Genomic DNA, 461,373 nt, shown 5'->3' with positions numbered 1-461,373 from the left:
CATGCAACGCATGATAATCGCTCGAAAATAACCAGCGCAGGGATTTTACAAAAAGAACAAGGCCCGCATAACCGGGGAAGTGAGGCGAAAACTCGATAACACTAAAATGCCCAACACCCCGGCTTAGGAAAAGGGCATCGTCATTAGCGGGCAATGCAGGAAACTGCATCCAGTAGTAGAAGGTGGTCAGCGAAAGCGCTAATAACAGAACATCGCTCACCCATCGTTCAGCAGGCTGATTGAGGTAAGACCGATGGGCGGCCCGAATGATCGAGGTCGCCCCCACAACTATTTTGTTCTGCTCAGATCAAATGTGCTAAGTGAGTCAAACAACGACCGCTTAGCTTTCTTAAACTGCTCAATATCGGCTGGCACGGCCCCCGCACCAAAAACCCCGGGGTTGCCGATAGACTTGAGGCATCGTTTGATCGACTGCTCAGCGGTTTCCGCTTCATCATCGTCCAGCTCGACAACAATCGTATCCAAGAAACGTTTACTCTTGGCGACGAGTACTTTGGATTTCTGATAGTCGTTAATATTGGCTTCAGCCATATTTAAACGGCGTTTTATTTCTGCCGCAAACACCGAATTCATAGCTGAAATAACCGTGGATCGTTGATTATTTCTAACCCCTTCTCTCAGTGGACCAACAACCTTTATAGACATCGCGTGCTCTAGTTCAGTCAGCTCTTTTTCAAGTCCGTCTACCACACCCTGTGCGGCTTTTTGATCGCCAGCCAGCATTGCACCAATCAACGCTTCACGTCCTTCTATAAAAGGTTCTTTACCCGCCTCAGAATAAGAGTACGCGGCAACCTGGCTTGAGAATATCAGCATTAGCCATATTCCAATGAGCCGGTTTACCGCGGCAACGCTTTGTTTGCTTATCATTCGTTCTTCTCCTAACAATCTTTCAAGGTCACTCAAACGTTTCAAAACCGCCTAACCTGAAATATTCTGTGAGACCTTTGCATGAGTACTGCGCTGATAAACTCAGCGTTAAAACCGACCCCGCTATGCCACACTTTGGGTTTCAATCACTGTTTTTTCATTTCGAAACTCAAATATTTTCGTTCGATAATCTTGCTGGTCGATCAGTGATTTTGCCGCTAACTGGCCCATTTCCATCGCCGTATCGGTAAATATGTAACGGAACGTGCCCTGCCTGCCGCACATAACCAAGTTATTGTATTGGTTTAACAACGCGGCATTTTTATTGCGCTCACGCTGATAACCTTTATTCATCAATGGGTAAGCATACTCGGCATAACTTGAAAAGCACTCGCCGGTGGCTTTTTTCATATCAACCCCCAGGCGGGTCATGTCTTGCCTGGCCCGCTCGAATAAGCGCTGATCATCCATCGACCATAGTTCATCCCCTTTCCAGCACGGAATCTCAAGCATCATCGAGGTTTTACCTTGCGGCGCCATAAACGGCGAGCGCCGCCGCGGCTCTTGCAAACGCGTGGCCAAAATATCGGGGTCAGAGAGATACTGCCATGTATTGGTCGATATATTCTCCATATCCATCGGCATATTCAAAAATCGAAGCGCTCTGAATTTAAGCTGACTCTGCTCGCCTAAAAAGTGCATCATCAGTGGCATCGGCAGGGTCGACACCACATAATCGGTATCTAGTTCCATGGCCTGCCCTTGCTGCTGAAACGACACCGACTTAATGTGCCCGTTCTCGCTGGTTACCCCCGTGACCGGTGCATTCAGCAACACCTTTGCACCATTCGCCTCTAGCCGCGTTTTCAAACGGTCAAATATCGCACCGAACCCATATTTGGGATACCGATAGCTCCTGGCATAGGTTCGGGGGGTATTGGCGTTGCGGGGAAGCAGTCGTCGTGCGACCTCTTTCAGGTCGATCAGACTGATACGCTGCGCAGCCCAATCAGCAGACAAGTCCTTTGGGTCAATTCCCCACAGCTTGCCGGTATAGCCTTCAAAGAAGTGACGATATAAGGTCGAGCCAAACCGAGACTCTATCCAGTCAGCAAAACTTGCACTCTCCCGGTCATCGACCGCTTTGGTAAACGGCAACACAAACAACAGGTCTTTGGCGACACCGGTCAGTAAACTCCACGGCGCATTTTTAAGAATATTTCCCAGCGCTAACGGATAGTCATAAGTTCGGTCACGATAACGAATAACACTACTGCGAATGGAGTGCAGCAGATCATCTTCCATCAGCTCTTCAATAAACGCCAGCAGTTCCGGGTTGTGGGTAATAAAACGGTGGCCACCAAAATCAAAACGATAGGTTCCCCCTTTGCCTTCAAATACATGGGTGGCTGCCAACCCTCCGACACGCTCATCGGCCTCCAAAACAGTGACGGTAAAACCCGCCTTTTGAAGCTCCCACGCGGCCATAAGGCCCGAAGGCCCCGCGCCTAGTACTGCTACCCGATGACCTTTTTTACTTAGTTCCACTAAAATCCCACTTATTTGATAATAGATATGACGGTGGCTCAATAAAACAACCAACCCGCCTAAGAGTTATTTCGTTAGATATTACCTTGTGAGCGCTGCACATTAACGCACAAACTGGCTTTCTATCCGGTTTAGTTCCAGCACCGGCGGGTCGGTCAATTCTGGCACCTTAGCCTTAACGGCATTGGTCACCCATTGCGGATAGAGCCGATACATTAATTTTGATTCAACTGAGAGCGGGTAAACAGCATCATCGGGCAAACTATAGCTTTCGTCTCGATATCCATCGGCAGGAATTCGAGTATCAGACAACAGTTTCTCGTAACGCCAAAAGATCAGCCCTACCGGCTTCCCTTCTTTATCGCCAAACACTTTCATAAACATTCTGGCATCGGGTTCTACGTTGCCTTCTTCATCCAGATAGCCACTTTTAAATACTTCCCGGCCGGTCGCATCAACCACTTTAACCTGTAACCAGAACTCTCTGAAGTCTGCCACGCCAGTCGGCAACGCATGACCTGCGCCAATGTTATTAACCCTTACCGTTAACTGATTGTCCGATAGCGACTGCTCCAGGCTGGCCGAACTTTTGAGTAGCTCGATACTCATTTTTTCCAGTTCAGGGTTTCTTAGCCCCACCAGAAAGTGATTGGCGCCGGTAAACTGATGAGTCACCACGTTCTCTTTTACGCGGCCACCATCCGTCGAAATACCCGGTATATTTTCGCCTATTTTTGAGATATCGCCGTGCATATGACAAGCAATGCAGCCGCGATGCTTATCCGGGTTTTCCGGGTTGTTAAAAGAGGATTTCTCCCACTCGCCCCAAGTGTCGACAATCATCGCGCCAAAGCCAGGCGAAAACTCATTGTGACATGACTTACAGTACTGCTCGTCTTTATAAAATGGCTGCGAGTAAGACTGCTTGTGCACCTCTGGTTTAGCGTTAATCTGGCTTTCGCCTAACCAGTTGAGCACCGCATTGTTACTATTCTCAAATACATACTGCTCACGGTCTTTTAGGTTTACAGTCATCGCTGCGTTACCGCCCGCGTCTTCCAGGCGAGTAATTCGATGGCAAAATAAACACCCGGTACCTTCTTTGGGGCCGTGTTTGCCCTTAGCAAGCTCAGCTTTTAATGATGCGCCCTGTTTTTCAAACATGTCATTACCATGCCCTCGAAATGGCAAGCCACTAAGTACTCTTTCAGGGTTGTGACACCCGGAGCACCAACCTCTGAAGGCCTCTCCTTCTGTCGCGCCCGCCAAGTCTTCCATGACGCGATAATACGGGTTTGATTCAGACATTAACCGGTGGTTGGAGTCCACCCACTGCTCGAACATATCAGAGTGGCAGCTTTCACATGCAGCGGAGTTTATCCACTCTTCCTGATGGGCGGTACGACGCTCGCCATCTTCCAAACGAAGCCAAGTGGCCAGGTATGGCAAGTTGTTCGGGGCAATCACATAACGGTGCAAGTCATTCATCAATGCCAATACGTCACTATCGGGGGCTGCGGGGTCAACCGCTTTTGCACCGTCACGGTCGTCATGCCCTAACCCCCCTTGGGTGTCTTGAATCATCCGAATATAGTCACTAAGGAAGTCGCCCGCGACCATCTTATTGAGGTTTGCATGCCCCAATACGGCATTGTCTTTTTTGTTCTCCTTACGGCCTTCAACCAGATAGCGGTTGGTGAAGTTGAATCCATCAAGGTGACAGCTGTTACAACTCATCCAGAAATCGCCCGTCATGGGGTGCTCTTGAGCCTCTCCGGTATTAGCCTGGTTAAACAGCGTCACTCCACGCCTTAAGTCAGAGGGCAAAGGATCATTGCTTACCGTTTTGTAGAACGGTGCTTCTTCAACTTTTACCCGAGCAAAGGGTGACTCCCCGCCTCTGCTCAGTTTAACAACGTCTTGGCTCATGGCATTTTGTACGTATAGACTATCGCCATTAAGCAACAGGCCGCGCGGGTTGTCACCGGGAATAGGCCTCAAAATCTGATTAACCTTAGCGCCCCCTTGAGGCAGTTTACCTTTTCGCCGTTTACTGCGTTTTTTCTTACCGGTATTGGCTCGCGAGCGATCAAACACCATCAAATCTTCACTGCCCGCCAAGGTCACATAGACCTTTTTCCCATCTGGCGAGAACTCCGCATCGTGGGGGTTGGAAACTATTCGCGTGCGGTTGCCATTATCAATAATGTTTATTTGCTGAAATAACTGCTTTCGATAGCCGATCTTTTCCGCTTCTTCGCCCGGTGTCAGCGATACGATCGAAACCGCGGGGAAGATGGTTGATTGAAACTGGAACGGGTGGTCAAAATTCCATAGCACATGCGGAAGCCAGGCTTCTTTTCCATCAGGGGAGATGGCGATATCATCCAGCAGGCGTGGCAATCCCTGAGAGATAAACTCATCATTGTTGGAGGTCTCTTCAAGCGTTATCAGCTTAGCGAGTTTCGGGGCCGTATCTGTAGGAGCCGTATCAGCAAACGACCAAACCGAAAGTTGGCCTGTCATCGCATGGGTTATCAGCAAACGGCCGTCAGCTGTTAACGCCAGCCCTCTGGGTGTTTCAGGCGTCTCAACCTCTACCACCACCTCACCACGGCTATTCACCCCCAGTAACTTGCTCGATTCAAACAGCGTGACCCAATACAGCGAACGTGAGCGATCAAAAATAACCCCGAATGGGCGCCCGCCAACCTTAAGCTGGTGCTCTATCTCAAGCGTCGCTGTGTTCAACCAGAAGAGCTGCCCCGATAACGTATCGGTCGCAAGCAGCTGTTTTTCATCAACCCCTAACGCAAGTCTTCTGACATCACGCCCCAGCGGGCGCTCCAGCCGTTTGCTGCCATCAGACAGCTGGGCACGGGTAACGCTTCCGGCATCAAAGTTAGCGGTAAACAGCTGACCAGACTTTTCGGCATAGACAATTGAGCTGCTTGCAACCGAGCCCGCAGCCGCTACATTAGCCTGCACCGTATTAGCCAGCAGGCACATTGTAAGCAGAACAATCACCCATCGACTCAGGATGCCAAAATACGTATTAATAGCTCACTCCAAATAATTAATGAAAATGGGTTGATGATCTCTAAACATTATAGGGTGCTTGCGCACCGATCTCGGAATCTTTGGTGCGCGAGCACACCCTATAAATCAGAGCTATTTGCCTTAGGTAAGCACCATGACCAAAGCGGCTTTAATACCGACCATTTTGCCGCGTGCCTGATGAGAATAGGCACGACCAGCAAGGCGGTGACCAAGTGAACCATGTAGATAACCCAGCCGAGGTCGTCGCCCCTATTGCCTAATATCAACAAATAGATGCCCGACAGCGCACAGCCCAATAAAATATAATCTATCAGCTGCCCTGTCACTTTTAACAATTTCTTTTTCGAGCGTTTTAACAACCGGCGATGAGATAACCAAAAAGGAACCACCGTAACAGGGAATAGCACCAGGCTTGCTACCACATGTATAACCAGTAGAAGGCGCTCCAGCTGCCATGGTACAGGAATTTGGTTCCATAGGAATATCCCTGTCAGAAACATAAAATAGAGTGACCACTCAGCAGCCTGATTACGGTATGACAGCTGTTGCCACCATACAGAAAGTGCATCAACAATGCGCTGATCTGGCTGTTCCACAACGGCTTCTTTCATGGTTTACGTTACCATCATAAATTTAACAGGCATCAAACAATTAACTGACAGGTCTAAATGAGTACACGTCTCATTTACATTATCCCTGATATTAGTTTCACTATCTTGATAACCATCAACCAGCATTCAGGTTATTGCCGCTTTCTCCGTGCTATTTCTATCGTCCGCCATTAAACAGAGATAAAAACGACACGCCATAAACAACAAAACGGCGAGCACTTCCATGCTCACCGTAGCGATTACAGCCTTAAGTATCTAAGCTGCTGTCATCTCATGCGTTATTTAGAAACGCGAACCTTTCCAGCAAAGACCATTGCACGACCATGCTTCCCGCCTGCAGCAGTCACTTGAGGCACATTATCTGCGTCAGTATCACCGCCTTTGCCTTCGATTACGTTTTCACCTGAGTCACCTATCCACTCAGCCAACTGCAACCCTTGCTCTGTGCTGTTACCGTTAATTACGGTGCGGAACCATGTGGTATAACGCTCAACCAGCGTGGCTAGCTCCAGAGAGGCCTCTTTTTCGCCCTCGCTGTTTTTTAGGTGCAACATCGTTTCACGCAGTGCGCCTGATATTGCCGCCGCAGTCCATGGCGTCTGCTCGGTTACACCACCTTTCAAGCTCCAAGTACCCAGTTCGGCATCAAAGTATGTTTTCTCTACTGCCACATATAATGCCCGGGCTTCGTCTCTGTAGCGTGTATCACCCGTTGCAATAAAGGCAGCAGACAGACCACGAATAGCGGCAAACTGAGCGTCCAGTGATTGAGCTTTATCCTGCTTGCCCGATACGGTCGCACCATCGGCCACCAACCCGTTGCTGGCTCTCAGTTTCGAAACAATAAATTCAGCCTGACGTTGAATCATCTCTATCGCGCGCTTACCTTGCGCGGTTTTTAGATCAAGGTCACTGGCCTCAGCTGACGCATAACCAACAGGAAGTGCATCCTGCGCGCGCTGGAAAATTGATAACGCAACAATTGAGTAGGCCGCATCATAGGTCGTAACGTGGTCACCTTGTTTGCCATCGAAACGGTCAACGAAGGTGCCTGCCTTGTTGTTAAAGTGCAACGCATCAATATTCTTGAACAGCATTGAAGAGAGATTGCTGGCTAATGAAAACCCATCCGCTGCCGCAACATCGTTGCCACTGCTGGCATCAACATTCTTCGCTGGCGCCGCGGCGAAAGGCTGACCATCAAATACGGCGCGGAATGCCGGGTTTTGACCGGTATTCGCACTACGCTGATCGGTAAATGCAAAGTATTCGCTGGTTGGCCACAATAGCATCCAGGTATCACGGAGTGTTGATTCTGAAGCCGTTACTGAAAGCTTGCCAAGCGCATTAACACCGTTCTGCTCGGTTTCATCAACCTTAATCGCATGCGGGAACCACACAGGCTGTTTGGTTGGGTCGTAGTCAGGCGTTACTTTAACCCCTAACTGCTTGCCATCGAAGCCCAACTGGTCTTGCAACATCAGCATTTTATCAACAGACATTTCGGTCAGAATTACACCGTTCATGCCATCAACTGCCGAAACACCCAGCGCGTGCTTGCCGTCCTGATCCATTTTTGCAGATTCAGCTTCCACTTCCTCATCACTTTCGATGACGTGCATGCCGCCTAAGAAATCCTGCGACCACATTACCTCTTTTAACAGAATTCCGCCGACTGCCGCAGGCTCAATTACCAGCTCTCGCTCACTTTTTACCCAGCCAAGTGTTTTATAGTCACGGTAATATGCAGGGATTAGAGCGGTGGTTTTTAAGGTTTTTCCATTGGCATCCGTCAGCTCAAGCTCGTCTTTGTTTACAGTGGTCATATCAACCGCTTCTGCCAGTTCAGGCAAACCACTTCGGTAAGGAAGAGAGATAGGGTATAGATTTAAAGGAATTTCTTCAGGCGGGTACGCTACGGACTTTGCCAGCTCAACGAAACGACTGCCAAGATTTTCCATTTTACCGCCACGCGCTTTGTTTAGCGGCCCATTAACCAAGTGCGGCCCCATTCTGGACTGATAATTGAGCGCATACATGGCTTCTTCCGAGTACTCGTAGCTCTCGATGCCAGCTACATAATCAAAGCGTGTTGGCTGATTAAGCGTCGATGGGTCTAAAACATCCAAATCCAAGCCCAGGCTTTCTGCCAGCGGCTCACCCGATAACTCAAACTCGGTATATGCCAGCATACTGGCGCCTGAATTAAAGCGGTAGTCGGTTACTTCTACAGTCGGTGATGCACTGACTAAAGCAGGCAGCGATGACATGGCTGCAACCGCCGCAACCACACCGGTAAACACTTTGGATCGACGAAACATCAGATTCCTCACATTTTAAATAATAATGATTATCAATAACGATGTGCGCATCATACCAGACTATTAAATAAATGCGAATAATTCTTATTCATGTCGCGAATGCTTCGGAATTTACAGGCAATCCCTGTTACCATTTGGCCTCAGATGCTTCCATAGGGTGCCTTTCATACAAGACACCTTTACGATTACAATCCGACTATTCCTGACTAACAACTGGCGAGACATCAAATGAACAACGGTATTATATGGGGCGGTATTGTTATCGGCGCGCTGATTGCGACCGCACTGGTACTTTTCATCATAAAAAAATGGAAATTCATCAAACAAGTGGAGGCTGCTAAGAAGGCTCAGGAAGAAGAGCAGCTAGAGAAACAAAAGAAAGCTGTCGAGAGCATTAAGATTATAGCGCTCTGCATGATTGAAGAGCAGGTCGAGCTTTCTGAAGGCTGCATCCGCATAAAAGTGCTACTCGACCATGTCGCTCCAGAGCTTCATGACCAGGCACCGTTCAATGTTTTTTCAATGATGTACAACGCCACCGAACATATGCCGACCCACGAAGCCAGAAAACAGGCAGACAAGGCATTGATACGTAAGCTGGATGCTGAGCGCTTTGAGCTGGAAAAAAGCTTCAAGCAAGAGATTATAGACGCCTCAAAAGCGATTCGCGATTACCCGTTTGGCACCAACAAAACCCAGCACTAAACAGCCCTCCGGCAACATCGCGGCGGTATTTTTAGTTGCTTGAACAGCCAAGACAGCGGTAAAAAACGCTTTGCTAAACGCAGGCTCAGTGCTTTAACGCTGGCGTTTTAACCACTCCGCGCACGATTAACTCCTCGACTAGCGAAGGCTCAAGCTCGTGGCAAAACTGCCGAAAGTACTTCTGGATAATTCGGTCATTTGACTCTGAAGAGGCATTAATTAATTCGTTTCTTGATGCTTCATCAGCCAACCGGTACCGCTTGCCAAACCGCTTTCTATATTGAAACTCTAACTGCTGTAGATGGAAAATGCTTGCCTGATTAAATATCAGCTTATCCATTATCACACCCTCCCGCAAATGGCTCATATTACACCTTAAGGGCTTTTCACAACATTGCGAGCTAAACAAAGACAAGGCAAAGAATGACTAAAAAGCTCAGTAATTGTGCAAAGCTCTCACCTTAAAGATAGTCAAAAAAAGGCGGTTAAACCATTAGCAAATGAAAAGATATGGAAGAAAATTGAGGGGTGGTTCATCTGGCTCTTTAGTTATTCCCCAGGCCCTATAGCTATTCCCTAGGCTCCATAGTCATTCCCGCGAAGGCGGGAATCCATTAAACTCCTATGCCTCAAATATAACTCGGAGGCCAAGGATGGCACACCAACCAGCAACCTATATTCTCACGAACAAGAAAAACGGCACTCTCTATATCGGAGTAACTTCAAATTTAATCCAGCGAGTCTGGCTACACAAAACCAAAGCAACTCAAGGTTTTTCAAGCAAGTATGGCTTGGATAAATTGGTTTACTATGAAATTCATTCAGATATTCACGGCGCAATCTTAAGAGAAAAGCAACTGAAGAAGTGGCGCAGAGAATGGAAATTAAATTTAATAAATCAACAAAATCCTAGCTGGACTGACCTTTGGGAGCAAGTCATAGGGTAATCAAGAGGGCATTGCATGGATTCCCGCCTTCGCGGGAATGACTATTTAGTAACCTGGAATGTAGTGGAGAAATCTTGTTTGACCATGCTTCCAAAGAGCCATTATTGCCAAGCAAGATCGAGACTCCACTCAAATCTGCCAGGTCAAGTCTTGGCTGCTACAGCTAATTATCTAGTAAACAGCGCTCATATCGATGTCACCCCTCTTCCAACATCCCTGCCATTTTCAAAATTTCATCTTTGGCTGCGATCAGCTCATCAATCGCTTCATTGGCCTTTTCAGGGTCAAGCTGCAAACGCTCAAATAGTTCATCGGGAATCGGCTGTGTCGGCCCGACCCACAAGCCTCGTTCGCTTAGCAGGTTACGTGCAATAAAAAGAATATTGGAATAATCAGAATTAACACCGTCAAACCCTGCATTCTTCTGATGCCTTAAGGCAACGATAACCTCTTCCGGCATATTCCATACCGCCATGAGCTTGCTGCCCACTTGCTCTCGGGTAATGCCAAGCAAAAAGTGCTCAACGTACGACGAGTCCACATGAGGGTTTGCTTCTATGTAGCGACACATCAGCGAGAAGTGCGGCGGAAATACATGAGCCAATACCAGATAGCCAAAATTGTGTAACAGGCCGGATAGGTACGCCAAGCCAAAACCAGGGCGATGCTCTCGGGGTATCATATTAATTAACGCACCCGTTGCCGTCGCCATCCACATAGACTGTTGCCAGTATGGGGTATACCCCTCCGGCTGCTCTTTCGGTAACTGGAGTGTGCGCCCCAGCGCTAAGCCCATCGACAAATTCATGACCAAATCGAAACCTAGCACTCTCATAATGGCGTCATGCACCGACTTTATTTTACCCGGCGCTGAATAGAACGAAGATGAAGCCCAGCTCACAACCTGCGCAGACAAGCTTGGATCTGCCTCAACAATATCAGCCAGGTCATTAATGCCCGCTTCAGGGTCGACCCTTAGATGGATGATTCGTTGCGCGGTCTGCGGTAATGGGGGGACTTCTAACGTGTCTTCAAGGCGCTGCTGTATGCGAAGATAGGTGAATTTTTTAATCGCATCGTGGATTTGCTCAAGATCTTGCGAGGTATCGCTACGGTTAAGATCAATGCTTGCAATGGGGACTGAGAATGACTCCTGCCTGGCATCAGTCAGAAGGTCAGCAAACACCTGCTGATCCAGTTTAATCATTTGACCCTGCTCACCGGACTCCAGATAAACCACGTCCATTGATAAAACGGTTTCGTCCACCACTGCAGGCAGCCCTGTGATGCCTGGCAGTGCGGGAAGCGAACTTAAACTGTATTTTGCTCGTAAACTATCAAGATCGTCTGGCGCCAGCGCGACTAAGTCCCTACCCAGACGTGTATTTAAGCTATCAACGTCAAGTAAACTGGTGGCTGGAAGAATAACTTGCATGCGCCCTAACACATCATGCATCAGCACCATTTTAACAACTTTATCCTGAGGGGCTTGCTGTGGCTCAACCAGTGTTAATGGCGTTGCATTGGCCGGTGCACCGGACTCACGGTTAGTATTTTCGATTATGTTACTCACTGCACTGGGAATCATCTTATATTTTGCTCTTGTTTTGTCTCACGAAAATTGGCATCCCGTTAAAATGCTATGCCTGAAAGATCTAATTTGCCGAAGAGAGTGGCTCTTTGTTTTAGTTTAGATCAACTATAGCTAAACCGCTCCATATTGCACGTTATTCCCTAACCAGCGTTCTATCAACGCGTTGACAATAACATGGTTGTTCATCAGTGATGGCGCGAGTGCTTTAACCTCAGGCAACCACTGTTTGTCTCGCTCTAATTCCGCCAACCTGAATTGCATCAGACCGGTTTGACGGGTTCCTAGTACTTCGCCTGGGCCTCTCAGTTCGAGGTCTTTCTCTGCAATGACAAAGCCATTGTTGCTTTCTCGCATGACTTTCAACCGCTCTTTACCATTTTGCGACAGCGGCGGGTGATACATCAAGACACAATAACTGGCGGTACTGCCTCGCCCAACCCGGCCTCGCAGTTGGTGTAGCTGCGCCAACCCCAGTCGTTCAGGGTTTTCAATAATAATCAACGAGGCATTGGGCACGTCAACGCCCACCTCTATGACCGTCGTGGCGACCAACAGGTCTAAATGCCCCTCTTTAAACGCATCCATCACCGCTGATTTTTCGTTGGCCTTCATTCGCCCATGCACCAGCCCCACTTTTAAGTCAGGCAATTGTTCGGTTAACATAGCCGCTGCCACTTCTGCTGCTTGACACTGCAAGGCCTCTGACTCTTCAACCAGGGTGCAAACCCAGTAGGCCTGACGGCCTTCCAGGCAGGCCTCTCGGACTCGGCTGATGACCTGATCACGACGGGTATCGGCAATGACAACCGTTTCAATCGGCTGCCTTCCTGGTGGTAGCTCATCAATAACCGAGGTATCCAAGTCTGCATAGGCGCTCATCGCCAGCGTTCTGGGGATGGGTGTAGCGGTCATAATAAGCTGATGCGGAACGAATCCGCCTGAAGCGCCTTTGTCTTTCAGCGCCAAACGCTGATGCACGCCAAAGCGGTGCTGCTCATCAATAATCACCAATGCCAATTTATGAAACCTGACGTCTGGCTGAAATAGTGCATGGGTGCCTATCACCACTTGAGCTTCACCGCTAGCGATTCGTTCAAGAGCTTCGACACGTTGTTTTCCTTTGCTTTTGCCAGATAGCCACGCCATCGATATGCCCATTGGCTGCAACCACTGCTGAAAGTTGATCCAGTGCTGCTCGGCTAAAATCTCGGTAGGTGCCATCAGCGCCACCTGGCAGTGGCTACCTACCGCCTGAAGTGCGGCAATAGCGGCAACAATCGTCTTTCCAGAGCCAACATCACCTTGCACCAGTCGCAACATGGGGATCATCTGCTGGATGTCTGACTTGATTTCTGCCGATACATGCAACTGCGCATCGGTTAACGTAAAAGGTAACGGCGCCAATAGGGCTGATTCAAGATCATCTGCTGGCGGGAGTGGTATCGCTTTGTGGGATTGCATCTCCCGCCTGAGACGCAGCAAACTGAAATGATGCGCTAATAGCTCTTCAAAAATCAGCCGCTGCTGGCAGGGGTGGCTGCCGTCCAACAATTGATGCTGATTCGCGTCGACAGGAGGGTGATGTAAAAAACGTATGGCATCGTTAATATTTAGGAACTGGTACTCTTGGCGAACAGATTCGGGTATCCAGTCTTTTATTTCGTAACGATCAAGCAAGCTCAACGCTTGTTGGCATAGACTGCGGATACGGTTTTGTTGGATGCCTTCAGTCAGTGGATATACCGGCGTTAGCATATCGTCAACAGGCATTAGCGCCTCACCGGACACCACTTTATACTCAGGATGATATATTTCCAGCCCAGCTCGGCCTCGCCGAACTTCACCAAAGCAGCGCAGTCTAGTGCCCACTGACATCTGCTGTTTCTGCGCCGCATTAAAGTGAAAAAAACGTAACGCAATCAAACCGCTGCCGTCTCTTAGAGAAACCTGCAAACTGCGTCTTCGGCCCATAACAACTTTACTGTCTGTGACCTCCCCCTCAATCACCCCCTGATCTCCAACCCGCAAGCTGGCAACCGGCAAGATGCGTGTTCGATCCTGATACCGGTGTGGTAGATGAAACAATAGGTCTTGCACCGAGACAATACCCAGCTTAGCCAACGTGCCAGCCAGGCTCGCGCCAACGCCCTTTAGAGCGGTTACCGAGACATCATCGAGTGTTGCCATCTATTTTTATCACCCTTTATGCTACTCACCCACTATTCTCATGCCGCCCTGTATTCTCATCCGAGAGTATCACCTATTAATAATGACATCTTCCATCAATAAAGGTATCAGGCCGTTTCGCTTAACACCTGCTCAGCAACTCGACACTGCCCCGCCGCCATCGCAACAATATCAATAGCCTTTGGCCGAGGAAACGTTACCCGCCAAGCCAAGCCAACAGTTCTGTATGGCACGGGCGCGACAAAAGGTCGTGTCTCCATCATTTCACTGGCATACTGCCCGACGGATGCGGCGGATAGCGGTAAAACAGTAATGCCTAACCCAGACGCCACCATATGACGAATGGTTTCAAGCGAACTGCCCTCTGTTATAAGTTTGGGGGCACCTTCACCTGACTGAGCCGAAACACTGACAGCGTTCATCAACTCAGGACAACTTTCAAGCACTTGGTCGCGAAAGCAGTTCCCCGGCCCTAACAGCAATAAGTTATCGCTTAATAGCTGCTTGCTGCTTAATTCACTGAACCGGGTCAAGGGGTGCCCTTTAGGCAGCAGCACTACAAAAGGCTCATCATACAGCGGTAGCGTCACAACTTCCGGTTCTTCAAACGGAAGCGCGACCAAAATCACGTCCAGATTTGAGTGCCTTAACTTTTCACGTAATACTTGCGTGTAGTTTTCTTCGATATATAACGGCATTGATGGCGCAGCACGTCGCAATTCAGGCATCAGATGGGGAAACAGGTATGGCCCGATAGTATAGATCGCGCCAACTCTTAGCGGTGCGGCCAGCTGGTTTTTACCTTCTTGCGCGATATCTTTTATCAGCCCAGCCTGATCAAGAACTTTCTGTGATTGCTGCACCAGCTTCTGGCCCAACTCAGTTACCGTAATATGCCCCTTGCTTCGCTCAAACAGCGTGACACCGAGTTCTTCTTCTAATTTTTTTACCGCAACACTCAGTGTTGGCTGGCTAACAAAACACTTTTCGGCGGCTCTTCCAAAGTGCTTTTCTGCGGCTAATGTGACAATATATTTGAGTTCTGTGAGTGTCATAATCCTATTCACAAGGGGCTTATTTTGGCTTCAAGGATAATTCCAGAACATGACAAGTGCAATGGAGAATAAACGAATGCCCAATAATATTATGATTGCCGGCTGCGGTAATATAGGACTTAAACTCGCGCAGGCGCTCTCTTCACACTATGAGGTTTATGGGCTAAAAAGAAATGCCTCTCTGTTACCTCCCGAAATAAAAGGTATCTCAGCAGATGTTACAGACCCTGCGAGCCTGGAAGGCAAGCTGCCCTCATCTATCGACTATGTTGTGTATTGCCTCACAGCAGGCACATTTAACGACGAAGCATACAGGCAAATTTACGTTGACGGCTTAACCAACCTGATTAATGAGCTGAAACAGTCATCCATATCACCTAAAAGACTTTTCTTTGTTTCCAGCAGCAGTGTTTACCATCAAGATGACGATCAGTGGGTTAATGAAGATAGCCCGGTTGAGCCCAGTGGCTTTTCAGGGAAACGTCTGCTTGAGGCCGAACAAGTTGCGCTCGACAGCGGGATACCTGCCACCAACGTTCGCTTTTCCGGCATATATGGGGGCCACCGAACTCGGCTGTTGCAGCAGGTTAAAAACGGAAGTGCAAACGCAAACTCTCAAGCCTACACCAACCGAATTCATGAAGATGACTGCGTCAGAGTCTTGAAGCACCTAATCGAGCAGGATATTAGCGGCAAAAACGTTGAAGCATGCTATCTGGCAAGTGACTCAGAGCCTGTTAGAATGAAGGATCTCATTAGCTGGATGACAAAAGAGCTTAATATATCTGCTAGCTCAGAAAATAAACCCGCCAGTAAGGGTAAAAGGCGAGCGGGCAGCAAACAGTGCAGCAACAAACGCCTAATAGATAGCGGGTTTGAATTTAAGTACCCAACGTATAGAGAGGGGTATGGTGAGATGATTGCCCGCATAAAAAAAGAAGAGGCTTGATCAAAGCTATCTTCTTTTTTATTGGCGATCTGTATCCGCCGTGAGCGTAGCTGAAACCTGATTAACTCACGACTTCTGACCTATTAACCGACGATCATAATCGCATCCATTTCTACCTGAGAACCTTTCGGCAGGCCAGCCACTTCTACCGCCGCTCTGGCAGGGTATGGCTCTGGAAAGTAGGTCGCCATGATTTCGTTAACCGTTGCAAAATTGCCAAGGTCGGTCAAAAAGATATTCAGCTTCACAATATCCTTCAAATCGCCGCCAGCGGCTTTACATACAGCTTGGAGGTTATCAAATACTTGTCGTATTTGAACAGAAATGTCACCCTGAACCAGCTCCATTGAAGCAGGGTCAAGCGGAATCTGGCCCGACAAATAAACAGTCTGCCCCACTTTCACCGCCTGTGAGTATGTGCCAATTGCCTTCGGTGCGTCATCTGTCTGAATAATGGATTTATTGCTCATAGTGATCCCCAAGATCCTTTTTCATCATTATCTTTAAAGTTAATTCGCACGACGTCCGCTTAGTCACGCGAAGTTATAGCAGGCTCGTATCAATTTTTAACTCGGGCAATACTGATAACAGCCCTCATATTTCTTATTCGTCTCATTACACGAGCAAGGTGCTGTCTACCCTGAACATGTATAACCAAACTGATAACGCTATGCTTGGCACTCTGCTCTTCAACATTAATTTTTTCTATATTGCCATCTGCGATGGTCACCGCCGATGCGAGTTCAGCAATAATGCCTCTTTGACGCTCAAGTTCAACTTTAAGCACAACCGAGAATTCATCAGTAATATCCTTGGCCCAATCAAGCGCGATTAAACCTCCCTGCTCACTTCCACTCTGTTTGCTACGGCCTTTTGCGTTCAACTTGCTACAGTTTTCAGTGTGAATCATCAGGCCACTGCCGCTTCCCATAACACCCACAATCGGGTCTCCAGGAATAGGCTTACAGCAGTGAGCAAAACTAACCAGCAAACCCTCCGCACCTTTAATCGTGAGAGTCGATGAATCTTCATCCTGTCCCACTTCTGAAGCTTCAACCTGCTCATCATCCAGCGGCACAAGCTGCCGAGCAACAATGTAAGACATTCGACTGCCCAACCCGATCTCTTCCAAGATGTCGTCAAAGCTGCTCACTTTATTGTGCTTAACAACACGTTTAATCTGTTCTTTCGGGATGTCAGATAACTTTTTGCCGAAGCTGTTGAGTGATTTTTTCAGCAGCAGGCGGCCCAGCTCAGATGACTCGCTCTGTTTTTGCTCTTTCAAAAAGTGCCTGATGCCACTCTTGGCCTTACCCGTCACCACAAAACTCAACCAGGACATACTCGGCTTGGCACCCGGCGCCGTCACTATTTCGATGGTTTGCCCGCTTTGCAATGGCGCACTGAGTGGAGAGAGGACCTTATTAACTCGGCATGCGACACAGGCATTGCCAATATCGGTATGAATGCTATACGCAAAGTCGACAGGCGTTGCACCGGCGGGCAGTTCCAGTATTTTTCCTTTTGGGGTAAAGACGTAAATTTCATCTGGAAACAGGTCTATTTTAACATCCTCAATGAACTCCATTGAGTCGTCAGAGCGCTCCCTCATCTCCATCAAGCCTTTAACCCAGCGGTCAACTCTAACCTGGCTGGCTGCAGCAACATCCGGCGAGCTTGACTTATACAGCCAATGGGCAGCAATACCGTTGTTCGCCAACGCTTCCATTTCGGTCGTTCTAATCTGAATTTCGATATTGACGTGCATGCCAAATAGCGTTGTATGCAACGACTGATAGCCGTTCGCTTTTGGCATCGCAATATAATCTTTAAAACGGCCGGGAAGAGGTTTATACAGGCTATGTACCGCGCCGAGAATTCGGTAGCAGCTATCTTCATTGTCGGTCACTATCCGGAACGCATAAACATCCATGATTTCATGAAATGACTTATGCTTGTACTTCATCTTCTGATAGATGCTATTAAGGTGTTTTTCCCGCCCGATAATAACGCCTTCAAGGTCTCGCTCAGAAAGCCGCTCCTCTAGCCGTCGCTTTATTTCACCGATAATCTCTTGATGGTTGCCCCTTAAGTTTTGCACCGCTTTACGGATATATTTTGCCCGCATGGGATACAGTGCAGCAAAGCCAAGATCTTCCAGTTCAATACGAATGCTATTGATACCAAGCCGGTTGGCAATAGGCGCATAGATATCGAGGGTTTCTGTGGCTATCCGGCGGCGTTTTTCTGGGTGTAAAGGCCCTAACGTTCTCATGTTATGAAGACGGTCTGCCAGCTTGACCAAAATAACGCGAATATCCTTGGCCATGGCCAAGGTCATTTTCCTGAAGTTCTCGGCTTGCGCTTCAGCTTTAGACTTGAACTCTATCTGAGTTAACTTGCTGACCCCGTCGACAAGCTCCGCAACCACATCACCAAACTGTGCAGCCAGCTCTTCTTTGGCAACATCGGTATCTTCGATGACATCATGGAGTAGTGCGGCCATCAGCGTTTGGGAGTCCATCCGCAGGCCAGCGAGAATTTTTGCCACCGCTAAAGGGTGGATAATATAGGGCTCGCCGCTTCTGCGGAACTGTCCTTCATGAGCTTTTTCAGCGCAAATATACGCCTGCCTAACCAAATTGACTGCCTGATCATCCAGATATTCTTTCAATCCTTCAGTAAAAGCATCAATCTCTGGCACACAGACTCCTGCCCTTTGGGCTCAACAAAAAACTAACGACAATTCCCGAAAACCATCTGAGGCACCACACCGAAAAATAACAGCTTTCGAGGTATTTAATTGAGGACTACCTATATATATTGGATCACTATATCTAATAATAAACGATATCTGTTCCAGAACTATATCTACTTGAGAACAATACATCCAGACAAAAAAACCCGAATGGGGAACATTCGGGTTTTTTTATAAACGCTCCATATAGTGAATACTATAATTACACTACATGTTTTTTCAAATAAAAATTAATCGACTTCGTGATCATCCAGAATCGACTTATCGATAAACCCTTCTGCAATCTCTCTTAACGCAACCACGGTCGGTTTGTCGTTTTCCCACTCAACCATAGGGTCTTTTCCACCCGTTGCGAGCTGACGAGCTCTTTTTGTAGAGACCATAATCAATTCAAAGCGATTTTCTACGTTTTCTAGACAATCTTCTACAGTTACTCTTGCCATCAGGGAACCCCGGTTAAAATACTTAATTACCAAAAAATTAACGGGCTAGTTTACCTAACTATGCCCACCTATGACAATAGATCCTGCAAAATTGAAGTTATTTTTTCTTTCTGGGCCTCAATACGCATCCTTCTCGCACGCAAGATACTCTTTAAGTCGCTTAGTGCTTCTTCAAACTGGTCATTCACTATTAAGTAATCAAACTCAGCATAATGGCTCGTTTCGCTAGCCGCCTCTTTCATTCTCCCGTCAATCACATCAGCTGAATCTTGCCCTCTACTATCAAGCCGCTCTTGCAACGCCTGCTTGCTGGGAGGAACAATAAAAATACTGAGTGCTTCAGGCATTAAACGCCGAACTTGCTGAGCGCCCTGCCAGTCAATTTCCAAAATAACATCACGACCTGCTCGCAGCGTACTCTCAACCCAAGATTGAGAGGTGCCGTAATAGTTACCAAAAACCTCGGCATGCTCTAAAAAGTCACTATTTGCGACCATGTCTAAAAACTGTTCTTGGTTCACGAAGTTGTAATTAACACCGTCTTCTTCACCGGGTCGCATAGCACGGGTGGTATGAGACACCGACACCAACACATCAGAGTCTGAATCGGTTAGCGCTTTTACCAAACTGGTTTTACCTGCACCAGAAGGAGCAGAGACTATATAAAGTGTGCCGCGTCCCTGAGTATTAATCTCAGTCATACTTAATCCCATTATTTCTTTTCATTGCCTGTCGTCACTATACCGCGTATTTCATCATCAGTACGACCCATCAGGCTATTGTAGTGGGAATGCCACATAGCCTCAATGTTTGCGGTCGTGAGCCCTAAATATCAACGTTCGAAATAATCTCGCCACACCCACTTTATGACGGCTAAAACGTTTAACGCCAAACGATTTAAAGCCTCAAACCGCGTTAGTAACTATGCCAGATTAGTAACTATCTCAGGTTAGTAGCCATTTCAGACAACTGTAGTCCTCTTGAGTGGACAAGGCGTGATGCTAGGGCACACTGCTTGCCATATCAAACACCCCCTACTATCGTTCTACCTTATAGGGTCTGTTTTTCAAGCATATCCAAATATCTACATCGAGCCATTAATGTCCCAAGGGATCATGGTAAGTTAAGCATGCCAGACACAATAGCGTCACTTAAAGCTGAAGTTAAAGCGCTCCAACAGGAAATCACCGAGCTTAAATCACATGAAGCACAACTAGAGCTAATTATGGCCGCCACAGGTGTTGGTATCTGGGATTGGTATGTTCAAACTAACGAAACGATATTTAATGAGCGTTGGGCCAACATTATAGGCTACACACTTGAAGAGCTATCCCCTGTTAGCATTGATACTTGGTTAAAGTACGCCCACCCGGAAGATCTGAAAGAGTCTGAGCGTTTATTAAATGATCATTGGTCAGGTAAAACAGATTACTATATTTGCGAATCTCGGATGAAGCATAAAAGCGGTCAATGGATCTGGGTTTACGATACCGGCAGAGTCATCGAGTGGGAAAGCAAAGGCGTTCCGAAAAGGATGATAGGAACCCACCTCGATATTACAGAACTCAAAAACACCCAAGACCTTCTCAAAAATGCCAATAAAGAGTTAGAAACCCTCGTTCGCATCGACCCTCTGTCTCGAATAGCAAATCGTAGAGCGTATGACGAAAGACTCATCTCTGAACTTTCAGTCGCTAGAAGAGAAGACAAAACTCTATCTTTGCTCATGATCGATATAGATCACTTCAAACAATATAACGATTTATATGGCCATGAGCAGGGAGATCTAGTTATTCAAACGATAGCAAAATGCATTCAATCAACCCTTAGCCGCAAAACAGACTTCGTTGCACGCTATGGAGGTGAAGAGTTCGTCGTACTTTTACCATTCACAACCCCCCATGAAGCTAAGACGGTCTGTACAAAGCTATTGCAGGCAATCATAAAACTCAAGATTAAGCATGACTACTCTCAATTCAACAAAACACTGACCATAAGCATTGGTGTCTCTTCGACACAAACATCTCCAGAGAATATACTAACTAAAGCGGATAAAGCACTTTATGCCGCCAAACAGAACGGTCGAAACCAGTATCATATAGCAGCATATTGAGAAAAGCTGTATCGAGCACGATTTCCGTCAACATAGCTTGGCCAACGCGCAAACAAAACCTAAAAGAGGGATATTATTCCAATAATAATCAGCAAAACGGGAATATAGTCCCTTATTTTATATTTTAGAGTTGCTTGGACTTCAGGGTTGGACTATATTCCTATTAATGCTTGAATAATGGGAATATAGCCCCTTAGGTTGGTGATATGGCTAAGCGTAATTTGCACAATGTGTTGTTTCCAAAGCAGCGCAAGATCCTGACTCATTTTGGTGAGGACTTGTTGTTGGCGATGAAACGACGAGGTTATACAAAAAAGCTGCTGTGTGAACGTACGGGCTTTGATCATAAAACCGTAAACAAAGTCTTCGCTGGTGATCCGGGCGTTGCCATAGGCACTTACTTAAAGGTTATGGCCGTCCTCGGTATGGAAAGTAATTTTGCAGAAATGGCCGCTCATGATGAAGTTGGTATCAAACTGCAAAATATAAAATTGCTAGAAGGTTCAAGATGAGCCGTGAAATTGTCGAAGTCTATGCCGACTGGCAGCCAATTGAAGTGCCTTTGCTAATAGGGCAGCTTTCTTACAGCGATTCAAGCCGAGGTGGCGTGTTTAGCTTTGCCTACGATAAAGCGTTTTTAACCTCAGCCTATCGCTTGCAAATTGACCCAATCCTGACGCTTCACTCCGGTGACCTCTACAATGACGAAGCCGATAAAAACTTCCGTGCATTTCTTGATTCATCGCCTGATAGATGGGGACGTATTCTAATGCAGCGGCGTGCGGCCGTTGAAGCGCGCAAAGGCATTCGAGCAACAAGTCGATTAAACGAGCTAGATTACCTGCTAGGCGTACATGACTCTTACCGGATGGGTGGTATTCGATTTAAGCGAGTAGGGTCGGATGCTTTTTTAGACAATAATGCCGAATTTGCTGCGCCGCCAATGGCTTCTCTGCGAGAGTTGGAGCACGCTGCAATGCAGATTGAAAAAGATGATAACATCGACAGTGACGAGTATTATCACTGGTTGAAGATGCTGATTTCTCCAGGCTCATCATTAGGTGGTGCAAGGCCCAAGGCTTGTGTGACAGATGAACAAGGCCAATTGTGGATTGCTAAGTTTCCCAATCTAAATGATACCCATGATGTAGGGGCGTGGGAGATGGTCTGTTATGAATTGGCTTTGGCGGCAGGTGTTGACATGTTTCCAAGTGAGATTAGGCAGTTTTCCTCTCGGCATCATACCTTTTTAACAAAACGCTTTGACCGCGACGGTGATCAACGACTGCATTTCTCATCGGCCATGACACAGCTTCAATACTATGATGGTGAACAATCTCAAGGTGCCAGCTACTTAGAGATTGCTGAATTCCTTTCTACTCAAGGTGCACAAACAGAAGCAGATTTAGCACAGTTATGGCGTCGCATCGTGTTTAATATTGCGGTGTCCAATACGGATGACCACCTGCGTAATCATGGTTTTTTATTAACAAAGAATGGTTGGAAGTTATCACCCGCTTATGATTTAAACCCGATAGTGGGTAAACACGGCCTGCATCTAAATATTACCGATACAGACAACGCTCTAGACTACCCATTAGCCTTTGACGTAAAAGACTTCTTCCGACTTTCTCAACCCCAAGCCACGCAAATTTACGATGAAGTATTAATGGCGGTTAAACAATGGCAAGCCGTTGCTAAGCGCCTCGGGATCAGCCGAGCCGAGCAAGCCATGAAACAATCAGCGTTTAATGTTTAATGTTTCAGAGAAACTATATTTTTATTTTCCAATATATAAAGGGGTTATAAGTTCACATTCATTCTTTGCCTCACACTTCGTTTGCTGTATTGCACCATTTAGCCACTCACCAATCCTGCCCATACTACATTGATTACTTAGGTCACCATGTAAACTCTGGGACAAATTGTTACAGACACCCTCAGAAAGCTGCATGATCTGGGCATTTATCTGCCTACTGTGTTTGATTCATTAGCAATACGAACCTTTAAAATCTCTCTCTTGATGCATATATTGTTCAAACCTGACTGTTAGTATTAGCGTTTTTTAGACAACTCAAATCCACTCCTAGCCACCCCCTTGTCAGGGGATGGAATAAAAGCAGCTTTTCTGACTCTCCTTAACAAGAATTTTAGTAGCGAATGATGAACAATAAATCCAACGTCTTTCTACAAGCAGAAGAAATTATTAAGCCCCAGCACTTGCACATGTGCCACAAGACAGTGACTTTGCAGCGCTAATTGACCAGTGGTTACAAGCTATGCAACTGATAGTCAGTTTTATTTTATATAGATTTAGGTACGCCCGAGAAACTCAAAGAAAACGTAGGAAAGCTATTGCAAAACTACTAAAAAGAAGTTTTGGACAAAAAATAATAATGACTATTATTTGCTATAATCCCCATTTACTTCATATACATAGGTGATATTTTGAAAGAAATTGATGTGGTTGCCGCAATTATAAAGTGCGGTGATGAAATACTGTGCGTACAGCGAGGGGCAGCAAAGTTTGAATACATTTCAGATAAATATGAATTTCCTGGCGGAAAGATTGAAATTAAAGAAACTAAAGAAGATGCAATAATCAGAGAGATTAAAGAAGAATTAAAACTCAATATTGTTGAACCAAAATTTTTCCATACAGTTAATTACCAATACCCTGATTTTTTCATAACGATGCACTCCTATATCTGTTTAGTTGACAGTAAAGAGGTAGTCCTAACGGAACATATTGATCATAAGTGGCTTAAGGTAGAAGAATTAGGGAAGCTTGATTGGGCTGCAGCTGATATTCCAATAGTTAAACAACTGCAAAAACATACCATATAAGAGTCTAATCTAAATGATATTAGATAAACTGCATCAAAGTTTACAAACCGGATTTATAGATAAAGAAATAAATTCGGAAGAACTATATCAACCAACGCTATTGGTTAATAAAAAGAACCCACCACAAAAAATTCTACCATCCATTTTAAGTGAGTTGTTGTCTTGCGATGAATTTTTTATCTCAGTTGCATTTGTTACAACTAGTGGTGTTGCAGTTTTAATGAATACATTGAAAGAGCTTGAAAGTCGAGGTATTCAAGGAAAAATAGTTGTTTCTCAATATTTAAACTTTACGGATCCTGAAGCACTTAGAAAGCTTCTTAGATTTACCAATATTGATCTTCGGATTGCCACCAAAGAAAACTCGCATTCAAAAGGTTATTTGTTCAAAAGAACGGACTACCACAACCTCATCATAGGAAGTAGCAATCTTACCTCATCAGCACTAACGACAAATAAAGAGTGGAACCTTCAAGTTTCTGCCCTGCATGGAAGTAGAATCGTTGAAACAGTTATTGATGAATTTAACCTTGACTTCAAAAGCGGGACACCTGTTACAAGCGCATTTATTGAGGAATACCAGAGTACGTATGATAAACAAAAGCTACTGAGAAAAAAGTATGATGATCACATATTAAGCATTGAAATTTCTCCCAATTCCATGCAAAAAGAAGCGCTTAAAAATATTAAACAGTTAAGACGCAATGGCGCAACAAAAGCACTTCTTATCTCAGCTACAGGAACAGGTAAAACCTATTTATCGGCCTTTGATGTATTAGCATTTAAGCCAAAGCGTTTATTATTTGTGGTACATCGACGGACTATTGCTGAAAAATCGATGGAAACATTTAAGAATATTTTTGGTACTGATAAAACAGTGGGGATATATTCGGGTTCCCAAAAAGATTTAGAACGTGATTTTTTATTTGCAACTGTACAAACTATTTCAAAACAAACCAACCTAGAAAACTTTCTGCACGATCATTTCGACTATATTGTAATTGATGAATCTCATCGGTCAGGTGCTAGCTCTTATAAACGACTATTAAATCATTTCACACCAAATTTTTTATTAGGAATGACAGCGACACCTGAAAGAACTGATGGAGAGGATATATTTAGCTTATTTGATCATAATATTGCTTATGAGATTCGTTTAAATAGAGCAATGGAAGAGGACATGCTAAGCAGCTTCCATTATTACGGTGTGACCGACCTATTTGTTGATGGAAAAGAGCTAGAAGATAAACGAAACTTTGCATTCTTATCCTCAGAAGAAAGAGTTAATCATATTATTGATAATGCTAGGTTTTATGGCACTGATAACGGCATAACAAGAGGCCTCGTTTTTTGTTCTCGTAATGACGAATCTAAGAATTTAGCAGAGATGTTTAATAAGAATGGCTTTCGCTCAATTGCTTTGTCTGGTGATAATTCGGAAGATGAAAGAGCTAATGCTATTCAGTTATTAGAGTCCGATAATTTATCAGAAAAACTGGATTATATTTTCACTGTCGACATTTTTAATGAAGGGATCGATATACCGAAAGTAAATCAAATTATAATGATTCGCCCTACTGAGTCAGCAATAATTTTTGTTCAGCAGTTAGGAAGAGGATTGCGCAAAAGTGGCGGAAAAGGATACCTAACAGTAATAGATTTTATTGGTAACTATAACAATAATTACCTTATCCCAGTCGCTCTATATGGCAATACATCTTATAACAAAGATGTTTTACGAAGATCAATTGCAAGTGGTAGCAAACTTATACCTGGAAGCTCCACAATCAATTTTGATGCTATTTCAAAAAATAGAATTTTTGCTTCAATCGACTCTGCAAATATGAAAATGCTTACAGACTTAAAAAAGGATTATTTTCTTTTAAAGTATAAGCTTGGCCGAGTGCCACTAATGATGGATTTTGTTAAGCATGGCGCGCGCGACCCGTTTCTTTACATAGAATACTCAAAATCATTTCTAAATTTTATAATTAAAGTTGAAAATGACTTCTCTCATTCAATATCTGATAAAGGACTGAAATTACTTGAGTTCTTTTCTGTTGAAGTAAACAACGGCAAACGAGTTGAAGAAAGTTTAATTCTAAATGCGTTGTTAAAGCGTGAGACTTGCACGATTAAAGAAATAAAGAATATCGTAGCTGATAAGTATGGTTATGAAGTTTCAGATCAAACTATTCAGTCATGCCTAAATAATATTAACTTAAAATTCATACGTGAAAAAAGTAAAGGAAAGCTACTCACCCTTAATGAAATTCACGGCATCAATATATTAAACCTTAATAAAGGCTCTTTTCAGTTAACCGCTGAGTTTAAACTATTGCTTAATAACAATATATTTCAGCAGTATTTCCAAGACACTATCAATTACTCAATCAACAAATTTAATGAAATTAATAAACATAACAGTTTTCATAATGGTTTTGTTTTGTATGAGAAGTATTCAAGAAAAGATGTTTTTAGAATATTAAATGTAGACACAAACCCAGTAGCACAAAATGTTGGTGGCTATCTTGTTAGCCCTGATAACTCTCATTGCCCCATCTTTGTAAATTATCATAAAGACGAAGATATTTCAGAATCAACTAAATATGAAGATGAATTTATTAATAATAAAGAGTTTTCATGGATGTCTAAATCGAACAGGAAGCTAGAAAGTAACGATGTCCAATCGATACTTGGCAATAAGGGAAGAATTAGGTTGCCCTTATTTATTAAAAAAAATAACGATGAAGGCATTGAATTTTACTACATGGGTGAAGTTGAGCCCGAAAAAGATAAAGTTAAGCAAACCTCAATGAATACTGACAATGGGAAAGTTGTTTCAGTGGTTAACTTTGTTTTCAGTTTGTCCCCCCCTGTTACAGACGAAATGTATCAATATCTGAAAGAAAAAGAAGCACTAGAAACCGAGCCTCCTCTTATCAATAAAAATGAGGATGCCGCAAATGAGAAAAATTATATACCGTTTTATGATTTTTATGCCGCTGCTGGCTCATTCAGTGAAATGCAGGAAAATAAAGATTTTGACAAAATTGCAGTACCAGAAAAATACTCCAAAGATCAAAAGCACTTTTGTTGCAGAGTACTGTAAGCGCCAATAAATCCGCCTACTAACCCCTAACCATACTGCGGCACATTTTTTGAAAAAGGCTCCTGGTCAACATTCCAAGGCAAGAGTGCTTCTAATTTCTCTACGGTATCAGCATCGGCAATGTTCAATAGTACGTGTCGTATGTAGGCATATGGCTCCAGCCCGTTTGCCTTTGCTGTTTCTACCAGGCTGTAACAGGCTGCACTTGCGCAAGCACCTTTAGGCGTATCGGCAAAAAGCCAGGCTCTTCTTCCTACGGCAAAAGGTCTGATAGCATTTTCTGCCAATGCATTGCTGATATTAAGACGACCATCTTCACAATAAGCGATTAGATAATCCCATTGATTTAAGCAGTAATTGATGGCGGTGTATGTTTGGCTGTCTTTTAGCACTTTGCCTTTGTTCTGCTTCAGCCACAGCTTGAACTCTTCAAGCAAGGGTAAACTCTTTTCCTGCCGGATACGATTTTTCTCTGATACATCCAACTCTTTTATGGACTTCTCAACGGCATAAAGCTTTCGTATTTGCAACACGGCTTGTTCTGCCTTACTTCGTTTGGCGCCTTTCTTTTTTGTGGGCGCTGCACGAACAGCTTCAACAAATTTTCTCCGGCAATGGTCCCAGCAACCAATGCGGATAATGTCATTTTCTTCGCACACTTTGTTGTAGCCTGCATAACCATCTGTCTGCAGGAAACCACAAAAACCTTCCAACAGTCGAACAGGCACGTCACCGGAACGCGATGTATCATATTCAAATAACACTACCGGGGTATCGGGTGGCCCACCTCTGACCACCCACATCCACTTATCAGAGGTGGCGGGTTTCCCGCTTTCTTTCAGTACTTGTATTCGGCTTTCATCAGCTTGCAGGTAATCGCTTTCAAGTTGGACTTCCCGCATCAGGTTGATCAACGGCTTGAATACATTCTCCAGACGGATTACCCAGTTAGCCATATTGGTACGACTCACATCGGCACCATACCGTTTTAAGATGTTTTCGGTACGATACAGTGGTAAGCCATCGGCATACTTGGCTGTTACAATGTGAGCAAGTAAAGAAGGGGTAGCAAAACACTTTCCCAATGGGTGAGTTGGTCGTTGGGCCGCGATGATGGATTCCTCGCCATCATCCTCGAAGACGGCCTTCTCCTGCCAAAATTCGAGGACCTTCAACTGAGCAGGAATAAACTCCAGCTCTTCTTTCACTTTAGTGAAGAAGGTTTTGATAGCATCCGCTTTGTCTTCATCGGACAGACGCAGAAAGATCTGCTCACGGGGGAGTTTGTCGGAAAAGCCACGGTTTCGCTTTTTCTTACGTGGAATCACCCGATCTTCTTCGGGAACGTCATCTTCCAACTCAACAAGCGCTTCTTCCAGTTCGACCTCATCGAAGAAGTCTCCCTGCCAGGGCATCTTTTCACTGCTGGCAGCAAACTTTCTCAAGGTGGCCAGACGCAATTGTTCTTCCATTAGCTGGATAGTCTTTTGCTGCTTGTTGATGAGTTTTTCTTTGTCGCCCAGGTGTTTTTGCTGGGCGTTGAGGAGGGTGTCTTTTTCTTCGAGTTGGCGATCTTGCTCCTCAATTTTTTGATTCTTTTCGGCTAACAACGCAAGCAGCTCCTGAACAGTTGGAGCCGCGTCATTGCGTTGATTTTGCTGAGTTTTTATCGCCTTTTTCATAGCGCGAATTATAGCATACGAGCGATAAAAAGACGCTAAAACACTGATTCATAATGCAGTTTTTTATGCCCTTTCATCAGGCTAATGTCATAACCATCAAGCAGCCAGTTAATCTGTTGACCGGAAAGAGAAATGACGTCTTCACCATGGCGAGGCCAACGAAACTTTTCTTCAGCAAGGGATTTGTAATAGAGCACAAAACCATTATTCTCCCAGAAAAGGCATTTGATTTTATTGCGCTGTCGGTTGGTAAACGCATAAAGCGCACCGTCAAATGGATTATGCGCCAACTCCTGTTCGACAAGTGCTGAAAGCCCTCGTATGCTTTTCCGGAAATCAACGGGATCGCGATACAGAAAAATGGCGGGCATCTCGTAACTGGGGCGAAAGTAGTGCGTCATGATAGACGCTTAATGAGCTGGCACACCAAATCAAAGTTAGTGTCCGAGAGGCCGTCAACAGTCATCCCATTTGGGAAATTAATTGTTAGACCTGACGCTTGCTGAAAACCGAAGCCTCCGGGGAGTACTTTAACAAATTCGCTACCTTGAGTGACTGACGGTGACGATTGAGAAGTACCTTCGAACTTCAGTTTCCAATAGATGAAGCGGTGGTAAATGAGGTCATGTTTTTTACAAAATGTGGTTTGAGGCAGCCCGGATGCTTTCCAGGCGGTAACCTGCTGCATCCAGTAGGTGTTTAATTGATCAAGTTGGCTGTTTTCCATGTCTTTTCTCCCGCGTGTGTGGTTAGGAGAAATTTTCAAGTAGTCGCTGGAAGATTAAAAGGTGCTGATTTAACATCGCTTACAGAGTACTTGGGGAGTCTATGAACCGCAGAATCAAAAATGGTGCAATTTGTATATTCAGAGAATCTTTAGGTGGCTCACGTAACGGTAAAATAGTACTAGTTGAAAACTATGGTAAGAATGACGAGGAATATAATTCATCATTTACAGTTAAAACATATGCGAGTGAAAAAAGAGCAACTGAAGATGGAGAGTGGGAGCATTCTGTTATTTTATTAAGGCCCAACTCTACTGACCCCAATTTCAAAGATATAGTTCTTCATGAAGATGATTGTGAAAACATGCGTATAGTTGGTGAGTTTGTTGCTGTCTTAGATGAGTAGGTTCTTTGCTATCGTGAGGGCAGCACCTACTGAACAGCCCCATGAAAAACTCGATAAAGCTCAAAATTTTAATCCGTCTTGAGCACTAGACTCTGTTTTCTGAAGAGTTAAAGGGGTCGTAACGATTTATTTTTAACCAACCCTGCCCACTCTATTTCTGACCTTTCAACACCGAAAGAATCATCTCTGCAGCATAAAGTGACATTTCTTCTACTGCTTCAAGGCTCACGAATACACCGTCTGTTTTTAAGCGGCACAAACCACAACTATGGGGGTCAGAGTAAAATTTCTTATACTCAGACGTCTATTCGACGTTTTGAAAGGCTTTATCGAGCACGATTTTTGTAAGCATAGTTTGACCATTTTTTCGTAACAGGTATGAGTCAGGCAGCGAAACTCTGTCTCATTTTAGTTAAGACCTTTTCCTCTCGTCATCTGTTCTACTTTGCTGAGGGCTAGGGGAATATTTTTCACGTTCAGAAGGCGCTGATACTATTACTGTCTTTTGTCATTAACGTCATCAATCGTGGGTGTACAAATAATTTTTCCTTTCCTGAATCGAGTTCTTGCAGCACACCAATATCCGCTAACTGCTTTAAATACGTTGAAGCCGTTTGGCGTTTTGCAATATCACGTTCAACAAGATTACTGATACGACAATAGGGTTGCTCAAAAATAAGCTGAACAAGCTCGTAGCTATATATTTTAGGTAGCTGTGTTTTTATGTAATCGGTTGTACTTTCCATAAGAGCTCTAATCGCTGTGATTTTATCGCAAGTCCATATGGCCGTTTGCTCAACACCTTTAAGCATAAATAACAGCCAATCTTCCCAATTCTGATCGTTGGTTACTTGGTTCAACAGGCGATAATAATCTTGTTTGTTATGAACGATGAAACGACTTAAGTACAAAATAGGTAGCGTTAAAAGGCCACATTCAATAAGGTACAAAACGTTTAAAATACGACCGGTTCGGCCATTGCCGTCATAAAATGGGTGTATGGCTTCAAATTGATAATGGCTAACTGCCATTTTTATCAGAGGATCTATATCATCGTCATCATGAAGAAAGCGCTCCCAGTTAGCTAGCAAGTCGCGGATAACGTTTTCTCCAGCAGGCGGTGTATAGATAATGTCTCCAGTCTTCTGATTACCTATAAAAGTCCCCGGCACTTTACGAATTTCCATTTCAGCGTGCTTTAACGTGCTGCATACTTCGATAGCAGTCGCTGTGCAAAGCGGTTTTCTTTCAAGCTGAATGTAGCCTTGGTGTAACGCTGTTCTGTAGCGTAAAGCTTCTTTTGTTGCATGATCGGCACCTTTATCCTCTAGTGCATACTGAAAAAGCTTATCGGTAGTTGTAACAATATTTTCAATTTCTGAACTGTCTTTTGCTTCTAACAAAGGCAGTAAGTTAATTAGCATGCTTTGGTTAGGTATGAGTTCCCCAGCCTTTTTTAACTCTGCTACAGCGGCACGTGCAGAAATACAGGCTTTCAGTACGGATCTAGTTTCTATGAAATCTAGATTTGGTGGCAATGTGGGTAATTGGTTGTAAGGCTGCTCTGCTTGCCTGGTCATGTTTAAATTTCCAGTCTAAATCGACATAAATGAACTATTGGTTCAGTTTATGTCGATTGGATCGACATATCAATTTCATATGTCGATATTTTTCAATTTTTTCGACATAACATTTTTCTGTGTCGATACAATCGACATATCAAGACTCTAATAATTTTTCGGGGTCATAACCTTTCGGAAGATAAAGGGGTCGTAACGATTTATTTTTAACCACGTCTACCAACCCTATTTCTGGCCTTTCAATACCGAAAGAATCATCTCTGCAGCATACAGTGACATTTCTTCTACCGCTTCAAGGCTCACGAAGACACCGTCTGTTTTTAAGCGACACAAACCATGCAGAGTTGCCCAGGTGATTTGTGACATGCGGATTTCGTCAAAGTAGTCTGGCATATCACCGTGCTCTTTGAGCTGACGTATAATGTGGGTATAACGGCGAAATGTCGCATGCCCTTTTTCAGTCAGTTCGGCCGATGGTTCGTTGCGCCAGGTGACCGCGCCAAACATCAGTTCATACTTCTCGGGGTTTTCTGCCGCGTAGCGCACATAAGCGATGACATAGTCCTTTAGCCGCTCTTGAATGGATGTCGCGTCATTGATCCCCGCTTGATCAAGCAGGTCATTTAAGTCATCAAAAGAACGTTCAGCAACCGCACACAACAACGCGTGTTTAGATGAAAAATGATGATAAGGCGCTTGCCGAGATACATTCGAACGCTCAGCCAGTTCGCGCAATGTCAGCCCGTCGATACCGCGTTCACTCAAAAGCTTTTCAGCATTTTCTAGTAAGGTATGACGTAAATTCTGATGGTGATAGGTTTTATTTATGTTCTTTCTCATGCTCTGACCATACCAAACTAATCTTGACACTGTCAAAATAACTGCTATCTTGACACAGTCAAGTTAGTATACACGTTTTTGAAAACATAAGAGGTCACCCATAAGTCGCTAGTTTGTCAATAGCACGAGTTTGAACGAAGCGCGTCGTGGCACCCATGCCTAAATATAAACTGTTTTGGCTGTCATGAAGTACACCTGATTTTAGTTGTGTTGTGCTACTTCAAAATGAAGTGCTTCAGTCACCCATCAGGATCAAGGCTAAACGGCTGAGCCCCATAACGCGCAAAGCCGCTTACCCCTGGTATATTCATACCCCATTAAATAATCAGTACCCCTGCATAGCTAATTGGTACAGAGTTAAAGACTCGAAGTCAGTCTCCGGAGAGCTTATGCAGAGGGCACTCCATTAAACCAAATTAGGTTCAGGCGAAGGATATTCAGAGCCCTAGGTTAACCATACCCCTTTTGATCTCATCGCCTGAAAAGCTGTTTAACCAAATGCGAGTTTAATATCAAACATCGTTTTCTCCTTGAGCATGTGATAACACGCTCTCGTTAATTTATTGGCTATCGCTTTCTTGGCAACCATTGTTGGTGATTTCTTCAGCCTGCGTTGATAGGCTCGTTTTATATCAGTATTCCAGATAGATGCATAATGTGCTGCTTCAACAAAAGCCATTGCTAAATATCTATTTCCGTTCTTCGTATTTCCTTTCCCTTTTGATTTACCATTGCTGACCTTATCGGAAGGCACACAACGAGCATAAGATGAATAATTTCCAACACGAGGAAAACGCTCAATTGGTCCAGTCTCAAGCAAAATGGTCATCGCCAGTATTTTTCCAACGCCAGGGATACTAAGTAGAATTGAATACAATTCCCCTTGCTGGCATTCTCTGAGAACAAAATTTTCTATCGTAGTAATTTGCTGAGAGAGTTTTTTCATCATATGCCACTCAGTCAACGCAGTTAGTTGCGCTGCGCTTGTTGAAAAGTGAGCTTTCAGTTCTGCTTCTGTAAGATGTTTTATCTTATTCGCATTAAGCCTCTCACCTGTGTGCCGGTTAATCATGCTTTGTAAACTAAGGTGATGAGCGGTTCGTTGCTTAACCAGCAAGAGCCTTCTCCTTAGTAGATCGCGAATAGCACGTAAAGCTTTAGGGTAAATATATCCCGTAGGAAGTATGCCTAATCTTAGTAGGTGAGCTAAATAACGCGCATCCGTTAAATCATTCGTGTATTTCAATCCGCTGTATTGTTGAATGGCAAGCGTATTAGCTAGATGAACTGGATAGCCTTCATCCATTAGACCATCAACAAGCCAATACCAATTGTATGTCGATTCAACAACTATTCCGAAAATGTCTGATTGGTAGGGTGCTAGTAGTTTAGAGATATCATTGAGATCATTATCTAAACGCTTTTCTTGAACAATAGTATCGTTATCGTTGATTAACGATACAACGCTATTGTTGCTATGAAGATCGATTCCGCAGTAAAGTTGCATAAGCCGTCTCCTTTGTTGAGTGTAAGCCCTCTCGAGTATACCTCTGGATGCCTCGGCGAGGGAGGCGACTTATGATTTTCAGACTGTATGAGCAATCAACCATACCCCCACATGATGGAACCTTTAGACTTGGGTTTCACCACGTTGAAAAATCGAGTCATTATGGGCTCTATGCACACTGGCCTTGAAGACCGTTTTTGGCACATGGATAAATTAGCTGCTTACTTTGCCGAACGTGCAAAAGGTGGCGCAGCTTTGGTGATTACAGGGGGCTATAACCCAAACAAACGTGGCTGGTTCTACCCAAGTGCCGGCTTGTTTAATAGCTATTTAGACATTCCTAACCATCGCAAAGTCACCAACGCGGTTCATAAAGAAGGCGGCAAAATTGCTTTACAGATTTTGCATGCGGGTCGATACAGCTATCACCCATTTTCACATTCGGCTTCGGCTAAAAAAGCGGCGATTAACCCATTTAAGCCAAAAGCCATGTCGGATAAACAGATTCGTTCCACCATCAAAGACTTTGCAAAAACAGCGCGCCTAGCAAAACTCGCAAACTATGACGGTGTTGAGGTCATGGGCAGTGAAGGCTACCTGATTAACCAATTTATGGCGCCGCACGTTAACCAGCGAAAAGATAAATGGGGCGGCAGCATCGAAAACCGTATGCGCTTCCCTGTCGAGATCGTCAAAGCCATCCGCAAAGCCGTGGGCGAAGAGTTTATTATCTTATTCCGTTTATCCATGATGGAACTGGTAGAAGGCGGAATGACGGCCCAAGAAATTGTCCAAACGGCCAAGGCGCTTGAAGACGCGGGTGTCACGATTATGAACACCGGCATCGGCTGGCATGAAGCGCGCGTTCCGACCATCGTGACCTCTGTGCCACGCGCAGCCTTCCGTGAAGCAACCGCACGTGTCAAGAAAGAGCTGTCTATTCCTGTATGTGCGTCTAACCGAATTAACACGCCCGATGTCGCGGAAGATATTATTGCCTCGGGAGACGCAGATTTAGTATCTATGGCGCGTCCGTTTTTGGCCGACCCGCACTTCGTCAACAAAGCGGCAGAAGGCCGTGCAGACGAAATCAATATTTGTATCGCCTGTAACCAAGCCTGTCTCGACCATACCTTTCAGATGAAGCGTGCATCTTGCTTGGTAAACCCTCAAGCTTGTCACGAGACTGAACTCGTTTATATTCCTGTAACCAACAAGAAAAAAGTAGCGGTGATTGGTGCAGGCCCCGCGGGTCTGTCAGCGTCTACTGTTGCGGCTGAACGTGGCCATGATGTTACGCTGTATGACATGGCCAGTGAAATTGGTGGTCAGTTTAACTATGCTAAGCAGATTCCGGGCAAAGAAGAATTCTATGAGATGATCAAGTACTACGCGCGTCGAGTAGAGGTTTCGGGGGTTAATTTGAAACTCGACACCAAGGTGGATGCTGAACATCTTGAACAATCAGGCTATGACGAAGTCATTGTCGCGACGGGTATTAACCCACGTCTGCCCCCCATCGAAGGCATCGAGCATAAGAAAGTTCTGTCGTACTTAGATGTACTAACAGGCGCGAAAGTGGGCAAAAAAGTGGCGGTGATCGGTGCCGGCGGTATTGGTTTTGATGTCGCAGAGTTCCTTGTTCATCCAGGCGCAAAAGCAGACAGCAAGCCACGGCCGCAAACGGTAGAAGAGTGGAGTGAAGAATGGGGCGTGGATATTGATAGTAACAACCCAGGCCACCTAGTGGAAAGAAAGCCACACGCACCCGCGCGCGAAGTTTATTTGCTTCAACGTAAGAAAAGCCCTTTAGGTGCCGGTTTGAACAAAACATCAGGGTGGGTGCACCGTGCTGTATTGAAAATGAAAGACGTCGAGATGATCGGTGGCGTCAGCTACGATAAGATCGATGACAAAGGTTTGCACATCACAGTAGATGGCGAGCAGCGTGTGCTAGATGTCGATAATATCGTGATCTGTGCGGGTCAAGAGTCGCGCAAAGAACTCTACAATGAAGACTCACCCACGATGAACTTCCACCTGATTGGTGGCGCTGAATTTGCCGGAGAACTCGACGCGAAACGCGCCATTAAGCAAGGTGCCGAGCTAGCTGCTGAGCTTTAGTACCTAGCTAGCGCATAGCACTAAAAAATTGTGAGGGCTTCGGCTCTCACGCTTAACGCACTATCTCTAAAACAATAAATAACTAGAACTGGACGTCATGAAATTTAATCACATTATCTACAAGGTCGAAGACGGCATCGCACACGTTATCCTCAACCGACCTGAGAAGTACAACGCGTTTAATTTCGACTTAATGTGCGACATCGTCAACGTGCAAAAAGTGATCAAAAAAGACCGTGATATCCGCGTTGTCATTATCTCAGGCAAGGGTGAGCACTTTAGTTCGGGTATAGACATTAAAAGCATCATGGGTCAGCCTATTCAATTTTTTAAAATTGGTTGGAAGTTAAACCCTTTTGGTACCAACATGGCGCAACGCTTTTGTATTGGTTGGCACCGCCTTCCCGTACCCGTTATCTGTGTCATGCATGGTATCAGTTACGGCATGGCGATGACCTTAGCACTAGGCGCCGATATGCGTTATGCACGCCCTGACACGGAGCTTGCCATCATGGAAGCGAAGTGGGGTATGGTTCCCGATATGGCGGGGCTACAAACCATTCGAAGCACGATCTCGCAAGATGTCGCCAACGAACTCATCATGACCGGTGACCCGATTACCGCAGATAAAGCCCTTGAGTATGGCTTGGTGACTCGCGTAGTTGAAGACCCCATGGCCGAAGCATTGGCGATGGCTGAAAAGCTAAAAGCACGATCACCCGATGCAACCGCAGCGATTAAGTTTACCAATCAAAAAAGCTGGAACGGATCAACAAGGGCTTTACTAGCGCGTGAAACCCTTTATCAAATCGCTCAGCTTATCAGTAAGAACTGGCGCATCATGGACATTCGAAACCGCAAAGACCCGAACAAACCTTTCGTAAAGCGTCAATATTGGTGGTGATGTGGGGTGAAGGCTAGCCTAGCTAGGCTGTTTTTAAGTAATCCCACAAAAAAGCCCTGCACTTACAACCAAGTGACAGGGCTTTTTTGTGGGATTTAGCCCGTGCAGAAAATCGAGACGCCAAACAGTAAATGGACCACTATCCGTTTGGCGTATGGGGGTAAAGGTATGGAAAAGTGTGTGGCGGCTGTTGATTTAACTTAAAACTGGGTACGGTTTTTTGTAAGAGAGCTATTCTAATTACTGCCCCATTGTCCAATTTGCCCCACAGTAAATGAGCGCATGCGTTATTTTATATCTATATTTATATATCAATACAAACTCAACGATATGCAATAACTAATCAGTCTTGTGATATTGGGATTAGGATGATATGTTTTTGTATATATTTATTCTTAAATAATCCATTAAGGCGTATCGAAATGAGCTATGTCACAGAGCAGATAATAGAAAGTCTTCGAGACGCTCGGGGGCGAAAGGGGCTTAGCCAGAGAGAGTTAAGTGCTCGCTCGGGTGTGCCTCAAAGCCATATTTCGAAAATCGAGTCTGGCGGCGTTGATTTAAGAATGTCCAGTTTGATTGCTTTGGCCCGCGTGCTCGACCTAGAGCTATTTGTTGCGCCTAAAAAGTCTGTGCCAGCTATCAAGTCGATTATTCGAAGTGGCCAAGGTACTTATCACAATGGGTCAAACAATAACGGCATCAACGATGAAGCTGAGCAAATGTCGCCCGCATATCAGTTAGAGGCAGACGACGATGACTAATCATGTCTCTACGCTCAACGTTTTGCTCTATGGCGAACCCATCGCAACGATCACTAACGTGGGCAATGACAGAACGCTTTTTGCCTTTATGGATTCGTATATTAATGATGAATCACGACCTGTTTTAGGGCTTGGCTTTAAAGATTCGTTAGGTAGTTTGCTGACCAACTTTAAACCTATCCAGACCAAGTTAACTCCGTTTTTCTCCAACCTTTTGCCAGAAGAAGCAATGCGTCATTACCTAGCAGAGCGTGCCGGTGTGAACCCTGCGCGGGAGTTTTTTCTATTGTGGGTATTAGGGCAGGATTTAGCAGGCGCGATTACGGTTGAACCAGCCGATGGTGAAGCGCTGCCGCCTAACGCGCATCAAGACATTGACGATGAAACGAAAATTGAAGCCCCAATGCGGTTTTCGTTAGCGGGTGTACAGTTGAAGTTTTCAGCCGTACAACAGGCGAACGGTGGCTTGACGATTCCAGCGACAGGTAAGGGTGGCTCTTGGATTGTGAAATTGCCATCGTCTCGATTTGACGCTGTGCCAGAGAATGAATATTCGATGATGGAACTGGCTCGAATGTTGGGAATGGATGTGCCGGAAACTCAGCTACTTCCCATTAGTCAGATTGCTAATGTTCCACAAGGCGTTGGACAGTTTGGTGATGCTTTTAAAAATGCTCAGGCCTTTGTGATCAAGCGCTTTGATCGTGCAGGTGATCAAGCCGTACACATTGAAGATTTTGCGCAAGTGTTTGGTGTCTATCCTCAAGATAAGTATAAAAAAGCCAGTATGCGCAATATTGCTCAGGTTATCGGCATCGAAGGCCAAGAAGAAGACATCGCAGAATTTACTCGCAGATTGGTGTTCAATACCCTGATTGGCAATGCAGATATGCATTTGAAAAATTGGTCTGTGATCTACAAAGACAAGCGCACTGCATCCATTGCGCCCGCTTATGATTTTGTCTCAACCATCCCTTATATCCCCGATGATAGTACGTCGTTAAAGGTTAGCCGTAGCAAAAAATTCAGTGATTTCACGCTGGATGAGTTATCACACTTAGCGGCTAAAGCCATGCTGCCAGAAAAATTGGTCTTAGATACTGCCAAGCAAACCGTAGCAGGCTTTCATGAGGTATGGGCGAAAGAAAAGTCGCATTTACCGCTTACCAAACAGATGATTAAAGCAATTGAAACGCACTTACGAAATATACCGCTACGCTAAAACGAGAACCGACGCGTACAAAAATGCAGAGGCGTCGGTCATATTGGCGATTTAAGTCTTTGGTACACCAGATTTTCTTACGCAAAAATATAGGTCATTACCATCACTGTATTTTTTGTTTGCTATTGAGTCAAAAAACAGGGCTTGCCCATCATTTTACCCATCACTTAAACAGCAACTGGTAACGGACATCTGTAAACCGATTTGGACGGGGAAATTAAAAAGCCCTGTATTTTCAATACTCTTCACAAGGTAATACAGAGCTTCTAAGACATTCTTGGATGGGTAACTTTCTACCAAGGAAGCTATTCGATGTTTTGGATCTGCTCATTGAGTAGCGGCCTAGAACCTAACAAACTCAACGAGTTATCGAAAAGAAACCGTTCAAAAATACCTGCTCCCCCACCAAGCGGCCCACCACTTGCCTTAGGCTTTTACTGAGTCGTAGTGGTGCTTCTTAGCGATGAAGCATGGAGAAACAGCGCCGCTTTTACGCTGCTGTTAGGGTTGAAAAATAGCAGCTTTGAAAGGCTTTATCGAGCAGAGTTTTGCCATTCTTTTGCATGTGCTTTGAGGTAGCTAAAAGCCAATGGAAAGGCACACTCATTTGAGATGGATATCATCGTATCCCATTCTATAGAAAAAGGCTCAGAATGGACATCATGGAGTTCTTAGTTAGCCCGAGTACCAGACAAATAAGCGGCGGCTCCTCTGACTTAACAGATCTACAGATTGTTGCCAATAAAGTAACTGTGAGCAGACCTTAATGTGATGGGAAAAAAACGGTCACCACTTCAACGGCAAATACTGAGCAAAGTACAAGGGCATGACGATATTGGTTTGCTCTAGCGCGGAAGAACCCTGTGTGCCAGTTAACTTGAATGTTTTGCTCGGCGTGCACTTTTCAATATAGGAGGTCAGCGATTTAGCTCGCGTGCGTTTTCCGCTCTTTACTTCGACTGGAACGATATCACCTTTATCTGTTGCCAGAATAAATTCAATTTCAGCGCGTGCGTCGTGCCACGAGTAACTAGGGTCAACACCGATGGCAGTAAGCTCTTGTTGGACAAAGTTTTCTGCAACGTAACCCTTGTATTCGTAGCTTTGCTGCTTGATCTCCTTGTAACTGCTACCCAGCATATGATTGAGCAGGCCCACATCAAACAGAAACAACTTGACCATATTCTCTTTTTTATAGGCCGCCAGAGGCGACTTCGGCAACCCTTCAACAGGATAGTTCGGCAAGGCTAGGCGGCAACAGGTAAGCCAATGGATTGCGGTTTCAAAATCGCTGTAGCGAGACTTGCGCTCATGTACATGTCTAAATTTAAAACGTTTAACAGACTCATCGCTCACAAGTGATAATTGTGACGGAATACTATTGAACACCGATTCAATCAGTGTCGCATCGACCTTACCCGCATACTTGCCAAAATCGCGGCGATAGCCTTCGACTAAATCAGCATGAATTTTATAAACCTTTTCAACACGCTCTAAAATGCTCGATTCTTTATATTGATACCAAGCAGCAACCGCTTCAGGCATACCACCGGTAAAAAAGTAGTCCGTCAGTTTATCCATCAACCTAGTGTGTACTGCCGGTGTGCTTGCTTGGCTATCAAAGGCTTTGATCAGCGCCTGTTCCTTTGATGCGTAAATAAATTCCTGGAAGGTTAATGGCCGTAAATTGTATTGCTCCACCTTGCCAACAGGGAAAGCATTTAACAAACCAATGTTCGAGCCACTGGCCGCGACAAAATAGGTCGGTGCTTTTTCGGCAAAATACTTTAGCGAGGTAACCGCCCGTTCACACTCACCAATCTCATCCAAAATCAGCAGATCCGTTTCCGGGTTGAACACCTGATTGGTCAGCAGCTCAATATTCATCAACAGTTCGTCAGGTGACAGTGAACCATCGAATGCTTCTTTGTAAGCCGGGTTTTCCAGAAAGTCGATACGAAGGATGTTGGTAAAGCTGCTACCAAACAACTCTTGCAGTAAATAGGTTTTACCCGTTTGCCTCGCGCCATCGATTAATAAGGGCTTGCGCATGGATTTGTTTTTCCATGCCATCAAGGCGTTGAGTAAGGTGCGCTGCATCATCTTGTCCTGCCTGTAAGATCGTTAGCTGGTCAATACTATAACCCAAATTACATTTTTATGCGCATAAAAGTGTAATTTTTATCATTTATATGCGCATAAAAGTGTGTTTGGCATTTGAATCAGTATTGGCAAGCGCTTAGCCACTCAAGCTATATCCATAACCTTTCCTTTGGTCACTGTGTAGCGGATCGTTCAATAAGGTGAACCTTGTTTGCCCACACAGAAATACAGCCCTTCATCACCTGAATGTTTTCTGGGTTCGGCTTTGCTGACCCAATGATGAGCGTGGAAGGAACTGAAAACTACGTTTTGTCTTGGGTACAAGAATGGCAGCAAAAAGTGAGGAGTAAGCTCGTTGAAGCGATGGGCGCGGGATAATTTTTTACCAGCACTCAATCAATCGACCAAGACCGCCTTAATTTGCTTTTGACTTGTTGTGAAAGACCAATAACACGGCTAGCTGGCTTACTAGCCATTATGCCACCATTGAACTAAGCCCCATGAAGCGATGATTATCAGACCAACACCGCAAAGTTGAAGAGCTAACTTCCCTTTTCTTTCAGCAACCATGAACTCTTTGTACTTAGTGGCTAAACCGCCGACCGATTCGTTAGCCCATAAGGGCCCCATTGCAAGAATGAGAAATATACAGCAGACAACAACGACTACCGGAAGCATGGCCATTCCATTTTTCAAAACTGTCGCAGCACCTGAACCAATCCCCCAACCAAGCACAGACCCCGCACATCCCTCGTAAGTTGCTCTGACTTTAGGGGAGTGTTTTTCAAAAAAAAGGCTTATTTTCCCTCTAAAGCGATCCGGCGTTAAGCACAGAGAACCAGTACAAAATATTAGTAAATATGTTAGAGGTTCGAAGGTGAATTTTTGAAGCTCTTGATTGGCAATATCTTTAGCATGGGGCGCATCAAAAGCAGCCAAAAAATAGTACTGCTACTAGAGCTGTGCTTATGATAAATGTTTTAAGCATTTATCCCTCTTTGCGAATAGCTTCCGGTTTAGGTGTTTATCCATATGTATTGAGAATAAGTACTGGATATTATTCCTTTACTCACTCATGCGCCCACTTAAAACGCTGCTTCAAGTCATTGCAGAATTTTACGTTAAGTAACCCCTTGTGCTGGAGCTGCCCTACAACAATCCCTGGAGCGATGCCAACTGATTTGGCAAAAGCTGATATAGAAGTCTTTTTAAAGTCTCTGTCAGAAATAAATTTGGCAAACACTTTTTGCGGAATAAGTTCATGCTCGGCAAAAGTATTCGCCTCGTGTTCTTTTTCTTGATCTAAGCCATTCGTGCCTTCTAGGAATAACTCTTTCTTTCCATGCAGAAGTATGTGCCCAGCCGCATGAAAGAATGTAAACCAAAGATGATCGTCAGTTTTATAACGAAGACTCAACTGAATAATTGCTTTGTCTTTATTTAACCAACGTGTTGCGCCACTAACGCCTGTTTTTGGTAATGCTGGTACGAACACAACCGCAACGCCAGCCATAGCACAATGCTCTCGCATCGCTGGTACAAAGTGCGCAGGGTCTTCTGTTGTCAAAGCTCTAATTTGATCAAGTGATTCTCTGAACTTAGCTTTGTTATACGGTGCACAGTTAATGTCAGCGGCTTCCAATTCACCCTGCCTTAACCAAGCTGACACGGCTTCAGGAAATACCTCGTGTGTTTGGTTTTGGCGATAAGCAACATTGAGGTTAGGCCACATATCATCCCATTGCTCAACATTGGCTATGCCAAAAAAACGCAGCACTTCTACAAGCTGCTGCTTCTTATCTTTGACCTTCTCAATCCAGTTCATTTTGGCCATCGAATTAACCGGAATACGAGTTAGCCAATCCAAGTCTCGTTCAAGCCTCTCTTCCTCAGCCTGACGTGCCAGTATCTCCTGATAATGAGCTTCAAGATTCAACCAGTAATCCACTGGCATACCTAATGCCCGTTCAAACTTAATCGCCGTTTCTGGAGTGATAACTGACTTGGCTTTTAGTATTGAGATAATGTGTTTTGGTGTAATGCCTGTACGTTTAGCCAACTCCTGCTGGGTCATACCCCTTAGCTCTAACTCAACACTGAGAACTTCACCAGGGGAGACCGCATAATCGGGCTGAAACTCATTCTGTATATCAACCATGGGTATCCTCCACACCTATAATTTCTATTGCTGTAACTTGATCCCAATCCAAACCACCTTCTGGTCTCATTGGTACGGGGTCGTTTATCGGTTTAAATAGAAGTCTATACGGATGATCCAAATCCACTGATAATTGCCCCTTTTTATTACCTTTCAGTTCATGACAGCGGCGAGGCGGACTATAAGGTGGAGCGAAAATTCCCAGATTGGGCGCAGCCCTTAACTGGGTCATAATGACTTTTAAGAGTGCAGTGCGTCTGGGGCCATGGGTTTTAGCCATTACCTTCGCTTCACTGAGCTGCTTTTTTAGCTTCTTGCTGGAAAACGCAATATCCATATATTTTTTATTAACCCATCAGGTTAATTATTTTAACAAATGACTTTACTTTTGTCATTGAGATTATTCTGACTTTAGATGTAACGCCCGCTTTTAGCTTGGCTTTGATTTGTTCATCATTCACCCCTAAGTGCCCATATGGTGACAGATGATGAAAATATGGATATAGCCATTTTATTTGCCACCAATTCTGTCACCATAAAAATGCAATCCTAAGCAACCGAAAGAAAGGCCACGAAACTTACAACTGACTTATATCATTAATTTTTTTATAAAGTTCATAAAGTCTCACTCAACGTTTTGCACTTGCTCTCGCATCTGCTCGATCAGCACTTTGAGCTCTACCGCGGCATTCGTGGTATCGGTCACAATAGACTTTGACGAAAGGGTATTTGCTTCCCGGTTAAGCTCTTGCATCAAGAAGTCTAGACGACGTCCAATTGCTCCCTTTTTGCCAAGCACTGAGCGAACTTCCTTTACATGTGCATCGAGTCGATCCAACTCTTCAGCGACATCTGTTTTTTGCGCCAACAGCACCATCTCTTGCTCGACTCTCGCGGCATCAAGCTCTAGCTTGGCGTCTTCAAAACGGGCCAAAATATTCTCTCGCTGCGCCGCCAGTATTTCAGGAAGTTTTCCTCTCACTTCTGCCACAATCGCACTGGTCGCATCAAGTCGCTGATCAAACAAAGGTTTCAACTGCTCTCCTTCACGTTTGCGAGTCGCAACCAAGGTTTTTAGTGCCTGATCAAATAACGCCAACGCTGACGTTTTTATCGGCGCGGCATCAACCTGTGCCGTTTTCATCACGCCCGGCCACTGGAGCAGTTCTAAGGCATTGAGGTGAGCGGGGTTATCGAGAATGCGATTTACCTGATTAGCCGCTTGGTTGATATCTTTAACCAGCTCTATATTGAGATCAAAGCCTTCGCCGCTCTGCTCTGCTGGCTGCCACCGCAAAGCACACTCGACCTTTCCGCGATTAAGATGCTTGCGCAAGCCTTCACGCAAACCCGGCTCAATCTCACGTAAATTTTCAGGCAGCTTGAAGTGCGGTTCGAGATAACGATGGTTGACTGATCTTATTTCCCACGTCAACGTCCCCCAGTCACCCTGTGATGTCTCGCGGGCAAAGGCTGTCATACTCTGAATCATTCACTTTTCCTCAAACTGCTGCATGGGTTATCCGGCCTCGACCGGTAATTCTGAATTTATTTTACCCAGTTAATCACCAGAAACCCACCTCTATCACTCGATAGCATCCGTTGACCCGGCAACGCGGTTATTTTTTTCATTACTTTGCAACGTTAAATGCTAAAATGCTCATCAACGTCAAACCCTTCCCTATCACACCTATGAATTATAGGTGTGATATCAACCTTTTGTATTAGGATACAACGAATGAGACCGAGCGGACGCGCGCCAGAACAAGCCAGAGACATCAAAATCACCCGCAATTACACCAAGCACGCTGAAGGTTCAGTGCTTATCGAGTTTGGTGACACCAAGGTCATTTGTACCGCCAGTGTTGACGAGTCTGTTCCTCGTTTTCTGAGAGGGCAAGGCAAAGGCTGGGTAACGGCTGAATATGGCATGCTTCCTCGCTCAACCGGTTCGCGCATGTCTCGTGAGGCTGCACGTGGAAAGCAAACCGGACGAACCGTTGAAATCCAGCGACTCATTGGCCGCTCACTTAGAGCCGCGGTAGATCTGGAAGCCCTTGGCGAACGACAAATCTCTATCGATTGTGATGTTATTCAGGCAGACGGCGGCACTCGAACAGCCTCGATTACCGGTGGCTGCGTTGCACTTGCAGATGCTCTTCAAGGGTTGGTTGAAAAAGGGAAGCTGGATAAGTCTCCACTCAAGCAGATGATAGGCGCAGTATCTGTCGGCATCTATGAAGGCCACCCGGTGTTAGACCTTGATTACCCGGAAGATTCTGCGGCAGAAACAGACATGAACGTTGTGATGACCGATAAAGGTGGATTTATTGAAGTACAAGGCACCGCAGAAGGCGAGTCATTCAATCAGGAAGAGTTTGATGCCATGCTGACGCTGGCCAAAAAAGGCATTGAAGAGTTATTTGAGCTTCAGCAGGCAGCGCTGGCGGAGTAATAATCTCCGACTACCAGAGATGCAAATAAAAAAGAGGCTGACTCGCCTCTTTTTTATTTATGAAGCGTAATCTCTGGATAATCTGACATTACCTTCTCCTTATTCCTTTAAAGATACTCTCTGCATCACCACCCTCAGATTCAATTAGGTAATACGTGGTTGCCGACTCTGGCTCAGCATAGTATATCCGTTCAACCCCTGAGTTATCCTTAAGATAAAATGCAATAAGCTCCTCGTGTGCAATAGCCCTATGCTCAGATACACCTGCAAGCACTGCTTTTCTGGCACGTGCAATCTCCTCATTTTTAGGGGTATCAAAACCATAAAGTTGCTTGACCAAGCTGACAGCATCTAAGCCGTATAACTTGGCTTCCTCAAGACTTGAGGCAACCACCAAGCTTGTATAGCCTTCGGTATTTCGGACCAACATAAAGTCGCCTATCAGCAATTTATCTTGCTCGGTAACTTTTAGAGGGAGTTCATACTGCCCAGTGACGGCAGGGATATCTAAGTGGGCTTGCTCTACAAGAGAGCATGAACTCAGCAAGAATAGCTGGCTCAGCATGACAAGACGTTTCATATGCACCTCCATTTGCTGCTAAACGCTTACGGAGGTAATGATACACAATAAAAGGCAGGCCCGTCATCACCATATTGGCGAGGGAAACTAGCGGAGTAATGGTCAGGTCAAGTTTTAGCTACTAGATATTATTATCCATCACTAAACACCAAGCTATCCCTGTCCACAACCCCTACCAGGCGCTTTAACTCAATGATATTACTAACATAATCATAAGTAGCATCTATAAGCGTCCTTTTTGCCAGAAACATGGCTTTTTGGGCCTGCAATACATCCACGGCGTTTCTGATGCCCATTCGATACCCAGCTTTTACAGCCTTTAGCGCTTCTTCATGAGAGTTAACCGTCAGCTTAAGCATATTCACCGACGCCACATCTGCATGAATTGTTCTGAATAGTGTGGCAGTATTTTGCTCAATCTCTCGAATCTTATCCAGATACCTTAGCTTTGACTCGTCTAAACGTAGCGCTGCTTCTCTGCTTCTAGAGCTAGCAGCGCCCCCCTGAAACAGTTTCATATTAAGATTCAAAGAAAGTGTTGATGTATCTGACATTGCCTTCCCATACCCACCTACACCGCTATCATCAGCAAAGTAAGACGCAGAAATACTGATTGTTGGCATGTGTTCAGACCTCGCGGCATTTTTATTTTCTTTTGCTGCTGCAATCTCTATGTTGGCCACTTTTATTTCTGCATTGTTTTGCATCGCTAAGTCTTTCCAAAACTTTTCATTTCCAGGCTTAATTTCTTCAACGATTAGCGAGTCAAATACGGGCTGAACCTCAATATCCCCTCTCCCTGTCAAGCCAATCAACTCTTCACGCCTTGCTTGCAAGCGGTTATTGGCCTGAATAATTCTCACCCGAATGCGATCCAGTGCCGCTTTGACTTCATAAACGTCAGTCATATCAACCAAACCTGCTTCAAAATGACGTTGCAACTGCTCAGACTGTTTTTTTACTGCACGTTTTTCTGCTTGCAAACTTGTTAGCTCATTCATTTCACGCAAAACATTAAAATAACTTGTAGTCACACGAGTAATCAGGTCTTGCTCTGCTTTAACCTGCTCCCACTCCTGCTGATTAAAAAGTGCCTGTCCTTGCTTATAGCGATACCATTTTTGAGGATCAAACAACGGTTGATTGAGTTCCGCAGAGTAACCAATAGCATTATAATCGTTAGATACTTGCCCTGTAACAGGCGCCAACACACCTGCTGGGCCAAGTGTGTTGCCTATAAAGGCATCTTCATTTGAAGTGTGAACTTTACGGGTATTCCCACTAACAGATAATGTTGGCAGTAATGCAGCCCTCGACTGCGGTAACACCTCTTTCGCCGCCATAATAGACAGTTCCTGCGTCTTAAAAGCAGGGTCATGGCTACGAGCCATGTCATAAATTTCAAGTAACGTATGTGCACTAGCATGCGGTGCTAACAACCACAAAACAACACCAAAAACGAACGTTAGAGGCGTTAATGCCACCACATTTAAGATCGTTGCTTTTAAAAGTTCAGCCTTTAATAAAGTCCTTTTCATTTACAGCTACTCTTCCCTGGGTTTTTGCCCTTGCCGCGCAGGCATTCCATCTTGGTGATTAGCTGAAGCAACCTGTTCGGTTACATCGATCAGCCGTCCTTGTTCAAAAACTAACACTCTATCTGCTGACTGGATGGTTTCTGGTCGATGAGCAATGATAATACGCGTAACGTCCAGCTTTTTAACAGCCTCATTGACAAAGTACTCTAATTGAGTGTCCAGGTGGCTGGTCGCCTCATCCAGAAACAGAATTTTAGGCTTGCGATAAAGCGCTCGAGCCAATAGCAAGCGTTGTTTTTGTCCTCCAGATAAGGTTGTCCCCATATCCCCCACTAAACTGTTATACCGCATGGGCATCGCTTCTATATCATGATGGATAGCAGCTAACTGGCCACAATATTCAATTCTTTCATGATCTGGCGAGGAGTCAAAAAAGCAGATATTGTCTGCCACTGTCCCTGATAGAAGTTGGTCATCCTGCATCACAGCCGCCACCTGAGACCGAAAGCCTCGAACACTAGCGCTATCAAGCACTTTCCCGTCAACCAGAAGGGCACCTGAAGATGCTTCAAATAAGCCCATCATGACTTTAATCAGTGTTGTTTTACCGCAACCAGAGGGCCCGATAATCGCCACGGACTCGCCCTGTGCCACACTCATGCTGACATTTTCAAAAATACAAGGCTCAGAATCAGAGTAACGGTAACTGATATTCTTAAGCTCTAAGTTACCTTCGATTAACTCACTCTGAACACTCTCAACTTCCAGGGCTTTTTCTTTTTTGGTTAGTGCAATATCTGCAATACGATTAAGATGCAACCCCAACATTTTGAATTCAATTAACTTTTCAATCAGCGCAACCGTTTTGTCGGTGAACTGGCCTTTATAAGAAATGAACGCATATAACATGCCCACAGAGAATGCATTATCCAATACCAACTGAGCGCCTAGATAAATTACCAATACGTTCTCAAGCCCAAACAACAGGTTGTTGATGGTGCTATAAGCAATATTTACTTTACCCAGACGAATTCCGGTGTTAATCACCTCCGCATAGCGGTTTTGCCAAAGTGTTTGACGATCAGCCTCTCGTCCGAAAATCTTGATACTCTGTATACCTCTGACGCTCTCCATAAAGTTTGAATCTTCTTTTGCCTTGGCAACAATTTCTTCTTCTGTTAGCTGACGTAAAGGTCGATATAACGCGTAACGAATAATTCCATAGATCAACACAACCACTGTTACAACTACAGCCAATATTGGCGCATAGATAACCATCATCACCAGGGTGGTAATCGCCATTACTCCATCCACAATCGCTGTAACCACCCCCGTAGTTAACAGTTCTTGCACCTGGTTAAGCGAGCCGAATCTAGACATCACGTCACCAATGTGGCGCTTTTCAAAAAAATCCATCGGCAATCGAACAAGGTGCCGAAACAGGTTAACGCCCATTTGAAAACTCAGCATGTTACTGATATGCAAAATAACATAAGAGCGAAGCGCATCAGTGCTCAATTTAATCAACGCCAGCAGTAAAAAGCCCCATGCAAGTACCTTGAGCAAGTCGGCGTCATAGCTAACAATCACCTCATCAACCACTAGCTGCATATAAAACGGGGAAATAAGTGCAAAAATCTGTAAAACAACGGATAGCAACAAAAGCTGAATTAAACCACGTTTGAGGCCAGAAGCATTTCGCCAGAAGTCACTCAAGTGCAGGCGTTGCTGCTCTACTTTAGGCTCAAAAGAACGCGTGGGTGTTAGTTCCAATGCTACACCCGTAAAGTGTTTTGATACCTCTTCAAAGTTCAAAACCCTTTCACCCTGAGCGGGGTCGTGAATGGTAATTTTTTGGTTGCCTACAGACTTTAATACCACAAAGTGATTCATATCCCAGTGCAACACTGCGGGGCGTTGCAGTTTATGCATATCCCCAATTTCCAGGCGCAGCGCTCGAGATGCCATGCCCATTTTGTCAGAAATATCCATCAAACTTTTGAGCGTAACGCCTTTTAGCGAGACCGGGTATTTGTGCCGTAAACTCGTTAAATCAGCCTCGTACCCATGGTAAGCTGCCACCATAGACAAACATGCCAGCCCACACTCAGCCATCTCTGTTTGCAAGGTTACCGGTAGCGTTTTTCGGCCGGTAAAATTCAATAAACTCAAAGAAGCGCTCATTACAACACTCCTTGCAGGCTGTACAGCGGGTCAAGAATCCATTCAACCAGCGTTCGGCTATCAACAATAATATCAGCATCAAGTAGCATGCCGGCCTGTAATGGTAATGCCTTGCCGTAAGCAGAGACCGTCTGCTCGTCCAGCTCTACAGAGATTCTGTAAACCGGCTCTTGCAACCTTAAAAGCGAGGGAATATCAGAAGGCGAGAGAATGGATTCGGTGACTTTCATCACAGTACCATCGTAAATCCCAAAGCGCTGATAAGGAAAGGCCTGATACTGCAACTTCACTGATTGCTGTGTAGATATAAAACCAATCGCACGGCTCGGTACAAACAACTCAGCCTGTAACTGTGCCCCTTCAGGTAAAATATCCAATATCGGTTTATTAGGCACAACAGCTTGACCAGCTGATATTTGCAGGCTGGAAATCCGTCCATTAACGGGCGCTCGAACAGTAAAACTGCGCCGCCCATCAATTTCAGTCCGTCGTTTAACCAAGTCAATCTTTCTGGTTTCTAGCTCAGCAACACGCTCTGCACTATTTTCGGGCAGCTGCTCCAGCTCAAACTCAGTTACCCTCAAATCATTCTGTCGACTGAGTAGCTGACGAGAAATATCTGCCGCTTGCTGGCGATCTGTTAAATGCCGTTCATATTGTTCCTGATAACGGGTTTCAGAAACAAGCGCATCATCGGCCAATAACTTCATCGCTTTATACTGCTTTTCTGATAGCAGCAGCCGCTCTTTTTGAATACGTTGTTGCTCAATAAGCTGTTTAATTTCTCCATGCGCGCCTTGAATAAGGGCTTTTAGACGCTTTTCTTCAGAGCTTACCCGTAGCGTTTCCCGCTCAATACGTGCATCAATTACCGCCTCCTCCTTGTTCAATTGTTGCAGAATAACAGAGTCAATATCATCACCACTGCTTAATACAGTTTCATCAACCACCGTAAACAGTATTTGTCCTTCCTCTACCTTCTGTCCCTGTTTAATATGAACCTGAGCATAAACACCCTCTCTCGGTGCGTAGAGTTTGACCAAGCCAAGATCGGGAGCTAAATATCCTTTTACCGACTCTTTACGAGCATAACTCCCCATAAATAGGAGGGTTATCAATAAAATAGCAAACAAAATCGCAACGGCACTCAGCACATAATAAGAAAGCGGCTGGGAAATAACTAAGTCACCCCATAAGCGCTCTCGCTGATTTTCAATCACTTCTTTCCTGAACAACGAATCAGACATAACTTCCCTATTAAATCTATGAACAACATTCTTTGGGAGCAATTATGATTGAGAGAAAAGGGGAAGGTAACTGTCAGAAGTGACAGTTATTAGACTTGAAACTTTCTTGTAGGATATTTTGGCCATCTGAGGAAGCCTCAAAGATGGCGTTTGTTAGGTACATAAATCAATTAAGGATGATAAAAATGAAAGAATTATCTATGCAAGAAGTTGAAAATGTAAGTGGTGGAGACTTTAATGACTGGCAAAACGGTGGCTTAGCTGTAATGGGCTTATCACTTTACAGCCCTGTCACAGCAGCCTTTGGCCTTCCTATTGGCGGAGCAATGTTTGCGCTAGGCAGTTTCTATAGTTATTGGTAAGGTCAAAAGGCCCTTTATCTGTACGCCAAAGAGTAGCAGGTAAAGGGCTGCTAATTAGCTACCTTGATACATACCTTTATTTTAGTAAGGACCTAATCACATGAATAATTTCTTCACAACCAATGTAGATAAGTCTCTAACCAAAACTTATAGATGGATTCCTGTCGCGTACTTCGCTTTTGTCGCTACACTGTTATCCGTAACACTATTTGATACCCCTCAGCTGCAGGATAACCAGAAACTTATTTTCATTGTCTTTTTGATTGTGGTGTTTTCAGGATCTATAAATATGTTTTGTGTACAAGCCTTAGCTAGAATTGAAAGCAAACTAATTGAACAAGAAAAGAACTGAAGCTCACGATTAGTCACTTCATTCAAGGTATATCAATGACAGCTTTGACAGCATCAAAATTAGTTGCCGGTGGCGGTATTATTTCATTCATCTTGTCTATCTATTTTTTTTACGAAAACAAGCCTATGTTCGCGGCTTTGCTATTGGGAGGTGCGCTCATGTCATATGTGCTATTCAAAACACCTAAATTATTACTAATAAAAAGTGCAGATGAAATAGATCAGTTTATTCCTGAGCTGCAAAAAGACCCAAATTTCTACCTAGGCTTAGCACTAATGATAGTACCGGGAGCCATTTCACTACTCGGGTATTTTAAAACAGGAGCCCTCTAATTTTTCACCTAACTTATGGCTATTTTTCTAATTCCATTTTCTTCTTTACTCTCCGTCATGGGGCTAATTGACATTAATCACGGTGAATATGTTGATGGTGCCGCATTGGTTGGAGGCTCTATAATTGTGTTTGGTGGCGCACTTCCAACAATTTAGACTTAAAGCAGGGGCATCCAATCCAGTCTAGCAACTTAATTTGTAGCGGTTTGTAAAATTAGGCGTCCATTTATTTTAGGTGACAAGAAGTCTTGGCTAAACTTCAAGAAAGCAGATTTATCCACCCTTCTTAGAGCACTTTCCACCCGCTCCGCCTCATCAAAGTCAAGCCTTCCCTGGCTAAGTTGTACCCAGTAGTAGTACGATTTTATGTTCAAGCTTGGAGGTCTTGAAGATACCTGCTCAATCAGGGTGTTTTTACTTTTTTCAAAGTCCTGCTCGCTAATATTTTCCAAGCTCTTGATAAAATCAATTAACACCTCATCAAGCGCCTCTTGCAGTACAGCTTCATTTTCCATTGGTGACTGAAGAACTATAGCTATTCCCTCCACACCATATAACGGTACCATCATAGCCTGTACGACATACCCTAGCTTTCGTTTAACTCTCAGTTCTTGTAACAAGAAAGGGTTTATTTTTTGCAGTAGCAATAAAACCTTAGCTCTAGCCTCAGCCGCAAGCCCTCGAGCCTGAAAATAGTTAACTATTGCAGAGTCAGGTCGATCCATACTGACTAACCGTAATTTGGTAGCTTTCTCTTTTAGGCTTTTGGTCTTTAACTCCACAATAGAAACCGGTTCTCTAGCAGAAACGGCGAAATGTTCCTTAACAATATCACCAAGTGCTAGTGCATCAGTTTTTTGTAAATTACCATGAATCAATCCCCTTACCTGTAATGACCGCTGAAGCTTTACCCCAAACTGCGATAGTTCCTCCATCGTAAGCCTCCCCAGATACTCATTACATTGACTGACAGGCCAGCTCCTATCTTGAAGTTCTACATATATTTCATTAAGCAATCGCTCGTAGGGTTGTAAAGACAAATACTCTTGATACTTCTTTTGGAGAGATTTTTTAGCGCTCAAAAACGCCTCTTTGCTTATAGCTGAACTAATATTGAATGACTTCATTATCTCAGCTAACAGCAGTGACTGTTTGTCAGTGAATCCACCAATATTAATGGTGATTCCATATGCATTAGTATAAATATCATAAGTCAATCCCGCTTCAGCAATTTTGACCGATTCTGAGTAAAGCTTTTCTTTGACCAGCAATGAAAATAACTCTGCAAGCACTCTTTCTTTAATAGACATACCCGCGCCACGCCACTGTAGCAAAAAGTACAAATCTGATTTCGGGGTACTGTATTCAATATCCTGCTTATACCAGAGACTGTAATTAGCAGACTGATCAATCAACACAGGCTTCTTCATTTTAAAAGCTATTGGCTTAAGATTTTTTTCTCCTGGTACAAATTTGTTTTTATCCAAATGAATAACTAAACCGTCATTTTGACCGGGGGACTGCCATTTTTCCAGAAGCTTCCTGTCTAGCTTATTAACGCTGTATTTTCTTCCTGACCACCCTTCAGTCTTGGTTAGTGGGTTGCTGACCCCACTCATTGTCAAAAGCACTTTTTCTGGTGCAAGGTATGACAAGTACCGGTAAATTGCAGGTGCATTAAAGTCTTCAAATAAAATGGGGCCTGATAACAAATCACTAACAGGATAACGAAGCATATTTTGAGCAAGGGTATTAACGTATTTTCGTGCAGGCAAGCGCTCTTGATAGATGAATTGACTATGTACTAATTTGCTCATTTCCAGATAAAAACTTTCGTCTACTCCCTTTGATCGAATAAGGTTTAGATACTGAAATACAGACTGCGCCACGGCATCAAACTGAAACGCACCTTCATTCGTTAGGTCAATCCGAATATCAAATGTCGCATTTTTGTTGCCGTCTACCCTTGTACCAACCAATATATCAGAAGCCCAGCTTTTCCCCTTTAGCAACCCGATAAGACTTCCTTTCCCACGCCTCATAAGCAAGTTGGCAATGTACTCACCGGCTTTCGTTTTGTATTCAGCATGATGAGGAGGTACTGAAAATGTAAGCATCATTACCGGGTGCTCATTAGGCGTCTCAATATCCATTCGCATCGGTAAATTTTCTGGAGCAAAAAGCACCTCTCCCATTTTTTTATCATAATTAGAGTTTCTGACAGGTAATATTGATAATGCAGATGTCACTGCACTTTTTATATCCTCCACAGAAAGGTTACTTACAACGACCATTTTCATCCGGTCTGCCGAATAATTCGTTTGATAAAATTCAGCTAACGCCTCTCCGACTCCTGCCTGCTTCAAAGTTTTCGAGTTCCCAACATCAAACTTACTATAATCATGCAAGGGGGTCATAACCCTCCTCAGAAAAGCCAAGTCTATCCAGCCCTCGTTATGTCTCAGGAGTTCAAATTCTGCATTAATAGCATCTATTTCACTATTTATGTAGTAAGGCTGCAGCAAAGGCTCTGTGATATTTTCACCAAAGCGTTGAAGTGTAGGCTGTAAGTGACTGGATGATACATCAAAAGAAAAAAGCGTGTAGTCTAGTGCAGTATGCGCGTTATAGTTACCTCCATGTGACATGACAAAAGGTATAAAACCCTCAGGCGGGGGGGCCCTGTTTGAGCCAAGTGACACTATATGCTCTAACAGGTGAGCAATGCCAGGGAATTTAACGGGGTCGCTGGAATTTCCTGAGTCGACTATCAATGATACTGCTGACTTTTCAACTTGCTGGTCTGATATTATCAACACCTCAAGTTTATTAGGTAGCACCATGAATTCATATGCACGTGTATCAAAAGGGCTTTTTGTAATACCTGCATCTAAAGACCCCAGACTTTCCTGTGCGAAACTCACAAGCGAATACGCAAGCAATAACCAGTAAGTGGCAAGAATGACTCCATTTTTCATATACACGTCCCTAATGTTAGGCATGGTAATCTGATTCCAAGTTAGTAATCACTTAAAATTCCGCCACTCTATATTTTTACTTTGAGGCTGGTAACTGTCACTTTTGACAGTTACCAATTATTAGCTGTTATGGATAATAAAACTTGTGGGCGGCTTTATTGCAGCTATCCACACAAACTAATAATCTTATTTAGGGATGAAATAAATGAAAGTACTAAATTCTAAAGACGTTCAACAAGTATCTGGCGGCGCACTTGTTCCAATGACAAATCAGCAGATGAGCAATTACTGGATTTCTTATCAGCCTCAAGTGCCATTTTTTATGTTTAGCAGATGGTAGAGTAGATTGCGGCAGCTATCGCTGCCGCAACATTAAGACTACTACAATTAAGACCCTCAATAAAAAGCATCCACACTACTCTATACTCACTGAATCCCCCCTCACTACAAATGACTCGATCAAGCCAAGATCAATCGCCACTGCCACTGCCTGGGCTCTACTAACCACCCCTAGCTTCCTATAAATATTCTTCACATGAAAGTTAACGGTTCGCTCTGTAATGCTTAATACCTGACTAATATCCCAGGTACTTTTACCTTGCTTAACCCACTCTAAGACGGCAATTTCTCGATTAGTCAGAATGTCTTCACCGTTCATATCAGCCCGAACCTGCCTTGCGGCATAAAACAGCACAGGTAGTAGACACCGTAGAATCAACTTGTCAGAAGATTCTACTTTATGCCCCGACATTGAAAACTGTAAGGAATAGACCGCTCTTAAACCTGTAAGCTGGTCAGGTAAATCAACCTTAATAGCCTGTAAGCCATCAGGGTGCTCATGTATTACATAACGTGACACATTGGCGTGCATCAGGCTCTGAGTTATTTTTTGACAGCTCAAACAGTGAGTATTTGTTTGCTCGGTATTCCAATCTTGTTCTTTGAACTGAGCAAAAGCAAAAAGACCCGACGATTTCTGATAAATATACTCAAGGCAAGAATACTCCCCTGTTACAGTATCTTTTTGAAATATCTGATAATTGACCTTGTTTATTAAAATTCGCTGGTTAAGCGAATTAAGTAAACTGACGACACTACGTTTCTCTTTACCCTCAACGTTATTCGCAATAAATTTTGAGATGAACTCCGCATCCTTGTCACCAAACACTCTATTCCCCTGAGTAAGTCCGTTATTCGCACACCAACAACACCAGCCCGTTAACGTACAAAAGTACCGCTATCAGGCTAAATTATAACGTTCCGACGAACAAGGACAGATTAGACTAAAGTCGTAATCTACCCCCTACTTAGTGACATAGTTGGCACTTCTTCTAAAAGAGGATAACTCACTGATTATTTTAAATTTATTCAGTGTGCTCATACTTTTTGTGTGGGGTTGGGAATATATGACCAACTCGCTTCTCGTGTCTTCCGGCAAGAACCTGTTACAGAATGCCAGGAACTCGTCTTTGTTTAAATGCTCTAACGCTTCAACTAATTGATCTTTCTGTAAAAAAGCAGGCTGTTTTAGCATTATCCCAGCCCAATAAGCGTCGGAACGAGCCTTCATATTCGGCTCTTGCATTAAGAATGAAAGCAGGGCAACTTTAGCTTGCTTAAAGTCGCGATCACTCATGGCTGAAACTCGCGCTTCCATCCCTTTTAGTTCGGCTGCTAACTCCATTTGAATCTCTTCCGCAGACTGGTTTGGTGACTGAGCAAAAATAGCCAAACCATCCACATTAAAAACAGGCATGGGAGCAGCCCCTACAATATACCCCATTGAGTGTTCAGTACGTAGCGTATTGAATAGCTCAGACTGCAACAAATACCCCAATAAACGCATAGACGCCGAATTGCTCGGCGTGTTATCTGACAGCTGATTGTAAAGTACAACGGCAGTATTAGTGCTATCTCCATTAAGCGTTCTTAACCAACCCTCACCCGGTGAAAGATTTACCACTCTATAAGACGGCATAGCGGCTCCGGTTTTAGCCGTATCCAGTGCACTTTTCACCTGTCGAGATAACTGCAGCGCCTGATTTTTATTTAAGTTTCCATGAGTTAACCCGGTTACATTTAGCTGGGATAGAAAACCCGCTTGGAACGTACGAACATCATCAAGCGTAATCAGTTCCAATTCAGACGCTAGAGAGTCAAGCTCCCAGGTCAGGGGGTCTAATGTCGTAGTAATCGCATTCATCACCTTATCAATGGGTTGGCTTTGATAGTACCGTTGGTACATGGATGTCAGGTTTTGTTTAGCAATAGAGAAGTTTTGCTCGGTAAGCTGAGCATCAATAATGACCTTCAAAACTTGATCCAATAGCACTGATTGGGGTTGCGTTTTACCGGAAAGAGAAAGGGAAATTCCCTGTGTTGTCGGGCGAATATCATACAAAACGCCCGCCTCACGAAATTGGCTAGATAAGGGCAAAAGCGCTTCGGTAATCATCATCGCATATACCCCTTTCGTGGCAGTCGTTTTAGGGCTAGCCTCTATCGCTGGCGACTCAAGCTTTAGAAATGTATCTGTTTTAGGCACTAAGAATTTGTCATCTACTCGATGCCACCAGGTAAACCCTTTCGACTGTTCAATAACCTCAGGCCCAGATGCTTGTATCTGAGACTCACTACTGCCTTCAACTAACGGGATTTCTATGCTGACAACGCGTGATTCTGCCTGTACTTCTGGCAAAGATAAGCCAGTAACCGCGCCTGGCTCTTTCCACCTATCGACCATTGCAACACTTATAGGGGAAAGGCTGTATTGTAGCCCTGACCATTCATCTGTTCTACTTAAAGTCTGCCCCGTACCACTTAACGAAACAATCGCGTTTTCAGGCGTTATATAATCCAGGTATTCGCTGATTATAGATGCATCATACTTCTCCATCAGTCTCGGCCCGGTATAAACGTCTTTTACAGGGTAAGTTTGTAGGTTACTGGCCAGCTCAGCCACATACACAATAGCTGGATCCGGCTCCTGAAGACGAAACTTTTCCGACGAAATCTGCTGTTGATGGCGGTAACGACGCTCAGCAATCCCCACATTTTTTATGATGCGTAAATATTCAAAGGTTGCACGTATTACTTCGTTATAATGCTTCAATCCCTCTTCAGTTAACGCAAATTGAATATCAAAGGTAGCATAGTGCTTGGCACTTAAACGGCTGCCTGTCAGCACACCATTAATCCACCCCTTTTCCTTTAATCGCGCGCCAAGCCCAGCATCATGATTTTCGTTCAGCAGATTCGCGATAAATTCTTCGGGTTTTACTTTATAATGCGTAAAAAAAGGCGGCACAGAAAATGACAACATCATTTGTGGAAGAGGGTTTTTGAGGCCCATAACCAGCAGTTGCGGATGCTTTGATGCTGTAAATAACGAAGGGGGTCTGTCTTGTTCCTTATTATCAGCACGCTTGATGCGACTAAAGTTTTTCTCCACCATCACTTTTAGTTGGGACACAGGCTCTTTTCCTAATACCACCAGCGTCATATTATTTGCGCTGTAGTTGGACTGGTAAAAGTTCATCGCTCGTTCCCTGAGCGAGTTACTGTTATCGCCTGCCAACGACTCACGGTTACCCACCTCAAATCGCGAAAATGGATGCGCTGGGTTTATCGCGCGCTTCATCAGTGACACCCCCGCCCAACCCTCGTTTTCTTTTAGCATTTGATATTCTGCATCGACCACTTTTAACTCACTATCAACATATTTTTCATTAAACGTTGGCGCAATGAAAAACTGTGAGAAACGATCTAATGCAGAAGGTAAATTACCAGCCCCGACTTCAAAAAAGAAATTGGTCTGATCAGCAGAAGTAAAGGCATTGAAGGTGCCACCAGACTGTGACATGAACTGCTGAAAGCCATGAGGTTCTGGATATCTTTCCGAGCCTAAAAACAGCATGTGCTCAACAAAATGAGCCAAACCCGGCGAGTCACCGGGGTCATTCGAGCTGCCAACGCCAACAGCCAATGCGGCGGCTGCACGTTCGGCAGAAGGATCGGAAACTAGAATCACCTTAAGTCGATTTGGCAATTCAAAACTAACATAGCTTCGGTTGTCTTGGGGAGGAGTGTCAACCGGACTATTACTAACGTCATTCGTGGCTGAAGGAGGGGGCGTTAGGTTTGTTTTTTCATTGCAAGCACTTAATAAAGCAGTGCTCAATAATAACGAGAGAAAAAGACAACCTCTAGTTAATGCGTAGCGGGCCAAAGTCCTTTTATTTTGGGTACTCATTATTTCTCCGATGAAACGCAGTTAAAACATCAGAGTACTAAAAAATATGAGGACGAATAACTGTCAATAGTGACAGCTATTCAATAAGAAGGATAAGAGATAAGGTAAGAGTCGACCATTATGGTCAACTACATTTCGATATCATAATCCATAATGACTGGCGCATGATCAGAAAAACGGGTTGCTGAATCAATATAGCCATCGAGAATCGCGTTGCGTAGCCCAGGGGTGACGATCTGATAATCTGTTCGCCAGCCAGCCTGCTTTCTCCAGCCTTTGGCCCATTCCGGCCACCAGGTATACTGCTTTTTCCCTTTGTTCACTTCACGAAATGCGTCGATATAATCCAGCGAGTCAAAAACTTCATCAAACCACGCTCTTTCATGGGGCAAAAAGCCGGACACTTCCATCTTGTGGTATTTGCTACTTGCATCAGTTACCAGGTGAGCTGTCTGCATATTGGCACAGAAGATAAACTGTCTGCGCTTACGAAGTGTTTTCTGCAAATGCTCCATGAATGCATTCATGAAACCATCTTTTTCAGCCTGCTTATCATCATCTCCCAGTGCGCAAGGCGCCAACATTGCAGCAACACTGACATTGTCAAAATCTGCTTGAATAAAACGTCCTTGGCGGTCTGCGGGTTCATACGCAAAACCATACATAATGGCCTTCGGGAAATGCCTGGAGTAGATGCCTACGCCACCATCTTCCGGGTTTTCGCCATCAATGAAATAGGCCTCGTAACCCTCAGGGTGGAAGATTTCATCATCAAACTCATAGGCTTTCGCCAAGAGGTCTTGAACACACACAACATCAGCATCCAACTCTTTCATCCATTCGAAAAAGCCATTTTCAGCGGCCTGTTTAAGACCGTTAACACTAATCGATACTACACGCATAGATGCCCCTTAATCCGTTTGGGTGTATGATACCTAATTCACATTTTCGGAAAAAGAACTGATTGAGAAATTTGGGTCGTTATCGCCCTCATTACTACAAAATTTAACATACAGATGTCTCAGAAAGCCTAAGAGAATTACTATGCAAGAGTATCAACGCGAGTTTATCGAATTTGCCATCAAACAGAACGTTTTGAAATTCGGGGAGTTCACCCTTAAATCTGGCCGTACCAGCCCCTATTTTTTTAATGCAGGTCTGTTCAACTCCGGGCAGGCGTTGGCCCAGTTAGGTAAATTTTACGCATCCGCACTCAAAGACAGCGGCATTAATTACGATGTGCTCTTCGGCCCTGCTTACAAAGGCATTCCCTTGGCATCGGCAACGGCAATAGCCCTGGCAGATCAGCATAATATCGACACGCCTTATGCTTTTAACCGAAAAGAAGCAAAAGCACACGGAGAAGGCGGCACCATTGTAGGGGCAGAGCTTAAAGGCAAAATAATGATCATTGATGACGTGATTACTGCCGGCACGGCAATTAGAGAAGTTATTGACATCATACGCCAGGCAGGCGCTGAGCCAGCGGGCGTTCTGATTGCTCTTAACCGTCAGGAAAAAGGAAATGGCGAGCTATCAGCCATCCAGGAAGTAGAAAGAGACTACGGCATTCCAGTCGCCAGTATCGTCGACCTCAATCAGGTATTGGAATATCTCAAACAAGACCCGGCGATGGCCCAATATGCGGAAAGTGTTGCCGCCTACCGTAAAGAGTATGGTGTAGCATAAAGTGCGCAACCTGACCTAGCGACAAAGTAGTCATAAAGCGGGTAAGCAGTGAAAAACTTGCAGCTTACCCGCCATCACCCTAGCCTCTTAAAACAATAGCCCCTTAAAGCAACAGCATCTTAGAGAAGCCCATCCACAATTAACGAGATACCTACCGCAACGGTGACGCTTTCAAAGCACCGTTTAACCAGTCGACTCCCTTTTGCTATCGATAAGTGAGCCCCGAAATAGCCCCCGAGCAAAGCCCCGGCTATTAAGGCAGGAATCCACTCCCACTTTACATCGGTCTGCATCGCCAGCGTTATTGCACCAAAGCCATTCCAAAATAGCCCCACCAAAATGAGCGTATAGGTGACCGCCCGCTGATAGTCAAAACCGAACCAGACAACCAACCAGATAGTCACAAATAACCCGGTTCCCGATGTAATAGAACCATTTAAAAAACCAATAAAGAAAAGCCCTGCGCCACCAATAATCCAACCAGTGAGATCTCGATGCTTAACATCTGCGTTTAGACCAAGTTTTGGTGAGCGCCATGAATAGATTCCCAATCCTGCCGTAAAAATACCTAAAATCAGTCTCGCAACAGCGTCTGGCACAGCCAAAATAATCAACGCCCCAAGTACAACGCCAGGTAGACCTGTCAGTAATATAAAACCAGCAAATCGCGGATCAATTCCTTTTTCTTTCAAGTGCCTGAAAGTCGCCCCCACCCCCAAAGCCACACTGGCAATTTTATGCGTGGCCAAGGCCGTGCCAAAAGCCAACCCTAAAAATAGCAAGGCGGGTAACTGCAATAGACCCGCGCCGCCACCTGCAAGCGCACTTAGCCCATTTGCCAACAGTGAGATCAGGAACAGCATGCACTGCTCTAAGATAATTTCCATATAGCTTCTTCGTTAAGTTGTTATCAATAGAGCGCAAACATGCCTGACTTAAAGGGCTCTTTTACGTATTATGCTGTCTATGTCATATTGATTCGGCGACATTCTGTTATTCTAACCTTTGGCATAGGCTCTCAGCCAAGGGTTAACGGCTATACTTCATTAAGTACGCCGAGTAAACTATGAATAAGTTGGGCGTCGTTTAATAACAAAAAAGCTGTGTTAAATCGAAATTTTTTGGATTCGAGATCATTTTCTGTAATGAGCATATTTAAACAGTCAGTTTCACTTCTTATTTTGATCATAGGGCTCTCTCACTCGATCAGCACTCACGCTGGGAACCTCTATCGTTACAAAGATGAAAATGGCGTAACCGCACTTGGTCTCAGCGTCCCACCTCACCTTGTTCGAAACGGATACGAAGTTTTAGGTAACAATGGCAGAGTCATTCAAGTTGTACCTCCCGCGTTAACAGCAGAAGAAATAGCCACGCGAGATGCCAAAGAAGCCGAAAGAATACGCCTTGCACAAGAAGCTGAAAAGCAAAAAGAAAAAGACCAGGCTTTATTAAAGCTATACAGCCACCCTGACGACGCAGTAAGAGTGCTTAAGCGAAAACTACAAGATATTGAAGGTTTTATTGCACTTAAAAAGGGCAACATCACGGTTGTTGAAGGCCAGTTAGAGCAAGAAGAAACGAGAGCCGCAAACATGGAGCGAACAGGGAGGGCAATTCCCGAGAACGTGCTAAATAAAATTAGCCAGCAAAAAGAAAAAATTAAAGAGATAAAGGGCGAAATAGAAGCGAAGCGAAATGAAGTTCCAGCATTGGAAAAAGAGTTTGATCAAATAATCAGGCGTCTGGAACTGATAACCAACAAGAAGGCAGCGAACTATCCGCTTGAAAGCCCGTCACTTAAAAGTGATGAAGGGAAAACGACCGAAAATATCAATTAAGGACACAAAAAAAGAGAAGCCGTAGCCTCTCTTTTTTTAATCAATCTGCATCAATTACGCAGTCGCTGCTTCTGCTTTTTTCGCAGGTGCTTTCTTTGCTGGTGCTTTTTTAGCCGCAGGCTTTTTCGCAGGCGCTTTCTCTACAACCGCTTCTACAGTTTCTTCAACTGCATCTTCTACTTTTTCAACTTTACCCAAAAGCTCAGTTGCGTATTCGTTCAAACGCTTGTTGAAAGTACGGATAGACTCGTACATGTTGGCAACTGCTTCATTGTGCATGTCATGAACAGTCTTGATGCTGTAGCTCTTAGCTTCTTTTTCGACTTTCTCTACGTAGCCAAAAGACTTCTCAGCTAATGCTTTATGTTGCTCTTCAACTGCAGCGATTCCTTTTTCTACAGACTCTTGAATTTGCTCTTGAAACGATTTTAGTTTACCCATGATAACTCTCCAATATATAAAGCACTATTTAAGGGGGCAAAGTCCCTCTTCTCCAATTCAGCATCTACACTAACGCTAAAAATTAGAATATTCATACTAAAGCGCCGCCGTTAGAGAAAAAATAAGCATATTTTTTAGAGGGCTAAGACACGACCAATCGCTGTATTTACTTCCATTATTTGAAATATGGTATGATCCGCGTTTTAAGGCTTTATCATACAGGTACACCTCTCATGCCCTCGACACCCAAACCCGAATTATTAGCTCCCGCAGGCACCCTGAAAAACATGAAGTACGCCTTCGCTTATGGAGCCGATGCGGTTTATGCCGGTCAGCCGCGATACAGCCTACGAGTGAGGGAAAACGATTTTAATCTGGAGAAGCTGGAACAAGGCATCAACCTGGCACATGAACTTGGCAAAAAGTTCTATGTGGTCAGTAATATCGCGCCACACAACAGCAAGATCGATACCTACATAAAAGATATTGAACCGGTTATCGCAATGAAGCCAGACGCTATTATTATGTCTGACCCGGGCCTCATTATGATGGTTAGAGACAAATGGCCAGAACAAACCATTCATCTGTCGGTACAAGCAAATGCGGTCAACTATGCATCAGTTAACTTCTGGCAGCGCCAAGGCATCGAGCGGGTTATCCTGTCGCGCGAGCTTTCACTGGATGAAATTGCCGAAATCCGTGAGAAGTGCCCCGACATGGAGCTGGAGGTGTTTGTTCATGGTGCGTTATGCATGGCCTACTCAGGTCGCTGCCTTCTATCAGGCTACATCAACAAACGTGATCCAAACCAAGGCACCTGCACAAATGCCTGCCGCTGGAAGTATCAAGCCCACGAAGCGACAGAAGATGAGGCTGGCAACGTTATACCGGTAGCGGAGCTTGAATCAGCAAACGCGCAAACAGGTGGCACCGAGCAGTGGACGCCTGAACAAAACGCGCCAACCCTGGGTGAAGGAGAAACCACCGATCAGGTCTTCCTGCTGCAAGAGCCTGGCCGTCCAGACCAGTTGATGCCCGCTTATGAAGATGAGCATGGCACCTATATCATGAACTCCAAAGACCTCAGAGCCGTGCAGCATGTGCAGCGGTTTACCGAAATGGGCATCCACTCACTGAAAATAGAAGGCCGCACCAAGTCCTATTATTATGTTGCTCGTACCACCCAGGTTTACCGGCAAGCGATTGACGACGCAGCAGCAGGCAAAGCGTTCAATATGGAGCTGATGGATGACCTCGAAAAACTGGCTCAACGAGGCTATACCGAAGGTTTTTATCGCCGTCACGTTCATGATGAGTATCAGAACTATGAACAGGGCAACTCGGTATCAAGCAAACAGTTGTTTGCCGGTGAAATTATTGATGTCGATCTCGGCAATAAACTGATGACCGTTGAAGTTAAGAACCGGTTTTCAGTCGGAGATTCAATTGAGCTGATGACCCCCACAGGCAACACGACATTCACTCTTGAGTCGATAATCAACCGCAAAAATCAGCCAGTAGACGTCGCGCCAGGTTCAGGCCACCAGATGAAGATCCCGCTTCCAGAGGGAGCCCCTGAAGACCTGACCTACGCACTGTTAATGAGAAATTTATAACCGTAATAAAGAACAGCGGAATTAATGGAAGAAAGCTCGCCAATAGCGATTAACCCTGATTCCGCTTTGCAACATTGGGGCTACCTGTGACTCATAAACAACCGGCCGTCATTTGGTAGCCACAAGCCCTAAATTCAGAATAATACGTTTCAGCTCATCAGGCTCTTTAGTTTTATCACCCTGAGTCGATACTTTCTGATAACCGGGCATGTATCGGCTTTCCAGCCTTGAAAGCCAAAACCGCAATGCGGCAAGGTGCAGGAAGCTAGGCCATAGTGAGCACTCACTATCACTCCACGGCCTTACTGACTGATAGCCAGTCACTAGCGCATTCAATCTCAACTTATCATATTGCTGCTTGCCATCAACGGCCCAGTCATTGGCTGCCACCGCCAAATCAAACAACAAAGAATCATTACAGGCATGGAAAAAGTCGATAACACCACTAATTTCATCACCGTCAAACAGCACGTTATCTTTAAATAAGTCGGCATGAATGACACCGGAAGGACACTGCTCCATCTCCGGCTTCATTGTCCCATAATGGTCAATAGCTGACCGTAACAGCTTCATGTCTGACTGCGGTATAAGGCCGGACAAACGCGAAGCTTGTGATCTCATCCAGTCGATATTTCTTGGGGCGCTGCGCTGCTGAGGGCAGTGAATAAGTGCCTGATGCATTTCAGCTATCAGTTTCCCGACTCGCTCACAGTGAGCAGGCGCAGGGTTATCGAGAGAACGGCCATTAAAACATGGCACTAATATAGAAGGTTTACCTCTTAGCGTTCCATTAAGGGTGCCGTCTTTTCTAACGCAAGGTGCCGGAACCGGAAAACCTTTCTCCGCCAACCAAGTCATCAGCTGCAAGAAGAAAGGGAGTTCTTGCGCTTTAAGGTTTTCAAATAGCGTTAACACCCATTTCTGGTGCTGCCCGTTGCCCGCATCTCGCCCAACACGCTCTTCATTCTGGGGAGCGAGCGTAACAAAGTAGTTGCTGTTTTCGATGCCGTCTCCAATTTCAGAGAACTCAACCAGCTCCCCTAATGAATATTGAAGTAGAAAGTCGCTTAACTCACTCCTGTTTACGGAGGTATAAACGGCCATAACAGCACCTGCTAAAGTTTACATCGAGGCCTTGCACAGTGACTGTGTTCGCCAAGATCTCATATCGTGGAAGTTAGGTGGCTAAACATCGCCCGCGGGTTGTTGCTGATAACGAACTACCAGCGAAAGATAACCCAGCTCGGAACCAATAACTGAGACTTCTCTTCGCGAATCCAGCCGCCGCCATCATCAGCAACCAGGTAATAGGTTGGCCCGACTTTAGGCACTACTTTGATCTCTTTCAGAATGCCGTTCACTCGGTACTCATAGAATGTTTTATCTTCACCGCTTCGAATGGTGATTTTTGGCTCATTCGGATCTGAGGCCTCAGGCTGCTCAGCGAACGCGCCAACAGAGAACATTGTGCCAAACAATAATTGAAAAACAAAAAACAGGGTGAATATCACTTTCTTCATTGGTAACCTACGCTTCAGCGGAAAATTCCTTCATTCATTATTAAACACCTGATTACACTCATGAGTAAAGCGCAAATCAACAAACCGGTTCTATTGGTCGATGGCTCTTCCTATCTGTTTCGCGCATTTCACGCGCTTCCTCCTCTGATTACCTCAAAAGGGCAGCCAACCGGCGCAATCAAAGGTGTTATTAATATGATCCGGCGGCTCCAGTCGGACTACCCGGAATCAAAGATTATTATCATCTTTGACGCCAAGGGGAAAAATTTCCGGCATGAGCTCTATGACCAATACAAAGCAAACAGGCCCCCCATGCCTGAAGACTTAAGAGGCCAAATTGAGCCTATTCACGAGATCATCAAAGCCATGGGTCTACCGCTGGTCATAATTCCCGATGTTGAAGCTGACGATGTCATCGGCACTTTAGCGACCCAAGCGACGAATAAGGGCATAGACACCATTATCTCAACCGGCGATAAAGATATGGCCCAACTCGTGAGTCAGCACGTCACGCTGATGAACACGATGACAAACACCTATATGGATCAGCAGGGCGTTAAAGAGAAGTTTGGCGTCTCGCCAGAGCAGATTATCGACTACCTGGCGCTGGTTGGGGACTCCGTTGACAACATTCCGGGAGTGCCAAAATGCGGCCCCAAAACCGCAGTTAAGTGGCTTACAGAGCATGGCACACTTGAAGGTGTAATGAATAATGCTGACACCGTTAAAGGGAAAATCGGCGAAAATCTTAGAAACAGCCTCGAACTTCTGCCACTGTCATACAAACTTGCGACTATTCATACCGACGTTGAGCTGGAACAAGGCCTTGAAGAGATAGAGCACAACAGTGTCGATAACGAAAAGCTGTTATCACTATTTAAAGAGTACGAGTTTAAAGGATGGGTCAGCCAGTTGGAGAACGGCGTCGACTCAGCACAATCAACCTCCGCACAATCAGCCTCCGGTGAACAGCCATCAGAGAGCGAACCTGCGGTTGCGACAGATTATGAAACTGTCCTCACGCAGTCCGCACTGGATAGCTGGCTCAAGAAGTTGTCTGAGGCCGAACTGTTTGCCTTTGATACCGAAACCACCAGCTTAAACTACATGAAAGCGCAGGTCGTGGGCGTATCATTCTCGGTGGTGCCGGGCGAGGCAGCCTACGTTCCGCTCGCTCACGACTATATGGGTGCCCCCGAGCAACTGAATCGTGACAGCGTGCTGGAAGCCCTGAAGCCGATACTTGAAGACAGCAACAAAGCCAAAGTAGGCCAAAACCTAAAGTACGATATGAATGTGCTGGCAAATCACGGCATAAGGCTACAAGGAATCGCAGAAGATACCATGCTGGAATCTTATGTGGTTAATTCTGTTTCAACCCGCCACGACATGGACAGCCTGGCGAAAAAGTATCTCGACCACAACACCATTCATTTTGAAGATATTGCAGGAAAAGGCGCCAAGCAGCTAACATTCAATGCGATTGAGATCGAAAAGGCCGCGCCTTATGCCGCAGAAGATGCCGATATTACCTTACGCCTGCATCACAAACTGGCCAAGGAACTGAACGAAACGCCCTCACTGCAACCCGTCTACCGAGATATCGAGCTGCCTTTGGTTTCTATCCTGTCTGATATCGAGCGCGATGGCGCACGGGTTGATGCTCATCTGCTCGGCTGCCAGAGCAAAGAGCTCGAGGAGCGGCTACTCCAGCTAGAGCGGGAGGCATTCGACCTCGCAGGTGAAGAGTTTAATTTAAGCTCACCCAAGCAACTGCAAACCATCTTTTTTGAGAAGCTTGAGTTACCTGTCATTAAAAAAACCCCCAAAGGGCAGCCATCAACAGCAGAGCCGGTGCTACAGGAGTTAGCTCTAGACTACCCTTTGCCAAAGGTTATTCTGGAGTATCGTGGCCTAAGCAAATTGAAATCGACTTATACGGATAAATTGCCACTACAGATCAACCCGTCAACGGGCCGAATTCACACCTCATATCATCAGGCCGTCACGGCAACGGGTAGGCTCTCATCATCAGACCCGAATTTGCAGAATATTCCTATTCGAACGGAAGAAGGCCGCAGGGTAAGACAAGCCTTTGTTGCTCCGGAAGGCTATAAGCTGGTCGCTGCAGATTACTCTCAAATAGAACTGAGAATCATGGCTCACCTGTCACAGGATGACGGTTTATTGAGCGCCTTTTCGAACGGCCTTGACGTGCATAAGGCAACCGCAGCAGAAGTCTTTGGCGTCACTACCGAAGCCGTCACTACAGATCAGCGACGAAGCGCCAAAGCCATTAACTTCGGGCTTATCTACGGCATGTCAGCTTTTGGTCTGGCGCGTCAAATCAAAGTTGACCGCAAAACAGCGCAGGGCTACATTGATCGTTATTTTGAACGCTACCCGGGTGTGCTTGATTATATGGATCGAGTACGCAAACAGGCTCATGATGACGAATATGTTGAAACTATTTTTGGCCGCCGCCTCTATTTGCCAGAGATCAACGCCAATAACAAAATGCGCCAGCAAGCCGCAGAGCGCACCGCCATAAACGCCCCCATGCAGGGTACTGCCGCAGACATCATCAAAAAGGCGATGATTAGCGTCTCGCAATGGCTGGCAGAAAGCAGTCTGGATGCCCGCATGATTATGCAAGTTCATGATGAATTGGTACTGGAAGTGCGGGAAGATCTGGTTAACGAAGTCACCGCAGGACTAAAAGAGAAAATGGAGTCTGCCGCAAACCTGGATGTTCCTCTGCTGGTAGAAACCGGTGTCGGCGATAACTGGGACGAAGCCCATTAACCACTCACAAACACAGTAGCCGTGATGGAGTGCAACGGAATCAAGGAATCATCAGCGCCAAACTGCCACAATCCCTGATTACGCTTCGCTGCATCAACACTACAAGGGAGCCAGAGGCTCCCTTACATCCTAAATATCATCGCTGATCGAGAGGCCATCAAGCGAAGATGAGAGCTTGTCCCCTCCAGAATCTGCACCAAGCTTGATCATCAGTCTCAAGTCGTTAGCCGAATCCGCATAGGCCAATGCATCCTCGTAGGTGATTTCACCCGCTGAGTAGAGGTCATACAATGCCTGATCAAAGGTTTGCATACCAATATCCCGCGACTTCGTCATCAACTCCTTGAGTTTATGCACTTCTGACTTGCGAATCATATCAGCGCAGAGCGGCGAGTTAATCAGCACCTCGATGACCGCCCTTCTGCCCTTACCATCAGGGGTTGGGATCAACTGTTGAGCAACAATCGCTTTAAGGTTCAGCGAGAGATCCATCCATATCTGGTTGTGGTGCTCCGGCGGGAAGAAGTTGATAATTCTATCAAGCGCCTGGTTCGCGTTGTTTGCGTGCAAGGTTGCTAAGCAGAGGTGGCCCGTTTCTGCGAACGTCACAGCATAATCCATGGTCTCCTTCGAGCGGATCTCACCAATCATAATGACGTCGGGCGCCTGACGTAGCGTATTTTTCAGGGCAACATCAAAGCTTTCGGTATCAATCCCCACTTCGCGCTGAGTTACAATACACCCCTGATGCTGATGAATGTACTCAATCGGGTCCTCAATCGAAATAATATGCCCCTGACTATTGCGGTTGCGATGACCAATCATCGACGCGAGAGAGGTAGACTTACCTGTACCTGTTGCCCCCACGAAAATAATGAGCCCGCGCTTGGTCATTGACAGGGTTTTAATGATTTCCGGCAAGCCCAGGTCGTCAACCTTAGGTATATTGGTCTCAATACGACGCAGCACCATGCCGCAGAGGTTACGCTGATAGAATGCGCTGACCCGAAATCGTCCGATACCACGCGCACTGATCGCAAAATTGCACTCATGGTTATCCATAAACTCAGTCTGCTGCTTCTCACTCATCGTGTTCAACACGATTTCGCGAGTTTGCTCAGGCGTTAAGGAGGATTTAGTCACCGGTACGATCTTGCCGTGAATCTTGATACTTGGCGGAACCCCAGCGGTAATAAAAAGATCCGATCCACCTTTCTCAACCATCACTTTTAACAGTTTATCGAAGTCCATCTCACACTCCACTCTTTATGATTGATCGAGCCATCAACTTAGTATTCAGTATTTTCATCACCTTAGAAATTCTCTGGCATTTTAGCTTTTTCACGAGCGGCCTCACGGGTAATAAGGCCCTTCTGCAACAGATTAGTCAGGCACTGATCCAACGTCTGCATACCGAGCTGAGCGCCAGTTTGAATCGCGGAGTACATCTGCGCCACTTTATCTTCACGAATCAGGTTTCTGATGGCGGGCGTACCGATCATAATCTCATGAGCAGCAACTCGGCCACCGCCTACTTTCTTCATCAACGTCTGCGAGATAACCGCTTGTAGCGACTCGGAGAGCATTGATCGAACCATCGCCTTCTCGTTGGCGGGGAATACATCCACAACCCGGTCTATGGTCTTGGCAGCAGATGTGGTGTGCAAGGTGCCAAAAACCAAGTGACCGGTTTCTGCGGCAGTAAGCGCCAGCCGGATAGTCTCAAGGTCTCGAAGCTCACCAACCAGAATAATATCTGGATCTTCACGCAGTGCCGATCGTAACGCTTCGTTAAACCCGAGAGTATCCCGGTGCACTTCCCGTTGGTTAACGAGACACTTTTTACTTTCGTGCACAAATTCTATCGGATCTTCAATTGTCAGGATGTGGTCGTAGCGGTTGTCGTTGATAAAGTCGATCATTGCCGCCAGAGTTGTTGATTTACCTGACCCTGTCGGCCCCGTCACCAGCACCAACCCTCGTGGTACAGCAGCCACATCTTTAAACACCTGCCCCATGCCCAGGTCTTCCATCGTCAACACCTTGGACGGGATGGTACGAAATACAGCGCCTGCACCTCGGTTCTGGTTAAACGCGTTAACACGGAATCGGGCAACCCCGGGCACTTCGAACGAGAAATCGGTTTCTAAAAACTCTTCAAAATCTTTTCGTTGCTTATCGTTCATGATGTCATAAATCAGTGCGTGCACTTCTTTATGTTCCATGGGCGGTAAGTTGATGCGCCGAACATCGCCATCAACACGAATCATTGGAGGCAAGCCTGATGACAGGTGTAAATCAGAAGCCCCTTGCTTGGCAGAAAACGCTAATAGTTCCGTAATATCCATGAATATCCCCGATGGATTTATAATTGTCTTTACAAATTTGAAGGTCTGAATCGATAGTATTGTGTTGAGTATAGAGGAGTTATTTGCTCAAATGCCGCTTACGATTCTATTAAGTGACGCTATTTTAGAACGTTAATTGGCTTGGAACGCAATCCAGCCAGCAATCAACTGCAAGATTCTCACTCTATCTCATTGAATAACGTAATGATCAGCATAGCAGACAACGTAAAAAACGTAAGCCAGCGCATACAAAAAGCAACAAAAGAAGCTGCCCGAAGCGAAAACAGCGTTCAATTATTAGCCGTCAGCAAAACCCGCAGTGCAGAGGCGCTGAAAACGGCTATCGAAGCAGGCCTGACACAGTTTGGTGAAAATTATCTGCAAGAGGCCCTGACCAAAATAAGTGCGTTAGCTGACTACCCGCTGACCTGGCATTTCATCGGGCCGATTCAATCAAATAAAACCCGCGCAATTGCTGAAAATTTTGACTGGATACACAGTGTTGACCGTTTAAAAATCGCCCAGCGGTTAAGTGCTCAGCGACCAAACGACAAAGCGCCTCTCAATATTTGTATTCAAGTCAATATAAACGACGAACATTCCAAATCAGGCATTCACTTGAGCGAGCTTGCGTCGCTCAGCAAAGCCATTTCAGATTTGCCTAATATAAAGCTGAGAGGTCTAATGACTATCCCAGCGTCTTCCCAAGACGAACCTGCACTAAGAGACAGCTTTAAAGCGATGGCTCATGCCTTTGAGACGCTAAAACAACAGCACGCTGACATCGACACGCTTTCAATGGGCATGTCTGGCGATATTGAGGCAGCCATTGCGGAAGGGTCAACCATGGTGAGAGTAGGTACCGCGCTATTTGGGTCGCGAGAAAAAACCGACAAAACAATAAGGTAGCCTTGTATTCGCCTCAGCAAGACCTATCTAGAGAGAAATAGAATAAATTGGAGATTCAAGTGAACACAAAACCGCATATCGTCTTTATCGGCGCTGGAAATATGGCTGGCAGCATCATTGGCGGCCTGGTTGCGAATGGTTACCCTGCCGCGCAGATTACAGCCAGCGCTCCGAGCCAGGAACACTTGGATGCCCTGTCGTCACAATACAATGTGGCAACGACGAAAGATAATCATCAGGCGGTAGAGCGTGCCGATGTGGTGGTTCTCGCTGTTAAACCACAAATACTGGAGGCTGTTTGCTCAGATCTTCAAGCCTCATTAAAAGACAAAGCGCCGCTCATTATTTCAATTGCAGCGGGTGTTGAAACCGCTCATATTGAGCAGTGGCTAGGCAAACCTCTGCCTATTGTTCGCTGTATGCCAAACACTCCGGCACTGGTCTCGCAAGGGGCATCCGGGCTATATGCAAACGAACAGGTCAGTATTGAGCAGCGCGCGCTGGCGGATGAAATATTTCTCGCAATCGGCATCGTTGAATGGGTTCAGGATGAAGATCAGATGCACGGGATTACCGCACTTTCTGGCAGTGGCCCAGCCTATTTCTTTCTGATGATGGAAGCGCTTGAAGATGCCGCCGTTAAAGCAGGTATACCACGAGAAAACGCCCGCAAGCTCGGCATTCAAACAGTTTTAGGCGCGGCAGAAATGGCGAAACAGAGCGACCTCGAGCCAGCCCAGCTGAAACGTAATGTAATGTCCCCCGGCGGCACCACAGAGCGGGCTATTGAAAGCTTCGAGAAAGGCGGTATTCGAACACTTTTCGATGATGCAGTCGGTGCAGCGGCTCACCGTTCAAAAGAACTGGCCGAGCTATTGGGCAAAAATTAATAGCGGCGCAGCTATAGACTGAATTAACATCGTAATGATAATAACTTAACATGAGACCTTTTGCACGGCGTTACGAGCGAAGCAAAGACAAGGCAAAAAATGAAGAAAAAGCGCAGTTTATGAGTAATAAATGAGCATTTTGAGTCATTTTTTAACGCTGTATTTGTAAGCGCAGTAGTCGTGCAAAGGTCTCAACATGATTCACTTCGCTGATAACACAGCCTAACCCGGAGTTAAAAATGGATTCTCTTTTGTCTGAGATTGGCCTGATGTTCATTAACCTGTTTTTTGGCCTCTATCTATTAGTCATTCTGTTGCGCTTCCTCTTTCAACTGGTTCGTGCAGACTTTTATAACCCCATTTCTCAATTCATCCTGAAGGCAACCAACCCTTTGCTTATGCCTATCAGGCGGGTTGTTCCCGGTATCGGGGGCGTCGATACCTCAAGCCTTCTATTGGCACTCGCTGTTCAGATGCTTGGTGCGTTGCTGGCAATACTGATCAGTGGCGGAGCCATTGACCCAATCAAACTGGTGATATGGTCTGTGCTTCTGATTCTTAACCTTTTCCTTCAGATTTACTTTTTCAGCCTCATTATCATGGTCATCGTTAGCTGGATAGCACCACAAAGTCACAACCCGGCTATTATTCTGATTCATCAGCTACTGGCCCCTGTCACCAACCCTATCCGGAAAATGTTGCCAGATATGGGCGGGATTGATATCTCTCCAATATTTGTATTTTTTATCATCATGATACTGAAAAAAGTTCTGCTCTCATTTATGCAGGCGACATACCTGCCTCTGGCATTGGCGATGTTTATCTAATCGATTAGCACCACTGACTCTATGCCACGATAGCGACAAGGCAGTAAGAGGTGCGGGCAAAAGCAGCGATATCAACTACCGGAGTTGCGAAAATAACCGCGACTCTGGTTACCCCCCCCTCTCACAGACAAAAACACCTTTAATAACAAGTTTTTACATAAAACAACATCTCTCCCCCTTCACAGCAGAAGGTCACTATACCGCTGATTTAATTGAATTTTATTCAAAAAACCTCGCACTTCTATGACCATGAGCAGATTTCGACCTGCCAAAGAGCGGGTCAGCCTAAAGACTAATTCAAAAACTCTTTCTATAATCGAAAGATAGCCAAATTCAGCTCAATTTATGATCAGACTAATCTATTTTTCGGGGATTCAAGCATGAGTACAGGCAGCCTTTCACATCAGGTAGAAGCCTATTATGGTTGGAAGAAAAACTTAATCCGCGAGCTAGCCAGATATCAAGACTGGCTACAGAGCAATGAACTCTATTCAGATGACATCGCCAGTCGTCTGCAGCGAGGCATTAAACTCCTTAAGGAAGATGAGCTGACGCTTGCCTTTGTAGGTGAGTACTCCCGAGGAAAGACGGAGCTGATCAATGCACTCTTTTTCTCTGAATTTGGTCAAAGAATGCTGCCCTCCCAGGCTGGACGCACAACCATGTGCCCAACTGAAATTTTTTACGACCGAGCCAGCGGAAAGAATTATCTTACTTTACTGCCAATCGAAACCCGAAAGGAAGAGTCAACACTCGCTCAACTAGACAAACAGCCAGAGCGGTGGACCACCATTGAGCTGGATATCTCTTCACCTGAGACCATGAAAAGCAGCCTTGATGAAGTCGCTAAAACCCATAGCGTCAGTATTGAAGAAGCCAAAAGCCTCGGATTTCATGAAGACATGCTTGATCATGACCCCAACAACAGGAATATGGTAATCATCCCGGCTTGGCGACACGCCAAAATCAGCATGCAAAACCCATTGTTGGAGCGCGGCTTGAGAATACTGGACACCCCAGGTCTCAACGCACTCGGGTCAGAGCCTGAACTAACAATCAGCATGATCCCCAGCGCCCATGCGGTGATTTTCCTACTCAGCGCTGATACCGGTGTCACCGCCAGTGACCTGACCATCTGGCAAGATTACATAACCACTGATAACGCAGACCACAGTGCCGGGCGGTTCGCCGTTCTTAACAAAATCGATGTATTGTGGGATGACCTTCAAGGCGAAGAGTACGTTCAGCAGTCAATTAAGAAGGTTCAAGAATACACCGCAGACCACCTCAGCATGGCCGTTGAGGATGTTCTTCCCCTTTCTGCAAAGCAGGCGTTGATTGGCAAGGTGAAAGGAGATCAAGCCCTCTACGAGAAAAGTGCACTGCCACAACTCGAAACCTTAATCAGCGAACGCATCCTGGCGGAAAAAGAGCGACTGATTACCAAAACGTTGCTCAATGACATTCTGGGTATGCTACAGAATAGCCAGGCCATACTCTCTGCCCGTATGCAGTCACTGTCAGAGCAACTGGAAGAGTACCAGGATAAAGGTGTCAGCAAAGAGCTGATGAAAGACCTGACCGAAAAAACCCAGAAAGATTACGACTTCTACTACAAAAAGCTCATCACACTTCGCTCCAGTCGGCGTCTAATGAAGTCGCAAGGTGAGATACTGCAGAGCCTGATATCGGAAGAGCGGCTTGAAGAGCAGATTCGCAACACCCGTGAACGGATGAAAGATAGCTGGACCACCATTGGTATGAACCGGGAAATGGGTAAGCTATTCGACTTTATAGACCATGACCTCAACAATCTGGCCAGCGAAGCACGACTTGCGGAAAAAATGGTGTTGTCGATTTACAAACGGTATACCGAAGACACCCGAGCGCAGCACCTGCACCCCAAGCCGTTTTCTACCGCAAAACACGTACGCGCATTGCGAGAGCTTAAGAGTAAAGCCGACAGTTTCCGCCGCGACCCGCGCAATATCATGACAGAGCAAACGTTATTGATTAAACGCTTCTTCGACACGCTAGTGGGCGAAGCGAGACTTATTCATAACCGGATTTTGCATGAGTCCACCACCTGGCCTGATGAAGCACTGCTACCGATCATGCAATACACACTGGAACAGAAACAATTGCTTGAGCACCAAATCAGGCGCATCAAGGCTCTCTCTCGCAGTAATAAAGATGCCAAGGCTCAACGCGAGCAGCTGAAAGCGATGATCAACGACAACCAGAAACAGCTGATGATTGCAGAAAGTATTCAGCGCCATTTCCGTAAGCCTGCCCCGGTTCAGCTACAGCAGAAGGTAGTCAATATTGCAGGGCTAGCAGGCTAGGACGTAAATAGCACGGGGTACCATTGCAACCAATAATTGCCCTGAAAGAAGGTACGGCAGAAGCAGGGTTTGGCTTCCAAATCCTGCCATTTCTTCAGTTAATAACCGTGACTGACCACTTTCCCCTTGCCACCCATAACGGCTTACCTTTACACTGCCTTTCCACGGTTATTAACGCACTCAGATATTAACGCACCCAGAAAGAGCCAATGCCCGAAACACTACCGATAGATTCAGTCGGTCTGGTGACGCCCCAGACAATACATTTTGACCAACCGTTAACACTTCAATGTGGTAAGGTGCTGCCAGAATATGATCTGATATACGAGACATACGGCCAGCTGAATAGCGATGCCAGCAATGCCGTTTTGATCTGCCACGCATTAAGCGGACACCACCATGCGGCAGGCTTCCACTCAATGGACGAAAAAAAGCCAGGCTGGTGGGATAGCTGTATCGGCCCCGGAAAACCCATTGATACCTCTCGTTTTTTTGTCGTTAGTCTCAATAATCTGGGCGGCTGCCATGGCAGTACCGGCCCCACCAGCATTAACCCCGACACGAATGCACCCTACGGCCCTGAGTTTCCGGTCGTTACCGTTAAAGACTGGGTGGTTAGCCAGGCCCGACTGGCAGATAAACTGGGCATTCAGCAGTGGGCCGCTGTCATTGGAGGTAGCTTGGGCGGTATGCAGGCACTGCAATGGTCGATTGACTACCCTGAGCGTATCAATAATGCAGTTATTATAGCCTCGACCCCTAAACTGACCGCTCAGAATATCGCATTTAATGAAGTGGCCCGAAAAGCGATCACTTCAGACCCATCATTCCATGACGGCCGCTATTTCGAGCACGATACAATCCCAAAGAAAGGGTTGATGCTGGCTAGAATGGTCGGGCATATCACCTACTTATCAGACGCCGCCATGGGCGAGAAGTTTGGCAGGGATATGCGCAACAAAGCCTTCAAGTTTGGATACGATGTTGAGTTTGAAGTCGAGAGTTACCTTAACTACCAAGGTGAACGGTTCTCCGAAAACTTTGATGCCAACACTTATCTACTGATGACGCGAGCACTCGATTATTTTGACCCGGCAAAAGACTACGACGGCGAGCTTAAAAACGCATTAACAAAAGCCCTGTGTAAATTCATGGTTATCTCCTTTAGTACTGACTGGCGTTTTTCACCCGAGCGCTCGGAAATACTGGTGGATGAGCTAATCAAGGCAGACAAACATGTGAGTTACACCGAAATCGATGCACCTCATGGGCACGATGCATTTCTAATCCCGACACCTCGTTATATGGATGTGTTTTCCGCTTTCATGAACCGTGTTGCCAAGGAGTGTTGCTGATGCGTGCCGATCTAAAAATCATCGAACAGTGGGTTCAACCCAAATCAAATGTCCTTGATGTTGGCTGCGGCGATGGCACACTGCTAGAGCACTTGCAGAATAATAAACAAGTCAAGGGTTATGGGCTTGAAATCAGTGCATCAAACATCACAAGCTGCATCAATAAGGGTGTTAATGTACTGGAGCAGAACCTTGACGCCAAAGGCTTGTCTAATTTCCAGAGCAACCGCTTTGATACCGTGATAATGACGCAGGCACTGCAAGCCCTAAGGCAGCCAGACGTCATGCTTGATGAGATGTTGCGATTAGGCAAAGAGTGCATTGTGACGTTTCCAAACTTCGCCTACTGGCGAACGCGGTTTTACTTAATGCGTAAAGGCCGAATGCCAATATCCGAAGCATTGCCCTATACTTGGTATAACACGCCAAATATCCATTTGTGCACGTTCAAGGATTTTGAGGCGCTATGCGTACAGAAAAACATTCATATCCTCGACCGCACCGTTGTGGATAGAGAGCATCAGGATCGCTGGTTCATTCATATGTGGCCAAATATGCTTGGCGAGATCGCAATATACAGAATTACCCGCTAACGGACAGGAGGCGTTATGTTTATTTCAGCTCAAGCTCGTTTATCTTCGCAGCCAGGACAGTCTTCATACGTGGCATCTATGCTAACCACCCTGACAATGATGCTCTCCACGCTGCCGCGCTACTTAAAACTAATGATCGCTGTCAGCTCACTGTTATTTTTGGCAAACCAGAATGCCTTTGCCGAGCAAAAAGAGAGCTTTGGTGACTACGAAGTTCACTACAGCGCGTTTGCCAGCACATTTTTAACGCCCGACGTAGCAAAGCAATATGACATCGTTCGCAGCCGGGCAGTCGGCGTCGTCAATATCAGTGTGTTGAAAAAGGCAAAGTCTGGAGTGTTTGAGCCTACAGCCGCTCAAGTTGAAGGTATGATGATCAACGACATTCAACAGCAACAACATCTGGGTTTTCGACGAATTAAGGAAGGCAAGGCAATCTACTACATTGCTGAAATTCAGTATTTGCAGGGAGAAGTGCTGACATTTAATGTTTCAGCAATACCCGAAGGGCAGAAGAAGCCATTAAAGCTGCGTTTTAGTCAAACGTTTTATAACGACTAGTCGTCACCAACGACAGCGGCAAATTAATTGAGAGTCAATCGACACCCTGAGAGAAATAGCAGATATGAAAGTGGTTTTGGCAAGTGGCAACAAGGGTAAACTTAACGAATTCAACCAACTGTTAAACCCGCTAGATATCGAGGTGTTGCCACAGTCCGAGTTTAACGTCACTTCGGTTGAAGAGACCGGGCTCACGTTTATCGAAAACGCCATCCTCAAAGCGCGTCATGCCAGTGAAATATCCGGGCTTCCCGCCATTGCAGATGATTCAGGGCTGGAAGTTGATGCCTTAAATGGTGCGCCCGGTATCTACTCTGCCCGCTACGCAGGAGACGAGGCCAATGATGCGGCCAATAATCAAAAACTTCTGCAAGAACTCAGTGGCGTGACACCTGAAAACCGAACGGCCCGCTTTCAATGCGTACTGGTCTACCTTAAACATCCGGCAGACCCCACCCCTATCGTTTGTCAGGGGAGCTGGGAAGGCACCATTCTTGAAGCTCCGGCGGGTGAACAGGGCTTTGGTTACGATCCATTGTTTTGGGTTCCCTCAAAGCAGTGTTCATCAGCAGAGCTTAGTCGCGACGAGAAAAACAGCCTGAGCCATCGAGGTCAAGCGCTGCGAAAGCTTATCAAGCTGATGTCTCAAGGTTAAAAACGGGTTAAACACGGTCGTTCAAGAACAGTTGATTGTCTGCGTCGATGCATTGCAGATCGAGATTCTCAGAATCGGCCCCCAGGTACAAGATGTAAAACATGATTCAACTTACCGAATTGCCGCCACTCAGTCTCTACATTCACACCCCTTGGTGCATTCGAAAATGCCCGTACTGCGATTTTAACTCTCACACCAGCCAACAGATTCCGGAAAACGCCTATTTGGCCGCACTCAGCTGTGACCTGGAGCACGACCTGCGTTTTGTTCAAGGAAGACCGCTGGGTTCGATATTTATCGGTGGTGGGACGCCCAGCCTTCTCTCTCCTGACTTTTATCGTGAACTTCTTAGTCGAATCAAAGGCCAAATAGACTGGGCAGATGATATCGAGATCACCATGGAGGCCAACCCCGGAACCGTCGAGCAAAAGAGCTTCGCAGGATACAGAGAAGCAGGCATCAACAGGCTTTCGTTAGGTATTCAGAGCTTTGATGAACAAAAACTGCAAGCGCTGGGCAGAATACATGGCGGCAATGAGGCACAGCAGGCGATCACCATCGCCCAACAAAGTGGTTTCGATAATTTTAATCTCGATCTGATGCACGGCCTACCGGGTCAAACCGAAGAACAAGCACTGCTTGATCTGGAGATAGCCTTATCTTTTGCCCCCCCTCACCTGTCTTGGTACCAGCTTACCATTGAACCCAATACCGCGTTTTACAGCCGGCCTCCCACCCTGCCAGAAGACGATGAATTGTGGCAGATACAAGAAGCCGGACAAGCACTTCTCAAGCGTCATAACCTAAACCAGTACGAAGTGTCTGCATACGCCACAGCAGGGCACCGGGCCAAACACAACCTAAACTATTGGCAGTTTGGTGACTATTTGGGGATCGGCGCCGGCGCTCATGGCAAAGTTTCGGTTATTGAGTCTTCTGAGCCCACCATTTTGCGCTACCAGAAAACCCGGCAGCCCGATGCCTACCTAAAACGGATTGACAGCTACCGGGCCTCAAGCCAGCAACTGGCCGCCGAAGACCTGCCCCTTGAGTTCCTGATGAACGCCATGCGCTTGAACGAGGGTGTATCAGAAGCGCTATATTCAAGTCATACCGGCCTTCCTGTCGAGACGCTTGAACCAGCCCTGTCCCAGGCAAGAAAAGACGGACTGATCGAACCGGGACTGTTGCAAGCAACCCCAAAAGGCCACCTTTTTCTCAATCAGCTATTAGACCGGTTTTTGTAATCAGGTTATCGATTCGCACGATACGGCCCCAACTATTTTCGTTCTAAAAAAAACAAGCTATAGTGAAAGCTGTCTTCATCATTTATGTGCCGCGCGCGTAACAGGAATAACCTCTCGATGTATTTTAGGGAATACAACCAAACCCGGTTTCTAATTGTCGATAGCAATATCAAGCTACGGATGATTATGGAGGAGTACCTGAAGTCTTATGGTGCCTGGTTTATTGATTTTGCATCTGACGGCGTCGAGGCGGTCGAAAAATGCCAGAACGGCATGTTTGATGTGCTGTTATGTGACTACAATCTCGGTGCAAAAAATGGCCAGCAGGTACTGGAAGAACTAAGGCATCGGAAGTTCCTCAAACACGCGTCGCTTTTTATCATGATGTCTGCTGACACCACCAAAGACATGGTACTAGGCGCCATCGAGTATCAACCCGACGCCTACATTAGCAAACCAATTACCCGTGACTCGTTAAAGCAGCGGCTCGACAATCTGTTGATAGACTCGGAAGCGCTTTACGACATCAAATACGCCATGGATTGCGATGATATTGATGAGGCTATTTACCTCTGCGAACAGAAAATACGCAAACGAAGCAAGTACTCCAGCTGGTGCCATAAAACCAAGGCCACGCTGCTGCTGCAAACCCAACGCTATGAAGAAGCCAAGGCTGTTTATAATGAAGTGCTCAAAACACGTCCTCTGTTATGGGCAAAAATTGGCTTGGCAAAAGTCGCCATTTTAGAAGAACAATACTCCATCGCAGAACCCATTCTGCAAGAAATTCTTGAGCACAACCCGCTTTGTTTGATCGCCTATGATTTGCTTGCAGACATATTCGTTGCAACCAAACGAAAAAAAGCCGCACAAGACACACTTTTTGAAGCTGTATCCCATTCACCGAGAGCCATTCAGCGTCATGTTCGATTGGGTGAACTTTGCCTGGAAAATCAAGACTACGAAATCGCCACTGAAGCATTCAGAAATGCGACTGAGCACGGCGAACAATCGGTTCACCAAAATGCCAATAACTATCTTAACTTTGCCCGCTGCCTGCACGAAACCTCTACAGCATTAGAACATTCACTAAAGCTCAGTCGATCCGAAGAAGCTTTGGCGGCAATTAACAAAGCTCAAAACCGTTTTGGCGAAGAAGAAAGCGTCGGTTTCCAATCAAACATGATCAAAGCACGTGTCCATCAAACCTGTGACCAGGAAGATCAGGCAGAACAGGCACTAAACGAAGCCCAAAATTTTTATGTAATGATAGCGGCAGAACTACCTCCTGAAGTGGCCATGGAGTATGCCCAAACCCTTTTTACAATGAATAAAGAAGACGATGCAGAGTTGGTGTTAGCGCAAATTTCCGCCATCCATGGCAATAACCCAGACGTACTGAAGAAAATTGAGGCATTAAGGGATGAGCCGGTATCGTGGCAAAACCGCGCTAAGGCGGCGGAGCTGAATAAAGTTGGCATTCACCATGTTGACTCAGGCAATCATCGCGAAGCAATTGAAGTCTTTCAAGATGCGCTGACCTATTCCCCGAAACACCCGGCACTCAATTTAAACATGACACAGGTGTTGATGAAGCTTATTCCGTCTGAGCAAGACAGCAGCGAAAGCATCAAACTCTGCCAGCAATGCCTGGACAGAGTCAGTCACATCAAAGAAGATCACAAACAGTTTAAGCGTTACCAGTTTTTAAAAGGCAAATTAGAACAGCTAACGGCGGTAAGACACTAAGTGTAAAGCAGCCTTGCCAAACGCAAGGCTAAGTCGATACTAACCGATTCGCTTAAAAATAAGATCCCAGACACCGTGACCTAATCGCTCTCCCCGTTTTTCAAATTTGGTGGTGGGGCGATAGTCTGGCCGTGGCGTATATTGACCTTCGCCGGATATGTTTTCATACCCTTCGGCGGCTGACATAACCTCCATCATATGCTCCGCATAGTTCTCCCAGTCAGTGGCCATGTGGAATATTCCACCTACTTTTAACTTTTGGCGAATCTTTTGTGCGAAGTCCGGTTGTACCAACCGGCGTTTATGATGCCGTGCTTTATGCCAAGGGTCAGGAAAGTAGAGCTGAACACGGTCAAGCGAACCATCGGGAATACAACACGCCAAGACTTCATTGGCATCGTCACAGAAAAGACGAATATTATCGAGCGAATTCTCTTTCATCGTGCATAAAATTGCACCGACACCCGGACGATGAACCTCTACCCCGATATACCCTGTATCTGGGCTATTGCCAGCCATCTCTGCCAGTGACCCACCCATGCCAAAACCGATCTCCAGCACCACTTGAGAGTGATCACCGAAAAGCTCAGAGTAGTCAAGCATACCATCATCGAGTGAGCAGCCTTTCTCTGGCCATAACTGATCCCACCCTTTCTGCTGCCTTAAGGTCATTCTGGCACCACGAATAACAAAGCTTCGTATTGGGCGGTGATGGCGCTTTGTTTCTGAATCAGTCATAGCTCTCTCTTTGGCGTCTTGTCTGGCGTTCAATTACGCTACATATGTGAAAATTAATGCCAGCGCATGATAAAAGTGAGCCAAGTAATAATCAAGTTGAAAGGGTATAAATGCCCACACCCCTGCAACCCAAGCCCGATTTCAACCGTGCTTCCTTGCTTCAAGGCGATATGGCTCACACAACGTAGCCGTGATGCAGCAAGTAGAATCAAGGAACACCCGACTTTCGACTTTCGACTTTACGAATACTTCGTGTTTAAATCAGTAAAACGACTAAAGACAAGCAGGTGTATTTATGGAACAGCACCATATTGAACTAATCAGGCAGACCATCGCGCTGGCACAACAAAACATTAGGCAAGGCCAAGGCGGGCCTTTTGGAGCCATCATTGCCAAAGATGGGGTTGCAATATCATCTGGCTGCAACAACGTGACAACCGGAAACGACCCCACCGCACATGCAGAAATTGTCGCGATTCGCAACGCCTGCAACAAACTCAAAAGCTGGGATCTAAAAGGGTATGAGCTATATTCCAGTTGCGAGCCATGCCCGATGTGTCTGGGCGCGGCATACTGGGCTGGCGTCAGTAAGATCTGGTTTTCTGCAAACCGGGAAGACGCGGCTCTGGTTGGATTTGATGACGACTATCTGTATCAGGAAATAGCAAAACCGGTTGGGCAACGAAGTATGGCCATGTCTGTACTGATTCCCGCTGAAGGTCAGGCCCTTCTGCAAGAGTGGCTGAGCATCCCAAACCGGGTTGAATACTAGGCGGAAGTACAAAATAAATTACAGTCTCTTCGGCTTCGCCAATCAAAATCAATAGTTAACATAAGCCAAGCGCCAACACTCGCAACCCCCACAAAAATAAAGTGCGATAGTCTACGCAGTCAACAACCCGCCCATTGACTCAACAAAGCGTTTTATCTCGTCTCTGACATGTCGATAACACTGCAATTTATCACCGTTCTCCGCCACCTTTTCAGCTAGCTTTGGCGGATCATCAAAAGGGGTGTGAACCACCTTTGTTGCACTGGTAAACGAAGGACAGACCTGGTTTGCATGGTCACAGACCGTAAAAACCAGATCAAAAACAATATCATTCAAGTCTTCAATATGCTTTGAGTAATGCCCTGAAATATCAACGCCCGACTCAGCCATCACTGCAACCGCATGCTGATTAAGCCCGTGGGTCTCGACACCGGCCGAGTAAGCCTCAACCTGATCACTTAACAGCGCTTTAGACCACCCTTCGGCCATTTGGCTTCGGCACGAGTTTCCTGTGCACAAAAATAGAACTTTTTTCTTTCCTTGTGTCTGCACCTACATTACCCCTGTATTCATTCAATCAATCCAACCACTGGCAACTGCTTTAAATCTCTTTTTTCGACTCGTCCTTATAGATTTAGTTCAACCACTACAAAATCATTAGCTTAGCAGAAAAATAATTAGCTGAACGCCCCCCTGACAAGAGGATATTTCAAAGTAACTATCAAGCAACCAAACAACTACCCCTTTTGGCATACTCAATGCATAAAATAATAGAAATTTTTTAATGGATTCCAAATATGCTCAACACGAACAATAACAGCACGACAGACGCCAACATGCTCTACCTGCAACACAAGCTGCGCCTTGAAGGGATTGCCACCAGCAAAAAGTTATTGGATTTAATGCTTGAAATACAGCGCCATCGGGCGGCAAGCCTGGCATCCCTAGGCGGCGACCTGTTTTTTGAGAACAGACTGTATAACATCCAGAAAGCAACCACCCAGCATCTGACAGACCTCAGTCAGAACAAGGAGAGCCTGCTCACAGAGCCTGAGTTACAGCAACTGAACGGAGAATGGGTAACCATTCGAAGGCAGTGGCAAAAAGACAGTGTAATGCAGAACTTTCTGCTTCACAGCCACCTAATTAATTTAATCCTGAAAATTAATGCGGAACTCTTTGAGCGTGCGGGGCACTCTAAACTTGATGAACACCACCGTGCACTTGCCAGCTACTGTTTATGCGACCTACCCCGCCTGATTGAAGCGGCGGCGCAAGCGAGAGGGCTAGCGACTCACTGCGCGGCACAGAAATCCAACACAGAAAGAACCGTTTCAAAAATAAAGTACCTGGCAGATGAGATACGCCAGCTAGAAGCCAAGTCCCAAGCGAAAATCGTTCATAGCAGTGCCGAAAACTATCGAATAACTCAACAAGCCAGGGCTTCAAATAACAACCAACAAAGCATGAACATTTTTTTGGGCCTGCTGAAAACGCACTTCACCCATATGAATGATCCACAACTCCTGTCGGACGAAATATATACCGTTGGAAGCCAGTTCATTATGGCAACTCATGACCTGCTGCTAAAAACCTATAACCTGATGGGTAAAAACATGGACAGTGAACTGTATGAGTGGATATTTCGCCCCAGCCACTACTCATAGGTATTGGGCGCTGATTTAACACGCACCCTCATGGTAGGGAACCTCTGACAATACTTTAAAACCTCTCCACCAGGCTTACTCAGTCAGCTGATTGCCCCTGCAAATTCAGTTGTCTCTATTCGGCCACACCCGCTTAAACCGTTTTCTGCACCATCTCGGTGCCCATCCCCACCATAATCAGGCACCTAAAAAACAGATAAGCGCACCAAACCTGAACCAAATACTCCATTAGGAGTGCAACATTATTAACTTATTGCCTGAAAAGATTCGCAAAAACACACCAAAAACACACCAACTTATTGTTACATATAACAATATATAAATTATGGCACATACATTGAAATACCCATAAATAAGTAATTTAAATAGCCTAATAAAGGAGTCCCCATGGGCATTTCTACCGCGACCAAAAGCAAGTTACAGAAACTCATCTTGTCAGTATCCATCTCTGCCACACTGAGTTTACCCGCAATAACGCAGGCTGCAGAGCCAGAAAAAGAAGACCTTAAGTTCGGTTTTATAAAATTAACCGATATGGCACCACTGGCCATTGCTTATGAAAAAGGCTTCTTTGAAGACGAAGGGCTGTTTGTTCAACTTGAAGCACAGGCCAACTGGAAGGTGCTTCTAGACCGGGTTATTACAGGAGAGCTTGATGGTGCTCACATGCTGGCCGGGCAACCCCTTGGCGCAACCATTGGATTTGGCACGCAATCGCACATCATCACCGCATTTAGCATGGATCTAAACGGCAATGGCATCACCGTATCCAATAAGGTATGGGAAGAGATGAAGCCCCACATACCAAAAGACGCCGACGGTAAGCCTGTTCACCCGATCAAAGCCGACTATTTAAAGCCCGTTATCGAAAAATACAAAGATGAAGGCAAACCATTCAACATGGGTATGGTGTTTCCGGTATCCACACACAACTATGAGCTTCGCTACTGGCTCGCGGCAGGTGGTATCAACCCGGGCTTATACGCACCACACAAAGGTGATACATCAGGGAAAATTGACGCAGACGCACTGCTCTCTGTCACACCGCCACCTCAAATGCCCTCAACCATGGAGGCAGGCACTATCGAAGGTTACTGTGTGGGCGAACCATGGAACCAGCAGGCAGTATTTAAAGGCATTGGCGTGCCCGTTATTACCGACTATGAGATCTGGAAAAACAACCCGGAAAAAGTATTTGGCGTAAGCAAAGGGTGGGCAGACAAGTACCCAAATACCCATATTGCCGTTGTTAAGTCTCTAATCAGAGCAGCGCAGTGGCTGGATGCTAACGACAACGGCAACCGTCCTGAGGCCGTTAAGATTCTCTCGCAACCAAACTATGTAGGAGCAGACTACGACGTCATTGCTAACAGCATGACCGGTACATTTGAGTATGAGAAAGGAGACAAACGCGCTGTTCCCGATTTCAACGTATTCTTCCGGTACAACGCAACCTATCCCTACTACAGCGATGCCATCTGGTATTTAACCCAAATGCGCCGCTGGGGACAGATTGCCGAGCATAAGCCCGACAGCTGGTATATGGATATCGCAAAAAGCGTCTACCGCCCTGATATTTATGCCCAGGCAGCCAAAGAGCTAATCGCAGAAGGCAAGCTACAAGCCAGCGACTTTCCGGACTTTGCCACTGAGGACGGCTTTAAAGCACCGCAGTCAGAGTTTGTTGACGGGGTTACCTACGACGGCAAACAACCCAATGCGTACCTGGAAAAGTTTTCAATTGGCCTGAAAGGCAGCGAGAAGATTTAATCCGCTCATCTATGAGGCGTCAAATATGAGGTGTCAAACGCACCTCATACCACTGCAGCATTGATAAATGCGCTGCTGTTAATAATTGCCACCACAAATGACTAAAAAGGTGACAGCCTATGTCCACACGAATTACCCATTTCTTTGAGTCTACCGGGCTTGGCTGGCTGACTCCTGTACTAAAACTTGCCCAGGGAGAGAAGCCCGGCGAGCAACTGAATATTATCTTTAAGTCGCTTGGTATTCCGCTACTGGCATTTGCACTATTTCTGTTTCTTTGGGACGTTTCGGCATCGAGGGTCAATACAAGCCTTGGGCAGGTGCCGGGGCCAAGTCAGGTAATAGAGCAGGCTAAAGGGCTCATTGCTGAACATCAGGCTGAACGCGAAAAAGAGGCTGCCTTCTATCAACGACAGGAGAAGCGAAATGCAGCAAAGCTGGAAAAGAACCCGGAAGCAACCGTTAAATGGCGTGACTACAACGGCCGCCCGACTTACCTTGACCAGATATGGACCAGTCTCTACACCGTCTTTACCGGCTTTCTGCTGGCGAGCTTTATTGCCATTCCGATCGGCATAGTTTGCGGCCTGAACCGAACCGTCTATTCTGCTCTGGATCCGCTTATTCAGATTTTTAAGCCGGTTTCTCCGCTTGCCTGGCTGCCTATCGTCACCATGGTGGTAAGCGCCGTGTACGTCAGTGACGACCCGCTATTTGCAAAATCGTTTGTTACATCAGCCATCACCGTCACGCTTTGCTGCCTATGGCCAACACTCATCAATACAGCTGTGGGTGTCAGTTCAATCGATAAAGACTTGATCAATGTGAGCCGGGTACTGAGGTTGAACTGGTTTCAAAAGCTGAGCAAAGTCGTTTTGCCCTCTTCTATTCCGATGATATTTACCGGCCTAAGACTTTCGCTAGGCGTTGGCTGGATGGTACTCATTGCCGCAGAGATGCTGGCCCAAAACCCCGGACTCGGTAAATTTGTATGGGACGAGTTCCAAAATGGTAGCTCGAACTCCCTTGGCAGAATAATGGTCGCCGTACTTACCATCGGTTTTATCGGGTTTGTGCTAGACCGGTTGATGCTCACACTGCAAAAACGGGTTTCATGGGATAAAAACGCCATCCTTAAATAATACGTAAAGAGAGCTTTGCACGACGTTATGAGCGAATCAAAGACAAAACAACCTTAATTCGAAGACAGCCATCCTCGCGTAGGCGGGGATGACTCATACGGTATATAAAAATTTGATAACGGAGTAATCACATGAGCGCATCATATTTAAGTATTGAACAAGTATCGATTGAGTTTCCTACCCCCACAGGGCCATTCAAAGCGCTGGATGGCGTTGATTTAAAGATCGACAAAGGCGAGTTTATCTCTCTTATCGGGCACTCCGGCTGCGGTAAATCAACCGTACTAAACATTGTCGCGGGGTTATACCAGGCAACCTGCGGCGGAGTCATTTTAGATGGCAAAGAAGTTTCCGAGCCGGGGCCAGAGCGCTCTGTGGTCTTTCAAAACCACTCTCTTCTACCCTGGCTGAGCTGTTACGAAAACGTCAAACTCGCCGTTGATACCGTATTCTCGCGCACCATGAACAAGCGGGAGCGACACGACTGGATCATGCATAACCTGGAGTTAGTGCACATGACCCATGCAGCGCGCAAACGGCCCGGCGAAATATCAGGGGGGATGAAACAACGAATCGGCATCGCCCGAGCCTTGGCAATGAAGCCTAAAGTACTGCTGATGGACGAGCCGTTTGGGGCATTGGATGCGCTGACCCGCTCCCACCTGCAAGACTCACTGATGGAGATTCAGGCGGAGCAGAATAACACGGTCATTATGATTACTCACGATGTTGATGAAGCCGTCCTGCTTTCTGACCGAATCGTAATGATGACTAATGGGCCAGCCGCCACAGTGGGGGAAATTCTGGATATTGAACTACCGAGACCAAGAAACCGACTCGAGCTGGCAGACAATGTTACCTATAACCACTATCGGGCGCAGGTACTATCATTCTTGCACGAGCGGCACAGCAAACCTGAAGCAGCTTGAATTATCACCCTGCTAATAACCAGCGCCCTGCTAATAGCCAGCGCTCTACTAATAACCATCGCCGCCACAGTATTAAAGTTTCCTCAACCTCTGCCGATGTACTAGCTATTAGCAAGGTCATGCAGCAAACATCGACTTGTTTGAGCATTAGTCATCGCAGAGGGGAGGTCACCCAAGATGAAGGCAACCGGTTTATCGATACTTATTCTATTGTTCTCGCTCACATCCGCAGCGAGTGCAGGTAATTTAGAGGCTCCATCATCAAAACTAATTACCCAAGCTGAACTCATGTCACTGCTACCCGATGATGCGGATCGTCAGAATATCAAGCGTCAGCAAAAAGCCTACAAAAAAGGTTTTTATTGGACGAAGAGTAAAACATTGAGGCCATTAGACAGAAAAGGGTAAAAGCGCCACAAAACGTAGCCCTGACGAATGGAGACGACAAACAGCACCATCAGCGCATTTCACAATGTTTGACAGAATTTGCACACTATTTAACCAAATCAGTATTAAATAGCGACTATAATAGCCAATAGAATCACTGAAACTTATTCATGATTCTGTCTTCCTTTTAAGACCCTTTTGATAAGCCGTTTGAGAGATCAAGCGGCTTTTTTTCTTATAGTCCCTCTATTCAAGTCGCTTTGCGATCCAGCTTCCGATACCCCAGCGCCTCTGTTATATGCTGCATGGATACCGTATCAACCTGTTGAAGGTCTGCGATGGTTCGCGCAACACGTAACACTCGGTGAAAGGCTCGCGCTGAAAGCCCCAGTCGATTCATTGCGTTTTCAAGCAGTGCGCGAGATTGATTATTTAGCTTGCAGACCTCTTCCAGCTCACTGCCCGACAACTCCCGGTTTGCTTTGCCAGATCGCTGCTGTTGAATTTCCCGTGCGGCTAACACCCGCGCCCTGACCGTTTCACTGCTTTCTGTATTAATAGATTTGGTGATCAAAACCTCTGCAGCTTGCGCTGGCACTTCGACATGCATGTCAAAACGGTCTAATAAGGGGCCTGAGAGTTTTTGCCGGTATTTGGCCACCTGCTGAGGCGTATCGGTGCACTCAATACTGGGGTGCCCATGGTAACCGCAGGGGCATGGGTTCATAGCGGCGACTAGTTGAAATCGCGCTGGAAAGGTAATCTGTGAAGCCGCTCTTGAAATGGCTATTTGCCCGCTTTCCAGTGGCTCTCGCAGCACCTCCAGTACTTTCCGGCTGTACTCTGGTAGCTCATCCAGAAACAGTACGCCGTTGTGAGCCAGTGAAATTTCACCCGGCTTAGGTGAACTTCCGCCACCCACCAATGCAACCGCAGACGCGGTATGGTGTGGCGTTCTGAACGGGCGACGTCCCCAACTTGTAACATCAACAGGTTGACCACTGATTGAGTGAATGGCAGCAACTTCTAACGCCTCTTGTTCACTTAGTCCAGGCAGAATACCCGGCAACCGAGAGGCCAACATGCTTTTACCGGTACCCGGCGGGCCGTAAAACAGCAGGTTGAGACTGGCAGCCGCAGCTATCTCTAGCGCTCGCCGGGCCAGAAATTGCCCTTTCACTTCGATCAAATCAGGCACAGCTTGACCACTCTGGGCAGATTCACCAAAAATTAACTCAGATAAATGACTATCACCTTTGATATCAGCACAGACATCAAGCAGGTGCTTGGCCGCTAATACCCGGGTTGAGCGACACAGAGCAGCCTCATCACTATTCGCCTGCGGAACATAAAGCGTTCGCTGTGCTTTGCCGCAAGCCATCGCCGCTGGCAAACTGCCTTTTACTGAACGAACCTCCCCGGTTAATGCAAGCTCACCTATAAACTCTCTGTCTTTTAACTGTTCAGCCGGCAACTGATGGGAGGCTGCGAGAATGCCTAACGCAATCGCCAAGTCATACCGCCCTCCCTCTTTGGGCAGGTCAGCTGGGGCTAAGTTGATAGTGATTCGACGATTGGGAAACTCGAAGCCAGAATTAATAAGGGCGCTTCTTACACGGTCTTTACTCTCTTTGACCGCAGTTTCCGGAAGCCCGACAATTGAAAGGCTGGGCAGACCATTTGAGATATGTGTCTCCACTGTAACCAACGGAGAACTCACGCCGACTCGGGCGCGACTATAGATAATCGAAAGTGACATAGCATTCCTTGCTATTGTCCCCTCTTTTTTCCTCTGCTCACAGATGGGTGAGTATAAAAAAAGGGGAGTTCCAAATTAGTGCGTTTACCAACACACGGCATAAACTAAACAGATTCCAGGTTATGCAGCGTTTAAACAGTGCCGTGCAGGGTGACGCGGTTATTTATCGGCTAGCTTTTTTTCCAGCTCAGTTACCTGCTTCTCTAACTGCTCTAACATGGCGCGCGTTCTTAACAGCACCGCTTCTTGAGTTTCAAACTCTTCACGGGTTACCAGGTCGAGCTTGCTCAATACACTGCTCACCACCATCTTGACATGGTTGTGCAGGTCATCCTGAGCTGACTTAGCCACATCAGGGATAAACTGGCCGACCTGCTCATGAATAGAATTCAAAAGTTGTTGAGGCGTTAACATGGACTGTGATTCCTTGTAATTCAGTTGCGTAAAGTCATCTGCTATGCATTGCTACGGGCTTTATACATTGAGGTAGCAACCGGATACAGCATACTGTGAGCCATTCTATCACGCTTAATATAATCCTCTAAATGTTTCTATCGGCACCGATTCTGACACAGCAGTGGATCTGCCACGATATTAAGTGCTGGAAATCCCAAAAGATAGATCAATGCACCAATAATGTGCACCAACATTTATTAAGCATCATAACCGCACCAGATCAGTTCGCATTCATGAACAATGCGCTATAATTGGGCCTAGCAAATTAACAAAACCAAAAAACAGACCGTTATCTAACTGTTTTTTATGTTATTTTAGCCATTGGCACAGCGAATGCTAATACTACGTACAATCCGCACGGCTACTCACTATAAGTTGCTTATCCAAGCCTTAATAGAAAGTACAGTGTGCGTAGTAATAGTTTCGGTCAACCGACTCAATAACTAAAAATTTCGGCGGCTCTAAAGGAGAACCAAATGAAACTCGTAACTGCCATTATCAAGCCTTTCAAACTCGACGACGTGCGTGAAGCATTGTCAGAAATCGGAGTACAGGGCATCACCGTAACAGAAGTAAAAGGTTTCGGTCGCCAGAAAGGGCATACAGAACTATACCGCGGTGCGGAATATGTTGTGGACTTTCTTCCTAAAGTAAAAGTAGAAGTGGCGATTGACGTTGATCTACTTGATCAAGTTATCGAAGCCATCACTAAAGCGGCTAATACAGGGAAAATCGGCGACGGCAAAATCTTTGTCACAACGCTTGAGCAGATCATTCGTATTCGTACCGGTGAAACCGGCGCTGATGCGGTTTAATCGCGATCTGAAATACTCTTCTTAGATTAATCATTAAATAAGCCTAGTGCGGAGGGCTTAATTATGGAAAACAATATCTTCCAGTTGCAGTATGCAATGGATACGTTCTACTTCCTCGTTTGTGGTGCTTTGGTCATGTGGATGGCCGCCGGGTTTGCAATGCTTGAAGCAGGCCTTGTACGATCAAAAAACACCACAGAAATTCTGACTAAAAACGTCGCGCTGTTTGCGATCTCTTGCATCATGTACCTAGTGTGTGGCTACTCGATCATGTACGGCGGTGATATCTTCCTTTCGGGCATTCAGAATGTTGATGTTGCAGCCACATTAGGCGAATTTGCTGGCCGTGAAGACGGTTTTGAAGGCGGCTCTATCTACTCTGGTGCGTCTGACTTTTTCTTCCAGGTAGTATTCGTTGCAACAGCCATGTCTATCGTATCAGGTGCGGTTGCTGAGCGTATGAAGCTTTGGGCCTTCCTGGCTTTTGCCGTCGCAATGACAGCGGTTATCTACCCACTTGAAGGTTCTTGGACTTGGGGCGGAAACTCTGTATTTGGCCTCTATTCTCTTAGCGACCTTGGTTTCTCTGACTTCGCAGGTTCAGGTATCGTTCACATGGCAGGTGCATCAGCGGCTTTAGCCGGTGTTTTACTACTAGGTGCCCGTAAAGGTAAATACGGTCCTAACGGCCAGGTTAATGCAATCCCAGGTGCGAACCTTCCACTTGCAACCTTAGGTACATTCATCCTGTGGATGGGTTGGTTCGGTTTCAACGGTGGTTCTGTACTGAAACTTGGCGACATAAACAGTGCAAACTCGGTAGCGATGGTTTTCCTTAACACTAACGCTGCTGCTGCAGGTGGTGCGGTTGCTGCACTTATCACAGCTCGCCTACTGTTTGGTAAAGCGGATTTGACCATGCTACTTAACGGTGCGTTGGCGGGTCTGGTTGCCATCACTGCTGAGCCTTCTACGCCTAGCGCACTTCAGGCTACACTGTTTGGCGCAATCGGTGGTGTATTAGTAGTATTCAGTATCATCACGCTTGATAAGCTGAAAATTGATGATCCAGTGGGTGCCATCTCTGTTCACGGTGTTGTCGGTCTGCTAGGTCTGCTATTAGTACCCGTCACGAACAGCGATGTAACGTTCTCTGGCCAGTTGATTGGTGCTGCAACCATCTTTGTATGGGTGTTTGTTGCTTCACTGGTTGTTTGGAGCATTCTTAAAGCAGTCATGGGTATCCGTGTCAGCGAAGAAGAAGAGTACGAAGGTGTTGATCTTGCTGAATGTGGAATGGAAGCTTACCCCGAATTTAGCAACAAGTAGTTTAGTAACAACAAGTAGATCAATGGCAATAACCTGTTGATCGATGACTAAGGCACCTCTCGGGGTGCCTTTTTTATTCACAAAAAATAATGGAGACCTTTGCACGACGTTATGAGCGAATCAAAGACAAGGCAAAACATGACGAAAAAGCGCAGTTTATAGTCTATAAGTGAGCATTTTGAGCCATTTTTTAACGCTGCATTTGTAAGCGCAGTAGTCGTGAAAAAGTCTCTAGTGATAACTCTGTCACACTTCATAACAATCAATTACCTGTCGTTCACATTGTTAAATTCAGACATAGTTTTAACACAATTGTTTTCAGAACTTACGTCGTGGCCTCGCTATTATTGTCTATTCTAAAACATAACAATGACTCACGTTTTGCGGTGCCTTATGGAAGCTCAAAGTGTATGCAGGAAAAACACGCAGGAATTGACCGATGCTGACTTTCTCGACTCATCGACCAAACCAGAGGAGACACCTGCTGCTCCCTCCGTGCCGACAAAGCGTCAGCATCCAAGGCGGTCAGCAAAGTGGAGGGTTGGCATAAAAACCACCCAAGGGCTGCATTTAGAGGGGCTAACCGTCAATGTATCTAAAGAAGGTATGATGATATCGCTCCCCTGCAACCTTGCATTGGGCAGTAAGGCATTTATTGAATCCACCGTTTTATACAGAGGCACACAGTTCAAGCTTCAGGCAGTCACGACGGTCAAGCATAGTAGCGTTAGTGGCAGCGAGTTTAATATCGGCTTTCATTTTAAAACGGCCACCGAAATCACCGCCCGTTTTCTCGGTCAGTATGCATCGAGGAAAATCTAGCCACACTCAGTTACCGATTCGGTATATCAATCGCACCCTCCGGCAACCACCAAGAGGTATCGGGTAGTTCAGTCGATTCTGGCAGCGTCGAATTGCGAAGGAAAAGCACTCGCCTGTGTTTCAGGTTTGCCTGTTTGAAAAGGTGCTGATGGTGTTTCACAAACAATGCCTTGAACGTGCCATCTTCAAGCGCCACTTTAAGCCCTTCTTCTATACGATTTTTAAGGCGGATGTTATTTTTGTGAACAAAAAAGTAAACCGGGTAAGGATAATAAAGCGCTATTTTTGGTTCTATCACAATATTTGGAAACTCAGGCTGAAATTTATCGACTTCAGCCCAAGCTTCATTAATGCCGCGGGGAAAGTAATTAAAGCGATTTGAGTTAAGCATGGCAAAGATCGACTGGTAACTGCTAATGCCTTCAACTCGCAGACCATTGTCTCTTAAAATCTCTATGTCAGCCCAATGAGCACCAAAGCCTGCCATGAACTGTGATGACAGCCGATCAACCGAATCAATATTCTGAAATTGCTCAACAGAATTACGATGCACCAACAGAACGCGGTACCCAAGTATTCCTCGTAACATAGGAATCTTAACGGGCAAGAGGGATTTCTCTCGCTCCCTGGTCATCGACAGGAAGGCCACATTAACGAACCTGTTCTGCTTAAGAAGCGAAATGCCGCGCCCTTGAGTAACGGCATCGCTAATAGGCTTAAGTGTGTATGCCCCAAAACGCTGTTTAGTGTTCTCCAACGCTAATTGCAAAAGCTCTATACGATACGCATAACGCAAATCTGTTTGAAAATAGCCAACCGTATCTGCTGCTAAAGCGGACGAAGACAACCACCACACCACTATGGGTATAAACAGTTTGCTGCGCAACACACTCCCCCTTTACTAATAAGAATCAGCCCGGCTGTGCTTGCATATACCAGCCATCATTTACATGTCGTATGTATAAGTTTAGTTCAAGTTCTGCTTCGCCACGACTATCAAACGGCCCTTCCTGAGTTAATTCCCGGGTAATAAAGAACCATTTTTCATTGACGCATAAGAAACGATCACTACGAAACCATGTTTTTATTTTCTCACCAGATCTAACAGCCATACCGCACCTCTCTGAACAACGCCACTCCACTCGACAACCTAGCAATTCATTAGACGTTATAGGCTCAGTATAGAGTGCATTCGAGAGTAGAGTTAGATTGTTAGACAATAAAGACAGTTCACTTTATAGCCAATCAGGATTAGTAAAATTGTGTAAAATCAATGGGATGTTTTTCTCAACAAAGACAGCCGTTCCTTTTGGTCCGGCTGTTTTATGCTCGCACATTCAAACTTGATAAGTTATTCAAGGCCGAGGTCAACCTTCATAAACTCGGGAACCGCTAACGCCCCTCGGTGAATATCCTGATTATAATAGCGAGTAACAAATGGTCGTTGCTCGGCGTCCTCTTCCCTGAAGCAGTTCAAGGGTTTTTGCTTGCTGGCCATGGTCGCACTCCACCAACCGGTAGGATAAACCGGTTGAGGAAAAGACAGTGTATGGGTGTGGCCAAAACCGGAGTCCCACATATTTTTGTGCACTGATTTGATGATGGATTTGCCATGTAGTAGCGGTGACTCGCTCTGCTGAACCAGTATCCCACCCGCTTTCAGTGCGAGCATACAGTTACGATAAAAGTCTACAGAGAACAAACCTTCTGCTTGCCCTGCCGGATCTGCTGAATCCACAATAATAACGTCAACGGAGTCTGGCACGGCGTCAGACATCCATTGCGTGCCATCACCAAAAAAGAAATTGGCTCTGGGATCCTGGTTAGAAGAGCAAAGGTCAGGGAAGTAGCGCTCGGCCGAACGCGTCACCCGTTCATCTATTTCAACCTGCCAGGCTTCGTCTACACAGGGGTGCTTGAGAACTTCTTTTAGCGTACCGCAATCTCCACCACCGATCACCACGACCTTTTCAGGGTTCGCATGAGTAAACAGTGCCGGGTGAGTCATCATCTCATGGTATAGAAAATGGTCTCGTTCGGTGAGCATGACACGGCCATCGATCACCATGAGATGACCAAAGCTCTCGGTCAAGAATATTTCGATATGCTGGTATTCGCTTTTCTCATCATGAAGCTTTTCTTTCACCTTTAATGAGAAAGCCACCCCTTCATTCAGAAGCGTTTCTGTAAACCACTCTGATGGTAAATTGTTCATCATTTGGCTCTCCTGACGTTCGAAAGTTGGTCAACTGGGTGGCTTGCCAGGCGCCCAATATTCACTTTTCAAAATCGCTAACTTGTCTCTATACCTTAGCATCTTGCAAGGCATTTTGGAGTTTTCTTACAACACCCAAACTAGGTGTTAGCTTGCGCCCCAAAACAGGGCTCATCGATCATGACATTTTTATTTCCATCTATCATTCGCCAGCTATAATCATTGAAAAGGTCAAAATCTTCTACCAGGGTCACCAATGAAAGATAGCATCAACGGCAAGTATAGCCTTCCCTATTGGAGTGAGGGTTATGTCGATGTGGATCAAGAGGGCGATGTCGTCATTAAACCCCATCGCCACAATGACAACCTGCAAATTAATCTCAAAAAGCTGGTTGAGCGCCTAAAACAAAACCAGCTTCAGCCCCCTTTACTCATACGCTTCAATGAAGTTTTGCATGACCGGGTCAACAGCCTCTGCGATGCATTCAATCTTGTTGCTGAACAGCACAACTATGGCGGCACTTACACCATCGTTTACCCTGTCAAAGTTAATCAGCAACGACGTGTGGCAGAAGAAATTATCCGCTCTGAGCCCGCAGCCAGCAGAAATCAAATCGGCCTTGAAGCCGGTAGCAAACCTGAATTGATGGCAGTCCTTGCGCTGTCTCAAGGGGCCGGATCAACAATCATCTGCAATGGTTACAAGGATCGGGAATATATTCGCCTGGCACTGATTGGCCAAAAGCTAGGGCGCAATGTATTTATTGTGATTGAAAAAAGCGCCGAGCTTGCGCTGATTCTTGAAGAAAGCAAAAAACTTAACGTCACCCCGTTGATAGGTTTACGAGCCAGACTATCGACTACCGGCAAAGATAACGGGCAAAGAACCGGCAGCGCAAAATCAAAGTTTGGCCTTTCTGCTTACCAGATACTTGATGCCGTCAATGTTTTGAAAGAACACAATGCACTCGACGCCCTTAAACTGCTTTACTTTGACCTCGGTTCTCAGATAACCAATATTCGTGATATACAGGCAGGACTTGGTGAGTGTGCCCGTTTTTATAGCCAGCTCAGAGAGCTTGGCGCACCAATCAATACCGTCGACGTAGGCGGTGGACTTGGTATCGACTATGAAGGAACCCGCTCACGCAGTCGCTGCTCCGTTAACTACAGCATCGCAGAGTACGCCTATAACGTGATTCACACGTTCAAAGAAGCGTGCGAGCGAACTGGGTTTCCGCAACCCAACATCATCAGCCAGTCAGGCAGAGCGCTGACAGCACACCATGCGATCTTGGTGGCAGATGTTATCGATGTTGAATCACCGGAGTATACCGACCTGACAGAACCCGAAAAGAGTGCACCTTCTCCCCTGAAAGATCTCTGGAGTGATTACCAAGCGCTGGCGTTATCTCACAGTAAGCGCTCTATCCTGGAAATTTATCATGATGCCTGCCATGCGATATCCGAGATTCACAGCATGTTTGCCCATGGTATTTTAACCTTGCAACACCGGGCTGATGCAGAGCAGATTTACCTTGCAACCTGCTCTCTCGTCCGTCAGTTTCTCCGGCAAGAAAATAGGGCTCGCCAGGAAGTACTGGATGAACTCAACGAAAAACTGGCCGATAAGTTATTTGTGAATCTCTCTCTGTCCAAATCACTACCTGATATCCGGGGAAGTAAACAGATATTTCCAATTCTGCCACTGGAAGGGCTTAACCAGGCAGACACAACCCGTGTGGTACTGCAGGATATCACCTGCGATTCTGATGGCAGGGTCGATCAATACGTGGACGATAACGGCATTGAAACAACACTACCACTGCCACCTTACCCTAAAAATACACCGTTCATGTTGGGGTTCTTTTTGGCCGGTGCCTATCAGGACGTTCTCGGGGATATGCACAACCTGTTTGGTGATACCGACTCTGTTGATATCGCTATCGGGCAAAACGACGAAGTTATTATCCAACACCCGATAAAAGGCGACACCGTCGATAAAGTACTGCGCTATGTGAACTTCGACCCGACCACATTACTGCATGCCTATCAGCAGCAACTAACAGATAGCGACCTGCCGGTGGTAGAAAAAGCAACACTACTGCAAGAGTTGGAACATGGGTTAAGCGGCTATACCTATTCCGGGAACTAGCCATGATGCTCTAACCTCAGACCTAGGCCCAATGCCGCTATACAGCCACACTCTCATACAGCCATATAAGGGGCGGTTTGTAAGGTTAGCTAACAGTGCCAACTAGCGATCAGTTAGCCATGCCTCTTCATTTTCATCCCGCTTGAAAAATTCAGGGAACAGCTGCCCGCCCATTCTCTGGTTGTACTTAACAAGGTTATGGCACTTGTGCAGATAGTCTTTCATTGGGCTGCGCAACGGCACATCTATGATATTGCATACAAACGCATACAGCGTGGCATCCACCGTAGAAGGCTTATCGCCCATCAAGTAAGGTTTATCCCCCAGAAAGTCAGAAATGGCTTTTAAGTCACGATTGGCAAATTCATAAATTTCATCACGACTATGGCGTCCCATGCCATGGCCATCCAACTCATTTTTGATATTTTTCTGCGCAACTACCGGTACAATCCCGCGCACCAATGTCGGCAACGTTGAAAAAAAAGCGTCTTTTGTTTTGACCCAGTTATCATCGACCCAGCGATTGTACAGTATCGCCCAATAGAGGTGCTCATCCATCATTCGTTCAAATGCCAACGCAACAGCCCGGTCTGCTGGAGACAGGTGGTCATCAATCTGGATGCTATTTTGCTTCTTCAAATAGTCGATAATCAGTGAGGTATCGGCCACCTCAACTTCGTCATCGCGAATAAACGGCAGTTTCCCTTTTGGCCCTTTACGGGGGTCAGTGACTTCTCGAATATCGTATTTTATTTCGACCATTCTGAGCCATGTTTCCAGCTTCAGACAAAACGGGCTCATATTGGGAATACCCAGGAGTCTGGGAAATTGATAAACCGTAATCATCTAGCTTAGCATCCATTATGTTTATATTGAGAGCTTTGCACGATGTTATGAGCGAAGCAAAGACAAGGCAAAAAATGACGAAAAAGCGCAGTTTATGTGTAATAAATGAGCATTTTGAGCCATTTTTTAACGATGAATTTGTAAGCGCAGTAGTCGTGCAAAGGTCTCATATTGTTAGAAGGCCTATTAAACATAGCATGCTTTCGCTAATTTGAAATATGACCCCAGCCTGAACATGGCGAGTCACCCCGTATGTATCGACTCAGAAATGCCTGTATTACTCACCTTAATATCTCCAAGGCGGCAATAAGGCACTACTCTGTCATCACACTTTAACCAAAGCGGCCCACTTACCCCCTACAGCATTGGCAACACTAAACCAGAGCACAGGCAGCCTTCTAATCACTACTTTGCTCATCTTTTATGAGCGTCATCACAACCTCATATATTTTGGCGATATCACTGCTACGAAACCCTTGATGACTTCCTTTGAGGTTTCCTTTCTGGTCAATCAGGTAGGAGGTTGGCATGCCAGTTAACTGGTATTTTTGCGGAGTTTCCCCCGTAGTGTCTGTTAACACGGGGTATTCAACTGGATATTTTTCCAAAAAGTGCTTTCCGTCTTCAGGGTTACTATCCAGGTTGATCGCAATGACTTCAAAACGGTCAGTCCCCAACTTGTTCCTCAATTTATTAAGCAGAGGCAATGACTGACGGCAAGGCCCACACCATGACGCCCAAAAATCGAGGTAAACCACTTTCCCTCGATACTCTTTTAATGTTTTGCTCTCGCCTGAGTAAATGTCAGGCAAGTTAAATTCTGGGGCGGGCTCATCTAACGAGAGCGCCCGGCTACTGCCTGAATATAGACAGAGTGATAGCGACAGTAAAAGTAATAATTTCAAGTCGTGGTTTCCCAATACGTTATTATTGGATTTAGGCCTTTAGTCGTTTTTCTAATGCTACATGAGTGCGCTGTATCTATATTAAAACCTCCAATCATTAGTCACCCTCTGTTTCAACAGACTATTAACACCCCAAAACCAGATACACAGACTTCATCAATAAGCGACGCCCATCACTGCAAGTATAGAGAGAACCTTTACTGTGCATGGCTATATTACTGGCACAGGTTAATAATATTGTCGCTCACACTTGCCACAATTCAATGCAGTAGACCTACAAATTCGAGGGTCGTTCCCAGAAAAAGCAAATAATTTGACTTTTTCGGGTTAGTTTTCTTTTCTAGGGGGAGGAAAGCGACTAACTCGTCTCTTTTCTAATGCAGCTCGGTGACTTGCCCGTCCATTTTTTAAATGCCCGGCCGAAATTAGATGGGTCGCTATAGCCAAGCTCAAAAGCGATATCATCAACTGATTTATCGGTGTTTTGTAATAACTGAACAGCCCTGCTTTTCCTGATATCCGACAATAAATCCTGAAAGCTGGTGCCAAACGACTGCAACTGCCGACGAAGGGTTCGTGATGTCATATGAAGTCGTTCAGAGACCTCATCCATGGTGGGAATGCTGTCAGGGTCAGACTGCAGGCACCGCCTAACCTTGGCGACAATGGAGTCAATATCATCAACAGCCTTCAGTTGCTCTTCACACTTCTGCTCAGCCAACCGCCTTGCCACCGAGTTAGCCAAGACCATAGGCAACGTTAAATACTGTTTGTCAAAACGAAGCTGATTGGAGGGGGAGTTAAAGGTAATCATCTCTTTTAACTTCTGCTCGGCAAACTCTGCATCTGACTTTTCACTGCCAACGAAAAAGTTGAAATACTGGTCAATATAGCTTGGAGGCGAATAGCTGACCCGACAGCTTCCTGTTCTAACCAGTGTGGGGCCAAACAGGAACTTGCTGACATCGAGAATTGAGACGAACAAGGCTTCTATCAAGAATGATTTCAGCACTCCCAAGCCCAGATTTTCATCCAATTGAATAACCGCGTCGTTTCCATCAATGAAAAATGACATCTCAATAAAGGCAAAGCGGGTTCGGTAATACTTAATAATTGAAGATATTGCTTCACTCAGGTTATCACTACTAATAGATGCCTGCCCCATCGCACCATGGGTTGTGAATTTTAAGCGGGTGCCATAATAGAGACCCAAAGCAGGGTTGTTTGTGAGGCGCAAAGCATTGTTTGCCAGCTCAGTAAACTGTTCATAATTCAAGGTCGCTTCCGGGTTGCGTAAAACACTTTCCCTTATTCCTGTATTTTCCAATAGCAACTCAGGGTCAGCCCCTTGCTCAATCGCTAACTCATACAAGATCTCGCCATAATGGGCGAGTAGTATAGCGTCCGCAGCGTGATACACTGACTTCATCAACAACAACCTTAACCGTCATAAAAATCATAATCGCCTTATCCTAAGATGACCGACAAGAGCAGATTACAACCTCAATTTATTGAACTCAAGTACATATTTGGCCGAATAACAGTCAAATTATACAAATTAATAAAGTAATTACTCTAATTTAAGATAATTATTCTAGAATAAGCCACCTAATTTCAATAATAGATCTAATAAAATTTAGTTCTATTTATCATTTACGCAAAACATAGCTGCCGCAATTAAAATAGGGAGTAGCTGAAACATACAGCAATAGGGGTCTTAAGAAGAAATGCCTCGCTTACAGGCGAGGCTGATGGAAGACCAAATTAGATGTTGCGGGGAAATCATCAAAATGCGTGATGCGTATTCTGCTAATGTTGGCGTATGGCACTTCCACCCGCCATAAGGCATTCAGGGGCATTTCAAGAATCTGGTTAATGATGGCTCTGATAACCCCACCATGACACACCAGTAACACATGCTGCCCTTGATGATCAGTCAGCATGCCACGCCAATGATCCGCAATACGCTGCATAAACGCGTCTAATGTTTCACCTTCAGGAGGCGAGAACTGAGTAGGGTCTCGCCAGTAGGCTTCAAGCTCACCAGGGTATGCCGCCATAATCTGCTCTGGACTCATCCCTTCCCAGCAGCCAAACCCAATCTCCTGAAACCCTGCGACCTCCTTGTAGGGCGTATTTCGATTATCTGCCAACTGCCTGGCAAACTCCGAACAACGCCTGAGAGGCGAGCTTATTATTTGTTGCCATGGCCGGTGGTCTCCAACAGAGGCACGCATCTGGTTCCAGCCTTCTTCTGTCAGTGGGTCGTCCTGGCTGCCTCTCAGCAATCGACCGCCAACCGGTTCACCATGACGTAACAAATCAATAATGGTTTCTTTATAACTGCTCATTTACTGCTCAACTTATGTTAATAACTCCAGGGCTCACACCTATGTTTGCCCGGTTCGGTCAATAATCCTACTCACATTCAACGGCTTCACTGAAAAAGCCAAGCACTAGCATGTTTAACCTGCCTGCACCTTTAACCTGTCAGCATCTTTAGCCTGCCTGCACCTCTGCTTCTTCAAATGTGGCCATGCTGGCATGCAGGGCCAGTGCCGAATCTATAATCGGCAGACAGACCGCAGCGCCACTCCCTTCCCCAAGCCTCATACCCAAAGACAGTAACGGGCTAACCTCTAATTGCTCTAAAACCAGCCGGTGGCCCTTTTCAGCCGACTGATGCGAGAACAGTAACCAACCTTTTAATTCTGGCCTTAACCTGCAAGCAACCAATGCAGCGGCTGTCGCGATAAAGCCATCAACCAGCGAAGGAATACCTTGCTGTGCTGCCGCAATATAAGCCCCGGCCAGTGCTGCAATCTCAAATCCGCCTACCGCACATAAAACATCAAGCGGCTGCGGAGAGGGAGCATGTTTTTTTAACGCCGCACTAATCACGTCTGCCTTGTGTTTAATTGCCTGGTTACCCAACCCGGTACCTGCGCCCACTAAATCATCTACCGGTCTATTGAGTAAAGCACAACAAACAGCGGTTGCCGACGTTGTATTGGCAATCCCCATCTCTCCCCCGATAAATAACCGGGTATCTTGAGCAATCACCTCATTGATAACCTGCTGGCCAATAGCTAGCGCATCCAGGCACTGCTGCTTCGTCATCGCCGGTTGTTTAGCGAAGTTAGCAGTGCCACACGCGACAGGATTATTAACAACGCCACCAACTCCCGCTACTGAGTTGGCCGTACCCGCATTAACAATATGCAGGTCAGCGCCCAGTTGAGCCGCCAGCACGCTAATCGCAGCCCCTCCACGGGCAAAATTTTTCACCATTTCAACGGTGACTGCCTGAGGAAAAGCAGATACCCCCTCTTCTGCCACACCATGATCCGCCGCAAATATAGCGATTGATGTTTTCTTTGCGACGAGCTCCGGTATTACCTTACCCTGCCAGCCGGCAAACAACACTGCCAGTTGCTCAAGACGCCCTAACGAACCCGGAGGTTTGGTCAGCGTACTCTGCCTGAGTTCTGCTTTCTCTCTTGAAAATAAATCAATTTCAACCAGTGGCGCTTCAAACCAATGTGGCATAGTTAATTCTCATTATGTTTTATTTAGATTTGACGTCATATATCTCGCGGCCAACAAGGCGCGAAGTGAGTTAAGGTTTAAGTTGCTGGGCAATACCCGCAGTCACAAACGTAACCTGATCACATTGGGCCGCTAACGCCTGATGTAACCACCCTGCCTCATCAACAAAACGGCGGGCGAGTGCATTATCAGGAATAACCCCCTGGCCCACTTCGTTACTCACCAATATTACATGGCCCGGTAGCGAAAAAACGCAGTCTAATAAACTTTGTTTCTCTTTACCAAACAGTACTGAGTCATCCATGCACAACAGATTACTTAACCAAAGGGTCAGGCAGTCAACCAGAATAGTGCGATTCTCAGCAGCATGACTCTGTAGCGCCCGCGCAAGATAAACAGGCTCTTCGACAGTCCCCCAGTGAGCGGGGCGGTCACCCTGGTGCCGAGCAATTCGCTCATCCATTTCACGATCAAACGCCTGGGCGGTCGCGATATAGAGAACATCTTGCCGGGTTGCTTTCGCTCGCTGTTCAGCCAGGCGGCTTTTGCCTGAGCGCGCGCCTCCCAGAATTAACTCTTTCATCTTATCTCCAGTTTAAACTAACCATGGCAAAACTTAAGGCCATAACGCCTTCAAAGGGTCAACCTGCAGCAGCTAAATACCCAAACGTTAGCACATAAATCTGCACGGGATAGTAGCAGTTTTTGCACTCGCTTCCGAACCCGAATAGCACTCCCATTAAACTTAAAAAGTGCCACAATATATGAATGACCATTATTAGAGATAAAAACACAGCCGGGAGATTGTTTTGATTATTTAATGGGGATATGCTTTTGGGCAACAAGCTGCATCTTGATAGAGACGTTTGATAATTATTATCAGTATTGAATAAGGACAAAAAATGCCTGCGTTATTACCCAATGTCGACCCTGACGGACTTCTAGAGTATTCAGTTGTATTTACCGACCGCTCATTGAACCATATGTCGAAAGCCTTTCAAGGAGTGATGAACGACATATCAAGCACCCTTAAAAGTGTCTATAAAGCAGAAGCAGTGGTGGTCGTTCCGGGTGGTGGCACTTATGGTATGGAGTCGGTAGCCCGGCAGTTTGCCAATAATAAAAAGTGCCTGATTATTCGCAATGGCTGGTTTAGCTATCGTTGGACACAAATTCTGGAAATGGGCAATATCGCCAAAGAGTCAGTGGTACTTAAGGCGCGCAAAACGTCTGATACCAGTGACGCCCCTTTCGCTCCAGCCCCTGTCGAGGAGGTGGTGGCAACCATTAAATCTGAAAAGCCTGAGATTGTGTTCGCCCCTCATGTCGAAACAGCGTCAGGAATTATCCTCCCTGAAGACTATATCACCGCTATCGCAGAAGCCGTCCATTCGGTCGGAGGGCTATTTGTGCTGGACTGCGTTGCCTCAGGTACGCTATGGGTCGATATGGAGAAAACGGGCGTCGATATTCTGATCAGCGCGCCACAAAAAGGCTGGAGTTCATCCCCCTGTAGCGCACTGGTGATGCTAAGCGCCAACGCAAGACAAGAGATAGAAAACACCACCAGCAGCAGTTTTGCCTGTGACTTGAAGAAATGGTTACAGATTATGGAAGCCTACGAAAATGGTGGCCATGCTTATCACGCAACGATGCCAACCGATGCATTAACCACCTTTCGTGACACCATGAAAGAGACCCAGGCATACGGCTTCGAAAAAGTACGAGCTGAACAACAAGAGCTGGGTGACCGGGTTAGAGCGTTGTTAGCAGAAAAGGGCATCAAAAGCGTTGCCGCTGAAGGGTTTCAGGCTCCGGGCGTTGTCGTCAGTTATACCCAAGATGCCGCAATGCAAAATGGCAAGAAGTTTCTCGAACTCGGCTTGCAGATCGCAGCCGGTGTGCCGCTACAGTGTGATGAGCCCGAAGATTTTAAAACCTTTAGATTAGGCCTATTTGGTCTCGACAAACTGCATAATATCGACCGCACTGTGGAGCACCTCAGTCGCGCACTCGACCAAATTCTGGCCAAGTAGACTCACCGGTCAGACCTATACTGATAGATTCAAATCTAAGCATTAAGGGGGGGATTCCCCCTTGTTTCCCTTATATATCATAATATTACCACTCTCATATTTCTCGCTGAAATCCACCATTCTATTATTGATCGTTTGACAATGTCCCTTTATGACCGATTTATTGTCATAAATTGACCTTCAGTAACCATTGGCAAATAGGCACAATAGTCCTCGTTGATTAGTGTCTCTGAACTAGTCCGTTTTTACTCTCGCAAGAGGGTAAATACTTACCTTGCTTTAAGGCTGCCATTGGCAGCCTTTTTTTATGCCTGAAATTTAATGTTGCGCCCTCCCAATACCACCCGCCTCCCTCAAAAGTCCCCACGGCTAGCTGTTTTTGACCCTACAGTCTCCAAATTGACCCAATTCGCAATGATTTAAGACCCCTCTGCCAATTACTCTATGATTGAATCAAGGACAATCGGCACTGTGGAAACCGGTTGAGTCACGTCTAATCACCACCTTTCTACACTTGTCGCCAGTGACACAGGCTTATCCAAAGCCGCCAAAGGCGTAGCGCAGTGAGTAAACCAGGTAGCATGAGCGGGTTGCTCGCTCAAAGGCAGTAGGAGAGCAAACAATGCCAGAATACAAAACCCCTTTACGTGATATGAAATTCGTATTTAACGAATTACTGCAAACACAAGAACACTACAAAAATATTCCAGCGGGTGAGGAAGCGACTCCTGATATGGTTGACGCCATTCTGGAAGAGAGTGCCAAGTTCAGTGAGGAAGTACTATCTCCATTAAATCAGGTGGGGGATAAAGAAGGCTGTAAACTGGTGGATGGGCAAGTCATCACACCTACCGGGTTCAAGGCTGCATACGACCAGTTTGTGGCCGGAGGATGGCAGGGAATGTCTCACCCTGTCGAGTATGGCGGGCAAGGGTTACCTCTTTCTTTAGGGGTGCTTAAATCAGAGATGATCAGTACCGCCAACTGGTCGTGGGGAATGTACCCAGGCTTGAGCATGGGCGCAATGAACACAGTCTACCTGCACGGCAGCGAAGAGCAGAAACAAATTTACCTGACCAAGTTAACGGAAGGTGCCTGGACTGGCAGCATGTGCTTGACTGAGCCCCAGTGTGGTACAGATTTAGGGCAAGTTAAAACCAAAGCTGACGCCAATGAAGATGGCTCTTACACCATTACTGGAACCAAAATATTTATCTCTGCCGGTGACCATGATTTAACCGACAATATTGTGCACATCGTACTTGCACGCTTGCCCGATGCACCAAAGGGAACCAGAGGAATATCGCTCTTTATCGTTCCCAAGTTCCTCCCTGATGCTCAGGGTAATACCGGGGAGTTTAACAATGTGAACGTCGGTTCATTGGAAGATAAAATGGGCATCAAGGGCTCTTCGACCTGCGTCATGAATTTTGATGGCGCCAAAGGTTTTTTGATTGGGCCACCCAATAAGGGCCTGGAGTGTATGTTCACCTTTATGAATACCGCCCGTATTGGCACCGGGTTGCAAGGCTGTGCAGCGGCAGAACTCTCATTTCAGGGCGCACTGGCTTATGCCAAAGACCGTCTCTCGATGCGTTCGCTAAGCGGCAAAAAAGCCCCCGACAAAATTGCCGACCCAATTATTGTGCACCCTGACGTGCGTCGCATGTTGCTCACTCAGAAAGCGTTTGCAGAAGGCGGCCGCGCCATGATCTATTACGCAGCCCATAAAGCAGACTTCTTGATCGACAGCAGTGACGAAAAGGCCCATGACCGGGCCGATGACGACTTGGGCTTTTTGACCCCCATTATCAAAGCCTTTTTAACTGAGACCGGTTATGAAGCAGCAAACCTCGGCATGCAGGTATTTGGTGGCCATGGATACATTAAAGAGTGGGGTATGGAGCAGATTGTCCGTGATACACGAATATCTATGCTCTATGAAGGCACTACTGGCATTCAGGCGCTTGACCTGTTGGGGAGAAAGATACTGCTGGACAAAGGGGCCGCATTCCGCCGCTTCAGTAAAGAGCTGAGCCAATACTGTAAAGGAAAATCATCGTTTGTCAGCGGCAAGAAACGCGGAAAGATGAAAGACATGATCAGCGAACTGACCTGGTTGAACCGCCAATGGAACTATGTCGCGTTACGGCTTGTTTTTAATGCCATGAGAAACAAGGATGAAGTCGGTTCTGCCTCGGTCGACTTTCTGATGTACTCAGGCTACATCGTGATGGGTTACTTCTGGGCAATGATGGCAGAAAAAGCCTATGAACAGCTGGCCAACGGAGCAGAGGACGACAAGGACTTTTACCGCGCAAAAATTCAAACCGCTGAATTCTATTTTGCGCGGATATTGCCGAGGACAAAAACACACTATGCCGCCATGATGTCTGGCTCAAAGAATCTGATGCAGATAGAAGATGAGCATTTTGCATTTGCCTGAGTTCAAGCCCGGGCCTTAATACATGCCATAGTCAAGGCCCAACGCCTTACCTCCCTATCACCCAAAATGGTGGTAGGGGGTAGACCTGCCAAAAAACGCCAGACTGAGCGATGAGAGTAAATTATGGCAGACCACCAATAATAGATAGACGCAAAAACCTGCTCTACTAGCAGCCTCACGTTATAGCAGCAGGTCAAAGACTAACTCATCAAGCATTTTCAGGGTCAGCCCCCAAATTCGATGCTCGCCGTAATAATAGCATGGGAGCTGAACCGACATTCCTTTCTTTTCCCACACCATGGATTCTCGATTGCGCTTGTCAGCCAAAAATGAAACCGGTAGCCAAATGACCTGATCCACTTCATGGTTGATGGTGAACGAAGGGTCACCCTCCAGCTTAAAGGCATAAGGCGATACCACCATAGGCCTTCGAGTACCATGAGCAAATGTCATCACATCAGACATTCTGCCAATGTAGCTATCAACCGATAACCCCAGGCCTATCTCTTCTGAGGTCTCTCGAATAGCGGTCTCGCGAATATTTTTGTCTTCCTGCTGCTCTCTACCCCCGGGGAACGCAATATGCCCCGACCAACGATCCCCTTCCCGATGGGCTCTTTTGATCAGTAATACCTGAAGCTCCCCGGCATGGTCACGCAATACCGTTGCAACAGACGAACGGGTCATAAAACGCCTTAACATGCGTGTTCTGGCTCTTCGTTGCCGCAGGGTTTGTTCTAGTTCGTTTAAGCTTTTCATATATTAACGTTAGCATATTTAGCCACACGAAACACAGTGGTTGGTATCGGCACAAACACAGGTATAATAGCGTTTCTATTTAACTATTTGCTGTCATCCTCGCAAGGGCGTGGATTCACTTGTTTCATATGGTTCAGGGAATCGGATTCCCGCCTCCGCGTAACCGTGGATTCAGAATAGACATGGAGCCTCAAACAACATAGAGCAGCAGACACTTCCAGAGAAGACTTACCGATGTCCGATGATTTTTCCCACCGTTTTGGTGGAACACAGCGCCTATATGGTCTTGATGCCGTAGAGAAACTGAGACAAGCGCATGTTGGAGTCATCGGTATAGGCGGTGTGGGTTCCTGGGCTGCGGAGGCGCTTGCTCGTTCCGCCATTGGCAAGATCACTCTGTTTGATATGGATGATATCTGTGTCTCCAACGTCAACCGGCAAATCCATGCATTAGACGGTGAGATTGGCCGTTTGAAGGTTGATGCCATGGCAGACCGCATTAGAGCGATTAACCCCACTGTAGAGTGCCAAGCGGTTATGAGCTTTGTTACCGAGAAAAACCTCCACACGCTTCTCGACAACCAGTTTGACTACATCATTGAAGCAACAGACAGCGTAAAGGCAAAAGCGGCGATTATCGCCTACTGCAAGCGCAACAAAATCCGCATTGTCAGCTCAGGGGGCGCGGGAGGGCAAATTGACCCCTCGCAGATTCAAATCGCCGACCTCAGCCGCACCATCCAAGACCCCTTGCTTGCCAAGGTGCGCAACCTGCTACGCAGGAACTACAACTTCTCTCGCAACGCAAAACGTAAATTTGGTGTTGAGTGCGTTTACTCAACGGAGCAGTTAGTCTACCCCGGTGATGAAGGACAAGTCTGCCATCAAAAACCGTCAAGCGACGGGCCGGTAAAACTCGACTGCGCCACGGGATTTGGTGCATCAACTTGTGTAACTGCAACCTTTGGTTTATTTGCGGCTTCCAGAGTGCTGAATAAGCTGGCGAAAAGCTAATACTAACTTAAGCCGCCCGATACCTGGACAAGCTGGCACTCACCGATTAATGTTAGTTAGCGCATTCAGAATAGCTACATTCACTAAATATAAGCGAAGCCCCCCTCTTTCATGACTGAAAATACTCTTTTACTACTCGCAAGCATCGGCGTCATCTCACTTTTCTGCCAATGGATGGCCTGGAGGATGAAACTCCCAGCCATTCTTTTGTTGTTATTAGGGGGAATACTGATGGGGCCAGTATTTGACTGGCTTGACCCTGATGCACTATTTAACGAACTGCTATTCCCCATTATATCGCTCTCGGTAGCCGTTATTCTGTTCGAAGGCAGTCTGACGCTTAAGTTCAAAGAGCTTAAAGAACATGGCCGTATGGTCAGAGGGCTGCTCAGTATCGGCATGCTGGTCACCTGGCTTATTGCAACCCTTGTCAGCCGCTTGGCACTTGGGCTCTCGTGGGAAGTTGCAACACTGTTTGGAGCCATCGTGGTTGTCAGCGGCCCAACGGTTATTATGCCGCTACTGCGGGTGGTTCGCCCCAATGCAAATATCGCGAATATATTAAAATGGGAAGGCATCGTCATCGACCCGATCGGGGCGCTGTTAGCCGTACTGGTGTTCGAGTTTATCGTATCGGGCAAGTCAGGTGCCTTGGGGCACACACTCTGGACATTCAGCTCAACACTGATTCTCGGCATCTCTCTTGGCGGGGTTGCAGGCTGGCTGCTGGGGCTGGCATTGCGCCAGCACTGGCTTCCTCAATTTCTGCAAAATGCAGGCTCTCTAACCTTTATGCTGGGGGTATATGCCCTATCAAACACGTTACAGCATGAATCCGGGCTATTGACCGTCACCGTTATGGGGATTTGGATGGCCAATATGCGAGGCGTACCGGTCGATGACATTCTGGAGTTTAAAGAGTCGCTCAGTGTTCTGTTAATTTCAGGCCTGTTTATTATTCTCGCAGCGCGTATTGAATTCAGCGCGATTGTTCAGTTGGGCTGGGGGCCTGCCTGGGTCATTCTGGCGCTTATTTTTGTTGCTCGTCCGCTGGGGGTTTGGCTATCAGCGAAAGGCACGACACTTAGCTGGCAGGAAAAAGCCTTCCTCAGTTGGATTTCACCTCGGGGTATCGTAGCTGCTGCCGTCTCTGCGCTGTTCGCCTTTCAGCTCGAAAACCAGGGCTACACCGATGCAGCCATTCTGGTGCCACTTGTATTTCTGGTCATTATCACCACCGTTATCTTACAAAGCCTGACTGCATCACCTATCGCCAAGTGGTTAAAAGTCTCCGAACCTGACAGCAGTGGCTTTTTGTTTATTGGTGCTAATCAGGTCTCGCGCGCGATTGCCTCAGTACTGCGCAAGCGTGGTATTCCGGTGATGCTCAGCGATACCAGCTACGAAAACATCCGTCTCGCTAGAATGGAAAACCTGCCCGTCTATTTTGGCAACCCGGTGTCTGAGCATGCCGAAAATCATATGGACCTCACCGGCATTAGCAACGTACTCGCTATTTCGCCGTATCGACAGCTCAACACGCTGGCCACGTTCCATTATCTGGATCTGTTTTCAAAGGGGCATGTCTTTGGACTCTCTGACGGTCAGGCTGACCAACGTGCCAGCCACCAGTCATCCGAGAAATTCAAAGAGACCCGAACACTATTTGGTGAAAAGGTCACGTATGCCATGCTCGCCAGCCAGCTTAGTCAAGGGGCAAGTATTCGTACCACGCAAATCACGTCCGAGTTCACCCTGCAGGATTATCGGGCACAGCACGGTAGCCGTTTATTGATTCTGTTTGTGATCACACCTCAAGGCAAGCTAATACCCGTGGTTGCCGATAGGGAAATTAAAGCTGAAGAAGGTTACGAGATCATAAGCATCATCAGACCTGACCCTGAAAAAGATCAGAACCATATTGCCGACAAACCAGCAAAATAATTGCTCATAGCGTGGCTTCAGGTACCAATTAATCCGTTATAAATAGTCACTTGATATAACGGATTCATCACAAAACAACACACATAAAAGTACATTTTTTGTACAATCTAAGTTATAGTGGGCTCTGGGTAGACTATTATCTGGGAGTTCTGTAATGGCTGACATATCAGGTGCGTCTTTATCGATTGCTCGTCCCATCGTGAACAACAATGGGGTAAACCAACAGCGGGAAGCTGAAAGTCAGGAAACAAACCAGCAATTGCGAGCAACCACAGCCCCTCAGCCAGACCGTGCGATCAATCAACAACCCTCTGATATCCCTCCCGAAGAGAGTATTTCCGCCAGGCTTGATATATCCGTCTCAGCCAATGAAAACGACACTCAGGAAAATACCACAGTAACACGAGAGCAAGTCGTTAATGCGGTCGAACAGCAGCTCCAGCAAAGCAGTATAAATGCAAACGCGGCTCGTCCAGCGGACGAGGGTGCAACTGATGTTCAACAAAGCCGAACCGAAAGCACCAACAATCAAACCTCCAACCAGACCAGCGAACAGCTAACCGCAAATAACCCTCAGGCAGCTCAACCGCAAGAAGCAAGTGCAGGGATTACCGAAACGCCTGATGCGTTAGATAGCCAAACTATCGCAGCAACACCAACACAGAACCAACCGGTAGAAAATACAGATCGTTCACAAGCTTCAAACACCAACCAACCTGAAAATGATGAAGTAGACGCGACGCAAACGACTAACGAAACTCAGAGCGCTCGAAACCCTGAGACAGGTCTAGGTCTAGAGTCCGGGTCTATTATTGATACGATTGCCTAGGTAGTCGAGACAAGAAGAGATCACCCACGCAGTATTGGTCACTATACTTACCAATTTACGAGATAGTGATAACTATAGTGACCAACCACTAACCATCCGGCAGCAAGTCATCTGACCTTGAATGCCACAAATCATTGATACTTTTATCAGTATTCTTTTCCTTGTTTTGTGAAAGCCTTAACCTGGGTCTGTTATTAGCTCTTCTGTTGAGCTTAAACGAAAAGGCTATGACGTGGCGCACATTCAGGCAATAAGTCACTAGAAACGACTACGAAGCTGCTTACAAGCGATCCAGTCAACATGGGGCGTATTGCGGCTGAAGCATTTTAAATGAATGTTATAACATAGTTGCAACCCCATAAAGGCTATGCCATACTTGCATTGTGTTAAAACATTGTTATAACGAGATTAAACGATGAGAACTACAATTCGAAAGATTGGGAATAGCGCAGGTGCCATACTGCCAGCGACAGTCCTTAAGAAATTGAACTTGTCAGAAGGCGATGTAATTGAGGTGTCGGAAGACGGCAAGCGTATTGTGATCGAGCCTCGCAATGAAAAGCCTAAATACAGCCTGACAGAGCTTATGGCCCAGTGCGATGAAAAAGCCCCTCTACCCAAAGAACTGGAGGAATGGAATGACATGCAACCGACGGGGAAAGAGGTTTGGTAAGGCGTAAGCAGTTTGATCGAGGCGATATCGTGAAAGTCTCACTCAACCCCGTGGTAGGCCGTGAAATGCAAGGCAATTTCAGGCCCTGTATGGTGTTGTCTCCAGCAGCGTTTAATCGCTTGGGTACGGCGTTGGTTGCCCCGATTACGCAAGGCGGTGATTTCGCCAGAGTGAAGGGCTTTGCAGTTCCGCTAATTGGCTCCGGTACAGAGACTCAAGGCGTTATGCTGGTGAATGCAGTACGAATGCTGGATCTGGAAGGCCGGCAAGCAAAAAAGGTTGAGGTCGCCCCCCAAGAGATCGTGGACGATGTATTGGCCCGACTTGCGGCCATCATCGAATAAACTAACAGCGGAAAAGATCTGATGAAAGAACTGACGCAAGAAGTGTAGCAGGAGTTCTCTGACCAAGTAGCCGAGATCTGAATCGTCCCCATCGGTCAGGACAGGAATCCAGGAAAACTCTAAAGTTATTTGAGTCTGCACTGTGCTGTTCACCCGAAAACAGGTTCAAATCAGGATCAATTTTTTGCGCAAACGGGGATGTCAGCCACGCCTGATCGTAGCTAAAACTAAAGTGTTCTTTATTCTTTGTGACAGATGATCGCAAAGTACCAACCAGCATGGGTTCACTGAATTCTTTCCAGTCAGCATACACTTCCGTATTCATTTTCATTTACCCAACAGCCCAGCACCCCCTTAGTAAGACGTTTCACTGCTGTAAAGGCTATTGCCTATGGTTAGAAATCTCTCCGTGAGGCCAGTTTTTCATAATCGATAAAAACTGCTGCTGATTCAGGTGTATCAGTTCGCAGTGATCACCCGCCTCGAAGTAGATATCGTCTTTCTCCCCTAGCTCATCGTCCCAGATGACAGGTAAATCATAAGCCTGCCCTAATGCTGGAACCGCGCCTTGCACACAGTCATCAAACAGACGTTCAATATCGCTTTCACTATCTAGTTGGTAATGGGCATTAGTTAGCTGGTTAACGCGGTTGATATCTAGCGTTTTATTAGCGGGGATAATAGCCATCAGCCTGTTTTGCCCCTCTCTTAAGATAAATGCGTTAATCACATCAAACAGCGGAACAACCGCCGCCAATGCGCTTTCTGCAGTTGAGCTGGTAGGGTGATGGGGAACAACATCGTAATGAATGTCTTTGTATCGTAAGTAATCAAATACAGCGGCGGCTACGGCCATGGAACACCTCCAGGAAACTCAATGCTGCTTTTTTATAATAAGAGCACTCTAAGCTCAGCAGCTATACCTACTATACTAGCAGCTAAGTTTCCTTTTCAGGCTCAGTCATTAGACTGTTTAAACGTATCAGCTCACCGGTTAATGGAGTATTGATATAACCATTAACCGCCAAGGGTTCACAAAGAGGGGTTACGACCCATGGTGCGGGTGATCGATGCTATCAAGCAGTGCCTTGCCAAAGTCACACCGGGTAATAATGCCCGTCAACTTGCCATTTTCCAGCACAGGTAGTCTTCGTCGCCCTTTTATAAACAGGTCTGCGGTCGCAAGTATATTGTCATCGGCATTAACCGAGTCGATCTCTGTGGTCATATGGTCGGCAACACTATCTCCTGCTTGTTGGTGATAGCCGCCCATTAGCGTCTCTTTAAGACAATCTATCTCAGACAACAAACCAACAATGTGTCCTTTATCATCGACCACTGGCGCACCTGACCGGCCAGCCTTGATCAGCTTACGCAACGCATCAATAACACTGTCTTCTGCTTTTAGCGTTAAAACATTGCTTGTCATGTAATCCCTGACTTTTAGTGACTGCATTTGAGCGTCCCTCATTTTTATAAACGTTGATATTCTCTTATCTACATGGTCAACAACAATTTACCACGAACATGCCCTGTTTCCAGCTCAGTATGTGCTTTTTTTGCATCAACTAGTGGGAACCTTTTATCAATATGGATAGATACGTCGTCAGTTTCAATTAATTCTGCGATGGCTGCAAGCCCTTCCTGATCCGGGTGAACTGTTAACCCTGCGGTTTTAATACCCCGTTTACGCCCTTCTTTAATAATCTGTTCGGCGGTAACCGTGGGCACCGTAACCAACTGCCCGCCTGAGGCTAACACGCCCAGCGACCAGTGACCGACATCTCCGCCCATGGTATCGAGCACAAAATCCAGGCCGTAACAGGCGTCAACAAAGTCTGTTTTGGTATAGTCGATGGCTTCATCAACGCCGATCTCATGTAAAAAATCATGGTTCCGGCTGGATGCCGTGGCAATCACATAGGCACCACGGGCTTTAGCAAATTGCACCGCAAAGTGCCCAACCCCGCCAGCGGCTGCGTGGATCAGCACTTTATCACCCTCTTTAACAGCCCCTACCTCGAACAACGCCTGCCAAGCCGTCAGTGCCGCTAATGGTACGCCCGCCGCAGAGGCAAGGTCTATATTATCGGGTGCTTTGCACAGCAGCTCTGCTGTGGTGACAGCATATTCCGCATATCCACCTCCCTGCAACGGGAAGCCAATCATGCCCATAACGCGATCACCCACCTTCCACTCGCTGCAGTCATCGCCCACTGCATCAACAAGACCGGCAACATCATAGCCCGGTACCCAGCCAACCCCATCATTGAATTGAGGTTCAATCTGACCCGCCACAAACCCCAAACCTTTTCGGGTTTTGTAATCAATAGGGTTTAACCCGGCCGCAGTCACCTTAACGCGAACCTCATTGGCTTTCGGTTCTGGTGTGTCCCGCTCAACCAGACTCAATACTTCAGGCTCACCAAAACGGGTGTATTCAATTGACTTCATGATGATGTTCCTTTTTTAAACGTCTCATTTGCTCGCTCTCAGTCTTCACGCCGTGCCCACTTCTTGCTGCCAGATAGTGTTGGCTAAACACATGAAAATAGTCATCCAGTTGTTGTGCACTGCGCTTATCTCCAACCAAATTCAGTAACTCAACGGCAACCTCTACAGTGCATAGATGATGTGGGTCAGAGGCCCGTCTAAGATGATAGTGCGATATGCGCTTGGGGTTCAATGACAGTATAGGCAACGCATTCAAATAGGGGCTTTTACGAAACATTTTTGCGGCTTGCTGCCAGGTTGCGTCCAGCAGAATAAAAACAGGCCGCTTTTCTTTTCCATGCCCAAAGCCGCTTGAAGGAATTTCGAAGGGCTTCACTCTGTGTTGTTGCCCGGCATCCCCTGCGGGAAACACCAACCAATGCTGAACATCTGGGTTTGCCAGCTCCTGCTTCAGGCCTGCCGCTATTTCAGTACGAGACCACGTATACAATTTGGTTGATTCAAGGCAGTCGGCAATGAGCCTGCCAGTGTTGGTTGGCTTTCGGTACTCAGTTTCATGGGTTAACAGGCAAAACTCAACCCCCGCTGTTATCTTGGGCGTATATTGACAGATACAGGCTATGTCAGGAAGTCTGCAATTCTGACAGCCATGAGTATTTGGCTCAGTCATCAGCAACCACGGCCCTTCTAACCATAATCAGGATATCCCGCCCCTGACGACGATAGTTCTCGAACGGCCCCCGAATAGATTCGGGTGCATATTCAGGCGCAACGAACTCAAAGCCGGACTGCTCATAAAACCCTTGCAGCCAAGAAAAGGGATAACACCAGCACTCACGTGCCCCAAGTTGCGTAACCACATAATCCATAAATTGGCTACCGACTCCAGTGCGGCGATAGTCAGGTAACACAGCCAAGCTTCTTAGCAACAATTTTTTTGGGGTTGTTCCCGTACTTTGACCACCTTCGTGAACAGGACATATCCTCACTGCAGCAATAATTTCAGACTCAACTCTGGCAACATAGACTTCATCTGAACCCTGAGTTTTTCCTTTCTCACGCGCCTGCTTATAGAATCGATTGACTAGCGGATAGGCGACGGGAGCCAGTTGCTCATAAGTGGTTTTTAACATAGACCGGTTTTCACAATAGCGCTGCCGTGGGGCCTTTTCAGCGCCCCTGGGTTTTCCTTGATAACGTGCCCAATCAGGTTCCTGTATAGCACACACCCAGAATATCGGACTTAAGTCCTGCCGTAAATCAATAAGATGACCAAACACATCTCGTCCCCATTCACTTTGCAGGCAGCCCACTTAACGATTGGGATGGTGTGTCGCAAAAAAATGCAAATGGCATATTAAATGCTAATGTTAACTATGTTCACAGTCTATACGGTGAAGTGTTACTTAATGGGGTAAAACGGGCTCCATCATCACTTAGTTGTGTAGTTTAGTGATGTGCCAACCTCGGATATCACCGTGTTAACTTTCGGGATCAATAATACAAAAAATAGGGTTATGGAAATGAAAATAAAAAATATAGCAATAACATTGGCCGCTACCGGGCTGATTTTTTCTGCGCAGGCGAGTGTAGCCGGTACAACACTGGAGTCGGTCAAAAAGAAAGGGGTACTCAGTTGTGGTGTGAGTGTTGGACTGGCGGGATTTTCTCAGAAAGATGAAAAAGGTCAGTGGAGTGGGCTCGATGTTGACGTCTGCCGTGGTGTAGCTGCAGCAGTACTGGGTGATGCCAGTAAAGTCCAATACAAGCCGCTAACCGCTAAAGAGCGCTTTACCGCACTGCAATCCGGTGAGATTGATATTCTTTCCCGAAACACCACCTGGACCCATACGCGAGACACATCACTCGGCTTAAACTTTGCTGGTGTCATCTATTACGATGGGGCTGGCTTTATGGTCAGCAAAAAACTTGGCGTTAAGTCAGCTAAAGAGCTGGATGGGGCCAATGCCTGTATTCAGGCAGGTACATCGACCGAGCTGGCTATTTCCGATTACTTCCGTGAAAACAACATGAAGTACAAGGCTATTACGTTTGATACTTCAGATCAGACTCGTGCGGGCTTTGAATCAGGCCGTTGCGACTTCCTGGTTTCTGATCAGTCTCAGCTGTATGCACTGCGTATAGGCCTAAAGAATCCTGATGGTGCCTTGGTACTGCCAGAAGTCATTTCCAAAGAGCCATTAGGCCCTGTGGTTCGTCAAAATGACGATGAGTGGTTCAATATCGTTAAATGGGTGGTCAATGCCTCTATTGAAGGCGAATACCAAGGCGTTACGTCTAAAAACGCTGATGACTTAAAGAGTAAAGGAAACCCAGGGCAAAAACGCTTATTGGGGACAGAAGGTGACTTGGGCGAGAAACTCGGCTTATCCGCTGACTGGGCTTATCAGGTGATCAAGCAGGTGGGCAATTACTCAGAGTCTTTTGATCGCAATGTTGGCGAAGGCTCGCCTTTGAAAATTGCTCGCGGCCTTAACGCACAATGGAACAAAGGTGGAATTTTGTACTCCCCGGCAATGCGTTAATTTTTGCTGAAAGATAAAAAGGGCGGCACACCGCCCTTTTTTATCATCCTTACTCTCTTCTGATACTCAAAAGACGTTTTTATGTTTGCAAAAAAAACAGCTGAACAGATAAAACTTGAGACACGTCCTAGCGGTGCTGGCGCGACGGCATTTTACAACAACCCCAAATATCGCGGCTGGATTTATCAAACTGCTTTATTTGTATTTCTAATCGGTTTTTTTTACAGCATTATTTCTAACACCCTGGACAATATGTCCGCCCAGGGGATTAAAAGCGGGTTTAGTTTTCTGAATACATCGGCGGGTTTTGACGTACTCATGTCATTAATTCCCTACGAGACAACAGACAGTTATTCTCAACTTTTTATTATCGGTATCCTGAATACCATTTTAGTCTCGGCCATTGGCATCATATTCTCAACCATTCTAGGATTTATTTTTGGCATTGCCTACTTCTCTCACAATTGGCTAATCAAACAAATCGCGATTGTTTACGTTGAGATTTTCCGCAACATTCCCGTTATTTTACAGGTCATTTTTTGGTATACCGTTTTCAACGCATTACCTATTGCCAGAGAAAGCCTCAGTTTAGGCGACGCGATTTTTTTGAATGTAACGGGGCTCTATTTCCCGATGCTGGTTGGGGATAGTGGTTCGGAATTCGTATATGGCGCCATCGTTATTGCCATTATTGCCGTCTTTGTTATTAAACGCTGGGCGAAGAAACGCCAGGACTTAACCGGCGAGCAGTTTCCCGTTTTATGGACGAGCCTAGGTATACTGTTTGGTTTGCCCCTGCTCGTATTATTGGTCACAGGCATCCCTTTTCACCTGGATTACCCTGCTCTTAGAGGGTTTAATTTTAGGGGCGGAGTTTCTGTTATTCCTGAGTTAATTTCCCTCGCCATTGCTCTATCGGTCTATACCGGTGCATTCATCGCAGAAGCGGTCAGAGCGGGTATTCAATCGGTTCCCAAGGGCCAAACAGAAGCCGCAAGAAGCATTGGCCTGAAAGAGAGCAAGATCATGTCGCTGATTATCGTGCCTCAGTCAATGCGGGTTATCACCCCGATGCTGAACAGCGAGTATCAGAGCCTGGTCAAAAATACCACGATTGCCACCGCGATTGGCTACCCCGAATTATTTACCGTTTTTGCGGGCTCTGCATTGAACCAAGTCGGGCAAGCGATAGAGATTATGTTCATGACATTAGCGATCTATTTCATCATTAATATGGTTATCTCAGTGATAATGAATCATTTTAATAAACGCACTGAACTAAGCTCGCGCTAAGGAGGGAGGTATGACAGTAAAAGAGTTTAAACCATTACCAGACCAGCCAGCGCCGATTACCACTTCAGGCCCTATTGCATGGTTAAGAGATAATCTTTTTTCGTCGGCCTTTAATATTGCAGCAACCATCATTATTGTCGCCTCATTAATGGCCGTGCTACCCGATATGATCGATTGGCTATTTATTTCGGCCAACTGGACAGGAGCCACACAGGACGACTGCGTAAAAGACGGCGCCTGCTGGGTATTTATCAGCGCATGGTCGCAGCAGATATTCTATGGCAGCTACCCCGATGAAGAGATATGGCGGGTCAACCTATGCCTGTTTCTGCTTGCTGGAGTCATCGCACTATCATTTCTATTGCCAGACCGCCTGCGTAATAAGGTCTCTGTCCCCGCATTTCTGCTACTCCCTTTCATCTGCATTATGTTATTAGACGGCGACATGATCGGTTTGACGCCTGTGCCCACAAACCTGTGGGGTGGGTTCTCGTTGAATGTTCTATTGGCCGCCGCCAGCATAATTATTGCGTTCCCATTCGGTTTTTTATGGGCCTTGGGGCGACGCTCTGAAATGCCCTTTGCACGCTCAGTGAGTGTAACCTGTATCGAGTTCTTCCGTGGCACACCTATCCTGGCGCTGTTCTTTATGGGCTCAGTCATGTTGCCGCTGTTTTTCCCGGCTGACGTCAGCGTTGATAAGCTGCTGCGCGTCTGGATTATTCTTATCCTGTTTATGTCTGCGTACATGGCAGAGGTTTTTAGAAGTGGCTTTCAGGCGATACCCAATGGCCAATATGAAGCAGCCGACTCTATTGGTTTAGGTTATTGGCAAAAGATACTGTTAATTATCTTCCCCCAAGTTATCAAGGTCTCAATGCCCAATATTCTGGCGACCTTTGTCATGGTATTTAAGAATACCGTGTTTTTATTGGTCATCGCGGTGCCTGAGATGCTGCAAGTCATTATGTCTGCACTGAGCAACTCAAACTGGTTAGGTGGGCATGCCATTGAAGGCTATTTATTTGTCGGGTTTGTATTCTGGGCATGTTGTTTCAGCATGTCGCTACTCGCCAAATCCATTGAAAAGAAACTAGATACCAGTCATAAAAAATAAGGGTTTATCATGAGTGCAGATAACCAAACAATTGAGAATAGTGATGACAGAGATATCATTGTCATTAAAGACATGAACAAGTGGTATGGCGATTTTCATGTTCTGAAAGATATCAACCTGACCGTTAAAAAAGGCGAGCGAATAGTTGTCTGCGGCCCTTCCGGCTCGGGAAAGTCAACGATGATTCGTTGCATTAACCGTTTGGAGCAGTTTCAACGGGGCTCACTGACCGTGAACGACGTTGAAATGATCGATGATGTAAAAAATATCGAAGCAATTCGACGCGAAGTAGGCATGGTGTTTCAGCACTTTAACCTATTCCCTCATTTAAGTATTTTAGACAATCTCACACTGGGGCCAATATGGGTTCAAAAAAAGTCGAAAGAAGAAGCCGAAGCCATTGCGATGAAGTATCTGGAGCGGGTAAAAATACCCGATCAGGCGCATAAGTTTCCTGGCCACTTGTCAGGCGGGCAGCAGCAACGTGTCGCCATCGCCCGCTCACTCTGCATGGCCCCCGAAATTATACTGTTTGATGAGCCTACCTCTGCACTCGACCCCGAGATGATTAAAGAAGTACTCGATGTCATGGTCGAACTCGCCGAAGAAGGCATGACCATGATATGCGTAACCCATGAAATGGGCTTTGCAAAAAAAGTCGCTGACAGGGTTATTTTTATGGATGGCGGTGAGATCGTGGAGCAGAACACCCCTCATGAATTCTTCGATCACCCTGAAACCGACCGGCTACAACTGTTTTTAAGTCAGATTTTGCAGCACTAAGCACTAAAGCTTAACCGAGCATAAACCTTTATTACCGAGGTAACAGGGTTTATGTTTGCGCCCACTTATAGGTATTGCCGCGAAAGCGGTATCCATATTTGATCAAAGAGCTTAACGTACAATTGGTAAGCTTTAGATCCATATCGGGAGGCATGCCACTGTTAATGGCGGCATAACTGCTGTCTTTAGCTTCGGTTAAAAGTGGGAGAGTTACCGTTGCCATACTGCTTGTTGGCGAATAGGGTTCCATCGGTTTCCTTGGCATGCATATCAACATGGGATTCAACCGCAGCCTTTAACTCCTCTTCAGTCCAATTTTCGCTCATTGCTGATCTATTTACGTTTAGACACAATGACTCCCCACGAGAGTGCTGTCCTCCAATGTATGATTTATGAAAGGTTGAGATCCTGAACAAACTTGCTAGAAGTATTTATTCTATCCCTATCAACGCCATATTCCTTTACCAATATGTCTATGACTTTTAGCAGTGTGTCTTGAAAGGTGGTTGAGCCTCCTTTGACAGAGTTAACTTTCTCTGCGATGTACTTAGCAAACTCACCAACTGTATAAATTCTACCCACTTCTTCGTCAGGCATTGGAACGCCAAACTCTTCTTCAGCCCACAGTACAATCTCAACAGTATCCATTCCCATACTTTATGACTCACTTACATATAAAGCGCGTTAACCACGCGAACTTAAGACCAGCCCCGTTGAACGCTTTGTTACAAGTCTTTTTCAATTTCCTTGCCATGCCAGACTCGAAGAATATAGATTGTATCTTTACCGACCAGATACCTTACAGTGTAATTTGAAACGAACAAATCTCTGATTTTCTCTGGGTCTGGCGCGCACTGAACAAGCAAACCTATTTTTGGGAACACTTTAAGTTTTTCAATACCCGCCAGAATATTTGATGCAACCCGCTTTGCCGCATAAGGGTTGTTGACCTCAATAAACTCTCTTAGCCGGACTAAATCTTCTATTGCCTCTGGTGCATATTGAATTTTCATACTTTTGGTGGCGATAGCTCATTTTCTGTTCCCCAGCTTTCGAGCCACGACGCAGCTTCAGCACCATCGACAGTTCTGCCTGCTTTAACTGAATTAAGCGCTTCGAGCGTATCCTCCCAGCGAGAATCCTCCATAGACTGTCGTTGGATATATTCTTTAACAGCCTGATTTATAATGTAGTTTTTTGATCTATCTAATTTGTTCGCCAAATTTTCTAATGGAGCTTCGACTTCTGAATTAAGACGAACACTTGTAACCCCCATAGCACTCTCCTCTGAATGTATTCGTATGTAATACATTTTAGTACAGAGAGAGCTTAGGGGACAAATTAAGCTCGTAATCGGGGTGCCACTAATATGTCGACCAGCCCTCTAGCTCGACAAGAAGATTTGCTGAAAGAGGTTATTGGTAACACATCGAAAGAGCAGCCTAGGCTCTATAAGGGCTACCAGAGATTAGTGCAGCTGACTACAATGCGGTCACCGACAGCGTTCGGTTAACTATAGTTTGAACGACCCAATTACCCCACGTCGATAATGACTGCACATGTGCTGTCATGAGTCTTATGAGTACTAAAATCGCTGTGAACAACCTTGATTGGTAACCCGCTATTTAACGAAATTGAGGACGTTAGTTCTAGGCAAAAAATTACAGGTTTATACCCTGTAAAAGTCCGTGTTGAACGCCTGACTATATGTTGATATAGTCTTAAGTACATTTTTACGTACATGCACATTTTGGAGTTATCATGGACGCTATAAGCTACACACATGCTAGAGCAAACCTTTCAAGTACCATGGAGAAAGTTTGCAATGATCATGCCCCGATAATCATAACCCGTAAAAGTGAATCACCAGTAGTAATGATGTCACTTGAAGATTATCAAGCAATGGAAGAAACAACGTACTTGCTGCGCTCTCCAGCAAATGCGAGACAATTATTAGAATCAATTGCTGAGCTAGAGTCTGGCAAAGGCACCGAGAGAGAGCTACTTGAATGAAAGTGACTTTCTCTTCTGCAGCTTGGGATCAGTACCTTTATTGGCAAACTACAGACAAAAAGATCCTAAAGCGCATTAACCAATTGATTAAAGATATAAAACGAGAGCCTTACGAAGGAATAGGTAAACCTGAGCCTTTAAAACATGGATTAGCTGGCTACTGGTCTCGCCGCATTAACGATGAACATAGGATCGTTTATAAATACACAGAAGGCACGATCCTTATCGCACAGTTACGCTACCATTACACATAGAAAATATAATTCCCCGCGAGAGTGCTGGCCTCGAACTCGTGGGTTAGCGAAGCCAGAGCCAGAATATAGTTGGTTATAAGACATTAGTGCCCTCCTCCAGTGTCAGCAGCACCAATACTATCATTGGCACCTCCGCCCAAAGGCCCTTTAGAGCTTGCAGGATTGTCGTTACTTTTATGAAATACGTATATGCCTACGGCCCCGACATAAGGAATAAGCCAAAGCATTATCGTTTGGGCAATTTTCTGAGATTTCTCAAGGTCAGTTGCGCCTTCCACTTGGAAAACGTACTGTGTGCTATATGGTTCTGTTTACAGTATTGTTTTTGCGTCAGGCCGCTTTGTTGAAAGTCAGCCAATACTGTCTGCCATTGGCTTTCGTTCATACGTATATGAGATTGCTTTCTCATTCGATTCTCCTCCGATGTGATGAGGAGAACTTTACCTTGTTGCGAGGCGGGTGGAAATTACGTCTTGATTTGAGCGGTTACGCTTTAATTCTGCTTTATACTCAATTGTCGATATCCGCCAATATATGCCATAATGAAACCGTTTATAGTTAACTGGCATGAGGGTATTGTTGTGGCAAGCAGTCTTAACCTTTCTTTAACAGACGAACTGCGAATGTTCGTGGATCACCGTGCAGGGGATAATGGATTATACGCTACGCCAAGCGAGTATCTTCGTGATTTAATACGTAAAGATATGGCGAATCAAGGCGTTGTTTCACACGTTCTAAACGGCGTTGAGGATATAAAAGAAGGTAGGTTCTCAGATAGCTCTATCTTAGATATTTTGGACGAAAACTAGACTCATGCCAAAACGTTCTTATGTGTTGACCAAAACTGCCGAGTCGGATTTCCGCTTAGCACGAGATTGGTCTCTAAAGCGTTGGGGTAAGTCGGTAACACAGCAATACTTTAAAGATTTACATGAAGGTGCCGAGAGCATTGCAAAGAATCACTTTTCACTCGCTGAAAGCTCTAATCTTACCAATAGTGACCAACTACTTATTTGGCCAGTTCGCGAACACTACATCATTTATCTCCCATTTAAAAAGCAGAAAATAATTATTGTTGCGTTAATTCGGCAATCAAGGGATGTACCTTCAATTCTTGGGGAAAACCGTTTCATCATTGAACGTGAGCTCAAAAAGATAGGCGATATAAAACTACCCTAATCACCTTTAGGCTATAAGTTAAGCTTGAAATTTCGGAGCTGAATGGATTCCCGCCTTCGCGGGAATGACTGTTGAGGGCTCGGGCGCTTCACCCTGACTGTTTTCAAAAAACACCAAACAGTACAACTAATTACTCAGTTTACTTATGCATTCCGTTACAACTACCCTATTATTCCTACTGCACAATAATACTATTTGATCTTGGGGTAAGGAGTCTGAGTGGTTCATACCATTAAACCGCTGACACAGCTTTTTTTAAGCTGTTTTATTTTTATGGCTGGCAATGGGTTAGTCAGCCTGCTGATTCCCATGCGTCTATCAATAGAGGCCATTAGTACCGATAAGATTGGCTTGGTGCTCTCTGTTTACGCCATTGGTTATCTGATTGGTGCCAACTATTCAAAGAGCGTGATCCACAAAGTCGGGCATATACGAACCTTTGCCCTGTGCGGCAGCTTAATGTCTTCTGCCATTCTTGTTTGTGCGTTAAGCATGGATTTGTGGGTCTGGGCTGCCATGCGCTTTGTGATGGGTTTTGCCGTGGCCATCACCATAGCAACGTTTGATGGCTGGCTCAGCCAAACGACAAATGAAAACAACCGTGGCCAGGTGTTAGCCTTTAATCAGGTGGTGGTTTTTAGCGCTATTTGCATCAGTCAGTTTTTTATCCTTCTTGCACCTCCAAGCGCGACCACATTATTTATTTTGGCGGGGGTCTTATTCTCTTTTTCAATTAGCCCGCTGGTGGTGAGTAAAATACATGGCCCGTTAGTGGAAAGTGTCGAAAGCTTACCGCTTCGTGACACCTTTAATATTTCGCCGTTAGGGGTGGTTTGCTGCGTGTCTTGTGGTCTGCTATATGCTGCGCTCATTAACTTGTTGCCCATTTACGCGGCGGCCTATGGCGTCGCTAATATAGAGCTATCTATTTTGATGGCATCGGCGGTAGCTGGCGCAGTTATTATGCAGCTTCCTATTGGCCTTCTTTCTGACCGTTATGATCGTCGCCACCTTATATTCTGCATGGTGCTGGTGATCATTGCTTTGAGCATAGCCACTCCATTCAGCTTTCATTATGGTCTGTTAATTCCGGCTTATATTATGATTGGGGTGATGAGTGGACTCGTCCTCTGCCTCTACCCTCTTGGTATTTCTGAAACATTCGATAAATTACCCCAGAGCCAGATGGTTGGAGCCATGAGTTCGTTGCTTGCGTTTTATGCGATTGGCAGTATTTTCGGCCCTTACAGCGCCTCATTAATGATGGAATCTGTAGGCCCTCAAGGCCTGTTTATTACTTTGTGCGCGCTTGAAGCACTCCTTTTATGCTTTGTGATATACCGAATAAACGCACGAGAAAGTTTACCGCTGGAACAACAAGAGAGTTTTGTTATGAGTTCACCAAACTCGGTGGCTCCACATTTAGACCCGCGAACAGTGTACGAAGAGTCTAGCGTAGAAACCTCTCCTATGGTCGATTCCGTGGTTCAATTAGCATTGGAGAACCCCCAATCTGCCGTCAAACTGGCGCAAATGTTTATCAAAAACAATCATGACCAGGCCCAAGCCATGGCCGCCGCACTGTCTGAGCTAGAGAGCATCGATATCACCCAGATTTACAAATCAATTATTGAACAGGCCCCTGAACTAAGTGCCGATATTGCGGATACCTTGGTGTCAGCACACCCGGAACAAATGGAGCAGTTGGTTGAGTATGTGATGCAAGGGAGTAGCGATAACCGGAATGCCATATTGCTGGCGATTGCCAATGCACTGCCTCATTTTGGTAGCGCCGCCATCCAGACCGCTGTAGATAACATTGGTGACGATGAGAGTGAAGACCTACTGGAGCTCACCGAGGAGTACTTCCAGCAGGTTCACAACGAGTCAGCTCAGATGCGCCCTGCCGATCTTGCTGCTGAAGACCCTCAGCAAGCGGCAGCAGAGGTCTTTAGCCATATCATCGAGTCAACCACGGAGCATCATGATGAGCTGGCACATAAGGCTTCGGAAGCAATGCCAGAAGCGTCCGGCATGGTGGCAGAAACCTATATCAATAATTTAATCGACCAACAGGACAAAGCACCTGATGATCAGCAACAGCTTGAGATCGGTGAAGCCATTAGCGACTACATGGAACATGTGGTGGAGAATCAACCTGAGCAGGCAACCGATATTGCAGCAACCATTGTTGAGCAGGCGCCTGAACATGCCTCAGAGGTTGTTGAGATACTGCAATCAGCAGGAGAGAGCGAGATTAGTTCAGACCTTCCACAGAAATAAATGGCCTGCGACCGAAAGTGCCCTTATCGTTTTCACCGGAAGAGACTTGGAAAATGTGTTACCCCACTGAGTTGAGCGGCCGCTAAGCTCAATGAGAAGTTTCATTGGCGGGTGCGCTGACCAACGCTTCGTTGACCCAACCAATAAGGGTTGCCGGGTCTATATCAGGGTAGATTTGGACAATCACATCAGTAAAATCCGCCAGCAGGTCAGGGTTGTCTTTCTCATGAATCATTCGCACCATTTCGATAATCTGCTCACGGGCACGACGACATAGCGGATCTTCTATTTGAAGATGTTTTAACAGTGCATCAACCTTTAAATTGAGATCATCCATTCGCCCTGCCAACTCCTTGTATTTGTGATCCAGGCCGTGCTTTAGGCGTTGGATCTTTCTCTCTACATGGTGATCATGGCGCTTTGAGTACTCTGTTTCCCGCTTAAGATCCATTGAACGGCCGTACAGTTCATTGAGTATATGGGCGGTATCTTTATCCAGGCGGGTAATATCATCAATCATCTGGTCAACACCGCTTCTTAATTCGCTATCCATAACCCCCACTTGCTGTTCCAGTTTGCTCACCGCATGTTTAAAACGGTGCAGAAACTGTTCACTCTCACGCTCCATAAACAGCTGCAGCATATCGCCTGGCTGCAGGGCGCGATTACGGCCATCAGCACGCAGGGTATACTCGCCGGAAGGGCTACAGTACGGTTTTTGCGCGCCTGATGGCACCTCAATGCGGAGTATCGGTAACTTGTTCAGGTTTTCTGTAAATACCTGAATGCTAATCGGAGGTACACAACTTAACGCTTTATTCTGAACCTGCAGCCGCCCTTTGTCGCCCACATCGCAGCCGACAATCCGCCCTCGCTGCAGCCCTTCGTCTGACGTATATTCCTCCACACCGACCAGAATCGTTCCGCCCGAGCGAGAGTTAGCAAAAGCTATTAAGGTTTTTAGTTTCACTCCCGCCAGGTCTCGTTTGAAATCCACATCAAAGCCTTCTGAGTGATTCAGCAGCAGTCTGGTTTTCTTGCTTAGTCGCTTAAATTCTTTCTTCATGGTGAGCCTTTGACCAATTCAGGCCTTTCTATCTGTCGAGTCATGCAATACTCTGTGATCCGCTATACTGAAAACATGATTTGATACTGACGCTACAACGGACGAACCGCCCCTATTGTGACCCTGATTAACTCATTCAAACCCTCAACACAACGAGGGTGGCTTATTGGCTTCTTTGCTTTGCTGCTGCTTATGGTTATTTGGCAGACTCGACAGTGGGCAACAGAAGTGGCGTACGATGATCTCAGCCAGGACAATATGAACGAGCTCTTTCGCTTCTCATCAAGCTTAAGTGCAGTGTTGCAAAAGTACGAGCCAGTGCCTCACCATCTGTCCATAAACCCTGAATTGAGCCACTTTTTAGGCGACATATCCAACCCCGAAAAAACAGACACCATCAACCGCTATCTCGCCACCATCAACCAGATTAACCGTTCCTCTGATATTTACATTTTAGACTCTCTTGGCAATACCGTCGCATCCAGCAATTGGGATACATCTACATCATTTATCGGCAAGAACTTTTCCTTTCGCCCCTACTTTAGCCAGGCAATGCTCGGGCAAAATGCCCGCTATTACGCCTTGGGAACAACCTCAAATGAACGCGGATATTACTTTTCTTCCCCCATTTCAGATGATGACGATATTCTCGGCGTGGTGGTTCTAAAGATCAGCCTTGCCGATATTGAAGATCGCTGGGCCAGCCCATGGGAAAACAGTGATATTGAGTTGATCGTGACAGACCCTGATGGGGTGATTTTTATCAGTACTCGCGCCGAATGGCGACTAAAAAGCCTGTTTAACATCCCGCCGTCACAAATGGCTCCACTTAAGGCAAGCAAACGGTATGGCGTTCATATTCCTGTTGCACTGAACACTCAGAAAATAGGCAAAGCGCCCAGTGTTAAAGGCAATAAGGCGACGCTGCTGACGATCAATAGTGATGCTGATAACGCTGGCAATGATGAAGGCAGCACAACCCGCTTTCTATCTCAACATATTGACATGCCTGTTGCAGGGTGGCGCGTTCACGCACTATCAAAAACCGACTCGATCAAAAAGCGAGTCCGCAGCGCGCTGCTGGTGGTTATTTCAACCTATTTAGTCTTGGTGCTAATGATCTTATTCGTGGTGGAACGCATTCGCAACGAGCGCAAACTACAACAAGCCAAGGATATGCTTGAAATCCGCGTAAAAGAACGCACAGCAGACTTGGAACAATCCAACTTTCGCTTACGAGACGAGATCGACGAACGGCACAAAACGGAAGACGCGTTAAAACAGGCTCAGGAAGAGCTGATTCAAGCAGCTAAAATGGCCGTATTAGGCCAGATATCAGCCGGTATCAATCACGAACTAAACCAGCCACTCACGGCCATAAGAAGCTATACCCAGAATGCGCAGCAGTTTTTGCAGCGGGGGAACATTGAAACCGCCAGCAGTAACCTAGACGAAATCATCCAACTAACCGACCATATGGCCTCGATTATTGGCCAGCTAAAAGTATTTTCCCGTAAGCGGGGAGACACTCATACCCCCATTGACGCACTCGCCAGCCTAAACGCTGCCATCAAGATCATGGCTCCGCAGATTAAGCAACAACATGTTGCCGTTAGCACTCAATCTGCTGAACCTCATTATTTGGTTTTGGGTGATTTAATCCGGCTGGAGCAGGTATTTATTAACCTCATATCCAACGCTATTCAGGCAATGGCCCATAGCGACCCCAAGCAGATAACTATCGCATTCACCAAGACCGGCGATAGCGTTGTCATTACTATTGAAGATAGCGGCCCGGGGATTGACGAAGAGACCGTTAACCATATTTTTGAACCGTTTTTCACCACCAAGGATATCAGTCAGGGCCTTGGGCTCGGGCTTTCTATCTCTCACCGTATTATTGAAGCGATGCACGGCACAATTTCGGTAACCAACAGCCGTTCAGGTGGAGCCCTGTTTTCGATCACTCTACCCGCACACGCAGGTCAGTCAGACGGCGAGCTTGAAGCAGATAATCAAGCTCAAGTAGACAGTCAAGCAAGCACAGATAAGCAACACCATTCAATCAAGACCCAGGAGCACCCCATTGGTTGAGCACCCGATAGATAATTCAGACAGCCGCACATTATCAAACGACGCGGATAGCCAGGTCGTTTTCATTGATGATGAAAAGCATGTGCGGATGGCCGTTCAACAAACATTGGAGCTGGCTGACTTCAACGTTAACAGCTTCGAATCTGCGGCCTCTGCCATCCCACACCTTAGCCACAACTGGCCTGGGGTCGTGGTGTCAGATATAAACATGCCCGGAATGAATGGCCTGCAATTGATGGAGAAGGTTCAGGCAATCGATAAAGAGCTGCCGGTCATCCTGGTCACTGGCCATGGTGATATATCTATGGCAGTCTCGGCGATACAGAACGGCGCCTATGACTTTATAGAGAAGCCATTCTCTAACGACCAAATTGTCGAAGTGGTACGCCGTGCCATTGAAAAGCGCAGCCTCACATTGGAGAACAGGAATCTAAGGGCGGAACTTGAAGCGCATAATAGCCCCGGCCCGCGAATACTGGGGAATACCCCACCTATCCTTAAAATGCGTCGAATACTGCATCAGGTGATGGATACGCCAACCGATATTCTGCTGAATGGTGAAACCGGTGTCGGCAAAGAGCTGGTGGCTCGTTATCTGCATGAGCACAGTGTTAGAAAAGACAAAAACTTTGTCGCGATTAACTGCGGGGCCATTCCTGAGAATTTGATTGAAAGCGAACTGTATGGCCACGAGGCAGGCGCATTTACCGGGGCTGACAAAATCAGGATAGGCAAGTTCGAACATGCGAACGGCGGCACACTTTTTCTGGACGAAATCGAGAGCATGCCCATGGGCTTGCAGGTAAAAATTTTGCGGGTACTGGAAGAGCGCCAGGTTGAACGACTCGGCGCAAATGTATTGATTCCGCTCGATATTCGTATCATTGCCGCTACCAAGGTTGACCTTAAAGCCCTGTCAGAGCAAGGTGAGTTCCGCCGCGACTTGCTTTACCGACTGAATATCGTATCGATTGATATCCCTGCGCTGCGTGATCGGGCAGATGATATTCCGTTGCTGTTTGAACACTTTTCCCTCATTGCTTCTGCGCGATACCAGCGAGAAATAATCCCTCTCAGCCCTGAGAAAAATCATGAACTGATGGCTTATGACTGGCCCGGCAATGTCAGAGAGCTGAGAAATATGGCTGAGCGCTACGTCATCATGGGTGAAGAGACCACCTTCAATATGGGCGAACTCGACAATTCCACCGAAATACAAGGTCGCCAAACCCTGATGGAGAAAGTCGAGTTTTTTGAGCGCTCATTGATCGCCGATGCGCTCAGCAAAAACCAGGGCAGTATCAAAGAGACCATGGTCACACTGGGGCTGCCCCGTAAAACCCTCTACGACAAAATGAAAAAGTACGGTCTGAATCGGCTGGAATATACCCACGAATAGCGCTTTACGCTAAACAAACGGGCCTTTCGCCCTACCAACTGATCAAACATGCGGATATCCGCTCACTGATTTTTCCCTCATGGGTGGATTTCCACCCATCCATTATACGTATAAATATCTATCTCATTGATTTAATTACCCATATCCCATTCCTTATATCTGGCCCGGCAATTGCTCTATCTGTTATCAAGTCGTCAATGCAAATGCATGCGATTGCATAACGTTAATAGACACTTCAATAAAAAAATAAATCAAACCGAAAGGAGAAATAACCATGCGCCCCTTGACCAAACTCATATCAAAAACGGCCAGCCTGGCAGCCGTAGCACTGTTTTCATTAAACCTGTCGGCAGCGCCGATTGAGATTAAGTTCTCTCACGTCGTCGCTGATAACACCCCTAAAGGCAAAATGGCAAAGAAGTTCAAAACACTGGTTGAAGAACGCCTGCCGGGAAAAGTAGAAGTTAAGGTGTTCCCAAACTCTCAACTTTTTGGTGACAACAAAGTACTGGAAGCGATGTTATTGGGTGACGTTCAGCTAGCGGCTCCCTCACTATCAAAATTCCAGAAGTACACCAAAAGCCTGCAGGTATTTGATTTACCCTTTCTGTTTGAGGATATGAATGCCGTTGAGAAATTCCAGAATGGGCCAGAAGGTCAGAAGCTATTGAGTTCATTGGAGAAAAAAGGGCTCGTCGGCCTGGGCTACCTTCATAACGGAATGAAGCAGCTCTCTTCCAGTCAGCCGTTAAAAGTGCCTGCTGACGCAAAAGGTCTGAAATTCAGAATCATGACCTCCGATGTATTAGCCGCTCAATTTGAAGCTATCAAAGCAAACCCGGTTAAAAAGCCCTTCTCAGAGGTCTTTACTCTACTGCAAACCAGAGCCATTGATGGTCAGGAAAATTCCTGGTCAAACATCTATTCGAAAAAGTTTTTTGAAGTGCAGGACTATATCACTGAGTCAAACCATGGCGTGCTTGACTATCTCGTCGTCACCTCTAAAGAATTCTGGATGACACTGCCTGATGACATCCGCCCTGTGGTTAAACAATCTCTTGCCGAAGCAATCAGCTATGGCAACAAAATAGCGGGAGACAAAGCACTATCAGACAAGCAGGCGATTATCGACTCAGGACGTTCCAAAGTGTTGAGTTTAACCGATGCCGAACGCAAGCAGTGGGTTAATGCCATGAAGCCGGTATGGAAAGAGTTTGAAGGCGAAATTGGCAAAGACATCATTAAAGCGGCTGAGCAGTCCAACCAGTAACAGGCGCACAGCCCGGCCATGGCTGGGCGGGCACCCGATGCATTACTGGCTCCATATTAATAACAAGCAACAGCGGACAATAGGCAACTATCATGTTTGGCAAACTTATCAGTCGAGCAGAAGAGAGCATTCTTTGCTTGCTTCTTGCGGGTATGACACTGCTGGTTTTTATCGAAGTGGTCATGCGCTTCGGTTTCAACTCCGGCATCCTTTGGGCAGAAGAGGTTACGCTTTATATCGCGGCCTGGTTTGTACTGTTTGGCGCCTCTTACGGCATTAAAGTGGGCGCTCACATCGGGGTGGACGCTTTTGTTAAATTACTCCCCGGAAAACCTCGCAAGTTTGTTGCTATGGTGGCGGTCATACTGTGTTGTGTCTATTGCGGACTATTTCTCTATGGTGGCTGGATTTACCTTTCAAAAATGAAAATGATCGGTATCGAGATGGAAGACCTGCCAATACCCAAGTGGCAAGCCATGAGTATTCTCTTTATCGGCTTTGTGCTGCTGAGTATCCGGTTGCTGCAACTGCTTTGGAATATCATCACCGGCAAACAGGATGGCTTTCATATCGTCGATGAAGCGCAGGAAAGCATGCATATCGCGCGCGAGCTGGAGGAGATGCAAACCAAGGAGAACCAGCACAAAACCGCAAACGATAAACCAAATGGAGGGGCTTTATAATGACTACCGCAACCCTCTTTATTCTATTGTTACTATGCATGCTGATGGGTATGCCGATTGCCATTGCGCTAGGCCTATCCAGTATTGCCACCATTTTGTTCTTTTCAAATGACTCTCTGGCCTCTATTGCGCTAAAGCTGTTTGAAGCCACGTCAGAACATTACACCTTGCTCGCCATTCCATTCTTTATTCTATCCTCCGCTTTTCTCTCGACAGGCGGGGTAGCCAAGCGTTTGATCGACTTCGCAATCGATAGTGTCGGCCATATCAGAGGGGGGCTTGCGATGGCCTCGGTGCTGGCGTGCATGTTGTTCGCGGCCGTATCAGGCTCATCACCGGCGACCGTTGCCGCCATCGGGACGATCGTCATTGCGGGCATGGTCAGAGCGGGCTACCCCGAGAAGTTTGCTGCGGGGGTGATCGCCAATGCGGGCACACTGGGGATTTTAATTCCGCCCTCCATTGTGATGCTGGTGTATGCCTCAGCAACTGAGGTTTCAGCAGCCAGAATGTTTATGGCGGGCCTGATTCCCGGCCTTATGATGGGCGGCATACTGATGATTGCCATCTACATTGTCGCCGTGATCAAAGGCCTTCCTTCACAGCCTTTCCCCGGTTTTAAAAAGTTAGCCAAGTCTGGTGCCATTGCCATGGGTGGCCTGATGCTGATCATTATTGTGCTGGGCTCAATATACGGAGGTATTGCAAGCCCGACGGAAGCTGCAGCGGTTGCAGCCGTCTATGCCTTCTTAGTGGCTGTCATTGGCTACCGCGATATTGGCCCGATGAAGAATGAACCATGGAAGAAAGAGGGTGAGTCTCTCCCGGCTACTATTGGCAGAAATACCATTCATTCTATTGTCGCGCTGCCGTGTTCAGTGGTTGATAGAGAGGTCAATCGGGTAGTACTGGATGCAGCAAAAACCAGCCTGATGCTGCTTTTTATCATCGCGAACGCCATGCTGTTTGCGCATGTTCTAACCACTGAACGCATTCCTCACTCGATTGCCGAAACGATTGTCGCATGGGGTTTACCGGCGTGGGGCTTTTTAATCGTGGTGAACATCTTATTGCTCATGGCGGGTAATTTTATGGAGCCTTCTGCCATTTTGCTGATCATGGCTCCGATACTGTTCCCGATTGCCACGCAGCTAGGCATTGACCCAATCCACCTGGGTATCATCATGGTGGTGAATATGGAAATTGGTATGCTGACACCACCGGTTGGGCTCAACCTGTTTGTCACAGCTGGGATCACCAAGCGCAGTATGGGGTGGGTCATTCAGGCGGCACTGCCATGGTTGGGTTTACTGCTGTTGTTCCTCATACTGATTACCTACATACCGCAAATTTCGCTATTCCTGCCTGAGTACCTTGACTCACTTCGAGGCTACTAGCCAACAGACTCAGTTATTGCCTACAGGGTTTTGCCTCTGGCAATGACTGAGTTAACGATTGTCCCTTGGCGATCACTCACATAATAAGCAATGCCCGCCAGGCATTGCTTTTTGATCGCAGGACGGGGTTCCCCGTCCTTTTTTCTTTGTTATTAGCCATCAATGATTATAAGGCCCGCCAATTCAGGTATTATGGATGCCTGAATCGCCTCAATGCTTATTTATTAGAGAATGATAGAGAGAAGAACACGTGTCCAATAAAACGTTTGTCGTACCAGAGCCTTCCTACACCGTTATCCAACGAGAAGACGAGGGCGCGCAAGTCTACGCTGCGGTTAACACAACGCTGGCATCACTTGGTAAAGAGCAACGCCAGCTGTTTAGTTGGCAATTATCGCTGATTCTGGAATTACAGACTGAAGACGACAAAGGCCTGACTCTGCCCGAAGAAGCAAAAGAGATAGACCCCTTCTGCCAACAGCTTGAATGTGATTTACGTGAAGGAGGCAATGCGATCCCACTGGCCAGAATCACATGGAGAAAAACCCGTGAACTGCTATTTAGGGTATACAACCCTGTGCAGGCAGACGAGCTCATTAAGCGTATTATCGACGCAGAAAATCACCCCCGTCCATTTAGTTATTCGATAGATCCTGACGAAGAGTGGAAATTGACTGATATTTATCTAAAGCAGTTTGCCAGCAGTCGCCATTGAAGCGAGCTGGCAGTCATTGACGCTGTCATCGCATCAAAGCATGAAGCCTGGCTCTCATGCTTTGATATCATCCGCGTTACTTCCCTTTCATCTGCCTTTCTGCACTTAACAAATCATCCAGCGCCTGAAGCAGGTCAACCGCCGACAACATCCCCACCAACTGTTCATCTTTATCCAGCACTGGCGCGGCACCAATTTTTTGTTCCAATAACAACTTCACGGCCTTGCTCAAGGTGTCGTAGGTATGCAGACAAAAGACATTCTTTATCATAATGTCGCCAACATTGAGGTCATCATTCAAATCGTAGATGTGGCTCACATCAGGCGCCTCATCAACCCAGTCTGGTCTTCTCAAGGCTCTATCACTAACAATTCCCTGCAATGTCCCTCCGTCAACCACCGGCAAGTGACGGATCTCTTTTTCCCGCATGAGAAAAAAAGCCTCTCGAATGCCCATGGCAGAGGGCACAGAAACAACTTTGGGTGACATGTATTTTGATACTTTTACGGGCATGATTCGCTCCATTTTTCGCTACAAGCAGACCGGCTCTTAGCGATTCCTTGATTGATGATTTAAACATTGTGATCCATACTGATCAGTGTATCCAACATACTCCGCAGCAATATTGCCACGTATCAAGAATAACAGTTCGGAATTCAAGGATGAAAAGACCAGTCATTAAAGATCAAAGCCCCGTCAGCCTGACCGGCCACTTTACCGGTTACGTCTGGTGCAACCATCACCTGAGCCCGACCTCGTTTAGCTCCATCCTCGGCAAACTGATGTATTACAGTTCACGCCCGGCAGACTGGCTAAGCAATGCCACCATCGGGGTCAATCTTGAAGCCATGTTATTGCAACGACACTGCCTGCTGGATGAATTAGTGAACCAGGCAATTGACGACGGCGTGACTCAGATTATAGAAGTGGCGAGCGGGCTTTCCGCCCGAAGTTTACGCATTCTAACGGGCCGCCCAAACCACAAGCTCACTTACATTGAAGCAGACCTGCCCGATATGGTGGCCTGGAAGAAAAAGCGCCTGAAGAAAGAGCTGTTTGATGATGACCGCTTCAGCATTGTTGAGTGCAATATCTTGAGGCAGGAAGGCGAGCTCAGCATTGAGCAACTACTGCAAAACGTAAATCAAACAGCAAAAACGCTGATTATTACCGAAGGGTTGGTGAATTACTTTCCGTTGGACGTTATAGAAGGCTTCTGGACTCGCCTTGCATATGCATTGAAACCGTTTAAGGAGGGGCATTACTTGTTCGAGATATGGCCTAAAGTGCCGGATCACCCCTTTGCTCCGATCATATTCGGCACACAAAAAGTGATTGAGCTTATTACACGCCAGGAAGTCCCTTTGCACTATACCAGCAACCGGCAGATAAAGGCCGCACTTGAAGGTTGTGGTTTTTCCCATGCATCGGTTATTGATCCAGACAGTGCTTTTAACGCAAATAGCCTGCAAGAACCAAAGCATAGGTTAAAAATGAGCACCCCCACCCTCTTCAGGGTGGTTAAGGCGACGGCTTAGCCTTCGGTTTGGTCTCTCGTAGTGGGGTTGAGCTGCTCCGCACCTGAAAAGTCAAAACCACTGTCTTCACCGAGTACCTCAGGGTCGTAGCGAATACCGCAACCTGCTTTAACGGTTTTGGTCGTATCGACTACACCGGCGTTGGCACCTTCAATGGTTTCATCGTTGGCTTTTTCTATCATGCTACCCTCCCCCTGATTTCGATTCGCCGCATAATTGTAGCGAATATACCGGAACAGGTAGCCTTGATGAAAGGCGGTACGACTGGAATCAGGGTTGGGGTCTTGTGGCTGCAAAGTTGGCTTTCCTTGATTCCGCTTCGCTGCATCACGGCTACAAGATTAAGTCGTGGTTATTGAATTACTTAGACATGAGCTGATTGAGACTCCACACACTATCAGATGAACCACTGCTTACTGGTAACGTGGCCAGATATGTACGTTGAATTACTTTTGCATCATTACTGGCACGGTGTCGCCTGATATTCAACTCTGACACAACGCGATTTCGGGTATCTGCCCAGGCATTCATCTGCTCTTCAGATAACAGCTTATTCAGCGCATCTAAATGAAATAGCTGAGGAACCTCTGCATACTCGAACAATGTGCCAAGCCAGCTCAAATCATTGCCCCAGGCATCTGAATAGGCGGTTAAGCCCCTTAAATGCTGATTTAACCACAAGGCAACTTCATCAACAGGTTTGCCATGCTCCGCCAGAATGTCTCGGCTAATACCGTGCAACATCTCTGAAGACTCATCCCAGTGAACCCAAGATGCTTCGGGTTTAATCAATGTACAGTGAGTGCTGCCATCGGGCATAACAAACCCGACTTCGATTGGGTAACTGCCTCGCCCAAAACCTGACGCCTCAACATCTATAACAATCGGCGCCACGGGTTCATTGACTACTGCGCACATCGCACCTACCTCTATTTATTATTGTTTTTAGCTAACCCTTCTATGAGTATAGACGTTAATTTTCGTGAATTTAGCTACCTGGTGCACATCGAGTAGGGGGAGGCGTTACAGCCCCCTCCCTCTCACAGAACCGTACGTACGGATCTCGTATACGGCTCATGTAATCTACTATTCCTTAACAATAAGGAACAAGAACCCCTGTCCTTACTTCATTTATCTGATATAAGCCGATTTCTTTGAACCAGTTATTAGGCATCGCATAACTTGCCAATGGACTCGCTGCATTTCTCCATGAGTTCATCTTGATGCTCTTAAACGGAGGTTTGTAGCCCAATTGCTTTAGTCGTCGATGCAGTTTGCCCGGCTTCTTCCACAGTTTCAGCTGTACACTTCTCAACCTTCGTCTTATCCAACCTGATAATTGATTTAAGATATATCCTATATTCGCTATTTTAAAATAATTTGCAAACCCTCTTAGCACTGGATTCAGTTCTTTTAGCACCTCGGCTAAGTTCTTTCCTCCATTGCGCTTGGTAATTTGCTTCACCTTTACTTTCAGTGTCTTGAGTTTCTTTTCTTGGATTCGTGTATAGTTTGTTCCTATCACCACTCCCAAGAATTTAATCCCATCATCGCTATGCGCAATGTGAGTTTTCCGCTCATTCACTTTTAGCTTAAGTGTCTCTTCTAAAATATGACTCGCTACCTTTAGTGCATTCTTTGCTGCCGCTTCTGAGCTACAGAGTATCAAGATATCATCGGCGTATCGCACTATTCGGTGCTGACGTCGTTTCATTTCCTGATCAAAGGCATCTAAGTAGATATTGGCTAGCAATGGACTGATCACCCCGCCTTGCGGACTTCCCTTGTCGTTGCTTTGCCAACTTGAGCCTATCATCACTCCACTTTTTAGAAACATGTCTATCAAGTTCAGAATACTGCCATCTGTGATTCGTTTTCGCACTGACTGAATGATTAGATCATGGTCGAGCATGTCGAAGCACTTCGACAGATCCATATCCACTACGTGTTGACGATGATACTTTCGTATAAACAACGTCGCTTTGCTAATGGCTTGATGACAGCTTCGCCCCTCTCTATACCCATAGCTGGATGGGTGAAAGTCTGGGTCGAAGATGGGGGTGATGATATTCGATAAACATTGTTGTACGACACGGTCTCGAACCGTGGGAACACCCAGTAGCCGCTTACTTCCATCGTCCTTGTCGATTTCAACACGTTTTACTGGTTGCGGTTGATACCGCCTCTCTTGTAGTTCGAGTAATAGTTGTTTGAGATTACTTTCCAAGTTTTGTGCAAAGTCCTGCACGCTCTGCCCGTCTATTCCGGCAGCACCTTTATTCTTCTTCACTCGCTTGAATGCGTCATAGAGTGCCTGCAGTGATAGCAGACGACCATAAAGACTGTAGTAAACTCTCACGTTTATTTTCTCATACCACTAGCCGTTAACTGCCTAGATTGTGTTGGGTTTGTTTCATCATCGCGTTAAGTCTTCTAGCTTGGTTTGACCCAATTTTGTGCAATATGCTTAACCACCTTGTTGCCTCTAATGAAGAGAAATGATTACTCCCCATGACCAGCTCAACAACAATCGCGCCGATTTCACTCTTTACCATTGAAGGATGCCCAGCATGTTAATGCCGCTTGTAGTCACACGACCTATTACGTTTCTCTTTTAGTGGTTTATAGACCACTTCCCCCCTTCGCAACTAGCCTGACCTTTTGAATCTTGCTAGCCCCAACAATCATTGCGCTGTTGGTCGGCTTGGTTTTATCCTCCACACCATTACTGGCTTTCATCGGCCTAGCCTTCAAAACTACTACGGGTTCATCTGCCACCTCACACTCATACCATTCTTGAGTCACCCCTTGAATAATACGTCCAGTCATTTCCTTTGACATGGATACAGTGCCAGGCTTCCCCAGTTACTGCACTGACTCCCTGTTAGAGATCCCACCCTCAAGCACGTTGTTGGTCTGACTAAGTATTGGGCTTCGCGCTATTTTGGACGCTTACCCACCAACACCGCCGAAACAGGTTACGGTTAGTTGTGTACCTCTAACTTCCTATGGCTTCCTTCAGACCCCACCGTTGGCCAGTGGCGCCCTTGCCATTCAGATTATCTTCCCCTTAGTCAGGGTGATTCCACTTTCTTTCAAGTGGACGGGTTTGCCAGCTTCGCTGGGCAAACAAAAAAGCCCGTACAAGACAGGCTTAGAATGAGCAAACGCGTTAATAACAGCTTAAGCACAACAGGCAATACGTTACTCCGCCAAAAATCGCTCACATAGCTTAACAAACAGATCCGTTTTTTCGGCATGCAGCCAATGACCGGTATCGGGAATAATTTTCATCGACGTATTGGGAAAGAGTTTGAGAACATGATCTCGATGCTGGCTTTGCACATAGTTTGAACGGCCTCCGGCTATAAACAGTACCTCTCCTTCAAACGGGCTATCAGATGTCTGCCCTGCCATAATGTGGTGGTAGTTCTTGCACAGGGATTTCAAATTCATTTTCCAGGCAAAACCGGCACTGCCACTTTTTACCAGATTTTTTAGCAGGAACTGGCGTACCGGCAGCTCTTTCACCGTTTTAGCGAGCTGTTTATCCGCCTCTGCTCGCGACGTCAGCGCATCCAGTTGAAGCGATAACAGCCCATCAAATATCTCATTGTGATGAGGTTCGTACTGTACCGGCGCTATATCCGCCACGATCAGCTTGTTAACTCGCTCAGGAGAGTTCAGAGCCAGGTGCATGACCGCTTTCCCCCCCATTGAGTGCCCAAGAAAGTGACACTGAGAGAGTCCACTGCTATCCATGTAGCCAATAATATCTGCGGTTATTGCGTCGTAGGTATGTACGTCACTATGGGGAGAGCGGCCATGGTTTCGTACATCAAGAGAGTGCACTTCGTATTGCTCAGCCAGCCCTCGAGCCACCATGCCTAAGTTCTCCAGCGAGCCAAATAAACCATGAACCAGAATAATCGGCTCACCCTGCCCACTGACTTTATGATTAAGTTTTAGCACTGTTGCCTCTCAACATCTGCGTCACTCAGGGGTTACTCTTTACACCAGAGCGCTAATTCACCCAGCGAAGTCGACTTTAACAAATATTCTGCGTTGGTCTGTTTGGCAAGTAATTGAACTTCAGCCAGCAGCTCTGAGTTGCTAACTTCATTCGGCCGGACAAAAGAGTTTGCAGAAACATACCCCCACATCTGTTGCAGTGCATTTTGAACATCAGGCTGATAGGGTTCTGCTCGTCCAGCATGGACAACTTCCTGCAACAGATCATCAAATGCAATCTGGCGACTAGCGACTTGCTGGCCAATACAAATAAATGAATTATGGTTACGCGCCATCACTGAATAGCGATAAATAGCCCATAGCTCACGCTCATTGGCAGGCACTGCGATGCGCCCATGTAATCCACGCGCCCTTCGCTCCGCCAGTTTCTGAAGCTGTTCTTTTAATGGTTCTTGATAGCGTGCAGGCCAAATAATGGTTCCCTGGTAAATAGTCTGATACTCAGGTGTTGCGATATCCCTTAGGCGCATTTCCGCAATAAGTTGATTTAACTTAACAACCAGGGCCTCTTCATGACCAATCCAGTGCGAAGGAAGCCGCTTCTCCCGGCTGGTTTGATCGTTGATTAAACCAGACAGCAGCCGCATCTGCTCTGTCAGCAGCTCATCATCAAGAAAACCCGCGTCCACATCCCAAATTTGATTCATCATACATCCCTTAATGTTTATCTTTTTCTATTTTGAGTCTTTTTTTGCCTAGTCTTTGCAAACGCAGCCCCTAGCTTCCCTAGCCATTACGTTCCAAGTACCTGTGATATCGAATAATATCTTTCATGGTGATATCACCTAACATCTGTCCGTCTGCATTCACCACCGGGACTTCGTCTACTTTGCAGGTGATCATCTCTTCGAGTATAAACGCCAAATCATCATCTAACGCTGCCTTTAATCGTTCATTTCGCATCAAATCAGAGGCGTGCTCCGAAAGAGCCCGGCTGATCAACACCCGAGTATCGAGCATCTCATCGTGATAGTGAATAAAAAGATACTTCACCAACGCCTCTTCTGTCACAACTCCCCGTAAGGTTCGAGACTCATCTGTCACATACACAACATGTGAGTAAGACGATTGCGACAACGCTTCAACAGCTTCTTCAATCGGCGTATTTTCATGCACCGAAGGCCATGGCCGGTTACCAATATACCGCAGCAGGTCTTTCACGCGACCTATACCCCTGCTGCGTTCATTACTCTGAGGGTGATCCATAACATTTACCTGTCATTAATCTCTCCCGCTTTTGATAACACATGGCGGGTTAATATCGGGCCAATGATTTCAAAAATAACCGTTGTGGCGGTAATGGTCGTCAAAACGGTTGCGCCAATTTCAGCAGCCGATGGCAAGTTATAGAGCACCGCGATGTGTGCCATCTCCTTCTGAACGATGAGCGCCAACCCTATCGCCAAACCAGCCTGAGAAAGAATAGCCAAACCAAGCGAACGGGCTATTTGGGGGTCAGCCCCGCCTAAGGTGCCGCCAATCCAGGCTCCCCCGGCCTTGCCTATGCAGCGGCTGATAATATAAACAACGCCCCCGCCCCCTACAATCAGCAATGAAGATATATCCAAATGCGCGCCAGCCAAGGCAAAAAACAGTATAAAGACAAGCGGCATAATCATCGACGTAGCCTGCCGGACCCGATTAATGACTCCCTCTCTGCCAGAGTTAACCAACACCATACCGGCAACCATATTGGTCAATACCAATGAGAGATGCCATTGTTGCGAAAGCCCCACTAAAATCATCACCAGCGCTGACGACAGCACTAATATATCACCTTCTTTACGCAGTTTTTTCACCAGCGCAAGAAATACATAACCGGCGATAAGCCCCACCAGAATACTTAGCAGTATTTCCTGAAAAGGAGCCCAGAGCTGGTCGGTCACACTATACTCGGTATGGCCGTTGGTTTGCAGTAGTATTGACTTTGCAAATACCAGAGCGAAGCCATAAATAATAACGGATAGTCCGTCATCAAACCCTACCACCGCATAAAGGGTGTTGGTCAGGCGCCCTTTCGCCTGATAATCCTGAATGATGGCAACCGTTCCCGCTGGCGCGCTTGCAGCGCCTATTGCACCCAACAACATGGCCAACGGCCAGTTGTCAAAGAACAGGTATACACCCAAGGTCACCACTAAAAACGCAACGATTGTTTCACCCAATATAAGACTGGCTAAACCACGTCCCGTTTTCTTGAACGAAGCAACGCTTAAGACCGCACCAATCGTAAAGGCAACCAAGCCAAGGCCAACCTCTACAATAAAATCCAACTGAGATAGCAGGCTTTTATCAATGCCATTCAATACGAATGGGCCAGCCACAACGCCTACGAGCATATAACCAATCAATGATGGTAGCTTGGTTCGTTTGACCCACTTGCCGATATAGAGGCTGACCAGCATAACCAAGCCAATCACCAGTAACTGATGCAACGCTGTATTGGGGCTTCCTTCGGGTATCATTATTGTTGTTCCATTCGGGGCTAAGTGGCTGCATTTGCAAACGCCTAGTGTCTAAAAACCTGCCTAGTGTCTAAAAACCTGCTTAGTGCCTAAAAACCTACTTAGTGTCTGCAAACCTGCGTTATGCAAACTCGACTATGTTAGCTTGGCTAACTGCTTGTCGTGTAATGATTTGAGCAACGTTACAGCAGCCATCGCGCCAATCAAAGCCAACAACATATCTGACTGGGTATCCCAGACGTATCCCTGGGTACCTAGAAATGACTCAGCTGCTTCATTGGAAAGCAGTGCAACCCACCACTCAATCAACTCATAAAATGCGCTAATTGCCAGACAGATAGAAACAACAATAAATGCCAACCAGGCTGATTGTTTGATCACCTCGTGCCGTATCAGCACCTCTCGAGCAACAATCGCCGGCACAAACCCCTGTGCAAAATGGCCCACCTTATCGTAATTATTTCGCTCCCAATCGAAGATATCCGCCAACCAGTCAAACAGAGGCACTTCAGCGTAGGTATAGTGTCCCCCGACCATCAGAACCACACAGTGAACCAGCACTAACCAGCTACACAGAGGCGTTAAAGGAAACTTTTTATCCGTCAGGCCTATAATCATTACCGCAAGCAGGGCGGGCAGTACTTCCAAAAACCATGTGTAATAATCTTTCGGGCCAATACCAGACCAGACCAAAACAACAGCAAAGATAGTTAACCACAAGCCCCTGTGAGCCATATCGCAGATTCCTTATAATAATTATAGACTTGGTCGTTAGTTTAAGTGTGACACCAATTAAGTGCTAACCTTTTGTAAATAGTATAAGAAAACGAGGACACATTCATGACGGCTGACACAACCGCGCCAACAAAGCGGCAAAGTGAGCGTCGCCGATTTCGGCGACACCCCGCCATTGAACTAAACGCTGAACTCAGGATAAAAAAAGGGTTATTTGGCGAGTGGCTTGAAGTCGAGCCCTGTGATTACAGCAAGCTTGGGATTTCGATTGAGTCCGAGTATGACTTAACAGCTGGGCAGCAGGTTACCCTCAACATCACACTAAAAATGCTGATGGGCGATATTCACGTTGCAAAAGTAGAGGGTGTTGTTAAAAACAAAATTGAATCACACCCCCACCCCCGTTACGGAATTGAGTTTGATTACAACGCCAGCCGTCATATGAAAAATATTGAAACAAAGTCACAGCTTGGACGAATTGAGGGCATTTTGGAACGGAGTGAGAAATTAAGACTAAAAACAGAAGTGCAACCAACGCCCTAACCCGCCCCTGTTTACCGCTGGCACCGGTGTTTTCAGCGCTTGAATAAGCTATTTTCACGATTTAACTAAAGTATCATGAATAATTATTTGTTTATTTTTTGTCATAGGACTAAACTTTGATATTGAAAATTGGCAGATCAAAACAGTACAGGTTATTAACCTGATACTCACTGGCGTTTTCATTAGGATATTTTTGGAAAACTCCAAGAATTGATAGCATAAATTAGTTCGTAAAGTTCAAGGTTATTTAGAATGTCAGAAAAGCAATCAGGAACCGTTAAGTGGTTCAACGAGTCGAAAGGATTTGGATTCATTCAGCGTGACAATGGTCCAGACCTATTTGTTCACTTCAGCAACATAGCTTCCGACGGGTTCCGTACTCTACAGGAAGGTCAGGCTGTTACTTTCACTGAAGGTACTGGCCAAAAAGGCCCACAAGCTGAAAACGTAACACCAGCTTAAGGCTCGTCTGACGTTCTGTTGATGCCTTTTTGTTATACGACTTTTGGTAGTTAAGAGCTTATTATTAAGTTTGTAGTTACTAAAAACAGTTATTAATAACTTGTAGTCCAAGCAGATAACGTTTCCAGCAGACATTAGTGTCAGAATTCGTAAAAGGGGCCTTGTGCCCCTTTTACACCTCCTATGCCTTTCATAACCAATCAAACGGGTTGTGATGGCTCCGTTTGCGCCTTAATCAGTTTCTCTTTTACCTCTGCAATACACTCATTAGCCAGATGACTAAACGGTATTGCCACCCCTACCGTACGCCTTAATGGCTCCATTCCCTCAATCTCGCTCAGCTCTTTCACGACAAAACAGTGTGAATAATCCGTACCTTGATGAAGCGGCACGATTGCCAAACCGACACCTGCCTCAACCAGTGATTGCGCCCACTCTTCATTGTCGACAGAAGCAGCCACATCAACCCTGACCTCATTGAGCCTTAAAAACTCGGCCCAGTCACCGTTAACAATCCTGTTATTAACTTTCTTTAATACATTGGAAACAGTGTGGTGAGAGTCGTTGAGCTAGTATAGCTTTCACAGTTTCGAGAAGAGGTAGAAATCGTTTCGCTACTGTGCTCTTTTTCATTATTGTGCATTTAGAAAGTTGCTCCCTTCAGCACATACTCTTGACTCCTCGGACCCCGCTGGAGTCTTTTTTTTGCCTGTCAATCGGGGTTCCCTGTCATCAAACCGTAACCATAACCAACGCAAACTCCATTACACTTTGCGTCACTACATACGACTATAAACATCTTGCTTTAAACACGTCTCTCAGAAAACCTGCCTCTAAGCAACAGGCTTAGCCCTTTATTGCTCAGAGGCTGGAGCTAAGGAAACCGACTGGCAACATGGAAAAATACACCACCCGCATTGATGCTCACCTTCCGGAGCTGAGCCAAATTAGCTCAATCATACAAAAAGGGGGGGAGCTGCTAAGAGTTGAGACAATTACTCAAAGCCCCACCCGCGACCACTTATACCCTGTCTATTCTATTGCACTCGGCAGCGAAGCGGCTGACAAACCCGCCATCGCATTTGTGGGAGGTATTCACGGCATTGAACGAATTGGCACCCAGGTGGTGCTTTCATTTCTGGAAACACTGATTCAGCGAGCACATTGGGATTCGACGCTTGTCGACGCACTGGAGCAGGTAAAACTGGTCTTTCTTCCGTTGATGAACCCTGTGGGGATGTTGAGAAACTGGCGCTCGAACGGGAATGGTGTAGATTTGATGAGGAACGCCCCTATCGATGCAGAAGATAACGTGCCCTGGCTCGTCGGAGGGCATCGGTTATCTCCCATGCTGCCATGGTACAGAGGGCCTGAAGGCGCACCAATGGAGAAAGAGTCTTCAGCGCTCATTGCAACCATCAAGAAAGAGCTGTTCCCCTCGCCCTTTAGTCTCGTTGTCGACTGTCATTCTGGCTTTGGTTTTCAAGACCGGATCTGGTTTCCCTATGCCTATAGTAAAACTGAGCGTATGCCGCACATGGCAGAAATTTACCAGCTTAGAGAGATGTTTTTCTCCACCTACCCCCATCAGAATTATCTTTTTGAACCCCAGTCCCGCCATTACACCACTCATGGTGACCTGTGGGATTATATGTACAAAGAAGCACTCAGCGAAGGCAAAACCTTTCTACCGCTAACACTCGAAATGGGCTCATGGATGTGGGTTAAGAAAAACCCAATGCAGATCAGGAATGCACTCGGCATGTTCCACCCGATGCGCCCCCACCGGGTCAGACGCGTACTCAGGCATCATCAGCTGCTTATGGAGTTTATGGTACGGGCCACTCGCTCATATGCATTCTGGACTCAAAGCATGCACGCGCAGGAAAACCGCCTGTTGGCAGATGCCCTCTGGTACGAGTAAAGACCGCAGTTGGCACCATAGAGCAAAGCAGAAATTAAAATTGCCACACAACTGCAACAATAATGACCAATAACCGTCACAATTAGCCACTAGCCTCCACAGACATAGATCAGAGTCGTTAAGAAGATAGGTCGCCATCAGGGCGGCGGAACCTAGTCCAGGAGGTTGACATGCTGAACATCCAATCTGTTATTGAGGATCGCTACCCAAGTTTCCTCGGCCGCTCACGTCTTATTAAACGCCCTATTCTTGCCATGCTAAGACTACTCTTCCACGAGCGCGAGTTTCAGCAATTTGGCGAGCGATATCCACACGTACAAGGTGTCGATTTTATAGAAGAGGTGTTCAACTACTTCGATTTCAGCTACTCCGTCAGGCATAACGAGCGGGAACGCATCCCGGTTTCAGGCAAGCTGGTGATTATTGCGAACCACCCCATTGGTACCCTGGACGGTTTGGCACTACTCAAACTGGTCAGCGAAATTCGCAGCGATGTTAAAGTGATTGGCAATGATTTACTGATGACTATCAATCCGATTCAATCATTGGTGCTACCGGTCAACAACATGGGCGGCGGAACAGCCAGCAGCAAGCTAAAAGCCATTCATGAACACCTTAACAATGAAGGTGCTTTGATCGTATTCCCCGCAGGCGAGGTCTCCCGAATGAGCCCTGCCGGTGTTCGGGATGGGAAATGGAGAAGCGGCTTTTTACGCATTGCTGAAGCCACGCAGTCTCCGATACTGCCTGTTTATGTCGACGCCAAGAACTCTCTGTTTTTTTACAGCCTATCACTGCTTTCACGCCCTTTATCGACCTTATGGCTAATTCGTGAAACTTTTAAACATGCAAAAAATTCAGTCGCAATTCGCATTGGCGAGCAGGTTCAACCCAGCGTTTATCAAGAGCTAAAAATACCGTTAAAAGCCAAGGCAAGCCTTTTCAAAAAACAGGTTTACCGCATAGGTAAAGGGAAATCTTCCCTGTTCAAAACCGAGAAAGCCATCGCGCACCCGGAAAACCGCCAGCTACTAAGGCAGGAGATCAGCCAGTGTGAGTTATTGGGCGAAACCAAGGACAATAAGAAAATATACCTTTACACCCATAAGCCCAATGCCTGTCTGATGCGCGAAATTGGCAGACTCAGAGAGATCGCCTTTCGGGTTGTCGGTGAGGGAACAGGTGACCGTAGAGATCTGGATCAGTTCGACCAACGCTATTTCCACATTGTGTTATGGGATGCAGAAGAACTCGAAGTTGTGGGAGCTTATCGTCTGTGTAATACCCATAAAGCACTTAAAGACTCAGCCAAAAACAGAATATACAGCTCAACCCTGTTTGATCTGCAGCCCTCTATCGCGCCGATCACCAAGCAGGGGCTTGAGTTAGGTCGTAGTTTTGTTCAGCCAAAATACTGGGGCACGCGAAGCCTTGAGTACCTCTGGTATGGTATCTCCGCATTTTTGAACCGAAACCCTCAGTATCGTTACCTCATCGGCCCGGTAAGTATCAGTAACACCTACTCGAAAGTCGCCCAGGATACGCTGGTCTACTATTACAAACACTATTATGGCTGCAATAAATCGTTCGTGTTGGCTAAAAACCCCTATACCATTGACGAGCAGTCAACAGAACGACTTGAAAGCCTGTTTGCCGACCTTAATACCAAAGACGCATTTATGCGCATGAAAAACCAACTCTCACACATGGGTTACTCAGTGCCAACGCTCTACAAGCAGTACAGCGAACTGTGTGAACCCGGTGGTGTGCAGTTCCTGGATTTCAATATTGACCCTGACTTTGCTGACTGTATCGATGGGCTAGTCGTCGTAGACATTGATAAAATCAAAGACATTAAGCGAAAGCGCTACAATCTTAAGCCAAGGAAGCCACATACAGGGCCGCAGACAGAAGAGATTGCCGATCCAGTAAGATAGAGGATTATTTTGTATGTTAGTGCTAACTAACTATAAAACAACCTCTCACCATAGCGTTAGTTACTCACTTCACGCCAGTAGATAATTCGATCATGGCCACGGTAACGACCAAATGTTGCCGTTGCTGACGGGGCATCTACCGAGCCACTGATACTGCCGCTGCCATCCCAGTCATATTTCAGCCACCATTCAAAGGCATGGCGAATTTTCACACTGCCATCATTCCCGTTGCCCGGTCTAGTCAGCTAAAGCGCTATGCGGTCAAGTCCGCAGTTAAAGAAAGATCTGGATCTTCTGTGTCAGATTAGGGAGACGCCACCCCCTGGCCCCGGTATAATCCCTTCAAAATCGTTACGCAATCTATGGGAGAAACATAATGCTCAATGTTAACCAGTACTTCGATGGTAAAGTAGCCTCAATTGGCCTTCAAACCAAGGACTTACCTGCCACTGTTGGCGTGATGGTACCGGGTGAATACACCTTTGGTACAGAAAAGCGTGAATATATGACGGTTGTCAGCGGCGCACTAACGGTCAAACTACCAGGAGAAGAAGACTGGAAAGAGTTTAGCGAAGGAGAGACCTTTATTGTAGAAGCGAACCAGAGCTTCGACTTGAAAGTCGCGATTGATACCGCCTATCTGTGTAAATACGAATAACTCTGCGCTGAATAGTTTGATAGCATCCGTTGTATGGTAAAAAGGCCTTAGCATTTAATAACAGATGCCTTCGGATGCGACCTAAAGGATACGCTCATGAATCACACATTAAATATCATCACGTCAACGATAGCTTCAAGCGTACGCTCATGGAGAGGCACGTCAGCGAGCAAAACCAGTCAAGCACCAGAAAAAACCTTAGTGCTGTTTGATCGCGAAGGATGCCCAGAGTGCAGGTTTGTAAGGGAAGCCATAACCGAGCTCAACCTCGATGTGGTCATTAACCCTTGCCCCAAAGGCGGGAAGAACATCAAAAAACTAAAAGCAGAGACCGGGTATTCCGATGTCCCGCTACTTGTTGATGACAATACTCAGCAAAAAATTCAAGGGGCGGAGGCCGCTGTCAGTTACTTGTTTGAACAGTATCGCGGCAAGCAACCTCCCCCGCAACTAAGAAGTAATAAGCTTAATCAGCTGGCTTCATCACTGGCAAGCAGCATACGCTTCAACGCAGGTGTGGCCGCCAAACCGTCAAAAGGTGCAGAAAAACAGCTGACGCTGTATAGTTTTGAGTCCAGCCCTTTTTCGCGCCCGGTAAGAGAGCTACTGTCTGAACTTGAGCTACCTTATCTACTGGTTAACTTAGGTAAACAGCAGAAGTCAGACATGGGCCCTGCCAACTTTAGATTTACACTAAAGCCCTACAAACCACTGGAAAATAGTAAAAGGGAGGCGTTTTTTCAAGCACATGGCAATGTTCAGGTGCCCTATCTGGTTGACCCTAACACAGAAACCGAGTTATTTGAGTCAGCAGAGATTATCCGCTACTTGAATAAAACTTACGCACTCTAAAAGTCTGTACGGTTTGGTAGATACAAGCCGTATTCAAAGCATCATTCCATCATCAATGGTGGTAGATGGGATGACGCGACGTAACATGAATAGACCGAAGTCAATGCAAAACATCATCAAGACCCATACGATTTGTTACAACAAATGAGTATGGTTTCTTTATAATCAGGGATAGTGTGAGCAGGAATCTACATTTACAGATAGGAAAAAAAACGCCTGTCAGTTCAAGTAAAGTGATTAATTTATGACCAAAAAAGCTTTAAAAATACGTGATAAAACCATCTTTGATGGCATCTTCGTTAAATACATCCTTAAATTCATCTATTCCATCTGGTTCAAACTATCAGGATGGAAGACTACAGGCTCCGCACCAGATGGCGCAGGCATCACCATTGCGGCCCCTCACACGTCAAACTGGGACATCATATACGCCCTTGGTGCTGCCATACTGCTGGATGTAAAAATATACTTCTCGATTAAAGACAGCTGGTGCAAAGTACCCGTAATTGGGCGCATTATGCTCTGGCTAGGCGCAATTCCGATTAGCCGCAGCTCAAAAGGCCAGGGTCAGGTCGAACTGATCAGGGAATTTGTTGAAACACATAAGAACAAGCGCATATTCTTCTTGTTCACCCCCGAAGGGACACGAGGCGAAGTCGATCGCTGGAAAACGGGCTTTTACCATATCGCAGAAGAGTGTAATTTGCCGATATTTCTAGCGAAAGTAGATTACCGAACCAAGGTATCAGGAGTTTTTCACTCATTTAAGCTTACCGGCAGCAAAGAAGGTGATATTTCGGCAATTCAGGAGTCTTACAAGAGTGTTTATGGACGATTCCCCGAGCTGCAGTACCCTGCCTACTCAGGGCCGCTCCCTGAGATAACACAACCTGAAATGCTGGTAATGATGGCTATGCATTCATTAAAAGGCATGGCGACTCAGGCCGAAATTGCTGCCAGAGCCAAGTTTGATGAAGTCAGTGCTGAAATGCTGGACTTTCTGGTAGAGAAAGGAATATTAGAGAAGATAGAAGAAGGCAAAAAGGCCATTAACTATAAGCTAACCTCCGCCGGGAACGGGTTCTTGTTGCACCTGTCACCTACCCTCGCATAAGATTCGCCAGTATAAAAAAAGGAGCCTCCTAACGGACGCTCCTTTTTTTTATTGAATCCTGAAGAAACCGTAGCCGTGATGCAGCGAAGAGGCTGTGAAAGTATCCATAGGCTCCCCGCTGTATAATATCGTCGCCTAACGACTTCGAAGATATAAGAAAATGGGAAGACAATACAAGAAAACACACTCCCGCGATCAAGGGGATTTGTTTCCGAGCCATATGGATGACTACGTGCATGAGAGGCATCCCATCAGAGCCCTTGATGCCTATGTTGAATGTTTAGACTTAGGAAAGCTCGGCTATCAACATACCTTAGAAAACAAGGTTAATAGCGGGCAGCCTGCCTACCCTCCCGGTGCGTTACTCAAGCTTTACCTCTACGGATATCTAAACCGCATTAAGTCGAGTCGTCGGTTGGAACAAGAGTGCCACCGTAATATAGAGGTGATGTGGTTAGTTCAAGGGCTTAAGCCAAGCTATAAGACGATCGCTAATTTTCGCAGCCAAAACCGGCGTGCGATTCGGGAGACTCATAAAGAGTTTATTTTATTCTGCAAGAAACTTTCGTTGTTTGGAGGCCAGTGCATTGCTATTGACGGCAGTTTCTTTAAAGGAAGCGCGAGCCGCAAGAGCTTTACGACCACCACAGGTCTCAAGAAGAAGCTCAAAAAGCTAGAGGCGCATATCGAGCAATGGCAGAACGAGCTAGATCAGCAAGATGCGCAGGAAAAGGAAGAAGAAAACAAGCCCAGTGATATTGAACTGGAAAAAGTGCTTCAGCAACTCGAAGACTGGAAAAAAGAAAAACAAGATAAAGAGAGCGAATTAAAAAGGTTAGAAAAATCTAAAAAAACACAAGAGAGCAGTACAGACAAAGATGCCCGTTTACTGAACAAAGGAACTCAAAAGGTATCCGGCTACAGCGTACAGATAGCAGTAGATAACAAGCATCACTTGATCGTTTGCGAAGAAGTCACAACGGAGCCAAACGACCTTAAACAATTGCACCCAATGTCGCTAAAAGCAAAGAAAATACTGAATTCAGATGAGTTAGAAGTGCTTGCTGATGCGGGCTATTACAGCGGGGCGCATATTGCTAAGTGTGTAAAAGATAAGATAACACCTTATGTTCCCAAGCCTAAAACGGGGGGTAAAGGGAAAAAGGGAAGGTACACAAAAGACCAGTTCATATATGATGCGAGGAAAAATCATTATGTGTGCCCTGCAGGAGAGTCATTAAACCAACGAGGGTCGCCCCGCACACAGAACGGACAAGTATTTCATCGCTTCAGTGCATCAGAAACAGTCTGTAAAAGCTGCCCCCAAAAAGCAAGCTGTCTTGGGGAGAAAATACCTTGCCGAGTCGTGTGGCGAAGTGAGAATGCAGACCTGCTCACAGCTCATCAAGAACGAATGAAGGTAAGCAAAGGAAAAATGCGCGAGCGAAGTACACTCGTTGAGCACCCATTTGGCACGATGAAATCTAGAGCAGGTTGGAGCCACTTCCTGCTAAGAGGCCAAGAGAAGGTAGCGGCTGAGTTTAGTTTAATGGCGTTATGTTATAATCTCACACGTGCACTTAATGTGTTGGGGTTCGACAGGCTCCTTGAGGAGATAAAAAATAAAGCTCTGTTTCGCCTTAATAGAAGGAGCCCAGAGCTATATTTAAAGGCCTATAAGTATTACCTGTTTCTACAGACAATAATTATAAAGGCCGTTGTAATGACGCCAGATTCGCTTCGAGTTCGTTTTGAAGTCAAAGAATCTCTTGCTTGTTAATACTTTCACAGCCTCGAAGCGGAATCAAGGAAACCTCAACACCTTGCCCCCCCCTAATTCCAGTCGTACCTCCTTTCATCAAGGCTGCCACTTTGCACGACGAGATATGCATAGCCGCCGTGCAAGGCATTCACCATTCAGTTACACTGTAAACGGCACCCCAAGCTAGTCTTGCTTGGGTTTTCTTACGCGGGGCTTTTTATCTGCCGGTCTTGAGGTCGGTTTTGCACTCCCACCCTCATTTGCTTTTCTTGGCTTGCGACCACGATCACCACCGGGCTTGCGCCTTCCTTCACCTCTGCCACCCCTTGAGCGACCTTCTTCGCCGGTATAGGGAGCGATATTCAAGGACTGCTGACATACCCAAACTTTTCGCAGTGAATCCATAGTCTGCTTTGGCATGCCGGAAGGCAGGTCAACCGTACTAAACGAGTCAAATATCTGGATATGACCGATATAATTAGCATCCAGATTCGCTTCGTTGGCGATAGCTCCAACGATATTGCCAGGCTTAACACCATGATCATAACCCACGTCGATACGGTATCTTTCCATATCTACGTCCGGGTTATCTTTTAATGGTTTTGCTTTTCGCTCGCCCGGTCTTCGTGAACGATCAGATCGACTACCTCTTTCGCCACGATCTGGTCGTTCGCGACGTTCTGGCTGAGGCTTTAACAACAGCGGCTCGTCACCCTGAACCAGTTTGGCCAATGCTGCAGCAACCTCAATTGCAGGAACATCATGCTCCATCTGGTATTGCTCTAACAAAGTCTGGAAAAAATCCAGACCTTCATTGGCAAGCGTATCGGTAATTTTTTGTTTGAACTTTGATACCCGCTGATCATTGACATCTTCCGTTGTCGGCAGCGTCATTTTCTCAATTTTTTGCTTGGTGGCTTTTTCAATAGAGAACAACATGCGTTTCTCTCTTGGAGAAACAAACAGGATCGCATCACCAGTGCGCCCTGCACGACCCGTTCGCCCGATACGGTGGACGTACGCTTCGGTATCGTAAGGAATATCGTAGTTTACAACGTGGCTGATGCGCTCTACATCAAGCCCACGAGCGGCAACATCAGTCGCTATCAAGATATCTATTTTCTTGCTTTTGAGCTTAGAAACAGTTCGCTCTCGAACCGCTTGGGAAATATCGCCATTCAAGGCTGCCGCTGAATATCCTCGAGCTTCGAGCTTTTCGGCCAGTTCAACGGTTGCCGTCTTGGTGCGAACAAAAATGATCATGCCATCAAATGGCTCAACTTCGAGAATACGGGTTAACGCATCCATTTTATGCAGACCGCTGACCTGCCAATACCGCTGGCGAATAGTATCCGCAGTAGACGTCTTTACTTCGATCTTAACGTGCTTGGGATTTTTCAGGTATCGCTCGGTGACCTTCTTGATCTGCGAAGGCATGGTGGCAGAAAACAAAGCAATCTGTCTTTCTTCCGGCGTCTGCTCCAAGATCCACTCGACATCATCGATAAACCCCATGCGCAGCATTTCATCGGCTTCATCAAGAACCAGTGCCGACAGATTATCCAGCTTCAGCGTCCCACGACGCATATGATCCATCACACGGCCCGGGGTACCCACAACCACATGAACTCCGCGCTTCAACTGCCTCAGCTGGCCATCGTAAGACGAACCACCGTAAATTGGCAACACATGGAACCCCTTCAAATAACGGGCGTAGGTCTGAAATGCTTCGGCAACCTGAATGGCCAACTCTCGGGTCGGTGCCAACACAAGTAACTGAGGCACTTTTTTAGAGAAATCGATTCGTGACAATAACGGCAAAGCGAAAGCCGCTGTTTTGCCGGTACCAGTTTGAGCTTGCCCCAAAAGGTCGTGTCCGTTCACAAGGTGAGGGATACTTTCTGCTTGAATAGGGGATGGGACTTCGTAACCCGCTTCTTTGACGGCCTTGAGTATTGGCTCGGCAAGTTCGAGTTGATCAAAGCCTAATTGGGATGATGACATCAGATGCGCTACCTATAGATTGATGGCACACACACGAGTCATGTATTCGCCAACAGATTTTAAAAGGGCCGGAATTATACACTGTTATTCCATATTTTGCTTGTTTTTTAATCTAAAACTGTTCAATAAATGACCGATCACTGTAATTATAAGGCGTTAAGTCGTTTACAGATCACATTTTGGCAATAATCTGGTTGCTTTTGATGCCTGTTTTTTAGCGGCCTTGATAATTATTGAGGCAAATTTGGGGCCGCATTAATAGCCCGGTTCGCAGTTGATATACCGTAGAAAGAGAACTACACTGATTTTTAGAGCGCTCTCTGGCTCCGCGTTTCATTAGTAATATCGTACGACAGTAATGCCTCGACCTTGCTTCTGACCCCGAAAGTCCACTGTAACGCTTGCTTAACCTGCATCGCAGTAAGCTATGCATTATTACGATTGTGTTTATCTACACCAGTACGAAGGATTAACTAACTATGTCTGAGAAATTGACTGGAACCGTAAAGTGGTTCAACGAAAGCAAAGGTTTTGGCTTTATTACTCGTGAAAACGGGCCTGACCTTTTTGTTCACTTCAGCAGCATCGCCAGCGATGGATTCCGCACACTTCAAGAAGGGCAGCAAGTGCGCTTCACTGAAGGCGCAGGCCAAAAAGGCCCGCAGGCAGAAAACGTAGAACCACTCTAAGGCAGGTCTATTATTTTGCAAATCGCTGATAAAATGGTCGTAAGCATCCATTACACCCTGACAAACAATGATGGTGATGTGATCGATAGCTCAATAGACGACGCGCCCCTAAGTTACCTGCATGGTGCAGGTAATATCGTTCCTGGCTTAGAAGCCGCACTGTTAGGCAAATCTGTTGGTGACAGTCTACAAGTGACCATCCAGCCGGAGGATGCCTACGGCGAACGTCACGACGAGATGGTTCAGGTTGTCCCTCGTGAGATGTTCCAGGGTGTTGAAGATATTCAGCCTGGCATGCAGTTTCAGGCAGAAGCGCCAGACGGTGGTGTTCAGATGATTATTGTCGCAGAGGTTGCAGACAATGAAATTACTGTAGACGCTAACCATCCTTTGGCGGGTGTTGTACTTAACTTTGATGTGAGCATTGAAGCGGTACGAGAACCCACACCTGAAGAACTGGATCACGGACACGTGCATTAGGTTCAAGTGCTAACAGACGGCGCATCATGCGCCGTCTGTTTCTTCTATTCCAATCTCTAAGATAAACCCCTGACCTATAGACTATACGCCAACCACTGGCGATCACTATGACGAATTGCAGTCACCAGAAGCTGTGATATAGACTGGCAGGCATATCTTTTTCAACTTCGCTTCCACAATCAGAAGAGGCTAACAATGACAATATGGGTCGATGCAGATGCCTGCCCCAACGTAATTAAGGAGATACTATTTCGAGCCGCGCAACGGACTAAAATGCCGCTGACACTGGTTGCTAATCAACCCATTCATACCCCTCCTTCACCCTGCATCAACTCAGTTCAGGTGCCTTCAGGCTTCGATGTTGCCGACAACTATATTGCACAACAGTCAAAAGCCGGAGATTTAGTCATTACCGCAGATATTCCCCTTGCTGCAGACGTGGTTGCTAAAGGCGCGATTGCACTGAACCCTCGTGGTGAGAAGTACACTAAAGAGAACATTAAACAACGCTTAACGATGCGAAATTTTATGGAAGAGATGCGAGGTGCCGGGCAGGCAATGGGCGGGCCAGCGCCCTTTAACCAGCAAGACAGGCAAGCATTCGCCAATTCGCTTGATCGTTATCTGGTGAGCTGCACCAAGAAGCCAGGCCAAAGCTGAAAATATTTACTGCACTATCGTTTAGTTTCGGGTTTCACCTACTCGGTAATCCACTATTTTGGCTCTATCTATTTTTTTATAAGGTCACACTATGAACTATAAAAATTAGAATAGTGGAGTGGTAGAGATGGATCACAACGAAATATATTTACTGGTACTGGGTTTCATAGCACTGATGGCGGCAGGCCTTATAATCTTTACCGTCAATAAAACAAGCACATATCGTGATGATATCAGCAAGCATCAGCAAAGAAGCAGCAAGAAAGGCTGCTATGACGAATCATAGCAGCACAGACACAAAAGCGCTGATGTGTTGTCGGGCACCCTGCATGTTGTCGCTATGGGTGATGCCTGACTTAACCCGTGGCTTCAAGTCATGATCACCATCTTCCAGCCATTTCACGTCAATTGATTCAGACAATAAGTAGTTCGATACCCTCTCTTTGTTACCCATAGGGTCTCGGGTTCCCTGCAGGATTAACGTCGGTATCGAAATGTTTGCCAAGTGCTCTGTTCTTGGTTTCTCTGGTTTTCCCGGGGCATGAAACGGGTACCCCAGGCAAACAAGGCCATCCGGCTTCAATTCATCCGCCAGCAAGCTGGCCATTCGCCCACCCATCGACTTTCCACCCATCAAAATCAATGGGTGCTTTTGTGCTCCACCATCTGTCAATGCCGTGGCATTTTCTTCACCACAAACCTTGTCGACTACGGTGGAGAAGGCTTCTCTCCAGCTTTCCAGCAGCACTTTCTGTGTATTGGGTGGGCGCTTTTTCCCAGTCTCTCTGCGCTCACTCATATATGGAAACTCAAAGCGCCAAACGTTTATCCCTTCTTTGGCAACGGCTTCCGCTATCGTATTCATGAAAGCACTGTCCATTGGCGCGCCCGCACCATGCGCCAGAATCAGATGTGCTCCGACTGGCTGCTCTGGCTCATTGACCAAAAATTCCATCACGATGCTGTTTGCTCCTTATACTTTCGCTGCTTGATACGTTCTTTGCTTAGTGCGTTCTTTGCCTAATACGTTTTTTGATTAGTACTTTCTTTGCTTAAAATACAACGGCGATTCTTCGATATTGAGTAAACGACGACGAATGAGATCCAGACCGACCGCAGCAACGACCTGCTGAAAATACTGTCGTGGGCCTGGGTAGTAGAGCATTTCAGTCTCAATTTTATGACGATCTCCCCAAGCGACCCATACCGTCCCCACCGGTTTCTCGTCGCTGCCACCGCCCGGCCCGGCAATGCCCGAAACAGCAATACAGTAGTCTGCATCGCTCTCTTTCAATGCGCCAGCTGCCATTTGATAGACGACCTGTTCGCTCACCGCGCCATGAGCCTCAATAACCGAAGGGTCAACGGCTAAGATATCGCTCTTAATCCGGTTTGAGTAACTGACCACCCCCATTTCAAAAACGGACGAGGCCCCAGCAACAGAGGTAATCTGCGAAGCGATAAGGCCGCCAGTGCATGATTCGGCGGTGGTCAACGTCTTGCCCTGTTGCTGCAATAGGCTCACCACCCTTTGCGGCAGCGTGTCTTCCTGCTCGGCTATAATATGCGCCCCCAGCACCTGTCTCAGTCGGGAAAGGCAGTTGGCTCTTTGCGCTTCTCCTTCGGCCCCGCGTGTTGTCAGCTTTACATCCACAATCGGCAGCGACGCACGAAACCCCAGCTCGACCGACGCTGGCCAGTCAGGTATATTTTCAATAATCATTTGTTGAATTTTTGACTCACCTAAACCAAATACCGGTAGATGAGTAACGGAGGTTTTTTCCAACTGCGGGAAACGGGCACTCAGCTCATCAAGTATGGATTCGTCCAACATCATTGCTAACTCAGACGGCACTCCTGGGGTACAAACAATCCAGCAGCCTTGGTGATCAACCGAAAAACCGACTGCGCTGCCTACCGGGTTGGGCACAATGGCAACCCCTTTGGGCAACAACGCTTGTTTCCTGTTCGCCCCATCCAGCTTAAAGTTGCGCTTGGAGCACCATGAAGTCAGATGATTAATTGCCTGAGTATTTTCTTCAAGTGGCTGTGCAACAACCTGCGCCAACACTTCAGCGGTTAAGTCATCAACCGTTGGCCCGAGCCCGCCGTTAACAATCAGCACATCGGCAGCAGCAGAGATATCCGCAATTTCCTGTCGTAACAAATCAACATCATCGCCCACGGTGACTCTGCGACTAACAGTAAACCCCCTTGCCTGGAGTTTTTTTGCGATCATGACAGAGTTAGAGTCGACAATATCGCCACTCATCAACTCATCACCGGTCAACAGCAATTGAATCTGAAATTTCTTCATCTCACACTATTCCTCAAGTGCAGCAGCAACGACACGAAAAACGTTAGGGTTAAACGGGTATCCAAAGTGGCTGGTAGAGACCTCGATATTGCGTGTATGGTCAGTTTCTTTTTCTAACGAACACTGCCAGGAGACAACACCATCACAGCGGCTATGGATAGCAATAGACTTAACCGGCGGCGGCTCCGCGCGTCGATCAAAGGCATCCGCATCTTTTTGGGTAAATGCTTTGCCAGAGAGAATAAGAGAGAGTTGAAACAAGTGGTTACCATAAGGGTTGCCGGTAAACGGCGTCCCCATGGTGATGACAGAATGAACGTCATCCTCTAACTTGCGACCCAGCTCACGGGCGAACACCCCACCCAGGCTCCAGCCAATGACTGAAACCTTCTGCCCGGTTTGCAGATGCAGCTGCTTAACACGTCTATATAACTGCTCCTTGATAGCGGCTGATGTTCCCTGGTTGATCCCCATCCCCCAGCCGAATGCCTTATAGCCCTGTTTGTTTAGATACCGCCTCAACAACAGTGTCGTCAGATCTCCCGCACCAAACCCCGGGATAACCAATACGGCCCTTCCGTTGCCCGAGTTTTGCTGTTTAAGGAAAGGGCTGCTCACCAATCCGGCACCCAATTCAATGATTGCCCGGTTTTCAAGCGCTAACAGTAGCAGGCTCGGCTTCTTGATGCTTTTATCCATGTTGTTCAGGGCCTTTTAAGAGGTTTTATATTTTAAGGTCACGCTGGATAATCGAGATTAACATATCCAGTTTTCGGTTGGATAGCTGCCGATAATCAAAGTATGGCGTAACGATGGTTTTTCTTGAGATATCAATATAAAAGCCCTCCCCGAGAGGGGCCGCGCGCTCAAGTAAACCGAATTGTTCGGCGTAAGATTTACCCGAAACAATACAGGCGGTATTAACAGAGCAAGGTAAATGGTCGATAGGGGGAAAAATCAGGGTATGGCCACACCCCTTTTGCAGCAATTGTTGGTCTCGGTAGGCTTGCCATGTCGCCACCGGCCCATCATCAAGCTGAAACATCAACTTGGCAAAAATGTTAAATATCTTTCGCCAGTGGTTACCCGTACGATCAACAATATATGAGATATCGCCGGGTTTCAGCGCTTTTAGGCCAGTCAATTGCTGATACTCTGGCAGGTCAGGCCGATTCCCAATACACACCGCAAGCCGGTAGTGGTGGTCGCCCAACCCCGTTATGTTATTGGCCAACGGACTCTCCTCGATATGATGATCAGGCAGCAATCATATCAGGAACAGGCGGACAAGGAATGAGCGCATCAGGAAAACCCGATCAAACTAACACGATTGGAATGACCCCAAGTGCACCTACACTTCGGGTCAAGTACAACAAAACTCTGGGTCAACAAGCTGGCTACTGAATGCCTAGCTGTAGTTCGGTAATATTCTCTTCAGAATCTGGCCCGATATATTGAGTGTATATCTCCCTGCACTGTGTCCCCATCTTAAGCCCTGACTTCTCAACATCAGCAATAAATGGCTCATAGCCTTTGGCTCCCATGTCCGCCATTTTGCCTACATATCTTCGCTCAACATATTGAAAGGGCTCTAGCTCGGTTTTTTCATATTGCCCTGAGTACTGATCAGCGGCCTTCACTGGCTGGCAAATTTGCAGGTCAAATGGTTTCTCCATATCTCCATCGCACCCACGATACACAAATATCATTGGACCTTCAGGTCGCACCCCTTGTTGCTGTATGTCTTCCAGCAACAATTCCGGGGAACGCCCAATATCCTGCATAATCGTCGTTAACGTGGCTTTTTTAGCCAGGGCAATAACCTCTATACCGGATGACTTTTGCAATTCCATGGTTCACTCCTTAGTGTTGTTTCCGTTGTGAATAAGTGACGCTTATTCGTTACAACCCCGCTGCGTCACTCGACAACACCAGCATATTACTGCCCAGTGACAACCTATTGTCAGCAGACTTATACGGCATTTCAATAACAGCCGATCAGCGCCGAACCATCAGTCATAGCACTCAGTGTTCAGGCTGCACACCAAAGTGTGAAACCAGTTCCCGAACAAGCCGCTGCATTTGGTCAACCAACTCGGAGGGGTGTAACACCTCTACGGCATCGGTATAACTTAATATCCAGCGGGCAAAGTATTCGATTGACGGGGTGAGGAACTCCATATCAATACTATTCTCGTGTTGTGTCTCTGACACCAAACCAAAATAATAGCGCTGGTCACCAAGGTATTTAGCCACATCACGTCGAAACCTCACTTTGACCTGGTGGAGTTTCGAGGCTCTTTGTATCGACCCTAGATACTCTTCCAGACTTTTACGCCGATGACGGCTAAAGTGCTCGGGTTGCAAGGTGAGCGACTGAATACGATCGAGACGGAAATCACGATAGTCCTGTCGAACGCGGCACCATGCAATCATGTGCCAATGACGGCTATAGTGGTAAAGCCCGATAGGCTCTATGGTGCGTTCGGTCATCTCTTCCCGGTATTGGGTGTAATAGCAAATGCTCATAACAACCGCGTGAGAGAGCGCTTTTTTACACGCAGGCAACCATTGCCCCCCCTCATCGTGGCTCGATACCTGAGCCGGGGTGTAAACATCTATGCTGCTACTGAGTGTCTCGATATATTCTTTGTCACTGCTGCTCAGCACGGCTTTAACTTTATCAAGCGCTGATATGTATGTTCCCAGCGTTGAAGGCTCATTCAGTTGCTTCATCGCTTTTTCCCCCACAAGAAGTGCAGAGGCTTCTTCTTGAGAGAATACAACAGGGGGCAGCTGGTAACCCTTATCCAAGAAGTAACCAATGCCCGCCTCTGAGCCAATGGGCACGCCGGCGTTTTCCAGTGTCCGAATATCACGGTAGATTGTTCTCAAGCTTACATTGTGCTTTTCTGCCAGCTCCTGAGCTTTTACAATCCGTTTAGTTTGAAGCTGAATCAAAATGGCTGTAACGCGATCAAACCGGTTCATCAGATAATCGTACCTGCTCTGTTGTTATTGCTTATTGAGTGGCGTTTATTCATCGCCTCATTGTCAACTCGTTGCCTTATAGGCCCACCGGATAGGGTGCACACATGTTTTTACCTAAGGGCTTTGCGGTAACGACCTTGGAAACGTCGAAAGGATAACAAACACATGAATTCAGAATACAATAACAAGGGATATTTTGTGCTAAGAAATGCGCTCAATGCATCACGAAATATACGTCACGAAATATACGTCATGAAATATACATCATGTATTAAGTGTATTTTATGAGGACTGGAACAACAGGGACGTAATAACCGGGAAGACCTTTCAATAGGGGAAACTGTACCGCTAAATGCAGGCGGCCTACTGATGTTTTCTGCCAATATGATTCACAGAGAGCTTTATCACTACACCTAAATCATTACATCTAAATCACTACAGAACGCTTAACTCTCTGTAGTTCGATTAAGCCACAGGGCAGCTAACCATTAAAACTGTATACCGGCACTAAATCTGTACGCCTTGATGCAGGCAGGATTTTGTCCGTCATATTATCGAGTATCAGCGGCTCACTATTGGGTTTTGGGTAATACGCCAGCACCATGTGAGCCTGGTTTAGCTTAACGGTTTTCACATAGGTAATGCGAAGGTTTTCAGCAGGAACCCCCATCGCTTTCAGGGTAAAATATTTTGCGATTGAGTAGTCTTCACAATCCCCACTATTGGTACTCAGCAGCTCCACCGGACTTGCCCAGTAATCCTCTTTGCCCCACTGTTCAATATCAGATTTAAAAGCCGATTTATTAAAAAAGTTGTTCACAATCGACAGCTTTCGTTTGATGCGCAACTTATCTTTTAATGAGGTCATCGCCTGCCAGCGCTCGATACGTTCTCTGGCATCAGCTCCGTACTGGTCTTCAATACCGCTAAGATATTGTTCATCCAGCTCAACTGGCGAAGCGAGCTTGTCACTCAGAATGCCATTCGAAACATTGTATTTGTTCCAACGCACAAACACTTCAGATAGTTGAGCGGACTGGTACTCTTCAAGGCGTTTAAAATTATAGGAAGGCGGCGTCATATTGCGGTTTGGCAAAATGTTATCGCTTAACGTGCGGATAACCCACTGCAGCCCTTTGGAAGGTTTTGTTAATGTTAACGCATCAGCTGTTCCCACATGAAGTAACAGCGCCATAGCGAACACAATAAGCGTCAGTGTTCGTAGCCGGACGGTTCGAATCATTTTATTCCCTGTCAGAAGTCTATATCACACTATTATTTATTCGACAGGAAGTTTTAATTCTAATAAGTCTTTTACCCGTCTTTGATATTTCCCGCGGTTATATCAAGCATTAGGCCAGTATTTTTTATACACATATAAATCAGTAAGTTACAGATAAAACTAAAATTCTAAATCACTGGCATTATTAACCCGATTATCAAATCCAGATTAAAACGTTGCATTTTAGCAACACAAAACCAACCAATAATTAATAATATCTTTAATAACAAATAGTTATATTGTTGGCAAAAAGCAACACCACACTATAAGTCCCTCCACACGCGAGATATAATGCCGGAGTGAGAGCCACACCATGCTTAAACTCACGTAGACGCTCCCCACTATATAGCTATATCCTATTGTTCTTTGTAGGCAGAGTTTTTATGAGCATAGACCCGAATGGCACTTATTTAAGCTTGTCATCCTCGCGAACGCGGGGATCCATAGGGTTGTAGACTCCGTTTCAAATGGATTCCCGCCTGCGCGGGAATGACAGTACTGAGTCATTATGTCTTAAGTAAGTGCCATTCAGCGCAGGGCAATCTCATACAAAAACCTTGGCAAAATGTGTGGCAACAAAGAAATGGATCACTGAGCGATGAATATTCATCCTGATATTTTATTAGTCGATGATGACACCAGCTTGCTCCAACTGCTAACAATGCGACTGGAAGCCAGTGGCTACAGCGTTGTGAGTGAAACAAGCGGCGCGGATGCACTGAGCTACCTGGAAACCACACTCCCCAATGTCGTCATCACTGACCTGAAAATGGACGAGATGGATGGCATGGATCTGTTTCAGCGCATTCATCAACGCTGGCCCTCGGTTCCCGTGATATTCCTTACTGCGCACGGTTCAATCCCCGAAGCAGTTAAAGCAACACAGTTGGGGGCTTTTGCTTTTTTAACCAAACCCATCGATAAACATGAATTGCATAACTGTATTGAGCAAGCACTCAGGTTTAACGCCAAGTCAGAGCATACAGCAAATGAAAACTGGCGGAGTGAGATTATTACTCAAAGCCACAAAATGCTGGAGATACTTGAACAAGCCAAACTGGTCGCGGCGAGTGACGCCAACATACTGATTACCGGACAAAGCGGAACCGGAAAAGAAGTGCTGGCAAAGTCGATTCATAAAGCAAGCACAAGAGCGGATAAGCCATTTATTGCTATTAACTGTGGTGCAATACCTCAGGCACTATTTGAGTCGGAACTTTTTGGCCACAAAAAGGGGGCGTTTACTGGCGCAACAAGGGATCACGAAGGCTTATTTAAGTCGGCAGATCACGGTACGCTGTTTCTCGACGAAATTGGCGATATCCCTGTTCACTTGCAAGTCAAGCTGCTTCGGGTTATTCAGGAGCAACGCATACGCCCGGTCGGCAGTATCACTGATATTCCAGTCAATGTGCGCATAATTTCTGCAACACATAAAAACCTGCTTGAAGAGGTTAACAGTGGCTCATTCAGAGAAGACCTTTACTACCGGCTAAACGTGGTTAACCTTCACCTGATTCCCCTTGATGAGCGCAAAGAAGATATTCCCCTGCTGGTTAAGCACTTTCTCACCACGATTGCCAACAGAACCCAGCAACCGATCAAACACATGTCGGCAGAAGGAATGGAGGCATTTATATCGGGCAACTGGCCGGGCAATATTCGCCAACTGGCCAATGCCGTGGAGCAAGCAGTGGCGTTATCTTCGGGGCGGATAATCTCACTCAATACAGTGCAGCACACGTTAGCCATATTGCCTGACTTAAAGTTATCCCTGTCAGATGCCAAAAAAGCCTTTGAACGAGACTATGTTATTCAGCTTTTAAAAATGACAGAAGGGAATATAACGCGGGCAGCCAAACTGGCTCAACGCAACCGCTCTGACTTTCATAAAATTCTCAAGCGGCACAATATCAATACTGATCACTACAAACCATAAGGGCAGCAACTGCCGCAAAACGTCAGGCTGGTGATCACCTATCGACACCCAATATTCTAACTCACTGTTTTATATAGATATAAAAGTTGGCACGTAATTGGCTTTAGCTATATAGAAAATTGGGTTATGGATGAGATAGAAAGAGCGTGCAGGCTCTGTGGAGAGATGGTAATGACACAACAAAACGTGGTTCAGATAAAGGATAAGGCCCCTCAACGTGCACTTGATTCGTTAAACAGGGTCACCGGGCTCACGTGGAACTCATTGCCAAAATCACTGGTTGCAGGCGGGCGGGTAATTAATCGAATTGGTCAACAGACATACGCCCTCGAACGAAAAAGGGCGTAGGTAGCAGGAGTAGAAGGTAAACAGTAAAAATAGAACTTAAAGAGCAGCGCGCAATAAACCCTGCGTAAGAGAGAACTATGCAGACTCGCGTTTTATGCGGTTTTTAGCGTATCCGTTGTCGCCACTTCGGGTGTTGATTTTTGCACATGAAGCTCATCGACAAACGCCAATTGATCCTCACTTAAGCCAGCGCAACACGCTTTAATATATTCAGGGGTTCCCATGGACTCAATGGTGACGCAACCCGACAACATCAGCGAATAGTTCTCGCTAATAGCAGCCTCATCCACAACCATCGCATATTCACCCGTTCTATCTTTATAGCAGATCACTAACGAAACCGTCTGCTGGGCGCTATCAGGTACTCGCATCCAGGCCGCAGCATTAAACGTCAAACGCACCGGCCCTTGAGTGTTAACGGCTTGTGCAGCAGGCTTGGGTGATTTTCTGAGCATACTGAGAAAAGACTTGCGTTTTTTAGCATCTCGAAGCTCTTTAGGCGATGGGCCATCAATGTACTCAGCGCGAGGTACATCGGCCAGTTCTTTCAGTTTCAGGAATTTGGTAGGGATTTTTTCGTTCATTGGTAGATCCCACATAGACAATAGCAGTATAAAGGCAATTATTAGTGGCCAATATACGGCTATTCAGCAGGAAATACGTTGCACCAGTACTGCAACAACCAAAACTAACGCACAGACTAACAGTCCGTTACAAACAGCCCACATACACTTACACGGCGACAGAGTATGCAGTGAGCAGTAAGCAGTGTGCAGCGAGCTAATAGCGGGGTCGGCCTCAGCCGCTCAACGGTCTATAATATATAGTATGAAGAGTGATAATAGCCGGCCAAAAGAGCAGAAGAAAATACGTGTTTACTACGATGCATCCTGCGCGGGTTGCCGTAGAGACCGTAAACGCTATGATCAGATCGCCGGCAAAGACAAAGTCGAATGGTGCGATATTACCGGAAACGACGAACAACTAAAGGCACAAGGCATCGACCCGGAAGAGGCGGTCGTCAAACTCCATGTGCAAAACACGGAAGGGGTTATCACCAATGATATTGAAGCCTATGTATTACTTATCTCGGAAATACCCTGGCTAAAACCGCTTGCCTGGTTGCTCAACTTAAAATGGATTAAAGAGACGCTTCGATACATCTATCGCAGGTGGGTTTTGCGTCGTTTGAGAAAAGAGGGGCGGCTAAACTCTTAGACTTCCCACATACACACCTCAACCATTCATCATTCGGGTTAATTGGGTAATGGCATATCTGGAAATCTCTTCCAAGTCCTCTTGCCGCACCACAATCCCGTCATGGCTTAGCTTTACCAGACCATGCAAGGTCGCCCACATCATCTGGGCCAGCCTTAGCGGGTGCTGGTCTTTGTGAAGTACCCCTTGCTCATAAAATGCGCCAATAAGGTTCGCGTACTGTCGAAAACTGTCTTTAGCTGTTCTCTGTAGCCGCTCTGATGGGTTTTTGCGCCATAATTCACTGCCAAACATCAGCTCGTATTGAGTGGCGTTTTCTACCGCAAACCGAACATAGCCGAATATGCTTTGCTCTAGCCGCTCATCGAGTGACAGCGCTTCATTCTGTACCGTTTTCTTTAACAACCCGGTGAGCGTAATAAAACCTTGCTCGGCAACCGCCGCAAGCAGGTCATTCTTATCCTTAAAGTGGTGATAGGGGGCCGAGCGAGAGACGCCAGCCTTTTCTGCAATTTTCCTTAGCGATACGGCTTCAACCCCACCTTGTTGAATCATCTCAGCCGTCGTTTCAATCAGCTTACTTCGCAGGTCACCGTGGTGATAGGTTGATGCTTTACTGGTCATAAACTAAACATTACCAAAATATAAAAGAAGTGAACTGACAGCAGCACATACATATGAATGCACAAGTATAAAGATGACAAGCATGTTGTCACGTCATCTTGACAACGTCAACTTCAAGCCGTACCTTAACCATCTTGACACTGTCAATTTTAAAAATTCAGGAGAGTCCAATGAGTTTCAAAAGCCTTGAAGTCAGCATCGAAAACCATATTGCGCACGTTAAGCTAAATCGCCCTAATGAATTAAACTCGATGAACATCGACTTTTGGAAAGAACTCCCTGTTGCCATCAGTGAAATAGACCAGCAAGCTGAGGCTCGCGTTATTGTTATCTCTTCCACCGGCAAACATTTCTCGGCAGGTATGGATCTGGCGGTTTTCACCACCCCCAACAGCATACCGATGAATGGCGATCCGGCCCGCATGGCAGAAAACCTGCGAAGAGCTGTCCTTCAGCTACAGCAAGCCTTTAATGTACTGGAAGAAGTCAGGGTTCCTGTTTTAGCCGCTATTCAAGGTGGCTGTATTGGTGGAGCCGTTGATATGGTTAGCGCATGCGACAGTCGCTACTGCACCGAAGATACGTTTTTCACCATTAAAGAAACCCAGCTGGGCATGACGGCTGACCTCGGCACACTGCAACGCCTGCCTCACCTGATACCCCAAGGCGTTATGAGAGAACTGGCCTATACCGGCCGCAAGTTTGATGCCCAGGAGGCCAAAGAGATCGGCTTAGTCAACAAAATCTACCCCTCACAAGAGGCGATGCTGGAAGGGGTCATGGACGTTGCCCAACAAATTGCCAAGCAGTCGCCAATGGCAGTCGCTGGCTGTAAAGAGATGATCAACTACAGCCGCGACCATAGCGTGGCTGACAGCCTCAAGTATATGGCAACCTGGCAGTCTGGCATGTTCCGACCACAAGATATGATGAAGTGCTTCGGCGCAAAAGCGCAAAAGACAGACCCTGATTTCGAGCCTTTATTGCCGATTAAACCGCTTTTTAGCTAACTCAATTTAACAGTAAAGGGGTTATAATGGCGGCTGCATTCAATAGCTTATTCAGATAGAGAGCAGTCAGCCTGATGATAATCCCCTACCAGCAGCTCAGCGACGAAGCGGTTAATAATCTCATTGATGAATACTGCATGCGAGATTGGGGCTTAAACGAAACCGAAGAACCGCTAGAAAGCCGACGGCATCTGGTTAAAAAAGCGCTGAAAGATGGGCAGCTCGTGGTGCTCTACAGCGAGTATAACCAGTCAGTGTCACTCGCTCAGGCAGAGGGGCTGTAGCACCGGGTTCATTCATCAAAGCTAATAGCCAAAACAGGGCTGGTTGGTGTTGCCTGACAGGTCAAGATATAGCCCTCCTCCACCTCTTCGTCTTCCAATGCCATATTGTCTCTCATGGTTGCTGAGCCTTCTACAATCTTTGCTTTACAGGTGCCACATCCTCCAAATTGACATGCGTGAGGTAAATCATCACGGATTTTTAAGGCTTCATTAAGCACAAAGTCATCCTTTGGGCTCAGACGAAACTCTATCGACTCTCCTTCAAATATAACCTTTATTTGGCTACCCGCTTCTGACTGAGTGTTTTTATCTAACTTGTTGGTGGTGCTTTTTTGGGTATCCGCTGTAAACAATTCCCGCTGTATGCAGCCAGCACTCACCGCGTTATCAATCAGAACCTGCTGCAAGGTATCTGTCATTCCCTGGGGGCCGCAAAGATGCCAGCTGTCGGCACGACTCAAATCAGGTAGCTCGCGCAATAATGTTTTAATCTGAACGGGGATACCCGGCCTGTCGGTTGACGCGATACTGCTGGTATTATTATTCAATGTGCTGGCTACGGCATGGTGTATCAGCTGTTCACTCTCTGCACCCTCAGAGAAAAACGGCACACAGAAAAAGCGCCCGGAAAACGCCGCCAACATTGACGTTAGCTCATCCCGAAACATCATGCTCTGCTCCGACCGGTTCGCATAAAACAAAACAAAACGACTGCTCGGCTCATTTTTCATCACCGTTGTAATCATCGACATGATGGGAGTAATCCCGCTCCCCCCTGCGATGCCTACATACAGTTTACTGATTAATACCGTCTCCCCATCACGACGGGGTGAGAGTTTAAAGTGGCCCATTGGCGGCATCACTTCAATCTCTTCATCAGCTTCAAAGTGATTCACCGCGTGAGATGAAAATTGGCCCCCCTCTACTTGCCGAATGGCCACACTGATATCGCCCGAATCTATAGGCGAACAAATGGAATAGCAACGGGATACCCGCTTGCCTTCAATGTTTGTTCTAAGTGTCAGGTATTGACCCGGCTCAAACCGGTATAGCGCCTCTAAATGAGGAGGAACATTAAAGGTCAGCATGACACTATCAGCGGTGAGAGGGCGTACCTCTGAAAGCGTTAGACTATGGTAGGTGGTATCAATATTTTTTGTTTCAGGCATCGTTGAATCTCGTTCTAACAAATAAGCATACGTCATCGTGCTGGGTATATCCGAAGACACTACTAACAACTTTTATGTGACATTGTTTGATGTTTCATTATTAAATGTATTATAGTTACATCAACCTTTGCAAGTCATTATTTCGTTCGCTTGTGACCCGTATCAACAGAATATTGAACGGCACGGTACTGCTTAACAGGCCGTTCAGGTAATTAATTTTTAGATTAGGATGAGGAAAAAATGAACGAACAACATCAATACAATTTGGATTACTTTCATGCTCTGGCTGAGGGCGAGGCCCCTCAATTTCTCTCAGAGTTTACACATCAACAGCTGGACCACTTGCGTCACTTTGTCGATAGTGTCATTACGCGGGAAGAAGATGGCCTTAACAAGCTGTATGAATCAATGGCGATGATGATGAAATATGTGCCGAATTTTATTTTGCACTCAATTGCACCGAAATATATCGAACCCACAATCGCTGCCAGAATTACCAGTAAACTTACAATCAAACAAATCCTCGGCGTCACCGCCGGATTGCCTATTGAGTACATTGGAGACTCGGCAGTAAACATGGATTCTGCGCTATCCGCAGAAGTATTGGCAGGGCTAAAAAAGAAGACCGCATTGCAGGTTATTGAATACACCAGCAAAGCTCACCCTCTCGCCATGCTCGATATCCTTGCCCATGCCCAGCCCTCAGTACGTGCTCATGCGACAAGGTTTTTTGATATTGACCAGCTAGAAAAGGCTGGCCTGAACCCAGACCGTCAGAAAACAATTACAGCGCTCAAGCTTGCTCACTAGCCTCTCGCTCGGTTTAAAGTGCAAACCGGCTCAGCTCATTGACTGCCGGTATTCTGAGGGTGCCATGCCGGTCTGAGTTCGAAACGCCCGGGTAAAATTCGCCGCATCGCTATATCCTAGCTCTTGAGCAATCTGGCTGATGCTAAGCGTATCCTGCTCCAGCATATGCCTGGCTCTTAAGGTTATGGTTTCGTTTGAAATCTCGCGAAAACTTGTTCCTTCCCGCTTTAGCAAACGATGCAGCGTTCGAACACTCATAAACAACTCTTTGGCGATGTCTTCCTGCGATGGATGTGACACCCCTTTGAAATGAAGCAATCGACGTTGAATCCCGGTACTTAAGCTTCGATCCATCTCGGGAAGTTGTTCCATAAGCTCGTCACACTGCTTAACACTCATGTTGAATGAGCCGTGATTGGCCAGCGGCAGTGGTTCATCCAATACATCAGAAGGGATGATAATACGATTATACTCGCGCCCTCCTCGCAGCTGCAGTTTTGGCTGATCAACAAAGGCCTGATGATACGACGCCAGGTTGTGTTTTACTTCCAGCTTAACGGTCGGCATTTTATCGAGTAACACGAATTTTGCCATCGTATAAAGGCTGGCCAACGCTGCCTCCAACAGCGCCTTTTCAACCTCGGCTTTTACCGGATACGTCATCTCTAACACAATAAACGTCTGTCCCTGTTTCTCCTCTATTCTAATATCCAACAACGGTAGTACGATCGGCATATACTGGTTCGCTATCGACAATGCATCACGCGCTGTGGGACTACTTAACGCAGCATAGCCAACAATACCAAACGCACTGAGGTTTAACCGCGTGCCATAATCCAGGGCAATTCCAGGCCGGCACAGCTCAACAATATTCAACATCAGAGCCTCAAGCTGCAGCACACACACTTTGTAATTTTCTTCCCAAAGTGCCGATTCCGGTATTTGGGTATCGCGCAATAAACTCGCTACATCGACACCCTCTTCTCTCGCCATTGCAATCAATGGCGGGAAATAACGAAAATCAAATACTCTATCTCGGGGGCTAAACGTAAACATATATTCTTCGCATAACAGCTTATTCAGTTAGCTCAGTTTCAACTAAAGGTCGGTCAGATTCAACGCCTACAAATGTCTACTATTTAGTTTAGGCCAAAAATGACAAGCCAATGGCTATAACTAACCTGCTTATTCAATTTGGTTGATTAAGAATAGATTACAACCAGAAGCATTAATGCCTGTATTCGAGTATCAACATACACGCATTAATAGACGTGTCGTAAGTGAGGTTAGGTATGAACGCCCCAACACCATCTGTTAATCAAGTTTCCCAAACTGATACAGCACTCCTTCAACGCAAGGTGTCATTTGATTTTTCCGCATCACCTTTGCACTGGATTCCAAATGACCCGTACACTAGCCATTTTATCAGCGTAATTCACACCATACTGCCCGCCGGAGAGTTTTTCTTTTGCCGGCTCTATAACAAAGCACTGCCCTATATTGACGATGAAAAGTTAAAGCAGGACGTCAAAGGCTTTATTAAACAAGAAGCGATGCACGCCAAAGCACACACTGGCGGTATATCTAACTTTTTGGAAAACCAGGAGATGGAAGTCGGCAGTTTTATCAAACAAGTCGAGTGGCTGTTTGATAGTGTGCTGCATGACAAACCTTTTGGCCGCAAAGTGCCCAAACAGCTGGAGCGTGACTGGCTGGTATTACGTTTAGGCCTTATCGCTGCGGTAGAACACTTTACCTGTGTACTGGGGAAGTATGCATTAGAGAACACACAATGGGATCATGAAGGCGCAGACCCGACCATTCTCGACATACTTCGCTGGCATGCGTCGGAGGAAATAGAGCACCGTAGCGTTGCCTTTGACGTCTATCAGCATCTGGGCGGCAACTATCCCATGCGATACCTGCAAATGCTTATTGCCTTCCCGGTCGTCATCGGGCTATGGGTGAAAGGTTCCAGTCATTTAATGGCTCAGGACTCCAGCATCGCTTCCAAACGGCCTAAAGCGTTCGGTGTGTATTTTTGGCGCGAGTGGCAGCGCAAATCGAAAAGCGGCCACCTTCCATCGTTACTGTGGCTTGCCCGGCAAGCATCCCGATATTTTAGCCCGAGCTATAACCCGGCCATTGAAGCCAGTACAGAGCAAGCCCAAGCCTATCTTGCCCAATCTCCAGCAGCACTTCGAGCAGCTGCCATTAACGCGGCCTGACTCGTGTTAACCAATACATGGGCAAGCATTGGCCAGAATTTAAAGAGCTGGCCCTGTTAGATAACGAGGTAACTACCATGCAGAAACTTGATCACTTTACCGAAAATGAGCTGGAACGATTTAAAGAGGTGCAGAAGCTGGCTTATGACAGCGTACAGTCAGTCGAGCAGCAGCTCGTGCCCGGCATGACAGAAAAACAGGCAGCACAATTGATTAAAGATTATCTGGACGAACGTGGAGTAGACAGCTACCTGCACAAACCGTTTGCCTGGTTTGGTGACCGTACCGCGTTTACAGGCTTCTGGTCGGATTTTCACTTTTTCCCTACCAATAGAACACTAGAGGTCGGGATGCCGGTCATTCTGGATGTTGCCCCAACAGTCGCAGGCTATACCGCCGATATAGGCTATAGCCTGTCGTTTGGGTGCGAACACTCGGTATTAACAGAAATAAAAGCCACCTTATTACAGATTCGTGAGTACATACTGCAAGAAATTCTCGCAGAGCGAACATTCAAGCAGGTCTACCAAGGTGTCGACCGCATGATCGCCGACGCAGGTTTTTGTAACGCCCATCAAATTTATCCACGACGTGTATTAGGGCACCGGGTGACCAAAACACACACCTCGCTTTATGACAACGTTTCCATCTTCGGGTTTAGCGCACGCCAGCTTCAATGGTTGGTACCTGGCGCTATACAAGGGGTATTCAGACAGCCTTCGCCACTATGGAACGACCTTAAAGAATCCGACCACCCTCCACTACCGGGCGCGTGGGCCGTCGAGCCGCACTTGGCCAGTAGAGACGGGCAAACTGGTGCCAAGTGGGAAGAAATCCTCGTTATCACTGAAGACACCGCCTATTGGCTTGATGATAACGTACCTCACATGGCAAGCACGCTTCAGCCAAACAGTAAAACCGTGGCAGCGTAACAAGGGGCTTATTATGCAAGCATTAACGGTTCAACGAGATGACATTGAGTTATATGTACAGGTTCATGGCGATAGCCAAAAACCCAGCATTGTATTATTACACGGCTACCCTGATAGCCACGCCAGCTGGCACCATCAAATTGATGCCCTTAAACAGGATTTTCAAGTCATTACCTTTGATATGCGAGGCGTAGGCCAATCCACATGGTCGGCTCGTCGCAATGCCTACCATATGAATCACCTGCTGGCTGATATAGAGGCTGTGATTAACGCGTCAGTCGGCGCGCAGGGCCAGGTTCACCTTGTTGGCCACGACTGGGGGTCGGTCATCGGTTGGTCATTTATTTCAGATGCCCGCTACGCACGCCGGGTTTTATCCTATACCAGTATGTCGGGCCCTCACTTGCGCTTAATGCTGGACTGGGCCCGTCGAAATATCCTATCGGGTAACCCTAAACGCATAGCCCAAGCCCTTAGACAGGGGCTGTTTTCATGGTACGTCTATCTATTCAATATTCCGGTACTACCTGAGTTTATATTCAGACAATTCGGGAAAACCATCTGGCAAAAGATACTGTCTAGCAATGGTGTCGACCATGGCGATAGCTACCTGAATACCAATCAGTCAGAGGTAGAAGGTATCTGCCTCAACACGCTTAACCTTTACCGTCAAAACCCTCTCAATCCGCCCGAACTTCCTGAACCAAAGAGCATTGATGTGCCGGTACAGCTATTAATCCCTCGTCAGGACCGATTCGTCTCCGAGCAACTTTTTGAGTTTTATGATGAATATGTCAACACGCTCCATCGCCACTATATCGATGGCAAGCATTGGGCACATCATAGTCATCAGGCATTGTTTAACAGCCAGATCAAGCAGTTTATTACCCAAGTTGATCACTCCGTGTGAGCCCCATTTTAAGGAGTATGCGACATCGAATTACGACTAATTAACTAGAAATTAATTGTAATAGACACTTGCTAACACCTCTGACTTATGTGACATTAATTAATGTCACATAAAGAAAGGAGAATAATGATGACTATTTCTATCAGCCCAACGTTAAGAGATATCAGGTTTAATCTGCCCGCCCACAATGTCACTCATTGGCATAAAGACGGGATGAATGTCTCTCAGTACCTTAACACTATGAGCTTGTTTCTGCCCGTTGGCGAACGTTTTTTTATCAAATCCGTTCGTCTGTTCCGTAAACAGGTAACCGATAAGGCTTTGCTCAAATCCATGAGCGCCTTTATCGGCCAGGAGGCCATGCATGGTCGTGAGCACGACGAGCTCAACAAACTACTGGAACAATCAGGTACTCCAGCCAAAGCACAAGAAAAAATTGTAGAACGCTTGCTAGACTTCGCACAGCGCGTCGCTCCGCCTGAACATCAGCTGGCCGCAACCATCAGCTTGGAACACCTCACCGGGTTATTGGCAGACTCATTGCTAAACAATCCCGATAGTCTGGATGGTTCAGACGAACGTTATAGTGCCATGTGGCGCTGGCACGCCTACGAAGAAACCGAGCATAAAGCGGTTGCCTTTGATGTATACCAGCATGTGATGGGAAACAACCTTAACGCCTATTTGTTGCGTTGCTTCTGGCTGGTCACGGCCACCTCTATTTACTTTGCATTGCAATATCCTTTTTACATTGAAAATGTGCGCCGCCAAAACGGCATGCGCGACGTAAAAGGCTGGATTAAAGGCGTAAATTTTCTATGGGGAAAACCAGGGCTAAAACGCCAATGCGTCGGTGCCTGGTTAGACTGGTTTAAACCCGGATTTCACCCTTGGGATCATGATAACCGTCATCACTTGGAGAAGTTTGAAGAGTTATTAAAGCCTGTTCTCAATAACGACCCTGAGTATCAAGCCGCAGACGCCGCCATGAGTTAACAAACGAGTTCAGATACCTCACTCTTTCCGCTGCGACCGGGACTGGCCGGGAGCCACCACAGAAGGAATATACTATGAGTAAGCAATCAATTGTGCACCATAAAATCGCTATCATCGGTACGGGATTTTCCGGGCTGGGGATGGCCATTCAATTAAAGCAATCCGGTGAAGAAGACTTTGTTGTATTTGAAAAAGAGTCAGGTGTAGGCGGAACCTGGCGAGTTAACCACTACCCCGGCTGCGCCTGCGATGTGCCGTCTCATCTATATTCATTTTCTTTTGCCCAAAAACCTGACTGGACGCGAATGTTTGCGCCTCAACACGAGATCAGATCCTATCTGGAGTACTGTGCCGACCAGTATAAAATCATGCCACATGTCAGGCTAAAAACGGCGGTAAATAGCGCTCGCTGGGACGACAACAATGGCCATTGGCGAGTAGAAGATGACAGCGGCAGGCAATATTCCGCTGATGTTTTGATTGCAGGCGCTGGGGGCTTATCGATACCCAGCTACCCCTCAATCGACGGAATGGATAAATTTAAAGGTAAAACCTTTCACTCCCAGAACTGGGATCATGACTACGACCTGAAGGGAAAACGGGTTGCCGTGATAGGTACTGGAGCCTCTGCTATTCAATTTGTTCCCCATGTCCAACGGCAGGCCGCAAGCCTGTCACTATACCAGCGCACGCCCCCCTGGATTTTGCCTAAACCTGACCGCGCCATATCCAAAGTCGAAAAGCGCCTTTTCAAGTATAGCCCCCGCTCGCAACAACTGTTTCGCGATGCTTTGTACTGGCTTTATGAAAGCCGTGCAGTCGGCTTTTCGTTTGACCCACGGGTTATGTCTCTGGCCAAACACTGGGCACTGAAACATATCAAAGCACAGATCAAAGACCCCCAGTTACGGGATAAGGTGACTCCAGACTATACCATCGGCTGCAAACGCATACTGATGTCCGATGATTACTACAGCGCGTTGGATCAGCAGAATGCAGAGGTCATCACCAATGGCATTGCAGAAGTCACCGCCAATAGCATCATCACCAAAGACGGTAACGAGCAAAAAGTAGATGCGATTATTTTTGGTACCGGCTTCAAGGCAACCGACCCCATTCCACGCGGTTTTCTATTTGGTCGTAATGGTCAGGATATCAATGATGCATGGGCAAACGGCCCAGAGGCCTATAAAGGAACCACCGTTGCCGGGTTCCCCAATCTGTTCATTCTGATGGGGCCAAACACGGGCCTGGGGCACAATTCAATGGTGTACATGATCGAATCACAAATCGCCTATGTGAAAAGTGCATTAACGTTTATGAGTCAACAGAAAACACCGTTTATTGATGTCTCAGCAAACCGGCAGCAAGACTATAATAAAAAAATCCAGAAAAAATTAACCGGCACGGTATGGGATTCCGGCGGCTGCCAAAGTTGGTATATACATCCGGCCAGCGGTAAAAATGTAACGCTGTGGCCCGGCTTTACTTGGCAATTCCGCTTGCAAACCCGGAGTTTTGACCCGTCTGCGTACTATACTGACCCGATCTACAATCAATATTCGGGCAAACAGCACCCACGCAAACAGGTTAAAACGCGTAAGTCCTCTTCACCCCAACCAATCCTTCAAACAACAAAGGCTCCCGCATGAATGAATTTAACGGAAAAGTGGCTGCAATCACCGGCGCAGCTTCAGGTATAGGCCGCGCATTAGCTCTTGAGCTGGCAACCCAAGGGTGTCATCTGGCGCTCTGTGACGTTGATAAAAAAGGCCTAAAGGAGACTTCAGCAGAAGCAGCCGCTATGGGCGTTAACGTGACGACCAAAACAGTAGACGTCGCCAACCGGAAAGCCGTGCACGACTGGGCAGACGCGGTGGTCAAAGACCATGGCAAGGTTAATATGATTTTCAATAATGCCGGGGTAGCACTGGGTGGCACCGTTGAAGAGACAACCTATGAAGATTACGAGTGGATTATTGGTATTAATCTATGGGGCGTCATATATGGCACCAAGGCCTTTCTTCCCTATATCAAACAAGCCGCAGAGCCTGGTCATATCGTCAATATATCGAGCGTTTTTGGCCTTTTCTCTCAGCCGACTCAAAGTGGGTATAACTTGTCGAAGTTTGCTGTCCGGGGATTCACTGAATCATTGCGGCAGGAACTGGATCTGGAGCAGTGCGATGTCACCGCCACCTCAATTCACCCAGGTGGCATTCAAACCAACATAGCGCGCAACGCCAGAATGACCCAGAGCGTTGAAAACCTCACCGGTAACGCCAGCGCTGAGAATTTGAGGGATCAGTTTGAGTCACTGTTTATGACAACACCAGAAAAGGCTGCCAACGTCATATTAAAAGGTATTAAGAGTAAAAAACGGCGGGTCTTGATCGGGCCAGATGCCAAAGTGCTCGACATGATGCAACGCTGCTTGCCGGTTAGTTACCAGCGGTTGGTGACCAGCTCATTTAAATGGGTTAGCCGATAGAATAAAGGGGCTTATGGCCCCTTTAAATCAAGACTCGTTGGACTTTTCGAGGTTTTTAATCAACATCTCCAGTTTGTCGCCCAGCAAGTGGTTAGCTGCATTTTCCATTGCCCTTGCAAGCTCTGCATGCACCGCCATTTCAGCCAAAGGGCGCAAACGCCAAATTAACTCTGCAAGGGCAGGCATATCTTCTTCAGGGGGCATTGCATCATTGTCATACTTGTCCAGTACATGATCAGCCACCAACTTAACCAATTCGCTGGCCACCTGCTCAACATTGCCGCGCAGCATTTTAATAATATCTAACAATTTCTCAAACGGGATACCCGTTGCAACCAGCTCAGCCCCGGCATTCAATGTGCGCATACTGCGAACTTGAAGGTGCTTACCGTCTTCTTCAATCCTGAAAAGGTCAAGCTCAACCGCCTTACTCACCGCCTCCATCGTAACCTTGTTGTTATACAACTCCAGTACCGACTCCATCGACATCCGCACGGGGGCTTCATCCGTCCATGGCGAGGTCAGTGCTGATTCGATCCCCATGAAATTGCGTAAATCCATCCCTTTTTCAAGGGCTTGCAACAGGTCGCCAATCGAATTAAGCGTATAACCACGCTCCAGCAGATCAGCAATTAATCGCAGCCTGGAGTAGTGCGCATTGGAGTAGATACCCTTGCGGCCACGTAACTTAGGGGGTGGAAGCAGCCCGCGATCCTGATAAGCCCGGATATTCCGGGTGGTTGACTCTACCGCCCTTGCCAGTTCGTCAATGGTGTACTCTTTATCTGGAAAGGTGAGAGATTGCTCCGTCTCTTTTTTAAGATTAGGAGCATACTGGGCGATAAAATTAAGCGTTGAATCGGGCAATGTCATAGTCGTTCAGATAGTTAGCTATCATCCAAATTAAAGAATAACCATAAATACATAGGGTAGTGTAACACTAGCGCCCAGTATATCGAAACGGCGTATATCGAAACGGCGTATGGCTGGGTATATATGCTTTATCACCCCTCATCACCATAGCGTTGGGGCGAACACAATACCCTCCCTCAGGAGTGCTATGTTAGTATCGTTTATAATTAATGCTCGATTTTACTTTATCATCACACACTCACTGGAAAAACAGGCAGCCTAAATGAGATCGTTCTCCGACGTTTTTGAAGATTGGTCAAGAAAGCGACAGGTTAAAAAAACCAATCGTCTCAAAACTGAAAAGCTTCTCTCCTTTCTCAATACGGCTGATCAGGAGCAGAAAGCAACGCTACTGGCCATGGCCACTGTTTTTCGTTCAAGAGTGATTGACCGGTCTGAGCAACTGTCCGGTACGCTTTACAGCCCGATGCAGAGTGCCGATAAAAAAAGACGGCTGATTTTTGAGTTGCTGCAAGCGGTTCAGAACAAAATGCAGGATGAGATGAAAACGGTTAAGTCGCAATTGAAAAAGTTGCAGCTCACACCCGACAGTCAGCCCCAGGAACACTGGGAACTCTCTATTCTCGGAATGGATTTGTGGCTCATCACCTTGGGCGCAACCATTGATAACCGGCAACTGGCAAACTTGAAACACGTGTGGCATGAGCTTGACAGCGCGGCCCCCGAACTCCCCCATACGATCAAAAGACTCAGGTCACTTGAAGAAGCAGGTCATGACCCGGCCCACACCATGTTTGGTGACATAGACGATCAAACATGGCTAGAAAAAAGCGGCTATAGACCGGCGTGGTTTTAACGGATACCCAGCGCCGTTAGAAACTATAGTCTTCTAGCCGTTTAAGCTGTGAAAAGAGAGAGAAACCCAAGGTCTCTGACAGCGATTTAGCTCTATCTTCAAGCTTTTTCTGGCTAAGCTGTGAGGGTCTCTTGCCCGCCAGAATGGTCCAGTTCCCTCCCGGAACAGTGCACACTTTGGTTTCAGGAAACCAGTCCATAATCGAGCGTAGCCCCTCTGCTTCACCTCGGTGGTTTTGCCAACAGTTGAGCACCAGCCAGCCATCATCAGACAACAAGTCATGACAACGCTCGATAAACGCGGGCTCTAACTGCTGCTCATCAAGCCCTTCCGGGCCGTATAGATCGCAAAAAATAAGATCACTGCTGCCAGGTTTGGCTTTTCTTAAATAGCGCCCTGCATCCTTGACCTGAATATCAACGCGTTCATCCCGTGGCAACTGAAAAAAACGATAGGCCGTATCAACCACTGCTTGCCGCAGTTCGATGACCTGTAAGTATGTGGATGGGAAATGATGGTAGATACTGCTAACCAAGCTGCCTCCCCCGAGCCCTAAAAAAGTCACGTTTTTAGGTGTGTGAAACAGAAGCACCAGCATCATCGAGCGTGCATACTCGTGCAACAACAACTGCGGTTCTGTTTTCATCAGGCAACTTTGCTCGTCTCCAGAACCAAAACCCAGGTAGCGTTTATTGCCATCATCAAACACCTGAATAGGGCCATGTTCATCAAATGTTCGATATATTTCTTTGCCAGGAAGGGCCATAGTTACCACTTATTAAACGAGTACAGACATAAACGGCGCCATTATCCGTGAATAAGACAGGAACTGGCAAACAATACAGCGCTAATTTTATTTGACTGGCCAACCAGGCATATCCGCCTTCACGGTTGGTGGTATTTGTCCCGTGTCATCAATGCGCAATAATTAAACACCTGTTTGAAAGCCTGACTATGACTGCGCTTTCGTAAGCTATCAAAAAGATATTAAGGAAGTTATCCACAGAAACTGTGTATAGTTTTAAAATAGCGTACCGATCAATCTGCCGATTTACAGACCTCATACGTGGAGCCTCCCCCCCCTTTCATGTCCTCAAATCAAAGAAACAGGGAATTAGTATGAATCACCTAAAATGGACAGGCAGAATGTGTGACATACATCACACTAACATGATTGTAAAATACCACCTATTGGAGGATATACAAATGAATCATGCTCGACTCATGTATACAAGGCCGCTCACGTTTTCTATTTTTTTAGCGGTTTTTATTGAGATGATTAACCTTGCGCTATTTGGCTTTTTAACCGGCTCTACCGACCATCTGGTCGACAAAATACTTTGGACAATCGGGGTAGGCGGTGTAGGTATGGGCTCCGTATTAGGCGTCTTTATCGTTTTTTCACTGGTTGGCCAAGTTCGCGGGAAACAAGCCGTCGCCGGGACTGTTTTTTACTCCGTTTTAATATTGGGTGTGGTCGCTAAGCTCGCCGCAATCAAGATGGAAATGATCAATATTACCTTTAATCTGAGCGAGTGGTCGGTGCTTTATTTTGTGAATGGTGTCGCCACGGCCGCTGCAGGCGGAGCGCTGTTAGGCTGGTTACTGTTTACTCAAAGTGGCAACCGCTCTTTGGCCCGCTTTGGTTTCTAAGCCTGCGCCATTGAAACGTCGCATAGCGGGTCTCTATGCCCGCTATCACTGCTGCCCTGCTTTTGAGTGCCCCGCCATTAACCCAGCTAGTACGATAACGTCAACCACTAGCCCTTAAACACTTTTCAGCCACGATTTATTTGTGTGGTATAGTTCGCTTAACCTTATCACATAGTCTTAATTAACCTTTCAATGGCAACAGAACGATGAGTGGTTCACTACAAGATCAATTATTGAATATGGGGCTGGCCAACAAAAAACAGGCCCAGGAAGCTAAAGCCCACAAGCGCAAAAAAGCCAAGAAAACCAAAAACGCGAAAAAGGCGGGCGAGCTGCCAGAAGACGTTCTCGCTAAAGAACAAAAGGCAGCTGCCGCTCGTGAAGAGCAGATTAAACGCGACAAAGAGTTAAACCTGAAACGGCAGGCAGAAAAAGAAAAACGCGCAGCCGAGGCTGAAATAAAGCAGCTGATTGAGAGCAATACCGTCGAGATACCCGAAAAAGACAGTGATATTGCCTATAACTTTGTTCACGGCACCCAGATTAAAAAGATTTACGTTAACAAAGAGCTGCAAACGAGGTTGGTGAAGGGGCTATTGTCTATTGCCATCTATGGCGATAGTTACCGCTTGGTGCCAGTAGATATTGCCGAGCGAATTCACAAACGAGACCCTGATATGGCGATCTGTATCGAGCAAAAAAATGACATCGACCCTGATGACCCCTATGCAGATTACCAAGTGCCTGATGACTTGATGTGGTAGTTATCGGCCATATCACATCACGACGATACAGGCGTTAGCCCTCCGCGAGCCGCCCATTCGCGGGGGCAACAACGCCTCCCCGTTAGACTACCCGCACTTTAATAACGTGCTCGACCTCATAAATAGATGCCAATAGCGCCTCGGTCGGCTCGCTCTCTACATCGATAATATTGTACGCAATATCGTCGCGACTCTTATTAAGCATATCGGTCACATTCACATTTTTATCAGCCAATATCGATAGAACATGCCCCAGCACACCCGGCACATTATGATTACAGAAGGTGATTCTTGGACCGCCTGACCGCTCCATTGTTAAGTTGGGAAAGTTCACCGAATTTTTGATATTGCCATTTTCCAGAAAGTCGACCAGCTGATCCGCCGCCATCACCGCGCAGTTATCTTCTGCTTCTGCCGTGCTGGCCCCGATATGGGGGGTAAAAATTACATCATCACGTCCAATCAGCTCAGGAATCGGAAAATCACTGACATACTTAGATAAACGCCCCTCATTAAGCGCCGAAATAACCGCCTCATTATCAACAATTTCACTTCTGGAAAAGTTCAATAGCACCGCGCCCGGCTTCGCTTGGGACAGGTTCTCGCCATTAACCATCTTGCGGGTTGCCTCAATAGAGGGAACATGAAGCGATATAAAATCAGAGCGAGCCATCAAGGAGCTAAGATTATCCATTTTCTTAATTCGACTCGATAAACGCCATGCCGCTTCGATGGAAATAGCCGGGTCATACCCTACCACATTCATCCCTAGCGCCAGCGCCATATCCGCCAGCATAGAGCCAATCGCTCCGAGCCCGACAATGCCCAATGTTTTGCCCGCCAGCTCGCTCCCTTTGAACTGCTTTTTCTTTGCTTCCATTTGCTTGGCCAGTTCTTTGGGCGGCACCGTTGTCCCCAGTTGACCAATAAAATTTATGCCCTCTGTGACCCCTCTACAACTCAATAACAGTCCGGTCAGTACCAACTCTTTAACCGCATTGGCGTTGGCCCCTGGCGTATTAAACACCACAATCCCCGCTGCAGAGCATTGGCTCACGGGTACATTATTAACACCGGCACCTGCTCGGGCAATTGCGGTAACGCCATCAGGCAAGGTTTCGTCCAGCAGGTTATGGCTACGCAAGATAATCGCGTGGGGCGAGCTGATTTCACTGCCCACTTCATATCGCTCGCGGGAAAACCGGTTAAGCCCTTTAACAGAGATTTGGTTATAGCTTCGAATTTTAAATGATTGAGACGGATTTTGAGGGTGAATCACGGTGCAGCTCCTTTTTTATTTTAATAACCCACACATAACCGAATTATGCGTGGGCTGGGTGCTTACTGCTGTCGTGTTGCTTTTCTAGAGTCCTCGATGTGCTGTTGGGAGTTAGCTAACTTCTTGATAACCCCATGCTAACCAAGGCATGAGCGCTTTCAGGTCACTTTCTTCAACGGTACTGCCACACCAGATGCGCAGTCCGGCGGGGGCATCCCGATAGGCCCCGATATCGAACGCGACGCCTTCTTGCTCCAGTAATTTGGCGAGCTGCTTGGTTTGCTCTTCAGTCAGATCAAGCGTTAAGCACACACTGGTGTTGGAGCGGGTCTCGGTGGTTGCCGCCAAAAAGTGTATCCAGCTGTGTTGCTCGACAAATGACTCAATAACCGCCAGGTTTTTACGGGACTTCTCGATGCAAGACGATACACCGCCAATCTGTCCAACCCAGTCCAGTGCGTCCAGATAATCGGCAACACATAACATTGAAGGGGTGTTAATGGTGGCCCCTTGAAAAATACCCTCAATTAGCTTGCCGCCCTTGGTCAGGCGGAAGATTTTAGGCAACGGCCAAGGCGGATTGTAACTCTCCAACCGTTCAACCGCTCGCGGGCTGAGAATAAGCATGCCATGAGCGCCCTCTCCCCCCAATACTTTTTGCCAACTAAAGGTAATGACATCAAGCTTTTCCCAATCCAATTCCATGGCAAAAACCGCCGATGTGGCATCACAAAATGTCAGGCCTTCACGGGTATCACTGATCCAGTCTGCATTTGGCACCCGCACACCGGACGTGGTGCCGTTCCAGGTGAAAATAACATCGTGCTCAGGGTTAGCCTTGCTCAAATCAGGCAGCTCACCATAATCGGCCACGTAACTGTTTACATTATCCAGTTTTAGCTGCTTAACAACATCGGTCTGCCACTCTTTGCCGAATGATTCCCAGGCAAACACATCGACCGGACGAGCCCCCAGCATTGACCACATCGCCATTTCCATAGCCCCCGTATCTGACGCAGGCACCACACCCACTCGATAGCCTTCTGGTAAACCGAGCATTTCTGCGGTATCAAAGCACGCTCTCTCAAGTGCAGATTTGCCGACTTTTGCCCGGTGTGAGCGGCCAAGTGTCGCAGTATCCAGTTGATCAAGACGGTAGCCAGGGCGCTTACTACAGGGGCCAGATGAAAAGTTGGGGTTTAAGGGTTTGCTAGCAGGTTTCATTAGAAGTCCTTGAATTTGAGATTGATAAAGATATAAACATCTCAGCGATATTCGTCAAGCAGAATGGGTGAATATCATCCGGTAATCGCGTAAGCTTGCAACCTATTAATCACCGAAAGGCTTGATGCTATGCTGCTTTTCAGCAGTGCTATTTTAAACCTCCGTGTTTAAGCCGAGCATTTTTTACGCATACGTTATTCGTACACAGGGAAGCAATATGTCGCAACACAAACTGGCTGGTCAGCCCGTTCCAGATGAAATGCTGATCAACATTCCTCGATTAATAAGCGCCTACTATTCAGAACAACCGAACCCCGAAAACCCGGACGAGTGTGTCGCGTTTGGTACTTCAGGCCACAGAGGCAGTGCTTTCAAACGGAGCTTTAACGAACATCATATCTTAGCCATCTCGCAAGCCGTTTGTGAACACCGAAGCGCAAATGGAATCAACGGCCCACTGTTTATGGGGATGGATACTCACGCGCTATCCGAGCCCGCATTAATCTCCGCCATCGAGGTATTTGCAGCCAATCAGGTCAACGTAAAAATACAAGCGGGCCGAGGCTATACCCCTACTCCGGTTATTTCCCACGCTATCCTGACTTACAATGCTGATAAAAATGCACATGCAGATGAAAGCCGCACCGAGTTGGCTGACGGCGTGGTCATAACCCCCTCTCATAACCCCCCAGAAGATGGCGGCTTTAAGTACAATCCACCCAACGGTGGCCCGGCTGATACCGATGTGACCCAGTGGGTTCAGGATAGGGCCAACCAACTAATAAAAGATGATCTTCGCGAAGTCAAAAGAGTCCCTTTTCAGCAGGCGATTAACTCTGCATATATTGCAGAATATGACTATATAACCCCCTACGTAGAGTCGCTTGATCAAGTCATTGATATGGCGGCCATTGCCCGCTCAGGGCTGAAAATTGGCGTAGACCCCATGGGGGGCTCAGGCATCGACTTCTGGGAGCCCATCGCTCAGCATTATGGCTTGGACTTACAGCTGGTAAACAAAAAAGTAGACCCGACCTTTTCATTTATGCGTGTCGATAAAGACGGCAAAGTCCGTATGGACTGCTCATCCTCTGCCGCGATGGCAGGGTTGATTGAGTTAAAAGACCGCTTCGATATCGCCTTTGGTAATGACCCAGACTATGATCGACACGGCATCGTCACCAAAAGCTCAGGCCTGCTCAACCCTAATCACTATCTGGCAGTCGCCATCGAGTACCTTTTCAAAACCCGCACCCAATGGCCTTCATCAACCGCAATTGGTAAAACCCTGGTCTCCAGTGCCATGGTTGACCGCGTTGCCAACCAACTTGAGCGAGAGTTAGTCGAGGTACCGGTCGGCTTTAAATGGTTTGTGGATGGCCTGGCCAACGGGCGCTTTGGTTTTGGCGGCGAAGAGAGCGCGGGCGCATCATTCTTACGTAAAGATGGCACCGTTTGGAGTACCGACAAAGACGGTATTATCCTCAACCTGCTGGCTGCTGAAATGACCGCCGTCACCGGAAAAGACCCTGGTCAACTCTACGCAGAGCTAACGGAGCGCCATGGCACGCCGCTTTACGCGCGCATTGAAGCTCCAGCAAATAGAGAGCAAAAAGCCGCGCTGAAAAAACTCTCAACCGACCAACTCACCGCAGAAACGCTTGCAGGCGACCCAATAGAAACCTGCCTAACCCATGCCTCAGGCAATGGTGCCGCTATCGGCGGGCTTAAAGTCATCACACAAAATGGTTGGTTTGCCGCACGCCCTTCAGGCACGGAAGATATCTATAAAATCTATGCCGAAAGCTTCTGCGGAGATGACCACTTACAGCAGATTCTAAAAGAAGCCCAACAGCTAGTAGACTCGGTTATTAGCTAATGCAACTCATGGTGCGTGCAGGCATTTACGCTTGCACGCATTGTGAAGATTAATTCCAACGCCCTTTTGTGCATGCCGTATTGCACTTTCGAACCTTACCCCAAACGTGCTTCCACACTCACCAAACATATCAAGCAACTGATGCCAGACGGCCCTCACAGGACATTGCAACCTCGTTTAAAACACGCCTCAAAAAAATGCCGCTGTATAATACCTGATGAGTCTTAATAATAATGAGCGTACCAAGGGTAGATGGAGAGCTTGGTCTGCAATGACTGAATAGGTCTATCTATTTGTTCCAAAAGGATTTTTAAAATCGTCCATGACTCGATGTATTTAAATAATACTTAAAAGCCCGTACAATCAGTAGTACTCTATTGACCATGTTGAACTAAACCGCTTCGCGGTAGCTTTTCGTTAGCCTCAGACATCCTGCAAGATCTCATTGTTCGACCAAACTTATCTCCAGCCAATATCGGCTGATTCTAAAGGAGATAAGAGATGACTCCATTACGTCAGAAAATGATTGACCTTATGCTGGTCAAGAGATTTTCTCCCCGCACTCAGCAAAGTTACCTATATAGTGTCCAGTCATTGGCACAATACTATCATTGCTCACCGGATCAACTGGGGCAGGATGAGATTCAGCGTTATCTGATTTACTTGGTGAAAGAGAAGAATCTGGCGGCAAACAGCTGTCGTTTGCAACTGAACGGCATCCGTTTTTTCTTTCACCATGTGTTAAAACGACCCCCTTATCATTTGGTTCTGCATTATCCTCGTCGCCCGCTACAGATACCGGAACTATTAAGTCGTAGTGAAGCGTTGCGTATTGTGAATGCTCCGCAGAACCTCAAACACCGAACTCAGTTGAAGTTGTGTTATGGCTGTGGTTTACGGGTCAGTGAAGTGGTGGCCGTACGGATTAAGGATATCGATGGCGAGCGTCAGTTGCTCCGGGTCGAGCAAGGGAAAGGCGCTAAAGATCGGTTTGTTCCGCTGTCGCCAAGGCTATTGGAACAGTTGCGAGAATATTGGAGACACTACCGTCCCCGAGAGCACCTGTTTGATTCAAACCATCTTGGTCATGCCACTGGAGTTTCAACTGTCCAAAGAGTCTACACCCGCAGTAAAAAGCAGGCGGGAGTCACGAAAAAAGGCGGTATTCATGCACTACGCCATGCCTTTGCTACCCAGCAACTGGAAGCGGGATTGCCGATTCACTTGCTCCAGTGTTGGTTAGGGCACAAGGATATCCATACCACGATGCGCTATGTTCACTGGGTGCCGCACTATCAAGCTGGTCGGAGCTGTTTTGCCGACTTATTGGACAAGGGAGGCTATCATGCTCCCGATTAAAATGTCTGACGTATTAGCTCAATTTGGAGCATCCTATTCGAAACAGTACCCTTTGCGCCCAGAGCAGCAACAGGTAGTCACTTGCATAAAGCAGTGCCGCACCGGAGTTTTGGGCGGTGTGCAGCTACACTGTAACCATTGTGGGTTTGAGCGTTCTCACTATTACTCATGCCGAAACCGGCACTGCCCTCAATGTCAGCAGCAGGCTTCTCAAGCTTGGCGTGACCAGCGGCAGCAGGATCTATTGCCAGTCCCATACTTCCACCTGGTGTTTACGCTACCGCATTCACTCAACGGGTGGGTAAGGCTGCACCCGAGAGAGATCTACGGGTTACTCTTCAATGCTGTTTGGCAAACACTAAAGCAGTTTGCCAGTGATCCGAAACGCCTGGATGGGCAGTTGGGTATGACAGCAGTGCTGCATACTTGGGGGCAACAGCTTGATCAACATGTCCACTTGCATTGTCTTATTCCCGCAGGCGCCTGGAATCAGGAAACTCAGCAATGGCACCCCGCTCGATCATCGTACCTGTTTCCGGTTAAGGCCCTATCCAGGGGATACCGGGGCCGTATGGTGAGTTTGTTGCGGCAAGCGTATGGAAACGGGGAGTTGGAGGGCATAACGCGCAAGGGAGAGGTCGATAAACTGCTGAATGAGTTAATGGGGAAAAACTGGGTTGTTTACACCAAAACATGTCATGGAAATCCTGAACGAGTGCTGGATTACCTGGCCCGTTATACCCATCGAATTGCCATCAGTGAATCACGTCTGCTAGAGCTAAAAGAGGAGTCTGTGCGGTTTCGCTGGAAGGACTACCGGGATGGCCAGCATAAAATAATGCAGCTAGCCGGCATAGAGTTTTTGCGGCGATTTTTGCAGCATGTGTTACCCAAAGCATTTATGCGCATTAGACATTATGGTTTTCTATCGAACCGGTACCGGAAAATTAAACTAGAGGCCATCAGGAAAAAACTGATGAACACAAACAGTCGGGATGCTACGACCCGTTCCGCAATGGATACAGAAGAAAATGATATAAAGGTAAAAAGTGCATCCGTGTGGTATTGCAGTCGCTGTAAGTCGATAGATACCCGAATATTGCCATGGATTGCACTATTAAAGGAGCGCCCGAGAATGATCTAAACCAAAGAAAGCAGTCAAGGTAATATATGATATAAAAATCGTCAGAGGTCGTCTCTGGGGAGAAGTGCGGAACAAAAACAGTGCTTATCACTTAAACAACTAAAAGTCGGTGTATTTAGAGTTAAGAAGACTATATGAAATGATGATTAGCCAGCAAAAATCATAGAGCAGCAAGAAGATTGCTTGTCTCTCACATACCTCACCTCATACAATCCCTATATAAAGAAGCCGTGCTAGGCGGCTTAGTCCAACAGACGTTTATGCGCCATGCTTCGCACAGCGCATAAACGCTAAGATGTTAGGCACAAGAAGGAACGAGATGGGTTCTACATATAGATATCTTTCTAATAAAGATGAAAACAAAGAAATATTTGAGTGGTTCTCGTCTTATGTAGTGGAAAAAATGGAGTCAAAAGGAGTTACTCATTTTTGGTTTAAAGAAATTGGGACTCTTGTCTATTCCGACAATGAGGTCATTGATCAGAAGAAATCACCAATTGTTTCTGTTTACCCCGTAAAACGAGTAAGAGGCGCATTGCTCTCAGTTGGAGAGGTTCATTTCTTGCCTGAAAAAATGAAGGATTCATTTCCTGAGCTTGATTCAATCAATAGAAAATTCGGGTCTTGGCTTAAGAAGAAAGAGTTAGTATTTTCCAATAAGTCTAGCTTTGAAGGGGCTTGGAATTATTACCTTGAAGGCTCTGTTAAGAATTATTCACAAGAAATATATGCATTTCCGTCTGGGCTAAATTTGCTAAAAAATGGGCAATATTTTGTTTCAGATAACGATACAAAAGGTATGCTAGAGACTGTTTGTAAAAAATTAGCATTGCGTGGTGTAGAGTGCGCAGAAAGTGCCTAATCGGGTAACCGGGGGTATCTAGCCCCCAGTCCCCACAACACCCTGCATGCGGGTCCGCACAGGGCGTTTCACTCAGGATAGTGAAGCTTAATCCATCCATCACGTAACGAATAAAGGCCCTCAGATTTCAAAAACTCCAATGACAGAGCTTGATTGATACCTGGAGTCTTAGCGCTACGCCATGGGCCCTTGCTGGTAATGCCACAGGCAACTGCCGCCTGAACGTGAACACCACGTTTCATGAGATTTCGTACTTTGGTTCGTGGCTTTCGCCATTGACGCCAGTAGGCCATCCGCACTCTGCGACGAATCCAATGATCCAGCTCGACACAATGCTGATAACAGTTAGCGATACCAAAGTAGTTAATCCAACCACGTAAGTATAGGCTCAGTTTGAAGAGCTGATATTTCATCGAAACTCCCCAGTTGCGATTCGTCAAACGCCGAACTTCCTGTTTAAATTTCTTAAGAGAGTTCGGGTGCCATTGAATGCGCCCAGCCTGGAAGGTAAATCCCAGGAACTTGCACTCACTGGTTTTGACGACGTGGCTTTTGGTCGTGTTAACAACCAGTTTCAGGCGGATTTCAAGAAAACGGGTGATACTTTTTAGTACCCGTTCGCCTGCTCTAGGACTGTTAACGAGAATCGTAAAGTCATCCGCATAGCGGGCAAAACGGTGTCCCCGTTTCTCAAGTTCTTTGTCCAGCGGGTCGAGCATGATGTTAGCCAATAAGGGAGATAATGGACCTCCTTGAGGTACACCTTCTCGACTCTCGATGTAGAACTGGTTATCGATAATCCCAGCTCGGAGGTAACGTTTGATCAGTTGTAATAGGCGCTTATCCTTCACCTTTCGGCCAAGAAGCGTCATTAGCAGATCGTGGTTAACTCGGTCAAAGAACTTGGACAGGTCAACATCAACGGTAAAACGGCGTCCCGTTTTGATGATGCGTTGAACCTGCTTTACCGCCTGTTGCCCATTTCGGTTAGGCCGGAATCCAAAGCTATTGCTAGAAAAGCCGGGATCGAAGATAGGCGTAAGCACTTGGGCGATGGCTTGTTGAATCACGCGATCAGTGACCGTGGGAATCCCCAGTTGGCGTTTACCACCATCAGGTTTATCGATTTCCACTCTTCGTACTGGAGCCGGTTTATATCGTCCTGAGTTCAGGTCATTAACCACCGTTTTCCAGTGCCCATCTCTTACCCAAGCAGGGAACTCATCAATGGTCATGCCATCAATGCCAGCGGCTCCCTTGTTGGCTCGAACTTGTTTCCAAGCCCTTTGAAGATTCTCGGCTTGGAAGATTTGTTCGAATAGATTATTGCCAAAGGCTGGCTTCAGATCACTACGCTGAGTCACGTCATCGCCAGTCGGCGTTCGTGTATTCAAGTCTGACAAGGCTCCTCCTTTATTCAACTAAGTGTTCAGGCCTTCACCATGTCCCATCCATTACGATGGGCGTTGGGCTACTATGCCGTCTGCTGACTTCTGATAGATCACCACCATAATTGCTTATCGTAGCGCTCCCTTTGCTAGGCTGGGTTGCTGCTGGTTCGCTCGCATCCAATCGCAGCTATTGATGCGCCAAGAGTTGATCAACCAGGCTCTCACTGGTAATCTCCGCAGCGTAAGCGCAGGACGCTTGTCTATCAGATCTCCCCGGATAAGAGCATTAACTTTCACTACACAACTGCATCATTTACGGTGGCCGTTAGATCACCTGGCTTCGTTGTCTTGTGCCAACTCGCCTTCAGCCTACGCCTCATATGATGTTCTTGTTCATCAGCTCGCAGCTTTGCTAGCGGCTTCCTCCAGACCGCTCCTCACGGATTGGCCCTTGCCATTCGCTAGTAGTTATCGTTAAATCGTTTAGGATTGATTTAACGGTGACCTTCCTACAGAGGACTTTCACCTCATTAGTTAATGCCCATGCCGGGCGTACACAAGTCAATCAACTACGCGCCTTTCAGGCGCCGGACGCAGCAAAGCTGCGCCGGTTATTGAGGCGTTAAAGGTCGTCAAATGTTCACCGCATATTACATGGAGTTTACAAAAGGCCGAAATGGCTCAAAAAGCTTTGTTGGTGGCCAGCCAGAGAAATTGCCATCAGTTTTCCCATGGCCTGAAAATGAAAATAGTGAATGGGGTTTTCTTTTAGAGCTAGAAGTTGATGGTAAGCGAATTGATCTACCTAATGTCTCAGCCATACAACTTTGGGGAACAATAGATGATGGAGATGACCCATCTCCTGTTGCGTTAATAATTAATAAAAGTAGCCCTGAAAGAGTTGGTGATGTTCCAGTTCACCCGTATGCAATTGAACATGATATCAATTTCATAGAAAAACCTGACCCCTCAGAATATCCTGAGGGAGCAACTAAGGTGGAACAAGGGAAACTGTTTAAATCAAAAGTAGGTGGATTGAACCCATGGTCAAAAGAAGGGAGTGGGCAATTACTTTTTCAAATTCACGAAATGCCAGTACTCTTCAATTTTGCAGGTAGGGTCGCATCTGCTTTTTTAGCTCCAAATGGGGAAATCTCGGTAGAATTAAACTAAAACCTTTAACCAGAAGCAGCATAAGCAGCATAAGCAGCATAGGACAGCCACTCACTCCGGCTTCGCCTCCGCAAGTGTCTGCCTATGTGCTTGGCGTTGAGGCTGTAGAAAAACCTCCATTTCCAACCAAATATTGATAAACTGATTCCAACAGACACGGAGTCAGTTTATGCCCAAGTTTATTCCCTACAATTATGATCAAACTTCGATGGTCGTGATTAACTATCAAGATCAGTTACAGCCTAGTACGTTTGAACACACGATCCATTATTTGATTGATAATAAGCTCGACCTCTCAGTGTTCTATCCCAAATTCAAGAACGACGATCAGGGGCGTCCAGCTTATGATCCCGCTATCTTGTTAAAGATCATCCTGTTTGCTTACTCTAAAGGCATCACGTCGAGCCGTGAGATCGAGTGGTGCTGCCAAACCAACATTATTTTCAAAGCGCTATCGTGTGATACCGTGCCGCACTTTACGACCATTGCTAACTTCGTGAGTAGTCGTTCCGAAGAGATCGAAGGCCTCTTCGAACAGATTCTGTTGATCTGTAGTGAGCAAGGTCTGCTGGGCAATGAACTCTTCGCGATTGATGGTTGCAAAATGTCTTCGAATGCGGCGAAAGAGTGGTCGGGTAAATTCAAAGAGCTGGAAGCGAAACGGGCAAAGCTGAAGCAACACTAACAAGACACCCACTCTATAAAAAATCAATAATTCATCATCCATTCGATACTTCGCTCTCAATAACGTGAAAAAGAGTAAGTCAACAGGCCATTACTCGGTTCCTGTTGGAGTCTGATAGACATTTTGTAAGGTTGACGAAAAATCCGTCAGTCCGAGATCGTCATGAATCCTCAGGCGAAAGCCTGATCATCTTGGTAGGTAAGGGGGCGTTAGAAACAGGTTATCAGGCTGACAATAACTCCCTACAACGTTGCAACCCTCTAGGTCGTTGGTAACCCAGTGTCTGATAAGCCTCTTTCACCTTGTCTTCATCACCAACAAAGTGTTGAAAGTGTTTTTCGAAGTCTTGGGTGAGCGCCTTCCATTGGCATGGCGTTAGTGCGAGTCGTTGCAATATCGGTGGCAGATTGTGATCGATAACGCCGCGTTTGTCATCACGAGAGATCTTGCCGGTCCAATCGACCAGCGCCAGGTAATCGGTGAGCTCATAGGGGAGCCCGTCTGGCATATCCTGCCGTGGATTGCCGGCAAACGGTAGCATGTGCCGGGGTTGATGAGGTCGTTCAGTTTGTTGAGCACATTTGATCCGCGCTTTGACGGAGGTGTGATCAGAGGTTTCCGGCGTATCGGCTATGCCCGCACGGATCGGGTTGAGATCCACATAGACCATACAGGCCGCCAGTGCCTTTTCATCGAGTAAGGCTTGGGATTTGAATCGCCCTTCCCAGAAGCGGCCGGTACAGTTATCTTCGTGATTGGCCTTGCGTGCGATGTGCTCATTCAGGTTACGCATGAACCAGCTGATACTGTAGAGCCTCTCCCTCCAGGTTTTCACCACGCAGTCGAGTTGTTGCTGTTCGGCCGCCCCCAGCGGTTGCCCGGCGATAAACCGTTGGGATAGGTGATTGCCTGCATATAGCAGGTGCCAGCGTTCGATCACCTGTTGTTTACTCCAGGACTTGGCTAGTCGCTCATTAACTCGCAGGACGGTATGAGTGTGGTTTGACATCACTGCATAGGCACATAACTCGATGGCAAATGCCTCAACCAGTTTGACCAGCCGGTCTTCAATCCATTGGCGTCGATGTTCATAACTGACGCCGGTGTGATGGTCATCTCCACATAATAAACTACGACGGACACAGCGGGAAACGCAATGATAGTAGGGGGTAGTGTCGAGGGCAATCAGCGTTTTTCGGGCTTTGGGCATGAGACAACTCCTTGTATGACTGTTTACATTCCTTGTAAATAGGGCTGGTTAAATATCCAGTATTAAGCGAGTACTGTCAACTGTTAATATGGGTGTCTCATTTAATCTCTTAAGCAGATCTCCCCAGATAAGAACATGAACTTTCCCTACGCAACTGCATCATTTACGGTGGCCGTTAGATCACATGGCTTCGTCGTCTTGTGCCAACTCGCCTTCAGCCTACGCCTCATATGATGTTCTTGTTCATCAGCTCGCAGTTTTGCTAGCGGCTTCCTCCAGACCCGACCTCGCGGTTAAGCCCTTGCCATTCGCTAGTAGTTAGCATCTAATAACGATATTAATCGCTATGGATGGTGACCTTCCTACAGAGGACTTTCACCTCATTAGTTCATGCCCATGCTGGGCGTACACAAGTGGCTGCTGTCGGACAAATTTTCCGCTGTGCTCCAAATTTGCCGCAGAGCGCGGCGTTATGAGTAGTGAGTAAGTAATGGAAAGCAACTTAGTCGGTATGATTTTCATTACCTTTGGGTTAATTTTAGCTTGGGAGTTTATGATTAAAAAACTTCTTCACAGACTAAAGCATAACCATAAAAGTGTATTTATAAGTTTAGGAGGGGATGATCTCCTTATTAATAAGTCATCGAAAAACGGCTGGCTTTTATTGAAATGGCTATTCTCACTTAAGTGGAGAAATCTGAATGATCTTTTCTTAAGTGTATACTGTCCTTTCTTAATGTTTTTTGTTGTTGTGTTAACCATTATGATGATTTTGTTTCCCGTATCGGTTCAATTTTATGTGGAGTAACATGAATCATAACCAATACATCAAAGATCGCCCCTGCGCGGCTGAACCTCCAATCGCTACGCGATTTCCGGCCCTTTATGTTGGCGTTAGGTGAAATAAGTATGCGGAAAAATTTCCAACAAGTAGTGTGTTTTGCTCTGTTCTTTTGCATGTCTGGTTGCAACAACATGAGTGAGAGCGTTTCACCTGATGGGCAAGTTATCGCACAACTTAAATTAGCTGGTTCAAATCTATCTAAAGAGCATCCAATCGAGTTTTTCATTTATGCACCTACCAAAGAGTCAGCAAACGAAATCGCTGGCACAATAGCAGCACAAGGTTTTAAGGGTAGCGTAGAAAAAGCTGCTAGCAAAAACTCCTGGCTTGTCTATTCGGTTAAAAATATAGTGCCAACAGAGGATAGAATGAGAAAAATTAGGGCATCTTTAAATGCTGTTGCGTCTTCTGTCGGTGGTGAATATGACGGCTGGGGTACTCCGATTGTTAAATAAACTAAATCACCTAACCAGGCCAATCAGCATCAGCCCTGCGGGCTTGGACAGCTTTTCCGCGGCTGCGCCGCTCCAAATCTGCCGCTGTTGGCAACGTTATGTGAAAAAGGGGGGGGTATGAGAAAAATAATTTTATTTGTTTTAATGTATTTACCTATTGTGGTTTATTCCACTGAGGTCGTGTTTGAGGGGATTCCATTAAAGAAAATTGAAACTAATGAAAACTCTTCGAATACAAGTCTTTTAACGAAATCGCAATCATCAGAATATAGAGTAACCATTATAAAAGAGGGTGAAAATTATTACTGGGCATCTAGAGGGAATGTACAGCTTGTACCCATACAGTCAGGTTTTTATATTACATTTCTAGCGGTAACTGGTGCAGGCTATGTTCGCACTTTAACTCCTGAAGCTAGAAATCTTTTTAAACAAATGCCAAAAGAAGAACAAGAAAAACAATTTTTGTATTTTGAGCATCTTGTTAATCAGATGGGGTCTATAACCTACTATGGTAGATAGTAATCACATAATCGGGGGTATCTAGCCCCCAGTCCCCACAACACCCTGCATGCGGGTCCGCACAGGGCGTTTCACTCAGGATAGTGAAGCTTAATCCAACCATCACGTAACGAGTAAAGCCCCTGAGATTTCAGGTAGTCCAAAGACAAAGCTTGATTGATCCCTGGGGTTTTCGCACTACGCCATGGCCCTTCTCCTCGGGGAGCCTACTTTTGGTGCTGGTAATGCCACACGCGACTGCGGCCTGGACATGAACACCTAGCCTCATCAGACTTCGTACCTTAGACACAGCATAGGACAGCCACTCACTCCGGCTTCGCCTCCGCGAGTGTCTGCCCATGTATTTGGCGTTATATTTTATATTGATGCGCGGTGCGCATCATGCTACTCTTTATTTCATGATCAAATCTTTTAAACATAAAGGCCTTAGAAAGTATTTCGAAACAGGAAGTACAGCAGGCATTCAAAATAGCCATGCGAGAAAGCTAAAGATGCAATTGGTGGCTATCGATACTGCTCAGGTCATCGAAGATATTGATTTGCCCGGTTATCAATTACATTCGCTCAAAGGGGAGCGTGAGGGTATTTGGTCTATTTCCGTTAACGGTAATTGGCGGGTCACTTTCGAGTTTAAAGATGGCAATGCATATATATTGAACTACGAGGACTATCACTAATGAGCATGTACAATCCTCCTCACCCTGGCGAGTTTATCAAAGCAACTTATCTAGATCCTTTCGGCTATAGTTGTCGCTTTCTAGCTAAACAACTCGATGTAGCCTCCTCTACGCTTAACCGCATCTTAAAAGGGCAAAGTGGCATAACTCCTGAAATGGCATTACGGCTTTCAAAGTCAATTGGTCGTACACCAGAAAGCTGGCTTGCTATGCAAGACAACTACGATCTTTGGCAGGCTAAGCAAAATATCAACTTGGGTAATGTGCACGCAGTTTCTTTTGAAGTCGACACTAACAAGACACTCACTCTATAAAAAATCAATAATTCATCATCCATTCGATATTTCGCTCTCAATAACGTGAAAAAGAGTAAGTCAACAGGCCATTACTCGGTTCCTATTGGAGTCTGATAGACATTTTGTAAGGTTGACGAAAAATCCGTAAGTCCGAGATCGTCATGAATCCTCAGGCGAAAGCCTGATCAGAGGTTTCCGGCGTATCGGCTATGCCAACTGTTGTTATGGATGTCTCGTTAAATCTTCTTTAATCTCCTCGTTTAATCTCCACCAATCCGCAAGTGCTAGGCGTTAACTGTAAAAAGCACCTCTTCGTAAGCATTGACTGTGTAAGTACATCATAACTACAATGTAAGGCCATGGATCATTTAAACTTCGAATGGGATGCAAATAAAAATGCATCAAATATCAAGAAGCACGGCGTCTCATTTGATGAGGCTAAAACTGTGTTTACTGATGAGTACGCGCGGCTAATTAATGATCCTGACCACTCTGAAGATGAAGACAGGTTCATTCTTCTTGGGGCAAGCATTGACTCTAAATTATTGGTTGTTTGTCACTGTGTCAGAGAGGGTGAAAGCATACGAATAATTTCTGCGCGTAAAGCTGACAAACAAGAACACAAAGTATATGAGGGTTACCGTCATGCGCGATCATTATGATTTTTCTAATTCTGTAAAAAACCCTTATGCCAAAAAACTCAAGAAGCAAGTCACAATTCGTCTTGACGAAGATACCATTGAGTATTTTAAAGGGCTCGCAGATGATAAGGGTATTCCATATCAAAGCTTAATCAACTTGTATTTAAGAGACTGCGCTCAGTCACATCGTGATCTGAAAATGCAGTGGCAATAATCAGTTAATCAGGCCACCTTGCATCGCCCCAGCAAAAAGACGCTGGGGCTGGATCTCACTTCGTTAGGCCGAAAATAGCAGCGTTAAGGCTGTAGAAAAACTAAATTGAATTTTGTTCAAGTGATATTGAACATAAACTAAAAATGGCACCGCTACGTGAAAAGCAGATCGGTTTTACCTCTACTTTTCATTTTGAATTAACGTACGCGCGTATCATTGAAAACCGGTTAGTTTTTATGAGTTCATTTGTACTGTTATTATTCGGAAAGTCTGGAGCCGGGAAGTCTTTTGCAGGAGATATACTCGCAGAGCTATTGGGCTGGCATGTATACCACGCCGATGCAGATATAACCGATGAAATGAGAGCCGCATTAAGCGAACATAGACCATTCACAAATGAAATGAGAGACCATTACTTTCAAATAATGGTGGATAAGGTGCTGGATCTGAAGCGGAATCATCAATGTATCGTCGTCACGCAAGCGGTTTATAAAAAACAGCATAGAGATTACCTTTTGTCGAATATCCCGGATTTGGAATTAGTGTGTGTTCAATCTACGGAAGGCCTTATCTCAGAAAGGTTGTCAAAACGAGAAGGGGGAATTAGTTCCGCGAGTGCGAGAGCGCTGAGTAATGACTTCGAGGCACCTGAAGAAGGGGCCAAAGTTATAAAAAATAATGGTTCGAAGTTTGATTTAATTAGGCAGTTCATAAACATAGCACAGAAAATGCCTAACACATTCAGCCAACAGGACATCGCAAAATTGCGCCTCTGCCTAAGAGGTTGAGACTACATCGCGGCTTATGGCTACGTTATTAAATACGTTATTAAAATCGATGCACTGAACAATTAGGGCAAAAACGATAATGATGAGAAAACCGAACCAGGTTAACTAGCACCCTTGTGGCGAGCCGTTGTCGCTAAGCTCCCGTTTGAATTAACTCAATACTATAGCCATCTGGGTCCTCGATAAATGCAATGAGTTCTTTATCATCAAAATTCATTGGCCCAGGCTCTCTCGTGATTTTGACCTTTGAGTCTCTGAGTCGCCGACAGAAATCAGTGATATCGCCGACTCCGAAAGCCAAGTGCCCGAATGCGTTACCCTTTTCATATTTTTTCTCTTCCCAGTTGTTTGTCATATTATTTCCATTAAGTAACAGCCCTCTAGTGGCTGAGCGCTAAAGGGCTGAGGATGGTTAATTAGCTTGCTAGCTGTATTGATTCGCCAAGCTGCTCATTTTTATAGGCTTTACCTGCAATCCCCCAGAGTCCGTCAACAGCGTATACGGCACTCACCCAGATTGACTCCTTTGGTAGCTTTCCGTCGGTATAGGTCAGCACGATATCAGTAACGTCTTTCACGAATTTATCTTTCTGAGCCTGTGTGCCAAATGTAAAAGATGGAACTTTAAGTTCAACAATGGCTAATGTTGAGACTTGCAAGCCTGCAAACGTTAACCCCTTATCGATGAAGACAACTTCTCCGATAACATTCGGAAGCATGAATCGGTTGTCGCTGATTTGGTGGTTATCCAAAAATGCTTGGCCAACCTCTTGGTGCATTTTCTTGGCAGCCTCATGTGAAACGAGCCCTTCGGTCATGGTGATTTGAATAGGCATGTTACTTTCCTCAAATGGTAGTAGTGAATTAATAGATAGTGATCACTATATTTAGTATAGATAGAGATCGATATTTATTTCAAGTAAAATATAATGATCGTTATCTATTTTTTGTGAGGTAAGCAGATGAGAGCGTCACGCGAGCATATGGAAAAAGTACGCAGCCATATATTGGAGTCGTCCGAGCAGGGGTTTCGCGAGGAAGGGTATAGCGGCTTGGGAATCAATGGTCTGGCAAAACGTGCAGGGATGACCTCAGGGGCTTTCTACGGACATTTTCCCTCAAAGCGCCAAGCATTTAAGGAAGTTATTGAAAGTGGAATGAAAGACTATATCGACTCAATTCAGCAATTTGAGGAAAAATACCAAGAGCAATGGCCGCTGCACTTCCTCGATTTCTACCTCAGCAGCGAACATGTGGATGACCTTGCCCATAGCTGTGTCGTTCCTGCGCTTTCAGCGGATGTCATGCGCTCTGACGAGGAAATAAAAGCAACCTACTCAACCTTACTTGAGAAAGTCGTAAACCAACTCAGTAACGGAGCAGGCGAGCATGGCAAAACAGGGGCGTTGGCCCTGGTATCGCTGTTAGCTGGCAGCGTAATGATTGCGCGCTGTGCTTCAACACCAAAACAATCTAAAGAGATACTGGATGCGGCTCGGTTGTTGGCGAACACTATCGTTTCAGACTGACGTTGAGCATAAAAATTTGACGGTGGACGAGCCTGACCGGCTCGTCCCCTTCCCCGTGCGCCCTATTTAGTCACATCCGCTAAGAACCCGGAAAACAACGCCCAGGATTGCTTATCAGCATCCTCCCGATAACGTTCTGAGCCAAATACGGTAAAGGCATGTGGTGCTCCGCCATAGGTCACCATGCTGTTAGCGACATTATCGGCTTCAAGTCGTTTGGCTAAGTCGGCAAAATCATCCATGGTTATCGCCGTATCTGCCGAGCCATGCATGATCAGAACTTTGCCTTTGGTTTTGCTGTAATCCTGCCCCTCTGGCGTCGCTAACCCACCATGAAATGTTGCAAAGCCTTTTAGGTTTGCCCCCGAACGGGCCATTTCAAGCACGGCTGCACCGCCAAAGCAGTAACCCATTGCAACTGCGTTTTTATCATTCCCACCCTGCGCTTTTGCGGTTGCCAGCGCAGCGTTCATCAATGCGCGCATTTTCTCACGGTTTTTATACAGCGCTCCAGTGTGCTGCTTCTTATCGACCACCTCTGTAGGTCTAACCCCTTTACCAAATAAGTCAGCAGCAAAGACAGCAAACCCCATGCTCACCAGCATTTCGGCTCGTTTTACTTCATAATCTGTTAGCCCGTCCCAGTCATGAAGCAGCAGCACCAAGGGTGCCTCCATGCCGGGTGATGTGTAATAGCCCTGATACGACTCACCGTTAACAGTGTAATCAACATACTTTCCGGCGGAATAAGAAAGTGACGTTATGCAGCACATGAACACAAAAAGAAGTAGTTTCATTGTTTGGCCCCTATTCGATTGCAATAAATCTAAACACCCAAGTAACAACAATACTAGTTTATAGCGCTGAATTTGCCTTCTCTGCCTAATAGCAGGTGAGCACACCGACAAACGAACTAAACAGAAAACGGCAGGCGTCTCGATACCGCTTCTGATATTCGTGGAAAGTAATAATAAAAGCCTCGCCCCAATCGTGTTTTGGCATCAATAATCACAGGCGGTCTCTCTTCAACCGCTCTCACGATCCACTCTGCGGCTTCTTCAGGTGACATGCCCGGCAGCTTTTTGAATGTCTCTGTGGCATTGCTCATGGGGGTGTGAACCAGCGGGAAGTGCACTTGAGTAATCGAAATACCCTTATCTTTCAGCTCCACACGCATGCATTCTGCAATTGAGTCCAGTGCAGCTTTACTGGCATTATAGGGGCCAAAACCCGCAACTGGCAGCATGGTTCCCCAGGTAGACGAATTGATAATATGCCCTTCTCCAGCGTCTATCATTGCAGGTAACAGCTTCCGGGTAAGTCGCATGGGTGAGTAGTAGTTGAGTTGCATACAGCGTTCAAAGTCGTGATACCGCTCCAATGAGTCCACTAAAGGACGGCGAATGGAACGCCCGGCATTATTAACCAACACATCAACCTTTGAGTGTTCGTGAAGTATTTTTTCACCAAGCTGGTCAACGGCTTCAAGATCAGACAAGTCGGCTGAATAGGCCTGCGCTTGCCCCCCTGCATGCTTAATAATATCAACTACGTCATTCAGCGCATCTTGTCGCCTCGCAACCAGTAACACCTTTGCCCCGGCTTTAGCTAATTGAATAGCTGCGGCGCGGCCAATGCCACTCGATGCGCCAGTAATTACCACTGTTTTGCCTTTGGTTCGATTGTTATTTTTCATCGTGATCCCACTGAATCAAATTCAAGCCATTACATTCAATTTTAGACTGCTTTATTGCTTTCATTATGGGGAAAATAAATCTATTTAAATTGACCACCGGGCCTACCCAATCTGATAAAATTGCCACGTTTAAGTCACCATTTACTACTTGATAGGCAATTCACACCATGCAATTTATTATTGGACAACGCTGGGTCAGCCATACCGAATCAAAATTAGGCTTGGGCATCATTTCCGAGGTTAATGGCCGACGTATTACAGTTAGTTTTCCTGCTGTGGGCGAAGAGCGCACTTACGCCGCAGACAATGCCCCCTTAAGCCGTCTGATCTACAAAGAAGGGGAAGAGATCACCACATTGGATGATTTAAAATATCACGTTACAGCAACAGAAGAAGTGGATGGTATTTATATCTACAACTGTGTAGATAGTGAAGGCAACAAGCAGATTGTCGAAGAGCTTGATTTAAGTTGCTTTATCCAGCTGACCGCGCCACAACACCGGTTATTTAGCGGGCACTTTGACAAAAACAAAGCATTTACCCTCAGAATTGAAACCCTGAATCATATTCACCGGCTACAGCAGTCATCCGTAAAAGGGCTGTTAGGCGCCCGAACCAACCACCTGCCCCACCAGGTTTATATTGCCAATGAAGTAGCCCAACGGTTCGCGCCTCGCGTTCTGCTAGCTGATGAAGTCGGTCTGGGTAAAACTATTGAAGCCGGTATGATATTGCACTATCAACTGCATACAGGCCGAGCGAAAAGAGCACTGATCGTGGTACCAGACAGCCTTATCCACCAATGGCTGGTCGAGATGCTACGTCGGTTCAACCTGGCATTCTCAATATTTGATCAGAGCCGTTATGAAGCACTGACTACGTCAAACAGTGAAGACGAAAGCGAGTTTGAAGCAAGTGCCGAGTCAAACCAGAACCCGTTTGAGACCGAGCAGCTAGTACTTTGCAGCCTGGACTTTCTTACAGAAAACCAGGCTGCCATGGCTCACGCTGTCGAAGCATCATGGGACTTACTGGTTGTTGACGAAGCGCACCACCTGCACTGGAGTGAAACCGATGCCAGCATTGAATACCAGTGTGTAGAACAACTGGCAGCCAATAGCGCGGGCCTGTTACTACTAACAGCAACACCTGAACAAGTAGGTATTGAAAGCCACTTCGCCCGCCTGCGTTTGCTAGACCCGTCACGCTTCTATGATTTGGAAAGCTTCAAGCAGGAAGAGGCCGGTTATCAGCCACTGAACCAACTGGTACAGCAGTTAGTCGGCCTGCAGGAGAGCGGTGAAGCCATTAGCCCGGAGCTGCTTAAGCAATTGAGTGAGTTCACAGATATCTCTGACGAGAGTGATATTGAAGGCATCATTTCACGATTGCTAGACCAGCACGGCACCGGACGTGTGCTATTTCGTAATACCCGTGCCGCGATCAAAGGTTTTCCAAAACGCCAGTTAAACAGCTACCCACTGCCAGTACCCGATCTCTACCTGGGTCAAACAACAGGCATTACCGGCCTCTACCCAGAGGTGGTCGTCGAAGAGAACGACTGGATTAAGGACGACCCTCGTGTTGCATGGCTGGAAGCCAAGCTTAAACAACTCAAATCTGAAAAAGTACTGGTGATCTGCGCCAATGCCAGCACCGCCGTTGCTTTGGAGCAATATCTGCAACTACGCGCAGGTATTCGCAGTGCAGCGTTTTACGAAGGTTTATCGATTATCGAACGTGACCGGGCATCGGCCTACTTTGCCGAGACCGAAAGCGGTGCACAAACATTAATTTGTTCAGAAATCGGCAGCGAAGGGCGTAACTTCCAGTTTGCGCATCACCTTGTATTATTTGACCTGCCGTTAAACCCTGATCTGTTGGAACAACGGATTGGCCGCCTGGATCGTATTGGGCAAACTGAAACCATTCAAATTCATGTTCCCTATTTGGAAGGATCCTCTCAAGAGAACCTGTTCCGCTGGTATCACGAAGGCATTAATCTGTTTGAGCAGAGCTGCTCGGTGGGTTACTCGATTTATGAGAAGTTCGAACTTGAGCTTTTGGAGCAGCTACAGGAAACCGATGGCGCAATTGATTCACTGATCCAGGCAACCGCCAGCCACACGGAGAAAATGCGCCAACTGCTTCATGAAGGACGAGACCAGCTGCTGGAGCTGAACTCATGCAAGCTTCCAGAAGCAGAAGCCATCATCTCGACCATTGAAGAAGAGGAAGATAGCCCGCTGCTTGAAGAGTTCATGATGCGGCTGTTTAACCAGTTTGGCGTTGATCAGGAACACCATTCAGACCATGCCCATGTAATCCGCCCGTCAGACCACATGTTTACCAGCCACTTTCCGGGCCTCAAAGACGATGGAAATACCATCACATTCTCCAGAGAGAAGGCCCTCTCCCGAGAAGATATGGAGTTTCTCAGCTGGGAGCACCCCATGGTGGTTGAAACCATGGAAATGGTGCAAACCGCTGAGCTGGGTAACGCCACCGTTTCCACCATCTCGGTAAAAGGGCTACAGCCAGGCACCTTACTGCTGGAAACCTATTACACCGTCAACTGTATCGCCCCGAAACAACTGCAGGTTGAGCGTTTTTTACCGATCACCCCCATACGAGTCATGTCCGATGTCAATGGCCGTGACCTGGCAGAGGTTCTGCCGCACGAACGTCTCAACGGAATGTGCGAGAAAGTAAAACGAAATACCGCTCAGGCGATTGTTAAACAGGTGCGTGGCGACATTGAGAAAATGCTCACCCATGCTGAAAAAATCGCTGAGCAGGCATTACCTGATATCCTGAGTGCTGCTAGCCAACGAATGATGACCAGCTTAAAAGTTGAAGTTGATCGTTTAGAAGCGCTAAAAGCGATTAACCCAACGATTAGGGACGAAGAGATTGACTTCTTTAAGCAGCAAATGGGAGCATCGGCGGAAGCCATTAATCGCAGTACTGTGCAGTTACAGGCCATCAGGGTTGTAGTGACTAACTAACCCTGACCCGCGGTGAGTTGAAAATTGGGGGGACTGCCCCCATTCTTTATACGAACGCTATATCAATGCCAAAGTAACGAAAAAAATACAGACCCGAATGGCACATACTTAAGCTTGTCATCCTCGCGAATGCGGGGATCCATAGGGTTGTAGACTCCGAAATGGATTCCCGCCTGCGCGGGAATGACAGTACTGAGTCATTATGTCTTAAGTAGGTGCCAACAATACAGACCTTTATTCGACCCAACAAGAGAAACACGCCATTATGAGCAATGACCAGCTGCCAGAGATTAAACTGGATACCGACAACCTGTACCGCGAAGAGATGTTCACCGACCATAAAGTCGGAACACTAAGAAGAATGACGCCTGTCACTACAGAAGGTGAGCCAGATAGCAGCCGCGAAGTCCTGTATGTTGGCCAGGCTCAGATGATGACCCCTGCGGGAGCACTGCCACTTAATTTTGAAATTGAAGCCACATCGTTGACTGATGCACTGGATAAGTTTGGCACCGAAGCTCAGGCCTGTCTGGAGCGAACACTGGAAGAGCTGCGTGAAATGCAGCGTCAGCAGGCATCGTCCATTGTTGTTCCCGGCCAAGGTGGCGGAGTGGGCGGTGGCATGGGTAGCGGCGGCATCCAAATCCCCTAATTGCCTTTGATCTATCCCGATAAGTGTCTTATCCTTAATACGACATAGCCGTGTTAAACCCGCATCGTTCGCGGGTTTTTCTTTGGGAGAATAAGAAGGTGAAAGATTGAATGTTCGAGCGCGACGATTTGCGATAGCAATGCTCATCTATGTGCTGGGGGTGATCGGTATTGCCACAGCCAGCTATTGGCTTGAACGACAACGCTATATGGAAGAGATTGATGCTCGCCTGCTCGCAGCGGCCAGTAATATTCCCTCAATACTCCCGGCTGACTTCCATGATATTGCCCGCACCCCAGACGCCATATCTAAAGAACAAGACCAGTACAACCTGGAGTTGATGTCTCGCCATACCCGCAGTGGAAACCTCACGTACCTCTATAGTTATGTGATGTACGATGGGATGATCCACTTTACTTCCTGCAACTACACGCAGGAAGATATAGAGAAAGATCAGGTGGTCACCTACTGGACATCTTACCCTGAAGGCTCTCAGGAGTACTTCGACGCGATGACCGCAACAGAACCCGTCTACGTCACAGCGGGTGACCGCTGGGGACTGTTTCGAACAATATTGATTCCGCTGAAGTCGCCCGGTGGGCAGCCCTATGTTGCCGCCGCCGATATGGACATCACCGTTATCCAGCAATCACTAATGCGTAAAGTGATCTCTATTGTCGGAATCTGCCTGCTACTTTTTCTGTTAGCGATTCCTCTTTTATATGCCTATCGTCAGACATACTCTGAGATGAATCGCAAACTGGTTGGATTAAACCGCCAGCTTCAAGACGATATTGATCAGGCCATGAAACTGGAAGCCGAATTAAAAGAAGCGACCCAAAAGGCCAATACCGCGAACAAAATTAAAGACCAGTTTCTAGCTAACATGAGCCATGAACTTAGAACCCCAATTAATGGGGTACTAGGCATGAACCAGCTGTTGCTGGATACTCACCTGACTCCCGAACAACGGGAATACACTAAACTAGGAAGCAAAAGTGCTAAGGTTCTGCTGGACACCATCAACCAGATACTTGACCTGGCAGCCATTGAAGACGGAGGGCTGGTGACCAAACCAGAACCTGTCGACTCGGTGAAATTTTTCAATGATATTGTTGAGATGTTCTCTTCTCAGATTGCCGAGAAAAGGCTCGACCTGACCCTTAAACTGGAAGCAGAAATACCTGCCGAAATTAGCATTGACCCCGTCAGGTTGCGGCAAGTGCTGACCAACCTGATAGCCAATGCCATCAAATTCACTCACAAAGGTGGGGTTCAAGTATTCCTGCGCTGGCAAGATGGTATGTTGTCAGGCACAGTTATCGATAGCGGCATTGGCATCCCCGACGAGGCTCAAAGCCGAGTCTTTGAAAGCTTCCAGCAGGTCGATAACTCGTCGACCCGCAGTTATGGTGGAACTGGCTTGGGCCTGCCAATCTCGCAACAGATCTGTCGAGCAATGGGTGGGGAGCTGCAACTGAAGCATTCGGACAGCAGCGGCTCGACGTTTGTGTTTCGTGTTTCTGCACCAGCGTGCTCCAGCAAAGATATTGAACTGGCGACATTCCCAATCGAATCAAAAATTGTGGTGTATACAGAGTCATTCACGCTCTCGGCATGGTTAGTGAGTGAGCTTAAACCCCGCGCCCAGGAATGTATGCACGTAACAACACTCAATGAAGCACTATTGGCGGCAAAAAGTGCCAGTTTAATGCTGGTTGATGCCTCGGTAAATATTGGCGAGCTTGCCGAAATAAGCACCGTGATAGACAACAACACCCAACAACTGGTTTGGCTGGCATGGGCCGGTCAGCAACTATCTGAAGAGTTAAAGAGCAATATCAGAGTACTGCAAAAACCGCTCACCCGAACCAGATTGAACGGTTTGTATGCATCCACCCAACCGACAATACCTGCACCACCTGTGTCGTTTGAAGGGCAAATATTGATCGTTGACGATAACGCTGCCAATCTAAAGGCAATGGGAGATCAATTAAAAAGCACAGGACTTGATATCTACATGGTGCAAAACGGTGCTGATGCAATCATTGCCTGCCAGCACCACTCGTTTGATTTGATACTCATGGATCTTCAAATGCCTATCATGGATGGGCTTGAAGCGACGCGCAAAATTCAGCAAACACTCAAAGAGCAGATGCCTCCGATCATCGCCGTGTCTGCCCATGTGCAGAAAGAAGACATGGCGAATGCAAAAGCAGCAGGCATGGACGGATATTTATGCAAACCTGTGACGAAAGAAGCCTTGCTAGACAAAATAGCCGAGTATCTGAATAAACGCCTCTAGAGTAGCCTGGGCACCAACAGCCGAACCTTACACGGGCGGCTAACCCCCGCACAGCTGGCAGATCCTGATAACAACCACGCAACCCATTAAATGTCATTATGCCCGACCTGAATATTCAATTTGAAACCAGCCTGTTGGATATACCGTCTGACGAGTGGAATAGACTCAACAGCGCTGACAACCCGTTCTTGAAATATGAGTTTCTTGCGGCACTTGAAACATCTAAGAGCGTCGCCCCCAAGACGGGTTGGCAACCAAACCACCTTGCGATTCGAGACAACGATAAGCTTATCGCGGCTATCCCCTCTTACATCAAACAGCACTCCTATGGCGAATATGTGTTTGACTGGTCATGGGCCGATGCCTATAACCAATACGGGCTCCATTACTACCCAAAACTACTCTCGGCAATTCCGTTTACGCCGTCAGTCGGCCCGCGTCTATTGGCCAATAATCTGGACTTGGATAACGGCCTTTCTCGTCGAATATTCGAGGCCGTTAAAAACCATGCAAGCAAAATGGGTTTATCATCCTGGCATCTGCTATTCCCTGACCACGCCAGTTTAGAGGCGTTAAGTCACCCTGAGTTGATGTTAAGAAAAGGTTGTCAGTTTCAGTGGTGTAACCGTTATGGAGAGACGCAGTCAGCAAAAACTGGCGCACTGATGTACGACTCATTTGAGCAGTTCCTTGACCAAATGACCTCCCGAAAGAGAAAAAACATTCGAAAAGAGAGGCAACAGGTCAAAGATCAGGGTATTCGCTTTATCCAGTTCGAGGGCCATGAAATTACCCCGCAGGCACTTGAAAAGTTCTATCTGTTTTACCATGCAACATACCTGAAACGTGGGCAGCAAGGGTATCTTAACCAGGCGTTTTTTCAACAGATCACCCGCTCGATGCCCGATAATTTGCTTTTAGTCATGGCCGAAAAAGCGGGGGAATACGTTGCAGCTGCGCTTTTCTTAAAAGACGATCAAACACTCTACGGGCGCTATTGGGGCTGTATGGAGGAATATAAGCAACTGCATTTTGAAACCTGCTACTACCAAGGCATTGACTACTGCATCAAACATAAGCTCGAACGCTTTGATGCTGGCGCTCAGGGAGAGCACAAAATTCAACGAGGCTTTAAGCCGGTTCCAACCTATTCATTGCATTGGATAGGCCACAGTGGCTTTCGGGCAGCAATTCAGGATTTTATCAAACGGGAAGCGGTGCAGGTTGACCACTATATGGACGATGCATTCCGCTACCTGCCGTTTAAGCGTGGCTCTTAAAATAACCGTTCTTAAAAGAGCCGTTCATAATTAAGCCGCTCGATTGATAGCCACCTGCTAAACTTCTTCTATGCGAAGTCTTTCTGTCACTCTATGTTCTCTACTCGTGGTGGCGTTAGTCAGCAGAGTAGCTAGTACCCACGCAAAAGACTCAGAAATCCATTGGTCTGCCGCCTGGGACAACGACGCCATCGCAAATGACGATGGCGGATACACCCATGGTTTTTTCTTAAACTGGGGTTATTTACTTGATAGCGATAACTCATGGGAGACCACAGTACTCAACGCGCTTCCTTTACCAGAGTTTTCTCAATACCAGAACGCTATTAGCTATCAGTTAGCCCAGACCATCTACACCCCCAGTAACATCGACACCTCAGACCTTATTCTTGACGACCGCCCATACGCCGGACTCCTTTTTGGAGCCGTTAATTTATACCGGTTTGACGCTAAGAAATCCTCTCGTTATGAGTTGCTATTAGGCATTGCAGGCCCAGGGTCGGGTGCAGAATATGTTCAGCGGTACATCCACGATATCATTGGCACAGTTGACCCCAGTGGCTGGCATCACCAGATCGGTAATGAAGTGGTGATTAGAGCGGGCTACGAACAGCTGTGGCGGCTGTATCAATATTCTTTCACTAATGGCATTGAGTACGACCTGCTTTCTGCCGCGGATATCAGGGCGGGCAACCTAAGCAGTGACATCGGCGGGGGCATGACAATACGCGTGGGAGAGGGGCTCAGTAACAGCTTTCCGATGACCTGGTTAACGTCGGGCCGAACCCTGCCGGCTCTGGCGGGCAGCCACCCTGGTGAATGGAGCCTGTTTGGCACACTGTACGCAAATTATGTATTTAACGACATTACAATTGAAGGCAATACATTTAAAGACAGCCATGGCGTTCATCTTGTTAATCAGCAGTGGCTCTATCTCGTAGGCGGCAGTTACCAGTTTTCAAACTGGTCATTTTCAGGTTCCATTCAGGAATCCAGCCATACATTTGTAGAGTCTGATGAGAGCACGATGTTCTCAACCTTTACCATTTCGCTAACCTGGTAGCCACTTAGGTATCTTACCTTTGCCCCAGACCTTCGACTCCTTATCATCGCCCCTTCCTGCCGACTCCCTCCATTTACATCTATCCGCGCATTGCGGGAAAACCCAACCCTGGCACTGAAGAGATACCTGAGTATAATGCTCAAGTATAGTCAAATCTCAAGGATTCGCTCGTTATGCCATTCAAACACATGTCGGTTGCGACACTTCAATCACTGCTCAATGAAAAACCGGTTACGCTAATCGATATTCGCGACCCGGCTTCGTTTGCAGCCGGTCACATAGAAGGAGCACAGCATATTGGTAACCATAATCTGGAACAGTTCCTTGCCGAGGCAGACCGCAGTCTGCCTTTAGTGGTCTGCTGTTATCACGGAAACTCCAGCCAGGGGGCTGCAGACTACTTTAATCAGCAAGGTTTTGAAGAGAGCTACAGTTTAGACGGCGGTTTCACCGCATGGCCCGCCAGCTAGTCACACCCGCTGACGGCCGGCAACGCTCAGTTACCATGAAAAAAGCCAACCCCAAATTTATTTTACGCAATTACCTGGCACAAAATGCCATTTGCGCCGCTGAACAGGGCGACTTTTCAGAGTTCAATACCCTCGCCATGCTGCTGGCAGCCCCATTTGACGAGCACCCAGACCACCAGCAATATGCAGAAGAACCTCCCGAGCGGGGCCAAAAACTGGAAATTAGTTGCTCTTCATAAAGCTTCTCTGGTTAAATCCCTAGAGCATTTAATCAGAGAACATATTACATGGCACTTAAAGCCACGATTTTCAAAGCCAGTGTGCAGATATCCGATATGGATCGGCACTACTACCAATCTCATGAACTGACCATCGCCCGCCATCCGTCTGAAAATGACGCACGAATGATGGTCAGGCTTGTCGCGTTTGCGCTCAATGCCAGCGAACAACTCAGCTTCACCAAAGGCATTAGTACCGATGATGAACCTGACCTTTGGGATATTGACCTTGCAGGCGATATTCAACACTGGATAGAGCTTGGCAACCCGGACGAGAAACGTATTCGCAAGGCCTGTGGCCGGGCCAAACAGGTGACGGTTTACTGCTACAGCAATCGATCTGCCGAGCAGTGGTGGTTGCAGACACAAGCTGAACTGCAGCGGTTTAAGAACCTTTCGGTGGTGCTCATCCCCGATACATTTGTCGAACCGCTGGCAGCCCTAGCAGAACGCAATATGGAGCTGCAAGTCACTATTCAAGACGGCGAACTCTGGATTGCCGATGGCAAACAAAACCTCCATCTGACACCTGAAATTTGGCAGCGGCCTGAACAGGGCAATGGTAATTAAATGGTTGAACTCAGTGATCTGTTCTGGCTCTCTCTTCTGGTATTCGGCGGTTGGTACTGGCTAAGTGCCAGAGAGATAAAAGACGTCGCGCTGAAAGCCGCCAAAACCTACTGCGATGAAGTCGACGTTGAGCTGCTGGATGAAAGCGTTGTGCTACGGGGCTTTTGGTTTAAGCGTGATAGCCGTGGCCGAATCAAACTTTGGCGCTCCTACATTTTCGAATTCTCAAGTACCGGCGATGACCGGTACAAAGGCAAAGTCATTTTGCTTGGTAACAGGACAGAGTCTGTGCAACTTGAAACCCACCGCCTTCACTAATCCTTGAGATGACAACCCCTCCCCCTGCGATGAGCGAACTCTATCAGTTTCTTATGGAACATGTTTTTGATGGTTTTTTACGACAAGATTCCGCACTACTAAACGCGGTTGCCACCTTTGAGGGAGATCTTCAGATTAGCGCCAACCATTTTATTTTCACACTCCCAGCCCTGTTTCAGCTGACCTGCTCCCTGTTCGAACAAAAGCATCAGCAAGTACTGGCTAAGAATCGATCTGACTATCTTCAGTTTCGTAAACAGCTCTACAACAACCCCACCAACACACTATTGCGTGAGAGAGGGGGCGTTGTCGAAGTGGAAAAACCCGATAAGGATCATGATCGCAGTACTTACAGACTCGTGCATATCGCGGAGAGCGCCTCCCCTTACGAGCAGTAATGGGGCCAGCTTAGAGTGGCACTTACTTAAGCATAACGTTGGGTGATTTCTAACACTATTTGATGCGCAAGCGCATATACGTTGTAGCCTTGATACAAGGAGGTACGACTGGAATCAGGGTTGGGCTATTTGAGATTTCAGTGACGGACTCCTTGATTCCGCTGCGCTGCATAACGGCTACGGGTATCTCGGAGTCTTTGGTGCGCAAGCTCATATACGTTGTAGCCTTGATGAAAGGAGGAACGACTGGAATCAGGGTTGGGCTATTTGAGCTTTCAGTGTGGCGGGCTCCTTGATTCCGCTGCGCTGCATAACGGCTACGGGTATCTCGGAGTCTTTGGTGCGCAAGCTCATATACGTTGTAGCCTTGATGCAAGGAGGCACGACTGGAATCAGGGTTGGGCTATTTGAGCTTTCAATGTGGCGGGCTCCTTGATTCCGCTGCGCTGCATCACGGCTACGGGTATCTCGGAGTCTTTGGTGCGCAAGCGCATATACGTTGTAGCCTTGATGAAAGGAGGTACGACTGGAATCAGGGTTGGGCTATTTGAGATTTCAGTGACGGACTCCTTTATTCCGCTGCGCTGCATAACGGCTACGGGTATCTCGGAGTCTTTGGTGCGCAATTGTAGCCTTGATACAAGGAGGTACGACTGGAATCAGGGTTGGGCTATTTGAGATTTCAGTGACGGACTCCTTGATTCCGCTGCGCTGCATCACGGCTACGGGTATCTCGGAGTCTTTGGTGCGCAAGCTCATATACGTTGTAGCCTTGATGAAAGGAGGTACGACTGGAATCAGGGTTGGGCTATTTGAGCTTTCAGTGTGGCGGGCTCTTCTTATAGCTAACCATTCAAGAAAAAACCTGCGGCCATCAGGCACCCAATAACAATAATCAGTCGTCTCAAATACAGCTGTGAAACTCGGTAGGCTAGCCCCGCCCCCACATAACCACCGACCACCGAACCGACTCCCAGTATTAATAAATACTCCAGTTTAACCGTGCCTCCTATGGTATAGATAATCACTGCAATCACCGTTAACAGCGCTGACACAATATTCTTCAGTCCATTCATACCAAGCAAATTGTTCTGCCCCATTAAACCGAATGCAGCCAGCAATATGATTCCCATCCCACCATTAAAGTATCCACCATATATACAGATCACCATTAACGCTGCGATATTAATCGCCTGAACCTGAGACCTGCCTCTATGCTTGGCTAACCGGCCTGAGACGGGCCTTTTAAAGCCCATTAATTTTGGGCCAACAATAAACGCGGTTGTAGACAATAGAATAAGCCAGGGAATCAGCGCTGAAAATACCTGATCACTGGTAAGCAGAAGTGTTACAGCACCGATACTTCCACCCAATAGCGCAACAACACTGACCGAACGAAAACCCAACCCTTTTGGATATTCAATCTCTCGCCTAAAGCGCCAAGCGCTAGCGATATAACCTGGAAGCAATGCAGCGGTTCCTGTTGTATTTGCTGCTACTGGGGGTACCCCCACCAATACCAATGCTGGTAGCGTTATAAAGCTTCCTCCCCCCGCAACGGCGTTAAGCATTCCCCCTAAAAAGCCCGCCAAAACGACCACTATCCACTCAGTCATCAACAACCTGCTCAATCATCAATAAACGCGATCAACGACCACATTGTCGCTTTAAGCGTTGGGGTAATACAATTAATACCGTAGGGGCATACTTGAATAACGCAGCCTTAAGCGACAAACAGCCACTCCAGCCTGATTAAGATTTTCTTTTGCTAATACCATAAGCACCTAATGTGTACTGATAGATAGCGCTTATGAGGTGGGCAATTCAACCAGCTTCCAGTAGTGGTCGAGCAGTTTGACCAGTCCTTCAAACCCCTCATCCAGCTTCTCTTTCACAATATAACCGGCAATATGCTGTTTGTAGGCGGCCAATTTATCCTCACCATCTTTGCTGGTGGTCAGCACAAACACCACACTGCTTTCGAGTTGAGGTGTATTGCGAATAATATTGAGCATTTCCAAACCGCCCATTCTTGGCATATTAAGATCTAGCAGTATCAAATAAGGGTGTTTTACACGCCCTTCCTTGAGTATTTCCAGTGCCTCAATGCCATCCTTTGCGCGAATGATGGGGTTGGCAATTTTCATTCGTTTGAATGCACGCTGAACGCTCAAGGCGTCGATATCATCATCTTCGACCATAAGAATAGATACCGGCTCATAGGTAACATTACTCACTGTTTACTCCCTCGTCGGACATAATCTTAGGCCACTTAAATGTAAAACAAACACCTCGCTCGTTGTCTGACGAGACCGTTATCTCCCCACCATGATACTCAAGCAATTTCTTGATAATTGCCAACCCCATTCCACTTCCTTCTACCTCATCACGAGGTTTCAGCGTCTTGAACATTTCAAAAACCTGCGCCTGATGCTTAGGTGCGATACCCGGCCCATCATTATAGACAGAGAACTCATATGCGTCTGTTTGCTCTTCAGCGGAAATAGTAATAACGCCATCAGACCTATCATGGTGCTTAATGGCGTTGCCAATGAGGTTACGAAATATCACTTCCAGTGGAACGGCCAATGTTTTCAGTACTGGTAATTTACCTGAACAATCCAGTGTAAACGCTGGTGGTGGGTCTAATAGGGTGAAGACACTGCTAACCAACTCTTTTATGTCGACTTCGCAAACTTCACCGTGATGCCGACCAATTCGAGAATACGCTAACAGGTCATCCAATAATTTTTCTAACCGTGCGGTTCTGCTTCTCAACAATTCAAGATAATTTTTGGTCTCCTCACTCGCAAATTCTGCAACATCCTCTTCGACCCAGCTAGATAGCTGCATAATTCCTCTCAGCGGCGCTTTTAAATCATGTGAAGCCACGTAAGCAAAGTCATTTAGTTCTTTATTACTGCGCTTGAGTTCGTTGGTAATCTGGGTTGATTCAGTCACATCAATAATAGTCGACAACACCTTAACACCATCTTCACCGATAAACTTGGCTAAACCAACCTCTGCAGGGAATTCTTCGCCATTGCTTCTTAAACCAAAGATTTCCCTGTTCTGACCCATACGCCGAATAGGCTGTCCATGCTCTGCTAAAAATTGCTCTCTATTCTTTGGATGTTCGACCTGAAACCTTTTTGGCACTAACGATTCAATGGTTTTACCTACTAACTCATCCTTTTTATAGCCAAATAGCAACCCTGCATGCGGGTTGGCTTGTTCTATTATCCCTTGTTCATTGGCGATAACCATACCGCAGGGTGCAGCCTCAATAATATGCCGAAAATACTCTTCGCTAATTAGCGACTTCTTTGTCATTTTTTCGGCTAGCAGCAACGACTTTCGGTTGCTGCCAACGAAGACAAACAGCAAGAACAGCAACAAGCTATCAACAATGCCGCCTACCAAGATATAAACAGACTGGTTTGTACTGATCTCTTTTCGAAACGACTGGGTCGTTTGAATGGTAAATATCCAGGTACGACCATACATATCAACCGAGACTTCCTTGCTATAAAGAGGTGACGGATCATAATCGGCATTGCCCGGTAAAAGCTCATTGTAAAGCTGGTCATCACCATCATAAACACTGAATATAAGCTTTCGGCTATTCTGCTCAAGCGTGCCCTTAATTAGCTTGTCTACAATAAAGGGCGCATAAACATGACCCACAAAGTGCTTTCGGCGCTGCTCGGGCGTGCTGATATTCAGGCTGTCATAAAACGGCACGTACTGTAAAAAGCCCGGCATTTTCTTTTCATCCTGAACTAATACAATCGGCCCGGTGATTTGTGTCCGTGAGGTGTCACGGGCCTGTTTTGCTGCGGTATAACGATTGTGCTCAAACGCCATATCCAGCCCGACGGCTTTGGCATTGTATTTTACCGGTTCAATATAGGTGATTGGCCAAAAACCCTCTTGCGAGTGAGGAGGGTGAATCTTAAAGTCGGGTCGAAGACGTCGCTCATTCTCAAGAAAGGCATCAAGCTCTTCTGGCTCAACGTGATAAATTACACCAATGCCATTGATGCCAGCATAGGTCTCCTCCAAATCAAGTGCATCTGCAAACCGCTTCCAGCCGTCAGCATCTATTTTTCCATTATTGGTATGTATAACCGCCGCACCGGCCCGGAGAGCATCCTCATAACGAGACATCCGCTCGGACACCAAGGAGAGTAGCTGGTTAGATTGAAATTCGAAACGCTGTTTAATCTTCTGCTCAATCTGGGTGTCAGATACATACCAGGCAGCAAATGTTAACAGTAGAGATAACCCAATGACCAACCAGTAAACCCAATGTAGTCTGTCGCTATTTTTGGCGAATAGATTCATAGCTACGTTCCTTGTAAAGGAGGGTTATCAGCGCATTAAAAAGTTTTTTTCAATGTCCTGTCGGGGCAATGGTTTAGAGAAGTAATACCCTTGCACGTAGCGTATATTGAGCTGCTGACATAGCAGCACTTGATGTTCTGTTTCTACTCCCTCCGCCACAACATCCAACCCCAAAATAGAGGCCATCGATACCAGCCCCTCAATCAACGCAATATTTTTCGAGTCGTCAATATTCTCTGGCATCAAGCTCTTATCAATTTTAACAACAGAAATCGGGTAGTTTCGAAGGTGTGCAATAGACGAAAACCCGGTACCAAAGTCATCCAGTGACAAGCGGCAATTCAAGGCACTCAAACCGACCATCACATTGTGCGTTTCTGGCGTGTCTTTAAACAGCGCCGTTTCGGTCAGCTCAATATCAATTAACTCGGCAGGCACGTTATATCGGTCTAAGCAGTCTGTCAGGAATTCCACCAAACCATTATCAGATAGCTGGTGAGCAGATACGTTAATCGCCATCGTCAGCGAGCCGTTAGACGTTGCATTCCATTTCGCCAATGTGGAAATAGCTTCCTCTATGACCCAAAAACCAATTGAGACGATTTGCTGCGTCTCTTCTGCAATCTCGATGAACTGATCCGGCCCCCTGAGTTCATTTTCTACCTGCCAGCGTATGAGCGCTTCAAACCCCTTCACACTCTTATCTTCTGGGTTTACAATAGGCTGGTAATGCAACCTGAATTGGTTTTTATCAATGGCCTCTCTTAATTCGGCTTCTATTTTTATACGATTATAGAATTTCTGCTGCATCTCCTCTTCAAAAAAACAAACCTGATTTCGCCCCAGTTTTTTAGCCCGGTACATCGCAATGTCAGCATATTTAACCAGTTCTTCACTGGAGCAACCGTTTTCTGGGTTAAGCGCAATTCCGACGCTTAAGGTTGTCTGAATCGCTGTTGCCGCAATTTCAAATGGCTTGTGCAAAACCGAGACTATCCGTCTGGCCACTTGACCCGCTTGCTCTTCTGTATCGAGGTCACTAAGCAGAATGGCAAACTCATCGCCACCCAAACGAGCAAAAATTTCGTTGCCTCGCAAGCAGCTCTTAGCCCTCGACACGACTTTTTTGAGCAATACATCCCCGGTATCATGGCCAAACGTGTCGTTAACCAGTTTAAAGTTGTCTAAATCAAACAATAACAGCGCCAGTTTATGCTTGTTCCGCATGCTTAAGACAATCGCTCGTTTCAGGGATTCTTCAAAAAAGTAGCGATTGGGTAACCCTGTCAGTGAGTCGGTCTCCGCCAGGGACTTAACTTTTTGATAGGTTTGATAGAGTTTCTTTTCGAGTTCGAACCGGGTCGACGCATGCAACAATGCACGCTTTAAACGCGCTTCGGTAATTTCAGATTTGAGCAGAAAGTCCTGAGCACCAGCCCGAATACACTCCAGTGACAACGCTTCATCTTCTGATGAACTCATCATCACAATGGCCGTGCTGTTCTCTTTGGGCTCATTTCTGAGTTCAACAATCATCTCAATACCATTACGTTGCGGCAAACGATAATCAAGCAATACGAGGTCATAGCTATCCGACGCGTACATATCGAGCCCTTGATCGACGGTAACCGCTTCGCTGATCCGGGTACTTAAGTCACTCTTTTTCAGCGTTCTTATCACCAACGCCCGATCGACCTGATCGTCATCCACTAACAAAATATTCATCTAGTCACCAACATCATCTAAACAGCGCCAGAATAAAACAGGTTGAGAATAATCGACACGACAGCCTCATTAACAGGTAACCGGGCTGGCTTAATGTAGTGGCTACTCCTTTCTGCAAAACACATATCGTTCCCTTTATGCTGTGTATAAAACTTAGAATAGAAGACCTTTTTCAGTTTATCCAATAGAGAAAAAGCAAAAAGATATATAGATAATCGCGGCGTTTTTAACCAAATCAATGCGATTGCAGCCGCTGGAGCCTCTACAAGCCCACTCTAAAAAGCACACCTAGCCCATTAAGGCTCTGGTCATCCAGTTGATGATATCGATACTTCAGGCCAATCGCTGATTTTTCCAGAATGGCATAATCTATTCCCAGCGCCATCATTAGATCAGTCCCCCCGTCTATATCAGGCGTTGTGTTAGCTCCTTTGGTATCAACGTCACCGCTCCAGAACAACACCCCTGCATCGGCAAACACACTTACCTGAGGCGTAAAGCGGTGCCGGAATCGATAGGCTGCTGAAATACCATCACCTGTGAGCGGGTAACTTTTCTTCATTGCCTGTTGCAGGCGGTCGTTATCTGTTGTGGTGGTATCAAAATCAACACGGACACTCCCTAAATCGGTATAACCAAGCAAAAAGGTGGCATACGGGCTAAATGTATAACCAATTGAGGCCTGATAACCTGTTCGCAGAACATCATAGCGGTTAATCTCCGTTGCAACACCGGCACTTTCCATATCCCCTACAAAGTCACTCTGTTCTTGAGATCCCTTCGCAGAAAAAACTTCAAACTCAATAAAGCTGTTATTGAGATGTTGCGTCAAGCCATCTGCCTGACTTCTATTGGCGGGGAGTACCAGCATCATACCCATGATGAGCGTAACCATTAAACCAAACTTAGTACTCGCAAAGCGCCCGAACGCAGATACGCGGTGAGCGCCTGCCAGCAACAGAAGCAGCCCCATAAACAACCCGCCAAAGCTTCCGCCCCCTCCACCACTGGATTGCACCGATGTAGAACCCGACGCCCCTGTTCCTCCAGTAGGTGTAGCAGTGGCGTTAGCAATGCCGATTGCACCGGGGTCTGATATCGCAGCATTCACTTCGCCATCCACATCATTGGGGCCTCCGTCTTCTATCGTCAATTGCAAGCAGAAGTGACCCGCCGTTAAGCCTTGTTGCCAACCGTCAGCCCCAGGGGGTGGACAATACCCCATAAACCCTTGGCTTGAGTGAATGTCATTGCGGTCATCATCAACAAAGTTCACCCATTCACTATTCTGAAACTTTCGGTAAACACCCCCTTCGGGGATCGCGACGCTTAGCGGAAGTACGACGCTCACCTGCTGGCCTGGAGTGGCTAGCTGATGTATTTCAAAATCATAAATGCTACCTTGCAGTGCATACTCGTTATCACCACTCAGTTCGTTTAAACGTGCAATATCTTCAGTACTGAGTGCGGCACCACCCGACGCCCCCATCGCTGAGAACGCCCCCAAGCGACAAGCAACATCCGGGTCGCACTCCATCAAAAAGGCATTGGTTTCAGTAGCACTGGCAGGCAAAACGTTTGCCGCCGAAATATTGTCCAAGTAGTCTGGAATGCCATCACCATCTGAGTCAGCCGTGCCTTCGGTCACATCATCAATGCCATCACCATCACTATCCTGTGCGGGATTAAGGTTCGGCAACGCGTCTACCACAATAAAATGAACCAACCCACTACCTGTCGCGCCCTGGCTGTCAGTCGCGGTAAGTTCGGCAGTATATCGCCCCAATGGCAGATTGCTGGGGTCGAACATCAGTGTTCTATTGAGCTGATCGCCGTCTGAGTCAGCCAATACATTGTCACTGGCCGACCAGTCAAGACTAACGGTATCCCCTGTATTCAGATCATTAACCGTGGCTACCACCGTCACCAGCCCCCCGCTACGAGTCACCTGGCTGGTGTTGGTTCTACCCTGCCGCGCAACCAAACTAACACTGGGTGCGACATTGCCTTCTACAATGGTGAGTTGATGCTGGATGTTGCTTCCACTGTTAATGTCATATAGATCAGCATTAAAACCGTTACTTAAGTCAGCCGCTTCGCTGGTGCGATCATCTAGCTTAACAATTAAGACTTCATCACCCTCGGTGGCACTATCGGCTGTAACATTAACGGTCACAGTGGCAACGGTTTCGCCTTTGTTAAACGTCGCAACCCCGGCAATGAGGTCATGGTCGTTGCTGCTTGCGGTACTGCTTGCATCAATGACGTATGGGACGCTAAATGGATAAACCGGAGCAAACCCATTGAGCATAAAGCGAATATCAGCTTGCGCCCCCTCTACCGTCAACTGGGTTTTAGTCAAAGAGACCAGTGGCCGCACATGTACAAACTGGCTGGCGATACTGACGTTGCCTTTCCTGTCTTCTGCTCGCCAAACCACTTGATTACGACCAGGTCTAAGCAACAACCGGCCATCAATTAATGCAGGGATTGAGGTGTTGCAACAGCCGGCCCCATCAATATTGTCCGAAGCGAGCCCCGCTATAGCCGACTGAATCTGGGCCTGAGACACAGACTCGGCAATGCCCAAAAGCTGCGCCCGACTGACTTCGGTGAACAGCCCTTCGGCATCAACAATAATGTCTTCGGGCACCGTCACAACCGGCGCGGTATTATCCAGGTAGTCATCTGGGTCAGTAGGGTCGGTTCCATCAATCAGTTCCTGTGCGTCGCTAACGGTATCTCCATCGCTATCAATACCCGATGCGACCGTCACCGTCACAGTTGCAACATTGGAGGCGGCCCCATTGGTGTCGCTAATCGTGTAACTAAACACGTCGGTTCCAATAAATCCGTTACCTGGCGTATAGTCGATTTTTCCGGCATTAATCACCGCAACACCATGGCTTGGGCTTTGGCTTACGATGAGGCTCGTAACATCGAGTGAATCACCAACATCTGCATCACTATCATTTGCCACTACATCAATACTGACGGTTGTATTATCAAATGTCGAAGCCGTATCAGCGAGCGCGACAGGTGTATCATTGACGGCGGTAATTGAAAAACTGAAAACAAAATTGGCAGCACCGTTATCGTTTATGTTTCCTACCTGATCGGTCACGGTAAAGGTAAATCCGTCACTCAGTGTTTCACTGCCATTGTGGTCATAACTGATACGGTTTGCAGTCAGATCTGACTGACTGAATAAGCCTCCAGCATTCAATACACTACCACTGCGGCGCAGCACACCGTTAACTGGAGCCTGAATAACCGTGTAGGTGATATTAGCTGCGGTACTGTCATTATCGGTTGTTAACAACTGGGAGCTGGAGACAACCGAATTCAGCTGACCTTCGCTAAGCCCTTTACCGGTGTTTACTATGACCGTTGGCATGACGGCATCCACCCTAACCAATGAAAGGTTGCCGACCGAGGTCAAGGCGATATTCGCGTTATTACCTGCCGTATCGCGCAGGGTACTGCCATTTAGGTTGATACTTGAAATCAGCGCAATGCCATTTAGGTCTTGGTCACCTGCTTGCACTGTATGGCGAAATAACAGACTGGATGACCCACTACCCGTCAGATACGTCGCATACCGTACTGATGCCCCCATAATAAGGACAAGACGAGGCACGCCGCTGGTGTTATTTACTATCACGTTTTCGTTGAAGTTAACTGTAAAGTCGAGCGTTGCACCAGAGCGATAGGTGCCATTTGCGGGTACTACAACCGATGTCACCACTGGGCCAGCACCATCGGTAATCACCGTGCCGCTACCATTGGTTATTGGGCTGGTGGTGCCCATTGAGGTGCCTGAGCTGCCCGTCGTAACATCGGTATCACCATCAATACTTAAAACCATGCTATTGCCGGGTACCAGCCCGCTGGTATTGTTGTAGTATCCGCTCAGGGTATAGACTTCGCTACTGCCATTGGCCACTGAAATATTCAAACCGGAAAAAACAATCTCATCACTACTTGGGTTATAAACGCCAGTTACATTGCTGGCATCACTACCATTAAGCCGCCAGGTCACTTTTTGCCTGTCGGCATCATTAGTAGTGCCGGATACATGAATCACAACCCTCGATACGGTCATGGCTTCGCTGTCACTCGTTCCTCCATCAACCAACGTAAAGTCAAACAAATTGACCGCCTCGGCAGGCGTATCAGCCGATGTAATGAGTGGCACCGGCTCAGTGACTCCGGCAGCAGCGGTTAGACGACCATCACGATCAAGCCTGATGACCGAAATTGTTCGGCTATCGGTCGTACTGGCAGCGCTGTTATCTCGCGCGGTAAACGTGACCGTACGGTTTAACGTGCCAGGGGTCAGCGAGCTATTTTGGTAGTGAATAGCCCGTGCAACCTGCTGAACTAATGCATTGGTGGCATTGCCATTAAAGCTGATCGTAAGCGCAGTACCGCCAGTAACAGTGCCTTCGCTCGCACTGAGCGTGCCGATGACCGTTGCTCCATTCATCAGGTTCGTCCCGCTGGTGTTAATACTCCCGACGGCGTTATCAGGTATCGATAGTTGATCAGAAAGTTCCGCATTGGTAGTAATCTGAACCACCAGTGAGCCGCCATTCCAGTTCGCATCACCCTCATTGTCAGTCAGTGTAGCGAGTGAGTCGACTGGGGTCGCCGCGGTGTTTTCAATATAGCGAAGCACGGTGTTAGAGATAGAAAGGGCGGGCGGGGTATTGGGAATCACTTCAGCTTCCCACGTGAAGTCATCGATTTTGGCCCAAAAGTCGGATGAATTTAGCCTGACTTCATCTAACGAGTTCCAATTAGCAGGAGCGACCAATGTGCCCGTCGCAAACGATATCGCAACAGGGCCATAAACCCTGCTACCAGCTCTCCACCCCTCAACGGTTCCTGTTGTAGCGCCACCCACATTGGCGATTAACAGCGATGAAAATGAAAATCTGGAGCCATCCTGCTTCTTGATTTTAACCGTAGTCAACGAACCGATATTGCACAGGTTGTCGCAAAGCCCAACATTAACGCTGCCTCCGCTGCCGCCGGTGGCATTTTTTACCAGCACGGGGATGCCGCCCCCCGCTATCGTCATGGTAATTCTATTGGTAGGCTCGGTGTAGGAGGCCCCCTGACCGCTTGCAAGAATGGCTTGATCCACTCCGGGAATCGTATCGAAAGTAACAACATCAGCCATTGCGCGGTTTACATAACACAGCAAAACAACAGAAATGAAAAAGGCGGCAATTTTTGGCGTAGACATACCACAGCAAAGAGTTCGCATACTCTATTACCCTATCGTCAACATCAATCGCAAAAAAGGCAGCAACAATTAACTACTAAGATAGGTTAGAGATTTTGACTGGTCAAAAAATAAACAATGGCTTTTAGGGTATTTTTCCCTGACTAGCAGACCTGCGTGCCTGCCATCATTAAATAAATCGATCACCACCATAGAAAAAATCGACTGTATCAATGATCAACCGGATTCTATATTGAATGTCGACATTCCACACGACATTAACCCAAAGGAGGGTTAATCATGACTGACAAGAAAAAGAATCTAACTACCGCATTTGGCTGCCCGGTCGCTCATAATCAAAACGTAATGACCGCTGGGCCAAAAGGCCCGCAGTTACTGCAAGATGTTTGGTTTCTGGAAAAACTCGCTCATTTTGACCGTGAAGTCATTCCCGAACGCCGCATGCATGCTAAAGGCTCAGGAGCCTATGGCACATTCACCGTCACCCACGACATCACCCAATACACCCGTGCAAAAATATTTTCTGAGGTCGGTAAAAAAACCGAACTGTTCGCCCGGTTCACGACCGTCGCAGGCGAACGGGGCGCAGCGGATGCAGAACGAGATATCCGCGGCTTTGCTGTTAAGTTCTACACCGAAGAAGGCAACTGGGATCTGGTTGGTAATAACACACCGGTGTTTTTCCTGCGAGACCCATTGAAATTCCCCGATCTTAATCATGCGGTTAAGCGAGATCCGCGCACCAATATGCGCAGTGCCAAAAATAACTGGGACTTTTGGACATCCTTACCCGAAGCGCTACACCAGGTTACGATCGTGATGAGCGACCGGGGCATTCCGGCAACCTATCGCCATATGCATGGTTTTGGTAGCCACACCTTCAGTTTTATCAACGATAACAACGAGCGCTATTGGGTTAAGTTTCACTTTAAATCTCAGCAAGGCATTAAGAACCTTTCAGATGCAGAGTCCGAAGCCGTTATCGGAAAGGATCGCGAGAGCCATCAAAAAGACCTTTATGAGAGCATAGAAAATGGCGATAACCCTAAGTGGACTCTGAAAGTGCAAATTATGCCCGAAGCAGAGGCATCAAAGGTTCCGTATAACCCGTTTGATCTCACCAAAGTTTGGCCTCATAAGGACTATCCGTTGATTGAGGTTGGAGAGATGGAACTTAACCGTAACCCTGAAAACTTCTTTGCCGAAGTCGAACAGTCTGCATTTAACCCTGCCAGTATTGTGCCTGGAATCGGTTTCTCACCCGATAAAATGTTACAGGGCAGGCTGTTTTCTTACGGTGATGCCCAGCGATATCGTTTGGGTGTAAACCACCATCTGATTCCGGTCAATGCACCTCGCTGCCCAGTACATAGCTATCATCGCGACGGTGCAATGCGAGTCGATGGTAACCATGGCAGCACGTTAGGGTACGAGCCCAACGATCAGGGCGAGTGGGCTGAGCAACCAGACTTCGCCGAACCTCCACTTAACCTTGATGGCGCTGCCGATCATTGGAACCACCGAGAGGACGATGATTATTTTACCCAGCCCGGCGACCTGTTCCGCCTGATGAGCCATGAGCAACAACAGGTGCTATTCGGCAATACCGCCCGCTCAATAGGCGATGCCCCTAAAGAGATTCAGCTTCGTCACATACGCAACTGCAATAAAGCAGACCCGGCTTATGGCAAAGGGATTGCTGACGCACTGGGAATATCAATGGACGAGGTGTAGCTTTACACGGCAATCTTTGAATCCTCTATTGAGCACCGTTACCATTGCACAGCTTCGGAAAACCCTTGATCGAAGCTGTGCAAACGATAGACGGTAGACCTCACCGCTTTAAACTTTGAATCTTAATCCTCCCACTGTACCTTTAACCTCTTGTCGATATAGTGTTTCAGCAGATATTCACGCCTGAATGAAAATAAATTCTACTGGTCAGCCAGTGGACATTGAAGAGATGAAATGGCTAAAAACGCTGGCAGCAAGTGCAGCCCCGCCGTTAAGTGACAGCACCTAGCTTAACTTTAGTCCGCATCTTCCCCATAAGCCAAAACATCACCCGGTTGACACTCAAGTACTTCGCAAATCTTATCCAATGTAGAAAAACGAATCGCCTTTGCCTTGCCATTTTTGAGCACAGATAAGTTTTGCTCGGTAACCCCCACTCGCTCAGCCAATGTTTTTAAACGCATTTTACGTTTTGCCATCATTACATCTAAGTTGATCTGGATAGCCATAGTTCTCCCTATATTGTATGACTATTTTCATCGGCGATTTTATACCCCTCTTTCATCACCCAGGAAATAATCAAAATTAAAAAACCAATCACTATCGTGATAAAGTCCATCCCGGCAAAGCTAAGGCTGAGCACCCTTTCGCCTGGAGGATTGTTAAACGACAAAATAACAGACATTACCCCGCCGTAGATAATTCCTCCTATGACCCAATAAAACAGGCAGTAGCCCAGTTTTTGATAACAAACTGCATTTTCCAGAGAAAAAATTTCGCCGTTCTCATAATTTCTAAATAGGCGGATCAACGTGCTTAATGCGTATAGAAAAATACCTGAAATAAATAAGCTTGCGACTATCGCCAATAGCCGCGTCATGTTTGACAGTGGCTCTGATGTTAAGGATTCAATATCCAGGCTAAGCTCAACAATGCCAGCACTGGTCAAAAAATCGTACGGGGTTTGAACCGTCAACCAAAAGTAAATCATAGCGGAAGGAACAAACGGAAATAAGAACTGCAGAAACAGGCGAACTCTTCGGCTTTGCTTTTGAATGTTATGCATTGCTTAATACCTCCTATTTGAATAAGAGGAGTGTAAGCAACAAAAAACCACTAATCAATAATTATTTATCGTTTATCGATAATAATTTAATATTTTATTTAATTCTCCTACCCGCCAGAAATTCGCTAACGGTCATTTTCATTGCTGCGTCTAATCGCTTTATTAAGTTTGCTGATGACATCATCACTCACCTTTTTTGAACACAGGATATAGCGTGGATCTCCCTCTGGCACATCTTTCAGCTTCTGTGTTTTAAATTTAGACCGCTGCAAGCCTGAGGAAAGCAGTGCATGATCAACATCTTCAGGTGCAATCAGCAAATAATCAGCTTTACGGCTATCCAGGGCATGCAAAAGATCAGATCTATCCATCGCCAGAATAAGCCGCCTGGGTTTCAGTTGATCGACTAACCGATCAACATAGTGCCCATATGAATATGCCTCTTTAACCAGCATCACTTTTTTACTGTCGTTAAATAGTTCTTCCAGGCTCTCTGCTTCAATAGGGTTATCTTTCCTGGTTAGTGCGATCAGCGGTTTGTCAATGTAAATCGGGTCTGTGTATTTTGCATAGTTTTGCCGGTGGCCATTGCTAAGCCAACCAACCAGGCAGTCTTTGCCATGGTTTTCTTTCAATATATCAAGCTGCTTGCTAGCGGGTGTTTGTTTCCAGCTAAAGCGAATACCGCTTGCTTTAAACGCATCGCTTGCCGCCGTAGCGGCTAGTCCGAACACACCATTGTTCCCTTTGTTAAGGTAGGGAGGCCGATCATAATAATGCAGATAAATAGGCGATGGTAAAGCGCCCTGTTCTCCCCAAAAGTAATGGCTCTCAAGTTCGCTATATCGCCCTGTTCGCTTAAGCCTGGCAAGGCCATGATTAAATGCCTCTTTGATACTTTCGTCTTTGAAGGCGATACGGTAATAGGTTTTTTCCGGAAGTAGTGGGTGGTTGGCTATTTCACCCGTGGTGATAAAGTCTTCAGATAGCGCCCGCCGGTACCAGTTGAAGACAAAGTGATCAATAACCAACAAATCAATGCGGTGAGACCAGAACATCTTGTTCTGGATTAGCTGATTATCAAATTCGAGATATGAAGGAGAGGCACCATCTTCAGTGGCAAGATTGTACTCTTCACCGAGCACTTTGTGTGCGCCTTTCCAGGCCGAAAAGCGGCGCCCTCTAAGGTCTGACAGAGAACTGAGTTTTATTTTATCTTCGGCACGGGAAATAATTGAATTCTGGAAACCAATATAAGGCTCGGAATAATACAGGCCATCATCAGCCCCGACCAACCCGGCTGCGCCATCGGTTCTCCCATACGCAATGGCGTTACGCAAGAATGCCCGCTCAAAAAAGTCGACCTTCAGCGTGTAACCTTTAACGGCCAATGCCTCTCTGACGATATCGACTTCGAGTCCCCGCCCCTCGTCTTCAATGACATAGGGTGGCTTATGGGGTGAAAATGCAATCGAGACCTCCGTCGCATTTAGCGATGGAGCAAATAGCCCGAGGAGGCAGAATACTGTCAATAGCGTCTTAAAAATCAAAATGGCAGCCTGATAGTCTTCAGCATCAAGGCCTCGGACATAAACCCGTAACCAGTCAATACAGACTTGGAGGACTCGATATTATATTTGCTAAGTAAGAGCTATTTTAGACTATTTAGACAAAAAGAAAATGAAGTCCCCTTGCCTGGCTCGCTCTCAACAGCGATTGCACTGCCATGCAGCTCTATGATTCGGCGCGTAATAGCAAGACCTAAGCCGCTATTGGCACGCTCGTGTTTTCCGCGCTGTTCTTGGTTATCAGGTGTACGTCCACGATAGTGCGCCTCAAATATGTGTGGAATATCCTCTGGTGAAATACCTGACCCGGTATCGGTTACGCTCACCTGTAGTTGCTCACCCTGTCTGGAGATATCAATGCCTACCGAGTCTCCTTCACTGCAATGCCTGATCGCATTATCAACCAGATTGGTAAAAACCCGCTCCAACTTTTCAATATCTGCGCAGGCAATCAAAGAGGGGTCTTTTGGGTTTACATCCAACCGAATACCGTGCTGCTGAGCGTCGAGTTGCAGCTTCTGTAAAACATCCTGCGCCAACTCGGCAATAGACACCGGCTCCATCGTCAACTGAGTATTGTCGGCATCAAGGTGCGCCAGCTCAAACAACTGCTCTACCAGACGACTTACTTGCTGGGCGTTGTTGGCCGCCACGCGTATAAGCTCTGCGCTTTCATCCTCGGTCAGGCTGTTTTGTTTCAACTGCCAGGTCTCAAGGTAACCTTGCAGAGCGGCAAGCGGCGTGCGCAAATCATGAGAGACATAGGAGATTAGCTCTCGCCGCAGTTCATCGGTGGTTCTCACTTTTTCATACTGCTGTTTCAAGGTGCTGGCCATAGCGTTAAATGTTGCGCCGAGTCGCTGAATCTCATCCGTTGACTGCTCGTCCCAATCAGAGCTTGGCAATACCCCTTTATCAAACCCCTCTGAACGGAACTTTTTCATATCCGCCGTCAATTTCCGCAGTGGTCGGGTTAGCATTGCAAAAAGCAGCAAAACAACAATCAAACTAAACAACAGCGCCGCAAACAGCCCCCATACGCTCAATTTAATGATGTGGCTACTCTTCAGCAGATCGACGGTACTGTCATAAATTTCCCCGCCAATGATGATATAAAGATAGCCTTTTAGCTGGTCATTCTGTTTTATTTCAGCCACTGAGAATATTTTTTGACGGAACCGTGAACGAGGGTCATCTCCCAGTATGGGAAGTACTTCCGTACCCGAAAGGAATTGCCTAATGGGTGCCAAGTCGACTTTTTTACGTTTAATTTTCTCATCTTCAGCTGAATACGTGGTCACTTCACCTTTAGGGGTCAACACATAAAACTCGAAGCTGGGGCCAAGAATCATCATTGAGTGGAAGGCATGTTCCAACGCTTGCTGGTCGATCTCGCCATCCTTTAACAGGCTATCATCCCCAACCACATGAGCCGCAAGTTCCAGGTGGAGCTTTTGTTCAACTTCGTTCTGGTAGCGGATTGTTAACTGCTCTACCAGCGCCATCAAGAGAACGCCGATCAACAAAAAACTGCCCAGCAAGCCAAGTACCAGTTTGCTGTAAAAAGAATTGATCCATCCCATCACTATTCGACTCATTCAGGCTTATCAGTAGAGGTATTGCTGTGTTCAGCGTGAGTGCCATCAAGGCTCGTTTGGTTGGCAAGCCCTGCATCGGAAAACTTATAACCAACACCCCATACGGTTAATACATACTCAGGATTAGAAGGGTCTTTTTCGAGCTTGGTACGTAGTCGATTGATATGAGAGTTAACCGTATGCTCGTAACCACTATGGTGATAGCCCCAGACTTTATCCAGTAGCTGGCTACGACTAAATACCAACCCTGGTTGTCTTGCCATATACAGCAGTAGATCAAACTCGGTACTGGTTAAATCAACGGGGGCCTGATCAATCGTTACCAGACGTTTAGCGGTATTAATTTCCAGCTGGCCAAATTTCAGACTATCGGGTTCAGCAACAACAGGCGTTTGCGTTAACATTTCAACGCGCCTCAGCATCGCCTTGACCCTGGCCTGAAGCTCGCGCACACTGAACGGTTTGGTGATGTAGTCGTCTGCCCCCATCTCAAGCCCGACAACCCGGTCAGCCTCAGAGTCTTTTGCGGTTAGCATCAATATCGGCATAAGCAGCTTTGCGGTGCGCAGCCGCATACAGATTTCCAGCCCGTCCATTTCTGGCAGCATCACATCCAACACGATAAGGTCAAAGTTGCCTGTCATCGCCATTTGCAGCCCGCGAGAGCCGACATCACAACTTTCAACCTCATAGTTCATATCTCGCAGGTTCATGGAGACCAGCTTGTTAATATCCTGGTCATCTTCTATTACAAGAATTCTGCGTTTCATCAATATAAAACCTTATGTTGGATGCGGAGCAATAATGGTAAGGGCCTCGAGAATATCATGCTGGCCCAAAAACTAGCATAGCGTGGCTGCGAATAATGGTACAGTAGTTGGCCCTCATGACGGCAAAAATGAGAACCCCCTACCTATAGTGCTAACGGCTATCCATAGCGCTAGCGCCTGTCTACTGCACTGGCTACTGCCTGCTGCACTAGTTCCCACCTAAAGTACTAGTTAAGCCGTCGAACCACCAAACGAGCCACCGGTGCGTCAAAACGATGAGATTGATCCAGTACGGAGTCAGTATAGCCATCGACATTACTCACCACCCCCGGATGCCTTGAGACGACATTGACATCATCTCGCACGGCGTTGAACCCTTCGCCTCCATCAGCAGGCCCGGGTATAGTCCCGGCCAGTTCACTATTGCGCTCTGTACCCGCATCATAGGTCGGTAAAACCAGGGTCATTTGCTCTCCTAATGCCAGCGCGTTCAAGTCAATGCCACCTCGACCCGAAAATGCATCGTTGGTATTCACCAACATTGTTGCGACGGTTAGTTGGAGGTCTGAGGCGGAGTTAACCACAACGTCAACCCGGTCACTGGCGCCAGGGCCGACAACGCCGTCACCAGAGGATGTTGCAATCGCGCTCCCTGCGGATGCATCAGCCAAAAACTGAGTGTTATCGCCTGCTTCGGCTAACTGCTCAAGCCCTGCACCTGCCGGGGAACCAACAGACCATGCACTATACGAACTAGAGTGTAGCACTACTGCCAGCGGCGACAACGGCTGGTTGTTGCTCAGGTTGGTGACGGTTATTTCGTAGGTTTGCTGTACCGGGTCATTGTCGGAACAGCCTACAACGCCGGCCAACACCAGCATAGAAAGACCCGTACGAATAGTATTTTTCATATTCATCAAACCACCCTCCATTATTTAACGGTGATAACCACTTTAGCCACGGGGTTTAACCAACGATGGATGCGGCTATCAACATCGCTCACACCACCTGTTAAATCGGTATCACCTACATTGCCACGGTGGATATGAACCGTTTGGTTGGTTTCAGTCGTCGTAACACCGGTTGCTCCTGTGCCACCATTGCCGCCGGGGTTGGCTGGTATTCCCAACGCCCCCGGTGCACCGCCACCATTCACTACTTCATTATTGGCTTCAGTGCCGGCATCATAGGCATTGAGATAAACCGTGTAAGTACCTGCCTGCTGAGGTATTTTCCAGCCATTTAACCCCACAAACGCATCGTTGGTGGGCAACAGCATGGCGACAATCGAAAGGTGTGTGTTGGTTAAGGTATCCAGATTCTCAACCTGGGCTGAGGATGACGGCGCTAATAATCCGCTTGCGGGATTTTCTGCATTTACCGCACCCGTGGCTACAGCGGCTGCCGCAAGGCCCGAAATATCACCGCCTTCAGCCATCGCCTGAAGTTCCGGTGTTGCCGTCTGACCGGCTTCAAATAAGTGTGTGGATGAGTCATGAGCACTTACCAACAGTGGCGTAAAATACATGCCGTGAGTGAGGTTAGTCACTTCAACATCAACTGTCTGGGCCGATACCAAGTGTGAAGCAAGTATAAAAGGCAGAGCAGACAGCGTAGCAATTGATTTCGTTTTCATCTTCGTTTCTTCCTCTAATTATTTTTAATACTGCATTGTGATAGACAACGCTTAAAAGAGTACGAAACAAAAATCCCGGAGGCCTCACACAGATATAACAAAATTATCACGACCTATCATGATTTGATAAAACCGGTGATCCAGACCTTTTCTTGCCACGTATTTTTAGTAAATACTAGGTTCAGACCCACAAATAGAGCTGAGGTAGCCCATATGATTAAACCTACGATCCTGTTGTTGGCAGGCATGATGTCGATAGCAGCCTGCAGTGCTGAAACAACTCCGGACAAGACCGAAAACTCAACAAGCACCGGCTCTTCCGCCAGCGATACCATGGCTGTCGCAACATTTGCCGGTGGCTGTTTCTGGTGTGTTGAATCAGACTTCGAAAAAGTGCCAGGCGTCTCTGAGGTGGTCTCGGGGTATGTCGGTGGACATGTTCAAAACCCCACCTATAAACAAGTGTCATACGGTAACACCGGGCATGTCGAAGCGGTCGAGGTTCACTATGACCCTAGCCAGGTTAGCTATAAACAGCTACTACATGCGTTTTGGCAGCAGGTTGACCCTACAGACACGGGTGGCCAGTTTGTCGATAGAGGGTTCCAGTACCGCCCCTTCATTTTTTACCATAACGAGCAGCAGAAAATAGCCGCTGAACAGTCACGCAATGCACTGGCTAAATCTGGCCGCTTTGAGAAACCTCTCGCCACAGAGATAAAACAAGTGTCACACTTCTGGCCGGCAGAGGAGTATCATCAGGACTACTTTAAAAAGAACCCGATTCGTTACAAGTTTTACCGGTACAACTCAGGTAGAGATCAGTTTTTAGAAGCAACATGGGGAGAGGATCTCCACAAACCAGAGGAGAGTGGAAAAATGACTCAGATAAATCCAGGCCAAAACGACTATAAAAAGGTATCTGACGAAGAGCTAAGACAAAATCTGACGCCCCTTCAGTACCAAGTCACTCAAGAAGATGCGACCGAACGTGCATTCAATAATGAGTACTGGGATGAAAAGCGTGAAGGAATCTACGTTGACGTAGTCAGCAATGAGCCGCTCTTTTCGTCTGTCGACAAGTACGACTCAGGAAGTGGATGGCCGAGCTTTTCACGTCCGATCAACGACGAAAATATTGTTGAAAGGAAAGACACCAAACTGTTCATGACGAGAACAGAGGTGCGCAGCAAGTATGGCGACTCCCATCTGGGGCATGTGTTTGAAGATGGCCCTGAGCCAACGGGGCTAAGGTACTGCATAAACTCGGCATCGTTGCGTTTTATCCCTAAAGAGGATCTTGAGAAAGAGGGTTATGGAACACTCTTAGCGCTATTCAAATAGCCGCTGATGCTCAAGGGCATGTTTACTTGCAGGAACATGCCCTACTTGAAGTACCCCCTCCAAGCCCTCTCCCTCCTGACAACAATATACGGCATGTATCATTTTGCTGAATGTCAATAATCAATATTAACAATTGGTATAACTGGCCATACCGCTATATTGTCTTAGCTTCAGTTTAGTGAGGCACCGCGATGACATTTTCTAGCGAACCAACCCGCGCTTTGGAACGGCTCAAAGTACTGGCCGCCGGTATAATCAGCCTTATCCTGATGTTGGGGATAGCCCGATTTGCCTACACGCCTCTGCTCCCCCTTATGCAGCAACAGGCCTCTCTCGGAATATCAGAAGGGGGATGGTTAGCCAGCATTAACTACATGGGCTATTTCACTGGTGTACTCATTGCCGCCTCCATCAGCAATATGATGCTGAAAGACCGGCTCTACCGAATCGGTATTATTGTTGCCGTTGTCAGCACCTTGGGGATGGCACTCACCACTAACTTTTGGGTCTGGAGCCTGATGCGCTACCTGGCAGGCCTAAGCAGTGCAGCCAGTATTCTGCTGGGCTCCGGCTTGATCCTTAACTGGCTTATTCGACACCGCTACCGAAGTGAACTGGGGATTCACTTTGCGGGAGCGGGACTGGGAATCGCATTCTGTTCCTATGTTTCCAGCATCATGACGCCCGAGTTTGATTGGCGTGAGCAGTGGCTGGCACTCTCTCTGATCGGGGTTCTAATGGCCATTCCTGCCTGGCGCTGGCTGCCCAAACCCGAAAACAGCCATGTGATGAAAAATGGCGAAGCTCTGGTCGATAACCCACCATCCAAGGCGTACCTTAGGCTTTTTATCGCCGCCTATTTATGCGCCGGTGTCGGGTTTGTAATCAGTGCCACCTTTATTGTGGCGATTGTTAATCAACAAAACCCCTTGTCAGATGAAGGGACATTGGTCTTTATGGTGCTGGGATTGGCCGCCGCCCCTTCCTGTATTATCTGGGACTTGGTCGCCCGAAAAACCGGTGACTTAAATGCATTGGCGCTTGCCTTTGCAATCCATACCACCGGTATCGTGCTACCCGTTTTTAGCAACGGTTCGGCAACGGCCTACCTCAGTGCGGTGCTTTTTGGCGGCACATTTATGGGCATCGTGAGCCTGGTGCTAACGATGGCAGGTAGACTATACCCAAGCGCGCCGTCAAAAATGATGGGGAAAATGACCATCAGCTATGGTGTTGCGCAAATAGTCGCTCCCGCCATTACCGGGCAGATTGCAGAGGCAGGGGGCGGTTATAGCGACGGCCTCACCATGGCGGGGCTTTTTATGGTTGTTGGGACGCTACTGGTTTTATCACTGCGCGTAGTCGAGCAGCGAGAACACGCCAATCAGCAACTCAATCAAGTCTAGCGCAATCAAGCCTAGAACAATCAACCCTAGAACAATCAACCCTAGCGCAACGGGCCATAGACGGGCCTTTTGCCATCGAGCAGCGTTTTTACTAAAGAAATCAATAGTTAACAAGGAGCCAGCTATGCCATACGTCAATATCAAGATAACCCGTGAAGGCGCAACCAAAGAGCAAAAAGCAGCGTTGATCAGCGGAGTAACAGCGCTGCTGCAAAAAACCTTAAACAAAAACCCCGCCACAACCGTTGTGGTTATCGACGAAGTAGAAACAGACAACTGGGGTATCGGTGGAGAAGTGGTAACAGAACTCAGAAAAAAGAGTTGAGTTGTCCCGCCAGGTTTATCAATCAGACCTAAGAGCGCGTGATCATTAGCATTCTCAATATCAGGTGTTATGATTAATCAACATCATTAAACTACAGGAGTAACGCTATGATCTCTATTGTGCGCCCATTGCTGGCCAGCATCTTATTGGTTGTATTGACAGGCTGTCAGAGCATGTATTACGGAGCCATGGAGAAGGTTGGCTACCATAAGCGAGATATTATGGTTGATCGTGTTGAAGAGGTCAGTGAAGCCCAAAGCGATGCAAAAGAGCAGTTTTCATCAGCATTAGAACGCTACCAGTCACTGATTACGATTAAAGATCAGGATCTGCTTGATAAGTACAATGCGCTTAACGACGAGTTTGAAGACAGCAAAGCGGCAGCAGAAAAAGTCAGCGATCGTATCGATGCTGTCGAAGATGTGTCCGAGGCGTTGTTTGATGAATGGGAAGAAGAGCTGAAACTCTATACCAGCAGCAGTTTAAGAGAACAAAGTCGCCGGAAAATAACGACGACCAAAAAGAAATATGGCCAGCTAATGAAGTCCATGCGTAGCGCCGAAGCCAAAATGGAGCCCGTTCTTAACGCCCTTCAGGATCAAGTGCTATTTTTGAAGCATAACTTAAATGCACGAGCCATTGACTCACTCAAAGGCGAGTTGAGAACCATCGAATCTGACGTCGCCAGGCTGATCAAAGAGATGGAAAAATCAATTGCTGAATCTGAGGAATTCATTGCCGAGCTTAAAGAAGGCTAGCGTCTACTAAATCTAAAACACTTTTTTATAGTGCCCAGTCGTGGTCTCTTATGAAAAGAGATGCGACTGGAATATTTCTTACTTAAGCAATCCCCATAAAATACAGCCCTCGCCCCCACACCAATAAGCCGTAAATTTCGCAGTGTTAGCGACCCGTTTTTAACACCTTAAAAAACTTCATTATTTTCTTTTGAACTTTTTCATCATTATACAGGTCTCTATTGTGTCCTTATTTTTTAAGGCACCAATACCCAACAAGTAGATCAATCCACACATGAAAGAGGAATTTCAGATGAGCGAGAAGAATAGTAAGTCAATTGCAAGCGCGGCTATCGCGGGTGTATTAGCTGTTGGCATGATGGCAAGCGCTGGCAATGCAGTCGCCGGTAAGCCGGGTTTTGAAAAATGCCAGGGGATTGCGAAAGCCGGTATGAACGACTGCGGCACCAGCAAGCATAGCTGTGCAGGGCAATCAACAGTCGATGGCGACCCGGAAGAGTGGGTTTATGTACCGACAGGCACTTGCGATAAGATCGTTGGTGGCAAGGTAAAAAGCTAACTATCCGCACAGCCACCAGCAGCAGGGAGTTTTCCACATGTCATCTACCGGTCATCACAGCGCATCATTATGCGGTGCTGGAGTTGGGTTACGCTCAATTCACTACCAGACAATTCTGGAAACACTCCCTGACATTCCTTGGTTTGAAGCCCTGACAGATAACTACATGGGCAATGGCGGGCTGCCTCTGCAATATTTAGAACAAATACGAGAACACTACCCTATTACTTTCCATGGTGTTGGCCTATCACTTGGATCGTTAGACCCACTTGACCAGGGCTACATCAAAAAACTGAAACATCTAATCAACCGTTTTAAACCCCAATGGGTATCAGACCACCTTTGCTGGTCATCCTACGACGGCATTCATGGCAACGACCTGTTTCCGATGCCTTACTCAGAAGAAGCCCTCAAGCATATGGCTAACCGCATTATGCAAGTGCAGGATGCACTTGGGCAGCGAATAATGGTTGAGAACGTTTCAAGTTACGTGACCTACCAATCTGATGAAATGACTGAGTGGGCATTTTTAGCCGAAGTCGCCAAGCAGGCTGATTGTGATTTGCTTTGCGACGTGAACAATATCTATGTCAGCGCCCAGAATCACCAGTTTGACCCGTTAGAGTATTTGGAAGCCCTTCCCCATGAGCGCATTCGAGAAATTCATTTAGCCGGTTACGAGGATGAAGGCACACACCTATTGGACACGCACGGCAGTGCTATTCATGACCCGGTTTGGTCTTTATATAAACAAGTTATAGAGATGATCGGCCCAACGGCAACACTGGTTGAGTGGGACACCAATATTCCCAGTTTCGATGTTTTATATTCAGAAGCCAAAAAAGCCGCACATATTTTGGAGCAGTACCATGTCGCTGCATGATGTTCAGCGCCAGTTTATGAGCGCTATGTATCGCACCGGTGTAGCAGCAGATCGCTTTATCAAACCATCTTGCACACTCTCATCAAACGAGCGTCTGGCAATATACCGAGGCAGTGTTCGAGGGGGGCTGTTACAGGCACTCAGTGATATCTATCCGACACTTAATAAACTGTTGGGAGATAATCCTTTTGAAGGCCTTTGCAGGCGTTATATTGAAGAAACCCCGTCACAGTCAGCTAATATTGCCGAATATGGCCACCGCCTGGCGGAGTTTGTTGCCTCATTCAAACCCTTATCAGAGTATCCCTATATGGCAGATGTTGCTCGTTTGGAGTGGGCATGGCATCAGGTATTCAATGAGTCGGATAGTATTCCATTAGACCTGGAGCGGCTAGGCTTAATGTCTCCAGAGCAGCAAATGGCACTCAAGTTTCACCCTCCCAAAGCAAGTCGCTTGATTCACTCTCATTGGCCCATTCATAAAATATGGCAGAACAACCAGCCTCATCAGAGCGACGAACAAAGCGACCAGACAATAGAACTCATTCGCAGTGATTTCTTTTTACTGATTTGGCGAAGAGAGTATGAAATGCGGGTTGATCTCCTCGAAGAACCCCAATGGCACTTTCTGAGCAGCCTCAACCAAACGGCAAATTTTTCTGCAGCCATTGAGGTTTTTCTAGAGGAATATCCCGATCAAAACGTACCCGAGCTTTTTGCCACCGCCGTCCGTCACGGCTGGGTAGCCACATTCGAATAAATAGAAACGTATTCAGGAGCCTGACATGACAACCACGACCACCGTTGAAACCAACCGGGAAAGCGACAAAAAAAGCCTTATGCGCCGCACTGTTAAGCTCTACTCTGCCACCATAAAATGGGTCGATTATCTCCAGCCCGTATTAAATGTGATATTCCGCTTATCGGTCGCCAAAGTATTTTTCATGTCAGGTTTAACCAAGATCAAAAGCTGGGACACCACCTTAATGCTATTCGAGTACGAATATGCCGTTCCGGTCATTGATTTTAAACTGGCGGCTATTTTAGCAACAGGTGGAGAGCTGATACTGCCGGTATTGCTGGTACTCGGGCTCGCTGGCCGGTTTGGCGCGGCAGGGCTTTTTATACTGAACTTTGTTGCGGCAATCTCCTACCCGGATATCAGCCCTGCGGGTATTAAAGATCATTATTTCTGGGGAGCCATGCTTCTAGTGCTGGTGGTCTACGGACCAGGAAAGCTATCTATTGACCACCTGATCAAGCGCAAATTAGTGCCATAGATGAGTTTAGTAAGGTGCGTGCGGGAGCTATAAGAGTTCATAAGTCTCCCCTAGCTATATCCCGCTACGCCCCTGCATTACTCATCTTCATATTATCGGGCGCAGGGCACCCTCCAACCTCTTTGCAGCCACACACCTTGCCAAGCTCTTTGTACGACCTAGCTCTTTGTAGCCACACATCTTGCCAAGGCCTTTGTACGAACCTCTTTGTAGCCACATATCTTGCCAAGGCCTTTGTACGAGGGTGCCCTGCGCCCGACTCTATGGTTAGCAGTGCAATTCCTCTACGACACCTTCTTACCCAACAGTTCGCTCTCGGGAATCTCCCAAAACTTGGAAAGTTCATCAACCCAGGCTTGTAAGACAGGTTCCTGAACCCGGCGCTGCTGCATCGCGACACTGAGAGATATCGGCGGTGGGGTTCCGCCCCAGCAAGCCCCCCAACCTTCAGTTTCAGCTTGCTCGGCATCATCCAGCCGCAGCAATGCGACACCCAGGCCTGATTTTACTAATTGGCGAATTGACTCTTCGTTGTCAACAAACACCGCTTTACTTGGCTCAACCCCAGCATCACGAAACATGGTTTCAGTCAGGTGATAAAATGGGCAACGCTCGGTGGTATAAACCCACGGAAGTGCACCCAATTCTGCTACCGATGCGCACTTAATCTTTTGTTCCCACACTTTTGGCGCCACAATCGCGGTCTTGATATCAGCTATTTGCAGAACATGCAGATCAGTTGTTGTTGATGAGCCAAAGAAAAAGCCTGTATCCAGCTTGCCTTTGCGGATATCCAGCAAAATATCAGGCGACATGCTGTGGATAAATGATAACTGAACACCGGGATACGCTTGACTGGCATCCGCCAATAATTCCGGAAGTTTCAAAAAGGCCAAGTCTGAATTAACACCCACAGATAAGCGCCCCATCACTTCGCCCTTAATCGCTTTCGCCTGCGAAACAACTAAGTTGGCAGCATCCAACGCGGCTTGAGCCTGAATCAGCAGTTTTTCACCCGACGGCGTCAGCTTCATCCCCTTAGGCGTGCGATCAAATAAAACCACCCCTAAAGATTCCTCAAGTGCTTTAAGTTGAGCACTGACCGCTGGTTGGCTGGTAAACAATCGCTCTGCTGCTCGTGTCAGGTGCTGCTCTTCGGCGACAGTAATAAATGTTTTGAGTTGGTTCAATTCCATCTAACGGCTCCTGTTTGAGGATTTAATTGAACCCTATAACAAAAAAAAGTGCCATCGGAATATCAGATGACGTGCATCCAAACATACGATTGGATTGAAAACCTGCATGGGATTTAAATGATCAACACCGAAAACATCTAACAGGAGATCGACATGCAATTATCAACTAACAGCCACCTTCTAACTAAGCCTCGCAGGTTTGCAACACTAGACGCGCCCCATACGCTTCAGAAAATGAAGAGACAACTCAAGGTCAAGCTGCGTATCTTGCTACCGAAACTAAAAAACGCTATCTACCTATGGAAAGAACGCGCTCGTCAACGTCGCGCACTGGCCCAACTAAGCAACTACCAGTTAAAGGATATAGGCCTTAGCAGAAGTGACGCGATCAATGAGGCAGGTAAGCCGTTTTGGAAGTCTTAAGCCCCGATTGCGAATACCAGCGGCTAACTTTCTACTGGTGTGAGAGAACATCCAATGTTCGCGACGTATTCATCAAATGGCTGGCAATGATGATCTGGTAGAGCGATAGCCATGGAAACCTGATTACCATAGTTAATCTGCTCTATCAGCCCGTCATGCTGGCTTAGCCAATGCCTGATAAGCTGTTCGTGTGAGAAATCACAAGTGAGATTGAGCATCCTGCGTGCGACTTGCTGCTCGGTTTTGAGTGCATCCATCGCCATTTGAGCTGCCGCTGAGTACGCCCGAACCAGGCCACCCGCGCCTAACTTTATACCGCCAAAATACCGGCTGACAATGATCATCACATCACCCACGTCTTTGTGCTGCAAGACGTTCAATATAGGCTTACCTGCGGTGCCACTGGGTTCACCATCATCTGACATCGCCGCGCTCGCCGCAGACTTGGGGTTACCAAACTGATACGCCCAGCAATGGTGTCGGGCATCGGGATACTTGCCCTTCCGCTCCGCAAGCAATGCCATCGCCTGTTCTCGGGTATCAGCATAGGCTGCAAAGGCGATAAACCGGCTTTTTTTGACTTCGTGGCAGACTTCACACGAGGAAGAGGGAACAGGGTAGGTAGAGGTCATGGGTTGGCTACATTGGTCGCTAAAATCACACAACGCCACCTGTAGCCCTGCTGATGTATATTAGAGAAGGCTACAGAGTGAGTCGTTACATTGATATTAGTTTACCGTATCCAGTCACCAAACTGACAGCGAAATGAAGGAGGGGTTGAGCTTACGCCACCAACCTGAGTTTGGTCGTGCTATCCGCCTTGCCTCTTGATGGCTCATTGGTCGCTACCGTTAAGCCAGTCGCTTGGGTTAGACAGTCAATATCTTCAGGCGAGAACATTTTTTCAGCCCGACCTGACCGCAACACAAACGCGCAATCCAGCTGTAGTGGAGCACCAGCGACGATATTATTTTTAACGGTGATGGTATTACTTTCCAGGCTGACGCCCAGTAGTGTGTATGGGTACATGATAGTATTCCTTGATTGCAATAATTGTTATTTTTATTCTGGCAATTTGCCTAATGACAGGACTGTTTGTTTGACGCCTGTACAAGCAATTGCCGATATTTTAATCAACTGTTTAACTACACTAAAGCTATTTCAGCGGTACGCTCGTTCATATTGTTTCGCTCAATGCCCGGAACGCCTTATTCTTCCTGCTACAGAGCCACTTTAACAAAGTTTTGCATTTTTCAGTACGTTGCTCAATTGTTATTGGACTTACGAAATAACATCACGACTCAACAGAGCTAAACACCAGCATAAGTATAATCAAAGTCACACAACAATTGTGACGAGGTTAATAAAATGCGGTTCATGACCCAGCAAAAACAAAAAAACCTGAACACACAAATTTTCGTTTCCTTTGCTGTTTTCTCTGCGATGCTATTTGCCCTGACCAGTGAACTCAGCTCTAACTCGACCATTATCAAACATACCCGGCCTACAACCACAACAATGCTTTCTACTGTCGATGCCGACCAAAAGGCTGCAGAGCTATATACCTTATCTGACCCGTTAAATGATGCGGTAGATGCTTACGCGAGCGTTATCAAAGAGGCGTTTCCGTTTGAGAAACAAATTAGACGTGTTGCGCTTGAGTTAAAGGTAGATGAGAGCCTGGTTTACGCGGTAACTAAAGCCGAATCGAGCTTTCGTTCAGGCGTGCGGAGCCATGCGGGCGCGGTGGGCCTGATGCAAGTCATCGCCAGTGCAGCAGGTCGAGATGCATATTATCGCCTGCACAAGAAAAGAGTGACCCCAACAGCGGAACAACTTAAAGACCCGTATACCAATCTACGATTGGGCAGTGCCTATTTGAAGCTACTGGAAGAGCATCACTTCGGGCACATTACCGATGACAAACTGAAGCAAATGCTAGTATTGGCCGCATACAACTGGGGGCCGGTAAATGTTAAGCGTAAGCTGCTGTCAAAGAACCCGCCACGCAATGCAGCCGAAATGAACTGGGTGCTTTGGACTAAAGCACCCCGTGAGACCTATAGCTATGTTAATAAAGTGCTGAAGTACCAGACTCAGTTTAGCCAGTTTGAGGCATAGGCCTGGCGTTCATAGTCGTGCCGTCACTCAATCAACGGGCGGGGTCGATATAACTGCCGGTACTACTGTTAATACGATACCACCCTGCAATACTTAGCCTCTGCTTTGTGGTTTTAAGGACTTCATGGGGAAAGCGCTCACTAAGAAAGAAAATGGCTCGTCCGCCTTTGGGCAACACCCGTTCAATGAGCTGATCTGCTTCATCATACACCGCAAGCTCTCCTCCCCATTCTGACTCCCAGTGCTCATTCAGATAAATGACATTGGTGAGCACGCGGTTTGAACGCCCTTTAAATGCATCCAGATGTTTCTGGTAAAAGCTCCCAGGCTCATATACGGCAAAGTGCGCTTCGTAGTCATGCAGCCCCATAAAAAGGTGGCGGTTAATCTCGCTTCTCAAATCATCACATTGTGATAGAAACTGCTGTTGCGCGCTCGTTTCGCCTTCAATCCACTGGGTTTTATCTGAGCGAATATCATCGTTAACCTGCAGCGCTCCACCCCTGCCAATACCTGCTCTCTCAATCCCCATTCGATTTAGTTCGGTAATTTCATCCCTAAGCGCCTTGGTCAGTTCTGGCGATAAGAAATCATCAACCACAAGATAGCCTCTATCGACCAAGGCATCGACCAACTCACGGTATGAAAAAGAGGGTTGCTGCACGCTATCTTGTAAGTTGTTTGCCATATCTGGCCTCAATAAGAAAACATTGTTAACAATAATGAAATAAAAACAGCCGTTTCGACTTGGCCCTGGTAATTCAGCTCGATCCCTCCTGCGAAACCACGCTATTATACACTTAGTGTTGACCTGATATTTATATTCTTTGTTATCATTGGGCGATGAGATGGCCACCGATACTCGTGCGGCGTTCTCATCATGCTACTTGGTCACTTAGTTGACCCAGCAAAGTATAAGATCATATATAAGAAAGTCAGGATTAATAATAATCAGAAAAGGAAGCAGTACACATGAAAGCTCTCAGCCCAGCCGACCAACTTTTCCTTTGGCTTGAAAAACGCCAACAGCCCATGCACGTTGGTGGTTTGCAGCTATTTTCATTCCCTGAAGGTGCAGGCCCCAAATACGTCACCGAACTTGCTGAATTACTTCGCACCTATTCAGAGCCTGAGTACCCTTTTAACCAGCGACTGACCAAACGCCTGGGCAGCTACTATTGGAAAGAAGATCACCATTTTGACTTAGAGCACCACTTCCGCCATGAAGCGTTACCCAAACCTGGCCGTATTCGTGAACTGCTGACTCACATCTCCGCAGAGCATAGTAACCTGATGGATCGACAGCGACCGCTTTGGGAGTGTCACTTGATTGAAGGGGTCAGGGGGCGGCGTTTCGCGCTCTACAATAAAGCGCATCACTCGCTGATTGATGGAATGTCGGCCATTCGCATGGCCACTCGCGCCCTGTCAAATGACCCGAACGCCAAAGACCTGCCACCATGGTGGGCCATGCAACCAAAAAAACGTGAGGCAACATCGCCTACCGCAACTGACTTTATTAGCAGCCTGACGCAACTGAGTAACTCGGCAGGCAAACAGCTGTCGACGATTCCAACAGTCATTCGAGAGGTCTATAAGTCCGTTCAGCAGGCCAATGAGAACCCTGATACGGTGTCTATTTTCCAGGCTCCCCAATGCATATTGAATGCCCCCATTACCGGGTCACGCCGGTTTGCCGCGCAGTCATACTCGATGGATCGTATCAAAGCGATTGGCAAAGCCATGCGCGCCACCATGAACGATGTAGTCCTGGCCATTTGCGGAAGTGCTTTACGCAACTACCTGATTAATCAACACGCGCTGCCTGACCAACCCCTTATCGCGATGGTGCCCGTGTCATTAAGAAAAGATGACAGCGAGGGCGGTAACCAAATCGCTATGATTCTGGCAAACCTGGGGACACATATTGCAGATCCGAGTGATCGCTTATCCGTAATAAAAGCGTCGGTTAAAGACGCCAAAAAGCGCATGAGTCAAATGACACCAGAAGAGGCCCTCAACTACACCGCACTGACGATGGCCCCCACTGGCCTAAACCTACTGACCGGTTTAGCACCGGGCTTACAAGCCTTTAATGTCGTCATATCTAACGTACCCGGCCCTAAAAAAGCCTGTTACTGGAACGGCGCAAAACTTGAGGGCATGTACCCAGTATCGATTCCATTAGACGGTATCGCACTTAATATTACGTTGCTCAGTTATGAAGACCAGCTTGAGTTTGGCCTTACCGCCTGCCGCCGAACACTGCCTTCTATGCAGCGGCTGCTGGACTACCTTGAAAACGGCATCAAGGAGCTGGAAGTCGCCGCCGACCTATAATCTACTAAATGGCGTAAGCTAGTGGCTAACCGGGAGCGTCACGACAAACGTGGTCTCTCCTGGTCGGCTGGTAAATTGAATCGATCCATCATGCTTATCAATAATGCGCTTGCATATCCCCAACCCTAAGCCGCTCCCCTCACCTGCCGGTTTAGTGGTAAAGAATGACTCATATATTTTGGACTGAATCTCTTGTGGAATACCGCACCCATTATCGGTGATCGTGACGATAATATTTTCACCTTGGTGCGCCGTTTTGATCACCAGTGTTCCGCTATTTTCCATGGCGTATAGCGCATTATGAATCAGGTTGGTCCAGACCTGATTGAGTTCATCGGGGTAACAGGCAATTGGCGGCAAGTCGCCAAACTGTTCAACCACTTCACACCCTTGCTTCAACAAACTCTGATAAAGCACCAGCACCGTTTGAATCCCCTGATTGATATCACTTGAGATCATGTGTCCTGAGTCATCATGGTGGGCAAAGTTCTTTAATGCAAAAACAACCTTTGATGCCCTGCCAATGGCGGTTCTTACTGTCTCGCTGTTACGGCCGATCCCCGTCAGTCGATGAGCCAGCTCAACGACTTTAAAGGCCGACGGCTCAGCCAACGCGGGCAACAAAGGCGTGATCTCACTGCTGATGTCCATATCAACCAGCATATCGGCCAATTCATCACTTCTTTCAAGTTGCTGATCGTCCAGCGCACGCTTAACTTGTCGTTTGATTTTGCGCTCTTCCCGCGTACTACTCACTTTCTCGTGTCGGGCGTTCATCAACAAGTCACACAAAAGCCCTTTGTCCTCAGGGCTGGCCGATGCTAAAAATTCAGGAAGTCCCTCTATGAACAGTGCAAGGTATTTCGATGTATTGCCAACAGAGGCTTTAATCGCGCCCAGCGGGGTATTGATCTCATGCGCGATTCCGGCAACTAACTGACCCAGAGCCGCCATCTTTTCAGAGTGAATAAGCTGCTGCTGACTCTCTTCCAAACCTTCCAGTGCCTGGGTCAGCTCTATGTTTTTTCGGTTCAGCTCTTCGGTACGCTCACTGACTTTCTTTTCGAGTGTTTGGTTGTATTCAGCCTGCTGCTTACGACTCTGCTCTACTTTGACCGCCATATCGGCAAAGTTTCTGGTTAAAACCCCCACCTCGTCTTTGGCATTTGAGGTAATGTTATGAGTATTGGAAAAGTCCCCCGCAGAGAGGTCTTTTGCAAAACGGCTCAGCGAAACAATCGGCGCGACCATACGTAACGATAGCTGGGAGATCAGCAGGTAAGCGACCAACAAAACGGCCGCCCCCAAAAAGTAGGTTTCTATCGCAAGTGCTTTAAGCCTTTGATTGTTCTCCTGTTGGGACTGAGCGACTTGTACATTAAGGCGATCCAGTGAGTAACCAAGCAGCATGTGCCCCCACTTTGAGGGGCCGATGCTAAGAGGAAGCCGGTACACCATAAATGACTCGGCACCCGGCTCCCCTAGAAAGGTAATGGTATGGCCTTTATCAGTGGTTATTGTTTTCACCACCGAGCCGCTATCTGGCGCTACGTAATCCTGTTGCTGCTGTGCTGCATCAGCGGTATGGACATAGACTTTATTGTCTTTGTCCAAAATGACAATATATTCGAGATCCTGGGTATCATCTGTGGCCTGCTGCACTCTATGGGTTAAAGAAAGCAGGTTATAAGAGGCAATATCTTCTGTCACTAACCCTTCCAGGGTTTCGGCCTGAAGGATGGAACGCTGATAAAGGTTTTCTTTCATCAGTGCCGTTAGTTTCTGCAACTCAGCTTCAAACGCCTCTCGCTGCAACGAAACCTGGAGCGAGGTTAATATTCCCAGAGCGATAAAAACGGTGGCACCCGTAATTAATAATAACTTGCCGCGTATCCCTACAGTCACTCAGATCTATCCTCCACACCGTTTGAGGCCACCCCTAATTCAACGAAATCAGGTTTCGCCCTCTGTGTTTTGAGTCATACAACGCCTGATCTGCCCTGATCATCGCGCCACCAATGGTTAATTCTTCTTGCCTCACTTCAGAAAGCCCCATACTGGCGCTAATCGCTATACTATGAGAGCCAACAACCACCTGGCTGGACGATATCGCCTGGCGAACGCGCTCACATATCTCTTTACCATCTTCAAGGGTTGTCTCTGGCATCAACAAAGCAAACTCTTCCCCTCCGATTCGGCCAACAAAGTCATGCTCACGTATCGTCTCAACAATTACATTGGCCACTTGAGCCAGCACCCGATCGCCAACCTGATGTCCGAATGTATCATTGACCTCCTTAAAAAAATCCACATCAAGTATTGCCAACAGTGTCTTTCGCCCATAACGATGCGCTCTTGCTGCTTCTGCATCTGCCCGCTCAAAAAAACAACGGCGATTCATTAACTTGGTTAGCTCATCGGTGGTCGCAAAATATTCCAGCTTTTTGTTGGCTGCAATAAACGTATCATTGAGCTGCTCCTGTTTTCTTAACGCGTCATGTAGCTCCTGAGTACGCCGCTCTACAACCTCTTCAAGTTCTGCACTGTGTTTTTCAAGTGCCCGGTTATACTGGGATATTCGAATCATTCCAGCCAGTATATGGCAGACAGACGATAGAAACTCTCGGGTTTGCGGCCCGTCTTCGTAACTGGCATCAATATAGATATAAAGCGCCCCAACAGGCTTATTTTGCAGGGTGATGGGTGCCACATAATAGCGGGAGTTTGAAGCGTCACTGATCAACTGAACCTGGCTTTCATTTTCACGGAAATCAAGTTTGTTTTCAGGGGCCAGGCCACCATTCAGCTGTGACACCATCACCAGATCCGGCTGAGCTGCAGTTGACCATTCAAGGTCAGCCTGCTCCAGATTGACCGTATAGATAGACCCTTTACCCAGTGTGGTAAAGCAACACGTTGATAAAATAGTCGTTAGCGCTTGAGCAAGTTGCTCTTCAAATGAAGCCTTGGTAATAACCAATTGAAGAACTTGATTTAGAGTACTCTGATAGCACTCCTGCCGCTGTATCTCTTTCTGATCATAATAACTACGCAGCCCGGTTTTCACCGTTAGAATAAGGTCTTCTTCATCCCAGGGTTTAGAAATGTAGCGAAACAGACCAGCCTTGTTAACAGCCTCCCCCACAGATTCTGCGGTCGCTTGCCCCGTCAGCATAATACTATGGGTATTGGGGCGCATATGTTTGATTCTGGCCAGTAGTTCATCACCATACATTCCCCCCATAATCTGATCTGCAATGACCAAAGGAAGTTCTGTCTGGTTTTCATCCAGCTCCTCAAGTATCTCCAGCGCCTCTTCTCCGCTTTCCGCCAACTCTATTTGGTAACGGTCTCCCAAATTATTCATCAGCTGGCTTTTTAAGCTGGAAAGGATAATTCGCTCATCATCGACACAAAGAATAACGGGTCTGCTCATGGTGCTTCCAATGCCATGTTAATAATATTGACTAGCTCTTCTTTACTCCACGGTTTCGTCAGACATGCCGCAAGGTTGGCTTTTGATTTTGCCCGGGCAATAACGTCATTATCCGCATGCCCGGTTAGCATTAACTTGACCGCTTTGGGGTATTTTTTATGCACCGCGATCAAAAATTCGTCACCCTTAACCTTGGGCATCAAGCAGTCAGAGATCACCACCGCAAGGCTGTCTCCACTCTCTTCGAGATCATTGATGACTTCCCAGGCTTCCTCTGCACTTTCTGCTACTTCATAGCAAAACTCAGCCCCTAAACAGTACCTTAATTGCGCTTTTAAGCTCATTAAGATCGTTTTGTCATCATCAACACACAATATAAAAGATTTGCTCATTCAACTACCGACCAAAATAGCCTAAACTGATTACATCATAGACTAAAAAACCATAATAAGAAGACTAAACTTGTTCAGCACGATTAGACTGAAAATATCCCGCCTGCGGTATAAGGCTGCGGCTTGCGCGTTGCTGGCACTCCTGCTGGCAGCACTGCCGTCTGTTGGGCTAAGCCAAGATAGCCTGACGATATATTTCTACAATCCGGAAATTAATACAACCCGTAATGTGGTATTGAAAACCGCATTTGACCAATATCTGCAAGAACAAGGGATATTCCAGTTTCAACCCGTAGATAACAGGCAAACCTTTGAAGCGCTGATAGTTAACGACCTGAATGCGGTTTTCATGATATCTAACTGGCACTATGAGCAACTGCAAGATGGCTTAAACCCAACCTCAGCGGCACTGAGAGGCGTTAAAAACGGCAGCAACACCTACCGCAAATTCCTTGTTGCCCGAAAAGCTGACGCCACTATTGAAGCGATGACCATCGCAACATCCGGTTCTCGCCCGCTGTCTCGATCCATTCTGTCAGATATATACCCTAATCAAACGCCACAGACACTGGCTAAACCAAACTTTCTTATTGTGCCAAAGGACATCGACGCACTGATGGCCGTCGGCTTTGGCTTGGCAGATGCCGCGCTGGCAACTGAGTTAAGCCTTGAGACGTTATCGACACTGTATACCAATCAGTATCAACAACTGCACATTCTCGGAGAGAGCCGTCCACTAAAGCGCCTGCTCGTGGTCTACCATAAAGAGCTAACCCCACTCAAAGCTAAAGCCATTAACACATTGGGCAATATGAGTGAAAGTCGTAAGGGAAAACAAGCACTTAATATTCTTGGGCTGAATGGCTGGCAACAGGTAGACAAAAAACCAAACAAGGATGGGAGGCCAAAGCAATGAACTTGAGGCCAAATAATATACGGACTGGTCGCTACCACAGCGATGACGATAACTATCGCAGCAGTATTGATAAGAGCAATACGGGCGGTAACAGGCACGCCGTGATCGAGCTATTGAGCCGTATACTCTTGTTATCGATGGCGTTATTGCTGGTATCGTGCACTCAGAATCTGGGGTCAAACCTCAATAAGGGTAAAAATGAATCGCCCGGTATAAAAAAGATCCTTGTTATCAACACAAACCGCTCATTGGAGCGCTACAGCGTATCGCAAGCCTCATTTATTGAAACAATAAATTTAGCCTGGGAAAGCACGCTATCTATTAATACTGTCGACCTGCATCATGACAATGCACCAATAGATACCCTGCAAGACATGTTAAATCAGCATCATTATGATGCAATATACTGTATAGGCGCTAAGGCGCTGGGTGCTATAGATTATATCGACCCTGAAACACCGGTCATTTTCAGCTCCGTCTTGAACTGGCGCCGCTTTATTAATCAACCTAACTATTATGGGGTGGCTAGTGAAGTACCACCAGAAGCACAACTCACCTGGTTCAAGCACTTTTTCCCGGCGATAAAAAAAGTCGGTGTACTGTATAGTGCCAATAACCGCAAGCTACTGAAAGATGCGTCACAGGCCGCAAACAAACTATCAATTCAGATTATAGGAGAGGAAGTGAGTTCAGAAGCGAATACCCTTGAGCAAGCAAACGCCCTTTTACAGAAAGTGGATGTTCTCTGGCTCGTTTCGGACTCGACGGTATTGAGTTCAGCTGAAAGTGCACAGCAGCTGTTTGATGCTGCAAATGAGCACAAAACCCCCGTATTTTCCTATAACCCTGTTTTCATTGAAATGGGCGCGGTACTAAGCATTGCCGCAGATGTTCCAACAACTGGCCGCCAAGCTGCATTGATTACTAATAGCCTGCTAAACGCCAGAAATGAACAAACATCCGTTCAATACCCTGCTGGCAGCAGCATCTCACTTAATATGAAGAAGGTTCTTGCTTACGACTTGGAACTTAATAGCAACGCGCTGGATTCAGTCAACGACATTGTAGGAGAGGGAGAATAGGGGGAGAGGGAGAATAGGGGGAGAGGGAAAGGAAGAATAGAAGGGGAGTGAACACAGCAGGGGAGCAAGACGCCAGGCTATCCCCTAGCGCCAGTTCCCCTGCGGTAAACGATAAGCAATAAACGCAGAACTCTAACTTACGTCCATGCCCACTGCATGGTTAACGTTCCAGGTTGCTGATACCCGCCACTAAACGCAGGAAATAGCGTTTTAATGTGTGACGCAAACAGATCAAACATCTCTTTATTTCGTATCGCTTCAGAAGCCTGAATGGCAAAAATAGCCATATCAAAAGGCCCACTTTCTTCGAATTTACTTTTAATTGACGGGTTTGACAGTGGTTCTCCATCTGGCGTCATACAGCAGATCATATCCGGCCCCAGAATATAGATCGGATTGGTCGTGTTCCAACTAAATGCTCCCAGGAATTCATTCAGGTAGGGTAGTTCAAGGATTCCGCTGTCCATTGACACCTGAACTAGCCCTCCGTCCAACGCCCCCACAGACTCCTCTTTAACGGCGATAACTTTTCCCGTCCCAAGAAAGTTGTATTTATGGCCCGCGCCTTTAAGAACCTCGGTCACACTCTCAACAGGAGTTAGAGAATCCAAAGCTCCCCCAATACTTTCCGCTAGCTCGAGCGAACCTCCAACAGCCGTTGCCGTGGGGCCGCTACCCTCATTAAGCTTTTTACCATTAAACGCCCATAGAGCCACTGCGCCAGAATTATATTTGGTGAAATTGGGGTTTGTCGTGAGCACCTGCTGGGCCCAGTCTTCTACTTCTTCAGCGCTATAACCTGACGGGCAAGTGACAGTGGGATTACCAGGTACCCCCACAGCAGATAAGACTGCGGGAGTTGCCGGAACGCCCGATTGAGCATACGTCGTTGATGGTAGAGTAGGAACAGCCCTGCCTGCTCCATTTGCATCAACGAGAGGGATATTGTTCTGAACAGCCACCAACATAGGCACAACGCTATTCGCTGCCCCTACTTCAACCGCAGCAACGTAATCCAATGAACCATACTGATCCGCTACTGCATTAAAGGCTACAGATGCTGCGGTATCAAATGTCATACCTGTAGCACCCTGAGGCGACCCCATTCCTGCAGCAATAGCGATTCCAGCTGAGTCAGCAACCTCATCCATCTCAACCACTTCCACTTTATCTGCACATTTAAAGATATTGTCAATAATAGCTGGGGTTATTGACAAAGGGCCTCCGCCACCACTTCCCAAAAAGCATGCCCCTTTTGCTATGTTCTCTACCGCATCTCTATCCAGTTCACGCATCGATGATCCCCATCCATATTATTCTTCAAGTAAAAGTGTCTCACAGTGGTCTATTATTAATTATCCGAGAACTACAGTTATGTTTAGTGCTGCTTTGATGTATCGCACTACGTTGATGTATAGCAGAAAACCAAAATAACAGGAGCAAAGAATGCCCAAAGATACAATTGAAAACAAAAAGAAAATTAAAGTTATTATTCCTATTGTTCCCACTCAAGTTATTGATGAAGTAAAGCAAGAAGTAGAACAGGTACTAGCACCTGATTTCTCAGCTGATTATATTAACGTAAAGTCTGGCACTTGTTTTATCGAGAGCCGCTATGCTGAATTCTTAAATACTGCTGACATTATTAAGCTCAGCCAGCAAGCGGAAAAAGATGGTTTCGATGCAATTTTTATTGACTGTTTTGGCTCACCCGGTGTGTCTGTTGTCAGGGAACTGGTAGATATACCTGTTCTAGGAGGGTTTGATGGCGCTGTATTAATGGCAATGTCTATAGCACAAAGGTTTTCAATTATAACAGTCGTGCCTAGTGTTGATTCGATGCTTGAATCTCAGGCCCGAGATTTGGGTATTACAGGCAATTTAGCTTCTATAAGAAACGTAAACATACCGGTTAAAGACCTTTCCGATAAAACGAAATTAATTAAACATCTTCTGGAACAAAGCAAGCAAGCCATTACGTCAGATGGAGCTGAAGCGATTGTCTTAGGCTGTACTGGAATGCTTGATGTTGTAACCGCAGTTGCAGACGGACTAAAAGAAATGAAGCTGCCTGCACCTGTCATTGATCCGACATTCGCAGCAATTTGCACATTACAGTCACTGGTTCGTTGTGGGCTTTCTCAAAGTCGCCTAACCTATTACAGGTCAGATGCAAAGTTGGTGACTGATCCGGGCCAGTGCTCGCTTTAGCTGTACGCAAATAGCCATAGTCTCAGGTATTTATCTTTGTTTTTAATAAATACCTGTTTAATTCACCGATAGTCACAGTTTATAGCGGGCTTCGAGCATAAAGCTGACTCCGTCTCTGGGAAAGTCCGATATCATTACACCCGAAGGTGAGGCATCTTCATACTGCACATCAAATAAGTTGTAAACAGATGCCGTAACCTCAAGGTTCGTTATATAGTTTTGCCAGTTAAGCGCAATGTCGGTGGTCACTGAATCAGGGACATCTGAACGAGGATCGCTGGCAGCTCTGCTGGTGCTTCCTCTGTATAGAACCCCCACATAACTATTAAAGAATTTTGAGTGCCTGTAATTAAATGATGCGTTTGCCTTGTGCAACGGCACATCAGGGGCACGCTCATTTGTAAGCTCATTGACCGGGTATTGGTACGTATAGTTTAGAGCAACACTTGACCCTTCTCTGAGCCTGGACTTAAGCTCCATCTCAATACCGTTTACTTTCAGCTTTCCCACATTACCCGAAACATTAACTGCAGATGAAGAAGCCGAAGGCGCAGCCGCAATAAGGTTCTCAATATTATTTCTAAAACCAGTAACACGAAAGTTCAATCTTTTCGTTACATCTCCGTTAACACCTAATTCAAAGGTGTCAATTTCTTCAGGCTGAACTTCCGGATTGCCCTCTATCAGTGGGTTATTCGTGTTATAAAGCTCCCCAAATGTGGGGGCTCTAAATGCTGAGCCATAGACAGCTACTATGTTATAGTTTTCTACAAACTCCCATGTAAGGCTTGTTCGCGGGTTAAAAGAGCTGCCAAAATCACTATAGTTATCATATCTACCGCCAATAATCAGCCTGACATTTTCTTGCATATCCCATATGTCTTGCAGATAAATGGCACTAATGTTCCTATTGTGACTTCCATTCCAGTTCCATCGATTTGATATATCCTCGATAGCGCCTAATGGGGCCCCTGTAACCGGGTTAAAGTTTGCAAAAAACTGCACATCGAACTGGCTCTGATGCTCGGCCATAACACCGGCAAGCAGCTTATGCTGACCCAAGATGTGCTCTGCCTGAACCTCGCCACCAATTCTCTCTTGAGTTATCGGAGATCTTCCCCACATTCCGTTGGGAAATGCAGGAATAGCTCCGGCGGGGTATATTTCCCAGTTGTTATCGGAAGCAAAGTGATCATAATAAACCTTGCTACTCAGGCTAGTATTACTGCTCAAAGAGCTGACATACCCCAGCTCAACAAAATACTCTTCATATTGCTGTTCAGAGTTATCATTGAGTGCATTAACAGCCCCGACATAAGGGCCACTATTGCGTTTCAAGTATTTGCCATGAAGCGATAAACCGGCATAATCCAGATTGATGCCCAGCTCATAGCGCTCGTTCCAGTCATTAGTATTGCCTGATGCGCCAACAGAATCTGATTCAACATGCTCACCAAATCCATCGGTATCATAGGCATTAAGGTTGATCGCAAAATCAACATCTCCAACCCTGTTCCCTGTCAGCACATTAAACTTCTTAGTGTCGCCACTTCCACCGGCCGCAGATAGAATGGTTCCGTTAACATCTGGAGAGCGCTTGGTAATAATATTAATCACCGCAACAAATGCATTTGCTCCATAGAGCGCAGAGCCTGGCCCCCTGACTATTTCGACTCGTTTAATATCGTCCACTATAAAATTGTGAAACGACCACGTTCCTCCACCATTAACCAAATTGTTATTGGTTGGGTGCCCGTTTATAAGAAAAAGCACTTTTTCACTGTATTCTGTTTTAACCCCTCGAACCTCAACAGATGGTAACCCTATATTAATTTTATTAATGCCAAAGCCAGGAATACGCTTCAGCCCATCCATTAAGTTTCGCGCCCCCATATTTTTCAAGTCTTCAGATGTCAGCACCGAGACAGTCGCACCACTCTTTTTAATATCTTCCAAAGTCTTTGTTGCCGTTGTGACATAAGTCTCTTCTTGCAGCCAAAGAACCTCCTCTTCCAGCGCAGATAAAACCTGATCATCTACTTCATTTTCTACTGCAACTGCCACACCCGCATTGGTCAACAGTAATGCCAGTAGTGAACACCTTATGTCACCCTGTATCGCCTTTCCCATTTCCGCCTCTTGCCCCGTGTTTTTGTAAGGTGTTGTTTAATAAACCTCTACATCAAATAATAGCTTATGCATTTGAATCTGCAGTTAATAATGCTTGTATCTGTGCGCAATAAAAACAAAATACCATACGCTGGTTGCCAAAAAATAAGACAAGAAGGTACACAACAACATAAAGCCGACGATTATCACACTTTAATTTTACTGTCCGAGATATACTGATCTAAGAGCGTTTATAAACGCGTCTAAAAAATAAAAATAATCAGAGATCACTATGAATTCGAATAATGCGATGCAAAACACTGCATCAGTGCGTTTTCTTGTTGTTGAAGATCACCCTCTGTTTCTGGAGGGGCTAACACTCGCGCTACAAAAAATCCCTGCTGCAACGGTGCAGTCAGTTGGCAGCACTAAAGCAGCACAGTCTGTATTGGCACAACCTACCGATTTCGACCTGATTTTGCTCGACCTTAACCTGCCTGATGGGCAAGGGCTTTCACTGTTACGTTACATTCAATTAAAAAAGCTGTTTATTCCCGTCGCCATTATATCGGCCTCGGAAGAGCATTCAGACGTCTCATCAGCGATGGCTGCCGGGGCGGCAGGATTCATTAGCAAAGCCAACAATAGCACTGCAATAGTCTCAGCCATTGAGAATATATTAGCTGGCGAGCCGTGTTTGCCTGACTTTTACAGTGTAGATAACGACACTCCAACGACCACGCAATATAGCCTTACTGCACGACAAGCAGACGTGCTGACGCTGTTGGCAAAAGGGCTACCCAACAAACGAATTTGCCAGCATTTAGAGCTGACCGAGCACACGGTGAAGACACATCTTAAAACCCTGTTTCAGATACTCGACGTTCATAACCGTACAGAGTGCGTGCAAAAAGCCGTTAAACTGGGCTTGTTACAATAGCTTCGGGGTCACCGTCCGGGGCCTCATCAGCAACGGTATATTGGTGCTTTATATCTAACAGATGACTCAGAATCAGTTTTAACTTTGCAGGTTTTAGCGGTTTATAGGCCACCAATATATCGCCATCTACTCCAGATTCAAGATCCAGCTCTGTGCTTGCCGATAGCAACAGTGCTGGTATCTGCACCCCGTAGCACTGCCGCAGTTGCCGAATCAATTCAATACCATTGGTATTCGTTGCATTTAAATACTGATAATCGGCAATAATCACATCAGGCACAATAGTTTGCCCTAACGCCTCCCGCGTCTCATGCTCCTTGGCGGCTTTCAGGGCTTGGTCAGGTGAGCTGAACGCCGCCACCTGATAACTCCACCCCTTAACCAGACTCGACATTGAGTTGAGAATTTCAGGGTCATCATCAATAATTGTGAGCTGCTTGCAACGCTTCCTCTGGTTTGGGCGTTGCTCTTGGCAGAAGGGACGCTGAGCGGGTTTAGCCAATGCCTTCCCGTGCTTCGAACTAATCTCTTGCGCAATTATCCGGCCAACCGGCAGCCGTAACGAAAACTGGCAGCCTTGATGTTGCGACGATGTTAAACTCAGCTCACCACCCAATATCTCTGCTAACTGTTTAACCACCGCCAAGCCCACTCCTAGCCCAGAACCATGACGAGCGAGCGAGTTGAACTCTTTAAACACGTTGGACTGCTCTGATTTCGCAATACCTATACCGTCATCGATAACCAGAATATCAACTCTTTCTTCTTTTCCTGCGCCAGATTTACGCAAGCTAATTATTACCTGCGTCGCCTGACTATGTTTAACCGCATTCTCTAACAGATTTCGTAATATCCGCGTCAATAACAAGGGGTCGGTATAGGCCCACACATTGGCCTCCTCTCGTATCTCCAGCTGAATACCCGCTGCCTCACACCGGGGCTGATACTCAGTAACAAGCATATGAAGAAGCTCGTCACACGCCACATTTTTGTTGCGTGGTTTTATCACACCCACGCTTAATCTGGAGATATCGAATAACGATCCAAGCAGGTCTTGCAACTGAGTAATCGACAGTTGGAGCCGCCCCATGGTGTCTCGCTGACCGTCTTCACTAAGCCTTGTAGAAAGGTTTTCTGCCAACAGGTTCATGGCATGAAGAGGCTGTCGTAATTCATGGCTAGCCGTCGCCACCAATTTAGTTTTCTGCTCGCTCTCCCTCTCGGCTTTCGCATGTGAAAATTCCAATAGCAGCTGCCCAAGAAAATGGGTGCGCTGGGAGTGCTCTTGAAGGTAACTTCCTACACCACCAATAATATTCGCCGTGATCAGGAAGAAACTGTTATAAACCAGCTCCTGCTGCGAGACCTCTGCGATATGGATTCCGGCAAGATAGAGTAGGAAAATAAACCACGAAGTAGATATTGCCCCAAGGAAAGGCACCCGCATGACAAAGTAGCCGTACATTAATAGCAATAACAATCCATCATAAGGCATATAAACCTGCTGCAATCGAGCACTCATAATGATGGCGATAACCGCTAAGCCAGAAAGAAAGTAGCACCCACTATATAAAGCAAAGAACAGCCTGGGTTTAACAGGCTGATAGCTCAACCATATCAATATTAGAATCAGCGGACAGATAAAAAACAGCCTGATGCTAATCGTCCACTGCGAAACAAAGTCAGGGAATAACTGATAGTCCAGTACAGAATACGATAGGAAAATAGCCAAACTGATCCAACCCACCGGTCGGGATCGTTTTGTCAGCCACTGGTAGTAATACTGCTGATACACTTTTTCAATGGCTGGCAAAAAGCGCAGGTTGCGAAACCCTTGAGCCAGATCTCGCTTTACATCCTCTTCATTGAGGCCTTTTATCCAACGAGACATAGAAGCATATTTTTTATTATTGAGCATAATGGTCTTGGTCGGTTTGCTCAAAAATAAATCAAGCTGGCAAAAAAAGCATCATAAATAAGAGGTACAGGCGAACCACTTTACTTAATGCCGACTAACTTTATTTCCGACTAGCTTTATTTCCGATTAACTTTAACACCAGCTAAGACGAGCTGTTTAAGTCTCTTACTTTAGCCTGAGTGAGCTCTTTTTCAGTATTAAAATAGCGTGCTCTCAGCAACTCCAACTGATATGCCTGATCTTTATCAGCAAGCCCCGCCCCCAGCAGTTGTTGTTTTTCTGACTGGTACGCTTGGTAACGCTGGTCAAACTCCCGTTGTTGCTGCTGAAAAGCAATCATTTCATTGGCGACATCTTCGGCGTATCCTTCGTCCGCCAATTGCTGCTTTAGGGCCTCCTCATTGCCCGACGATATCACCTGATGCATCGCCCGATTTTTTTCAGCGTCAGCCATCACCGTTTCTTCGGTCTTTCTAACTATATCGGGCAGTTTTTCCCGATAGTACTGAGTCAGCGCAGCTTTCTCGTCCACAGACAATGTGTCGTCATTTTGAACCTTAATAGACGCAAGCGTGTACTCTCCATATGCTTCTTCTAAAGCAAAAAAAGCAGTAACCGCTTCATCACTCATGGTTTCACGGCGAATGGATTTGAGCGTCTGAAACGTCTTTTCCAGCGTCTCTATCTGATATTGTTTGGTTTGTTGAGCTTTAGGCAGCAGCGGTTTTGCCATCAATTCGACCGCACGATTTTTATACGCCAGGTACTCGCCAAGCAGCTGCATTGCCTGGTCAACCGCCTCAGGAGGCAAATGACTGGAGGCAATTTTTTGCATTTCTGCAACGGCCACATCTGGCGTCACTTCGCCTACGGTATTAAGAAAATAATCAAAGAAGTCTTTCACTTCAATATCAACAACAAGATTCCCGGCAGCATCTAATTTCAACTGGCCATCAATCTCGGTTCCCTCGAGTGAAGGGGCAAATGAGCGGGGTAATTGCCGCGGTGTTGCAATAGGTTCAGAACCACTGACTGGGTTGGGCTGGGAATGCGGAATAGCCGCTCTAACATTGAGCGTAGGCTGCCCGTTATCATACTGATTGCGGCCAGGAGCCTTTGACTCTGCTGCCGCGATCTCGCGCTCAACACCCTCTCCTCCCTGCTGAAAGCTCACAACACCGGCAATAATACCTACGGCAAGCGCAGACACACTGAACACCGCAACCGTTTTCATCCGCTTTTTGTTGTTCATTAAACTCTCTCAATTTTTGTTATTTTATTGCTAAAGCCATCAAAAGCGACAGAGAGAGTGTTGCTCTGCCTCTCTGCCAAGTGCCTCATTTCCTTAACGACTACTCCTTAACAACGACTCCTTAACAACCACTCCTTAACAACTACAGTCCTTTGTTTTTAAGGCGGTTGGCCTGACTTCGGTACAATGAGATTGGGTTAGTCCAGATAGAACGGACACCAAAAAGGTGGTTAATGGCATCTACGTGGTTAAGCTCGTAACTGGTGCTGATAACCTTCCCCATTTTGGTCGCACAAGCGGCAACCAAACCATCATTATCCTCTCCCCAACCAAAGGCGTTGGAGGTAATAAGCAAAAATGCATCCGCAGGGTCCAATATGTTGGTCCACGGAGTCTTACCACTCCATGAGAACATTTTTATATTATTGCCACTAATCAATACGTTTTCAGAAGAACCACTGCAATAGGTACGGTTAACGCCTTTCCAGCCAAGCGCATCATTAAGTGCGATAGTGCCGCGAGTGGTCAGTGTTTCCAAGGCAGCAATGCCATCCTGAGGGTTGCTGCTTGAAGAGAGCTCTCCAACAATATTCCCCAGTGCTATTGCAATAGCATCTGCACCACCTTCGACACTAGAGCCTGGTGGGATGATGTCACGAACAACATCCGCCACTTTAGAGCCATAGTTGACGCCGTTAATCGAGGTAATAGAAGCAATTTTACTCGGTACAATTGAAGCAGCTACACGAGAAGTAGGTGCGCCCTGGCTATGAGCCATCAGGTTAACCTTACTTTCCCCCAGACCAGATATAAAATTGGCTAGCTGTTCACCTCGCGCTTCACTTGAGTTTACAAATGAAACACTCACCGTGTACACCTTTGCACCATCACGTTCGAGGTTATATGGAACTTTGTGGAAGTAGTTTACAAGGCCGCCAAGGGTGTCAAACCCGGTCACACCATGAACCAGCACAATGGGGTATTTAGTTTTTGTATATCCCCACCAGGCATGAGAGTTTGACGCGACCATCGCAAGAGATAAGCACATCATTGTGAGCATGAGTTTACGCATTAGTGTCTCCATGTTTTATTTTTATTTAAAGTGATCAAATTGCGCATTTGAACGGCTTATTCTATTTCGCCTGATCACACGACGGTATCGCCCATTTGGGGGAGGTGCTAGGTGTGTTGGTTGGTGGAGGTGCTAGGTGTTGATTGAGGGAGGCAAGTGCAACTTATGCAGATTCGAAAACCGGTGTTAGAATAGGTCGCCGCTAACGGCTCGGTTTTATTACAATCCGGTTTATTACTATCATTAGTAAGCACTATCATTCACAAGCACTTTACGAGAGACAAGGTCATGAGCGACAAAGGTGAGATTAAGCTGGACACGTACGAGCAAAAAGTCAGTTATGGGTTCGGCTGGCAATTTGGTCGCCAGTTGCATAAAAATAATTTCGAAGGGCTCGACATCAACGCGGTTGTAGCAGCAATTAAACAGTGCTACGAAGGTCAACCCAGTCTGCTCAACGACAAAGAACTCGACAAAGCCTATGACGCTGTTAAAGACAAAATGAAAGCGGCCAAAGCTGAGCAGGAAAAAAACCTTAAAGCGCTTAACGAACAGTTTCTGGCAGAAAATGCCAAGCGAGAAGGCGTCACCGTTACTGAATCAGGTCTGCAATATGAAGTAATAGAAGAGGGAACAGGGGCCAAACCAGCCGCCACATCGGTTGTACGCACCCACTACCATGGCTCATTTATTAATGGCCAGGTATTTGATAGTTCCGTGACACGCAACGAACCTGCAGAGTTTGCACTCAGTGAGGTCATTCCCGGTTGGACAGAAGCCCTGCAAATGATGAAGGTGGGCAGTAAGTGGCGTATCGCAGTACCCGCCAGCATCGGCTATGGTGAAGCCGGTTCCCCCCCTGTTATTCCCGGCGGTAGCACGCTTGTGTTTGAAATTAACTTACTCGACATAGTCGAATAAAAATTGACTATACTGAGAGTGCTCATAACCCCTGTCACTCTAGCTCAGGCATAAGATGACAATAAGAAAAGAAAAAAGGAGATTTTTCATGCCACTTATTAAAGCAATAACCGCTGCGCTGCTGATTCTCACTGCCTCGTTGGTGTCTGCGGAGCAACCTCTAACAGGAAAGCAAATCCAACAGTGGCTCAACTCCATTGATGAAATTCAGAAATGGGCGGAAGGCCAGGAAGCACTTGGCGACATACCTGATGGCCCTAACGACCCATTTACCGTAGAGGCCATGATCAACCAACTCAAAGCCGCCAACCTTTATGACGAGGCAGAGGACGTGGTTGAGAAAAGCGGTTTTGATTCGCCGGAAGAGTGGGCTGAAATCCAGATGCGAATCGTCAAGGCGATGATTTCACTGGAAATTGAAAAAGAGAATATGAACGTTGATATTCAGGCTCAACTGGATCAGATCAAAAATGATCCATCCATTCCGCCTGAGCAAAAAGAGATGATGTTGAATATGATGCAGTCATCCATGTCGATGATGCAGTCCATGTCCAATGCTTCTCCAGCAGATAAGGCAGCCATCAAGCCATACCTCCCGCAAATAAGGGAAAAGCTGGATAGTGATGATATGAATAACTAATCAGGGTTGTTTTTCCCCGCCTTCGGCCTCAACATTGCCTGCTACTGAAAAACCAACATAAGGTTATTAGCAGGCATCTGATGTCGCTCTCTAAGCGTTAAATTAAATGAGGCCAAGGTATCCTGCACCGTTTCAATATCCTTAATACCGCTATCCGGGTCTCTCGCTTTTAACCACTTATCGAATTGACGATTGCCTTCCCCTGTATATTTTCCTCCCTCATTGAACGGCCCATAAATACAAAATACACCACCCTGCTTTAACGCCTTTGCACCACCTGTTAGCAAAGCCTCTGCAATGTGCCAGCCGACAAAATGAATCGTATTCGCTGTAAACACCGCATCATAGGCCATCGCAACCGGCCAGTGGTTTTGCGTAACATCTAGCTCAATGGGCTCACACAGGTTATCCAGCTGAGCCTCTTGCCACCATAGCTTCATTCCTGGCAAACACGCCCTTAAATCGCTGGGTTGCCATTTCAGGTGGCGGAAACGCTCAGCCAAATATACGCCATGTTGCCCAGTGCCGCTGCCTAGTTCCAATACCGTTGTGGCATCACGCAAAACATTTCCCAGAACATCGGCAATAGGCTGTTGGTTTCTTAAACAGGCTTCAGCAATCGGTTTCATCTGCTCTCCACTACTCGCTTATCATCAATGTTGATTTTACTGAACATTCCCCCTAACATCGCCAATGCTTAATTTCTCGCTGCATTAGCGTGAATATCATCACTAGAGGCCTTTGCACGACGTTACGAGCGAAATAAAGACAAGGCAAAAAATGAAGAAAAAGCGCAGTTTATGAGTAATAAATGAGCATTTTGAGTCATTTTTTAACGCTGTATTTGTAAGCGCAGTAGTCGTGCAAAGTTCTCCACTAATATACAGACTCAAAAGGGCATTACAATGACTGAAGATCAATTGATAGAACAGCTGGAAAGCGCACCTGAAATAGTTGAGTTTGATCAGGTCATCTCCGTCATTGCAGACAACTATCAATACCAGCCTACTCGTTTTTTGAATGGCGAGGTCGTTAACGAAGCCGGCAGTAATGAGGGCTCGTGCAAGCTGTTTTCTTTCGGTTTAATTAACCAGTTATCTGATGAAGAGATGCTCGCTTGCTTTGGTAAGTATTACCGTGATGATGTTCTGAAGAACCCGGAGGGTACAGATCATGCGAATATCAGAACCTTTATGGTCTCTGGCTGGGATGGCATCAAATTTGACCAACCCGCACTTATCGCTCAGTAATGTTTGATAAACAAGATTTGGTCAAACTGGCTAAAGTGAAGATGCCCTTCGGCAAATACAGTGGCCGCGTGCTAATTGATCTGCCTGAAGAGTATCTGCTTTGGTTTGCAAAAAAAGGCTTTCCCGAGGGGGCACTAGGCCACTTATTAAAGCTCGCTTTAGAAGTTCATATCCATGGGCTAACCCATATTATCAAGCCCCTCAAAACAATGGATATTGACTGAGTTTATTTCATCCTGCCTTCAATGTTTTAGTACGAAGCATTATCACCAAGTAAAACATGTATAGAAAAAGCGACTTTATATACATATCAAACATAACATGTCGATAAAATAGAAAAATATCGACATGTTATGTTTACGTGTCGATGCAATCGACATATACTCGCTTTATGTCGAAATAAATGGAAAAAATAAACATGACATGGCAGCCAGACCAGCCTTTCAATGATATCCCATTGCTTCCCCCGCCAAAGGACGCCACTGAATCCATTACTGTTTTAAAAGCGTGTATTTCTGCGCGGGCAGCCCTGGCGGAGTTGAAGCAGGCGGGTGAGTTATTACCTAATCAAGCGCTATTGATTAACTTGCTGCCTCTACTCGAAGCGAAAGACAGTACCGAAATTGAGAATATAGTTACAACGTCTGATAAGTTATTCCAGTACGCTCAAGAAGAAACTGCAGCTGACCCTTCCACCAAAGAGGCTTTACAGTACAGAACTGCTTTATATGAAGGTTTCGTTCAGTTAAGCGAGAGGCCCTTGTGTACTAATACTGCAGTGCAGGTGTGTAGCACCATTAAAGCCACACACATGGATATCCGAAAAGTACCAGGTACCACATTAAGCAACCAGGCAACGGGCCAAACTATTTATACTCCACCTGCCGGAGAGACGCGTCTACGTGACTTGTTGGCTAATTGGGAGCAGTTTATACATGCAGAAGAAGAGGATCCTTTAACTAAAACAGATCCCTTAATCAAAATGGCGGTCAGCCACTATCAATTTGAGGCAATTCACCCCTTTACTGATGGCAATGGCCGGACAGGGCGCATTCTGAATATGCTTTACCTGATAGAGCAGAGGTTGTTAACCCTGCCGATTCTGTACCTAAGCCGATATATCTTGCAAAACAGAGCCGAATACTATCGTTTGCTGACGAAAGTCACGAGTGATGGGGCTTGGGAAGAGTGGATTTTATATATGCTGAAAGCTGTCGAGCAAACAGCCAATTGGACGACGCAGAAAATAGCCGCTGTTCGTAAATTGATGGAGCATACTGGTGACTTTATCAGAGAGGCTTTACCCAAGATCTATAGTCATGAGTTGGTGCAAGTGATTTTTGAACAGCCGTATTGTCGAATAGCAAACTTGGTAGAGAAGGATATTGCCAAGCGCCAAACTGCATCAGTTTATCTCAAGCAACTAGTAGAGATTGGGGTATTGAACGAAATACAAGTGGGTAAAGAAAAGCTCTTTGTACACCCCAAACTGATTCAATTAATGACGCTCGATAATAATGAAATAACACGCTATGACCAATAACGTCATCAATCAAAATTTGGTACCTTATTCAAAATCCCCCATATACAAGGCTACATGTGACCTATTGTTCATATTCCAGAAAAAGCCCAACATCACACACTTATACATCGATATTGTAATTTAACTTTGCTTCATCCCCAGTCATTCCTCGAAACCCCCAACAGTGGGCTGGCTGTTCCTTAATGGTTATTTCAATGTCTATTGGGGAAATACCAACTTGGCGTTCGATTTCAGCAAACAAAGACTTGATGAGTGCTTTTTGAGTCTCTTTTTCTCGGCCTTGCATCATATTAATTTCAATTACCGTATAGGCATCAGAACGCCCACCAGGGTAATAAAAGTCATCCTTCGCCATAGGTATAAAGCGGTGGGCACGTTTATCTTCTGGCATGCCCAGTGCCGACTGCATGCAGCCATGAATGACCTGAGATAACTTGGATTTTATTGGGTTTAAGTGTTCTTTAATGCCGTACACGATGATCATAATGAGTCCTTTCTGGCGCGTAAAACCAAGTTCATATTGTTATACAGACGTACCTTAGAAGCCTAAGCATAGATGCTAACCAAACAATGAGTTCTTGTTAAGCACCTTTATTACGCCAAGGAAAGAAAGGCTCTACATCTGCGTGCATGATGCTATCTAAAAAACATGGCTAAAACTGCCTTGCAACACAGCTTTAATTAAAATCCCAGGCCCCATATGAATTGGCGTAAACGGCACGACTCCCCCTTCAATGCGCAATGCCTAACGAACAACCCTTGCACGGTAAATTGAATACGACGATGCCAGCACCAGGCAAATACCCGCAGGAGCAAATAGCGCGTAAAACGTCAACATACTGAATAGATACGCGCCGATTGTGCCCCCCAGAATAAACCCGCCAATGATGAGCATAAACAACAAGCCCTTTCTTTTGTCGAATGGCTCCCCTCGCAATTTTGCCCCGAGCATAATGCCCAAGTCTGTGAAAATACCGGTCACATGGGTTGTCCTGACAACGGCACCACTATACGTCGTGGCAAGCGCATTCTGTAACCCACAAGCGCTAGAGGCCAGATAATGCCCGTATAGTGAGTTTTTAGTTAAGAAATAAACAGCACAAAAAAGAAGCGCTGACTCTATAACAAGAAGGCCACTGTAATTACGCCCTAACTTTAAGGCTCCACTGCGTAAAAAATAGCCGGATATAGCCGCGCCAAACAGAAAACTCAAAAGAACAAGAGACAGATGGAAGAGTTCACTGAACGTCGAGTTGGCAATTCCCGTTCCGAGTAGTGTGGCAGTACCAGAGAGATGAGAAATTGACTGGTGCTTGAACCCAAGCAATCCAACCGAATTCACCAACCCGGCAACCAGTGCAAGTAAAAATGAGCCATGCTCGACCCATTTGGGCAGTTTTCTAATCATGGAGGGGTCTCAGAGTTAAGGTCATCAAATAGCCAGGAAGGCTACTGGAACAATGTCAATCGCTAAAACAAAGCTCACGCGTTTTCCTCAAGTAACTCTCGCAACGGGGCCGGAAGCATTTGTCTCGACTTTTCAGTGATGGCTTTTTCATGCTTTTGCCAAAGAATGCCAAGATAGACAATGCCAAGCCCGATAGCCGTCAATGTAATGGGGAATAACCAGCTATCTTTAAATACATCAGAAGCCAGATGCGCTAGATAGCCACAACTGCCCATAGCACCAAACACCACAAAAACTCTGCGGATAAGTAATACCCCCACACCGATCATCGCAAGGTTAATACAGAAATACAGGAACTTAGAGAGCTCACTGTCCGAGTTCTGGGCGGACAAACCACCCCAGAATGCCATCACGCCAAAGATGTAAATCCAAAAGGCATAATCAACTTTTCGCCTGGATCTTACGTCAACCCAGAAAGCGAGACCGATCATCAGCAGTCCAGAATATAATGAAACCAGTTTTCGCAATGCCCAGGTATTGTCCCCCCCTGAAATCATTGCCGTAATATCCATCGACATATACCACAGCGTCACAGCAATAGGCATGATTAAAAACGGGTATTTATATTTCCAGGCGATGGCAACGCCAACTACGAGCGTCCCAAACTCCATATAGAGCCAGTGCCACTTGATATACCGATGGTACTCTCGATATACCGTGTCATCGGGCCAGACACCCAGCCATTGTTGAAGGCCATAAATGGCTAATGGGGTTAAACAGACAACAAACGTTGCACAAATTCCGGCAGGAATATTCAGGCTCTTTGCTGAAAGAGTATTCGTTATTTTCAGACCGATTGCGGCATAGAGAAGCGAAATTGAAACCACGCCGGCACCACCAAACGACTCCCAGCCTAGATTCATAAACAGAGTCATTGCACCAATCGCAATTAACCCACCCAAATAATAAAGCACATGAGTAAAGGTAAAACGTGGCACATCCTGAGATTTGGCCTGAAAGTATTCAAAAAGGGCGTTGGCCTGCTCGGAGGAAATGATGTTTTCCTCCACTGCACCGCTTAACCTTTTCCTTGAAATATTCATCGTGTCACTCTCTGTTTGGCGTGCGTGCAATCTCGCCATAAATGGTAATGGTTCCGAGTTTTAACTAGTTCCTTGAATTCTTAACTTACCCGGGAAGTTTTTCGTAGCCAGGAACATTCACTAAGTCTTTTGACCAATTTGCACAACTACCAACAAAAATTTTAGCCGTTGGCAAAATAGGCACTTGGCTATCAAGACTACCAGCAGGAACGACAATACACTTTATATTTTCAGCAACCGTAGGTAGCGCCGAGCCACAATTTTGGCAGAAGCTTTTAGCATGACGGCTATTCGGATACTGAAAAGTCTTAACGCTACTGCCCCCTTGAGTCCAGGTTAACCTCGACGATTGAGCAAACAAATTAGCGGCGTGGGCTGACCCAGTATCCTTTTGACAACGACTACAGTGGCACAGAAAGAATGACTGAAATTCGCCCGACAACTCATATTCGACGGTACCGCAAAGACAAGAACCTTTATGTTGTTTTCCCACGATAATTTCCTTCCTTAACTACAGATTACGCGTAGCATCTACATTAACACACTTCGGGGCCAACAGTATTAAGATAGGTTTAGGTACGAAAGGGGCTGAAAAGGGGCTGGAAAGGAACGTTTTAGTGCTGGAGAGGGGATGGCCCATGGCCATAACGAGGCACAGAAAATCTCTATGCCTCGTTACGGTTGCAAATTTAGATGAGCTGCAAGCTTTTAGTGCTGGTGGCCACCCACACCGTGAGCATGGCCGTGTGATTTTTCTTCATCGGTTGCTTCCCGAACATCAACCACTTCAACATCAAATACCAACGTTCGGCCTGCTAGCGGGTGGTTGCTGTCGACGTCAACGTTAAACTTACCCGCCTTGACAACGGTAACCTGGCGAGGCCCTTGCTCGGTCTCTACAGAAACAACCATACCTGGGCGGAGTTTTGCCTTCGACTTTTTGTCGCCATGCAGGTGCTTAATCGGAATACGCTGCTGGTTAGCTTCATTACGCTCACCATAACCTTCTGACGGTGGAACCGTGACTGAAAACTGCTCACCGGCCTGTTTCCCTTCCATCGCCTTTTCAAGGCCCGTTACGATATTTTTGTGCCCATGCAGGAACAGTACGGGCTCACCATCATAAGAGTTTTCGATCTCCTTCCCACCCTCTTCTGCTAAACGGTAGTGGAAACTTACAACCTTGTTTTTATCGATGATCATGTCAATGTCCTCTGAAAGGGGGCAGTAAAAAAGGCCGTCATTATCGTAGCTGGTGCGTAGAAGCGCAAGAACATCACCCCATACCGTGTATTACAAAAACACGCAAAATTACACTGAAGAAACGCTTCGCAAAGCCGCTATAATCCTTAATGGTATATCGCCAACCAACAAACTACCTTTAAAGTCGTAAGATATATGCTCCGGATTCTTTTAAATCTTAAATTAAAATACAAATTTTGGTTAGTTAATGCTGTTTCGTTTGCTGCGGTTTGCCTGCTTTCACTGTATGCCATGCACACAGAAACCGAGCAGCGCCTGGCTGGCAACATTGAGTCCTCTAAGCAGCAAGTGGCGCAAACGGTTGCAATGGCTCAGGGGATGGATGCGGTTGAATTAATCAACGCTATTCGCAACACTCAAAACTTCTTTGTGGTCGACCAGCAATCAAATATCGTCTCGCCTAACGCTCTCAAGGTGCCTTCTGCATTCATTAAAAAGGCGCTAGCCAACAAAGGGCGTATAAAGCAACATATCAATGCACCGGGGCTGCTGGCCGATACCCCCATCGCCATTGCAACTATCACCCAGCATTCTAGCAACGGAACCTATGTTGGGCTTATCACCCATTCACCTTCTTTTTGGCAGGTATTCAAAAATGAGGCTGCGCGTTATGCGCTGGTGACGTTTATTTTGATGTCTGCGCTACTGGTCGCATCGCAGTTGCTGATTAGTTTTGTCGAACGGCACATCAACAAACTCAAAAATGTCATGCTGCATGTTCAAAACAAAAAAGACCTTACCGCTCGAGTCGCTATCGATTCATCAGATGAGGTTGGCCAAATGGCAGCTGCATTTAACCTGATGCAAGACGGCAGAATGAACACCATCAAAACGATTCGCCAGTCAGCAGAAACACTGAGCCTTACATCAAGTTCGCTTTCACAGGTGTCAGCGGATACCCGGGAAGGAATGGATCATCAATCAGCGCAGTCTGACCAGCTTGCCTCAGCGATGCTGCAAATGAGCACCGCAGCCGATGAGATTTCACAAAGAGCAGTCGAAACCCACCATATATCCGAAACGGCTTCGAAAAAGAGCCAGGAAGGAGCCCAATTAGTTCAGAAAACCAAACAGGCGATTACACAGTTAAGCGGCGACATCTCCAGTGCCGCTGAAATGGTATCGGCACTGAATGCAGACAGCCAAAAGATTGAAAGTGCAACGGAAGAAATTAGAGCCATCGCCGACCAGACTAACCTCTTGGCACTGAATGCCGCGATAGAAGCGGCAAGAGCAGGCGAGTCGGGCCGGGGCTTTGCGGTAGTAGCTGATGAAGTCAGAAAGCTGGCTATTCATGCACAGGAAGCCACAGACCAGATCCAAACCGTGGTTTCAAGTATTCAACAAGAAACCACCACGATTAATCAAACCATGGAAAGTAGCCGCACAAGGGCTGACGAGTGCGTAGCCTCTGCAGAAGGCGCAGCCACATCGATTGAAGAAATTAGTGATATCGTCACTCAGGTGACCGATAAGAATATGATGATTGCTGCGGCGGCAGAACAGCAGAGCCAGACCTCCGGTGAAATCAACAACAATATCCAGCTGATTCAGGCCGATACCCGCCAAGTGTACTTGAACACTGAGACCATTGCCGACAATAGTCAAAAAATCAAAAGTGAAGCAGAGCACCTATTTGGTACAGTCAGTGCGATGAAAGTTGAGTAAGCCGCCATAGTCATACCAGCGCTCGGTTAGTGGGTGGCAATTACGGAGGGCAGCGTAGTAGTTGACATCCCTATTGAGCCGCTGATTCTAGATTCTACCTTTAAGCTTTTGGTAAACCTTACCCTTATCACGTTTACCTACAACTAATACATACACTACTACCTCATCATCAACAACTTCATAAGCCAGGCGATAACCTGCTGTGCGGAGTTTTATTTTATATACCGAATCAAAACCACTCAGTTTAGCTGATGGCACTCTTGGGTTTTCAAGGCGCTCAGATAGTTTCTTTTTGAATTGACTTTGGATTGGTGAAGCTAATTTCTTCCACTCTTTAAGGGCAGCAGGCAGAAACTTTAATTTATAGGTCATCTAACGAGACTTCCACGGCTTGATCCTTTTTAGCCACACGCTGCTCCACCAGTTTAGCAAGTTCCTGATCGTCAAGCATATCCATCAGCCATTCATATGTTTCAGCAGGAACTAAATAAGCAGCCGGCTTATTGTGGTTAAGTATTGCAATTGGAGCTCCAGCGGATTCATTCAGAAGGGCGGTAGGGTTTTTCTTTAGCTCAGAAATACTTGCAGAGCAATCAGCTAGCACCTGTCTCATAACAACCTCAAAAAAGAATGATATTTAGAGCTAATTTTAGGTCATTAATTGTATGTAAGCTAGCCTTAATTTTTCAGGCATAGTCATACCAACATCGCCAACACGCACGGTTTTGTAAATGACTCGCGCGGGTGGCTAGCCATATGCTATGCTGGAACATATGTAATCTTTATTAACCCATGTGGTTAAAATGGGTAAAGTTGAGATGGGTAAAGAGGCGGCGAGTAATGGGTTCTACACGTTATCTTGTTATCATTTTAGGATGGCTCAGCGTCATACTCGGTGTGATTGGGATTTTTCTGCCTCTGCTTCCAACAACGCCTTTTATACTATTAGCAGCATGGTGCTTTAGCCGCTCTTCCCCCCTTTTTCATAACTGGTTGATATCACATCCAAAACTTGGGCCTATTGTCAGCACCTGGAGCAATGGTGAAGGTCTCCCAATAAAAGTAAGAAATCGCATTCTGATTATTATGTGGCTCAGTATGGTGCTTTCAGCCGTATTGATCGCCAAACTATGGTCAGCTCTATTGCTTGCTCTGATTGGGGCATCGGTGACGGTCTATATCATGCGAAGACCTGTTATCTATTGAACGATTTTTAAGGCTGTGCAGCTAAACTCAAGGGTTTAAGCAATCAGCCGATAGTATTTATATAGGTCGGCCCTGCTAGCGCTGTGATTACAGTGTCGCAAGCCATATCGCAAGATAAGGCGATACCACTAAACCAAACCACAAGCACCAAGGTAATGGGAGTTAGATGGCTGTATTTTTTGTTCATGAACCCTCTCGTGGAATAGTAACCCCCCTCGCTGATAAATATCGTATCAGGCAGATTCTTGACCCTGATGAAATGAACGAGATTCAAAAAACGCATCGGAAACTAACGCCTACCCCTGAAAACTATCAGCAACCGCAAGAGGGCGAGGAGCACTCAGAGGCCGAGCGGGAAAACCAAATAGCCGCAACCGCTTATTCGGAAACACGTGATCAGGCAACGGAGCAGCAGGCCCTGACGCCAGCCGGGTCAATCATGTCAAAACCTGTTATCACGATACCTATTAGCAGCTCACTTAGTGACGCCTGGAGGTTGATGCGGCATCATAGTATTAGCCACCTGCTCATCACAGACGAGAAGAATCAACTGGCGGGATTGTTATCAGAAAAGAACATCCTTCCGTATTTATTTGAAGCCGCGACCCCAGATAGAGATGTTACGCTTGAGATGTTCTGCCAGCGAACACTCTTATCCGCCACGCCTGATACGGACATATACGAAATAGCACAGGTTATGCTGGAAAACAGGCTGGATGGTGTGGTCATTATCGAGAACAATACACTACAGGGCATCATCACTTACTCGGATATCGTAAAAGTGTTGTTAAAAACCCAGCAAGTCGAAGAGTTTGCTTAAGCCCCCAAAAAGCTCAAGGCGCATTCACTGAGATTACCCCTTTGGGCGGCGATCGCTATTAATAAACTTGGCCACAAAAACCGCCGTGCCGTATTGTTCAAAAGAGTTTTTCATCAGGCGACTCAGTGCAGACATCACCTGATCGTACTCACCAAACAATTGCGTGCTCATTCGATTAGGAATGACCTCAATAGAAAGCTCCTGTTTTAAGCGCTCAATAAACGCCAGTATTGGCTTTTTATACTGATCCTGAAGTGGATAAAAACTTAATTCGACCGAGAGTTCCATCAGATTCACCTTTTAATTGTGGCGGAACCTTTGAACAATGATTGCGTTCACTGCATCGCACAAAGGTCTCGCACATTATTTGGAGCAAACCTTACCAAGGCAAGACATCACCATTTGAGTGCCAGAATGTGCCACTGCTTTCCAGTGTAAGTTCTTCAATACGTTGCGCCAAACGCTCCGCTGCGGTTGCGGGCGAAATATCACCGGCATAACCCACCATTGAGGTTTGAACAAACCCAGGGTGCAGGATCGCAACCGCTACGCCTTTAGGCTTAAGATCATTAGCCAGAGACATGCCCGCCGCATTAAGAGCGGCTTTAGACATGCGATATCCGTAGTAGGCACCCGAAGTGTTGTCAGTGATAGACCCCATTCGGCTGGTGACCAAGGCGACTTTGGCACCACGGTTGAGTTGCCCCTGAAGTGCATGGGTTACTCGCAATGGTCCAACCGCATTAACTTCAAACTGGCGTGATACTTCGGAAAAATCAAGATCAGCAAGGGTTTGGTTAGAGAAAATACCCGCGTTATTGATCAAAATATCAATAGATCTGCCGTTTAACACCTCTGTTAAATGACCGATACCTTGATCCGTCGAAACATCAACACCCTCCACCACCTCGACATCCAGTGCTTGCAGCGGCTCAGATAAAGAGCGACAAACCGCAACAACCGTTGCTCCCTTGCTCTTGTAGTGGGCACAAAATTCCAGCCCAATCCCTTTATTAGCACCAGTAACAACCACCGTTTGACTCATAGAGAAATCCTTTTTAACCATTCAAAAGTAAGACTGGGATCTTTTCACGATGTCACGAGCGAAACAAAGATAAGGCAAAAAATGGCGAAAAAGCGCAGTTTATATGTAATAAATGAGCAATTTGAGTCATTTTTTAACGCCGTATTTGTAAGCGCAGTAATTGTGAAGAGATTTCAGACTGAGTCATTAAAGTAGTTAAGATTAACCAGATGATCAAACTTAAAGAACAATAGATGCCTGCGGGACATGAATACAGTCTGAAATATAACTTCGCCTTTTGAGCAGGAACTCTGTTAAGCGATCATAATAATCTGCGCCTACAGCCTGCTGAACAGAGTCACGCTGTGCGAGTGTTTCTCTCCACTGTTTGGTCTTGTTTAAACCAGAAAGTATATCTTTCTCAAAATACTGCTCCATCACATCAAAATACCTGAATACAGGGCCGAAAGCGGCATCCGTCATACAGAACTGATCCCCCGAGAAATAGGGCAGTATCACCTCTCTTTCCAGGCGCTGAAACTTGTTAGCTAATTGCTCACTCGACTCAATAAAATCCTGCCGTTTTTTGGCGTTATAAAGCTGGGCAATATTGTTTAGTATTTGGGATGCGAACTCATTCCAGGCGCGGTGCTGAGCTTTGGACAAGCTCGATACCGGATGCAGTGACCCCGGCGTGATTTCATCCAGATATTCACAAATCACCATCGACTCAAACAAAATATGGCAATCATCAACAATTAACAGTGGCACTTTTCCAGTCGCCGATATTTTACTGAACCACTCTGGTTTACTGTTCAGGTCAATATACGTTCGTTTGTGTGGTATGTTCTTCTCAAGCAGGATAATGACAGCACGCTGAACGTAAGGGCACAGGTGATGGCTGACAAGTTCCAGTTGAGGGGCATTCATTTGAGGTTCGTTCGTTTGACGATGATTCATAGCAGGGCACTCCGTTTTGTCTAACTACCGTTTGCTGTGTCATTGATTCTACTGGACTTTTGAGAACCCCATGTTTGCAATAAAAAGAAAGGCATTTGCATTTTTGCCTATTGACGGTTGCTGAGATCCTGCTATTTATAGCGTCGTGAGAATATATGCGGGTAGCTTATGAGTAAGTTAGATAATCTAAACTGGGATGATTTGAAGTATCTGGTTGCGGTCGCTCGCAGCCATTCGATGACCAAAGCAGCGGCGATATTAAAGGTTAATCACTCTACTGTATTCAGAAAAGTCAGCGGGTTGGAAGACGCACTAGGGGCAAAACTATTTGTCAGGCAATCCGGTAGTTACCACCTATCTGGCATAGGGGAAGAGGTCTTAACTCATGTTGAACGCATGGTTAGCCATGTTGCCGATATTGAAAGGTTAATAGACAACCAAAAGAGTTCATTACAAGGACAGATAAATCTTACTGTTCCCCATAACTTTGGATATCGCTTTTTACCAAAGTACATCGCCGAATTTCAACAGATACATCGTGAAGTGGTGGTTAATTTACAAGTCTCCAATCAGAGCAGTAACCTTTCCAGGCAAGAAGCAGATCTTGCTATCAGGGCGTGCTCATCACCACCGGAAGATGTGGTTGGTAAACACCTTTTTACACTACCGTGGGCCGCCTATGCCTCAGAGCAATATATACAGAGCTTTGGGCAACCTGAAGGGGTTGCTGATTTAAACGCCCACAAACTGATTGGCTGTCATACAGACTTAACTAGCCTTCCCGCCTTTAAGTGGCTACATGCGAACACCCCTACGTCCAATATAGCAGCGAGTGGCAACGATCTGGTGTCCATGTCAGCCCTTGCAGAAGCAGGTGCAGGCATCGCCATTCTGCCCGCGGATCAAGCCAAACCAGCACTTAAGGTATTATTTACCCTTGAGCAAGTGCCGCCCAGCGAGATCTGGCTGCTCTTCCACCCCGATATGCGTAACTGCAAACGGCTAAAAGCGTTCAAGAGCTATTTAATTGACCGGTTATTTAAAGAACCAACGTTAGCGGCCTATAGACACACATAATTCCGACTACTTAATGAGCTTGATCAAACCACGAAATGCTTCGCCTTCTGCTTTCTGTTGCAGTTCAAACAACACTGCTTCAACGCAACTTAACTTTGCGCCACGCTGCGTCATCATTTGCAGGCCGATCTGTTTATTTTCTTCTGATCGTGACGAGACCGCATCAGCCACGACGGTTACCTTGTAGTCATTTTCCAGCAGGTCTTGTGCAGTTTGATAGACGCAAACATGGGTTTCAATACCAGCCAGAATAACCTGGGTTCGCCCTTCCTTTTTCAGCCGTTCGCGAAATGCGGCTTCACCGTAACCGCTAAATGCGGATTTGGCGATCGGTTGCTCTGGCAACAGTTTTTCCGCCAGCGATTCAACCGTCGGGCCTAATTTATCGGGCAGTTGTTCCAGCCAGATAATGGGCATATCCAATAACTTTGCGCCTTCAATCAGCACCCCAAGCTGGCCAATCAGAGCGTCGCTATTTGACATAATTCTGGCTAACTTGCCTTGCACATCAACGATAACCAGTACAGATTTTTCTTTTGCTAATGCCACTATTCCACCTCCGCTATTGGTTTAGAATCTATCGGTAACGCTACGCCTTATCGCCTGATCCATCAAGCTGATATCTACAACATTGGGTTATCAGGCCAAAATGGCAGTTTCGAATAACCGTTACAACAGTTAAACTAGCGGCTTTACAACACCTCACTCGTTAGCACGCTATTCAAGGATACTCATGGCAATCAACTGGTTTCCCGGCCATATGCACAAGGCCCGTAAAGAGATTCGAGAGATCATGCCCCAAATTGATCTTATTATAGAAGTGCTGGATGCGCGCATTCCTTTCAGTAGTGAAAACCCTCTGGCCAACTCGCTTAGAGGCGACAAGCCCTGTATAAAAGTGCTCAACAAGAGTGACCTGGCAGACCCTGAACTCACCGAACAATGGGTCGCCTATCTAGAAAAATCAAAAGGCGTAAAGGCTATTCCCACCACCTCAGAGCAGCCAGGACAGATTAAAAACCTGCTCGACTTATGCCGCCAAATGCTGCCTGAAAAGGCTGATTCAGAACTGTTGATCAGAGCCTTGATCATGGGCATACCCAATGTGGGTAAATCGACCATTATTAACACCCTGGCAGGCCGGGTTATCGCAAAAGTGGGGAACGAACCCGCCGTCACCAAACGCCAGCAAAAAATCAACCTGCAAAACGGTATTGTGCTGTCAGATACCCCCGGGTTCCTATGGCCCAAACTGGAGCCTGAAAGCTGCGGTTATCGCCTGGCAGTCACCGGAGCCGTAAAAGACACCGCCATTGAGTACGAAGACGTTGCATCCTACGCCGCCGAGTTTCTGTTAAACGCCTACCCACAAGCCGTCAAGGAGCGCTATCAACTGGACACATTGCCCGCCAGTGACTTCGAGCTGATGGAAGCCATTGGCCGAAAACGAGGCTGCCTGGGTTCAGGCGGGAGAATAAATCTTCACAAAGTATCTGAAATCATACTCAATGAATTAAGAGACGGCACCCTTGGCCGCTTAACACTGGAAACACCGGAAATGGTGGAGAAGGAGCAAATTGCACTGGCGGCTGAGAAAGAAGCCAAAAAGGCAGCTAAAGAAGCGCGGAAGAATAAGCGTAAGGGTTAATAACAAAAGCCCTCATGCTAGAGGGCTCATTGCATTGCCTGTAGTCTCCAGGTGTAGTCGTTCAGGCTTGATCAGGCAGGCTCAGCCCCTTTAAATTTTGCATAGACACTACTACATGCTTTAACCCCCGCGAGAACAATCCCGCCTGCAATAATCCCCGCAATAGCATTCACTAAGGTTGGCATTATAACCGCGAGCGCACCGCCCAGAACCGGTAAAGCATGCACGGCTTCTGACGCTAGGTGTGGAAGCTCATGGCCTATTGGTAAGCCGTGCATCAATATGCCACCGCCGACCATAAACATTGCAGCCGTACCCACTACCGAGAGAGTTTTCATCAGATAAGGGGCAAAGCTCAAAAGCCCACGGCCGACGGCTCGCTTAATGGAGCCCCATACGTTGCTCGCCTCGTCTTTTACCAAGTAGAGCCCGGCATCATCCATTTTGACAATCCCTGCAACAATGCCATAAACACCAATTGTAATGGCAATGGCCAACACTGAAATAACCGCAACCTGCACACCAAATGTCGCTTGCTGGCTCTGTATTGCACCTAAAGAAATAACAATAATTTCAGCAGACAGAATGAAATCGGTGCGTATTGCTCCTTTAATTTTCTGTTTTTCCATCGCGACCAGATCGACTGTCGGATCACACACCGCTTTGAGCTTCTTGGCATGCTCCGCCTGATCTTCCTCTTTACTGTGTAGAAACTTGTGGGCCAGCTTCTCGAACCCTTCATAACAGAGGTACGCGCCACCAATCATTAACAGCACGGTGATCGCTGAAGGTAAAAGCGCACTGATCAACAACGCCGCTGGTACCAGTATCAACTTGTTTTTAAACGAACCTTTCGCGACCGCCCACACCACCGGTAGCTCTCGCTCAGCACGCACGCCTGAGACTTGTTCGGCATTGAGCGCCAGATCATCACCCAACACACCGGTAGTTTTCTTGGCGGCGATTTTGGACATAGCCGCTACATCATCCAATAACGTAGCAATATCATCAATTAAGGCTAACAGGCTTGAGGAAGCCATCTATTCACTCCTGAAATAGTTTCACAAAGGTATATCGCGTTTAATAATTTAATAAAACAATGAAAGGCGGGGTTTAAACAAAATGAAGGCGGTAATCCAATAATATTTTACAGAATTGATTTGGTTACCGTGTTAGAAAAGTTACTTTCCAACCCGTTACTATCAACCACTGTGACCGCAAACAGGTGAGTACCTGCTTTCAGCCCTGAAAGGTTCAGCTCGGTTTCATCACCGGGAACCTCAAGAACTTCCTCAACGGCACCATCGTCGGTTGTATGATAAATTTTGAAGGTTTCAATTTCATACAGTTCGAGGTCGCTGCCATCGGCACGCAGGTTTGGCAAGTTCCAAGATAATGTAGCAGAGCGCTCATCTTTTTTGAAAATTGGGTTCGCAATATTTCCATCGCTACCACCACACCCAATTAACGCTAATGAAGCAAAACCTAACATCAATGCCAGCATGGTATTACCAGAGCGGCACAGGCTATTAAACGCAGCTCGAACTTGACATTTAGATGCTATTTTCATTTCAATCAAAATATTATCCAGGTTTTTATTTTAGGGCCGAGTAACCATCACTTCATCAAGTTGCAATTAAATAGCAGATCTCTCATGTAAGTTATATTTTGTTTTCGAGGCATCTGGGCAGTTGTTCAAACACACATGCTTACTTAACATTGCCGGCGAAGAATACATCAATAAAAACCCGCTGAAAAAAGCACTACTCACGTCCCAGATAAACGTCATGCCATATCACCAGCTAAAACACTAATCGAACTTCGCATTTTGCCCATATTGTATATTATAGAATATAGGGTAGTGACTATATAGTAAGAAATGGAATATAGTGGCCAATATTTTGAGCCACTATCACATTTCTAAAGGTGACAAATTGTCATTTTTTGGCACAGATGTAACAATCCTGTTCTCCATGCGAGTATTTGTTTTACAGGATTAAAACCACTGATGTATCGTCTATCTCTATTTTTACTAGCCTGTTTATTGACTGCGTGCTCTGAGCACAGCACGCTGACCATCAAAAATATTGAAGCAGTAAAAAGTGCTCCCCCTTCACATTTTATGGCCAGTGCTGAAACCGTTGATATCACACCGCCCCCCGGTTACCTGCCCAGAGCGGGTTATGCGACCTGGTCGACCATTGGCGAGGGCTTTCGTACCCGGCTCTATGCCCGAGTCTACTATCTTCGTGATGTTGAGGGTGACAGCCACCTTATCGTTCAAACCGACTTGGCCACAGGCTCTCGAATACTTCACACCCGACTCGGAGAAGTGCTAGCAAAACAGACCGACATCAGCGCCCGCAACCTTACCGTGACCGCCACGCATTCGCACTCAGCCCCTGGGCAAATTGTAGGCAGCCAGTTCTATAACAAACATATATCGCACAAGTCAGGCTTTGCCAGTGGCTACTTTGATTTTCTGGTAAAGCAAATTAGTGAAGCAGCAATCAAGGCCTACCAACAACAAAGACCCGCCAAGATCGCTACGGGTAAAATTGATATCTGGGGCCAAACACGCAACCGCTCCATTCAGGCCCATGTGGAGAATAAAAACGTTGAAAACAAGAGCATTGCTGACAACCGAACCTTCCACCGAATCAATCCATCACTCTATATGGTGCGCATTGATGGGCTTTCCGAAAGCGGGCAGTATGAACCCATGGGCGCGTTTGCCAGCTTCTCTATTCATGGCACTGCACTACCTCAGGAGGAAACCTTATTCAATGCCGATGTCTGGGCCTATATCCACAAGGATTGGGAACAGTTTATTACTCAGACTTATCGGCCTTCAGAAGACATACATGTCTCTGCCTTTGAAGGCACCCATGGGGATGTAGCCCCAGCACAACGGTTTGGCATGGCAGGTTATATAGAAGCAAAGCGGATAGGTCAGGGGATCGGAAAAAAGGTCTCATTACTCTATCAACAGCTGGATAATAAACTGACCGACCAGGTTGATATCGCCACAGCGATTCGACACGTGAATATTCGGGAAGCCAACACCATCAACGGCTATGAAATATGCGGCGAAGCAGCAGCCGGTATGACATTAGCCGCTGCACCACTGGAGCATACTTCTCCGGTTATCGGCTATCTTCCCTTCTTCAAACAAGGTTCCCGCCGCTGGGGCGACGAGGAAGACAACTGTCAGGGGCGCAAGCGTATTTTAGGTTTCTCGATGCTACAACCGCTGTTGGAGCCCAAAGATAGCTTCCCTGATTATGTGCTGTTTCAGCTAGTCAAAATTAACGACCTGGTAATGGTTCCTATGCCGTTCGAGATCACCACAGAGTCTGGCAACCGCATGACCAGCTCGGTAAAACACGCCATTAACAGCTATGACGCTTCTGTTAAACATATTATGGTTACAAGCCTCGCCGGTGGTTACACCGGCTATGTCACCACCCCGGAAGAGTATGGGCGACAGTATTATGAGGGAGGACACACGCTCTATGGCAAACAGACACTACCCTATCTCACAGCACATGCCAGCAAACTGGCGAAGGATATGTTCAGCAAAACAACGGCTGTCACAGAGCTACCTGAGCAGTGGGAATACCACTTTGATATAGAAAGGTTTATACCGCAAGATGCACCGGCAGCAGGCCAGCGAGTGATTACCGAAAAGCCGGTTTACCACCATGCCTCTGTCAACGAAGAAGGTCAGTGGCGCTTTAGCTGGGTTGATGTAAACGCCTCAAAAATTGAACTGCACCAGCCACTGCTCAGCATTGAGTCACGCCTGAATAATGGCCAATGGGCACCACTAAAAGTCGATGGCGTTGCGGTCAACGACCAAGGTTACGATATGGCGGTCAGGCTAATCAAAAAAGACGCCGGCCATGGCATGGCCGAATACAGTGGTTATTGGTACAACCCGCTGTTTGATGGGGAACAGCGGCAATATCGGTTTGTTGTGCAACCAAGAGATCAGCAGGCGACTTTTTACTCGCCTGCGTTTAACTAATACTTCGCGCGAACAGGCAGCTGTTACGAAATACATAATGGTGCGCAAGCCCAGTAACTGGCTGCTAATGCCTAAAGTTTCTCAGGGTCGGAGGGTAGCAATTCTGCAAAACCGCGTATCGTCAATATCGCGATCATGCTCTCCTGTGTCTGGTAGATGATTCTATATTCACCTTCAAAAACCTCCCGAATGGTTGGGTTTTCATATTCCGGCACCATGCGGCCTCGGAAGGATTGTTCGGCTAAGCTATCGCCTCGCTCAATAAGACGTTCAATAAAATGTTTTGCATTACTTGGCTGGTCTTCGGCTATTTTTCGATAAACTTCCTGTAAGCGCCCTCGCGCTCGATATGTCCATACCACTCCTGTCATTTAGTCAGTCCCAAGTCCTTTCTTAGTTGATCGGTTGTGACGACTCGTCCCGCTTCCACATCGGCAAGCCCTGCCGCTATGTCATGATGAACTTGCAAGGTATATAAGATTTTTTCCCAACTCGTGTCATCAGGTAGCTGATCAATGAGCTGATGAACGGTTTCTTTAATATTCGCTGTTTGCATCATAATAACCTCTGTTTTCTTCTCCCTAAGCATATCAACTTTCCCTCTTGTTTTCTGCTTTCTTAAAGCCACTGCCCAGCACCTGAATATAAACCGGCAAGCAGCGAGCTATTGAGAGTTGCAATCAGGTAGTGTTAAGCCCACTGGGACTAGAGGTGGGCAATGTTAGAGATGATGGGTGACTATAGCATGGCCGAATACAGTGGCTACTGGTACAACCCGCTGTTTGATGGGGAGCAGCGGCAATATCGGTTTGTTGTGCAACCAAGAGATCAGCAGGCGACACTTTACTCGCCTGCGTTTAACTAATTGCTTCAACGGTCTATTATGGATTCCCGCCTGCGCGGGAATGACAAAGGAACCCGGGAATGACAAAGGAGCTAAGGAATGACAAATGAACCCGGGAGTGACAAAGGACCTTGAGAGTGGCAGTGGGCCATAGCGGGACCATCAATAAACAGTAGCTACGACCAACCACAAGGCAATATGTAGGTTCTACAGTAAATACCTACCAGCGCTCGCGACTACGACTGTCACTAACCCCAATACCAGATTGATGCCGACGATCTTTCTAATCTGGTTTAGGTTATTACCCGCAACAGCCCAGTCAGCCGCTTCAACAGCCGTCTTTAGTCGTTTGAATGGCGCAAAATAAAGATGCGCAAACAACAGAAACATAATATAGCCAATACCCAGCATAATATGCACATGCTTACCGATGCTGCCAAACCCGCCATACAGTGCAATCATGCCATGCCCTGTCACAATCAGTGTAATAACCGCCGCCCACACCCAAGTGAAGAACTTTACAAACACATGAGCCCAAAGCTGAAGCCGATGAGGGGGCTCAAATACCGTCGCAGCGACAGGGCGAAGGCAAACATAGGCGAAAAACATACCGCCAACCCAGATAACAGCGGCTAACAGGTGCAAAGGTAACGCAATTGACATATACAGCTCTCTTCTAAAGAATCGTTATTTTAAGTGAGTAAGGGGTATTTCTGTTCGATCAATAATTTTACGCAAAACAAAACTTGAATGAACCCCGCTTACCCCCGGTATACGAGTTAAGCGGCCCAACAGGAACTCCTGATAACCATCCATATCAGGCACCAATACTTCTATCAAATAGTCTGCGGCTTGCCCGGTAATAAGCGAGCAGGCCATGACCTCTGGATAGCCTTCAAGCGTTTGTTCAAAGTTCTCAAACCGGTCGGGCGTATGGCGATCCATACTGACTTGAATGATGGCCGTGAGTTTAAGGTCTAACGCTTCCGGGTTCAACAGTATTGCGGTTCGGTTGATAATCCCGTTTTCTTCTAGCTGCTTAACCCGGCGAGAGCAGGGGGAAGGCGAGAGCCCTACCTGTTCTGCCAACTCAAGGTTGCTAATGCTGCCATTTTTTTGCAGTGCTTCGAGGATTCGACGATCCAACCTGTCCAGACTTACCATTACCAGCCACCTTGCTGCTGTAAACGAAAACGAAAACGAAGAATATACAGTCAATATCTAACATTTGTTATATTCAAGCAATATAACACTAATTTAAAGTTAATTTGAAGATAATTATTGCCAAATTAGACTTATTAATAAGCATTTTTGCAATCATTCACTCTATCATTAGCCCTATAATTTATTCTCGATATCTTATTACAGGAGCTGCCTTTCATGTCAGGGTTCAATCATCAAAAGTACCGTCCTTTCGCCCCGATAAAGTTGGCCAACCGGACATGGCCCGACAACGTCATTACCCAAGCACCAGACTGGTGCAGTGTCGACCTGCGTGATGGCAATCAGGCGCTGATTGAACCCATGTTCGTAAGCCAAAAACAGATGCTTTTCGCCTTGCTGGTAAAAGTGGGTTTTAAGGAGATCGAAGTTGGCTTTCCAGCAGCATCGCAGCCGGACTTTGACTTTGTAAGGTGGTTGATTGAAGAGAACCAGGTGCCAGACGATGTCACGCTGCAAGTCTTGACCCAGGCGCGGCCCGAGCTGATCGAACGTACCTTTGAGTCTTTGAAAGGTGCCAAACGTGCCGTTGTGCATGTATATAACTCGACCTCTACCGTTCAGCGAGAACAGGTCTTTAAACTAGATAAACAAGGCATTATTGATATCGCCGTACGCGGTGCCCGTAAAGTCAAAGAGCTGGCAGAAAAACACCCGGAGACAGAGTGGGTCTATCAGTACTCGCCTGAGAGCTTTACCGGCACCGAGTTAGATTTTGCCGTGGAAGTAGTTGATGCTGTCACCGCAGTTTGGCAGCCAACTCCCGACAAACCAGCGATTATTAATCTGCCTGCAACTGTTGAAATGGCAACACCCAACGTTTTCGCCGACCAGATAGAGTGGTTTTGCAATCACGTCAGTAACCGCGATTCGATTATTATCAGCGTGCATACGCACAATGACAGAGGCTGTGGTGTCGCCGCCGCAGAGCTGGCCGTCATGGCCGGAGCACAACGAGTTGAAGGCACCATGCTGGGGAATGGAGAGCGCACCGGGAATATGGATATCGTTACCATGGCGATGAACCTGTACAGCCAGGGCATTGACCCCGAATTATATTTAGCCGACATGGATGAAATTGTGCGGGTAGTCAAAGCCTGCACCCAGCTACCGGTTCACCCCAGACACCCTTATGCCGGTGAGCTGGTTTATACTGCGTTTTCGGGTAGCCACCAGGATGCCATTAAGAAGTGCTTGGCACAGTACAATCAAAAACAACATGCCAGCCCCGAACAACCCTGGCAAGTCGCTTATTTGCCCATCGACCCAACAGACCTTGGCCGAAGTTACCAAGAGGTGATTCGGGTGAACTCTCAGTCGGGTAAAGGGGGGGTTGCATACGCGCTTGAACAGGTATATGGCGTACAGTTACCACGCTGGTTACAAATTGCCTTTAGTGGCGCCGTGCAGCAACAGGCGGAGTTAAATGGTGGAGAGGTTTCAGCTGAAGATATGTGGCAGTTGTTTAGCGATGCCTACATCGATCACCCGTCACCGTTTCGCTTAGGTGCATTTGACCTAAAACGAACCACCCATGACCAGGTGCATGCACAGCTCATTTCTGACGCTCAAGCCATTGAAGTGTCCGGTGAAGGCCATGGTGTTATGGATGCGTTCGCCCAGGCATTGCGCAGCCATTGCGGCGTACAAGTGAGTATTCAAGAGTATAGCGAGCACGCCTTACAAGAAGGGAGTGACGCCGATGCCGTGGCGTACCTGCAACTCAGCATTGAAGGTCAGCAATACGTTGGTGTTGCCATCCACGAAGATACCGTCGCCGCATCTCTGAACGCGATGTTAAGTGCGACCAATCAGTATATGGCAAAGCAACAACAAGCAGTCGCCTAATTGCAGAGCACACCCTGCCTTAACCGGTGGGGTTAGTGGTCTTGCGATGCCTGCCTGCGGTACATTCGTTCGATATGGAATAACACCAGCGCGACAATAATAAAAGGCAGCGTACTGAGTCCATAGCCTTCAGTACTGCGTTCTAAAATCAGATGAATAAAGAACATGCCAAGATCAAGACACAGCAGCGCAGTCAGCCCGCCAGAGATATAATCACCGAACTCTTCCAACCAACCAGAGGTTTGCTTTTCCATAAGGAGCCTCATTATTATAATTGAAGTGTAGGTTCCCTAAGTATATTCCGTTGTTCAGATTTTGCTCAGTTTTTTTTGCCAAAAAACACTATTTTAAAAGTTCAGATTCCATATTACCTGACACAGATCGAGGCTGGTTATCACTATCAAACAGGTGAGGGTAAGCTGACTGAATTCCTTCCAGGATAAAATCCATCGGTACGTCTGCAAACTCGCCATGCTCATTCACATATTCCATGTGCTGCGCACCATCGTCCGTATATTCCTGGAAGATCGAGTCGTTAACCCCGTCAAACGCCAGCGGCTCAACTTTCATCAGTCGGCACAACCGCGCGTTAAATGCAGGAGTCGCTTTAACCCATTGACCATTGAGGTAGAGCTCTATATAGCCATGCATTCTAAATATATCCGAGCGGAGCCATTCAATCAGACGAGGGCTGGATAGATGGTTCTTAACGTCCGCCAACCCCAGCCTGGCAGGAATCCCCTTGTAGCGGGCAGCCGCGCCGAGAAGCACGGCTTTCGGAATACAGTATGATTGCCGGGTTTCCAGAACGTGGCTAGCGCTAAGGGTTTTTGGATCGTCCGAAAACACATAAGGGTTGTAGCTAACATCATCCCGTGCAGCCAGGTATAGCGCTTTGGCAACTTCAACCGGGTCACCGGGCACGCCTTCCAACACTTGATCAGCCCACGCTTTAACCGCTGGTTTATCATAATCATAGAAGCGAGTCGCGACCAAATACTGATCAAAAGAACTATCCATACCTTCACTCCGGGCATACATTGTTTGAGACTGTTTATAGCATGCCGCTAAGCGAGCCATGCTTCAATGGTTAAAACACTCAAATGAATAGACTCAAAAAACCACAGTCAATAATAGTGCAGTGTCGATGGAGTTTGAGCAGCTTTGCTATTAGAGCAACCGCTGCTGCAACCACGCTGATATGTCTTCAATCTCTTCAAGGCAAACCTGATGCTCCATCGGATAAGTCTCATAGTCAGCCTGATATCCCAAAGCTAAAAGGTCTTCATAGCCTTTTCGGCCTAACGCTTCTGAAACAACCGGATCTAATGAACCATGGTAGACCTTGATAGGGATGTCCTTGTTAACCGGGTTTGGGGTAATCGTCTGTGCGGTTGCGAAGTACGTTGATAGGCCCAACAAACCACCCAGTTTTTCAGGATAAGTCAACGCAGCATGGTAGCCTACTGCTCCACCTTGCGAAAATCCGACAATGATAATTCGCTCACTGGCAATACCTCGCTCCTGCTCCCGCCGAATCAGTTTATGAACTTCATCGACAGACTGAAGCAGGTGTCCTTCGTCGATTTTTCGGTCAATGTCCATTTCCAAAATATCGTACCAGGCAGGCATGATAAATCCGCCATTCACGGTTACCGGAATCGAAGGCGCATGAGGCAGAATAAACCGTATCGCCGCCTGCTCAGGTAGATTTAGTTCAGGCACGATAGGTTCAAAGTCATGTCCGCTGGCACCTAAGCCGTGTAACCAGATAACAGAGGCATCCGCTTTCGTTTTAGGTTCTATTTCTATGGTAGATAAATACGACACAACACCGGCCTCTTGAGTGAATTTAAAACCGTACTCCGGCCTCAAAGCGTGTAATAGTAGCATCAGACTTATTGCTACCAGACCCCATATCCACCTTTTGGTAACCATAACTGCCTCTAACAAACACGTTTGAGGTAATATCCGCTCTCAGGCCCAGGGCGGCACTATATGACCATTCTGTTGTACTGTATGAGTTCGAATAGCAGTACCAGTAATAGTAACCACTACAGTAATACTCACCATTACTGACATTGGAGTCTACGTAAGTAAAACCACCCCCTAAAACAGCATAAGGGGTTATATTGCCCTCTAGCAGGTGAAAAGTGACATTAACGTTGTTGGTATAAAAATCACTTCGATGACTCAGGGTCTTCGCATTTCCATTTGAATCTAAATATTCCGCCTTGTATTTAGGGTTGTTATGGGAAAACTCCCAAGCAAAGTTCCAATGGTTATCCATGTTATAACCAAGCGTGAACCCCCACCCTGTATTCTCATCAAACGCTGACTTTGAACCATTTTTACTGGCAATCGTGTCTTCACCCTGATGCTTTGCCATCAACGTCCCTTCCCAGCTTCCCGCCCGATCTTTAACATAACGGGCATGGGCACTGACTGACATCAGCAATATCATTAAAGCAATGGCTACCTTGGAGTACATGGAGTTCTTCACCTGATTATTGTTGGTTTATACACGAACAGTTCCATCTTAGCTTACACCAGCTTAAGTGTCGCCAGTGTTCTTTGACGTGTTGTGTTGAGCAGTGCCTCATCGTCAACCAGAGACTCTCCATAAGACGGAATCATCTCCTTCATCTTGGTTTTCCAGCCAGCACCTTCAAGGCGGTCTTTAAAACAACGTTCAACCACATCAACCATCGCCTGAACGGCGGTCGACGCGCCCGGCGAAGCACCTAGCAGTGCTGCCAGTGAGCCATCTGCCGAGGCGACCAGCTCAGTGCCAAATTCCAGCTTGCCCTTGCCGTTCTCGTCTTTCTTGATAATCTGAACCCGCTGGCCTGCTTTCGCGAGTTTCCAATCCTCTTCTTTTGCTTCGGGGTAAAAATTCCGCAGCGCCTGAACACGCTCTTGGTGAGACTGGAAAGCTTCGCCAATTAAGTAGCGAGTCAAATCCATATTATTAGCACCAACAGACATCATCGGAGCCAGGTTATTGCCTTTCACCGAACCAAACAGGTCAAGCTTCGAACCCTTTTTCAAAAACTTGGTGGTGAAACCGGCAAATGGCCCGAACAACAAAGCCGGCTTACCATTGATAATCCTTGTATCAAGGTGAGGAACTGACATGGGAGGCGCGCCAATAGGTGCCTTTCCATACGCTTTAGAGCGATGTTGTTGAACAACCTCTGGCTTGGTACAAACCAGCCACTGGCCACTGACCGGAAAACCACCATAGCCTTTTCGCTCAGGAATTCCAGACTTCTGCAACAACGGCAGTGCGCCACCGCCAGCCCCCAGGAAGACAAAACCCGCATCAATCGTCTTAACAATTTTGGTATGCTTTTCTTTAATTCGAACCGACCATCGGCCATTTTCCTGCTGCTTAATCCGGGTTACCGGGTTGTTCATCAACAGTTCAAAGTTAGGGTTAGTCTTTAGGTTCTCCACCATATTCCGTGTTAACGAACCAAAATCCACATCCGAACCATAATCTACCCGCGTCGCGGCGACCGGTTGCATGGGGTCTCGCTGGCTCATTGCCAACGGCATCCACTCATTCAATACTCTTGGGTCTTCGCTATAAACCATATCTTTAAACAGATGATGAGCCTTCATTAACTCATAGCGCTTGCGAAGAAACTCAACGTCCTTTTCGCCCCAGACAAAACTCTGGTGGGGGACGGAGTTGATGAAATGAGTAGGAGCAGGGAGGATATTATTCTCAACCAGATACGACCAAAACTGGAGCGTCACCTCAAACGAAGCATTGATAGCCAGCGCACGCTCAATTTCAACATCACCACTTTCTGTCTGAGGTGTATAATTTAGCTCGCAATACCCTGCATGTCCTGTACCCGCATTGTTCCAGCCATGGGTGCTTTCATGAGCAACATGATCAAGCCGTTCCACCATCACTATTTTCAATGATGGGTCGAGTTGTGTAAGCATCATGCCTAATGTGGCGCTCATCACACCACCTCCGACCAACAATACATCTGCAGTTTTTACAGCCATTCACATTCCGCCTTTGCCATCTAATCGGTTGGACTCAAAAAGGGAAGGGATTTTAGCTAAATTTTGCTGTTGAGACCAGAAAATACCCTCATTACGGTTTTGCTGTGCCTTGATATAGTTAATACCTATTGATGTCACTGTGCGAGATTCATCTTGCCGGTAGCTCCTGAATAGTCTGTAGAGCATGGTTACAGCCCGAAATAATCAATTAAGAATTGAGCCTAGTATGTAACTATAGTGCAAGACTACCTTAGTAAAAGGCCGTTTTTTCAGAAGATAACGATAGTTGAAATAAGTAGCCGTAACTGAAGTTATATATTACAGCTCCCCAAACGCAAAAAACCGGCATCAGCCGGTTTTTAAGACTAAACCAATATAGTGTGCGGACCATATTGTTTCAGTGTTTAAATGTTACTTTTTATCTTGACCCTTTTCTTTATCTTTTTCGGTGCCTTTTTGCTCACTGCTTTCGCCACCGCATCCGCCACAACAACTCATAGACTCTTCCTCTTAATTGACTTACTCGTGATTGACCAACTGTTTGTTAATATCCGCTAATAATAACGGGCAGCTTATAATCTGTACTTGATCAATATCAGCTCTAGCCTGGGCGGCCATCAGCCCTGGTTGTAACCAGCATTGGCCCATAATAACGCAGGTAAATACTGTATGCGGCGACCCAGAGAACGGCCGCAGCGACAATTCCCCAATTGGCAAGCGGTGGAACCAGCCAAGGCAGCAACACGCGCACCACTGCCGCAGTCAAAATAAGAATATAACCCAGTGTCATTAACTTTGGCGGCTGTAGTTTACGCCCGGTATGCCCAAGCGTAACCCTCGATATCATGGCTAGAATCATGCCTCCCATTGCACCAACAGTCAGGCAGTGCAGTGCAATACTGATATTCCCAAGCCAACCCATGCTATACAAAAACAGTGCAATCATCCCTACCGGCACAAACAGATACGAGAAGTGAAGCGACCATAACAACGGGGTGCTAAGCGTGTGCGCAATACCCCAGCGCATAAAGCGCCAACCATTCGATACCGCCGCTAAAAGACTTAGTACTGCGAGCAAAGGCTGAGGAACGACTGAAAAACCAACAAAACCAATAACCACCAACGCAATGATGCTGCCAATGCTCAACCCGTCGAGCCAACCAATATTCGGAAGCCGGGTATAACTTGATGCATTGGCAGTAAAGAAAGGGATCACCCTGCCGCCAATAATCGAAACAACTAAGGCAATCAGCAAAATGGCACCATGCAGCGAGTGAAGCGCCGTCAGCGCGTTGTCTGTCAGCACGCCCCAGTGACTAACACCATTCAATATCATCAATACCAGCAAAATCGGTACGAACATCAAGTTGCGCCACTGCTTCACCTTCAATACGGGATAAGCCATAGCCATTGCGCTCAGCAACAAAAAACTAAGGTCAACAACGGCCACAAGCCAGCCCGGAAGTGAGCCGCCAAAGGCTATAAAGAGTCTCCCCAACAGCCAGGCCAGCGCCAGCACTGCGAGCTTGTTGCCCTTCAAGCCGGGAACTCCCGTCCAACTCTGTACAGCGGTTAACAGGAAACCAACCACAATCGCTGCACCAAAACCAAACAGCATTTCATGGCCATGCCACCAAACCGGCCCACCGTAGGGTTGCCAGTCAAACGGGGCAACCCAAAAATAGGCCCACCAGCAGAGTGCAATAATAGAAAACAGCGTACCGCCTAAAAACAGAGGCCTGAACGCCAAACGCAAAATAGGGGGGATAGCCATAGCGGCATTCATATTATCTACATTAGACATCGTTACTTAAGTCCGTGTTATCGAGTGGCTTCTAGTATTGAAAACATCACTCTGGCCTTGAGAAAAGCTCATAGAGAGCTTTGCACGACGTTATGAGCGAATCAAAGACAAGGCAAAACATGACGAAAAAGCGCAGTTTATGGTCTATAAATGAGCATTTTGAGTCATTTTTTAACGCTGTATTTGTAAGCGCAGTAGTCGTGCAGAACTCTCTCATAAAAGATCAGGCCATTCTGCACCATGGATTAAGTTTATTAAATGGGATAGATCAAGCCCACGATATTTTTTGATTAACCTATTCAACAAATAAAATAAGGTTATGCATATCCTCTATGAGCCATCTCAGAATTTCGATTGGTGATCACTATGACTTTCGCTAGGCTAATAATGGTTTGTCTCAACCGACTATCTTCGTCATGGAAAAAGGAACGCCTAAATCCAGACGACCCATAATTATAAAGGTAAAAACTATGAAAAAGACCATCTCACTCCTGGCGGGGATAGCACTTGCTTCCGGGGTCGCTACATCCCAGGCTGCTACGCTAAAAATGGCTTATGACGCAGACCCGGTTTCCATGGATCCTCATGAGCAGCTATCAGGGGGGACACTTCAGCTCTCCCATATGATATTTGACCCGCTTGTGAGATGGACTAAAGATTTTAGTTTTGAGCCTCGTCTGGCTGAAAAGTGGGAGCGCATTGATGACCTGACCGTGCGCTTTCACCTTCGCAAAGGCATCAAATTCCATAGTGGCAACACCATGACTGCTGCTGATGTGGTTTGGACATTTGACCGTTTGAGAGAGTCGCCAGACTTCAAGGCTGTTTTTTCGCCATTTAAAGAGGCCAAAGCGGTTGATGAATATACCGTTGACTTGGTAACCAACGAACCTTTTCCACTGGTACTGAACAACGCAACCTATTTGTTTCCGATGGACAGCAAGTTCTATTCAGGCACCGACGAAAACGGTAACCCCAAGGGCGCGGTGGTTAAGCATGGTAACTCATTTGCGTCTCGCAACATCTCTGGCACCGGCCCCTATAAAGTGACCTACCGCGAGCAGGGTGTAAAAGTCGAATTCACTCGGGATAGCAATTACTGGGACAAACAAAGCAAAGGCAATGTCGATAAAATCGTATTAACACCGATTAAAGAAGCCCCCACTCGCGTCGCAGCGCTTCTTTCAAATGATGTAGATTTTATTGCTCCCGTTCCGCCAACAGACTTAAAACGCATCGACAAAGCACCGAATGCGAATCTGGTCACTATGAGCGGCACCCGTATTATCACCCTGCAAATGAATCAGGAGCGCCGTAAAGAGTTTAAGAACCCAAAGGTTCGCCAGGCCATTGTCCATGCGGTTAATCAGGTAGGCATCGCCAAGAAAATAATGAAAGGATTCGCCACACCAGCCGCGCAATTCAGCCCCAAAGGCTACTTGGGACACAACCCTGACTTAAAGCCGCGCTATGATCTGAAAAAAGCGAAGCAACTGATGAAAGAAGCGGGTTATGAAAACGGCTTTACCATCACCATGATGGCACCGAATAACCGCTATGTGAACGATGAGAAAATCGCACAAGCGGTGACCTCCATGCTGGCTAAAATCAAAATTAAAGTCGACTTAAAAACAATGCCTAAAGCACAGTACTGGCCTGAGTTTGATGCCCGATCAGCAGACATTATGATGATTGGGTGGCACGCCGATACGGAAGACTCGAATAATTTCTTTGAGTTCTTGTCGACCTGTCCAGACACCAAAACCGGCGCTGGACAATACAATAGCGGTAATTACTGTAACCCTGAAGTCGATAAGTTAGTCGCAGCAGCAAACACAGAGACCAACTCAGAAAAGCGCGCCAAAATTATGCAGAATATTGAGAAGATCATCTATGACGATGCCGGGTTTATTCCCCTGCACTGGCAAGACCTTGCTTGGGCGGCCAGGAAAGGTGTTGATATCGAGCCGATTCTTAATGTTATGGATTTCCCATATTTGGGCGACTTGGTGATAAAAGAGTAACCAATTGATCAATGTCGGTTCATACGGCTCGGTCGGGCTGTATGATCCGCCAGACTAGTACGATTTTCAGATTAAAACCTGTACCGGGTGCATCAACGCACCCAACAGAATCAAGGGCTGGCTTGGTATTCATTCGCATATAATCATGAGATGAACCAGCAGACCCTGTTGTTGAAGCCATATTTCTCGCTTAGCGATGACGGTGCCTATGCTTGCATTTCTCATACGAAGGCTATTCCAAGCCTTTATCGTAATGTTCATTATCAGTCTTATCAGCTTTTCAATTCAGGACAATCTCGGCGACCCACTCCGTGAAATGCTCGGTCAATCGGTATCACAAGCCGAGCGAGAAGCACTGCGTGACGAAATGGGCCTGAATGACCCATTCCTGACTCAGTATTTCCGATTTGCCGGGAAAGCGATTCAGGGAGACCTCGGCACCTCCTACTTTTTCAAAGAGCCCGCACTTGAGGTTATTTTGAAAAAGCTACCCGCAACCCTGGAGCTGGTATTCGGAGCCACACTTATTATTGTACTGTTTTCGGTGCCGCTTGGGATTTACGCCGCGATTAAACCGGAAAGCTGGTTTTCAAAATTCATCATGGGGCTCAGTATCGTCGGCATTTCGATTCCGGTATTCCTCACCGCTATTGGATTGATATATGTTTTCTCGATCGAACTCGGATGGATGCCCTCTTTTGGTCGAGGTGAAACTGTTAACCTGTTTGGTTTCTGGGACACCGGTTTTTTAACCGAAGACGGCTTGGTTCATCTGGTTCTTCCCTGTATATCACTTGCATCGATTATGATGCCGTTGTTTATCCGCCTGATCAGAGCCGAAATGATGGAAGTGCTGCAGTCGGAATATGTTAAATATGCCTGGGCCAAGGGCATTCCCCCTTATCGCATTTACTTTGTTCATGCGTTTAAAAACACCATGCTTCCCGTCATTACTGTCGGAGGCGTCCAGATTGGCACCATGGTCGCGTACACCATACTGACCGAAACAGTCTTTCAATGGCCGGGGATGGGGTTTCTCTTCCTCGAAGCCATCAACCGGGTTGATACCCCGCTTATTGTTGCCTACCTGATTGTGGTTGGCGCTATTTTTGTGATCACCAATACGCTGGTCGATCTGATTTACGGAATGGTTAATCCAACGGTTAAACTTGCGAGCGGGAAGGGGTAATCAATGACTCAAGTAAACGGTTCACCTCAAAACGGCTCATCTCAGAACGGCTCACCTCAGAATGGTGCACAGCAAACGCACTCGCAGCAGGTTCCAGGTAGCAGTCTTGTGCCAGAACATAGGCCAAGTGCATTGGAGCGCTTCCGAGACTCGCATTTTTGGCACAGTTTTAAGCGCGACAAAGTTGCCTCAATAAGTTTCGCCGTGTTTGTAATGCTGCTTATCATCAGTTTTGCCGCCCCGCTTATTGCGCCTTTCGACCCTTATGACCAGACTCAGATCGACATTATGGATTCTGAACGGCCTCCTTCGTGGGAAGAAGAGGGGGATGAACGTTTTATGCTGGGCACCGATGCACAGGGTCGAGACCTGTTCAGCACCATTCTTTACGGAACCCGTATATCGTTGACGATCGGAATCTGTGCCGTGCTACTACAGGCATTTCTGGGCATTATTGTCGGCCTGTCAGCAGGCTATTTTGGCGGCAGAATTGACAGTTTTCTGATGCGTCTTGCGGATATACAGCTCTCATTTTCGACCATGATGGTGGCGATCATTGTACTGGCCATATTTCAGGCCGCCTTCGGTACTGAGCTATATCAACAGCTCGCGCTGTTTATGCTGATTATGGTGATCGGCATCGCCGAGTGGCCCCAATATGCACGAACTATCAGGGCGTCGGTGTTGGCTGAGCGCAAGAAAGAGTACATTGATGCTGCCCGAGTGATCGGTTTTGGTTCACCTCGTATCATGTTTAAGCATATTCTTCCAAACACGCTCTCTCCCATTCTGGTGATCTCAACGGTGCAAATTGCCAACGCCATCATATCTGAGGCGGCACTTTCGTTTTTGGGTTTGGGCATGCCCGTCTCCAAACCATCGCTGGGGTCACTCATCTCAAGTGGTTTCGAATATATATTCTCAGGTGCCTGGTGGATCACCGTTATTCCCGGCATTGTGCTTATTGTTTTGGTACTGGTTGTTAACCTGCTGGGTGACTGGATGCGTGATGTACTTAACCCAAAACTATACAAGGGGTAAAACATGTCTCTGTTAGATGTTAAAAACCTCGAAGTAAAGTTTGAGCTTAGAAAGGGCGCAGTAACAGCGCTTCGAGATGTATCGTTCAGCCTAAATAGAGGCGAGCGAGTGGGTATTGTAGGTGAATCTGGTGCTGGGAAATCAGTCGCCGCCTTTTCGATTCTGAACCTGATCAGCCGTCCGGGCAAAATTACCGGCGGCGAGATACTGTTTGACGGCCAGGATCTGTCGAAATTATCCGATAAGGCATTAAGAACGATTCGCGGCAACCGAATCAGTATGATCTTTCAAGACCCGATGATGACACTGAATCCGGTGCTGACGGTGGGTGAGCAGATGATTGAGTGTTTGCGCACTCACACTAAAATGTCGAAAGCAGAAGCAAAGCGCATCGCACTTGAAAAGCTCAAGCTTGTGCATATCCCCTCGCCGGAAAAGCGCCTTGATCAGTACCCCCATGAACTGTCCGGGGGCATGAAACAACGGATTATCATTGCAACAGCACTGCTCCTGAGCCCCGATATTATCATTGCCGATGAACCCACCACCGCCCTGGATGTGACCATTCAGGCCGAGATCATGGATCTGCTGCAAGAGCTGTGCAAAAGCCAAAACCTGGCACTGATTCTAATTACCCACGACCTGGGTGTGGTATCACAGGTTACTGAACGAACCATCGTGATGTACGCCGGCAGGATCATCGAAATGGGGCCAACCAAAGAGATCATCAATGATGCTCAACACCCCTATACCCAAGGGCTAATCAATGCACTGCCGCAGCAAGCGGTACCAGGCGGTCGGCTTAGTCAGATTCCTGGCAATATGCCGTCACTTGAGAACACACCGAGCGGCTGCGCCTTTCACCCACGTTGCAGTTATGCCACAGAGCGATGCCGGACAGAACTACCTGGCTATAGCCCCTCGGGTGGTTGTTCGGTCGCCTGTCACCTGATTGATGAACTGAATAAATCGACCGATACACGTAACGATGAGCTGGCAGAAAAAGAAGGCGGATTAAACAATGAGCAGTGAAAACGCATTAGTCGATATCAAAAATGTAGAAATGCGCTTCCCTCTCTCTGGAGGCTTTCTTGATCAGATTAAATTTCGCGGAGGAAAATTCGTACGCGAGCAGGAGTTTGTCCACGCCATCAATAACGTATCGCTATCCGTCGAAAAAGGCGAAGCGCTCTGCGTGGTAGGCGAATCCGGCTGCGGTAAGTCAACCGTCGCACGCACGGTGATGGGGCTGCTTTCGCCCTCAGCAGGCCAGATCTGCTATCAGGGTCAACGCATTGATAACCTGCCCAACAAGGCACTGATGCCATATCGACAGAAGATGCAGATGATCTTTCAGAACCCCTATGCATCGCTTAACCCCAGAATGACGATCAGCCAGACACTGGCCGAACCCGTCAAGTTTCATAACCCCACCCTAAGCGCGCAGGATATCGAAAACAAGGTAGCTGACGTCATGTTCTCGGTGGGGATCGACCCTAGCTGGGGAGTGCGCTACCCCCATGAGTTTTCCGGCGGTCAGCGACAGCGCATCAGCATCGCCCGTGCGCTTGCTGTCGACCCTGAATTTATCGTCGCTGACGAGCCTATTTCGGCACTTGATGTATCGATCCAGGCTCAGGTGTTAAACCTGATGATGGAAGCGCAGGAACAACGTAACTTAACCTACCTGTTTATTACTCATGACCTCTCGGTGGTACAGCACTTCGGCACCCGTGTTGCCGTCATGTACTTGGGAACCCTGTGCGAACTCACCACGACGGAACAACTGTTTAACAACCCTCAACATCCATATACCCTGGCGCTGCTCAGCGCCATTCCAAGGTTGGAAGACAATAAACCCAGCCATATTAAGCTAACTGGCGAAGTACCTACTCCGGTAAACCTGCCCACTGGCTGTGTCTTCCATGGTCGCTGTCAGCATGCAACTGATCGGTGCCGTCAGGAAATACCGAAGTTGATTGCCACGGACGCCGGGCATCAGGTGGCATGCCACGCAATTGAAGAAGGGCGTTTATAGAACGTTACCCGGATTTCAATCATAATAGGCTAAACTATGGTATCAACGTCATAATTTAGCCTCCCTTCAATAGGGATATGCAGAGCAGGAATATAGGTATTTAGTGGAAATCCGCTGGTTAGAGGACTTCATAGCTTTGGCGCGCACGCAGCACTTTTCACGTGCGGCGGATGAGCAGAATGTCACCCAGCCCACCTTCAGCAGACGTATCAAAATGCTGGAGGAGGAGATGGGGGTCACGCTTGTTGATCGCAACACACTGCCACTCTCCCTCACTCCCGCAGGCAGGGACTTTCTGCAAAGCGCCCGTCAAATCACCCAGATTCTTAAAGAAACCAAAGTTCGCTGTAATGACATTCACAGCCAAGAGCAGAATCGACTTAGTTTTGCGACCAGCCAAACGCTCTATTTGAATTTCTATAAGGCATGGCTGAAACCGTTCTGTGACGATGCAGGCATTGATATTGAACTTAACCTTAACTCAACGGCCTGGAACAGCAGCCAGTTCATCAATGCCCTCATGCAGAACCAGTGCGACCTCATGCTCTGTTATTGGCACCCCGCTATCGAGCCCATTGCCACCAAAGGCGATAACCGTCACCGCTATATCACCGTTGCACACGAAAAGCTCATCCCTTGCTCTGCCGCCATCGATTCAAACACCGCAAAATATAACTTGCCGGGCTCCAGCCGAAAGCCCATCCCCTATATTGATTACCATGAGGATTCATTACTGCGACCAGTGATTCAATCATTCCTGCAGGAGAAGCAACCCACGGCACACCTGCAAACAGTGAACCGGAATTTTCATTCTGTCAGCGTAAAAGCCATGGTTAAAGAAGGCTTTGGCGTCGGCTGGTTGCCTTCACGGCTGGTTGACGATAGTCTGAAATACGGCAAGATGGCGCGTGCTGGAACTGGCGAGTGGGATATTCCTGTTGAAGTCAGGCTCTACTCGCTCGAAAATAACCCAAACCCCAATCTCGAACGTTTTTGGGGCGCTTTAATTGAATTTTTAGATCAGCAGCAGGCCCGTAAAAAAACCGCATCAGTTAACTAAAAACAGACTTTAGCGAGCAGATAACTATTCTTTTAATACAGTGAGTTAATGTGACTAATAACAAAAACACCTTTCACGCATTTTGCGATGACGCGTTAGCCGATCATGATGCGGTAGAGATCGCTCGTTTGATAAAATCAAAAACACTCAGCGCCAGAGAGGTCACCGAAGCGGCCATCGCACGCGCGCACAAGGTCGAGCCAAATATAAACGCCATTGCGACCGACTGTTTTGATAACGCGCTAATGACATCGAACACCCTGAAAAGTGGTTTTTTTGCCGGTGTTCCTACGTTTATCAAAGATAACAGGCCGCTTAAAGGGCTACCGACACAGCATGGTTCTGATGCCGTTCGCGCCAAACCTGATAAAAAGCACGACCCCTACACGCGCCAGTATATTGAGCAAGGATTCACTGTGCTGGGTAAAAGCACCCTGCCGGAGTTTGGCTTCAACGCCACAACGGAGCCCGAGCACAGCGCGCCAACCCGCAACCCCTGGAATATCGAATACTCCACCGGCGCCTCATCAGGAGGCGCAGCGGCGTTAGTAGCCGCCGGTGTAGTCCCTGTCGCACACGCCAATGACGGCGGAGGGTCAATCCGAATCCCCGCTGCCTGCTGCGGTCTGGTCGGGTTAAAACCGAGTAGAGGACGACATGTCGACTCGGTTCAAGCCAAACTACTGCCTATAAACATCATTAGTGAAGGTATTGTCAGCCGAACAGTGCGAGATACCGCCTACTTTCATGCCGAAGCAGAGAAGTACTACCGCAACAATCGACTACCTGAAATTGGACTGGTCGAAGGCGCCGCAGACAAGCGGTTAAAAGTCGGGGTTATTACTCACTCTATCACCGGCCACGACACCGACCCGCAAACCCTCAGGACGCTTCAGGAGACCTCTGCGCTACTCAGCAACTTGGGACATTATGTTGAAGAGATGCCAATGTTAGTCCCAAACTCATTTATAGAAGATTTCAGCTTGTATTGGTCGATGCTGGCATTTATGACTCAGAAAACGGGCAAGCTCGTCATTGATCGTAGCTTTAAGCCTGATAGGCTAGATGCGCTAAGTGTCGGGTTAGCAGGCTTATACAAGAAGAATTATCACAAAACGCCCTGGTTCCTATATCGACTGAGGAAGACACAAAACGATTACGCTAGAGCATTCTCCCATTATGATGTTATTTTAACCCCTGTCTTGGCACACACGACGCCAAAACTGGGGCATATTAGCCCTGACATCCCGTTTGAAGAGCTGTTTAATCGGCTAATGCAATATGTTAGCTTTACTCCTTGGGCAAATACCTCAGGTGGGCCGGCACTGTCACTGCCAATGGGACAAACCGAAAATAACTTGCCTATTTCGGTTCAGCTTATGGCGGGGTTAGGGCGTGAAAGAACGCTATTGGAAGTCGCTTATGAAATTGAACAAGCAAAACCCTGGCGAAAAATTCATCAGCCATGATTGCTGCCAGTGAACGATTATTTAGCATGTAATAAAACACAAGTAGCCTGAGCACTAAGGAATTTAAATCTAAACCTAAAAAGTAGCAAAGATTAGTTCTGGCAATAACGGAGTTTATTTAAGGGCACCAAAAGGCGCAATTCAAGGATGGGGTTATGATACGCAGGATTTTCTCGTTACTATTAATTATCAGTGGGTTAGCCATCATCATGATGGCCTCTGCCTTTTATATACTGAATACCAAAGACCCTCTGATCGGGTTTGAGCAATACCGGTTAACACCGGATCCGCCTGACAACCCCGACCATCTCACCGCGACGTTTATCGGCACTTCAACGCTGCTTTTTTCAGACGGAAGCAACGCTATCATGATCGATGGGTTCTTTACGCGCCCCGATATCAAATCACTATTATGGGGGTCAATTCAGTCAGATCTTCCGTTAATAAAATCAAGCCTCGCGCGCCTGAAAGTCGACAAACTGGAAAGCATTATGGTGGTGCACTCACACCATGATCACGCAATGGATGCGCCAGAAGTGGCCAAGCTGACAAATGCCGTGGTATTCGGCTCAGAGTCAACCGCCAACATCGCACGAGGGAAAGGCCTGCCAGAAGCAAAAATCGAAGTGGTAGATAACAATAGAACGCTGCAGTTCGGCCAGTTCAATGTAACCATGATCAAATCAAAGCATTCACCTGTCCCATCGGTGATGGCCAAAGTGACAGGTATCGGAGAAAATATTGTCCAGCCCCTTCCGGCACAACCCCGCTTAACAGACTTTAAAGAGGGTGGCAGCTATGTGGTCCATATTGCGCACCCTCTCGGGAACATTCTAGTTCAAGCCAGCAGTGGTTATGTCGATGATCTGCTCACCCCTTATCAGGCCGATGTTATTTTTCTGGGTATTGCAGGCCTCAGCAAGCAGTCTAATGAGTTTAAGCAGACTTATTTTAACGAAACCATTGATGCCGTTGGTGCCAAAATAGTCGTTCCTATCCATTGGGATAACTTTATGCTGCCAATAAACAAAGCGCTGCTTCCCCCTCATCCGCTGGTTGATAATATCTCTGAGACACTGGCGTCACTCTCCAGTCATACCCAAAAAAACGGCGATCAGCAGGTGATGATAATGCAAGCCTGGGAATCAGTTGAGCTATACTAGAGCACGCCAACCACTGCTGAAAGCAACACAAGTCTCATCTAACAAACCTCTTTAATACTCCCTTTGATATTGCAGCTTTCGATATGCCACTACGTTAGCGAAACAAACTCAACGTCTGATAATTTCAGCCGAAACGTACTAATAACCTAACCCTCTATTCAACAGCACTGATAAGATATTTATTCTTACGCCTGTTTATACTGTAGCGGCAATATAGAATATAGCCTTGTCCATGACAGCAACATCAAACCTAACAAATGCCAGAAGCCGACAATATGCAGTCAGACCCTCAAAAATTACTAAAGAAGAACCAGAATTTAACCCGCTCAGAAATGCAAAAAGTCGTTTCCCATGTGCAGCGCGACGAGGATGACTGGGTGATCAACACCGTAATGATCGAAGGTTGCGATGTCCCCTTTAAATTTAAGCGCAAAGAACATTACAAGAACCTTAAAGGCGCACGCGTAAACCTGACCTATTATCCAAGTAGCGAGAACGTAGCCGGAATTCCTTTTGAAGTCATGAATGTTGTCAGAATTAAAATCGCGTAAAAGTCATGATCCCTATCCGTCTTTTTGTTTTTTGCTCTAGACTGTTGATATAAAACAATTCAAATCACCCCAACAGGCCGTAGAGTGAGGCCTGTCAAATACCAATAAGAAACCGGAGAATTTTATGCCATTCAAGCCTGATCTAGTCGATGAACTAAACGTGTTAATTAAATTTAAAGACAGTACGCAAGAAGGGATAAAAGTTCATAAAACGGCTTCACCATCATTGATAGAGGCCACTCAGAGGCTATTTGACAAAGGAATGATCACACAGAAAGACGGTGGCTACCTGACCCCACGAGGTTTGGTAACGGTAGAACACGCGCACACCCTCCATGGGCTGCTTTCATCCACCCCTGAGTGACTGGTTTTTATATTCAACAAAGCTACTATATTCAACAGAGCTACAAGACACATGCTAAAAAACAGTGTAAACCCGCTAAACCTGGCAGGGCAGTTAACGATAGCCGGGCGCTTTAAAAATCTGACGCTCTTCTGCCTGGCAATAACCGTCTCTTTACTAACCGCTTGCAGTGGCCACCCAGGTGCAGGCAAGTGGGTCGCCGTTAACAGCAATGACGTACCTTATACACGCATTAGCGTTGACTTTGATGGTAAAGCAGCGATTTATCCGGCTGACCAGCAATCACCCACTCTAAATTGTTACTGGCAGGCATCAAGCGCCGAAACAATAGATATTCAGTGTGGTAGCTCAGACCAGGAAGAGGGCACGCTGCTGTACACCCTTGAAGTCAGCGGACAAAACCTCGCCATACTGAAATATGAAGACACCGTTGTGGGCCAGTTTAACAGGCTTCCTTAGCAAGCGCCCTTACCACGGTTATATCAACCGCATAGTTCAGGCGATTGCCCAAGGTCTAGGCGGTTGCCCAAGATCTAGGCGATTGCCGGTTGTTTCAGGGGCCTGCTTCGGGCGACACGGTTAAGTTCGGCTAATTCACCTTTCTGTGAACCTGTCTTACCAATCAGTAATGTTTTAACCACCCGAATAACGATATGATTGTTGTTGAGTGATGAACTGGTGGAAAAACCAGATATATTAAAAATATTAGGAACGAAAAATGAAATTTGTAAAATTGGCTGGTGTGGGTGTCTTGGGGTTAGCGTTAGCTGCTTGCAATGAAGATCAGAAAAAAGAAGTATCCTTAGAGTCTGATATGGATAAAGTCAGCTACGGCATGGGGCTGAATATCGGCAAGAACTTCAAGCAGCAAGAACTTGTTATGAATGTTGATGCCATCGCAGCAGGTATGCGCGATGCAATGGATGGCAAGCAGCGCCTCGATGACGAAACCATTAAAGCCTCTGCAGAGGCCGTTCGTGACAGAGAGATGGAGAAGCAAAAAGCACTGTCAAACGCACAAAGCCAAAAAGGGAAAGAGTTTCTGGCTGAGAACGCCAAGCGTGAAGGCGTCACTACCACAGACAGCGGCCTTCAGTACGAAGTCATCACTCAGGGCAGTGGCGAAGGAGAAAGCCCAAAAGCAACAGACACCGTTTCAGTTCATTACCACGGTACGCTGATTGACGGCACCGTTTTCGACAGTTCAGTTGAACGCAATCAGCCTGCGGAGTTCCCGCTAAATGCAGTTATTAAAGGTTGGACTGAGGCCCTGCAATTAATGAAAGTGGGCGACAAATGGAAACTTTACCTGCCATCAGAAATCGCTTATGGCGCTCGCAGCCCTAGCCCGAAAATACCGGCCAACTCCACCTTGGTCTTTGAAGTTGAACTGTTGGATATTAAAAAATCCTAGTCAACAGGTTAACTAATTTGCCTTTAAATTAGTTAACACACAGCGATAAATGGCGCTCAACCGGTGCCATTTATCTGCCTATTAAAAATCATTCTATCGGGCGCAGGGCACCCTCTTACTTCTTTGTAGCCACACATTTTGCCAAGGTCTTTACGATCCCATCAAACGATAGGGACACCAAATAAGCGCTGATGAAAAATACCTAGCAGCGCATACCCGGCACCACCTAACACAAGCACGGCGATATCATTCATTAAGGGCTTGGATTCTTTTTGAAGGGTAGCCCCTCTGCTATTCGCAGACGCCATATCAACCAGCGCAAACATCAAGAAGCTACCAAATAACAATATTGATGCCATGTCACCGTTAATCATCAAGTGCCCAATTGCCCACAAAGAAACACCCCATAACATTGGGTGGCGGGTGTGTCTTTTTATATTTGAAGGCAGATAGGCCGCAACCAACAGGACAATTGCAGGCAACACAATCAGCTTGGTTAAGACGGAAAACATCACCGGCGGATTCCACACCGCGACAAATTCCGCGTCTGCTTTACCCCATATAATCAACAAAAGCCCAGCTAGCGATATCAGCGAAAATACTGCCTTATACGGCATTTCACCATACTTTGTGACCAGCGTTGATTTAAGTGTGGGCGTGGTCGGTAGAAGGTGAATCAAGAAAAAAATACATAACCCAGTAATCAGCAGTTCCATACGTAAGGTGCTCCCTTTATATTGGCGTGTATATTAGTATTGTCGATACCTTCCAATGTTAACACTGACGACATACTAAACAGTGCACTAGTTCAATTTGTCCTTATACTTATTTGCTATCTCCTGATATCGCCCATTTTCTCTAAAGACTTTCATTTGGTCCCATATACGTTCTGCCAGTTCGGTGTTTTCTCGGTAGAATCTTTTGGAGAACAGCAGGTAATAGTTTTTAGTCATGATCGGCGGGGTAATTTTCTCTATGTCAGTAAATTCATCTGGGTGCTTTTGAAGCTGGAGATCCACCATGTTTTCCAAACCAGCGAAACCATTTATCCGCCCATATTGCAGCATTCTCAGACCGATTACCTGACTTCTAACCTCAACCACGTCGACCTGTTTTTCACGCAATAAGTCGACCACCGCATAACCTATAACCGCCCCGATGCGCTCTTTAATTGACGAAAAGTTCTGACCACTCCAGCTGAATGGAGCAGGCTTCTTAACATAAAAGAAATACGACTGAGGCATGATGCTGCGACTGGCATCAATAACACCGTCTTTCATAGGGTAATAGCCAATATTTCGTCTTTCTTCGTTGTAGCTTGCATGAAAAATCGCATCAATATGGTTATTACTGAGCATAAACAACCCTCTTTGCCAGGGAGTTCGCCGATATATCACCTCAACACCCAGCTTCAATGCAATTTCATTGATTAGCTCAACAGAAATACCAGGGTAATCCGCACTGACCTGAGGCCCCACCCCCATATAGTAAGGCGGGTTTTCTTTAGATTCGTAACTAATTATCAAGCGCGCTTTTGCAGCGATATCACTCGCTATCAACACTAAAAGCAACAACAGTACAGGCCGCACCATTTTCCTGATCTTCCTTAACCAAAACGTTAGTAACAGTGTAGGCGAATAAGTTAAATATCAACAGTTCTGTGGCAATGAGATAGGGTATAAATAAAACAGGGAAAGAGTGCAGGCGAGGGGGTGAAACAATTAAAGGAAGGTTGAATGGCTGGCACTAACAGCACCAGCCACTCAGGATATCAATCAGGCAATTACGCCGCGCGCTTGCGGCTTAGGCCAAAACCAAGCAAACCCAACCCCAGTAACATCAACGAAGATGGCTCTGGGACAGTGGCGCTGGCATTGGAGTCTGCAATAGAGACATTATCAATAAACAGCGCTGAGTCAGTTTTATCAAAAAACACCCCTCCCCAAACCTCAAAGATATTGAAAATAATTGATGCATTAGGAGAAATATCCATCAACGAGGTGGTATCAACACGTCCTTCGAAAGAAACCCAACCACCAGAGTCTTTATGTGTATAGCCTAGAACATCAAAGTCAATCCATGTACCAGAATCAGACTTAAGGATTTTAGCCCATGCAGAATCTGTTAGCAGAAGAGAGTTATCAACCTCTTCAAACTTGTAATCAAATGAAACCGTAATGCTGTCGACACCTGCTGGTACGTAAAAATCCTGCCATAGTGACTCAATTCCGACAGAACTGGGGTCATCCAAGCGAGCAATATGATTACTGCTATCGGCGGGGTCGGTAATCACGGAAACACCACCACCGATCAGGTTGGTCGTGTTCCAGTGGCTAAGTCCATTTTCAAAGTCACCGTTCTCAATAAGCGATGCATTCGCACTTGCAGCCAATACTAATGCGCCGAAGCCTGCTACGATTTGCTTTAACATATTAACATCCTAGAAAATAATAATTGGTGACAGTCATGTCAGCAAAAACAAGGCCAATCAACACAAATGCTTAAAATTCAACAGGATAAAAAATAGACATGTAAACAAAAAACGTGATTTATCTACATGTGTAAACTATACTGACAAGTTCATTGGTCTTTATTGCAAGGGTAATGCTCTGCCTGGCAGCAACGGATTACAATCTTTGATCACCACTTTACCTTCCAGCAGGGCTCCTTTTGAAAACTCCCTGAAATGGCACGTGTTGGTTTTAGGATCATAGTTCTCGATCCAGAGGTTATCATCTTTCCAGGTGGCCCCCATATGCAACTGGCCTTCTGGCACTTTTACCGTCATCACGCCTCCCCAGCGTTTCACGAACAACTGTTGGAAGTGGAAGAAGTAAGCTGCCCAGCCAATAATCATAATCACCAGCGACGTAATAGCAGCGGCTTTCCACCCGTCGCGTTTTACGCCTAAAAGATATAATGCTAACAATGCCAACCCAATAACCAGTGCCCAGTATGCATAGGTAATCATAACCATTCCTTATTAAGTGATTAGAGGCCTTTGCACGATGTATTTGTAAGCGTAGTAGTCGTGCAAAGGTCTCGATTAATATCGAGTGCCTGATAAATCAGTGTAGAAGATCTACTCAGTATCACACAGCAATTTAACTTCACTGCAATGTTTTAACTTCACTGCAGTATTTTAACTTCACAATAGTGGTTAAACCTGTATCGCTATTTATACAGATGCTTACGCTAAATGGCGAGCATGTCACAAAAAAACAAAAATGAAACGATTTGACGTGAAATGTTACGCATTTGACGCCATCGGTGAGAGGAAATTGACCTGTAGTCAATTAGGATAGCTTGACCATTAATAAAAATAAGGCGAGCAATTAAAGCTTGGTGTTTGCAATGAATAATCAATCTGCTATGTCAAAATCTCTTGAAGTCGAACAGTTAGGGTCAGAGGGCGTTATTTCCGGTAATGTTACTGCAGCAACCTCTCAGATTCCCGCTGCTGCAAACCTGGACCTTCGCTATGCTGATCGCCCCCTAAATGGTTACTTCACCGAAGCAGAGCGAATTGCTTACCTGAAACGCCATGGTAACCATGTGCTGTCTTTCTGCACCATGCAGCCGGATATGCGTTACTTCGATATGCCGGGCATAGGTTATATCAGCTACATGAAAAACTTTAACGGCAAACCCTTTACATTGGGAGACCCGGTATGTTCGCCTGAGCATATGCCGCTCATTATTAACAAGTTTCTCGAACAGCACTCCAATGCGGTTTTTTGCCAGGTATCCAAGCCTGTTATGCGACACCTGCATGAAGAGCATAACTATTTTGGGACACAAATGGGGTCTCAGTCGACAGTCGACCTTGAGAACTGGAGTCTCAAAGGCAAAAAGAAACAAGTGATTCGCACTGCGGTTAACCAGGCCAAAAAGTGTGGCGTAGAAGTCCATGAATCTTTATGTGAAACGCATACCAGAGAAATCTCCGACAAATGGCTCAAGACGCGAAAAATAAAAGGCCAGGAGATACGTTTCCTTATCCGCCCGATGAATATGTCTTACACCGAAGGCGTGCGCTACTTCTATGCATATGTCGACGGGAACCCGGTAGGGTTTGTATTTTTTGACCCGATTTACCAGAACAACGAAGTAGTGAGCTATGTACCCAACATATCCCGCTCCAATGTCGAGTTTAATCAGGGCTTGTTCTACACCATTATGAGCCATGCGATGGCGATTTTTCAGGCCGAAGGTCTAAAGCGCTTGGACTTGGGATTTATTCCTGCCAGCATGGCCAAGGATGATGAGCCGCAAGAAAGCTGGTGGGTTAAGAAGGCGCTCCGCTTGTGTTACGAGCACGCCGGTTTTATCTATAGCTTTAAAGGCATTGAGTTTACCAAGTCCCGCTTTAGAGGACAGGTTGACCGCACCTATATTTGCCATAAGCGCGCCATGCCGGTATTTGACTTTGTTGGCATGTTTAATATTCTGAACGTCTTTTAAATCACATTCCTCACCGGCCCGAATGGCACTTACTTAAGACCCACTACTATCATTCTCTAGTCTCAAAAGTCATTCCCGCGAAGGCGGGAATCCATTTGGAACGGAGCCTACAACCCTATGGATCCCCGCGTTCGCGAGGATGACAAGCTTAAGTAAGTGCCATTCCTCTCCGGCCCCTCTTTCGGTTGCCATGTTAGGCGACCCAAAGAGGGGGCAGATCACATCAAAAAGGGGCATTGCCTGGCGTTCTAGGGAATGGAATCGCGTCTCGCACATTTTCCATGCCGGTTATATAGTTCAGCAAGCGCTCAAACCCCAGCCCAAAACCGGCGTGAGGAACTGAACCATAGCGGCGTAAGTCGCGATACCACCAAAGCGCTTCTTTGTGGCTTTCGCCCGGCCCTGAAAATGTGGCATCTATTCGCGCGTCCATCACATCAAGACGATCCTCTCTCTGGCTGCCGCCAATAATTTCACCAATGCCCGGCGCTAGCACATCCATCGCCGCAACCGTTTTTTCGTCATCATTCAGGCGCATATAGAATGCTTTTATATCCTTTGGGTAGTTCATGATAATAACGGGTGCCCCTACGTGCTGCTCCGCTAAATAACGCTCATGTTCCGATTGCAGGTCAATCCCCCACTCCACAGGGAATTCAAACTTCTTGCCGCAACTTTTAAGTATTGAAACGGCTTCCGTATAATCCATCCTTACAAACTGGTTATCGATAACATTTTGCAGACGGCTAATCGCCTCTTTATTAATTCGCTCAGCAAAGAAAGCCATATCGTCGCTACGCTCATTTAATACGGCGCTAAATAGATACTTAAGGAAATCTTCCGCAAGGTCTGCATCATCATTGAGATTGGCAAACGCTATTTCCGGCTCAACCATCCAGAACTCTGCCAGGTGACGGCTGGTATGTGAGTTCTCGGCTCTAAAGGTCGGCCCAAAGGTATAAACCTTAGACATCGCTAAACAATAAGACTCGACATTCAACTGGCCAGATACTGTCAAGAAGGTCTCCTGGCCAAAAAAGTCTTTCGAATAGTCAATCGCTCCGGCATCTGTTTTCGGCGGGTTAACCATATCCAGAGTGCTGACTCTAAACATCTCGCCCGCCCCTTCACAGTCACTTGACGTCAAAATAGGCGTGTTGATCCAGTTAAACTCCCGCTCATGAAAGTAGCGATGTATCGCGCTGGATAAGGTGGTTCTTACTCGGGTAATGGCACCAAACGCGTTGGTGCGTGGGCGTAAGTGCGCAACCGTTCGCAGGTACTCGAAAGTGTGGCGCTTTTTCGCCACAGGGTAGGTTTCCGGGTCATCCACCCAACCGACCACTTCAACACGGGTTGCCTGAATTTCGTAGGCCTGACCTTTCCCTTCCGACTCAACCAGTGTGCCCGTCACAATTACGGAACAGCCTGCACACAACTTAAGTACCTCTGATTCGTAGTTTTCAAGCTCATTAGGCACTACCGCCTGAAGTGGGTTAAAACAACTGCCATCATGTACATGAAGAAACGAGATGCCTGCCTTGGAGTCCCTGCGTGATCGAATCCAGCCCCTGATCGTCACCTCACTACCAGCAATGACGGAGCCTAGTAATAATTGATTAATTGAATGAATCGCCATAGCAGAAAACAACCTCACCTATATAAAACGTTATTCAACGTCAGACATCTTTTAAACAAAAATTGTGTGCAGGCCCCGTTTTTAAAACAGGGTACTTGATCTACACAGCCAGTATTTTCAAAATACTAGCGGGTAATCGGCTAATCATAAAGCAACTTGCAGAAAATTCACCCGATGCTTTCATAAAGCTTGCCTATACTGAAAATATCGCTAGCAAACAGAACATACTAATGAAATTCAGTACCCGAATTGGGCTTTTTACGCTTATCGCCAGCCTTATCCCCTTATGTTTGGCAATTGGACTCAGCTTGTGGATATCCTCATCTCAGACCATCAAACTCACCCTCAACAGCGTTCAAGGCGAGCTGGACGCTCAAGCAGAAACGTTAAATGGTTTTTTCAGAGAGAGACAGAGTGAGATTAGTCTGTTGGCTTCTCTGCCGGCCATAAAAAATTCTCCATTTGAGTCATCACTACCGTACTTAAAACAGGAGCTGTCTCGCCAGCCCAATACGTTTGAGAAGTTTATTCTGGGTGATAACAAGGGGCACTTTTTAAATACCGCAGGCGGCAACCCTCACCAGGGAATGCTGCGAACATTTAATGATGATGACCCGTTGTCACGGCCAAAATCAATCGCCGAGCGGGATTACTGGCAACAAACAGTCGGCGCTTATGATGGCAAAAGAGCCGCGATATATACCTCCAATCCGATGATCTCGTACACCACAGGGGTCAGGCAAATCGTCATCGCCGCCACCATCCTGGATGACCAAAACAAGCTAAAAGGGCTCATTGGTGGGTCAATACCCTGGGAGCTGATTGAAGAAAAGCTCAATAAGATAAAGAAAGATATCTCCTCACGCTACAGCCATGCCCGCTTTGCAATGGTCACCGGTGACGGAACCTACTGGTACCACTGGGATAACAATAAAGTCATCCGGGTATTGAAAGACTCAAAGGGCAATATCATTAAAACCCGTGCCGGTGAAAAAGCCTCACAATTAACCAGTATTCTTGGTGAAGAGAACCAAGCACTGCAACAAATCGGAAAATCGATGATAGCGGGGGATTCGGGTTATAAAACCTATCTCGACGACAGTGGCCAGCTGGATTACGCCGTTTATACGCCTATCGGTGAGACAGGCTATTCGTTGTTGCTATCCGTTCCTGAACAGCAGGTTTTAGCGCCGGTAACGAAAATGAAGGCGCTGATGATAACGTTATTGGTCATTGCCATTGCACTCTGTATTTTAGTCTCATATATCCTGTCAAAAGAGCTCTCCGCACCGGTTATTGATTTAAAAGAGGCGATGAAGAAATTTGACCCGGAAGGTAATGAGCGCCTGGATTTAACATCAAATATTACTGAATTCAAGGAGCTGATTGATACCTTTGAACATACATCGAACGCCGTTAGAAGCCGCGAACAAAAACGCAGTGCCGAGCTGCATAGAGCCTATCAGGAACTGAAAGTTGAAAAAGAAATCGCCGAGCGGGCCAACGCGGCAAAAAGTGAATTCCTGGCTAATATGAGCCACGAAATCCGCACCCCGATGAATGCGATCACCGGTATGGCAAACCTCTGCCTTCTGACCGACCTCAACGAGACCCAGCAGGGTTATCTTCACAAACTAAAGTCAGCCTCCGGCTCGCTGCTCGGGCTTATCAACGATATTCTGGACTTTTCCAAAATTGAAGCAGGTAAACTGGATATAGAAGATGCCCCTTTCAACCTGAATGAGTTGATCGATAACCTGTCGAATGTGGTCAGCGTTAATGCCGAAGAGAAGGGTGTCGAATTCATTATCAAAAGCGATCTGGAAACCCCTCACTACCTTCTTGGAGACCCACTTCGCGTCAATCAGGTGCTGGTTAACCTCTGCTCAAATGCGGTTAAATTTACCGAGCGTGGAGAGGTGATAGTATCCATTCGCCCAATCAAGAAAGATTTGTACAACGTAACCCTTGAGATCAGCGTCCGCGACTCGGGTATTGGCATCCCGGAAGACAAACTTGAGCACCTGTTCGATGAGTTTTATCAGACGGATACATCATCAACACGAAAGTACGGTGGTACCGGACTTGGTCTAGCCATCAGCAAAAAGCTTGTGGACATCATGGGAGGTGAAATTTCTGTCATTAGCACGGTAGGAAAAGGGTCTGAGTTTATCGTCACCCTGCCGTTCAAAATATCCCAGCAGAAGCAGATAGACTATCAGCAGTTTGCCAACCAGCTAAGCAGTAAAACCATACTGGTCGCAGACGACAACCCCCACGCCAGAGAGATTTTTAGCGAGACCTTAAAGCGTTTTGGCTGCACCGTCGATACTGCCATTAACGGTTACGATGCCTTGGCAAAGTGCGAGAAGAATAAATATGACCTGGTGCTGCTAGACTGGAATATGCCTGACATAGACGGCATGGAAACCTACAGACGCTTGAAACTCAGCACTCAGGATATGCCTGCCGTCATCATGGCGAGCGCCCATGCCCATCAGCGCATCATATCTGAAGCCAAAGAAACCGGTATTGAAAAATTCTTAACCAAGCCGGTTAAAAACTCAGTGCTGTTTGACAGTGTCGCATCAACCCTTGTTGGCAAGGCGCCCCATGAAAACTCGATCCAATCTAGTTACGATGCAGCACACAAAACGGATCAAGCCGCCGAAGACATACAGGGCGCACGAATTTTGGTGACTGATGATATTTTGGTCAATCGTGAAATTGCTGAAACCCTGTTGAGCGACTCGGGATTTGATGTCACCACCGCAGTGAATGGTCAGGAAGCGGTCGATGCCGTTGAAACGGGTACCTTCGACCTGGTTTTGATGGACGTGCAGATGCCGGTGATGGATGGCTATGAAGCGGCCCGAACCATCAGGAAGAACCCTAAGCATAAGGATTTGCCGATTCTTGCGATGACCGCCAACGCAATGGTCGGAGACAAGGAAAAGTGTCTGGACGCGGGCATGAACGATCATATATCCAAGCCCATTGACCTGGAAAGAATGCTGTCAAAAATAAACTATTGGTTACAGGGCAACAAAAACTCGTCGGAGCAGAGACAGCAAAAGCAGGGGCAGCAAAAATAATAATACCGCTGCGGCTCCTGCCTTCGCCGCTCAACTTGCAGCGCGGCTCAGTAGAGTCGCGCCGATATTCGTTAACCCTTTTTAGCTTTTTTTACTTTGTTGCTCTTTGGTTTGCCTTTTAACGCCGGTTTTTTCTTTTTCTTGCTGCTGGCCGCTTTACCGGAAGCCTTCAATTTCTTGGGGCCTTTGTAATTTGCAGCCAGCGCCTTTATGACCTTGCGCTCAAACCTGACTTTTAGATACCGCTCAATAGACGACATCAGGTTCCACTCTGGCTGAGAGATTAAAGAGATAGACTTGCCCTCGGTACCGGCGCGTCCAGTTCGCCCGATACGGTGCACGTACGCGTCCCCCTTGCGCGGCATATCAAAGTTTATAACCAGATCAATACCGCTGACATCCAACCCTCTTGCTGCCAGATCTGTCGCAATCAATACATTAACCTTGCCGCTGCGAAATGACTCAATCGTCGCTTTGCGACCTTTCTGCTGAATATCTCCATGCAGTTGCGCGGCCCGGAATTTATGATATCGCATCAAACCATCAAGACGCGCTGCCAGTGTTTTAGAGTTAGTAAATACGATCGCCTTGTCATAGCTTTCATGATCCAGCAACCAGCGCAGCAGTTGCTCTTTATGGTCAATATCATCAGCCAACACAATCTGCTGGACAATATCGCTGTGCTGCTCCCGATGATGATGAATTAACACTGACTCGGGCTCATTGAGAATATTTTCGGCAAACCGCCTGATCACACTCGGCAAGGTGGCAGAAAAGAGTAGCGTCTGATGAGGGTTCCTGCAATGTTCGACAATCTTCAGCACATTATCCTGAAACCCCATATCTAACATACGATCAGCTTCATCAAGCACCAGTACATCAAGCGCGGACAGGCTCAGTGACTCATTGGCCAAGTGCTCAATCAAACGCCCAGGTGTCGCCACCACAATATCAGGCATGCGCTTTAAGGCCCGCTCCTGTACTTTAAAATCTTTCCCGCCCGTGATGCTTAAAAGGTTAACACTCGTTAGCTTTGCAAGCTCTGCACCGGCTTTTTCTATCTGCTCTGCCAGCTCTCTGACGGGCACCAGAATTAAAACCCGAACGGCTTTGGGCTCTTCTTGCTTTGCCAAAATTCGATGTAAGATGGGGAGAAGAAATGCAACCGTTTTACCGCTACCGGTGGCCGCGCTGACCAGAAGGTCTTTATTGTTTAGAATAAGCGGTATCGCTCTTTCCTGAACCTGTGTAGCCGACTCAAAACCCAATTCATGGGTCGCTTTGATCAGCTGTGGGTGTAGCGATAATTCGGTTAGCATACTCTTTACCCAAGAACAAAAAGCAGTGATTATAACGGTTTTTCGTTGAACTGCTTCAAAATGTCGTACTTATTCATCAATCAATAAGCACAGGGAATACAGAAAGCCAGTAAGACACCGTCTATACTAATCAAATCAAAACTAGCAAATCAAAACTAGCAAATCAAAAAGGGTCAGAGCGAAATACACAAGACTCAAATCTAGCCCTGTCAAAATCCAATCATTAACAGTTAAAAGGCTCCTATATGAAAAGTCGCGCGGCCGTTGCATGGCAAGCAGGTAAACCACTCTCCATTGAAGAAGTTGACGTTGCAGGCCCTAAACAGGGCGAAGTGTTAATTCGCATGGTCGCAACGGGGGTCTGCCACACTGACTCGTACACCCTGTCCGGTGCAGACCCAGAGGGCATATTCCCTTCAATTTTAGGCCATGAAGGGGGAGCCATTGTTGAAGAAATCGGCCCGGACGTCACCTCATTGGCGGTCGGGGATCATGTGATTCCGCTCTACACCCCGGAATGTGGCAAGTGTAAATTCTGCCTGTCAGGGAAAACTAACCTCTGCCAGGCGATCCGATCCACCCAGGGTCAAGGGTTAATGCCGGACGGCACCAGCCGCTTTTCTCAGAATGGTAAAACCATCTATCACTATATGGGCACCTCTACATTTTCAGAATACACCGTGGTACCCGAAATTGCGTTGGCAAAAATAAACAAAGCAGCGCCTTTGGACAAAGTCTGCCTGCTAGGCTGCGGCATCACAACGGGTATCGGAGCAGTGCTCAATACCGCTAAAGTTGAGCCCGGTTCAACCGTTGCGGTGTTCGGTTTGGGCGGCATTGGGCTGAGCGTAATTCAGGGTGCCGTGATGGCAAAGGCTGAGCGAATTATCGTGATCGACATTAACACCGATAAATTTGAAATGGCGAAAATGCTTGGCGCTACGGACTTTATTAACCCCAAAGATCATAGCGACCCCATTCAGGATGTCATCGTAAACCTTACCGATGGCGGCGTCGACTACTCGTTCGAATGCATCGGCAATACCGACCTTATGCGCTCAGCGCTGGAGTGCTGCCATAAGGGCTGGGGTGAATCGGTTATTATCGGGGTGGCCGGTGCAGGGCAAGAGATCAGTACTCGCCCGTTCCAGCTGGTGACAGGTCGAGTCTGGCGCGGCACTGCGTTTGGCGGCGTCAAAGGTCGCTCACAGCTACCGGACTATGTTGAGCAGTATATGCGTGGTGACATTAAGGTCGACGAAATGGTGACCCACTCCATGGGCCTAGAGGATATTAATAAAGCCTTTGACCTGATGCACGAAGGCAAGAGCATCCGTTCCGTCATTATATTTTAAGAGAGAGCTTTGCACGACGTTATGAGCGAATCAAAGACAAGGCAAAACATGACGAAAAAGCGCAGTTTATGGTCTATAAGTCCCGGTCGACCCAGGAGGGTGCACCATTTTGAGTCATTTTTTAACGCTGTATTTGTAAGCGCAGTAGTCGTGCAAAACTCTCTAAGAGGCATATATATAATCCACCCATGACTTTACGGATACACACACAATGACTGCGTCAACGTTAACACTGTTGTCTGAAGTCAGGTGCTTTGATGGCTGGCTAAAGCGTTATAGCCACCCATCAAGCAGCTGTCACTGCGATATGACCTTTTCTGTTTATCTTCCACCCCAGGCAGAAGATAAAGTAGTGCCGGTTTTATACTGGCTTTCCGGGCTAACCTGCACAGACGAAAACTTTATGGTCAAATCTGGCGCCCAACGCTATGCGGCAGAGCATGGCATCGCAATCATCGCGCCCGATACCAGCCCTCGCGGAGAAGACGTACCCGATGACCCTGATGGAGCCTGGGATTTTGGTTTAGGCGCGGGGTTCTACCTCAATGCGACTCAGAAGCCATGGTCAACTCATTACCACATGTATGACTATATAACGGAAGAGCTGCCCAAACTGCTCAAGGAAAATTTCCCTGTCGATTCGCAACGCCAGTCAATCTCGGGGCACTCAATGGGGGGGCATGGGGCGCTTACGATTGCGTTAAAAAATCCTGGCAGATTCAGCTCTGTCAGTGCTTTTGCACCGATTGCAAACCCTCTGCAATGTCCATGGGGAGAAAAGGCCTTTAGCCATTATCTTGGCGACAACCGCGAACAATGGGCAACGTATGATAGCTGCCACCTCATTAAGCATTGCCCTGAGGAGCAAGCTCGACAACTGACACTGCTGGTTGACCAGGGGTTGGGGGACTGTTTTATCAGTGAGCAACTAAAGCCGGAAGCGCTTGAACAGGTATGTGGTGAAAAGGGCGTTGACCTGACGCTCCGGTTACATGAAGATTATGATCACAGTTATTATTTTATTGCTTCGTTCATAGGCGAGCATATTAAATTCCATGCCAAGCATTTAATCGGCTCAGCTTCCTAACTCCCCTTGTTAAAACGGGTTCACCATAACCCCATACTCTATTCCCCCTATCGTTCGATAGGGGGTGGTAAACATTCCACGCCCATGCTGAACATCAGCCCAGGCTAACCGTCAAACGACGCTTTCACCTGACTAGAGCGCTTAACCTGTCATATGGAATATTACGTCTATACTAAGTACTGTTAGATCCATCTATTAGTAAAGCCATGTATTGCAAGAGCAATAATAACTCTGGAGTTTAAAAAAATGCTCTCTCGACTAAACGTTGGAATGAGATTAACCCTCTCAGTATTATTCCCTATCGTTGTACTAATCGCTGTAGTGGTTAGCGCGGTTAATATTTTCTCCAAAATCGAGCAAGGCGTCGACAGTATTTATAGCGACCGGGTTGTGCCCCTGCAAGACCTGAAAATTATCGCCGATGATTATGCCGTTTTAGTCATCGATGCCATTAACAAGGCCAACGCTGGCAGGAAAACAGCCGAAGAAGCGCTAAAAGATGTACGTCAAGCCAAGCAGCAAATCAGCTCAAAGTGGGGGGCGTACATGGCAACGACGCTAACCAAAGAAGAAGCTGAACTGGCCGAGGACGCAAAAATGCTGTTTACAGCGGCAGATCGCGCCATTACCAACGTAGAACAGCAACTTTCACAACTATCAGGCAATGTGCAAGGCCAATTAGATAGTATTGATGGCCCGCTATACGATCAAATTGCCCCCATTAGCGATAAGCTGGCAGAGCTGATTGCGCTTCAATTACGCGTCGCAGGGGAAGAGCGCGACCGAATTTCTTCCATGACGGACTCCCTCACATTTACCTATATTATCAGCACATTATTGGCAGCAGCGCTTGTAATAACACTAAACTATCTTGTGAGCAGGTCAATCGTTGGCCCGTTGAACGAACTAAAAACCACCATGAGAACCATTGAGAAAACATCCGATATCAGTATGACCATTGACCTGAGCTCGCAGGACGAAATAGGCCAAACTGCACAGGTGTTTAATCTCATGATGAAACGCATCAACGATGTTATGGCACAAATCAAGAGCGCGGTACTGCAACTGTCAGCAGCCTCAGAACAACTTGCTACCATCGCCAGCCAAACCAGCGTAAGTACTCAAAAGCAGCAAGCTGATACTGATCAGGTTGCAACCGCCATCCACCAGATGAGTACCACGGTCCAGCAGGTGGCCCACAGCACCAATGAAGCACAACAGGCCGCTCAGTCAGCAGATTCACAAACATCAGACGGGCGGGAAGTCGCCAGTCAAAGTGCCTCTCTGATTAATGAACTAATGGACGAAATTCAGAACACCTCAGCTCTGATAGAGTCTTTAGACCAGGAGAGTCAGAACATCGGCTCTGTCGTCGACACCATTAATGGTATTGCCGAACAAACTAACCTCTTGGCGCTCAATGCGGCCATAGAAGCAGCCAGGGCGGGAGAGCAAGGGCGCGGCTTTGCGGTCGTCGCAGATGAGGTTAGAACGCTGGCGCAACGAACGCAGCAGTCTACACAAGAGATCAGGGATGTCGTCGAACGACTGCAACAGGGCGCCCGCAATGCAGTGAACGCAATGGCAGGCGGGAAGTTAAAAGCAGGAGAGTGCTCAGACACCGTTCAACAGACCCATAGTGCACTGGTTCAGATCGAGCAAGCGGTGCAGAATATTCGCGATATGAACATTCAAATTGCCAGCGCTGTAGAAGAGCAGTCAGCGGTAACGGAAGATATTAACGTGAATGTTTCGTCTATTAATACCATATCGGTCGAGTCAGCTTCTGCGGCGTCCGACATCTCTGATTCAAGCCAGCACCTGGCTAAACTGGCTGTTGAAATATCTGATCAGGTTAACCAGTTTAAGATTATTTCTTAACCGTGCGGCTTCGATATCTACTAAAAAGGGTGCTACGGAGCACCCTATTTAGTAACCATCAGATGGTCAGTAATTTTAAAACCGGCATTTTGAGCCGCTATGCCCGATACATTATCGAACGGAATGAAAACGTTGTATGGAACCCTAGAACATCTACACGTGATTAAAGTCAGGTCATAACCTGCTTTAATGCCCGTAAGCTAAGGTTGAGGTTCTTCTGTGTCAGCCTCTTCCTGGTACATATCTGACTCTTCGCCTGTTTCAATAGGCTCCTGAGCCTGATCTGTTACTTCACCACTCTCCTGATCTGGCATACCTGCCGCAGTGGGGGCCTCTTCCAACGTCTGCTCAAACTGCTCTACAGCACCTTGCTGATCCGTCATATCTTCGACTTCATCACTCTTGGCAGATCCATCAGCCATCGCATACTGGCCAGCTAAAAAAAGCCCTAAAACAATCCCTAAAAGCATTTTCATTGTTTTGCTCCTTATGAACGTCTGTTTACGTTCGCTAGTAATGGGATGTTACCTAGCACCACCTTCATTGTAGTTGACAGGCTGATAGCCCTTTCGATTATTAAATAATAAAAACGTCTACCTATAGCGTATTATTCTATAACAACCATCACGAACAATCTGGCTCGAACCAAAGCAAAAAGTATGATGTATGCCGCCCTCTCAAGGCAGAAATCGCAGCAAGTCATCCTCGATGAGTAACGTTGCTTTATCAACATTAGCGTATGATAACTGGCCATCAGGCAAAAACTGGTAAACAGGGTAAGCGCTGAAATAGGCGGTAAACCAATCATTCATATTTGCCATAAACTGGTCTTGATAGTCATTAGGAACAAAGTTGTTGAAAAAGAATGAGCCTTTTTCATTCAGTTCTTTGAGCTCAAAAAAAAGTTTATCCTCATCCGCGACCAATATGCCTGACAGTTCAATACTCAGTGGCTCAGCAATATCGAGCCCAAGAAGCGTTAAGCGAATAACCGGCTCGGCCAATAGCTTTATTCGCCCTTCCTGTGGCGGCTGCTGACCCACCAGTGAAACCTCTATGCTATCCAGCTCAATCTGTGCATCGACCATGGGGTCTGCAATCACTCGTTCAGCAAAAAAGCCGCTCAAGCTGGCCACCTCATCAGGAATATGAATCTGCATATTCAGCAGTCCATTAATCGGTAACTGCTTATCAATGCTTGATTGAATATCACTCTCTTTCAAAAACAGCTCGTCAGGTTGTTTTTCATTGCATCCCAGCAACAAAATAGCGGCCAGACTTAAAACCCAGACTCGAAATAAAGAAGAAATATAGACCATCAAAGGCAACTCCTTAGCGGTGATAATAATGATTGAGTGTACGTTGAGCCTTCGTAAGATGCCAGTAACAAGCAGAACACCAGTGATAAATTGTACTAAAGCCTATTGCGCAACAGCCCCTGTTCGTACCATTATGGAGAGCATACCCCGTTAATAATAAAACCAATCATCTACATTGAAAACTTTGCTCAAGGAGACCACCATGCAGGGATTAATGATGGACACCCCATTAACCGTCTCATCCATCCTCCAGTACGCTGAGCAGTATCACCAAGATGGTGAGATTGTCAGTCGTAATGTCGAAGGCGGCATTCACAGGTATGGCTATAAAGATGCGGCTGCCCGCGCTAGACGGCTCGCTAACGGATTAAAGAGATTGGGCGTACGGCAACAGGACAGAGTCGCCACACTGGCCTGGAATACCCACCGACACTATGAAATCTACTTTGCGGTATCGGGGAGCGGCGCCATACTACACACCATTAACCCCCGGTTATTCCCCGATCAACTGGCATACATCCTCAATCATGCTGAAGATGAAGTCCTGTTTATTGATCTGACCTTTATTCCCCTGCTGGAAAAAATTGCGCCAGAACTGAAATATCTTAAGCAGGTTATTGTCATGACCAATCGGCAAAATATGCCTGAGTCTCCTTTACCTGATGGAACCCCCTTTCTTTGTTATGAAGCCTTGGTCGACTCTGAATCTACCGAGTTCGACTGGCCAGAGATAGACGAAGAAAGTGCGGCTTCACTCTGCTACACCTCCGGTACAACAGGTAACCCTAAGGGTGTGCTCTATAGCCACCGGTCGACGGTTTTACATGCCTGGGCCAGCATCTCAAGAGATGCGCTGGATATTGGCAACCGCAGTAATATATTGCCCGTTGTGCCGATGTTTCATGTGAATGCCTGGGGGGTGCCGTACTCCGCAACTATGGTTGGCGCAAAACTGGTTTTGCCAGGTGCGGGCATGGACGGCGCCTCACTGTCAGAGCTGATAAACGGCGAGCAGGTCGACCTGTTATTAGGTGTACCGACGGTCTGGCAGGGACTATTGCAATACTGCGAGCAACAAAATATCACTCTTGACTCAGTTGACAATGTGGTGATCGGCGGGTCGGCTGCGCCTCTGTCGATGATCAAAGCCTTCCAGGAGCAGCACAATGCGTTTGTGATGCACGCCTGGGGCATGACCGAGCTTTCACCCATCGGCACCATCAATAGTATGAGCCGTTACATGAAAGACTTACCGCTGGATGAACGCTACCAGCTTCAGACCAAACAAGGCCGCCCGGTATTCGGTATTGAAATGAAAATCGTGGGTGCTGACAATCAGGCGCTGCCACACGATGGCGCTTCATTTGGCCGCCTAATGGTCAAAGGCCCCTGGGTCATAGAGCGCTACTATAAAGCCGAGAAACCTGCCTTGATTGACGGCTGGTTTGATACCGGAGATGTGGCAACGATTGACTCCCGAGGCTATATGAATATCGTTGACCGCGCCAAGGATGTCATCAAGTCAGGTGGGGAGTGGATAAGCTCGATTGATCTGGAGAATGCCGCAGTGGGTCACCCAGCAATAGCCGAATGCGCAGTTATCGGTGTTTACCATCCGAAGTGGGATGAGCGGCCGCTGTTATTGGCGGTAACAAAAGAGGGCATGGACGTCAGTAAAGAAGAGCTGTTGAATTACTTGTCAGATAAAGTCGCCAAATGGTGGTTACCTGATGATGTTATTTTTGTCGATGAATTACCCCATACAGCAACTGGCAAACTGCTAAAAATGAAGCTTCGGGAAACCTACCAAAGAGCGCTAGCGGATAGTTAATATGAAGCGTTAGGGTTAATAGCGTGTGCTCACGTACCATTGAGTTTCAGTTCGCGAGCACACTCTATATAAACCATTAAAGCGCTGTCAGCAGCTTCCTTAACCAGCCTTTATCGCTATCCTGCTCACGCAGTTTAAGCAGTTCATCAATCTGGCTGTTTATCGCCTCGGCGACCACGTCTCTGGTTTCAAATAACAGCTTGTCTGTTTGTTCCTTGCCCTGTAGCTCAGAGGTTGCAATGGGTTTTCCAAATGAGAAGTAAAACCGTTCAGGCCGGGGGATAGCCGTTAAACCAATACCCCGGGTAACAGGCGGGATCATATCGCCGTTACGTAGTGTCTTTTTGTAGAAGCGGCTACCTCTAAACCGCTGACCTAGCCCCTTTGCTATATCGTTAGCGTCTAACAGCACGGAAAGAGCGTCATCAGGGCCTACACTGGCAAAAGGAACAATGTCATAACCGTGCTGAATAGCCATTTTGACGAACCCAACTCGCGCTTTCCACACCAGTTTGTACGACTCTCCTTTGCGCTTGAACACCTCACGTGCGCCACCGGGAAAGACCAGCACCGATTGCCGGTCTTGCATCAGTGCACTACAAATTTCACGAGTACCCTCTACAATACCCATGCTTTTGATATAGCGAGTCCATAACGGAACCCCAAAGTGCATATGGTCGGCCAGCGAACGGGGAAAAACACCGCTATGCTGATAAATTGATTTAACAATCAACATCGGGTCAAACACACCGTAAATCGTATGGTTACCCACAAACAGCACCGGCCGGTCTTTTGGAATATTATCTGTCCCTATGCTTTTAGGTGAAAAGTACAGCTCAGATGGGCGCAGTACTTTGTCGGCGAAGCCCTTGTCCGATGGTTTAAACGCCAGAATTTCCTCTATCTGAGAGTCCATAGCCTAAGTCCTTCGTATCATTGTCTTGGCGAAAGTCGCTATAGTACCCTAAAGCGCTATACCACTACACTACCTCACTCCACTACACTACCTCACTCCACGACACCACTCCATTGCACCACCATTCCATCACACCACACATGCCAAGGATTAAAGGGCGGCAGGCTGAAAAGGCCTGTACTGTTTGTTACGCCTGATAACATAAACGCTAAAGTATTCGAACTGCTGGGCGATGTATTATGGTACAGATGGGCCTGTATAAAGTGGCAATAAGCCATGTCAACTAACGATCAGTGGGCTACACTTTTTGATGCGACCTGATGATATCAACATTAGGTAAGCTAAATAATAATGATGTAACTGGGTTGCTATTGTGCTGAAAAATATTCTTCATCCGGGGATGCGTTTAATCTCCCGCTTAGGTTTTGCCAATAAATTCACACTCATTAGTTTGCTATTTTTCGTTCCGCTGGCGTGGCTGAGCTACAGCGTTATTGATGAGTCTTATGAAAAAATTAAAACCACTCAAAATCAACGGGAAGGTCTTGAACTACTGGATCTAGCTCAGGCTTTGGTAGACGCATCAGAGCGATTTCGCGATATAAAGCTGCTCTCTGCCTATCAATCAAGCCCTGATACTGCGGTACTTCAAGCACATAAAAGTGCCGTCACCAAAGCGATCAATGCCATTGAAGCCAGTGATGCCCGCTTCACCAAAAATGAAACGTATCAGAACTTAATAGATGCCGTCAGCAAGTCACTAAAAAGAATGGAGTCGGTCTCGGTGTCAGCCAACGCCACGCCCGAGTCAACCTTTTCAATTCTTAATGAGCTGGTAATCAACGCCAATGCGCTGATCAAAGCAACACTGGAACTGAGCGAACTATCTCTGGACTCAAACCACAACACCAAATCGATGATCGATTTTGCAACACGGGACTTAAAGTCGTACAGCAATACGGTTGGACTGCTTCGGGCAACAGGTGCTTACGCACTCACGCAGGCTTATCTGAACTCAGCCAATGCGGATGCACTCGACTCCATATCCAGCAAGCTCTATGAAATACAGCCACAGCTGGAAAAAACAGTCACCTTGATGATTCCAGATGAGCAGTCAGAGATAAAAAACGGCGGCTCAGCCCTGGTTAGTGAAATAACCCGACTACTCGATGTGGTGGATACACAAATAATGACCGCCACTGAACTGAATACACCGTGGAAGGACTATTTCGACGAGATATCATCATTTACCAACCTGCAGTATTCGCTGACCAGCGAAATCTTCAGCGAGGTCGATAAACACTTTGCCACCCGTTTGGAAGCACAGAACAAAAAGCTCACCTTGATTAGCCTGGCCATCGGCATTGTCATGATACTTATTATCTACCTGTATGCCTCATTCTACCTCTCACTTCGCACCTCGATAGACCGCCTGCTGGAAGCCACCAGTAAAATGGCGGAAGGCGATATGACCGTCAAAATGACGGTGGCAACACAAGACGAACTCGGCCACCTGACCGAGCAGTTCAATCAAACGGCAGAGCGCATGAGAGAGCTGATTAAAGAAGTTCACAACACCTCTGACAGTGTTTACCAGCAGTCTCAAGAAGTCAGCCAGATCACCGGCGTCACCAGCAACTCAATCAATAAGCAGATGGAAGAAACCGAGCAGGCTGCCAGCGCCATGACCGAAATGTCTTCCAACTTCAGCGAGGTATCTGACTTTTCAGCACAGGCAGAAAATGCCGCTCAGGAGGCCAGCAATGAGGCCAATCGCGGGAGAGACCAGGTTCATAAAACACTGTTGAATATCAATAACCTGGCCGGTGAAATTCAGAATTCATCAAGTGTTGTTGACCAGTTGGCAAAAGACAGCGCCAACATCAGCCAGGTACTGGTTCAGATCAAAGGTATCGCCGAACAAACCAACCTGCTGGCACTGAATGCCGCGATTGAAGCCGCACGGGCCGGTGAGCATGGCCGAGGTTTTGCCGTGGTGGCAGATGAGGTACGTTCACTATCCAGACGTACTCACGAGTCCACAGAAGAGATTGAAGAGATGGTGGATAAAATCCAGCAGGGTGTCGGCAACGCCGTTACAGCCATGTCTAACAGCCACAAAATGGCCGAAGGCACTGTCGTAGAGTCAAAAGAGGTTGAAGAAGCACTGGAAGCGATTCATGATAAAGTCTCTTCCATTGCCGAGATGAATACCCATATCGCTGAGGCCGTTAAGCAGCAAGCCACCACCGCCGAAGATATTGATAGAAACATCGTGGGCATCAGCCGAGTCGCGGAAGACAATGTCGGCAACGCCGCTGAAACCACCCGCGCAAGTGAAGAGATGGCCACCAAAGCCAACCAGCTACGTGAAATGCTAACCTCATTTAAGGTCTGATTATGTCGCTTCAGGCACAATACAATATTACTGAAAAAACCATGGCGAAATATTCGCCACTTGATCAGCTTTCGTCCACCTATTTGACGGAAGTGCTAAAAAAAGGCCGCGTTGTAGAGTTCGATGCCGGTGACACCTTGTTCGAAAAAGGTCACGATCTGGCATTTCACTACTATTTGCTGGCGGGGAAAGTCACCATTAAGAAGGGGCTTTTTTCCAGCAAAACGATTGATAGCAACCACAAAGCAGCGCTCCACCCGATTAACAATCTGATAACCAGCGAAGCAACAGTTAAGGCTCAAACCGCTGGCCACTTGTTTTTAATCGACCCCAAACTGCTCGACAGGGCACTGGCCTGGAGCGAATCGAACCCCAATAGCGAGAAGAACAAACCAGCACAAGGTGCCAAGACAACCACGCCACAGCAAACTCAAGGTGAGTTTGATGAAGAGTATTTTAACTGGATGACCAGCTTGCTGGAGTTTCCACTCTTTCTGAACCTGCCCCCTGCTAACATCACCGAACTGTTTGACCAGTTTGAACGAGTCGAAGTTGAAAAGGGCCAGACAATTATTCAGGAAGAAGATGAGGGCGACTATTTTTATCTGCTGATTAGTGGCAGCGCCAAAGTGACGGTTGGAGAACAACAAACCAAGCTGGCTACACTGAGACCGGGCGCTTATTTTGGCGAGGAGGCGCTGGTCTCCGATATCGTCCGTTCGGCCTCTGTCATTATGGAAGAAGATGGCTGTCTGGCCAGACTTGATAAAGAGTCATTCCAAAAACTGCTGCATAACCCTCTGGTCAAGTATGTTTCCAATGCCGAATACCAGAAAGCTGCGGCAAACCCTGAGCACAACATGGCGCTGTTAGATATTCGTTCGCTTTCTGAGTTTGAGCATATCCCGATGCCAGATTGTCTGCATATTCCTTTGAGTGATCTACGCAGCAGCTTGTCGAAGCTCGACAAAGCGGTGGTTTACTATCTAACCGAAGATGGCGGGCAACGTAGTGATATTGCAGCGCATATCTTGTCTCAGAATCAGTTTAAAGTGTTTGTGCTGCGAAACTGACACTCCGACAAGCAACGCCTCAGACAACTAACGCCCCATGGCTGACGCTAAATCGCAGGCGTCGGCCCTGGTCGACAGCGTGCACTGAATTCTCTGATAGCTGTCATCGTTCATCGACTGGCGGGCTTATCTTGGCTATCATATCGGCTTTTTCTTAACGCCTCTTACAGGCGGCGATTAACACAGGCGGGCAGTTGATGATTAAGCAGCGGGTTTTAACCGGAATAACCACCACAGGCACACCTCACTTGGGAAACTATGTCGGTGCCATCAGACCCGCAATAGAGGCCAGCCAAACAGGGGACAACGAGTCATTTCTGTTTTTGGCCGACTACCATGCGTTGATTAAGTGCCAGGATCCCAAGCTGGTACACCAGTCAACCATGGAAATTGCCGCAACCTGGCTTGCATTAGGGCTGGATACCGACAAGGCCTGTTTCTACCGACAGTCCGACATCCGTGAAATTCCAGAGCTTACCTGGCTACTGAACTGTGTCTGCGGTAAAGGGCTGATGAACCGTGCCCACGCCTACAAAGGTGCGGTAGATGCCAATGTTGCGAACAACGAAGATCCTGATAAGGCCATTACCATGGGCTTATTCAGCTACCCTGTGTTAATGGCGGCAGATATCCTAATGTTTGGGGCTAACAAGGTGCCTGTTGGTAAAGACCAGATTCAACACGTAGAAATGGCCCGAGACATCGCGCAGCGCTTTAACCATATTTATGCCAGCAAAAAGAAACCCATACTGACACTGCCTGAATATGTCGTCGATGATAACGTGGCCATTCTACAAGGTCTTGATGGCCGAAAGATGAGCAAGAGTTATGGTAATACCATTCCATTATTTCTGACCGAAAAACAACTTCAGAAACACATCAACAAAATACAGACCAACCTGCTTGAGCCCGGCGAAGCAAAAGACCCGGACAGCTCAACCGTATTTCAAATTTGGCAGGCCTTTGCAGATGAAACACAGACCGCAGAAATGCGCCAGGCATTTGCTGAAGGCATTGGCTGGGGCGATGCTAAAAAGCGTTTATTCTCATTAATAAACGAAGAGATTGGTGAATCCCGCGAGCGCTATAATGACTTACTGGCTCGACCACAGGATATTGAAGCCGAGTTGCAGAAAGGAGCCGAAAAGGCTCGCAAACTTAGCCAGAGCATGATGGATAAGGTTCGTGAAGCCGTCGGTATTTACGGTCTAAAGTAGTAGAAATTGACAGTCTACGTAGCAGGTCAGCCCTTTGGTTTGCCAAGGGTGCCTGCAACACAGGTTTATGGACACTACCTGGATTTCAAAGAACGCCTTTGGCTGAGCTATCTAGAATTTTACCCGCTATGGCGCAGCCGCTGTCGTTTTCTCAACTTTAGATTGCAACACTTTAAGCTTAGCCTCAAGCACAGCCCGCTGGTCTTTTTCTGCCTGTACTTGTGCTTCTAGCGACGCTATCTCCTTCAATTTTGCCTCAAGCGCCTGGTCTTTGCTGGTTGCAGCTTGCTTTCCGGCTGTTAATTGCGACCTAAGAACCTCTGAAGATTGATTTATTTCACTTAGTTTGTTGGCCAGCTCATCACGGCTTTTGTTCAACAGTTGATGCTGCTCTTGCAGCGTCGCCAGCTGTAGTTCAAGCTCCGACTGGCGCTTCACTTTTGCTGCAATAATTTTATCGCGTTCATCAATGGCCTGTTTTGACGCAATCAATACACCTGACTTCTCTTCCAGCTCGACGATCAGCGACTCTTCCTGCCTCTTGAGATCCGTTAGAGCGGCACTCTTCTCATCTAAACCCAGCTTAAGCTGCTCATTCTCCTTAGTCATGCCTGCCAGCAAATCTGTACTGGCATTCAGCTGATTAGTGCTGTCCGCTAAGGCTTCTTCTAACTGGCTAACCGTCTTTAGCAGAGACGCCTTTTCCTCTGTTAGCGCAGCAACCGTGGCTTCCAGCGTTTTTTTGCTGCTTTCCAGCTGGGTACGAGTGCTGTCACTGCTGCTTTTTTCTTTTTCCAGTGCTGCATACGCACTTTTTAGCGTATCCAGCTCTCTTTGAGTTCTGGCCACCTCATCTTCTTTTAACGATAGTTTTTGAAGCACCGCAACCTTTGAGTCTTCGGCATCAGTCAACACATCACTCAGTTTGTTAACGTTCTGATTCGCCTGGCTCAAGCGCTGCGAGAAAATGTCATTTTTGGCGTAATAGTCATAGGTTAGATAACCTGCACCGGCTCCCGCCAGCAATAGCACTGGCAGCATAAAAGACAATCGCCGTTTGCGCGCTCGCTGAAATTGCGCTCGCTCATCCTTATACTGCTCTTGGTCAGTCTGAAGCTGTTTAAGTTGCTGAGTGACCAGCGTCTCACGTTTTGACAGGTCTTGCTCTTTCTCCAGTGTGCTTTTTTCCCGCTCTGCAACCTTCTCCTGCTGTTGCCCCAGCTTGTCTTCCAGCCTTTGTTGCTGCTCTACCCGGCGGGCTAGCCGGTCTTCCTGAGTCCTCAGCTCTCGCGCCTTTCGATCTATTTCCCGTTGCTCTGGTGACACCCCCATAAAGGCGACTCTCCTGACTCTACTACTGATATTAATAAATTAGTTTGCAGTGACTTAATCTAAGTCTAGCTGAAAAATAGAAACCGCCAGGAATATGTAGAAGAGTAGTAGGATTGTCGGGAATAATTCGGGTCAGAGCATAATGCATACTCAATAGAATCGGGCGCGGGGCAGCCTCATACAAAGCCCATGGCACAATGTGCGGCTACCGAGGGGATAAGTGTAGGCAAGTAATAAAGTACCCGGCCACACTAGAGCACGGAACGAATCAGCCCAACTGATTTAGCATATCCTTAATCACCCCAAAGACGATCGTGCGGAGGTGCCTTAGTTCCCCGGGGGACATTTTTTCATCCCCTGTCATTTCTTCGGTTTGCTTTAGTAGTGAAGCGCTCTCGGTTTCTATCTTCTTTAGCAGGTAGCTTATTGTTCTATTAATAAACGGGCGCTTTAGATTAATTTGCTCACCAAAATTAATAAAATGACTACTCCGAACCTCTTTGAAGTACGTCGCTCCGCCTAGCTGCCAGCTTAACTCATCCTCCCCCCATTGACCTATCTCGGCATAACTTGTTGTGGAAAGCAGGTCGTAGTGAGGTGTAACGGTCATTCCTTCCGGCTCACAAAATACAGATAAGTTCTTCAGGTGCGCGTCAGCATTACCGATGACCGTGTTAAATAGCATCCATTTGAAGAGCCTCTGCTTTGCCGTTGCTTTTGTGCGACAAAGATCAATAATTTTGTTCAGGTTGTCGATTGTGCTCCCTGCGTACTTATCTTTACCGTAGATAGACAGTAGTTGGCAGCCATCCATTGTGTGTCGACGCAACAGGGTGCCCTCTTCAGATGCTACCCGGTCAAATCGCTCAATCAGGTAGATTGGTTCCGGCACTTGCCTGTAATATGTTTCTGGCACATCAAGACCTACTCTCTTCGCCAGCTGCATAACGAACCACTCGTTAGCAACGGAATGCGGGTAGTCATCTGTATCTTGATGGTCTGGCTTTAAAATGTGGCTTGATACTGTATTTCCGGTAGGTTCAAACAAAGCGCCGTTTCGATAGATCAATGGCAGTTTGTGCTGTGCCCCTGCAAGTGACATTCTCTTCGCAGCAGTAGAAGCTAACGGTGTTCTTGGAAGCTTTTTTATTCGTTCGCTAAGTTCACTCTCTGAGAGTGGAATTTCCCCCTGCTCAGCAACTGTTTCGCCTTCAGCAAGGAGCGTTAACGCCCCCGCAGACTCATAGCCAAAGTGAGCTAACATGGAAAAGGAATCGCTAGATTCAAATTTTTGGTCTTTTGCGATCAAGTCACGGGCCTGCTCTTCTGGCAATAAATTGTCGAAAAACCACTGCACGGGACGGGTGGTTGACCCGTCAAGAATAAACTTATCAGAACGGAGCAGACTAGGGGATAGGTCAAATCCTATTTGGCTATCAACCCAGCTGTTGTCATACTGGAATGACCAAATATTATTCTCTTCGATAAGATGCCCGACTAGGACATTGTTAAACCAAACACCTAGACTTCGCTTCACTTCTTGCTATCCTTTTTATTTAGCGTTGAAAGTACCTGCTTTACTCTGTCAGAGCTAAGCGGGACATCTAGATGAATCTGAATGCCAAGCTCTTCAAATAGGTCCAGTATTCCGCCGATGTTCGGTTTGGATTTCCCGTTCTCAATGTCCCTGATATAGACGTGAGACCGGTCTATCATATCGGCCACATCATCTTGACGAATGTTTTCGGATTTTCGGACGGCTTTTGTCAAAGCGCCCAGTTCAGCAGTGTTCTTTATTTTGACTAGCATAATCCACCCATAATATAAGCCACAGTTTAGAAATTAGCCACCAGTAAAGAATTTTGACGTGCAATCTAAGCTACAACTTAGTTTAGTATTATAAATCCGACCAATGCAAGTAAAATCTAAACCACAGGTTAGAATTTGAGTGGCGTCTTTATAGCTCAATTCTATAGCCCAACAACAGTAAGAGGGTGTGCCCTGCGCCCGATCTGTCCAAATCAACAACTGTTCAATTTATAAACAGAAAAGGCTAATTTAGTTCTATACTAAAATGGAGTATTTCTCTCAGGAGAGGTAAACGTCATGTCTGATCATCGCACCTATAAAATAATCGAAGTGGTAGGCTCTTCACCCCAGGGGACAGACGATGCAATTCGCAATGCCATCGCCGAGTGTTCCAAGTCGCTACATAATATTGACTGGTTTGAGGTTCTTGAAACTCGGGGCCATGTCGAAAACGGTAGTGTGGCTCACTTTCAGGTCGTCATGAAAGTAGGCTTCAGGGTGGATAACAGTTAAGCACATTGTTCAAGATAGAATATGTACTTACAAGATTGCTGATGTACTTATGCCGCAGAGTCTTTTCAAGTCTGCCTGTTTTCTTTATGGTGTCTGAACGATTTGAAAACACACACTTGCTAACCCCTCTGCGTCATTACAGGTTACTCTTTTATGGATATCACACAGCTCCAGCCCTCCACCCTATGGCAGTATTTTAATCAACTGTGTGAGATTCCACGCCCCTCAAAACATGAGCAACAACTGGTCGCTCATATACTCGACCTGGCTGAAAACAAAGGCCTTGAAGCGTTTACCGATGCAGCAGGTAACGTCATTATTCGCAAGCCGGCCTCACAGGGAAATGAGGCTGCCACCCCGGTAGTGATGCAAAGTCATCTCGACATGGTGCCGCAAAAAACAGACAGCAGTAGCCATAACTTCTTCACTGACCCCATAGAAACCTATATTGACGGAGAATGGGTTACCGCGAAAGGAACCACGCTGGGTGCCGATAACGGTATCGGTGTCGCCGCAATTCTAGCGGTGATGCTCACCGATGATATTGAGCACGGCCCGCTGGAAGCCCTGCTGACGATTGACGAAGAAGCTGGTATGACCGGTGCAGCGAACCTGGAAGCCGGGGTGCTTAACAGCCATATATTGCTCAACTTGGACACAGAAGAAGAGGGCGAGCTCTATGTGGGTTGTGCCGGGGGAATAGACGTCAATATCTCTGTTCCTGTTGAGTGGGAGCCAGTTCCCGATAACTACCTGGCTCTTCAACTGTCAATCAAAGGGCTGAAAGGCGGACACTCCGGTATTGATATTCATAGAGGTCGCGGCAATGCCGTTAAGCTGGCAACACGTCTTGCACTGGAGTCGCGGCATGACTTCCCGGCTTTAAGGGTCTGCGGCTTTGATGGCGGCACACTGCGCAATGCTATTCCTCGCAACAGCGAGATAACCGTGGTGCTACCTGCGCATCAGCAGGAGGATTTTTCAAACACGGTCAACGCCCTTAAGCTGCTGTTTAGAAACGAACTAAGAGCCGCAGATGATACGGTTGATATTGACATCGAGGCTATCGACAGCGAGGAAATCTCACAATGCCTGACTAAAGACAGCCAGTCGGCACTGCTACAGGCGTTATATCGCTGCCCTAACGGGGTTATTAAAATGAGCAGCCTGTTTGAGGGGGTGGTCGAAACTTCCAATAACCTGGCCACGGTAAACCTGAATCAGCAACACTGCACAGCGCAGTGCTTGGTGCGCAGCTCAGACAATGCAGCCAGAGATAAAACCTGCGAGCTGATTAAATCAGTTTTTGCCGAGACAGATGCGAAGGTTATCACCGACAACGGTTACCCGGGCTGGCAACCCGTACCATCGTCGCCCCTGTTGCAAACCATGCAGCAGGTTTATCAACAGACCTTCAATAAAGAGGCCATCATTCAGGTGATACACGCGGGGTTAGAGTGTGGCCTTCTAGGCGAGAAATACCCGGAGTGGGATATGATCTCATTTGGCCCCACCATCAGAGGCGCTCACTCGCCGGATGAGCGCGTGCATATTGAGAGCGTAGAGAAATTTTGGACATACCTACTGGCAGTATTGAAGCGGCTGGCCGTGTCGAATTGATCCACCTTATCAACTAGTCAAGTAACATAAATACCCAATAGGGGTTGCCAAACATAACGCTATAAGGCTAGACTTTGTGGCATTGTGATCAATAATAGATCAATCAGTTATTCATAGTCGGGATGCACAACGGTCATCCAAACGACTAAACAGGTAAAAATACAGAACCATGAATCGCACTATTCTGCTCGTCGTCAACGTTATCGTCCTGGTGGTCGTCGTACCACTCCGGGGGCTTTTGCGTTGCTGAGTAGATAATCGATCTATACGCATAAAACCCCCGCTCCGAAAGGATCGGGGGTTTTTTCGTTTCTGGGCGCAACAATTTTTCACTGCCAACAAGCAAACACAAACAAAATAAAGGTTACCAAGGACAACACCATGAACGGCGCAGAGAGCATCATAGAAGCATTCAAGCAGCATAAAATTGATACCATTTTCGGCTATCCAGGAGGCTGCATCATGCCCCTGTATGATGCTCTGGTCACTGCCCGTGAAGACATGCTCAACACCGTCAAGAAAGGTGCATCGAGCTCGCACGATCACTATCTGCTGCAACATATTCTATGCAGGCACGAGCAGGGCTGCGCATTGGCTGCTGATGGTTACGCCCGTGCCAGTGGTAAAATTGGTGTTTGCATTGCGACCTCAGGGCCGGGAGCAACTAACCTTATCACCGGCGTAGCCAATGCGTTTGCCGACTCTACCCCTATGCTGGTCATTACCGGGCAGGTTCCCTCCGGGCTCATTGGCACAGATGCCTTTCAGGAAACAGACATATTGGGTATGACCTTGGGCATTGTAAAACATAGCTACCTGGTCACCGAAGCCAGTGAGCTGCCCGCCATTATGGATGAGGCCATACAACTCGCTCAGCACGGCAGGCCTGGCCCTGTGTGGATTGATATCCCTAAAGATGTTCTATTAGCCCCGGTTAGCTGCGATGAAGTTTCACCAAGCCAAACCATTGACAAAACAGCCTATTCTCGGGCGGCAGCCAGCGATCAATGGCGACAAAACATCGAGCAAGCGCGAGAGCTATTAGCCGCAGCAAAAAGGCCACTGCTTTATACCGGGGGTGGTGTATCGATGGCGAATGCTGAGGGCACGCTTAGGGCATTTGTTGAGGCCACCCAAATTCCCTGTGTAGAGACACTAAAAGGGTTAGGCAACAGCGGCCGATCGTACCCGTATAATTTGGGAATGCTGGGCATGCACGGCTCCAAGGCTGCTAATTTAGCAGTTCAGGAGTGCGACCTTCTTATATCGGCGGGCGCTCGTTTCGATGACCGAGCGACCGGCAAAATTGATACCTTTGCCCCCAATGCCAAGATCATCCAAATAGAGTGTGACCCAGCCGAAACATCGAAACTAAAAGAGTGCGACCTATCATTATTGGGCAGCCTCGCTGACATTTTGCCAGCACTGGAAATGCCCCTGAACATTAAAGCGTGGCAGCAGCAGTGTTATATCAGCAAGCAGACCAACGGTTTTAGCCTGCCCGCAAACAGTGACGGCGCAGCGCCCAATGAGGCGATCAACGGCCCCGCGTTCGTTGCCATGTTGTCTCGCCTGAGTGACCGCAAAAGTATCATTAGCTGTGATGTAGGGCAGCACCAGATGTGGGTTGCCCAGCACTACCAGTTTGATCACCCCAGGCATCATTTAAGCAGTGGGGGGCTGGGCACGATGGGGTTTGGTTTACCCGCCGCCATTGGAGCGCAATTTGCCAAGCCTGATCACACGATTATCAATGTGAGCGGGGATGGCTCTTTTATGATGAACGCTCAAGAGTTAGCCACCATCAAACGGCATAAACTACCGATAAAAATAATTATTCTTGATAACCAGTGCCTTGGTATGGTGCGGCAACAACAAGAGCTGTTTTATCAAGAGCGATACAGTGAAATTGACCTTTCAGACAACCCGGATTTCCAAAAAATGGCTGATGCTTTTGACATACCATCACTCTATATCAGCCAGGCTAACCAGATGCGCCGCGGTATAGAAACACTGTTTGCCTATGACGGGCCGATGCTGCTGCATGTAAAGATAAACGCACAAGACAATGTTTGGCCGATCGTTAAACCGGGAGAAGCCAACAGTGAAATGATTGATGAAACAAGCGCCACACAACCAGAAGGAAGTGCAGCATGAATAGCTCAGCTCAACAGCCCACAAACCAGAAAAGCATAACTCAAAAAACAATAAGCACTATTCAGTGCCGTGTAACCAACACCCCAGCCATTTTGGAGCGCTTGCTAAGAACGGTCAGAGTAAGAGGTTTTATGCTAAAACAGCTAGAAATGAAAACCAACAGCCAGGGCCTGGATATTGAGCTGGAGGTGTTTGGCGAACGAAACACCTCCATGCTGATCAACCAGCTTAACAAGCTGATTGAAGTACAGAGTGCGTTTGAGATAGATAGTTCGTTTGAGATAGATAGTGCGTTTGAGGTCGACAAAGCGACAACTACCTTAAAAAGCACCGCAGCCGAGCGGATGTCAGCTTAACAACATCTGGGGCAGAGGGGAATGATACTGACTTAAGCTTGTCATCCTCGCGAACGCGGGGATCCATAGGGTTATAGACTCCGTTTCAAATGGATTCCCGCCCACCCCAGGGTGCTCTCTCTTGCTTCGCAATTCACCTTGTTGCTATTTTCCCAAACCTAAAACGACGAACCTGGCGACTCCAAAAAGTTTAACTCATCAGTGGTCGAGACCCGGCCTAATATATCATTACGGTGAGGGTAACGGCCGTATCTGTCGATAATTTCTTTATGCCGGTGTTCAAAGTGCAGGTTGTTTTCCAACCCCGGTTGATCAAACAGTTGCACGGCAACTTCATGAATCACAGGGGATTCACTATGCATGTATGGCATATAGAGAAACGGTCGTTGCTCAAGACTAAGCGCTTCATCCATCTTTAACTCAACAGCGCGCTGAGCTAACGCCAGTGCCATACCGTCGTAAGCAAAAGCAAGCGGCTGATCCCGGAACATATTACGGGAGAACTGATCAAGAACGATAATCTCTGCCAGGCACCCTTCAGCGCTACTGCGCCAGTTAAAAAGTTCTCCTTGCGCTGCCGCCTGGTGGGTCGCCGAAAAACGATCTATTATCATCTGATCAAAAGAGGGGTCTTTAACAAACCACGCTTTAGGTGTTATTTCGTTAAACCAGAAGTCAATAATCTCTGCACTATGCATTTCAATACCATCCATTTTCATACCTTTAGTCTTAGTACTGTCACTATCCGTACCGCCAACTCCTTTCGATCAGCTCTGGTACTTCGATGCCTTGCACCAACCTTGAATCCAGACAAGTGACTTATCAATAGATTAAAGAATATCCGTCAATAATACGCCTACACCAATACGCTCAATGTGATGATTATAGTCAATTAAGCTTTCACCATAGCCATTAAAGTACTGGACATATCCCTTCAGGCGCCCCCACAGGGGAAAGCTCATGCCTAGTTCAATCGCACCATAACCTTCTTCAAAGCTGTATCGGGTCATGCCTGAAAACTCAACATCTTTATAGTCATACACACCGTGCAACTCATAGTGTCCCAGATAATCACTGATATCGGGGTTGTCATCACCTTTTGGCGGCGGAGGGGTTGTTGGATCACCATCATCCACTTTCGAGTTTTCTGGAATCCGATACCAGGGTTGAAAATAGACCCCCCAATTATTTTGGGCAAACCCCACGCCGACAAAAACACGGTTCCAACTTCGGCTCAAAAACTGCGACCGGCCATTTGACTCGTGCTCAATGCCCACACGTGTCATCAGTGTGCCATTCCACGGCTGAAATGGAAATGACGCTTCATAGTAGATTTCCGGCCGGTAATTAGTCTCTCTAAAAGGCGCCGATAGATCACTATTATAGAACTGCCAAAATGACTTCAAGGTGAAGCCAAAGTAGATCGCATCATTTTCAACAAATAACTTCGAATACGTCAACGGAACCTTAAGGCTCAATTGAAGCTTGATCTCTTCATTGTTCATCGGCTCATTCAAGTCAGGGTAAAAACTCTGTTGGTAGGGGGCTTGGTTTGGGTCATCCATATAGCTATAAGCGAGGATATAGTTCTGCCGATGCGGGGTAATCACAAACGGGTTATCTTCAGTATTTTTTTCCTCAATGAACCGCTCAGGTACTTCCACCTCCGGCTCTCTCAACCGTTCGCAGTTTTCCTTCAGTGCAACTAACGATGACTCTTCACTGGCACTTTTAACACCTTCAATAATACAATCATCCACTTTGTCCGCCATGGCAACTGCCGATGTGAAAAAGCAGACCGCTCCTGCCATATAATTGGTACTAACTTTGCGCTTAATCACTCTATCGTCCTTTCTGTTAGTTTTAGTAGTTGTTACCCGCATTAATCTATAATCCATCTAATGATGATTCTGTCTCAGTCGCGTAAACTTTGGGATATACTATCTTGTTGATAGAGGCTTTTTGATCGAATTATTTTGTATTACTTCACTTTTTGTCGCCATCGATTCGTGGTTTATCGACGCAAGGAACTAACGTGCACTCAATCTCAAAAATTACTAGCCGTTATTGGTATCGCTCTCGTCTGTTTTGGCTCATATTCTTGCTTGCCACTTATGCGCTGATAGGCTTTTTGATTCTACCTAACATCATCAAAAATACGGCCATTGACCAAATAGAGCAAAACCTGGGTTGGCAAAGCAACATTGAGAGTGTCGAAGTAAACCCTTTTGCGCTTACACTCACCATTAGCAAACTAGCGATAAATGATCAGCAAAACAGCACTGTACTATCATTTGACCGGTTCCATAGTAACATTGAACTCCGTTCAATTATTGAGGGGGCGGCAACATTTTCCAGTATGGAGCTAGTTGGCCCTTATCTTAAACTGGTCATTGACGAAAGCGGCACAACTAATTTTCACAAGGCGCTGGCTGAAAACAGTCCAGCGCAGATCCCTGAAACAGAAGCCCAAAACAGTGCCTCTCCACCTAAATTACTTTTTGACAGCATTAAGGTGAATGCGGGCAAGATTGACGTAATCGACCACACTCAATCCACCCCCATTGAGCACCAGCTCACCCCCATTAGCTTTGCTTTGAACAACTTCTCGACATTTACCAACGGTGACGGAGCCTATCAATTAGATGTCGCACTTGGTACCGGCCAGCATATTGCCTGGAGTGGCAACATCGGTATTGCCCCGTTTCACTCCAGTGGCTTTCTCAAAGTTGAAGATATCAGAGCGCATCGTCTATGGGCCTATGCTCAAGCGCAGGTGCCTTATACTCTCACCCATGGGTTGATCGATATTGAGGGGCAGTATGATATTAGTATGGCTGGCAGCAGCCCTCAATTGGATGTTAGCAATGCAATCATCACTCTGGACGAGCTAAAAGTTGCCCCTCTCTCATCTGAAGACTCATTTTTAGATATAAATAAAATCTCTGTCGGGCCATTAGACTTCGATTTAGCTAAACAGAAGCTGGACATCAGCCAACTTGCTATCGATACCCTGTCTCTGAAACTTGAGCGAGACAAGCGTGGTGCACTGACACTGTTAGCCCCTTTATCAAAAACAGACCGCGCTGAAACAAATGCAGCGTCTGCTAAGTCAGATACCGAGACTACTGAGGCAGACACTGAGACTGCAACAGCTAAAACAGGTGGTAAGACCAGCCAGCCTTCGGAGTTCAAATGGTCAATTGGGGAACTGCTAATTAGCGGCAGCCAGGTCAGCCTAACCGATCTGCAACCACAAACGCCTGCCAAGATCGATATATCAAACATAAACAGTCGCTTGGCAGGTCTCAGTCAGGATATGACAAAAAAGCTGGAGTTTGACCTCACCTACTTTATTCAGGATTCCGGTAAGAGTGAAATTACCGGGCAGCTCACCCCTAACCCTCTCAACCTGAAAGCGGCTATCGACCTGGAAAGTTTGGCCCTGTCTGTTATTCAACCCTACCTTAATGAACAGGTCAGAATGACGATAGACAAAGGCGCGCTGTCAGTGGCTGGCGATCTGGCACTCGCTATTCCAGAGGGCTCTGAGGTCGTTAACGGTGGCTTCACCGGAGTGATTAATATTGACCAGTTCAATACCACCGACCAGTCAGTCAATGAACGCTTAATAGGCTGGGAGAACCTGACCATAGAACCGATTAAAGTAGGTTTTAATCCGTTTACCGTCGAAATTACCGATATTCGATTTGAGGAGCCCTATGGGCGGGTGGTAGTAACCGAAGACCGTTCGACCAACCTTGCACAGCTCGCCGTGGCTTCCGTTGACGACGTGAAAGCAACAAACACAGCCGTTGCTGGTACAAAGAACACACCTCCGAAAAAGCCGGCGGATGAAAGTGACCCTGAAGCTCAAAAACCCGTACCACTTAAAATAGATCGTATTTTATTTAACAATGGAGCCGCCTATTTTGCAGACCTATCAATTAAGCCGCCATTTGGCACCAGTATTCAAAATATTAGTGGAGAAATCAGCGGACTGTCAGCAGACAACCTTGAACGCGCCACAGTGGATGTGAAAGGCACGATTGAGGACTACGGAAAAATGCTGATTAAAGGCAAAATTAACCCGTTAAGCGGTGATCTGTATACCGACCTTGACGTTAAGTTCGACAATATTGAACTATCAACCATGACGCCGTACTCAGGGCGTTATGCAGGTTATGCCATTGATAAGGGCAAACTAAACCTCCACCTTAACTATAAAATTGCCAACAGAATGCTAAAAGGAGAGAACCGCTTAGTGCTCGACCAATTCGAACTGGGTGATACCGTCAGCAGTGAAGAGTCGGTCGACTTGCCTCTCAAATTAGCACTACCGATCTTAAGAGACCGAAATGGCGTTATCGATATAGACCTGCCAACCGAAGGTAATATGGATGACCCGGATTTTAAGATCAGCGGATTAGTGCTCAATGCCTTTACTAACGTCATCATCAAAGCTGCTACAGCCCCCTTCTCAATGATCAGCAGTCTTGTGGGAGGCAGCCCGGAATCATTGCAGTCAGTCGCCTTCGAACCCGGCAAAGCAGGTCTCACAGACGAGCAGCTCAGTAACCTTGCAAAACTATCCAATGCGCTCAAAGAACGGCCACAAATTATCCTGGAGATCAGGGCCAACGTCGATGAAGAGATTGATGGCGGAGTCATTAAGAAAACTAAACTCGATAAAAGGCTCAACATCAGCAATAACCTGTCACGAATAGAGCAACTGGAAAAGCTTGTGATTGCGCGGGCGGGACAGCAAGCGTTGGATAACGCCAAAGCGTCTACCCAAACCCAAACCGCTACCGACAGCCAAAGCTATGAAAAAGCACTCTACGATATCGCGCTAAAAACCGAGCCTGTTTCTAATCTGGAACTTAACGCACTGGCAAAGCGGCGTATCAGCAGTATAAAAACAGCGTTGATTGAACAGAATGGGGTCGCAAAAGGTCAGGTATTCGCACTGAAGCCTTCACTTGCAGGCGAGACTCGCGAGGGTAAAGTCGTTACTTCATTTAACCTGACCGCACGCTAATCAGGCTGTGATTACTGCTCAGAGCACCTGTAGGGCAATACGGGGATGGAAACATCCCCATACTGGAAGCACTCACCGAGCGAGATGAGAGGCGTGGAAACGCAGGTGATCTTCAATAAAACTGGCGATAAAGTAGTAGCTATGGTCATACCCATCATGGCGACGTAGTTCCAGTGGATAACCATTGGCGTTTACCGCCGCCTCAAGCACCTCAGGCCTTAACTGCTCAGTCAGAAAGTCATCAGCCTCTCCCTGATCCACCAACGCAGGCACTTTTTGTATTGCTTCTTGCACCAGGATGCTGGCGTCGTAGCGTCGCCAAGCGCTGGTGTCTTTACCCAAATATGCCGTAAAGGCTTTCTGGCCCCAAGGGCACTTGGAGGGGCTGCTAATTGGGCTAAAGGCCGAGACAGAACAGTATCGCTCGGGGTTTCGCAACGCAATCACCAATGCACCATGGCCACCCATTGAGTGTCCGGCAATAGCCCGCTTGCCAGAAGCCGGGAATGTCGATTCAATCAATGCAGGCAGTTCGTCAACCACATAATCGTACATCTGATAGTGGCGACTCCACGGTGCCTGGGTAGCATTGACGTAAAACCCTGCTCCCTGACCCAAATCATAGCCCTCATCATTGGCGACGTCTTCACCACGAGGGCTGGTATCTGGCGCAACAATAGCAACCCCTAACTCAGCAGCGATACGCTGAGCACCTGCTTTCTGCATAAAATTTTCATCACTGCAGGTCAGCCCTGATAACCAGTACAGTACCGGCACCTTTTCGCCACTGGAAGCTTGTGGCGGAAGATAGATAGCAAATCTCATATTACAGCGCAACGATGACGAAAAGTGGCGATATTGTTTGTGCCAACCGCCAAAGCTTTTATTACAACTCAGGCTTTCAATACCCATAACCAGACTCTCCAAACTCATTAAATCAATGCCCCGTCCACTGTCATCAGTTTCAGGAGCGGTGATGAGTATTACTTATCGAAGTGAATGACGGTACGGATGCTTTTCCCCTCATGCATCAGATCAAACGCTTCATTCACCTTTTCAAGCGCCATGGTATGGGTAATAAAATCATCTAATTTAAACTCACCAGCCATATAACGCTCTACATAGTCAGGCAATTCTGAACGCCCTTTCACACCACCAAAAGCAGAGCCCCGCCAAACCCGACCCGTTACCAATTGGAATGGCCTGGTAGATATCTCCTGACCTGCACCCGCTACACCGATAACAACCGACTCTCCCCAACCTTTATGGCAACACTCCAAAGCAGAGCGCATGACATTGACGTTACCAATACATTCAAACGAGTAGTCAACGCCGCCATCCGTTAAGTCAATAATTACCTCCTGAATGGGCTTATCATAGTTTTGCGGGTTGATGCAGTCAGTCGCCCCCAGTTTACGCGCCAAGTCAAATTTACTTTCATTAATATCGATCGCAATAATACGGCTCGCTTTCGCCATCGTCGCCCCGATGATGGCAGACAGACCAATACCTCCCAAACCAAAGATAGCCACGGTCGCACCTGCTTCAACCTTAGCGGTATTCATTACCGCCCCCATACCAGTCGTGACACCGCAACCCAACAGGCAAACTTCTTCCAATGGCGCATCAGGGTTCACTTTGGCAAGCGAAATCTCCGGTAAAACCGTGTACTCAGAGAATGTCGAGCAGCCCATGTAGTGGTAAATAGGCTGACCATCTTTTGAAAACCGTGTAGTGCCATCAGGCATCAAGCCTTTACCTTGTGTCTCACGAATCTTCTGGCACAAATTGGTTTTGCCTGATCGACAGAACTTACACTCACCGCATTCAGGGGTGTAAAGCGGAATCACGTGATCGCCAACGTTTACACTGGTTACGCCTTCACCAATAGACTCCACAATGCCACCGCCTTCATGCCCTAGAATGCATGGGAATATTCCTTCCGGATCATCACCAGACAGCGTGAAAGCATCGGTGTGACAAACACCAGTCGCAATCAACTTTACTCGAACTTCACCCTTTTGCGGAGGCATGACATCAATTGTTTCCATAGACAACGGTTGACCTGCGCCCCAGGCTACGGCCGCTTTTGATTTGATCGTTTGTGCACTCATATTGACCCTATACATTAGTTAAGCGAGTAAGAAGCTGCATCGATACAACTTCTCTATGGTTGCCATATTAACTGTTTCAATATGAATGATAATTACATCAACTTGAAAATAACTTTTTCTGTACAGTAACAATTATATTGCTTACGATGCCCAATTCATCGTGCCAATCTGCCACAAATAACGAGTGAAAACCGAATATAGCGCGGTATGCGCGCATCGTGAGGCAAGATGTTTGATTGGGAAGGCGTAAGTGAATTTGTTGCCGTCGCAGAAGCCGAAAGCTTTACCGCAGCGGCGAAAAAACTCGGCATATCAACCGCTCAGGTCAGCAGGCAAGTCAGTGCCTTGGAAGGCCGCCTGGCAACAAAGCTTTTTTATCGCACTACACGAAAAGTATCCGTAACCGAGGCTGGCAGCATTTACTATCAGCATTGCAGGCAGGTGCTTGATGGGCTGGAAGACGCTGAGCGAGCGATCACCAACCTGCAAAGTACCCCAAAAGGAAAGCTAAGCATTACCGCACCTGTCACCTACGGAGAGAACCCTATCGCGCCATTGGTCAATGACTTCGTCTCTAAATACCCAGAGCTGGAAGTAAGACTTCACCTCACCAATCAAACTCTCAACCTGATTGAAGGGGGATTCGACCTGGCCATCCGTTTAGGGAAACTGGATGACTCCACCATGATGGCGAAAAAGTTAGCCCCGCGTATTCAATACGTATGTGCGTCACCAGAATATATCGCCAAATTTGGCGCCCCACACTCATTATCTGAGCTAGAGCATCATAACTGCCTTCAAGGAACCCTTGATTACTGGCATTTTCAAGAGCAAGGCAATGTTCGCAATATCCGGGTTAGCGGCAACCTGAGATGCAACAGTGGACGTGCGCTTCTTGATGCGGCGCTAAAAGGTATAGGCATCGTTCAACTGCCTGACTATTACGTGCTGCCGTCCATCAAAAGTGGCCGCCTAATTTCGTTACTGGAAGATAATAGTGAGTCAGACGAAGCTGTTTGGGCGTTGTACCCTCATAACAGGCACCTTTCACCTAAAGTTCGCCTGCTTATAGACTATCTTGGCGAAAAACTATCTTAGTGAAGAACTGACTTAGTGAAGAACTGAAGCCAAAGGGGTCGTCGTTGACCCCTTTGGTCAATCAATATGTTTCAGCCGATAACGCTGCCTTAAGTTATCAATGGTTCCATCCGCTTCCAGCTCTGTGATAAGGCGGTTCACCTCATCAGCAGTGATTTCAGCGTTCTCTCTGACTAAAATTCGGTGCCTGTATTTCTGATCAAACTTATCAGAAACCAACAATGCCTTTTTATGCTCTGGAAACTCATTCAGGTACTGGCCTAAAAATGACCGGGTTACAACAGCCACTTCAGCCAGCTCAGGTCTGTTAATTAAGATCAGCCGGATATTTCTTAAGTGATCTGTCGAAAGGAGGATATTAAAGTGTTCAGAGAGATATTCTTCATCGGCGTTGAAGTCAGCAAACCCATAATGATAACCCAGTATGCCAACCATTCGTTTACCGGCAATATCATCAAAAAAATGTTGATCACGCTCTGGGCGATTATAGGCAATATAGACTTCGCCCCCGGTCATAAATACTTTTGACGCCTCTACCGGGTAGTCTTTCCAACCCCAGTCGATGTTCTCGAACATAATCATGTCATATCGACCTGCTTCAAAATCCATATAGCGGCGTTTTGAAGAGGTTGGATAGAACTCGAACAGGTAATCATTTTGAATTTTGTTTAACGACTCAATCAAATCAAGGGTTGCCCCTTGGCTTCGCTCAGTATTTTTGCTGTTAACAAACGGAGGGAATTCGTAACCGCCTACTTTGATGACCGTTTCCGAATACGCCATATGGGAGGTCAGGCCCAAAATAGCCAGCACTGTAGCGCGAATAACGTGCATCTGAGATCTACTCAACATCATAAACAGGGGCAACTTCTTATTTATTGTGTATGCTCTCTATACCTTATAGATTAGCATCTATTCTGCACAATGCCCGTTCTAATACTCAAATTTAATCTGCGCATCCTCTCCACCCAACAGAGCATCCAAAACATTGTTTGCCTCATGCCACTGAAATTCCGGAAACACCTTTTGGGCGCTCTCCACTTTATCTGCATACGCCTGTTTAAGTTTCATTTCGATGCTATGGGTGTGGGAGATCGGTTGATTAAAAAAGGTCTCCATTTTGTCCTCAATTTCAGCCTCCTCAAGCAATGATTGAGGTAGGGCAGAAACCAGCGCATTAACCGCTTGCTGAGCGATTTTGGCTTCGTAGTTTCCCTGGCCTTCCTGCTGAATATAGACAATGGCGTCGGCCCAGTCTGCGAGTTTCGCAATGTCTTTCAAGGGCGTTTTATCCATTTTCTGATCCAGCTTTCGAAGCGGCGGATGAATCTCGTAATCAAACTGCTTAAATACATCGGCTTTGTCTCCCAGCATCGCTTCCAGCTTGCGCTTGCTGACTGAGGGTAAGTCGCCCCCTAACAGTTCAGGCAGATCATGATTAAGACAGTAATCCACCAGAAGTATCTGCTTTTCAGCAGTATAGTACTCGGCACTTAATATACGCCTTGCTAACGCCCGGGCAATCATCGTGACCATGTAGTGGTGCTCAGCCAGATACTGCGGCCTGCCATGTTTAACACTGTTCCAGCGAACCACATGACCACTTCGAACAATATCTCTCAAACTCAACATCGTTGTTATATCCTTTATATTTCTTGCACTTGCTGGCGAACAATTATCCGTTAATGGTATCAAGCGAAACCAATAGACAAAAGCAATCGCTTAAAAAGTAACCATACGCTTTCACCTATTGAATCTAGAGCATATACTCAAAGGTGTACGTGAGCCTAAAATAATATACCGGCCTTGGGGTTTAAAGATGAATAAAAATAAGGAAATCAAAACTCACTACCGTACCTGCAACCTTTGCGAAGCAATGTGCGGCATTGAGATAAAGCATCAAGAAGGTGAAATTCTCTCAATCAAAGGTGACAAACAAGACCCCTTGAGCCATGGACATATCTGCCCCAAAGCCATTGCCCTGAAAGACCTTCATGTTGATAAAGATCGCTTAAAGCACCCGATGCAGAAAACTGAAAACGGTTGGAAACGCATTAGCTGGCAAAAAGCATTTAATTTATGCGCTGAACAGATCAAGAAAACGCAGCGCGAGTTTGGCCGCGACTCGGTTGGCGTTTACCTTGGCAACCCCTCTGTTCATAACCATGGTACGCTGCTGACGGCATTACCTTTTTTAAAGGCGCTACGCTCTAAAAAGCGCTTTTCGGCCACCTCGAATGATCAACTGCCTCATATGCTGGTCAACCTCCACTTATTTGGTCATCAGGGGCTGTTCCCAATTCCTGATATTGACCACACCGACCTGTTTATCTGCCTGGGCAGCAACCCAGTGGCGTCGAATGGCAGTTTGATGTCCGCACCGGGCATTCAAAAAAGAATAAAGGCCATCCAGGACAGGGATGGTAAAGTGGTGATCATTGACCCCAGAAAAACAGAGACGGCACACATTGCCGATGAGCATCTGTTTATCAAACCGGGCACGGACTGCCTGCTTTTACTGGCCATGCTGCAATCACTGTTCGCTGAGGGGCTCGTTGATATTGGGCGTCTGGAACGTTACTGTGACGATCAGGACTTAATCAAATCTGCCTGTGAAGATTTCACGCCGGAAAACGTGTCTGAACACACCGGCATCGCAGCGGAAACAATCAGAGAGCTGGCAAGGCGTTTAGCCACCACACCCAGAGCGGTGTTATTTGGCCGAATGGGCACGTCTACACAGGCTTTTGGCGGCGTCACTACCTGGCTAATATACCTGCTGAATATTCTCACTGGGCACCTCGATCAACGGGGTGGCATGATGTTTACCAAACCTGCGGCCGATGTTATTGAGGTGGGTGCGCTAGCCGGTCAAAAAGGGCACTTTAACCGCTATCAAAGCCGAGTGAGAGGGCTGCCTGAGTTTTCCGGTGAATTGCCAGCCAGCACCATGGCAGAGGAGATACTCACGCCTGGTGAAGGGCAGATCAGGTCAATGATCACCATCGCGGGCAACCCCGTCATATCAAGCCCCAACGGGAGAAAACTGGAAGAAGCGTTTGAAAGCCTCGACTTTATGGTATCGATTGATTTTTATCTCAATGAAACCACCTGCCATGCTAACCTGATACTGCCGCCGACCGGCCCACTTGAACACAGCCATTTTGACATTGCCTTTAACATGATCAGCGTGCGCAACACGGCCAAATACTCAGAAGCACTGTTTGAACCCGAGCCAGACACCCGACACGACTGGCAGATATTCATGGAGCTGACCCGTCGTCTGGAAGCCAAAGATCTGCGAAGCCGTGTTGAAGCGGAAGCGAAGTACCAGATTTTAAGCCGCATTGGCGCAGACGGCCTGCTAGACATACTGCTGCGCTTTGGGCCATACGGCACCCGGCTCCCGGCAACAGACCGTATTGGGTCATTCTTAAGTGAAATCAGTCAGGATCTTCTCAAACCCCACCATCCTCTGAGAAGATTACTGGCGATGGGGCCTTACGGGTCTGCTAACCGCTCACTGCAAAAAGAGCTGAGTCTCAATTCATTGGCCAGTTACCCCCACGGGATAGATCTCGGCCCTCTTCAGCCCTGTTTTCCTGAGCGCATATTCCACAAAGATCAACGAATCCCTCTTGCGCCAGACCTTTTTATCGACGACTTAACCCGGGTTCGTGAAGCGATTGATTCGATAGCGTCGGGTCACCCGTTGCTGCTGATTGGCCGTCGTCATGTGCGAAGCAATAACTCTTGGTTGCACAACAGCCACAGGCTTATCAAAGGAAAAAACAGATGCACACTGATCATACACCCGAATGATGCGAAACAGCTAAAGCTGAATGACGGTGGACTCGCTAAAGTTACCTCCAACGTCGGCAGCATCGATATTCCAGTGGAGATATCCGAGGAGATAATGCCAGGCGTGGTGAGCATTCCTCATGGGTGGGGCCATCACCGGCAGGGCACGCTATTGTCCGTTGCCGAGACAAAACCCGGTGTGAGCTTGAATGATATCACCGACGATCAACATGTGGATGCGCTATCAGGTGTATCGGTGCTAAATGGTGTGCCAGTCACAGTGAAAGCTGTACAGAGTAAGAAGAAGACGGTACGAAAGCGGAAAAAAGCGTCAGCCGAAGCCGTTTAAGCGACCAATTTTAACTGGTCAGATCTGAATGATCAGGCCTAATCCGTATAGGCCTGGTCAACACTCAGTCAATGCCCAGAATTTTGTGCATCTGCAAGGTTAACCGCCACTGAGGGTGCGCCAGACAATACTCTGTTGCCAGTCTCATATTGGTGGCCTTCTTTTCATCTTGACCGGCAATGACCAGAGGGTCGGCCATTGGCGATAAAAAATAAAACCGGGCATCAAGATCAGTAAACTTCTCTGGAGGGGCTAAAGGTTGAGGGTACACCAGCTTAACTTCATCACAGTGGTCAATAACCACCGCTGCATCTGCCTTCGGGCTCACACATAACCAATCGATGCCTTTTGGTGCCGGCAGCGTGCCATTGGTTTCGACTCCCACCTCAAACCCCAGCTGGTGCATCTCGTCTATCAAGCGCTCATTTAACTGCAGCAGTGGCTCACCGCCAGTAAATATCACATAAGGCTTAGCCTTGTAATGTGACTGTTTTTCCGGCTGCCCACTCATCCAAATGTCATCAATGGCGACGGCTAACGACTGCGGAGAATCAAATGTACCGCCATTTTGTCCGTCAGTACCGACAAAGTCAGTATCACAGAAATTACAAACGGCTTTTGCGCGATCCTGCTCGCGCCCATTCCACAGATTACACTTGCTAAAACGACAGAAAACAGCCGCCCTGCCGGACTGAGCCCCTTCGCCCTGGAGGCTGTAGAACATCTCTTTAACGCGATATGTATTGGTAGCAGGCATGATTTTCCTTCGGGGAGGTCTAAATTAGACCGTTTCGTATGGGAGTGGGTCTGTCATGCCGTTTTTGGCAAACGCTTCCAGCCGTTCCTGGCACGAACCGCACTTTCCACACGCCCGGTCTCGGCCATTATAGCAGGTCCAGGTCTTGCCATAATCAAGCCCCATTGCCAGCCCAGTGCGCAAGATATCGATTTTATTCTGGTGAGAAAAGGGCGCAATAATATCAACAGGCTCATAGTTGGCGACCTGGGATACCATATTCATTTTCTCGATAAACTCCGGGCGACAGTCAGGGTAAATGGCATGGTCACCACCATGAGCGCCATAGTAGACCGCCACAGCATGAATCGATACTGCATAACCAATCGCCAGTGAGAGCATGATCATATTTCGGTTGGGCACAACCGTCGATTTCATGCTCTCTTCTTCGTAGTGGCCTTCAGGAATTTCAATATCATCGGTTAAGGATGACCCTAACAACAATTGGTTAATCGCGGTGATATCAACAATTTTATGCGGGATCGCTAACTCATCACACACCTTTTGCGCATAATGAAGCTCTTTTGAGTGACGCTGGCCATAGTTAAATGACAACGCATAGACTTGTTTTCCTTCCTTAATCGCCTTGTGCAACAAGGTAAAGGAGTCCATCCCCCCCGAATAAATCACCACGACTTTTTCAGACATAGTTTCCCAGCTTAGGCATCGCTTTTCAGTTGTGAGTTCAAAGTCCGCTATTGTACGACTGCTCGCTGCCAGGGGGAAGTTTATTACTCGATAATACTAGATGAAGGGCTATTTGACGTGCTTTCTGAGTCACACAAATCGGAATTGGGTACCTTATTGTGTGTAACTGCGGCGCTTGCTTCCTGGCGCTTATGAGCATAAACCGCCATTTTCTTTCTCAGCTCTGCCGGGCGTATCGGCTTTGGTAACACCGCGTCCAACCCTACTTCATTTGCTCGACGATGAACTTCATCAACGACAGTAGCGGTCAAGGCAATAATTGGAATACGGCTGTATTGATCGCCGGGAATCCCGCGTATGGCCTGGGTCGTCTCATAGCCGTCCATTCCAGGCATTTGAATATCCATCAATATCACGTCATAAGAAGATTGCTGCACCATCTGAAGTGCGCTTTCTCCATCCTCAGCCATATCTGCATCCGCCCCCCAGCGCGACAACAGTTTCATAGCGACCAGAATATTCACTTTATTATCATCAACTAACAAGACGCGTAATCCATTTAGATCACCTGCCAAATCTGCTTCAGTTGATACAGTGCGTATTCGGTTACCTAGCTTGCCGACTGGCAATGTCAATTCAAACTGGAAGGTCGAACCATGACCTGCTTCGCTGGTCAGCTTTACTTCACTATCGTAAAAAGAGAGCAGACTTCGGGTAATGGAAAGTCCTAAACCTGTGCCTCCGAACTCCCGTGTCACGGAGTTATCAGCCTGGCTAAAAAAGCGGAAAATTTTCTGTTGCTTGTCGGGCATAATACCAATGCCGGTATCTGCGATACTAAACCGCAGTGTTACGTTTTCAGCTGCGGTACGAATAACTTCAATGCTAAGCTCTACATGCCCTTGCTTGGTAAATTTGACCGCGTTAGAGACAAGGTTATTCAATATTTGGGAAATTCGTGTCGGATCCCCGATTAAACATTCGGGCAACCGTTCATCGATATGACAACGCAACTGAATGCCTTTGTCTTCTGCCTGATAAGCCATTGATGACATAACACCTTGGGACATATCCCTAAGATCAAAAGGAACTTTCTCAAGAGATATTCTCCCTGCTTCAATTTTGCTGAAATCAAGAATATCGTTGATCAGTGCAAGCAGGCTTTCCGCTGAAAACTTCAATGTGCTTAAATTGGTTTGCTGATCGGCTCTGGGGGACTCTTGTAGCAGCAGGTCAGACAACCCGATGACCGCGTTCAATGGCGTCCGTATTTCATGACTCATGACAGATAAAAAATTAGACTTCTCCTCCGTTGCCATCTCTGCCATCTCTTTGGCTGCCAGCAGGGCGTCCTGGTAGGCGTGTTCTGTGGTCACATCCATAATGATGCCGTGGTAAATATTCAGTTCTCCACGCTGCTCAATGGGTGTAAAGACACCTGTAATCCACTTAATATCACCTTCCGGCAGCTTAACCCTAAATGAAAACTTCCACCCCCCATCACTGCCAACAGAGTCCATATAGCTTTTAAAAAAAGCGGCTTTATCTTCCTCAACAATCAACTCAAGCAGACTGTCACTGTTGTCCTGGCATTCGGCGGCAGACAAACCAATCAGCGATGTCACCTGAGGGCTGACATAATTAAACCACCACTGGTGTGTGGAGGCGTTAATGCACCATTCAACTATAACGCCGGGGACATTTTCGGCCATACTGCGAAAACGCCGCTCACTCAGCTGGACTCTGTACTCTGCTTCCTTCTCGGCAGTGATATCAAATAACGAAAGAGACACCCGCTTATCTAAGTGGGCCAAGCGAGAAAGTGCCGCCTGATGGCTTGTTGACCGATATGCATGAGAGGTTGCAGTACGCTCAATAGGCACAACTCTAGCCTGATACCAGCGCTCATTGGCCGGTGAAAAGTACGCTAGCTGACTGGTAACGCCGACAAACAAGGCCTCATCAATCATCTCTTTAAATCGCAAATAGAGCGCTGGTGGTAAAACACTCTGTATGGAAAGGTCGCCTGTCGCTTTTTCTGCAGTCGGTAGCAGGCTATCATCGCTGCCCCAAGCATCCATTATTCGGTAGTTTTCATCGATCTCGTAAACCACTTCATTCAGTGACGTCACGATGGTTTCCAGTTTCCGCTGGTTGTGCAGCGCTTGCTGCTCGGCTCTCTGGTTCTCCCTGATTAAACTCAGAACCATTAAAAATGTTGCCACAAAAGCACAGGGGATCGCAAAAAACCGAATAATAGACACAGACCCTTGCTGAAAGGTGTACTCAGTAAAAATGTGATACTGGGCCATCAGGTCAAGCACCGCTAACCCCGTTGCAATCACAACACTCAGTAATTGCTGCCACCGCTCCTGTGGCAAAAACAGTGCGAATGGCCCGGCAATACCTGCAAAATAAAATAAAAATACATAAGATGCTTGCCCAAGCAAGCTTGAAAGAACATAAGTCGAGCCGCTCAAAACGGCCAGAAAGAGTAATCGGGCTACAGTAAACCAGGAAAAGAAATTAGCTAACAATGCCAGTAGAAATAACGCAGACTCTATCGCAAAGATCACAGCGACCCCGGCGCTGTGAACCGACCAGATAAGTGAAGAGCAGAGCGCTGAGCAGATGAGCAGAAACAGCGCCGACTTGTTACACAGGCGAATGCGCGAAGCCAGTGGCCCCGGTAACCCTTCGGCGCCCCACTTCAGCGGGTTAGCTAAGATCATAATGCTCCCTTTAAGATACGCCATATAGCATACTACATTAAGCCAAACGCATATATTCAGGTTTTAATACTTATCACTGGCACGCCAGCAATTTGCTTTAAGCACCCGCAGTTACTTTAAACAGAGGCGTTCTAAAGCAATCACGGCCTATCAACCTTACATCAAGCCACTATTATAAAAGTGACCAGAACCTCATTTAATACAAAAAGCCCAACGGATATTACACGAATCTGCTATAACTATAATCTGCTACCACTATGATTAATGCTATACGCTTTCAAGAACACCGCCGCCCAGCCTCACATTTAAATAAAGCGTACTTGTGAACGTTGATTCTGTATTCCTTAGGGGGAAGATATGTCTTCAGACGCGACTATATTATCAATCACTGTGACGATTGTTTGCATTGCTGCAGCCTGCTTATCACTCATCGCCAGCTATCAGTTAATGAAACCCCAACCTGCAAAAGTTGCAGAAAAATCATCTATTCGTCCTTTTGCAGGCGCGCTACTGCTAGCCAGCATAGTACCTTGGACTCTGTTAGGCATAAATACGGGGGAGACCTCCATAATCGACGCAAATCCGCTAGCATCAGTTGAAGATATTGAAAGGCTGCCAACGACCTCGGCGGGTATTGCACCTTCGTTTGAGGAAATTCAAATCTCAGACTCAGCGCTCTCTGAGGCCTGGGCAATTACCGCTGCAGAAGAAATTGCAGAAGAGCCGAAAAACCCGGATTTTCAGAAGTTTAGAAACCATGTGACCCAACTGCTATTCAGTGCTGAGGGGTTCAGCTCAAGTGATAGTGCAATTCTGATCGACCTGTCACAAGATAGCCACAGAGAGATGATTAAATACCTGGCTGATGAGCGACCCGGACTACTAACCATTATTTACCATAAGCAGTATGATTCAGGTTCCAAGATGATCGTGTACTTTCCCGAAATCGCAGGTAACCAGCTAATCTATACGCCACTGACCGGCCCGGCATCAAACTCGCTGTCAAAAGTCTCGGTGCAAAATCCAGACAGCGAATAACGCCAGCAATGAATAGCACGAGTAATAAAATACCCAATTACAAATTGCAGGGGCAATAGCAAAACCGTTACTATAGCGACTTTCAGCCCCTTTCGACTTTAAAACAACAATCAAACGAGCACAGTTCCCCTTCGAAAATGAACTCTCCATTGCAACCTATTTTTATCGACTTTGAAGCATCCAGTTTGGATTTGATTTCAAGTTACCCTATCGAAGTAGGTATCTGCCTTCCGGATAGCACCACTCATAGCTGGCTGATTAAACCCCACGTGCTCTGGAAAGACTGGTCTGACTCTGCCGAGAATATACATGGCATTAGCCGTGCACAACTGCTGGAAGAAGGGATCGAGGTCAGAGACGTTGTAAACCAGATGAACAACCTGCTGAGCGGCGATATTTTTTGTGATGCCTGGACGTTTGATAGTTTTTGGATGCATCGCTTATTCAAAGCAGCAAAAGCCAAACCTGTTTTTCACCTGGACTCTATTTCAATGTTGCTCAACAGTGAGCAAATTAACCAGTGGCAAAGTGTACGACTTGAAGTTATCAACGAGATGAAGATTGTGACTCACCGAGCGGCCAATGATGCCCTGATTCTTCAAGAAACATGGAAGCGGCTGCAACATATTGAATAACAGATAAAAAAAGGGGGGGCATTGGAGCCCCCCTAAAGAGAGTTGATCTGGTTTGTGATTCACAATGCTGCGAGCCAACAAACCTAAAGACTACTCGAAAGGAGAAATGAAAAAGCGCCTATTGGCTACTTCGACATGGTGTTATTATCAGGCAGAGTCAGGATGACGTCTGTACGCGGAAGCCGGTAAATGAGTACGTAATACCCGTAACGCGTTACGCTTATCGTGAGCAAAAAAGTAAAATTACCCGTTCGGCAGGAGGCCGTCCATGAAAACACGCTTCATTATTCAAGGAATGATATATGACATTTATCCGGCAGGTTTTGATTTAAGCCGAATCGGTAAGCGTCTTGATTTCTCTAGCTCATCAAACCTGCTCAATGGGTTCCAAAGCTGCCAACAATTTGTAGAACAGTTACTACACTACAACCCCGGTGCAGCTTACCAGCTCTCTTCCGGCACTTTTTTTCAACAGCAAGTCAGCGATATTGTGCAACAGCTTGAAGCAGGGGAGCTAATCGCCGTCCAGCCAGACCAACAAACTGAGGACTCGCTGCACTCTTCTGGCAGCAGACTTAGGTCGGCCAGCATTTCAAAAGAGGATATAACAGAAAGCACCTCAATAGCAGGCCAACAAACCAGCAATAACCAGGCTCGGCTTACACCTAAAATTAAACATCACTCGTCAGCACAATCGCCACTCACGCAGAAGCCGACGCTCAATTACCAGGTTGCCGTTGAAGTGGCAGGCCAAAACCTTCCCAGAGATCAACACCTTTACCTTCACAAAACAGAGGCCGAGCAAGCAGCTCAGCAATTTGCTACTAACGACAGAGCACTTATGCACCGCAGTGAGGTGAGATTTCGAAATATTTCACAGCAACACCGGAAAGTCTCACTCGCGATCAACATGAAGAACGGCGCGTCACCGATGCTACTGCCTCTTATTGACAACATAGCACCAAGCAAGGGTGATCGTTCAAAGCCTGAGCACGATAATGTGATCATCCCTATTAAGCCAATACATATTGAAACCAGCCATAACTCAACCAGCAAGACAGCCCCCCTTAGCAATGGCTGGCTCTATTTATTTTGGAAGGGCACACTGTGGCGGGAGTTAGAAGTTCTACCAAATAGCGCTATGTGTGATTGCCGAGTTGAGTGGTATAGAAATCAAATTCGTTTTGACTCACAAAAAGCATCGGCTCTCCGCAAAGCAGAGGGCCGTTGGCTGAACAATATCTGGATACCATACAAAATACAGAATGAGTTTCAACTAGGGCGCAACGGCTTACGAATCGCATATAGCAAAACACAGTGGCCCTGGCATCGGATTCAGGCGCTTGAATCAGACACCAAAAACCTCATAGCAAACACCACCTCACTCGATGCGATACAACAGTACTCGGCACAGCAGCACTTTGACGCTGCCAGTGCTTCAATCAGTTCACTGGAGAGCGCGATGAACATCAGCCCAGGCAGCCAGGGTGCGAGAGGGGATAACCCAAACAGAATCGCAGCCATCTATTTAGAGCCGCAACCAAATCAACTCAACCTTAAACTGCATGACGCCACCCACAAAGTGTTAGCAGGAAAGCGCTATCAGCTCATAGCCGGTGATAACATAGTAGAGGGTGTCGTATCGCCAGATGGCACTATCAGCCACCCAATGCCATATCAGGCGACAGAAGGGGAGCTGCGCGTCTGGTGCGACAATGAGTCAGAAGTACCCAGTCACAAAATACCCATTAAGCTAGAGCAGCTTGCTGATATCAACTCCACAGAAGGCATTCAGGCCCGATTAAACAACCTCAACCATAGTGCCGGCCCTGTTGACGGAATCTCAGGGCCAAAAATGCTTGGGGCTGTCAGGCAGTTCCAGCAACGGCATCAGTTAGCGGTTGATGGAGATCCGGGACCAATAACTCAACAGAAGCTTAAACAGATACATGGGAATTAAAAACGATTTGAGCAACTCAGCTATATCAACAAGGACGTACGATATGAAGCCACACCATATTCTAAAAACATGGTTTGGGATGGACTTTGTCTTCCCTCACTGGGCACTCTATTGGCTGTTTTGGTTCTCACTGGTGATGATCCCGGTGCCCATGTCTTTTGCTCATCATTCAGGGCCTATCAGCTATAGAACAGGGCTATTTTTGGGTACTTACTTTACCCTCATCACCTTTTTCTTGGCCATGCTCGCCAGTTATATTGGCTACAAATACACTCAGTCAAAAGGGCGAACCGTTCCTGATTATCAAAACAAACGGTATCGAGTAATGGGGGCTATGCTAGGCACCGGCCCCTTTATTCTCTATTTTACCGGCTACCTGATCACCATTCCTTTCGGCCATGCCCCCAACTATGTTTTTACCTTAAAACCCAGCCCTCAGCTTGAAATGGAGCTTAACCATCTGTTGGGAGATGATACGATTGAATATACGCCGTTTGATTATTCGCTGGATGAGCAGGAGGTTACGTATGTGACGAATGGGATAGACTCAATGTTTTTTGATATTATTGCTCGCCCACGCAAATATCCAGAAAAAATAGTTACACTGACAAAGGGTGACTTGGCCTATACAAGTGCTATCAACAAACATAGACCTTTCGATTTCAAAGTAATCAATGGACACTGTTATATATCTACACCAGTAGAGTCATTTACCCCCAGAGTCATTGATCACCCCAAGTTTGAGTCGCCAATTACCATTTCAATCGGCAAAGAAGGCGAAATGCTAGTCGATGCCAATGGCGCATATAATGTGCGCTTCAACGCCTGTGGTGACAGATACTCTGTTGGTTCTGACTTCTTTAAGAGATATGCGCTTGAAGCATACTTACAATACCCTCACATATACAAAAGTAACTTAAAGCACATAAAAGTATATAGGCCTACGATTACCCTTACTCTCGAACACTTTGATGAACACATATCTAACTTCTAAGGGGCGTTCTGCTATCCAAGGTGATCCAGCTCATATCTTTATCTATAGTACTCACAACGCTCTTTACCCATAGAGCATCGCCCCTCCATGGCATTTGCACCCCTTTCTTTGGTTCTTCGGTATTAGGAGTAACATGTAATTTAATTCGGCACTCCAACAATAACTCTTCATCCAAAGGCAGATTTTCTGGGTTCGAAAATGAGTCTTTCGAAAAATCATGTAGCACAATTAGCTGATCTTTACCCTTATAACGGTTAATGTACTCACCTTTGGTGCTCCCACTTTTATACTGTTTGAGCTTAGATATATGCGAAATAGTATAAAATAACTTTTCTCCAAACTTTAGACTTGAGTACTTTTCTTTACCATCCTTATCATCTTGTCTAATGCGGAGCTCAATAATCAGCTCAGACTCTCCCTCAATAAAATAAGGCAAATCCACCGTTACTTTGGCTCTATTTCCTTTCATTTCATACAGATCAATTCCTGCCCGGCCTCGATTTCGACCCACCAGTTTCTTTTCCACAGGCATTAGCTCAAATTCTGCGTTGAGCGGGTATAGTCCATTCAGCAGCAGTTCAAGGCTTGCAGCCGGATATCGCTTCATAGGTTCGGTAAATTTATCTTCATCCCCCCAGTCATCTTGAAACCTAACACGGGTATTGGAGGCATTATTTGCGGCCATCATACCCGGAAGGTTGTCGACCAACGCATCAACAATACGCCAACTACTTTCGCCATTGGTTTCTACGCTGCTCTTGGGAAGCAGCGGAAGCTCAACCCTGATTCCAGTCGTGCCTCCTTGCATCAAGGCTACGGTTTTCTACAATGCCCTTGTAGCCGTGATGCAGCGAAGCGGAATCAAGGAAGAGCCTGCCGTCTTATATTTTCCACTAAGAACACGATTTCAGCTTACTATTTGCTATAATTCACCCCCTATTCTGTAAGTACAGAACTATTGGCGAATAAACACCAAACCAATATCAACAAGGACGTGTGATATGAAACCCGGTTACATTATAAAACACTGGCTCAAAATGGACTTTGTCTTCCCTCACTGGACACTCTATTGGCTGTTTTGGTTCTCACTGGTGATGATTCCGGTGCCCATATCTTTTGCCGATTATTCAGGCCCCATAAGCTATAGAACAGGGCTATTTTTGGGTACTTACTTTACCCTCATCACCTTTTTCTTGGCCATGCTCGCCAGTTATATTGGCTACAAATACACTCAGTCAAAAGGGCGAACCGTTCCTGATTATCAAAACAAACGTTATCGAGTCATGGGGGCTATGCTAGGCACTGAAAATCATAAGTCGCCTCCCTCGCCGAGGTATCCAGAGGTATACTCGAGAGGGCTTACACTCAACAAAGGAGACGGCTTATGCAACTTTACTGCGGAATCGATCTTCATAGCAACAATAGCGTTGTATCGTTAATTAACGATAACGACACTATTGTTCAAGAAAAGCGTTTAGATAATGATCTCAATGATATATCTAAACTATTAGCCCCCTACCAATCAGACATTTTCGGAATAGTTGTTGAATCGACATACAATTGGTATTGGCTTGTTGATGGTCTAATGGATGAAGGCTATCCAGTTCATCTAGCTAATACGCTTGCCATTCAACAATACAGCGGATTGAAATACACGAATGATTTAACGGATGCGCGTTATTTAGCTCACCTACTAAGATTAGGCATACTTCCTACGGGATATATTTACCCTAAAGCTTTACGTGCTATTCGCGATCTACTAAGGAGAAGGCTCTTGCTGGTTAAGCAACGAACCGCTCATCACCTTAGTTTACAAAGCATGATTAACCGGCACACAGGTGAGAGGCTTAATGCGAATAAGATAAAACATCTTACAGAAGCAGAACTGAAAGCTCACTTTTCAACAAGCGCAGCGCAACTAACTGCGTTGACTGAGTGGCATATGATGAAAAAACTCTCTCAGCAAATTACTACGATAGAAAATTTTGTTCTCAGAGAATGCCAGCAAGGGGAATTGTATTCAATTCTACTTAGTATCCCTGGCGTTGGAAAAATACTGGCGATGACCATTTTGCTTGAGACTGGACCAATTGAGCGTTTTCCTCGTGTTGGAAATTATTCATCTTATGCTCGTTGTGTGCCTTCCGATAAGGTCAGCAATGGTAAATCAAAAGGGAAAGGAAATACGAAGAACGGAAATAGATATTTAGCAATGGCTTTTGTTGAAGCAGCACATTATGCATCTATCTGGAATACTGATATAAAACGAGCCTATCAACGCAGGCTGAAGAAATCACCAACAATGGTTGCCAAGAAAGCGATAGCCAATAAATTAACGAGAGCGTGTTATCACATGCTCAAGGAGAAAACGATGTTTGATATTAAACTCGCATTTGGTTAAACAGCTTTTCAGGCGATGAGATCAAAAGGGGTATGGTTAACCTAGGGCTCTGAATATCCTTCGCCTGAACCTAATTTGGTTTAATGGAGTGCCCTCTGCATAAGCTCTCCGGAGACTGACTTCGAGTCTTTAACTCTGTACCAATTAGCTATGCAGGGGTACTGATTATTTAATGGGGTATGAATATACCAGGGGTAAGCGGCTTTGCGCGTTATGGGGCTCAGCCGTTTAGCCTTGATCCTGATGGGTGACTGAAGCACTTCATTTTGAAGTAGCACAACACAACTAAAATCAGGTGTACTTCATGACAGCCAAAACAGTTTATATTTAGGCATGGGTGCCACGACGCGCTTCGTTCAAACTCGTGCTATTGACAAACTAGCGACTTATGGGCGGCCCCTTTATTGTTTACTTTACCGGCTATTTAGCCACCATTCCTTTCGGCCATGCCCCCAACTATGTTTTTACCTTAAAACCCAGCCCTCAGCTTGAAATGGAGCTTAACCATCTGTTGGGAGATGATACGATTGAATATACCCCGTTTGATTATTCGCTTGATGAGCAGGAAATTACGTATGTGACGGATGGGGTAGATTGGAGCAAACTGGTAATGATACTGCGGCCTAGAAATTCGCCACAAGATATAGTCAAACTGAATCAGCCTGACCTAGACTATGTTAACAAGATAAAAAAACAGGAGCCGTTTGAACTGAAAATTGTAGACGGTGTGTGTTATTTTTTCGCCCAAGTAAATCAGTTCAAGCCTCGAATCATCAATCACCCCAAATTCAAAACCCCAATTATTGTCAAAGCTGGAGACCCCGGTGAGATGCTTGTTGATGCGAGAGGAGCATTTTTCGCAGAATACAACGAGTGCGAAGATGTTTACCCCTATGGTTCAGCAGATGCAGACCCATCTAAAGAGATAGCTTTAGAGGCATATTTTCAATACCCTTCTATACATAAAGACATTGAAAAATATCAAACATACGATAGAAGGACATTTACGTTTACGTTAGCTAGATTTGACTCATTTATAGCTAACTTCTAAGAATCGTTTTTTGAACAAGAGTCAACCAGCTCTTATTTGTAGATTCTGTGTCTGGAGAGTTTTCTAACCACAGCCTAGAACCTCTCCAAGGCATATGTACTTCTTTCTTTTTTAGTTTATTTTTAGCAGTAACCCTTAGCTTAATCCAGCATTCCAAGGTCACTTCTGGATTGACGCTCCCATCCCAAATATTTGCTATGGATTTGCTCGAAAAATCTTGTATAACCACAAGCTTTCTCCTAAAAGATTGGTCACAGATGTAAATCCCTTGTCTAGACTCTTTTTCATAAATTTCTAAGTTTGATATTCTTTTTATATTTAAAGTGGTGTCACCATCAATTGCAATTGCTGGCAGCTCACTCTTATTCTCTTCATCTTCTTCTCGGGCCACTCGTATCTCTATCGATAACTCCGACTCGCCCTCAATAAAATAAGGCAAATCCACCGTTACTTTGGCTCTATTTCCTTTCATTTCATACAGATCAATTCCTGCCCGGCCTCGATTTCGCCCCACCAGTTTCTTTTCCACCGGCATTAGCTCAAATTCTGCGTTAAGCGGATACAGCCCATTCAGCAGCAGTTCAAGGCTTGCAGCCGGATATCGCTTCATGGGTTCGGTAAATTTATCTTCATCCCCCCAGTCATCTTGAAACCTAACACGGGTATTGGAGGCATTATTTGCGGCCATCATACCCGGAAGGTTGTCGACCAACGCATCAACAATACGCCAACTACTTTCGCCATTGGTTTCTACGCTGCTCTTGGGAAGCAGCGGAAGCTCAACCCTGATTCCAGTCGTGCCTCCTTGCATCAAGGCTACGGTTTTCTACAATGCCCTTGTAGCCGTGATGCAGCGAAGCGGAATCAAGGAAGAGCCTGCCGTCTTATATTTTCCACTAAGAACACGATTTCAGCTTACTATTTGCTATAATTCACCCCCTATTCTGTAAGTACAGAACTATTGGCGAATAAACACCAAACCAATATCAACAAGGACGTGTGATATGAAACCCGGTTACATTATAAAACACTGGCTCAAAATGGACTTTGTCTTCCCTCACTGGACACTCTATTGGCTGTTTTGGTTCTCACTGGTGATGATTCCGGTGCCCATATCTTTTGCCGATTATTCAGGCCCCATAAGCTATAGAACAGGGCTATTTTTGGGTACTTACTTTACCCTCATCACCTTTTTCTTGGCCATGCTCGCCAGTTATATTGGCTACAAATACACTCAGTCAAAAGGGCGAACCGTTCCTGATTATCAAAACAAACGTTATCGAGTCATGGGGGCTATGCTAGGCACTGAAAATCATAAGTCGCCTCCCTCGCCGAGGCATCCAGAGGTATACTCGAGAGGGCTTACACTCAACAAAGGAGACGGCTTATGCAACTTTACTGCGGAATCGATCTTCATAGCAACAATAGCGTTGTATCGTTAATCAACGATAACGATACTATTGTTCAAGAAAAGCGTTTAGATAATGATCTCAATGATATCTCTAAACTACTAGCACCCTACCAATCAGACATTTTCGGAATAGTTGTTGAATCGACATACAATTGGTATTGGCTTGTTGATGGTCTAATGGATGAAGGCTATCCAGTTCATCTAGCTAATACGCTTGCCATTCAACAATACAGCGGATTGAAATACACGAATGATTTAACGGATGCGCGTTATTTAGCTCACCTACTAAGATTAGGCATACTTCCTACGGGATATATTTACCCTAAAGCTTTACGTGCTATTCGCGATCTACTAAGGAGAAGGCTCTTGCTGGTTAAGCAACGAACCGCTCATCACCTTAGTTTACAAAGCATGATTAACCGGCACACAGGTGAGAGGCTTAATGCGAATAAGATAAAACATCTTACAGAAGCAGAACTGAAAGCTCACTTTTCAACAAGCGCAGCGCAACTAACTGCGTTGACTGAGTGGCATATGATGAAAAAACTCTCTCAGCAAATTACTACGATAGAAAATTTTGTTCTCAGAGAATGCCAGCAAGGGGAATTGTATTCAATTCTACTTAGTATCCCTGGCGTTGGAAAAATACTGGCGATGACCATTTTGCTTGAGACTGGACCAATTGAGCGTTTTCCTCGTGTTGGAAATTATTCATCTTATGCTCGTTGTGTGCCTTCCGATAAGGTCAGCAATGGTAAATCAAAAGGGAAAGGAAATACGAAGAACGGAAATAGATATTTAGCAATGGCTTTTGTTGAAGCAGCACATTATGCATCTATCTGGAATACTGATATAAAACGAGCCTATCAACGCAGGCTGAAGAAATCACCAACAATGGTTGCCAAGAAAGCGATAGCCAATAAATTAACGAGAGCGTGTTATCACATGCTCAAGGAGAAAACGATGTTTGATATTAAACTCGCATTTGGTTAAACAGCTTTTCAGGCGATGAGATCAAAAGGGGTATGGTTAACCTAGGGCTCTGAATATCCTTCGCCTGAACCTAATTTGGTTTAATGGAGTGCCCTCTGCATAAGCTCTCCGGAGACTGACTTCGAGTCTTTAACTCTGTACCAATTAGCTATGCAGGGGTACTGATTATTTAATGGGGTATGAATATACCAGGGGTAAGCGGCTTTGCGCGTTATGGGGCTCAGCCGTTTAGCCTTGATCCTGATGGGTGACTGAAGCACTTCATTTTGAAGTAGCACAACACAACTAAAATCAGGTGTACTTCATGACAGCCAAAACAGTTTATATTTAGGCATGGGTGCCACGACGCGCTTCGTTCAAACTCGTGCTATTGACAAACTAGCGACTTATGGGCGGCCCCTTTATTGTTTACTTTACCGGCTATTTAGCCACCATTCCTTTCGGCCATGCCCCCAACTATGTTTTTACCTTAAAACCCAGCCCTCAGCTTGAAATGGAGCTTAACCATCTGTTGGGAGATGATACGATTGAATATACGCCGTTTGATTATTCGCTGGATGAGCAAGAGATTACGTATGTGACGAATGGGGTGGATTCGATGATACTTAATATGATTGAACGACCTAAAAGGTCTCCTGAAACAATAGTTACTCTAAGTGAAAGAGATTTAGAGTATGTAACCTCTATTCGAACATTAACTCCATTCAAGTTCGAAATAGTTGAGAAGACCTGTTATTTATCAGCCAATACTTATGATTTAAAACCCCATACTATAGGACACCCAGACTTCAAAACTCCTATTCGTATTAAACCAGGAGAGAAGGGGAGCATGAATGTCTCAGTTGAGGGCGTATTTGAAGTTAAACATGGTTCTTGTAATGAGGTTCCCGGTTATTCTCAGGAGTATGATCCAGTTAAGGAGATAGCACTAGAAGCCTACTTTAGATATCCCTATACATATAGCGATATCTTCAAGTACCGAGTTGAAAAAAGACCTACTTTTACAATGACAATTGCTCGATTTGACTGGTTTATTTCTAACTTCTAAGAATAGTTGCGTCCTCCATAAGTAACCAGCCTTTATACTGATCCCCAATTTCTGGCTCGTCTAACCATTTAGACCGCCCCCTCCAAGGCATTTTAATCGTTTCTTTTTCCGGTTTGTCCTGAGATGTCACATGAAGTCTTACCCTACATTCCATGTCTATTTTCATGTCAACATCAACCCCTTCCAGCGTCGAAAAGCTCCTTTTCGAGAAGTCACGTATTACTACCAAAGCTTGCCTACCCTCAAAATGGGACTTATATACTCCTTCCTCAGCCCCTTCTTTAAACATTGGCAAGGAGGAAATTTTTGCTATTTGCAATAATTTTTTATTGCCAAATTTAAGCAAAGGGAACCCCTTCTTAACCACTTCATCGCTTTCTTGAGCAATACTAATTTGAATATCCAATACAGACTCTCCCTCAATAAAATAAGGCAAATCCACCGTTACTTTGGCTCTATTTCCTTTCATTTCATACAGATCAATTCCTGCCCGGCCTCGATTTCGCCCCACCAGTTTCTTTTCCACCGGCATTAGCTCAAATTCTGCGTTAAGCGGATACAGCCCATTCAGCAGCAGTTCAAGGCTTGCAGCCGGATATCGCTTCATGGGTTCGGTAAATTTATCTTCATCCCCCCAGTCATCTTGAAACCTAACACGGGTATTGGAGGCATTATTTGCGGCCATCATACCCGGAAGGTTGTCGACCAACGCATCAACAATACGCCAACTACTTTCGCCATTGGTTTCTACGCTGCTCTTGGGAAGCAGCGGAAGCTCAACCCTGATTCCAGTCGTGCCTCCTTGCATCAAGGCTACGGTTTTCTACAATGCCCTTGTAGCCGTGATGCAGCGAAGAGGCTGTGAAAGTATCCATAGGCTCCCCGCTGTATAATATCGTCGCCTAACGACTTCGAAGATATAAGAAAATGGGAAGACAATACAAGAAAACACACTCCCGCGATCAAGGGGATTTGTTTCCGAGCCATATGGATGACTACGTGCATGAGAGGCATCCCATCAGAGCCCTTGATGCCTATGTTGAATGTTTAGACTTAGGAAAGCTCGGCTATCAACATACCTTAGAAAACAAGGTTAATAGCGGGCAGCCTGCCTACCCTCCCGGTGCGTTACTCAAGCTTTACCTCTACGGATATCTAAACCGCATTAAGTCGAGTCGTCGGTTGGAACAAGAGTGCCACCGTAATATAGAGGTGATGTGGTTAGTTCAAGGGCTTAAGCCAAGCTATAAGACGATCGCTAATTTTCGCAGCCAAAACCGGCGTGCGATTCGGGAGACTCATAAAGAGTTTATTTTATTCTGCAAGAAACTTTCGTTGTTTGGAGGCCAGTGCATTGCTATTGACGGCAGTTTCTTTAAAGGAAGCGCGAGCCGCAAGAGCTTTACGACCACCACAGGTCTCAAGAAGAAGCTCAAAAAGCTAGAGGCGCATATCGAGCAATGGCAGAACGAGCTAGATCAGCAAGATGCGCAGGAAAAGGAAGAAGAAAACAAGCCCAGTGATATTGAACTGGAAAAAGTGCTTCAGCAACTCGAAGACTGGAAAAAAGAAAAACAAGATAAAGAGAGCGAATTAAAAAGGTTAGAAAAATCTAAAAAAACACAAGAGAGCAGTACAGACAAAGATGCCCGTTTACTGAACAAAGGAACTCAAAAGGTATCCGGCTACAGCGTACAGATAGCAGTAGATAACAAGCATCACTTGATCGTTTGCGAAGAAGTCACAACGGAGCCAAACGACCTTAAACAATTGCACCCAATGTCGCTAAAAGCAAAGAAAATACTGAATTCAGATGAGTTAGAAGTGCTTGCTGATGCGGGCTATTACAGCGGGGCGCATATTGCTAAGTGTGTAAAAGATAAGATAACACCTTATGTTCCCAAGCCTAAAACGGGGGGTAAAGGGAAAAAGGGAAGGTACACAAAAGACCAGTTCATATATGATGCGAGGAAAAATCATTATGTGTGCCCTGCAGGAGAGTCATTAAACCAACGAGGGTCGCCCCGCACACAGAACGGACAAGTATTTCATCGCTTCAGTGCATCAGAAACAGTCTGTAAAAGCTGCCCCCAAAAAGCAAGCTGTCTTGGGGAGAAAATACCTTGCCGAGTCGTGTGGCGAAGTGAGAATGCAGACCTGCTCACAGCTCATCAAGAACGAATGAAGGTAAGCAAAGGAAAAATGCGCGAGCGAAGTACACTCGTTGAGCACCCATTTGGCACGATGAAATCTAGAGCAGGTTGGAGCCACTTCCTGCTAAGAGGCCAAGAGAAGGTAGCGGCTGAGTTTAGTTTAATGGCGTTATGTTATAATCTCACACGTGCACTTAATGTGTTGGGGTTCGACAGGCTCCTTGAGGAGATAAAAAATAAAGCTCTGTTTCGCCTTAATAGAAGGAGCCCAGAGCTATATTTAAAGGCCTATAAGTATTACCTGTTTCTACAGACAATAATTATAAAGGCCGTTGTAATGACGCCAGATTCGCTTCGAGTTCGTTTTGAAGTCAAAGAATCTCTTGCTTGTTAATACTTTCACAGCCTCGAAGCGGAATCAAGGAAGAGCCTGCCGTCTTATATTTTCCACTAAGAACACGATTTCAGCTTACTATTTGCTATAATTCACCCCCTATTCTGTAAGTACAGAACTATTGGCGAATAAACACCAAACCAATATCAACAAGGACGTGTGATATGAAACCCGGTTACATTATAAAACACTGGCTCAAAATGGACTTTGTCTTCCCTCACTGGACACTCTATTGGCTGTTTTGGTTCTCACTGGTGATGATTCCGGTGCCCATATCTTTTGCCGATTATTCAGGCCCCATAAGCTATAGAACAGGGCTATTTTTGGGTACTTACTTTACCCTCATCACCTTTTTCTTGGCCATGCTCGCCAGTTATATTGGCTACAAATACACTCAGTCAAAAGGGCGAACCGTTCCTGATTATCAAAACAAACGTTATCGAGTCATGGGGGCTATGCTAGGCACTGAAAATCATAAGTCGCCTCCCTCGCCGAGGCATCCAGAGGTATACTCGAGAGGGCTTACACTCAACAAAGGAGACGGCTTATGCAACTTTACTGCGGAATCGATCTTCATAGCAACAATAGCGTTGTATCGTTAATCAACGATAACGATACTATTGTTCAAGAAAAGCGTTTAGATAATGATCTCAATGATATCTCTAAACTACTAGCACCCTACCAATCAGACATTTTCGGAATAGTTGTTGAATCGACATACAATTGGTATTGGCTTGTTGATGGTCTAATGGATGAAGGCTATCCAGTTCATCTAGCTAATACGCTTGCCATTCAACAATACAGCGGATTGAAATACACGAATGATTTAACGGATGCGCGTTATTTAGCTCACCTACTAAGATTAGGCATACTTCCTACGGGATATATTTACCCTAAAGCTTTACGTGCTATTCGCGATCTACTAAGGAGAAGGCTCTTGCTGGTTAAGCAACGAACCGCTCATCACCTTAGTTTACAAAGCATGATTAACCGGCACACAGGTGAGAGGCTTAATGCGAATAAGATAAAACATCTTACAGAAGCAGAACTGAAAGCTCACTTTTCAACAAGCGCAGCGCAACTAACTGCGTTGACTGAGTGGCATATGATGAAAAAACTCTCTCAGCAAATTACTACGATAGAAAATTTTGTTCTCAGAGAATGCCAGCAAGGGGAATTGTATTCAATTCTACTTAGTATCCCTGGCGTTGGAAAAATACTGGCGATGACCATTTTGCTTGAGACTGGACCAATTGAGCGTTTTCCTCGTGTTGGAAATTATTCATCTTATGCTCGTTGTGTGCCTTCCGATAAGGTCAGCAATGGTAAATCAAAAGGGAAAGGAAATACGAAGAACGGAAATAGATATTTAGCAATGGCTTTTGTTGAAGCAGCACATTATGCATCTATCTGGAATACTGATATAAAACGAGCCTATCAACGCAGGCTGAAGAAATCACCAACAATGGTTGCCAAGAAAGCGATAGCCAATAAATTAACGAGAGCGTGTTATCACATGCTCAAGGAGAAAACGATGTTTGATATTAAACTCGCATTTGGTTAAACAGCTTTTCAGGCGATGAGATCAAAAGGGGTATGGTTAACCTAGGGCTCTGAATATCCTTCGCCTGAACCTAATTTGGTTTAATGGAGTGCCCTCTGCATAAGCTCTCCGGAGACTGACTTCGAGTCTTTAACTCTGTACCAATTAGCTATGCAGGGGTACTGATTATTTAATGGGGTATGAATATACCAGGGGTAAGCGGCTTTGCGCGTTATGGGGCTCAGCCGTTTAGCCTTGATCCTGATGGGTGACTGAAGCACTTCATTTTGAAGTAGCACAACACAACTAAAATCAGGTGTACTTCATGACAGCCAAAACAGTTTATATTTAGGCATGGGTGCCACGACGCGCTTCGTTCAAACTCGTGCTATTGACAAACTAGCGACTTATGGGCGGCCCCTTTATTGTTTACTTTACCGGCTATTTAGCCACCATTCCTTTCGGCCATGCCCCCAACTATGTTTTTACCTTAAAACCCAGCCCTCAACTTGAGATGGAGCTTAACCATCTGTTGGGAGATGATACGATTGAATATACCCCGTTTGATTATTCGCTTGATGAGCAGGAAATTACATATGTAACGGATGGGGTGAGCTCTGATCTAATTGAGATTATAGATAGAAATATCTATAAGCCTGATAAGATAGCAACCCTTTCTAAAGAAGATATCAATTACCTTTTTTCTATAACTCCAATTGCTCCATTCCATCTTGGTATTAGGCATGGGGAATGCTACATGATCGGGCAAGTTGAAGAATTTTCGGCAAGGGAAATAAACCATACCAGTTTTAAAACACCTATAACAATAAGTCGTTCTGAGCACGGAGAAATGCTTATTGATACAAAGGGCGTATATTTCATATCCGGCGGGGTATGCAGTAACGAGTTTGTTTATAACCCTGAACTTTCTGACCCGTTAAAACGCTTTGCAATAACAGCATATGTCCTATACCCCAGTATCTACAGGGGAGTAGTTGATTATGATATTACGCTCAGGCAAAAGCTAAGTTTTTCACTTGAGCGCTTTGATAACGCTATCGCTAATTTTTAGCCTCTCAATGTATCCGCAGCCCTTATTGTAAGCCATGATTTTTGAACTGATAATATGGACGGAGACTTCGATAGCCAAACGTCAGCTCCTCTCCATGGCATAGCTACATGTGACTTTGTATCATTCTTATTGAATTTATTTACGCCTAGCTTAACCCAGCATTCAAGTTCAATTTCTTTACCTATATGAATGTTTTTAGTGTTATCAAAACTAAATTTATCAAAGTCTATTATCTGAATATACTGCAACCCTGATTCAGCATTAAGCTTAAAACTACCTGAACTCTTGTCACCTATATATGGAGGCAATGATGCAATATTGGTTTTTCGAATAGTTTTTTCATCGTTATACACAATAGCAGGCAAATCATTTTTGTCTTCCTCTTCGCTATCTCGAGCCACTCTAATCTCTATTGTTAAAACAGACTCTCCCTCAATAAAATAAGGCAAATCCACCGTTACTTTGGCTCTATTTCCTTTCATTTCATACAGATCAATTCCTGCTCGGCCTCGATTTCGACCCACCAGTTTCTTTTCCACCGGCATTAGCTCAAATTCTGCGTTGAGCGGATACAGCCCATTCAGCAGCAGTTCAAGGCTTGCAGCCGGATATCGCTTCATGGGTTCGGTAAATTTATCTTCATCCCCCCAGTCATCTTCAAACCTAACACGGGTATTGGAGGCATTATTTGCAGCCATCATGCTCGGAAGGTTGTCGACCAACGCATCAACAATACGCCAACTGCTTTCCCCTAGCTGCTTGCCAATTCTACCCAGCAAGCGCTTGTACCCGTTGTCGTTTACAGATATGTCGCCTGTTAAGTCATCAAATATCACGCTATCCAAGGGAAGGTTTGCATACAGCCTTTTATACCCTAGCAGCTGATAGTTTTGATCCAGTATCAGGCTGATACCGTAAGGGGGAAGCGACAATGATAAGATTTTTCGATACCGGCCCTCGGCATCTTTTAGTTCTGTTGGCTTACCTATCGCGCTCCCGCCCAGCCAAACGCTATGGCGTTCAACCCCCATACGTTGTTTTAGCCCTTCACTGACTTCTGAGTGGGGCTGATATTGCGCCCAAGGGATACTGCGAAAACGAGGGTGTTGGGCGTTTTTCTCTTCACTAAACGGCCCTTTTTCAAGCCATGTGTCTAGCATGTTGTCTTCTTTAAAGACGTAGTTCTGTAAAATAACCGATGCACCTGCCATGGCTATGCCCAAAGGGCCTAAAAATGCGACGCTCTGCCAGATAGCAACGGCTAACATGGTTGTGCAAGAGACAACCATCGCCATATGGGCCTTAGCGACATCATCTCCTTTGGAGTTCGCAACGGCCAAGTCATAGCCACTCACCAATATACCTGATATCGCAGCAGTGACTGGCAACACCTTTAGCACCCCGACATTGAAAAAGCGGCTATCATTCACTCTTCTGGCCAAAACAGACGTTGTGTTAGCTTGATTATTAAGTTGCCTGGATTCATACAGACTCTTCCATAGTTCGCCGATACTGGCACTGGTACCGGTCAACGCGCCTAGCGCATCAACTATATTGCGCCCTTGCTCCAGTTTTTTATCACTGCTTTTCCAGTGACTTAGCAACTGAAAGGTGTTGAGCATATCCAGCCCCACCATCATGCTGGCGACCGTGACCGTCCCTTGTTGGCGTGATTTAACCGTCTGTGCTTCACTGCCGCGATAAATGTGCTCGCCTCCAGCGCCGACCGTAATATAACTACCTTGTTGGACTGCATTCATTGACGTACTTTGCGCGGGTGTAAATACGATGGTATTTGGCTTATGGCCGTGTTCAATGCGCATTTCATCGAAGTTGGCTTCGGTGGTATATATTCTGGTTATGGGTTGATCTAATTTTCCAGCAAGCTTCTCTCTCTGTTGAGCCAGGAACGCTTTGAGCTGGCGCCCTTCTGGCGTATTGGTTTCTATTACCTCAATGCCTTGTTGCTGACGCTGGCGTTTATAGTCTTGGTTAGACTGATACTGTTGCTGATAGCGCTTTATCTCGAGTGCAGCCTCATTCTCTACACGCTTTACATCGCGGAAGTATTTATTGTCTGTTGCCTTTAGGTCGTGCAGAGGGTGGCTGGAATCAACCTCTTTTAGTAGTTCACGGCTATCTTGCTGGGCACTTTTCTTCTGTTTTCTAGATTTTTCCAACGAAACTTTTAGTTCTTTAAAATCTGCAATTTGAAGTTTGGCGTGTGATCTGCGTTCAACGGCTGCTGTTCGGGCTTTGGCGTGGTGTTTAATCTCTCGTTCCAGCTTCACTATCACTGTATGACGATCTATATCAGGCGGCACCTGGCAATTTTTTATTTGGCTTCTGCAATATTTTTCCTGTTGACCCATCAGCTGTCTAATCATTTTGTTGCGGTCTGTGATAATTTTTCTATCTCGATTCACGTGTGCATTGAGCTGAGTAATGCGTTCATCGATAGCATCGGGGCCTATAAGCCGTTTGTATCCGTTTCTGTATTGCTGGTTTTTATTCGTTAAGTGTTGGGTTTTCTCATCTGCGTCTTGCTGAATATTCCTGGCATACCGCTCTGGTGATATTGGGGTATCGGTTTCTGAGACTTCGGTTTTGAATTTTTCCATATCGCTAAGAATATGAGCGATTATCTTTTGTTTTTTGACATGCCCATCAGGTTGATTATTTTGAGTCTCAATAAATTCATCAAATGTCACGTAGTTAAGATGGGCATCGGTCACCCAATTAAGTAGCTTTCTGATAGCGTCAATGGTCCCGTTAGAATTTGCGTTACCTAAATTCTCTACACTCAGAGTGTTTGAGCCTACGAACAATTGCCCCGCCACCGCAAACACCCACTGAACAGTGGCTAAGCTCACGTTCAGAATGGCTGGCTCAAGCAGGTTGTCTTCTTTGCGCACACCTTTAGCGGTCAACCTGTGTAACTGACGAAGCTGCTCACTTAATAGTTTTGGGTCATCTTCTTTTGCGTCATCGTATTCTTCATCAAGCTGTTGCAATATCCGTTGATAGGTAAATACGATATCTTGAGGCTGGTTTAGTGTAAGGGCCGACAATGGGTGCCGCCCTTCTATAATTGCATTAACCACCTGAAAGCCGGGGTCTTTAGTTTTACCTTCGGACACCTCTTTGCGTATAGCCGGTGTACCATCAATATACTGGCAGGTAGACGCAGGATGATCTGCAAGTTTCAGCAACAGGTTTGATAAGGTTTCCCAGCGAGTATGCCTGTAGGGGAGTCGTTTATTCTCATCTTCCTGTTCGTTGCTGGGCATTTCACTGTAGGCCCAGCTATCTTCCAGTTGGGCTACGAGGTTTTCCAGCCAGTCTTGCCCGTGCGTGCTGTAGCGGCCCTGTAAGAAATCTGCCAGATCATTACCTGTCTGTGTTATTAGCTCGCGGATGGTTCGCCGAAGATCAACCCCGAGCGCCCGTTGAATATCATTCAACTTCAATTTATTTCGGTTTTTCAATTGGAGATTATCTCGCTGCCAAAGCGTTTCGGCATCTCCCATTTCTTCTGAAAAATAGAGCTGGTGAGCCAGCAGTGCTGACTCATAGTAGGACGAGTAAGGGAACTCTTTGTATAATTCGTCACTCTCTTCATAGGGCGTCGCAATGAGTTTCTGCGCATCATCCAATAATGCCCACGCACAATGATATCGGTAGCTGAGCACGCGCGAGAATCCCTCTGCGTCTAACACATTGATAACACACGCTTGAGAAACCGAAGGCGAAATCGCTGGGGTGAGTGGCTCAACTGCCGAGAACGCGTGAACATTGAGTATATTGGGAACAAAACCTGCCTTTAATTGGGCCTGACTAATACCCTCATCGCTCTGGTGGGGCGACGTATTATTGGCAGATACTGACTGAAAACGTGCTTTTCGCCTGGACGCTGCTTTTGTCGCTGTCCATTGATAAAGGCGCGTGTCATCGTCTACTCGGCACAGCTGGTGTTTGGGTAACAAATAGGGCCAGTCGACCTCTTGTGGATGAGGCGTATTGCGCAGGCCTCCAAACTGGTTAATTAGCACCCAAGGCCATTGTATGTTGCTTACGGCTATTTCACACTCGGCATTTTCGGGTAACAAAAAGTAGTGGCAGGCTTCACCACCTGCATCACGTTGATCTTTGGTTTGTTCATATTCAAGGTCAACTTCATAAAGTGAAGTTTGAGTGTTTTCTGTTTCGCTGTCAGCGCGTACCTGAAACTCCTTCCATAGCACCCCTTCTCGAAATACATATAACCAGCCTGGCAGTAATGGGGCATTAACCAGGGTTCGGTCAGATATCGAGCGGGTATATTGCTGTATCGCTGACTGCTGACTGGGTAGTGCTTTGAGTTCCAGTGCCGGATCGGCACATTGGGCAGATTTAAGCGCGTAACCAATAGGGTAGATGGCGTGATAACGCACCGGCTGTTCCAGCACCAGTGTATTCATCACATTAAGATTTACATGAGCCGCTATTTTTTTAACGTGCGGGACGGGTATCGATTCTGACATTTTAACCTTCCTGGTCGTTGTCGGGCAGGCAATCCGTGCCTGTTTACTAGGGTGTTAATCGCTATTTTTCAGCGCATTATACGGGATATTACTCAAGCCTCAAAGAAATAGGGGTATATTGCTATACCCTTTATACGTGGAGTTTTTGTGCCAAACCAGAACCCTGCTACATTGGGTTGTTAATGTCTCTAATAACGTCATCACCGATGTTGTTTGTCATCATATAGTTATTGATCACATCAAGAATTTTCTCATAAGAGTAGGGTTTTACCACGTAGCCGTTGGCACCTGAGCTAATCGCCGTTTGTATACTTTCAATTGAGTCATCCGCTGTCACCAGCACAACAAATGCGTTCTTGTTAAGCCGTTTCATTGCCTGCAGTACAGACAACCCATCCATGTCGGGAAGGCCAATATCCAACATGACAATGTCATAGCCTGACTCTACAACGGCCTCCAGAGCGGTCTTTCCATCTTCGGCATCGCCTATGGTGTCTATCCCTACCTTTTGCAGTGTATTCCGAAGGAGATCCCGCATTTCAGGTTCGTCTTCTACCATGAGCACACTAATTTTGCGCATGACGTTTACCTCTTAGATTTATAATTGTTTGACTAAAAACTTATGTTAATTCAGATTCGCAGGTCTTCTTCTTTTTGGGCTTCCTGCTCGACTTTCGACTGTATATTTAAAGGTACAGGCGCTTCACCCTCTTTCAGCTCTTCCCCATCACCGTCGTCAGTATCATCGTCACCATTATGTTTGGTCATTATGTTGCCAATACTAACGGATGTCGAATACAGAGCAATCGAGACAACTAACAAGATAGGCTGAGCAAAAATAACAAACTTGGGCACATCACTTTCGTTGACAATCTTAATAATAAGAATGAGCGAAGGTCCCAACACAAAAAACAGGGTCACTGCGATAAAGAACACAATACGTTCTTTGTAACGGCCTAAATCCCGGTTACCAATAAGTCCAAGCACAAACTTGCCGACCCCCATCCCTGCCAGTATTGCCGCTGCAACCGACAGGTCTGGCTGTTTAAGTATTTCAATGCCCTCTTCATTCCAGATTCGCTGCATAGCAATAACCAGAAAAGGGAACAATATAAACAAAATGTCTGCATAGGTTCCATACATTGTATTTACAAAGTACTTTTCGGTGTTTGTATCCTGTAGGTCATACCTTTTCATTGATGGCTACTCTGTTTGTTACTTACGACGTTTGTTACGCACAACCCTATTCTTTAGCATAGACTATGAATTTGAGTTGTTAATAAAATCATTGCCTTAACCCAACCCTGCTTGTTTGAACTCAATGACGGCCTGCTCTGTTGTTTCAACCAGGGTATTAAATAACCCCTGAATATTATCTTTCTGATCTTGTTTCAGCGCAGCTTCAAGTTGCCTGGCCTTTTCCGTTACAGCCGGAAAGCCCAGCGCACCCGCAGTGCCCTTTACTTGATGAGCCTGATCACACAAGGCCTTCCAGTTGCTATCCTTAAACGCATGCTTCATTGCTTCAATTCGCTCCGGCACTCCTTTCACAAACTGCTGCACAATAGGCAACAAATCCGGGTCAAGCCATGGGTTCTCTCTCTGTTCACCCGCATTTCCGGCACCACCTTTGGGGAGGTAATCACTGAGCACCTGATAGAGTTGAGTTAATTTGACGGGCTTTTCCACAACACCGTTACAACCCGCATCCGACATCTTCGACAACTCTTCAGATTCGTCACTGGCAGTAAAAGCCAGAATAGGGCGGTTAAACCCTGTTTGGCGCAGTAGCAAAACAGCCTCTGGCCCGTTCATTTCAGGCATGTGCTGATCCATCAACACCAAGTCTACCGTCTCCCGCATTGCCGTGCTGACTGCCTCCCGACCATTTTCTGCGGTGATCGTAGCAATACCCAGCTTTGATAAATAACGCGTCATCAACAGGCGGTTATCCGCGTTATCTTCTGCTAACAAAACCCGACCAGATAAAGCGGGCATCTCTGTAGCTTCGTCTTTTTGCGGGATATGCAGTGGTTCTGCTTCGCCATCATGCTCAAGATAGCGGCTCAACATTTGATAAAAAGGGCTTTTTTCAACCGGTTTAGCCATTACTTCATTGCAGCCCGCTTCTTTATATTCTGCAATATCCTGAGCCATCACATTCGCGGTTAACGCAACAATCGGCGTATTCACTCCGGCTTCCCTTAGCGCCAAAGTGGCATCGCGACCATCCATTACCGGCATTTGAATATCCATCAGGATCAGGTCAAAGTTCTGACCATTTCGAGTACCCGCTTCAAGCGCTTCGGCTCCATTCGTCACCAGCGTTAGCGAAGCGCCTGTTCTGCTGACCAATTGCTTAATTAGGCGCCGGTTGACTTCATTATCTTCTGCATACATGATCCGCCCCTGTAGCCTCGGAGCGGTAATTACCTGAAGTTTGGAGCGCTGGCTATGCAGCTCACTGCGGTCACGAACAAAGCGGGTATCATCCAGCGGCCCGGTTGAAATGGTAACCTCGAACTCACTACCCTCTCCATATACACTGGTAGCCGTAATCGAGCCCCCCAGCATTTCGGCCAACCGCCGGGAAATACTCAGGCCAAGGCCCGTGCCCCCATATTGCCGGGCGATCGAGGGTGCCGCTTGAGCAAACGGATCAAACAGTTTGTCCAGTTGCTCAGGTTTTACACCGACACCGGTATCCGAGACCTTTATTGTTAGCTTTCGTGATAAGGGATCGCAGCTAACCATTAATGAAATACTGCCCGCTTCAGTAAATTTAAGCGCATTAGAGCAAAGGTTGATCAATATCTGTTTTAGACGCGTAGGGTCTGTCTGGATTTCAGACGGTAGAGGAAAGCGATATTGGAGGTTAAAGTCGATATTCTTCTCGGCAGCTTTGGCATCAAAGTAGGTTTTAATCTCGTTGAGCAGTGTCAGTAGATTAACCGTCATGATCTCGGTATCGAGCTTATCGGCATCAATTTTTGAGTGGTCGAGAATGTCATTAATCAGCTGCAACAGGTGTTTGCCACTACGCACAACCACTTCAGATGACTCATGTTTCTCTTCATCCGATAAACTGTCGTCCAGCAGCGACTCTCCGTATCCAATTATCGCAGTTAATGGTGTTCTTATTTCATGGCTCATATTCGCCAGAAACTGGCTTTTAGCAGCGGCTGATGCTTCAGCTACTTCTGTCTCCAGCCGTGCCTGTTCGCTCTCCCTTTCGACCCGTTCACGCTCAATTCGCTCAGTAATGTCAACAAACGTGCCTTCCAGGTGCAAAGGGTTATTTTTCTTATCATAGATAATTCTCACCGTTGAGGTTGCCCAGCAAATATCGCCGTTTCGGCCAATGTAGCGGGCATCCATCTCATAGACTTCATTCCCATCTTCGATAACCTCAATCACTTTGGCCAGATCATCTTCAAACGGGTAGCAAATACTAATGGCATCCCGGACGTCTTTAATCATTTTTTTAGGCGAGCTATACCCAAGCATTTTGGCCATGGCAGGGTTAGCGTCGATAAAACGCCGGTTTAGCGATATCTGAAAGATGCCTTCCACTGCATTATCAAACAATGACCTGTACCGTTTCATATTGTCCAGCGCTTGCTGGTTCGCCTGCACGGCTTGTCGCTGGGCCACCTTAAGGCGATCCCCCAGTGCAAATGAAATTAATACTAATTGGCAAACAATACCAATATGAGGAGAATTACCCGTAATGAAGTTAAATGGAATAAACCCGGTCACCGTCAATGCATAGATGGCCACTCCGCCAAAATTCAGTATCCAGGCGACAAAATAAAATCGCGCCGCAGCATTCCCGCGCATCATCACGGTATAGGCCATCCACGCCATCAAAACAGCATATAATAAAGTGCCAAAAACAGCCCATTGGATACCGGTAGTAAGGTCTGCATAAGCCGTAACAACCATTGAGACCAGGACAATGTAAATAAACACTTTCACTACGAAGTCTAGCCCCGGCTCTTTCTCTTTAGTGTCAAGGAAAGAGCGGGCCATTAGTAAGGCAAAAAACCATGAGCCCCAAATGTAATAAGACAGGTTCTGTTTATGCAATATCGAGGGTATCTCCCCCCACGCTGATAAGCCGTGTACACGCTCTGTCATCAGAAAAACCAGATACGCCATCATGTACAAAATATAAAAAAGGAAGCTTTTCTCTCTGACCGAAATAAACATAAACATGTTGTAAGCCGTCATGATTAAGATGGCACCGATAAAAGCACCATAGAAAAGTTCTTCAATTGCAATATGAGTGGCAAAGCCTTCTGGTGTGTAGATAGCCAAAGGCAGATGGATAGAAAAGTTATTATGTATTTTCAGGTAGAGCGTCGCTTTTTCGCCTTTTTCGAGCGAAAAGCGGTAGACCTGTGTGACATGGTCTACATCACGCTCATTCAATGGCGTGTCATAACTCATTGATTTACTGATAATACGGTCTGGCGAGTTGTCGTCATCTACAACCAGATGTAGTTCAGAGTAATCCAGCAGCGGTAAGTCGAGCTGAAACCACCACTCAGCGGAGTCCTTTTTCCCCGCATACCGTATCGGCAGTTTTATCCAGAAAGCAGACTCGCTGTAACCTAAATTTAAAGGGCCTTCTTCTGCGCGACTAAACGCTTGATCCTTCTCTGGCAGCCTTACATCGTTAAGCGTTAATGTGTTGTCCGGGTCTTCCAACACGCGTACGAGAGCATTGACCGCATAAGAGCCTTGCAGGTCATTAAGCTCCAGCACTTTTTGCCGTGAATACAGCTCGTCTGCGGAAGATAACGATGGCGTTAACCCGCACAAAATAGTGATCAACCACAGGCAAAGCCGTGTTGATGGCGAGCTCAATGTTTGAAAACGGTGCACTCGGTCTATTGTCCCTTTGGTTGGTTTCTTAACCTGCTCAATCAAATAACCCATCGTCGCCAACAACATGCACTGCTAGTAGGCCGATTATAGACAACAATGCCTGCAACACGAGGAGTCAACTGTAACTCTAGACCCATCCCCGCCACTTTGCTTCGACAATCTGCTACTTTTATGCTGTTTTTTGTTATTTTACCCGCCCAATTGTCCACTAAACCGGCATTGCGTCACTGATAGCGAATACGACAATTGAAATAACCGCGTCTAATAGCGAAAATGAGCGCATTAATTATGGGTACCACCTGATGCTGTCGCCACCCAATTTATACTTAAAGGATGATCATGAGAAATATTATACTGGCCTCAATTTCTGCGCTGTCGTTAACATTATCTGGATGCGATAAAAATGAGGCTCTCGGCTCCAACGGCGAACCGATATGCCTTAATGCGGCCTCACCTTTTGAATATCCGGTTCCAACATTTGTTGTTACAGAGAATTTAAGTAGAAGCTCAAGCTGGGACTATTTACAGGGCATTCAACCCACCGACAACGTCGCAGGCGTTCCGGACATGGTGACTCTGATGGAGGGGAAGATAAAGCAGTTTGCTGTATATGATGGCCCTGTGACGGGAATAACCTCGATCAATAACCCCATTGATACAATGGATCAAGTCGCCTCAGCTGAGGATACTGCAGGAAATATTCAAAGCGGCAGGGTTCAAATTCAAGGCGCGATTAACGACAATGTCAGTTGCTCGTACAATAATAGGTCAGCTATTTTACGTGACGAAGGTAACCCGGACGATACCAGTAATTTCCTACCGTATATCCTCGATTTGAGCTTTATATCATCAAGCAGACAGCTAACCAGAACTATCGCATACTTCAAGGAAGTCACTACGATTGTTGACGGCAAGGAAGAAAAAAACAACGAAATACTTGCAACCAGCGTAACCGCCCTGAACCCTGACACCTATTCAACCTCAGGCAATAACGCACCTCTGGCATCCGAAGTAACCTGGGGTGACAGTAATGAATCCTTAAAAATCACCAAAGACTATCAATTAAGAATCGACCGGGCAGCATACGTTTCCGCCACCGACTTTACTGTAGATGGCAACACTGAAATCAACCGCTTTAAAATATCCATTAACTATGAAACCGGTGCAGCTGAAATATTTATTTCTGACTTCGTTAATGCTGTCACCTGTAACCCCTCAAATGGCGACCCATCATTAATATTAAAAGACCCAACCACGCAAGACCTTATCGATAACCACTGTGAAAACATTGAAGATAGAACAACCTATCGGGATCCTGGTTACGATGTAACCGGTGTGGATCCTGATGTAGAAGGCTCAGGCACTCTTCCAACCCCTATGACAACTTACACCGGCGCATTTGTAGACGGCCGTTAGACGCAACCGCATGCAAGTAAGCACGACAGGAATCAAGGGTTGTTACTGAACTCCCTTGATTCTGGTCTACTTCATCAAGGCTACGAAAGTTGCTTGAACCTGCTATGCTTTAGAGAAATGAGTCTTTACTCGCTGTTCAATCTCTAACAGTACCCACAGCCTGCTGGATACAAATAGGCGCGGCTGGAATCAAGATTTGCCACTGAGGGCCAACATCCCCTGATTCCGCTTCGAGGCTGTGAAAGTATTAACAAGCAAGAGATTCTTTGACTTCAAAACGAACTCGAAGCGAATCTGGCGTCATTACAACGGCCTTTATAATTATTGTCTGTAGAAACAGGTAATACTTATAGGCCTTTAAATATAGCTCTGGGCTCCTTCTATTAAGGCGAAACAGAGCTTTATTTTTTATCTCCTCAAGGAGCCTGTCGAACCCCAACACATTAAGTGCACGTGTGAGATTATAACATAACGCCATTAAACTAAACTCAGCCGCTACCTTCTCTTGGCCTCTTAGCAGGAAGTGGCTCCAACCTGCTCTAGATTTCATCGTGCCAAATGGGTGCTCAACGAGTGTACTTCGCTCGCGCATTTTTCCTTTGCTTACCTTCATTCGTTCTTGATGAGCTGTGAGCAGGTCTGCATTCTCACTTCGCCACACGACTCGGCAAGGTATTTTCTCCCCAAGACAGCTTGCTTTTTGGGGGCAGCTTTTACAGACTGTTTCTGATGCACTGAAGCGATGAAATACTTGTCCGTTCTGTGTGCGGGGCGACCCTCGTTGGTTTAATGACTCTCCTGCAGGGCACACATAATGATTTTTCCTCGCATCATATATGAACTGGTCTTTTGTGTACCTTCCCTTTTTCCCTTTACCCCCCGTTTTAGGCTTGGGAACATAAGGTGTTATCTTATCTTTTACACACTTAGCAATATGCGCCCCGCTGTAATAGCCCGCATCAGCAAGCACTTCTAACTCATCTGAATTCAGTATTTTCTTTGCTTTTAGCGACATTGGGTGCAATTGTTTAAGGTCGTTTGGCTCCGTTGTGACTTCTTCGCAAACGATCAAGTGATGCTTGTTATCTACTGCTATCTGTACGCTGTAGCCGGATACCTTTTGAGTTCCTTTGTTCAGTAAACGGGCATCTTTGTCTGTACTGCTCTCTTGTGTTTTTTTAGATTTTTCTAACCTTTTTAATTCGCTCTCTTTATCTTGTTTTTCTTTTTTCCAGTCTTCGAGTTGCTGAAGCACTTTTTCCAGTTCAATATCACTGGGCTTGTTTTCTTCTTCCTTTTCCTGCGCATCTTGCTGATCTAGCTCGTTCTGCCATTGCTCGATATGCGCCTCTAGCTTTTTGAGCTTCTTCTTGAGACCTGTGGTGGTCGTAAAGCTCTTGCGGCTCGCGCTTCCTTTAAAGAAACTGCCGTCAATAGCAATGCACTGGCCTCCAAACAACGAAAGTTTCTTGCAGAATAAAATAAACTCTTTATGAGTCTCCCGAATCGCACGCCGGTTTTGGCTGCGAAAATTAGCGATCGTCTTATAGCTTGGCTTAAGCCCTTGAACTAACCACATCACCTCTATATTACGGTGGCACTCTTGTTCCAACCGACGACTCGACTTAATGCGGTTTAGATATCCGTAGAGGTAAAGCTTGAGTAACGCACCGGGAGGGTAGGCAGGCTGCCCGCTATTAACCTTGTTTTCTAAGGTATGTTGATAGCCGAGCTTTCCTAAGTCTAAACATTCAACATAGGCATCAAGGGCTCTGATGGGATGCCTCTCATGCACGTAGTCATCCATATGGCTCGGAAACAAATCCCCTTGATCGCGGGAGTGTGTTTTCTTGTATTGTCTTCCCATTTTCTTATATCTTCGAAGTCGTTAGGCGACGATATTATACAGCGGGGAGCCTATGGATACTTTCACAGCCTCTTCGCTTCATCAAGGCTACCGGTAATTTTTAATCTTTTATGCTTAAAGATCAGGAAAAAAGCCAATGAAACAAGTAACCATTGCCAGTACTATTCAGGAGTTTATGTCGTTCATCGAATTATTGGATGATGCGTACTGGGAGGCTGCAACACTAGAATCAAAAGACTTGTTGTACGATATTATCAGTATTTTCTCGCTGGAGATGTCTGAACTCAACAAACTCAGTATTCAGGATCACCATTACCCTTACGAAATCATTACCGAAGGCATTCGACGAGTAGTACCCAAAATTGAGCGGCTGGACGAAAAGAAAGAAGACGTTATACAGCGAACCCAAACACTCATAGACATCAAAGAGGTCATGTCTAACGTGATCAGTATTCTTGAAGATCAAACAAAGGGCTCTTAGTAGAGAAATAGATTTGTGCGGCTAACAGGCAACGCCTATTAGCCACATTACGTTCGTAGTAGCTCAGCTAAGCAAATACGCCCGCTTTCTCATCCTGAGTGATACGACCACAGTTCTTGGCAACCGCATTAACAAACATTACCAAACTCGGAATATGGTGGCCAACAAACGAGATGCCCGTTGTGAGTAGTGAGCAGGAGATATCTCTTGCCTCATCAACCCAGCACATTTTATTGATCAGCCCAATATGTCCATAGGCAGAGCCACTCATCGGCCCCCAAATGCCCACCGGATTACCACCCAGCATCATGCCAGCACTATAGCGCATGGGCATCATCATGGTTCTATCTATCTGTAACGAGCCATACTCCTGAATAGAGCGCTTAATCGTTAACGGGTCACAAATACGTTTTCCTTCCCACTCGCCGCCATTTCTCATCATCTGGAAAAAACGGGAAATTTCTTCAGCCGTTGACGCCAGGTTACCGGCCGGGATAACGGCCTCTTGAAAACGAGGGTCGTTTATCACCTGCCCGATAGTATCAACATCCCCCCCCAACGCGCGCTTAACAACCCAGGAAACCGGGAACCCCAGTTTTGGCCCTGTCATGTAGTTTTCAGCCAGAACAGGCAGGGTCTTTTCTTCAACACCATAGGTGAAATACTTCATCCCCATCGGTTGACGGATTTTTTCATCCAAAAATTCTTGTATTGATTTGCCTGTAACGGTTTGAATCACTCGCTCCAACACATAACCACCGGTAATCGCATGGTACGCCAGGTGGTCACCATCAACCGATATGGGTTTTGCTTGGCAGAGCAGTCGCCAGATCTCGTCGTTATTCCACAACACATCAATCGGCGTATTGGGTGGAATACCGGGAATGCCGCCACGGTGAGAAAGTATCTGGTGAATGGTAATATTCTTTTTGCCGTTCTGAGCAAACTCAGGGTTATAGTAGCTCACGGGGTCAAGCAGATTTATGCTGCCGTCTTCTGCCAGCATATGAACCAGCAATGCGGTGACTGCTTTTGAGGCAGAAAAAAGACAGATCGGCGTATCCGGTGTTGCGACGGTTTTAGGCGTGTACTCGGTATCCAGCGGGCCATTGCCGCGAACATGCCCAACTGACCGGTTAAAAACAACCTTTCCTTTACGCCTTAGACACAACTCAATGGCTGGCTGTGTACCTGTTTTATAAAGATTCAGGACAGACTGCCATATTTCTTCAGCACCTTTTTCACTGATATCTACCGACTCTGGGGGCACTTCACTGTTATGATCAATAGATATGACAGAATCCAGATCGCTTGGAACATCTATGGTGTTGAGTACTTTTTTTAGCACTTTTTTCATCGGATCTTTTCTCACAAGTTCTAAACACACGTTGAGCTTACCTCCCTGGCGGCATAGGCACCGTTAAGCAACAGTCCAACAGTCCAACAGTCATCGGAATACAACCGCCGCAGGGCGAAATTGCAAACCCGGCAACCTAATTAAGCATGTACATGAGTTTCAGAATATCAGGGTTTGAATGTTTAATCATTAGGTTGCAACCTAATATTCGATACCGGTAATGACCTTGGTCACTATTTTCCACTCTCTTTTTTGGGATTCTAACTATACTTTTATCAGGCCCACCACCCAAACTTTCAGAGAAGCCCAGTACTAACGTTCATGAAAAAGCGCATTTCTATAAAGAACCTCCAGGTCGGCATGTATATCACTGATATGAATAATGACTGGATTCCCCACAATAACTTCAAAAGAAAGGGGTTTATTCGTAGCGAGGAGGTCATCGACAAAATCAGTAAGCTGGGTATTACTGAGCTTTATATCGATACCGAAAAAGGAACAGACCATCAGGATGCGATCCCGATAGATGAAATAGAAAAGGACAACCAGCGCAAGCTCGATAAAGCCGGGGAACTTAAGCCTCATAACAAGCCTACCATTGCGCTGGCCGACGAGATGGTGACGGCATCTAAAATCCACAACGAAGCCATTGGCCTGGTCAACAACGTAATGGATAACGTAAAACTGGGCCAGGCAATAGATATCAGCTCAATCGATGAGCTGGCTGACAACATGCTCGGCTCGATTTTTCGCAACCATCATGCGTTGACATGCCTGGGCTGCATTAGAAATAAAGACTCTTACCTGATGGAGCACTCGGTTAACCTCAGCGTATTGATGTCTGTCTACTGCCGTTCAATGAGCATGGATAAAGAGACCATGCACCAAACCATGGTTGGGGCGCTGCTGCATGATATTGGCAAGGTGATGGTTCCTGACGAGATCCTCCATAAACCGGGCCGCTTGACCGACAGCGAGTTCACCGAAATGAAACATCACGTTGTTTATGGCCGCGATATGTTAAAGGGAATGGAGGGGGTATCAGAGCTGTCCCTGACAACGATGGCTCAGCACCATGAACGTATTGATGGGTCAGGCTATCCTGATGGCTTAAAAGGCAATGAAATCTCCCAGCATGGAAAAATGGTCGCCATTGTTGATGTTTACGATGCCATTACCGCAGACCGTTGCTACCACAAAGGGATGACCCCCAACATGGGGATAAAAAAACTGCTGGAGTGGAGCGATAGTCATTTGGATAGAGCGCTGGTTAACCACTTTATTCGCTGTATTGGTATTTATCCGGTGGGCTCTCTGGTTTTGCTGGAGAGCGGGCGCCTCGGGGCAGTCATTGAGTCCAATGAATTCGACCAGCGCTTACCCACTTTGCGAGTGATGTATCACACCAAATTCAGGTCTTATATAAAAACTGAAGTCTTGAACCTTGCTCAACCAAAGGTACAAGACCGGATCGTAAAAGCAGTTGACCCGGCTGATTATCAAATCCCGGTTAAGGACTTTTTATAATGACTCACTAGTTTCCATCCAGAAACAACGGTCACTCCCGCTAAGGCGCAGGAGTGACAAAAAGTATAATTAAGCAGTTTCAGTTACTAGGGGGTTACGATATTAAATGCCCCATCAGGACGATCCAGCAAGCCAAAGAACTCAATCAAGTCCAACCGGCTTCCTTCCAGCGATAGGTCATCATCAAACAATAACGATTTTAACCCCGCTTTACCGATAATAATATCGACTAATAAAGGCTGGGTGAGCTTAAGTGTCGCATCAGCCGGTGTGTCCGCGGCCACTTTCTTGTGCCTGAGCACAGCATTGTTAATCCATAACAAGTGGCTTTCATTTAAATCGGTAAACGCTATCTTGACTGAAAGTTGCTTTCCTTCAGCCTTAGGCCCGTTCAGGCTAACCGCCATCGAGTCAAAGAAGTTGACTACCGGTGTTTTTGTCAACACCCCTTCCATTACCGCGACGTCTATACCTTTTTCAGGCGCGCCATGCCGCAATTCGTTAGCCGCCGAAAGATACACATCTCGCCAGGGGGCTGACTCAGCCTGATATCCCAGCTGATCATAAACGTTAGCCAATAACTGTTTTGCCGCCACATTATCAGGGTCAGCAAACACTGCATGGTTAAGTAACTCCGCTATCCATCGATAGGTTTTGGTTCCCTCTTCAACAGACGCGCCCCCCGCTTCATCAAACGCCGCCTGTGCTTTTGTTACTACCGTATCGACCCCACCCATCATGTCCATATAACGGGTTGCCGCTTGGGCTTCTGGCAGCGGGTCTAGCTGGGCTGGGTTTCCGGTATACCAGCCCAAGTAAGCCTGATACACCGCTTTTGCATTATGTTTAACGGTTCCGTAATAGCCCTGATTATGGAATGCGGTATTCAGGCTCGCAGGCAGGCGAATCGCTTCAGCCACTTCGTTTGGCGTATATCCCTGGTTGAACAATCGCACACTTTGGTCATGTATATATTTATATGTGTCGCTTTGCTGGGTCAAAAAGTCGCGTATATTGTCTTTGCCCCACATAGGCCAGTGATGGCTTGCAAAATACACTTCGCTTTCTGCAAACATTTCTCTGGACTGAATAATATAGTCACTCCAAAGGTTAGCATAACGAACTTTAGCGCCCCTTAAGGTATACAGATTGTGCATATTGCGAGAGAGTAACTCAGCACCACAAAACGCTTTATGTTCGGGCAGATAGAACGTCATCTCAGCCGGTGCTTCAGAGCCCGGAACATACTGAAACTCAAATGGAACACCGTCGATATTCAGCTTAGTACCGGTTTCAAACACCGTTTCAGTAGGAGCAAGCAGCGCAAAACGACCAAAGGCAGGCCCCTTGCCCAGCCCTGTTCCAATATGGCCCCGCGTATTTCGGGCTAACTCACGGCCGTACATATACGAAGCACGCCGCCCCATGGCAATACCTGCAACAATGTTTTCACTGGTCGCTTCTTCCATAAAGCCCGCAGGGGCAACAATGCGCAGCTGTTTCTGCTCTGTTTCACTCAAGTTATGCACTATCCCTTCTATGCCACCAAAGTGATCGATATGGCTATGGGTATAAATAATGGCCTTAACAGGCTTAATGCCAAGGTGTTTTTGTGCGAACTTTAGTGCTTTATCGGCTGTTTCTTTGGCTGTGAGGGGGTCAACAATTATCCAGCCTGTATCGCCCTCAATGATCGTCATATTGGCAAGATCATAACCTCGTAGCTGGTATATACCTTCACTCACTTGAAATAAGCCATGAATATTATTGAGCGATGCCTGCCGCCATAAGCTGGGGTTCACACTGTCCGGTGCGCCACCATCAGCCCCCTTATAATCAATAAAATTATAAGCCGACATATCCCATACGATATTGCCTTCCGAGTCTTTCGTCCTTAAATCATTGTCTTGGGCAATCAAACCTCGACTCGCATCTTCAAAATCAGACCGGTTGCTAAAAGGGCGCTGGCTTAACACTGCGTGATTAGCACGAGTCGTCACCGAAGTGGGGGTTGTATGGCCTTGGATATTGCTACCTTCCTCCCTTTTAGTCACACTATCACACCCAGTGAGGCTCATTACCACGAGCAAAACATAATAATATCGGTACATAAGCGGTCTCTAATTATCAGTATTTGAACTTTTCAGCTAAGTTATTCGTTTGAATCTGAGCCAAATACTGCCACACGAAATAACGGCTTTCTGGTCATAAAGCGACATACCGTTGTCCGTACATAACCGTCTGTAAAAAACGATCGACAAATAGCTGACCCATGATTAACAACACCACCGCCATCACGCAAGAACAGCCATCAACTATCGCCTCATGGGCTAAAGTGGTGTGCAACGCAATTGATGCCAGAGAGGTCGACAGTGTCAAATTGCTAGCCCTTGCAGATATTTCCCCTGAGCTACTCAATAACCCTGAAGGGCGTATACCGGTATCAAAGATGAGCCGGCTCTGGACGCTAGCGGTAGAGGCAACAGGAGATGAGGCATTCGGCCTCAGCATTCCCGGCTTTGTACAGCCCACCACCTTTCATGCATTGGGTTTTTCATTAATGGTCAGCGCATCGTTGCGGGATGCCTGGCAACGAACCCAACGCTACTATCAGGTCGTCAGTGACGTGTTGGATATCAAGATTAAGGATGGCTGTAGCGAATCTGCTTTATGCTACGTTCGAATACCAGGAAAGGCGTATGCCAAAGAAGCAATAGACGCGTTCGTTGCCACAATGGTTCGGCTTTCTGACGACATTACCGCAAACAGCGCTATACCCACAAAGATTCTACTTGAGAGAAAAAAACCGGTTCAGAACCGCCAGTTCGAGGCATTGTTTCCTTGCGATGTGTATTTTGAAGCAGGCTGCAATGAAATTTACTACAAAAATGAGGATCTTGATCAACCTCTGCCCACAGCCAATCTGGCTATTGCGCTTAAAAACGACGAAGTCGTACAGAACTATTTATCCAGCCTCTTGAACCAGTCCCTTGTAAAACAGGTCACAGAGAAAATCATTGCTCTAATGGCCATGGGAGAACCCAGTCAGGAGTTGATAGCCAAGGAATTAAATATCAGTAGCCGTCAGCTACAGCGAAAGCTTAAAGACGAATCGTCTTCGTTTAGAGGTCTACTGGAAAATGTCAGAAAGGATTTTGCCAAGAACTATCTCGCCCAGTCTCAGCAGTCAATCATCGAAATTGCTTATCAACTGGGTTTTCAAGACCCCAGCAACTTTACCCGTGCATTTAAACGCTGGTTTGGCGTATCCCCTTCCACATTTAGAAAGCAACATCACTCTCATTTGTGATAGAATCTGCGGTGTTCTTAATATCTACTTCAAGGAAGAAGCGATGCAAGGCACCCGCACAACAATACCCATATCCGAAAAAACATTTCTTTACCTCTCCTCAGCAAGAAAGCACCTGGGCTTGGCTATTGCTTTCGCTCTCACTCTGCCCATTCCATTTGTGTCAATTTGGTTTGGGCTGCTGGGAGACGAGCTTCTAATACTGCCCTTAGTGGCGGGCTTCCTATTTTTCCTTATCCCTTATTTTATATTCTCCATGCTTAAATCAAGTATTAGTCACTACTACGAAGTCGCTTTAATAAATAAGTTTGGAATTGAAGCAACGGCCACTGTGAAGCATAAGTCCATAGAAGATAACTCATACTTTTCTGAACATGATAAGCACAAAGATGAGGCAGATAGAGAAAAAATTGAAGAGATAACCTATTTTATTGAGTACGAATACCACTACGGAAAGCCCTGCAAATCAACCTTTATTATCGGTAACAAAGCGCTTTATAACGCGATTGATATAGGGAGTGAACTGCCAATAAAGCTGCTGCCTTCTTCACCGGATAAATCCGCCCCCAGACGAGAAAGCCTGGCACGCGCCTACGGGTTTAAAGTGAGTGATTGCCAGTAGAAAGCCATAACTCGACATAGAAACAGCATATACACGGATGTAACCATGACTCAATTTAAACAAACACTCCCGATTATTCTCGCACTATCCCCGTTACTCGCTGCCTGCCAGGCCCCGCCTGACGAGAACAGTGCCCTTGAAGCTGACATTCAGCGTGTTGTGCAGCAATCCATCAATAATATGGTCTTTGTTGAAGGCGGGAGCTTTATGATGGGGGATTTTGGCAAACTGGAGCGCAATAGCGATGGAAGTCAGTTCCTGGCACATTGGAGCACCGACAAAGACGACGACTATATGCACAAAGTCACCCTCGATAGCTTCTCTATCAACAAATACGAAGTCACCTGGGAGGAGTTTGATACGTTTAGTAAGGCTACAGGCCGAATAATATATGATGAGGGCTTGTGGTTTCACAAACCTGAAGTACCTGCTTTTATACCCAACTGGTATGACGCTAAAGCCTATTGTGACTGGTTAGCCGAGAAAAGTAATTTGACCTTCGATTTACCCACCGAAGCCCAATGGGAATATGCCGCCCGCAGTCGCGGGCGAAACGTTCCGTTTGCCACCAATGACGGTACGATCGATTATCATGGCTCTAATATCAGCGGCTGGAACGATAACCCAGCACATGCCATGGTGGGGGACTACTACCCCCCCCAATCCGCTTGGCCTCCATCATATGTCGGGTAATGTAGCCGAGTATGTTAAAGATTGGTACGCAGAAGACTATTACCAAAACTCCCCCGAAATAAACCCCCAAGGACCTAAAACCGGGCAAAAGAAGGTGATTCGGGGTGGGAGTTATGACTCTTCTAGCCGATTTAATCTAGCAATTAGGCGCCACTCTATGGAGCCTGATAAGGAGGGCTATATTGGGCTTCGCTGTGTTATCAATAACCCGCAAGAGTTGCCATAGTCAAATACCAATACAATTTATACACGGATGTAACCATGACTCAATTTAAACAAACACTTGCGATTATTCTCGCACTATCCCCGTTACTCGCTGCCTGTCAGGCCCCGCCTGACGAGAGCAATGCCCTTGAAGCTGACATTCAGCGGGTTGTGCAGCAATCCATCAACAATATGGTCTTTGTTGAAGGCGGAAGTTTTATGATGGGGGATTTTGGCAAACTGGAGCGCAATAGCGATGGAAGTCAGTTCCTGGCACATTGGAGCACCGACAAAGACGACGACTATATGCACAAAGTCACCCTCGATAGCTTCTCTATCAACAAATACGAAGTCACCTGGGAGGAGTTTGATACGTTTAGCAAAGATACCAACCGACCTATTTTTATGGACGGGAAGTGGTTCCACCAACCTGAAATCCCGGCCTATTTCCCCAACTGGTATGATGCCAAAGCTTATTGTGACTGGTTAGCCGAGAAAAGTAATTTGGCCTTCGATTTACCCACCGAAGCCCAATGGGAATATGCCGCCCGCAGTCGCGGACGAAACGTTCCGTTTGCCACCAATGACGGTATGATTGATTTTAAAGGCTCTAACATAAAGGGTTTCAACGTTTCTCAAGACGAGCCTGTAAGGGGTGATTACTACCCCCCCAATCCACTTGGTTTGCACCATATGTCGGGCAATGTATCTGAGTATGTAAAAGATTGGTACGCAGAAGACTATTACCAAAACTCCCCCGAAATAAACCCCCAAGGGCCGACAACAGGGCAAAAGAAGGTTGTCAGAGGCGGCAGTAATGCCTCTTCAAGCCGGTTTAATTTAGCAATTAGACGCCACTCTATAGAGCCTGACAAAACGGAATATATTGGACTTCGCTGTATTATCAATAACCCAAAAAAGTTGCCATAGATTATGGTATTAGCCTAAGCACTAAACAAGTACTCGCTCTTGGTAGCAGTTGTTTTTTATCAAACTCAATTGCGCAAACCGCAGGTCATCAACCGGTTTAACACGCCATGGCGCGGAATAGGCAATAACAGGGTTACCAATATTCGGCTGCTTATGCAGCCGATGCTTCCACACATCAAAGCGTATCTGTTCATGGCCATCCAGTATCCCATATAACATATTTTCTACATTTTTAATTTGGGAGGAGCTTAGTACCAAACCAGACTCTGAGGTATGCTTAAGAATTTCATGATATTCACTTACACTTTGGGTAAAACTTAGAAGTTTAACAATGGCTTTCTCTTGCTGGCTTTCCGTTGAAAGTAGGAACCGGCGGCATAGTATTGCCAGAAAACGCCCTTTCACCACAGGGGCTGCGTATCGATACAGTGAACTATCGTCGAGTATTTTCCGCGCAAGCCCTTCCGCCTCAATTCTTGATTGATGAACTTGACTCCACCAGAGAGCTAAGTCCCGGATTGTGGACTGAGTCTCATCAACAATATCACTTCCAAAAAGAACTGCTTTAGCCAATGATCGTTGTAAAAACGTAAAGCCATCATTTTCAATAAATTCCGGCTGTAGAAACCCTGTTTTCATTATCTGATGATAAACAAACTTAACAAGTTGATAGATATTTCCTGCTTCTATTGCCGTATCAAGCTTGCCGTTAGCACCAACCCCAGCAACTACACCCGCCCCAAAGCGAGCAATAAATTTACGGGTATTCTCATCATATTCAATTTTGAGATACCCCTCTGCACCTAATCCAGCGGCGACCTCTATGCCAGCTCCCGCTTCGGCCAACGTGACAAACTGGTTATTCTCTTCGGGGCTTTGCCACTGAAGGGCGACACCGACCTTGCAACCCGCGGTTACGCCTGCAAAAAACTGCGCCTCAGCATTAATACCCTGAACATGCCCTTTGTCATGTAGCAATCGGTCATATTTAAACTTGTCAGACTCCACTTCTCCTGACTCAGTCGTGTCGTCATCTTTACTTCTGGCAGCCCCTTTAATAACCGGCTGCCCGGCGTTCATTTCAAGCGAGATTGCGGCGCCTAAATTGGCACTGGCTCCTGCATTTCCACTTAAGACCACGTTAAGATCAAGCCTGAAATAACCGAGGTCACACGGCGTATTGTTGAGTTCAAACTGGCAGTGATAGCCTTCCGTCGAAGGGATCATTCGCTGGCATTTTGCCTGCCCTTCTGCCAGGGAAAGCTCTGCATGAACTCCCCCGGCGATTTGTAATATGCCTTCAGCAGGATCAAACTCAGCGTGAAACGCAGCACCCGATGCAAACCGGAAAAACTGGGCTTCTGCGGTGACATTGTAGGCGCTGCTTTCATCCCCCATCAGGTACTGAGGCCCGGTGCTATAGGCAAACTGGTTCATAAATTGCTGGAACTCGTTATAGCTATCGAGGCGCTCCAACAAGTTGCCGGTTTGATACTTAACCTTGAACTCTGGTTTATTCAGCTCTTCACGAAGATTTTTAGCCAGTGTTTTATAATCAAACTGTTTAGTTTTAGGGTTATAGCCCTGGCTGCGGTTACGGTCATCGGTGGCCATGGAGTAACTGCGGACATGGTCTTTCATTTTTTCTGAGCGAACGTAAGTATATTTTCGGTGCCCTTTTAACCTCACAATCTCAGTCAGTTTTTTACTTTCACCGCCTCCAAATTCAGAGTTTGGAGGGCTAATCCCCAGCGCGACCAACTGTTTAACGGCTTGCTCTTTTTTCTCCGGTAGCTCAGCTCCATTTTTGCATTCCATAACCGGGCGCATGACATCATCTAGTAGCTGAATCTCGCTCATCCAGGCATTGAGATTATTGGCATCCAGTAGATAGATTCTGTCAGTCGATGGCTCATACACTATATCAACAATCTGTACTTTATTTTCGCAGTCACATGGTTGAACAGGGTCATCTAGTTGCTGATGTGTAGCTGCATCAACTTGCTTTAGCGGGCCTCCTGCCTCAACGTACATTTCACGCCAGATCGCCATATATTGTGTATGTTGAGGATTATCAGGATTAAGCATCTGCCCTTTAAGTGAGGGGTACTCCTGATAAAGGCGCGTATTGGCGGTTTGAACCGCATCTTTGTTTAATGGTCGAGCGAGTGGTACATCTATCATTCGGCACTCCTTGCCTGATATTGATCCAAGTACAAATTAAGCCTGTTCAGCTTTTCAGTGGCCGTTAGGTTTTTATTATCCATGATTTTTTTCGCCCACGGATAACGGGGGTTACCTACCAATGTGTCACCAAAATATAGTTGCAAATCAAGCCACTGTTCCAGTTCACCCTGAGTTTTATAACCGTAGGATTCGCCCTGCTCAATGGCACCAATAACGAATTGTTGTAGCGTGTCAGGCTCAACACCCGACAAATGGTCGGGATAGTTGCGATTGAGGTATCCGGTCAACTGCCTAATGCTTATTTTTCGCCTAAGTTCTGCTATCGCTTGCCACTCTGTTGCGGTTAGTGCAACCGGCAAGGGCAGTTTATGATCTTGCTGCGCCAGGCCTATTTGGCGCAGATGCCATGTGGACTGGGTGGGTGGGGCATACTCGTTATAGGTGGCCATTGCAGAGACATGGCCTAACCGACTGCAGATAAGGTCATCCGGCGTATGCTCGATAAGCATATTGAAAACGGCAGGATCATAGTAACGAAAAAACAGCGTGTTACCTGCTGGAGATTGCGTTTTCAACATATTAACCAGATAGGGCTTAACCTGTCCTATGGGGTGTGGTGACCAGAATAAGATATAGGGGTGACAGCTCGCATTCTCTATTAACCACTCAAATAACGGGCTATCAGGTGCTACTTCAACAAGCCATGGGGATAGATCGAGCCACTCAGTGTTGTTTTGTTCAGTATCCGGGCTCAAAAACAAGGGGTAGACCGTTGGCATCTCTTCCAACGTGTAAACCAGTGCACCGGTGGTTTTATAGCCCTCTGGGGCTTTGGCACCTTCAATAACCGCGTAAAGGTGTTGGTCTCGTTGCTCAACAGCGAACGATTGAAGTTGGAGCCTATCAATGGCTTCATAGGAGGGGGTCATCATCACGTATCCATGTACTTGCCTGCTTCATCCGTGAAGCAGTCTTCATTTAGCTGCTATTATCCTGAATCAGTGACGCTCATTCAAGCAACACACTCACTCTCAGCCACAACTATTGAACCTTCAGAGTAGCTTGAGGCCTTTAGCAGCGCGTGCTCAGCCGCTTCAATAAGGTGATCAACATGAAAGCCTTCTTCCGGTATTTGCGTAGCCACGCCAATAGAGCCGTGTAAATTTTCCTCTTTGGGAGCGCGTTGTAACAGTTCGCCATCAACCACATCTTTTAGTCGAGACGCCATCGCTTCTGCTTCCTCCCACGCCATACCGGTTGAAATAACAATAAAGCGCTCTTCGTCATACTTTGCGACCAAGTCAATCCCGCGACGGAACACTTGCCGCAGTGCAGAGGCGGTATTGGCCATTAAGCGGTTCGACGCATCCAGACCTTGCTGCTCTTTAAACCCAGCCAGATTCGAAATACCTATCAGGAATAAGGAGAGAGGACGGTGCTCTCGCAACATCGCTGTCCATTCTCGTTCTGCGATCTCTTCAAAATAGCTGCGATTGTAGAGAGAGGTAACTATGTCGTAGCTTGAAACGGTCGTCTCAACATCCGTTTTCTCAAACTTAATTTCTGAAGCCATCAGCGCTTCAACCGCCTCCACCCGGTCACCAACGTCGCGGCAGGTGCCGATAAAATAGCGTTTTTTCTCGCCCTTGTACTCAAAAGGCCCGCCGCTGATCTCTAACCACTTTTGTGAGCCATCTTTGCATATCGAGCTCAGCGTTACTTGAACGCGTGCGCCTTCACCCAGCGCTTGCCGAAACGCTTTAGCGGCCGTCGGGCGGGTTTTGCTTCCCAACAGAAAGCGTGACCCTTTATCTATCAGTTCTGATTCACTAAACCCTGTCATCATTTGAAATGCTTTGTTGGCATAAATGATTCGGTTTTTCGGTGAAATCGCATCAGTAATAACGATGCCATCTCGGCATTCGGCCAGCGCAGCCAGTAAAAGTTGAGTATCCACGGGGAAATGTCCAATCTATCGTAAAACGCCATTTTAGCGGTTTAAGCCAATAATAGAATGGACTTAAATCATTTCATAGAGACCTTTGCACGATGTTATGAGCGAAACAAAGACAAGGCAAAAAATGACGAAAAAGCGCAGTTTATTGGAATAAATGAGCATTTTGAGTCATTTTTTAACGCTGTATTTGTAAGCGCAGTAGTCGTGCAAAGGTCTCTCATTAAAATGGCGCTTAGTTATTAGCTCCAAAAATAGAGCAGATTTAACTCCAAAAATAGAGCAGGTAGTGATCGGCCAGTAGCGCTAGAAACAGCAACATCAAGTAACTGATTGAATATTTGAAGGTGTTGATCGCCGCGTGAGGGCGGCTGTTTCTAATCATTGCGACAGCCCAGTACACAAACCGGCCTCCCAGAACCAGCGCAGAAGCTAAATAGAGATAACCACTCATCCCGGTGATAAACGGGAAAACGCTTACCGCCAACAAAATCAGCGTATACAGCAAAATTTGTACTTTGGTATAGGCCTCACCATGAGTGACTGGCAGCATGGGGATATCTGCCTTGGCGTACTCAGCTTTACGGTGAATCGCCAGCGCCCAAAAATGAGGGGGCGTCCAGGCAAAAATAATCAATACCAGTAACAGGCTGTTTGGCTCTATAGCCCCTGTGACCGATGTCCACCCCAGCAGTGGCGGAGCAGCACCAGCCAAACCACCGATGACAATATTTTGCGGCGTTGCTCGCTTCAGGAACAGCGTATAAACCACCGCATACCCAATGAGAGACGCAAAGGTGAGCCACGCAGTCAGCGCATTAATCTGGGTGATCAACAATGCCATACCGGCAGCACCGAGAACCAGCGAAAAGAGCATCGCATTTGCCACATCGACTTTGCCTTTCGCCAATGGCCGGTTTCGGGTGCGCGACATTATCGGGTCAATTTTTCGATCAACCACATGGTTAATTACAGCCGCTGAAGCGGCCATTAAAGCAATGCCTACATTTCCCAGAATCATGATCTTCCAGTGCGGAAAACCAGGGCTTGCCAGCATCATACCGATCACCGAAGTGAGAATCATAAGAGCCACAACATTGGGCTTGCACATTTCGAGATAGTCTCGCCAGCTGGCAGAGACCCGTCGATCGTTTGCGGCCTCTAGTTGGGGCGAGTAAACAGTCTGTTTGGTTGGCTGGGCCAATGAGTCTGGTATCGCTTTCATGAGATAACCTCCGCGCTTTTCGCATAATGCGGCACGTTTGTTTTTGTTATGTTTGGCGAAGCGGCTAACGGTGAACAGGCCTCACCTTCTGATCGAGAGGAATAAACGTTAAATAATTGAAAATTAAGATAAACCATGGTTAATAACAACAACGCGCCACCGGCATTATGTGCAACAGCAAGCGGAAGCGGGATTAACCAAACCACATTGAGAATCCCTAGCGTCACCTGCATCACAAGTGCAGACAACACCCAAAACAGCGCAACTTTTACCGCTTTGCTTGCCCCGCGCCACAGATGCCACGACATAATGAGCAGGTACACCGAAAGGAACAGCGCACCTAACCGATGAACCACATGAATGGCCACCCGTGATTCATTGTCCATCACACCACCTAAGTAGTTCGGGCCAATGGACTGAAATAGATTAAAACCTGAGCGCACGTTCATTTCAGGCAGCCACGCCCCCTGACACGTTGGGAAGTCAGGGCAAGCCAGCGCCGCATAATTTGAAGCCGTCCAAGCCCCCAGAAAAATCTGCAACACCACCAGAAGCAGGCCCACCATGGCCCATTTTGACAAGTTGGATACCAGGAATGTCTTATGTCTACGATTATCAACCTGTTCTGTAGAGCTGAGCCTTTTGGACATGCGCAACACAAATAAAAACAGCAATGACAGCGTCGCAAAACCACCCAGCAAATGCCCGGACACCACCTGAGGCCAAAGTTTCAAAGTGACCGTCCACATACCAAACAACCCTTGGCAAATAACCAACAAAACCAAAAACAGAGGCAGCTTGAGTGGCAATCGAGTTCCGGCGGCATCTAGCGGTGCCAGGCTGCTCTGTCGTTTAACATAACGAATACAGAGCGCGGCCTGTATCACGATCAACAACCCCAGCAAGCTGGCAAAATAACGATGAATCATCTCTGGCCAGCCCTTATCGGCGTCAACCGGAGTATCAGGAAAACGGGCTTCTGCTATTTTTATATCATCAACATGTTCGGGAACCGTTAGAAAACCATAACAACCGGGCCAGTCCGGGCAACCTAACCCGGCATCTTTAAGCCTTGTGTAAGCACCCAATGCCACCACAAATGCAGCTAATAACGTAGTAGCAATGGCTACTCGCCTTATCGTTACTGTCATCTCCATATCCCGGTCACCCAGAGCTCGTTAGCCAATATTTGAAAGCTTTAGCAGTCGTTTCATATCCTTCAATATATCCTTGCCATGCCGCTCTGCTTCATACCGAAGGATCACATTGCCCAAAGGATCAACCACCCAAATATTCCATTCATTGGCGGCTTTCGTAAGATTATTGGGCAGCTCACGGGAAAAGCGGTGTAGAGAGGCGGTATCCATATTGGCAAATGACAGCAGCGGGTACTGTCCTGCAATATCAGCCGACGGGCTGCTAAGATCGACGTTACTTGCCAGCACGCGGGTCACTCTATCGGCTTCTTTGCCCAGCGCAATATTCACCTGTCTTACGGTATAAAGCGCGGCCTGGCAGGGCTTGTTGCATTCATCAGCCCCCATAACCATCAACACCCACTTACTTTCAACCACGTCTTTGTCCGCGTTAGTGGTCAGTAAATCCCACTTAAGCGGCCTTGCACCGGGCTCATCAAGTGAAAAGTGTCTGACGAGAGGCTGACCCTGCGAGTCTGTCGCGTTTAACTGAGCGATGCTGACAGGGGGCCATATCAGCTCACCATGATTCGTTGACCCGGACGGAATGCCCCAACCGCCAAAATACATGGAGGTTGCCGCTGCCATCGGTACAAATACCATGGCAAAAAGGCCAACTAACTTTAAACGGTTATTGCGGATACTCTTTGCTGAGTTATTATTTTTATCGCTCATCTGCCTGCCTAACCTCAATCATGTTATTTTTTCTGATGGCGATAACCGTCATCACCACCAGCACTAGCGCCAGAGAAAACCACTGAACAGCATAGCCGACGTGCTTTTCAGGAGAAATTGTCACCGTATTCCAACCCGTTTTGAGTGCGCCCGGTTGACTATCATCAGCAAGCCGCAACACAAATGGATAAAGGTCACTATTCAGTTCTGCCTCCAGGGCACTCATATCAAGAGACTGAACACGCCTCGGCCAGTGTTGAGTAGTTTTTTTTTCAGCCAGAGTAAAGTCCATCTCACGCTTCAAGTAGATCGTCCCGTTAATATCAACACGCCCTTTCACTGCGGGGACAACAGGCCACTGGTCTCGATAAGGTGGTGCCTCTATCCACCCCCGATTGACCAGTAACGATCTGCCATCATCGGTTCTAAACAGATGAAGAACTTCATAACCGACTCGACCGTTTCGGGTTCTGTTATCCAGCAGCAAGTAGGCCGTTTCATCGTACTGCCCAAAGGCACTGATTTTTTTATAGTTCCACTGGCTACCCTGTGTCTGATTCTTCCATCCCTGTACGGTAAAATCAGAGAGTTGGCGGCTGCTCGCTTTATCTCCGGTAATCTGCTGTTGAACAGTGGCGTACTTTTCATCAGCCCGGTTGAGCTGCCATATGCCAAGCCCTGCCAGTATGGGGGTCATTACAGCAGCAAACAGTACCAACGCTACGGTTCCTTTAGAATATCTCTTCGTTCGCGCCATCAATTAACAACTATACTTAGGTAATATTGGTGCTTATCGGGACAACAAAAGATGATTAAGGCTCTCATTGTCATACTGCTGTTTGCGGTCATTATCAGCCTGTTCAGTGGCCTGTTCTTTCTGGTAAAGGATGAAGGAAAAACCACTCGAACCGTCAATGCACTCACGGTGCGAGTGACACTATCGGTGATGCTGCTGGCGCTACTGGCCTATGCTGTAATCAGCGGGCAACTGCCCATTAACCCTTACGCTAGTGCTACTCTCACTTTGGACGCACTTTAAGACCTTAAAGAATGTAAACAAACACAAACAGCCCCAGCCATACCACATCAACAAAGTGCCAATACCAGCTCGCCGCTTCAAATCCAAAATGGTTATCCTTGTCAAAATGCCCTTTCAGAATTCGAATAAACATAATGGTCAACATCAACGCCCCCAGGGTGACGTGGGCACCATGGAAACCGGTGAGCATAAAGAACGTCGAACCATAAATGCCTGAGCGTAGTGTTAGATCAAGCGTGGTATACGCTTCGATATACTCTTCAATCTGAAAAAACAGAAAAGCAATACCCAGCAATATGGTCGCAGCAAGCCACACTTTAAGTTGCGTTCGGTTGTTATTCTTTAACGCTCGATGAGCGATAGTGACCGTAACACTGGAGCTCACCAGCAATAGGGTATTGAGCAAAGGCAGGTGCCAGGGGTCAATAATGGCTTTCGGGCCTGGATAAAGTTCTGGATTGGGGTTTTGCAATAGCGGCCAAACCGCCTCAAATCCGGGCCATAGCATTGCAGAGGCCCCCTTATCGCCTTCTCCTGCCAGCCAGGGCACCGCAAACATCCGCGCATAAAACAGTGCGCCAAAAAATGCAGCAAAGAACATCACTTCAGAGAAAATAAACCAGCTCATGCCCCAACGAAACGAACGATCCATCTGGTGGCTGTACATACCACTGCGGCTTTCATGCACAACATTGCCAAACCAGCCAAACAGCATGTAAGCCATAATCAACGAACCGGCCAGAAATATCAGCCAGGAGCCCCCCGTCTCTCGCCCTGCGCTGCTGTCGTTCATAATTGAGGCAGTACCAAAAAGAGTGAGCGCCAATCCAATGGTGGCGATGATCGGCCATTTGCTTTGTGCGGGCACATAATATGACTGCGGTGTGGTCATGGAGCCTCCTGTTTTTATCACATACACGACTAGCCTTTCTGCTAGCCTGCTTCACCTGATACCGTTGCGTCATTTTGAACGGGCTGATCAAACAACGTATATGACAGTGTTAGTTTGGTCAGATACTCAGGCAGGTCTTTATCCACTACAAATCTAAGCGGCATGCGGGTCTCTTCTCCCGCTTTCAGTGCTTGTCGGGTAAAACAGAAGCACTCAATCTTGTGAAAGTAGTCCGTTCCTTCATTCGGTGACAGGCTGGGGACGGCTTGAGCAACCATATCTTGCGAGGTCGGATTGCGTGCAATAAATTCAACCTGCATCAGCTCACCGGGATGAACCTCAACCTGTGTTATTGCAGGCTTAAAGTGCCAAGGCATCGCTTCATTATTCTGAGTAACAAACTGCACCTTAATGACTCGGGTTAAGTCAGCCTCAAGCTCACCCGACTGCAACACATATTTGGGGCCGGTTTTTCCGTTGATACCGGTCAACTCACAAAACACGTTATAGAGGGGCACCAGCGCGAAACCGAAACCAAACATTCCCACTACAACGCCAAGCGCCAACAAAACAGTGCGTTTGTTTTTTGACTGGGGTTGACCGTTCATCAGCCACTACTTCACTTCTGGTGGTGTGCTGAAAGTGTGATATGGGGCCGGCGAGGGGATCGTCCACTCCAGCCCTTCAGCACTTTCCCACACGGCCGCAGTCGCTTTACGGCCACTGCGTATGGTGCTGATAACAATGTATAAAAAGATCAGCTGGGTAAACCCGAACATAAATGCGCCGATAGAGGAGATCCAGTTAAAGTCTGCAAACTGCAATGCATAGTCAGGAATACGCCGTGGCATCCCCGCCAACCCTAAGAAGTGCATTGGAAAAAAGGCCAGGTTCATCCCCACAAACGACAACCAAAAATGTGCTTTACCTAATGTTTCGCTATACATACGCCCGCACCATTTAGGTAACCAGTAATAAACGGCAGCAAAAATTCCGAAAATCGCCCCCGGCACCAGCACATAATGAAAGTGCGCCACAACAAAGTAAGTGTCATGATATTGAAAATCCGAAGGCGCAATGGCCAGCATTAAGCCGGAAAACCCGCCTATTGAGAACAGAATGACAAACGCCACCGAAAACAGCATCGGGGTCTCGAAACTGATTGAGCCCTTAAACATGGTTGCCACCCAGTTAAACACTTTCACCCCGGTCGGTACCGCGATCAACATCGTGGCATACATAAAGAACAACTCGCCAAACAAGGGAATGCCCACCGTAAACATATGGTGAGCCCAAACGATAAACGAGAGCAACGCAATAGATGAGGTGGCCCATACCATGGAGTGATAACCAAATAGTTTCTTGCGGCTAAACGTCGGAATAATCTGAGAAACAACACCAAAAGCAGGCAGAATCATGATGTAAACTTCAGGGTGGCCAAAAAACCAGAATACATGCTGAAACAGTACCGGATCACCCCCGCCTGCGGCATTGAAAAAGCTGGTGCCAAAGTGAATATCCATCAGCATCATAGTAACGACACCCGCCAACACAGGCATCACGGCAATCAGCAAGAATGCCGTAATTAACCAGGTCCAGACAAATAGCGGCATTTTCATGTAGGTCATGCCTGGGGCCCGCATATTAAGAATCGTCGCGATCACGTTAATAGCACCCATAATTGAAGAGATCCCCATCATGTGCACACCAAAGATAAAGTATGTCACACTCGGTGGCGCATAGGTCGTTGAGAGAGGCGCGTAGAAGGTCCAGCCAAAGTTGGGCGCACCACCTTCCATAAATAAGGTTGATAACAACATGGTAAAGGCAAACGGTAGAATCCAGAAGCTCCAGTTGTTCATTCTGGGCAGAGCCATATCCGGCGCGCCAATCATCATCGGGATCATCCAGTTTGCCAGCCCGACAAACGCGGGCATCACCGCACCGAATACCATGATCAAACCATGCATGGTGGTCATTTGGTTAAAGAAACCGGGGTCAACTATCTGTAAACCGGGCTGGAACAGCTCAGCGCGAATGGTGAGTGCCATGCAGCCGCCCACCAGAAACATGGCAAAGCTGAACCAAAGATACATCGAACCAATATCTTTGTGGTTAGTGGTAAACAGCCATCGACCAATTCCGCGGGCAGGGCCGTGATGGTGATCTTCTTTCAACTCGCTTTCAACGACAGCACTCATAAGATTAGTTTCCCTTCGCTTTAGCAATGTCTTGTGGTGATACAGAGTCGCCTGTATTGTTGCCCCATGCGTTTCGTTCGTAGGTGATCACAGCCGCCAGGTCGACATCACTCAACTGCGCGGCAAATGCCTGCATGGCTGTACCGGGCTTACCATTTACGACGATATCAATGTGTTCTTCGACCGGGCCTATGGCAATCGCACTGCCTTTAAGGGCGGGGAATGCAGGCGGAATACCCGCACCGTTTTGCTGATGGCAGGCTGCACAGCTGCTGTTGTAAACCGCTTCCCCTTTAGCCATCAGGTCTTCCATCGACCAAACCTGTGATGCCAATAGCGCTTCAGATCGTGCTTTTTCCTGCTTCGCCGCAAGCCATGCCTGATACTCGGGCTCTTCTACCGCCTTGACCACGATAGGCATAAAACCATGATCTTTACCGCACAACTCTGCACACTGTCCACGGTAAATGCCAGGTTCATTTACTTTGGTCCAGGCTTCATTAATAAAGCCTGGAATCGCATCTTTCTTGACGGCAAAAGCGGGGACCCACCATGAGTGAATTACATCATTGGCGGTCACCAGAAACCTGATTTTCTTATTAACGGGAATAACCATAGGCTCATCTACTTCCAACAAATAGTGGTCACCTTTGGTTGCTTCATTATTGATCTGTTCTTGGGGGGTACTTAAATTGCTGAAGAAGCTGACATCATCATTTATATAGTCGTACTGCCACTTCCACTGGTAACCAGTAATTTTAATATCAATGTCTGACTCGGAAATATCGTACATTTCTTTTAACGTGGAGGTTGCTGGCACCGCCATTGCCACCAGAATGATAATAGGGATCAACGTCCAGATTATTTCTACCGTGGTACTTTCATGAAAAGTTGCAGGTTTAGCCCCCTGACTCTTGCGATACTTGAACATTGACCAGAACATCACGCTAAAAACCGCAATGGCAATAACCACGCAAATCCAGAAAATAATCATATGAAGACTGTAGACCGACTGACTGATATCCGTCACCCCCGGAGTCATATTGACGCCGTATTCGGCCCAGGATGAAGAACAAAAGCTGAGTAGAAAAAAAGATATCAACAGTTGAAGGCGTGACCGAATTGCGCTCGGCCAGCAGTGCCCTGTGTAACTGCGCTGAGTAAAATTACACCTCGTCAAGCTAAGCAATAGCGATCGCATAGAGGGTGTCTCCACATTTTTTCTTTTGTTGTTTTTATTCTGTTAGGTGCCTATCACTCAATGCCCGTAACACTGACCTTGTCACAGTCAAACCCTGCTATAGACGGGCGATAACGCTTCCTCTTCGATAGAAACCTCGAACTACTTATTTTTATAAGTTAATTCTATTAACAGATCCTTGTTTAGTTCAGTATAGTCTCAACCTTTTTCGCAGCACAAATAATTGCTTAATATTTAATCAACTTAAAAACACTCTTGATAGATTAATGTGTTCTAAAAATGACATAAATCAAGGCGATTATTCGCCCACAAGCTCCTTGCACGCTCGACTTTGGGCGATTTCATGGCCGCTAATACTTGCCAATATAACGGTTCCCCTGCTGGGTTTAGTGGATGCCGCAGTGCTTGGGCACCTGGATTCACCTGTTTACCTAGGGGCCGTCGCAATCGGTGCAAATATATTCACCTTTTTATTCTGGGGTTTTGGCTTTTTACGGATGGGCACAACGGGGTTAATGGCCCAAGCCTATGGCAGTCAACAGGGTCAACATACGCAAAACGCACACAACTTCAGTCAACTGCAACAGGTTTTCTCTCAGGCCCTGATGTTATCCGTTGCCATTGGTCTGCTGTTGATCATAGCTCAAACATGGCTGTTTCAATTTGCCCTTTATTTGATTGGCGGCAGCGACGAAGTGACTGAACTGGCTAAGCGCTATTGTGAAATCCGCATCTATGCCGCCCCGGCGACACTGGCCCATTACGTGCTGATTGGCTGCCTGATCGGCACCCAAAATAGCCGTGGCCCGTTGATCATTCTTATTAGCGCAAACAGCATCAATATCCTGCTGGATTTACTGTTTGTTATGGGCTTTGGCTGGCAAAGTGATGGGGTTGCCTGGGCAACCCTGATTGCGGAATACAGCTCGGTCGCTATTGGTTTTGCCATCATTAAACGAAGCCAGTGGGTCAGCCATTGGCAGGCAACATGGAACGATGTGCTCAACAGGCAGCATCTGGCCCGACTTATTAACGTTAATCGACACCTTTTTATCCGTACTATTACACTGCTTTTTACCTTTGCATTTTTCACCGCTCAAGGCGCTCAGCAGAGCGATCTGGTGTTGGCGGTTAACGCCGTACTACTCACATTTCTGCTATTAATATCAAACGGGCTGGATGGGTTTGCAAACGCGGCTGAGGCACTGGTTGGAGAAGCAATAGGGCAGAGAGATATCCGACAGTTCAAGCACATCGTTAATGTCGCCGGCTTTTGGTCGCTGATAACCGCGATAGTGTTCTCGCTGGTTTTCTGGCTGTTTGGCTCAACCATCATTGAGCTACTCTCCAATATCCCCGAGGTTATTAGTGCAGCCAATCAGTACCTTGCCTGGATAATCCTGTTGCCTATTATCGCCATGCCCAGCTACCTGTTTGATGGTGTTTTTATCGGTGCAACACGCTCTCGAGAGATGCAAAATACCATGCTGGCCTCTACCTTGCTCATCTTTATACCCGTCTGGTGGCTATCGCAAGGGTGGGGCAATCACGGGCTCTGGCTCGCCCTGACGCTATTTCTTCTATCTAGAGGGTTATCGCTGGCATACCTTTATTTACGCTACAGCCGACAACGCATATGGCTGGCTTGAGCATCTATCAAACACGCTTTCATCATACTGACATATAAGCACAGGCATCATTGACTAAACCGGACATAACATCGTATAGAGTCGAGCTGTATGGTTACCATTGCGCTAACATTAGTCGATAAAATAAAACAGGATCAGAGAACTACTCTTAGAGCCTACTACCGTCTTGCGGATGTTTTTTGTCACTGCAGTAAACTCTCCGTAACACTGCCAACGCGTCATCTAATTAATACCCTGCGCCGAGAGCAGGATAATCACCTGCTTGAAAACAGGTCATTCAAAAAATGGCTGGGAAAGCTGATTGAAAAGCTCAACGTTGAGGTTATTGTTGAAGGCCAACCCGAAATAACAAGCGGACTCTATGTCTCCAACCACATATCCTGGCTTGATGCGGTAGTATTGGCCAATATTTCGAACTTCTCGTTTATCGCCAAGAATGAGGTTAAACGATGGCCTCTAATCGGCCCCTTTGGGCAGATGGCGCGTACCGTTTTTATCGAGCGCAAAAACAAGTTTTCTGTCTACCGCTCGCTTCCCAAACTCGAAGAGCACCTAAACAAAGGACGCGCGTTGATGCTATTCCCCGAAGGAACAACAACCAATGGCACTAGCGCACTACCGTTCTTTCCGATGCTCTATGAAGCGGCCGTAAGAAGCCAAAAACCAGTTCAAGCCGTGACGATTCGCTACACCGACCACGACAACCGTTTTATGCCAGAAGTAGGGTTTATTGAAGAAGATAATTTATTCGATACCTTGATCAGAATGCTGAAACGCAACATAGTAAAAGCCCATATTTGTTTTCACCCGCCAATTGAAAACCGATCATTGTGCCGTAAAAAACTGGCCCACCAGTCTCATAAGATGATTGTAGATAGGCTATCTCTGTTGCCTATATAGCGTTTTATAACCGCTACTATGAAGCCTTTGCACGACGTTATTGGTGAGCGCAGTCGTCGTGAAAAGCTCTCAATATGCAATCTTTAATTGAAAAGTTAATGACTCATAATAAAAAAGACTAATTGTCAGCTTTTCCTTCAACGGTTCTCTTCTAAACTCTTTATATTGACGTTTATTAATCAGGCAGCAAGTCCTCGGACACGCTCAACCCCGCTGCCGCTGGTAGGTATTTGAGCAGGAACCTACATGAATTCTGAAGCAGTATTTAGAGTTATTGAACAAGCAAAACGTTCTGAAGCTAAAACTCGCGCCTTCCATCACATGATGGAGGAGAAAGTGTATCAGTTGCACCTTATCATCGGATTGCATAATGAAGACCCGGCAGACTGCCTGGTAAGATTTGCCACCGAATACATTGAAATGGCACCACGAGTAATGGAGTGTGTCGAAGTCTGCGCGCGTGAGGCTCATGCAGAGTGGCTATTCGAGCCGTTTTTAAAGACCGCATTCAACTATTTTGTGAGCCCTAAAATGGTATTTAGCCACTATACCGGGCTGGACGGCCTTTTAATGAAAGCCTACCTCTGTCACCGACTGTTAGAAGAGATGTATGAAAACAACAAATCTATCCGCAATAGCCAGCTATGCGCGGTAGAAGTGACTCAGGCTAATTTGCTCGCCCATCAGTTAATTGGCGAACCCTTTGCCAATGAACTGGACGAGTCAATGTTGATTACGGTTAAACAGGTCGCGGGGTCACCGAAGTATTACGACCTTAACCTGTCAACCTTTGTTGAACAGGCACAACATCAGACATGGGACTGGATGCGAGAGTACTGGCAAAACCTGCTGACTCGCAATCACATACAGCTTCATTTCTCATACAGAAATGCGCTGTAGCATTGATGTAATGCCTTTGCACACTGTTATGAACTAACAATGCATGAGCAAAACAAAGGCCTGTAACGGCTGGTTAAGCCTTCAGCACCTATTAGTGCTTGGTTCCGCTGGGGTCAAAAATTTTCAGAGGCACCACTTCGTCATCCAGCTCCATAGGGGTTAACTGGTTGACGCGTGTTTCAAGCACTTCTGACTCAAGCGTTTCTTCCTGCTCGATCTGCTTATCGGTATAACCACAGCTGACGCACTCTCTGAATGTGCCTTCTTCATTACTATAGGTCACCAGACGATCCATTTCTGCACACTTGGGGCATACAGCACCCGCAATAAAACGGCGATGTTGCTTCATAGGTTTTCAAACTCGATAATGAATTAACCGTATTGTACCAGCTCATGAAGCCTTCGACATCAGTCAAGCGGTGCGCAAGCACACCCCAAAGCGAGACAGCAGGGCTTATAGGGTTTGCTGGCGTACCAATCAGTGAACGCCCTCGTACAAAGATCTCGAGTTAAATGATGCCCGCCTGATGGAGCAAGGGCTCAACACTTGGCTCCCGCCCTCTAAACTCGACAAACAGCTCCATTGGCTCTCTGGAGCCGCCTTGTTCCAGAATCGCATGGAGAAATTCTTCGCCGGTTTGTTGATCAAACACCCCATTTTCTTCAAATTTTGAAAAGGCGTCAGCCGCCAGTACTTCAGCCCATTTGTAGCTGTAATACCCTGCGGCATAACCACCGGCAAAAATATGCGAGAACGAGTTCTGGAACCGAGTAAATGAGGGCGGCTTAACCACAGCCACCTGATCCCTGACATCCTTTAATATCTCAGCCGCCTCAACGGGGTGACTATCGCTATATTCAGTATGAAGCCGGAAGTCAAAGAGCGAAAATTCAAGCTGGCGCATCATCTGCATTCCCGCCTGGAAATTCTTCGCGGCTAACATTTTGTCGAGCATTGATTTTGGCAATGGCTCACCTGTTTCGTAATGCCCTGAGATCAGTTGTAGTGCTTCTGGCTGCCAGCACCAGTTTTCAAGAAACTGGCTGGGCAACTCCACCGCATCCCAGGCCACACCATTAATGCCAGACACTTCGTAAACATCCATTTTGGTCAGCATGTGGTGAAGCCCATGGCCAAACTCATGGAACAAGGTTGTCACTTCATCATGCGTCAACAGGGCGGGTTTATCACCCACCGGTGGGGTGAAATTGCAGGTTAAAAACGCGACCGGGTCAATCAGTTGATTATCTTTATCCTTCAACCTGACTCGGCAATCAGCCATCCAGGCCCCTCCGCGCTTGTTGGCACGCGCGTATAGGTCAAGGTAGAACGCGGCGATCTTCTGCCCATCACGCTTGATTTCATAATAGGTCACATCGGGATGCCATAACGTGGCCTCGTCGCTCTGTTCGATCTCAATATTGAACAGACGATGCACACAGTCAAACATGCCTTGAATCACTTTGTGAGCAGGAAAGTAAGGCCTTAGCTCTTCCTGCGAAATGGCATAGCGGTTCTGCCTCAGCTTCTCGCCAAAGTAGGCTAAGTCCCAAGACTGCAATGACTCTCCATTTAATGTCTCGCCACCGTGTTCTTTTGCATAAGCCTGCAGTTCTTCAAACTCTTTTTCAGCAACGGGTTTGGTCTTTACCGCCAGCTCATTGAGAAAGTCGAGCACCTCTTCAGTACTGGATGCCATTTTTTTAGCCAATGAGCGATCTGCATAATTATCAAACCCTAAAATCGTCGCCAGTTCGTAGCGCAGTGACATGATTTCTTTGATTAACGGCCCGTTGTCCCACTGACCGGCATTGGGGCCTTGATCAGATGCTCGGGTCAGAAAGGCTTCATACACTTCTTGTCGCAATGCCCGATTGTCACAGTAGGTCATCACCGGGAAATAACTGGGGAAGTCCAAGGTAATGACAAACCCTTCCAGCGCTCTTTGTTTTGCCGCTTGTCTGGCTCCGTCTAGCGCGCTCTCGGGCAGCCCGGAAAGTTCTTTTTCATCTTCAATATGGCGATACCAGCCCTGAGTCGCATCAAGTACGTTTTCTGAAAACTTGCTGGTCAACTCGGAGAGTCGGTTAGACAGCTCAGAGAAGCGGGCTTTTTTATCATCATCCAGGTCAACCCCCGACAGGTGGAATGCCTTCAATATATTCTCGACTGACTTTCGGCTCTGCTGATCCAGTGTTTCAAACTCGTCACTCTCAGCAAGGGTTTTATATGCTTCATAGAGCGCTTTATTTTGACCCACTTCTGTTGAATATGCTGTCAGCTTTGCAAGGCTGTTGTTATAGGCATCACGGAGCGCCTCATCATTAACCACCGCATTTAAGTGGCTAATCGCTGACCAGGCATCATTAAGCCTGTTATCAAGCTCTTCCATTGGTCTGGCAAGCGTCTCCCACCTGATATCATCGAGCTGGGTTAATGCTTCAATCTTGCTGCGGTTGTCTTGAAGAATCTGATCAATAGCCGGTTCAACGTGCTCAGTCTTGATTAGATCAAAGTGCGGGAGGGCTGATGCTTGCAGTAACGGATTCGTCATTCTAGTTATTTTCCTGACTATTGAAATTAAGTTGTCTCGTATTCGTCTTCTATTAATGGGTTCTTATCATAAGAAAACAACCGGCCTCACTACAATCTGAACTACAATCCGATTTATAACCGGCAAATTCGCTGATAAGCTAACAGGCTGTTTATTCAAGTATAGTGGAGCGAAACAAATGTCGGCAATTAGATCGTATCAAGGCACAAGACCCCAGCTCGGAGCCCGCGTATTTATTGACCCAACCGCAGTGGTATTAGGTGATGTGGCGTTAGGCGATGATTGTTCGGTCTGGCCGATGACAACCATCAGGGGAGATATGCATCGCATCCGTATTGGCAATCGTTGCAGTGTCCAGGATGGTTCAGTGCTTCATATTACCCATGCCGGCCCATATAACCCTGACGGGTTCCCCCTTATTATTGGCGACGATGTCACCATAGGCCACAAGGCACTGCTTCATGGCTGCACGCTGAAAGACCGTATTTTGATAGGGATGGGGGCTATTGTGATGGACGGTGCCACCATCGAATCAGACGTCATACTGGCAGCGGGGAGTATCGTTCCGCCGGGCAAAACACTGAAAAGCGGGTACTTGTATCGCGGTTCACCAGCCAGAGAAGCCAGACCGCTTACAGAAGAGGAAATCAGCTATTTTACCTATACTGCCGGGAATTACGTAAAACTAAAGGATAAGCATATTGCGGAGAATTACGAGTAAGTAAGCACTTACTTTTATCGGGCGCAGGGCACCCTCCTACAGGTTCTCTCAAGCTTTGTAGGAGGGTGCCCCGCGCCCGATAGATCTTGCAAAAATTAACTGCTTTTCTGGGCCCCGGCTTTTATAAGAGATTCCGCATAAGCCGCTGAGTTTCCATGCTGTGAAACCAGATCAAGAATCGTTTTACCCTCTAAATCGGTGGCGTTGATATCACGGCCTTCTTCAACAAAAAACGTCACAAACCGAGCAAAGTCAAACGCCACCATATATTGGTAGGCTTTGCTCAACACATGATAGTCAGGGTTGGTTTCGTCTACCGGTTGCAGCGCTAAAAACGTCTTGACGCGCTCATCACTCCAATCTTCATCTACAGTTTTTGGCTGACTTGGACCGCTCATAATAAATCCTTAAAACATCAATAAAATTAAATCAGGGGGAATTATTCAAATAAACGGGCAGTATAGCAAGTTACGATAGCCGCAGAGAGGCTAATCAGAACTGAAAAGTATTTTCGTCACATTCCGGGTTGGAGATCTTTATTTCAACTCGCCGGTTTTTTGAGCGGTTTTCAGGGGTGTCATTGCTAACCAAAGGGTGGGTTTCAGCATGCCCGGCAGCCATCACTCGATTGGCATCTATTTTTTGCTCCAACACTAGCTGATGAACCACGCTAACCGCCCTGGCGGCAGAAAGATCCCAGTTTGAACGAAATCGGCCACTGGTGATAGGCTGATTATCAGTATACCCAGATACGGTAATATCACCCTCACAACGTGCCAATGCAGAAACTATTTTGTTTATGATGGGCAGCATTCCTTCTTTAAGCTCATCGCTACCCGAATTAAAGGAGGCTTCTGACGAAAAGCGTACGATCACCTTTTCGGTATCAAAACTAACATCAAGCGCATTGGATAAAATCTCATTTTCAAGCTTTTGCACCAGCTCTTCAGCTAACCCTTCCAACCCGGCATCAACCGTGATAGTCGTCGGTTGACTGGCTACTTCATCAACAACAGTGGGAGGCTCAGGGCTGGTAGGTTCTGGCGTCATAGGCTCAGATATTTTATCGACGATGGTCTCCTTATCCGCAGTGGGAGGAGGAACGACGTCACTATCGATCAATGTCAGCTGTCCGCCGGTACGCTCTCCTTGTATCCAGCTAACGCCGAACGACACCGCCATAGATGCGGCAATCGCTTTGTACTTTTCAGTATCCATCGAGGAAAATGAGAGCAGTAGAATAAAAAAGGTAAGTAGCAGCGTCATTAAATCTGCAAACGTGACAATCCAGCCGGTCCCCGTCTTTTTCTTGCTTTTTTTCTGCCCTAGCGCTCTCATTATGCATCGGCTCCCTGGGCTAGTCTCGCTTTACAACGAGCTCACGCTGTGAGGGATGCACATACGCCGTCAGTACTTCAGAGAGCACTCTAGGGTTCTGGCCTTTTAGGATACTTTGAATACTGGTAATAATTAGCGACATGTTTCGATGTTCGTCCATCGCTTTGAGCTCTAGTTTATCAGCCAGTGGAATGGCCATCATCTGGGCAATAAAAGCACCATAGAATGTCGTCAGTAGCGCCACGGCCATCGCCGGGCCAATCGTGCTTGGGTCTTCCATATCGTTGAGCATCTGAACCAGGCCGATCAGAGTACCCAACATGCCAAGCCCTGGAGCCGTTTCGGCAATGCCTCGAAAAACCTTTTCAGCGACTTCATAACGCTCTACAGACTGTTCTACTTCCTGAATCAAGACTTCTTCAACAAACTCCGGGGGGTGCCCGTCAACACAAAGATTAATACTCTTTTTAAGGAAGCTATTTTCAACCTCAAAACTCTCCAGGCCCAAAATGCCATCTTTGCGCACCACCGCCGCCAAGTCACGAACCTGCTGAATCAGCACTAAAGGATCTTCCGTCCGCTCCAGAAAAGTCGTTTTAAACGCGAGCCCAAATGATTTTATAACCGAAGAGACTCTAAATTTGATAAACGTGGCGCCCATCGTGCCACCAATCACAATGCCCAAACCGGGTAGATTAATAAAATCCCAGAGTGATGAGCCTGCCGTAATGGCTAAAATGACAATGCTTGAACCAGAAAGAAGCCCAATGAGGGTGGCTATATCCATAATAATTACAGGTCAGTATATTTAATTAGCTTTAAAGGTTATTGTTCTTAAGTCCCTTAAGGTTTCAGCTCTTAAGGCCACACGTCTTATAGTCATCGCTCTTAAGATCGTTATTCTCAAATCATCGTAAAAACCGTTTTGCTGCGGTATGACTCAGATATATAACGCAGAATTGAGTATCGTTGTATTGAACTCTATTCAGCATAGGCCAAAAAGCGGAGAGAGGCCGTTACTTTTTGTGTATCGGCCAGAGGGAGATTTTCTTAATCCAGATTATTGAGACGCCTTACTCAAGGTTTAATCAAACGCTCTCAACATTTCCAGTATTGGCCGGGTATCAACCCTGACCTTGCGCCAGATATAGAATGACTCGGCTGCCTGTTCCACCAGCATCCCCAAACCATCATAGGTCGAGTGAGCCCCCAACGATGACGCCCACTGGTTAAAAATGGTTTGTTCCGGCGCATACATCATGTCGTAAGCGACGGTGGAACAACTAATAATGCAATCAGGCAAGGGGGGCAAATCGCCCTGCAAACTTGCAGAGGTGCCATTAATGATAATATCAAACGCGTCACTGAGCTCATCAAAGCCACACGCCTGAAGTTCTCCGTGCCCGGCAAAAAGCGCTTTAAGCTGCTCGGCTTTCGCAACAGTACGGTTGGCAACAGTAACAGAGCCAGGGCTTTCTTCCAGTATTGGCAAAAGCACGCCTCTAACCGCGCCTCCAGCCCCTAAAACCAGTATCCGCTTTCCTTTCAGGCTGACCTGATGGTTAACCATCAAATCGCGAACAAGGCCAACCCCATCGGTGTTTTCACCACACAGGTCACCATGTTGGTTTTGATAAAGGGTATTTACAGCACCGGCCAGTTTCGCTCGCTCACTCAGTTCGGCGCATAGCGACCAGGCTTGCTCTTTAAACGGCACCGTAACATTGAGCCCCTTTCCACCGTTACTAAAAAACGACTTTACCATTGCCTCAAAACCATCTATCGGCGCTTGAATGGCGCTGTATTCGATGGTTTCTTGAGTTTGCACAGCAAACTCGCCGTGAATCTTGGGCGATTTGCTGTGGTGTATAGGGTTGCCAACGACGGCATATTGATCAATTTTGGCATTTGAACCCATCTTGTTATGCCTCCGCCAACCAGTCTCGCCCGGTTAAATAGTAATCAAGCAAACGCGCCTCGTCAGAGTTTGGCTCAGCCTGCCAGTTATACTCCCACTTAACCAATGGCGGCAGAGACATCAATATTGATTCAACTCGCCCACCAGATTGCAGCCCAAACAAGGTGCCGCGGTCAAATACCAAATTGAATTCTACATAGCGGCCACGGCGATATAACTGGAAATCTCGCTCGCGGGCACCATATGGCGTATCTTTTCTTCGAGACACTATTGGCAAATAGGCCTGCAAGTAGCTATCACCAATTGCACGAACGAACTCAAAACAACGATCAAAACCGCCCGTATTCAGATCATCAAAGAATAAACCACCAACACCACGAGGCTCATCCCGGTGTTTTAAATAAAAATAACGATCACACCAACTCTTATAGTCTGAGTAGACATCATCACCAAAAGGCTTACAGGCATCACGAGCAACGGTGTGCCAATGAATGCAATCCTCATCAAAGCCATAGTAGGGCGTTAAGTCGTAGCCACCACCAAACCACCAAATAGGCTCTTCACCCTCTTTTTCTGCAATAAACAATCGAACATTGGCATGAGAGGTCGGCACATACGGGTTTTCAGGGTGCATAACCAATGAGACGCCTAACGCCTGAAAGCTACGCCCGGCAAGTTCTGGACGGGAAGCCGATGCTGATGGAGGTAACTCTGCCCCCATAACATGAGAGAAGTTAACACCGCCTTTTTCAAAGTGGTGGCCATTGGTCATCACCCGTGTTCGACCACCGCCGCCTTCTTCCCTTTTCCACTCTTCTTCAAAAAACTGGCCTTTACCGTCTTCTTGCTCAATACCTTCACAAATTCGGTCTTGAAGCTCAAGAAAGTACGCTTTTACTGCATTTATATCAGGTGCCGTCACTACTATTCTCCATATCAATCAGCACGATTGCTGTGGCCATATTGCTTAATTTATACAAACCTTACGCTTAATTGGTATTCCTGTTAACCAGGAATTGCCTACCCAGATCAATTTACCGACAAACTCTTTGTCAAAGCCTGCTTTATTGCGTCCTGATTTACCTCTTCAGGCTTCCTCTCTCATGGCTGCTTAGGGCCTTATAACTTGCCCTGTATTCAGCGATCTAATTCGGGAGGGTTGTTGTTCGCCGCCGGTCGATCCGGGCACGATGTAGTCTAATTGGCGACCAAAATACTGGTGAATTCTAAGGGAGTTCATCGCGGGTTCAGAGCCCGCCGGGTTAGCCGAAGTGGAGACAATTGGGCGACCAAACAGCGCTGTAACATTTTTAATAAGTAAATGCTTACTTACCCTAACCGCCACAGTATCATGCTCACCTTTTATCCACTGAGGGATTGTATGGTGTGTATCCGGGACCAGCCAGGTATTAGGGCCAGGCCAACTTTCCGAAAGGGTTTGCCGTTCGGTATTCGATAGCGGCGACAGCAGGAAATCAAGCTGGCTCATCTGGCCGCATGCCAAAATAAGCCCTTTGCTCATTGCCCTGGATTTAAGTTCCAGCAAGCGTTGCACCGCAGTTCTGTTCCAGGGATCGCAGCCAAGACCCCATACAGCCTCGGTAGGATAGGCAATAATGCCTCCCGCTTTGAGGGCCTCAACTGCTCGTTTAATATGCCAGGGATGTGTAAATGTACTCATAGCGGCACAGTAACTCAGTGTGCCTGCGGGATCAAGCGGTGATCCCTTCTCTTACTTTTTGAACACCACCGGGAACGGATTGAACAACCCCTTTCAGCTCTAAAGACATAAACAAGATCGAGACCTCTTCAACAGACAGCTCAGATCGTTCTACCGCCAGATCAACCGAAACAACATCGTAGCCCAGTAATTTCAACAGCTCCCGCTCGGCATCGGTCAAATCAAGTTCATCATTGCCAGCAACGTTACCTGCAACATTACCTGCAACATCGCTACAGCGCCCATCTGCCCCGTTTTCAACAGTTCCTTCGTCAATATGTTCACCTTCATCAATACGTCTGCCTTCATCAATGCACTCGCCAGTACCATGATGATTGGCAAAAAGGTCATTGGTTATAGGCAGTTGTTCAACCTCTGCGCTGTTTATTGTTGATTGGTGGGCGGCATCACTGCGAATAAGCTGATGAAACGCCAGCAGACTACTGAGTTCTTCAAAAATATCATCGGCACTTTCAACCAATTTGGCGCCTTGGCGAAGCAATTGATGACAACCTCGTGCCATTGGGTTGTGTATTGACCCAGGAATTGCGTACACCTCACGACCCTGGTCAAGAGCGCAGTGAGCGGTGATAAGTGATCCACTTCTTGGGCTCGCTTCAGCAACCAGAACCCCCAGTGAAAGCGCACTGATAATTCTATTCCGCCTTGGAAAGTTAGAAGGTTGAGGTTTTGTACCCAGAGGGAGTTCTGAAACGATAACCCCTTGCTCCATTATCGCTTCAGATAGCGCTCTATGCCTCGCCGGATAAACAATATCAGCCCCTGTACCTACCACGGCGATAGTGTGTCCTCCGCCATCAATCGCTCCTTTGTGGGCAACACCATCAACCCCCAGCGCCATTCCGCTGGTCACGGCTAACCCTACGTTCACAATAGCTTTGGCAAACCGGTAGGCGTTCTCTTTGCCATCTATGGATGGATTCCGGCTACCCACGATAGCCAATTGAGGTTCAGACAATAACGCTCGCCTGCCCCTTACATAAAGTACAGGGGGCGGCATATCAATATGTTTAAGCAGAGGCGGGTAATCAAGATCTTCAAGCAAGACAATATCGTTCCCCGGGGTGGCAGCCCAGTCCAGATCCTTCTTCACTCGGCAGCCGATCTGCGAAGCAAGCCCGCTATGTGCGTACTCATCTAACAAACGAACGGATTCGGCTTTAATACCTGCTGCAGAGATTAGCTTTCTGTCTCCGGTGATAACTGCTTCAGCGGAACCAAACCATTCAACCAGTTTGTGGTAGCGAGTAGCACCCACTCCTGGCGTGTGAAATAGCGCCAGACATGAAAGTACAGCATTTGAAGGGGACTGTTGGAACGATTCAGAAAGTGGTAACGAACGGGAACATGACATGTGATCATCCTTGACCTGTAAGATTTAGGAATTAAGTAACCAAGGGAGCATATATCCTTACAGCTCCCTGTTTAGCATTATACCTTATGGGTTGCGAACTTCATCCATAAGGGAGAGTGGACGCAGCGCTCTAAGCACCAGCCCATAACTCATTTTTTCAAATGTACGGAATACCATCAATACCCCAGCGCGATCAGCTGGAAGTTCAATTTTTTCCTTGGTGTAAGGGTCTTGCACGATACCGCCTTTCTTATAAACAGCCAGTACATTACCCTCTTTAACGCCATCACGCTCGCCTTTGTTAATAACCACAACGGCATATTGACCAATTTGGCTAACGCCGTTTACCACATCAATCATGTAGCCATTTACTTCGCCTTCTGGCTCGCTTGGGTAAAACATGGAGTTTATCGTGCGGTCATCTGTTGGCAGTAAGCGGTCACCTTGCAGAATTTCAGAGTTTGATCGCTGAACACCCAGCGTAACCACCTCACCATTTACCGCTTTTACTTTGGCTTTAGCAATAGACTTGGCTTCCAACCCCAAAAACTCATTGGTTTCCGGATCGACATAGGTTTTATTGCTACGGAAGATGCCCATTGACTTGTACTCGCCCACATCGCCACGGGCAAACAGGTCATCCCCCGCACCGGTTAGCAAATGCTCACCTTTACCAATTAATACATAAGGGGCTGCATTCAGCTCTTCGCGATCAACAATTCGAGATTCATTCAGAAACTGGCTAATTGCATCAAGCGGGATAGCAGGAATTGCCGTCGTTAACGGTGTCGCTCGTGCTTTAGGGCTAAGCTTTATAACACCACCATTTGGGTTACGTTTAATCGTGGTCACCTTAGGCAGACCTTTGATATAGACAAGCCCCAACACGTCACCGGGGTAGATCAGATGAGGGTTCTCAATCTGAGGGTTCGCGTGCCAGATCTCAGGCCATAACCAGGGGCTATCGAGAAAACGTGACGAAATACCCCACAGGGTATCACCCTTTACAACAGTATATTGATCCGGATGGCCGGATTTAAGCTCTGGCTGCGCCATGGCTACCTGCATGCCCAACATCAGCATAGCCGATAGGCCTAACAACAGTTTTCTCATGATCGAGATCCCTTACTAAGCAAGATATAATTGATAATCTGAGTAGTAGCCAGCAGTAACGTTTACTATTGGCACCTCAGTCTGCGCTGAAAAGCAGCATAGGCTTGTCGCACAGGCGTTGGTTAATATTATTTTTGATAATAGTCTGTATCTTAACCACAAATACGTTAACGCCAAAAACAGCGCCCAAAAAACCCAAAATCATACAAACCTAACTACAACTATAGAAGATCCTAGGATAATTTGTACTATTACTCTGTCTAATGGATAATAGTAGCAGGCATATCGTGACTTGTAACACTCTTTGGCTAAAAAGAATCGTTACAAATTGTTTAAGAGTTCGGCATAACTATCTATGGCTAAACTAGAAATTCTTGAGTTCCCAGATCCAAGGCTGCGTAAAGTTGCAGCGCCCGTTACTTGTGTTGATGATGAGGTGCGCCGCATTATCGATGACATGTTTGAAACCATGTACGATGCTCCCGGCATTGGGCTCGCCGCCACGCAAGTAAATATTCATAAGCGGATTGTTGTCATTGATATTTCTGAAGAGAAAAATCAACCAATGGTCTTTATCAACCCTGAGGTCACCGTACTTGAGGGCGAGCCCCACTCTATGCAGGAAGGCTGCCTCTCGGTTCCAGGGTTCTACGAAGACGTTACTCGCGTTGATCATGCGCTGGTTAAAGCACTTGACCGTGATGGCAACGAGTTTGAGCTAGAGGTTAATGAACTGCTGGCGGTTTGCATTCAACACGAGTTGGATCACCTCGACGGTAAGTTATTTGTCGACTATCTAAGCCCTTTAAAGCGTAACCGCATTCGCAAAAAACTGGAAAAGCTCCACCGAATGGGGGCTTAATCAAAAATGAGTCAAGGAGGTTAAGCCTGAAGGCCTAGCCTCCTTTTTGTTTTACTAGAGACCTTTGCGCAATGTTATGGGCAACGATCTCTATAAACCTAATACCGTGTTTTAGACCCCAGCAGCGATAAGCGCTGCGAATAAGGAGCAAACCCGCCCGTGGCAGATGTTTCCCCTCTTCGTGCAGATACCTCATCACTTCGTATAATTTTCGCCGGTACCCCAGACTTTGCGGCATCAGCGCTCGCCGCCTTGATCGCCAAAGGGTATAACATTGTTGCCACCTACACTCAGCCTGACCGGCCCGCAGGCCGTGGCAAGAAGCTGCATAAGAGCCCAGTTAAAGAGCTGGCAGAGCAGCACAATATTCCTGTATACCAGCCGCTTAATTTTAAAGATGATGCCGACCGGCAAGCACTCAAGGCGCTGGACGCAGACCTGATGATCGTCGCAGCCTATGGCATTATTTTACCCAAAGCAGTGCTTGATACCCCAAAACGTGGTTGCATTAATATCCACGCGTCACTGCTTCCCCGCTGGCGGGGCGCGGCCCCGATTCAACGCGCTATTCAAACTGGTGATAGCGAAACAGGCATTACCATTATGCAGATGGATGAAGGCCTCGATACTGGCAACATGTTGTGGGTAAAAAAGACCCCTATTACGCAAGATGATAATGGCGGTTCACTGCATGACCGCCTTGCCGACCTGGGTGCCGAAGCAATGCTTGAAGCACTGGAAAGGTTAGACAGTAGCGAGCTGCAAAATGAACAGCAAAATGACCAGCAAGCCTGCTATGCACATAAATTATCCAAAACTGATGCCCAGATTGACTGGTCTCAAGACGCAAAGTCCATTCAGCTGACCATTCGCGCCTTTAACCCATGGCCGGTCGCGTACAGCGTCGAAGCTGGAGAGCGTATCCGGATATTCGAAGCTTCACTCGTTGAAAGCACGGGCAGCCAGATACCAGGAACCGTGATTAGCAAATCTCGGGATGGGGTCGTTATTGCCTGCGGCGAAGGAGCAATCAACATCACGAAGTTACAACTCCCCGGCGCTAAAGCAATGTCGGTAAGCGACTTCGTAAACGGTGGGAAAGCCATGCTCGAAGTCGGTACAGTGCTAACAAGCGCCGGAGCTCACTCCTAACATGGCAAAGAAACCAGCTAAAAAGCGATATCTAAAACGAAAAGTTGCGCTTGTAGAGACCTCAAACCTGCGAGCCATCGCCGCTCAGGTTGTGCATCAGGTCAGTCATGAGCAGAAGTCTCTCAGCAGCCTGCTGCCACCGGCTCTGGAAAAAGTAGCTGCCAGTGACAAAGCGCTGCTGCAAGAGTTATGTTTTGGTACCTGCCGCTGGTATCACAAACTTGATGCGATAAAAAACAGCTTAATGGTGCAACCCTTGGGGCACCTCGATATTGTCGTCAACTCCGTTATATTGGTCGGTATCTATCAGCTATTAGAGATGCGAATTCCACCCCATGCCGCCATTTACGAGACGGTAGAAGCCACCGAAGCACTGGGCTTTTTCCGCCTGAAGGGCGTGGTTAACGGCATACTCCGCAACGTGGAGCGCGAAGAGCATTGGCCTGAAGAGTTAATTGATACAGATTCTGAAGCATCGCTGCTGTATGAGTACAGCCACCCCCGCTGGCTGATCGACAAACTATCCAACAACTGGCCTGATCAATGGCCAGAGATTCTCGCCAATAACAACCTTCGCCCTCCCATGACGCTCCGCGTTAATACGCTCAAGATTTCACGCACGGACTACCTGGAAAAGCTGAGTCAAGCCGATATCGAAGCCAAAGCAACACCTTATGCACCTTCTGGCATCACCTTGGAACACCCCATTGACGTGAACAGGCTTCCTAACTTTGAAGAGGGGTTTGTCAGTGTTCAGGATGAAGCAGCCCAGCTTTGCTGTGAACTGCTCGATGCCCCCAAAAACGCTCGAATTCTTGACACCTGTGCGGCTCCAGGCGGAAAAACCTGCGCTATACTTGAAAGGTTTCCAGATGCCGATGTTACCGCCGTTGAGGTCGATTCAGACAGAACTGAGCGCATCAACCAAAACCTTGAGCGAATGGGCTTATCTGCAAACGTCATTACAGGGGACGCCTCCGACCCGGAGAGCTGGTGGGATAACACACTATTTGACCGAATACTGCTGGACGCCCCTTGTAGCGCAACCGGCGTGATCAGGCGGCACCCGGATATCAAGCTGCTGCGGCAGGAGAATGACATCGTTCCGCTGGCAAATATACAGTTATCAATTCTGCAGGCATCCTGGAAAATGCTAAAACCGGGTGGAAAACTGGTTTACGCAACCTGCTCCGTTTTTTCGCAGGAAAACAGCCGAATCATTGAGCGCTTTATCAGCAAACAGTCTGATGCAGCACTCATCCCCATTGAAGCAGAGTGGGGAACAACCACACCATTTGGCCGACAGCTTTTCCCTCAAGCTGAAGGTCATGATGGCTTTTTTTACGCTTGTTTGAAGAAGTCGGATTAAGCGGGTATGAAGATTATTATTCTAGGTGCCGGTCAAGTGGGCGGCACGCTGGCAGAAAACCTGGCGAGTGAAGCCAACGATATAACCGTTGTAGACCACAACGCAGAGCGGCTGAGGCAACTTCAGGATCGGCTGGATATCAGAACCACCCAGGGCATGGGTTCTTATCCCAATATACTGAAACAAGCCGGCGCTGAAGATGCAGATATGCTCATTGCCGTAACCAATAGTGATGAGGTTAATATGGTTGCCTGCCAGGTGGCCCACACGCTATTCAGAACCCCCACCAAGATTAGTCGTGTTCGTGCTATTCCATACCTGTTAAAACAAGACCTGTTTGGTTCAGATGCCTTTCCGATTGACGTACTGATCAGCCCCGAACAGGTTGTCACCAACCATATAACCCGGCTGATTGAGTACCCGGGCGCACTTCAGGTGACCGACTTTTCAAAAGGACTGGTTCGACTGGTGGCCATCAGAGCCAGCAAAGGTGGCCCGCTAGTGGGCCACGAGCTCGCTTATCTTCGCCAGCATATGCCCAACATCGATACTCGGGTGGCTGCTATTTTCAGAAAAGACAGCCCGATAACACCGGATGGCACTACCGTTATTGAAGACGGTGACGAAGTGTTTTTTATCGCCTCAACCAACCACATTCGTTCCGTTATGAGTGAGCTACAGCCGCTTGAAAAGCCTTATAAACGAATCATGGTTGCGGGCGGCGGCAACATTGGTCATCGCTTGGCGGAGAAGCTCGAAAGCAAGCATCAGGTCAAGATCATTGAACACAACAGCAAGCGCTGCATAGAGTTATCCGAATCACTTAACAAGACCATCGTCCTGCAAGGTAACGCCGCCAACAAAGAGATGCTGCTTGAGGAAAATATCGAAGACACCGATGTATTTTGCGCTGTCACGAACGATGACGAAGCCAATATCATGGCTTCAATGCTGGCCAAGCGGTTAGGCGCAAGAAAGGTAATGACACTGATCAGCAATGCGGACTACGTAGACCTGATCCAGGGGCGGGAAATAGATATTGCGATTTCTCCCCAGCAAACGACTATCGGCAGCCTGCTAACGCATGTGAGGCGAGGCGATGTGGTTAACGTTCACTCTTTGAGGCGCGGCGCAGCAGAAGCGATAGAGGCAATTGCGCACGGCGACCACCGGTCATCAAAAGTGGTCGGTAGACGGCTGGACGAAATCCCGTTACCCGAAGGAACCACGATCGGGGCCATTGTCCGGCATAACGAAGTACTCATCGCCCATGACCATATTCGGGTACAGCCGGATGACCATGTTATTCTATTTTTGGTTGATAAAAGCCGGGTCAGGGAAGTTGAGAAACTGTTCCAGGTCGGGCTGACGTTTTTCTAGGGCCGTTAATGCATCGCCAACCCATGACAACAAGAACCCATCTATAGCGCAGGGAATCCGCAAGACGATATGCATATTTCAATCATTTGCCGCATTTTAGGTATTTTATTGATGCTGTTTAGCATCACAATGCTGCCTCCCATTGTTGTATCGCTGATTTATGATGACGGCCAGCTGACCCCTTTTGTCGATGCCTTTGGCCTGATTTTGTGTATTGGCGCTCTGGTCTGGTTCCCGGTTAGAAACAAGAAAGAAGACCTTCGGGTAAGAGACGGCTTTGTTATCACTGTACTATTCTGGCTAGTGCTGAGCCTGAGCGGCTCAATACCGCTCTATGTCAGTGACAACCCATCGATGTCTTTTGTCGATGCCTATTTTGAGTCGCTTTCAGGCTTAACCACCACCGGTGCAACCGTTATTACCGGCATTGATGACTTGCCGCAGTCTATTCTTTGGTACAGGCAGCAACTGCAGTGGCTGGGAGGTATGGGTATTATCGTACTAGCGGTCGCTATTCTCCCGATGCTCGGCATTGGTGGCATGCAGCTTTACCGGGCAGAAACCCCAGGTCCGGTAAAAGACAACAAACTCACCCCCCGAATAACCGAGACCGCCAAAGCACTTTGGTATATCTACCTCGGCCTCACAACCCTTTGTGGCATAGGGTATTGGCTGGCAGGGATGAGCGTTTTTGATGCGATAACCCATAGTTTCTCAACCATCGCCATCGGTGGATTTTCAACTCATGACGACAGTATCGGCTATTTTGACAGCACCGCCATTGAACTCATCGCCATTGTATTTATGTTCTTATCCGGCATTAATTACGCGCTGCATTTCTTTTCCTGGCGGCAGCGATCAATTTTTGTCTATCTAAAAGACCCCGAGTTTCAGTTCTATGCTTTAGTTGTTGGTGGAGTCAGCATCATTACCGTCTCAGTGCTTCTAGCGACTGAAACCTATGAAATCACTGAAGCCATCACCAGCGGTTTATTTGAAGTGGTTTCGATTGCCACCACCACGGGTTTTGCAACGGCAGACTTTGCTAACTGGCCATTGGTACTGCCCTTCCTGCTATTTGTGGTCGCCTTTATTGGTGGCTGTGCGGGTTCAACTGGTGGCGGAATGAAAGTTATACGAATTCTGCTGATATACAAACAGGGGCTGCGGGAGGTGAAACGACTCATTCACCCCAACGCCATTATCCCGGTAAAACTGGGCAGAAAACCCGTTCCTGATCGCGTAATCGAAGCGGTCTGGGGGTTTTTCTCGGTATACATGTTTATGTTTGTCTTTATGCTGATTATTCTGCTGGCAACGGGGCTCGATCAGGTTACAGCCTGGTCTGCGGTAGGGGCTTGCATCAATAATCTGGGGCCAGGGCTTGGCGATGTGGCTTATCATTACGGCGACTTAAACAGCACTGCAAAGTGGGTGTTATGTTTTGCCATGCTACTGGGGCGGCTTGAAGTATTTACTTTACTGCTACTATTTACACCCGCATTTTGGCGGCATTAAGGACTGTCTAACGTTAAAAAGGGTGGTTAATACCGGAAAGAGCCTCATAGTCTTGATGAAAGGAGGCACAACTGGATTCAGGGTTTATTTTCAGTGACGTCTCTTGATTCCGCTGCGCTTTATCAAGGCTACAATCAACAGTACACTCTATTAACAACTCACTCTATTAACAGCTCGCTCTATTTTTTACTGCCAGTAAATTTCTTAATATCGCCTAACAATCGTTCTGCAAAGCTGCCGATTTCATCTTTAGCTTTCTGTACCGCCGATGTTTCCTTCTCACTTGGCTCTTCAGTACTTTCAGCTCGTTCAGCCTTTTTCGTCTTTGTTGATGTATCTGACTGCTGCTGGTAAACAGGCAACGACGCTTTCATGGCTTTCTTAGCTTCGGAGTCTGACGCCAGGCCATACCACTCGGCAACTTTCTCGACCGCCATCTCGAAGGCTTTTTCGAACCCGTGCACATCAATAGATAAGGTTGTACGCCTTATCTCGTCTTCCCAGGGGATATTAATCCGTAACTCAAATACCTCGGTCGGGTTGCGCCCTTTTCGCCTGACGATAATTCTGCGAACCCCTCTAATACGGCCATCAGGCCGCATATGAAACTCTTTCGTGTAGGCTTGTGCGGTGTAGTAGGCTTTCTGCCGCTGTGCTAACTTTTCATCAATCGCTTTTGCCTTGCTATATGCAGCCTTGCGACTTCGCTTAATGCGCACATATTCCTGGTACTCAGTCCCTCCCCATGCCCTAAAAACTCGGTAATAGGGTAGGTCGCCATATTTATGATCATAAATCGCCATAACGAGTCACATCACACGCTTGATTAGTCAAAAAGAGGGTAGAAAAGTGCAGGATGCTTTTCAGCCTGACCCAAATAGAGAGACTTCCTGCCAATTTCTAACCGAGAGTTAATAACAGTTTAGTGTATTTTTCAAAACTACCAAACTCGACCTTTATCATAATGATGATTTTCGCCAGGACGGCGACGCTTAAAGCGTTTATATTCCCACTGATACTGTTCCGGGATGTCTCGCACACAAGATTCAACACTACGATTAAGTGCTGATATTGAGGTAATCAGGTCATCGGAGGCGATCTCATTATCCGCCTCTTTAATCACTATTTTAAAACCATCACCATTTGGCAACCGCTGAGCATAAGTGCACAGCACTGTCGCCCCGGTTTTTTCAACCAGCTTGGAGACCAGTTTCATGGTGTTGGCTTCAACGCCAAAAAATGGCGCAAACTCACCGCCGCTAAAAGGGGGCTCCTGATCTGGCAGAATACCGACTACCCCACCGGAACGTAATATTTTAAATAACCGTAACACACCACGCTTGTCTGTTGGAACCAGCTCGGAACCGACTCGCCCTCGCACCTTTGACATATACTCTTCAAGCTCTTTTACCTTGGGAGGGCGATAGAGCGCAGCCATATTAAACATTGAAGAAAAATATAACCCTGCCAGCTCCCAGTTCCCCAGGTGTGGGGCCAGCAACAGAATACCTTTTTCTTGTTCAATCGCTTCATCAATTAGCGACGTCCCTTCAACTTCCCTGATCATTTCAAGACATTTTTCGACCGGCCACTCCCATGCCATGCCTACCTCAATCGCCGTTTTGCAGGTCTCCTGAAGACTTCTTTTGAGTAGCGTTTCTCGCTCTCTCTCAGAGAGCTCTGGATAACAAAGCTTAAGATTAATATCGCTTACTCGTACAGGGTCCAACTTTAACAACCAGAGCAGTCGCCCTAAAAAACCGCCCACTTTTTGGGCCGTTCTCAACCTCATACGTGCCATTAATTTAATGGCGAAAATAACCCACCGCGCCTTATTCAAAACGAGCCTCTACAATCAATAGTTTATCTTAACTACCCAGATAATTTGCCTAAACCACACCGTTGCGCAAAGCTTAGCGTAACCAACCAATTAAAAATAGCCTGACACTCAGGCATTTAAAGAGATATTTTTCGAACCAATTATTGAAACAAACTCAGTATAAGCTAGTCTTAATAAGCACTGTTCTCGCTTATCAAGAAGCCAATTCACCAGGGTTAGGCACCAGAACTCAACCCATATAATAGAGCTAAACATAGCAGAGTCATCTCACATTTTAGCAATGAAGCATGTCGCAATGAGTACCGCAAAGTCCAAATCAACATCCCTTGGCAATCAGTTAACATTCTGGTTCCTGTTACTGTCACTGCTGCCGTTAGCACTGGTCGCGTGGATTAGTTATCAACAGGCAAACTCCAGCCTGACCCAAGCCGCATCAGAAGAACTGGAGTTATCGGCAAAGCTTAACGTCAGTTTCATTCAGACCTGGTTCTCTTACCGTTTTGCAGACCTGCACACTCATGCAGAGAATAACGACAATACGGAACTATTGGAGCGACTTACAGAGGGGCTAAGGCAGAGTGGCCAGCTTCCGCACCGTTATGTAAAAAGTAATGACTGGCTGAGTTTAGTTGAAAGCAGCCGTAACGAGTTAATCAACCTGAGCGAACACTATAACTATATTTATGATCTGTTTTTAATCGATTCAGAGGGCAACATACTCTACACCGTCGCCAAAGAGTCGGACTTGGGCGGTAACCTGTTTAGTGGCCCACTCGGCAATACACTATTCGCGAAAAGCGTCAAAAAATCGCTAATATCAGGGCAGGCGCAGTTTTCGGATCTGGAGCACTACTTGCCATCAAATAACGCAATTAGTGGCTTCCTGACGGCCCCAATGAAGAATGAATCTGGTCAGACTATTGGGGTGTTTGCTATTCAAATAAAGCTTAACCAGATTTTTGAGTTACTTCATAACGAGACATCCAGCAACGTTAAGCACTACCTTGTTGGCCAAGATGGGCTGCTCAGAACCCCTATCTCCAATAACCAGGCCGAGGTCTTAACCAAGTCCATCGCCAGTATTCAATACCAAGCATGGCGCAACAAGGATTCCAGTCAAAACCAGTCTCAAGAGAGCATATCGGTCAGCGCGCCCGAAGGCAGTGCATTCAGCTATTTAGGAGCCGGTGGTAAACACGTCATTGGGCTGCGCAATACCGTCAATATTGCCAACACCCAATGGCTATTGATCAGCGAGGTAAACCAGGATATTGCACTCTCTGATGCGCGCTGGCTCGGACAAGTGGTCACACTACTGGTGTTTTTGACAGGTTTGGTGGTCATTATCATCGCCATATACCAGTCACGCCGGATTACCCGCCCCATCACAAAGCTTGCCAAGGCCAGTATGGCCGTTGCAGAAGGCGAAAAAGAGCAACAGGTAGAGGTGGGTGTCAATAACGAAATAGGTCGCTTGGCTGAAGCCTTCAATCATATGCTAACCATGCGCAAGCTGCATGAGCAGGAACTGGAAAAGAGCCACCAAGAGTCTCAGCAGGCGCTGGCTAATCTTGCCGATCAACGATTTGCGCTTGATCAACATGCAATCGTTACGATCACAGATGTAGATGGCATCATTACCTATGCCAATGAGAACTTTGCCAAAATAAGTGGCTACTCAGTTGATGAGTTAATTGGCCAAACCCATCAGGTTGTGAATTCAGGTTTTCACGACAACGACTTTTTCAAAGATATTTACGACACCATTACCCGCGGCCAAGTATGGCATGGAGAGATATGCAACAAGTCTAAACAGGGCGATTTGTATTGGGTCGACTCAACAATCGTCCCTTTTATGGGACAACATGATAAACCGCAGAGTTATATCGCCATTCGTACCGATATCACCAAGCGGAAAGAGACCCAGGCAACACTGTTAGAAGCAAAAAACGCGGCGGAAGCTGCCGTTGAGGCAAAGGGCGAATTCCTGGCCAGTATGAGTCATGAAATTCGAACCCCGATGAATGGGGTTCTGGGTATGCTTGGGCTACTGATCAATAGCGACCTGTCAGATAAACAACGCCACAAGGTTTTACTTGCGCAATCCAGCGCCCAATCCTTGCTTGCCCTTATTAATGATATATTGGATTTCTCAAAGGTTGATGCGGGCAAAATTGAACTGGAGCTTATGGACTTCAACTTGCGAGCATTACTTGGAGACTTCGCAGAAGCCATGGCTTTAAAGGCTCAGGAAAAAAATATCGAACTGGTTCTGGATATCACCAATATCGACCAATCATCTATCAAGGGCGACCCGGGGCGCTTGCGGCAAATTCTCACCAATATCGTAGGCAATGCGATTAAATTTACAGAGTCAGGCGAGGTTATTATCGCAGCAGGCATCAAAGAAACTGCCAGCAACAAAGCTACTTTTTATTGTTCGATTCAAGATACAGGGATAGGTATCCCTGCCAACAAACGGGCAACACTGTTCGACCCATTCACCCAGGTCGATGCCTCGACAACCCGAAAGTATGGCGGTACAGGTCTGGGTCTATCGATCGTTAAAAAGCTCTGCGAGCTAATGGGTGGAAGTATCTCTGTTTCCAGTCAACCGGGCAAAGGCTCCCATTTTGAATTCACGCTCACCTTCGAGACCAGCGAACACTCTGTAGTGGTCAAGCCACCCACCGATATAACAAACCTGAATATCCTGGTGGTTGATGACAATAATAGCAACCGGAATGTGCTGGTTGAGCAACTGAAGCACTGGGGAGCCAATGTGGTTTCAGCAGAGAGTGGGAAGGCCGCTTTAGACTACCTGAATAAGCAATACCAGCAACCAGGCCAACACAAAATTGATATTGCATTGATAGATATGCAGATGCCGGAAATGAGCGGCAAGGCACTGGGAAAAGCGATACGCAGCAACACTTGCTTTGATGCGATAAAGCTCGTGATGATGACATCAATGGGCCACAGAGGCGACACTCAGTACTTTGCTAATCTGGGGTTCTGCGCCAGCTTCCCAAAACCAACCACGACCTCAGACCTGTTTAATGCCCTCACTGTTGCGACAGGCGACATATATTCAAATCAGCCCCCAAAATCCCAAATCGTCCAGCAATACTTGGATGCTACCGGTGACTGTCAGGCATCAACAACATCAGGCAAGGAGTCCGACCAGATTAAGTGGCCAAGCAACACCCGTCTGTTACTGGTCGAAGACAATCATGTGAATCAACAGGTCGCGTTAGGTGTGCTGGATAATATCGGCCTTACTGCGGATGTTGCGGGTGACGGCATAGAAGCACTGTATTCACTGAACGATGCCCCCGAAGAGAACCCATACACACTGGTATTGATGGATTGCCAGATGCCAGAAATGGACGGTTACGAAGCAAGTCAAAATATCAGGGCTGGAAAAGCGGGAGAGCGAAATCAATCTATCCCCATTATCGCCATGACAGCCAATGCAATGAAAGGCGACAAAGAGAAGTGCCTCAGCGCGGGCATGAGCGATTACCTCAGTAAGCCGGTTGAGCCCGATGACCTCTATTCGATGATGGAGAAGTGGTTAGTCAGGCCAGCTGAAGAAGAATTGCCCGCAACACACGCCGGAGATGCAACAACATCACTGTCAGATACCGGGCATCAGCCGGATGAACAGGCTCATCAAGAGACTTCAGAGAGGGAGGTATGGGATAGAACCTCTGCGCTAAAGCGAGTTGGCGGGAAAGAGAAACGACTCGATAAATTACTCAGCCTTTTTCTCAGTGATACCTCAAATAGAGTGCTAGAGTTACATCAGAACGTTAAAGAAAAAGACAGTGAAAAAGTCCGGGTTCTAGCCCATACCATAAAGGGAAGTGCAGCCAACATTAGCGCACTGCAATTACAACAAATCGCAGGTGAGCTGGAAGCAGCAGCGCAGGACGCAAACTTATCTCGCTTTGATGCACTCAGCATGCAACTCAGTCAGGCATTTGAATCACTTAAAGAGTGCCTGTCGCAGCACGAAACAAACTAGGAGAAAGGCCATAATGAATCAACAAGCACGTATTTTGGTAGTGGATGATGCCGCCGACAACCGGCTGTTGCTCAAAATGCTGCTAGAGGATGACTATGAAGTTGTCGAGGCTGACTCGGGAGAAGCTTGTCTTGCCCAAGTCAACGAACAAGTCCCTGATCTGATTTTGCTCGATATCACTATGCCAGGATTGAGTGGCTACGAAGTCTGTGTGCAACTGCGAACCCAAAAAGAAACCGAACACCTGCCGATCATCTTTATTTCTGCCTTGGTCGGTGTTGAACAAAGGCTTGAAGGGTTTGAGGCAGGGGCAGATGACTATTTAACCAAACCGGTCGAAGCTGAGACCCTGTATAAGAAAATAACCTCCTGCCTGCAACGCCAGCAAAGCGTTAAAACCGCGCAGACGGATGCCTCAGAAGCCATGCGAATCGCAATGGAGGCCATGACGACCAGCAGCGAATTGGGTCAGATAGTGCAGTTTGTAAAAAATGTGCAGCTTATTACCACGCCACAAGCGGTGGGTGAGGCAATACAGTCAATAGCGAAAGAGTTTTCCCTGAGCACGTCTGTTATGGTGATCTCCGAAGCGACCCATTTTATCGGTTGTACCCCAGACTCAATTGAAGCAAAAATGCTAGAGCAAGTATCAAAAAGCAGCGAACGCATGGTCAGCATTGGCATACGCACGATCATTCGCAATGAGCATGTCACCCTGCTGATAAAAAATATGCCACTGGCATGATGAAAACCGCTGTGGACGATTGAAAGATCATTTGGCTGTACTAATGGATATTGCAGATGGCCACTTAGTCACACTTGCAGCACAGTTTTCTGCATCTCAACAGCGTAGACACCTGCTTGGCAAAATCATTCGTATTGCAGAAGAGCAGACCAAGAAAACCAGTGAAAAGCTTAACCACCACCAAAGCACATCACAATCAATCATGGAGGGGATGATCAATAGCCTGGAAAGCATGCTCTTTGGGCTGGGTCTGGAGGATGACCAGGAGAAGAAACTCATGGAACTGGCAAACCACACCTCTTTACAGCTTCAAGAAGCCAGTCGAAGCACCGAAGACCTGGATCGGGAGTTAGGCGTGATCGTCGAGAGTTTATATTCGTTGATGCAAAAAGAGAGTTAAGTGCACAAATTGTTAGCCCTGTCTGATTTGGCCGCAATATCAGGTAGAATGTTGCACCATATTGACTAAGACACTTTTAGAAGGAGTAATCATGGAATACAGCATCTACCTCTCTGGCGAAATACACAGTGATTGGCGCGAGCAAATTGAATCTGGCATTGAAGCGGCAGGCCTGGATATTAATATCTACAGCCCTGTCACTCACCATGAGTCCAGCGATGAAGTGGGTGTTAAGATTCTCGGTGAAGAAGAAAAGCCATTCTGGAAAGATCACAAGGCCGCTAAAATCAATGCGATTCGCACCAACACCCTGATTCAACGCTCAGATGTTGTTGTCGTCCGGTTTGGCGAAAAATACAAACAGTGGAATGCCGCTTTTGATGCGGGCATAGCCATCGGTCTTGGTATACCACTGATTGTTATGCATGACCCCGCTTTAACCCATCCACTAAAAGAGATTGACGGTGCCGCAATGGCGGTAACTGAAACCCCTCAGCAAGTGGTTGAAATCTTGAAATATATCAGCCAATAAACACCGCCCCAAGCCATCGCTATTTTAAATGAGCTGACAACCTCCCCCAAAGTGCCAACAGGCCCAACAATTGGGTAAATTGTTGGCTCATTTATGGCCCTGAAGACGTGCATAAAAACCTTACAGCGCGCTATAATGGCAGGTTTTATTAGTGTAAGCACCGTTAGCGCTGGCAGAACACCGTTAACGGCAACAGAATTCATACAATAACCGAACTGGTGAACTTTTCGTGACTAGTCAAACCAAACCCGATGCAAGTACCTTTCAGGGCCTGATTATCGCTCTCCAACAATATTGGGCAGAGCAGGGCTGTGTTGTTCTTCAGCCACTGGATATGGAGGTGGGTGCAGGCACCTTCCACCCGGCCACTTTCTTACGTGCAATTGGCCCAGAGACCTGGAATGCAGCCTATGTTCAGCCAAGCCGCCGCCCTACGGATGGTCGTTACGGTGAAAACCCTAACAGACTGCAGCACTACTACCAGTTTCAGGTTGTTCTAAAGCCTTCTCCTGACAATATTCAGGAGCTTTACCTGAACTCCCTTAAAATGCTGGGCATTGATCCGCTGGTTCACGATATCCGCTTTGTAGAAGATAACTGGGAGTCCCCTACGCTGGGTGCCTGGGGCCTTGGCTGGGAAGTCTGGTTGAACGGAATGGAAGTGACCCAGTTTACCTACTTCCAACAGGTTGGCGGCCTTGAGTGTTTTCCCGTTACCGGTGAAATTACCTACGGGCTGGAACGAATTGCCATGTACTTGCAAGGGGTTGATAGTGTTTATGATCTGGTCTGGGCAAAAGGCCCGGAAGGGGTTGTCACCTATGGGGATGTGTTCCACCAGAACGAAGTTGAAATGTCGACCTATAACTTCGAGCAGGCCGATGTTGAGTCACTATTCACCAACTTCGATACCTATGAGAGAGAAAGCCAGCGCTTAATTGGTGAAGGCCTGCCTTTGCCTGCTTACGAGCTGGTACTTAAAGCGTCTCATACCTTCAACATGCTGGATGCACGCCATGCAATTTCAGTAACCGAACGGCAGCGTTTTATTCTTCGTGTTCGCAGTCTTTCAAGGGCCGTTGCACAGTCCTACTTTGATCGTCGTAAAGAGTTAGGGTTCCCTTTAGCACCGGACGCATTAAGAAATGAAGTATTAGCCAGCCTGAAAGAAGGGGAGAGCAACTAATGTCTGCACAAGATTTTCTGGTCGAAATTGGTACCGAAGAGTTACCACCCAAGGCCCTCAAAAAACTCTCTACCGCTTTTTCAGATGGCATCCAGCAGGGGCTAAAAGCGGCAAACCTGGAGTTTGCATCGGTTGAGTTATTTGCCGCTCCCCGTCGCCTGGCCGTTCGTGTTAATCAGCTGAGTGATACACAACCCGATACCAATATCGAAAAGCGAGGCCCTGCTGCAAAAGCCGCGTACGACGCAGATGGCAACCCAACTCGCGCACTTGAGGGTTTCGCTCGTTCATGCGGTGCCACCGTTGAGCAACTCGAAACCATGGAAACCGACAAAGGCGCATGGTTGGTCTATCGCTCAGTTCAGGCAGGGCAAAAAACAACCGAACTGCTACCTGAAATAGTGACAAAATCTCTGGCACAGCTGCCTATTCCAAAGCGCATGCGCTGGGGCGCCCGTCGGGTTGAGTTCGTACGCCCTGTGCAATGGGTCATCATGCTGTCTGGCTCTTCGGTTATCGACTGTGAGATTTTAGGACACAAAGCGGGCAACCAAACCCGTGGCCACCGTTTCCACTGCAACGAAATGTTGACCATCAATGTACCGTCAGAGTATGAAACCACACTATCTGAAAAAGGCTACGTGATTGCCGACTTTGAGGCCCGCCGCGAAAAAGTGCGCTCCAGCGTTACCGCGATTGCTGAAACAGTCAACGGGCAAGCGGTGATTGATGAAGAGCTACTCGATGAAGTCACCGCACTTAACGAGTGGCCTGTTCCACTCATCGGCCGTTTTGAAGAACGCTTTCTGGACGTACCCGCCGAAGCACTGATTTCTTCAATGAAAGAGCATCAAAAGTACTTCCACATCGTGGATAACAAAGGCAACATGCTGCCAAACTTTATTACCCTCAGTAATATTGAGAGTAAAGACCCGGCACAGGTTGTCTCTGGAAACGAACGCGTTATCAGGCCTCGTTTGGCCGATGCGGCGTTCTTTTATGAAACCGATAAAAAACAAAGCCTTGAGTCTCGTGTTGAGCTGCTTAAGCCGATTGTATTTCAGAAACAACTTGGCTCAATCTACGATAAAGTTCAACGCACATCAGGGCTGGCAGGCAAAATTGCTACCGCGATTGACGGCGATGAGCAACTTGCCAAGCGCGCAGGGTTGCTATTGAAGTCTGACCTTGTATCCGAAATGGTGCTTGAATTTACCGATCTTCAGGGCATTATGGGCATGTATTACGCCCAACACGATGGTGAGCCAGAAGAAGTTGCGACCGCATTAAACGAGCAGTATATGCCTCGTTTTGCGGGCGACCAGCTCCCTTCGACCAAAACAGGCTGCGCAGTTGCGATTGCCGATAAACTCGACTCTTTGGTCGGTATCTTTGGCATCAATCAACCCCCAACCGGAACCAAAGACCCATTCGCATTAAGAAGGGCATCGTTGGGTATATTGCGCATTATGGTCGAAAAAGAGCTCAAACTGGATCTTGCCGACTGTATCGACTGGTCTATTGCTCAGCACAGCGAACTGCCAGCAGCCGCGCCTGTTGAGAAGCTTAAAGATACCGTTATCGATTACATGCTTGACCGTTTCCGTGCATGGTATGAAGAAGAAGGTATTCCTGCCGAGGTATTCCTGGCGGTTCATGCCCGCAGGCCGACCCGTCCACTGGATTTTGATCAGCGCATCAAAGCCGTGAACCAATTCCGCCAGCTACCGGAAGCCGCCGCACTCGCAGCCGCTAACAAGCGCGTATCCAACATTCTCAGTAAAGTGCACGCCAATGACTTGGCAGCAACGCTAAACAACGACTTGTTAGAGCTTGATGCTGAGAAAGAGTTGGCAGCGGCGATTGCTGAACAAGCGGAGAAGGTGAGCCCACTATTCACCGCAGGGAACTACGGCGAAGCATTGCAATCACTCGCGTCATTAAGACCCAGCATTGACCGTTTCTTTGACGATGTCATGGTAATGGCTGATGACGAAGCAGTGAAAAACAATCGCCTGGCATTGTTGAATCAGCTTAGATCGCTGTTCTTAAGCGCTGCGGATATCTCGCTTTTATCTTCATAAGCGTTTGTTTAGGTTGTCATCCTCGCGCACAAGGTGAATTGCGCAGCAAGAGAGCACCCTGGGGTGGGCGAGGATGACAAAACTATTTTTAAAGAGTCCCCCTCAGGTAAGCGTCATATGGCCAAAAAGAACAAATTCCGTCCCGTCTGGCACCCTGCTCTATGGCCAACATGGATTGTTGTTTTTATCCTATTCTGCATTTCTCTATTGCCCTTAAGTACTAAGCTGTCACTGGGCGAAAAACTGGGAAAATTACTGCATAAAAAATTAAAAAGCCGAGCAAAAGTTACCAGGAAAAATATTGCAGCCTGCTTTCCAGAACTTAGTGATGAAGAGCAGGCACGCCTGATTGAAGATACCTTCATCTCATGCAGCAAAGGATTCATGGAAACCACTCATGTCTGGTGGAGAGACGTGCAACCCATGGTTGATAACTTAACCATCATCGGCCATGAGCACCTATTGGAAGCTCAGAAGCGGGGCAAAGGCATACTGCTATTGAGTGGCCACTTCACTATATTTGACTTGGCACTTCCGCTGATCGGCTCTCAGCTACACAAGCCCGGCTATATGTATCGCCCCAATGACAACCCGGTCATTGATCGAATGATCGAGAAGGGAAGAAGACGCCACTGCGACATTCAAGGCTTTAGCAAACGCAATCTTAGAGGCATGATCAAATACATAAAAGAAGGTGGCAGCGTATGGTATGCAGCTGACCAGGACTTTGGTAGACACAGCACCGAATTTGTTGATTTCTTTGGCGTCAACACCGCGTGCATCAGTGCCCCCAGCTGGATAGCGAGAGAAACAGATGCTTCGGTTCTAGTGGTCAGTCAGTTCCGTCTGCCAAACGGGAAGTACGAAATTGCCTTTTCACCCATACTGGAAAACTTTGGCAAAGATGACGCAAAAGATGCTCAGGAATGGAACGCCTATCTGGAAGCAGAAATAAGACGCCACCCAGACCAGTACCTGTGGCTCCATAAGCGCTTTAAAACCAGAAAGCCGGGTGACGACCCTATTTATTAGTTTGCGCCTGTTATAGCCCGTCTAAGAGGGATAAAAAGGGCTAACCCTAAAACGAAAAAAGCACCAAGCGAATCGCGAGGTGCTTTTTAATATGCAGTCTATCTATCGCATATAGCGCAATATCCAAATATCGCTCTATGCCTTTCGACGGCTATCGACAGATTCCCCCAAAAGAGTAAAAACACTGACTCCATTTATCCAAATAACCTCCATTTACTGCTATTTCTATTCCTGACTCTCTCCAATATCGTTTGCCAGATAATGCTCGGAACTGAAACAACATCACGAATATTCTTTCCATCACGCACCAGCTGAATCTTCGCGGCCTTCAGTACCGCCGCCGTTGCCTTGGAAGGGTGGCCGGAATCAACAGGCGGGGCAGGGTCATACTCAATAAGCAACTGCACCGTTTCAGCATGTTTCTGACCACACAAATCCTTAACTACACTCAACGCCAAATCAATACCCGAAGAGACACCGGCAGCCGTAATAATTTTTCCTGACCTGACAATTCGTTCATCTTTTTGTGGAATAGCGCCAAAGGCTTTCAAGCCATCTTGCGCGATCCAGTGAGTGGTTGCTTTATGCCCATCTAAAATTCCAGCGGCGGCTAAAATCAAAGCGCCAGAACAAACCGATAAGGTTAACTGGCTGGTTTGATGAACTTGTTTAAGCCACGTGATCAGCGCCTGATCTGCCATTGCTGTGGCGGTATTTGCTGTTGAGCCCGGCACCAGCACAATATCCGGGCTTGGAACCTCTTCAAAGGCGTGGGTGCAACCAATTACCAGTGCCCCGCCATCAGCCACAACCGGTTGTGGCAGGTTACCTACAAAACAAATCTCAACATCAGGTACAAGCTTTAAAACCTCGTAAGGGCCCAGCGCATCCAGTGCAGTAACTCCCGGATACAGAACAATAGCAACTTGCATCAGGTTCTCCTTGGTATATATCAGTGTTGTGAGTTGACTAAATTGTATTCACTCCTGTCGTTGGCATAAATGACATAAAACGACTATTATCTGCCAAATGAAGTGTTCTAGTATTGTCTTCCTCGTTTTCCCGGGTTTTGAGCTTTTAGACCTATCAGGGCCTGCATCTGTTTTCTCGAATGCCAATGAGCTGCATAAGGGTGAGCCATATGAGGTGACGGTGGCCTCAGTAAGGGGAGGTTTGATTGAAAGCGGTTCATCAATTGCGATTCAGACTATAGCTGTCGATCAAGTAGCTGTTGGCACATCAACCACCATTCTAGTTGTAGGGGGAGACCAACCAGCCTTAATGGCCGCAGCTAAGGATTCAAGTACATTGGCTTGGTTAAAAAAAGCGTCTGGCCAGGCTGGCCGATTTGGCTCAATCTGTACTGGCGCGTTTATACTCGCAGCAGCAAACCTGCTGGAAGGCAAGTCTTGCACAACCCATTGGGCAGCCACGCAGTTTCTGAAAGCAATGCAACCCAAGGTGAATGTACTAGCAGAATCGCTCTATGTTATTGACGATAAACTTTGGACTTCGGCTGGCGTCACGACCGGGCTGGATATGGCACTGGAAATGCTCCGACAAGACCTTGGCAACACCTTGATGGCCCGCGTCGCCCAACGGTTGGTTGTTTATGCTCACCGCCCCGGCAACCAATCTCAATTCAGCAACCTTCTCGAACTCCAAAGCAAGTCAGACCGTCGCTACTCAAACCTGTTAGCCTGGATAGATGACAATATAGACCAAGCGATTAACGTGAGTGAAATGGCAGATTACATGTGCATGACAGAGCGAACGTTCTATCGTAAATTTACCGCGGCATTTAACCTCACCCCCTCCAAATACCTTGAAGAGGCCAGGCTAAACCGAGCCAAGCTTCTGCTAGAGCAAACCATCTCGGTAAAAAAGGTATCAGAAGCCGTTGGGTTCAAGTCAGAGTCAGCCTTTCGCACCCGCTTCGAAAGCCGCTTTGGCCTGTCACCATCGATGTATAGAAGGCTTCATAAGAACCCGTGGTGCAATTAGGAAAAATTGCTACTTAAAAAATTCGAAATACGCGATTGAAGTAACAGATTTCTCAAATAGGTATATTCCCCATTGCATAGCGCACAAAAATAACTATAGTAAAGCAATATATACAAAATATTGTTGAAACTGGACTACTATGATCATTCAGCTTAGGTTTTCAAATTTTTATTCTTTCGCAGAAGGAACAGAGCTTTCTTTTGAGTTAGGTAAAAAGCCAACCCCGTCTGCATACGATATTGAAATTGGAGGAACCCGTCGTTTAAACAAAGCATTAGCGGTTATTGGGGCTAATGGTTCTGGTAAAACCCAATTTATAAAGCCTTTGGCCTTCTTAAGTTGGTTTATTAGTAGTTCGTTTCTGGGCAGCAAACCGGAAGACCCCGTTCCATTCCATCCTCATACATTTAAGCGTGAAGAAGATAGCCTTTTCGAAATCACTTTTCTGCTTGATAACGAAGAATACCGCTATAAATTGATTGCCAATCGAAAACATGTAGTCCATGAGGCTCTGTATAAAAAGACAAGCCACTTGTTTAGCTACGTATTTGTGAGAGAAAAAACGGAATCAGGTTACGACTACAAACAGCAAGGATTTGGCTTCCCTTCCTCTCAAGCTCGCAATATCCGGAGTAATGCTTCACTGCTTTCTGCAGCTCACAATTACGATGTACCAATGGCATCCACATTTGTTGAATATTTTAATAAATACTCGTTCAACCTTAACGTGTCTGGCCGGCAGCATTTTCACGGTGGCAATGTCCTCGAAAGCGCAGAATACTTTTTCAAACACGCGCACTTTCTTAGCGATATGGAACGCATGATGTGTGACTTTGATTTGGGTATTTGCTCTGTAAAAATACATGAAGCAGAAGGAAAAGATGATCAAGGCCGTTCAACTAAAGTTTTCGTCCCTGTAGCAGTTCATGAATGCGAGAATATGAGTTTTGAATTACCTTTTTTTGAAGAGTCTAGTGGTACTCAGTCGGCGTTTGTCCTTTTAAGACGTATATTACCCGTACTGGAAAACGGTGGTGTAGCCATTATTGATGAAATCGATAATGATCTACATCCACATATGCTCCCACATATTCTAGAACTCTTTAAGTTTGAGCATACGAATCCTCGTCAAGCTCAAATTATTTTCACCTGCCATACTCCGGAAGTATTAAATTTGCTTAAGAAACACCAGGCATATTTAGTTGAAAAAATAGATCAGCAAAGCGAAGCTTGGCGACTTGATGAAGTAACAGGACTTCGTGCAGACGATAATCTTTATGCTAAATATATGGCCGGTGCATTGAGCGCTGTACCAAACCTCTAAGGAACGGCGGTATGGCGAAAAGAAAAGGTCGAAAAGTTAAACTTGCTTCACTGATCATCGTTGGAGAAGGGCCTCATGACAAAGCCTTCTTAAACCATATGAAGCGGTTATACGATGGCGACACGGGCCAGACCGTTAAGGTTGATAGTGCTGACGGGGGCTCTCCTGCAGATATCATCAAAACAACTGACCGCAAATACAAGCATGCAGCTTATGATCGACGCTATATTTTAATGGACTCAGATGTCACTATCAGACAACAAGACAGAGATCGTGCTCGAAAACTTAAAATACAGTTAGTTATATCTGAGCCGATCTGCCTTGAGGGTATGCTATTAGAGGTATTGGGACAAAAAGCGCCAGACAATAACGATTCATGTAAAGCGAAATTACATCCGCAACTTTGCGGACCACCAACAAATCACAACAGCTATTCCGAATGTTTCCCCAAACTGGTATTGGATAAAACAAACAAAGAGCAAATAGTGACATTAAGACAGATAATAGCGAATAAGTGAATTAGCGATTTTCCTTTTATTAATAACCTCAGAAGCATCTTCAAACGATATTCCTTATTTGGAACTCTGGAACGAAAAATGGAAAGAACTCGATATAGGTAGAATGGTTTAAATGATTGGGGTAATAATTACATAGAAAGGTTAGGTTATAACTTCTTAGCAAATAAGAAACTCAGATAGGTAGCTATCTTTTATTTAGCAACAATACATGGTGTAAATTCGTTGCCAAATATGAATTCGCTATATTCACTATCAAATATTAGTAAGAGTTATGCTTCTTACAACCCATACACCATAACTTCCGAAAATTCCTTTCAACACACTAGTTATAGAAAAGGCCCTCGAAAGGGCCTTTAGTTAGATGAAAAAGTGTGAGAAAACTGACACTTATAGTGAGAATCTACAACAAATCAAACATCCAGATTCGTCACTTCTAGCGCATTGGTCTGAATAAAGTCTCTACGTGGTTCAACTTCGTCACCCATGAGTGTGGTGAATATCTGGTCTGCACCAATGGCATCTTCGATATTTACTTTCATCATTCGGCGGCTTTCCGGGTCCATGGTGGTTTCCCAAAGCTGCTCAGGGTTCATTTCTCCCAGTCCTTTATATCGCTGGATATAAAGACCACGTTTAGCTTCTTTCATTAACCATTCAAGCGCTGTGACGAACTTGCTGACGGGCTGCTGACGTTCGCCGCGTTGTACGTAAGCGCCTTCTTCTATTAGCCCGGCTAAGCTTTCTGCCAGCTTGGCAATAGACTTATAAGAAGCCGATTCGAAAAACTCATAGTTAAATACATACTCAGTAGAGATACCGTGTACGTAAACATCAACTTTGGGTAAGAACACACTTCTTTCGGTATCTTCAGAAATACCAAACTCGTAGCGCATACCGGTTTTAGTATCGATAACCAGCTGTTCTGCCATTGCATCACACCAGGCTTGAACGGCAGCTCTGTCACCCAATGCTTCAAATGCCAGCGGTTTTATTGCAAGCATCTTATCAAGTACCAGAGCAGGGTAGGTGCGCGACAATCGTTCGGTAATTGCTTCAACCGCTCTGTAGTCATTCACGAGTGTTTCTAACGCGGTGCCCGTCACAGGTGGCGCGCTAGGGTTAACAAACAGGTTGGTGTTTTCAAGCGCTGATTGAGTCAGGAATTGCTCTAACGCTTTTTCATCTTTTAAGTACTGCTCTTGCTTACCTTTTTTAACTTTATACAGCGGTGGCATCGCAATATAAACATAGCCATTTTCGATGATTTCTCGCATCTGTCTAAAGAAGAAAGTCAGCAATAATGTGCGGATGTGTGATCCATCCACATCGGCATCAGTCATGATGATAATGTTGTGGTAACGCAGCTTTTCAATATTAAATTCTTCGCGCCCAATGCCACAGCCCAATGCGGTGATTAGCGTGCCAACCTCGGCGGAAGATAACATCTTATCAAAGCGTGCCTTTTCCACGTTTAGAATCTTACCTTTCAGTGGCAGAATAGCCTGTGTTTTTCTGTCACGACCTTGCTTGGCTGACCCGCCAGCAGAGTCACCCTCCACTATGTATAGTTCGGAGAGGGCTGGGTCTTTCTCTTGGCAGTCTGCCAGTTTCCCGGGTAAGCCTGCAATATCCAATGCACCTTTACGACGCGTCATTTCTCGTGCTCGGCGGGCCGCTTCTCTGGCTCTGGCCGCCTCGATCATTTTGTTAACAACCTGCCGTGCTTCTTGGGGGTTCTCAGCCAGGAAGTCACCAAATATCGCGTTCATTTCCTGCTCGACAGCCGTTTTTACTTCAGAAGAGACCAACTTATCTTTGGTTTGCGATGAGAATTTCGGATCAGGAACTTTAACCGAAACAATAGCGGTAAGCCCTTCACGCGCATCGTCCCCAGAGGTGTTTACTTTCTCTTTTTTACCTAACCCTTCTCGTTCTATATAGGCATTCAGTGAACGCGTTAGAGAAGCTCTGAAGCCTGCAAGGTGGGTGCCTCCATCTCGCTGCGGAATATTGTTGGTAAAGCAAAAGATGTTTTCCTGATAGCTGTCATTCCATTGCATGGATACTTCAACTTCAACGCCATCTTCTTCGCGAAACTTTCTGAAGTGGAATATCTGATTAATCGTCGTTTTATTGGTGTTTAGGTATTCAACAAACGCTTTGAGTCCACCTTCATATTCGTAAACTTCTTCTCGTCCAGTGCGTTCATCTTTTAATACAATTCGTACACCTGAGTTTAGGAATGCCAGCTCACGAATCCGTTTTGCTAAAATATCGTAGTGAAATTCGATATTGGTAAAGGTCTCAGGTGAGGGTACAAAGTGAACCTCTGTCCCTGTTTTTTCAGTTTCACCTATGACGGTTAACGGCTTTGCAGGTACGCCATGGTGATAGACCTGCTCATGAACTTTTCCAGCTCGTCGAATGGTTAAACGCAGTTCGTTTGAAAGAGCGTTTACAACAGAAACACCTACACCATGAAGACCGCCTGATACTTTATAGGTGTTGTCGTCAAACTTGCCGCCTGCATGGAGTACAGTCATGATAACTTCAGCAGCTGACACACCTTCATCTTCATGAATATCAGTTGGTATACCACGCCCATCATCCGATACAGTTATAGACTCATCAGCATGAATGACTACTTTAATTTCTGAGCAGAACCCTGCTAAAGCTTCATCAATAGAGTTATCTACAACCTCAAACACCATGTGGTGTAAGCCAGTCCCATCATCAGTATCGCCAATATACATGCCTGGGCGCTTACGAACCGCATCCAGACCTTTAAGCACTTTAATACTTGATGAATCGTATGAATTATTATCTGTCATCTATAACGCTCCTAAGGCGTGCTTCCTGCGTACATATCGAACTAGTTCGTTTTGTTATGCCCGCGTAATAACTTAATTAACTTGAGAAACTTTGCCATGTTCCACGTGGAACATTCTTACATCTGTACCCTCATCAAAATGAGGGAGCACCGAGTCAACTTCTACAACCGTGAGGATGACCTGGCTTTTCAGTTTCTCTAAATATGAACACACATTTTTCCGATGCTCCAAGTCTAATTCGGCGCTAATATCGTCGATTAAGTATACCGACTTACGCCCCAATAGATTATTCAGTAGGGCACCTTGAGCTAGAATCATCGAAAAAATGAGTATCTTTTTTTGGCCACGAGAGAGTACTTCGTCAGCATATCTGCCGTTAACCTTTATTCTTATATCTGCCCGATGAGGACCTTGGTGTGTATAACCGGATTTATTGTCTCGCTCGATATTGCTATCAAGCACTGACTGATAATCCGTCTTTTTGTCCCAGCCTCTATAGTAACTTATATCAATACTAATGGTCTGATTAAGTAACTTGAGAATATCATTTATCACTGGTACTAACGATACTATAAAGTCACTTCGGAACTTGTCGATTCTAATTGCCGTATCGACCATCTGGCTATCCCAGGGAGCCATCAGAGCACGATCTATTCTACCACGTCGTAACAAGGTATTCCGCTGTTTTAAGCTCTTTGTATAGCGCCTCCATGCATCAGAGAAGCGATGTTCCACGTGGAACACTCCCCAATCCATATAACGCCTTCTATTATTGGGGCCACCATCCAGCAGCTCAAACGTTTCAGGCTCAATCAGTAGTGTAGGCGTGATGCTTGCCAACTGGATTGCACTCCGAACAAACTCGCCGTTAACTTTAATCAGCGCACTTTTGTTCTTTTCACGAGAGATACCGATTCTGTTCTGATGGCCATGTTCATCTTCCGTTGCTGAGAACAACGTAAAACCAAAAGCGTTGTGGGTGATGATGGAATCAAGTTTGCTGCTTCGAAATGACTTGCCCACAGAGAGATAGTATAGAGACTCAATTAAACTGGACTTCCCACTCCCGTTTTTTCCATCAACAATATTTATATAAGGTGAGAAGGAGATCTTCTGCTCAGCGAGGTTACGAAAATGACTAACGGATATATTGCGGTATGACATCGGAAATATTTTAAACAGCGTACTGTTTTAAAAGGTATTTGCAAATGTCGTCAGACTCGAACATTTCAACACCCGTATTAGGGTCTACCAGATAAGGAACCATCATCGTTCCGGCTCGCGCCATCAAACCTTTTCTGTTTTTACCCTTTACATTATAAAAAGGAAATAGCCTGTTTCGAATAACAGGGGGGACATAATCTAGCGGCTGGTTTTTACCTACATTATGCAAAACGTAAGGAATTTCCAGTTCGCACAATAATTCTTTAACGGGTCGTGAGTATGGGCTCGACTCAAAACTATATAACTCCAGCATCATTGCAGGAGACTTCGACGGCTTATGATACATGCCTGAACCGAAACGCACAGCACTGGAAACCATTGAGGTTATTGTGTTGGTGTATCTCCGTCTCCACCGTTTTGGCAAATGACCTTTCCCATAATAACGAAAAAGGTAACTGATAATATCAAACGACTCATACAAGGATATGGATGTATTAGGGTCAATTAGATAGGGGAACTGTTCCTTACCACCAATTTTAATCGCACTGTTTCTAAAGCGAATTCCGCCTTTAGGGCAGGGGTAAATAACAATATCAAGGTCCAGTTCAGTTATCGCTTCTCTTACCAATTTACAATATGGGCAACCTTCAATATCGTACAGATGTAATCGTTGCTGAGGCCGCTTTCCCAAGCGTGAAGTACTGGTACCTCGCCACAAAGAGGCCGATGATGCTAAAGTAGCTCTGGCAAATGACAACATAAATGGCACCCTCAATTATTCGATGAGCCTCAATTTAATATAAAAATCATTGTATTAGATATTCAGTAAAAGAAACACTATTAGCGTGCCTATGAGTATCCGTTTGCATTGGCTAGTGCTTTTTAGGCACAAGTAACGAAGAGAAAAAATGACTTACCCTATAGCAAAAAGGCCAGTCTTAATAACTGGCCTTTTTGCTATTTAGCGATGTTTGGTTGCTAATAGAGATGGTTAGTGCAACATATTCAAACGATCATCTACGAACATATCCAGCTCAGGTGCCAGAATGTGGACGTATCGATCAAAATATAAGAACTGCTTCATTAACAGTGCAAACTCTCTTGGAAAGTGAATACCGTGTTGCTCACCCACTTTAACCATGTCCATCAATATGTTGTTAATTTCATCTTCATTCTTATTTGGGTCTTCAAGCACCGCATAATCAGGCACCATGGTATCCATTCGTTGATACAGCGAGCGAATATCATCAGCCAGCTTTTGAATATCGATATTTTTGTCGGTAACACCTATACGAACCATCGCACTGGCCATACCTTCAAAGTCACCCACCATAACGGATGATATAAAGTCAGAAACCGCTTCCCAGGTGCCCGCAGCTATTCGCCCGACAATGCCAAAATCGATAAAGCCGATGCGGCCATCTTCCAGCACCATTAAATTTCCGGCATGGACATCTGCATGGAAAAAGTTACATTGTGTGAGGCTGGCAAACCAAGTGTTCATTGCGGTAATAAGTGTTCTTTCCGGGTCTTTACAATAACGTCTAATGGTATCCAAATCGGTCAGTGATACACCGTAAAAGCGTTCCATTGTAAGCACTTTCCGAGTCGTTGCATGGTCATAGACTTTTGGAACAACCGCGTCGGTGTTACCGGACTTTTGCAAAAACTCTTTAAACTCTTTGAGATTGTTTGACTCTTTAAGGAAGTCGCACTCTTCCATCATCGTGCGTTGAATTTCTTGTACGATGCCGGATAACGAAGTCCATGAAAGTTTGGGGGCCAAATACTCAATGATTCTGGATGAGACATAAAGGAAATTTAGGTCAGTCAGTAGCACATTCGAAACGCCTGGCTTCTGAATCTTGATAACGACATCTTCACCGGTGATTAGTTTTGCCGCATGAACCTGAGCAATCGAGGCCGAGGCAAGCGGTTCTGGATCAATCTCCTGATACACCTGATTTAAAGGACGACCAAGCTCTTCTGTCAGAATTTTTTTCATGACACTGAAAGGCAGGGACTTAGTTTGATCCAAACAAAGCTGAAACTCTTCGACATAATCCTGAGGAAAAAAAGTCGGCGAACTGGCAATAAATTGGCCAAGCTTTATATAAGTGGCGCCCAACTCTTCGAATGTTTGTCTGAGTAAGCGTGGAGTAGGGGGGCGATCTCCTCGCAACCAATTCACTCCGGTTTTAGATAACACAGCTGCAGTTTGTCCAACTCGCAGTGCTCCTTTTACCGTATTCAAAAAAGTATCCATCATCGCCCTAATCCTAATTCCATTGATTTACTTTTAACTCAGTCATTCAAAATTACATATTCAGCTGGCTTTTCAGTCAATACGTTTTAGCAACAGATTAATTAAAGCCGCATAGGCATCACAACATAAAGGCTATTGCTCTCTTCTGTTGACTCAATAAGCGCACTGGCATTGGGGTTCGATAACGTTAGCTTAACTTGTTCGTCATTGATAACGCCCATTACATCAATAAGATAGCCGACGTTGAAACCTACCTGTAAAGGCTCACCATGATACGCGACAGCCAAACTGTCTTCCGCTTGCTCATGCTCAGGGTTATTGGCAAAAACCTGAAGCTGGTTGTCAGACAGCTGAAGCCTTACACCCCTTATATTTTCATGAGAAAGAATGCCCGCACGCATGAACATGTTTTTGAGTTCTACACGATCCGCAATAACAATTTTGTCTCCTCCACGAGGAATAACTCGATTGTAATCAGGGAATTTTCCTTCAATTAGTTTCGAGGTAAACGTATAAGAACCAATTTCAGAACGGACATGGCTATCGCTGAATGAGATATTAATGACGCCTTCTGCATCGGTTAGCAAACGTGCAAGCTCCAGTATCCCTTTTCTTGGCACAATAACCTGACGGGTATTCTCAAACGTTGTGCCAACAATATCGATACTGGACATCGCGAGGCGGTGACCATCAGTCGCAACCGCCCTGATAGACGTTGCCCCCATCTCCAGTAACATGCCGTTTAAGTAGTAGCGAACATCTTGTTGGGCCATTGCAAACGAAGTCGCCTCAAGCATCTTTTTAAAATCAGCCTGAGGCAGGGTCATGCTGATATCCTGCTGACTCTCTTCTATATTTGGGAAGTGCTCAGCTGGCAATGTAGAGAGCGTAAAATGGCTCTTTCCAGAACGAACATGCAGTCGCTCTCCCTCAACACTCAGCTCAAGCGTAGATTGATCGGAAAGTGATCGGCAGATATCAGATAGCTTACGGGCAGGTACTGTAATCTGCCCAGGGACTTCAACGTCAACCTGATCAATAGTGCAGACCAGCTCGACCTCCATGTTGGTTCCCGTCAGTTTAAGCTCGCCTTGGTTAGCGACCATCAAGATATTAGACAAAACAGGCATGGTCTGTTTTTTCTCTACTACACCAGATATAGACTGCAGCGGTGCAAGGAGTGCTTCTCGGCTTATAATCAGCTTCATAGTGAATCAGCTCTTATTCGACTCTTTATCGTTAGATAACTATATTGTTATGTGGTTAACCGTTTAGGTCGTTAGTGTTCTTAAAAAATTCTGATAGTCTTCCCTAATACTAGGGTCTGTTTCCTGCAACTCAACTATTTTTTTACACGCATGCAGAACAGTCGTGTGGTCTCTGCCACCAAACGCATCGCCTATTTCCGGGAGGCTATGATTCGTTAGCTCTTTCGAAAGCGCCATAGCAACCTGTCTTGGCCGGGTAATAGACCGTGTTCTTCTTTTTGACAATAAATCAGCAACTTTAATCTTGTAATATTCCGCAACAGTTCGTTGAATATTATCAATGCTAACTTGTTTTTCGTGCAGCGCTAAAAGGTCTTTCAAACACTCCCTTATAAAGGGTGGTGTAATTTCCTGACCAGTGAAATGCGCATTTGCCGCAACCAGTTTTAGCGCACCCTCCAACTCTCTAACGTTAGACCTGATTTTTTGAGCAATAAAAAAGGCCGACTCGCTGTTTAGACGAACATTAGTCTGCTCAGCTTTTTTCATTAATATTGCCACGCGGGTTTCAAGCTCTGGCGGCTCAACCATAACCGTCAGACCCCAACCAAACCGTGATTTCAATCGCTCTTCCATATTATCAATTTCTTTCGGGTAGCGGTCACAGGTCAAAATCATCTGTTGTCCCCCCTCCAAAAGTGCATTAAATGTATGAAAGAACTCCTCTTGCGAACGTTCTTTACGAGCAAAGAACTGAATATCATCGATCAACAATGCATCAACAGAGCGGTAGAAGCGCTTAAATTCATTAATAGCATTTAGCTGTAGCGCTTTAACCATATCTGCAACAAACCGCTCAGAATGAAGGTAAACGACTTTTGCGTTAGGGTTTTTCTTAATTATTTCGTTACCCACTGCATGCATAAGGTGAGTTTTACCCAAACCAACGCCGCCATAGAGAAACAGCGGGTTATAGGCACTGCCGGGGTTTTCTGCCACTTGAACAGAAGCCGCGCGGGCAAGTTGGTTAGACTTACCTTCAACAAAGGTATCAAACGTAAATGTTGAGTTAAGAAAGCTCTGATGCTTGATAGCCCCTTCAACCTCGACCGACCGCTCTTTACTGTCGGCGTCGCTTTTACCGGCAGAACGCGCAGCTTGAGAAGCAGCCTGGGAAGATTTCTTACGGCTATCTGCGTCAGTCCTGCTTTGTCGAGTCGGTTTTAAACTGGTTTCACCGGTTTCATTTGACGAGCTGGTGCTGGCAGAGCCTATTTTTAACGTGAGGCCTGGTGCTTGGCCATCGACCAAATCCTTTAATAGCTCTTTTATCCTGTTTAAGTACTTCTCGGAAACCCAATCCAGTACAAATTTATTAGGCGCATAGAGACATATTTCATTCTCAGTAGCTTCTGCCTGCAACGGACGAAGCCAGGTATTAAATTGCTGAGAAGGAAACTCGTCTTTTAGATATTCAAGGCATTCAGCCCATAAATTTTGCGACACTATTATTTAGCTCTTTATCTTAATGATGATTTAACACGACGAATATATAGGTAATTAACCACTACAACGCACCAAACCGCTTCTATAAGTACTAACTTATACAGGCACTATATAGCTAACTCGTATTTTTGGTCGTAAATACAATTGGATCTAACGTAACTACTCACCTGACATCAAATCTAGCGATGTTAAGTGACGGTATACGCGATTGGTCTTTTAAATTAGTGGTTATTATTGGCTCTAATTCTACCTTTTAAGTCGTCGTTCATCTACCCCCCTAAAAAATAGAAATAAACACCCTGTGGATATCTAAAATTATATTTATCATATAGTTGCATACTTAGTAACAACCTTGTGAACATATTTTTAGCGAATAAAAATATCTTAAATTACAAAAATACAACCTGAGGATATCTACTAGGACAGAGCTGTGGATAACCTGAAGACAAAAAGCCCTGTGAATAAAACCGTTTTTTATCTTCAAGTTATAAACAGGCTGTATGGCTTGCTATAAATAGGCTATCAATAACTTTATCATTTCGATAACTTACCGTTTTATATAAATAATTTGATGTTTTGCACAGAATGGTTGTTCACTAATATTAATAAAAACAATAAAAGATCTTAAAAAGATATATTTCTATTTATTAAAAGATCTTTAAAAATTCATTCGTATATTTTTTATACTTTATTTTCTTAATACATTGATTAAGTTTTCAAAATTAAATAGAATTCCGCCCCTATTTTTTAGTAATAGAAAAACCAATTCGTAAGCTTGTGAGAATTAGCAATGAAAAGAACATTCCAACCTAGCGTTCTTAAGCGTAAGCGCAGCCACGGTTTTCGTGCTCGCATGGCTACCAAAAATGGCCGTCACGTTATTAACCGCCGTCGTGCAAAAGGTCGTAAGCGTCTAAGCGCTTAATAAAATCTTGTGCATATGAGCCATTACGGATTTCCTCGGCAAGTTCGTTTATTGTCTGCTGAGGATTATCGTAATGTGTTCAATGATGTTACCTGTAAAGTATCAAACCGGCATATACTGCTTCTGGCGAGAGAAAGTAATACTCAACACGCTAGAGTTGGGCTGGTAGTTGCTAAAAAAAACGTGCGTAAAGCGGTTGAACGCAACCGGTTTAAGCGTTTAGTACGAGACTCTTTCAGGTTACATCAACACAATTTAGAACCTCTTGATATTGTTGTACTTTCCAGGCCTGGTATAGCTGAACTTGATAATCAAACCATTTTCAAACAGCTTGAGAAGCTCTGGTATCGTCTTAACAAACGCGCATTAGACAATAAGCTTAAGAGTTGTTCAGATCCTAATCAGGTAGAACAGCAACAAAAGGTCAAGAATGATGGCTAAGCTGGCAATCCTTTTTGTAAGGTTTTATCAGTACTGCATTAGTCCGTTTTTGGGCAACAATTGTCGTTATTATCCTTCTTGTTCCAATTATACTCTTACAGCAATCGAGCGTTTTGGCCTGTTAAAAGGCAGTTATCTTGGACTACGTCGTTTGTTAAGATGCCACCCTTGGTCTGAAGGCGGCATTGATCACGTTCCTCACCAACATCATTGTCTTCAAGAGCGTTATCAAAAGTGCTCTGAAAAACACAAACCTGAACCAGAACAGGTAGCATGAATCCCATGGATGCACAACGCGGTATAATTTTTATAGGCTTAGCCATTGTTTCATACCTGATGGTATTAGCGTGGAATGATGACTACGGTAATCAACCTGCTACATCACCTTCTGCAAACGTAGAAATGATAGATAGCCCGTCGATTGCGGCAAACGACACAACATCTGTTTCTACCAGCGATAGCGAATTTTCTACACCAGAAGAACAGTCTTCTTCTGAGACAGACCTGAATGTTTCTAAAACTACGGGGGCTGATAATCAAAAAATTCGTGTAAAAACAGATGTTTTAGATATCTCAATTAATCTGACGGGCGGCAACATAACTGAAGCATTGTTGACTCAGTATAAAAAAACGCTTGGATCGGATGAAAATCTTGCACTGCTGCAAAATAGCCCAAACCATAAATACACTATTGAAAGCGGTCTATATGGGAAAAATGGTTTCGATTCATCCAGAAATGGCCCTTCTCCAGTTTACCAGGCAAGCAGTGATTACTTTGAGTTAGCTGACGATCAAGATGAATTAGTTGTTGATCTAAAATACATCGATGATTCGGGTGTTGAAGTCATAAAGCGTTATAGCTTTAAACGAGAGACCTATCTGGTTAAAGTCTCTTATCTGGTAAAAAACAATTCTGGCTCACCGTGGAAAGCTAATTTCTCTGGCAAAATCATTCGTGATCAGGCTCCTGATCCTTCGCAACAAAATAGTATGGGCATGCAGTCATTTTTGGGTATGGTGCTATCAAGTCCTAAAGAACCATACGAAAAATTCGACTTTGAAGATATGCGTGATCAGCCTGTTAATACAAAAGCTCAAGGTGGTTGGATAGCCTTTCTTCAACACTATTTCATGACTGCCTGGATTCCATCGGACAACCTTGAACATACTTATCAGACTAAAGTTAAAAATGGCTTATATCTGATGGGCTTTATCAGCCCTCAAGTGTCGATTGAAAATGGCCAGCAGGAAGAGATTTCAGCTAATGTTTATATTGGCCCTAAAATTATCGAAAAACTTGAGCAGGCTGCTCCAAATCTGGATTTGACCGTTGATTATGGCTTTTTGTTTTTCATTGCCTACCCCTTGTACATATTGCTTGATTTCTTACATGGCATCGTAGGGAACTGGGGAATCGCGATCATTTTGGTAACCGTTATTGTAAAGGCTGCATTCTTTAAGCTGTCTGCCGCCAGTTACCGCTCAATGGCAAACATGCGTCGTGTTGCACCAAAACTTGCTCAGCTAAAAGAGCAGTATGGCGATGACCGACAAAAAATGTCTCAAGGCATGATGGAGCTATATAAAAAGGAGAAAATAAACCCTTTGGGTGGCTGTTTACCTGTATTAGTTCAAATGCCGGTATTTATCGCCTTGTACTGGGTACTATTGGAAAGTGTAGAACTTCGTCACGCACCATTCTTTTTCTGGATTACAGATCTCTCAATTAAAGATCCATACTTCATTTTGCCAATTATAATGGGCGCAAGTATGTTTATTCAGATGTCTCTGAACCCTGCGCCACCTGATCCTGTACAAGCTAAAGTAATGAAGCTTATGCCAATTATATTTACCGTATTTTTCTTATGGTTCCCGGCTGGCTTGGTATTGTACTGGGTTGTTAACAACATATTATCCATCGCACAGCAATGGGTGATTACTCGAAATATTGAAAACGCGGCAGCTGAAAAAAGCTAAGTAAGTGTTTGAAATACAAAAGGCTCCTTTTAAGGGGCCTTTATTTTTTGCGTAACCCCTTAATAATGATTGTATTCCCTTTAATGAATTCGTTAACAAAGGCTGAATAATGGTGACCTCTGATCTTACACTACTGGAACAGGATACTATTGTTGCGTTAGCAACGGCCCCGGGTCGGGCTGGGGTAGGTATCATTCGAGTATCTGGCCCAAAATCCCAGTTGATAGCAGAGAGTGTTCTGGGTTTCCAACCCAAACCTCGCTTTGCCCACTATGGGCCGTTCCTAACAGCTGATGGTGAACAGATAGATCAGGGGATAGCGCTGTTTTTTCCCAATCCCAACTCATTTACCGGCGAAGATGTTCTTGAGCTTCAAGGCCATGGTGGCCCTGTAATTATGGATATGTTGTTACAGGTCGTTATTTCTTTAGGTGCAAGAATTGCCAGACCGGGAGAGTTCTCGGAGCGTGCTTTTTTAAATGACAAGCTTGATTTAGTTCAGGCTGAGGCAATAGCAGATTTGATTGACAGTGCCTCTGAGCAGGCTGCAAAGTGCGCACTTAGGTCGCTGCAAGGCGCGTTTTCCAAAGAGATAGAGATCCTTGTTGAGCAGCTTATCGCGTTAAGGATTTATGTGGAAGCTGCGATCGATTTCCCGGAAGAAGAAATAGACTTTTTAGGTGACGGAAAAGTCGCCAATGACCTTCAAAAAATTATCGACCAGCTTCACTCGGTTCAACGCCGCGCAAATCAGGGTACGCTGATTCGAGAAGGCATGAATGTTGTGATTGCAGGGCGGCCAAATGCTGGAAAGTCGAGTTTGCTAAACGCCTTGGCTGGGCGAGAAGCGGCTATCGTGACCTCTATCGAAGGAACGACGCGGGATGTTTTAAAAGAGCATATTCATATTGATGGTATGCCTCTTCATATTATTGATACCGCAGGGTTGCGCGAAAGCAGCGACGAAGTAGAACGAATAGGTATTGATCGAGCCTGGCAAGAGATTGAGCAAGCTGACCGTATTCTCTTGATGGTTGATGGTACCACCACAGAATCTGCTGACCCTGAAGTAATCTGGCCTGACTTTGTACACAAGCTGCCAGATATGAGTCAGATATCTGTTATCAGGAATAAAATTGACCAAACAAACGAATTGCCTGAACTAGTCGGCGATAGCGCATACCCTGTAATTAATATATCTGCGAAAAATCAGCAGGGTATAGATATTCTAAAAGAGCACCTCAAAGAGTGTATGGGTTATAACTCGACGATGGAAGGTGGGTTTACTGCAAGAAGGCGCCACATTGATGCGTTAAATGTCGCAGAAAAAGCCCTTTATACCGGTCAGCAGCAACTTCAAACAGCGGGGGCAGGCGAGTTACTGGCAGAAGACCTTAGAGCTGCACAAGAATCTCTTGGAGAGATAACAGGCCAGGTAACGCCGGATGACTTATTGGGCAGGATATTCTCTAGTTTCTGTATCGGCAAGTAGTGGTGACGAATAGTTATATGGGGTGCGTATGGCGCACCCCATTAAGCCTGTTAACAATTAATGTGCGAAGTCCAGTTTCTATATCTTTGCAATACCACTGTCAGATATTGCTTCATACATGCCGGTAATTTTGTTCATCTTTTTCAGCATTGACTCTGTTGTGACCTGAATAATGAAGGGCACATATCGACCATTCTCCATCTGCTCGAACCCCGATCTTGAAAAATCCCACTGGGCGCTCACTTTAGCCAATGCATTTTTGATTTCTTCACTATTGAGTTTTGATGAAGACAAAAACTTGAGTGCTTCATCGTATTCGCTCATAGCCTGCTTAAAAGGTTTATCCAGTTTGTCGCTTTTCAGGTTCCAGCTTTTGGCGGCATAGAACATTCCAATTCGCTGAGAGAGCATTCTCTGTCGTCCAGATACGTTAATCAGTTTGCCTTTTTGATCGCCTGAGTGCTGTTCAAATAACTTAACAACTGCTTCACACTTGGCTAATGTTGCCTCGCCTTTCTGAATTAAGCTAATTGCTTTTGATTTTTCTGGCTTTGAAATAGCTGCAAGGCGGAAACTATTCCACTGCTTTCGGACATCCATTAACGACTTGCTGATTGTTTGGTTTGGCGAGAACTCTTCAAGTTCTTCCAACTGCTGTTCAAACAAACCAATACTGCCATCGAGTTGCTCCTGCGCAGTATCTGTTGCCACATCCTGACCAATTAACAGATAAGACTTAACTATTCTTTGGGTCAACATACGTTGTCTACCCGCTTTATTGATGGCTGAATCAATAGTCAGTGTCTCTGAAAAGGCAACTGAAGGAACTGATACCAAACCTGCCATAAGGGAGAGTGCTAACAGGATATTTGGAATAATAACTGTTTTTGTTTGAAACACTGTTAACACACTATTGAGTTTACGCTTTGAGTAAAACCACATAACAAATCCTTAAAATAATCATACACTGGAGTGAGCTGCTTTAGCAGTTCATATGCCAGAACTAACGGATTGGATGCTATTCCTTTGATATGGTTTTTAATTGAGTAAAATCAATAAGATAATAAAGATTACAATCGCTTTCGTGATGTTACATAACGGCTTTTGACCAGATATAGTGCATAAATATATCCAGTGCTTTATTTATGTGATTTTTCAGTAAGTTAATAGTTGGCCAAGCCATAAGATGCTGACTATAGTTACTGTATTCCTAGTTCTTTATCTCGCGGCTGAATTTAGTGAATAGCAGGAGCCTGAAGAATGACTCAAGAGCCGGTTGTTTTATATAAAGACCGCGATCATCAATGTTTATTGTTTGACGAGTTGGTGACAGGTGAAGGGGTTCAGTCAAACCAGTTTCTAATACTGCACAAAGGAAAGGCTGTGCTGTTAGACCCTGGAGGTGATTTAACCTTTAACGCATTAAGTAGCGGCATTGCAACGTTTTGTGATACTTCAAAGCTGGATTTTATTTTTGCTTCCCACCAAGATCCAGATATTATCTCATCGCTTGAACAATGGTTACTTAGTACGCCTTGCAAGGTTATTTCATCGCGCCTTTGGGCTAGGTTTTTACCTCATTTAGTGAGCGACTCAGTTCGCAGCTCAATTAAAGGTAGTGTGTTTGATCGTATTATTGCGGTGCCGGATGAAGGCATTAATGTACCGGTAGGTGATACGGTTATTCAGTGCTTGCCTGCCCACTTTTTGCACTCGGTTGGTAATCTTCATTTCTATGACCCTATATCAAAAGTACTTTTTTCAGGCGATGTCGGAGGCTCATTTGGTGCAGGTAAAGGAGGTGACCCAGTGGAGGACTTTGAGCAGCATATCCCTAATATGATCGGGTTTCATCGTCGCTATATGACCGGTAATCGAGTATGCAGGTTATGGGCTGATATGATTAGATCATTGGATGTGGAAATGATTGTTCCTCAACATGGGCGGTATTTTCAGGGTAAAACGATGATTAATGAGTTTCTTGACTGGATCTCCAATTTACAGTGTGGAACAGACTTATTAACGGAAGATAACTTTAAAATCCCTGAGTAACCCTGCTTATTTCTCACCAGTCGCAATATTCGCTAGATATATCAGTAATAAATAAATAGCATTGATTAAATTCAGTTGCTTACGTTAGCTCGCATGGAAAATATGTATGGAAGAACATAACCAGTCAAGCCTTCTTAAATCCAAACGGTTTTTACCCTTTTTCTGTACTCAGTTTTTGGGTGCTTTTAACGACAACATTTTTAAAAATACCTTAATGTTGTTGATTGCTTTTTCAGCCACTAAAGCAATGGGAATGGAATCCAATGTCGTTATGAATCTGGCGGCAGGGTTGTTTATTTTGCCGTTTTTTCTGTTTTCTGCGATAGCGGGGCAGGTTGCTGACAAGTATGAAAAGTCATCAATTATCAGAAAGGTGAAATTAGCAGAAGTCTTTATTATGTCGTTGGCTGCTGCGTGTTTTGTCACTGAGTCGTATAGTTTACTGTTGCTGTTGTTGTTTGTGATGGGAACACAGTCAACATTCTTTGGTCCTGTTAAGTACGCAATATTGCCTCAGCATCTAGCGGATGATGAACTGGTAGGGGGGAATGCCCTGGTTGAAATGGGAACATTCGTTGCGATTTTACTTGGAACCATAGGCGCAGGTTTGTTGATGGGGTTTGAAGGGACTCAAATTTTAACAGCCTGTGCTGTGGTTGTTATCGCCGTTGCCGGGTATTTGGCCAGTAGAAAAATCCCTGTTGCTGAGTCCGCAAATCCAACGATGAAACTTAATTTCAACATCTTTAGCATGACTTTTCGAGTGCTAAAATTTGCCAGGGAAGATCGTGCGATTTACTTATCGATCATGGCTATATCATGGTTTTGGTTCTTAGGTGCTTCATATTTAACTCAGTTTCCAAATTTCGCAAAGGAAGTGCTACAAGGTGACTCCTCTGTGGTCACTATGTTGTTGGCTCTGTTCTCGATAGGTATTGGTATAGGCTCCATGTTGTGTGAGCGGTTGTCTGGGCATAAGGTCGAAATTGGTATTGTGCCTATTGGTTCCCTGGGGCTTACTCTTTTTGGCATTGATTTATACAGTGCGATACCTGCTTACCATTCAGACCAATCCTTTAACTGGTTAGCATTTGCATCAGACCCGGGTAATTTTCGAATTCTGATAGATTTGGCATGCATTGGTATATTTGGTGGTTTTTTCATTGTACCTCTGTACGCGTATATCCAGAAAAACTCTCTGCCTGAGCGACGAGCGCAAATCATAGCCGCCAATAATATAATGAATGCGCTATTTATGGTCGGAAGCGCGCTGGCTGGTATTTTGCTGCTGGGGGTATTGGACTTAAGTATTCCACAGTTCTTTTTGGTGATTGCCCTGATGAATCTGGTTGTTGCTGCTTATGTTTATTCACAAGTTCCAGAGTTTGCATTTCGGTTTGTGGTTTGGATGTTGTCTCACTCAATGTATAGAGTGACGCACAAAAACCTGGACGTTATACCTGATGAGGGGCCTGCGGTACTGGTTTGCAACCATGTCAGTTTTGTTGATGCGCTACTTATGGCTGGGGCGGTGAGAAGACCTATTCGCTTTGTTATGGATTACCAAATATTCAGATCTCCATTCTTAGGGCCGATTTTTCGCTTGGCAAAAGCCATTCCTATAGCGCCTCGCCATAAAGACGAAGAGGTTTATCAACAGGCATTTGATTCGATCTCAAGAGAGCTTGAGCAGGGCCAATTAGTGTGCATTTTCCCCGAAGGAAAGCTGACAAAAACCGGTGAAATGAATGAATTTCGCGGGGGCGTCGAGACAATACTTGAGCGTAATCCGGTAGAAGTGGTGACACTTGCACTGCAAGGCTTATGGGGGAGTTTCTTTAGCAACAAAGATGGCCCTGCATTTAGTCGCTTACCCAAGCGGTTTTGGTCAAAGGTTAATATTGTCGGGGGGCGTCGTTGGAGGCCGGAAGAGGTTACTGCTGCAGGGCTGGAGGCAGAAGTGAGGCAGCTTAGAGGGGATAACCCCTAAAATGAGCAGCTAATTGAATTATTGTGAATAAGTAGAAAAAGTGATTACTTTTTCTACTTTTGTTGTGGATAAGTTTTTTGATGAACACTGTGTTCGTATTTTTATATAAAAATAACTCATTAAATAACAGTGTCTTATGCTTTTATTCACTTAGAAGTATAGAAAATAATCATGTGGATAACTTCATTAATAACTTTTATTAAGTTGTTTCTATAAGTCTTTGAAAATAATTAAAATTAGGTTGTTTACTCTAATTTTGTAGAGATCTTTGTAAGTTAAACTAAAAAGTTTATTTTTTGATTAAAAATTACACAGTTTATGCTGAAACCCTATGGCTTTGATATTATACTACGCGGCTGTTTGTAAGAGCTGGCATGTTTTTAACTGGCTTAATGTTTAATGAGGTAAGGCTGTGGATTTTCCAAAACGTTTTGATGTAATTGTTATTGGCGGTGGGCATGCAGGTACAGAAGCTGCTTTGGCTGCTGCTCGAATGGGGAGCCAGACTTTGTTGCTGACCCATAACATTGAAACGTTGGGCCAGATGTCCTGTAACCCTGCTATTGGCGGTATTGGCAAAAGCCACTTGGTTAAAGAAATCGATGCGCTGGGCGGTGCAATGGCACTGGCCACAGATAAAGGCGGCATCCAGTTTAGAGTGCTTAACTCGCGCAAAGGCCCTGCGGTTAGAGCAACCCGAGCACAAGCTGACCGAGTACTATACAAAGCTGCTGTGCGTTCAATACTTGAAAACCAGGCAAATCTGGAAATATTCCAGCAATCAGCAGATGACCTAATTGTCGAAGGTGATCAGGTTAAAGGGGTGATCACTAACATGGGAGTCCGTTTCCACGCTGACAGTGTCGTGCTGACAGCGGGAACATTTCTGGGTGGACGGATTCATATCGGCTTAGAGAACCACTCGGGTGGTCGAGCGGGAGATCCACCGTCAATCGCTTTGGCTAATCGGTTGAGAGAGTTGCCATTTAGGGTGGGGCGATTAAAAACGGGCACTCCACCGCGTATCGATGCAAGATCCGTTGATTTCACCGTGATGGCTGAGCAACCTGGCGATACACCAACGCCTGTTATGTCGTACATGGGCAAGTTGAGCGATCACCCTGAGCAAATTAGCTGTTTTGTGACTCATACCAATGAGCGAACCCATGAAATTATACGAGGTGGGTTTGACCGGTCGCCCATGTTTAGTGGTGTTATAGAGGGGGTTGGTCCCCGCTATTGTCCGTCGATTGAAGATAAGGTTAATCGCTTTGCGGATAAAAGCTCGCACCAGATATTTGTTGAACCTGAAGGGTTAACGACTCATGAGTTATACCCAAACGGTATTTCTACCAGTTTACCGTTTGATGTGCAGCTTGAGCTTGTGCGCTCAATGAAAGGGTTTGAAAACGCACATATAACCCGTCCGGGTTATGCGATCGAGTATGACTACTTCAACCCGCAGGATCTTAAACACTCCCTGGAAACAAAGTTTATCAACAACCTTTTCTTTGCCGGCCAGATAAACGGTACAACCGGCTATGAAGAAGCAGGAGCACAAGGGTTATTGGCCGGGATTAACGCATCACTCAGGGCTCAGGGCAAAGATGCATGGTATCCAAGACGTGATGAGGCTTATATCGGTGTATTGGTTGATGATCTGATTACGCTAGGTACCAGTGAACCCTATCGAATGTTTACCAGCCGGGCAGAATACAGACTGATTCTGAGAGAAGACAATGCTGACTTGCGGTTGACGGAAAAAGGCCGAGAGCTTGGGCTGGTTGACGATGAGCGCTGGGCTGCTTTTTCTAAAAAGCGTGAGTCAATCGAGAGTGAAAGGGTTCGCTTGGACAAAACCTGGATTCAGCCAAAATCTGAGCAGGCAGGTATTGCCAACAAGTATCTTGAGCACCCTTTAAATAGGGAATATAGTCTGTCTGACCTGCTCCGCCGCCCAGAGTTGGATTATCCAAAAATAGCTGAAATCGGTGGCCAAACCATTGATGATGATAGTGTTGCCGAACAGATTGAAATACAAGTGAAATATGAAGGCTATATCAGCCGTCAGCAAGATGAGATCGAACGTTTGCGCCGTCATGAAAACACGCTGCTGCCGAGTGACTTTGACTACGACAATATACCAGGGTTATCTAACGAGCTAACATCGAAGCTAAAAGATGTTCGCCCTGAAACTATTGCACAGGCCTCACGGATACCTGGCGTTACTCCAGCTGCAGTCTCACTGTTGATTATCTATCTGAAAAAGCGTTCCATGGTGAGAAAAGAAATTGCGTAATAAAAACAGTTCAGTGCAAGCACGTACCAGTAAAGAACGTTCAAACACCTTAGACGGGATTCAAAGTGAAGAGTACAGATCCCGCCTGGTTGATGGGGCTAATCAGTTAGGCGTGAGCCTAATTGAGCCGCAGTCTAGCCAGCTGCTGAGTTACTTAACGCTGCTGAACAAGTGGAATAAGGCATACAACCTTACCGCTGTGCGCAACCCGGAAGAGATGCTGACTCGTCATTTAATAGACTCTCTTAGTATTGTGCCTTGGGTTAAGGGGGAGAATATTATTGATGTGGGGACTGGGCCA

General features: G+C 46.5%; 433 protein-coding genes and 4 pseudogenes (2 of these 437 cut by a window edge). 223 read left to right on the top strand and 214 right to left on the bottom strand.

Annotation, left to right across the window (positions count from 1 at the left end):
* The 6 genes from MY523_RS20125 to MY523_RS20100 form a co-directional block, all read right to left on the bottom strand.
* Window positions 1-286: the start of a hypothetical protein gene (locus MY523_RS20125; RefSeq protein WP_250656467.1), read on the bottom strand. 1,112 nt of this gene lie to the left of the window's left edge; the window shows 286 of its 1,398 coding nt (coding positions 1-286); its start codon is at window positions 284-286; its stop codon lies off the left edge, out of view.
* 2 nt (window positions 287-288) lie between these two features.
* Window positions 289-891 (bottom strand): hypothetical protein, encoded by a 603-nt coding sequence (locus MY523_RS20120; RefSeq protein ID WP_250656466.1) that lies wholly within the window; start codon window positions 889-891, stop codon window positions 289-291.
* Between the two features lie 123 nt (window positions 892-1,014).
* Window positions 1,015-2,439: an FAD-dependent oxidoreductase gene (locus tag MY523_RS20115; RefSeq protein ID WP_250656465.1), complete on the bottom strand. Its 1,425-nt coding sequence runs from the start codon at window positions 2,437-2,439 to the stop codon at window positions 1,015-1,017.
* Window positions 2,440-2,541: 102 nt separating this feature from the next.
* Complete coding sequence (locus tag MY523_RS20110; protein WP_250656464.1) at window positions 2,542-5,466, bottom strand: YncE family protein; 2,925 nt, start codon at window positions 5,464-5,466, stop codon at window positions 2,542-2,544.
* Window positions 5,467-5,597: 131 nt separating this feature from the next.
* The gene (locus MY523_RS20105; RefSeq protein ID WP_250656463.1) at window positions 5,598-6,110 is read right to left on the bottom strand and encodes a hypothetical protein; all 513 of its coding nucleotides are present in this window, start codon (window positions 6,108-6,110) and stop codon (window positions 5,598-5,600) included.
* Window positions 6,111-6,388: 278 nt separating this feature from the next.
* Window positions 6,389-8,431, bottom strand: a complete 2,043-nt coding sequence (locus MY523_RS20100) for a hypothetical protein (RefSeq protein ID WP_250656462.1) — start codon at window positions 8,429-8,431, stop codon at window positions 6,389-6,391.
* Window positions 8,432-8,659: 228 nt separating this feature from the next.
* Here MY523_RS20100 and MY523_RS20095 point away from each other — a divergent pair, with 228 nt between their 5' ends.
* On the top strand, window positions 8,660-9,136 hold the full coding sequence (locus MY523_RS20095; RefSeq protein WP_250656461.1) for a DUF2489 domain-containing protein: 477 nt from the start codon (window positions 8,660-8,662) through the stop codon (window positions 9,134-9,136).
* A gap of 85 nt (window positions 9,137-9,221) precedes the next feature.
* Here MY523_RS20095 and MY523_RS20090 read toward each other — a convergent pair whose 3' ends face one another.
* The gene (locus MY523_RS20090) at window positions 9,222-9,476 is read right to left on the bottom strand and encodes a hypothetical protein (RefSeq protein ID WP_250656460.1); all 255 of its coding nucleotides are present in this window, start codon (window positions 9,474-9,476) and stop codon (window positions 9,222-9,224) included.
* 313 nt (window positions 9,477-9,789) lie between these two features.
* Between MY523_RS20090 and MY523_RS20085 the strand changes: the two genes are divergently transcribed.
* A complete protein-coding gene (locus MY523_RS20085) occupies window positions 9,790-10,083 on the top strand; it encodes a GIY-YIG nuclease family protein (protein WP_250656459.1) in 294 nt (97 codons plus the stop codon).
* A 196-nt stretch (window positions 10,084-10,279) separates the two neighbouring features.
* Here MY523_RS20085 and MY523_RS20080 read toward each other — a convergent pair whose 3' ends face one another.
* The 3 genes from MY523_RS20080 to MY523_RS20070 form a co-directional block, all read right to left on the bottom strand.
* Window positions 10,280-11,671 (bottom strand): aminoacyl-tRNA deacylase and HDOD domain-containing protein, encoded by a 1,392-nt coding sequence (locus MY523_RS20080; protein ID WP_250656458.1) that lies wholly within the window; start codon window positions 11,669-11,671, stop codon window positions 10,280-10,282.
* Between the two features lie 117 nt (window positions 11,672-11,788).
* On the bottom strand, window positions 11,789-13,864 hold the full coding sequence (recG, locus tag MY523_RS20075) for an ATP-dependent DNA helicase RecG (protein ID WP_250656457.1): 2,076 nt from the start codon (window positions 13,862-13,864) through the stop codon (window positions 11,789-11,791).
* A gap of 107 nt (window positions 13,865-13,971) precedes the next feature.
* A complete protein-coding gene (locus MY523_RS20070) occupies window positions 13,972-14,919 on the bottom strand; it encodes a hydrogen peroxide-inducible genes activator (RefSeq protein ID WP_250656456.1) in 948 nt (315 codons plus the stop codon).
* Between the two features lie 76 nt (window positions 14,920-14,995).
* Between MY523_RS20070 and MY523_RS20065 the strand changes: the two genes are divergently transcribed.
* A complete protein-coding gene (locus MY523_RS20065) occupies window positions 14,996-15,868 on the top strand; it encodes an NAD-dependent epimerase/dehydratase family protein (protein WP_250656455.1) in 873 nt (290 codons plus the stop codon).
* 83 nt (window positions 15,869-15,951) lie between these two features.
* Here the strand turns inward: MY523_RS20065 and ridA are convergent, their stop codons facing one another.
* From ridA to gmk, 4 genes and pseudogenes are all read right to left on the bottom strand, one after another.
* Window positions 15,952-16,338, bottom strand: coding sequence for a RidA family protein (gene ridA, locus MY523_RS20060; RefSeq protein WP_250656454.1), 387 nt, complete (start codon window positions 16,336-16,338; stop codon window positions 15,952-15,954).
* Window positions 16,339-16,427: 89 nt separating this feature from the next.
* Window positions 16,428-18,572: a RelA/SpoT family protein gene (locus tag MY523_RS20055; RefSeq protein WP_250656453.1), complete on the bottom strand. Its 2,145-nt coding sequence runs from the start codon at window positions 18,570-18,572 to the stop codon at window positions 16,428-16,430.
* Window positions 18,573-18,865: 293 nt separating this feature from the next.
* Window positions 18,866-19,069 (bottom strand): annotated as a pseudogene (gene rpoZ, locus MY523_RS20050) (DNA-directed RNA polymerase subunit omega); the annotation flags it as partial.
* A 68-nt stretch (window positions 19,070-19,137) separates the two neighbouring features.
* A complete protein-coding gene (gene gmk, locus MY523_RS20045; protein WP_250656451.1) occupies window positions 19,138-19,770 on the bottom strand; it encodes a guanylate kinase in 633 nt (210 codons plus the stop codon).
* Window positions 19,771-20,198: 428 nt separating this feature from the next.
* On the opposite strand from gmk, the gene MY523_RS20040 reads away from it, so the two are divergent.
* From MY523_RS20040 to MY523_RS20020, 5 genes are all read left to right on the top strand, one after another.
* Window positions 20,199-21,182: a sensor domain-containing diguanylate cyclase gene (locus MY523_RS20040; RefSeq protein WP_250656450.1), complete on the top strand. Its 984-nt coding sequence runs from the start codon at window positions 20,199-20,201 to the stop codon at window positions 21,180-21,182.
* 206 nt (window positions 21,183-21,388) lie between these two features.
* Window positions 21,389-21,694 (top strand): transcriptional regulator, encoded by a 306-nt coding sequence (locus MY523_RS20035; protein WP_250656449.1) that lies wholly within the window; start codon window positions 21,389-21,391, stop codon window positions 21,692-21,694.
* A complete protein-coding gene (locus MY523_RS20030) occupies window positions 21,691-22,941 on the top strand; it encodes a type II toxin-antitoxin system HipA family toxin (RefSeq protein WP_250656448.1) in 1,251 nt (416 codons plus the stop codon). The genes MY523_RS20035 and MY523_RS20030 overlap by 4 nt, the downstream gene beginning before the upstream one ends.
* 689 nt (window positions 22,942-23,630) lie before the next feature.
* Window positions 23,631-24,029, top strand: a complete 399-nt coding sequence (locus MY523_RS20025; protein ID WP_250656447.1) for a (deoxy)nucleoside triphosphate pyrophosphohydrolase — start codon at window positions 23,631-23,633, stop codon at window positions 24,027-24,029.
* A gap of 13 nt (window positions 24,030-24,042) precedes the next feature.
* Entirely contained in the window at window positions 24,043-27,141 is a 3,099-nt protein-coding gene (locus MY523_RS20020; RefSeq protein ID WP_250656446.1) for a DEAD/DEAH box helicase, read from the top strand.
* 26 nt (window positions 27,142-27,167) lie between these two features.
* Here the strand turns inward: MY523_RS20020 and tnpC are convergent, their stop codons facing one another.
* The 3 genes from tnpC to tnpA (MY523_RS20005) are packed head-to-tail and all read right to left on the bottom strand — an operon-like array spanning window position 27,168 to window position 29,550.
* Window positions 27,168-28,823 carry an IS66 family transposase gene (gene tnpC / locus MY523_RS20015; RefSeq protein ID WP_338021696.1) on the bottom strand — a complete coding sequence of 552 codons (1,656 nt, stop codon included), beginning with the start codon at window positions 28,821-28,823 and terminating at the stop codon, window positions 27,168-27,170.
* A 35-nt stretch (window positions 28,824-28,858) separates the two neighbouring features.
* The gene (tnpB, locus tag MY523_RS20010) at window positions 28,859-29,224 is read right to left on the bottom strand and encodes an IS66 family insertion sequence element accessory protein TnpB (protein ID WP_250656445.1); all 366 of its coding nucleotides are present in this window, start codon (window positions 29,222-29,224) and stop codon (window positions 28,859-28,861) included.
* The gene (gene tnpA / locus MY523_RS20005; RefSeq protein ID WP_250656444.1) at window positions 29,221-29,550 is read right to left on the bottom strand and encodes an IS66 family insertion sequence element accessory protein TnpA; all 330 of its coding nucleotides are present in this window, start codon (window positions 29,548-29,550) and stop codon (window positions 29,221-29,223) included. Before tnpA (MY523_RS20005) ends, tnpB begins: the two co-directional genes overlap by 4 nt.
* 74 nt (window positions 29,551-29,624) lie before the next feature.
* Here tnpA (MY523_RS20005) and MY523_RS20000 point away from each other — a divergent pair, with 74 nt between their 5' ends.
* Window positions 29,625-29,954: a S24 family peptidase gene (locus MY523_RS20000; protein WP_256470547.1), complete on the top strand. Its 330-nt coding sequence runs from the start codon at window positions 29,625-29,627 to the stop codon at window positions 29,952-29,954.
* 476 nt (window positions 29,955-30,430) lie between these two features.
* Here the strand turns inward: MY523_RS20000 and fic (MY523_RS19995) are convergent, their stop codons facing one another.
* The 3 genes from fic (MY523_RS19995) to MY523_RS19985 form a co-directional block, all read right to left on the bottom strand.
* Window positions 30,431-31,534, bottom strand: coding sequence for a protein adenylyltransferase Fic (gene fic / locus MY523_RS19995; protein ID WP_250656442.1), 1,104 nt, complete (start codon window positions 31,532-31,534; stop codon window positions 30,431-30,433).
* Between the two features lie 225 nt (window positions 31,535-31,759).
* Entirely contained in the window at window positions 31,760-32,374 is a 615-nt protein-coding gene (locus MY523_RS19990) for a TetR/AcrR family transcriptional regulator (protein ID WP_250656441.1), read from the bottom strand.
* A 490-nt stretch (window positions 32,375-32,864) separates the two neighbouring features.
* Complete coding sequence (locus MY523_RS19985) at window positions 32,865-33,881, bottom strand: IS110 family RNA-guided transposase (protein WP_250654847.1); 1,017 nt, start codon at window positions 33,879-33,881, stop codon at window positions 32,865-32,867.
* Between the two features lie 87 nt (window positions 33,882-33,968).
* Here MY523_RS19985 and MY523_RS19980 point away from each other — a divergent pair, with 87 nt between their 5' ends.
* The 4 genes from MY523_RS19980 (at window position 33,969) to MY523_RS19965 (ending at window position 38,895) form a co-directional block, all read left to right on the top strand.
* A complete protein-coding gene (locus MY523_RS19980) occupies window positions 33,969-36,005 on the top strand; it encodes an NADPH-dependent 2,4-dienoyl-CoA reductase (RefSeq protein WP_250656440.1) in 2,037 nt (678 codons plus the stop codon).
* A 97-nt stretch (window positions 36,006-36,102) separates the two neighbouring features.
* Window positions 36,103-36,909, top strand: a complete 807-nt coding sequence (locus MY523_RS19975) for a crotonase/enoyl-CoA hydratase family protein (protein ID WP_250656439.1) — start codon at window positions 36,103-36,105, stop codon at window positions 36,907-36,909.
* Window positions 36,910-37,331: 422 nt separating this feature from the next.
* On the top strand, window positions 37,332-37,673 hold the full coding sequence (locus MY523_RS19970; RefSeq protein ID WP_250656438.1) for a helix-turn-helix domain-containing protein: 342 nt from the start codon (window positions 37,332-37,334) through the stop codon (window positions 37,671-37,673).
* The gene (locus MY523_RS19965) at window positions 37,666-38,895 is read left to right on the top strand and encodes a type II toxin-antitoxin system HipA family toxin (RefSeq protein WP_250656437.1); all 1,230 of its coding nucleotides are present in this window, start codon (window positions 37,666-37,668) and stop codon (window positions 38,893-38,895) included. Before MY523_RS19970 ends, MY523_RS19965 begins: the two co-directional genes overlap by 8 nt.
* A 786-nt stretch (window positions 38,896-39,681) precedes the next feature.
* On the opposite strand, the gene MY523_RS19960 is transcribed toward MY523_RS19965, so the two are convergent.
* The 5 genes from MY523_RS19960 to MY523_RS19940 all read right to left on the bottom strand — a co-directional run bounded on the left by MY523_RS19960 (window position 39,682) and on the right by MY523_RS19940 (window position 44,648).
* Window positions 39,682-40,995 carry an ATP-binding protein gene (locus MY523_RS19960; protein WP_250658856.1) on the bottom strand — a complete coding sequence of 438 codons (1,314 nt, stop codon included), beginning with the start codon at window positions 40,993-40,995 and terminating at the stop codon, window positions 39,682-39,684.
* A 471-nt stretch (window positions 40,996-41,466) separates the two neighbouring features.
* Window positions 41,467-41,937, bottom strand: a complete 471-nt coding sequence (locus tag MY523_RS19955) for a hypothetical protein (RefSeq protein ID WP_250656436.1) — start codon at window positions 41,935-41,937, stop codon at window positions 41,467-41,469.
* Window positions 41,938-42,067: 130 nt separating this feature from the next.
* The gene (locus MY523_RS19950; protein WP_250656435.1) at window positions 42,068-43,156 is read right to left on the bottom strand and encodes a HigA family addiction module antitoxin; all 1,089 of its coding nucleotides are present in this window, start codon (window positions 43,154-43,156) and stop codon (window positions 42,068-42,070) included.
* Window positions 43,149-43,493: a hypothetical protein gene (locus MY523_RS19945; RefSeq protein ID WP_250656434.1), complete on the bottom strand. Its 345-nt coding sequence runs from the start codon at window positions 43,491-43,493 to the stop codon at window positions 43,149-43,151. The genes MY523_RS19950 and MY523_RS19945 overlap by 8 nt, the downstream gene beginning before the upstream one ends.
* Window positions 43,494-43,781: 288 nt before the next feature.
* Window positions 43,782-44,648 (bottom strand): YicC/YloC family endoribonuclease, encoded by an 867-nt coding sequence (locus MY523_RS19940; RefSeq protein WP_250656433.1) that lies wholly within the window; start codon window positions 44,646-44,648, stop codon window positions 43,782-43,784.
* Window positions 44,649-44,894: 246 nt separating this feature from the next.
* Here MY523_RS19940 and rph point away from each other — a divergent pair, with 246 nt between their 5' ends.
* Window positions 44,895-45,611 (top strand): ribonuclease PH, encoded by a 717-nt coding sequence (rph, locus tag MY523_RS19935; protein WP_250656432.1) that lies wholly within the window; start codon window positions 44,895-44,897, stop codon window positions 45,609-45,611.
* 88 nt (window positions 45,612-45,699) lie between these two features.
* Here rph and MY523_RS19930 read toward each other — a convergent pair whose 3' ends face one another.
* The 4 genes from MY523_RS19930 to MY523_RS19915 form a co-directional block, all read right to left on the bottom strand.
* The gene (locus MY523_RS19930; RefSeq protein ID WP_250656431.1) at window positions 45,700-46,191 is read right to left on the bottom strand and encodes a hypothetical protein; all 492 of its coding nucleotides are present in this window, start codon (window positions 46,189-46,191) and stop codon (window positions 45,700-45,702) included.
* Window positions 46,192-46,322: 131 nt separating this feature from the next.
* Window positions 46,323-47,729 carry a TolC family outer membrane protein gene (locus tag MY523_RS19925; RefSeq protein WP_250656430.1) on the bottom strand — a complete coding sequence of 469 codons (1,407 nt, stop codon included), beginning with the start codon at window positions 47,727-47,729 and terminating at the stop codon, window positions 46,323-46,325.
* Between the two features lie 6 nt (window positions 47,730-47,735).
* The gene (locus MY523_RS19920) at window positions 47,736-49,913 is read right to left on the bottom strand and encodes a peptidase domain-containing ABC transporter (RefSeq protein ID WP_250656429.1); all 2,178 of its coding nucleotides are present in this window, start codon (window positions 49,911-49,913) and stop codon (window positions 47,736-47,738) included.
* Entirely contained in the window at window positions 49,913-51,160 is a 1,248-nt protein-coding gene (locus MY523_RS19915) for a beta-barrel domain-containing protein (protein ID WP_250656428.1), read from the bottom strand. Before MY523_RS19915 ends, MY523_RS19920 begins: the two co-directional genes overlap by 1 nt.
* A gap of 185 nt (window positions 51,161-51,345) precedes the next feature.
* Between MY523_RS19915 and MY523_RS19910 the strand changes: the two genes are divergently transcribed.
* Window positions 51,346-51,522 (top strand): hypothetical protein, encoded by a 177-nt coding sequence (locus MY523_RS19910; RefSeq protein WP_250656427.1) that lies wholly within the window; start codon window positions 51,346-51,348, stop codon window positions 51,520-51,522.
* 387 nt (window positions 51,523-51,909) lie between these two features.
* The gene (locus tag MY523_RS19905) at window positions 51,910-52,206 is read left to right on the top strand and encodes a hypothetical protein (RefSeq protein ID WP_250656426.1); all 297 of its coding nucleotides are present in this window, start codon (window positions 51,910-51,912) and stop codon (window positions 52,204-52,206) included.
* 191 nt (window positions 52,207-52,397) lie between these two features.
* On the opposite strand, the gene MY523_RS19900 is transcribed toward MY523_RS19905, so the two are convergent.
* The 4 genes from MY523_RS19900 to MY523_RS19885 all read right to left on the bottom strand — a co-directional run bounded on the left by MY523_RS19900 (window position 52,398) and on the right by MY523_RS19885 (window position 60,338).
* Window positions 52,398-55,184 carry an insulinase family protein gene (locus MY523_RS19900; protein ID WP_250656425.1) on the bottom strand — a complete coding sequence of 929 codons (2,787 nt, stop codon included), beginning with the start codon at window positions 55,182-55,184 and terminating at the stop codon, window positions 52,398-52,400.
* A 415-nt stretch (window positions 55,185-55,599) separates the two neighbouring features.
* Window positions 55,600-56,352, bottom strand: coding sequence for a response regulator transcription factor (locus MY523_RS19895; protein ID WP_250656424.1), 753 nt, complete (start codon window positions 56,350-56,352; stop codon window positions 55,600-55,602).
* Between the two features lie 135 nt (window positions 56,353-56,487).
* Entirely contained in the window at window positions 56,488-59,436 is a 2,949-nt protein-coding gene (locus tag MY523_RS19890; RefSeq protein WP_250656423.1) for an insulinase family protein, read from the bottom strand.
* A gap of 128 nt (window positions 59,437-59,564) precedes the next feature.
* Entirely contained in the window at window positions 59,565-60,338 is a 774-nt protein-coding gene (locus tag MY523_RS19885; RefSeq protein ID WP_250656422.1) for an exodeoxyribonuclease III, read from the bottom strand.
* A gap of 142 nt (window positions 60,339-60,480) precedes the next feature.
* Between MY523_RS19885 and pyrE the strand changes: the two genes are divergently transcribed.
* Complete coding sequence (gene pyrE, locus MY523_RS19880; RefSeq protein ID WP_250656421.1) at window positions 60,481-61,125, top strand: orotate phosphoribosyltransferase; 645 nt, start codon at window positions 60,481-60,483, stop codon at window positions 61,123-61,125.
* A 119-nt stretch (window positions 61,126-61,244) separates the two neighbouring features.
* Here the strand turns inward: pyrE and MY523_RS19875 are convergent, their stop codons facing one another.
* Window positions 61,245-62,012 carry a sulfite exporter TauE/SafE family protein gene (locus tag MY523_RS19875; protein WP_250656420.1) on the bottom strand — a complete coding sequence of 256 codons (768 nt, stop codon included), beginning with the start codon at window positions 62,010-62,012 and terminating at the stop codon, window positions 61,245-61,247.
* Window positions 62,013-62,270: 258 nt separating this feature from the next.
* On the opposite strand from MY523_RS19875, the gene MY523_RS19870 reads away from it, so the two are divergent.
* The gene (locus tag MY523_RS19870; protein ID WP_250656419.1) at window positions 62,271-62,966 is read left to right on the top strand and encodes a hypothetical protein; all 696 of its coding nucleotides are present in this window, start codon (window positions 62,271-62,273) and stop codon (window positions 62,964-62,966) included.
* Between the two features lie 54 nt (window positions 62,967-63,020).
* Here the strand turns inward: MY523_RS19870 and MY523_RS19865 are convergent, their stop codons facing one another.
* Window positions 63,021-63,407, bottom strand: coding sequence for a hypothetical protein (locus tag MY523_RS19865; protein WP_250656418.1), 387 nt, complete (start codon window positions 63,405-63,407; stop codon window positions 63,021-63,023).
* 233 nt (window positions 63,408-63,640) lie between these two features.
* On the opposite strand from MY523_RS19865, the gene trhP reads away from it, so the two are divergent.
* A complete protein-coding gene (trhP, locus tag MY523_RS19860) occupies window positions 63,641-65,023 on the top strand; it encodes a prephenate-dependent tRNA uridine(34) hydroxylase TrhP (protein WP_250656417.1) in 1,383 nt (460 codons plus the stop codon).
* A gap of 108 nt (window positions 65,024-65,131) precedes the next feature.
* Here trhP and MY523_RS19855 read toward each other — a convergent pair whose 3' ends face one another.
* Window positions 65,132-66,127 (bottom strand): homoserine kinase, encoded by a 996-nt coding sequence (locus MY523_RS19855; RefSeq protein ID WP_250656416.1) that lies wholly within the window; start codon window positions 66,125-66,127, stop codon window positions 65,132-65,134.
* 116 nt (window positions 66,128-66,243) lie between these two features.
* A complete protein-coding gene (locus MY523_RS19850; protein ID WP_250656415.1) occupies window positions 66,244-66,543 on the bottom strand; it encodes a DUF2782 domain-containing protein in 300 nt (99 codons plus the stop codon).
* 60 nt (window positions 66,544-66,603) lie between these two features.
* Here MY523_RS19850 and polA point away from each other — a divergent pair, with 60 nt between their 5' ends.
* Window positions 66,604-69,348, top strand: coding sequence for a DNA polymerase I (polA, locus tag MY523_RS19845; protein WP_250656414.1), 2,745 nt, complete (start codon window positions 66,604-66,606; stop codon window positions 69,346-69,348).
* A 129-nt stretch (window positions 69,349-69,477) separates the two neighbouring features.
* On the opposite strand, the gene MY523_RS19840 is transcribed toward polA, so the two are convergent.
* A complete protein-coding gene (locus tag MY523_RS19840; RefSeq protein WP_250656413.1) occupies window positions 69,478-70,599 on the bottom strand; it encodes a PilT/PilU family type 4a pilus ATPase in 1,122 nt (373 codons plus the stop codon).
* A 62-nt stretch (window positions 70,600-70,661) separates the two neighbouring features.
* Window positions 70,662-71,696 carry a type IV pilus twitching motility protein PilT gene (locus tag MY523_RS19835; protein WP_250656412.1) on the bottom strand — a complete coding sequence of 345 codons (1,035 nt, stop codon included), beginning with the start codon at window positions 71,694-71,696 and terminating at the stop codon, window positions 70,662-70,664.
* Window positions 71,697-71,837: 141 nt separating this feature from the next.
* Between MY523_RS19835 and MY523_RS19830 the strand changes: the two genes are divergently transcribed.
* The 11 genes from MY523_RS19830 (at window position 71,838) to MY523_RS19780 (ending at window position 82,827) form a co-directional block, all read left to right on the top strand.
* Window positions 71,838-72,605, top strand: coding sequence for a YggS family pyridoxal phosphate-dependent enzyme (locus MY523_RS19830; protein WP_338021695.1), 768 nt, complete (start codon window positions 71,838-71,840; stop codon window positions 72,603-72,605).
* Between the two features lie 59 nt (window positions 72,606-72,664).
* Entirely contained in the window at window positions 72,665-73,495 is an 831-nt protein-coding gene (gene proC, locus MY523_RS19825) for a pyrroline-5-carboxylate reductase (protein ID WP_250656411.1), read from the top strand.
* Window positions 73,496-73,734: 239 nt separating this feature from the next.
* Entirely contained in the window at window positions 73,735-74,322 is a 588-nt protein-coding gene (locus MY523_RS19820) for a YggT family protein (RefSeq protein ID WP_250656410.1), read from the top strand.
* A 380-nt stretch (window positions 74,323-74,702) separates the two neighbouring features.
* Window positions 74,703-76,667 carry a dynamin family protein gene (locus MY523_RS19815; RefSeq protein ID WP_250656409.1) on the top strand — a complete coding sequence of 655 codons (1,965 nt, stop codon included), beginning with the start codon at window positions 74,703-74,705 and terminating at the stop codon, window positions 76,665-76,667.
* 23 nt (window positions 76,668-76,690) lie between these two features.
* Window positions 76,691-76,858: a hypothetical protein gene (locus MY523_RS19810; RefSeq protein ID WP_250656408.1), complete on the top strand. Its 168-nt coding sequence runs from the start codon at window positions 76,691-76,693 to the stop codon at window positions 76,856-76,858.
* Between the two features lie 18 nt (window positions 76,859-76,876).
* A complete protein-coding gene (gene metX, locus MY523_RS19805) occupies window positions 76,877-78,022 on the top strand; it encodes a homoserine O-succinyltransferase MetX (protein ID WP_250656407.1) in 1,146 nt (381 codons plus the stop codon).
* The gene (gene metW / locus MY523_RS19800) at window positions 78,022-78,615 is read left to right on the top strand and encodes a methionine biosynthesis protein MetW (protein WP_250656406.1); all 594 of its coding nucleotides are present in this window, start codon (window positions 78,022-78,024) and stop codon (window positions 78,613-78,615) included. Before metX ends, metW begins: the two co-directional genes overlap by 1 nt.
* A 15-nt stretch (window positions 78,616-78,630) precedes the next feature.
* Entirely contained in the window at window positions 78,631-79,176 is a 546-nt protein-coding gene (locus MY523_RS19795) for a DUF4426 domain-containing protein (protein WP_250656405.1), read from the top strand.
* Between the two features lie 64 nt (window positions 79,177-79,240).
* Window positions 79,241-79,831: an XTP/dITP diphosphatase gene (locus MY523_RS19790; protein ID WP_250656404.1), complete on the top strand. Its 591-nt coding sequence runs from the start codon at window positions 79,241-79,243 to the stop codon at window positions 79,829-79,831.
* A gap of 101 nt (window positions 79,832-79,932) precedes the next feature.
* Window positions 79,933-81,078, top strand: a complete 1,146-nt coding sequence (gene hemW / locus MY523_RS19785) for a radical SAM family heme chaperone HemW (RefSeq protein WP_250656403.1) — start codon at window positions 79,933-79,935, stop codon at window positions 81,076-81,078.
* Between the two features lie 117 nt (window positions 81,079-81,195).
* Window positions 81,196-82,827 carry a tetratricopeptide repeat-containing response regulator gene (locus MY523_RS19780; protein ID WP_250656402.1) on the top strand — a complete coding sequence of 544 codons (1,632 nt, stop codon included), beginning with the start codon at window positions 81,196-81,198 and terminating at the stop codon, window positions 82,825-82,827.
* Between the two features lie 39 nt (window positions 82,828-82,866).
* On the opposite strand, the gene trmB is transcribed toward MY523_RS19780, so the two are convergent.
* Entirely contained in the window at window positions 82,867-83,565 is a 699-nt protein-coding gene (gene trmB / locus MY523_RS19775) for a tRNA (guanosine(46)-N7)-methyltransferase TrmB (RefSeq protein WP_250656401.1), read from the bottom strand.
* Between the two features lie 295 nt (window positions 83,566-83,860).
* On the opposite strand from trmB, the gene MY523_RS19770 reads away from it, so the two are divergent.
* A complete protein-coding gene (locus tag MY523_RS19770) occupies window positions 83,861-84,337 on the top strand; it encodes a nucleoside deaminase (RefSeq protein ID WP_250656400.1) in 477 nt (158 codons plus the stop codon).
* 111 nt (window positions 84,338-84,448) lie between these two features.
* Here MY523_RS19770 and MY523_RS19765 read toward each other — a convergent pair whose 3' ends face one another.
* The gene (locus tag MY523_RS19765; protein WP_250656399.1) at window positions 84,449-84,889 is read right to left on the bottom strand and encodes an arsenate reductase ArsC; all 441 of its coding nucleotides are present in this window, start codon (window positions 84,887-84,889) and stop codon (window positions 84,449-84,451) included.
* A gap of 245 nt (window positions 84,890-85,134) precedes the next feature.
* Here MY523_RS19765 and MY523_RS19760 point away from each other — a divergent pair, with 245 nt between their 5' ends.
* From MY523_RS19760 to MY523_RS19740, 5 genes are all read left to right on the top strand, one after another.
* Complete coding sequence (locus MY523_RS19760; protein ID WP_250656398.1) at window positions 85,135-86,004, top strand: hypothetical protein; 870 nt, start codon at window positions 85,135-85,137, stop codon at window positions 86,002-86,004.
* Window positions 86,005-86,391: 387 nt separating this feature from the next.
* Window positions 86,392-87,774: a CmpA/NrtA family ABC transporter substrate-binding protein gene (locus MY523_RS19755; protein WP_250656397.1), complete on the top strand. Its 1,383-nt coding sequence runs from the start codon at window positions 86,392-86,394 to the stop codon at window positions 87,772-87,774.
* Window positions 87,775-87,893: 119 nt separating this feature from the next.
* Complete coding sequence (locus tag MY523_RS19750; RefSeq protein WP_250656396.1) at window positions 87,894-88,916, top strand: ABC transporter permease; 1,023 nt, start codon at window positions 87,894-87,896, stop codon at window positions 88,914-88,916.
* Window positions 88,917-89,047: 131 nt separating this feature from the next.
* Window positions 89,048-89,845, top strand: a complete 798-nt coding sequence (locus tag MY523_RS19745; RefSeq protein WP_250656395.1) for an ABC transporter ATP-binding protein — start codon at window positions 89,048-89,050, stop codon at window positions 89,843-89,845.
* Between the two features lie 177 nt (window positions 89,846-90,022).
* Window positions 90,023-90,253: a hypothetical protein gene (locus MY523_RS19740; RefSeq protein ID WP_250656394.1), complete on the top strand. Its 231-nt coding sequence runs from the start codon at window positions 90,023-90,025 to the stop codon at window positions 90,251-90,253.
* A gap of 229 nt (window positions 90,254-90,482) precedes the next feature.
* On the opposite strand, the gene MY523_RS19735 is transcribed toward MY523_RS19740, so the two are convergent.
* Together MY523_RS19735 and MY523_RS19730 are read right to left on the bottom strand one after the other, a co-directional pair.
* Window positions 90,483-91,991 (bottom strand): YifB family Mg chelatase-like AAA ATPase, encoded by a 1,509-nt coding sequence (locus tag MY523_RS19735; protein WP_250656393.1) that lies wholly within the window; start codon window positions 91,989-91,991, stop codon window positions 90,483-90,485.
* 159 nt (window positions 91,992-92,150) lie between these two features.
* Window positions 92,151-92,405: an accessory factor UbiK family protein gene (locus MY523_RS19730; RefSeq protein WP_250656392.1), complete on the bottom strand. Its 255-nt coding sequence runs from the start codon at window positions 92,403-92,405 to the stop codon at window positions 92,151-92,153.
* A gap of 518 nt (window positions 92,406-92,923) precedes the next feature.
* Between MY523_RS19730 and glnK the strand changes: the two genes are divergently transcribed.
* From glnK to MY523_RS19715, 3 genes are all read left to right on the top strand, one after another.
* Complete coding sequence (gene glnK / locus MY523_RS19725) at window positions 92,924-93,262, top strand: P-II family nitrogen regulator (RefSeq protein ID WP_250656391.1); 339 nt, start codon at window positions 92,924-92,926, stop codon at window positions 93,260-93,262.
* Window positions 93,263-93,325: 63 nt separating this feature from the next.
* Window positions 93,326-94,591: an ammonium transporter gene (locus tag MY523_RS19720; RefSeq protein ID WP_250656390.1), complete on the top strand. Its 1,266-nt coding sequence runs from the start codon at window positions 93,326-93,328 to the stop codon at window positions 94,589-94,591.
* Window positions 94,592-94,984: 393 nt separating this feature from the next.
* Entirely contained in the window at window positions 94,985-95,413 is a 429-nt protein-coding gene (locus tag MY523_RS19715; protein ID WP_250656389.1) for a PilZ domain-containing protein, read from the top strand.
* A 10-nt stretch (window positions 95,414-95,423) separates the two neighbouring features.
* On the opposite strand, the gene MY523_RS19710 is transcribed toward MY523_RS19715, so the two are convergent.
* The 3 genes from MY523_RS19710 to speE all read right to left on the bottom strand — a co-directional run bounded on the left by MY523_RS19710 (window position 95,424) and on the right by speE (window position 97,631).
* Window positions 95,424-96,302 carry a transporter substrate-binding domain-containing protein gene (locus MY523_RS19710; protein WP_250656388.1) on the bottom strand — a complete coding sequence of 293 codons (879 nt, stop codon included), beginning with the start codon at window positions 96,300-96,302 and terminating at the stop codon, window positions 95,424-95,426.
* Window positions 96,303-96,324: 22 nt separating this feature from the next.
* Complete coding sequence (locus MY523_RS19705) at window positions 96,325-96,525, bottom strand: DUF6316 family protein (RefSeq protein WP_250656387.1); 201 nt, start codon at window positions 96,523-96,525, stop codon at window positions 96,325-96,327.
* A 239-nt stretch (window positions 96,526-96,764) separates the two neighbouring features.
* Window positions 96,765-97,631 (bottom strand): polyamine aminopropyltransferase, encoded by an 867-nt coding sequence (gene speE / locus MY523_RS19700; RefSeq protein WP_250656386.1) that lies wholly within the window; start codon window positions 97,629-97,631, stop codon window positions 96,765-96,767.
* 253 nt (window positions 97,632-97,884) lie between these two features.
* Here speE and speA point away from each other — a divergent pair, with 253 nt between their 5' ends.
* Window positions 97,885-99,783, top strand: coding sequence for a biosynthetic arginine decarboxylase (gene speA, locus MY523_RS19695; RefSeq protein ID WP_250656385.1), 1,899 nt, complete (start codon window positions 97,885-97,887; stop codon window positions 99,781-99,783).
* 102 nt (window positions 99,784-99,885) lie between these two features.
* On the opposite strand, the gene MY523_RS19690 is transcribed toward speA, so the two are convergent.
* The 6 genes from MY523_RS19690 to cobU form a co-directional block, all read right to left on the bottom strand.
* On the bottom strand, window positions 99,886-100,584 hold the full coding sequence (locus tag MY523_RS19690; RefSeq protein WP_250656384.1) for a glutathione S-transferase family protein: 699 nt from the start codon (window positions 100,582-100,584) through the stop codon (window positions 99,886-99,888).
* Between the two features lie 443 nt (window positions 100,585-101,027).
* Window positions 101,028-101,534, bottom strand: a complete 507-nt coding sequence (locus MY523_RS19685) for a TlpA family protein disulfide reductase (protein ID WP_250656383.1) — start codon at window positions 101,532-101,534, stop codon at window positions 101,028-101,030.
* 358 nt (window positions 101,535-101,892) lie between these two features.
* Window positions 101,893-102,963: an AraC family transcriptional regulator gene (locus MY523_RS19680; protein ID WP_250656382.1), complete on the bottom strand. Its 1,071-nt coding sequence runs from the start codon at window positions 102,961-102,963 to the stop codon at window positions 101,893-101,895.
* Window positions 102,964-103,270: 307 nt separating this feature from the next.
* Window positions 103,271-103,885 (bottom strand): histidine phosphatase family protein, encoded by a 615-nt coding sequence (locus MY523_RS19675; protein ID WP_250656381.1) that lies wholly within the window; start codon window positions 103,883-103,885, stop codon window positions 103,271-103,273.
* Window positions 103,886-104,033: 148 nt separating this feature from the next.
* On the bottom strand, window positions 104,034-105,083 hold the full coding sequence (gene cobT / locus MY523_RS19670) for a nicotinate-nucleotide--dimethylbenzimidazole phosphoribosyltransferase (RefSeq protein WP_250656380.1): 1,050 nt from the start codon (window positions 105,081-105,083) through the stop codon (window positions 104,034-104,036).
* A 70-nt stretch (window positions 105,084-105,153) separates the two neighbouring features.
* Window positions 105,154-105,666 carry a bifunctional adenosylcobinamide kinase/adenosylcobinamide-phosphate guanylyltransferase gene (cobU, locus tag MY523_RS19665; RefSeq protein WP_250656379.1) on the bottom strand — a complete coding sequence of 171 codons (513 nt, stop codon included), beginning with the start codon at window positions 105,664-105,666 and terminating at the stop codon, window positions 105,154-105,156.
* Between the two features lie 319 nt (window positions 105,667-105,985).
* Here cobU and MY523_RS19660 point away from each other — a divergent pair, with 319 nt between their 5' ends.
* Together MY523_RS19660 and MY523_RS19655 are read left to right on the top strand one after the other, a co-directional pair.
* Entirely contained in the window at window positions 105,986-107,119 is a 1,134-nt protein-coding gene (locus tag MY523_RS19660; RefSeq protein ID WP_250656378.1) for an aminotransferase class V-fold PLP-dependent enzyme, read from the top strand.
* Between the two features lie 622 nt (window positions 107,120-107,741).
* Window positions 107,742-109,565 (top strand): acyl-CoA dehydrogenase C-terminal domain-containing protein, encoded by a 1,824-nt coding sequence (locus MY523_RS19655; protein WP_250656377.1) that lies wholly within the window; start codon window positions 107,742-107,744, stop codon window positions 109,563-109,565.
* A 180-nt stretch (window positions 109,566-109,745) separates the two neighbouring features.
* Here MY523_RS19655 and MY523_RS19650 read toward each other — a convergent pair whose 3' ends face one another.
* Window positions 109,746-110,324 (bottom strand): NUDIX hydrolase, encoded by a 579-nt coding sequence (locus MY523_RS19650; RefSeq protein WP_250656376.1) that lies wholly within the window; start codon window positions 110,322-110,324, stop codon window positions 109,746-109,748.
* Between the two features lie 234 nt (window positions 110,325-110,558).
* Here MY523_RS19650 and tcdA point away from each other — a divergent pair, with 234 nt between their 5' ends.
* The 5 genes from tcdA (at window position 110,559) to MY523_RS19625 (ending at window position 115,128) form a co-directional block, all read left to right on the top strand.
* Window positions 110,559-111,338, top strand: a complete 780-nt coding sequence (gene tcdA, locus MY523_RS19645; protein ID WP_250656375.1) for a tRNA cyclic N6-threonylcarbamoyladenosine(37) synthase TcdA — start codon at window positions 110,559-110,561, stop codon at window positions 111,336-111,338.
* 111 nt (window positions 111,339-111,449) lie between these two features.
* On the top strand, window positions 111,450-113,282 hold the full coding sequence (locus tag MY523_RS19640; RefSeq protein ID WP_256470507.1) for a cation:proton antiporter: 1,833 nt from the start codon (window positions 111,450-111,452) through the stop codon (window positions 113,280-113,282).
* A gap of 154 nt (window positions 113,283-113,436) precedes the next feature.
* Window positions 113,437-114,111 (top strand): hypothetical protein, encoded by a 675-nt coding sequence (locus MY523_RS19635; RefSeq protein WP_250656373.1) that lies wholly within the window; start codon window positions 113,437-113,439, stop codon window positions 114,109-114,111.
* A 415-nt stretch (window positions 114,112-114,526) separates the two neighbouring features.
* Window positions 114,527-114,784, top strand: coding sequence for an AbrB/MazE/SpoVT family DNA-binding domain-containing protein (locus tag MY523_RS19630; protein WP_250656372.1), 258 nt, complete (start codon window positions 114,527-114,529; stop codon window positions 114,782-114,784).
* Window positions 114,778-115,128: a type II toxin-antitoxin system ChpB family toxin gene (locus MY523_RS19625; RefSeq protein ID WP_250656371.1), complete on the top strand. Its 351-nt coding sequence runs from the start codon at window positions 114,778-114,780 to the stop codon at window positions 115,126-115,128. Before MY523_RS19630 ends, MY523_RS19625 begins: the two co-directional genes overlap by 7 nt.
* 1 nt (window position 115,129) lies before the next feature.
* On the opposite strand, the gene MY523_RS19620 is transcribed toward MY523_RS19625, so the two are convergent.
* The 6 genes from MY523_RS19620 to MY523_RS19595 all read right to left on the bottom strand — a co-directional run bounded on the left by MY523_RS19620 (window position 115,130) and on the right by MY523_RS19595 (window position 118,862).
* Window positions 115,130-115,453: a hypothetical protein gene (locus MY523_RS19620; RefSeq protein WP_250656370.1), complete on the bottom strand. Its 324-nt coding sequence runs from the start codon at window positions 115,451-115,453 to the stop codon at window positions 115,130-115,132.
* A 57-nt stretch (window positions 115,454-115,510) separates the two neighbouring features.
* Window positions 115,511-115,984 (bottom strand): aminoacyl-tRNA deacylase, encoded by a 474-nt coding sequence (locus tag MY523_RS19615; protein ID WP_250656369.1) that lies wholly within the window; start codon window positions 115,982-115,984, stop codon window positions 115,511-115,513.
* Between the two features lie 189 nt (window positions 115,985-116,173).
* Window positions 116,174-116,584 carry a CBS domain-containing protein gene (locus MY523_RS19610; protein ID WP_250656368.1) on the bottom strand — a complete coding sequence of 137 codons (411 nt, stop codon included), beginning with the start codon at window positions 116,582-116,584 and terminating at the stop codon, window positions 116,174-116,176.
* Window positions 116,585-116,625: 41 nt separating this feature from the next.
* On the bottom strand, window positions 116,626-117,582 hold the full coding sequence (locus tag MY523_RS19605; RefSeq protein ID WP_250656367.1) for an NADP-dependent oxidoreductase: 957 nt from the start codon (window positions 117,580-117,582) through the stop codon (window positions 116,626-116,628).
* Entirely contained in the window at window positions 117,569-118,252 is a 684-nt protein-coding gene (locus MY523_RS19600; protein WP_250656366.1) for a tRNA-uridine aminocarboxypropyltransferase, read from the bottom strand. Before MY523_RS19600 ends, MY523_RS19605 begins: the two co-directional genes overlap by 14 nt.
* Window positions 118,245-118,862 (bottom strand): GNAT family N-acetyltransferase, encoded by a 618-nt coding sequence (locus MY523_RS19595; RefSeq protein ID WP_250656365.1) that lies wholly within the window; start codon window positions 118,860-118,862, stop codon window positions 118,245-118,247. Before MY523_RS19595 ends, MY523_RS19600 begins: the two co-directional genes overlap by 8 nt.
* A 243-nt stretch (window positions 118,863-119,105) precedes the next feature.
* Here MY523_RS19595 and MY523_RS19590 point away from each other — a divergent pair, with 243 nt between their 5' ends.
* The 4 genes from MY523_RS19590 to MY523_RS19575 all read left to right on the top strand — a co-directional run bounded on the left by MY523_RS19590 (window position 119,106) and on the right by MY523_RS19575 (window position 123,321).
* Complete coding sequence (locus tag MY523_RS19590) at window positions 119,106-120,128, top strand: amino acid ABC transporter substrate-binding protein (RefSeq protein WP_250656364.1); 1,023 nt, start codon at window positions 119,106-119,108, stop codon at window positions 120,126-120,128.
* Between the two features lie 81 nt (window positions 120,129-120,209).
* A complete protein-coding gene (locus MY523_RS19585) occupies window positions 120,210-121,421 on the top strand; it encodes an amino acid ABC transporter permease (RefSeq protein ID WP_250656363.1) in 1,212 nt (403 codons plus the stop codon).
* Window positions 121,422-121,431: 10 nt separating this feature from the next.
* Window positions 121,432-122,538: an amino acid ABC transporter permease gene (locus MY523_RS19580; protein ID WP_250656362.1), complete on the top strand. Its 1,107-nt coding sequence runs from the start codon at window positions 121,432-121,434 to the stop codon at window positions 122,536-122,538.
* Between the two features lie 9 nt (window positions 122,539-122,547).
* Complete coding sequence (locus MY523_RS19575; protein ID WP_440201516.1) at window positions 122,548-123,321, top strand: amino acid ABC transporter ATP-binding protein; 774 nt, start codon at window positions 122,548-122,550, stop codon at window positions 123,319-123,321.
* Between the two features lie 185 nt (window positions 123,322-123,506).
* Here MY523_RS19575 and MY523_RS19570 read toward each other — a convergent pair whose 3' ends face one another.
* From MY523_RS19570 to MY523_RS19555, 4 genes are all read right to left on the bottom strand, one after another.
* A complete protein-coding gene (locus tag MY523_RS19570; protein WP_250656361.1) occupies window positions 123,507-123,647 on the bottom strand; it encodes a hypothetical protein in 141 nt (46 codons plus the stop codon).
* A gap of 64 nt (window positions 123,648-123,711) precedes the next feature.
* Window positions 123,712-123,969, bottom strand: coding sequence for an acyl carrier protein (locus tag MY523_RS19565; protein WP_250656360.1), 258 nt, complete (start codon window positions 123,967-123,969; stop codon window positions 123,712-123,714).
* 77 nt (window positions 123,970-124,046) lie between these two features.
* Entirely contained in the window at window positions 124,047-124,334 is a 288-nt protein-coding gene (locus MY523_RS19560; protein ID WP_250656359.1) for a type II toxin-antitoxin system RelE/ParE family toxin, read from the bottom strand.
* Window positions 124,331-124,597, bottom strand: coding sequence for a CopG family ribbon-helix-helix protein (locus MY523_RS19555; protein ID WP_250656358.1), 267 nt, complete (start codon window positions 124,595-124,597; stop codon window positions 124,331-124,333). Before MY523_RS19555 ends, MY523_RS19560 begins: the two co-directional genes overlap by 4 nt.
* A gap of 485 nt (window positions 124,598-125,082) precedes the next feature.
* Between MY523_RS19555 and yefM the strand changes: the two genes are divergently transcribed.
* Window positions 125,083-125,334, top strand: coding sequence for a YoeB-YefM toxin-antitoxin system antitoxin YefM (yefM, locus tag MY523_RS19550; RefSeq protein ID WP_250656357.1), 252 nt, complete (start codon window positions 125,083-125,085; stop codon window positions 125,332-125,334).
* On the top strand, window positions 125,331-125,588 hold the full coding sequence (locus MY523_RS19545; RefSeq protein WP_250656356.1) for a Txe/YoeB family addiction module toxin: 258 nt from the start codon (window positions 125,331-125,333) through the stop codon (window positions 125,586-125,588). Before yefM ends, MY523_RS19545 begins: the two co-directional genes overlap by 4 nt.
* Before the next feature lie 226 nt (window positions 125,589-125,814).
* On the opposite strand, the gene tnpA (MY523_RS19540) is transcribed toward MY523_RS19545, so the two are convergent.
* Window positions 125,815-125,997: an IS66 family insertion sequence element accessory protein TnpA gene (gene tnpA, locus MY523_RS19540; RefSeq protein ID WP_250656355.1), complete on the bottom strand. Its 183-nt coding sequence runs from the start codon at window positions 125,995-125,997 to the stop codon at window positions 125,815-125,817.
* Between the two features lie 133 nt (window positions 125,998-126,130).
* Here tnpA (MY523_RS19540) and MY523_RS19535 point away from each other — a divergent pair, with 133 nt between their 5' ends.
* The 3 genes from MY523_RS19535 (at window position 126,131) to MY523_RS19525 (ending at window position 129,050) form a co-directional block, all read left to right on the top strand.
* The gene (locus MY523_RS19535) at window positions 126,131-126,397 is read left to right on the top strand and encodes a ribbon-helix-helix domain-containing protein (protein ID WP_250656354.1); all 267 of its coding nucleotides are present in this window, start codon (window positions 126,131-126,133) and stop codon (window positions 126,395-126,397) included.
* Window positions 126,398-126,401: 4 nt separating this feature from the next.
* Window positions 126,402-126,767: a type II toxin-antitoxin system RelE/ParE family toxin gene (locus tag MY523_RS19530; protein ID WP_250656353.1), complete on the top strand. Its 366-nt coding sequence runs from the start codon at window positions 126,402-126,404 to the stop codon at window positions 126,765-126,767.
* A gap of 219 nt (window positions 126,768-126,986) precedes the next feature.
* On the top strand, window positions 126,987-129,050 hold the full coding sequence (locus MY523_RS19525; RefSeq protein WP_250656352.1) for an MFS transporter: 2,064 nt from the start codon (window positions 126,987-126,989) through the stop codon (window positions 129,048-129,050).
* A gap of 88 nt (window positions 129,051-129,138) precedes the next feature.
* On the opposite strand, the gene MY523_RS19520 is transcribed toward MY523_RS19525, so the two are convergent.
* On the bottom strand, window positions 129,139-130,116 hold the full coding sequence (locus tag MY523_RS19520; RefSeq protein WP_250656351.1) for an AlbA family DNA-binding domain-containing protein: 978 nt from the start codon (window positions 130,114-130,116) through the stop codon (window positions 129,139-129,141).
* Window positions 130,117-130,233: 117 nt separating this feature from the next.
* On the opposite strand from MY523_RS19520, the gene MY523_RS19515 reads away from it, so the two are divergent.
* From MY523_RS19515 to MY523_RS19490, 6 genes are all read left to right on the top strand, one after another.
* On the top strand, window positions 130,234-132,210 hold the full coding sequence (locus MY523_RS19515) for a sensor histidine kinase (RefSeq protein WP_250656350.1): 1,977 nt from the start codon (window positions 130,234-130,236) through the stop codon (window positions 132,208-132,210).
* A complete protein-coding gene (locus MY523_RS19510) occupies window positions 132,203-133,609 on the top strand; it encodes a sigma-54-dependent transcriptional regulator (RefSeq protein ID WP_275975269.1) in 1,407 nt (468 codons plus the stop codon). The genes MY523_RS19515 and MY523_RS19510 overlap by 8 nt, the downstream gene beginning before the upstream one ends.
* 274 nt (window positions 133,610-133,883) lie before the next feature.
* Entirely contained in the window at window positions 133,884-134,879 is a 996-nt protein-coding gene (locus MY523_RS19505) for a TRAP transporter substrate-binding protein (protein WP_250656349.1), read from the top strand.
* Window positions 134,880-134,971: 92 nt separating this feature from the next.
* On the top strand, window positions 134,972-135,562 hold the full coding sequence (locus MY523_RS19500) for a TRAP transporter small permease (protein ID WP_250656348.1): 591 nt from the start codon (window positions 134,972-134,974) through the stop codon (window positions 135,560-135,562).
* A complete protein-coding gene (locus MY523_RS19495) occupies window positions 135,562-136,959 on the top strand; it encodes a TRAP transporter large permease (protein WP_250656347.1) in 1,398 nt (465 codons plus the stop codon). Before MY523_RS19500 ends, MY523_RS19495 begins: the two co-directional genes overlap by 1 nt.
* Before the next feature lie 250 nt (window positions 136,960-137,209).
* Entirely contained in the window at window positions 137,210-137,674 is a 465-nt protein-coding gene (locus tag MY523_RS19490; protein ID WP_250656346.1) for a DUF695 domain-containing protein, read from the top strand.
* A 76-nt stretch (window positions 137,675-137,750) separates the two neighbouring features.
* On the opposite strand, the gene MY523_RS19485 is transcribed toward MY523_RS19490, so the two are convergent.
* Complete coding sequence (locus MY523_RS19485) at window positions 137,751-138,188, bottom strand: CBS domain-containing protein (RefSeq protein WP_250656345.1); 438 nt, start codon at window positions 138,186-138,188, stop codon at window positions 137,751-137,753.
* Between the two features lie 149 nt (window positions 138,189-138,337).
* Between MY523_RS19485 and MY523_RS19480 the strand changes: the two genes are divergently transcribed.
* Window positions 138,338-139,213 (top strand): class I SAM-dependent methyltransferase, encoded by an 876-nt coding sequence (locus MY523_RS19480; protein ID WP_250656344.1) that lies wholly within the window; start codon window positions 138,338-138,340, stop codon window positions 139,211-139,213.
* Here the strand turns inward: MY523_RS19480 and MY523_RS19475 are convergent.
* The 10 genes from MY523_RS19475 to MY523_RS19430 all read right to left on the bottom strand — a co-directional run bounded on the left by MY523_RS19475 (window position 139,210) and on the right by MY523_RS19430 (window position 146,445).
* Window positions 139,210-139,509 carry a hypothetical protein gene (locus MY523_RS19475; protein WP_250656343.1) on the bottom strand — a complete coding sequence of 100 codons (300 nt, stop codon included), beginning with the start codon at window positions 139,507-139,509 and terminating at the stop codon, window positions 139,210-139,212. The two genes, MY523_RS19480 and MY523_RS19475, sit on opposite strands and share 4 nt — an antisense overlap.
* A 64-nt stretch (window positions 139,510-139,573) precedes the next feature.
* Window positions 139,574-140,131 (bottom strand): 3'-5' exonuclease, encoded by a 558-nt coding sequence (locus MY523_RS19470; protein WP_250656342.1) that lies wholly within the window; start codon window positions 140,129-140,131, stop codon window positions 139,574-139,576.
* A 175-nt stretch (window positions 140,132-140,306) separates the two neighbouring features.
* Window positions 140,307-141,572: a group II intron reverse transcriptase/maturase gene (gene ltrA, locus MY523_RS19465; RefSeq protein ID WP_250656341.1), complete on the bottom strand. Its 1,266-nt coding sequence runs from the start codon at window positions 141,570-141,572 to the stop codon at window positions 140,307-140,309.
* Window positions 141,573-141,597: 25 nt separating this feature from the next.
* Window positions 141,598-141,768: a hypothetical protein gene (locus tag MY523_RS19460; RefSeq protein WP_250656340.1), complete on the bottom strand. Its 171-nt coding sequence runs from the start codon at window positions 141,766-141,768 to the stop codon at window positions 141,598-141,600.
* A 67-nt stretch (window positions 141,769-141,835) separates the two neighbouring features.
* On the bottom strand, window positions 141,836-142,054 hold the full coding sequence (locus MY523_RS19455) for a hypothetical protein (RefSeq protein ID WP_250656339.1): 219 nt from the start codon (window positions 142,052-142,054) through the stop codon (window positions 141,836-141,838).
* Window positions 142,055-142,417: 363 nt separating this feature from the next.
* Window positions 142,418-143,185, bottom strand: coding sequence for an alpha/beta fold hydrolase (locus MY523_RS19450; protein ID WP_250656338.1), 768 nt, complete (start codon window positions 143,183-143,185; stop codon window positions 142,418-142,420).
* A gap of 32 nt (window positions 143,186-143,217) precedes the next feature.
* A complete protein-coding gene (locus MY523_RS19445; protein WP_250656337.1) occupies window positions 143,218-143,895 on the bottom strand; it encodes a hypothetical protein in 678 nt (225 codons plus the stop codon).
* 76 nt (window positions 143,896-143,971) lie between these two features.
* Window positions 143,972-144,451: a CBS domain-containing protein gene (locus MY523_RS19440; protein ID WP_250656336.1), complete on the bottom strand. Its 480-nt coding sequence runs from the start codon at window positions 144,449-144,451 to the stop codon at window positions 143,972-143,974.
* A gap of 5 nt (window positions 144,452-144,456) precedes the next feature.
* Complete coding sequence (locus tag MY523_RS19435; RefSeq protein WP_250656335.1) at window positions 144,457-145,710, bottom strand: cation:proton antiporter; 1,254 nt, start codon at window positions 145,708-145,710, stop codon at window positions 144,457-144,459.
* 135 nt (window positions 145,711-145,845) lie between these two features.
* A complete protein-coding gene (locus MY523_RS19430) occupies window positions 145,846-146,445 on the bottom strand; it encodes a DUF2238 domain-containing protein (RefSeq protein ID WP_250656334.1) in 600 nt (199 codons plus the stop codon).
* Window positions 146,446-146,550: 105 nt separating this feature from the next.
* On the opposite strand from MY523_RS19430, the gene MY523_RS19425 reads away from it, so the two are divergent.
* Both MY523_RS19425 and MY523_RS19420 read left to right on the top strand, forming a co-directional pair.
* Window positions 146,551-146,988, top strand: coding sequence for a PilZ domain-containing protein (locus MY523_RS19425; RefSeq protein ID WP_250656333.1), 438 nt, complete (start codon window positions 146,551-146,553; stop codon window positions 146,986-146,988).
* A 252-nt stretch (window positions 146,989-147,240) separates the two neighbouring features.
* Window positions 147,241-147,450, top strand: coding sequence for a cold-shock protein (locus tag MY523_RS19420; protein WP_250656332.1), 210 nt, complete (start codon window positions 147,241-147,243; stop codon window positions 147,448-147,450).
* Between the two features lie 200 nt (window positions 147,451-147,650).
* On the opposite strand, the gene MY523_RS19415 is transcribed toward MY523_RS19420, so the two are convergent.
* On the bottom strand, window positions 147,651-147,911 hold the full coding sequence (locus tag MY523_RS19415) for a type 2 periplasmic-binding domain-containing protein (protein ID WP_250656331.1): 261 nt from the start codon (window positions 147,909-147,911) through the stop codon (window positions 147,651-147,653).
* 434 nt (window positions 147,912-148,345) lie between these two features.
* On the opposite strand from MY523_RS19415, the gene MY523_RS19410 reads away from it, so the two are divergent.
* Window positions 148,346-149,374 carry a M14 family zinc carboxypeptidase gene (locus MY523_RS19410; RefSeq protein ID WP_250656330.1) on the top strand — a complete coding sequence of 343 codons (1,029 nt, stop codon included), beginning with the start codon at window positions 148,346-148,348 and terminating at the stop codon, window positions 149,372-149,374.
* A 170-nt stretch (window positions 149,375-149,544) separates the two neighbouring features.
* A complete protein-coding gene (gene olsF / locus MY523_RS19405) occupies window positions 149,545-151,311 on the top strand; it encodes a bifunctional ornithine lipid synthase OlsF (RefSeq protein ID WP_250656329.1) in 1,767 nt (588 codons plus the stop codon).
* A gap of 56 nt (window positions 151,312-151,367) precedes the next feature.
* On the opposite strand, the gene MY523_RS19400 is transcribed toward olsF, so the two are convergent.
* Window positions 151,368-151,556, bottom strand: coding sequence for a DUF6701 domain-containing protein (locus MY523_RS19400; protein WP_338021783.1), 189 nt, complete (start codon window positions 151,554-151,556; stop codon window positions 151,368-151,370).
* 131 nt (window positions 151,557-151,687) lie between these two features.
* Here MY523_RS19400 and ppnP point away from each other — a divergent pair, with 131 nt between their 5' ends.
* The 4 genes from ppnP (at window position 151,688) to MY523_RS19380 (ending at window position 155,715) form a co-directional block, all read left to right on the top strand.
* Window positions 151,688-151,969 (top strand): pyrimidine/purine nucleoside phosphorylase, encoded by a 282-nt coding sequence (gene ppnP, locus MY523_RS19395; protein ID WP_250656327.1) that lies wholly within the window; start codon window positions 151,688-151,690, stop codon window positions 151,967-151,969.
* Window positions 151,970-152,065: 96 nt separating this feature from the next.
* Complete coding sequence (locus MY523_RS19390; protein WP_250656326.1) at window positions 152,066-152,821, top strand: glutathione S-transferase N-terminal domain-containing protein; 756 nt, start codon at window positions 152,066-152,068, stop codon at window positions 152,819-152,821.
* Window positions 152,822-153,065: 244 nt separating this feature from the next.
* Window positions 153,066-153,935 (top strand): 1-acyl-sn-glycerol-3-phosphate acyltransferase, encoded by an 870-nt coding sequence (locus MY523_RS19385; RefSeq protein WP_250656325.1) that lies wholly within the window; start codon window positions 153,066-153,068, stop codon window positions 153,933-153,935.
* A 160-nt stretch (window positions 153,936-154,095) separates the two neighbouring features.
* The gene (locus MY523_RS19380; RefSeq protein WP_250655547.1) at window positions 154,096-155,715 is read left to right on the top strand and encodes an IS1182 family transposase; all 1,620 of its coding nucleotides are present in this window, start codon (window positions 154,096-154,098) and stop codon (window positions 155,713-155,715) included.
* A gap of 165 nt (window positions 155,716-155,880) precedes the next feature.
* On the opposite strand, the gene MY523_RS19375 is transcribed toward MY523_RS19380, so the two are convergent.
* Window positions 155,881-157,701, bottom strand: a complete 1,821-nt coding sequence (locus MY523_RS19375; protein ID WP_250656324.1) for a DEAD/DEAH box helicase — start codon at window positions 157,699-157,701, stop codon at window positions 155,881-155,883.
* A 479-nt stretch (window positions 157,702-158,180) separates the two neighbouring features.
* Between MY523_RS19375 and MY523_RS19370 the strand changes: the two genes are divergently transcribed.
* The 4 genes from MY523_RS19370 to MY523_RS19355 all read left to right on the top strand — a co-directional run bounded on the left by MY523_RS19370 (window position 158,181) and on the right by MY523_RS19355 (window position 159,816).
* On the top strand, window positions 158,181-158,390 hold the full coding sequence (locus MY523_RS19370; RefSeq protein WP_250656323.1) for a cold-shock protein: 210 nt from the start codon (window positions 158,181-158,183) through the stop codon (window positions 158,388-158,390).
* Window positions 158,391-158,423: 33 nt separating this feature from the next.
* Window positions 158,424-158,870: an FKBP-type peptidyl-prolyl cis-trans isomerase gene (locus MY523_RS19365; RefSeq protein ID WP_305883248.1), complete on the top strand. Its 447-nt coding sequence runs from the start codon at window positions 158,424-158,426 to the stop codon at window positions 158,868-158,870.
* A gap of 195 nt (window positions 158,871-159,065) precedes the next feature.
* Window positions 159,066-159,530 carry a YaiI/YqxD family protein gene (locus MY523_RS19360; protein WP_250656322.1) on the top strand — a complete coding sequence of 155 codons (465 nt, stop codon included), beginning with the start codon at window positions 159,066-159,068 and terminating at the stop codon, window positions 159,528-159,530.
* A 127-nt stretch (window positions 159,531-159,657) separates the two neighbouring features.
* Entirely contained in the window at window positions 159,658-159,816 is a 159-nt protein-coding gene (locus MY523_RS19355; RefSeq protein WP_250656321.1) for a hypothetical protein, read from the top strand.
* On the opposite strand, the gene MY523_RS19350 is transcribed toward MY523_RS19355, so the two are convergent.
* The 7 genes from MY523_RS19350 to MY523_RS19320 all read right to left on the bottom strand — a co-directional run bounded on the left by MY523_RS19350 (window position 159,811) and on the right by MY523_RS19320 (window position 166,081).
* Window positions 159,811-160,485 (bottom strand): alpha/beta family hydrolase, encoded by a 675-nt coding sequence (locus MY523_RS19350; protein WP_250658851.1) that lies wholly within the window; start codon window positions 160,483-160,485, stop codon window positions 159,811-159,813. The genes MY523_RS19355 and MY523_RS19350 overlap by 6 nt on opposite strands.
* An 81-nt stretch (window positions 160,486-160,566) precedes the next feature.
* Entirely contained in the window at window positions 160,567-161,847 is a 1,281-nt protein-coding gene (locus MY523_RS19345; protein WP_250656320.1) for a CinA family nicotinamide mononucleotide deamidase-related protein, read from the bottom strand.
* Between the two features lie 6 nt (window positions 161,848-161,853).
* Window positions 161,854-162,546, bottom strand: coding sequence for an esterase/lipase family protein (locus tag MY523_RS19340; RefSeq protein ID WP_250656319.1), 693 nt, complete (start codon window positions 162,544-162,546; stop codon window positions 161,854-161,856).
* A 25-nt stretch (window positions 162,547-162,571) separates the two neighbouring features.
* Window positions 162,572-163,081 (bottom strand): DUF6942 family protein, encoded by a 510-nt coding sequence (locus MY523_RS19335; RefSeq protein ID WP_250656318.1) that lies wholly within the window; start codon window positions 163,079-163,081, stop codon window positions 162,572-162,574.
* 163 nt (window positions 163,082-163,244) lie between these two features.
* On the bottom strand, window positions 163,245-163,700 hold the full coding sequence (locus MY523_RS19330) for a GyrI-like domain-containing protein (RefSeq protein WP_250656317.1): 456 nt from the start codon (window positions 163,698-163,700) through the stop codon (window positions 163,245-163,247).
* Window positions 163,701-163,872: 172 nt separating this feature from the next.
* Window positions 163,873-164,838 (bottom strand): helix-turn-helix transcriptional regulator, encoded by a 966-nt coding sequence (locus MY523_RS19325; RefSeq protein ID WP_250656316.1) that lies wholly within the window; start codon window positions 164,836-164,838, stop codon window positions 163,873-163,875.
* A gap of 481 nt (window positions 164,839-165,319) precedes the next feature.
* Window positions 165,320-166,081 (bottom strand): transglutaminase-like cysteine peptidase, encoded by a 762-nt coding sequence (locus tag MY523_RS19320; RefSeq protein ID WP_250656315.1) that lies wholly within the window; start codon window positions 166,079-166,081, stop codon window positions 165,320-165,322.
* A 637-nt stretch (window positions 166,082-166,718) separates the two neighbouring features.
* Between MY523_RS19320 and MY523_RS19315 the strand changes: the two genes are divergently transcribed.
* Together MY523_RS19315 and MY523_RS19310 are read left to right on the top strand one after the other, a co-directional pair.
* Window positions 166,719-168,059: a sigma 54-interacting transcriptional regulator gene (locus tag MY523_RS19315; protein ID WP_250656314.1), complete on the top strand. Its 1,341-nt coding sequence runs from the start codon at window positions 166,719-166,721 to the stop codon at window positions 168,057-168,059.
* Between the two features lie 171 nt (window positions 168,060-168,230).
* Window positions 168,231-168,407, top strand: coding sequence for a hypothetical protein (locus MY523_RS19310; RefSeq protein WP_250656313.1), 177 nt, complete (start codon window positions 168,231-168,233; stop codon window positions 168,405-168,407).
* Between the two features lie 92 nt (window positions 168,408-168,499).
* On the opposite strand, the gene MY523_RS19305 is transcribed toward MY523_RS19310, so the two are convergent.
* Window positions 168,500-168,991: a hypothetical protein gene (locus tag MY523_RS19305; RefSeq protein WP_250656312.1), complete on the bottom strand. Its 492-nt coding sequence runs from the start codon at window positions 168,989-168,991 to the stop codon at window positions 168,500-168,502.
* Window positions 168,992-169,235: 244 nt separating this feature from the next.
* On the opposite strand from MY523_RS19305, the gene MY523_RS19300 reads away from it, so the two are divergent.
* Window positions 169,236-169,625 carry a DCC1-like thiol-disulfide oxidoreductase family protein gene (locus tag MY523_RS19300; RefSeq protein ID WP_250656311.1) on the top strand — a complete coding sequence of 130 codons (390 nt, stop codon included), beginning with the start codon at window positions 169,236-169,238 and terminating at the stop codon, window positions 169,623-169,625.
* Between the two features lie 18 nt (window positions 169,626-169,643).
* Here the strand turns inward: MY523_RS19300 and MY523_RS19295 are convergent, their stop codons facing one another.
* Complete coding sequence (locus MY523_RS19295; RefSeq protein WP_250656310.1) at window positions 169,644-170,249, bottom strand: TetR/AcrR family transcriptional regulator; 606 nt, start codon at window positions 170,247-170,249, stop codon at window positions 169,644-169,646.
* Between the two features lie 170 nt (window positions 170,250-170,419).
* On the opposite strand from MY523_RS19295, the gene MY523_RS19290 reads away from it, so the two are divergent.
* Together MY523_RS19290 and MY523_RS19285 are read left to right on the top strand one after the other, a co-directional pair.
* On the top strand, window positions 170,420-171,259 hold the full coding sequence (locus MY523_RS19290) for a crotonase/enoyl-CoA hydratase family protein (protein WP_250656309.1): 840 nt from the start codon (window positions 170,420-170,422) through the stop codon (window positions 171,257-171,259).
* A 74-nt stretch (window positions 171,260-171,333) separates the two neighbouring features.
* Entirely contained in the window at window positions 171,334-171,543 is a 210-nt protein-coding gene (locus tag MY523_RS19285) for a YheU family protein (RefSeq protein WP_250656308.1), read from the top strand.
* An 8-nt stretch (window positions 171,544-171,551) separates the two neighbouring features.
* Here MY523_RS19285 and MY523_RS19280 read toward each other — a convergent pair whose 3' ends face one another.
* On the bottom strand, window positions 171,552-172,712 hold the full coding sequence (locus tag MY523_RS19280; protein ID WP_250656307.1) for a 2Fe-2S iron-sulfur cluster-binding protein: 1,161 nt from the start codon (window positions 172,710-172,712) through the stop codon (window positions 171,552-171,554).
* 240 nt (window positions 172,713-172,952) lie between these two features.
* On the opposite strand from MY523_RS19280, the gene MY523_RS19275 reads away from it, so the two are divergent.
* A complete protein-coding gene (locus MY523_RS19275) occupies window positions 172,953-173,522 on the top strand; it encodes a hypothetical protein (RefSeq protein WP_250656306.1) in 570 nt (189 codons plus the stop codon).
* Between the two features lie 30 nt (window positions 173,523-173,552).
* On the opposite strand, the gene MY523_RS19270 is transcribed toward MY523_RS19275, so the two are convergent.
* A complete protein-coding gene (locus MY523_RS19270; RefSeq protein ID WP_250656305.1) occupies window positions 173,553-174,578 on the bottom strand; it encodes an AraC family transcriptional regulator in 1,026 nt (341 codons plus the stop codon).
* Between the two features lie 236 nt (window positions 174,579-174,814).
* Between MY523_RS19270 and MY523_RS19265 the strand changes: the two genes are divergently transcribed.
* From MY523_RS19265 to MY523_RS19240, 6 genes are all read left to right on the top strand, one after another.
* Window positions 174,815-175,750: a metal-dependent hydrolase gene (locus MY523_RS19265; RefSeq protein ID WP_250656304.1), complete on the top strand. Its 936-nt coding sequence runs from the start codon at window positions 174,815-174,817 to the stop codon at window positions 175,748-175,750.
* 77 nt (window positions 175,751-175,827) lie between these two features.
* Window positions 175,828-176,682: a M24 family metallopeptidase gene (locus MY523_RS19260; protein ID WP_250656303.1), complete on the top strand. Its 855-nt coding sequence runs from the start codon at window positions 175,828-175,830 to the stop codon at window positions 176,680-176,682.
* Between the two features lie 13 nt (window positions 176,683-176,695).
* On the top strand, window positions 176,696-177,592 hold the full coding sequence (locus MY523_RS19255) for an alpha/beta fold hydrolase (RefSeq protein ID WP_250656302.1): 897 nt from the start codon (window positions 176,696-176,698) through the stop codon (window positions 177,590-177,592).
* A gap of 126 nt (window positions 177,593-177,718) precedes the next feature.
* Window positions 177,719-178,588, top strand: a complete 870-nt coding sequence (locus MY523_RS19250; protein WP_250656301.1) for a metal-dependent hydrolase — start codon at window positions 177,719-177,721, stop codon at window positions 178,586-178,588.
* 74 nt (window positions 178,589-178,662) lie between these two features.
* Window positions 178,663-180,240 (top strand): flavin-containing monooxygenase, encoded by a 1,578-nt coding sequence (locus MY523_RS19245; RefSeq protein ID WP_250656300.1) that lies wholly within the window; start codon window positions 178,663-178,665, stop codon window positions 180,238-180,240.
* A complete protein-coding gene (locus MY523_RS19240) occupies window positions 180,237-181,079 on the top strand; it encodes an SDR family NAD(P)-dependent oxidoreductase (RefSeq protein WP_250656299.1) in 843 nt (280 codons plus the stop codon). The genes MY523_RS19245 and MY523_RS19240 overlap by 4 nt, the downstream gene beginning before the upstream one ends.
* A gap of 27 nt (window positions 181,080-181,106) precedes the next feature.
* Here MY523_RS19240 and MY523_RS19235 read toward each other — a convergent pair whose 3' ends face one another.
* Window positions 181,107-181,952, bottom strand: coding sequence for a MerR family transcriptional regulator (locus MY523_RS19235; RefSeq protein ID WP_250656298.1), 846 nt, complete (start codon window positions 181,950-181,952; stop codon window positions 181,107-181,109).
* A gap of 262 nt (window positions 181,953-182,214) precedes the next feature.
* Here MY523_RS19235 and MY523_RS19230 point away from each other — a divergent pair, with 262 nt between their 5' ends.
* Window positions 182,215-182,808 (top strand): hypothetical protein, encoded by a 594-nt coding sequence (locus tag MY523_RS19230; RefSeq protein ID WP_250656297.1) that lies wholly within the window; start codon window positions 182,215-182,217, stop codon window positions 182,806-182,808.
* A gap of 16 nt (window positions 182,809-182,824) precedes the next feature.
* Here MY523_RS19230 and MY523_RS19225 read toward each other — a convergent pair whose 3' ends face one another.
* Complete coding sequence (locus MY523_RS19225; protein WP_250656296.1) at window positions 182,825-183,574, bottom strand: spermidine synthase; 750 nt, start codon at window positions 183,572-183,574, stop codon at window positions 182,825-182,827.
* A 353-nt stretch (window positions 183,575-183,927) separates the two neighbouring features.
* On the opposite strand from MY523_RS19225, the gene MY523_RS19220 reads away from it, so the two are divergent.
* Both MY523_RS19220 and MY523_RS19215 read left to right on the top strand, forming a co-directional pair.
* Window positions 183,928-184,461: a hypothetical protein gene (locus MY523_RS19220; protein WP_250656295.1), complete on the top strand. Its 534-nt coding sequence runs from the start codon at window positions 183,928-183,930 to the stop codon at window positions 184,459-184,461.
* 206 nt (window positions 184,462-184,667) lie between these two features.
* Window positions 184,668-185,225, top strand: coding sequence for a DUF2058 domain-containing protein (locus tag MY523_RS19215; RefSeq protein WP_250656294.1), 558 nt, complete (start codon window positions 184,668-184,670; stop codon window positions 185,223-185,225).
* Between the two features lie 82 nt (window positions 185,226-185,307).
* Here MY523_RS19215 and MY523_RS19210 read toward each other — a convergent pair whose 3' ends face one another.
* On the bottom strand, window positions 185,308-186,504 hold the full coding sequence (locus MY523_RS19210; protein WP_250656293.1) for a phosphoglycerate dehydrogenase: 1,197 nt from the start codon (window positions 186,502-186,504) through the stop codon (window positions 185,308-185,310).
* 111 nt (window positions 186,505-186,615) lie between these two features.
* The gene (locus MY523_RS19205) at window positions 186,616-187,728 is read right to left on the bottom strand and encodes a phosphoserine transaminase (protein ID WP_250656292.1); all 1,113 of its coding nucleotides are present in this window, start codon (window positions 187,726-187,728) and stop codon (window positions 186,616-186,618) included.
* Window positions 187,729-187,945: 217 nt separating this feature from the next.
* Between MY523_RS19205 and pgm the strand changes: the two genes are divergently transcribed.
* The 4 genes from pgm (at window position 187,946) to MY523_RS19185 (ending at window position 192,972) form a co-directional block, all read left to right on the top strand.
* Window positions 187,946-189,607 carry a phosphoglucomutase (alpha-D-glucose-1,6-bisphosphate-dependent) gene (pgm, locus tag MY523_RS19200; protein ID WP_250656291.1) on the top strand — a complete coding sequence of 554 codons (1,662 nt, stop codon included), beginning with the start codon at window positions 187,946-187,948 and terminating at the stop codon, window positions 189,605-189,607.
* 501 nt (window positions 189,608-190,108) lie between these two features.
* The gene (locus tag MY523_RS19195; protein WP_250656290.1) at window positions 190,109-190,966 is read left to right on the top strand and encodes a tyrosine-type recombinase/integrase; all 858 of its coding nucleotides are present in this window, start codon (window positions 190,109-190,111) and stop codon (window positions 190,964-190,966) included.
* On the top strand, window positions 190,953-192,110 hold the full coding sequence (locus tag MY523_RS19190) for an IS91 family transposase (RefSeq protein ID WP_250656289.1): 1,158 nt from the start codon (window positions 190,953-190,955) through the stop codon (window positions 192,108-192,110). Before MY523_RS19195 ends, MY523_RS19190 begins: the two co-directional genes overlap by 14 nt.
* Window positions 192,111-192,429: 319 nt before the next feature.
* Window positions 192,430-192,972 carry a hypothetical protein gene (locus MY523_RS19185; protein ID WP_250656288.1) on the top strand — a complete coding sequence of 181 codons (543 nt, stop codon included), beginning with the start codon at window positions 192,430-192,432 and terminating at the stop codon, window positions 192,970-192,972.
* Window positions 192,973-193,040: 68 nt separating this feature from the next.
* On the opposite strand, the gene ltrA (MY523_RS19180) is transcribed toward MY523_RS19185, so the two are convergent.
* On the bottom strand, window positions 193,041-194,375 hold the full coding sequence (gene ltrA / locus MY523_RS19180) for a group II intron reverse transcriptase/maturase (protein WP_250655634.1): 1,335 nt from the start codon (window positions 194,373-194,375) through the stop codon (window positions 193,041-193,043).
* A 624-nt stretch (window positions 194,376-194,999) separates the two neighbouring features.
* Between ltrA (MY523_RS19180) and MY523_RS19175 the strand changes: the two genes are divergently transcribed.
* Together MY523_RS19175 and MY523_RS19170 are read left to right on the top strand one after the other, a co-directional pair.
* Window positions 195,000-195,536 carry a hypothetical protein gene (locus tag MY523_RS19175; protein ID WP_250656287.1) on the top strand — a complete coding sequence of 179 codons (537 nt, stop codon included), beginning with the start codon at window positions 195,000-195,002 and terminating at the stop codon, window positions 195,534-195,536.
* Window positions 195,537-195,705: 169 nt separating this feature from the next.
* Window positions 195,706-196,215, top strand: a pseudogene (locus MY523_RS19170) (transposase); the annotation flags it as partial.
* 229 nt (window positions 196,216-196,444) lie between these two features.
* On the opposite strand, the gene MY523_RS19165 reads toward MY523_RS19170, so the two are convergent.
* Window positions 196,445-197,431, bottom strand: coding sequence for a transposase (locus MY523_RS19165; protein ID WP_250656285.1), 987 nt, complete (start codon window positions 197,429-197,431; stop codon window positions 196,445-196,447).
* A 975-nt stretch (window positions 197,432-198,406) separates the two neighbouring features.
* On the opposite strand from MY523_RS19165, the gene MY523_RS19160 reads away from it, so the two are divergent.
* Window positions 198,407-198,730 carry a ribonuclease E inhibitor RraB gene (locus MY523_RS19160; RefSeq protein WP_250656284.1) on the top strand — a complete coding sequence of 108 codons (324 nt, stop codon included), beginning with the start codon at window positions 198,407-198,409 and terminating at the stop codon, window positions 198,728-198,730.
* A gap of 117 nt (window positions 198,731-198,847) precedes the next feature.
* The gene (locus tag MY523_RS19155; RefSeq protein ID WP_250656283.1) at window positions 198,848-199,249 is read left to right on the top strand and encodes a hypothetical protein; all 402 of its coding nucleotides are present in this window, start codon (window positions 198,848-198,850) and stop codon (window positions 199,247-199,249) included.
* Window positions 199,250-199,320: 71 nt separating this feature from the next.
* On the opposite strand, the pseudogene MY523_RS19150 reads toward MY523_RS19155, so the two are convergent.
* Window positions 199,321-199,535 (bottom strand): annotated as a pseudogene (locus tag MY523_RS19150) (group II intron reverse transcriptase/maturase); the annotation flags it as partial.
* Window positions 199,536-199,647: 112 nt separating this feature from the next.
* Between MY523_RS19150 and MY523_RS19145 the strand changes: the two are divergent.
* The 5 genes from MY523_RS19145 to MY523_RS19125 all read left to right on the top strand — a co-directional run bounded on the left by MY523_RS19145 (window position 199,648) and on the right by MY523_RS19125 (window position 201,865).
* A complete protein-coding gene (locus tag MY523_RS19145; protein WP_250656282.1) occupies window positions 199,648-199,926 on the top strand; it encodes a type II toxin-antitoxin system RelE/ParE family toxin in 279 nt (92 codons plus the stop codon).
* On the top strand, window positions 199,926-200,240 hold the full coding sequence (locus MY523_RS19140; protein WP_250656281.1) for a HigA family addiction module antitoxin: 315 nt from the start codon (window positions 199,926-199,928) through the stop codon (window positions 200,238-200,240). Before MY523_RS19145 ends, MY523_RS19140 begins: the two co-directional genes overlap by 1 nt.
* A 341-nt stretch (window positions 200,241-200,581) precedes the next feature.
* Window positions 200,582-200,884, top strand: a complete 303-nt coding sequence (locus MY523_RS19135) for a BrnT family toxin (protein WP_250656280.1) — start codon at window positions 200,582-200,584, stop codon at window positions 200,882-200,884.
* Complete coding sequence (locus tag MY523_RS19130; RefSeq protein ID WP_250656279.1) at window positions 200,868-201,077, top strand: BrnA antitoxin family protein; 210 nt, start codon at window positions 200,868-200,870, stop codon at window positions 201,075-201,077. The genes MY523_RS19135 and MY523_RS19130 overlap by 17 nt, the downstream gene beginning before the upstream one ends.
* A 236-nt stretch (window positions 201,078-201,313) precedes the next feature.
* Window positions 201,314-201,865: a shikimate kinase gene (locus MY523_RS19125; protein WP_250656278.1), complete on the top strand. Its 552-nt coding sequence runs from the start codon at window positions 201,314-201,316 to the stop codon at window positions 201,863-201,865.
* 133 nt (window positions 201,866-201,998) lie between these two features.
* Here MY523_RS19125 and MY523_RS19120 read toward each other — a convergent pair whose 3' ends face one another.
* Both MY523_RS19120 and MY523_RS19115 read right to left on the bottom strand, forming a co-directional pair.
* Window positions 201,999-202,220 (bottom strand): VOC family protein, encoded by a 222-nt coding sequence (locus MY523_RS19120; protein WP_250656277.1) that lies wholly within the window; start codon window positions 202,218-202,220, stop codon window positions 201,999-202,001.
* Window positions 202,221-202,281: 61 nt separating this feature from the next.
* Window positions 202,282-202,701 (bottom strand): tautomerase family protein, encoded by a 420-nt coding sequence (locus MY523_RS19115; RefSeq protein ID WP_250656276.1) that lies wholly within the window; start codon window positions 202,699-202,701, stop codon window positions 202,282-202,284.
* A gap of 126 nt (window positions 202,702-202,827) precedes the next feature.
* Here MY523_RS19115 and MY523_RS19110 point away from each other — a divergent pair, with 126 nt between their 5' ends.
* Window positions 202,828-203,394 (top strand): TetR/AcrR family transcriptional regulator, encoded by a 567-nt coding sequence (locus MY523_RS19110; RefSeq protein WP_250656275.1) that lies wholly within the window; start codon window positions 202,828-202,830, stop codon window positions 203,392-203,394.
* Window positions 203,395-203,456: 62 nt separating this feature from the next.
* On the opposite strand, the gene MY523_RS19105 is transcribed toward MY523_RS19110, so the two are convergent.
* The gene (locus MY523_RS19105) at window positions 203,457-204,191 is read right to left on the bottom strand and encodes a dienelactone hydrolase family protein (RefSeq protein ID WP_250656274.1); all 735 of its coding nucleotides are present in this window, start codon (window positions 204,189-204,191) and stop codon (window positions 203,457-203,459) included.
* Window positions 204,192-204,307: 116 nt separating this feature from the next.
* Window positions 204,308-205,090: an SDR family NAD(P)-dependent oxidoreductase gene (locus MY523_RS19100; protein ID WP_250656273.1), complete on the bottom strand. Its 783-nt coding sequence runs from the start codon at window positions 205,088-205,090 to the stop codon at window positions 204,308-204,310.
* 167 nt (window positions 205,091-205,257) lie between these two features.
* Between MY523_RS19100 and rapA the strand changes: the two genes are divergently transcribed.
* The 10 genes from rapA to MY523_RS19050 all read left to right on the top strand — a co-directional run bounded on the left by rapA (window position 205,258) and on the right by MY523_RS19050 (window position 215,432).
* On the top strand, window positions 205,258-208,098 hold the full coding sequence (gene rapA, locus MY523_RS19095; protein ID WP_250656272.1) for an RNA polymerase-associated protein RapA: 2,841 nt from the start codon (window positions 205,258-205,260) through the stop codon (window positions 208,096-208,098).
* Window positions 208,099-208,363: 265 nt separating this feature from the next.
* Entirely contained in the window at window positions 208,364-208,750 is a 387-nt protein-coding gene (locus MY523_RS19090) for a hypothetical protein (RefSeq protein ID WP_250656271.1), read from the top strand.
* A gap of 106 nt (window positions 208,751-208,856) precedes the next feature.
* On the top strand, window positions 208,857-211,055 hold the full coding sequence (locus MY523_RS19085; protein WP_250656270.1) for an ATP-binding protein: 2,199 nt from the start codon (window positions 208,857-208,859) through the stop codon (window positions 211,053-211,055).
* Window positions 211,056-211,153: 98 nt separating this feature from the next.
* The gene (locus MY523_RS19080) at window positions 211,154-212,335 is read left to right on the top strand and encodes a GNAT family N-acetyltransferase (RefSeq protein WP_250656269.1); all 1,182 of its coding nucleotides are present in this window, start codon (window positions 211,154-211,156) and stop codon (window positions 212,333-212,335) included.
* 70 nt (window positions 212,336-212,405) lie between these two features.
* Window positions 212,406-213,398 carry a lipid A deacylase LpxR family protein gene (locus MY523_RS19075; RefSeq protein WP_250656268.1) on the top strand — a complete coding sequence of 331 codons (993 nt, stop codon included), beginning with the start codon at window positions 212,406-212,408 and terminating at the stop codon, window positions 213,396-213,398.
* A gap of 173 nt (window positions 213,399-213,571) precedes the next feature.
* Window positions 213,572-213,868 (top strand): thiosulfate sulfurtransferase GlpE, encoded by a 297-nt coding sequence (gene glpE, locus MY523_RS19070; RefSeq protein ID WP_250656267.1) that lies wholly within the window; start codon window positions 213,572-213,574, stop codon window positions 213,866-213,868.
* The gene (locus MY523_RS19065; RefSeq protein WP_250656266.1) at window positions 213,853-214,107 is read left to right on the top strand and encodes a hypothetical protein; all 255 of its coding nucleotides are present in this window, start codon (window positions 213,853-213,855) and stop codon (window positions 214,105-214,107) included. The genes glpE and MY523_RS19065 overlap by 16 nt, the downstream gene beginning before the upstream one ends.
* Window positions 214,108-214,155: 48 nt before the next feature.
* Window positions 214,156-214,716 (top strand): YaeQ family protein, encoded by a 561-nt coding sequence (locus MY523_RS19060; protein ID WP_250656265.1) that lies wholly within the window; start codon window positions 214,156-214,158, stop codon window positions 214,714-214,716.
* Window positions 214,717-215,034: a DUF3301 domain-containing protein gene (locus MY523_RS19055; protein ID WP_250656264.1), complete on the top strand. Its 318-nt coding sequence runs from the start codon at window positions 214,717-214,719 to the stop codon at window positions 215,032-215,034.
* Window positions 215,035-215,042: 8 nt separating this feature from the next.
* Window positions 215,043-215,432, top strand: coding sequence for a hypothetical protein (locus tag MY523_RS19050; protein WP_250656263.1), 390 nt, complete (start codon window positions 215,043-215,045; stop codon window positions 215,430-215,432).
* 55 nt (window positions 215,433-215,487) lie between these two features.
* Here MY523_RS19050 and MY523_RS19045 read toward each other — a convergent pair whose 3' ends face one another.
* The 7 genes from MY523_RS19045 to MY523_RS19015 all read right to left on the bottom strand — a co-directional run bounded on the left by MY523_RS19045 (window position 215,488) and on the right by MY523_RS19015 (window position 226,779).
* Window positions 215,488-215,646 carry a hypothetical protein gene (locus MY523_RS19045; RefSeq protein ID WP_250656262.1) on the bottom strand — a complete coding sequence of 53 codons (159 nt, stop codon included), beginning with the start codon at window positions 215,644-215,646 and terminating at the stop codon, window positions 215,488-215,490.
* A 178-nt stretch (window positions 215,647-215,824) separates the two neighbouring features.
* A complete protein-coding gene (locus MY523_RS19040; protein WP_250656261.1) occupies window positions 215,825-216,058 on the bottom strand; it encodes a hypothetical protein in 234 nt (77 codons plus the stop codon).
* 219 nt (window positions 216,059-216,277) lie between these two features.
* A complete protein-coding gene (locus tag MY523_RS19035) occupies window positions 216,278-217,048 on the bottom strand; it encodes a sulfite exporter TauE/SafE family protein (RefSeq protein WP_250656260.1) in 771 nt (256 codons plus the stop codon).
* 192 nt (window positions 217,049-217,240) lie between these two features.
* On the bottom strand, window positions 217,241-217,633 hold the full coding sequence (locus MY523_RS19030) for a response regulator (protein WP_370301537.1): 393 nt from the start codon (window positions 217,631-217,633) through the stop codon (window positions 217,241-217,243).
* 28 nt (window positions 217,634-217,661) lie between these two features.
* Window positions 217,662-219,779 carry a CHASE domain-containing protein gene (locus MY523_RS19025; RefSeq protein ID WP_250656258.1) on the bottom strand — a complete coding sequence of 706 codons (2,118 nt, stop codon included), beginning with the start codon at window positions 219,777-219,779 and terminating at the stop codon, window positions 217,662-217,664.
* Between the two features lie 27 nt (window positions 219,780-219,806).
* Window positions 219,807-221,504: a putative bifunctional diguanylate cyclase/phosphodiesterase gene (locus tag MY523_RS19020; protein WP_250656257.1), complete on the bottom strand. Its 1,698-nt coding sequence runs from the start codon at window positions 221,502-221,504 to the stop codon at window positions 219,807-219,809.
* A 262-nt stretch (window positions 221,505-221,766) separates the two neighbouring features.
* Window positions 221,767-226,779 carry a cadherin-like domain-containing protein gene (locus MY523_RS19015; protein WP_250656256.1) on the bottom strand — a complete coding sequence of 1,671 codons (5,013 nt, stop codon included), beginning with the start codon at window positions 226,777-226,779 and terminating at the stop codon, window positions 221,767-221,769.
* 258 nt (window positions 226,780-227,037) lie between these two features.
* On the opposite strand from MY523_RS19015, the gene katE2 reads away from it, so the two are divergent.
* On the top strand, window positions 227,038-228,492 hold the full coding sequence (katE2, locus tag MY523_RS19010; protein WP_250656255.1) for a catalase KatE2: 1,455 nt from the start codon (window positions 227,038-227,040) through the stop codon (window positions 228,490-228,492).
* 296 nt (window positions 228,493-228,788) lie between these two features.
* On the opposite strand, the gene MY523_RS19005 is transcribed toward katE2, so the two are convergent.
* From MY523_RS19005 to MY523_RS18975, 7 genes are all read right to left on the bottom strand, one after another.
* The gene (locus MY523_RS19005) at window positions 228,789-229,001 is read right to left on the bottom strand and encodes a helix-turn-helix domain-containing protein (RefSeq protein ID WP_250656254.1); all 213 of its coding nucleotides are present in this window, start codon (window positions 228,999-229,001) and stop codon (window positions 228,789-228,791) included.
* A gap of 8 nt (window positions 229,002-229,009) precedes the next feature.
* The gene (locus MY523_RS19000; RefSeq protein ID WP_250656253.1) at window positions 229,010-229,558 is read right to left on the bottom strand and encodes a DUF2975 domain-containing protein; all 549 of its coding nucleotides are present in this window, start codon (window positions 229,556-229,558) and stop codon (window positions 229,010-229,012) included.
* 125 nt (window positions 229,559-229,683) lie between these two features.
* On the bottom strand, window positions 229,684-231,108 hold the full coding sequence (locus tag MY523_RS18995; RefSeq protein WP_250656252.1) for a transporter substrate-binding domain-containing protein: 1,425 nt from the start codon (window positions 231,106-231,108) through the stop codon (window positions 229,684-229,686).
* A gap of 101 nt (window positions 231,109-231,209) precedes the next feature.
* Entirely contained in the window at window positions 231,210-232,709 is a 1,500-nt protein-coding gene (locus tag MY523_RS18990) for a sensor histidine kinase (protein WP_250656251.1), read from the bottom strand.
* Window positions 232,710-232,720: 11 nt separating this feature from the next.
* Window positions 232,721-233,494 (bottom strand): response regulator, encoded by a 774-nt coding sequence (locus MY523_RS18985; protein ID WP_250656250.1) that lies wholly within the window; start codon window positions 233,492-233,494, stop codon window positions 232,721-232,723.
* A gap of 227 nt (window positions 233,495-233,721) precedes the next feature.
* Window positions 233,722-234,411: a spondin domain-containing protein gene (locus MY523_RS18980; protein ID WP_250656249.1), complete on the bottom strand. Its 690-nt coding sequence runs from the start codon at window positions 234,409-234,411 to the stop codon at window positions 233,722-233,724.
* Between the two features lie 14 nt (window positions 234,412-234,425).
* Window positions 234,426-235,130, bottom strand: coding sequence for a spondin domain-containing protein (locus MY523_RS18975; protein WP_250656248.1), 705 nt, complete (start codon window positions 235,128-235,130; stop codon window positions 234,426-234,428).
* A 213-nt stretch (window positions 235,131-235,343) separates the two neighbouring features.
* Here MY523_RS18975 and msrB point away from each other — a divergent pair, with 213 nt between their 5' ends.
* The 8 genes from msrB to MY523_RS18935 all read left to right on the top strand — a co-directional run bounded on the left by msrB (window position 235,344) and on the right by MY523_RS18935 (window position 241,685).
* The gene (msrB, locus tag MY523_RS18970) at window positions 235,344-236,474 is read left to right on the top strand and encodes a peptide-methionine (R)-S-oxide reductase MsrB (RefSeq protein ID WP_250656247.1); all 1,131 of its coding nucleotides are present in this window, start codon (window positions 235,344-235,346) and stop codon (window positions 236,472-236,474) included.
* Window positions 236,475-236,665: 191 nt separating this feature from the next.
* Window positions 236,666-237,880, top strand: coding sequence for a YbfB/YjiJ family MFS transporter (locus MY523_RS18965; RefSeq protein WP_250656246.1), 1,215 nt, complete (start codon window positions 236,666-236,668; stop codon window positions 237,878-237,880).
* Window positions 237,858-238,205, top strand: coding sequence for a 2-hydroxymuconate tautomerase family protein (locus MY523_RS18960; protein ID WP_338021782.1), 348 nt, complete (start codon window positions 237,858-237,860; stop codon window positions 238,203-238,205). Before MY523_RS18965 ends, MY523_RS18960 begins: the two co-directional genes overlap by 23 nt.
* Before the next feature lie 107 nt (window positions 238,206-238,312).
* The gene (locus MY523_RS18955; RefSeq protein ID WP_250656244.1) at window positions 238,313-238,963 is read left to right on the top strand and encodes a DUF2959 domain-containing protein; all 651 of its coding nucleotides are present in this window, start codon (window positions 238,313-238,315) and stop codon (window positions 238,961-238,963) included.
* 292 nt (window positions 238,964-239,255) lie between these two features.
* Window positions 239,256-239,522 (top strand): BufA1 family periplasmic bufferin-type metallophore, encoded by a 267-nt coding sequence (locus MY523_RS18950; RefSeq protein ID WP_250656243.1) that lies wholly within the window; start codon window positions 239,256-239,258, stop codon window positions 239,520-239,522.
* A gap of 37 nt (window positions 239,523-239,559) precedes the next feature.
* A complete protein-coding gene (gene bufB / locus MY523_RS18945; protein ID WP_250656242.1) occupies window positions 239,560-240,405 on the top strand; it encodes an MNIO family bufferin maturase in 846 nt (281 codons plus the stop codon).
* A complete protein-coding gene (locus MY523_RS18940; protein WP_250656241.1) occupies window positions 240,392-241,165 on the top strand; it encodes an HvfC/BufC N-terminal domain-containing protein in 774 nt (257 codons plus the stop codon). The genes bufB and MY523_RS18940 overlap by 14 nt, the downstream gene beginning before the upstream one ends.
* Window positions 241,166-241,190: 25 nt before the next feature.
* Complete coding sequence (locus MY523_RS18935; RefSeq protein WP_250656240.1) at window positions 241,191-241,685, top strand: DoxX family protein; 495 nt, start codon at window positions 241,191-241,193, stop codon at window positions 241,683-241,685.
* 284 nt (window positions 241,686-241,969) lie between these two features.
* Here MY523_RS18935 and MY523_RS18930 read toward each other — a convergent pair whose 3' ends face one another.
* Window positions 241,970-242,881, bottom strand: a complete 912-nt coding sequence (locus MY523_RS18930) for a LysR family transcriptional regulator (protein WP_250656239.1) — start codon at window positions 242,879-242,881, stop codon at window positions 241,970-241,972.
* A 153-nt stretch (window positions 242,882-243,034) separates the two neighbouring features.
* Here MY523_RS18930 and MY523_RS18925 point away from each other — a divergent pair, with 153 nt between their 5' ends.
* Window positions 243,035-243,304 carry a DUF1127 domain-containing protein gene (locus MY523_RS18925; RefSeq protein ID WP_250656238.1) on the top strand — a complete coding sequence of 90 codons (270 nt, stop codon included), beginning with the start codon at window positions 243,035-243,037 and terminating at the stop codon, window positions 243,302-243,304.
* Window positions 243,305-243,327: 23 nt separating this feature from the next.
* On the opposite strand, the gene MY523_RS18920 is transcribed toward MY523_RS18925, so the two are convergent.
* Complete coding sequence (locus MY523_RS18920; RefSeq protein WP_250656237.1) at window positions 243,328-243,936, bottom strand: YigZ family protein; 609 nt, start codon at window positions 243,934-243,936, stop codon at window positions 243,328-243,330.
* 151 nt (window positions 243,937-244,087) lie between these two features.
* A complete protein-coding gene (locus tag MY523_RS18915; RefSeq protein ID WP_250656236.1) occupies window positions 244,088-244,333 on the bottom strand; it encodes a hypothetical protein in 246 nt (81 codons plus the stop codon).
* A 339-nt stretch (window positions 244,334-244,672) separates the two neighbouring features.
* On the opposite strand from MY523_RS18915, the gene MY523_RS18910 reads away from it, so the two are divergent.
* On the top strand, window positions 244,673-245,425 hold the full coding sequence (locus MY523_RS18910; RefSeq protein ID WP_250656235.1) for a transglycosylase SLT domain-containing protein: 753 nt from the start codon (window positions 244,673-244,675) through the stop codon (window positions 245,423-245,425).
* Between the two features lie 31 nt (window positions 245,426-245,456).
* Here the strand turns inward: MY523_RS18910 and MY523_RS18905 are convergent, their stop codons facing one another.
* On the bottom strand, window positions 245,457-246,113 hold the full coding sequence (locus MY523_RS18905) for a 2OG-Fe(II) oxygenase (protein WP_250656234.1): 657 nt from the start codon (window positions 246,111-246,113) through the stop codon (window positions 245,457-245,459).
* 284 nt (window positions 246,114-246,397) lie between these two features.
* Here MY523_RS18905 and MY523_RS18900 point away from each other — a divergent pair, with 284 nt between their 5' ends.
* Entirely contained in the window at window positions 246,398-247,765 is a 1,368-nt protein-coding gene (locus MY523_RS18900; RefSeq protein WP_250656233.1) for a WS/DGAT/MGAT family O-acyltransferase, read from the top strand.
* Between the two features lie 18 nt (window positions 247,766-247,783).
* On the opposite strand, the gene MY523_RS18895 is transcribed toward MY523_RS18900, so the two are convergent.
* From MY523_RS18895 to MY523_RS18885, 3 genes are read right to left on the bottom strand one after another with little or no spacing between them, the layout of a single operon-like run.
* Window positions 247,784-249,670 carry a sensor histidine kinase gene (locus MY523_RS18895; RefSeq protein WP_250656232.1) on the bottom strand — a complete coding sequence of 629 codons (1,887 nt, stop codon included), beginning with the start codon at window positions 249,668-249,670 and terminating at the stop codon, window positions 247,784-247,786.
* Between the two features lie 34 nt (window positions 249,671-249,704).
* Window positions 249,705-251,201: a GGDEF domain-containing response regulator gene (locus MY523_RS18890; protein ID WP_250656231.1), complete on the bottom strand. Its 1,497-nt coding sequence runs from the start codon at window positions 251,199-251,201 to the stop codon at window positions 249,705-249,707.
* The gene (locus MY523_RS18885) at window positions 251,198-251,593 is read right to left on the bottom strand and encodes a response regulator (protein ID WP_250656230.1); all 396 of its coding nucleotides are present in this window, start codon (window positions 251,591-251,593) and stop codon (window positions 251,198-251,200) included. Before MY523_RS18885 ends, MY523_RS18890 begins: the two co-directional genes overlap by 4 nt.
* A 70-nt stretch (window positions 251,594-251,663) precedes the next feature.
* Between MY523_RS18885 and MY523_RS18880 the strand changes: the two genes are divergently transcribed.
* Window positions 251,664-252,509: a PhnD/SsuA/transferrin family substrate-binding protein gene (locus MY523_RS18880; protein WP_250656229.1), complete on the top strand. Its 846-nt coding sequence runs from the start codon at window positions 251,664-251,666 to the stop codon at window positions 252,507-252,509.
* Entirely contained in the window at window positions 252,506-253,591 is a 1,086-nt protein-coding gene (locus MY523_RS18875) for an ABC transporter substrate-binding protein (protein WP_250656228.1), read from the top strand. Before MY523_RS18880 ends, MY523_RS18875 begins: the two co-directional genes overlap by 4 nt.
* 137 nt (window positions 253,592-253,728) lie before the next feature.
* On the opposite strand, the gene MY523_RS18870 is transcribed toward MY523_RS18875, so the two are convergent.
* Complete coding sequence (locus tag MY523_RS18870) at window positions 253,729-254,886, bottom strand: S-methyl thiohydantoin desulfurase domain-containing protein (RefSeq protein ID WP_250656227.1); 1,158 nt, start codon at window positions 254,884-254,886, stop codon at window positions 253,729-253,731.
* A 151-nt stretch (window positions 254,887-255,037) separates the two neighbouring features.
* On the opposite strand from MY523_RS18870, the gene MY523_RS18865 reads away from it, so the two are divergent.
* The gene (locus tag MY523_RS18865; RefSeq protein ID WP_250656226.1) at window positions 255,038-255,802 is read left to right on the top strand and encodes an aspartate/glutamate racemase family protein; all 765 of its coding nucleotides are present in this window, start codon (window positions 255,038-255,040) and stop codon (window positions 255,800-255,802) included.
* 72 nt (window positions 255,803-255,874) lie between these two features.
* On the opposite strand, the gene MY523_RS18860 is transcribed toward MY523_RS18865, so the two are convergent.
* Window positions 255,875-257,932: a TonB-dependent receptor plug domain-containing protein gene (locus MY523_RS18860; protein WP_250656225.1), complete on the bottom strand. Its 2,058-nt coding sequence runs from the start codon at window positions 257,930-257,932 to the stop codon at window positions 255,875-255,877.
* Window positions 257,933-258,203: 271 nt separating this feature from the next.
* Here MY523_RS18860 and MY523_RS18855 point away from each other — a divergent pair, with 271 nt between their 5' ends.
* Window positions 258,204-258,851: a response regulator transcription factor gene (locus MY523_RS18855; protein WP_250656224.1), complete on the top strand. Its 648-nt coding sequence runs from the start codon at window positions 258,204-258,206 to the stop codon at window positions 258,849-258,851.
* Here the strand turns inward: MY523_RS18855 and MY523_RS18850 are convergent.
* From MY523_RS18850 to MY523_RS18840, 3 genes are all read right to left on the bottom strand, one after another.
* Window positions 258,829-260,742 (bottom strand): ATP-binding response regulator, encoded by a 1,914-nt coding sequence (locus MY523_RS18850; protein WP_250656223.1) that lies wholly within the window; start codon window positions 260,740-260,742, stop codon window positions 258,829-258,831. The genes MY523_RS18855 and MY523_RS18850 overlap by 23 nt on opposite strands.
* 169 nt (window positions 260,743-260,911) lie before the next feature.
* A complete protein-coding gene (locus MY523_RS18845; RefSeq protein WP_250656222.1) occupies window positions 260,912-262,021 on the bottom strand; it encodes a lipase secretion chaperone in 1,110 nt (369 codons plus the stop codon).
* 142 nt (window positions 262,022-262,163) lie between these two features.
* On the bottom strand, window positions 262,164-263,093 hold the full coding sequence (locus MY523_RS18840; RefSeq protein ID WP_250656221.1) for a lipase family alpha/beta hydrolase: 930 nt from the start codon (window positions 263,091-263,093) through the stop codon (window positions 262,164-262,166).
* A gap of 288 nt (window positions 263,094-263,381) precedes the next feature.
* Here MY523_RS18840 and bamJ (MY523_RS18835) point away from each other — a divergent pair, with 288 nt between their 5' ends.
* Both bamJ (MY523_RS18835) and MY523_RS18830 read left to right on the top strand, forming a co-directional pair.
* Entirely contained in the window at window positions 263,382-264,014 is a 633-nt protein-coding gene (gene bamJ / locus MY523_RS18835; protein WP_250656220.1) for a BamJ family beta-barrel-assembly machinery protein, read from the top strand.
* Between the two features lie 88 nt (window positions 264,015-264,102).
* The gene (locus MY523_RS18830; RefSeq protein WP_250656219.1) at window positions 264,103-264,654 is read left to right on the top strand and encodes a hypothetical protein; all 552 of its coding nucleotides are present in this window, start codon (window positions 264,103-264,105) and stop codon (window positions 264,652-264,654) included.
* Between the two features lie 41 nt (window positions 264,655-264,695).
* Here the strand turns inward: MY523_RS18830 and MY523_RS18825 are convergent, their stop codons facing one another.
* Window positions 264,696-265,283, bottom strand: coding sequence for a DUF938 domain-containing protein (locus tag MY523_RS18825; RefSeq protein WP_250656218.1), 588 nt, complete (start codon window positions 265,281-265,283; stop codon window positions 264,696-264,698).
* A gap of 276 nt (window positions 265,284-265,559) precedes the next feature.
* Between MY523_RS18825 and MY523_RS18820 the strand changes: the two genes are divergently transcribed.
* From MY523_RS18820 to fic (MY523_RS18810), 3 genes are all read left to right on the top strand, one after another.
* Window positions 265,560-265,904: a HopJ type III effector protein gene (locus tag MY523_RS18820; RefSeq protein WP_250656217.1), complete on the top strand. Its 345-nt coding sequence runs from the start codon at window positions 265,560-265,562 to the stop codon at window positions 265,902-265,904.
* Window positions 265,904-266,128 (top strand): DUF3820 family protein, encoded by a 225-nt coding sequence (locus MY523_RS18815; protein ID WP_250656216.1) that lies wholly within the window; start codon window positions 265,904-265,906, stop codon window positions 266,126-266,128. Before MY523_RS18820 ends, MY523_RS18815 begins: the two co-directional genes overlap by 1 nt.
* Window positions 266,129-266,322: 194 nt before the next feature.
* Window positions 266,323-267,447, top strand: a complete 1,125-nt coding sequence (fic, locus tag MY523_RS18810) for a protein adenylyltransferase Fic (protein ID WP_250656215.1) — start codon at window positions 266,323-266,325, stop codon at window positions 267,445-267,447.
* Window positions 267,448-267,547: 100 nt separating this feature from the next.
* Here the strand turns inward: fic (MY523_RS18810) and MY523_RS18805 are convergent, their stop codons facing one another.
* The 5 genes from MY523_RS18805 to MY523_RS18785 form a co-directional block, all read right to left on the bottom strand.
* The gene (locus MY523_RS18805; protein WP_250656214.1) at window positions 267,548-267,931 is read right to left on the bottom strand and encodes a tautomerase family protein; all 384 of its coding nucleotides are present in this window, start codon (window positions 267,929-267,931) and stop codon (window positions 267,548-267,550) included.
* Window positions 267,932-268,192: 261 nt separating this feature from the next.
* The gene (locus tag MY523_RS18800) at window positions 268,193-268,855 is read right to left on the bottom strand and encodes a YoaK family protein (RefSeq protein ID WP_250656213.1); all 663 of its coding nucleotides are present in this window, start codon (window positions 268,853-268,855) and stop codon (window positions 268,193-268,195) included.
* 74 nt (window positions 268,856-268,929) lie between these two features.
* A complete protein-coding gene (locus tag MY523_RS18795; RefSeq protein ID WP_250656212.1) occupies window positions 268,930-269,958 on the bottom strand; it encodes a DUF2157 domain-containing protein in 1,029 nt (342 codons plus the stop codon).
* An 85-nt stretch (window positions 269,959-270,043) separates the two neighbouring features.
* Window positions 270,044-270,451, bottom strand: a complete 408-nt coding sequence (locus MY523_RS18790) for a GFA family protein (protein WP_250656211.1) — start codon at window positions 270,449-270,451, stop codon at window positions 270,044-270,046.
* Between the two features lie 215 nt (window positions 270,452-270,666).
* On the bottom strand, window positions 270,667-271,161 hold the full coding sequence (locus tag MY523_RS18785) for an FKBP-type peptidyl-prolyl cis-trans isomerase (protein WP_250656210.1): 495 nt from the start codon (window positions 271,159-271,161) through the stop codon (window positions 270,667-270,669).
* A 195-nt stretch (window positions 271,162-271,356) separates the two neighbouring features.
* Here MY523_RS18785 and MY523_RS18780 point away from each other — a divergent pair, with 195 nt between their 5' ends.
* Window positions 271,357-272,889, top strand: a complete 1,533-nt coding sequence (locus MY523_RS18780; protein WP_250656209.1) for a methyl-accepting chemotaxis protein — start codon at window positions 271,357-271,359, stop codon at window positions 272,887-272,889.
* An 87-nt stretch (window positions 272,890-272,976) separates the two neighbouring features.
* Here MY523_RS18780 and MY523_RS18775 read toward each other — a convergent pair whose 3' ends face one another.
* Together MY523_RS18775 and MY523_RS18770 are read right to left on the bottom strand one after the other, a co-directional pair.
* Window positions 272,977-273,261 (bottom strand): type II toxin-antitoxin system RelE family toxin, encoded by a 285-nt coding sequence (locus tag MY523_RS18775; protein ID WP_250656208.1) that lies wholly within the window; start codon window positions 273,259-273,261, stop codon window positions 272,977-272,979.
* A complete protein-coding gene (locus MY523_RS18770) occupies window positions 273,251-273,502 on the bottom strand; it encodes a type II toxin-antitoxin system Phd/YefM family antitoxin (RefSeq protein WP_250656207.1) in 252 nt (83 codons plus the stop codon). Before MY523_RS18770 ends, MY523_RS18775 begins: the two co-directional genes overlap by 11 nt.
* Before the next feature lie 227 nt (window positions 273,503-273,729).
* Here MY523_RS18770 and MY523_RS18765 point away from each other — a divergent pair, with 227 nt between their 5' ends.
* Both MY523_RS18765 and MY523_RS18760 read left to right on the top strand, forming a co-directional pair.
* Window positions 273,730-274,095 carry a YbaN family protein gene (locus MY523_RS18765; RefSeq protein ID WP_250656206.1) on the top strand — a complete coding sequence of 122 codons (366 nt, stop codon included), beginning with the start codon at window positions 273,730-273,732 and terminating at the stop codon, window positions 274,093-274,095.
* Between the two features lie 166 nt (window positions 274,096-274,261).
* Window positions 274,262-274,915 (top strand): CBS domain-containing protein, encoded by a 654-nt coding sequence (locus tag MY523_RS18760; protein WP_250656205.1) that lies wholly within the window; start codon window positions 274,262-274,264, stop codon window positions 274,913-274,915.
* Window positions 274,916-274,948: 33 nt separating this feature from the next.
* On the opposite strand, the gene MY523_RS18755 is transcribed toward MY523_RS18760, so the two are convergent.
* From MY523_RS18755 to MY523_RS18745, 3 genes are all read right to left on the bottom strand, one after another.
* Window positions 274,949-275,203 (bottom strand): hypothetical protein, encoded by a 255-nt coding sequence (locus MY523_RS18755; protein ID WP_250656204.1) that lies wholly within the window; start codon window positions 275,201-275,203, stop codon window positions 274,949-274,951.
* 91 nt (window positions 275,204-275,294) lie between these two features.
* On the bottom strand, window positions 275,295-275,960 hold the full coding sequence (locus tag MY523_RS18750) for an SDR family oxidoreductase (protein ID WP_250656203.1): 666 nt from the start codon (window positions 275,958-275,960) through the stop codon (window positions 275,295-275,297).
* 219 nt (window positions 275,961-276,179) lie between these two features.
* Window positions 276,180-276,899: a glutathione S-transferase family protein gene (locus MY523_RS18745; protein ID WP_250656202.1), complete on the bottom strand. Its 720-nt coding sequence runs from the start codon at window positions 276,897-276,899 to the stop codon at window positions 276,180-276,182.
* Window positions 276,900-277,067: 168 nt separating this feature from the next.
* Between MY523_RS18745 and MY523_RS18740 the strand changes: the two genes are divergently transcribed.
* Window positions 277,068-277,976, top strand: coding sequence for a LysR family transcriptional regulator (locus MY523_RS18740; protein WP_250656201.1), 909 nt, complete (start codon window positions 277,068-277,070; stop codon window positions 277,974-277,976).
* A gap of 6 nt (window positions 277,977-277,982) precedes the next feature.
* Here MY523_RS18740 and MY523_RS18735 read toward each other — a convergent pair whose 3' ends face one another.
* The gene (locus MY523_RS18735) at window positions 277,983-278,525 is read right to left on the bottom strand and encodes a hydrolase (RefSeq protein WP_250656200.1); all 543 of its coding nucleotides are present in this window, start codon (window positions 278,523-278,525) and stop codon (window positions 277,983-277,985) included.
* Window positions 278,526-278,709: 184 nt separating this feature from the next.
* Between MY523_RS18735 and ylqF the strand changes: the two genes are divergently transcribed.
* Window positions 278,710-279,624 carry a ribosome biogenesis GTPase YlqF gene (gene ylqF / locus MY523_RS18730; RefSeq protein ID WP_250656199.1) on the top strand — a complete coding sequence of 305 codons (915 nt, stop codon included), beginning with the start codon at window positions 278,710-278,712 and terminating at the stop codon, window positions 279,622-279,624.
* A 71-nt stretch (window positions 279,625-279,695) separates the two neighbouring features.
* Here the strand turns inward: ylqF and MY523_RS18725 are convergent, their stop codons facing one another.
* The gene (locus MY523_RS18725; RefSeq protein WP_250656198.1) at window positions 279,696-280,664 is read right to left on the bottom strand and encodes a DUF808 domain-containing protein; all 969 of its coding nucleotides are present in this window, start codon (window positions 280,662-280,664) and stop codon (window positions 279,696-279,698) included.
* A gap of 107 nt (window positions 280,665-280,771) precedes the next feature.
* Window positions 280,772-281,203: a fibronectin type III domain-containing protein gene (locus MY523_RS18720; protein WP_250656197.1), complete on the bottom strand. Its 432-nt coding sequence runs from the start codon at window positions 281,201-281,203 to the stop codon at window positions 280,772-280,774.
* 429 nt (window positions 281,204-281,632) lie between these two features.
* Between MY523_RS18720 and MY523_RS18715 the strand changes: the two genes are divergently transcribed.
* Entirely contained in the window at window positions 281,633-283,654 is a 2,022-nt protein-coding gene (locus MY523_RS18715; RefSeq protein WP_250656196.1) for a neutral/alkaline non-lysosomal ceramidase N-terminal domain-containing protein, read from the top strand.
* Window positions 283,655-283,725: 71 nt separating this feature from the next.
* Here MY523_RS18715 and MY523_RS18710 read toward each other — a convergent pair whose 3' ends face one another.
* Both MY523_RS18710 and MY523_RS18705 read right to left on the bottom strand, forming a co-directional pair.
* Window positions 283,726-284,025, bottom strand: coding sequence for a type II toxin-antitoxin system RelE/ParE family toxin (locus MY523_RS18710; RefSeq protein WP_250656195.1), 300 nt, complete (start codon window positions 284,023-284,025; stop codon window positions 283,726-283,728).
* Window positions 284,022-284,282 (bottom strand): hypothetical protein, encoded by a 261-nt coding sequence (locus MY523_RS18705; RefSeq protein ID WP_250656194.1) that lies wholly within the window; start codon window positions 284,280-284,282, stop codon window positions 284,022-284,024. Before MY523_RS18705 ends, MY523_RS18710 begins: the two co-directional genes overlap by 4 nt.
* Before the next feature lie 90 nt (window positions 284,283-284,372).
* Here MY523_RS18705 and MY523_RS18700 point away from each other — a divergent pair, with 90 nt between their 5' ends.
* On the top strand, window positions 284,373-284,519 hold the full coding sequence (locus MY523_RS18700) for a hypothetical protein (RefSeq protein ID WP_250656193.1): 147 nt from the start codon (window positions 284,373-284,375) through the stop codon (window positions 284,517-284,519).
* 186 nt (window positions 284,520-284,705) lie between these two features.
* Here the strand turns inward: MY523_RS18700 and MY523_RS18695 are convergent, their stop codons facing one another.
* Both MY523_RS18695 and MY523_RS18690 read right to left on the bottom strand, forming a co-directional pair.
* A complete protein-coding gene (locus MY523_RS18695; RefSeq protein WP_250656192.1) occupies window positions 284,706-285,161 on the bottom strand; it encodes a CopD family protein in 456 nt (151 codons plus the stop codon).
* 24 nt (window positions 285,162-285,185) lie between these two features.
* On the bottom strand, window positions 285,186-285,662 hold the full coding sequence (locus MY523_RS18690) for an Lrp/AsnC family transcriptional regulator (protein ID WP_250656191.1): 477 nt from the start codon (window positions 285,660-285,662) through the stop codon (window positions 285,186-285,188).
* A 216-nt stretch (window positions 285,663-285,878) separates the two neighbouring features.
* On the opposite strand from MY523_RS18690, the gene leuA reads away from it, so the two are divergent.
* The gene (gene leuA / locus MY523_RS18685; RefSeq protein WP_250656190.1) at window positions 285,879-287,567 is read left to right on the top strand and encodes a 2-isopropylmalate synthase; all 1,689 of its coding nucleotides are present in this window, start codon (window positions 285,879-285,881) and stop codon (window positions 287,565-287,567) included.
* Window positions 287,568-287,599: 32 nt separating this feature from the next.
* Here the strand turns inward: leuA and MY523_RS18680 are convergent, their stop codons facing one another.
* From MY523_RS18680 to MY523_RS18650, 7 genes are all read right to left on the bottom strand, one after another.
* Window positions 287,600-287,821 (bottom strand): hypothetical protein, encoded by a 222-nt coding sequence (locus MY523_RS18680; protein WP_250656189.1) that lies wholly within the window; start codon window positions 287,819-287,821, stop codon window positions 287,600-287,602.
* 88 nt (window positions 287,822-287,909) lie between these two features.
* Entirely contained in the window at window positions 287,910-288,587 is a 678-nt protein-coding gene (locus MY523_RS18675) for a transglutaminase-like domain-containing protein (protein ID WP_250656188.1), read from the bottom strand.
* A gap of 150 nt (window positions 288,588-288,737) precedes the next feature.
* Window positions 288,738-289,460 carry an alpha/beta hydrolase gene (locus tag MY523_RS18670; RefSeq protein WP_338021690.1) on the bottom strand — a complete coding sequence of 241 codons (723 nt, stop codon included), beginning with the start codon at window positions 289,458-289,460 and terminating at the stop codon, window positions 288,738-288,740.
* Window positions 289,420-290,058 carry an outer membrane beta-barrel protein gene (locus MY523_RS18665; protein WP_250656187.1) on the bottom strand — a complete coding sequence of 213 codons (639 nt, stop codon included), beginning with the start codon at window positions 290,056-290,058 and terminating at the stop codon, window positions 289,420-289,422. Before MY523_RS18665 ends, MY523_RS18670 begins: the two co-directional genes overlap by 41 nt.
* Before the next feature lie 53 nt (window positions 290,059-290,111).
* On the bottom strand, window positions 290,112-291,593 hold the full coding sequence (gene mqo / locus MY523_RS18660; RefSeq protein ID WP_250656186.1) for a malate dehydrogenase (quinone): 1,482 nt from the start codon (window positions 291,591-291,593) through the stop codon (window positions 290,112-290,114).
* Window positions 291,594-291,779, bottom strand: coding sequence for a hypothetical protein (locus tag MY523_RS18655; RefSeq protein ID WP_250656185.1), 186 nt, complete (start codon window positions 291,777-291,779; stop codon window positions 291,594-291,596).
* A gap of 415 nt (window positions 291,780-292,194) precedes the next feature.
* The gene (locus tag MY523_RS18650) at window positions 292,195-293,397 is read right to left on the bottom strand and encodes an NnrS family protein (RefSeq protein WP_250656184.1); all 1,203 of its coding nucleotides are present in this window, start codon (window positions 293,395-293,397) and stop codon (window positions 292,195-292,197) included.
* Between the two features lie 470 nt (window positions 293,398-293,867).
* Here MY523_RS18650 and MY523_RS18645 point away from each other — a divergent pair, with 470 nt between their 5' ends.
* From MY523_RS18645 to bamJ (MY523_RS18590), 12 genes are all read left to right on the top strand, one after another.
* Window positions 293,868-295,421, top strand: coding sequence for an ABC transporter substrate-binding protein (locus MY523_RS18645; protein ID WP_250656183.1), 1,554 nt, complete (start codon window positions 293,868-293,870; stop codon window positions 295,419-295,421).
* A gap of 208 nt (window positions 295,422-295,629) precedes the next feature.
* On the top strand, window positions 295,630-296,610 hold the full coding sequence (locus MY523_RS18640) for an ABC transporter permease (protein WP_250656182.1): 981 nt from the start codon (window positions 295,630-295,632) through the stop codon (window positions 296,608-296,610).
* Between the two features lie 3 nt (window positions 296,611-296,613).
* The gene (locus tag MY523_RS18635; RefSeq protein ID WP_250656181.1) at window positions 296,614-297,651 is read left to right on the top strand and encodes an ABC transporter permease; all 1,038 of its coding nucleotides are present in this window, start codon (window positions 296,614-296,616) and stop codon (window positions 297,649-297,651) included.
* Between the two features lie 3 nt (window positions 297,652-297,654).
* Window positions 297,655-298,683 carry an ABC transporter ATP-binding protein gene (locus MY523_RS18630; RefSeq protein ID WP_250656180.1) on the top strand — a complete coding sequence of 343 codons (1,029 nt, stop codon included), beginning with the start codon at window positions 297,655-297,657 and terminating at the stop codon, window positions 298,681-298,683.
* Window positions 298,673-299,689: an ABC transporter ATP-binding protein gene (locus tag MY523_RS18625; protein WP_250656179.1), complete on the top strand. Its 1,017-nt coding sequence runs from the start codon at window positions 298,673-298,675 to the stop codon at window positions 299,687-299,689. Before MY523_RS18630 ends, MY523_RS18625 begins: the two co-directional genes overlap by 11 nt.
* A 103-nt stretch (window positions 299,690-299,792) precedes the next feature.
* Window positions 299,793-300,749 (top strand): LysR family transcriptional regulator, encoded by a 957-nt coding sequence (locus MY523_RS18620; RefSeq protein ID WP_250656178.1) that lies wholly within the window; start codon window positions 299,793-299,795, stop codon window positions 300,747-300,749.
* Between the two features lie 50 nt (window positions 300,750-300,799).
* Complete coding sequence (locus MY523_RS18615; protein WP_250656177.1) at window positions 300,800-302,218, top strand: amidase; 1,419 nt, start codon at window positions 300,800-300,802, stop codon at window positions 302,216-302,218.
* Window positions 302,219-302,373: 155 nt separating this feature from the next.
* Window positions 302,374-303,381 (top strand): MBL fold metallo-hydrolase, encoded by a 1,008-nt coding sequence (locus MY523_RS18610; protein ID WP_250656176.1) that lies wholly within the window; start codon window positions 302,374-302,376, stop codon window positions 303,379-303,381.
* Between the two features lie 257 nt (window positions 303,382-303,638).
* Complete coding sequence (locus MY523_RS18605; RefSeq protein WP_250656175.1) at window positions 303,639-303,932, top strand: hypothetical protein; 294 nt, start codon at window positions 303,639-303,641, stop codon at window positions 303,930-303,932.
* 124 nt (window positions 303,933-304,056) lie between these two features.
* Window positions 304,057-304,296, top strand: a complete 240-nt coding sequence (locus MY523_RS18600) for a TIGR02647 family protein (protein WP_250656174.1) — start codon at window positions 304,057-304,059, stop codon at window positions 304,294-304,296.
* Window positions 304,297-304,347: 51 nt separating this feature from the next.
* On the top strand, window positions 304,348-304,755 hold the full coding sequence (locus MY523_RS18595; protein ID WP_250656173.1) for a hypothetical protein: 408 nt from the start codon (window positions 304,348-304,350) through the stop codon (window positions 304,753-304,755).
* Window positions 304,756-305,014: 259 nt separating this feature from the next.
* Complete coding sequence (gene bamJ / locus MY523_RS18590; protein ID WP_250656172.1) at window positions 305,015-305,710, top strand: BamJ family beta-barrel-assembly machinery protein; 696 nt, start codon at window positions 305,015-305,017, stop codon at window positions 305,708-305,710.
* Between the two features lie 161 nt (window positions 305,711-305,871).
* Here bamJ (MY523_RS18590) and MY523_RS18585 read toward each other — a convergent pair whose 3' ends face one another.
* The 4 genes from MY523_RS18585 to MY523_RS18570 all read right to left on the bottom strand — a co-directional run bounded on the left by MY523_RS18585 (window position 305,872) and on the right by MY523_RS18570 (window position 308,681).
* Window positions 305,872-306,426, bottom strand: a complete 555-nt coding sequence (locus MY523_RS18585; protein ID WP_250656171.1) for an NnrU family protein — start codon at window positions 306,424-306,426, stop codon at window positions 305,872-305,874.
* A gap of 87 nt (window positions 306,427-306,513) precedes the next feature.
* Entirely contained in the window at window positions 306,514-307,302 is a 789-nt protein-coding gene (locus MY523_RS18580) for a substrate-binding periplasmic protein (protein ID WP_250656170.1), read from the bottom strand.
* Window positions 307,303-307,493: 191 nt separating this feature from the next.
* The gene (locus tag MY523_RS18575) at window positions 307,494-308,141 is read right to left on the bottom strand and encodes a PEP-CTERM sorting domain-containing protein (protein ID WP_250656169.1); all 648 of its coding nucleotides are present in this window, start codon (window positions 308,139-308,141) and stop codon (window positions 307,494-307,496) included.
* Between the two features lie 159 nt (window positions 308,142-308,300).
* On the bottom strand, window positions 308,301-308,681 hold the full coding sequence (locus tag MY523_RS18570) for a hypothetical protein (RefSeq protein WP_250656168.1): 381 nt from the start codon (window positions 308,679-308,681) through the stop codon (window positions 308,301-308,303).
* A gap of 383 nt (window positions 308,682-309,064) precedes the next feature.
* Between MY523_RS18570 and MY523_RS18565 the strand changes: the two genes are divergently transcribed.
* Window positions 309,065-310,174: a DUF2156 domain-containing protein gene (locus MY523_RS18565; protein WP_250656167.1), complete on the top strand. Its 1,110-nt coding sequence runs from the start codon at window positions 309,065-309,067 to the stop codon at window positions 310,172-310,174.
* A 223-nt stretch (window positions 310,175-310,397) separates the two neighbouring features.
* Here MY523_RS18565 and asnS read toward each other — a convergent pair whose 3' ends face one another.
* Window positions 310,398-311,813, bottom strand: a complete 1,416-nt coding sequence (gene asnS, locus MY523_RS18560) for an asparagine--tRNA ligase (protein ID WP_250656166.1) — start codon at window positions 311,811-311,813, stop codon at window positions 310,398-310,400.
* Window positions 311,814-312,043: 230 nt separating this feature from the next.
* On the opposite strand from asnS, the gene MY523_RS18555 reads away from it, so the two are divergent.
* Entirely contained in the window at window positions 312,044-314,908 is a 2,865-nt protein-coding gene (locus MY523_RS18555; RefSeq protein ID WP_250656165.1) for a hybrid sensor histidine kinase/response regulator, read from the top strand.
* Between the two features lie 71 nt (window positions 314,909-314,979).
* Here the strand turns inward: MY523_RS18555 and MY523_RS18550 are convergent, their stop codons facing one another.
* A complete protein-coding gene (locus tag MY523_RS18550) occupies window positions 314,980-316,227 on the bottom strand; it encodes a DEAD/DEAH box helicase (RefSeq protein ID WP_250656164.1) in 1,248 nt (415 codons plus the stop codon).
* Between the two features lie 245 nt (window positions 316,228-316,472).
* Here MY523_RS18550 and MY523_RS18545 point away from each other — a divergent pair, with 245 nt between their 5' ends.
* The 3 genes and pseudogenes from MY523_RS18545 to MY523_RS18535 all read left to right on the top strand — a co-directional run.
* The gene (locus MY523_RS18545) at window positions 316,473-317,582 is read left to right on the top strand and encodes an S-(hydroxymethyl)glutathione dehydrogenase/class III alcohol dehydrogenase (protein WP_250656163.1); all 1,110 of its coding nucleotides are present in this window, start codon (window positions 316,473-316,475) and stop codon (window positions 317,580-317,582) included.
* Window positions 317,583-317,793: 211 nt separating this feature from the next.
* Window positions 317,794-318,669, top strand: a complete 876-nt coding sequence (gene fghA, locus MY523_RS18540) for an S-formylglutathione hydrolase (protein ID WP_250656162.1) — start codon at window positions 317,794-317,796, stop codon at window positions 318,667-318,669.
* A 258-nt stretch (window positions 318,670-318,927) separates the two neighbouring features.
* Window positions 318,928-320,550: pseudogene (locus MY523_RS18535) on the top strand (methyl-accepting chemotaxis protein); the annotation flags it as partial.
* A gap of 200 nt (window positions 320,551-320,750) precedes the next feature.
* Here MY523_RS18535 and MY523_RS18530 read toward each other — a convergent pair.
* Window positions 320,751-321,026 carry a hypothetical protein gene (locus MY523_RS18530; RefSeq protein ID WP_250656160.1) on the bottom strand — a complete coding sequence of 92 codons (276 nt, stop codon included), beginning with the start codon at window positions 321,024-321,026 and terminating at the stop codon, window positions 320,751-320,753.
* A gap of 201 nt (window positions 321,027-321,227) precedes the next feature.
* Window positions 321,228-321,869 carry a YceB family lipoprotein gene (locus MY523_RS18525; RefSeq protein WP_250656159.1) on the bottom strand — a complete coding sequence of 214 codons (642 nt, stop codon included), beginning with the start codon at window positions 321,867-321,869 and terminating at the stop codon, window positions 321,228-321,230.
* 202 nt (window positions 321,870-322,071) lie between these two features.
* On the opposite strand from MY523_RS18525, the gene MY523_RS18520 reads away from it, so the two are divergent.
* Window positions 322,072-323,700 carry a 3-(methylthio)propionyl-CoA ligase gene (locus tag MY523_RS18520; protein WP_250656158.1) on the top strand — a complete coding sequence of 543 codons (1,629 nt, stop codon included), beginning with the start codon at window positions 322,072-322,074 and terminating at the stop codon, window positions 323,698-323,700.
* A 76-nt stretch (window positions 323,701-323,776) separates the two neighbouring features.
* Here the strand turns inward: MY523_RS18520 and MY523_RS18515 are convergent, their stop codons facing one another.
* Entirely contained in the window at window positions 323,777-324,616 is an 840-nt protein-coding gene (locus MY523_RS18515; protein WP_250656157.1) for a lysophospholipid acyltransferase family protein, read from the bottom strand.
* Window positions 324,617-324,989: 373 nt separating this feature from the next.
* Between MY523_RS18515 and MY523_RS18510 the strand changes: the two genes are divergently transcribed.
* The 3 genes from MY523_RS18510 (at window position 324,990) to trpS (ending at window position 329,304) form a co-directional block, all read left to right on the top strand.
* A complete protein-coding gene (locus MY523_RS18510) occupies window positions 324,990-327,014 on the top strand; it encodes a methyl-accepting chemotaxis protein (RefSeq protein WP_250656156.1) in 2,025 nt (674 codons plus the stop codon).
* A 2-nt stretch (window positions 327,015-327,016) separates the two neighbouring features.
* Window positions 327,017-328,087, top strand: a complete 1,071-nt coding sequence (locus MY523_RS18505) for a cyclic nucleotide-binding domain-containing protein (RefSeq protein WP_250656155.1) — start codon at window positions 327,017-327,019, stop codon at window positions 328,085-328,087.
* A gap of 197 nt (window positions 328,088-328,284) precedes the next feature.
* Window positions 328,285-329,304, top strand: a complete 1,020-nt coding sequence (trpS, locus tag MY523_RS18500; protein WP_250656154.1) for a tryptophan--tRNA ligase — start codon at window positions 328,285-328,287, stop codon at window positions 329,302-329,304.
* Between the two features lie 126 nt (window positions 329,305-329,430).
* Here trpS and MY523_RS18495 read toward each other — a convergent pair whose 3' ends face one another.
* From MY523_RS18495 to MY523_RS18485, 3 genes are all read right to left on the bottom strand, one after another.
* A complete protein-coding gene (locus tag MY523_RS18495) occupies window positions 329,431-330,636 on the bottom strand; it encodes a coiled-coil domain-containing protein (RefSeq protein ID WP_250656153.1) in 1,206 nt (401 codons plus the stop codon).
* Window positions 330,637-330,904: 268 nt separating this feature from the next.
* The gene (locus tag MY523_RS18490; RefSeq protein WP_250656152.1) at window positions 330,905-332,173 is read right to left on the bottom strand and encodes a HipA domain-containing protein; all 1,269 of its coding nucleotides are present in this window, start codon (window positions 332,171-332,173) and stop codon (window positions 330,905-330,907) included.
* A complete protein-coding gene (locus MY523_RS18485; RefSeq protein ID WP_250656151.1) occupies window positions 332,170-332,445 on the bottom strand; it encodes a helix-turn-helix domain-containing protein in 276 nt (91 codons plus the stop codon). The genes MY523_RS18490 and MY523_RS18485 overlap by 4 nt, the downstream gene beginning before the upstream one ends.
* 297 nt (window positions 332,446-332,742) lie before the next feature.
* Between MY523_RS18485 and MY523_RS18480 the strand changes: the two genes are divergently transcribed.
* The 4 genes from MY523_RS18480 (at window position 332,743) to MY523_RS18465 (ending at window position 337,091) form a co-directional block, all read left to right on the top strand.
* Window positions 332,743-332,958 (top strand): dodecin, encoded by a 216-nt coding sequence (locus tag MY523_RS18480; RefSeq protein WP_250656150.1) that lies wholly within the window; start codon window positions 332,743-332,745, stop codon window positions 332,956-332,958.
* A 153-nt stretch (window positions 332,959-333,111) separates the two neighbouring features.
* Window positions 333,112-334,578, top strand: coding sequence for an aminoacyl-histidine dipeptidase (locus MY523_RS18475; RefSeq protein ID WP_250656149.1), 1,467 nt, complete (start codon window positions 333,112-333,114; stop codon window positions 334,576-334,578).
* Window positions 334,579-334,959: 381 nt separating this feature from the next.
* Window positions 334,960-336,735 (top strand): acetolactate synthase 2 catalytic subunit, encoded by a 1,776-nt coding sequence (gene ilvG, locus MY523_RS18470; RefSeq protein ID WP_250656148.1) that lies wholly within the window; start codon window positions 334,960-334,962, stop codon window positions 336,733-336,735.
* Complete coding sequence (locus MY523_RS18465) at window positions 336,732-337,091, top strand: ACT domain-containing protein (protein ID WP_250656147.1); 360 nt, start codon at window positions 336,732-336,734, stop codon at window positions 337,089-337,091. The genes ilvG and MY523_RS18465 overlap by 4 nt, the downstream gene beginning before the upstream one ends.
* Window positions 337,092-337,249: 158 nt before the next feature.
* Here the strand turns inward: MY523_RS18465 and MY523_RS18460 are convergent, their stop codons facing one another.
* A complete protein-coding gene (locus tag MY523_RS18460; protein ID WP_250656146.1) occupies window positions 337,250-337,804 on the bottom strand; it encodes a DUF924 family protein in 555 nt (184 codons plus the stop codon).
* A 117-nt stretch (window positions 337,805-337,921) separates the two neighbouring features.
* Window positions 337,922-338,932 (bottom strand): phospholipase A, encoded by a 1,011-nt coding sequence (locus MY523_RS18455; protein ID WP_250656145.1) that lies wholly within the window; start codon window positions 338,930-338,932, stop codon window positions 337,922-337,924.
* 194 nt (window positions 338,933-339,126) lie between these two features.
* On the opposite strand from MY523_RS18455, the gene MY523_RS18450 reads away from it, so the two are divergent.
* Entirely contained in the window at window positions 339,127-342,132 is a 3,006-nt protein-coding gene (locus MY523_RS18450) for a DUF748 domain-containing protein (RefSeq protein ID WP_250656144.1), read from the top strand.
* Window positions 342,133-342,204: 72 nt separating this feature from the next.
* Here MY523_RS18450 and fghA (MY523_RS18445) read toward each other — a convergent pair whose 3' ends face one another.
* Window positions 342,205-343,044 (bottom strand): S-formylglutathione hydrolase, encoded by an 840-nt coding sequence (gene fghA / locus MY523_RS18445; protein ID WP_275975304.1) that lies wholly within the window; start codon window positions 343,042-343,044, stop codon window positions 342,205-342,207.
* Between the two features lie 71 nt (window positions 343,045-343,115).
* Window positions 343,116-344,246, bottom strand: a complete 1,131-nt coding sequence (locus tag MY523_RS18440) for an S-(hydroxymethyl)glutathione dehydrogenase/class III alcohol dehydrogenase (protein ID WP_250656143.1) — start codon at window positions 344,244-344,246, stop codon at window positions 343,116-343,118.
* A gap of 228 nt (window positions 344,247-344,474) precedes the next feature.
* Between MY523_RS18440 and MY523_RS18435 the strand changes: the two genes are divergently transcribed.
* Window positions 344,475-345,344: a LysR family transcriptional regulator gene (locus MY523_RS18435; RefSeq protein ID WP_250656142.1), complete on the top strand. Its 870-nt coding sequence runs from the start codon at window positions 344,475-344,477 to the stop codon at window positions 345,342-345,344.
* Window positions 345,345-345,401: 57 nt separating this feature from the next.
* On the opposite strand, the gene MY523_RS18430 is transcribed toward MY523_RS18435, so the two are convergent.
* Both MY523_RS18430 and MY523_RS18425 read right to left on the bottom strand, forming a co-directional pair.
* Window positions 345,402-346,178, bottom strand: a complete 777-nt coding sequence (locus MY523_RS18430) for a substrate-binding periplasmic protein (protein WP_250656141.1) — start codon at window positions 346,176-346,178, stop codon at window positions 345,402-345,404.
* A 99-nt stretch (window positions 346,179-346,277) separates the two neighbouring features.
* Entirely contained in the window at window positions 346,278-346,976 is a 699-nt protein-coding gene (locus MY523_RS18425; protein WP_250656140.1) for a YfbR-like 5'-deoxynucleotidase, read from the bottom strand.
* Window positions 346,977-347,163: 187 nt separating this feature from the next.
* Between MY523_RS18425 and MY523_RS18420 the strand changes: the two genes are divergently transcribed.
* Window positions 347,164-349,494 (top strand): molybdopterin oxidoreductase family protein, encoded by a 2,331-nt coding sequence (locus MY523_RS18420; RefSeq protein WP_250656139.1) that lies wholly within the window; start codon window positions 347,164-347,166, stop codon window positions 349,492-349,494.
* A 64-nt stretch (window positions 349,495-349,558) separates the two neighbouring features.
* Here the strand turns inward: MY523_RS18420 and queE are convergent, their stop codons facing one another.
* The 3 genes from queE to MY523_RS18405 form a co-directional block, all read right to left on the bottom strand.
* Complete coding sequence (gene queE / locus MY523_RS18415; protein WP_250656138.1) at window positions 349,559-350,251, bottom strand: 7-carboxy-7-deazaguanine synthase; 693 nt, start codon at window positions 350,249-350,251, stop codon at window positions 349,559-349,561.
* A gap of 24 nt (window positions 350,252-350,275) precedes the next feature.
* Entirely contained in the window at window positions 350,276-350,938 is a 663-nt protein-coding gene (queC, locus tag MY523_RS18410) for a 7-cyano-7-deazaguanine synthase QueC (protein ID WP_250656137.1), read from the bottom strand.
* An 83-nt stretch (window positions 350,939-351,021) separates the two neighbouring features.
* Window positions 351,022-353,670, bottom strand: coding sequence for a hybrid sensor histidine kinase/response regulator (locus MY523_RS18405; protein ID WP_250656136.1), 2,649 nt, complete (start codon window positions 353,668-353,670; stop codon window positions 351,022-351,024).
* A gap of 357 nt (window positions 353,671-354,027) precedes the next feature.
* On the opposite strand from MY523_RS18405, the gene MY523_RS18400 reads away from it, so the two are divergent.
* From MY523_RS18400 to MY523_RS18385, 4 genes are all read left to right on the top strand, one after another.
* Window positions 354,028-354,708, top strand: a complete 681-nt coding sequence (locus MY523_RS18400) for a hypothetical protein (protein ID WP_250656135.1) — start codon at window positions 354,028-354,030, stop codon at window positions 354,706-354,708.
* A 149-nt stretch (window positions 354,709-354,857) separates the two neighbouring features.
* Window positions 354,858-355,343, top strand: coding sequence for a 3'-5' exonuclease (locus MY523_RS18395; RefSeq protein WP_250656134.1), 486 nt, complete (start codon window positions 354,858-354,860; stop codon window positions 355,341-355,343).
* 268 nt (window positions 355,344-355,611) lie between these two features.
* A complete protein-coding gene (locus MY523_RS18390; protein WP_250656133.1) occupies window positions 355,612-357,303 on the top strand; it encodes a peptidoglycan-binding protein in 1,692 nt (563 codons plus the stop codon).
* A gap of 43 nt (window positions 357,304-357,346) precedes the next feature.
* Window positions 357,347-358,297 (top strand): hypothetical protein, encoded by a 951-nt coding sequence (locus MY523_RS18385; RefSeq protein ID WP_250656132.1) that lies wholly within the window; start codon window positions 357,347-357,349, stop codon window positions 358,295-358,297.
* Here MY523_RS18385 and MY523_RS18380 read toward each other — a convergent pair.
* Window positions 358,287-359,105, bottom strand: a complete 819-nt coding sequence (locus MY523_RS18380) for a hypothetical protein (protein WP_250656131.1) — start codon at window positions 359,103-359,105, stop codon at window positions 358,287-358,289. The genes MY523_RS18385 and MY523_RS18380 overlap by 11 nt on opposite strands.
* A 193-nt stretch (window positions 359,106-359,298) precedes the next feature.
* On the opposite strand from MY523_RS18380, the gene MY523_RS18375 reads away from it, so the two are divergent.
* The 3 genes from MY523_RS18375 (at window position 359,299) to MY523_RS18365 (ending at window position 361,749) form a co-directional block, all read left to right on the top strand.
* Window positions 359,299-359,736 (top strand): hypothetical protein, encoded by a 438-nt coding sequence (locus MY523_RS18375; protein ID WP_250656130.1) that lies wholly within the window; start codon window positions 359,299-359,301, stop codon window positions 359,734-359,736.
* Window positions 359,682-360,698 carry an IS110 family RNA-guided transposase gene (locus tag MY523_RS18370; protein ID WP_250654847.1) on the top strand — a complete coding sequence of 339 codons (1,017 nt, stop codon included), beginning with the start codon at window positions 359,682-359,684 and terminating at the stop codon, window positions 360,696-360,698. Before MY523_RS18375 ends, MY523_RS18370 begins: the two co-directional genes overlap by 55 nt.
* 388 nt (window positions 360,699-361,086) lie before the next feature.
* Window positions 361,087-361,749: a hypothetical protein gene (locus MY523_RS18365; protein WP_250656129.1), complete on the top strand. Its 663-nt coding sequence runs from the start codon at window positions 361,087-361,089 to the stop codon at window positions 361,747-361,749.
* On the opposite strand, the gene MY523_RS18360 is transcribed toward MY523_RS18365, so the two are convergent.
* Window positions 361,739-362,560, bottom strand: coding sequence for a hypothetical protein (locus MY523_RS18360; protein ID WP_250656128.1), 822 nt, complete (start codon window positions 362,558-362,560; stop codon window positions 361,739-361,741). The two genes, MY523_RS18365 and MY523_RS18360, sit on opposite strands and share 11 nt — an antisense overlap.
* A 193-nt stretch (window positions 362,561-362,753) precedes the next feature.
* Here MY523_RS18360 and MY523_RS18355 point away from each other — a divergent pair, with 193 nt between their 5' ends.
* From MY523_RS18355 to MY523_RS18345, 3 genes are all read left to right on the top strand, one after another.
* Window positions 362,754-363,191 (top strand): hypothetical protein, encoded by a 438-nt coding sequence (locus MY523_RS18355; protein ID WP_250656125.1) that lies wholly within the window; start codon window positions 362,754-362,756, stop codon window positions 363,189-363,191.
* Entirely contained in the window at window positions 363,137-364,153 is a 1,017-nt protein-coding gene (locus MY523_RS18350) for an IS110 family RNA-guided transposase (RefSeq protein WP_250654847.1), read from the top strand. The genes MY523_RS18355 and MY523_RS18350 overlap by 55 nt, the downstream gene beginning before the upstream one ends.
* Before the next feature lie 388 nt (window positions 364,154-364,541).
* Window positions 364,542-365,201: a hypothetical protein gene (locus MY523_RS18345; RefSeq protein ID WP_250656127.1), complete on the top strand. Its 660-nt coding sequence runs from the start codon at window positions 364,542-364,544 to the stop codon at window positions 365,199-365,201.
* Here the strand turns inward: MY523_RS18345 and MY523_RS18340 are convergent.
* Entirely contained in the window at window positions 365,191-366,009 is an 819-nt protein-coding gene (locus tag MY523_RS18340) for a hypothetical protein (protein ID WP_250656126.1), read from the bottom strand. The two genes, MY523_RS18345 and MY523_RS18340, sit on opposite strands and share 11 nt — an antisense overlap.
* 119 nt (window positions 366,010-366,128) lie before the next feature.
* Here MY523_RS18340 and MY523_RS18335 point away from each other — a divergent pair, with 119 nt between their 5' ends.
* The 4 genes from MY523_RS18335 (at window position 366,129) to MY523_RS18320 (ending at window position 370,363) form a co-directional block, all read left to right on the top strand.
* Window positions 366,129-367,748 (top strand): IS1182 family transposase, encoded by a 1,620-nt coding sequence (locus MY523_RS18335; RefSeq protein ID WP_250655547.1) that lies wholly within the window; start codon window positions 366,129-366,131, stop codon window positions 367,746-367,748.
* Between the two features lie 164 nt (window positions 367,749-367,912).
* Window positions 367,913-368,350: a hypothetical protein gene (locus MY523_RS18330; RefSeq protein WP_250656125.1), complete on the top strand. Its 438-nt coding sequence runs from the start codon at window positions 367,913-367,915 to the stop codon at window positions 368,348-368,350.
* Window positions 368,296-369,312: an IS110 family RNA-guided transposase gene (locus MY523_RS18325; protein ID WP_250654847.1), complete on the top strand. Its 1,017-nt coding sequence runs from the start codon at window positions 368,296-368,298 to the stop codon at window positions 369,310-369,312. Before MY523_RS18330 ends, MY523_RS18325 begins: the two co-directional genes overlap by 55 nt.
* Window positions 369,313-369,700: 388 nt before the next feature.
* A complete protein-coding gene (locus tag MY523_RS18320) occupies window positions 369,701-370,363 on the top strand; it encodes a hypothetical protein (protein ID WP_250656124.1) in 663 nt (220 codons plus the stop codon).
* Here the strand turns inward: MY523_RS18320 and MY523_RS18315 are convergent.
* The 4 genes from MY523_RS18315 to MY523_RS18300 form a co-directional block, all read right to left on the bottom strand.
* On the bottom strand, window positions 370,360-374,886 hold the full coding sequence (locus MY523_RS18315; RefSeq protein WP_250656123.1) for a toxin VasX: 4,527 nt from the start codon (window positions 374,884-374,886) through the stop codon (window positions 370,360-370,362). The two genes, MY523_RS18320 and MY523_RS18315, sit on opposite strands and share 4 nt — an antisense overlap.
* 166 nt (window positions 374,887-375,052) lie before the next feature.
* The gene (locus MY523_RS18310) at window positions 375,053-375,466 is read right to left on the bottom strand and encodes a response regulator (protein ID WP_250656122.1); all 414 of its coding nucleotides are present in this window, start codon (window positions 375,464-375,466) and stop codon (window positions 375,053-375,055) included.
* Window positions 375,467-375,516: 50 nt separating this feature from the next.
* The gene (locus MY523_RS18305) at window positions 375,517-376,083 is read right to left on the bottom strand and encodes a hypothetical protein (RefSeq protein WP_250656121.1); all 567 of its coding nucleotides are present in this window, start codon (window positions 376,081-376,083) and stop codon (window positions 375,517-375,519) included.
* A gap of 96 nt (window positions 376,084-376,179) precedes the next feature.
* Window positions 376,180-379,830, bottom strand: coding sequence for a response regulator (locus MY523_RS18300; protein ID WP_250656120.1), 3,651 nt, complete (start codon window positions 379,828-379,830; stop codon window positions 376,180-376,182).
* 288 nt (window positions 379,831-380,118) lie between these two features.
* Here MY523_RS18300 and MY523_RS18295 point away from each other — a divergent pair, with 288 nt between their 5' ends.
* The gene (locus MY523_RS18295; RefSeq protein WP_250656119.1) at window positions 380,119-381,195 is read left to right on the top strand and encodes a hypothetical protein; all 1,077 of its coding nucleotides are present in this window, start codon (window positions 380,119-380,121) and stop codon (window positions 381,193-381,195) included.
* A 247-nt stretch (window positions 381,196-381,442) separates the two neighbouring features.
* Here the strand turns inward: MY523_RS18295 and MY523_RS18290 are convergent, their stop codons facing one another.
* On the bottom strand, window positions 381,443-383,062 hold the full coding sequence (locus MY523_RS18290) for an IS1182 family transposase (RefSeq protein ID WP_250655547.1): 1,620 nt from the start codon (window positions 383,060-383,062) through the stop codon (window positions 381,443-381,445).
* A gap of 136 nt (window positions 383,063-383,198) precedes the next feature.
* Here MY523_RS18290 and MY523_RS18285 point away from each other — a divergent pair, with 136 nt between their 5' ends.
* Window positions 383,199-383,543: a hypothetical protein gene (locus tag MY523_RS18285; protein ID WP_250656118.1), complete on the top strand. Its 345-nt coding sequence runs from the start codon at window positions 383,199-383,201 to the stop codon at window positions 383,541-383,543.
* Window positions 383,544-383,610: 67 nt separating this feature from the next.
* Here the strand turns inward: MY523_RS18285 and MY523_RS18280 are convergent, their stop codons facing one another.
* The gene (locus MY523_RS18280) at window positions 383,611-384,900 is read right to left on the bottom strand and encodes a serine hydrolase domain-containing protein (protein WP_250656117.1); all 1,290 of its coding nucleotides are present in this window, start codon (window positions 384,898-384,900) and stop codon (window positions 383,611-383,613) included.
* 321 nt (window positions 384,901-385,221) lie between these two features.
* Between MY523_RS18280 and MY523_RS18275 the strand changes: the two genes are divergently transcribed.
* Window positions 385,222-386,427: a cyclic di-GMP phosphodiesterase gene (locus tag MY523_RS18275; protein ID WP_250656116.1), complete on the top strand. Its 1,206-nt coding sequence runs from the start codon at window positions 385,222-385,224 to the stop codon at window positions 386,425-386,427.
* An 86-nt stretch (window positions 386,428-386,513) separates the two neighbouring features.
* Here MY523_RS18275 and MY523_RS18270 read toward each other — a convergent pair whose 3' ends face one another.
* Complete coding sequence (locus MY523_RS18270) at window positions 386,514-388,481, bottom strand: alkyl/aryl-sulfatase (RefSeq protein ID WP_250656115.1); 1,968 nt, start codon at window positions 388,479-388,481, stop codon at window positions 386,514-386,516.
* A 218-nt stretch (window positions 388,482-388,699) separates the two neighbouring features.
* On the opposite strand from MY523_RS18270, the gene MY523_RS18265 reads away from it, so the two are divergent.
* The 5 genes from MY523_RS18265 to MY523_RS18245 are packed head-to-tail and all read left to right on the top strand — an operon-like array spanning window position 388,700 to window position 392,186.
* Complete coding sequence (locus tag MY523_RS18265) at window positions 388,700-389,737, top strand: AraC family transcriptional regulator (RefSeq protein ID WP_250656114.1); 1,038 nt, start codon at window positions 388,700-388,702, stop codon at window positions 389,735-389,737.
* Window positions 389,738-389,780: 43 nt separating this feature from the next.
* On the top strand, window positions 389,781-390,359 hold the full coding sequence (locus MY523_RS18260; RefSeq protein ID WP_250656113.1) for a hypothetical protein: 579 nt from the start codon (window positions 389,781-389,783) through the stop codon (window positions 390,357-390,359).
* A gap of 45 nt (window positions 390,360-390,404) precedes the next feature.
* Window positions 390,405-391,052, top strand: a complete 648-nt coding sequence (locus MY523_RS18255; RefSeq protein ID WP_250656112.1) for a formylglycine-generating enzyme family protein — start codon at window positions 390,405-390,407, stop codon at window positions 391,050-391,052.
* Window positions 391,042-391,278, top strand: a complete 237-nt coding sequence (locus tag MY523_RS18250) for a formylglycine-generating enzyme family protein (protein WP_250656111.1) — start codon at window positions 391,042-391,044, stop codon at window positions 391,276-391,278. Before MY523_RS18255 ends, MY523_RS18250 begins: the two co-directional genes overlap by 11 nt.
* 35 nt (window positions 391,279-391,313) lie before the next feature.
* Window positions 391,314-392,186, top strand: coding sequence for a formylglycine-generating enzyme family protein (locus tag MY523_RS18245; protein ID WP_250656110.1), 873 nt, complete (start codon window positions 391,314-391,316; stop codon window positions 392,184-392,186).
* A 21-nt stretch (window positions 392,187-392,207) separates the two neighbouring features.
* Here MY523_RS18245 and MY523_RS18240 read toward each other — a convergent pair whose 3' ends face one another.
* The 7 genes from MY523_RS18240 to MY523_RS18210 form a co-directional block, all read right to left on the bottom strand.
* Entirely contained in the window at window positions 392,208-394,370 is a 2,163-nt protein-coding gene (locus MY523_RS18240) for a hypothetical protein (RefSeq protein WP_250656109.1), read from the bottom strand.
* Window positions 394,367-395,305 carry a DUF4123 domain-containing protein gene (locus MY523_RS18235; RefSeq protein WP_250656108.1) on the bottom strand — a complete coding sequence of 313 codons (939 nt, stop codon included), beginning with the start codon at window positions 395,303-395,305 and terminating at the stop codon, window positions 394,367-394,369. The genes MY523_RS18240 and MY523_RS18235 overlap by 4 nt, the downstream gene beginning before the upstream one ends.
* 80 nt (window positions 395,306-395,385) lie before the next feature.
* Window positions 395,386-396,330, bottom strand: a complete 945-nt coding sequence (locus MY523_RS18230; RefSeq protein ID WP_250656107.1) for a sensor domain-containing diguanylate cyclase — start codon at window positions 396,328-396,330, stop codon at window positions 395,386-395,388.
* Between the two features lie 262 nt (window positions 396,331-396,592).
* Window positions 396,593-397,552, bottom strand: coding sequence for a heme o synthase (gene cyoE, locus MY523_RS18225; RefSeq protein ID WP_250656106.1), 960 nt, complete (start codon window positions 397,550-397,552; stop codon window positions 396,593-396,595).
* Window positions 397,549-398,703, bottom strand: a complete 1,155-nt coding sequence (locus tag MY523_RS18220) for a COX15/CtaA family protein (RefSeq protein WP_250656105.1) — start codon at window positions 398,701-398,703, stop codon at window positions 397,549-397,551. Before MY523_RS18220 ends, cyoE begins: the two co-directional genes overlap by 4 nt.
* 27 nt (window positions 398,704-398,730) lie before the next feature.
* A complete protein-coding gene (locus tag MY523_RS18215) occupies window positions 398,731-399,423 on the bottom strand; it encodes a redox-active disulfide-containing membrane protein (RefSeq protein ID WP_250656104.1) in 693 nt (230 codons plus the stop codon).
* Complete coding sequence (locus MY523_RS18210) at window positions 399,413-400,180, bottom strand: SURF1 family protein (protein WP_250656103.1); 768 nt, start codon at window positions 400,178-400,180, stop codon at window positions 399,413-399,415. The genes MY523_RS18215 and MY523_RS18210 overlap by 11 nt, the downstream gene beginning before the upstream one ends.
* Window positions 400,181-400,231: 51 nt before the next feature.
* Here MY523_RS18210 and MY523_RS18205 point away from each other — a divergent pair, with 51 nt between their 5' ends.
* Window positions 400,232-400,462 (top strand): twin transmembrane helix small protein, encoded by a 231-nt coding sequence (locus tag MY523_RS18205; protein WP_250656102.1) that lies wholly within the window; start codon window positions 400,232-400,234, stop codon window positions 400,460-400,462.
* Between the two features lie 4 nt (window positions 400,463-400,466).
* On the opposite strand, the gene MY523_RS18200 is transcribed toward MY523_RS18205, so the two are convergent.
* The 4 genes from MY523_RS18200 to coxB are packed head-to-tail and all read right to left on the bottom strand — an operon-like array spanning window position 400,467 to window position 404,597.
* A complete protein-coding gene (locus tag MY523_RS18200) occupies window positions 400,467-401,354 on the bottom strand; it encodes a cytochrome c oxidase subunit 3 (RefSeq protein WP_250656101.1) in 888 nt (295 codons plus the stop codon).
* A gap of 41 nt (window positions 401,355-401,395) precedes the next feature.
* On the bottom strand, window positions 401,396-401,962 hold the full coding sequence (locus MY523_RS18195) for a cytochrome c oxidase assembly protein (protein ID WP_250656100.1): 567 nt from the start codon (window positions 401,960-401,962) through the stop codon (window positions 401,396-401,398).
* A 6-nt stretch (window positions 401,963-401,968) separates the two neighbouring features.
* A complete protein-coding gene (ctaD, locus tag MY523_RS18190; RefSeq protein ID WP_250656099.1) occupies window positions 401,969-403,555 on the bottom strand; it encodes a cytochrome c oxidase subunit I in 1,587 nt (528 codons plus the stop codon).
* Window positions 403,556-403,559: 4 nt separating this feature from the next.
* A complete protein-coding gene (gene coxB, locus MY523_RS18185; protein ID WP_420839255.1) occupies window positions 403,560-404,597 on the bottom strand; it encodes a cytochrome c oxidase subunit II in 1,038 nt (345 codons plus the stop codon).
* A gap of 425 nt (window positions 404,598-405,022) precedes the next feature.
* Between coxB and MY523_RS18180 the strand changes: the two genes are divergently transcribed.
* The 3 genes from MY523_RS18180 (at window position 405,023) to MY523_RS18170 (ending at window position 408,205) form a co-directional block, all read left to right on the top strand.
* Window positions 405,023-406,405, top strand: coding sequence for an MATE family efflux transporter (locus tag MY523_RS18180; protein ID WP_250656098.1), 1,383 nt, complete (start codon window positions 405,023-405,025; stop codon window positions 406,403-406,405).
* A gap of 90 nt (window positions 406,406-406,495) precedes the next feature.
* A complete protein-coding gene (locus tag MY523_RS18175) occupies window positions 406,496-407,305 on the top strand; it encodes a lysophospholipid acyltransferase family protein (protein ID WP_250656097.1) in 810 nt (269 codons plus the stop codon).
* Between the two features lie 246 nt (window positions 407,306-407,551).
* Entirely contained in the window at window positions 407,552-408,205 is a 654-nt protein-coding gene (locus MY523_RS18170) for a hypothetical protein (protein WP_250656096.1), read from the top strand.
* Window positions 408,206-408,296: 91 nt separating this feature from the next.
* Here the strand turns inward: MY523_RS18170 and MY523_RS18165 are convergent, their stop codons facing one another.
* Window positions 408,297-408,554, bottom strand: coding sequence for a YheV family putative zinc ribbon protein (locus MY523_RS18165; RefSeq protein ID WP_250656095.1), 258 nt, complete (start codon window positions 408,552-408,554; stop codon window positions 408,297-408,299).
* A gap of 160 nt (window positions 408,555-408,714) precedes the next feature.
* Window positions 408,715-410,760, bottom strand: coding sequence for an oligopeptidase A (gene prlC, locus MY523_RS18160; protein ID WP_250656094.1), 2,046 nt, complete (start codon window positions 410,758-410,760; stop codon window positions 408,715-408,717).
* 178 nt (window positions 410,761-410,938) lie between these two features.
* Between prlC and MY523_RS18155 the strand changes: the two genes are divergently transcribed.
* Entirely contained in the window at window positions 410,939-411,481 is a 543-nt protein-coding gene (locus MY523_RS18155) for a gamma carbonic anhydrase family protein (RefSeq protein WP_250656093.1), read from the top strand.
* Between the two features lie 95 nt (window positions 411,482-411,576).
* Here MY523_RS18155 and MY523_RS18150 read toward each other — a convergent pair whose 3' ends face one another.
* The 8 genes from MY523_RS18150 to MY523_RS18115 all read right to left on the bottom strand — a co-directional run bounded on the left by MY523_RS18150 (window position 411,577) and on the right by MY523_RS18115 (window position 418,945).
* Complete coding sequence (locus tag MY523_RS18150) at window positions 411,577-411,879, bottom strand: PA4642 family protein (protein WP_250656092.1); 303 nt, start codon at window positions 411,877-411,879, stop codon at window positions 411,577-411,579.
* 94 nt (window positions 411,880-411,973) lie between these two features.
* Complete coding sequence (locus tag MY523_RS18145) at window positions 411,974-412,819, bottom strand: flagellar motor protein MotB (protein ID WP_250656091.1); 846 nt, start codon at window positions 412,817-412,819, stop codon at window positions 411,974-411,976.
* A gap of 19 nt (window positions 412,820-412,838) precedes the next feature.
* Window positions 412,839-413,606, bottom strand: coding sequence for a motility protein A (locus MY523_RS18140; RefSeq protein WP_250656090.1), 768 nt, complete (start codon window positions 413,604-413,606; stop codon window positions 412,839-412,841).
* 297 nt (window positions 413,607-413,903) lie between these two features.
* The gene (gene aroE / locus MY523_RS18135) at window positions 413,904-414,737 is read right to left on the bottom strand and encodes a shikimate dehydrogenase (protein ID WP_250656089.1); all 834 of its coding nucleotides are present in this window, start codon (window positions 414,735-414,737) and stop codon (window positions 413,904-413,906) included.
* Between the two features lie 4 nt (window positions 414,738-414,741).
* Entirely contained in the window at window positions 414,742-415,659 is a 918-nt protein-coding gene (gene hemF / locus MY523_RS18130) for an oxygen-dependent coproporphyrinogen oxidase (protein WP_250656088.1), read from the bottom strand.
* 189 nt (window positions 415,660-415,848) lie between these two features.
* Window positions 415,849-416,418: an L-threonylcarbamoyladenylate synthase type 1 TsaC gene (tsaC, locus tag MY523_RS18125; protein ID WP_250656087.1), complete on the bottom strand. Its 570-nt coding sequence runs from the start codon at window positions 416,416-416,418 to the stop codon at window positions 415,849-415,851.
* A gap of 31 nt (window positions 416,419-416,449) precedes the next feature.
* Window positions 416,450-417,832 (bottom strand): DNA-processing protein DprA, encoded by a 1,383-nt coding sequence (gene dprA, locus MY523_RS18120; protein WP_250656086.1) that lies wholly within the window; start codon window positions 417,830-417,832, stop codon window positions 416,450-416,452.
* Between the two features lie 84 nt (window positions 417,833-417,916).
* Entirely contained in the window at window positions 417,917-418,945 is a 1,029-nt protein-coding gene (locus MY523_RS18115; protein WP_250656085.1) for a LysM peptidoglycan-binding domain-containing protein, read from the bottom strand.
* A 355-nt stretch (window positions 418,946-419,300) separates the two neighbouring features.
* Between MY523_RS18115 and def the strand changes: the two genes are divergently transcribed.
* The 5 genes from def (at window position 419,301) to MY523_RS18090 (ending at window position 425,226) form a co-directional block, all read left to right on the top strand.
* Complete coding sequence (def, locus tag MY523_RS18110; RefSeq protein WP_250656084.1) at window positions 419,301-419,807, top strand: peptide deformylase; 507 nt, start codon at window positions 419,301-419,303, stop codon at window positions 419,805-419,807.
* Between the two features lie 159 nt (window positions 419,808-419,966).
* Entirely contained in the window at window positions 419,967-420,959 is a 993-nt protein-coding gene (gene fmt / locus MY523_RS18105; protein ID WP_250656083.1) for a methionyl-tRNA formyltransferase, read from the top strand.
* A gap of 1 nt (window position 420,960) precedes the next feature.
* Window positions 420,961-422,328 carry a 16S rRNA (cytosine(967)-C(5))-methyltransferase RsmB gene (gene rsmB / locus MY523_RS18100; protein WP_250656082.1) on the top strand — a complete coding sequence of 456 codons (1,368 nt, stop codon included), beginning with the start codon at window positions 420,961-420,963 and terminating at the stop codon, window positions 422,326-422,328.
* A 6-nt stretch (window positions 422,329-422,334) separates the two neighbouring features.
* Window positions 422,335-423,708 carry a Trk system potassium transporter TrkA gene (gene trkA / locus MY523_RS18095; RefSeq protein WP_250656081.1) on the top strand — a complete coding sequence of 458 codons (1,374 nt, stop codon included), beginning with the start codon at window positions 422,335-422,337 and terminating at the stop codon, window positions 423,706-423,708.
* A gap of 69 nt (window positions 423,709-423,777) precedes the next feature.
* Window positions 423,778-425,226, top strand: a complete 1,449-nt coding sequence (locus MY523_RS18090; RefSeq protein ID WP_250656080.1) for a TrkH family potassium uptake protein — start codon at window positions 423,778-423,780, stop codon at window positions 425,224-425,226.
* 179 nt (window positions 425,227-425,405) lie between these two features.
* Here the strand turns inward: MY523_RS18090 and MY523_RS18085 are convergent, their stop codons facing one another.
* Together MY523_RS18085 and MY523_RS18080 are read right to left on the bottom strand one after the other, a co-directional pair.
* Window positions 425,406-426,029: a hypothetical protein gene (locus tag MY523_RS18085; protein WP_250656079.1), complete on the bottom strand. Its 624-nt coding sequence runs from the start codon at window positions 426,027-426,029 to the stop codon at window positions 425,406-425,408.
* 137 nt (window positions 426,030-426,166) lie between these two features.
* Window positions 426,167-427,066, bottom strand: a complete 900-nt coding sequence (locus MY523_RS18080) for a lysophospholipid acyltransferase family protein (protein ID WP_250656078.1) — start codon at window positions 427,064-427,066, stop codon at window positions 426,167-426,169.
* Window positions 427,067-427,361: 295 nt separating this feature from the next.
* Here MY523_RS18080 and MY523_RS18075 point away from each other — a divergent pair, with 295 nt between their 5' ends.
* The 7 genes from MY523_RS18075 to MY523_RS18045 all read left to right on the top strand — a co-directional run bounded on the left by MY523_RS18075 (window position 427,362) and on the right by MY523_RS18045 (window position 437,075).
* Window positions 427,362-431,096 carry a response regulator gene (locus MY523_RS18075; protein WP_250656077.1) on the top strand — a complete coding sequence of 1,245 codons (3,735 nt, stop codon included), beginning with the start codon at window positions 427,362-427,364 and terminating at the stop codon, window positions 431,094-431,096.
* Window positions 431,097-431,109: 13 nt separating this feature from the next.
* A complete protein-coding gene (locus MY523_RS18070) occupies window positions 431,110-431,841 on the top strand; it encodes a response regulator (RefSeq protein ID WP_250656076.1) in 732 nt (243 codons plus the stop codon).
* 43 nt (window positions 431,842-431,884) lie between these two features.
* Window positions 431,885-432,241 carry a hypothetical protein gene (locus MY523_RS18065; protein WP_250656075.1) on the top strand — a complete coding sequence of 119 codons (357 nt, stop codon included), beginning with the start codon at window positions 431,885-431,887 and terminating at the stop codon, window positions 432,239-432,241.
* A 91-nt stretch (window positions 432,242-432,332) separates the two neighbouring features.
* A complete protein-coding gene (locus MY523_RS18060) occupies window positions 432,333-432,773 on the top strand; it encodes a YtoQ family protein (protein WP_250656074.1) in 441 nt (146 codons plus the stop codon).
* Window positions 432,774-433,002: 229 nt separating this feature from the next.
* On the top strand, window positions 433,003-433,959 hold the full coding sequence (glyQ, locus tag MY523_RS18055; RefSeq protein ID WP_250656073.1) for a glycine--tRNA ligase subunit alpha: 957 nt from the start codon (window positions 433,003-433,005) through the stop codon (window positions 433,957-433,959).
* Entirely contained in the window at window positions 433,959-436,043 is a 2,085-nt protein-coding gene (glyS, locus tag MY523_RS18050; protein ID WP_250656072.1) for a glycine--tRNA ligase subunit beta, read from the top strand. Before glyQ ends, glyS begins: the two co-directional genes overlap by 1 nt.
* Window positions 436,044-436,160: 117 nt before the next feature.
* Window positions 436,161-437,075, top strand: a complete 915-nt coding sequence (locus MY523_RS18045) for a lysophospholipid acyltransferase family protein (RefSeq protein WP_250656071.1) — start codon at window positions 436,161-436,163, stop codon at window positions 437,073-437,075.
* Window positions 437,076-437,269: 194 nt separating this feature from the next.
* On the opposite strand, the gene MY523_RS18040 is transcribed toward MY523_RS18045, so the two are convergent.
* Complete coding sequence (locus tag MY523_RS18040) at window positions 437,270-438,007, bottom strand: DJ-1/PfpI family protein (RefSeq protein ID WP_250656070.1); 738 nt, start codon at window positions 438,005-438,007, stop codon at window positions 437,270-437,272.
* A 97-nt stretch (window positions 438,008-438,104) separates the two neighbouring features.
* Between MY523_RS18040 and MY523_RS18035 the strand changes: the two genes are divergently transcribed.
* From MY523_RS18035 to MY523_RS18025, 3 genes are all read left to right on the top strand, one after another.
* Window positions 438,105-439,079 (top strand): GlxA family transcriptional regulator, encoded by a 975-nt coding sequence (locus tag MY523_RS18035; RefSeq protein WP_250656069.1) that lies wholly within the window; start codon window positions 438,105-438,107, stop codon window positions 439,077-439,079.
* A gap of 139 nt (window positions 439,080-439,218) precedes the next feature.
* Window positions 439,219-440,403 carry an AAA family ATPase gene (locus MY523_RS18030; RefSeq protein ID WP_250656068.1) on the top strand — a complete coding sequence of 395 codons (1,185 nt, stop codon included), beginning with the start codon at window positions 439,219-439,221 and terminating at the stop codon, window positions 440,401-440,403.
* Window positions 440,404-440,414: 11 nt separating this feature from the next.
* Window positions 440,415-440,921 carry a hypothetical protein gene (locus tag MY523_RS18025; RefSeq protein WP_250656067.1) on the top strand — a complete coding sequence of 169 codons (507 nt, stop codon included), beginning with the start codon at window positions 440,415-440,417 and terminating at the stop codon, window positions 440,919-440,921.
* A 410-nt stretch (window positions 440,922-441,331) separates the two neighbouring features.
* Here MY523_RS18025 and gyrB read toward each other — a convergent pair whose 3' ends face one another.
* The 6 genes from gyrB to dnaA all read right to left on the bottom strand — a co-directional run bounded on the left by gyrB (window position 441,332) and on the right by dnaA (window position 449,896).
* Window positions 441,332-443,752 carry a DNA topoisomerase (ATP-hydrolyzing) subunit B gene (gyrB, locus tag MY523_RS18020; RefSeq protein ID WP_250656066.1) on the bottom strand — a complete coding sequence of 807 codons (2,421 nt, stop codon included), beginning with the start codon at window positions 443,750-443,752 and terminating at the stop codon, window positions 441,332-441,334.
* Window positions 443,753-443,824: 72 nt separating this feature from the next.
* Window positions 443,825-444,916, bottom strand: coding sequence for a DNA replication/repair protein RecF (gene recF, locus MY523_RS18015; RefSeq protein WP_250656065.1), 1,092 nt, complete (start codon window positions 444,914-444,916; stop codon window positions 443,825-443,827).
* 10 nt (window positions 444,917-444,926) lie between these two features.
* Entirely contained in the window at window positions 444,927-445,676 is a 750-nt protein-coding gene (locus tag MY523_RS18010) for a glutathione S-transferase N-terminal domain-containing protein (RefSeq protein WP_250656064.1), read from the bottom strand.
* 231 nt (window positions 445,677-445,907) lie between these two features.
* Complete coding sequence (locus tag MY523_RS18005) at window positions 445,908-447,185, bottom strand: ABC1 kinase family protein (protein WP_250656063.1); 1,278 nt, start codon at window positions 447,183-447,185, stop codon at window positions 445,908-445,910.
* Window positions 447,186-447,283: 98 nt separating this feature from the next.
* Entirely contained in the window at window positions 447,284-448,390 is a 1,107-nt protein-coding gene (dnaN, locus tag MY523_RS18000; protein WP_250656062.1) for a DNA polymerase III subunit beta, read from the bottom strand.
* A 63-nt stretch (window positions 448,391-448,453) separates the two neighbouring features.
* Window positions 448,454-449,896, bottom strand: a complete 1,443-nt coding sequence (gene dnaA, locus MY523_RS17995) for a chromosomal replication initiator protein DnaA (RefSeq protein WP_250656061.1) — start codon at window positions 449,894-449,896, stop codon at window positions 448,454-448,456.
* 790 nt (window positions 449,897-450,686) lie between these two features.
* Here dnaA and rpmH point away from each other — a divergent pair.
* From rpmH to mnmE, 5 genes are all read left to right on the top strand, one after another.
* Entirely contained in the window at window positions 450,687-450,821 is a 135-nt protein-coding gene (gene rpmH, locus MY523_RS17990; RefSeq protein ID WP_250656060.1) for a 50S ribosomal protein L34, read from the top strand.
* 15 nt (window positions 450,822-450,836) lie between these two features.
* A complete protein-coding gene (gene rnpA, locus MY523_RS17985) occupies window positions 450,837-451,262 on the top strand; it encodes a ribonuclease P protein component (RefSeq protein ID WP_256470506.1) in 426 nt (141 codons plus the stop codon).
* The gene (gene yidD, locus MY523_RS17980) at window positions 451,252-451,539 is read left to right on the top strand and encodes a membrane protein insertion efficiency factor YidD (RefSeq protein WP_275975264.1); all 288 of its coding nucleotides are present in this window, start codon (window positions 451,252-451,254) and stop codon (window positions 451,537-451,539) included. The genes rnpA and yidD overlap by 11 nt, the downstream gene beginning before the upstream one ends.
* 5 nt (window positions 451,540-451,544) lie before the next feature.
* Window positions 451,545-453,239: a membrane protein insertase YidC gene (gene yidC / locus MY523_RS17975; RefSeq protein ID WP_250656058.1), complete on the top strand. Its 1,695-nt coding sequence runs from the start codon at window positions 451,545-451,547 to the stop codon at window positions 453,237-453,239.
* Window positions 453,240-453,348: 109 nt separating this feature from the next.
* Window positions 453,349-454,731, top strand: coding sequence for a tRNA uridine-5-carboxymethylaminomethyl(34) synthesis GTPase MnmE (gene mnmE / locus MY523_RS17970; protein WP_250656057.1), 1,383 nt, complete (start codon window positions 453,349-453,351; stop codon window positions 454,729-454,731).
* Window positions 454,732-454,809: 78 nt separating this feature from the next.
* On the opposite strand, the gene MY523_RS17965 is transcribed toward mnmE, so the two are convergent.
* Window positions 454,810-455,673: a type IV pili methyl-accepting chemotaxis transducer N-terminal domain-containing protein gene (locus MY523_RS17965; RefSeq protein WP_250656056.1), complete on the bottom strand. Its 864-nt coding sequence runs from the start codon at window positions 455,671-455,673 to the stop codon at window positions 454,810-454,812.
* Between the two features lie 318 nt (window positions 455,674-455,991).
* Between MY523_RS17965 and MY523_RS17960 the strand changes: the two genes are divergently transcribed.
* The 4 genes from MY523_RS17960 to rsmG form a co-directional block, all read left to right on the top strand.
* Window positions 455,992-456,783: an oxygen-binding di-iron domain-containing protein gene (locus MY523_RS17960; protein ID WP_250656055.1), complete on the top strand. Its 792-nt coding sequence runs from the start codon at window positions 455,992-455,994 to the stop codon at window positions 456,781-456,783.
* Between the two features lie 106 nt (window positions 456,784-456,889).
* Window positions 456,890-458,773 (top strand): MFS transporter, encoded by a 1,884-nt coding sequence (locus MY523_RS17955; protein ID WP_250656054.1) that lies wholly within the window; start codon window positions 456,890-456,892, stop codon window positions 458,771-458,773.
* 412 nt (window positions 458,774-459,185) lie between these two features.
* Window positions 459,186-461,072, top strand: coding sequence for a tRNA uridine-5-carboxymethylaminomethyl(34) synthesis enzyme MnmG (gene mnmG / locus MY523_RS17950; RefSeq protein ID WP_250656053.1), 1,887 nt, complete (start codon window positions 459,186-459,188; stop codon window positions 461,070-461,072).
* A 58-nt stretch (window positions 461,073-461,130) separates the two neighbouring features.
* Window positions 461,131-461,373, top strand: the beginning of a protein-coding gene (gene rsmG, locus MY523_RS17945; RefSeq protein ID WP_250658846.1) for a 16S rRNA (guanine(527)-N(7))-methyltransferase RsmG. 393 nt of this gene lie beyond the right edge of the window; the window shows 243 of its 636 coding nt (coding positions 1-243); the start codon lies at window positions 461,131-461,133; the stop codon falls past the right edge of the window.

The sequence above is a fragment of the Alkalimarinus coralli genome, from assembly GCF_023650515.1.
In the GTDB taxonomy this organism is placed as follows: Bacteria; Pseudomonadota; Gammaproteobacteria; order Pseudomonadales; family Oleiphilaceae; genus Alkalimarinus; species Alkalimarinus coralli.
The sequence above is the reverse complement of the archived record's forward strand: the minus strand, read 5'-3'. Positions and strand labels throughout refer to the sequence as shown.

Bases quoted from the DNA above. Each gene is read 5' to 3' on its own strand.
- MY523_RS18310 (WP_250656122.1), bottom strand. From the start codon at position 375,466: ATGCGCAAAATTAGTGTGCTCATGGTAGAAGACGAACCTGAAATGCGG.
- yefM (WP_250656357.1), top strand. From the start codon at position 125,083: ATGGACGCTATAAGCTACACACATGCTAGAGCAAACCTTTCAAGTACC.
- MY523_RS18405 (WP_250656136.1), bottom strand. From the start codon at position 353,670: ATGATCTTAGCTAACCCGCTGAAGTGGGGCGCCGAAGGGTTACCGGGG.
- MY523_RS19905 (WP_250656426.1), top strand. From the start codon at position 51,910: ATGACAGCTTTGACAGCATCAAAATTAGTTGCCGGTGGCGGTATTATT.
- MY523_RS19015 (WP_250656256.1), bottom strand. From the start codon at position 226,779: ATGCGAACTCTTTGCTGTGGTATGTCTACGCCAAAAATTGCCGCCTTT.
- mqo (WP_250656186.1), bottom strand. From the start codon at position 291,593: ATGGCTGTAAAAACTGCAGATGTATTGTTGGTCGGAGGTGGTGTGATG.
- MY523_RS20035 (WP_250656449.1), top strand. From the start codon at position 21,389: ATGGCTAAGCGTAATTTGCACAATGTGTTGTTTCCAAAGCAGCGCAAG.
- MY523_RS20105 (WP_250656463.1), bottom strand. From the start codon at position 6,110: ATGAAAGAAGCCGTTGTGGAACAGCCAGATCAGCGCATTGTTGATGCA.
- MY523_RS19205 (WP_250656292.1), bottom strand. From the start codon at position 187,728: ATGAAACCTGCTAGCAAACCCTTAAACCCCAACTTTTCATCTGGCCCC.
- MY523_RS19890 (WP_250656423.1), bottom strand. From the start codon at position 59,436: ATGAGTACCCAAAATAAAAGGACTTTGGCCCGCTACGCATTAACTAGA.
- yidC (WP_250656058.1), top strand. From the start codon at position 451,545: ATGGATGCACAACGCGGTATAATTTTTATAGGCTTAGCCATTGTTTCA.
- MY523_RS19120 (WP_250656277.1), bottom strand. From the start codon at position 202,220: ATGACAAACAACTGGGAAGAGAAAAAATATGAAAAGGGTAACGCATTC.
- leuA (WP_250656190.1), top strand. From the start codon at position 285,879: ATGTCAGGGTTCAATCATCAAAAGTACCGTCCTTTCGCCCCGATAAAG.
- cobU (WP_250656379.1), bottom strand. From the start codon at position 105,666: ATGAAAGAGTTAATTCTGGGAGGCGCGCGCTCAGGCAAAAGCCGCCTG.
- MY523_RS19585 (WP_250656363.1), top strand. From the start codon at position 120,210: ATGTTTGCAAAAAAAACAGCTGAACAGATAAAACTTGAGACACGTCCT.
- MY523_RS18875 (WP_250656228.1), top strand. From the start codon at position 252,506: ATGAACTTGAGGCCAAATAATATACGGACTGGTCGCTACCACAGCGAT.
- MY523_RS19720 (WP_250656390.1), top strand. From the start codon at position 93,326: ATGGAAAACAATATCTTCCAGTTGCAGTATGCAATGGATACGTTCTAC.
- MY523_RS19030 (WP_370301537.1), bottom strand. From the start codon at position 217,633: ATGGTCGAAGATGATGATATCGACGCCTTGAGCGTTCAGCGTGCATTC.
- MY523_RS18425 (WP_250656140.1), bottom strand. From the start codon at position 346,976: ATGTTGAGTTTGAGAGATATTGTTCGAAGTGGTCATGTGGTTCGCTGG.
- ilvG (WP_250656148.1), top strand. From the start codon at position 334,960: ATGAACGGCGCAGAGAGCATCATAGAAGCATTCAAGCAGCATAAAATT.
- katE2 (WP_250656255.1), top strand. From the start codon at position 227,038: ATGACTGACAAGAAAAAGAATCTAACTACCGCATTTGGCTGCCCGGTC.
- MY523_RS19055 (WP_250656264.1), top strand. From the start codon at position 214,717: ATGGTTGAACTCAGTGATCTGTTCTGGCTCTCTCTTCTGGTATTCGGC.
- MY523_RS19520 (WP_250656351.1), bottom strand. From the start codon at position 130,116: ATGAAGAAAGAATTTAAGCGACTAAGCAAGAAAACCAGACTGCTGCTG.
- MY523_RS19500 (WP_250656348.1), top strand. From the start codon at position 134,972: ATGTTTGGCAAACTTATCAGTCGAGCAGAAGAGAGCATTCTTTGCTTG.
- MY523_RS19380 (WP_250655547.1), top strand. From the start codon at position 154,096: ATGGGAAGACAATACAAGAAAACACACTCCCGCGATCAAGGGGATTTG.
- MY523_RS19635 (WP_250656373.1), top strand. From the start codon at position 113,437: ATGGCTGACATATCAGGTGCGTCTTTATCGATTGCTCGTCCCATCGTG.
- MY523_RS19340 (WP_250656319.1), bottom strand. From the start codon at position 162,546: ATGGATAAAAGCATCAAGAAGCCGAGCCTGCTACTGTTAGCGCTTGAA.
- MY523_RS18205 (WP_250656102.1), top strand. From the start codon at position 400,232: ATGATTAAGGCTCTCATTGTCATACTGCTGTTTGCGGTCATTATCAGC.
- MY523_RS18215 (WP_250656104.1), bottom strand. From the start codon at position 399,423: ATGAGCGATAAAAATAATAACTCAGCAAAGAGTATCCGCAATAACCGT.
- MY523_RS18370 (WP_250654847.1), top strand. From the start codon at position 359,682: ATGCAACTTTACTGCGGAATCGATCTTCATAGCAACAATAGCGTTGTA.
- MY523_RS18725 (WP_250656198.1), bottom strand. From the start codon at position 280,664: ATGGCTTCCTCAAGCCTGTTAGCCTTAATTGATGATATTGCTACGTTA.
- MY523_RS19660 (WP_250656378.1), top strand. From the start codon at position 105,986: ATGCCTGCGTTATTACCCAATGTCGACCCTGACGGACTTCTAGAGTAT.
- recG (WP_250656457.1), bottom strand. From the start codon at position 13,864: ATGGCAACACTCGATGATGTCTCGGTAACCGCTCTAAAGGGCGTTGGC.
- MY523_RS18840 (WP_250656221.1), bottom strand. From the start codon at position 263,093: ATGCGTAAACTCATGCTCACAATGATGTGCTTATCTCTTGCGATGGTC.
- MY523_RS19420 (WP_250656332.1), top strand. From the start codon at position 147,241: ATGTCAGAAAAGCAATCAGGAACCGTTAAGTGGTTCAACGAGTCGAAA.
- MY523_RS18290 (WP_250655547.1), bottom strand. From the start codon at position 383,062: ATGGGAAGACAATACAAGAAAACACACTCCCGCGATCAAGGGGATTTG.
- trkA (WP_250656081.1), top strand. From the start codon at position 422,335: ATGAAGATTATTATTCTAGGTGCCGGTCAAGTGGGCGGCACGCTGGCA.
- MY523_RS18860 (WP_250656225.1), bottom strand. From the start codon at position 257,932: ATGGGAAAGGCGATACAGGGTGACATAAGGTGTTCACTACTGGCATTA.
- MY523_RS18770 (WP_250656207.1), bottom strand. From the start codon at position 273,502: ATGAGACAGGTGCTAGCTGATTGCTCTGCAAGTATTTCTGAGCTAAAG.
- MY523_RS19005 (WP_250656254.1), bottom strand. From the start codon at position 229,001: ATGGCTATCCAGATCAACTTAGATGTAATGATGGCAAAACGTAAAATG.
- MY523_RS19920 (WP_250656429.1), bottom strand. From the start codon at position 49,913: ATGAGCGCTTCTTTGAGTTTATTGAATTTTACCGGCCGAAAAACGCTA.
- speA (WP_250656385.1), top strand. From the start codon at position 97,885: ATGAAAGATAGCATCAACGGCAAGTATAGCCTTCCCTATTGGAGTGAG.
- MY523_RS19970 (WP_250656438.1), top strand. From the start codon at position 37,332: ATGAGCTATGTCACAGAGCAGATAATAGAAAGTCTTCGAGACGCTCGG.
- MY523_RS18525 (WP_250656159.1), bottom strand. From the start codon at position 321,869: ATGGTCTATATTTCTTCTTTATTTCGAGTCTGGGTTTTAAGTCTGGCC.
- MY523_RS18815 (WP_250656216.1), top strand. From the start codon at position 265,904: ATGTTTGATAAACAAGATTTGGTCAAACTGGCTAAAGTGAAGATGCCC.
- MY523_RS18640 (WP_250656182.1), top strand. From the start codon at position 295,630: ATGCTTGCATTTCTCATACGAAGGCTATTCCAAGCCTTTATCGTAATG.
- MY523_RS19165 (WP_250656285.1), bottom strand. From the start codon at position 197,431: ATGCCCAAAGCCCGAAAAACGCTGATTGCCCTCGACACTACCCCCTAC.
- MY523_RS19190 (WP_250656289.1), top strand. From the start codon at position 190,953: ATGCTCCCGATTAAAATGTCTGACGTATTAGCTCAATTTGGAGCATCC.
- MY523_RS19445 (WP_250656337.1), bottom strand. From the start codon at position 143,895: ATGATGAATCAAATTTGGGATGTGGACGCGGGTTTTCTTGATGATGAG.
- MY523_RS18330 (WP_250656125.1), top strand. From the start codon at position 367,913: ATGAAACCCGGTTACATTATAAAACACTGGCTCAAAATGGACTTTGTC.
- MY523_RS19840 (WP_250656413.1), bottom strand. From the start codon at position 70,599: ATGGACTTCGATAAACTGTTAAAAGTGATGGTTGAGAAAGGTGGATCG.
- MY523_RS19990 (WP_250656441.1), bottom strand. From the start codon at position 32,374: ATGAGAAAGAACATAAATAAAACCTATCACCATCAGAATTTACGTCAT.
- MY523_RS20020 (WP_250656446.1), top strand. From the start codon at position 24,043: ATGATATTAGATAAACTGCATCAAAGTTTACAAACCGGATTTATAGAT.
- bamJ (WP_250656172.1), top strand. From the start codon at position 305,015: ATGAAATTTGTAAAATTGGCTGGTGTGGGTGTCTTGGGGTTAGCGTTA.
- MY523_RS18665 (WP_250656187.1), bottom strand. From the start codon at position 290,058: ATGTACTCCAAGGTAGCCATTGCTTTAATGATATTGCTGATGTCAGTC.
- MY523_RS18750 (WP_250656203.1), bottom strand. From the start codon at position 275,960: ATGAGTCAAACGGTGGTTGTTACTGGTGCTAATAAAGGGATTGGGCTG.
- MY523_RS19100 (WP_250656273.1), bottom strand. From the start codon at position 205,090: ATGAAAAATAACAATCGAACCAAAGGCAAAACAGTGGTAATTACTGGC.
- MY523_RS19090 (WP_250656271.1), top strand. From the start codon at position 208,364: ATGAGCAATGACCAGCTGCCAGAGATTAAACTGGATACCGACAACCTG.
- MY523_RS18380 (WP_250656131.1), bottom strand. From the start codon at position 359,105: ATGCAAGGAGGCACGACTGGAATCAGGGTTGAGCTTCCGCTGCTTCCC.
- MY523_RS19755 (WP_250656397.1), top strand. From the start codon at position 86,392: ATGGGCATTTCTACCGCGACCAAAAGCAAGTTACAGAAACTCATCTTG.
- MY523_RS18870 (WP_250656227.1), bottom strand. From the start codon at position 254,886: ATGCGTGAACTGGATAGAGATGCGGTAGAGAACATAGCAAAAGGGGCA.
- tnpA (WP_250656444.1), bottom strand. From the start codon at position 29,550: ATGGAAAACAGCCAACTTGATCAATTAAACACCTACTGGATGCAGCAG.
- MY523_RS18990 (WP_250656251.1), bottom strand. From the start codon at position 232,709: ATGGGATGGATCAATTCTTTTTACAGCAAACTGGTACTTGGCTTGCTG.
- MY523_RS19230 (WP_250656297.1), top strand. From the start codon at position 182,215: ATGAGATCGTTCTCCGACGTTTTTGAAGATTGGTCAAGAAAGCGACAG.
- MY523_RS19715 (WP_250656389.1), top strand. From the start codon at position 94,985: ATGGAAGCTCAAAGTGTATGCAGGAAAAACACGCAGGAATTGACCGAT.
- MY523_RS19430 (WP_250656334.1), bottom strand. From the start codon at position 146,445: ATGGCTCACAGGGGCTTGTGGTTAACTATCTTTGCTGTTGTTTTGGTC.
- MY523_RS20085 (WP_250656459.1), top strand. From the start codon at position 9,790: ATGGCACACCAACCAGCAACCTATATTCTCACGAACAAGAAAAACGGC.
- MY523_RS18690 (WP_250656191.1), bottom strand. From the start codon at position 285,662: ATGGTAAGTCTGGACAGGTTGGATCGTCGAATCCTCGAAGCACTGCAA.
- trpS (WP_250656154.1), top strand. From the start codon at position 328,285: ATGATTAAGCAGCGGGTTTTAACCGGAATAACCACCACAGGCACACCT.
- gmk (WP_250656451.1), bottom strand. From the start codon at position 19,770: ATGACTGAGATTAATACTCAGGGACGCGGCACACTTTATATAGTCTCT.
- MY523_RS19835 (WP_250656412.1), bottom strand. From the start codon at position 71,696: ATGGATATTACGGAACTATTAGCGTTTTCTGCCAAGCAAGGGGCTTCT.
- MY523_RS18480 (WP_250656150.1), top strand. From the start codon at position 332,743: ATGTCTGATCATCGCACCTATAAAATAATCGAAGTGGTAGGCTCTTCA.
- MY523_RS18195 (WP_250656100.1), bottom strand. From the start codon at position 401,962: ATGAACGGTCAACCCCAGTCAAAAAACAAACGCACTGTTTTGTTGGCG.
- MY523_RS20095 (WP_250656461.1), top strand. From the start codon at position 8,660: ATGAACAACGGTATTATATGGGGCGGTATTGTTATCGGCGCGCTGATT.
- MY523_RS19325 (WP_250656316.1), bottom strand. From the start codon at position 164,838: ATGAACCGGTTTGATCGCGTTACAGCCATTTTGATTCAGCTTCAAACT.
- MY523_RS20065 (WP_250656455.1), top strand. From the start codon at position 14,996: ATGCCCAATAATATTATGATTGCCGGCTGCGGTAATATAGGACTTAAA.
- MY523_RS19735 (WP_250656393.1), bottom strand. From the start codon at position 91,991: ATGTCACTTTCGATTATCTATAGTCGCGCCCGAGTCGGCGTGAGTTCT.
- MY523_RS19250 (WP_250656301.1), top strand. From the start codon at position 177,719: ATGATGACTATTTCTATCAGCCCAACGTTAAGAGATATCAGGTTTAAT.
- bufB (WP_250656242.1), top strand. From the start codon at position 239,560: ATGTCATCTACCGGTCATCACAGCGCATCATTATGCGGTGCTGGAGTT.
- MY523_RS18530 (WP_250656160.1), bottom strand. From the start codon at position 321,026: ATGAAAATGCTTTTAGGGATTGTTTTAGGGCTTTTTTTAGCTGGCCAG.
- MY523_RS18795 (WP_250656212.1), bottom strand. From the start codon at position 269,958: ATGAATATTTCAAGGAAAAGGTTAAGCGGTGCAGTGGAGGAAAACATC.
- MY523_RS18890 (WP_250656231.1), bottom strand. From the start codon at position 251,201: ATGAGCAGACCCGTTATTCTTTGTGTCGATGATGAGCGAATTATCCTT.
- MY523_RS19105 (WP_250656274.1), bottom strand. From the start codon at position 204,191: ATGAAACTACTTCTTTTTGTGTTCATGTGCTGCATAACGTCACTTTCT.
- MY523_RS18955 (WP_250656244.1), top strand. From the start codon at position 238,313: ATGATCTCTATTGTGCGCCCATTGCTGGCCAGCATCTTATTGGTTGTA.
- cobT (WP_250656380.1), bottom strand. From the start codon at position 105,083: ATGCCACATTGGTTTGAAGCGCCACTGGTTGAAATTGATTTATTTTCA.
- MY523_RS18375 (WP_250656130.1), top strand. From the start codon at position 359,299: ATGAAACCCGGTTACATTATAAAACACTGGCTCAAAATGGACTTTGTC.
- MY523_RS18610 (WP_250656176.1), top strand. From the start codon at position 302,374: ATGATACGCAGGATTTTCTCGTTACTATTAATTATCAGTGGGTTAGCC.
- MY523_RS20070 (WP_250656456.1), bottom strand. From the start codon at position 14,919: ATGACACTCACAGAACTCAAATATATTGTCACATTAGCCGCAGAAAAG.
- MY523_RS18950 (WP_250656243.1), top strand. From the start codon at position 239,256: ATGAGCGAGAAGAATAGTAAGTCAATTGCAAGCGCGGCTATCGCGGGT.
- MY523_RS18090 (WP_250656080.1), top strand. From the start codon at position 423,778: ATGCATATTTCAATCATTTGCCGCATTTTAGGTATTTTATTGATGCTG.
- MY523_RS19655 (WP_250656377.1), top strand. From the start codon at position 107,742: ATGCCAGAATACAAAACCCCTTTACGTGATATGAAATTCGTATTTAAC.
- MY523_RS19815 (WP_250656409.1), top strand. From the start codon at position 74,703: ATGAGTACAGGCAGCCTTTCACATCAGGTAGAAGCCTATTATGGTTGG.
- MY523_RS18435 (WP_250656142.1), top strand. From the start codon at position 344,475: ATGTTTGATTGGGAAGGCGTAAGTGAATTTGTTGCCGTCGCAGAAGCC.
- MY523_RS19975 (WP_250656439.1), top strand. From the start codon at position 36,103: ATGAAATTTAATCACATTATCTACAAGGTCGAAGACGGCATCGCACAC.
- MY523_RS20040 (WP_250656450.1), top strand. From the start codon at position 20,199: ATGCCAGACACAATAGCGTCACTTAAAGCTGAAGTTAAAGCGCTCCAA.
- MY523_RS19675 (WP_250656381.1), bottom strand. From the start codon at position 103,885: ATGAGCAGTTATAAAGAAACCATTATTGATTTGTTACGTCATGGTGAA.
- yidD (WP_275975264.1), top strand. From the start codon at position 451,252: ATGATGGCTAAGCTGGCAATCCTTTTTGTAAGGTTTTATCAGTACTGC.
- MY523_RS18675 (WP_250656188.1), bottom strand. From the start codon at position 288,587: ATGGATAGTTCTTTTGATCAGTATTTGGTCGCGACTCGCTTCTATGAT.
- MY523_RS19745 (WP_250656395.1), top strand. From the start codon at position 89,048: ATGAGCGCATCATATTTAAGTATTGAACAAGTATCGATTGAGTTTCCT.
- MY523_RS18935 (WP_250656240.1), top strand. From the start codon at position 241,191: ATGACAACCACGACCACCGTTGAAACCAACCGGGAAAGCGACAAAAAA.
- MY523_RS19195 (WP_250656290.1), top strand. From the start codon at position 190,109: ATGACTCCATTACGTCAGAAAATGATTGACCTTATGCTGGTCAAGAGA.
- MY523_RS18800 (WP_250656213.1), bottom strand. From the start codon at position 268,855: ATGATTAGAAAACTGCCCAAATGGGTCGAGCATGGCTCATTTTTACTT.
- MY523_RS18630 (WP_250656180.1), top strand. From the start codon at position 297,655: ATGTCTCTGTTAGATGTTAAAAACCTCGAAGTAAAGTTTGAGCTTAGA.
- MY523_RS19385 (WP_250656325.1), top strand. From the start codon at position 153,066: ATGACCAAAAAAGCTTTAAAAATACGTGATAAAACCATCTTTGATGGC.
- metX (WP_250656407.1), top strand. From the start codon at position 76,877: ATGCCCGAAACACTACCGATAGATTCAGTCGGTCTGGTGACGCCCCAG.
- MY523_RS18140 (WP_250656090.1), bottom strand. From the start codon at position 413,606: ATGGATATAGCCACCCTCATTGGGCTTCTTTCTGGTTCAAGCATTGTC.
- cyoE (WP_250656106.1), bottom strand. From the start codon at position 397,552: ATGAAAGCGATACCAGACTCATTGGCCCAGCCAACCAAACAGACTGTT.
- glnK (WP_250656391.1), top strand. From the start codon at position 92,924: ATGAAACTCGTAACTGCCATTATCAAGCCTTTCAAACTCGACGACGTG.
- MY523_RS18930 (WP_250656239.1), bottom strand. From the start codon at position 242,881: ATGGAATTGAACCAACTCAAAACATTTATTACTGTCGCCGAAGAGCAG.
- MY523_RS18885 (WP_250656230.1), bottom strand. From the start codon at position 251,593: ATGAGCAAATCTTTTATATTGTGTGTTGATGATGACAAAACGATCTTA.
- MY523_RS19485 (WP_250656345.1), bottom strand. From the start codon at position 138,188: ATGCCCGTAAAAGTATCAAAATACATGTCACCCAAAGTTGTTTCTGTG.
- MY523_RS20080 (WP_250656458.1), bottom strand. From the start codon at position 11,671: ATGATTCCCAGTGCAGTGAGTAACATAATCGAAAATACTAACCGTGAG.
- MY523_RS18910 (WP_250656235.1), top strand. From the start codon at position 244,673: ATGCGGTTCATGACCCAGCAAAAACAAAAAAACCTGAACACACAAATT.
- fic (WP_250656442.1), bottom strand. From the start codon at position 31,534: ATGACCAGGCAAGCAGAGCAGCCTTACAACCAATTACCCACATTGCCA.
- MY523_RS18760 (WP_250656205.1), top strand. From the start codon at position 274,262: ATGGCTGTATTTTTTGTTCATGAACCCTCTCGTGGAATAGTAACCCCC.
- MY523_RS18025 (WP_250656067.1), top strand. From the start codon at position 440,415: ATGGCGAAAAGAAAAGGTCGAAAAGTTAAACTTGCTTCACTGATCATC.
- MY523_RS18850 (WP_250656223.1), bottom strand. From the start codon at position 260,742: ATGTCTCGTTGGATAAAAGGCCTCAATGAAGAGGATGTAAAGCGAGAT.
- MY523_RS18650 (WP_250656184.1), bottom strand. From the start codon at position 293,397: ATGTCTAATGTAGATAATATGAATGCCGCTATGGCTATCCCCCCTATT.
- fghA (WP_275975304.1), bottom strand. From the start codon at position 343,044: ATGGGTATTGAAAGCCTGAGTTGTAATAAAAGCTTTGGCGGTTGGCAC.
- MY523_RS19225 (WP_250656296.1), bottom strand. From the start codon at position 183,574: ATGGCCCTTCCTGGCAAAGAAATATATCGAACATTTGATGAACATGGC.
- MY523_RS18285 (WP_250656118.1), top strand. From the start codon at position 383,199: ATGAAACAAGTAACCATTGCCAGTACTATTCAGGAGTTTATGTCGTTC.
- ridA (WP_250656454.1), bottom strand. From the start codon at position 16,338: ATGAGCAATAAATCCATTATTCAGACAGATGACGCACCGAAGGCAATT.
- MY523_RS18605 (WP_250656175.1), top strand. From the start codon at position 303,639: ATGCCAGAAGCCGACAATATGCAGTCAGACCCTCAAAAATTACTAAAG.
- MY523_RS19220 (WP_250656295.1), top strand. From the start codon at position 183,928: ATGAATCACCTAAAATGGACAGGCAGAATGTGTGACATACATCACACT.
- MY523_RS19940 (WP_250656433.1), bottom strand. From the start codon at position 44,648: ATGATTCAGAGTATGACAGCCTTTGCCCGCGAGACATCACAGGGTGAC.
- MY523_RS18765 (WP_250656206.1), top strand. From the start codon at position 273,730: ATGGGTTCTACACGTTATCTTGTTATCATTTTAGGATGGCTCAGCGTC.
- MY523_RS19080 (WP_250656269.1), top strand. From the start codon at position 211,154: ATGCCCGACCTGAATATTCAATTTGAAACCAGCCTGTTGGATATACCG.
- MY523_RS19290 (WP_250656309.1), top strand. From the start codon at position 170,420: ATGAGTTTCAAAAGCCTTGAAGTCAGCATCGAAAACCATATTGCGCAC.
- pyrE (WP_250656421.1), top strand. From the start codon at position 60,481: ATGCAAGAGTATCAACGCGAGTTTATCGAATTTGCCATCAAACAGAAC.
- MY523_RS19020 (WP_250656257.1), bottom strand. From the start codon at position 221,504: ATGAATATTTTGTTAGTGGATGACGATCAGGTCGATCGGGCGTTGGTG.
- MY523_RS19185 (WP_250656288.1), top strand. From the start codon at position 192,430: ATGGGTTCTACATATAGATATCTTTCTAATAAAGATGAAAACAAAGAA.
- MY523_RS19950 (WP_250656435.1), bottom strand. From the start codon at position 43,156: ATGGTTGATATACAGAATGAGTTTCAGCCCGATTATGCGGTCTCCCCT.
- MY523_RS18920 (WP_250656237.1), bottom strand. From the start codon at position 243,936: ATGACCTCTACCTACCCTGTTCCCTCTTCCTCGTGTGAAGTCTGCCAC.
- MY523_RS19965 (WP_250656437.1), top strand. From the start codon at position 37,666: ATGACTAATCATGTCTCTACGCTCAACGTTTTGCTCTATGGCGAACCC.
- MY523_RS18710 (WP_250656195.1), bottom strand. From the start codon at position 284,025: ATGACAGGAGTGGTATGGACATATCGAGCGCGAGGGCGCTTACAGGAA.
- MY523_RS19300 (WP_250656311.1), top strand. From the start codon at position 169,236: ATGAAGAGTGATAATAGCCGGCCAAAAGAGCAGAAGAAAATACGTGTT.
- MY523_RS19740 (WP_250656394.1), top strand. From the start codon at position 90,023: ATGAAGGCAACCGGTTTATCGATACTTATTCTATTGTTCTCGCTCACA.
- MY523_RS18385 (WP_250656132.1), top strand. From the start codon at position 357,347: ATGAAGCCACACCATATTCTAAAAACATGGTTTGGGATGGACTTTGTC.
- MY523_RS19425 (WP_250656333.1), top strand. From the start codon at position 146,551: ATGACGGCTGACACAACCGCGCCAACAAAGCGGCAAAGTGAGCGTCGC.
- MY523_RS18170 (WP_250656096.1), top strand. From the start codon at position 407,552: ATGAATTCTGAAGCAGTATTTAGAGTTATTGAACAAGCAAAACGTTCT.
- MY523_RS18745 (WP_250656202.1), bottom strand. From the start codon at position 276,899: ATGAATCATCGTCAAACGAACGAACCTCAAATGAATGCCCCTCAACTG.
- MY523_RS20090 (WP_250656460.1), bottom strand. From the start codon at position 9,476: ATGGATAAGCTGATATTTAATCAGGCAAGCATTTTCCATCTACAGCAG.
- MY523_RS18700 (WP_250656193.1), top strand. From the start codon at position 284,373: ATGTTAGAGATGATGGGTGACTATAGCATGGCCGAATACAGTGGCTAC.
- MY523_RS19545 (WP_250656356.1), top strand. From the start codon at position 125,331: ATGAAAGTGACTTTCTCTTCTGCAGCTTGGGATCAGTACCTTTATTGG.
- MY523_RS18555 (WP_250656165.1), top strand. From the start codon at position 312,044: ATGAAATTCAGTACCCGAATTGGGCTTTTTACGCTTATCGCCAGCCTT.
- MY523_RS18255 (WP_250656112.1), top strand. From the start codon at position 390,405: ATGACTCAATTTAAACAAACACTCCCGATTATTCTCGCACTATCCCCG.
- MY523_RS18350 (WP_250654847.1), top strand. From the start codon at position 363,137: ATGCAACTTTACTGCGGAATCGATCTTCATAGCAACAATAGCGTTGTA.
- MY523_RS19270 (WP_250656305.1), bottom strand. From the start codon at position 174,578: ATGTTTACGTTTAGCCCCCGAGATAGAGTATTTGATTTTCGTTATTTC.
- MY523_RS18565 (WP_250656167.1), top strand. From the start codon at position 309,065: ATGAATAATCAATCTGCTATGTCAAAATCTCTTGAAGTCGAACAGTTA.
- MY523_RS18300 (WP_250656120.1), bottom strand. From the start codon at position 379,830: ATGGGTTATTTGATTGAGCAGGTTAAGAAACCAACCAAAGGGACAATA.
- MY523_RS18360 (WP_250656128.1), bottom strand. From the start codon at position 362,560: ATGCAAGGAGGCACGACTGGAATCAGGGTTGAGCTTCCGCTGCTTCCC.
- tcdA (WP_250656375.1), top strand. From the start codon at position 110,559: ATGTCCGATGATTTTTCCCACCGTTTTGGTGGAACACAGCGCCTATAT.
- MY523_RS18820 (WP_250656217.1), top strand. From the start codon at position 265,560: ATGACTGAAGATCAATTGATAGAACAGCTGGAAAGCGCACCTGAAATA.
- MY523_RS19130 (WP_250656279.1), top strand. From the start codon at position 200,868: ATGCGCGATCATTATGATTTTTCTAATTCTGTAAAAAACCCTTATGCC.
- MY523_RS19750 (WP_250656396.1), top strand. From the start codon at position 87,894: ATGTCCACACGAATTACCCATTTCTTTGAGTCTACCGGGCTTGGCTGG.
- prlC (WP_250656094.1), bottom strand. From the start codon at position 410,760: ATGACGAATCCGTTACTGCAAGCATCAGCCCTCCCGCACTTTGATCTA.
- MY523_RS20120 (WP_250656466.1), bottom strand. From the start codon at position 891: ATGATAAGCAAACAAAGCGTTGCCGCGGTAAACCGGCTCATTGGAATA.
- MY523_RS19615 (WP_250656369.1), bottom strand. From the start codon at position 115,984: ATGGCCGTAGCCGCCGCTGTATTTGATTACTTACGATACAAAGACATT.
- MY523_RS19045 (WP_250656262.1), bottom strand. From the start codon at position 215,646: ATGAGCTTGCGCACCAAAGACTCCGAGATACCCGTAGCCGTTATGCAG.
- MY523_RS18085 (WP_250656079.1), bottom strand. From the start codon at position 426,029: ATGGCGATTTATGATCATAAATATGGCGACCTACCCTATTACCGAGTT.
- MY523_RS18865 (WP_250656226.1), top strand. From the start codon at position 255,038: ATGCCCAAAGATACAATTGAAAACAAAAAGAAAATTAAAGTTATTATT.
- MY523_RS19855 (WP_250656416.1), bottom strand. From the start codon at position 66,127: ATGGCCGTTTATACCTCCGTAAACAGGAGTGAGTTAAGCGACTTTCTA.
- MY523_RS18045 (WP_250656071.1), top strand. From the start codon at position 436,161: ATGGCCAAAAAGAACAAATTCCGTCCCGTCTGGCACCCTGCTCTATGG.
- tsaC (WP_250656087.1), bottom strand. From the start codon at position 416,418: ATGAGTACATTTACACATCCCTGGCATATTAAACGAGCAGTTGAGGCC.
- MY523_RS18340 (WP_250656126.1), bottom strand. From the start codon at position 366,009: ATGCAAGGAGGCACGACTGGAATCAGGGTTGAGCTTCCGCTGCTTCCC.
- MY523_RS19820 (WP_250656410.1), top strand. From the start codon at position 73,735: ATGGATTCTCTTTTGTCTGAGATTGGCCTGATGTTCATTAACCTGTTT.
- MY523_RS19770 (WP_250656400.1), top strand. From the start codon at position 83,861: ATGGAACAGCACCATATTGAACTAATCAGGCAGACCATCGCGCTGGCA.
- MY523_RS18965 (WP_250656246.1), top strand. From the start codon at position 236,666: ATGACATTTTCTAGCGAACCAACCCGCGCTTTGGAACGGCTCAAAGTA.
- MY523_RS19125 (WP_250656278.1), top strand. From the start codon at position 201,314: ATGAGTTCATTTGTACTGTTATTATTCGGAAAGTCTGGAGCCGGGAAG.
- dprA (WP_250656086.1), bottom strand. From the start codon at position 417,832: ATGTCATGTTCCCGTTCGTTACCACTTTCTGAATCGTTCCAACAGTCC.
- MY523_RS18035 (WP_250656069.1), top strand. From the start codon at position 438,105: ATGAAGTGTTCTAGTATTGTCTTCCTCGTTTTCCCGGGTTTTGAGCTT.
- MY523_RS17955 (WP_250656054.1), top strand. From the start codon at position 456,890: ATGGAAGAACATAACCAGTCAAGCCTTCTTAAATCCAAACGGTTTTTA.
- MY523_RS18210 (WP_250656103.1), bottom strand. From the start codon at position 400,180: ATGGCGCGAACGAAGAGATATTCTAAAGGAACCGTAGCGTTGGTACTG.
- MY523_RS19410 (WP_250656330.1), top strand. From the start codon at position 148,346: ATGGAAAAATACACCACCCGCATTGATGCTCACCTTCCGGAGCTGAGC.
- MY523_RS18250 (WP_250656111.1), top strand. From the start codon at position 391,042: ATGTCGGGTAATGTAGCCGAGTATGTTAAAGATTGGTACGCAGAAGAC.
- MY523_RS19255 (WP_250656302.1), top strand. From the start codon at position 176,696: ATGCAAGCATTAACGGTTCAACGAGATGACATTGAGTTATATGTACAG.
- MY523_RS19280 (WP_250656307.1), bottom strand. From the start codon at position 172,712: ATGCCTGAAACAAAAAATATTGATACCACCTACCATAGTCTAACGCTT.
- MY523_RS18295 (WP_250656119.1), top strand. From the start codon at position 380,119: ATGAGAAATATTATACTGGCCTCAATTTCTGCGCTGTCGTTAACATTA.
- MY523_RS17965 (WP_250656056.1), bottom strand. From the start codon at position 455,673: ATGTGGTTTTACTCAAAGCGTAAACTCAATAGTGTGTTAACAGTGTTT.
- MY523_RS19050 (WP_250656263.1), top strand. From the start codon at position 215,043: ATGACAACCCCTCCCCCTGCGATGAGCGAACTCTATCAGTTTCTTATG.
- MY523_RS18005 (WP_250656063.1), bottom strand. From the start codon at position 447,185: ATGATGGATACTTTTTTGAATACGGTAAAAGGAGCACTGCGAGTTGGA.
- MY523_RS18355 (WP_250656125.1), top strand. From the start codon at position 362,754: ATGAAACCCGGTTACATTATAAAACACTGGCTCAAAATGGACTTTGTC.
- MY523_RS19530 (WP_250656353.1), top strand. From the start codon at position 126,402: ATGCCAAAACGTTCTTATGTGTTGACCAAAACTGCCGAGTCGGATTTC.
- MY523_RS19760 (WP_250656398.1), top strand. From the start codon at position 85,135: ATGCTCAACACGAACAATAACAGCACGACAGACGCCAACATGCTCTAC.
- queE (WP_250656138.1), bottom strand. From the start codon at position 350,251: ATGCCTGCTACCAATACATATCGCGTTAAAGAGATGTTCTACAGCCTC.
- polA (WP_250656414.1), top strand. From the start codon at position 66,604: ATGAGTAAAGCGCAAATCAACAAACCGGTTCTATTGGTCGATGGCTCT.
- dnaN (WP_250656062.1), bottom strand. From the start codon at position 448,390: ATGAAGCTGATTATAAGCCGAGAAGCACTCCTTGCACCGCTGCAGTCT.
- rpmH (WP_250656060.1), top strand. From the start codon at position 450,687: ATGAAAAGAACATTCCAACCTAGCGTTCTTAAGCGTAAGCGCAGCCAC.
- MY523_RS18420 (WP_250656139.1), top strand. From the start codon at position 347,164: ATGAATAAAAATAAGGAAATCAAAACTCACTACCGTACCTGCAACCTT.
- MY523_RS19930 (WP_250656431.1), bottom strand. From the start codon at position 46,191: ATGAAACGTCTTGTCATGCTGAGCCAGCTATTCTTGCTGAGTTCATGC.
- MY523_RS18505 (WP_250656155.1), top strand. From the start codon at position 327,017: ATGTCGCTTCAGGCACAATACAATATTACTGAAAAAACCATGGCGAAA.
- glyS (WP_250656072.1), top strand. From the start codon at position 433,959: ATGTCTGCACAAGATTTTCTGGTCGAAATTGGTACCGAAGAGTTACCA.
- MY523_RS18785 (WP_250656210.1), bottom strand. From the start codon at position 271,161: ATGATCATCGATAAAAACAAGGTTGTAAGTTTCCACTACCGTTTAGCA.
- MY523_RS18325 (WP_250654847.1), top strand. From the start codon at position 368,296: ATGCAACTTTACTGCGGAATCGATCTTCATAGCAACAATAGCGTTGTA.
- MY523_RS19065 (WP_250656266.1), top strand. From the start codon at position 213,853: ATGGCCCGCCAGCTAGTCACACCCGCTGACGGCCGGCAACGCTCAGTT.
- trhP (WP_250656417.1), top strand. From the start codon at position 63,641: ATGCCCTCGACACCCAAACCCGAATTATTAGCTCCCGCAGGCACCCTG.
- speE (WP_250656386.1), bottom strand. From the start codon at position 97,631: ATGATGAACAATTTACCATCAGAGTGGTTTACAGAAACGCTTCTGAAT.
- MY523_RS18165 (WP_250656095.1), bottom strand. From the start codon at position 408,554: ATGAAGCAACATCGCCGTTTTATTGCGGGTGCTGTATGCCCCAAGTGT.
- MY523_RS19365 (WP_305883248.1), top strand. From the start codon at position 158,424: ATGGTCGTAAGCATCCATTACACCCTGACAAACAATGATGGTGATGTG.
- MY523_RS19850 (WP_250656415.1), bottom strand. From the start codon at position 66,543: ATGAAGAAAGTGATATTCACCCTGTTTTTTGTTTTTCAATTATTGTTT.
- MY523_RS18315 (WP_250656123.1), bottom strand. From the start codon at position 374,886: ATGTCAGAATCGATACCCGTCCCGCACGTTAAAAAAATAGCGGCTCAT.
- recF (WP_250656065.1), bottom strand. From the start codon at position 444,916: ATGTCATACCGCAATATATCCGTTAGTCATTTTCGTAACCTCGCTGAG.
- MY523_RS19900 (WP_250656425.1), bottom strand. From the start codon at position 55,184: ATGAAAAATGGAGTCATTCTTGCCACTTACTGGTTATTGCTTGCGTAT.
- MY523_RS18460 (WP_250656146.1), bottom strand. From the start codon at position 337,804: ATGGATGGTATTGAAATGCATAGTGCAGAGATTATTGACTTCTGGTTT.
- MY523_RS19925 (WP_250656430.1), bottom strand. From the start codon at position 47,729: ATGAAAAGGACTTTATTAAAGGCTGAACTTTTAAAAGCAACGATCTTA.
- ppnP (WP_250656327.1), top strand. From the start codon at position 151,688: ATGCTCAATGTTAACCAGTACTTCGATGGTAAAGTAGCCTCAATTGGC.
- MY523_RS18075 (WP_250656077.1), top strand. From the start codon at position 427,362: ATGAGTACCGCAAAGTCCAAATCAACATCCCTTGGCAATCAGTTAACA.
- MY523_RS18335 (WP_250655547.1), top strand. From the start codon at position 366,129: ATGGGAAGACAATACAAGAAAACACACTCCCGCGATCAAGGGGATTTG.
- MY523_RS18515 (WP_250656157.1), bottom strand. From the start codon at position 324,616: ATGGACTCTCAGATAGAGGAAATTCTGGCGTTTAAACCATCGGACAAG.
- MY523_RS18200 (WP_250656101.1), bottom strand. From the start codon at position 401,354: ATGACCACACCGCAGTCATATTATGTGCCCGCACAAAGCAAATGGCCG.
- MY523_RS19025 (WP_250656258.1), bottom strand. From the start codon at position 219,779: ATGAATCTATTCGCCAAAAATAGCGACAGACTACATTGGGTTTACTGG.
- MY523_RS18825 (WP_250656218.1), bottom strand. From the start codon at position 265,283: ATGAAACCGATTGCTGAAGCCTGTTTAAGAAACCAACAGCCTATTGCC.
- MY523_RS19035 (WP_250656260.1), bottom strand. From the start codon at position 217,048: ATGACTGAGTGGATAGTGGTCGTTTTGGCGGGCTTTTTAGGGGGAATG.
- MY523_RS18245 (WP_250656110.1), top strand. From the start codon at position 391,314: ATGACTCAATTTAAACAAACACTTGCGATTATTCTCGCACTATCCCCG.
- MY523_RS19000 (WP_250656253.1), bottom strand. From the start codon at position 229,558: ATGCATAACATTCAAAAGCAAAGCCGAAGAGTTCGCCTGTTTCTGCAG.
- MY523_RS18400 (WP_250656135.1), top strand. From the start codon at position 354,028: ATGTCTTCAGACGCGACTATATTATCAATCACTGTGACGATTGTTTGC.
- MY523_RS18595 (WP_250656173.1), top strand. From the start codon at position 304,348: ATGCTAAAAAACAGTGTAAACCCGCTAAACCTGGCAGGGCAGTTAACG.
- tnpB (WP_250656445.1), bottom strand. From the start codon at position 29,224: ATGACGCACTACTTTCGCCCCAGTTACGAGATGCCCGCCATTTTTCTG.
- MY523_RS18220 (WP_250656105.1), bottom strand. From the start codon at position 398,703: ATGACAGTAACGATAAGGCGAGTAGCCATTGCTACTACGTTATTAGCT.
- MY523_RS18260 (WP_250656113.1), top strand. From the start codon at position 389,781: ATGCAAGGCACCCGCACAACAATACCCATATCCGAAAAAACATTTCTT.
- MY523_RS18070 (WP_250656076.1), top strand. From the start codon at position 431,110: ATGAATCAACAAGCACGTATTTTGGTAGTGGATGATGCCGCCGACAAC.
- MY523_RS18985 (WP_250656250.1), bottom strand. From the start codon at position 233,494: ATGAAACGCAGAATTCTTGTAATAGAAGATGACCAGGATATTAACAAG.
- MY523_RS19870 (WP_250656419.1), top strand. From the start codon at position 62,271: ATGAGCATATTTAAACAGTCAGTTTCACTTCTTATTTTGATCATAGGG.
- MY523_RS18740 (WP_250656201.1), top strand. From the start codon at position 277,068: ATGAGTAAGTTAGATAATCTAAACTGGGATGATTTGAAGTATCTGGTT.
- mnmE (WP_250656057.1), top strand. From the start codon at position 453,349: ATGGTGACCTCTGATCTTACACTACTGGAACAGGATACTATTGTTGCG.
- MY523_RS18975 (WP_250656248.1), bottom strand. From the start codon at position 235,130: ATGAAAACGAAATCAATTGCTACGCTGTCTGCTCTGCCTTTTATACTT.
- MY523_RS19145 (WP_250656282.1), top strand. From the start codon at position 199,648: ATGATCAAATCTTTTAAACATAAAGGCCTTAGAAAGTATTTCGAAACA.
- coxB (WP_420839255.1), bottom strand. From the start codon at position 404,597: ATGACTCCGGGGGTGACGGATATCAGTCAGTCGGTCTACAGTCTTCAT.
- MY523_RS19370 (WP_250656323.1), top strand. From the start codon at position 158,181: ATGTCTGAGAAATTGACTGGAACCGTAAAGTGGTTCAACGAAAGCAAA.
- MY523_RS18430 (WP_250656141.1), bottom strand. From the start codon at position 346,178: ATGCACGTTATTCGCGCTACAGTGCTGGCTATTTTGGGCCTGACCTCC.
- MY523_RS18060 (WP_250656074.1), top strand. From the start codon at position 432,333: ATGGAATACAGCATCTACCTCTCTGGCGAAATACACAGTGATTGGCGC.
- aroE (WP_250656089.1), bottom strand. From the start codon at position 414,737: ATGGGTTCAAATGCCAAAATTGATCAATATGCCGTCGTTGGCAACCCT.
- MY523_RS19115 (WP_250656276.1), bottom strand. From the start codon at position 202,701: ATGCCTATTCAAATCACCATGACCGAAGGGCTCGTTTCACATGAGGCT.
- MY523_RS19245 (WP_250656300.1), top strand. From the start codon at position 178,663: ATGAGTAAGCAATCAATTGTGCACCATAAAATCGCTATCATCGGTACG.
- MY523_RS19295 (WP_250656310.1), bottom strand. From the start codon at position 170,249: ATGACCAGTAAAGCATCAACCTATCACCACGGTGACCTGCGAAGTAAG.
- MY523_RS18805 (WP_250656214.1), bottom strand. From the start codon at position 267,931: ATGATCATCGTGTACGGCATTAAAGAACACTTAAACCCAATAAAATCC.
- MY523_RS18915 (WP_250656236.1), bottom strand. From the start codon at position 244,333: ATGTACCCATACACACTACTGGGCGTCAGCCTGGAAAGTAATACCATC.
- MY523_RS19160 (WP_250656284.1), top strand. From the start codon at position 198,407: ATGAGTGAGAGCGTTTCACCTGATGGGCAAGTTATCGCACAACTTAAA.
- MY523_RS18180 (WP_250656098.1), top strand. From the start codon at position 405,023: ATGTGTTCTAAAAATGACATAAATCAAGGCGATTATTCGCCCACAAGC.
- MY523_RS19555 (WP_250656358.1), bottom strand. From the start codon at position 124,597: ATGGGGGTTACAAGTGTTCGTCTTAATTCAGAAGTCGAAGCTCCATTA.
- MY523_RS19590 (WP_250656364.1), top strand. From the start codon at position 119,106: ATGAAAATAAAAAATATAGCAATAACATTGGCCGCTACCGGGCTGATT.
- MY523_RS19215 (WP_250656294.1), top strand. From the start codon at position 184,668: ATGAGTGGTTCACTACAAGATCAATTATTGAATATGGGGCTGGCCAAC.
- MY523_RS18280 (WP_250656117.1), bottom strand. From the start codon at position 384,900: ATGAAAAAAGTGCTAAAAAAAGTACTCAACACCATAGATGTTCCAAGC.
- MY523_RS19985 (WP_250654847.1), bottom strand. From the start codon at position 33,881: ATGCAACTTTACTGCGGAATCGATCTTCATAGCAACAATAGCGTTGTA.
- bamJ (WP_250656220.1), top strand. From the start codon at position 263,382: ATGAGCGACAAAGGTGAGATTAAGCTGGACACGTACGAGCAAAAAGTC.
- MY523_RS19360 (WP_250656322.1), top strand. From the start codon at position 159,066: ATGACAATATGGGTCGATGCAGATGCCTGCCCCAACGTAATTAAGGAG.
- MY523_RS18635 (WP_250656181.1), top strand. From the start codon at position 296,614: ATGACTCAAGTAAACGGTTCACCTCAAAACGGCTCATCTCAGAACGGC.
- MY523_RS18145 (WP_250656091.1), bottom strand. From the start codon at position 412,819: ATGAGAGCGCTAGGGCAGAAAAAAAGCAAGAAAAAGACGGGGACCGGC.
- MY523_RS18440 (WP_250656143.1), bottom strand. From the start codon at position 344,246: ATGAGTGCACAAACGATCAAATCAAAAGCGGCCGTAGCCTGGGGCGCA.
- MY523_RS18010 (WP_250656064.1), bottom strand. From the start codon at position 445,676: ATGTTGTCATTTGCCAGAGCTACTTTAGCATCATCGGCCTCTTTGTGG.
- MY523_RS19260 (WP_250656303.1), top strand. From the start codon at position 175,828: ATGCAGAAACTTGATCACTTTACCGAAAATGAGCTGGAACGATTTAAA.
- MY523_RS18755 (WP_250656204.1), bottom strand. From the start codon at position 275,203: ATGGAACTCTCGGTCGAATTAAGTTTTTATCCACTTCAGGATCAGTAT.
- fic (WP_250656215.1), top strand. From the start codon at position 266,323: ATGACATGGCAGCCAGACCAGCCTTTCAATGATATCCCATTGCTTCCC.
- MY523_RS18855 (WP_250656224.1), top strand. From the start codon at position 258,204: ATGAATTCGAATAATGCGATGCAAAACACTGCATCAGTGCGTTTTCTT.
- MY523_RS18775 (WP_250656208.1), bottom strand. From the start codon at position 273,261: ATGACCTATAAATTAAAGTTTCTGCCTGCTGCCCTTAAAGAGTGGAAG.
- MY523_RS19910 (WP_250656427.1), top strand. From the start codon at position 51,346: ATGAAAGAATTATCTATGCAAGAAGTTGAAAATGTAAGTGGTGGAGAC.
- MY523_RS19315 (WP_250656314.1), top strand. From the start codon at position 166,719: ATGAATATTCATCCTGATATTTTATTAGTCGATGATGACACCAGCTTG.
- MY523_RS18390 (WP_250656133.1), top strand. From the start codon at position 355,612: ATGAAAACACGCTTCATTATTCAAGGAATGATATATGACATTTATCCG.
- MY523_RS18830 (WP_250656219.1), top strand. From the start codon at position 264,103: ATGCCACTTATTAAAGCAATAACCGCTGCGCTGCTGATTCTCACTGCC.
- MY523_RS19235 (WP_250656298.1), bottom strand. From the start codon at position 181,952: ATGACATTGCCCGATTCAACGCTTAATTTTATCGCCCAGTATGCTCCT.
- MY523_RS19275 (WP_250656306.1), top strand. From the start codon at position 172,953: ATGAACGAACAACATCAATACAATTTGGATTACTTTCATGCTCTGGCT.
- MY523_RS19310 (WP_250656313.1), top strand. From the start codon at position 168,231: ATGACACAACAAAACGTGGTTCAGATAAAGGATAAGGCCCCTCAACGT.
- MY523_RS18265 (WP_250656114.1), top strand. From the start codon at position 388,700: ATGATTAACAACACCACCGCCATCACGCAAGAACAGCCATCAACTATC.
- MY523_RS19705 (WP_250656387.1), bottom strand. From the start codon at position 96,525: ATGGCTGTTAGATCTGGTGAGAAAATAAAAACATGGTTTCGTAGTGAT.
- MY523_RS19175 (WP_250656287.1), top strand. From the start codon at position 195,000: ATGTTCACCGCATATTACATGGAGTTTACAAAAGGCCGAAATGGCTCA.
- MY523_RS19330 (WP_250656317.1), bottom strand. From the start codon at position 163,700: ATGGAATTGCAAAAGTCATCCGGTATAGAGGTTATTGCCCTGGCTAAA.
- MY523_RS18475 (WP_250656149.1), top strand. From the start codon at position 333,112: ATGGATATCACACAGCTCCAGCCCTCCACCCTATGGCAGTATTTTAAT.
- MY523_RS19630 (WP_250656372.1), top strand. From the start codon at position 114,527: ATGAGAACTACAATTCGAAAGATTGGGAATAGCGCAGGTGCCATACTG.
- MY523_RS19075 (WP_250656268.1), top strand. From the start codon at position 212,406: ATGCGAAGTCTTTCTGTCACTCTATGTTCTCTACTCGTGGTGGCGTTA.
- MY523_RS18175 (WP_250656097.1), top strand. From the start codon at position 406,496: ATGGTTACCATTGCGCTAACATTAGTCGATAAAATAAAACAGGATCAG.
- MY523_RS18980 (WP_250656249.1), bottom strand. From the start codon at position 234,411: ATGAATATGAAAAATACTATTCGTACGGGTCTTTCTATGCTGGTGTTG.
- ylqF (WP_250656199.1), top strand. From the start codon at position 278,710: ATGGCAATCAACTGGTTTCCCGGCCATATGCACAAGGCCCGTAAAGAG.
- MY523_RS19610 (WP_250656368.1), bottom strand. From the start codon at position 116,584: ATGCAGTCACTAAAAGTCAGGGATTACATGACAAGCAATGTTTTAACG.
- rsmB (WP_250656082.1), top strand. From the start codon at position 420,961: ATGGCAAAGAAACCAGCTAAAAAGCGATATCTAAAACGAAAAGTTGCG.
- MY523_RS19060 (WP_250656265.1), top strand. From the start codon at position 214,156: ATGGCACTTAAAGCCACGATTTTCAAAGCCAGTGTGCAGATATCCGAT.
- MY523_RS18695 (WP_250656192.1), bottom strand. From the start codon at position 285,161: ATGTCAATTGCGTTACCTTTGCACCTGTTAGCCGCTGTTATCTGGGTT.
- MY523_RS18155 (WP_250656093.1), top strand. From the start codon at position 410,939: ATGTCGGCAATTAGATCGTATCAAGGCACAAGACCCCAGCTCGGAGCC.
- tnpC (WP_338021696.1), bottom strand. From the start codon at position 28,823: ATGAAAAAGGCGATAAAAACTCAGCAAAATCAACGCAATGACGCGGCT.
- MY523_RS18150 (WP_250656092.1), bottom strand. From the start codon at position 411,879: ATGAGCGGTCCAAGTCAGCCAAAAACTGTAGATGAAGATTGGAGTGAT.
- tnpA (WP_250656355.1), bottom strand. From the start codon at position 125,997: ATGAGAAAGCAATCTCATATACGTATGAACGAAAGCCAATGGCAGACA.
- MY523_RS19535 (WP_250656354.1), top strand. From the start codon at position 126,131: ATGAAACCGTTTATAGTTAACTGGCATGAGGGTATTGTTGTGGCAAGC.
- MY523_RS18240 (WP_250656109.1), bottom strand. From the start codon at position 394,370: ATGATAGATGTACCACTCGCTCGACCATTAAACAAAGATGCGGTTCAA.
- MY523_RS19600 (WP_250656366.1), bottom strand. From the start codon at position 118,252: ATGACTGAGCCAAATACTCATGGCTGTCAGAATTGCAGACTTCCTGAC.
- olsF (WP_250656329.1), top strand. From the start codon at position 149,545: ATGCTGAACATCCAATCTGTTATTGAGGATCGCTACCCAAGTTTCCTC.
- MY523_RS18925 (WP_250656238.1), top strand. From the start codon at position 243,035: ATGCAATTATCAACTAACAGCCACCTTCTAACTAAGCCTCGCAGGTTT.
- MY523_RS18065 (WP_250656075.1), top strand. From the start codon at position 431,885: ATGGATATTGCAGATGGCCACTTAGTCACACTTGCAGCACAGTTTTCT.
- MY523_RS19435 (WP_250656335.1), bottom strand. From the start codon at position 145,710: ATGATACCCGAAGGAAGCCCCAATACAGCGTTGCATCAGTTACTGGTG.
- MY523_RS18115 (WP_250656085.1), bottom strand. From the start codon at position 418,945: ATGAGAAAACTGTTGTTAGGCCTATCGGCTATGCTGATGTTGGGCATG.
- MY523_RS20030 (WP_250656448.1), top strand. From the start codon at position 21,691: ATGAGCCGTGAAATTGTCGAAGTCTATGCCGACTGGCAGCCAATTGAA.
- MY523_RS18275 (WP_250656116.1), top strand. From the start codon at position 385,222: ATGAAAAAGCGCATTTCTATAAAGAACCTCCAGGTCGGCATGTATATC.
- MY523_RS18030 (WP_250656068.1), top strand. From the start codon at position 439,219: ATGATCATTCAGCTTAGGTTTTCAAATTTTTATTCTTTCGCAGAAGGA.
- MY523_RS19640 (WP_256470507.1), top strand. From the start codon at position 111,450: ATGACTGAAAATACTCTTTTACTACTCGCAAGCATCGGCGTCATCTCA.
- MY523_RS19885 (WP_250656422.1), bottom strand. From the start codon at position 60,338: ATGCGTGTAGTATCGATTAGTGTTAACGGTCTTAAACAGGCCGCTGAA.
- MY523_RS18900 (WP_250656233.1), top strand. From the start codon at position 246,398: ATGAAAGCTCTCAGCCCAGCCGACCAACTTTTCCTTTGGCTTGAAAAA.
- MY523_RS19580 (WP_250656362.1), top strand. From the start codon at position 121,432: ATGACAGTAAAAGAGTTTAAACCATTACCAGACCAGCCAGCGCCGATT.
- MY523_RS19790 (WP_250656404.1), top strand. From the start codon at position 79,241: ATGAAAGTGGTTTTGGCAAGTGGCAACAAGGGTAAACTTAACGAATTC.
- MY523_RS19915 (WP_250656428.1), bottom strand. From the start codon at position 51,160: ATGTCTGATTCGTTGTTCAGGAAAGAAGTGATTGAAAATCAGCGAGAG.
- MY523_RS18600 (WP_250656174.1), top strand. From the start codon at position 304,057: ATGCCATTCAAGCCTGATCTAGTCGATGAACTAAACGTGTTAATTAAA.
- MY523_RS19285 (WP_250656308.1), top strand. From the start codon at position 171,334: ATGATAATCCCCTACCAGCAGCTCAGCGACGAAGCGGTTAATAATCTC.
- MY523_RS19570 (WP_250656361.1), bottom strand. From the start codon at position 123,647: ATGAGCGAAAATTGGACTGAAGAGGAGTTAAAGGCTGCGGTTGAATCC.
- MY523_RS18670 (WP_338021690.1), bottom strand. From the start codon at position 289,460: ATGCTACTATTACACGCTTTGAGGCCGGAGTACGGTTTTAAATTCACT.
- MY523_RS17960 (WP_250656055.1), top strand. From the start codon at position 455,992: ATGACTCAAGAGCCGGTTGTTTTATATAAAGACCGCGATCATCAATGT.
- MY523_RS19135 (WP_250656280.1), top strand. From the start codon at position 200,582: ATGGATCATTTAAACTTCGAATGGGATGCAAATAAAAATGCATCAAAT.
- MY523_RS19460 (WP_250656340.1), bottom strand. From the start codon at position 141,768: ATGGTAAAGAGTGAAATCGGCGCGATTGTTGTTGAGCTGGTCATGGGG.
- MY523_RS18940 (WP_250656241.1), top strand. From the start codon at position 240,392: ATGTCGCTGCATGATGTTCAGCGCCAGTTTATGAGCGCTATGTATCGC.
- MY523_RS19980 (WP_250656440.1), top strand. From the start codon at position 33,969: ATGAGCAATCAACCATACCCCCACATGATGGAACCTTTAGACTTGGGT.
- MY523_RS18845 (WP_250656222.1), bottom strand. From the start codon at position 262,021: ATGAACAACAAAAAGCGGATGAAAACGGTTGCGGTGTTCAGTGTGTCT.
- MY523_RS19440 (WP_250656336.1), bottom strand. From the start codon at position 144,451: ATGGATCACCCTCAGAGTAATGAACGCAGCAGGGGTATAGGTCGCGTG.
- asnS (WP_250656166.1), bottom strand. From the start codon at position 311,813: ATGGCGATTCATTCAATTAATCAATTATTACTAGGCTCCGTCATTGCT.
- queC (WP_250656137.1), bottom strand. From the start codon at position 350,938: ATGTCTGAAAAAGTCGTGGTGATTTATTCGGGGGGGATGGACTCCTTT.
- MY523_RS19375 (WP_250656324.1), bottom strand. From the start codon at position 157,701: ATGTCATCATCCCAATTAGGCTTTGATCAACTCGAACTTGCCGAGCCA.
- MY523_RS19780 (WP_250656402.1), top strand. From the start codon at position 81,196: ATGTATTTTAGGGAATACAACCAAACCCGGTTTCTAATTGTCGATAGC.
- MY523_RS19320 (WP_250656315.1), bottom strand. From the start codon at position 166,081: ATGATTCGAACCGTCCGGCTACGAACACTGACGCTTATTGTGTTCGCT.
- MY523_RS19345 (WP_250656320.1), bottom strand. From the start codon at position 161,847: ATGAAGAAATTTCAGATTCAATTGCTGTTGACCGGTGATGAGTTGATG.
- MY523_RS19730 (WP_250656392.1), bottom strand. From the start codon at position 92,405: ATGTTAACGCCTCAACAACTTTTGAATTCTATTCATGAGCAGGTCGGC.
- MY523_RS18780 (WP_250656209.1), top strand. From the start codon at position 271,357: ATGCTCCGGATTCTTTTAAATCTTAAATTAAAATACAAATTTTGGTTA.
- MY523_RS18570 (WP_250656168.1), bottom strand. From the start codon at position 308,681: ATGATTACCTATGCATACTGGGCACTGGTTATTGGGTTGGCATTGTTA.
- glpE (WP_250656267.1), top strand. From the start codon at position 213,572: ATGCCATTCAAACACATGTCGGTTGCGACACTTCAATCACTGCTCAAT.
- MY523_RS19605 (WP_250656367.1), bottom strand. From the start codon at position 117,582: ATGAAGTCAATTGAATACACCCGTTTTGGTGAGCCTGAAGTATTGAGT.
- MY523_RS18575 (WP_250656169.1), bottom strand. From the start codon at position 308,141: ATGTTAAAGCAAATCGTAGCAGGCTTCGGCGCATTAGTATTGGCTGCA.
- MY523_RS19560 (WP_250656359.1), bottom strand. From the start codon at position 124,334: ATGAAAATTCAATATGCACCAGAGGCAATAGAAGATTTAGTCCGGCTA.
- MY523_RS18305 (WP_250656121.1), bottom strand. From the start codon at position 376,083: ATGAAAAGGTATGACCTACAGGATACAAACACCGAAAAGTACTTTGTA.
- MY523_RS18680 (WP_250656189.1), bottom strand. From the start codon at position 287,821: ATGGAAAAGCAAACCTCTGGTTGGTTGGAAGAGTTCGGTGATTATATC.
- rnpA (WP_256470506.1), top strand. From the start codon at position 450,837: ATGAGCCATTACGGATTTCCTCGGCAAGTTCGTTTATTGTCTGCTGAG.
- MY523_RS20100 (WP_250656462.1), bottom strand. From the start codon at position 8,431: ATGTTTCGTCGATCCAAAGTGTTTACCGGTGTGGTTGCGGCGGTTGCA.
- rapA (WP_250656272.1), top strand. From the start codon at position 205,258: ATGCAATTTATTATTGGACAACGCTGGGTCAGCCATACCGAATCAAAA.
- MY523_RS19140 (WP_250656281.1), top strand. From the start codon at position 199,926: ATGAGCATGTACAATCCTCCTCACCCTGGCGAGTTTATCAAAGCAACT.
- MY523_RS19240 (WP_250656299.1), top strand. From the start codon at position 180,237: ATGAATGAATTTAACGGAAAAGTGGCTGCAATCACCGGCGCAGCTTCA.
- pgm (WP_250656291.1), top strand. From the start codon at position 187,946: ATGTCGCAACACAAACTGGCTGGTCAGCCCGTTCCAGATGAAATGCTG.
- MY523_RS18645 (WP_250656183.1), top strand. From the start codon at position 293,868: ATGAAAAAGACCATCTCACTCCTGGCGGGGATAGCACTTGCTTCCGGG.
- MY523_RS19390 (WP_250656326.1), top strand. From the start codon at position 152,066: ATGAATCACACATTAAATATCATCACGTCAACGATAGCTTCAAGCGTA.
- trmB (WP_250656401.1), bottom strand. From the start codon at position 83,565: ATGACTGATTCAGAAACAAAGCGCCATCACCGCCCAATACGAAGCTTT.
- MY523_RS18235 (WP_250656108.1), bottom strand. From the start codon at position 395,305: ATGATGACCCCCTCCTATGAAGCCATTGATAGGCTCCAACTTCAATCG.
- MY523_RS19470 (WP_250656342.1), bottom strand. From the start codon at position 140,131: ATGTGCGCAGTAGTCAATGAACCCGTGGCGCCGATTGTTATAGATGTT.
- MY523_RS19305 (WP_250656312.1), bottom strand. From the start codon at position 168,991: ATGAACGAAAAAATCCCTACCAAATTCCTGAAACTGAAAGAACTGGCC.
- MY523_RS19690 (WP_250656384.1), bottom strand. From the start codon at position 100,584: ATGAGCCCGTTTTGTCTGAAGCTGGAAACATGGCTCAGAATGGTCGAA.
- MY523_RS18485 (WP_250656151.1), bottom strand. From the start codon at position 332,445: ATGCTAGTCAAAATAAAGAACACTGCTGAACTGGGCGCTTTGACAAAA.
- MY523_RS19865 (WP_250656418.1), bottom strand. From the start codon at position 63,407: ATGGGTAAACTAAAATCGTTTCAAGAGCAAATTCAAGAGTCTGTAGAA.
- MY523_RS19575 (WP_440201516.1), top strand. From the start codon at position 122,548: ATGAGTGCAGATAACCAAACAATTGAGAATAGTGATGACAGAGATATC.
- MY523_RS18465 (WP_250656147.1), top strand. From the start codon at position 336,732: ATGAATAGCTCAGCTCAACAGCCCACAAACCAGAAAAGCATAACTCAA.
- MY523_RS18905 (WP_250656234.1), bottom strand. From the start codon at position 246,113: ATGGCAAACAACTTACAAGATAGCGTGCAGCAACCCTCTTTTTCATAC.
- gyrB (WP_250656066.1), bottom strand. From the start codon at position 443,752: ATGACAGATAATAATTCATACGATTCATCAAGTATTAAAGTGCTTAAA.
- MY523_RS18320 (WP_250656124.1), top strand. From the start codon at position 369,701: ATGGGCGGCCCCTTTATTGTTTACTTTACCGGCTATTTAGCCACCATT.
- MY523_RS19110 (WP_250656275.1), top strand. From the start codon at position 202,828: ATGAGAGCGTCACGCGAGCATATGGAAAAAGTACGCAGCCATATATTG.
- MY523_RS19875 (WP_250656420.1), bottom strand. From the start codon at position 62,012: ATGGAAATTATCTTAGAGCAGTGCATGCTGTTCCTGATCTCACTGTTG.
- MY523_RS19795 (WP_250656405.1), top strand. From the start codon at position 78,631: ATGTTTATTTCAGCTCAAGCTCGTTTATCTTCGCAGCCAGGACAGTCT.
- MY523_RS19680 (WP_250656382.1), bottom strand. From the start codon at position 102,963: ATGAAGTCAGTGTATCACGCTGCGGACGCTATACTACTCGCCCATTAT.
- MY523_RS18365 (WP_250656129.1), top strand. From the start codon at position 361,087: ATGGGCGGCCCCTTTATTGTTTACTTTACCGGCTATTTAGCCACCATT.
- MY523_RS19960 (WP_250658856.1), bottom strand. From the start codon at position 40,995: ATGCAGCGCACCTTACTCAACGCCTTGATGGCATGGAAAAACAAATCC.
- rph (WP_250656432.1), top strand. From the start codon at position 44,895: ATGAGACCGAGCGGACGCGCGCCAGAACAAGCCAGAGACATCAAAATC.
- MY523_RS19650 (WP_250656376.1), bottom strand. From the start codon at position 110,324: ATGAAAAGCTTAAACGAACTAGAACAAACCCTGCGGCAACGAAGAGCC.
- MY523_RS18655 (WP_250656185.1), bottom strand. From the start codon at position 291,779: ATGCTCTACAGACTATTCAGGAGCTACCGGCAAGATGAATCTCGCACA.
- hemW (WP_250656403.1), top strand. From the start codon at position 79,933: ATGATTCAACTTACCGAATTGCCGCCACTCAGTCTCTACATTCACACC.
- MY523_RS18040 (WP_250656070.1), bottom strand. From the start codon at position 438,007: ATGCAAGTTGCTATTGTTCTGTATCCGGGAGTTACTGCACTGGATGCG.
- MY523_RS19350 (WP_250658851.1), bottom strand. From the start codon at position 160,485: ATGGAATTTTTGGTCAATGAGCCAGAGCAGCCAGTCGGAGCACATCTG.
- fghA (WP_250656162.1), top strand. From the start codon at position 317,794: ATGACTGCGTCAACGTTAACACTGTTGTCTGAAGTCAGGTGCTTTGAT.
- MY523_RS19265 (WP_250656304.1), top strand. From the start codon at position 174,815: ATGAACGCCCCAACACCATCTGTTAATCAAGTTTCCCAAACTGATACA.
- MY523_RS19495 (WP_250656347.1), top strand. From the start codon at position 135,562: ATGACTACCGCAACCCTCTTTATTCTATTGTTACTATGCATGCTGATG.
- MY523_RS18520 (WP_250656158.1), top strand. From the start codon at position 322,072: ATGCAGGGATTAATGATGGACACCCCATTAACCGTCTCATCCATCCTC.
- MY523_RS18580 (WP_250656170.1), bottom strand. From the start codon at position 307,302: ATGGTGCGGCCTGTACTGTTGTTGCTTTTAGTGTTGATAGCGAGTGAT.
- MY523_RS19945 (WP_250656434.1), bottom strand. From the start codon at position 43,493: ATGGATATTGCGTTTTCCAGCAAGAAGCTAAAAAAGCAGCTCAGTGAA.
- MY523_RS18585 (WP_250656171.1), bottom strand. From the start codon at position 306,426: ATGGAACTGCTGATTACTGGGTTATGTATTTTTTTCTTGATTCACCTT.
- MY523_RS19505 (WP_250656349.1), top strand. From the start codon at position 133,884: ATGCGCCCCTTGACCAAACTCATATCAAAAACGGCCAGCCTGGCAGCC.
- MY523_RS19455 (WP_250656339.1), bottom strand. From the start codon at position 142,054: ATGTCAAAGGAAATGACTGGACGTATTATTCAAGGGGTGACTCAAGAA.
- MY523_RS18345 (WP_250656127.1), top strand. From the start codon at position 364,542: ATGGGCGGCCCCTTTATTGTTTACTTTACCGGCTATTTAGCCACCATT.
- MY523_RS19355 (WP_250656321.1), top strand. From the start codon at position 159,658: ATGGATCACAACGAAATATATTTACTGGTACTGGGTTTCATAGCACTG.
- MY523_RS19480 (WP_250656344.1), top strand. From the start codon at position 138,338: ATGAAAAGACCAGTCATTAAAGATCAAAGCCCCGTCAGCCTGACCGGC.
- MY523_RS18545 (WP_250656163.1), top strand. From the start codon at position 316,473: ATGAAAAGTCGCGCGGCCGTTGCATGGCAAGCAGGTAAACCACTCTCC.
- MY523_RS19620 (WP_250656370.1), bottom strand. From the start codon at position 115,453: ATGAATACGGAAGTGTATGCTGACTGGAAAGAATTCAGTGAACCCATG.
- MY523_RS18715 (WP_250656196.1), top strand. From the start codon at position 281,633: ATGTATCGTCTATCTCTATTTTTACTAGCCTGTTTATTGACTGCGTGC.
- ctaD (WP_250656099.1), bottom strand. From the start codon at position 403,555: ATGAGTGCTGTCGTTGAAAGCGAGTTGAAAGAAGATCACCATCACGGC.
- MY523_RS18495 (WP_250656153.1), bottom strand. From the start codon at position 330,636: ATGGGGGTGTCACCAGAGCAACGGGAAATAGATCGAAAGGCGCGAGAG.
- MY523_RS19565 (WP_250656360.1), bottom strand. From the start codon at position 123,969: ATGGATACTGTTGAGATTGTACTGTGGGCTGAAGAAGAGTTTGGCGTT.
- def (WP_250656084.1), top strand. From the start codon at position 419,301: ATGGCTAAACTAGAAATTCTTGAGTTCCCAGATCCAAGGCTGCGTAAA.
- msrB (WP_250656247.1), top strand. From the start codon at position 235,344: ATGATTAAACCTACGATCCTGTTGTTGGCAGGCATGATGTCGATAGCA.
- MY523_RS18550 (WP_250656164.1), bottom strand. From the start codon at position 316,227: ATGCTAACCGAATTATCGCTACACCCACAGCTGATCAAAGCGACCCAT.
- MY523_RS19155 (WP_250656283.1), top strand. From the start codon at position 198,848: ATGAGAAAAATAATTTTATTTGTTTTAATGTATTTACCTATTGTGGTT.
- MY523_RS18625 (WP_250656179.1), top strand. From the start codon at position 298,673: ATGAGCAGTGAAAACGCATTAGTCGATATCAAAAATGTAGAAATGCGC.
- metW (WP_250656406.1), top strand. From the start codon at position 78,022: ATGCGTGCCGATCTAAAAATCATCGAACAGTGGGTTCAACCCAAATCA.